The organism is Frigidibacter sp. RF13 (genome assembly GCF_026626305.1).
GTDB lineage: Bacteria > Pseudomonadota > Alphaproteobacteria > Rhodobacterales > Rhodobacteraceae > TMP-24.
On sequence record NZ_JAPNUE010000001.1, the window covers coordinates 507,527 to 957,423 of the forward strand.

General features: G+C 64.6%; 449 protein-coding genes, 7 tRNA genes, 1 other RNA gene and 2 pseudogenes (2 of these 459 running past the window's edge). 189 read left to right on the forward strand and 270 right to left on the reverse strand.

Annotated features, from left to right (window positions below; genetic code table 11):
* The 5 genes and pseudogenes from OU426_RS02415 to metA form a co-directional block, all read left to right on the forward strand.
* Positions 1-382, forward strand: the 3' portion of a protein-coding gene (locus OU426_RS02415) for a DMT family transporter (RefSeq protein ID WP_267632250.1). 500 nt of this gene lie to the left of the window's left edge; 382 of the gene's 882 nt are visible here — the last part of the coding sequence; the start codon falls outside the window, past its left edge; the stop codon is at positions 380-382.
* A gap of 119 nt (positions 383-501) precedes the next feature.
* Entirely contained in the window at positions 502-1,611 is a 1,110-nt protein-coding gene (locus OU426_RS02420; protein WP_267632251.1) for an OmpP1/FadL family transporter, read from the forward strand.
* 135 nt (positions 1,612-1,746) lie between these two features.
* Positions 1,747-2,616: an ATPase gene (locus OU426_RS02425; protein ID WP_267632252.1), complete on the forward strand. Its 870-nt coding sequence runs from the start codon at positions 1,747-1,749 to the stop codon at positions 2,614-2,616.
* Positions 2,591-2,677: pseudogene (locus tag OU426_RS18140) on the forward strand (hypothetical protein); the annotation flags it as partial. The gene OU426_RS02425 and the pseudogene OU426_RS18140, both read left to right, overlap by 26 nt.
* Positions 2,640-3,569, forward strand: a complete 930-nt coding sequence (gene metA, locus OU426_RS02430; protein WP_267632253.1) for a homoserine O-acetyltransferase MetA — start codon at positions 2,640-2,642, stop codon at positions 3,567-3,569. The pseudogene OU426_RS18140 and the gene metA, both read left to right, overlap by 38 nt.
* 149 nt (positions 3,570-3,718) lie before the next feature.
* Here the strand turns inward: metA and clpX are convergent, their stop codons facing one another.
* The gene (clpX, locus tag OU426_RS02435; RefSeq protein ID WP_267632254.1) at positions 3,719-4,987 is read right to left on the reverse strand and encodes an ATP-dependent Clp protease ATP-binding subunit ClpX; all 1,269 of its coding nucleotides are present in this window, start codon (positions 4,985-4,987) and stop codon (positions 3,719-3,721) included.
* Between the two features lie 134 nt (positions 4,988-5,121).
* The gene (locus tag OU426_RS02440) at positions 5,122-5,745 is read right to left on the reverse strand and encodes an ATP-dependent Clp protease proteolytic subunit (protein WP_267632255.1); all 624 of its coding nucleotides are present in this window, start codon (positions 5,743-5,745) and stop codon (positions 5,122-5,124) included.
* Between the two features lie 193 nt (positions 5,746-5,938).
* Between OU426_RS02440 and OU426_RS02445 the strand changes: the two genes are divergently transcribed.
* The 7 genes from OU426_RS02445 to OU426_RS02475 all read left to right on the forward strand — a co-directional run bounded on the left by OU426_RS02445 (position 5,939) and on the right by OU426_RS02475 (position 12,352).
* Positions 5,939-7,387, forward strand: coding sequence for an amidase (locus tag OU426_RS02445; RefSeq protein WP_267632256.1), 1,449 nt, complete (start codon positions 5,939-5,941; stop codon positions 7,385-7,387).
* An 82-nt stretch (positions 7,388-7,469) separates the two neighbouring features.
* Positions 7,470-8,525: an ABC transporter ATP-binding protein gene (locus OU426_RS02450; protein ID WP_267632257.1), complete on the forward strand. Its 1,056-nt coding sequence runs from the start codon at positions 7,470-7,472 to the stop codon at positions 8,523-8,525.
* 3 nt (positions 8,526-8,528) lie between these two features.
* Positions 8,529-9,437: an ABC transporter permease gene (locus OU426_RS02455; protein ID WP_267632258.1), complete on the forward strand. Its 909-nt coding sequence runs from the start codon at positions 8,529-8,531 to the stop codon at positions 9,435-9,437.
* Complete coding sequence (locus tag OU426_RS02460; RefSeq protein ID WP_267632259.1) at positions 9,430-10,236, forward strand: ABC transporter permease; 807 nt, start codon at positions 9,430-9,432, stop codon at positions 10,234-10,236. The genes OU426_RS02455 and OU426_RS02460 overlap by 8 nt, the downstream gene beginning before the upstream one ends.
* 22 nt (positions 10,237-10,258) lie before the next feature.
* On the forward strand, positions 10,259-11,284 hold the full coding sequence (locus tag OU426_RS02465; protein ID WP_267632260.1) for an extracellular solute-binding protein: 1,026 nt from the start codon (positions 10,259-10,261) through the stop codon (positions 11,282-11,284).
* An 80-nt stretch (positions 11,285-11,364) separates the two neighbouring features.
* Positions 11,365-12,078, forward strand: a complete 714-nt coding sequence (locus OU426_RS02470) for a CbiX/SirB N-terminal domain-containing protein (RefSeq protein WP_267632261.1) — start codon at positions 11,365-11,367, stop codon at positions 12,076-12,078.
* A gap of 55 nt (positions 12,079-12,133) precedes the next feature.
* Positions 12,134-12,352, forward strand: coding sequence for a hypothetical protein (locus OU426_RS02475; protein ID WP_267632262.1), 219 nt, complete (start codon positions 12,134-12,136; stop codon positions 12,350-12,352).
* A gap of 9 nt (positions 12,353-12,361) precedes the next feature.
* On the opposite strand, the gene olsA is transcribed toward OU426_RS02475, so the two are convergent.
* The 3 genes from olsA to OU426_RS02490 form a co-directional block, all read right to left on the reverse strand.
* On the reverse strand, positions 12,362-13,210 hold the full coding sequence (gene olsA, locus OU426_RS02480) for a lyso-ornithine lipid O-acyltransferase (protein WP_267632263.1): 849 nt from the start codon (positions 13,208-13,210) through the stop codon (positions 12,362-12,364).
* On the reverse strand, positions 13,207-13,986 hold the full coding sequence (olsB, locus tag OU426_RS02485; protein WP_267632264.1) for an L-ornithine N(alpha)-acyltransferase: 780 nt from the start codon (positions 13,984-13,986) through the stop codon (positions 13,207-13,209). The genes olsA and olsB overlap by 4 nt, the downstream gene beginning before the upstream one ends.
* Before the next feature lie 118 nt (positions 13,987-14,104).
* On the reverse strand, positions 14,105-14,293 hold the full coding sequence (locus OU426_RS02490; protein ID WP_267632265.1) for a DUF3553 domain-containing protein: 189 nt from the start codon (positions 14,291-14,293) through the stop codon (positions 14,105-14,107).
* Between the two features lie 65 nt (positions 14,294-14,358).
* On the opposite strand from OU426_RS02490, the gene OU426_RS02495 reads away from it, so the two are divergent.
* A complete protein-coding gene (locus tag OU426_RS02495; RefSeq protein WP_267632266.1) occupies positions 14,359-14,937 on the forward strand; it encodes a histidine phosphotransferase family protein in 579 nt (192 codons plus the stop codon).
* A gap of 2 nt (positions 14,938-14,939) precedes the next feature.
* On the opposite strand, the gene OU426_RS02500 is transcribed toward OU426_RS02495, so the two are convergent.
* The 9 genes from OU426_RS02500 to OU426_RS02540 all read right to left on the reverse strand — a co-directional run bounded on the left by OU426_RS02500 (position 14,940) and on the right by OU426_RS02540 (position 21,845).
* A complete protein-coding gene (locus OU426_RS02500) occupies positions 14,940-16,202 on the reverse strand; it encodes a glutamate-5-semialdehyde dehydrogenase (protein ID WP_267632898.1) in 1,263 nt (420 codons plus the stop codon).
* A 68-nt stretch (positions 16,203-16,270) separates the two neighbouring features.
* Complete coding sequence (gene proB / locus OU426_RS02505; RefSeq protein WP_267632267.1) at positions 16,271-17,392, reverse strand: glutamate 5-kinase; 1,122 nt, start codon at positions 17,390-17,392, stop codon at positions 16,271-16,273.
* Positions 17,380-18,411 (reverse strand): GTPase ObgE, encoded by a 1,032-nt coding sequence (gene obgE / locus OU426_RS02510; RefSeq protein ID WP_267632268.1) that lies wholly within the window; start codon positions 18,409-18,411, stop codon positions 17,380-17,382. The genes proB and obgE overlap by 13 nt, the downstream gene beginning before the upstream one ends.
* A 124-nt stretch (positions 18,412-18,535) precedes the next feature.
* Complete coding sequence (locus OU426_RS02515; protein ID WP_267632269.1) at positions 18,536-19,048, reverse strand: GNAT family N-acetyltransferase; 513 nt, start codon at positions 19,046-19,048, stop codon at positions 18,536-18,538.
* Positions 19,049-19,056: 8 nt separating this feature from the next.
* Positions 19,057-19,596, reverse strand: a complete 540-nt coding sequence (locus OU426_RS02520) for a GNAT family N-acetyltransferase (RefSeq protein ID WP_267632270.1) — start codon at positions 19,594-19,596, stop codon at positions 19,057-19,059.
* Between the two features lie 116 nt (positions 19,597-19,712).
* Positions 19,713-20,057, reverse strand: a complete 345-nt coding sequence (locus tag OU426_RS02525; protein ID WP_267632271.1) for a hypothetical protein — start codon at positions 20,055-20,057, stop codon at positions 19,713-19,715.
* Between the two features lie 114 nt (positions 20,058-20,171).
* Positions 20,172-20,441 (reverse strand): 50S ribosomal protein L27, encoded by a 270-nt coding sequence (gene rpmA, locus OU426_RS02530; protein ID WP_267632272.1) that lies wholly within the window; start codon positions 20,439-20,441, stop codon positions 20,172-20,174.
* Positions 20,442-20,455: 14 nt separating this feature from the next.
* On the reverse strand, positions 20,456-20,899 hold the full coding sequence (rplU, locus tag OU426_RS02535; protein WP_267632273.1) for a 50S ribosomal protein L21: 444 nt from the start codon (positions 20,897-20,899) through the stop codon (positions 20,456-20,458).
* A 193-nt stretch (positions 20,900-21,092) separates the two neighbouring features.
* Positions 21,093-21,845: a cytochrome c biogenesis CcdA family protein gene (locus tag OU426_RS02540; RefSeq protein ID WP_267632274.1), complete on the reverse strand. Its 753-nt coding sequence runs from the start codon at positions 21,843-21,845 to the stop codon at positions 21,093-21,095.
* 103 nt (positions 21,846-21,948) lie between these two features.
* Between OU426_RS02540 and OU426_RS02545 the strand changes: the two genes are divergently transcribed.
* Complete coding sequence (locus OU426_RS02545) at positions 21,949-22,194, forward strand: sulfurtransferase TusA family protein (protein WP_267632275.1); 246 nt, start codon at positions 21,949-21,951, stop codon at positions 22,192-22,194.
* Between the two features lie 60 nt (positions 22,195-22,254).
* Here OU426_RS02545 and OU426_RS02550 read toward each other — a convergent pair whose 3' ends face one another.
* From OU426_RS02550 to purC, 8 genes are all read right to left on the reverse strand, one after another.
* Entirely contained in the window at positions 22,255-24,978 is a 2,724-nt protein-coding gene (locus tag OU426_RS02550) for an Rne/Rng family ribonuclease (protein ID WP_267632276.1), read from the reverse strand.
* A gap of 524 nt (positions 24,979-25,502) precedes the next feature.
* The gene (locus OU426_RS02555) at positions 25,503-26,834 is read right to left on the reverse strand and encodes a sigma-54-dependent transcriptional regulator (protein WP_267632277.1); all 1,332 of its coding nucleotides are present in this window, start codon (positions 26,832-26,834) and stop codon (positions 25,503-25,505) included.
* Positions 26,835-26,837: 3 nt separating this feature from the next.
* Positions 26,838-28,640: a sensor histidine kinase gene (locus OU426_RS02560; protein WP_267632278.1), complete on the reverse strand. Its 1,803-nt coding sequence runs from the start codon at positions 28,638-28,640 to the stop codon at positions 26,838-26,840.
* A 45-nt stretch (positions 28,641-28,685) separates the two neighbouring features.
* The gene (gene purQ, locus OU426_RS02565; protein ID WP_267632279.1) at positions 28,686-29,354 is read right to left on the reverse strand and encodes a phosphoribosylformylglycinamidine synthase subunit PurQ; all 669 of its coding nucleotides are present in this window, start codon (positions 29,352-29,354) and stop codon (positions 28,686-28,688) included.
* Between the two features lie 129 nt (positions 29,355-29,483).
* Complete coding sequence (locus tag OU426_RS02570; RefSeq protein WP_267632280.1) at positions 29,484-30,527, reverse strand: alcohol dehydrogenase catalytic domain-containing protein; 1,044 nt, start codon at positions 30,525-30,527, stop codon at positions 29,484-29,486.
* A 76-nt stretch (positions 30,528-30,603) separates the two neighbouring features.
* The gene (purS, locus tag OU426_RS02575) at positions 30,604-30,843 is read right to left on the reverse strand and encodes a phosphoribosylformylglycinamidine synthase subunit PurS (protein ID WP_267632281.1); all 240 of its coding nucleotides are present in this window, start codon (positions 30,841-30,843) and stop codon (positions 30,604-30,606) included.
* Positions 30,844-30,922: 79 nt separating this feature from the next.
* A complete protein-coding gene (locus tag OU426_RS02580; RefSeq protein ID WP_267632282.1) occupies positions 30,923-31,267 on the reverse strand; it encodes a hypothetical protein in 345 nt (114 codons plus the stop codon).
* Between the two features lies 1 nt (position 31,268).
* The gene (gene purC, locus OU426_RS02585) at positions 31,269-32,030 is read right to left on the reverse strand and encodes a phosphoribosylaminoimidazolesuccinocarboxamide synthase (RefSeq protein ID WP_267632283.1); all 762 of its coding nucleotides are present in this window, start codon (positions 32,028-32,030) and stop codon (positions 31,269-31,271) included.
* 166 nt (positions 32,031-32,196) lie between these two features.
* Between purC and OU426_RS02590 the strand changes: the two genes are divergently transcribed.
* Together OU426_RS02590 and OU426_RS02595 are read left to right on the forward strand one after the other, a co-directional pair.
* The gene (locus OU426_RS02590) at positions 32,197-32,793 is read left to right on the forward strand and encodes a hypothetical protein (protein ID WP_267632284.1); all 597 of its coding nucleotides are present in this window, start codon (positions 32,197-32,199) and stop codon (positions 32,791-32,793) included.
* An 84-nt stretch (positions 32,794-32,877) separates the two neighbouring features.
* Complete coding sequence (locus tag OU426_RS02595; protein WP_267632285.1) at positions 32,878-33,243, forward strand: SUF system Fe-S cluster assembly protein; 366 nt, start codon at positions 32,878-32,880, stop codon at positions 33,241-33,243.
* A gap of 122 nt (positions 33,244-33,365) precedes the next feature.
* Here OU426_RS02595 and OU426_RS02600 read toward each other — a convergent pair.
* Both OU426_RS02600 and OU426_RS02605 read right to left on the reverse strand, forming a co-directional pair.
* Positions 33,366-33,441: transfer RNA gene (locus OU426_RS02600), tRNA-Ala, on the reverse strand.
* Between the two features lie 193 nt (positions 33,442-33,634).
* Positions 33,635-33,964 carry a TIGR02300 family protein gene (locus OU426_RS02605; protein ID WP_267632286.1) on the reverse strand — a complete coding sequence of 110 codons (330 nt, stop codon included), beginning with the start codon at positions 33,962-33,964 and terminating at the stop codon, positions 33,635-33,637.
* A gap of 158 nt (positions 33,965-34,122) precedes the next feature.
* Here OU426_RS02605 and OU426_RS02610 point away from each other — a divergent pair, with 158 nt between their 5' ends.
* A complete protein-coding gene (locus OU426_RS02610; protein WP_267632287.1) occupies positions 34,123-34,815 on the forward strand; it encodes a M48 family metallopeptidase in 693 nt (230 codons plus the stop codon).
* Positions 34,816-34,842: 27 nt separating this feature from the next.
* Here the strand turns inward: OU426_RS02610 and OU426_RS02615 are convergent, their stop codons facing one another.
* Positions 34,843-35,274, reverse strand: coding sequence for a tellurite resistance TerB family protein (locus OU426_RS02615; RefSeq protein WP_267632288.1), 432 nt, complete (start codon positions 35,272-35,274; stop codon positions 34,843-34,845).
* Positions 35,275-35,883: 609 nt separating this feature from the next.
* Between OU426_RS02615 and OU426_RS02620 the strand changes: the two genes are divergently transcribed.
* Together OU426_RS02620 and OU426_RS02625 are read left to right on the forward strand one after the other, a co-directional pair.
* Positions 35,884-36,531: a GntR family transcriptional regulator gene (locus OU426_RS02620; protein ID WP_267632289.1), complete on the forward strand. Its 648-nt coding sequence runs from the start codon at positions 35,884-35,886 to the stop codon at positions 36,529-36,531.
* Between the two features lie 74 nt (positions 36,532-36,605).
* Positions 36,606-36,679, forward strand: a tRNA-Thr gene (locus tag OU426_RS02625).
* Between the two features lie 38 nt (positions 36,680-36,717).
* Here OU426_RS02625 and OU426_RS02630 read toward each other — a convergent pair.
* The 3 genes from OU426_RS02630 to OU426_RS02640 all read right to left on the reverse strand — a co-directional run bounded on the left by OU426_RS02630 (position 36,718) and on the right by OU426_RS02640 (position 38,449).
* A complete protein-coding gene (locus OU426_RS02630; RefSeq protein ID WP_267632290.1) occupies positions 36,718-37,182 on the reverse strand; it encodes a GFA family protein in 465 nt (154 codons plus the stop codon).
* Positions 37,183-37,297: 115 nt separating this feature from the next.
* Positions 37,298-37,792, reverse strand: coding sequence for a peptide-methionine (S)-S-oxide reductase (locus tag OU426_RS02635; protein WP_267632291.1), 495 nt, complete (start codon positions 37,790-37,792; stop codon positions 37,298-37,300).
* A gap of 42 nt (positions 37,793-37,834) precedes the next feature.
* Positions 37,835-38,449 carry a GNAT family N-acetyltransferase gene (locus OU426_RS02640; RefSeq protein WP_267632292.1) on the reverse strand — a complete coding sequence of 205 codons (615 nt, stop codon included), beginning with the start codon at positions 38,447-38,449 and terminating at the stop codon, positions 37,835-37,837.
* A gap of 139 nt (positions 38,450-38,588) precedes the next feature.
* Here OU426_RS02640 and OU426_RS02645 point away from each other — a divergent pair, with 139 nt between their 5' ends.
* Entirely contained in the window at positions 38,589-39,431 is an 843-nt protein-coding gene (locus OU426_RS02645; protein WP_267632293.1) for a GFA family protein, read from the forward strand.
* Between the two features lie 58 nt (positions 39,432-39,489).
* Here the strand turns inward: OU426_RS02645 and OU426_RS02650 are convergent, their stop codons facing one another.
* The gene (locus OU426_RS02650) at positions 39,490-40,101 is read right to left on the reverse strand and encodes a TetR/AcrR family transcriptional regulator (RefSeq protein WP_267632294.1); all 612 of its coding nucleotides are present in this window, start codon (positions 40,099-40,101) and stop codon (positions 39,490-39,492) included.
* Positions 40,102-40,212: 111 nt separating this feature from the next.
* Here OU426_RS02650 and OU426_RS02655 point away from each other — a divergent pair, with 111 nt between their 5' ends.
* Entirely contained in the window at positions 40,213-40,983 is a 771-nt protein-coding gene (locus tag OU426_RS02655) for a CPBP family intramembrane glutamic endopeptidase (protein WP_267632295.1), read from the forward strand.
* Positions 40,980-42,488: a serine hydrolase domain-containing protein gene (locus OU426_RS02660; RefSeq protein WP_267632296.1), complete on the forward strand. Its 1,509-nt coding sequence runs from the start codon at positions 40,980-40,982 to the stop codon at positions 42,486-42,488. The genes OU426_RS02655 and OU426_RS02660 overlap by 4 nt, the downstream gene beginning before the upstream one ends.
* A gap of 22 nt (positions 42,489-42,510) precedes the next feature.
* Here the strand turns inward: OU426_RS02660 and OU426_RS02665 are convergent, their stop codons facing one another.
* Both OU426_RS02665 and OU426_RS02670 read right to left on the reverse strand, forming a co-directional pair.
* Positions 42,511-43,770 (reverse strand): aspartate kinase, encoded by a 1,260-nt coding sequence (locus OU426_RS02665; protein ID WP_267632297.1) that lies wholly within the window; start codon positions 43,768-43,770, stop codon positions 42,511-42,513.
* Between the two features lie 99 nt (positions 43,771-43,869).
* Complete coding sequence (locus OU426_RS02670; protein ID WP_267632298.1) at positions 43,870-44,328, reverse strand: hypothetical protein; 459 nt, start codon at positions 44,326-44,328, stop codon at positions 43,870-43,872.
* A gap of 329 nt (positions 44,329-44,657) precedes the next feature.
* Between OU426_RS02670 and OU426_RS02675 the strand changes: the two genes are divergently transcribed.
* Positions 44,658-45,254: a thymidine kinase gene (locus tag OU426_RS02675; protein ID WP_267632299.1), complete on the forward strand. Its 597-nt coding sequence runs from the start codon at positions 44,658-44,660 to the stop codon at positions 45,252-45,254.
* Between the two features lie 94 nt (positions 45,255-45,348).
* On the opposite strand, the gene OU426_RS02680 is transcribed toward OU426_RS02675, so the two are convergent.
* Both OU426_RS02680 and OU426_RS02685 read right to left on the reverse strand, forming a co-directional pair.
* The gene (locus OU426_RS02680; RefSeq protein ID WP_267632300.1) at positions 45,349-45,711 is read right to left on the reverse strand and encodes a cupredoxin domain-containing protein; all 363 of its coding nucleotides are present in this window, start codon (positions 45,709-45,711) and stop codon (positions 45,349-45,351) included.
* Positions 45,699-46,226, reverse strand: a complete 528-nt coding sequence (locus OU426_RS02685) for a DUF4142 domain-containing protein (RefSeq protein ID WP_267632301.1) — start codon at positions 46,224-46,226, stop codon at positions 45,699-45,701. Before OU426_RS02685 ends, OU426_RS02680 begins: the two co-directional genes overlap by 13 nt.
* A 122-nt stretch (positions 46,227-46,348) precedes the next feature.
* Here OU426_RS02685 and OU426_RS02690 point away from each other — a divergent pair, with 122 nt between their 5' ends.
* Together OU426_RS02690 and OU426_RS02695 are read left to right on the forward strand one after the other, a co-directional pair.
* Positions 46,349-47,317 carry an AraC family transcriptional regulator gene (locus OU426_RS02690; RefSeq protein ID WP_324289791.1) on the forward strand — a complete coding sequence of 323 codons (969 nt, stop codon included), beginning with the start codon at positions 46,349-46,351 and terminating at the stop codon, positions 47,315-47,317.
* 131 nt (positions 47,318-47,448) lie between these two features.
* A complete protein-coding gene (locus OU426_RS02695) occupies positions 47,449-47,811 on the forward strand; it encodes an SPW repeat domain-containing protein (protein ID WP_267632302.1) in 363 nt (120 codons plus the stop codon).
* Positions 47,812-47,831: 20 nt separating this feature from the next.
* On the opposite strand, the gene OU426_RS02700 is transcribed toward OU426_RS02695, so the two are convergent.
* The 22 genes from OU426_RS02700 to OU426_RS02805 form a co-directional block, all read right to left on the reverse strand.
* Positions 47,832-48,167, reverse strand: coding sequence for a tRNA-binding protein (locus OU426_RS02700; protein WP_267632303.1), 336 nt, complete (start codon positions 48,165-48,167; stop codon positions 47,832-47,834).
* Positions 48,164-48,976 (reverse strand): pyrroline-5-carboxylate reductase, encoded by an 813-nt coding sequence (gene proC, locus OU426_RS02705; RefSeq protein ID WP_267632304.1) that lies wholly within the window; start codon positions 48,974-48,976, stop codon positions 48,164-48,166. The genes OU426_RS02700 and proC overlap by 4 nt, the downstream gene beginning before the upstream one ends.
* Positions 48,977-49,030: 54 nt before the next feature.
* Positions 49,031-49,534 carry a type III secretion system chaperone family protein gene (locus OU426_RS02710; protein WP_267632305.1) on the reverse strand — a complete coding sequence of 168 codons (504 nt, stop codon included), beginning with the start codon at positions 49,532-49,534 and terminating at the stop codon, positions 49,031-49,033.
* Between the two features lie 225 nt (positions 49,535-49,759).
* Positions 49,760-49,966, reverse strand: coding sequence for a cold-shock protein (locus OU426_RS02715; protein WP_267632306.1), 207 nt, complete (start codon positions 49,964-49,966; stop codon positions 49,760-49,762).
* Positions 49,967-50,147: 181 nt separating this feature from the next.
* Positions 50,148-51,422 (reverse strand): amidohydrolase family protein, encoded by a 1,275-nt coding sequence (locus tag OU426_RS02720; RefSeq protein ID WP_267632307.1) that lies wholly within the window; start codon positions 51,420-51,422, stop codon positions 50,148-50,150.
* Complete coding sequence (locus tag OU426_RS02725; protein ID WP_267632308.1) at positions 51,422-52,366, reverse strand: ABC transporter permease; 945 nt, start codon at positions 52,364-52,366, stop codon at positions 51,422-51,424. The genes OU426_RS02720 and OU426_RS02725 overlap by 1 nt, the downstream gene beginning before the upstream one ends.
* Before the next feature lies 1 nt (position 52,367).
* Positions 52,368-53,417 (reverse strand): ABC transporter permease, encoded by a 1,050-nt coding sequence (locus OU426_RS02730; protein ID WP_267632309.1) that lies wholly within the window; start codon positions 53,415-53,417, stop codon positions 52,368-52,370.
* Positions 53,407-54,957, reverse strand: coding sequence for an ABC transporter ATP-binding protein (locus tag OU426_RS02735; RefSeq protein WP_267632310.1), 1,551 nt, complete (start codon positions 54,955-54,957; stop codon positions 53,407-53,409). The genes OU426_RS02730 and OU426_RS02735 overlap by 11 nt, the downstream gene beginning before the upstream one ends.
* A complete protein-coding gene (locus tag OU426_RS02740; RefSeq protein ID WP_267632311.1) occupies positions 54,954-55,973 on the reverse strand; it encodes a BMP family protein in 1,020 nt (339 codons plus the stop codon). Before OU426_RS02740 ends, OU426_RS02735 begins: the two co-directional genes overlap by 4 nt.
* A gap of 204 nt (positions 55,974-56,177) precedes the next feature.
* The gene (locus OU426_RS02745; RefSeq protein ID WP_267632312.1) at positions 56,178-57,854 is read right to left on the reverse strand and encodes a hydantoinase B/oxoprolinase family protein; all 1,677 of its coding nucleotides are present in this window, start codon (positions 57,852-57,854) and stop codon (positions 56,178-56,180) included.
* A complete protein-coding gene (locus tag OU426_RS02750) occupies positions 57,847-59,880 on the reverse strand; it encodes a hydantoinase/oxoprolinase family protein (protein ID WP_267632313.1) in 2,034 nt (677 codons plus the stop codon). Before OU426_RS02750 ends, OU426_RS02745 begins: the two co-directional genes overlap by 8 nt.
* On the reverse strand, positions 59,880-60,575 hold the full coding sequence (locus tag OU426_RS02755) for an ABC transporter ATP-binding protein (RefSeq protein WP_267632314.1): 696 nt from the start codon (positions 60,573-60,575) through the stop codon (positions 59,880-59,882). The genes OU426_RS02750 and OU426_RS02755 overlap by 1 nt, the downstream gene beginning before the upstream one ends.
* Positions 60,576-60,603: 28 nt before the next feature.
* A complete protein-coding gene (locus OU426_RS02760) occupies positions 60,604-61,314 on the reverse strand; it encodes an ABC transporter ATP-binding protein (RefSeq protein WP_267632900.1) in 711 nt (236 codons plus the stop codon).
* Positions 61,311-62,261, reverse strand: a complete 951-nt coding sequence (locus tag OU426_RS02765; protein WP_267632315.1) for a branched-chain amino acid ABC transporter permease — start codon at positions 62,259-62,261, stop codon at positions 61,311-61,313. Before OU426_RS02765 ends, OU426_RS02760 begins: the two co-directional genes overlap by 4 nt.
* Positions 62,258-63,145: a branched-chain amino acid ABC transporter permease gene (locus OU426_RS02770; protein ID WP_267632316.1), complete on the reverse strand. Its 888-nt coding sequence runs from the start codon at positions 63,143-63,145 to the stop codon at positions 62,258-62,260. The genes OU426_RS02765 and OU426_RS02770 overlap by 4 nt, the downstream gene beginning before the upstream one ends.
* A gap of 50 nt (positions 63,146-63,195) precedes the next feature.
* Complete coding sequence (locus tag OU426_RS02775) at positions 63,196-64,476, reverse strand: ABC transporter substrate-binding protein (RefSeq protein ID WP_267632317.1); 1,281 nt, start codon at positions 64,474-64,476, stop codon at positions 63,196-63,198.
* A gap of 86 nt (positions 64,477-64,562) precedes the next feature.
* On the reverse strand, positions 64,563-65,945 hold the full coding sequence (locus tag OU426_RS02780) for a hypothetical protein (RefSeq protein WP_267632318.1): 1,383 nt from the start codon (positions 65,943-65,945) through the stop codon (positions 64,563-64,565).
* Positions 65,942-66,523: an amino acid synthesis family protein gene (locus OU426_RS02785; protein WP_267632319.1), complete on the reverse strand. Its 582-nt coding sequence runs from the start codon at positions 66,521-66,523 to the stop codon at positions 65,942-65,944. The genes OU426_RS02780 and OU426_RS02785 overlap by 4 nt, the downstream gene beginning before the upstream one ends.
* A complete protein-coding gene (locus OU426_RS02790; RefSeq protein ID WP_267632320.1) occupies positions 66,516-67,448 on the reverse strand; it encodes a UPF0280 family protein in 933 nt (310 codons plus the stop codon). The genes OU426_RS02785 and OU426_RS02790 overlap by 8 nt, the downstream gene beginning before the upstream one ends.
* A complete protein-coding gene (locus OU426_RS02795; RefSeq protein ID WP_267632321.1) occupies positions 67,445-68,890 on the reverse strand; it encodes a 6-hydroxynicotinate reductase in 1,446 nt (481 codons plus the stop codon). Before OU426_RS02795 ends, OU426_RS02790 begins: the two co-directional genes overlap by 4 nt.
* Positions 68,887-71,577 (reverse strand): molybdopterin-dependent oxidoreductase, encoded by a 2,691-nt coding sequence (locus tag OU426_RS02800; protein WP_267632322.1) that lies wholly within the window; start codon positions 71,575-71,577, stop codon positions 68,887-68,889. The genes OU426_RS02795 and OU426_RS02800 overlap by 4 nt, the downstream gene beginning before the upstream one ends.
* A complete protein-coding gene (locus tag OU426_RS02805; protein ID WP_267632323.1) occupies positions 71,570-72,424 on the reverse strand; it encodes an FAD binding domain-containing protein in 855 nt (284 codons plus the stop codon). Before OU426_RS02805 ends, OU426_RS02800 begins: the two co-directional genes overlap by 8 nt.
* Before the next feature lie 154 nt (positions 72,425-72,578).
* Between OU426_RS02805 and OU426_RS02810 the strand changes: the two genes are divergently transcribed.
* The 6 genes from OU426_RS02810 (at position 72,579) to OU426_RS02835 (ending at position 79,257) form a co-directional block, all read left to right on the forward strand.
* Positions 72,579-72,998 (forward strand): MarR family winged helix-turn-helix transcriptional regulator, encoded by a 420-nt coding sequence (locus OU426_RS02810; protein ID WP_267632324.1) that lies wholly within the window; start codon positions 72,579-72,581, stop codon positions 72,996-72,998.
* A gap of 117 nt (positions 72,999-73,115) precedes the next feature.
* Entirely contained in the window at positions 73,116-74,186 is a 1,071-nt protein-coding gene (locus OU426_RS02815) for a coiled-coil domain-containing protein (protein ID WP_267632325.1), read from the forward strand.
* Positions 74,187-74,189: 3 nt separating this feature from the next.
* Entirely contained in the window at positions 74,190-75,311 is a 1,122-nt protein-coding gene (locus OU426_RS02820) for a hypothetical protein (RefSeq protein ID WP_267632326.1), read from the forward strand.
* Complete coding sequence (locus OU426_RS02825) at positions 75,304-76,872, forward strand: DUF8728 domain-containing protein (protein ID WP_267632327.1); 1,569 nt, start codon at positions 75,304-75,306, stop codon at positions 76,870-76,872. Before OU426_RS02820 ends, OU426_RS02825 begins: the two co-directional genes overlap by 8 nt.
* Positions 76,873-76,908: 36 nt before the next feature.
* Positions 76,909-78,849 carry an AAA family ATPase gene (locus OU426_RS02830; protein WP_267632328.1) on the forward strand — a complete coding sequence of 647 codons (1,941 nt, stop codon included), beginning with the start codon at positions 76,909-76,911 and terminating at the stop codon, positions 78,847-78,849.
* Between the two features lie 63 nt (positions 78,850-78,912).
* Positions 78,913-79,257: a hypothetical protein gene (locus OU426_RS02835; RefSeq protein ID WP_267632329.1), complete on the forward strand. Its 345-nt coding sequence runs from the start codon at positions 78,913-78,915 to the stop codon at positions 79,255-79,257.
* 74 nt (positions 79,258-79,331) lie between these two features.
* Here OU426_RS02835 and OU426_RS02840 read toward each other — a convergent pair whose 3' ends face one another.
* From OU426_RS02840 to OU426_RS02860, 5 genes are all read right to left on the reverse strand, one after another.
* Positions 79,332-79,841, reverse strand: coding sequence for a CarD family transcriptional regulator (locus tag OU426_RS02840; RefSeq protein WP_267632330.1), 510 nt, complete (start codon positions 79,839-79,841; stop codon positions 79,332-79,334).
* A gap of 302 nt (positions 79,842-80,143) precedes the next feature.
* Positions 80,144-80,482 (reverse strand): ferredoxin FdxA, encoded by a 339-nt coding sequence (gene fdxA / locus OU426_RS02845; protein WP_267632331.1) that lies wholly within the window; start codon positions 80,480-80,482, stop codon positions 80,144-80,146.
* A gap of 124 nt (positions 80,483-80,606) precedes the next feature.
* Positions 80,607-80,903: an RNA-binding S4 domain-containing protein gene (locus OU426_RS02850; RefSeq protein WP_267632332.1), complete on the reverse strand. Its 297-nt coding sequence runs from the start codon at positions 80,901-80,903 to the stop codon at positions 80,607-80,609.
* Positions 80,904-80,908: 5 nt separating this feature from the next.
* On the reverse strand, positions 80,909-83,746 hold the full coding sequence (locus OU426_RS02855; protein ID WP_267632333.1) for a helicase-related protein: 2,838 nt from the start codon (positions 83,744-83,746) through the stop codon (positions 80,909-80,911).
* Positions 83,747-83,757: 11 nt separating this feature from the next.
* Positions 83,758-84,282 (reverse strand): tetratricopeptide repeat protein, encoded by a 525-nt coding sequence (locus tag OU426_RS02860; protein WP_420712561.1) that lies wholly within the window; start codon positions 84,280-84,282, stop codon positions 83,758-83,760.
* 126 nt (positions 84,283-84,408) lie between these two features.
* Here OU426_RS02860 and OU426_RS02865 point away from each other — a divergent pair, with 126 nt between their 5' ends.
* Together OU426_RS02865 and OU426_RS02870 are read left to right on the forward strand one after the other, a co-directional pair.
* Complete coding sequence (locus OU426_RS02865; protein ID WP_267632334.1) at positions 84,409-84,696, forward strand: SCP2 sterol-binding domain-containing protein; 288 nt, start codon at positions 84,409-84,411, stop codon at positions 84,694-84,696.
* A gap of 23 nt (positions 84,697-84,719) precedes the next feature.
* Positions 84,720-85,655 carry an alpha/beta fold hydrolase gene (locus OU426_RS02870; RefSeq protein WP_267632335.1) on the forward strand — a complete coding sequence of 312 codons (936 nt, stop codon included), beginning with the start codon at positions 84,720-84,722 and terminating at the stop codon, positions 85,653-85,655.
* 81 nt (positions 85,656-85,736) lie between these two features.
* Here OU426_RS02870 and OU426_RS02875 read toward each other — a convergent pair whose 3' ends face one another.
* The 5 genes from OU426_RS02875 to OU426_RS02895 all read right to left on the reverse strand — a co-directional run bounded on the left by OU426_RS02875 (position 85,737) and on the right by OU426_RS02895 (position 90,676).
* Positions 85,737-86,462 carry a proteasome-type protease gene (locus tag OU426_RS02875; RefSeq protein ID WP_267632336.1) on the reverse strand — a complete coding sequence of 242 codons (726 nt, stop codon included), beginning with the start codon at positions 86,460-86,462 and terminating at the stop codon, positions 85,737-85,739.
* A gap of 33 nt (positions 86,463-86,495) precedes the next feature.
* Positions 86,496-87,308, reverse strand: coding sequence for a transglutaminase family protein (locus tag OU426_RS02880; RefSeq protein WP_267632337.1), 813 nt, complete (start codon positions 87,306-87,308; stop codon positions 86,496-86,498).
* Complete coding sequence (locus tag OU426_RS02885; protein ID WP_267632338.1) at positions 87,305-88,261, reverse strand: alpha-E domain-containing protein; 957 nt, start codon at positions 88,259-88,261, stop codon at positions 87,305-87,307. Before OU426_RS02885 ends, OU426_RS02880 begins: the two co-directional genes overlap by 4 nt.
* A gap of 4 nt (positions 88,262-88,265) precedes the next feature.
* A complete protein-coding gene (locus OU426_RS02890; RefSeq protein WP_267632339.1) occupies positions 88,266-89,681 on the reverse strand; it encodes a circularly permuted type 2 ATP-grasp protein in 1,416 nt (471 codons plus the stop codon).
* 137 nt (positions 89,682-89,818) lie between these two features.
* Positions 89,819-90,676, reverse strand: a complete 858-nt coding sequence (locus tag OU426_RS02895; protein WP_267632340.1) for a DUF2189 domain-containing protein — start codon at positions 90,674-90,676, stop codon at positions 89,819-89,821.
* Between the two features lie 210 nt (positions 90,677-90,886).
* On the opposite strand from OU426_RS02895, the gene OU426_RS02900 reads away from it, so the two are divergent.
* Both OU426_RS02900 and OU426_RS02905 read left to right on the forward strand, forming a co-directional pair.
* Positions 90,887-92,716 carry a M3 family oligoendopeptidase gene (locus OU426_RS02900; RefSeq protein WP_267632341.1) on the forward strand — a complete coding sequence of 610 codons (1,830 nt, stop codon included), beginning with the start codon at positions 90,887-90,889 and terminating at the stop codon, positions 92,714-92,716.
* A 79-nt stretch (positions 92,717-92,795) separates the two neighbouring features.
* The gene (locus OU426_RS02905) at positions 92,796-93,971 is read left to right on the forward strand and encodes a dipeptidase (RefSeq protein WP_267632342.1); all 1,176 of its coding nucleotides are present in this window, start codon (positions 92,796-92,798) and stop codon (positions 93,969-93,971) included.
* Between the two features lie 37 nt (positions 93,972-94,008).
* Here the strand turns inward: OU426_RS02905 and OU426_RS02910 are convergent, their stop codons facing one another.
* From OU426_RS02910 to rpoH, 6 genes are all read right to left on the reverse strand, one after another.
* Entirely contained in the window at positions 94,009-94,458 is a 450-nt protein-coding gene (locus OU426_RS02910; RefSeq protein ID WP_267632343.1) for a host attachment protein, read from the reverse strand.
* Between the two features lie 65 nt (positions 94,459-94,523).
* Complete coding sequence (locus OU426_RS02915; RefSeq protein WP_267632344.1) at positions 94,524-95,507, reverse strand: Gfo/Idh/MocA family protein; 984 nt, start codon at positions 95,505-95,507, stop codon at positions 94,524-94,526.
* Between the two features lie 54 nt (positions 95,508-95,561).
* Positions 95,562-96,179: a class I SAM-dependent methyltransferase gene (locus OU426_RS02920; protein WP_267632345.1), complete on the reverse strand. Its 618-nt coding sequence runs from the start codon at positions 96,177-96,179 to the stop codon at positions 95,562-95,564.
* A 10-nt stretch (positions 96,180-96,189) separates the two neighbouring features.
* Entirely contained in the window at positions 96,190-96,912 is a 723-nt protein-coding gene (gene pssA / locus OU426_RS02925; protein ID WP_267632346.1) for a CDP-diacylglycerol--serine O-phosphatidyltransferase, read from the reverse strand.
* A 1-nt stretch (position 96,913) separates the two neighbouring features.
* Positions 96,914-97,606, reverse strand: a complete 693-nt coding sequence (locus tag OU426_RS02930) for a phosphatidylserine decarboxylase (protein WP_267632347.1) — start codon at positions 97,604-97,606, stop codon at positions 96,914-96,916.
* A gap of 280 nt (positions 97,607-97,886) precedes the next feature.
* Positions 97,887-98,783 (reverse strand): RNA polymerase sigma factor RpoH, encoded by an 897-nt coding sequence (rpoH, locus tag OU426_RS02935; protein WP_267632348.1) that lies wholly within the window; start codon positions 98,781-98,783, stop codon positions 97,887-97,889.
* Positions 98,784-99,049: 266 nt separating this feature from the next.
* Between rpoH and OU426_RS02940 the strand changes: the two genes are divergently transcribed.
* A complete protein-coding gene (locus tag OU426_RS02940) occupies positions 99,050-99,625 on the forward strand; it encodes a DUF4189 domain-containing protein (protein ID WP_267632349.1) in 576 nt (191 codons plus the stop codon).
* 63 nt (positions 99,626-99,688) lie between these two features.
* On the opposite strand, the gene OU426_RS02945 is transcribed toward OU426_RS02940, so the two are convergent.
* The gene (locus OU426_RS02945) at positions 99,689-101,122 is read right to left on the reverse strand and encodes a PhoX family protein (RefSeq protein WP_267632350.1); all 1,434 of its coding nucleotides are present in this window, start codon (positions 101,120-101,122) and stop codon (positions 99,689-99,691) included.
* Between the two features lie 212 nt (positions 101,123-101,334).
* Here OU426_RS02945 and OU426_RS02950 point away from each other — a divergent pair, with 212 nt between their 5' ends.
* The gene (locus OU426_RS02950; protein ID WP_267632351.1) at positions 101,335-102,096 is read left to right on the forward strand and encodes a hypothetical protein; all 762 of its coding nucleotides are present in this window, start codon (positions 101,335-101,337) and stop codon (positions 102,094-102,096) included.
* Between the two features lie 18 nt (positions 102,097-102,114).
* Here OU426_RS02950 and OU426_RS02955 read toward each other — a convergent pair whose 3' ends face one another.
* Positions 102,115-103,164 carry an RluA family pseudouridine synthase gene (locus OU426_RS02955; RefSeq protein ID WP_267632352.1) on the reverse strand — a complete coding sequence of 350 codons (1,050 nt, stop codon included), beginning with the start codon at positions 103,162-103,164 and terminating at the stop codon, positions 102,115-102,117.
* Between OU426_RS02955 and OU426_RS02960 the strand changes: the two genes are divergently transcribed.
* The 4 genes from OU426_RS02960 (at position 103,154) to OU426_RS02975 (ending at position 104,775) form a co-directional block, all read left to right on the forward strand.
* Complete coding sequence (locus OU426_RS02960; RefSeq protein ID WP_324289794.1) at positions 103,154-103,522, forward strand: DUF6476 family protein; 369 nt, start codon at positions 103,154-103,156, stop codon at positions 103,520-103,522. The genes OU426_RS02955 and OU426_RS02960 overlap by 11 nt on opposite strands.
* An 87-nt stretch (positions 103,523-103,609) precedes the next feature.
* Positions 103,610-103,686, forward strand: a tRNA-Arg gene (locus OU426_RS02965).
* 212 nt (positions 103,687-103,898) lie between these two features.
* A complete protein-coding gene (locus tag OU426_RS02970) occupies positions 103,899-104,345 on the forward strand; it encodes a DMT family transporter (protein WP_267632353.1) in 447 nt (148 codons plus the stop codon).
* A gap of 7 nt (positions 104,346-104,352) precedes the next feature.
* Positions 104,353-104,775, forward strand: a complete 423-nt coding sequence (locus OU426_RS02975) for a DMT family transporter (RefSeq protein ID WP_267632354.1) — start codon at positions 104,353-104,355, stop codon at positions 104,773-104,775.
* A gap of 4 nt (positions 104,776-104,779) precedes the next feature.
* Here OU426_RS02975 and OU426_RS02980 read toward each other — a convergent pair whose 3' ends face one another.
* The 7 genes from OU426_RS02980 to OU426_RS03010 form a co-directional block, all read right to left on the reverse strand.
* Positions 104,780-106,789 (reverse strand): putative 2-aminoethylphosphonate ABC transporter permease subunit, encoded by a 2,010-nt coding sequence (locus tag OU426_RS02980; RefSeq protein ID WP_267632355.1) that lies wholly within the window; start codon positions 106,787-106,789, stop codon positions 104,780-104,782.
* 1 nt (position 106,790) lies between these two features.
* A complete protein-coding gene (locus OU426_RS02985; RefSeq protein ID WP_267632356.1) occupies positions 106,791-107,909 on the reverse strand; it encodes a putative 2-aminoethylphosphonate ABC transporter ATP-binding protein in 1,119 nt (372 codons plus the stop codon).
* Positions 107,910-107,964: 55 nt separating this feature from the next.
* On the reverse strand, positions 107,965-108,987 hold the full coding sequence (locus OU426_RS02990; protein WP_267632357.1) for a putative 2-aminoethylphosphonate ABC transporter substrate-binding protein: 1,023 nt from the start codon (positions 108,985-108,987) through the stop codon (positions 107,965-107,967).
* A gap of 285 nt (positions 108,988-109,272) precedes the next feature.
* Complete coding sequence (gene pbfA / locus OU426_RS02995; RefSeq protein ID WP_267632358.1) at positions 109,273-110,628, reverse strand: (R)-1-hydroxy-2-aminoethylphosphonate ammonia-lyase; 1,356 nt, start codon at positions 110,626-110,628, stop codon at positions 109,273-109,275.
* 84 nt (positions 110,629-110,712) lie between these two features.
* Positions 110,713-112,170 (reverse strand): phosphonoacetaldehyde dehydrogenase, encoded by a 1,458-nt coding sequence (gene phnY / locus OU426_RS03000; RefSeq protein WP_267632359.1) that lies wholly within the window; start codon positions 112,168-112,170, stop codon positions 110,713-110,715.
* A gap of 3 nt (positions 112,171-112,173) precedes the next feature.
* A complete protein-coding gene (phnA, locus tag OU426_RS03005) occupies positions 112,174-113,424 on the reverse strand; it encodes a phosphonoacetate hydrolase (RefSeq protein ID WP_267632360.1) in 1,251 nt (416 codons plus the stop codon).
* Between the two features lie 33 nt (positions 113,425-113,457).
* On the reverse strand, positions 113,458-114,648 hold the full coding sequence (locus OU426_RS03010; protein WP_267632361.1) for a 2-aminoethylphosphonate--pyruvate transaminase: 1,191 nt from the start codon (positions 114,646-114,648) through the stop codon (positions 113,458-113,460).
* A gap of 127 nt (positions 114,649-114,775) precedes the next feature.
* On the opposite strand from OU426_RS03010, the gene OU426_RS03015 reads away from it, so the two are divergent.
* Together OU426_RS03015 and OU426_RS03020 are read left to right on the forward strand one after the other, a co-directional pair.
* Complete coding sequence (locus tag OU426_RS03015) at positions 114,776-115,648, forward strand: LysR substrate-binding domain-containing protein (protein ID WP_267632362.1); 873 nt, start codon at positions 114,776-114,778, stop codon at positions 115,646-115,648.
* 83 nt (positions 115,649-115,731) lie between these two features.
* On the forward strand, positions 115,732-116,607 hold the full coding sequence (locus tag OU426_RS03020) for a hypothetical protein (RefSeq protein ID WP_267632363.1): 876 nt from the start codon (positions 115,732-115,734) through the stop codon (positions 116,605-116,607).
* A 19-nt stretch (positions 116,608-116,626) separates the two neighbouring features.
* Here OU426_RS03020 and OU426_RS03025 read toward each other — a convergent pair whose 3' ends face one another.
* On the reverse strand, positions 116,627-116,884 hold the full coding sequence (locus tag OU426_RS03025; RefSeq protein ID WP_267632364.1) for a DUF2312 domain-containing protein: 258 nt from the start codon (positions 116,882-116,884) through the stop codon (positions 116,627-116,629).
* 139 nt (positions 116,885-117,023) lie between these two features.
* Here OU426_RS03025 and OU426_RS03030 point away from each other — a divergent pair, with 139 nt between their 5' ends.
* Together OU426_RS03030 and OU426_RS03035 are read left to right on the forward strand one after the other, a co-directional pair.
* Positions 117,024-117,239 (forward strand): hypothetical protein, encoded by a 216-nt coding sequence (locus OU426_RS03030; RefSeq protein ID WP_267632365.1) that lies wholly within the window; start codon positions 117,024-117,026, stop codon positions 117,237-117,239.
* 62 nt (positions 117,240-117,301) lie between these two features.
* The gene (locus OU426_RS03035) at positions 117,302-117,664 is read left to right on the forward strand and encodes a VOC family protein (RefSeq protein WP_267632366.1); all 363 of its coding nucleotides are present in this window, start codon (positions 117,302-117,304) and stop codon (positions 117,662-117,664) included.
* 96 nt (positions 117,665-117,760) lie between these two features.
* Here OU426_RS03035 and OU426_RS03040 read toward each other — a convergent pair whose 3' ends face one another.
* Both OU426_RS03040 and OU426_RS03045 read right to left on the reverse strand, forming a co-directional pair.
* Positions 117,761-118,942, reverse strand: a complete 1,182-nt coding sequence (locus OU426_RS03040; protein WP_267632367.1) for a deoxyguanosinetriphosphate triphosphohydrolase — start codon at positions 118,940-118,942, stop codon at positions 117,761-117,763.
* Between the two features lie 62 nt (positions 118,943-119,004).
* Positions 119,005-119,580 (reverse strand): TetR/AcrR family transcriptional regulator, encoded by a 576-nt coding sequence (locus OU426_RS03045; protein WP_267632368.1) that lies wholly within the window; start codon positions 119,578-119,580, stop codon positions 119,005-119,007.
* A gap of 124 nt (positions 119,581-119,704) precedes the next feature.
* Here OU426_RS03045 and OU426_RS03050 point away from each other — a divergent pair, with 124 nt between their 5' ends.
* From OU426_RS03050 to OU426_RS03060, 3 genes are all read left to right on the forward strand, one after another.
* Positions 119,705-120,247 carry a carboxymuconolactone decarboxylase family protein gene (locus tag OU426_RS03050; protein WP_267632369.1) on the forward strand — a complete coding sequence of 181 codons (543 nt, stop codon included), beginning with the start codon at positions 119,705-119,707 and terminating at the stop codon, positions 120,245-120,247.
* Positions 120,248-120,380: 133 nt separating this feature from the next.
* Positions 120,381-120,707 carry a HesB/IscA family protein gene (locus tag OU426_RS03055; protein WP_267632903.1) on the forward strand — a complete coding sequence of 109 codons (327 nt, stop codon included), beginning with the start codon at positions 120,381-120,383 and terminating at the stop codon, positions 120,705-120,707.
* Between the two features lie 45 nt (positions 120,708-120,752).
* Positions 120,753-122,024 (forward strand): hemolysin family protein, encoded by a 1,272-nt coding sequence (locus OU426_RS03060; protein WP_267632370.1) that lies wholly within the window; start codon positions 120,753-120,755, stop codon positions 122,022-122,024.
* A gap of 6 nt (positions 122,025-122,030) precedes the next feature.
* On the opposite strand, the gene OU426_RS03065 is transcribed toward OU426_RS03060, so the two are convergent.
* Positions 122,031-122,456, reverse strand: a complete 426-nt coding sequence (locus OU426_RS03065; protein WP_267632371.1) for a hypothetical protein — start codon at positions 122,454-122,456, stop codon at positions 122,031-122,033.
* Between the two features lie 137 nt (positions 122,457-122,593).
* Between OU426_RS03065 and xth the strand changes: the two genes are divergently transcribed.
* Entirely contained in the window at positions 122,594-123,373 is a 780-nt protein-coding gene (gene xth / locus OU426_RS03070; RefSeq protein ID WP_267632372.1) for an exodeoxyribonuclease III, read from the forward strand.
* Position 123,374: 1 nt separating this feature from the next.
* Positions 123,375-124,652 carry an NAD(P)/FAD-dependent oxidoreductase gene (locus OU426_RS03075; RefSeq protein ID WP_267632373.1) on the forward strand — a complete coding sequence of 426 codons (1,278 nt, stop codon included), beginning with the start codon at positions 123,375-123,377 and terminating at the stop codon, positions 124,650-124,652.
* Here the strand turns inward: OU426_RS03075 and OU426_RS03080 are convergent.
* On the reverse strand, positions 124,649-125,821 hold the full coding sequence (locus OU426_RS03080; RefSeq protein ID WP_267632374.1) for an FAD-dependent oxidoreductase: 1,173 nt from the start codon (positions 125,819-125,821) through the stop codon (positions 124,649-124,651). The genes OU426_RS03075 and OU426_RS03080 overlap by 4 nt on opposite strands.
* A 78-nt stretch (positions 125,822-125,899) precedes the next feature.
* Complete coding sequence (gene dksA / locus OU426_RS03085) at positions 125,900-126,322, reverse strand: RNA polymerase-binding protein DksA (protein ID WP_267632375.1); 423 nt, start codon at positions 126,320-126,322, stop codon at positions 125,900-125,902.
* A gap of 177 nt (positions 126,323-126,499) precedes the next feature.
* Here dksA and OU426_RS03090 point away from each other — a divergent pair, with 177 nt between their 5' ends.
* From OU426_RS03090 to OU426_RS03105, 4 genes are all read left to right on the forward strand, one after another.
* Positions 126,500-127,339, forward strand: coding sequence for an AAA family ATPase (locus OU426_RS03090; protein WP_267632376.1), 840 nt, complete (start codon positions 126,500-126,502; stop codon positions 127,337-127,339).
* Positions 127,340-127,417: 78 nt separating this feature from the next.
* The gene (locus OU426_RS03095; RefSeq protein ID WP_267632377.1) at positions 127,418-128,803 is read left to right on the forward strand and encodes a DUF2927 domain-containing protein; all 1,386 of its coding nucleotides are present in this window, start codon (positions 127,418-127,420) and stop codon (positions 128,801-128,803) included.
* A gap of 4 nt (positions 128,804-128,807) precedes the next feature.
* Positions 128,808-128,972 carry a hypothetical protein gene (locus tag OU426_RS03100; RefSeq protein WP_267632378.1) on the forward strand — a complete coding sequence of 55 codons (165 nt, stop codon included), beginning with the start codon at positions 128,808-128,810 and terminating at the stop codon, positions 128,970-128,972.
* A gap of 4 nt (positions 128,973-128,976) precedes the next feature.
* The gene (locus tag OU426_RS03105; protein ID WP_267632379.1) at positions 128,977-130,158 is read left to right on the forward strand and encodes a vWA domain-containing protein; all 1,182 of its coding nucleotides are present in this window, start codon (positions 128,977-128,979) and stop codon (positions 130,156-130,158) included.
* A 99-nt stretch (positions 130,159-130,257) separates the two neighbouring features.
* On the opposite strand, the gene OU426_RS03110 is transcribed toward OU426_RS03105, so the two are convergent.
* Complete coding sequence (locus tag OU426_RS03110) at positions 130,258-131,421, reverse strand: M20 aminoacylase family protein (RefSeq protein ID WP_267632380.1); 1,164 nt, start codon at positions 131,419-131,421, stop codon at positions 130,258-130,260.
* A gap of 61 nt (positions 131,422-131,482) precedes the next feature.
* On the opposite strand from OU426_RS03110, the gene mazG reads away from it, so the two are divergent.
* The 4 genes from mazG to OU426_RS03130 all read left to right on the forward strand — a co-directional run bounded on the left by mazG (position 131,483) and on the right by OU426_RS03130 (position 136,848).
* The gene (mazG, locus tag OU426_RS03115) at positions 131,483-132,325 is read left to right on the forward strand and encodes a nucleoside triphosphate pyrophosphohydrolase (protein WP_267632381.1); all 843 of its coding nucleotides are present in this window, start codon (positions 131,483-131,485) and stop codon (positions 132,323-132,325) included.
* A 75-nt stretch (positions 132,326-132,400) separates the two neighbouring features.
* A complete protein-coding gene (locus OU426_RS03120) occupies positions 132,401-134,698 on the forward strand; it encodes a glycosyltransferase family 2 protein (RefSeq protein ID WP_267632382.1) in 2,298 nt (765 codons plus the stop codon).
* Positions 134,695-135,768, forward strand: coding sequence for a glycosyltransferase family 2 protein (locus tag OU426_RS03125; RefSeq protein WP_267632383.1), 1,074 nt, complete (start codon positions 134,695-134,697; stop codon positions 135,766-135,768). The genes OU426_RS03120 and OU426_RS03125 overlap by 4 nt, the downstream gene beginning before the upstream one ends.
* Before the next feature lie 159 nt (positions 135,769-135,927).
* Positions 135,928-136,848 carry a phosphoadenosine phosphosulfate reductase gene (locus OU426_RS03130; RefSeq protein WP_267632384.1) on the forward strand — a complete coding sequence of 307 codons (921 nt, stop codon included), beginning with the start codon at positions 135,928-135,930 and terminating at the stop codon, positions 136,846-136,848.
* 121 nt (positions 136,849-136,969) lie between these two features.
* Here OU426_RS03130 and OU426_RS03135 read toward each other — a convergent pair whose 3' ends face one another.
* From OU426_RS03135 to OU426_RS03145, 3 genes are all read right to left on the reverse strand, one after another.
* On the reverse strand, positions 136,970-137,584 hold the full coding sequence (locus tag OU426_RS03135) for a hypothetical protein (protein ID WP_267632385.1): 615 nt from the start codon (positions 137,582-137,584) through the stop codon (positions 136,970-136,972).
* A 78-nt stretch (positions 137,585-137,662) separates the two neighbouring features.
* Positions 137,663-138,007 carry a DUF4156 domain-containing protein gene (locus OU426_RS03140; protein WP_267632386.1) on the reverse strand — a complete coding sequence of 115 codons (345 nt, stop codon included), beginning with the start codon at positions 138,005-138,007 and terminating at the stop codon, positions 137,663-137,665.
* A gap of 136 nt (positions 138,008-138,143) precedes the next feature.
* A complete protein-coding gene (locus tag OU426_RS03145; RefSeq protein WP_267632387.1) occupies positions 138,144-138,560 on the reverse strand; it encodes a lysozyme inhibitor LprI family protein in 417 nt (138 codons plus the stop codon).
* Positions 138,561-138,689: 129 nt separating this feature from the next.
* Here OU426_RS03145 and pyrC point away from each other — a divergent pair, with 129 nt between their 5' ends.
* From pyrC to OU426_RS03205, 12 genes are all read left to right on the forward strand, one after another.
* A complete protein-coding gene (gene pyrC, locus OU426_RS03150) occupies positions 138,690-139,730 on the forward strand; it encodes a dihydroorotase (protein WP_267632388.1) in 1,041 nt (346 codons plus the stop codon).
* Between the two features lie 83 nt (positions 139,731-139,813).
* Positions 139,814-140,494: an orotate phosphoribosyltransferase gene (locus tag OU426_RS03155; protein WP_267632389.1), complete on the forward strand. Its 681-nt coding sequence runs from the start codon at positions 139,814-139,816 to the stop codon at positions 140,492-140,494.
* 211 nt (positions 140,495-140,705) lie between these two features.
* On the forward strand, positions 140,706-142,205 hold the full coding sequence (locus OU426_RS03160) for a replicative DNA helicase (protein WP_267632390.1): 1,500 nt from the start codon (positions 140,706-140,708) through the stop codon (positions 142,203-142,205).
* A 135-nt stretch (positions 142,206-142,340) separates the two neighbouring features.
* Positions 142,341-143,405, forward strand: a complete 1,065-nt coding sequence (gene alr / locus OU426_RS03165) for an alanine racemase (RefSeq protein WP_267632391.1) — start codon at positions 142,341-142,343, stop codon at positions 143,403-143,405.
* Positions 143,402-144,184: an MlaE family ABC transporter permease gene (locus tag OU426_RS03170; protein WP_267632392.1), complete on the forward strand. Its 783-nt coding sequence runs from the start codon at positions 143,402-143,404 to the stop codon at positions 144,182-144,184. The genes alr and OU426_RS03170 overlap by 4 nt, the downstream gene beginning before the upstream one ends.
* Positions 144,181-144,933, forward strand: coding sequence for an ABC transporter ATP-binding protein (locus tag OU426_RS03175; protein ID WP_267632393.1), 753 nt, complete (start codon positions 144,181-144,183; stop codon positions 144,931-144,933). Before OU426_RS03170 ends, OU426_RS03175 begins: the two co-directional genes overlap by 4 nt.
* Positions 144,934-145,015: 82 nt before the next feature.
* Positions 145,016-145,363, forward strand: a complete 348-nt coding sequence (locus tag OU426_RS03180) for a hypothetical protein (RefSeq protein WP_267632394.1) — start codon at positions 145,016-145,018, stop codon at positions 145,361-145,363.
* Positions 145,360-145,812, forward strand: a complete 453-nt coding sequence (locus OU426_RS03185; protein WP_267632395.1) for a paraquat-inducible protein A — start codon at positions 145,360-145,362, stop codon at positions 145,810-145,812. Before OU426_RS03180 ends, OU426_RS03185 begins: the two co-directional genes overlap by 4 nt.
* 93 nt (positions 145,813-145,905) lie before the next feature.
* Complete coding sequence (gene radA, locus OU426_RS03190) at positions 145,906-147,273, forward strand: DNA repair protein RadA (RefSeq protein ID WP_267632396.1); 1,368 nt, start codon at positions 145,906-145,908, stop codon at positions 147,271-147,273.
* Between the two features lie 25 nt (positions 147,274-147,298).
* Positions 147,299-147,937: a CvpA family protein gene (locus OU426_RS03195; RefSeq protein WP_267632397.1), complete on the forward strand. Its 639-nt coding sequence runs from the start codon at positions 147,299-147,301 to the stop codon at positions 147,935-147,937.
* Positions 147,938-148,035: 98 nt separating this feature from the next.
* Positions 148,036-149,499, forward strand: coding sequence for an amidophosphoribosyltransferase (purF, locus tag OU426_RS03200; RefSeq protein WP_267632398.1), 1,464 nt, complete (start codon positions 148,036-148,038; stop codon positions 149,497-149,499).
* Positions 149,496-149,924 carry a DUF1284 domain-containing protein gene (locus OU426_RS03205; RefSeq protein WP_267632399.1) on the forward strand — a complete coding sequence of 143 codons (429 nt, stop codon included), beginning with the start codon at positions 149,496-149,498 and terminating at the stop codon, positions 149,922-149,924. The genes purF and OU426_RS03205 overlap by 4 nt, the downstream gene beginning before the upstream one ends.
* 61 nt (positions 149,925-149,985) lie before the next feature.
* On the opposite strand, the gene OU426_RS03210 is transcribed toward OU426_RS03205, so the two are convergent.
* Positions 149,986-150,576, reverse strand: coding sequence for a biotin transporter BioY (locus OU426_RS03210; RefSeq protein WP_267632400.1), 591 nt, complete (start codon positions 150,574-150,576; stop codon positions 149,986-149,988).
* A 108-nt stretch (positions 150,577-150,684) separates the two neighbouring features.
* Here OU426_RS03210 and OU426_RS03215 point away from each other — a divergent pair, with 108 nt between their 5' ends.
* The 5 genes from OU426_RS03215 (at position 150,685) to OU426_RS03235 (ending at position 154,711) form a co-directional block, all read left to right on the forward strand.
* Positions 150,685-151,368: an SDR family NAD(P)-dependent oxidoreductase gene (locus OU426_RS03215; protein ID WP_267632401.1), complete on the forward strand. Its 684-nt coding sequence runs from the start codon at positions 150,685-150,687 to the stop codon at positions 151,366-151,368.
* Positions 151,368-151,817: a GNAT family N-acetyltransferase gene (locus OU426_RS03220; protein ID WP_267632402.1), complete on the forward strand. Its 450-nt coding sequence runs from the start codon at positions 151,368-151,370 to the stop codon at positions 151,815-151,817. Before OU426_RS03215 ends, OU426_RS03220 begins: the two co-directional genes overlap by 1 nt.
* Before the next feature lie 194 nt (positions 151,818-152,011).
* Positions 152,012-152,797, forward strand: coding sequence for a 5'/3'-nucleotidase SurE (gene surE, locus OU426_RS03225; protein ID WP_267632403.1), 786 nt, complete (start codon positions 152,012-152,014; stop codon positions 152,795-152,797).
* Complete coding sequence (locus OU426_RS03230; protein ID WP_420712562.1) at positions 152,797-153,447, forward strand: protein-L-isoaspartate(D-aspartate) O-methyltransferase; 651 nt, start codon at positions 152,797-152,799, stop codon at positions 153,445-153,447. Before surE ends, OU426_RS03230 begins: the two co-directional genes overlap by 1 nt.
* A 58-nt stretch (positions 153,448-153,505) precedes the next feature.
* Positions 153,506-154,711 (forward strand): peptidoglycan DD-metalloendopeptidase family protein, encoded by a 1,206-nt coding sequence (locus OU426_RS03235; protein WP_267632405.1) that lies wholly within the window; start codon positions 153,506-153,508, stop codon positions 154,709-154,711.
* Between the two features lie 149 nt (positions 154,712-154,860).
* On the opposite strand, the gene OU426_RS03240 is transcribed toward OU426_RS03235, so the two are convergent.
* The 4 genes from OU426_RS03240 to OU426_RS03255 all read right to left on the reverse strand — a co-directional run bounded on the left by OU426_RS03240 (position 154,861) and on the right by OU426_RS03255 (position 159,290).
* A complete protein-coding gene (locus tag OU426_RS03240; RefSeq protein WP_267632406.1) occupies positions 154,861-155,832 on the reverse strand; it encodes a 2-hydroxyacid dehydrogenase in 972 nt (323 codons plus the stop codon).
* A gap of 110 nt (positions 155,833-155,942) precedes the next feature.
* Positions 155,943-156,836: a succinate--CoA ligase subunit alpha gene (sucD, locus tag OU426_RS03245; protein WP_267632407.1), complete on the reverse strand. Its 894-nt coding sequence runs from the start codon at positions 156,834-156,836 to the stop codon at positions 155,943-155,945.
* On the reverse strand, positions 156,833-158,032 hold the full coding sequence (locus OU426_RS03250; protein WP_267632408.1) for a malate--CoA ligase subunit beta: 1,200 nt from the start codon (positions 158,030-158,032) through the stop codon (positions 156,833-156,835). Before OU426_RS03250 ends, sucD begins: the two co-directional genes overlap by 4 nt.
* A 10-nt stretch (positions 158,033-158,042) precedes the next feature.
* On the reverse strand, positions 158,043-159,290 hold the full coding sequence (locus OU426_RS03255; RefSeq protein WP_267632409.1) for an aminotransferase class V-fold PLP-dependent enzyme: 1,248 nt from the start codon (positions 159,288-159,290) through the stop codon (positions 158,043-158,045).
* Between the two features lie 177 nt (positions 159,291-159,467).
* Here OU426_RS03255 and OU426_RS03260 point away from each other — a divergent pair, with 177 nt between their 5' ends.
* From OU426_RS03260 to OU426_RS03270, 3 genes are all read left to right on the forward strand, one after another.
* A complete protein-coding gene (locus tag OU426_RS03260; RefSeq protein ID WP_267632410.1) occupies positions 159,468-160,127 on the forward strand; it encodes a response regulator transcription factor in 660 nt (219 codons plus the stop codon).
* Positions 160,128-160,259: 132 nt separating this feature from the next.
* Positions 160,260-161,237: an HpcH/HpaI aldolase/citrate lyase family protein gene (locus OU426_RS03265; RefSeq protein ID WP_267632411.1), complete on the forward strand. Its 978-nt coding sequence runs from the start codon at positions 160,260-160,262 to the stop codon at positions 161,235-161,237.
* A gap of 1 nt (position 161,238) precedes the next feature.
* Entirely contained in the window at positions 161,239-162,495 is a 1,257-nt protein-coding gene (locus OU426_RS03270; protein WP_267632412.1) for a glycerate kinase type-2 family protein, read from the forward strand.
* Here OU426_RS03270 and OU426_RS03275 read toward each other — a convergent pair.
* The 8 genes from OU426_RS03275 to OU426_RS03310 all read right to left on the reverse strand — a co-directional run bounded on the left by OU426_RS03275 (position 162,489) and on the right by OU426_RS03310 (position 170,167).
* Complete coding sequence (locus OU426_RS03275; protein WP_267632413.1) at positions 162,489-163,628, reverse strand: M56 family metallopeptidase; 1,140 nt, start codon at positions 163,626-163,628, stop codon at positions 162,489-162,491. The two genes, OU426_RS03270 and OU426_RS03275, sit on opposite strands and share 7 nt — an antisense overlap.
* The gene (locus tag OU426_RS03280; RefSeq protein WP_267632904.1) at positions 163,615-164,010 is read right to left on the reverse strand and encodes a BlaI/MecI/CopY family transcriptional regulator; all 396 of its coding nucleotides are present in this window, start codon (positions 164,008-164,010) and stop codon (positions 163,615-163,617) included. Before OU426_RS03280 ends, OU426_RS03275 begins: the two co-directional genes overlap by 14 nt.
* 89 nt (positions 164,011-164,099) lie before the next feature.
* Positions 164,100-164,366: a DUF2160 domain-containing protein gene (locus OU426_RS03285; RefSeq protein WP_324289799.1), complete on the reverse strand. Its 267-nt coding sequence runs from the start codon at positions 164,364-164,366 to the stop codon at positions 164,100-164,102.
* 131 nt (positions 164,367-164,497) lie between these two features.
* The gene (locus OU426_RS03290; protein WP_267632415.1) at positions 164,498-165,295 is read right to left on the reverse strand and encodes a carbohydrate ABC transporter permease; all 798 of its coding nucleotides are present in this window, start codon (positions 165,293-165,295) and stop codon (positions 164,498-164,500) included.
* 7 nt (positions 165,296-165,302) lie between these two features.
* Complete coding sequence (locus OU426_RS03295) at positions 165,303-166,166, reverse strand: carbohydrate ABC transporter permease (RefSeq protein ID WP_267632416.1); 864 nt, start codon at positions 166,164-166,166, stop codon at positions 165,303-165,305.
* Positions 166,166-167,245, reverse strand: a complete 1,080-nt coding sequence (locus OU426_RS03300; RefSeq protein ID WP_267632417.1) for an ABC transporter ATP-binding protein — start codon at positions 167,243-167,245, stop codon at positions 166,166-166,168. The genes OU426_RS03295 and OU426_RS03300 overlap by 1 nt, the downstream gene beginning before the upstream one ends.
* 7 nt (positions 167,246-167,252) lie before the next feature.
* The gene (locus tag OU426_RS03305) at positions 167,253-168,317 is read right to left on the reverse strand and encodes an ABC transporter ATP-binding protein (protein ID WP_267632418.1); all 1,065 of its coding nucleotides are present in this window, start codon (positions 168,315-168,317) and stop codon (positions 167,253-167,255) included.
* A gap of 110 nt (positions 168,318-168,427) precedes the next feature.
* A complete protein-coding gene (locus OU426_RS03310; RefSeq protein ID WP_267632419.1) occupies positions 168,428-170,167 on the reverse strand; it encodes an ABC transporter substrate-binding protein in 1,740 nt (579 codons plus the stop codon).
* A gap of 177 nt (positions 170,168-170,344) precedes the next feature.
* Here OU426_RS03310 and OU426_RS03315 point away from each other — a divergent pair, with 177 nt between their 5' ends.
* Positions 170,345-171,019: a GntR family transcriptional regulator gene (locus tag OU426_RS03315; protein WP_267632420.1), complete on the forward strand. Its 675-nt coding sequence runs from the start codon at positions 170,345-170,347 to the stop codon at positions 171,017-171,019.
* Positions 171,020-171,236: 217 nt separating this feature from the next.
* Positions 171,237-172,631 (forward strand): aspartate aminotransferase family protein, encoded by a 1,395-nt coding sequence (locus OU426_RS03320; RefSeq protein WP_267632421.1) that lies wholly within the window; start codon positions 171,237-171,239, stop codon positions 172,629-172,631.
* A gap of 84 nt (positions 172,632-172,715) precedes the next feature.
* On the opposite strand, the gene OU426_RS03325 is transcribed toward OU426_RS03320, so the two are convergent.
* From OU426_RS03325 to OU426_RS03350, 6 genes are all read right to left on the reverse strand, one after another.
* Positions 172,716-173,279 (reverse strand): sugar O-acetyltransferase, encoded by a 564-nt coding sequence (locus OU426_RS03325; RefSeq protein WP_267632422.1) that lies wholly within the window; start codon positions 173,277-173,279, stop codon positions 172,716-172,718.
* Between the two features lie 71 nt (positions 173,280-173,350).
* On the reverse strand, positions 173,351-174,472 hold the full coding sequence (locus tag OU426_RS03330; protein WP_267632423.1) for an NUDIX domain-containing protein: 1,122 nt from the start codon (positions 174,470-174,472) through the stop codon (positions 173,351-173,353).
* A gap of 16 nt (positions 174,473-174,488) precedes the next feature.
* Entirely contained in the window at positions 174,489-174,929 is a 441-nt protein-coding gene (locus OU426_RS03335) for a TrgA family protein (protein WP_267632424.1), read from the reverse strand.
* On the reverse strand, positions 174,930-176,144 hold the full coding sequence (locus tag OU426_RS03340; protein ID WP_267632425.1) for an SAM-dependent methyltransferase: 1,215 nt from the start codon (positions 176,142-176,144) through the stop codon (positions 174,930-174,932).
* 62 nt (positions 176,145-176,206) lie between these two features.
* Complete coding sequence (locus tag OU426_RS03345) at positions 176,207-177,634, reverse strand: cryptochrome/photolyase family protein (RefSeq protein ID WP_267632426.1); 1,428 nt, start codon at positions 177,632-177,634, stop codon at positions 176,207-176,209.
* A 7-nt stretch (positions 177,635-177,641) separates the two neighbouring features.
* The gene (locus OU426_RS03350; protein ID WP_267632427.1) at positions 177,642-178,874 is read right to left on the reverse strand and encodes an aminotransferase class V-fold PLP-dependent enzyme; all 1,233 of its coding nucleotides are present in this window, start codon (positions 178,872-178,874) and stop codon (positions 177,642-177,644) included.
* A 294-nt stretch (positions 178,875-179,168) separates the two neighbouring features.
* On the opposite strand from OU426_RS03350, the gene OU426_RS03355 reads away from it, so the two are divergent.
* From OU426_RS03355 to OU426_RS03365, 3 genes are all read left to right on the forward strand, one after another.
* A complete protein-coding gene (locus tag OU426_RS03355) occupies positions 179,169-180,215 on the forward strand; it encodes an extracellular solute-binding protein (protein WP_267632428.1) in 1,047 nt (348 codons plus the stop codon).
* Positions 180,216-180,382: 167 nt separating this feature from the next.
* The gene (locus OU426_RS03360) at positions 180,383-181,432 is read left to right on the forward strand and encodes an extracellular solute-binding protein (RefSeq protein ID WP_420712563.1); all 1,050 of its coding nucleotides are present in this window, start codon (positions 180,383-180,385) and stop codon (positions 181,430-181,432) included.
* Between the two features lie 148 nt (positions 181,433-181,580).
* On the forward strand, positions 181,581-182,489 hold the full coding sequence (locus OU426_RS03365; RefSeq protein WP_267632429.1) for a lysophospholipid acyltransferase family protein: 909 nt from the start codon (positions 181,581-181,583) through the stop codon (positions 182,487-182,489).
* 5 nt (positions 182,490-182,494) lie between these two features.
* On the opposite strand, the gene OU426_RS03370 is transcribed toward OU426_RS03365, so the two are convergent.
* Positions 182,495-183,193 (reverse strand): DUF1223 domain-containing protein, encoded by a 699-nt coding sequence (locus OU426_RS03370; protein WP_267632430.1) that lies wholly within the window; start codon positions 183,191-183,193, stop codon positions 182,495-182,497.
* A gap of 249 nt (positions 183,194-183,442) precedes the next feature.
* Between OU426_RS03370 and acnA the strand changes: the two genes are divergently transcribed.
* Positions 183,443-186,133, forward strand: a complete 2,691-nt coding sequence (acnA, locus tag OU426_RS03375) for an aconitate hydratase AcnA (protein ID WP_267632431.1) — start codon at positions 183,443-183,445, stop codon at positions 186,131-186,133.
* Between the two features lie 1,641 nt (positions 186,134-187,774).
* Here acnA and OU426_RS03380 read toward each other — a convergent pair.
* From OU426_RS03380 to OU426_RS03425, 10 genes are all read right to left on the reverse strand, one after another.
* Complete coding sequence (locus OU426_RS03380; protein WP_267632432.1) at positions 187,775-188,311, reverse strand: DsbE family thiol:disulfide interchange protein; 537 nt, start codon at positions 188,309-188,311, stop codon at positions 187,775-187,777.
* On the reverse strand, positions 188,304-188,462 hold the full coding sequence (gene ccmD, locus OU426_RS03385) for a heme exporter protein CcmD (RefSeq protein WP_267632433.1): 159 nt from the start codon (positions 188,460-188,462) through the stop codon (positions 188,304-188,306). The genes OU426_RS03380 and ccmD overlap by 8 nt, the downstream gene beginning before the upstream one ends.
* Positions 188,459-189,187, reverse strand: coding sequence for a heme ABC transporter permease (locus OU426_RS03390; RefSeq protein ID WP_267632906.1), 729 nt, complete (start codon positions 189,185-189,187; stop codon positions 188,459-188,461). The genes ccmD and OU426_RS03390 overlap by 4 nt, the downstream gene beginning before the upstream one ends.
* Before the next feature lie 44 nt (positions 189,188-189,231).
* A complete protein-coding gene (gene ccmB / locus OU426_RS03395) occupies positions 189,232-189,888 on the reverse strand; it encodes a heme exporter protein CcmB (protein WP_267632434.1) in 657 nt (218 codons plus the stop codon).
* A gap of 16 nt (positions 189,889-189,904) precedes the next feature.
* Positions 189,905-190,537, reverse strand: coding sequence for a heme ABC exporter ATP-binding protein CcmA (ccmA, locus tag OU426_RS03400; RefSeq protein WP_267632435.1), 633 nt, complete (start codon positions 190,535-190,537; stop codon positions 189,905-189,907).
* A gap of 77 nt (positions 190,538-190,614) precedes the next feature.
* Positions 190,615-190,968 (reverse strand): Mth938-like domain-containing protein, encoded by a 354-nt coding sequence (locus OU426_RS03405; RefSeq protein ID WP_324289795.1) that lies wholly within the window; start codon positions 190,966-190,968, stop codon positions 190,615-190,617.
* A complete protein-coding gene (secF, locus tag OU426_RS03410) occupies positions 190,965-191,945 on the reverse strand; it encodes a protein translocase subunit SecF (RefSeq protein WP_267632436.1) in 981 nt (326 codons plus the stop codon). Before secF ends, OU426_RS03405 begins: the two co-directional genes overlap by 4 nt.
* 10 nt (positions 191,946-191,955) lie before the next feature.
* On the reverse strand, positions 191,956-193,617 hold the full coding sequence (gene secD, locus OU426_RS03415; protein WP_267632437.1) for a protein translocase subunit SecD: 1,662 nt from the start codon (positions 193,615-193,617) through the stop codon (positions 191,956-191,958).
* Positions 193,618-193,627: 10 nt separating this feature from the next.
* The gene (gene yajC / locus OU426_RS03420) at positions 193,628-193,963 is read right to left on the reverse strand and encodes a preprotein translocase subunit YajC (protein ID WP_267632438.1); all 336 of its coding nucleotides are present in this window, start codon (positions 193,961-193,963) and stop codon (positions 193,628-193,630) included.
* A 114-nt stretch (positions 193,964-194,077) separates the two neighbouring features.
* Positions 194,078-196,447, reverse strand: a complete 2,370-nt coding sequence (locus OU426_RS03425) for a thiamine pyrophosphate-binding protein (protein WP_267632439.1) — start codon at positions 196,445-196,447, stop codon at positions 194,078-194,080.
* A 114-nt stretch (positions 196,448-196,561) separates the two neighbouring features.
* On the opposite strand from OU426_RS03425, the gene OU426_RS03430 reads away from it, so the two are divergent.
* On the forward strand, positions 196,562-197,032 hold the full coding sequence (locus OU426_RS03430) for an Lrp/AsnC family transcriptional regulator (RefSeq protein WP_267632440.1): 471 nt from the start codon (positions 196,562-196,564) through the stop codon (positions 197,030-197,032).
* Positions 197,033-197,102: 70 nt separating this feature from the next.
* Here the strand turns inward: OU426_RS03430 and OU426_RS03435 are convergent, their stop codons facing one another.
* Together OU426_RS03435 and OU426_RS03440 are read right to left on the reverse strand one after the other, a co-directional pair.
* Positions 197,103-198,215: an aminomethyltransferase family protein gene (locus tag OU426_RS03435; protein WP_267632441.1), complete on the reverse strand. Its 1,113-nt coding sequence runs from the start codon at positions 198,213-198,215 to the stop codon at positions 197,103-197,105.
* 17 nt (positions 198,216-198,232) lie between these two features.
* Complete coding sequence (locus OU426_RS03440; protein ID WP_267632442.1) at positions 198,233-199,438, reverse strand: methionine gamma-lyase; 1,206 nt, start codon at positions 199,436-199,438, stop codon at positions 198,233-198,235.
* Positions 199,439-199,574: 136 nt separating this feature from the next.
* Here OU426_RS03440 and OU426_RS03445 point away from each other — a divergent pair, with 136 nt between their 5' ends.
* Positions 199,575-200,030 carry an Lrp/AsnC family transcriptional regulator gene (locus OU426_RS03445; protein ID WP_267632908.1) on the forward strand — a complete coding sequence of 152 codons (456 nt, stop codon included), beginning with the start codon at positions 199,575-199,577 and terminating at the stop codon, positions 200,028-200,030.
* Here OU426_RS03445 and OU426_RS03450 read toward each other — a convergent pair whose 3' ends face one another.
* From OU426_RS03450 to OU426_RS03465, 4 genes are read right to left on the reverse strand one after another with little or no spacing between them, the layout of a single operon-like run.
* Positions 200,031-200,576 (reverse strand): SIS domain-containing protein, encoded by a 546-nt coding sequence (locus tag OU426_RS03450; RefSeq protein ID WP_267632443.1) that lies wholly within the window; start codon positions 200,574-200,576, stop codon positions 200,031-200,033.
* Positions 200,573-202,066 carry an FGGY-family carbohydrate kinase gene (locus tag OU426_RS03455; RefSeq protein ID WP_267632444.1) on the reverse strand — a complete coding sequence of 498 codons (1,494 nt, stop codon included), beginning with the start codon at positions 202,064-202,066 and terminating at the stop codon, positions 200,573-200,575. The genes OU426_RS03450 and OU426_RS03455 overlap by 4 nt, the downstream gene beginning before the upstream one ends.
* 3 nt (positions 202,067-202,069) lie before the next feature.
* The gene (locus OU426_RS03460) at positions 202,070-203,158 is read right to left on the reverse strand and encodes a M20/M25/M40 family metallo-hydrolase (protein WP_267632445.1); all 1,089 of its coding nucleotides are present in this window, start codon (positions 203,156-203,158) and stop codon (positions 202,070-202,072) included.
* 2 nt (positions 203,159-203,160) lie between these two features.
* A complete protein-coding gene (locus tag OU426_RS03465) occupies positions 203,161-203,973 on the reverse strand; it encodes a BtpA/SgcQ family protein (RefSeq protein WP_267632446.1) in 813 nt (270 codons plus the stop codon).
* Between the two features lie 76 nt (positions 203,974-204,049).
* Here OU426_RS03465 and OU426_RS03470 point away from each other — a divergent pair, with 76 nt between their 5' ends.
* Together OU426_RS03470 and OU426_RS03475 are read left to right on the forward strand one after the other, a co-directional pair.
* A complete protein-coding gene (locus OU426_RS03470) occupies positions 204,050-205,075 on the forward strand; it encodes an aldo/keto reductase (RefSeq protein WP_267632447.1) in 1,026 nt (341 codons plus the stop codon).
* A 10-nt stretch (positions 205,076-205,085) separates the two neighbouring features.
* Positions 205,086-205,919 carry an amidohydrolase family protein gene (locus OU426_RS03475; protein WP_267632448.1) on the forward strand — a complete coding sequence of 278 codons (834 nt, stop codon included), beginning with the start codon at positions 205,086-205,088 and terminating at the stop codon, positions 205,917-205,919.
* An 8-nt stretch (positions 205,920-205,927) separates the two neighbouring features.
* Here the strand turns inward: OU426_RS03475 and OU426_RS03480 are convergent, their stop codons facing one another.
* From OU426_RS03480 to OU426_RS03490, 3 genes are read right to left on the reverse strand one after another with little or no spacing between them, the layout of a single operon-like run.
* Positions 205,928-206,863: a PfkB family carbohydrate kinase gene (locus tag OU426_RS03480; protein WP_267632449.1), complete on the reverse strand. Its 936-nt coding sequence runs from the start codon at positions 206,861-206,863 to the stop codon at positions 205,928-205,930.
* Between the two features lies 1 nt (position 206,864).
* On the reverse strand, positions 206,865-207,839 hold the full coding sequence (locus OU426_RS03485; RefSeq protein WP_267632450.1) for a sugar phosphate isomerase/epimerase family protein: 975 nt from the start codon (positions 207,837-207,839) through the stop codon (positions 206,865-206,867).
* A gap of 22 nt (positions 207,840-207,861) precedes the next feature.
* Positions 207,862-208,551: a GntR family transcriptional regulator gene (locus OU426_RS03490; protein ID WP_267632451.1), complete on the reverse strand. Its 690-nt coding sequence runs from the start codon at positions 208,549-208,551 to the stop codon at positions 207,862-207,864.
* Between the two features lie 134 nt (positions 208,552-208,685).
* Here OU426_RS03490 and OU426_RS03495 point away from each other — a divergent pair, with 134 nt between their 5' ends.
* Complete coding sequence (locus tag OU426_RS03495) at positions 208,686-210,218, forward strand: UxaA family hydrolase (protein ID WP_267632452.1); 1,533 nt, start codon at positions 208,686-208,688, stop codon at positions 210,216-210,218.
* 12 nt (positions 210,219-210,230) lie between these two features.
* Positions 210,231-210,995 (forward strand): annotated as a pseudogene (locus OU426_RS18145) (universal stress protein); the annotation flags it as partial.
* 22 nt (positions 210,996-211,017) lie between these two features.
* On the opposite strand, the gene OU426_RS03510 reads toward OU426_RS18145, so the two are convergent.
* Positions 211,018-211,626: a cysteine hydrolase family protein gene (locus OU426_RS03510; protein WP_267632453.1), complete on the reverse strand. Its 609-nt coding sequence runs from the start codon at positions 211,624-211,626 to the stop codon at positions 211,018-211,020.
* A 148-nt stretch (positions 211,627-211,774) separates the two neighbouring features.
* Here OU426_RS03510 and OU426_RS03515 point away from each other — a divergent pair, with 148 nt between their 5' ends.
* The 3 genes from OU426_RS03515 to OU426_RS03525 all read left to right on the forward strand — a co-directional run bounded on the left by OU426_RS03515 (position 211,775) and on the right by OU426_RS03525 (position 216,024).
* Positions 211,775-213,373: a peptide chain release factor 3 gene (locus OU426_RS03515; RefSeq protein ID WP_267632454.1), complete on the forward strand. Its 1,599-nt coding sequence runs from the start codon at positions 211,775-211,777 to the stop codon at positions 213,371-213,373.
* 366 nt (positions 213,374-213,739) lie between these two features.
* Positions 213,740-214,249, forward strand: coding sequence for a VPLPA-CTERM sorting domain-containing protein (locus tag OU426_RS03520; protein WP_267632455.1), 510 nt, complete (start codon positions 213,740-213,742; stop codon positions 214,247-214,249).
* Between the two features lie 239 nt (positions 214,250-214,488).
* Positions 214,489-216,024, forward strand: a complete 1,536-nt coding sequence (locus OU426_RS03525) for a DEAD/DEAH box helicase (RefSeq protein WP_267632456.1) — start codon at positions 214,489-214,491, stop codon at positions 216,022-216,024.
* Positions 216,025-216,097: 73 nt separating this feature from the next.
* Here the strand turns inward: OU426_RS03525 and OU426_RS03530 are convergent, their stop codons facing one another.
* The 37 genes from OU426_RS03530 to OU426_RS03710 all read right to left on the reverse strand — a co-directional run bounded on the left by OU426_RS03530 (position 216,098) and on the right by OU426_RS03710 (position 249,806).
* Positions 216,098-217,777 carry a ribonuclease J gene (locus OU426_RS03530; RefSeq protein ID WP_267632457.1) on the reverse strand — a complete coding sequence of 560 codons (1,680 nt, stop codon included), beginning with the start codon at positions 217,775-217,777 and terminating at the stop codon, positions 216,098-216,100.
* Entirely contained in the window at positions 217,774-218,553 is a 780-nt protein-coding gene (locus OU426_RS03535) for a type III pantothenate kinase (RefSeq protein WP_267632458.1), read from the reverse strand. Before OU426_RS03535 ends, OU426_RS03530 begins: the two co-directional genes overlap by 4 nt.
* A gap of 12 nt (positions 218,554-218,565) precedes the next feature.
* Positions 218,566-219,327, reverse strand: coding sequence for a biotin--[acetyl-CoA-carboxylase] ligase (locus tag OU426_RS03540; RefSeq protein WP_267632459.1), 762 nt, complete (start codon positions 219,325-219,327; stop codon positions 218,566-218,568).
* Positions 219,317-220,756: an NADH-quinone oxidoreductase subunit NuoN gene (gene nuoN, locus OU426_RS03545; RefSeq protein ID WP_267632460.1), complete on the reverse strand. Its 1,440-nt coding sequence runs from the start codon at positions 220,754-220,756 to the stop codon at positions 219,317-219,319. The genes OU426_RS03540 and nuoN overlap by 11 nt, the downstream gene beginning before the upstream one ends.
* A gap of 12 nt (positions 220,757-220,768) precedes the next feature.
* A complete protein-coding gene (locus OU426_RS03550) occupies positions 220,769-222,310 on the reverse strand; it encodes an NADH-quinone oxidoreductase subunit M (protein WP_267632461.1) in 1,542 nt (513 codons plus the stop codon).
* Positions 222,310-224,502: an NADH-quinone oxidoreductase subunit L gene (gene nuoL, locus OU426_RS03555; protein ID WP_267632462.1), complete on the reverse strand. Its 2,193-nt coding sequence runs from the start codon at positions 224,500-224,502 to the stop codon at positions 222,310-222,312. The genes OU426_RS03550 and nuoL overlap by 1 nt, the downstream gene beginning before the upstream one ends.
* Before the next feature lie 9 nt (positions 224,503-224,511).
* Positions 224,512-224,817 carry an NADH-quinone oxidoreductase subunit NuoK gene (nuoK, locus tag OU426_RS03560; protein ID WP_267632463.1) on the reverse strand — a complete coding sequence of 102 codons (306 nt, stop codon included), beginning with the start codon at positions 224,815-224,817 and terminating at the stop codon, positions 224,512-224,514.
* A 65-nt stretch (positions 224,818-224,882) separates the two neighbouring features.
* The gene (locus OU426_RS03565; RefSeq protein ID WP_267632464.1) at positions 224,883-225,302 is read right to left on the reverse strand and encodes a hypothetical protein; all 420 of its coding nucleotides are present in this window, start codon (positions 225,300-225,302) and stop codon (positions 224,883-224,885) included.
* A gap of 26 nt (positions 225,303-225,328) precedes the next feature.
* Positions 225,329-225,937, reverse strand: a complete 609-nt coding sequence (locus OU426_RS03570; protein ID WP_267632465.1) for an NADH-quinone oxidoreductase subunit J — start codon at positions 225,935-225,937, stop codon at positions 225,329-225,331.
* Entirely contained in the window at positions 225,934-226,341 is a 408-nt protein-coding gene (locus OU426_RS03575) for a carboxymuconolactone decarboxylase family protein (RefSeq protein ID WP_267632466.1), read from the reverse strand. Before OU426_RS03575 ends, OU426_RS03570 begins: the two co-directional genes overlap by 4 nt.
* 7 nt (positions 226,342-226,348) lie before the next feature.
* Entirely contained in the window at positions 226,349-226,843 is a 495-nt protein-coding gene (gene nuoI, locus OU426_RS03580) for an NADH-quinone oxidoreductase subunit NuoI (protein WP_267632467.1), read from the reverse strand.
* 3 nt (positions 226,844-226,846) lie between these two features.
* Positions 226,847-227,884, reverse strand: a complete 1,038-nt coding sequence (gene nuoH, locus OU426_RS03585; RefSeq protein WP_267632468.1) for an NADH-quinone oxidoreductase subunit NuoH — start codon at positions 227,882-227,884, stop codon at positions 226,847-226,849.
* A 45-nt stretch (positions 227,885-227,929) separates the two neighbouring features.
* On the reverse strand, positions 227,930-228,355 hold the full coding sequence (locus OU426_RS03590; protein ID WP_267632469.1) for a YNQ4 family lipoprotein: 426 nt from the start codon (positions 228,353-228,355) through the stop codon (positions 227,930-227,932).
* Between the two features lie 7 nt (positions 228,356-228,362).
* Complete coding sequence (gene nuoG, locus OU426_RS03595; protein WP_267632470.1) at positions 228,363-230,381, reverse strand: NADH-quinone oxidoreductase subunit NuoG; 2,019 nt, start codon at positions 230,379-230,381, stop codon at positions 228,363-228,365.
* A 41-nt stretch (positions 230,382-230,422) separates the two neighbouring features.
* Positions 230,423-230,836 (reverse strand): DUF5333 domain-containing protein, encoded by a 414-nt coding sequence (locus tag OU426_RS03600; RefSeq protein ID WP_267632471.1) that lies wholly within the window; start codon positions 230,834-230,836, stop codon positions 230,423-230,425.
* Between the two features lie 77 nt (positions 230,837-230,913).
* On the reverse strand, positions 230,914-231,201 hold the full coding sequence (locus tag OU426_RS03605) for a hypothetical protein (protein WP_267632472.1): 288 nt from the start codon (positions 231,199-231,201) through the stop codon (positions 230,914-230,916).
* Positions 231,198-231,692: a DUF3291 domain-containing protein gene (locus OU426_RS03610; protein ID WP_267632473.1), complete on the reverse strand. Its 495-nt coding sequence runs from the start codon at positions 231,690-231,692 to the stop codon at positions 231,198-231,200. The genes OU426_RS03605 and OU426_RS03610 overlap by 4 nt, the downstream gene beginning before the upstream one ends.
* Positions 231,689-232,039, reverse strand: a complete 351-nt coding sequence (locus OU426_RS03615) for a hypothetical protein (RefSeq protein ID WP_267632474.1) — start codon at positions 232,037-232,039, stop codon at positions 231,689-231,691. The genes OU426_RS03610 and OU426_RS03615 overlap by 4 nt, the downstream gene beginning before the upstream one ends.
* 42 nt (positions 232,040-232,081) lie before the next feature.
* The gene (gene nuoF / locus OU426_RS03620; protein ID WP_267632475.1) at positions 232,082-233,377 is read right to left on the reverse strand and encodes an NADH-quinone oxidoreductase subunit NuoF; all 1,296 of its coding nucleotides are present in this window, start codon (positions 233,375-233,377) and stop codon (positions 232,082-232,084) included.
* A gap of 24 nt (positions 233,378-233,401) precedes the next feature.
* Entirely contained in the window at positions 233,402-233,626 is a 225-nt protein-coding gene (locus tag OU426_RS03625; protein WP_267632476.1) for a DUF5337 family protein, read from the reverse strand.
* A 2-nt stretch (positions 233,627-233,628) separates the two neighbouring features.
* On the reverse strand, positions 233,629-234,324 hold the full coding sequence (locus OU426_RS03630) for a helix-hairpin-helix domain-containing protein (protein WP_267632477.1): 696 nt from the start codon (positions 234,322-234,324) through the stop codon (positions 233,629-233,631).
* A 21-nt stretch (positions 234,325-234,345) separates the two neighbouring features.
* Positions 234,346-235,416 carry an NADH-quinone oxidoreductase subunit NuoE gene (gene nuoE / locus OU426_RS03635; RefSeq protein ID WP_267632478.1) on the reverse strand — a complete coding sequence of 357 codons (1,071 nt, stop codon included), beginning with the start codon at positions 235,414-235,416 and terminating at the stop codon, positions 234,346-234,348.
* 3 nt (positions 235,417-235,419) lie between these two features.
* A complete protein-coding gene (locus OU426_RS03640) occupies positions 235,420-235,578 on the reverse strand; it encodes a hypothetical protein (protein ID WP_267632479.1) in 159 nt (52 codons plus the stop codon).
* Positions 235,578-236,816 (reverse strand): NADH-quinone oxidoreductase subunit D, encoded by a 1,239-nt coding sequence (locus tag OU426_RS03645; protein WP_267632480.1) that lies wholly within the window; start codon positions 236,814-236,816, stop codon positions 235,578-235,580. Before OU426_RS03645 ends, OU426_RS03640 begins: the two co-directional genes overlap by 1 nt.
* 1 nt (position 236,817) lies before the next feature.
* Positions 236,818-237,702, reverse strand: coding sequence for a sulfotransferase (locus OU426_RS03650; protein ID WP_267632481.1), 885 nt, complete (start codon positions 237,700-237,702; stop codon positions 236,818-236,820).
* Between the two features lie 7 nt (positions 237,703-237,709).
* Complete coding sequence (locus OU426_RS03655; RefSeq protein WP_267632482.1) at positions 237,710-238,306, reverse strand: NADH-quinone oxidoreductase subunit C; 597 nt, start codon at positions 238,304-238,306, stop codon at positions 237,710-237,712.
* A 10-nt stretch (positions 238,307-238,316) separates the two neighbouring features.
* On the reverse strand, positions 238,317-238,850 hold the full coding sequence (locus OU426_RS03660) for a NuoB/complex I 20 kDa subunit family protein (RefSeq protein WP_267632483.1): 534 nt from the start codon (positions 238,848-238,850) through the stop codon (positions 238,317-238,319).
* A complete protein-coding gene (locus OU426_RS03665) occupies positions 238,841-239,206 on the reverse strand; it encodes an NADH-quinone oxidoreductase subunit A (protein WP_267632484.1) in 366 nt (121 codons plus the stop codon). Before OU426_RS03665 ends, OU426_RS03660 begins: the two co-directional genes overlap by 10 nt.
* Before the next feature lie 187 nt (positions 239,207-239,393).
* Positions 239,394-240,179: a crotonase/enoyl-CoA hydratase family protein gene (locus tag OU426_RS03670; protein WP_267632485.1), complete on the reverse strand. Its 786-nt coding sequence runs from the start codon at positions 240,177-240,179 to the stop codon at positions 239,394-239,396.
* Between the two features lie 63 nt (positions 240,180-240,242).
* Positions 240,243-241,097, reverse strand: a complete 855-nt coding sequence (locus OU426_RS03675) for a hydroxymethylglutaryl-CoA lyase (RefSeq protein ID WP_267632486.1) — start codon at positions 241,095-241,097, stop codon at positions 240,243-240,245.
* Positions 241,090-241,749: a glutathione S-transferase family protein gene (locus OU426_RS03680; protein ID WP_267632487.1), complete on the reverse strand. Its 660-nt coding sequence runs from the start codon at positions 241,747-241,749 to the stop codon at positions 241,090-241,092. The genes OU426_RS03675 and OU426_RS03680 overlap by 8 nt, the downstream gene beginning before the upstream one ends.
* Positions 241,746-243,671: an acetyl/propionyl/methylcrotonyl-CoA carboxylase subunit alpha gene (locus OU426_RS03685; RefSeq protein ID WP_267632488.1), complete on the reverse strand. Its 1,926-nt coding sequence runs from the start codon at positions 243,669-243,671 to the stop codon at positions 241,746-241,748. Before OU426_RS03685 ends, OU426_RS03680 begins: the two co-directional genes overlap by 4 nt.
* Positions 243,672-243,763: 92 nt before the next feature.
* On the reverse strand, positions 243,764-245,368 hold the full coding sequence (locus OU426_RS03690) for a carboxyl transferase domain-containing protein (protein ID WP_267632489.1): 1,605 nt from the start codon (positions 245,366-245,368) through the stop codon (positions 243,764-243,766).
* Positions 245,365-246,525, reverse strand: a complete 1,161-nt coding sequence (locus OU426_RS03695; RefSeq protein ID WP_267632490.1) for an isovaleryl-CoA dehydrogenase — start codon at positions 246,523-246,525, stop codon at positions 245,365-245,367. Before OU426_RS03695 ends, OU426_RS03690 begins: the two co-directional genes overlap by 4 nt.
* 125 nt (positions 246,526-246,650) lie before the next feature.
* Positions 246,651-247,880, reverse strand: a complete 1,230-nt coding sequence (locus OU426_RS03700; protein ID WP_267632910.1) for a DegT/DnrJ/EryC1/StrS family aminotransferase — start codon at positions 247,878-247,880, stop codon at positions 246,651-246,653.
* Complete coding sequence (locus OU426_RS03705; RefSeq protein WP_267632491.1) at positions 247,877-249,115, reverse strand: TCR/Tet family MFS transporter; 1,239 nt, start codon at positions 249,113-249,115, stop codon at positions 247,877-247,879. The genes OU426_RS03700 and OU426_RS03705 overlap by 4 nt, the downstream gene beginning before the upstream one ends.
* A gap of 28 nt (positions 249,116-249,143) precedes the next feature.
* Entirely contained in the window at positions 249,144-249,806 is a 663-nt protein-coding gene (locus tag OU426_RS03710; protein WP_267632492.1) for an HAD-IA family hydrolase, read from the reverse strand.
* Positions 249,807-249,928: 122 nt separating this feature from the next.
* On the opposite strand from OU426_RS03710, the gene glmU reads away from it, so the two are divergent.
* The 4 genes from glmU (at position 249,929) to moaA (ending at position 254,950) form a co-directional block, all read left to right on the forward strand.
* Positions 249,929-251,281, forward strand: a complete 1,353-nt coding sequence (glmU, locus tag OU426_RS03715) for a bifunctional UDP-N-acetylglucosamine diphosphorylase/glucosamine-1-phosphate N-acetyltransferase GlmU (protein WP_267632493.1) — start codon at positions 249,929-249,931, stop codon at positions 251,279-251,281.
* Positions 251,281-253,095: a glutamine--fructose-6-phosphate transaminase (isomerizing) gene (glmS, locus tag OU426_RS03720; RefSeq protein WP_267632494.1), complete on the forward strand. Its 1,815-nt coding sequence runs from the start codon at positions 251,281-251,283 to the stop codon at positions 253,093-253,095. Before glmU ends, glmS begins: the two co-directional genes overlap by 1 nt.
* A complete protein-coding gene (locus OU426_RS03725; RefSeq protein ID WP_267632495.1) occupies positions 253,092-253,766 on the forward strand; it encodes a DNA alkylation repair protein in 675 nt (224 codons plus the stop codon). The genes glmS and OU426_RS03725 overlap by 4 nt, the downstream gene beginning before the upstream one ends.
* A 182-nt stretch (positions 253,767-253,948) precedes the next feature.
* Complete coding sequence (moaA, locus tag OU426_RS03730) at positions 253,949-254,950, forward strand: GTP 3',8-cyclase MoaA (RefSeq protein WP_267632496.1); 1,002 nt, start codon at positions 253,949-253,951, stop codon at positions 254,948-254,950.
* 9 nt (positions 254,951-254,959) lie between these two features.
* Here the strand turns inward: moaA and OU426_RS03735 are convergent, their stop codons facing one another.
* From OU426_RS03735 to argE, 4 genes are all read right to left on the reverse strand, one after another.
* A complete protein-coding gene (locus OU426_RS03735; protein WP_267632497.1) occupies positions 254,960-255,376 on the reverse strand; it encodes a hypothetical protein in 417 nt (138 codons plus the stop codon).
* Positions 255,377-255,444: 68 nt separating this feature from the next.
* The gene (locus tag OU426_RS03740) at positions 255,445-256,611 is read right to left on the reverse strand and encodes a M20 aminoacylase family protein (protein WP_267632498.1); all 1,167 of its coding nucleotides are present in this window, start codon (positions 256,609-256,611) and stop codon (positions 255,445-255,447) included.
* A gap of 54 nt (positions 256,612-256,665) precedes the next feature.
* Positions 256,666-258,009, reverse strand: a complete 1,344-nt coding sequence (locus tag OU426_RS03745; protein WP_267632499.1) for an NAD(P)/FAD-dependent oxidoreductase — start codon at positions 258,007-258,009, stop codon at positions 256,666-256,668.
* Positions 258,006-259,169, reverse strand: coding sequence for an acetylornithine deacetylase (argE, locus tag OU426_RS03750; RefSeq protein WP_267632500.1), 1,164 nt, complete (start codon positions 259,167-259,169; stop codon positions 258,006-258,008). Before argE ends, OU426_RS03745 begins: the two co-directional genes overlap by 4 nt.
* Positions 259,170-259,378: 209 nt before the next feature.
* Here argE and OU426_RS03755 point away from each other — a divergent pair, with 209 nt between their 5' ends.
* From OU426_RS03755 to OU426_RS03775, 5 genes are all read left to right on the forward strand, one after another.
* On the forward strand, positions 259,379-260,383 hold the full coding sequence (locus tag OU426_RS03755) for an ABC transporter ATP-binding protein (protein WP_267632501.1): 1,005 nt from the start codon (positions 259,379-259,381) through the stop codon (positions 260,381-260,383).
* Positions 260,376-261,440 (forward strand): ABC transporter ATP-binding protein, encoded by a 1,065-nt coding sequence (locus tag OU426_RS03760; RefSeq protein WP_267632502.1) that lies wholly within the window; start codon positions 260,376-260,378, stop codon positions 261,438-261,440. Before OU426_RS03755 ends, OU426_RS03760 begins: the two co-directional genes overlap by 8 nt.
* A complete protein-coding gene (locus tag OU426_RS03765; RefSeq protein ID WP_267632503.1) occupies positions 261,430-263,133 on the forward strand; it encodes a peptide ABC transporter substrate-binding protein in 1,704 nt (567 codons plus the stop codon). The genes OU426_RS03760 and OU426_RS03765 overlap by 11 nt, the downstream gene beginning before the upstream one ends.
* Positions 263,134-263,207: 74 nt before the next feature.
* Positions 263,208-264,215 carry an ABC transporter permease gene (locus OU426_RS03770; protein ID WP_267632504.1) on the forward strand — a complete coding sequence of 336 codons (1,008 nt, stop codon included), beginning with the start codon at positions 263,208-263,210 and terminating at the stop codon, positions 264,213-264,215.
* A complete protein-coding gene (locus tag OU426_RS03775) occupies positions 264,208-265,137 on the forward strand; it encodes an ABC transporter permease (RefSeq protein ID WP_267632505.1) in 930 nt (309 codons plus the stop codon). The genes OU426_RS03770 and OU426_RS03775 overlap by 8 nt, the downstream gene beginning before the upstream one ends.
* Before the next feature lie 71 nt (positions 265,138-265,208).
* Here the strand turns inward: OU426_RS03775 and OU426_RS03780 are convergent, their stop codons facing one another.
* From OU426_RS03780 to OU426_RS03800, 5 genes are all read right to left on the reverse strand, one after another.
* Complete coding sequence (locus OU426_RS03780; RefSeq protein ID WP_267632506.1) at positions 265,209-266,486, reverse strand: DUF3422 family protein; 1,278 nt, start codon at positions 266,484-266,486, stop codon at positions 265,209-265,211.
* Positions 266,487-266,643: 157 nt separating this feature from the next.
* On the reverse strand, positions 266,644-267,552 hold the full coding sequence (yghX, locus tag OU426_RS03785) for a YghX family hydrolase (RefSeq protein WP_267632507.1): 909 nt from the start codon (positions 267,550-267,552) through the stop codon (positions 266,644-266,646).
* Positions 267,553-267,670: 118 nt separating this feature from the next.
* Positions 267,671-269,104, reverse strand: coding sequence for an NAD(P)(+) transhydrogenase (Re/Si-specific) subunit beta (locus OU426_RS03790; protein ID WP_267632508.1), 1,434 nt, complete (start codon positions 269,102-269,104; stop codon positions 267,671-267,673).
* Between the two features lie 13 nt (positions 269,105-269,117).
* A complete protein-coding gene (locus OU426_RS03795) occupies positions 269,118-270,692 on the reverse strand; it encodes a Re/Si-specific NAD(P)(+) transhydrogenase subunit alpha (RefSeq protein ID WP_267632509.1) in 1,575 nt (524 codons plus the stop codon).
* A 112-nt stretch (positions 270,693-270,804) separates the two neighbouring features.
* Positions 270,805-271,248: a methyltransferase family protein gene (locus OU426_RS03800; protein WP_267632510.1), complete on the reverse strand. Its 444-nt coding sequence runs from the start codon at positions 271,246-271,248 to the stop codon at positions 270,805-270,807.
* A 137-nt stretch (positions 271,249-271,385) separates the two neighbouring features.
* Between OU426_RS03800 and kynU the strand changes: the two genes are divergently transcribed.
* From kynU to OU426_RS03820, 4 genes are all read left to right on the forward strand, one after another.
* The gene (gene kynU, locus OU426_RS03805) at positions 271,386-272,582 is read left to right on the forward strand and encodes a kynureninase (protein WP_267632511.1); all 1,197 of its coding nucleotides are present in this window, start codon (positions 271,386-271,388) and stop codon (positions 272,580-272,582) included.
* Complete coding sequence (locus tag OU426_RS03810; protein ID WP_267632512.1) at positions 272,579-273,064, forward strand: GNAT family N-acetyltransferase; 486 nt, start codon at positions 272,579-272,581, stop codon at positions 273,062-273,064. The genes kynU and OU426_RS03810 overlap by 4 nt, the downstream gene beginning before the upstream one ends.
* A 154-nt stretch (positions 273,065-273,218) precedes the next feature.
* Positions 273,219-274,055, forward strand: a complete 837-nt coding sequence (gene kynA, locus OU426_RS03815) for a tryptophan 2,3-dioxygenase (RefSeq protein ID WP_267632513.1) — start codon at positions 273,219-273,221, stop codon at positions 274,053-274,055.
* A 299-nt stretch (positions 274,056-274,354) separates the two neighbouring features.
* On the forward strand, positions 274,355-277,462 hold the full coding sequence (locus OU426_RS03820) for a Hint domain-containing protein (RefSeq protein WP_267632514.1): 3,108 nt from the start codon (positions 274,355-274,357) through the stop codon (positions 277,460-277,462).
* 43 nt (positions 277,463-277,505) lie between these two features.
* Here OU426_RS03820 and OU426_RS03825 read toward each other — a convergent pair whose 3' ends face one another.
* From OU426_RS03825 to OU426_RS03845, 5 genes are read right to left on the reverse strand one after another with little or no spacing between them, the layout of a single operon-like run.
* The gene (locus tag OU426_RS03825) at positions 277,506-278,258 is read right to left on the reverse strand and encodes an ABC transporter ATP-binding protein (RefSeq protein ID WP_267632515.1); all 753 of its coding nucleotides are present in this window, start codon (positions 278,256-278,258) and stop codon (positions 277,506-277,508) included.
* Position 278,259: 1 nt separating this feature from the next.
* On the reverse strand, positions 278,260-279,090 hold the full coding sequence (locus OU426_RS03830; RefSeq protein WP_267632516.1) for an ABC transporter ATP-binding protein: 831 nt from the start codon (positions 279,088-279,090) through the stop codon (positions 278,260-278,262).
* Positions 279,087-279,992 (reverse strand): nickel transporter permease, encoded by a 906-nt coding sequence (gene nikC / locus OU426_RS03835; RefSeq protein ID WP_267632517.1) that lies wholly within the window; start codon positions 279,990-279,992, stop codon positions 279,087-279,089. Before nikC ends, OU426_RS03830 begins: the two co-directional genes overlap by 4 nt.
* Complete coding sequence (locus OU426_RS03840; RefSeq protein WP_267632518.1) at positions 279,989-281,050, reverse strand: ABC transporter permease; 1,062 nt, start codon at positions 281,048-281,050, stop codon at positions 279,989-279,991. Before OU426_RS03840 ends, nikC begins: the two co-directional genes overlap by 4 nt.
* A 45-nt stretch (positions 281,051-281,095) precedes the next feature.
* The gene (locus OU426_RS03845) at positions 281,096-282,694 is read right to left on the reverse strand and encodes an ABC transporter substrate-binding protein (protein WP_267632519.1); all 1,599 of its coding nucleotides are present in this window, start codon (positions 282,692-282,694) and stop codon (positions 281,096-281,098) included.
* Positions 282,695-282,840: 146 nt separating this feature from the next.
* Here OU426_RS03845 and OU426_RS03850 point away from each other — a divergent pair, with 146 nt between their 5' ends.
* The 4 genes from OU426_RS03850 to OU426_RS03865 all read left to right on the forward strand — a co-directional run bounded on the left by OU426_RS03850 (position 282,841) and on the right by OU426_RS03865 (position 286,224).
* Entirely contained in the window at positions 282,841-283,293 is a 453-nt protein-coding gene (locus tag OU426_RS03850; protein WP_267632521.1) for a GAF domain-containing protein, read from the forward strand.
* Between the two features lie 75 nt (positions 283,294-283,368).
* Positions 283,369-284,730 (forward strand): aminotransferase family protein, encoded by a 1,362-nt coding sequence (locus OU426_RS03855; protein WP_267632522.1) that lies wholly within the window; start codon positions 283,369-283,371, stop codon positions 284,728-284,730.
* An 88-nt stretch (positions 284,731-284,818) separates the two neighbouring features.
* Complete coding sequence (gene kce, locus OU426_RS03860) at positions 284,819-285,745, forward strand: 3,5-dioxohexanoate:acetyl-CoA acetone transferase (protein ID WP_267632523.1); 927 nt, start codon at positions 284,819-284,821, stop codon at positions 285,743-285,745.
* Positions 285,742-286,224 (forward strand): GNAT family N-acetyltransferase, encoded by a 483-nt coding sequence (locus OU426_RS03865; protein WP_267632524.1) that lies wholly within the window; start codon positions 285,742-285,744, stop codon positions 286,222-286,224. Before kce ends, OU426_RS03865 begins: the two co-directional genes overlap by 4 nt.
* Positions 286,225-286,233: 9 nt before the next feature.
* Here OU426_RS03865 and OU426_RS03870 read toward each other — a convergent pair whose 3' ends face one another.
* Entirely contained in the window at positions 286,234-287,436 is a 1,203-nt protein-coding gene (locus OU426_RS03870) for an ROK family transcriptional regulator (protein WP_267632525.1), read from the reverse strand.
* A 318-nt stretch (positions 287,437-287,754) separates the two neighbouring features.
* Here OU426_RS03870 and OU426_RS03875 point away from each other — a divergent pair, with 318 nt between their 5' ends.
* From OU426_RS03875 to OU426_RS03920, 10 genes are all read left to right on the forward strand, one after another.
* Positions 287,755-288,771 (forward strand): substrate-binding domain-containing protein, encoded by a 1,017-nt coding sequence (locus tag OU426_RS03875; protein ID WP_267632526.1) that lies wholly within the window; start codon positions 287,755-287,757, stop codon positions 288,769-288,771.
* Between the two features lie 104 nt (positions 288,772-288,875).
* Positions 288,876-289,952 (forward strand): ABC transporter permease, encoded by a 1,077-nt coding sequence (locus OU426_RS03880; protein ID WP_267632527.1) that lies wholly within the window; start codon positions 288,876-288,878, stop codon positions 289,950-289,952.
* Complete coding sequence (locus tag OU426_RS03885; protein WP_267632528.1) at positions 289,949-290,734, forward strand: ATP-binding cassette domain-containing protein; 786 nt, start codon at positions 289,949-289,951, stop codon at positions 290,732-290,734. Before OU426_RS03880 ends, OU426_RS03885 begins: the two co-directional genes overlap by 4 nt.
* Positions 290,731-291,339 (forward strand): AAA family ATPase, encoded by a 609-nt coding sequence (locus OU426_RS03890; protein WP_267632529.1) that lies wholly within the window; start codon positions 290,731-290,733, stop codon positions 291,337-291,339. Before OU426_RS03885 ends, OU426_RS03890 begins: the two co-directional genes overlap by 4 nt.
* A 97-nt stretch (positions 291,340-291,436) precedes the next feature.
* Complete coding sequence (locus OU426_RS03895; RefSeq protein ID WP_267632530.1) at positions 291,437-292,348, forward strand: AAA family ATPase; 912 nt, start codon at positions 291,437-291,439, stop codon at positions 292,346-292,348.
* Complete coding sequence (locus tag OU426_RS03900) at positions 292,345-292,878, forward strand: hypothetical protein (RefSeq protein WP_267632531.1); 534 nt, start codon at positions 292,345-292,347, stop codon at positions 292,876-292,878. The genes OU426_RS03895 and OU426_RS03900 overlap by 4 nt, the downstream gene beginning before the upstream one ends.
* Before the next feature lie 3 nt (positions 292,879-292,881).
* Positions 292,882-294,150: a vWA domain-containing protein gene (locus OU426_RS03905; RefSeq protein ID WP_267632532.1), complete on the forward strand. Its 1,269-nt coding sequence runs from the start codon at positions 292,882-292,884 to the stop codon at positions 294,148-294,150.
* A gap of 65 nt (positions 294,151-294,215) precedes the next feature.
* A complete protein-coding gene (locus OU426_RS03910) occupies positions 294,216-295,202 on the forward strand; it encodes an XdhC family protein (RefSeq protein ID WP_267632533.1) in 987 nt (328 codons plus the stop codon).
* A complete protein-coding gene (locus tag OU426_RS03915) occupies positions 295,199-296,215 on the forward strand; it encodes a molybdopterin-binding protein (RefSeq protein ID WP_267632534.1) in 1,017 nt (338 codons plus the stop codon). The genes OU426_RS03910 and OU426_RS03915 overlap by 4 nt, the downstream gene beginning before the upstream one ends.
* A 16-nt stretch (positions 296,216-296,231) precedes the next feature.
* Positions 296,232-296,693 (forward strand): GNAT family N-acetyltransferase, encoded by a 462-nt coding sequence (locus OU426_RS03920; protein ID WP_267632535.1) that lies wholly within the window; start codon positions 296,232-296,234, stop codon positions 296,691-296,693.
* Positions 296,694-296,744: 51 nt separating this feature from the next.
* On the opposite strand, the gene OU426_RS03925 is transcribed toward OU426_RS03920, so the two are convergent.
* The 3 genes from OU426_RS03925 to OU426_RS03935 are packed head-to-tail and all read right to left on the reverse strand — an operon-like array spanning position 296,745 to position 300,826.
* Positions 296,745-298,934 carry a hybrid sensor histidine kinase/response regulator gene (locus OU426_RS03925; protein WP_267632536.1) on the reverse strand — a complete coding sequence of 730 codons (2,190 nt, stop codon included), beginning with the start codon at positions 298,932-298,934 and terminating at the stop codon, positions 296,745-296,747.
* Positions 298,931-300,118, reverse strand: coding sequence for an FIST N-terminal domain-containing protein (locus OU426_RS03930; protein ID WP_267632537.1), 1,188 nt, complete (start codon positions 300,116-300,118; stop codon positions 298,931-298,933). The genes OU426_RS03925 and OU426_RS03930 overlap by 4 nt, the downstream gene beginning before the upstream one ends.
* Positions 300,119-300,139: 21 nt before the next feature.
* Positions 300,140-300,826, reverse strand: coding sequence for a response regulator transcription factor (locus tag OU426_RS03935; protein ID WP_267632538.1), 687 nt, complete (start codon positions 300,824-300,826; stop codon positions 300,140-300,142).
* Between the two features lie 224 nt (positions 300,827-301,050).
* Here OU426_RS03935 and OU426_RS03940 point away from each other — a divergent pair, with 224 nt between their 5' ends.
* From OU426_RS03940 to OU426_RS03960, 5 genes are all read left to right on the forward strand, one after another.
* Positions 301,051-301,569, forward strand: a complete 519-nt coding sequence (locus OU426_RS03940; protein WP_267632539.1) for an SRPBCC family protein — start codon at positions 301,051-301,053, stop codon at positions 301,567-301,569.
* Positions 301,570-301,609: 40 nt separating this feature from the next.
* A complete protein-coding gene (locus OU426_RS03945) occupies positions 301,610-302,095 on the forward strand; it encodes a (2Fe-2S)-binding protein (RefSeq protein WP_267632541.1) in 486 nt (161 codons plus the stop codon).
* Between the two features lie 11 nt (positions 302,096-302,106).
* On the forward strand, positions 302,107-304,485 hold the full coding sequence (locus OU426_RS03950) for a xanthine dehydrogenase family protein molybdopterin-binding subunit (protein ID WP_267632542.1): 2,379 nt from the start codon (positions 302,107-302,109) through the stop codon (positions 304,483-304,485).
* A gap of 12 nt (positions 304,486-304,497) precedes the next feature.
* Positions 304,498-305,286 (forward strand): FAD binding domain-containing protein, encoded by a 789-nt coding sequence (locus OU426_RS03955; protein WP_267632543.1) that lies wholly within the window; start codon positions 304,498-304,500, stop codon positions 305,284-305,286.
* Positions 305,287-305,440: 154 nt separating this feature from the next.
* Complete coding sequence (locus OU426_RS03960; protein WP_267632544.1) at positions 305,441-306,286, forward strand: sugar phosphate isomerase/epimerase family protein; 846 nt, start codon at positions 305,441-305,443, stop codon at positions 306,284-306,286.
* Here OU426_RS03960 and OU426_RS03965 read toward each other — a convergent pair whose 3' ends face one another.
* From OU426_RS03965 to OU426_RS04010, 10 genes are all read right to left on the reverse strand, one after another.
* Entirely contained in the window at positions 306,287-307,351 is a 1,065-nt protein-coding gene (locus tag OU426_RS03965) for a DUF1513 domain-containing protein (protein WP_267632545.1), read from the reverse strand. It abuts the gene before it with no gap.
* 1 nt (position 307,352) lies between these two features.
* A complete protein-coding gene (locus OU426_RS03970) occupies positions 307,353-308,321 on the reverse strand; it encodes an imelysin family protein (protein ID WP_267632546.1) in 969 nt (322 codons plus the stop codon).
* Positions 308,321-309,799, reverse strand: coding sequence for a di-heme oxidoreductase family protein (locus tag OU426_RS03975; RefSeq protein WP_267632547.1), 1,479 nt, complete (start codon positions 309,797-309,799; stop codon positions 308,321-308,323). Before OU426_RS03975 ends, OU426_RS03970 begins: the two co-directional genes overlap by 1 nt.
* A 63-nt stretch (positions 309,800-309,862) precedes the next feature.
* Complete coding sequence (locus OU426_RS03980) at positions 309,863-311,119, reverse strand: imelysin family protein (RefSeq protein ID WP_267632548.1); 1,257 nt, start codon at positions 311,117-311,119, stop codon at positions 309,863-309,865.
* Between the two features lie 17 nt (positions 311,120-311,136).
* Positions 311,137-311,298, reverse strand: coding sequence for a hemin uptake protein HemP (hemP, locus tag OU426_RS03985; RefSeq protein ID WP_267632549.1), 162 nt, complete (start codon positions 311,296-311,298; stop codon positions 311,137-311,139).
* A gap of 134 nt (positions 311,299-311,432) precedes the next feature.
* A complete protein-coding gene (locus OU426_RS03990) occupies positions 311,433-312,488 on the reverse strand; it encodes a lysine-2,3-aminomutase-like protein (RefSeq protein ID WP_267632550.1) in 1,056 nt (351 codons plus the stop codon).
* 158 nt (positions 312,489-312,646) lie between these two features.
* Entirely contained in the window at positions 312,647-313,801 is a 1,155-nt protein-coding gene (locus OU426_RS03995; RefSeq protein ID WP_267632551.1) for a sulfotransferase, read from the reverse strand.
* A 216-nt stretch (positions 313,802-314,017) separates the two neighbouring features.
* A complete protein-coding gene (locus OU426_RS04000; RefSeq protein WP_267632552.1) occupies positions 314,018-315,340 on the reverse strand; it encodes a TRAP transporter large permease in 1,323 nt (440 codons plus the stop codon).
* On the reverse strand, positions 315,337-315,966 hold the full coding sequence (locus OU426_RS04005; RefSeq protein ID WP_267632553.1) for a TRAP transporter small permease: 630 nt from the start codon (positions 315,964-315,966) through the stop codon (positions 315,337-315,339). Before OU426_RS04005 ends, OU426_RS04000 begins: the two co-directional genes overlap by 4 nt.
* 73 nt (positions 315,967-316,039) lie before the next feature.
* On the reverse strand, positions 316,040-317,041 hold the full coding sequence (locus OU426_RS04010) for a TRAP transporter substrate-binding protein (protein ID WP_267632554.1): 1,002 nt from the start codon (positions 317,039-317,041) through the stop codon (positions 316,040-316,042).
* A gap of 153 nt (positions 317,042-317,194) precedes the next feature.
* Between OU426_RS04010 and OU426_RS04015 the strand changes: the two genes are divergently transcribed.
* From OU426_RS04015 to OU426_RS04025, 3 genes are all read left to right on the forward strand, one after another.
* The gene (locus tag OU426_RS04015; RefSeq protein WP_420712570.1) at positions 317,195-319,189 is read left to right on the forward strand and encodes a sensor histidine kinase; all 1,995 of its coding nucleotides are present in this window, start codon (positions 317,195-317,197) and stop codon (positions 319,187-319,189) included.
* Complete coding sequence (locus tag OU426_RS04020) at positions 319,186-319,809, forward strand: response regulator transcription factor (protein WP_267632556.1); 624 nt, start codon at positions 319,186-319,188, stop codon at positions 319,807-319,809. The genes OU426_RS04015 and OU426_RS04020 overlap by 4 nt, the downstream gene beginning before the upstream one ends.
* A gap of 41 nt (positions 319,810-319,850) precedes the next feature.
* Positions 319,851-319,924 (forward strand) — tRNA-Cys (locus OU426_RS04025).
* 68 nt (positions 319,925-319,992) lie between these two features.
* Here the strand turns inward: OU426_RS04025 and OU426_RS04030 are convergent.
* From OU426_RS04030 to OU426_RS04050, 5 genes are read right to left on the reverse strand one after another with little or no spacing between them, the layout of a single operon-like run.
* Positions 319,993-321,021 carry a site-specific integrase gene (locus OU426_RS04030; RefSeq protein WP_267632557.1) on the reverse strand — a complete coding sequence of 343 codons (1,029 nt, stop codon included), beginning with the start codon at positions 321,019-321,021 and terminating at the stop codon, positions 319,993-319,995.
* On the reverse strand, positions 321,018-321,209 hold the full coding sequence (locus tag OU426_RS04035; RefSeq protein WP_267632558.1) for a hypothetical protein: 192 nt from the start codon (positions 321,207-321,209) through the stop codon (positions 321,018-321,020). Before OU426_RS04035 ends, OU426_RS04030 begins: the two co-directional genes overlap by 4 nt.
* Positions 321,209-321,757 carry a MerR family transcriptional regulator gene (locus OU426_RS04040; RefSeq protein WP_267632559.1) on the reverse strand — a complete coding sequence of 183 codons (549 nt, stop codon included), beginning with the start codon at positions 321,755-321,757 and terminating at the stop codon, positions 321,209-321,211. Before OU426_RS04040 ends, OU426_RS04035 begins: the two co-directional genes overlap by 1 nt.
* A gap of 59 nt (positions 321,758-321,816) precedes the next feature.
* Positions 321,817-322,128: a hypothetical protein gene (locus tag OU426_RS04045; protein ID WP_267632560.1), complete on the reverse strand. Its 312-nt coding sequence runs from the start codon at positions 322,126-322,128 to the stop codon at positions 321,817-321,819.
* Positions 322,125-322,328 carry a hypothetical protein gene (locus tag OU426_RS04050; RefSeq protein WP_267632561.1) on the reverse strand — a complete coding sequence of 68 codons (204 nt, stop codon included), beginning with the start codon at positions 322,326-322,328 and terminating at the stop codon, positions 322,125-322,127. Before OU426_RS04050 ends, OU426_RS04045 begins: the two co-directional genes overlap by 4 nt.
* Positions 322,329-322,426: 98 nt before the next feature.
* Here OU426_RS04050 and OU426_RS04055 point away from each other — a divergent pair, with 98 nt between their 5' ends.
* Entirely contained in the window at positions 322,427-322,663 is a 237-nt protein-coding gene (locus OU426_RS04055) for a helix-turn-helix transcriptional regulator (protein ID WP_267632562.1), read from the forward strand.
* Complete coding sequence (locus tag OU426_RS04060) at positions 322,656-322,856, forward strand: hypothetical protein (RefSeq protein WP_267632564.1); 201 nt, start codon at positions 322,656-322,658, stop codon at positions 322,854-322,856. The genes OU426_RS04055 and OU426_RS04060 overlap by 8 nt, the downstream gene beginning before the upstream one ends.
* A 205-nt stretch (positions 322,857-323,061) precedes the next feature.
* Here OU426_RS04060 and OU426_RS04065 read toward each other — a convergent pair whose 3' ends face one another.
* The 7 genes from OU426_RS04065 to OU426_RS04095 all read right to left on the reverse strand — a co-directional run bounded on the left by OU426_RS04065 (position 323,062) and on the right by OU426_RS04095 (position 330,340).
* The gene (locus OU426_RS04065; protein ID WP_267632565.1) at positions 323,062-324,147 is read right to left on the reverse strand and encodes a hypothetical protein; all 1,086 of its coding nucleotides are present in this window, start codon (positions 324,145-324,147) and stop codon (positions 323,062-323,064) included.
* Positions 324,147-324,698, reverse strand: coding sequence for a hypothetical protein (locus OU426_RS04070; RefSeq protein WP_267632566.1), 552 nt, complete (start codon positions 324,696-324,698; stop codon positions 324,147-324,149). The genes OU426_RS04065 and OU426_RS04070 overlap by 1 nt, the downstream gene beginning before the upstream one ends.
* 1 nt (position 324,699) lies before the next feature.
* Positions 324,700-325,320 carry an HK97 family phage prohead protease gene (locus tag OU426_RS04075; protein WP_267632567.1) on the reverse strand — a complete coding sequence of 207 codons (621 nt, stop codon included), beginning with the start codon at positions 325,318-325,320 and terminating at the stop codon, positions 324,700-324,702.
* Positions 325,320-326,585 carry a phage major capsid protein gene (locus OU426_RS04080; protein WP_267632568.1) on the reverse strand — a complete coding sequence of 422 codons (1,266 nt, stop codon included), beginning with the start codon at positions 326,583-326,585 and terminating at the stop codon, positions 325,320-325,322. The genes OU426_RS04075 and OU426_RS04080 overlap by 1 nt, the downstream gene beginning before the upstream one ends.
* An 11-nt stretch (positions 326,586-326,596) precedes the next feature.
* Entirely contained in the window at positions 326,597-326,914 is a 318-nt protein-coding gene (locus OU426_RS04085) for an HNH endonuclease (protein ID WP_267632569.1), read from the reverse strand.
* Positions 326,905-328,419 carry a terminase large subunit domain-containing protein gene (locus OU426_RS04090; protein WP_267632570.1) on the reverse strand — a complete coding sequence of 505 codons (1,515 nt, stop codon included), beginning with the start codon at positions 328,417-328,419 and terminating at the stop codon, positions 326,905-326,907. Before OU426_RS04090 ends, OU426_RS04085 begins: the two co-directional genes overlap by 10 nt.
* A 403-nt stretch (positions 328,420-328,822) precedes the next feature.
* A complete protein-coding gene (locus OU426_RS04095; protein WP_267632572.1) occupies positions 328,823-330,340 on the reverse strand; it encodes an AAA family ATPase in 1,518 nt (505 codons plus the stop codon).
* Between the two features lie 591 nt (positions 330,341-330,931).
* Here OU426_RS04095 and OU426_RS04100 point away from each other — a divergent pair.
* A tRNA-Gly gene (locus tag OU426_RS04100) sits at positions 330,932-331,006 on the forward strand.
* A gap of 159 nt (positions 331,007-331,165) precedes the next feature.
* On the opposite strand, the gene OU426_RS04105 is transcribed toward OU426_RS04100, so the two are convergent.
* Positions 331,166-332,188: an acyltransferase family protein gene (locus tag OU426_RS04105; protein WP_267632573.1), complete on the reverse strand. Its 1,023-nt coding sequence runs from the start codon at positions 332,186-332,188 to the stop codon at positions 331,166-331,168.
* A 36-nt stretch (positions 332,189-332,224) separates the two neighbouring features.
* Positions 332,225-333,295 carry a glycosyltransferase family 2 protein gene (locus OU426_RS04110; RefSeq protein ID WP_267632574.1) on the reverse strand — a complete coding sequence of 357 codons (1,071 nt, stop codon included), beginning with the start codon at positions 333,293-333,295 and terminating at the stop codon, positions 332,225-332,227.
* Between the two features lie 497 nt (positions 333,296-333,792).
* Between OU426_RS04110 and OU426_RS04115 the strand changes: the two genes are divergently transcribed.
* Positions 333,793-335,271 (forward strand): O-antigen ligase family protein, encoded by a 1,479-nt coding sequence (locus tag OU426_RS04115; protein ID WP_267632575.1) that lies wholly within the window; start codon positions 333,793-333,795, stop codon positions 335,269-335,271.
* 327 nt (positions 335,272-335,598) lie between these two features.
* Here OU426_RS04115 and OU426_RS04120 read toward each other — a convergent pair.
* From OU426_RS04120 to OU426_RS04130, 3 genes are all read right to left on the reverse strand, one after another.
* Positions 335,599-335,675: transfer RNA gene (locus OU426_RS04120), tRNA-His, on the reverse strand.
* Between the two features lie 76 nt (positions 335,676-335,751).
* A complete protein-coding gene (locus OU426_RS04125) occupies positions 335,752-335,997 on the reverse strand; it encodes a hypothetical protein (protein WP_267632576.1) in 246 nt (81 codons plus the stop codon).
* Between the two features lie 50 nt (positions 335,998-336,047).
* Complete coding sequence (locus tag OU426_RS04130; RefSeq protein WP_267632577.1) at positions 336,048-336,269, reverse strand: hypothetical protein; 222 nt, start codon at positions 336,267-336,269, stop codon at positions 336,048-336,050.
* Positions 336,270-336,578: 309 nt separating this feature from the next.
* On the opposite strand from OU426_RS04130, the gene OU426_RS04135 reads away from it, so the two are divergent.
* Positions 336,579-336,800, forward strand: a complete 222-nt coding sequence (locus OU426_RS04135) for a DUF6324 family protein (protein WP_267632578.1) — start codon at positions 336,579-336,581, stop codon at positions 336,798-336,800.
* Here OU426_RS04135 and OU426_RS04140 read toward each other — a convergent pair.
* The gene (locus OU426_RS04140; protein WP_267632579.1) at positions 336,787-337,227 is read right to left on the reverse strand and encodes an MmcB family DNA repair protein; all 441 of its coding nucleotides are present in this window, start codon (positions 337,225-337,227) and stop codon (positions 336,787-336,789) included. The two genes, OU426_RS04135 and OU426_RS04140, sit on opposite strands and share 14 nt — an antisense overlap.
* Before the next feature lie 104 nt (positions 337,228-337,331).
* On the opposite strand from OU426_RS04140, the gene ssrS reads away from it, so the two are divergent.
* Positions 337,332-337,488, forward strand: a non-coding RNA gene (ssrS, locus tag OU426_RS18175) — 6S RNA.
* Positions 337,489-337,867: 379 nt separating this feature from the next.
* On the opposite strand, the gene OU426_RS04150 is transcribed toward ssrS, so the two are convergent.
* The 6 genes from OU426_RS04150 to OU426_RS04175 all read right to left on the reverse strand — a co-directional run bounded on the left by OU426_RS04150 (position 337,868) and on the right by OU426_RS04175 (position 341,884).
* A complete protein-coding gene (locus OU426_RS04150; protein WP_267632581.1) occupies positions 337,868-338,227 on the reverse strand; it encodes a DUF1304 domain-containing protein in 360 nt (119 codons plus the stop codon).
* Positions 338,228-338,327: 100 nt separating this feature from the next.
* Positions 338,328-338,816, reverse strand: a complete 489-nt coding sequence (gene nusB, locus OU426_RS04155; RefSeq protein ID WP_267632582.1) for a transcription antitermination factor NusB — start codon at positions 338,814-338,816, stop codon at positions 338,328-338,330.
* Positions 338,817-338,836: 20 nt separating this feature from the next.
* On the reverse strand, positions 338,837-339,343 hold the full coding sequence (locus OU426_RS04160) for a 6,7-dimethyl-8-ribityllumazine synthase (protein WP_267632583.1): 507 nt from the start codon (positions 339,341-339,343) through the stop codon (positions 338,837-338,839).
* A 3-nt stretch (positions 339,344-339,346) separates the two neighbouring features.
* Positions 339,347-340,441, reverse strand: a complete 1,095-nt coding sequence (gene ribB / locus OU426_RS04165) for a 3,4-dihydroxy-2-butanone-4-phosphate synthase (protein ID WP_267632584.1) — start codon at positions 340,439-340,441, stop codon at positions 339,347-339,349.
* A gap of 106 nt (positions 340,442-340,547) precedes the next feature.
* Positions 340,548-341,117: a hypothetical protein gene (locus OU426_RS04170; RefSeq protein WP_267632585.1), complete on the reverse strand. Its 570-nt coding sequence runs from the start codon at positions 341,115-341,117 to the stop codon at positions 340,548-340,550.
* A 149-nt stretch (positions 341,118-341,266) separates the two neighbouring features.
* Positions 341,267-341,884 carry a riboflavin synthase gene (locus OU426_RS04175; RefSeq protein WP_267632586.1) on the reverse strand — a complete coding sequence of 206 codons (618 nt, stop codon included), beginning with the start codon at positions 341,882-341,884 and terminating at the stop codon, positions 341,267-341,269.
* 119 nt (positions 341,885-342,003) lie between these two features.
* On the opposite strand from OU426_RS04175, the gene OU426_RS04180 reads away from it, so the two are divergent.
* From OU426_RS04180 to OU426_RS04190, 3 genes are all read left to right on the forward strand, one after another.
* Positions 342,004-343,308 (forward strand): capsule polysaccharide biogenesis protein, encoded by a 1,305-nt coding sequence (locus OU426_RS04180; RefSeq protein WP_267632587.1) that lies wholly within the window; start codon positions 342,004-342,006, stop codon positions 343,306-343,308.
* Positions 343,309-343,430: 122 nt separating this feature from the next.
* The gene (locus OU426_RS04185; protein ID WP_267632911.1) at positions 343,431-344,519 is read left to right on the forward strand and encodes a polysaccharide biosynthesis/export family protein; all 1,089 of its coding nucleotides are present in this window, start codon (positions 343,431-343,433) and stop codon (positions 344,517-344,519) included.
* Positions 344,520-344,528: 9 nt separating this feature from the next.
* Positions 344,529-346,577: a capsule polysaccharide biogenesis protein gene (locus tag OU426_RS04190; RefSeq protein ID WP_267632588.1), complete on the forward strand. Its 2,049-nt coding sequence runs from the start codon at positions 344,529-344,531 to the stop codon at positions 346,575-346,577.
* 9 nt (positions 346,578-346,586) lie between these two features.
* On the opposite strand, the gene ribD is transcribed toward OU426_RS04190, so the two are convergent.
* The 5 genes from ribD to OU426_RS04215 all read right to left on the reverse strand — a co-directional run bounded on the left by ribD (position 346,587) and on the right by OU426_RS04215 (position 350,352).
* Entirely contained in the window at positions 346,587-347,684 is a 1,098-nt protein-coding gene (gene ribD, locus OU426_RS04195) for a bifunctional diaminohydroxyphosphoribosylaminopyrimidine deaminase/5-amino-6-(5-phosphoribosylamino)uracil reductase RibD (RefSeq protein ID WP_267632589.1), read from the reverse strand.
* Positions 347,681-348,148: a transcriptional regulator NrdR gene (gene nrdR / locus OU426_RS04200; protein ID WP_267632590.1), complete on the reverse strand. Its 468-nt coding sequence runs from the start codon at positions 348,146-348,148 to the stop codon at positions 347,681-347,683. The genes ribD and nrdR overlap by 4 nt, the downstream gene beginning before the upstream one ends.
* A gap of 216 nt (positions 348,149-348,364) precedes the next feature.
* The gene (locus OU426_RS04205) at positions 348,365-349,099 is read right to left on the reverse strand and encodes a glycosyltransferase domain-containing protein (RefSeq protein WP_267632591.1); all 735 of its coding nucleotides are present in this window, start codon (positions 349,097-349,099) and stop codon (positions 348,365-348,367) included.
* 79 nt (positions 349,100-349,178) lie between these two features.
* A complete protein-coding gene (locus OU426_RS04210) occupies positions 349,179-350,006 on the reverse strand; it encodes a glycosyltransferase family 25 protein (RefSeq protein WP_267632592.1) in 828 nt (275 codons plus the stop codon).
* A gap of 88 nt (positions 350,007-350,094) precedes the next feature.
* Positions 350,095-350,352: an accessory factor UbiK family protein gene (locus tag OU426_RS04215; protein WP_267632593.1), complete on the reverse strand. Its 258-nt coding sequence runs from the start codon at positions 350,350-350,352 to the stop codon at positions 350,095-350,097.
* Positions 350,353-350,478: 126 nt separating this feature from the next.
* Here OU426_RS04215 and lgt point away from each other — a divergent pair, with 126 nt between their 5' ends.
* From lgt to OU426_RS04235, 4 genes are all read left to right on the forward strand, one after another.
* A complete protein-coding gene (gene lgt, locus OU426_RS04220; protein WP_267632594.1) occupies positions 350,479-351,375 on the forward strand; it encodes a prolipoprotein diacylglyceryl transferase in 897 nt (298 codons plus the stop codon).
* Positions 351,372-352,445, forward strand: coding sequence for a class I SAM-dependent methyltransferase (locus tag OU426_RS04225; RefSeq protein ID WP_267632596.1), 1,074 nt, complete (start codon positions 351,372-351,374; stop codon positions 352,443-352,445). Before lgt ends, OU426_RS04225 begins: the two co-directional genes overlap by 4 nt.
* On the forward strand, positions 352,445-353,206 hold the full coding sequence (gene pgeF, locus OU426_RS04230; protein ID WP_267632597.1) for a peptidoglycan editing factor PgeF: 762 nt from the start codon (positions 352,445-352,447) through the stop codon (positions 353,204-353,206). The genes OU426_RS04225 and pgeF overlap by 1 nt, the downstream gene beginning before the upstream one ends.
* Positions 353,207-353,443: 237 nt before the next feature.
* A complete protein-coding gene (locus OU426_RS04235; protein ID WP_267632598.1) occupies positions 353,444-354,250 on the forward strand; it encodes a Hint domain-containing protein in 807 nt (268 codons plus the stop codon).
* A gap of 105 nt (positions 354,251-354,355) precedes the next feature.
* Here the strand turns inward: OU426_RS04235 and OU426_RS04240 are convergent, their stop codons facing one another.
* Positions 354,356-354,856, reverse strand: a complete 501-nt coding sequence (locus OU426_RS04240) for an Lrp/AsnC family transcriptional regulator (RefSeq protein WP_267632600.1) — start codon at positions 354,854-354,856, stop codon at positions 354,356-354,358.
* A 166-nt stretch (positions 354,857-355,022) separates the two neighbouring features.
* On the opposite strand from OU426_RS04240, the gene trxB reads away from it, so the two are divergent.
* Positions 355,023-355,964, forward strand: coding sequence for a thioredoxin-disulfide reductase (trxB, locus tag OU426_RS04245; protein WP_267632601.1), 942 nt, complete (start codon positions 355,023-355,025; stop codon positions 355,962-355,964).
* Positions 355,965-356,225: 261 nt separating this feature from the next.
* A complete protein-coding gene (locus OU426_RS04250; RefSeq protein WP_267632602.1) occupies positions 356,226-357,932 on the forward strand; it encodes a bifunctional sulfate adenylyltransferase/adenylylsulfate kinase in 1,707 nt (568 codons plus the stop codon).
* Positions 357,933-357,997: 65 nt separating this feature from the next.
* On the opposite strand, the gene OU426_RS04255 is transcribed toward OU426_RS04250, so the two are convergent.
* From OU426_RS04255 to OU426_RS04265, 3 genes are all read right to left on the reverse strand, one after another.
* On the reverse strand, positions 357,998-358,477 hold the full coding sequence (locus tag OU426_RS04255) for a cytochrome b (protein WP_267632604.1): 480 nt from the start codon (positions 358,475-358,477) through the stop codon (positions 357,998-358,000).
* 118 nt (positions 358,478-358,595) lie between these two features.
* Positions 358,596-358,823, reverse strand: coding sequence for a DUF1150 family protein (locus OU426_RS04260; protein WP_267632605.1), 228 nt, complete (start codon positions 358,821-358,823; stop codon positions 358,596-358,598).
* A gap of 9 nt (positions 358,824-358,832) precedes the next feature.
* Positions 358,833-359,246 carry an Hsp20 family protein gene (locus OU426_RS04265; RefSeq protein WP_267632606.1) on the reverse strand — a complete coding sequence of 138 codons (414 nt, stop codon included), beginning with the start codon at positions 359,244-359,246 and terminating at the stop codon, positions 358,833-358,835.
* A 178-nt stretch (positions 359,247-359,424) separates the two neighbouring features.
* On the opposite strand from OU426_RS04265, the gene OU426_RS04270 reads away from it, so the two are divergent.
* Complete coding sequence (locus OU426_RS04270) at positions 359,425-359,643, forward strand: YdcH family protein (protein ID WP_267632608.1); 219 nt, start codon at positions 359,425-359,427, stop codon at positions 359,641-359,643.
* 2 nt (positions 359,644-359,645) lie between these two features.
* Here OU426_RS04270 and OU426_RS04275 read toward each other — a convergent pair whose 3' ends face one another.
* Complete coding sequence (locus OU426_RS04275) at positions 359,646-360,047, reverse strand: DUF3995 domain-containing protein (RefSeq protein ID WP_267632610.1); 402 nt, start codon at positions 360,045-360,047, stop codon at positions 359,646-359,648.
* Between the two features lie 96 nt (positions 360,048-360,143).
* On the opposite strand from OU426_RS04275, the gene purE reads away from it, so the two are divergent.
* From purE to OU426_RS04290, 3 genes are all read left to right on the forward strand, one after another.
* The gene (gene purE, locus OU426_RS04280; RefSeq protein WP_267632611.1) at positions 360,144-360,629 is read left to right on the forward strand and encodes a 5-(carboxyamino)imidazole ribonucleotide mutase; all 486 of its coding nucleotides are present in this window, start codon (positions 360,144-360,146) and stop codon (positions 360,627-360,629) included.
* Positions 360,622-361,689, forward strand: coding sequence for a 5-(carboxyamino)imidazole ribonucleotide synthase (locus tag OU426_RS04285; RefSeq protein ID WP_267632612.1), 1,068 nt, complete (start codon positions 360,622-360,624; stop codon positions 361,687-361,689). The genes purE and OU426_RS04285 overlap by 8 nt, the downstream gene beginning before the upstream one ends.
* A 139-nt stretch (positions 361,690-361,828) precedes the next feature.
* Positions 361,829-363,235 (forward strand): amidase, encoded by a 1,407-nt coding sequence (locus OU426_RS04290; RefSeq protein ID WP_267632613.1) that lies wholly within the window; start codon positions 361,829-361,831, stop codon positions 363,233-363,235.
* On the opposite strand, the gene OU426_RS04295 is transcribed toward OU426_RS04290, so the two are convergent.
* The 9 genes from OU426_RS04295 to OU426_RS04335 all read right to left on the reverse strand — a co-directional run bounded on the left by OU426_RS04295 (position 363,236) and on the right by OU426_RS04335 (position 373,620).
* Positions 363,236-364,141 (reverse strand): MBL fold metallo-hydrolase, encoded by a 906-nt coding sequence (locus OU426_RS04295; protein WP_267632614.1) that lies wholly within the window; start codon positions 364,139-364,141, stop codon positions 363,236-363,238.
* 4 nt (positions 364,142-364,145) lie between these two features.
* Entirely contained in the window at positions 364,146-365,228 is a 1,083-nt protein-coding gene (gene mraY / locus OU426_RS04300) for a phospho-N-acetylmuramoyl-pentapeptide-transferase (protein ID WP_267632615.1), read from the reverse strand.
* 59 nt (positions 365,229-365,287) lie between these two features.
* The gene (locus tag OU426_RS04305; RefSeq protein ID WP_267632617.1) at positions 365,288-366,721 is read right to left on the reverse strand and encodes a UDP-N-acetylmuramoyl-tripeptide--D-alanyl-D-alanine ligase; all 1,434 of its coding nucleotides are present in this window, start codon (positions 366,719-366,721) and stop codon (positions 365,288-365,290) included.
* Positions 366,721-368,202 (reverse strand): UDP-N-acetylmuramoyl-L-alanyl-D-glutamate--2,6-diaminopimelate ligase, encoded by a 1,482-nt coding sequence (locus OU426_RS04310; RefSeq protein WP_267632618.1) that lies wholly within the window; start codon positions 368,200-368,202, stop codon positions 366,721-366,723. Before OU426_RS04310 ends, OU426_RS04305 begins: the two co-directional genes overlap by 1 nt.
* A 16-nt stretch (positions 368,203-368,218) precedes the next feature.
* Positions 368,219-370,003, reverse strand: coding sequence for a peptidoglycan D,D-transpeptidase FtsI family protein (locus OU426_RS04315; protein ID WP_267632619.1), 1,785 nt, complete (start codon positions 370,001-370,003; stop codon positions 368,219-368,221).
* Positions 370,000-370,356, reverse strand: a complete 357-nt coding sequence (gene ftsL, locus OU426_RS04320; protein ID WP_267632620.1) for a cell division protein FtsL — start codon at positions 370,354-370,356, stop codon at positions 370,000-370,002. The genes OU426_RS04315 and ftsL overlap by 4 nt, the downstream gene beginning before the upstream one ends.
* 3 nt (positions 370,357-370,359) lie before the next feature.
* Positions 370,360-371,358, reverse strand: a complete 999-nt coding sequence (gene rsmH, locus OU426_RS04325) for a 16S rRNA (cytosine(1402)-N(4))-methyltransferase RsmH (RefSeq protein WP_267632621.1) — start codon at positions 371,356-371,358, stop codon at positions 370,360-370,362.
* Between the two features lie 2 nt (positions 371,359-371,360).
* Positions 371,361-371,864 carry a division/cell wall cluster transcriptional repressor MraZ gene (gene mraZ, locus OU426_RS04330; RefSeq protein ID WP_267632623.1) on the reverse strand — a complete coding sequence of 168 codons (504 nt, stop codon included), beginning with the start codon at positions 371,862-371,864 and terminating at the stop codon, positions 371,361-371,363.
* A 691-nt stretch (positions 371,865-372,555) separates the two neighbouring features.
* Positions 372,556-373,620: an Mrp/NBP35 family ATP-binding protein gene (locus tag OU426_RS04335; RefSeq protein WP_267632624.1), complete on the reverse strand. Its 1,065-nt coding sequence runs from the start codon at positions 373,618-373,620 to the stop codon at positions 372,556-372,558.
* 272 nt (positions 373,621-373,892) lie between these two features.
* Here OU426_RS04335 and OU426_RS04340 point away from each other — a divergent pair, with 272 nt between their 5' ends.
* On the forward strand, positions 373,893-374,102 hold the full coding sequence (locus tag OU426_RS04340; RefSeq protein ID WP_267632625.1) for a DUF1127 domain-containing protein: 210 nt from the start codon (positions 373,893-373,895) through the stop codon (positions 374,100-374,102).
* A gap of 377 nt (positions 374,103-374,479) precedes the next feature.
* Here the strand turns inward: OU426_RS04340 and OU426_RS04345 are convergent, their stop codons facing one another.
* Positions 374,480-376,900, reverse strand: coding sequence for an ATP-dependent helicase (locus OU426_RS04345; RefSeq protein ID WP_267632626.1), 2,421 nt, complete (start codon positions 376,898-376,900; stop codon positions 374,480-374,482).
* A gap of 142 nt (positions 376,901-377,042) precedes the next feature.
* On the opposite strand from OU426_RS04345, the gene OU426_RS04350 reads away from it, so the two are divergent.
* Positions 377,043-377,594 (forward strand): hypothetical protein, encoded by a 552-nt coding sequence (locus tag OU426_RS04350; protein WP_267632627.1) that lies wholly within the window; start codon positions 377,043-377,045, stop codon positions 377,592-377,594.
* A 148-nt stretch (positions 377,595-377,742) separates the two neighbouring features.
* On the forward strand, positions 377,743-381,186 hold the full coding sequence (locus OU426_RS04355) for a pyruvate carboxylase (RefSeq protein WP_267632628.1): 3,444 nt from the start codon (positions 377,743-377,745) through the stop codon (positions 381,184-381,186).
* Between the two features lie 24 nt (positions 381,187-381,210).
* On the opposite strand, the gene pcaF is transcribed toward OU426_RS04355, so the two are convergent.
* The 7 genes from pcaF to efp form a co-directional block, all read right to left on the reverse strand.
* On the reverse strand, positions 381,211-382,413 hold the full coding sequence (gene pcaF, locus OU426_RS04360; protein WP_267632629.1) for a 3-oxoadipyl-CoA thiolase: 1,203 nt from the start codon (positions 382,411-382,413) through the stop codon (positions 381,211-381,213).
* 9 nt (positions 382,414-382,422) lie between these two features.
* Positions 382,423-383,109, reverse strand: coding sequence for an ABC transporter ATP-binding protein (locus tag OU426_RS04365; protein WP_267632630.1), 687 nt, complete (start codon positions 383,107-383,109; stop codon positions 382,423-382,425).
* Entirely contained in the window at positions 383,106-383,855 is a 750-nt protein-coding gene (locus OU426_RS04370) for an ABC transporter ATP-binding protein (RefSeq protein WP_267632631.1), read from the reverse strand. The genes OU426_RS04365 and OU426_RS04370 overlap by 4 nt, the downstream gene beginning before the upstream one ends.
* The gene (locus tag OU426_RS04375; RefSeq protein WP_267632632.1) at positions 383,848-384,828 is read right to left on the reverse strand and encodes a branched-chain amino acid ABC transporter permease; all 981 of its coding nucleotides are present in this window, start codon (positions 384,826-384,828) and stop codon (positions 383,848-383,850) included. Before OU426_RS04375 ends, OU426_RS04370 begins: the two co-directional genes overlap by 8 nt.
* Complete coding sequence (locus tag OU426_RS04380; protein WP_267632633.1) at positions 384,825-385,745, reverse strand: branched-chain amino acid ABC transporter permease; 921 nt, start codon at positions 385,743-385,745, stop codon at positions 384,825-384,827. The genes OU426_RS04375 and OU426_RS04380 overlap by 4 nt, the downstream gene beginning before the upstream one ends.
* 60 nt (positions 385,746-385,805) lie before the next feature.
* Positions 385,806-386,939 carry an ABC transporter substrate-binding protein gene (locus tag OU426_RS04385; RefSeq protein ID WP_267632634.1) on the reverse strand — a complete coding sequence of 378 codons (1,134 nt, stop codon included), beginning with the start codon at positions 386,937-386,939 and terminating at the stop codon, positions 385,806-385,808.
* 343 nt (positions 386,940-387,282) lie between these two features.
* Positions 387,283-387,852, reverse strand: coding sequence for an elongation factor P (gene efp / locus OU426_RS04390; protein ID WP_267632635.1), 570 nt, complete (start codon positions 387,850-387,852; stop codon positions 387,283-387,285).
* Between the two features lie 54 nt (positions 387,853-387,906).
* On the opposite strand from efp, the gene epmA reads away from it, so the two are divergent.
* Together epmA and OU426_RS04400 are read left to right on the forward strand one after the other, a co-directional pair.
* A complete protein-coding gene (gene epmA, locus OU426_RS04395; RefSeq protein ID WP_420712565.1) occupies positions 387,907-389,031 on the forward strand; it encodes an EF-P lysine aminoacylase EpmA in 1,125 nt (374 codons plus the stop codon).
* Between the two features lie 86 nt (positions 389,032-389,117).
* Positions 389,118-390,395: an MFS transporter gene (locus OU426_RS04400; protein ID WP_267632637.1), complete on the forward strand. Its 1,278-nt coding sequence runs from the start codon at positions 389,118-389,120 to the stop codon at positions 390,393-390,395.
* A 3-nt stretch (positions 390,396-390,398) separates the two neighbouring features.
* On the opposite strand, the gene OU426_RS04405 is transcribed toward OU426_RS04400, so the two are convergent.
* The 3 genes from OU426_RS04405 to OU426_RS04415 are packed head-to-tail and all read right to left on the reverse strand — an operon-like array spanning position 390,399 to position 393,896.
* Entirely contained in the window at positions 390,399-391,985 is a 1,587-nt protein-coding gene (locus OU426_RS04405; RefSeq protein ID WP_267632638.1) for a N,N-dimethylformamidase beta subunit family domain-containing protein, read from the reverse strand.
* A 58-nt stretch (positions 391,986-392,043) separates the two neighbouring features.
* Positions 392,044-393,510 (reverse strand): M81 family metallopeptidase, encoded by a 1,467-nt coding sequence (locus OU426_RS04410; RefSeq protein WP_267632639.1) that lies wholly within the window; start codon positions 393,508-393,510, stop codon positions 392,044-392,046.
* Between the two features lie 5 nt (positions 393,511-393,515).
* Positions 393,516-393,896 (reverse strand): RidA family protein, encoded by a 381-nt coding sequence (locus OU426_RS04415; RefSeq protein ID WP_267632640.1) that lies wholly within the window; start codon positions 393,894-393,896, stop codon positions 393,516-393,518.
* 245 nt (positions 393,897-394,141) lie between these two features.
* On the opposite strand from OU426_RS04415, the gene OU426_RS04420 reads away from it, so the two are divergent.
* The 16 genes from OU426_RS04420 to OU426_RS04495 all read left to right on the forward strand — a co-directional run bounded on the left by OU426_RS04420 (position 394,142) and on the right by OU426_RS04495 (position 410,472).
* Positions 394,142-394,909 (forward strand): SDR family oxidoreductase, encoded by a 768-nt coding sequence (locus OU426_RS04420; protein ID WP_267632641.1) that lies wholly within the window; start codon positions 394,142-394,144, stop codon positions 394,907-394,909.
* The gene (locus OU426_RS04425; RefSeq protein WP_267632642.1) at positions 394,906-395,796 is read left to right on the forward strand and encodes a MurR/RpiR family transcriptional regulator; all 891 of its coding nucleotides are present in this window, start codon (positions 394,906-394,908) and stop codon (positions 395,794-395,796) included. Before OU426_RS04420 ends, OU426_RS04425 begins: the two co-directional genes overlap by 4 nt.
* A gap of 1 nt (position 395,797) precedes the next feature.
* Positions 395,798-396,868: a D-TA family PLP-dependent enzyme gene (locus OU426_RS04430; protein ID WP_267632643.1), complete on the forward strand. Its 1,071-nt coding sequence runs from the start codon at positions 395,798-395,800 to the stop codon at positions 396,866-396,868.
* Between the two features lie 13 nt (positions 396,869-396,881).
* Complete coding sequence (locus tag OU426_RS04435; protein ID WP_267632644.1) at positions 396,882-397,349, forward strand: hypothetical protein; 468 nt, start codon at positions 396,882-396,884, stop codon at positions 397,347-397,349.
* A gap of 262 nt (positions 397,350-397,611) precedes the next feature.
* Positions 397,612-397,800, forward strand: a complete 189-nt coding sequence (locus tag OU426_RS04440; RefSeq protein ID WP_267632645.1) for a hypothetical protein — start codon at positions 397,612-397,614, stop codon at positions 397,798-397,800.
* 15 nt (positions 397,801-397,815) lie between these two features.
* Positions 397,816-398,778 (forward strand): Gfo/Idh/MocA family protein, encoded by a 963-nt coding sequence (locus tag OU426_RS04445; protein WP_267632646.1) that lies wholly within the window; start codon positions 397,816-397,818, stop codon positions 398,776-398,778.
* Entirely contained in the window at positions 398,778-399,662 is an 885-nt protein-coding gene (locus tag OU426_RS04450; RefSeq protein ID WP_267632647.1) for a carbohydrate ABC transporter permease, read from the forward strand. The genes OU426_RS04445 and OU426_RS04450 overlap by 1 nt, the downstream gene beginning before the upstream one ends.
* Entirely contained in the window at positions 399,662-400,534 is an 873-nt protein-coding gene (locus tag OU426_RS04455) for a carbohydrate ABC transporter permease (RefSeq protein ID WP_267632648.1), read from the forward strand. The genes OU426_RS04450 and OU426_RS04455 overlap by 1 nt, the downstream gene beginning before the upstream one ends.
* A gap of 47 nt (positions 400,535-400,581) precedes the next feature.
* On the forward strand, positions 400,582-401,799 hold the full coding sequence (locus OU426_RS04460; RefSeq protein WP_267632649.1) for an ABC transporter substrate-binding protein: 1,218 nt from the start codon (positions 400,582-400,584) through the stop codon (positions 401,797-401,799).
* A gap of 89 nt (positions 401,800-401,888) precedes the next feature.
* On the forward strand, positions 401,889-402,959 hold the full coding sequence (locus tag OU426_RS04465) for an ABC transporter ATP-binding protein (protein ID WP_267632650.1): 1,071 nt from the start codon (positions 401,889-401,891) through the stop codon (positions 402,957-402,959).
* A gap of 9 nt (positions 402,960-402,968) precedes the next feature.
* Positions 402,969-404,978: a beta-N-acetylhexosaminidase gene (locus OU426_RS04470; protein WP_267632651.1), complete on the forward strand. Its 2,010-nt coding sequence runs from the start codon at positions 402,969-402,971 to the stop codon at positions 404,976-404,978.
* Between the two features lie 215 nt (positions 404,979-405,193).
* Complete coding sequence (locus OU426_RS04475; RefSeq protein WP_267632652.1) at positions 405,194-406,564, forward strand: hypothetical protein; 1,371 nt, start codon at positions 405,194-405,196, stop codon at positions 406,562-406,564.
* A gap of 37 nt (positions 406,565-406,601) precedes the next feature.
* Positions 406,602-406,907, forward strand: a complete 306-nt coding sequence (locus tag OU426_RS04480) for a hypothetical protein (RefSeq protein WP_267632653.1) — start codon at positions 406,602-406,604, stop codon at positions 406,905-406,907.
* A gap of 18 nt (positions 406,908-406,925) precedes the next feature.
* Positions 406,926-407,987, forward strand: a complete 1,062-nt coding sequence (locus OU426_RS04485) for a hypothetical protein (protein ID WP_267632654.1) — start codon at positions 406,926-406,928, stop codon at positions 407,985-407,987.
* On the forward strand, positions 407,984-410,041 hold the full coding sequence (locus OU426_RS04490) for a glycosyltransferase (protein WP_267632655.1): 2,058 nt from the start codon (positions 407,984-407,986) through the stop codon (positions 410,039-410,041). The genes OU426_RS04485 and OU426_RS04490 overlap by 4 nt, the downstream gene beginning before the upstream one ends.
* On the forward strand, positions 410,038-410,472 hold the full coding sequence (locus OU426_RS04495; RefSeq protein ID WP_267632656.1) for a hypothetical protein: 435 nt from the start codon (positions 410,038-410,040) through the stop codon (positions 410,470-410,472). Before OU426_RS04490 ends, OU426_RS04495 begins: the two co-directional genes overlap by 4 nt.
* 47 nt (positions 410,473-410,519) lie before the next feature.
* On the opposite strand, the gene OU426_RS04500 is transcribed toward OU426_RS04495, so the two are convergent.
* Positions 410,520-411,209 (reverse strand): FadR/GntR family transcriptional regulator, encoded by a 690-nt coding sequence (locus OU426_RS04500; protein ID WP_267632657.1) that lies wholly within the window; start codon positions 411,207-411,209, stop codon positions 410,520-410,522.
* Positions 411,210-411,421: 212 nt separating this feature from the next.
* Between OU426_RS04500 and OU426_RS04505 the strand changes: the two genes are divergently transcribed.
* Positions 411,422-413,317: a DEAD/DEAH box helicase gene (locus OU426_RS04505; protein WP_267632658.1), complete on the forward strand. Its 1,896-nt coding sequence runs from the start codon at positions 411,422-411,424 to the stop codon at positions 413,315-413,317.
* Between the two features lie 3 nt (positions 413,318-413,320).
* On the opposite strand, the gene OU426_RS04510 is transcribed toward OU426_RS04505, so the two are convergent.
* The 7 genes from OU426_RS04510 to OU426_RS04540 all read right to left on the reverse strand — a co-directional run bounded on the left by OU426_RS04510 (position 413,321) and on the right by OU426_RS04540 (position 419,636).
* Positions 413,321-413,671, reverse strand: coding sequence for an H-type lectin domain-containing protein (locus OU426_RS04510; protein ID WP_267632659.1), 351 nt, complete (start codon positions 413,669-413,671; stop codon positions 413,321-413,323).
* A 99-nt stretch (positions 413,672-413,770) separates the two neighbouring features.
* Complete coding sequence (locus OU426_RS04515; RefSeq protein ID WP_267632660.1) at positions 413,771-414,169, reverse strand: F0F1 ATP synthase subunit epsilon; 399 nt, start codon at positions 414,167-414,169, stop codon at positions 413,771-413,773.
* Positions 414,170-414,178: 9 nt separating this feature from the next.
* Positions 414,179-415,627: a F0F1 ATP synthase subunit beta gene (atpD, locus tag OU426_RS04520; RefSeq protein ID WP_267632661.1), complete on the reverse strand. Its 1,449-nt coding sequence runs from the start codon at positions 415,625-415,627 to the stop codon at positions 414,179-414,181.
* A gap of 18 nt (positions 415,628-415,645) precedes the next feature.
* On the reverse strand, positions 415,646-416,515 hold the full coding sequence (locus OU426_RS04525; RefSeq protein WP_267632662.1) for a F0F1 ATP synthase subunit gamma: 870 nt from the start codon (positions 416,513-416,515) through the stop codon (positions 415,646-415,648).
* Between the two features lie 21 nt (positions 416,516-416,536).
* The gene (atpA, locus tag OU426_RS04530) at positions 416,537-418,075 is read right to left on the reverse strand and encodes a F0F1 ATP synthase subunit alpha (protein ID WP_267632663.1); all 1,539 of its coding nucleotides are present in this window, start codon (positions 418,073-418,075) and stop codon (positions 416,537-416,539) included.
* On the reverse strand, positions 418,075-418,635 hold the full coding sequence (locus OU426_RS04535; RefSeq protein ID WP_267632664.1) for a F0F1 ATP synthase subunit delta: 561 nt from the start codon (positions 418,633-418,635) through the stop codon (positions 418,075-418,077). The genes atpA and OU426_RS04535 overlap by 1 nt, the downstream gene beginning before the upstream one ends.
* Before the next feature lie 254 nt (positions 418,636-418,889).
* Positions 418,890-419,636: a class I SAM-dependent methyltransferase gene (locus tag OU426_RS04540; RefSeq protein ID WP_267632665.1), complete on the reverse strand. Its 747-nt coding sequence runs from the start codon at positions 419,634-419,636 to the stop codon at positions 418,890-418,892.
* A gap of 78 nt (positions 419,637-419,714) precedes the next feature.
* On the opposite strand from OU426_RS04540, the gene gloB reads away from it, so the two are divergent.
* Positions 419,715-420,482 carry a hydroxyacylglutathione hydrolase gene (gene gloB / locus OU426_RS04545; protein ID WP_267632666.1) on the forward strand — a complete coding sequence of 256 codons (768 nt, stop codon included), beginning with the start codon at positions 419,715-419,717 and terminating at the stop codon, positions 420,480-420,482.
* Between the two features lie 206 nt (positions 420,483-420,688).
* Here the strand turns inward: gloB and OU426_RS04550 are convergent, their stop codons facing one another.
* Complete coding sequence (locus tag OU426_RS04550) at positions 420,689-421,375, reverse strand: hypothetical protein (protein ID WP_267632667.1); 687 nt, start codon at positions 421,373-421,375, stop codon at positions 420,689-420,691.
* Positions 421,376-421,694: 319 nt separating this feature from the next.
* Between OU426_RS04550 and clpA the strand changes: the two genes are divergently transcribed.
* Entirely contained in the window at positions 421,695-424,022 is a 2,328-nt protein-coding gene (clpA, locus tag OU426_RS04555) for an ATP-dependent Clp protease ATP-binding subunit ClpA (RefSeq protein WP_267632668.1), read from the forward strand.
* Positions 424,023-424,148: 126 nt separating this feature from the next.
* On the opposite strand, the gene OU426_RS04560 is transcribed toward clpA, so the two are convergent.
* The 3 genes from OU426_RS04560 to OU426_RS04570 form a co-directional block, all read right to left on the reverse strand.
* Positions 424,149-425,624, reverse strand: coding sequence for a peptidoglycan -binding protein (locus tag OU426_RS04560; protein WP_267632669.1), 1,476 nt, complete (start codon positions 425,622-425,624; stop codon positions 424,149-424,151).
* A gap of 3 nt (positions 425,625-425,627) precedes the next feature.
* Complete coding sequence (locus tag OU426_RS04565; protein ID WP_267632670.1) at positions 425,628-426,845, reverse strand: biopolymer transporter ExbB; 1,218 nt, start codon at positions 426,843-426,845, stop codon at positions 425,628-425,630.
* Between the two features lie 125 nt (positions 426,846-426,970).
* Positions 426,971-427,519, reverse strand: coding sequence for a gamma-glutamylcyclotransferase (locus OU426_RS04570; RefSeq protein WP_267632671.1), 549 nt, complete (start codon positions 427,517-427,519; stop codon positions 426,971-426,973).
* Positions 427,520-427,582: 63 nt separating this feature from the next.
* On the opposite strand from OU426_RS04570, the gene OU426_RS04575 reads away from it, so the two are divergent.
* On the forward strand, positions 427,583-428,566 hold the full coding sequence (locus OU426_RS04575) for a DUF2125 domain-containing protein (RefSeq protein WP_267632672.1): 984 nt from the start codon (positions 427,583-427,585) through the stop codon (positions 428,564-428,566).
* 6 nt (positions 428,567-428,572) lie between these two features.
* Here OU426_RS04575 and OU426_RS04580 read toward each other — a convergent pair whose 3' ends face one another.
* Genes OU426_RS04580 through hisC form a run of 3 tightly spaced genes read right to left on the reverse strand, consistent with a single transcriptional unit; the run spans position 428,573 to position 431,519 of the window.
* Positions 428,573-429,511 carry an extensin-like domain-containing protein gene (locus OU426_RS04580; RefSeq protein WP_267632673.1) on the reverse strand — a complete coding sequence of 313 codons (939 nt, stop codon included), beginning with the start codon at positions 429,509-429,511 and terminating at the stop codon, positions 428,573-428,575.
* Entirely contained in the window at positions 429,508-430,428 is a 921-nt protein-coding gene (locus OU426_RS04585) for a prephenate/arogenate dehydrogenase family protein (protein WP_267632674.1), read from the reverse strand. Before OU426_RS04585 ends, OU426_RS04580 begins: the two co-directional genes overlap by 4 nt.
* Entirely contained in the window at positions 430,425-431,519 is a 1,095-nt protein-coding gene (gene hisC, locus OU426_RS04590) for a histidinol-phosphate transaminase (RefSeq protein ID WP_267632675.1), read from the reverse strand. Before hisC ends, OU426_RS04585 begins: the two co-directional genes overlap by 4 nt.
* A gap of 169 nt (positions 431,520-431,688) precedes the next feature.
* Between hisC and OU426_RS04595 the strand changes: the two genes are divergently transcribed.
* Both OU426_RS04595 and OU426_RS04600 read left to right on the forward strand, forming a co-directional pair.
* Positions 431,689-431,988: a putative quinol monooxygenase gene (locus OU426_RS04595; RefSeq protein WP_267632676.1), complete on the forward strand. Its 300-nt coding sequence runs from the start codon at positions 431,689-431,691 to the stop codon at positions 431,986-431,988.
* Between the two features lie 22 nt (positions 431,989-432,010).
* Entirely contained in the window at positions 432,011-432,778 is a 768-nt protein-coding gene (locus OU426_RS04600) for an AraC family transcriptional regulator (RefSeq protein ID WP_267632677.1), read from the forward strand.
* Between the two features lie 80 nt (positions 432,779-432,858).
* Here the strand turns inward: OU426_RS04600 and rpsD are convergent, their stop codons facing one another.
* Entirely contained in the window at positions 432,859-433,479 is a 621-nt protein-coding gene (rpsD, locus tag OU426_RS04605; RefSeq protein WP_267632678.1) for a 30S ribosomal protein S4, read from the reverse strand.
* A 287-nt stretch (positions 433,480-433,766) separates the two neighbouring features.
* Between rpsD and OU426_RS04610 the strand changes: the two genes are divergently transcribed.
* Positions 433,767-434,081 (forward strand): hypothetical protein, encoded by a 315-nt coding sequence (locus tag OU426_RS04610; protein ID WP_267632679.1) that lies wholly within the window; start codon positions 433,767-433,769, stop codon positions 434,079-434,081.
* An 11-nt stretch (positions 434,082-434,092) separates the two neighbouring features.
* Here OU426_RS04610 and OU426_RS04615 read toward each other — a convergent pair whose 3' ends face one another.
* A complete protein-coding gene (locus OU426_RS04615; RefSeq protein WP_267632680.1) occupies positions 434,093-434,716 on the reverse strand; it encodes a Hint domain-containing protein in 624 nt (207 codons plus the stop codon).
* 411 nt (positions 434,717-435,127) lie between these two features.
* On the opposite strand from OU426_RS04615, the gene OU426_RS04620 reads away from it, so the two are divergent.
* Positions 435,128-435,202, forward strand: a tRNA-Gly gene (locus tag OU426_RS04620).
* Positions 435,203-435,244: 42 nt separating this feature from the next.
* Here the strand turns inward: OU426_RS04620 and OU426_RS04625 are convergent.
* Positions 435,245-435,856 carry a DUF2306 domain-containing protein gene (locus tag OU426_RS04625; protein WP_267632681.1) on the reverse strand — a complete coding sequence of 204 codons (612 nt, stop codon included), beginning with the start codon at positions 435,854-435,856 and terminating at the stop codon, positions 435,245-435,247.
* Positions 435,857-435,937: 81 nt separating this feature from the next.
* On the opposite strand from OU426_RS04625, the gene OU426_RS04630 reads away from it, so the two are divergent.
* The 3 genes from OU426_RS04630 (at position 435,938) to OU426_RS04640 (ending at position 437,755) form a co-directional block, all read left to right on the forward strand.
* Positions 435,938-436,549, forward strand: coding sequence for a TetR/AcrR family transcriptional regulator (locus tag OU426_RS04630; protein ID WP_267632682.1), 612 nt, complete (start codon positions 435,938-435,940; stop codon positions 436,547-436,549).
* 136 nt (positions 436,550-436,685) lie between these two features.
* A complete protein-coding gene (gene hisF, locus OU426_RS04635) occupies positions 436,686-437,447 on the forward strand; it encodes an imidazole glycerol phosphate synthase subunit HisF (protein WP_267632683.1) in 762 nt (253 codons plus the stop codon).
* Positions 437,444-437,755, forward strand: coding sequence for a phosphoribosyl-ATP diphosphatase (locus tag OU426_RS04640; RefSeq protein ID WP_267632684.1), 312 nt, complete (start codon positions 437,444-437,446; stop codon positions 437,753-437,755). The genes hisF and OU426_RS04640 overlap by 4 nt, the downstream gene beginning before the upstream one ends.
* A gap of 39 nt (positions 437,756-437,794) precedes the next feature.
* Here the strand turns inward: OU426_RS04640 and OU426_RS04645 are convergent, their stop codons facing one another.
* Genes OU426_RS04645 through OU426_RS04655 form a run of 3 tightly spaced genes read right to left on the reverse strand, consistent with a single transcriptional unit; the run spans position 437,795 to position 440,053 of the window.
* A complete protein-coding gene (locus OU426_RS04645; RefSeq protein WP_267632685.1) occupies positions 437,795-439,102 on the reverse strand; it encodes an MATE family efflux transporter in 1,308 nt (435 codons plus the stop codon).
* 1 nt (position 439,103) lies between these two features.
* Entirely contained in the window at positions 439,104-439,619 is a 516-nt protein-coding gene (locus OU426_RS04650; protein WP_267632686.1) for a PaaI family thioesterase, read from the reverse strand.
* Positions 439,616-440,053 carry a PaaI family thioesterase gene (locus OU426_RS04655; RefSeq protein WP_267632687.1) on the reverse strand — a complete coding sequence of 146 codons (438 nt, stop codon included), beginning with the start codon at positions 440,051-440,053 and terminating at the stop codon, positions 439,616-439,618. The genes OU426_RS04650 and OU426_RS04655 overlap by 4 nt, the downstream gene beginning before the upstream one ends.
* Before the next feature lie 100 nt (positions 440,054-440,153).
* Here OU426_RS04655 and OU426_RS04660 point away from each other — a divergent pair, with 100 nt between their 5' ends.
* The 10 genes from OU426_RS04660 to OU426_RS04705 form a co-directional block, all read left to right on the forward strand.
* Positions 440,154-441,302, forward strand: coding sequence for a putative manganese transporter (locus OU426_RS04660; protein WP_267632688.1), 1,149 nt, complete (start codon positions 440,154-440,156; stop codon positions 441,300-441,302).
* 49 nt (positions 441,303-441,351) lie between these two features.
* On the forward strand, positions 441,352-441,723 hold the full coding sequence (locus OU426_RS04665; protein ID WP_267632689.1) for a MerR family transcriptional regulator: 372 nt from the start codon (positions 441,352-441,354) through the stop codon (positions 441,721-441,723).
* Between the two features lie 205 nt (positions 441,724-441,928).
* Complete coding sequence (locus tag OU426_RS04670) at positions 441,929-442,318, forward strand: MerR family transcriptional regulator (RefSeq protein WP_267632690.1); 390 nt, start codon at positions 441,929-441,931, stop codon at positions 442,316-442,318.
* Between the two features lie 34 nt (positions 442,319-442,352).
* Entirely contained in the window at positions 442,353-444,131 is a 1,779-nt protein-coding gene (locus OU426_RS04675; RefSeq protein WP_267632691.1) for an acyl-CoA dehydrogenase C-terminal domain-containing protein, read from the forward strand.
* A 175-nt stretch (positions 444,132-444,306) separates the two neighbouring features.
* Complete coding sequence (locus OU426_RS04680; RefSeq protein ID WP_267632692.1) at positions 444,307-444,984, forward strand: alpha/beta fold hydrolase; 678 nt, start codon at positions 444,307-444,309, stop codon at positions 444,982-444,984.
* A gap of 235 nt (positions 444,985-445,219) precedes the next feature.
* Positions 445,220-445,861, forward strand: coding sequence for a glutathione S-transferase family protein (locus tag OU426_RS04685; RefSeq protein ID WP_267632693.1), 642 nt, complete (start codon positions 445,220-445,222; stop codon positions 445,859-445,861).
* 113 nt (positions 445,862-445,974) lie between these two features.
* Positions 445,975-447,186: an acetyl-CoA C-acetyltransferase gene (locus tag OU426_RS04690; protein ID WP_267632694.1), complete on the forward strand. Its 1,212-nt coding sequence runs from the start codon at positions 445,975-445,977 to the stop codon at positions 447,184-447,186.
* Between the two features lie 42 nt (positions 447,187-447,228).
* Positions 447,229-447,699, forward strand: coding sequence for a cupin domain-containing protein (locus tag OU426_RS04695; protein WP_267632695.1), 471 nt, complete (start codon positions 447,229-447,231; stop codon positions 447,697-447,699).
* Entirely contained in the window at positions 447,696-448,181 is a 486-nt protein-coding gene (locus OU426_RS04700; RefSeq protein ID WP_267632696.1) for a cupin domain-containing protein, read from the forward strand. Before OU426_RS04695 ends, OU426_RS04700 begins: the two co-directional genes overlap by 4 nt.
* Positions 448,178-449,897 carry the 5' portion of a 3-hydroxyacyl-CoA dehydrogenase NAD-binding domain-containing protein gene (locus OU426_RS04705; RefSeq protein ID WP_267632697.1) on the forward strand. The gene runs 476 nt beyond the window's last position, so the window shows 1,720 of its 2,196 coding nt (coding positions 1-1,720); the start codon lies at positions 448,178-448,180; its stop codon lies beyond the right edge, outside the window. The genes OU426_RS04700 and OU426_RS04705 overlap by 4 nt, the downstream gene beginning before the upstream one ends.

Here is a 449,897-nt window from a genome sequence, read left to right on the forward strand (position 1 = left end):
CGTCATCACCAAGAAACTGACGCGCGTGACGAGCGTTCTGGCGATCCTTTTCTGGCTGACTGTCACCCAGACGCTCTTCGGCCTTGTGGGTGCGGCCTTCGGCGGCGGACCTGCCTGGCCCGCGCCGCCGCTTTGGCCCTGGATCCTTGCCATCGGCCTCGGCGGGCTTGGCGCGCATCTGAGCCTGACGAAGGCCCTCTCTCTCGCCCCGGCGTCCCTCGTGACCCCGCTCGACTTTCTGCGCCTGCCGCTCATCGGCGTCGTCGGCATGGTCTGGTACAGCGAACCCCTTGATATCTGGGTGTTTGTCGGCGGTGCGATCATCTTTGCCGCGAATTGGCTCAATATCTTGTCGGACACCCCCCACTCGCGCCCCGCATAGTGCGAGAATGTCGCATCGTCCCGATCACGTTTTCGCGACGCAACGTCATTCGTTGACCGCTGCGCAGAGCGGGGCCTACGTTCCTGTATGAGAGGAACAAACTCATGGGGATGAGTGAAATGGAACGTATTCTGTTGACGGCAAGCGTCATCGCCATGGGCGCGAGCGGCGCATTCGCCGGTGGCATCGACCGGTCGGGTCAGTCCGTTGCGGTGATCTTCGAGAACGGCAACTATGCCGAATTCAGCCTTGGCAACGTAAACCCCTCGGTCTCGGGCCAGGCGCTCGCGATCCCGGCTCCGGGCCTGAACGGTGCGCTTTCGGGCGATATGGCGGCGAGCTACACGCAGTTCAGCGGCGCGATCAAATACAAGTTTTCCGACAACCTCGACGGCGCGCTGATCTTCGACCAGCCCTATGGCGCCAACGTGGATTACCCGGCAGGTACCGCATATTACGCGACCGGCTCGACCGCGACGCTGAAGACGACGGCGATCACCGGCGTCCTGCAGTACACGATGCCCTCGAACGTCAGCGTCTATGGCGGTTTGCGCTATGAGACGATGTCGGCCGAAGCCTCGATCCCATTTGTTGCCGGCTACACTGCGACCGGTTCGAAGGATGGCGCGCTCGGCTATCTCGTCGGTATCGCCTATGAAAAGCCCGAGATCGCGCTGCGCGTAGCGCTGACCTACAATTCGAAGATCAAGCACGAGATCGATACGGCGGAGGCCTCGCTCTTCGGACCGCTGAACACGGTTACGGAAGTGAACTCGCCCAAGTCGGTCAATCTCGAATTCCAGTCGGGCGTCGCCAAGGACACGCTGGTCTTCGGCTCGATCCGCTGGGTCGACTGGTCGAACTTCGACATCTCGCCGACGCAGTACGGCGTCCTGACCAGCGGCGGGTCGCTCGTGTCCTATGACAATGACACAATCAGCTATTCGCTTGGCGTCGGCCGCAAGTTCAACGAACATTGGTCGGCCGCGCTGACGCTCGGCTATGAGAAGCAGGACGGTGGCATCGCCTCGAACCTGGGCCCGACCGACGGCTACAAGAGCATCGGCCTTGGCGCGACCTACACGCAGGACAATATGAAAATCTCGGCCGGCGTGCGCTATGTCGATATCGGCGATGCGCAGGTGCAGCTTGGCCCGGTCTCGCCCTCGGCGAACTTCACCGACAACCATGCGGTCGGCTTCGGCATGCGGGTCGGCTTCAGCTTCTGATCCGGCGTCAGTCCTTTCGGAAAGGCCCTGCTATTCGCAGGGCCTTTTTCGTTTCGGATCAATCTCGCAAGAATCCGGGTGAATCTTACCGCCCGACCGGCTAAGGGGATGGGGGGATATTCAGACGGAACGGCGATGATCTATCAGTCCGCGAAAGAATGGCAGGCGGCGAGCCGCAAGCGCGTGCTGCTCTTTGGCATGTCGGGGCTCGGCAAGACCCATATTTCCAACCTGCTGCGCGGTGCGGGCGACTGGTTTCACTATTCTGTCGATTACCGGATCGGCACGCGCTACATGGGCGAGCATATCGCCGACAATTTCAAGCGCGAGGCGATGAAGGTGCCGCTGTTGCGGGAACTTTTGATGTCGGATTCGGTCCATATCACCTCGAACATCACCTTCAACAATCTGGCGCCCCTCTCCACCTATCTCGGCAAGCCCGGCGATCCCGCGAAAGGCGGCGTGCCCTTTGCCGAATATCTGCGGCGGCAGGAACAGCACCGGGTGGCCGAGGTCGCGGCGCTTCTCGATACGCCCACCTTCATCGAGCGCGCCGAGGGGCTTTACGGCTATGCGAATTTCGTCTGCGATTCCGGCGGCTCGATCTGCGAGGTCGTCGACCCCGATGATCCATCTGATCCGGTGCTGAAGGCGCTTGAGGGCAACCTGCTTCTCGTCTGGATAGAGGGCAGCGAGGCACATCGGGACGAACTGATCCGCCGCTTCGACCGGGCGCCGAAACCGATCTACTATCAACCCGATTTCCTGAAAGGCCTCTGGGCGGACTACCTGAAGGCCGAAGGTAAGTCCGAGGCTCAGGTCGACCCCGACGCCTTCCTGCGCTTCGGCTACGCGCGCCTTCTCGACCATCGCCAGCCGCGCTACCGCGCCATGGCGCGGCGGGGCGTAACTGTCACGGCAGAGGAGGTGGCGCGTGTGACCAGCCCTGCTGCTTTCACCAATCTGATCGCAGCCGCCCTTGAGCGTCGCGGCCCTACGGCATAGATCAACCTGCAAAGGAGCGTCTCATGCCGATCACCCTGCCCGAAAACCTGCCTGCCTTCGATGTCCTGTCGCAGGAAGGCGTGATGGTCATGTCGCCTGACCGGGCGAGCCATCAGGACATCCGGCCACTTCGGATCGGGCTTCTGAACCTGATGCCGAAGAAGATCCAGACGGAAAATCAGTTCGCCCGGCTGATCGGTGCAACGCCCCTGCAGATCGACTTCCAGCTGATCCGCATGACCGAGCACGAGACGAAGAATACTGCGGCTGAACATATGGCGGCCTTCTACCGGCCCTTCGCCGAGGTCGCAGCCTCGGGCGAAAAGTTCGACGGGCTGATCATCACCGGTGCACCGATCGAACATCTGCCGTTCGAGGAGGTGACTTACTGGGACGAGCTTCGCCAGGTGATGGACTGGACACAGAGCCATGTCCATTCGACCTTCGGCGTCTGCTGGGGCGGCATGGCGATGATCTATCATTTCCACCGCGTCAGGAAGCACATGCTTGACCACAAGGCCTTCGGCTGCTTCCGCCACCAGAACCGCCTGCCCGCCTCGCCTTACCTGCGTGGCTTTTCGGACGATTTCGTCATCCCCGTCAGCCGCTGGACCGAGATGAAGCAGGCTGAAATCGACGCGGCGCCCGGTCTGAGGACGCTCCTTGGCTCGGATGAGGTCGGACCGTGTCTGGTCGAGGATCCGGGCCACCGCGCACTCTATATCTTCAACCATTTCGAGTATGACAGTGGTACCTTGAAAGAGGAATATGACCGCGACGTCTCGAACGGCACGCCGATCAATGTGCCGATGAACTACTACCCCGATGACGATCCGGCACGTCAGCCCATGAACCGCTGGCGCAGCCATGCGCATCTGCTCTATGGCAACTGGGTGAACGAGATTTACCAGACGACGCCCTTCGATCTTTCCGAGATCGGCAAGAAGGGCTGAAGCCCGGCAAGGCGGGCAACCTCCTCGGACATTGCATGTCTCGTCGGCCTGCCCGCGCGAGGCGCGCACGAAGTGCTTCGACGAGCTGCGGCGCAAAGAACAAGGCCCGGACGGTACCGTCCGGGCCTTTAAATTCGTCCCAGTCGGGTTCAGCGCCCGGTGGTAGCCTCTTTCTTCGCATCCGCATGGATCAGCAGCGGCCGAGCGCCTTCGGTCTCGACCGCTTCTTGATTGACCACGACTTCCTGCACCGAACCCATGCCCGGCAGTTCGAACATCGTGTCCAAGAGGATATCTTCCATGATCGAACGCAGGCCCCGCGCGCCGGTCTTGCGCTTGATCGCACGTTTGGCGATCGCGGTCAGCGCATCGGGCGTGAAGGTCAGTTTCACCCCCTCGATGTCGAACAGCCGCTGATATTGCTTGACCAGCGCATTCTTCGGCTCCGTCAGGATCGTGACCAGCGCATCCTCGTCAAGGTCTTCGAGCGTTGCCAGCACCGGCAGACGGCCGACGAACTCCGGGATCAGGCCGAACTTCAGCAGATCCTCAGGCTCAAGCTCCTTGAACAATTCGCCTACGCCACGGGAATCCGGGTCCTTCACGTCGGCGCCGAAGCCGATGCCCGAACCCTTGCCACGCTGGGCGATGATCTTTTCAAGCCCGGCAAAGGCGCCGCCGCAGATGAAGAGGATGTTGGTCGTGTCGACCTGCAGGAATTCCTGTTGCGGATGCTTCCGGCCGCCCTGCGGCGGCACCGAAGCGACCGTGCCTTCCATGATCTTCAGAAGCGCCTGCTGCACGCCCTCGCCCGAGACATCGCGGGTGATCGACGGGTTGTCGGACTTCCGGGTGATCTTGTCGACCTCGTCGATATAGACGATGCCGCGCTGCGCGCGTTCGACGTTGTATTCGGACGCCTGCAAGAGCTTCAGGATGATGTTTTCCACATCCTCGCCGACATAGCCCGCTTCGGTCAGGGTCGTCGCATCCGCCATGGTGAAGGGCACATCGAGGATGCGTGCCAGCGTCTGTGCGAGCAGCGTCTTGCCGCAGCCTGTCGGGCCGATCAGCAGGATGTTCGATTTCGCCAGCTCGATATCAGAGGACTTCGCCGCATGATTCAGGCGTTTGTAGTGGTTATGGACCGCAACCGACAGCACGCGCTTGGCGTGCTGCTGGCCAATCACATAATCGTCCAGCACCTTGCAAATCTCGCGCGGTGTCGGCACGCCGTCATGCGATTTCAGACCCGTGGTCTTCGTCTCTTCACGGATGATATCCATGCAGAGCTCGACGCATTCGTCGCAGATGAAGACCGTAGGACCGGCGATCAGCTTTCTGACCTCATGCTGGCTCTTGCCGCAGAACGAGCAGTAAAGGGTGTTCTTGCTGTCGCTGCCTGAATTGTTCGCCATCCGTCACCTCTGCGGCCTGCCCCCGGCCATTAGCGCTCATTTAGAGCCGCCCTTTTCGGCAAGATTAGGGCAGCAACCGGACCATCACAACGTCTAATTGCCCGGCCACACATTCTTGTGGCCGGGCGTTACATTCAGTCCTCGACCTTCGGTCGGCTTTCGAGAATCTCGTCGATCAGCCCCCAGTCCTTAGCGTCTTCGGCCGACATGAAATTATCGCGCTCCAGCGCCGCCTCGACCTTCTTGATCGGGTTGCCGGTATGCTTGACATAGATCTGGTTCAGCCGGTCCTTCAGCTTCTGCGTTTCCTGGGCGTGGATCATGATGTCCGTCGCCTGGCCCTGATAGCCGCCCGAGGGCTGGTGGACCATGATCCGGCTGTTTGGCAGCGAGAAGCGCATGCCTTTCTCGCCCGCGGTCAGCAGCAGCGAGCCCATCGAGGCTGCCTGCCCGATGACAAGCGTCGAGACCTTGGGCTTGATGTACTGCATCGTGTCGTAGATCGACAGGCCCGAAGTCACCACACCGCCCGGGCTGTTGATATACATGGCGATTTCCTTCGAGGGATTTTCCGCCTCAAGGAACAGAAGCTGGGCGCAGATCAGCGTCGACATGCCGTCATGGACGGGACCTGCGAGGAAGATGATCCGCTCCTTCAAGAGCCGCGAATAGATGTCATAGGCCCGTTCGCCGCGCGAGGTCTGCTCGACCACCATCGGCACAAGGGTGTTCATATAGAGATCGTACGGGTCTTTCATCGTCTGCCGCCTCGCGCTCAATCCGGTGTCTAGTCTTATGGGCCTTTGCTTACACAAGTCTTAGTGGCGCGCGACGGGGGCTGCAAGGGCCGGCCCTGCCTGACCTGACGGCCCCTCTCCGGTCGCGCCGAAGGCTCTTCTCAAACCGACCGGTCCAAGGCAGCATGGCCGGATCATCGGCGGGAGGGTGGACATGGAGTATGGTGTGATGGATGCGACCGCGCTCGCCGCGCTGGTCGCCCGCCGGGACGCGAGCGCAGAAGAGCTGCTCGATCTCGCGCTTGCCGAGGTCGAGAGGCTCAATCCGCAGCTGAACGCTGTCGTTCTGCTTCAAGAAGGCGTGGCCCGCGCGGCAATCCGCAAGGGCCTCCCCGACGGGCCGTTCCGGGGCGTGCCCTTCCTTCTGAAGGACCTCGGCTGCGAGGCAGTGGATTTTCCTTCGCACAATGGCTCCCGCCTTCTGATGAACACACGCTACCCGCGCGACAGCGCGATTTTCGAACGCATCTGCGCGACGGGGGTCGTAAGCTTCGGCCGCACGACCGCGCCCGAGGGTGGCGTCGGACCGGCAACCGAAGCCGCCGTCTATGGCGGCCCGACGCGCAACCCCTGGCACCTCGGTCATACCTCGGGCGGATCGTCCGGCGGCGCGGGCGCGGCCGTCGCGGCCGGGATCGTACCTGCAGCGCATGGGTCGGACGGCGGCGGATCGGTGCGCATCCCGGCCGCGTCTTGCGGCCTTTACGGCTTCAAACCCACCCGCGCCCGGCTGCCCGACGGGCCCTATGTCGGTGAAGGTTGGGCCGGCATGACGATCGACGGGTTCCTCACCCGCTCGGTCCGCGATACGGCCACCTTCCTCGATGCCTGCCACGGCGCTGACCCCGGCGCCCCCTATTGGGCGCCGCCCTTGCGGGACAGCCACAGTGCCGCCATCGCCCGTCCACCCCGGCGCTTGCGCATCGCCATGTGCGACACGACCTTCACCGGCGCGCCGATCCATCCCGACTGCCGCGACGCCGTCCACGAAGCCGCCCGGCTTCTGGAGAGCCTCGGCCACCATGTCGAACCGGCGAGACCGAAGGCCGATGTCGCAGGCATGATGCGCGCCTGGACGAAGATCGTCGCCTGCGGCACCGCACTTTATGTCGCCAAGACAGTCGCGGCGCGCGGTCGCCCGCTGGCCGATGGCGAGGTCGAGGCCGTGACACAAGGCGCCATCGCCTACGCCGCCACCCTGTCGGGCGCCGACTATCTGGAGGCGGTCGGCAAGATCCATGCATTCGGCCGCGAGATGGCCGCCTTCCTGCCGCCCTACGACGTGCTTTTGTCGGCAACACTCGCCGAACCGCCCGCCGTGGTCGGCCGCTTTGCCCACCGGACCGAGGATTTCGTCCATTATCGCATGGGCGCCGGCATGGTCTTCGACTATTCGCCCTTCTGCGCGGTCTTCAACGCCTCGGGCCAGCCCGCCGCCTCCTTGCCGCTCGCGTGGAACGCCGATGGCCTGCCCATTGGCATTCACCTCGCAGCCCCCTTCGGCGAGGACGAGATGCTGATTGCCCTTTCCGCCGAACTGGAAGCTGCCCGACCCTGGGCCAACCGCCGCCCGCCCCAACAGGACGCATACAAACAAAATTGACCCGGAGGCCCAGCTTTTCCTTGCACCGAATCTGCAAGCGGTAAAATCTGATCAAAAGGAAGCACCTTGGGGAGGGCTCACCTTGTCAGAAACCGCCGTCGAGGTCCGGAGCGTATCCAAGCACTTCGGACAGGGCGACCATACCATCCGCGCGCTGGACGATGTCTCCGTCACCATCGGCAAGGGCGAATTCTTCACCCTGCTCGGCCCTTCGGGCTGCGGCAAGACCACGCTTCTCAGGCTGATCGCGGGTTTCGAAAGCCCGACCTCCGGGGCGATCCATCTGGAAGGACAAGACATTACCGACCTGCCGCCAAACAAGCGGCCGGTGAATACGGTCTTTCAAAGTTATGCGCTTTTCCCGCACCTGACCGTGGCGCAGAATGTGGGCTTTGGCCTGGAAATGCTGGGCCGCCCCAAGGCCGAGGTCAAGGCGACGGCCGAACGGATGCTCGCACTCGTCAAGCTCGAGGCGCTTGCTGGCCGCAAGGTCAGCCAGCTTTCTGGCGGCCAACAACAGCGCGTGGCCCTCGCCCGCGCGCTCGCACCGCAGCCCAAGGTCCTCCTGCTGGACGAACCGCTCTCGGCGCTGGACCTGAAACTCCGCAAGGAAATGCAGATCGAACTGAAGCGCCTGCAGCATGAAACAGGCATTACCTTCATCTTCGTCACCCACGACCAGGAAGAAGCGCTGACCATGTCCGACCGGATCGCGGTGATGAGCACCGGCCACATCCGCCAGATCGGCGCCCCACGCGAGATCTACACCCGCCCGACCAGCCGCTTCGTCGCCGATTTCATCGGCGAGACGAACTTCCTCACCGTCGAGGCGCGCGGCGGGGCAGCCGATCTCGGTGCCGGAACCCGCATCGAAACGGCGAAGACCGGGCGCGTCACACTGGCCGTGCGTCCCGAACATGTGCGCCTCACGCCCGCAGGCGCGGCCGGGGCCCTGCCCGCGACGGTCACGAACGCGGTCTATTTCGGCACCGACATGCATGTCTATCTGACGCTTCAGGACGGCACCGAGGTCGTCGCGCGCCAGCAGACCCAGGCCGACCCCTCGGCCGAACCAGCACCGGGCCAAACGGTCGGCGTTACGTTCGCGCCCGGCGCCGTGCAGCTGCTGGAGGATTGAGCCATGCACAGCCTCGAGGAACGCGCCAACAACCGCTCCGCTCGCAACGGCTGGTTCCTCTCGACCCCGGCACTGGTGATCCTGACCTTCGCCGCCGTCGGTCCCTTGTTCATCATGCTGGTCTATTCGTTTCTGGAGGCTGGCCAATACGGCAATGTCGAATGGGCCTTCTCGACCGATGGCTGGGTCGCCACACTCTTCACGCGCGACATTTTCGACGACACGGTCAGCCTTGCCGACGCGCATCTGACGATCTTCTGGCGCTCGGTCAAACTGTCGCTCCTGACCACGGCGCTGACCTTCGCCGTGGGCTTTCCCACCGCCTGGTTCATCGCCACGCGCCCGCCCAAGGCGCGGGCACTGTGGCTGTTCCTCATCACCATTCCGTTCTGGACGAACCTCCTGATCCGCACCTTCGCAATCAACGAGATCATCCGCACCGAAGGCGTTCTGAACACGGTCCTGAAAAAGCTCGGCCTGATCGAAACGCCCTTGCAGATCATCTACACCGACACAGCCGTGCTGATTGGTATGACCTATGTCTACCTGCCGCTGATGGTCCTGCCGCTCTTTGCCGCGATCGACCGGTTCGACATGCGGCTCCTCGAAGCGTGCTACGACCTCTACGCCAGCCGCTGGCGGGCCCTGACCCGCGTGATCGTACCGATCGTGAAACCCGGCATCGTCGCCGGGTCGATCCTGGTCTTCATCCCCTCGCTCGGCGCCTATGTAACGCCGCGTATCCTGGGCGGCGGCAAGAACATGATGATCGGCAATTTCATCGAACTGCAATTCGGGCAGGGCCGGAACTGGCCGCTTGGCGCGGCACTTTCGGTGGTGCTTCTAGTCATCGTTGCGACCGCGCTTCTCTTTTACGTCCGCGCCGTCAATCGCGAGGTGCGCCATGACTAAGCGCCCCTTCTCGGTCGCCCGCCTGCCGGGCTTTACCGGAACCGCCATCGCGGTCTTCCTCGCCCTCTACCTGCCGATCGTCATCCTCGTCGTCTATTCCTTCAACAAAGGGAATTCGGTCGCGGTCTGGCAGGGCCTGTCGCTTGATTGGTACGCCAAGGCCTGGGCAAACACTGCGGTCAAGGAGGCGACGGTACGTTCGCTGATCATCGCTGTTTCGGCCGCGCTCATCTCGACCGCCGCTGCCACGATGGCGGCCCTCGGCACCACACGGCGCAAGGCCTTCAAGGGCCAGACCTTCATCTATGTGATGATCAACCAGCCGCTGATGGTGCCCGAGATCGTAACCGCCGTCGCGCTTCTGATCTTCTTCGCCTGGATCAAGGTCACGACCGGCATCCAGGGCCTCGGCTATCTGATCGCCGCGCACTCCGCCTTCTGCATCCCGTTCGCCTACTTGCCTATCAGGGCACGATTGGAAGGCATGGACCTGTCGCTGGAAACCGCGGCCGCCGACCTGTACGCCAGCCCGTGGGCGACCTTCCGGAGGGTAACGCTTCCACTGCTGGCGCCCGGCATCATCGCTGGAGCAATGTTGGCCTTCGTCATCTCGCTTGACGATGTCGTCATCACCGAATTCGTGAAATCGGGTGGACAGGACACGCTGCCGACCTTCATGCTGGGGCAGCTGCGTCGCCAGCTCACACCGGAAATCAATGCCATTTCCAGCGTACTTCTGCTGCTGACGGTCCTTCTCTTGACCGCCTTTTTCCTGCTGACGAAACGACAAGACCACTAAACAAAAAACAGGGAGAATGAAGATGAAACCCACTCTTACCGCAGTTGCCCTTCTGCTGGCCTCGACCTCGCTCGCCAGCGCCGAAGGTCAACTGCAGCTTTTCAACTGGGGAAACTACACCTCGCCCGAACTCCTTTCGAAGTTCGAGGCCGAGACCGGGATCAAGGTCACGGTGACCGACTACGACAGCAACGAAACCGCTCTCGCCAAGGTCGAGGCCGGCGGTCATGGCTTCGATCTCGTTGTGCCCTCGGCAACCCATGTGCCTATCTGGATCGAGAAGGGTCTCGTCCAGGAACTCGACCTGTCGAAGATCCCGAACCATGCCAACATCGCGCCGGAGTGGATGACCGTCGACTACGACCCCGGCCGCAAATACTCGATCCCGTGGCAGTGGGGTTCGACCGGCATGGCGGTGAACCAGACCGTCTATTCGGGCGACATCAACACCTCGGCCATCTTCCTCGACCCGCCGCCCGAGCTCGTTGGCAAGGTCAACGTCACGCCGGAGATGGGCGACGTCGTGGCGCTCGCCACCATGTACATGGGCGGCCAGCCCTGTTCGGAAGATGGCGAGTTGATGAAGAAGGTCCGCGACAAGCTTCTGGAGGCCAAGCCGAAATGGCTGTCGATGGACTATGGCATGACCGAGAAGATGGCGGCGAACGACGTCATGGCCTCGCTTTACTGGAACGGCGCGATCTTCCGTGCCCGTCTGGAAAATCCGGACGTGAAATACGGCTACCCCAAGGAAGGCTTCATCCTCTGGATGGACCAGGTGATGCTGCTGAAGGACGCGCAGAACGTCGAGGAAGCCTACCAGTTCCTCAACTTCATCGCCCAGCCCGAGAATGCCGGGCTGATCTCCTCCTTCGCCCGCTATGCGAACGGCATCTCCGGATCGGAGCCCTTCATGCCTGAAGACATGAAGGACGCGCCGGAAATCGTCGTGCCAGCGGAGCTTGCCGACAAGGGCGTGTTCCTCAAGACCTGCACCGGCAAAGCGCAGGAATATATCACCGCGATCTGGACCGAGCTTCAGAAGTAAGCGGACAGTTTCAGCCAGAGGTCAGCCGCCGGATCCGTCCGGCGGCTGGTTTTTTGCATGAACAGCCCTATGTTCGGCGCATGAAACCTTCCGCCCTTATCGTCGCCCACGGCCAGCCGTCAGACCCGGAGCCGCCAGAGGCGGAGATTTCCGCCCTCGCAGCGTCGGTTGGCGCGCTCATTCCCGGCTGGCGGATCGCGGGCGCGACGCTCGCGGCGCCGGGTGCGCTCGACCGGGCCCTGGATGGTCTCGGCGCCCCGCTCGTCTTTCCGTTCTTCATGGCCGACGGCTGGTTTACCCGCAGCGAGCTGCCGCGCCGGCTGGTGGCGTCAGGTCATCCGGGTCTCGCGATCCTGCCCGCTTTCGGGCTCCTGCCCGGTATCGCGCCGCTTGCCGTCGATATTGCACGCAAGGCTGCGCGCGCGCGCGGCTGGGCGACAGCGGAAACAGCGCTCCTCCTCGCGGCCCATGGCTCGGGCCGCAGCCGAGCCTCGGCCGAAGCAACCAGAGCCATTGCCGCAACGGTGACGGGCTTTGCGGCGGTTCGCTTGGGTTTCGTCGAGGAAGCGCCCCATGTCACCGATGCGGCAAGTGGTCTCGGCCCCCGCGCGCTCTGCCTGCCGCTCTTCGTCGCGCGCTGGGGCCATGTGCAGCAGGATATCCCCGCCGCGCTTCGCACGGCGGGCTTTGCGGGCGCCCTGCTCGACCCGCTCGGCACCCACCCCATCGTTCCCTCGCTGATCGCCCGTGCCCTGGCGGATCGGCTGATCGCGCAAGGCAATACAGCGGAGTAATCCTTCCTCAATCTATCGGTGCCTAGCCTGTTCCCAGGGTAACAGGGGTATCGCCATGGGACGTATGGCATCGACAAGACGGGCAGCGAGCGAAAGCGGCGGCGGCAATGATCCGCTTGACTATTGGCTGGAGCAGGAGCGCCAGCAGGGTCTGGACGACGCCGAATGGGTAGCGGGCGATAAGCGGCTTCCCTCGGGCTGGTGGCTCCTGCCGGTAATGGTCATGGCCCTGCCGCTCTGGGGTTTCCTGATCTGGATGGCTTTCCTGCGCTAAAGCGTCCGCTCAGCAGTCCGTCGGGTCGATGGCGGCGCCAAGGGCCGCCACCAGACCGGCGCGGACATCCTGTTCGCACTGTATGGCCAATGCCTTGCGCGACCCAAAGGCATCGACGCTGACCGGAAGGTGAAAGATCACCTCGACCCGCCCCTGCCGCCTGGCGGCCAGCGTGTGCAGAAGGTGCGGGGCGAGGTCCATCTCGCCCCACCAGCCATAGAACCTTTTGTCGGCGCCCTCAGGCGCGTGATAGGCGACCGTGACCGGCTGGATCTGCATCACATGTTCCAGCCCGTGGGTATAGAACGCCTGAAAGAGCGTCGATTTGAACGGCAATACCCGCATCCCGTCGGTCGAGGTGCCTTCGGGGAAGAACAGCAGACGATGGCCCGCACGAAGCCGCGCCTCGAACTCCGCCTGCTGGGCGCGGGCCCGCCGAGGGTCACGCTCGATGAAAACCGTACCGGTCGCGCGCGCCAGCCAGCCGATGAAGGGCCAACGCGAGACTTCGGCCTTCGAGACGAAATAGACCCGCTGGCAGGCGTTCAGCGCGAAGATATCGAGCCAGGAGGAATGATTGGCGACGATCGCGCCGCGATGCGCCATCGGTTGCCCGCGATAGACGTAGCCCATGCCGAGGATCAGGAAGGCCAGACGGCAGACAGCTTGTGTGATGAAAGGCGTCACCGGCCGCGCCGCACCGCACAGCGGCCGCTCGACGAGGCGCGCCAAGAGCATCGCGACCAGCCCGAGCGAGGTCAGAAGTCCAAGCGCGAGCCCACGCAGCAGCGCCCTGATCCAACCCGCCGCCGTCAGCGCAGCGAGGGTGGGCTCTTCCTCCGGGCGCCAGGTGGTCACACCTTGGCCTCGTACTTGCGGGTGTAGAAGTCACGATGCCGGGCGCTCATCGCCTGGGTGTCCATCAGGAGGCAGACGTCAGTCGTATTGAACGTGTGATCGACGAAGGCACCGTCGCCGACAAATCCGCCAAGCCGCAGATAGGCTTTCATCAGGGCGGGCATCTCTACCATCGCCTGCCGCCGGTCGATCTCCGCCCCGGGCATCAGGTCCATGCTTTCGAACCGGCGCGACCGCACCCGCAGCTCCGGCGGCGCCAGATGGTGATGATGCAGCCAGCTCAGCGGCCGCCTGAGGGCCGCAACATCGGTGCCGTGAAAGGAGGCGACACCGAACATGATTTCGATCCCGTTCTCGAGCACATAGTCGGCCAGCGCATTCCACAGAAGGAACATTCCCGCCCCGCCCCGGTGGCCTGCGTCGACGCAGGACCGGCCCAATTCAAGCAACCGACGGCCCGACCGCCTGAGCGGCGCCAGATCATATTCCGCGTCGCAATAGAACCGACCGAAAGCCTCCGCCCGGCTGCCGCGCAAAAGCCGGTAGGCGCCCACGACATGGTCGAGCGCGCCCGTGCCGCGCGTCACGTCGACGAGCACCAGATGATCGTTGATATCGTCAAACTCGTCGCGCTCGAACCTGCCCCGATGATCCACATGCGGCCCGTCACCGCCCAACTCCTCGATGAAGACCCGATAGCGCAGCCGCTGCGCAGCCATGAGATCAGCCTCGCCCTGCGCCAGCCGCACCTGATATTGCGATGTCTCGGCTGTCATCGGCGCCCTGCTCTTGACCTCGGGTCTGTCTCTCGCGGTCGCGGTTTTACGGACAGGCGCAGGATTCGGCAACAAGCTCGCCGTTGACTCGCGTTAAAGCTGCATTAACCATTCGGCATCATTCCTGCGGTACGGACCGCCCCGAAATCAGCCTGAGCACCACATGATTGCCGTCGATCACCAACTTGCCGCGATGTTCGAAATTCACGGTGATCTTCAGGCCGATCCGGCTTTGCACCTGCCCAAGACCCCAGTCCGGCGCGCCCGGATGGGCGACGATCATTCCGGGCTCCAGAAATTCGTTCACCTGTCACTCCGTTCCGAGGGGTCCCAATGCATTTAGTACCAGTCAAAGATGACGCCAAGCCGGACATGGCTTCACTCCTCGCCTCGCGGATTTGCCACGATCTGGTCAGCCCTCTGGGCGCGATCGCGAACGGGCTGGAGCTTCTGGCAATGTCGGGGATCGCGGCGGGACCGGAACTGGCGCTTATCTCCGAAAGCGTTGCGGCGGCGAACGACCGCATTCGTTTCTTCCGCATAGCGTTCGGCCAGGCGCACACCGACCAGCGGATCGCGCGCAGCGACCTGCAGGCGGCGATCGACGCGCAAGGTCGCACCAGCCGCCTGGCGATCGACTGGACCGTCGCGCCCGATGGCGCCGAGCGAGGACCGGCCAAACTCGCCCTTCTCGCAATCCTCTGCCTTGAAAGCGCGATGCCGCGCGGCGGGAAGGTGTCGGTCGAGGCGGGCGGACAGTGGCGTGTGTCCGGCCAGTCGGAGATGATCCGCAATGACAACCCGCTCTGGGCACAACTCGGCGCACCGGATCTGATCGACACCCCGCCCCCTGCCCTCATCCAATTCGTGCTTCTCGCCAGCGAAGCGCGACGCCTTGGCCGCGATGTGAAGGCAGAGATCGGCGCGAACCGGATCACCCTCAGCTTCTGATCTCAGAGGCGGATGGTCCCGTCGCCGGTCACCAGATATTTGAAGCTCGTCAGCTGTTCGGCCCCCACTGGCCCGCGTGCGTGCATCTTGCCGGTGGCGATGCCGATCTCGCCGCCCATGCCGAACTCGCCGCCGTCGGCGAACTGGGTCGAGGCGTTGCGCATCAGGATCGCGCTGTCGAGCCGTTCGAAGAAACGGTCGGCGGTCGTGTCATTCTCGGTCAGGATCGCCTCGGTGTGGGAAGAGCCGTAACGACGGATATGGGCGATGGCCGCATCGACGCCGTCGACAAGTTTCGCCGCGATGATCTTGTCGAGGAATTCGCGCCCGAAGTCGTCGGGTGCGGCGCGGACGGTGCCCGGCACTTTCAGAAGCTCGCCCTCGGTCCGGACCTCGACACCGGCCTTCAGAAGGTCCTCGATCAGGACGGCGCCGTGTTTGGTATAGAACTGCCAGTCGATCAGCAGGCACTCGGCCGCGCCGCAGATGCCGGTGCGGCGGGTCTTGGCGTTCAGGACCACGGCGCGGGCCTTCTCGAGGTCCGCGTCGCGGTCGGCATAGACATGGCAGATGCCTTCGAGATGGGCAAAGACCGGCACCCGCGCCTCGGCCTGCACAAGGCCGACGAGGCCCTTGCCACCACGCGGCACGATGACGTCGATATGGTTCACCATGCGCAGCATCTCGGTGACTGCCGCGCGGTCGCGGGTGGGCACCAGCTGGATTGCGTCTGGGGGCAGGCCAGCCGCCTTCAGCCCCTGAACCATGCAGTCATGGATCGCTTCCGAGGAATGGAAGCTTTCTGACCCGCCGCGCAGGATCACCGCATTCCCGGCCTGAAGACAAAGCGCGCCCGCGTCCGCCGTCACGTTCGGGCGGCTTTCGAAGATGACGCCGACGACGCCGAGGGGCGTCCTGACCCGTTTGATGTTCAGCCCGTTTGGCCGGTTCCATTCCGCGATCACCTGACCGACCGGATCCTTCTGGGCCGCGACCGCCTTCAGCGCGTCGACGATGCCGCGAATGCGGTGCTCGTCGAGCGTGAGACGATCTATCATCGCGGCCGACAGACCCTTTTCCGCGCCATAGGCGAGGTCCATGTAATTGGCGTCGAGAATCTCCTGCCGCCGGTCCCAGACCGCCTGGGCGGCCGATTCGAGAGCGGCGTATTTGCGTTCGGACGAGGCGAAAGCTAGGTCTGCAGCAGCGGCTTTCGCCCGCGCGCCAATACCGGCCATCAGCGTGGCAACATCCTTTGTATCCATAACCGGCCTGTCCACGTTCTGTCCTCAAATACTCCGGGGGTCCGGGGGCAGCGCCCCCGGCCTTGCCTTCAGAAATCCAGCACCAGATCGTCACGATGCACAAGGGCCGCACGGCCCTGATAACCAAGGATTGCGGCAATCTCGGACGATTTATGACCGGCGATCGCCTTGGCCTCGGCGGCGGTATAGCGGATGAGGCCCTTGCCCAAGGCCTCGCCCGCCGGGCCGAGGATCGCCACCGGCTCGCCGCGTCCGAAGGTTCCGCCGACCGCGCGGACGCCGGCGGGCAGCAGTGACTTGCCCTGTTCCAGCGCCGCGACGGCGCCCGCGTCGACCGTGATGTCGCCCTTGGGCTTCATCGCCGCGATCCAGCGCTTGCGCGCGGCTTGCGGGTCGCCGTCGGGCAGGAACCAGGTGCGGTTCGCACCGGCGGCCAGCGCCTTCAGGGGTCGCAGCACCGAGCCTTCCATGATCGCCATCGCGCAGCCGCCCTGCACAGCGGTCTTCGCCGCCATCAGCTTGGTCTTCATGCCGCCTTTCGAGAGGCCCGAGACCGGATCGCCCGCCATCGCTTCGATCTTCGGGGTGATCTTCTCGATCAGGTCGAAGCGCTCGGCGGCCGGGTCTTCCTTGGGGTTGGCCGAATAGAAGCCGTCAACGTCGGACAGAAGCACCAGTTGATCGGCGCCCACTGTCACCGCGATCTGTGCGGCGAGCCGGTCGTTGTCGCCGAAGCGGATCTCGTCCGTCGCGACCGTGTCGTTCTCATTCACGATCGGCACAACGCCCGCCGCAAGCAGCGTTTCCATCGTCGCGCGCGAATTCAGATAGCGGCGGCGGTCTGCCGTGTCTTCCAGCGTCACAAGGACCTGCGCGGTGGTGATGCCGTGGGGCGCCAGAACCTCTTCATAGGCACGGGCCAGACGGATTTGACCGACAGCGGCAGCAGCTTGAGCCTGTTCCAGCGCGAGCGCGCCGGTGGGCCAGCCGAGGACGCCGCGACCAAGGGCGATGGACCCCGAGGAAACGAGGATCACGTCGGCGCCCCTGAGCTTCGCTTCGACCACATCGAGCGCCAAAGCCGAAAGCCAGTCGCGCTTCAGCCCTTTCGCGCGATCGACAAGCAGCGCCGAGCCGATCTTGACGACCAGCCGCCGCGCTCTCGTGATGTCGGGCGTCAGGGCTGCCACGATGTGGTTTCCTCGGACGCATCCGTGCGCCGGTTCCGGGCGATTTCGCCCCAAAGCGCGCGCAAAACCTCGGTCACGCCCTTCTTCGCGGCGCCGGAGAGGAGCATCACTTCGCCGCCGCAAGCCTTTTCCAACGACCGCTTGCGCGAGGACAGCGTCTTTGCATCCAGCGCGTCGATCTTGTTCAGGCAGGTGATCCGGGGCTTCGCCGCGAGGTCGGGCGAATAGGCCTCAAGCTCGGCGATGATGGTCTTGTAGTCCTTGGCGATGGTCGAGGACGTGCCGTCGACAAGGTGCAGGAGCACCGAACAGCGCTCGACATGACCGAGGAACAGGTCGCCAAGGCCCCTGCCCTCGGATGCCCCTTCGATCAGGCCGGGGATGTCGGCCATCACGAATTCCTTGCCGTCAACGCCGACGACGCCAAGATTGGGGTGGAGCGTGGTAAACGGATAGTCCGCGATTTTCGGCCGGGCGTTTGAGACGGCGGCGAGGAAGGTGGACTTGCCGGCGTTCGGCAGGCCGAGAAGGCCCGCATCGGCGATGAGCTTGAGCCTCAGCCAGATCGTCCGTTCGATCCCCTCCTGTCCGGGATTGGCATTGGCGGGCGCGCGGTTGGTCGCGGACTTGAAGCGCAGGTTGCCCCAGCCGCCGTTGCCGCCCTTGGCGAGGCAGACGCGCTGACCAACCTCCGTCAGGTCGGCGATCAGGGTTTCCTCGTCCTCGTCGATGATCTCGGTGCCCACCGGCACTCTCAGCACGATATCGTCGCCATCCGCGCCGGTCATCTGGCGGCCCATTCCACCCCGACCGTTCTGGGCAAAGAAATGCTGCTGATAGCGAAAGTCGATCAGCGTGTTCAGCCCGTCGACTGCCTCGGCCCAGACCGAACCGCCCTTGCCGCCGTCGCCGCCATCCGGCCCGCCGAATTCGACGAACTTCTCGCGCCGGAAGCTGACGCAGCCGTTTCCGCCCGAGCCGGAGCGGATATAGACTTTGGCGAGATCGAGGAATTTCATGTGCGGGGCTTTCGGACGGGTCGGTCAGGCGATAGTGCGATGAACGGGTTTGTGCAAGGTCCGAGCCCCGGGGCGCTGCCCCGGACCCCGGGATATTTGGGCCAGAGTGAAGGATATGGATCTTTCACGCCGGGCTTGCGGCCTCCCAAGCGGCGCGTGTGAGGTGCATTCGGCAGGAAAGCTGATCCTGCCCCGGTCGCGCCCTGGAGCGTCGGATCATATAGCCGGAGATAGCGAAGCCCAGTTTGCGCAGCACCGCGGCGGACCGATCATTGCCCTCGAAGTAGCCTGAAGCGACCGCCCCGGCGGCCGGGTCGGTGAAATGGGCGGCGAGGATCGCGCGCGCCGCTTCGGTTGCATAGCCCCTGCCCCAGGCCCGTCGCGCCAGCCAATAGCCGAGAACGCCGTCATTCTCGATCAAGCCGGCAAGGCCGTCCTGCGCTTGGATGGTCCAGACGATCCCGGGTTCGGCATGCCGCAGGAAGTCATGAAAGTCAGCCGATCCGTACGGATGCGGCACTACGGCAAGCCAGCGCGCCACCTCCCAGTCGTTCAAGGCCAGAACCAATGCGGCCTCGTCCGAGGCCTGAAGGGGACGGAGGAGGAGCCGCCCCGTCTGAAGAAGGGGGCGGCGCATCTGTCACCTCATCCCATCTTCTTCATATAGGTCCAGGTCGGGACCTTGGCATTCCGCGCGACCGACCAGGCCTCGGCATCGCCGAGATAGTCGAAGCCTGCGTTCACCAAGACCCGTGCGGAGCCGGCGTTGTCCTGAAAGACTTCGGCGAAGAGGGCGCGCGACGCATGGGGATTGGCCGCAACGATGGCGCCGACCGCCTCGGACGCATAACCTGTGTTCCACAGGCCCGGCGCCACCCAGAAGCCGATCTCTGACTGGTCGCGGTCCATCCGCATCAGGCTGACAAGGCCCAGGACCTCGGCCTGGCCATGGGCCGCGCCATCCATCACCCAGATATCCTCGTCGCGCTTCTCGGACAGGGCGCGCGCGACAAAAGCCTCTGCCGCGCCGGGCGGCAGCGGATGGGGAATGGCCCTTGTGCCTTCGGCAAGCCGCCTATCCGACGTATAAAGGGCGATGAGGCCCGCGTCGGAGGCCCGGATCGGGCGAAGGTCGAAACGCTCTGCTTCGATAACGGGTTGCAGGGCAATCGTCTCAGGTCTCACGTCTTCACTCCTCCGAAAACCGTGATCCTCCCGGGCCAGAATGGACCCGGTGGAATAAAGGTGGGCGCCGCGGGGCGCGGGCGCAAGGGCGTCGTGCAGTCTGGTCGCGGATTTCGTCAGGAGCATGACAGATGTCCCCTGTCCGCTTCGGGTCCGGCCACTACCGTTCTGGAGGCTGGCGGATAGCCTGCGCCCGAAAGTTCAATAAAGTCTTGCGCTTGGGGGACAAGCTTCACAGGCGGCCGCCCGACCCCTTCGGCGACAGCGCGCCAAAGGCCCGTCAAAAGGCGGCGGGTGTTCGCCGCAGGGCGCATCGCCATGCGTTCCTGAACAATCTCATCCTCAAAGGCGGATTGGTGACGAAATTCAAGCGGGAAAGCGAAGACCCAGGTACAACCAAGGGCGGCGAGCATCGACTCGGTGCCGGTGATGCGGGTCTGCAGGGAAATGTGCTTGGTCATGATGGTCCCTTTCACTTGCGCTTCGCGCCGGGACCCCATCCGCCGAAACTGGAAGGGGGACCGGCTGTTTTGCCGATCCCCCTTTGAACCTTCGGTTCTTTTCGGTTTGTCGGCTTACTCGGCCGCCTCCGCCTTGGGGAGAACCGAGATAAAGGTGCGGCCTTTGAGGCCCTTCTTGAAGGTCACGTGGCCTTCGGTGACGGCAAAGATCGTGTGGTCACGGCCCATGCCGACGCCTTCGCCCGGGAACCAGGTGGTGCCGCGTTGGCGCACGATGATGTTGCCCGGAATGGCCTTTTCGCCGCCGTAGAGCTTCACGCCAAGGCGACGGCCCGCGGAGTCGCGGCCGTTACGAGAGGAACCGCCTGCTTTTTTATGTGCCATGGGTCAGTCTCCTCTTACGCGTCGGCTTTTTTCGTCGCGCGCTTGGCCTTGGGGGCCTCGGGCGCAGCGGCGGGGGCGTTATTGTGGGCCGCACGGCGGGCCGCAGCGGTGCCGGTAGCCACGGACACGTCCGACTTGTCGGCGCCCTTGGCGAGGATCTCGGTCACACGCACCAGCGTCAGCTTCTGACGGTGGCCACGGGTACGCTGCGAGGAATGCTTCCGGCGGCGCTTGTGGTAGGTGATGACCTTGTCGGCCTTGATGTTGTCGATGACTTCGGCCTGAACGGCGGCGCCCTTCACAAGGGGCGAGCCGAGAACGGGCGCGTCGCCACCGATCATCAGAATTTCGTTGAACTGGACTTTGTCGCCAGCGCTTGCGGCAATCAGTTCGACGCGCAGCACATCGCCCGCCTGAACCTTGTATTGCTTGCCGCCCGTCTTGAGGACCGCGAACATGGGTCTTTCCTTCATCGGTTTCCGCGCCCTGTGGCCCCGTTTCCGGCGTTTGTCGGCTTTCGCCGCCTCGGACAGCGCGCCCTCTCTCGAAGGCGTCATTGCAAAGAAATGGCCGGGCGAGTCGGATGACTTGCCCGGACCGGGGGCTTATCGGCGAGTGCGCCCACGAAGTCAAGGGCCCCAAGGCGCGGCGTCAGCCGAGTGTGGCGAGGCCGGGGAATGTCTCCAAGAGCCAATATGAGAATCGCGAGAGCGAGTCGGTCAGAAGCGCAAGGCCGACGATGATCAGGAGTATACCCATCGCCTTTTCAATAAGCCGCATATGGCGCTTGAGACGCGCCATCGCATCCATCGCCCGACCGATGAAAAGCGCGGCCAGTAGGAACGGCAGGCCAAGACCCATCGCATAGATAGCAAGGAGCGCGGCGCCGCGCCCGACCGAAGCCTCGGAGGCGGCGAGCGACAGGATGGCACTCAGTTGCGGGCCGATGCAGGGCGTCCAGCCGAACGCGAAGGCAAGGCCCAGCACATAGGCGCCGAAGGTCGACCCGCCCTTGTCACCGGCATCGAGCCGCGCCTCGCGGTCGAGGAAGGGAATGCGGATCACATGCAGGAAATGGAGGCCTAGGAGGATGACGACCACACCGGAGCCTTTTGTGAGGATCGGCTGGTATTGCAGGAAAGCCCGGCCGAAAGCCGATGCGGCGGCGCCCATGAGCAGAAAGACCGTGGACAAGCCGAGAACGAAGAAAAACGCGGGCAGTACGACCGAGCGTCTGCGTCCAGAGGCTCCGGTCAGATCGCCCATGCTGATCCCACCCATATAGGCGAGATAGGGCGGCACGACCGGCAAGACGCAGGGGCTGAGGAACGACAGGATCCCCGCGACCAGCGCGATCAGCGCCCCGAGGCCGAAGCCCGCATCCATGATCGAGGTTGCAAACATGTTCCTGCCATAGCCGAGCCTGCGCCCGCCGTCACGCCGCCTTTCGCTGACGGGCCTTCACAAGCCCGTGGACTTTTCGCCGCATCCCGCCTAACGGGCGGGCATGACCCCCGATGCCGAGATCGATGCGACCGGGCTTCTCTGCCCCCTGCCCGTCCTGAAGGCGCAAAAACGCCTGCGCGCGATGGCGCCGGGCGAAGTGTTGCAGCTTCAAGCGACCGACCCGGCGTCCTGGGTGGATGTGCCGCATTTCTGCGCGACGTCCGGTCACAGGCTGATCTGGGCAACCGACCATGAGGGCGTGAAGACCTATCTGATCGAGCGCGGCCCCGGTTCTTCCGAAGCCTGAGGCAAGAAAGCAAAACCCCGGCGCGAGGCACCGGGGTTTGTCGTTTCACATGACAGTTCCTCAGCGGCCGAGCGACCACCAGCCACGCTTCTTCTGTTTCGGCTCGCCGCTGTCAGCAGCAACCTCCTCCGCAACCGGATCGGGCTGAAGCCCAGCGGTCGCGAGCGCCACCTGTGGTTCGGGGGCCGGCGCAGGCGCGGGCGCCGCAGCCTCGGTCGCCACCTCGACCGAAGACGCCGTTTCCGCAACCGCCGCCTTTTTGGCGCGCGAGCGCGTCGCCTTGGCCTTCGGCGCCGGAGCGTCGGCCGCAGGCACCTCAGCCGGCGCCTCAGCCGCAGCCTCGGGGGCGGCCTCTACCGCAACCTCGGCCTTCTTCGCCCGCGTCCGGCGCGCTTTCGGCTTTTCGGACGCCGCTTCGGTCGGGACATCGTCCAAAGGTCCGGCCTCGGTCGCGGCAGGTTCCGCGGTAGCGGTCTCAGCGGCCGCTACCGCCTCCACTACCGCTTCGGCAGGCTGATCGGACTTGCGCGACCGGCCGCCGCGGCTGCGGCTGCGCTTCGGCTTGGCAGGCGCGGCTTCCGCCGCTTCGGCGGGCTGCTCGTCGTTGCCGTCGGCCTCCTCGCCAGCGCTGTCACCGGCCTCGTCGCCGCCATCTTCCTCGCTCGCGCCGGCCTCGACGCCTTGCGCCTCGCCCTCACCGTCGCGGCCACCGCGCCGACGGCGCCGACGGCGGCGCTTCTTCTTGCGACCGGGCTCGCCATCGCCATCGCCGCTTCGGGCCTCGGCCCGGGCTTCGCCCCGGCTCTCGCTCGACGCCTCGGCCTCGGCGGCCTCGTCTTCGTCCTCTTCAACCTCGGGCTCTTCCTCCGGTTCGTCCATCACGGTCGTGTTCACCGATACGACCTGCGAGAGGTTTTCCGGCACGACCCGCGTCGCGGTCTTGAACTTCTCAAGGCTGAAATCGGGGCTGATCAGCGAAGGATCGGCCTCGATCCGCACCGACAGGCCATAGCGGGCCTCGATCTGGGCGATATGTTCGCGCTTCTGGTTCATCAGATAGTTGGCGACCGCGACCGGCGCCTTTACCAGAACCTCACGCGAGCGCTTCCGAGTGCCTTCCTCTTCGATCTGGCGCAGGATTGACAGGGCAAGCGAGTCATCCGACCGGATGATCCCTGTTCCATGGCAATGCGCGCAAGGCTGCGTCGTCGATTCGAGCATGCCCGGCCGCAGACGCTGACGCGACATTTCGAGAAGGCCGAAGCCCGAGATACGGCCAACTTGGATGCGGGCGCGGTCAGTCTTCAGCTTTTCCTTCAGCCGCTTCTCGACGGAGGCGTTGTTCTTGCGCTCTTCCATGTCGATGAAGTCGATGACGATCAGACCGGCAAGGTCGCGTAGCCTGAGCTGGCGGGCGATCTCCTCTGCCGCTTCAAGGTTGGTCTTGAGCGCGGTTTCTTCGATCGAGCCTTCCTTGGTCGCCCGGCCAGAGTTCACGTCGATGGCCACCAGCGCCTCGGTCACGCCGATGACAATATAGCCGCCCGATTTAAGCTGGACGACGGGGTTGAACATGCCGCCCAGATAGCTTTCCACCTGATAGCGCGCGAAAAGCGGCATCTGTTCGGTGTAGAGCTTCACGTTCTTGGCGTGGGACGGCATGATCATCTTCATGAAGTCCTTGGCCGCGCGGTAGCCCTTGTCGCCCTCGACCAGAACCTCTTCGATGTCCTTGTTGTAGAGGTCGCGGATCGTGCGCTTGATCAGGTCGCCTTCCTCGTAGATCGGCGCGGGCGCGATCGACTTCAGCGTCAGGTCGCGGACCTGCTCCCAAAGCCGCATAAGATATTCATAGTCGCGCTTGATCTCGGCCTTGGTGCGCTGCGATCCGGCGGTGCGGATGATCAGACCGGCGCCATCCGGCACCTCAAGGTCGCCTGCGATGTCCTTCAGTTTCTTGCGATCAGCCGCATTGGTGATCTTGCGGGAAATGCCGCCGCCGCGCGCGGTGTTGGGCATCAGAACGCAGTAGCGGCCCGCGAGGCTGAGGTAGGTGGTCAGCGCCGCGCCCTTGTTGCCGCGTTCTTCCTTCACCACCTGCACCAGCATGATCTGGCGGACCTTGATCACTTCCTGGATCTTGTAGCGGCGGGGGCGAGGCTTACGCGGTTGCCGGATTTCCTCGGCCACATCCTCTTCGGCAACCGATTCAATCTCGGGGTCGCTGTCTGCGGCGTGGTCCGCCGCGACATAGGGCTCCTCGCCATTGCCGTTTGCGGGCTCTGCCACGTGCGAGGCCTGGGCTGCATCGTCGCGCGGCGCGTCGTCGGCATGGACCTGCGACTCGCCCTCATCCTCTCCGAGGTCGATCACGGTCATGCCGGGAATGTCGTCGCTCGTGCGCTTCTGGTCGCCCTGATCGGCGGCCTGCGCCTTGGCCCCGCCCCGCGGACGGCGGCGGGAGCGGTTGTGCTCCTCGGCCTCCATCGCCTCGGCATAGGCCTTTTCCTCGGCGAGAAGCGCCTGCCGGTCGGCGACCGGGATCTGATAGTAATCGGGATGGATTTCCGAGAAGGCGAGGAAACCATGCCGGTTTCCGCCGTAATCCACGAAGGCCGCCTGCAGCGAGGGTTCGACCCGCGTAACCTTCGCCAGATAGATGTTTCCGGCCAGTTGCCGCTTGTTTACGGTCTCAAAATCAAATTCTTCGACCTTGTTGCCGTCCACCACCACGACGCGGGTCTCTTCCGCGTGGGTGGCATCGATAAGCATTTTCGTTGCCATTGTAGGTTCCAGACGCCAACAGCCGCCCCACCCCTGGCGGGGCCGGACGGCGATCGGCGGTTTTTGCTAAGGCGATGGCGCACGCAGACAGGTCCGGGGCGGCCTTCCGCCGTCCCCCAAGATCCTGCCCGATCAGCGCGCGTTGCATCGCGGTTCTCATTTCCCGGAGGGTATGATCCCTCCTGTTCTTCCGCCCGGACCTGAGCCCGGACAATGCCTTGAGCCTTCCGGCCCTTCATCCGCACACACGCTTCCCGACCGGGTGGGGGCCTGGGCCTGCGTGGCGGCGAAACTCACGGACGGCACGCCTGATTGGCGCAACCCGTCACAAAACCGACATTAGCGGTCTTGGGGCAGCAATGACAATGGGCTTTTTGGCGGTATGCCGCCCGACCGATCCCAGAAGGTGGGTACAGGCCCGGCCTCCTCGAGCACTTCGTCCACTCATCGCCCGGGCGGCGCAAGGAGTGCACGAGGTGCTCGACGAGCTATCTGCCCCGAGCCGCGCGACAAGAGCGGACCAATCAGAGATAATCCTGCCGCTGCAGCCCGTACTTCGCCATCTTCTCGTTCAGCGTCCGGCGCGGCAGGCACAATTCGTCCATCACCGCCGAGATCGAGCCCTTGTGGCGGCGCATCGTATTGTCGATCAGCATCTTCTCGAAGCTTTCGACGTATTCCTTCAAGGGCTTGCCCTCGGTCGTCACCGTCGCCGCCGCCTCTTCATTGTCGCTCATCAGAAGCGAGGCGATGGAACCCGAGCCGCGACGGTTCTGCAGGACGGCCCGTTCGGCGACATTTATCAGCTGACGCACATTGCCCGGCCAGGGCGCCTGCAGAAGCTGGGCCGCTTCCTGCGCCGTCACCTGCGGCGCGTCGCAGCCGTATTCTTCGGCGAATTGCTCAGTCATCCGGGTGAAGAGCGTCAGGATATCCTCGCCGCGTGCCCGTAGGGGCGGCAGGACGATCTTCAGCGCGGACAGGCGGAAATAAAGGTCGGGGCGCAGCGCCTCCTCGGCAGCCCTGCCTTGCTCGTGGTCGTTGCAGATGGCGACGATGCGGGTTTCGGCAGGCGTGCCCTGTTCGTTGATGAAGGTCAGGAGCCGCGCCTGCAATGCCTGACTCAGCGCCTCGACATCCTCAAGCACCAGCGTTCCGCCGCGCGCCTCCTCGACGAGCGGTATGGCGCCGCCGTCATTCATCGGCCCGAAAAGGCGCTGCGCGAGCATATCTTCGGCATAGGCCGCGCAACTGACCACCACGAACTTGCGCCCTGCCCGCGGCCCGACCGCATGGAGCGCATGTGCGACAAGCGTCTTGCCGGTGCCGGTCTCGCCGTCGATCAGCACATGGCCATCGGCCTGACCAAGGTCGAGAATATCCTCGCGCAGCCGCTCCATCGCCGGGGAGGCCCCGATCAGTTTCTTGATGATCGTCGCGCCGTCCGACAGTTCGCGCCTGAGCGCCCGGTTATCAAGCGCCATGCGGCGGTTCTGGCTGGCCTTCTTGGCTAGCTCGGTCATCCGGTCGGGGTTGAAGGGCTTTTCGAGGAAATCGAAGGCCCCCACCCGCATCGCCTCGACCGCCATCGGCACGTCGCCATGGCCGGTGATCATGATCACCGGCAGGGCGCTATCAACGCTCATCAGCTTTTTCAGGAACGCCATCCCGTCCATGCCCGGCATCTTGATGTCGGATACGACGACACCGGGGTAGTCCGCGCCGATGGTCTTCAGCGCATCCTCGGCGCTCGGGAAGGTCTCGGTGTCGAACCCCGACAGCGCCAGCCACTGGCTGATCGACTGGCGCATGTCCTGCTCATCATCGACAATCGCCACTTTCATCGCACGGGCCATCATTCACTCCGCCGCTCTGGTCTTCTGATTCAGGATGGGAAGCTGCACTTCGAACACCGCGCCGCCCCCACCATTCGCATCCTTCGGCGCATTGCGCGCCGTCAGCCGTCCGCCAAGGTCGTTCACGATGCCGGACGAAATGGCAAGCCCCAGGCCGACACCGTCGCCGGGCTTCTTGGTCGTGTAGAAGGGCTCGAACAGGTTATCGAGATCGACGATCCCGGTGCCATTGTCGCGCACGGTCAGGACGGCAGTTTCACCCGCCGTCAGCAAGAGGTCGATCTGCGGCTGCGCCACATCCTTGGTCGCGTCCAAAGCGTTTCGCAACAGGTTAATGATCACCTGTTCCAGACGGATCCGGTCGGCCATCACCGTCACCGGCAGGCGCGGCATGGCGCGGGTGATCTTGACCGAGCGCGTCCTGAGCGTCGGTTCCATCATCGAGAGCGCGCCAGACACGCAAGAGCGAACATCTATTGGCTCAAACGCCTCTCCGCCCTTCCGCGCATAACTCTTCAACTGCCGTGTGATCGCACCCATGCGCTCGATCAGGTCGTCGATGCGCTGGAAGGAAGAAAGCGCCTCGTCCGGGCGCTTGCGCTGCAGCAGCAGACGGGCACCGGCGAGATAGGTCTTCATCGCCGCCAAGGGCTGGTTCAGCTCGTGGCTGACCGAGGCCGACATCTCGCCCAAGGCTGCGAGTTTTGACGATTGAGCGAGCGTCTGTTCGGCCACCGCGAGCTCTTTCTGAGCCTTTTCCCGCTCGGCGATCTCCTGCTGAAGGCGGCTGTTCAACTGGCGAAGTTCCGCCGATTCCCGCCGGAAGAGCGCGCTCTGTACCTGGGCGCGGCGTGACACGAGATAGAAGGCCAGCGCCAGAACCAGCGCGAATCCCATGATTTCCAGCGCCAGAACGGCATTCACCCGGTCGCGGATCGAATCGTAGGTGGTAAAGCTGACGAGTCGCCAGCCCTGGAAGGGAATGCGCAGTTCCGACCGCATCACACCCACACCACGCACATAGGCATCGGGGGGATCGTTCGCCCAGTCGGCCGTGACGCGCAGCGCGCGCTGAACCGCCGAAGGCGCCGACCGCACAGCGAGCGCATCCTCTATCGCCAGACCGCGCCAGCGCGGTTCGGTCGCCAGAATGATGCGGTTCGTGGTGTCTAGCACCACCACAGCTTCGACCTCGCCCGCCCAAGCCCGCTCGAAGCGCGACAGGTCCGCGCTGACGAGGATCACACCCACCCGCTTGGCATCAGCATAGACCGCACGCGAGAAGGAAAACTCGACCCGTCCAGAGTCAAGCTCATGAATGGTAAAGACCGTCCCGCTCTGACGCTGCGCCAGAATGAACGCCTGGTTCTTGCCAAGGTTCTGGCCAAGCCGGTTGCGGTCCGTCGCGCCCACGACCCGGCCGCCCTGATCGAGCAAGAGGATGGTCGAGGCATCAATCTCACGCTGGACCGACATCAGCCGCTGTGAGGTGAGCGAATAGGCCTTGTCCGCCAGCGCGCGGCTAAGTTCGGGGTCTCGCCCCAGAAGCCGTGGCACGATTGCGGTGCGCTGCAGTTCCGACATGAGCTGGCCGGAGTAGAGAGCCTGGCGCACTTCCGCACGCGTGCGCGTCGTCTCGGTCAGGCGGTCGGTCAGAAGGGCATTGGTCGCCCAGATCGAAGCAACGGCGGCAGCGATGAAGGCGACCAGAATGACCCGCAGGGCCCACAGAGACCCGCGGCCGCGGGTCTGCGGAGGATCGGTCGGTCCTGCAGAGACTTGGCCAGTATCGTCGTCACGCGCCATGGGATCAATCTAGGCCGCGCCCTCGGCCCCGGCAAGCCGCAGGGGTCAGGCGAGGGCGAGCGCGCCGGATAGCGAGCGGAAAAGCACCGATCCATCGGTGCCGCCGAGCGCTGCGTCGGCTGCGCGTTCGGGGTGGGGCATCATGCCCAGCACCCGGCGGTTTGCCGACAGGACACCCGCGATGCCCTCCATAGCGCCGTTCACATCTTCCGTGTAGGTGAAGGCAACGCGGTCCTCGTCCTTCAGGCGCTGAAGGCCCTCGGCGTCGATCGTGTAATTGCCATCGTGATGAGCGACCGGGATGCTGGCCTCGTCGCCCGCGTTCCAGCCGCGGGTGAAGTCGCTGTCCGACGTCGCGACCTTCAGGGTCACGGTCTTGCAGACGAACTTCAGCCCCGCGTTGCGCATCAGCGCGCCGGGCAGAAGGCCGGTCTCGGTGAGGATCTGAAAGCCGTTGCAGATGCCAAGCGCATAGCCGCCCTTTTCGACATGCTTGCGGACGGCCTGCATGATCGGCGACTGCGCCGCGATGGCGCCGCAGCGCAGGTAGTCGCCATAGGAAAAGCCGCCCGGAACGCCGACGATGTCGGTGCCTTCCGGCAGGTCCTGATCCTTGTGCCAGACCCGCGCGACCTCGGCCCCCGCCTGTTCGAAGGCAACCGCCAGGTCGCGGTCGCAGTTCGATCCGGGGAAGGTGATGATCGCGGCTTTCATCGGGGTCTCCTCGGGGTCACGGGCTGTTGGGCGCCCTTTACTGCAAGGGCAGGTCGAGTGCCAGAGCGAATGGGGGCTCTGCCCCCAAACCCCCGGGATATTTTCAAACGGAAGAAGCAGACGCGCCTGTCAGGCCCGGAAATCGGTGATCACCGCGACACCCGGCGGGGTCGGGCCGCTGAAGGCCGCGAGTTCGGCAGAGGCTGCCGACAGAGGCACGCGGCGGGCGATGAGGGGCGAAAGATCGACACGGCCGGCCTCAATCAGCGTCAGGAGGCTCGGGTAGCGCCAGGCGGGCATGCCGCGCGTGCCGAAGATCGCGAGTTGCCCCGAATAGACCGCGTCCCAGGGCAAGGTCATGTTCACATGGCGCCCGGCGGGCATGCCGATCTGGACCATGCGGCCAAGTTTGCCAAGCGAGCGCAGCGCGCCCACGGTCGTCTGCTCGATCCCCAGCGCCTCCAGCGCCACATGGGCGCCACCGCCGGTCAGGGCACGGATGGCGGCGGGCGCGTCGTCGGTCTGGGCATTGACGACGGCATCTGCGCCAAGCGCCTTTGCATGCGCGAGTTTTTCCGCCACCACGTCGACGACAATGGTTCGCGCGCCGATGGCGCGTGCCAGAAGCATCGCCGACAGGCCCACCCCGCCCCCGCCGAAGATCGCCACCCATTCACCCGGCCGGACAGCCGCCCGGCCGGTCAATGCGTGCCAGGCGGTCGTGACCCGACAGCCAAGGGCGGCGGCAAGGGCGGGGTCCATCCCTTCGGGCAGGCGGGTGAGGTTCGCATCGGCATGCGGCACGGCGAGATATTCGGCAAAGGCGCCCGGGCGGTTGAACCCGGGAATGGCCTGAGTCGGGCAGGTCGTCTGGTTACCCGCAGCACAGGCCGGACAGGCCCCGCAGGCAAGGATGAAGGGCGCGATCACCCGATCGCCCGTCCGCCAGCCCCGGACGAGAGGCCCCGCTTCCTCAACGAGGCCGCAATATTCATGGCCGGGGATATGAGGCGGATGGACGTCCGGATCGGTGCCCGTCCAGCTGTGCCAGTCCGACCGGCAGACACCGCAGGCCAGCACCTTCAGGATCACCCCATCGGCTGGACAGTCCGGCATCGGGACCTCGCAAAGATCAAGCTCCCGGTTGAACTCTCGCAAGACTGCCGCGCGCATTCGTGCCTCCTTGTCCGTCGGTCAGAGAGGGCGCGGTATCGGCGGAAAAGGCAAGAGGAGACGCGACAGCGGCGCCTCAGGCGATCTCGACCGAATATTTCTCGATCACGGTGTTGGCGAGGAGCTTCTCGCACATGGCCTTCACCTCGGTCTCGGCGGCGGCCTTGTCGGTCGCGGCGAGGTCAAGTTCGATCACCTTGCCCTGCCGCACGCCGTTCACACCCTGAAAGCCCAGCGTGCCGAGCGCATGGCGCACCGCCTCGCCCTGAGGGTCGAGAACACCGTCCTTCAGCATGACATGGACACGGGCTTTCATCGATGGCTCCTTCGCTGTCGGGCTCGCGCGTCCCATAGCGCCCTGCCGGAGGCACCGCAACCCCTGTGGGTCGCGCTGTTCACCGCTCCGGGCCTCGTGCGTCGCCAAGCGCTGCCACGCGGCCAGCGTAGCCCTCAGTCGCCGTCGCGAGCCCGTCGACGAGCTTGCGGAAGCGGGTGCCAATGTAAAGGCCGAGAGCTCCAAGACCAGCAAGCAATAGCGACGGCCAATGCGCCCAGAAGGCGACCAGCGGCGCATCGACACCGGCAGCGTAGATGCGCACTGCGGCAAGACCGAACGCCAGGCCGAGGGCGATCCAGCCGAAGCGCAGCATCCGCCGCGCGGCAGAGCCGAGTTGCCAGTGCAGCCCCTGCACGACGAGCCGAGCCGCCAGGCGCGTCAGAAGCCCTGACTTCGGCATCATCTCAGTTGATCAGCGTCGGTTTGGCGATCGGCGAGGGCTGCGTAGGCAGCACGCCCAGACGCCGGGCGACCTCGGAATAGGCGTCCGTCAGGCTGCCGAGATCGCGGCGGAAGACGTCCTTGTCGAGCTTCTGACCGGTCTTGATGTCCCACAGGCGGCAGCTGTCCGGGCTGATCTCGTCGGCGACGATCAGGCGCATGAAGTCGCCGTCCCAGATGCGGCCGATCTCGATCTTGAAATCGACAAGCTTGATGCCAGCGCCATAGAAGACGCCCGAAAGGAAATCGTTGACGCGGAGCGCAAGCGAAATGATGTCGTCGAGGTCCTGCTGGGTGGCCCAGCCGAAGGCGACGATATATTCCTCGCTGACCATCGGATCGCCGAGCGCATCATTCTTGTAGCTGTATTCGACGATCGGACGGGGCAGCGCGGTCCCCTCCTCCATCCCCAGACGCTTGGCGATGGAACCTGCGGCGAAGTTCCGCACGATGACTTCCAGCGGAATGATCTCGACCTGACGGATCAACTGCTCGCGCATGTTCAGGCGGCGGATGAAATGGTTCGGGATGCCGATGTTGGTCAGCCCCTGCATGAAGAATTCCGACAGCCGGTTGTTGAGCACACCCTTTCCCTCGATCGTCGCCTTCTTCTGGGCGTTGAAGGCGGTGGCGTCGTCCTTGAAATATTGCACGAAGGTGCCGGGTTCGGGGCCCTCGTACAGGATCTTGGCCTTGCCTTCGTAGACTTTCTTCCGGCGCGACATGGCTTCTCCCTTCGGGACCTCGGGGCGCGGGGCGCTCACGTGCATGACGGGCGCCCGGCTTGCCGCCCCTATAGGCCAGATACCCCTGCCCCGCAAGGCGCGGGATGGCGGTTCCCTGCAGGCACGAACAGGGTTAGGCTGCGCCGCGAGGCGGAAAGGAGAGAGAGTGGGACGCGAAGCGATCTGCAGCATCCGCTGGCAGGGTGAGGCCGCCGAGGGCAAGGCACTTCTGGAAAGCGAAGAGGTCATCCTGCGCGGCGATATCCGCGCCCGCATCCCGCGCGCGGAAATCACGCGGGCCGAGGTCGAGGGCGAGGTGCTGCGGCTTCTGGCGGCGGGCGGCTGGCTGGAACTCGACCTCGGGGCGAAGGCGGCGGAAAGCTGGCGTAAGGCGATCCTCAAGGGGCCGCCGTCATTGGCCGAAAAGCTCGGTGTCGGCCCCGGCGCCCGGGCCTTTGCACTGGCGCCCCTGACCGACGAGGCGGTTATCGCCGCCCTTTCGGGTGCCGAGGCGGCGCAAGCGGCGGACGCGGCCTTCCTGATCGCGGAACTTCTGTCGGACGCCGGGCTAGCGGCCGCGCTTGCCGCCGCCGAAGCTTCGGGCGCGCCACCGATCTGGTGCCTCTATCCCAAGGGCAAGACGGCCGAGCCGTCGGACGCCCGCGTGCGCGAGGTCTTTCGCGCGGCGGGCTTTGTCGACGTCAAAAGCTGCGCCGTCTCGGACCGGCTGACCGCCACCCGCTACCAGCGGCGACGGGATTGACGCCGCCGCTCCCCCGCGATTAGGGCGCTCTGGACCTCGGCGCCACAATTCCTATATATTCGCTCGGGAAATCCGGGGAATGAGATGACCGCAGAACCGACCGAACCGATCGAAGGCACGCCGCTGATCAAGCCGTCCTCGACCGACCATCCGCTTTACGAAAACGTGGTGGATGCCTGCCGCACGGTCTACGATCCGGAAATCCCGGTGAATATCTACGATCTGGGCCTTGTCTACACGATCGAGATCTCGCCCGAGAATGCCGTCGGCATCACCATGACCCTGACCGCTCCCGGCTGCCCGGTCGCGGGCGAAATGCCCGGCTGGGTACAGAACGCGGTCGAGGCGGTTGACGGCGTCCGCGACGTCGATGTGAGCATGACCTTCGAGCCGCAATGGGGCATGGACATGATGTCCGACGAGGCGCGGCTGGAACTGGGGTTCATGTAGGGAGTATGGACTCTTCGCCGACGACCTTCCTGTCAATTTCAGGCATTGGTTTCGGGGGCGCTCACTAGAGCCAAGGCACCCTGCGCGACTGAGTTAGAGAATTTCTTTTGATTTGATCAATTTGGTGGAGCCAAGGGGAGTCGAACCCCTGACCTCTTGAATGCCATTCAAGCGCTCTCCCAACTGAGCTATGGCCCCACCGGAGGTCCGGGCCGTCTGGCCCGCGTGGGCTGTGCTATAGGCAGTCGGGCGGACGGGCGCAAGAGGAAAACGATTGGCTTGGCGGAGTTTCTGCGGCGGCGCGGCGTGGCCTTCCGGGCGCCCTGAAAAGGCGAACGCCGCCCCGGAGGTCCGGCGCGGCGTTCGGTGAATAGCTTCCTTTGCGGAGGCGTCAGGCGTCGTCCTCGCCGCCGCCGACATCGGCAATATCGTCGAGCGAGACATTGTCGTCCTCGTCGTCGTCGAGGAGATCGTCGTCGAGATCGGTATCGCTGCCCGCTTCATCGAGATCGGTATCGTCGGCCAGATCGTCGAGGTCGAGATCGCGTTCCTTCACCACCGCCTTTTCGGCGATCATCGCCCGGCCACGGGTCATCACAAGGCTTTCAGCAGTAAAGCTGTGGCCGCATTCCGGGCAGGTCATCGGGTCGCGCTTCAGGTCGTAGAAGCGGCTGGCACAATGCGGGCAGAGGCGTTTGACGCCCCATTCGTCCTTTGGCATGGAACTCTCCTTCCGTGCGCGTCTATCTCAGAGTCGCAGCCAAATGTCACAAGTGCCGGGGGCTGTCAAACGCTTTGGTCGCACCATCGGCCCAGGCGGAAATCGGGCCTTTCCCCGGCGCGCCGGACAAGAGAGAATGGGGCGAGGAAAGAGCAAAGATGAACCAACGCGACCTTCCCGGCCATCCGGGCGTGACATTGGTCCTGCGCCGGTCGGCGCGGGCGCGGCGGTTTTCGCTGCGCGTGTCGGGTCTGGACGGACAGGTTACCCTGTCCCTGCCCGCCCGGGCGCGCGAGGGCGATGCTTTGGCCTTCGCCGCCGAACAGGCCGACTGGATCGTCAAGGCTCGCGCCCGGATCGGCAGCGCGATCGACGTCGGGTTTGGCACTATCCTGCCGGTCGAGGGCCAGCCGGTGACGCTTCAGCCGGCCGATGTCCGGTCGCCACGCATCGAGGGCGCCGGCCTCCTGCTGCCCCGCGATCCGGCAAAGGCGGCTGCAAGGACCGCCGCATGGCTGAAGTTCCGCGCCCGGGCGCGGCTGGTCGAGGCCTCGGCGCGCTATGCCGCGTTTCTCGGCCGCACCCACGGCCCGATCACGCTGCGTGACACCCGCTCGCGCTGGGGATCCTGTGCGGCGGATGGGGCGCTGATGTATTCCTGGCGGCTGATCCTTGCGCCCCCCAAGGTGCTCGACTATGTCGCCGCGCATGAGGTGGCGCATCTCGCCGAGATGAACCATTCCCCCGCCTTCTGGGCGGCCGTGGCGCGGCTGATGCCAGACTATCAGCAACACAGGCGCTGGCTGAAGCGTGAGGGCGCGGGGCTACACCGTTATCGGTTCTCAAGATAGCCGGCGCCGCAGGCGCCGCCTGCATTCTCAGGCGGCCTTAAGGGCGCCAACGAGGAAATCGAACCGATCTCTCGTGATCTCTAGCCCCTGTACAAGTCCGCTGATGAACGCCTGCTCTTTGGGCGAGACTTGCCCATCGGCGCTGACGACCATGAGCGCACTCTGGACGATGAGCTCTCGCTGCTCACTGCGGAGGCCCTTGCCGAAAGCCTTGAACCCAGATGGCGACAGGCGGGGGTCCGCAAGCCGCGCCATCTCTGCTACGATCTCACGGCTGACGGGCGTGCCGGTCAGCTGCGGGATGATATTGGCGATGACGGAAACCTCGCGATCGTCGATCTGGCCGTCGGCCTTGGCCGCGTGACAGAGAACCTCGATCATCACCCGCACCGCGGGTGTCACATCGCCCATCAGTCGCCCACGCTTGCCCTTGTTGCGGCGGCGGCGCACGAAACCCATCACCGCAAGCAGCAGCGCCGCTGCTATCCCGCCGCCGACGAGGTAATTTTCGATCCGCTCGCCTATGGGCAGGCACCGGGTCGGCAGGAACCTCGGCGGGAATCAGTCCGGCGGCCTTCGCCGCTGCGAACATGTCCGGCGGCAGCTGGCGGTATGATGTCGTATCGCATTTGTTGACCGCAAGGACATAGCCCTCGGAGGTCGTGAAGAGCGGAATGAAGAGAATTCCGAACTGCTCGACCAGATGGCACAGCGACAAGGGCTGCGCGCCATCCTCTAGCACGATACCTGTATCCGACACGAAATGCATGATTTCCTTGGACGTTCCGCCACCGCGGCGGGCTTCAGCGAAACCGGTGGTGGTGGCGAGGATAAGAGCGGACAACATGAGTGTACGATACAAGGTCTTTTCCTTTCTGGAACAGGCAGACAGCGTCAGGCTTCCCCGCTGCTGACCGGAGGAGTGGCACACTCATGACGCGTAGACCGATAGCCGCCCCCACCTTCTTGATGTGTCCCGCCAAGCACAGCGGTGAGGTGGAAAAGACCTGCCGAGCGGCGGCTCCGACGCCCGTTGACCCCGTCCCGTGCCCGTGATCACATGTCGCCATGATCGCCCCCCGCACGCTCGACCCCGGCCTCGCCTCGCATGACCGCGTCTACCGGACGTTGCGCCAGCAGATCATGCATGGTGAACTGCCGCCCGGTCAGGCCTTGACCATCCGGGGGCTGGCCGAGCAGTTCGGCCTGTCCATGACCCCGGTGCGCGAAGCGCTGAGGCGGCTCGCCGCCGAGGGCGCCGTAACGCTCTCGGCCTCGGGTCGGGTAGCGACGCCGGAACTGACCAACGACCGGATCGAGGAGCTGGCGGCCCTCCGTGCGCTTCTGGAACCGGAGCTTGCCAGCCGCGCCCTGCCCCGCGTCCATATGGCGCTGATCGAGCGGATGCAGGCGATCAACGCCGCCAATCAGGAGGCAGCCCTCCGCCGCGATGCAGTGGCCTACCTGCGCACAAATCTCGAATTCCACCGCCTTCTCTATCTGCGCGCCCAGTCGCCCGCGATCCTTGCGGTCGCCGAAACCGTCTGGCTGCAGCTCGGCCCGACCATGCGCGCGCTCTATTCCCGCCTCGTGCGGCGCGAGCCGCCGCAGCATCACCGGATGATCATCGCGGCGCTCAAGGCTGGCGATGAGCCGGGGCTAAGGCTCGCGGTCCGGACCGATGTGACGCAAGGCCTGAGGCATCTGGTGACCTGACGGGTCAACCGTCCGAGAAACCGCCCTTCCCTTCTTGCCCGGAACGCGGTCGTCGTCTAAACAGGCGCTGCGTTGCCCTCTTAGCTCAGCTGGCCAGAGCAACCGCCTTGTAAGCGGTAGGTCGTCCGTTCGAATCGGACAGGGGGCACGCGCCGTCCGAACACACCCGCACCCGTCGCCCTGGCATTACCCGTCTTCGGACGCCTGCCGCATCAGATCTGAAACGATCTCATCCGGCGATGCAGCCTCAAACTTGGGAAGGTCGTCCGCGAGCCGCTCCCAAACGGCCTTTGACCCGACATGGATATGTGACTCCCCGTCCGGCGGATGACCAGGATGGACGCCACCGTCGAGAGTAGCCGGCATGAAGTACATAAGGTTAGGCTCGCTGTCCTCATAGGCGAAGATGCGGCTGCCGCAGGTCGCGCAGAAACGATATTCAAAGCTCGCCGACGTCCGGTAGCAGGTCAGAAACTCCTCGCCCGTTATGCGAATGTGCTGACGACCGATCACCGCCCCCTGAGCCGACAGGGTCGCGAACCCCTTCCGGCATTGCGAACAATGGCAATGTTGCACGCTCAGGGGCGCCGAGAGGATTTCGTAGCGCACGCGACCGCAGTGACAGCCGCCAGTTTTGAAGAAATCTGCCATGTTTCCATGTCCCGCAAATCCGTGTCAGTAAGGTATTCGCCCGATGCCGTCCGCTAAGGATAGCGGGTTGCGGCTCGAGACGGTCAAGAGGGGCCAAATTCGGCGGCTCGACCGTTCAGCCGTGAACGGTTGTATCCTGTCTGTCCCGGAAATGAGCCAACTTGCTTTCTGTAAAGTGCGTCAGGAACTCATGATCTTCCGGACTCCCGGGCCAGAAGCGACCAGCCACGCTGATGCGGGTCGTCAGCCTGCCGGGCCAGTACCCCGAAGCATCGGCAGCGCGAACCGTTTCCTGGGCGACGGCCCGCTGTGCGGCGCTCGTGCAAAAGATCTCAGACCGATAGATTGATCCAACGATCTCTTGCCCAAGATCTGCCCGGTGAATCACCAAGAAATATTCGACGAGCTTCCGGAAGGTAAGCCGTGTTGGGTCAAAGGTGACCTCGACGACCTCCGTATGTCCGCCGCTGTTTGTCTCGGTCGGGTTGTCGCCGTCGCCTCCCATCCAGCCGACGCGGGTCGAGATGACCCCTTCAGGTTGGCGCAGCAGATGCTGCGTGATGAAGTAACACCCCCCGGCGAGGAATGTGTATTCGGTAGCGCTGGTCAATTCCTTCTCCTTTGCGTGAACCTGTTGCGCGCAGACCTGAGTTTATCGAGGCTCGCGCAGCATCGGGAACATCGGCGGCGAGTCACCAACCCGGATCTCGCCCAGCGTTCTGAAGCCATGCCGCTCGTAGAACAGCCGATTGACCGGGCTGGTCGCTTCCAGATACGCCAGCTGACCGTCACGGTCACAGACGGCCAGTCCCTGATTCATCAGTGCAGACCCGTAGCCCTGCCCCTGAAAGGCCGGGTCGACGCCGATCAGCGGGATGTACCAGTGCGGCTCCCGAGGGTGGAAACTCGCCATCTGCTCGAATAGGCCAAGCACCTTGCCCAGTCCCGGCTCGGTCATGTTCCGTTCGAACAATTCTCCGATCGGACCGTCATCGACTTGCACCCCCGGCGGCAAGAACTGCGCAACACCACGGAAGTCCTCTGCGACATAGGCAGTTCCGTGATCGAAGGACTTTCCGCCGAACAATGTGACAAGCGGCATGAAGGTGCGCAGGAACTGATCCGGATCGCTCCAGGCCCAGCGGGCGGCGGGGTCGGCGCTGAAGGCCAAGGTCATGGCGGATTCAAACCGGGCCGTGTTTGCCCTTGTGGCGGTGTGGATCGCGATTTGTTTCATCGGTCGGGATATGGCGGTCAGACTGTTCATGGCGAACTCCTCCTTTCCGCATATTGACCGATGCGCCGCTTCAGGTCCTTGGCGCGAACCTGAAGATTCCTGACGCTATCGCAAATTTCGCAACCGGAATAGTTTCGGCTATCATGCGGGCAACAGGGAGGCCGTCCGGATGGACCTGCTGTTCGGGGAATACCGCCTGAAAATGTCAGAGCGAAGGCTACATGGCCCCGACGGCATTGTTGAACTGTCGGCCCGGTCCTTCGACATTCTTTTCCTACTTCTGGAAAAACCGGACGCGGTGATCCGAAAGTCTGACCTGCTCGATGCCGTCTGGCCGGGCCTGACGGTCGAGGAAAACACTTTGCAGGTGCACATGTCCGCACTGCGGCGGGCGCTCGGCCCCGACATGATCCTGACGGTACATGGGCAGGGCTACAAGTTCATTGGGCCGCGCCCCGTTCTTGCCGTGAATGAGGGCGGCAATCCGGGATCGGCCGGGACGATGCCGCACCTCAAGAGCCACCACATGCTTGACCTGACCGGTCGCAGGACAGTCCCGGTCACGGGCGGTTGCCTGTGCGGAGAGGTCCGCTACCGGATCACCGAACCCGCCCTCGATACGCTGATTTGTCATTGCCGGATGTGCCAAAAATTCAGCGGCTCGGCGTTCTCGATCGGGTCGATCTACGCAACCGATGCCGTCATCTTCACCAAGGGGGCGCCAAGCTACTACAAATCCTCGCCTTTTGCCGAACGCGGATTTTGCGCTTGTTGTGGTTCCAGCCTGACATTCCGGCCCCAATTGCCTTCGGTCTCGGCGGATTGGGAAGGGTGGATCCTGATCGAGGTCGGAACGCTCGACAACCCCGCGCCAAACCTGCCAACCTGGCAACTGGGGATCGAAAGTCAATTGCCCTGGTTTGACGTCAAGCTCGGACACAAGCGCGTGCGCTGCCAGGATTCTCCGGACATCGTTGCGGCATGGGCGGCGTTTGACCTGCCTGTCCCGTGAGTAAGAGTCCAAGTGAGCCTTCGGGCGAGGTTTGATAGAAATTGTGGCAGCTCACCCATCAACCGCTGCCAGTCGGACCGCTATCGCGCCTACGAAGAACAATTGCCATAAGGTTGTCTTTCAGACCTTCGACCACCGGATCCTTCACAACCAGCGTGCGCTGGAAGACCGTGCCGACAATCAAATCGAGCAGGAAGACTATGTCGTTGTGCGCCAACTCGTCCCGCTCTTGAGCGCGTTCCAGTGCTTCAGCAGCAGACCGGCGCCACGGATAGATGATCCGGTCTCGTAAGGCTTGCGCCATGGCTCGGTCTTCCGCTGCAGTGGTGATGGCAGCGAAAATCACTATGGAGGCCAGCCGGTTCGAAAAGGTCCCGATCAACTGGTCTATCGCGGCTACGATATCGGCGCGCGCATCGCCGGTGTCGGGAACCAGACCGATCCGGATTGCGTCGCCGGAGGCCTCTAGGACCAACTCCCCCTTGCTGCGCCACCAGCGATAGATCGTGGCCTTGCTGACGCCGGCCCTCTTCGCCACTCCTTCGAAGGTCAGGCTCGCGTAGCCGCCCTTCAGGAGCAGGTCCCGCACGGCAGCAAGGATAGCCTCCCTCGACCCTTCGCTCCGCGGGCGACCGATCACCGGCCTGCCACTGCGCGCCTCACTTTGCATCTCGCCTCCGACTGCTCAAACGACCAGCTTACTTCGAAGCCTATTCCGCAATCTTGACAAGAATCGAAACGAAACGCATCGTTTAATTAATCACGTTTCCGGGGGCAAACCATGCAGTCGATCCGTCGACTTGCCGAACGCCATCCCTTCTGGTTCGTCGTCGCCCTGGCGGTCTTCCAGCCGGTTCTCGCGATCCCCTTCATCGCCATCGTCAAGCTGACCGGCAGCTCGATCACCCCCTTGCAACTGATCATTCCAACCGTGCAATCGGTGGTGATCCTCTGGTTCATCCGGGTGATGGGCTGGTGGCAGACGGCCGGACTGACAGGGCAGATCCGCAACGCGCATCTGCTGATCTATCCGGCGCTGGTCCATTTTGTTCCAGCGCTTCTCTACGGCACGGTGGCCATCAGCGCGGGCTGGACGCTGTTCTATTTCCTCGCGCTGCTCGCGACAGGCATCAGCGAAGAGGGCTTTGCCCGCGGTGTGGCTGTGCCTGTACTTCTGGCCTTTGGCAAATGGGCCGCCGTTCTCGTCGCGGCGGCGATCTTCAGCGCGGGCCATCTGACCAACGCTCTCTTCGAGGATTTCTCGGCCCTGCAATGGCTTGACAAGTTCGCCACCACCTTCGGCTTCGCGGTGCTGTACGGCGCGCTTTTCCTGCGCACCGGCAGTCTTCTGCCACTGATCTTTCTTCATACGGTCGAGGACTACATCTACGTCACCTCGGGCACGGCCGGACCCTTCGTGGCCGAGGCCCTGGACATCCGCATCCATCTGCTCATCGCGTGCAGCAATCTGGCGGTTGGCCTTTGTATGCTGGCCGCTGTCACAGATGACGAATTACTAGTGTTCGGCAGAACCGCAACGGTGAGCGCATGAAGCGCCTCGCCACCTCTCTGTTTCTTGCTGCGCTCTCTTCCATGTCACTGCCCGTGTGCGCAGAAGATGACGCCGATCTGGCCCCAGCCATCCAGGCAATCGAAACCGCCGCTCCGGCCGCGCTGGCCCGTCAGGGCGTGCCCGGCGTCGCTGTTGCGATGGTGCTGGGCGGCGAGGTGGTCTGGGCCCAAGGCTTCGGGGTGCGGCATCGCGGTTCGGGCGAGCCCGTTAGGGCGGATTCGGTCTTCGAAATCGCCTCGGTCACCAAGCCTGTCACGGCTTGGGCGCTCCTGAGGCTCGCCGAAGAGGGCCGCATCGACCTTGATGCGCCGATCGAAACCTATCTCGCGGGCTGGCAGTTCCCGCCCTCGGAATATGACCACGCACAGGTCACCGCGCGCGCCATTCTCGCCCATGGTGCAGGCCTGTCGACCGGCGGCGATTCCGGCGTTGATCCCGGCGCGCCGGTGCCGACGCTTGAGGAGGCCGCGAACGGAGCGACGATGGAATATGGCGCGATCCGCGTGACACATATTCCCGGCGCCTCCTATCACTACTCCTCCAAGGGTTTCGTTTTGCTAGAAATGGCCGTCGAAAACATCACCGGCGAGCCCTTTGCGCAATATGTGACGCGCGAGGTCCTGCAGCCCCTCGGCATGACCGAAACCGCCTTCGGCTGGACCCCGGCGTCAGAGGAGCGGGCCGCTTGGGGGCATGATTGGTACGATCGGCCCTTGCCGCATTATGTCCATGCGACCAAGGCCCAAGGCGGCCTGGTCGCGACGGCGGGTGACGTCGCCCGTTTCGTGGCCGCGTCCATGCCTGGCGCAGATGGCGAGGAGCCCGGTGGCGGTGTCATTTCCCCCGCTTCAGTCCAAGCTAGTTTCACGCCGTTTCCCTTTACAGAAGACACAAGCGCAGTCGGCCTTGGCTACAACCTGCATCTCGACGGCGATACGCTCATTGCACGGAAGGGCGGCGATCATCGCGGCTATAAAGCGATGATCTTCTCAATGCCTGAGATTGGCGCCGGGCTGGTGATTCTGGCCAACAGCGACCGGGCCGCACCGGGCATCTTTGCCGACATCGCCTGCCCCTGGAGCAACGCCCTGACTGGACACCCGCTGCGAAGGGTTTGTGGACAACTCGCCATGTTGCGTTATGCCCACTGGGCCGCCGGGGCATTGATGGCACTCGCTGGGCTGGTAATCGCCTGGTTCGTCACGACAGCGATAAGGCGCGGGACGCGGTTTCACCCGCCGAAAACTTCCGCCCTGCGCTGGACAGCGGTAGGCATCCTTTCCGCCAGTCTCGTGGCCTGGTGGGTCTATTGGTATTCCGACATCCCCTTGCGCCTACAAGGGTTCCCGCCGACATTCTACACCGTCCGCGCCACGCCCTGGCCCACGGCCTTCGTCGCCATCAGCCTAGGGTTCAGCCTGCTGATCGCAGCCCTGGCGTTTTGGCTTCTCTATCCGCGACTACCACGGCGGAATTCGACGTGAGGCGCCCGGCCGGACCTGTCACTCAGCCCTTCTCAAGCTCGAAGGCATCGTGCAGCGCCTGGACCGCAAGTTCCATGTACTTACGGTCGATGAGGACAGAGATCTTGATCTCTGATGTACCAATGACCTTAATATTCACATTTTCGGACGCGAGTGCCGAGAACATCTTGGCGGCGACGCCCGCATGGCTGCGCATGCCGATGCCAACGACCGAGACCTTGGCGACATCGCTATCGACCACGAGATCCTCATAGACGATCGATCCCGCCGCTCGGGCATCCTCGACAGCCTTCTTGGCCCGTTCGACCTGGTTGACCGGGCAGGAGAAGGTCATGTCGGTGACGGCGCCGGGATGGGCATCGTCATGGCCTTTTTCGGAAATGTTCTGGACGATCATGTCCACGTTCACGCCCGCGTCGGCCAAGGGCCCGAAGATCGCCGAGGCGACGCCCGGCCGGTCCTCGACCGTGACGAGGGTGATCTTGGCTTCGTCGCGGCTGTAGGCGACGCCCGAGACGACTTTCGATTCCATGATTTCCTCCTCGTCGCAGACCAGTGTGCCGGACGTTTCATCGGTATCTTCAAAGGACGACAGAACCCGCAGGCGCACCTTGTAGCGCATGGCAAGCTCGACGGAACGCGTCTGCAAAACCTTGGCGCCGAGCGAGGCCAGTTCCAGCATTTCCTCGAACGCAATCTTGTCCATCTTGCGCGCCTTGGCGCAGATGCGCGGATCGGTCGTATAGACCCCGTCCACGTCGGTGTAGATATCGCAGCGCTCGGCCCCGAAGGCGGCGGCGAAGGCCACGGCGGTCGTGTCCGACCCGCCACGGCCGAGCGTGGTGATCCGGCCCTCGGGGCTGACACCCTGGAAGCCCGCGACCACCGCGACCTTGAACCCTTCTGCGAATTTCGCGTCGAGATTGTCGCGCGGGATCGAGACGAAACGGGCGGAGCCATGCGCTGACGTAGTGTTGATCGGCACCTGCCAGCCCTGCCAGGACCGCGCCGGCACGCCCATTTCCTGCAGACGCAGCGCCATCAGGCCCGCCGTCACATTCTCGCCCGAGGCGACCACGGCATCATATTCGCGCGCATCATAAAGCTTCGACGTGGTTTCGACCCAGCCCACCAGCTCGTTCGTCTTGCCTGACATGGCCGAGACGATGACGATCACGTCATAGCCGCGATCAACCTCTTTCTGGACCTTTTTGGCAGCATTTTCGATCCGCTCCAGATCGGCCACTGAAGTGCCGCCGAATTTCATAACAAGAAGCGGCATCTGCCCCCCTTTTGTCCCGGAACGGGTTCCGCTGATCGAACCGCGCGCTTCTTATGCGCGCAGGGGGGAGAGGGCAAGAGGCGAAAGCGGCGCGGAGGCTCAGGTCGCCTCTTCTTCGAGATGCAGTTTCATGTCGATCAGCACCTTCTGGATCGCCAGTGTCTCGTTCAGCAAGCGCTTGGCTTCATTGATCGAGATCCGGCCGTCCTCGATCGACGCATTATATTCCGCCATCAGCATTGCGAACCGCTGGCTAAGGGCCACGACATCCGAATTCACCCCGCCCTTGCCGTCACCCTTGCGGTCCTGATCGTAAGAGAGCGTGATGCCGCGCAGGTCGGCGAGTGCTGCGGTGACATGGGGAAAACGCGCCGCGGATTCGAGCGCCGCAACAACATCAATCGGCATGAAACGGTCGCCATGTTCGGGGTCGTCGGAATAATAGCGACCAAGCGTCGCCTTCGACTTGCCGGAGAGGGCGGCAGCGGCCTCAATGCCCACGTCCTTCACCAGCGCCTCGGAATGCCGCTTGAGGTAGTTCACCGCTGTCTTCGCCACGCTCTACTCCTACCTGTCGTGCCCAGTGCGCCAAAATCAAGCGGGGAAAGGGCCGGTCTCTTTCCCATTAAGTCCCTGCCCCGGCTTTGTCATTGATAAAGCGTTCCGGACGTTACGGAACCTTAACGAGTGACCGCCTCTGGCGGGTTTTCAAGTGGGGTGTCTTAGCCAATTGGGGGCTGGCCGGGGTACGGCTCTGACGCTTGGTGGTGCATGTTGATTTAGGATATTGGTCCCTCCCGCGGCCCGCCGGCAGCGGGAGGGGCCGTCCTGAAAGGCCAGCCCCCGCCGATCTTGCGGCGGATGCCGCTGCCGCGCTATGGGAGCCTATGGCCAAGCTCTACTTCCATTATTCGACCATGAACGCGGGCAAGTCGACGCTGCTTCTTCAGGCGTCCTACAATTACCGCGAACGGGGCATGCAGACTTACCTTCTGACCGCGCGGCTTGACGACCGCGCCGGTGCGGGCCGCATCGCCAGCCGGATCGGCATCGGCGAGGATGCCGACATGTTCGATGCGGCGACCGATCTTTTCCAGATGATCAGCCGTCGCCTCGCAACCGGACCGCTTGATTGCATCTTCCTCGACGAGGCGCAGTTCCTGAGCCGCGAACAGGTCTGGCAGCTTGCACGTGCGGTCGATGATCTGGGCGTGCCGGTGATGTGCTACGGGCTGCGCGTCGATTTCCGAGGCGAGCTCTTCCCCGGCTCGGCGGCGCTTCTGGCGCTGGCCGACGAGATGCGCGAGGTGCGCACCATCTGCCATTGCGGCAAGAAGGCCACGATGGTGGTGCGGCGGGGACCGGACGGCAAGGCGCTGCGCGACGGGGCGCAGGTGCAGATCGGCGGGAACGAGACCTATGTGTCCCTGTGCCGGCGTCACTGGCGGGAAGAGATCGGCGAACCTGCTGCTGGCGCGCACTGACGAACCAGCCGTGATCCGATCGCGGCGCCTGCGGCGCCAAGACATGTCTCGGGCCCCGCGTCTTGGCGCGGGACCCTCGGGTTGGATTTCTCGCCTAGCCTTTCGGCATGACCTTGACCGTTGCCTTCATGTGGGTGTGAAAGGCGCAGACATAGGCAAATTCGCCCGGTCTATCGAAAGTCATCTCCGCGCTTTCGCCCTTCTCGATGGCGCCGGTATCCCAGCTGCCATCGGCCGCACTCGCGGTATGGGGGGCGATATCCTCGTTCCGCCAGACCACGCTGTCGCCCGCGAGGATCTCAAGCACGCGCGGCTGGTAGGCAAACCCCATGATCCGCACCTCTGCTACGTGCGGACCGTCGTGGGCCGAAACGACGCGCGGCAGTCCGGCCAGGGTGAGGGCAGCGCCCAGACCCTGGCCGAACCTGCGTCGCGAGAGGGGGGTCAGCCCGCGCACGCCAGCCCCGCGACCATCCGTTCGGCATGCGCCTCATGCGCACGGAAGGTTTCCAGCGCGCTTTCAAGAAGCTCCTTCAGCGGCGCGACCGTCACCGCGGGGATGAAGCTTTCGGCGACCGTCTTGTTGACGATCTGGTGATAGCCAAGCTCGTTCGTTGCATAGGCGCAGTCGAACGCATGGCCTGAGAGCGCCATCAGCTCGGTCCGCTTGGCGGCTGCCCCTTCGACCAAGGCCTGCGACAGCGCATTGTCCTGCGGCGTCACCTTCAGTTCGGTGATCAGTTGGCCCGCCGCGTCGTTCACTGCCGAATGGTCGCGGATCATCGTCGCGGCAAATTCCCGCACCGCCTCATCTTCGGAAATCGCCAGCGCCAGATGGGCATAGCGGATATCGAGCCCGCCCGCCGTATAGGCGGTGTGCGCGATCTCGAGGTCGTTCATCGCCTCGTCGGCCTGAACGGCAAGCCCGGTCGCCGCGACAGCGAGACCGAGAACCAGGGGAAGCATCTTCATCGTCTTTCTCCGTTAAGGGTGTCAGTGACGGTGGGATGCCACAGTCTTTCCGGCGTCTGAATGCCACACGGTCCGGCTTTTATGCCAGATCGTCCGGAAGTCTGGACGACCGCCCCTCGCCCGTGTATCTTCCGCCCATGCTGGACCTTCTGAGCGACATCCTTACTCGCCTCTCGCTGCGCGGCACGCTGTACTTCCGCACGAGCTTTTCCGAGCCCTGGGGAGTCAAGGTGCCGCCCTATCGCAATGTGGCGCGTTTCCACTACGCCCACCGCGGCGATTGTCTGGTGCATGTGCCCGAGACCGGGCAGACGTTGATGCTGGCGCAGGGCGATCTGGCGATCATTCCACACGGCGCGGCCCATGTGATCCATTGCCCCAAGACCATGCCGCCAGAAGCGATGGAACTGGATTCGGTTCTGGAACGGTCCGGCTATCGCGGCGAAGGGGTGCTTGTTTGGGGCGGCGATGGCGGCAAGCGCGACATCCAGCTCATCTGCGGGCACTTTTCGCTGGCCGAAGGCTCGCGGCACCTGTTGTTCGAAAGGTTGCCGCCGGTGATCCATCTGCGCGGCTACGGCGCCGAGACCGGCCCCTGGCTGGAGGCGACGCTGAAGGTGATCGGGGCCGAGGCCGGGCGGGCGCGTCTGGGCAGCGACCTGATCGCGTTGAAAATGTCCGAGGCGATCTTTGCCCAGGCGATCCGCGCCCATGTCGAGGAGGCGGCGGCGGACGAGAGCGGCATCGCGGGCTTTGCCGATCCGAACCTGTCGCGGGCCTTGTCGGCCTTTCACCGCGCCCCGGCGCGAAGCTGGACCGTCGCAGACCTCGCGCGCGAGGCGGGCCTGTCGCGCACCAGTTTCGCCGAGCGTTTCACCAGCCTCCTGGGCGTCACGCCGATGGCCTATGTCACCTCCTGGCGGATGCAGATCGCGCGCGACGCGCTGTCGGCACGCGGGCTGAGCGTGGCGGAGGCGGCGGAACTGTCGGGCTACGGATCGGAATCGGCTTTCAGCCGCGTCTTCAAGAAAGAGATCGGCATGCCGCCCGCCGCCTTCCGCCATGCGCAGGCCGACCTGGAAGCGGCCTGAGATCCGTCCGCACTTACGGACGATCAGACAAGATTTGCGAACCATCTGAACTTAATCGTCCGAACCGTTGCCGGTAGGAAGGCGTCAGTGCGGCACCGCCGCCAGACCCCAACCTCTCGAAAGGATACCAAATGCGGTTCGTTACCAAGACCATCCATGCCTGGATCGACTATCCCGTCGCCCTCGCGTTGATCTCCCTGCCCTTCCTGCTGGGCCTCGGCACCTCCCACCCGCTCGCGCTGACAATTTCGCCCATTGTCGGGCTTGCGGCGTTCGCGCTGACTGTCTTTACCGATCATCAGACCGGACTGATCCGGGTCCTGCCCTACAAGGTCCATCTGGCGGTGGATCTGTGCGTGGGTCTCCTGTTCCTTGCCCTGCCCTTCATCTTTGGCTTCAGCGGGCTTGATGCCGCCTATTACTGGCTGAACGGCGCGGCGGTGGTGACAGTTATCGGCCTCTCGAAGCCCGAAGGCACGGCCCTGTCCGCCTGACCGGACCCACTGGGCGGGCGCTAGTAGAGGCGCCCTCCCAAAGGCACGTCATGGCCCGGGCCGATCAGCACGACCTCGCCATCGGCATCGGGCACGCCAAGCGTCAGGACTTCCGACATCACCGGGCCGATCTGGCGCGGCGGAAAGTTCACCACTGCCAAGACCTGCCGCCCGATCAGTGCCTCGGGCATATAGTGCCGGGTGATCTGGGCCGACGATTTCTTCTCTCCAAGCTCCGGCCCGAAATCGATCCAGAGCTTCACAGCCGGCTTGCGCGCCTCGGGGAAAGGTTCGGCGCGGGTGATGCGACCGACGCGGATATCGACTTTCAGGAAATCGTCGAAGGTTATGGTCATCGCCCGAGCTCCCTGCCCCGTTCGGCTGCGGCATGGACCGCCTCTTTCAGAAGTGCCGGGAACCCCGTCGCCTCATCCATCAGCACCTTCAACGCGGCCGCCGTCGTGCCGCCCGGCGAGGTAACATTCACCCGCAGTTGATCCGGCGCTTCCGCCGCTTCCTCCGCCAGCGCGCCGGCGCCCGCGACCGTGGCCTTGGCAAGCTGCATGGCCAGCGCGGGCGGCAGGCCTTCGGCGGCACCCGCTGCCGCGAGCGTCTCGATCAGGTGGAACACATAGGCCGGGCCGGAGCCGGAGACGGCGGTGACCGCATCCATCTGATGTTCGCCTTCAAGCCGCACCACCTGACCGACCGCCGACAGAAGCTCTTCGGCGAGCCGCAGATGCGCCTCCGTTGCGGCGCCATTGCTGCAAATTGCCGTAATGCCCTTGCCGATCGCCGCCGGAGTATTCGGCATGGCACGCACCATCGGCGTCGCGGCACCGAGCACCTGTTCATAGGTCGCAATCGTCGTCCCTGCCGCAACGGTCAGGAACAAAGTCCCGCCACCGCCAAGCGCCACCAGACCGGGCAAGGCCGCGCCCATCATCTGAGGCTTCACCGCGATCAGCACGATGGCGGGGTCTGGTGGCAGACCCTGATTGATCCGCACGCCCTGTGCCTGCAACCAGTCGCTCGGGTTCGGATCGCTGACCCAGACCGCTGCAGGGGAAAGCCCGCGCTCCAGCCAGCCCGCCAACATCGCCGAGCCCATCTTGCCGCAGCCGATCAGCACGAGGCCTCGGCGGTCCAGTTCCTTCATCGACATGAACTTTCCTCCATCACCCGCGACATTACAGGCGCGGGCGGCAGAAGAAAGGGGTCAGGCGCGCCCGTAGGCCTCGTTCAGCGCTACATCAAGCGCGCGTTCGGGCGCATCATCGCCCCAGGCGACAAGCTGGAAGGCCGGGTAGAACCGTTCGGCGGCGAGAACCGCCTGGGTGATCAGTCTGTCGATCTGTTCAGGCGTCGCGATCTGGCTGCCCGCCAGCACAAGGCCGTATCGCCAGACCATCAGCCTCTGTTCGGCCCAGAAGGTGAAGGCACCCGACCAGACCATGTCATTGGCACGGTTCAGCACCTCATAAAGCGCAGGAAGCTTCTCGGCGGGCGGGTCCATCTCGAAGGTCGCGATCAGACGCAACGTCTCGTCATGGCCCGACCAGGCGAGCGTGATGGAATAGGTGCGCCACTGGCCTTCGACCGTCATCGCGATCTGATCGTCGGTGACCCGGTCAAAATCCCATTGGTGCGATTCGGCAAAAGTCTCGACGATATCAATCGGATGGATCTCGTCCGATCCGAGGAATTCTTCGGAAATCGACATGCCCGGCCCTTGCTTTATTGGCAGATGGGACGCTACCCCCAAATGCTCGGTGTTCCTACAAGGTTCGGCGTTGCCTGTCGCCTCCCCTTACCAGATATGGTGAACGCAGGGGTCGGGGCTGTAAAGCTTTATTTCTCCACAGGTTGCCGCACCGGGAACAATCAGGGCCCCGAAAAGCAAAAGACGGGGCACGAGGCCCCGTCTTTCAGTCCGTCAAGCCTGAAATCAGGCGAGCTGGAGGTTCGTCGCCGATTCGCGACCGTCGCGGCCCGCTTCGATGTCGAAGGTGACCTTCTGGCCGTCCTTCAGTTCGCGGATGCCCGCACGCTCAAGCGCGGTGATGTGGACGAACACGTCCTTCTTGCCGCCATCGGGGGCGATGAAGCCGAAGCCTTTGGTGGCGTTGAACCATTTCACGGAGCCGGTGGCCATCGTGTGTCTCCTTTGTAATCCGCCCGCAGGATGCGGCGGCTCGGCGCAGTCAGGCAGAATCGAAAGCTGAGGCCGAAGTCGGAGACAGGGTCGATAAAGATAACGTCGCCGTGCCGATATGGACCCTATTTGTCCACAAAGCAAGGAAAATCGGGGCTTAACAGCCGGGCGCCCCTGCGGATCATCGGTCTGGATGCCGCCTGCGAACCGTGCCCGGCCGACCCGCAATCGTCAGCCGCGTGTCATTGCGGTGCCGCCGCGCGATGACCTTGCCGTTCGACACGACAGCCAGACGCTCGGCCCTGAGCCGTAGGGCCTCAGTCGGATTGCCGGCGTCGAGGACGACGAGCGACGCCTTGTCGCCGACCTTCAGGCCGTAGGCTTCGAGGTTCATGATCCGCGCATTGTCTTCCGTCACCATGCGGAAGCAACGCGCCATCTCCTCGGGATGGGTCATCTGCGCGACATGCAGCCCCATGAAGGCCACATCGAGCATGTCGGCGGTGCCGAGCGAATACCAGGGGTCCATCACGCAATCCTGGCCCCAGCCCACTGTGATGCCCTGGGCCTGCATCTCCTTCACCCGCGTCAGGCCTCGCCGCTTGGGGTAGGTGTCGTGACGGCCCTGCAGAGTGATATTGATCAGGGGGTTCGGAATGGCGGTCATCCCACTTTCGGCGATCAGCGGCATAAGCTTCGAGACATAGTAATTATCCATCGAATGCATGCTGGTCAGATGGCTGCCCGCCGCCCTGCCCCCCAGACCGTGGCGTGTGACCTCTCTCGCCATCGTCTCGACATGGCGGCTCATCGGATCGTCGGTCTCGTCACAGTGCACATCCCACATTAGACCGCGCTCAGACGCGATGCGGCCAAGATCGCGCAGGCTTTCGGCCCCCTCCTCCATCGTCCGTTCGAAATGCGGGATGCCGCCCACGACATCGACACCCATGTCAAGCGCGCGGATGACGTTTTCACGCCCCGTCTTCGTCCGGTAGAGCCCGTCCTGGGGAAATGCCACCAGTTGCAGGTCGATGTAAGACGCCACCCGGCGTTTCACCTCCAGCATCGCCTCGACGCCCCGCAGATGGTCGGGCGTCGTATCGACATGGGTGCGGATCGCCAGCAGGCCCATCGAGGCCGCCCAGTCGCAATAGGTCACCGCGCGGTCGACCATCTCGTCCACGGTCGCTATGTCCCGCAACTCCCCCCACAGCGCGATCCCTTCAAGAAGCGTGCCCGAGGCATTCACCCGCGGGAGGCCATAGGACAAAGTCGCATCCATATGAAAATGCGGGTCGACGAACGGCGGCGAGACAAGATCGCCGGTCGCGTCGATCACCTCGCGTGCCTCTCCCTCGATCCGGCCAACGGCCACGATCCGGTCGCCCCTGATGCCAATGTCGCCGACCGTGCCGTCCGGCAGGGTTCCGCCCTTGATCAGAAGATCGAACATCAGCGTTCCCCCTTGTTGAACGGAACCATCAGCGCCGCGGGGACCTCAGCCCGCCGCGACATGAAGACGAGTGCCAGGATCGACAGAACATATGGCACCATCAGGAACAACTGATAGGGCACGATTGCCCCCATAGGGGTCTGTTGCAGCCGCACCTGCAGCGCGTCGAAGGCCGCGAACAGCAGCGCACCAAGCGCCGCCTTTCCTGGCCGCCAGGCGCCGAAGACCACCAGAGCGATGCAGATCCAGCCGCGGCCGTTCACCATCTCGAAGAAGAAAGAGGAAAAGGCCGACATGGTCAGGAAGGCCCCGCCCACCGCCATCAGGCCCGAACCAGCGATCACCGCGCCCATGCGGATCGCGGTGACCGAAAGCCCTTGCGCCTCGACCGCAGCCGGGTTTTCCCCCGCTGCGCGAAGCGCGAGGCCCAAAGGCGTGCGATAGAGCAGCAGCCAGACCGCGAGAACCAATGCGAAAGCCAGATAGGTCAGCGCCGTCTGGGCGAAGAAGGCAGGCCCGATCAGCGGAAGCTTCGCCAGAAGCGGGATTTCGAAGGGTTGGAAGGGTTCGATCTTTGGCGGTGAGGTCACTTCGGGCAGCGACAGGCGATAGGCGAAATAGGCCGTCGCGGTGGCCAGAAGCGTGACGCCAAGCCCAACCACATGCTGCGACAGGCCGAACGGCACGGTAAGTACCGCGTGCAGGAAACCAAAGGCCATGCCCACCAGCATGGCGATCAGAACCCCGGTCCAAAGGCCGAAGCCCAGATAGACCGTCATCCAGCCGGCAAAGGCGCCCGCGACCATTATCCCCTCGATGCCAAGGTTCAGGACGCCCGCGCGTTCGCAGATCAGTTCTCCAAGCGTGGCGAAGATCAGGGGCGAGGCGATGCGCACGGCAGCGGCCCAGAAGCTTGCGTTCAGGAGGATGTCGAAGAGATCCATCTTACCTCCAGCGGACGCGGGCGTGGGTGAGCCTGAGTGCCAGCACCATGGTCAGAAGTGCGGTCGCTGTCAGGATGTCGGCGATGTAGGTGGGAACGGCAGCGGCGCGGCTCATGCTGTCGGCGCCCACGAAGACGCCTGCAACGAAGAGGGCCGAGAGGACAACGCCCAACGGGTTGAGGAGCGCGAGCATCGCGACGATGATCCCCGCATAGCCAAAGCCCGGGCTGAGATCGAGCGTCAGGTTGCCCTTCAGCCCCGCAACCTCGGAAAAGCCCGCGAGCGCGGCAAGCCCGCCTGACAGAAGCGCGGTCTTCACCATCACCCGGTTGACCGGAATGCCCGCGAAACGCGCCGCCTCGGCATTGAGGCCTACGGCGCGGATTTCATAGCCCAAGGTCGTGCGCGTCTGGATGACCCAGACCGCAACCGCCGCCAGAAGGGCGAGCGCGAAGCCCCAGTGCAGGCGCAGGCCGGTCACGATGCGCGGCAGGCGCGCCTCGGGGATCAACGCGGCGGACTTGGGCCAGCCCATCCCCATCGGGTCTTTCATCGGACCTTCCAGAAGGTAGGAGACGAACAGGAGCATGATGAAATTGAAGAGAAGCGTCGTCACCACCTCGTCCACGCCGAGGCGTGTCTTCAACAGCACCGGGCCGAGCAGGATCGCGGCCCCTGCGAGCATCGCTGCCAGCGCAAGGATCGGCAGGAGGAGCGCTGCAGGCAACCCCAACGCCCCGGTTCCAAGAATCACAGTGACGGCCGCGCCCGCATACAGCTGCGCCTCCGCCCCGATGTTCCAAAGCCGCGCCCGGAAGGCGACCGCGGCGGCGAGGCCAGTGAAAATGAGCGGCGTCGCCCGGTTCAGTGTCTCAAGAAGCGCGAACTTCGAGCCGACAGCGCCGGAAAGGATCAGCCCGAGTGTTGCAAACGGATTGGCACCGGCGAGCAGCGCCAGAAACGAGGCTGCGATGACCGTCAGGGCCAGTGCAACCGCGGGCAAGACGATCCGTCGCGCCAGAGTGGGATTGGCGATCGGTTCAAGCCGCATGACCGGCCTCCCCGAACCCCTGCCCCGCCATCCAGAGGCCAAGCTCCGCCGGTGTCTTCGTCCCGCGCGGGAAGCCGGGCGACAGGCGGCCTTCGTAGATCACATGGATGACATCCGACAGCGCCGTGACCTCGTCGAGGTCTTCTGAAATCAGCAGGACGGCCGCCCCCGCGTCGCGGGCCGCGATCAGGCGGTTGTGGACGAAGGTCACCGCTCCGATATCGAGGCCCCGGACCGGCTGGTTCGCCAGAATGATCCGCGGGGCCGCTTCCAGAACCCGGCCGAGGATCAGCTTCTGCATATTGCCGCCAGAGAGAAGCCGGATGCGGGCCGAAGGCCCCGGGCAGCGCACGTCATAGGTTTCGATGATCCGGCGGGCGAAGCCTTCCGCCGCGCGCCAGTCCATCCAGCCCCGGCGGCTCATCGGCGCGCGGGCGTAGCTTTCTAGGATGGCATTTTCGGTCAGCGAGAAATCCGCGACCGTCCCGGTGCGGTGGCGATCCTCGGGAATGCGGGCGATGCCCGCAGCAAGGGCGGAGCGCGGCGACCAGTCGACTCCGTCATCCTCGGCCAGATCCATCCGGCCTTGGGTCGGGCTTTCCAGCCCGCCGATCAGCGCGGCGAGCGCCGATTGGCCATTGCCGGAAACGCCCGCAAGCCCGATGATCTGCCCTGCCCGAAGCTCAAGATCCACCCCCTTCAGCCTCGGCGCATTGCCCCGGCGCGCCGTCTCGACACCTTTGAGCGTCAGCAGTGCCGGCCCGGGCACCCGTTCCGCCACCTTGGGCGCGGCAATCTCTGCCCCCACCATCATCTCGGCCAACCTGTGACGGTCGGTCCGCGCCGTCTCGACCTCGCCCACCAGTTTTCCGTGGCGCAGGACGAGTACGCGGGAGGAGATTTCCATGACCTCGCCCAGCTTGTGCGAGATGAAGATGATCGAGAGGCCAAGCGCCACCGCCTTCTTCAAGGTCGCGAAGAGCGCGGTGGTTTCCTGCGGGGTCAGGACCGCCGTGGGTTCGTCCAAGATCAGGATACGGGCGTCGCGATAGAGCGCCTTCAGGATCTCGACCCGCTGGCGTTCACCGACCGACAGGCTGCCGACCCGGGCGTCCGGATGGACTGCGAGGCCGAAGTCCTGCGCGAGTCTGCTGACGCGCGCCCGTGCCGCCGCGTTGCCGAGGCTTGGTGAGAATAGCGATCGGGTGCCCAGGAGGATATTGTCCAGAACAGACAGGTTATCGGCCAGGGTGAAATGCTGGTGCACCATGCCGACGCCCGACGCGAGCGCCGCGCGGGGATGGCCGGGCGGCAGGGGCTGGCCAAAAACCTCGACCGTTCCCGCATCGGCCGTGTAATGGCCGAAGAGGATGTTCATCAGCGTGGTCTTGCCCGCGCCATTTTCGCCGAGAAGGGCAATGACCTCGCCCCGTCTCAGATCAAAGCCGATCGCATCATTGGCCAGAAGCGCACCGAAGCGCTTGGTGATGCCGGAGAGGCGGAGGACAACCTCCGCCCCGCCCGTGTCCCTGTCACTCACGAGGATTTCGGCTCGCCGTCGTCGATGGCGACGGTGAAGGACCCGTCCTTGATCGCCGCTTCGCGCTCGGCGGCGAGCTTCGCTGCTGCCTCCGGCACCTTGCCTTCGAACGTGCCGAGGGGGGCAAGCGAGCAACCACCTTCCTTCATGAAGGAATAGACGCCGTAATTGTCGGCCTTGAAGGTCCCGGCCATGACATTTTCCAAAGCCTTGTTGAAGGTCGGCTCAAAGTGCCAGAGCGCCGAGGCGACGACCGTGTCGGGATAGTCGCCCTGGGTGTCGATCACATTGCCGATCGAGAGAACCCCGCGCTCCTTGGCCGCGTCCGAGACGCCGAACCGTTCGGCGTAAAGCAGGTCGGCCCCGCCGTCGATCATCGCGAAGGCGGTTTCCTTGGCCTTGGGCGGATCGAACCAGGAGCCGATGAAGGAAACCTGGAACTTGGCGTCCGGCCGCGTCTCGCGCACGCCGGCCATGAAGGCGTTCATCAGCCGGTTGACTTCTGGGATCGGGAAGCCGCCGACCATGCCGATATTGCCCGACTGGGTCATGGAACCAGCAATGATACCTGAGAGATAGGAGGCGTCCTGAATGTAATTGTCAAAGACGGCGAGATTGGGATAGGCCTCGTCCGGCATGAAACTCGACCCCAGAAGGAAGGCCACTTCAGGATAATCGAGCACCACCTCGCGCGCCTCCTGCTCGGCGCCGAAGATCTCGCCCACGATGAGCTTGGCGCCGCCCTCGGCATATTCGCGCATCACGCGCGGATAGTCGGTGTTGGCGGTGTTCTCGGTGTAGCTGTAGTCGATCAGACCCGCGGCCTTGGCGGCTTCGGCCGCTTTGTGAATGCGGCTGACCCATTGCTGTTCTACGGGCACGGTATAGATGCCCGCCACCTTGACCGGGTCGGCTGCGACCGCCCGGTGCGGCATGAGCGAGAGGCCGGTGGCGGCGCCGGCGGATGCGAGAAGCGTGCGCCGGGTCAGACCGGCGAAGAGCGGTTTTGTGGTCATCTGGGTCCCCGTTGGTTGGCAGTCGTTATTTTTATCAATCGGTAAATTTCTTCGCAGATTCGCGCAACTTTATTTTACCCCGCGTCAGGACGGCCCGCGAAATATTTCGTCCCGCCTCTGGCGGGGACGATCCGCCGGGAGGGCTCTGCCCTCCCGGACCCTCCCGGAGTATTTCGGGACAGAACGTGAAGTGCGGTTGAGGCCCTACCGAGAAAAAAGCCGTTGCGCCTCGGCCGTGCTGTAACGGCCGAGGCGGACATCCTCGGCCAAGGCGGCCGGGTCACGCCGTGCTGGATCGCCATAACCGCCGCCGCCCGGTGTGCGGACCCGGACCCGGTCGCCGGGCTGAAGCGGGATGTCCTGCGCCTTCGAGAGATGCTCAGGTATCACCGTGCCGGCGGGCCTGATGATCTCGACCCGGTTCACCGCGCCATCGGCGCCGCCGAGCGCACCCTGCGGGCCGGTGCGGCCATGGTCCATCACGAAGCTCGCGCGGGCGCTGCCGCGCAGGAGCTCGATCTCATAGTCGAGGCCGAAGCCACCGCGATGTTCACCTGCGCCACCCGAGCCTTCATGCAGCGCGTAGCGGCGGTAGAGGACCGGATAGGTCTGTTCCATGATCTCGACAGGCGGCGCCTTCGAAATGCCGATGGTCGAGCAGCCGTTCGAGAGCCCGTCATGGTCGGCATTGCCGCCATAGCCTCCGCCGGAAATCTGGTACATCACATAATCGCGGCCGCGTTCGGGGTCGTGGCCACCAAGGCCGAAATTGCCCGAGGTTCCGGCGGGCGCGGCGGTGACACGGTCGGGCAGCGCGGCGACAAGGGCGGCGAAAACGGCTTCGGCAATCCTCTGGCTGACTTCGGCCGCGCAGCCCGAGACCGGGCGAGGGTATTGGGCGTCAAGGAAGGTGCCTTCGATATTCACGATCTCGAACGGCTCGAAAGCGCCCGCCGACATCGGCACATCAGGGAAGATATGCCGCATGGCGAGATAGACCGCCGAGAAGGTCGTTGCGCGGACCGAGTTCATCGGCCCCATGCAGGGCGGTGAGGAACCTCTGAAATCGAAGGTCAGGCTGCCACCCTTGCGCGTGACCGTCAGGGCGATCGTCAGCGGTTCGTTCACCACGCCGTCGCTGTCGATGATGGCCTTCCCCTTCCAGTCACCCTCCGGGATCAGGCGCACGTTTGCCTCCATCTGCCGCGCGGCGCGGCTGCGCATTTCTGCTATCGCCGCGCGCACCGCCCCGTCACCATAGCGGTCAAGGATCGTGGTCAGCCGTTCGGCGCCCACGAGAAGCGCCGCAGCCTGCGCCTTCACGTCGCCGATCCGCTGTTCGCTGACGCGGATATTCGAGCAGATGACCTGCCAGAGTTCGTCCTGCAGCACACCTTTCTTGAAAAGCTTCACCGGGGGCAATCGCAGCCCCTCCTGCTCGGCGCTGATCGCGCTTGCCGAAAAGCCGCCCGGCACCGCGCCGCCGGTGTCAGGCCAGTGACCGGTGTTTGAGAGCCAGCAGAAGATCTCGCCCTGCCGGTAGAAAGGCATGGCGAAGCGCACATCCATCAAATGGGTGCCACCGAGATAGGGGTCGTTGACGATATAGATATCGCCCTCATCCGGCGGCTTCGTCAGGCCGGAAGCGATGCGTTCGATGATATGGCGAGTCGAGAATTGCATGGTGCCGACGAAGACGGGCAGGCCGCGCGAGCCTTGTGCGATCAGGCTGCCGTCGATGGGATCATAGATTCCGTCCGAGCGGTCGTCGGCCTCGGCGATGACGGGCGAGAAGGCGGCGCGCGAGAAAGACAGGTCCATCTCGTCGCAGACCTGCTGCAGGCCCGCCTGGATGACGGCGAGGGTGATCGGGTCAAGCACGGGTGCCTCCTACCGTCACGATCAGATTGCCCTCTGCGTCGGTCTCGACCCGGTCGCCGGGCTCGATCACGATGGTCGTGTCCATCTGCTCGATGATCGCGGGGCCGGTAAGGCGGGCATCCGCTGGCAGATGGTCGCGCCAGTAGACCGGCGTCTCGACCCAGCCGCCGAACCAGACGGGGCGCGTGCCGGTCTGCGCCTCTGTCAGCGACGGGCGGCGCCCGGCGGGATCGATGAGGGTGGACAGGTCGATGGAGGGCCGCTCGCCGATCACCGAACAGTTGAGGTTCACGAGGTTGGCCCGGATCGTCGGCAGATCGACGCGGAACCGGTCGAAATAGGCACGCTCAAATGCCGCTTGCAGGGCGTCCCGCGCGGGCGCGCCGTCCGGCAGGCGGACGCGCAGGAGGTGGGTCTGGCCGATGAACTGCATGTCGGCGGTGAATTCCGTCCGCACCTCGCGGACCCTGATCCGCTCGGCGCCGATCAGGCGGCGGCCCTCGGCCTCCTGCGCAGCCCAGATGGCATGGACCGCCTCCATGTCCACCGTGTCGAGCGGGCGGTTCAGGGTGCGCACGAAATCGTGACGCAGATCGGCCACCACGCAGCCGAGCGCATTGGTGATGCCGGGGCGGGCCGGGATCAGGACCTTCGGGATCGCCAGTTCGCGCGCCAGTGCCGTCGCGTGCAAGGGCCCCGCGCCGCCGAAGGCGAAGAGGGCGAAATCGCGCGGGTCGGCGCCCACCGAGATCGAAACCATGCGGATCGCGCCCGCCATATGGATATTGCCGAGCGTCAAGACCGCCTCTGCCGCCTGTTCGGCCGAGAGACCCAAGGGTGCGCCGATCCGGTCGGCAAAGGCCGCGCGCACCCGGTCAAGCGCATGGCCGAAGCGCGTGGGCGACAGACGGCCGAGCAGCACATTGGCGTCGGAGATTGTCGGCTCCGTTCCGCCACGCCCGTAGCAGATGGGCCCGGGGTTCGACCCGGCGCTTTCGGGGCCGACGCGCAGCATGCCGCCCGCATCGACCCGGGCGATTGACCCGCCGCCCGCGCCCACGGTCCTGACATCGACCATCGGCACATGGATCGGCATCGCATATTCGACCTCGATCTCGTTCGACACGGGCGCCCTGCCCGCCCGGATCATCGCCACATCGGTCGAGGTACCGCCCATGTCGTAGGTGACGAGATTCTCTATCCCCGCCCGCCGCCCGGTGTAGACGGCAGCCATCACACCCGAGGCGGGGCCTGACATCACCGTCTTGACCGCCTCGCGGGCGACGGCGCGGGCCGACACCATCCCGCCATTGCCGTTCATCACCAGAAGCTCACGCCTGTAGCAGCGCGCCGCCAGTTCATCCGACAGCCGCGCCATGTAGCGTTCGAGAAGCGGCTGGACCGAGGCATTGACCGCAGCCGTCACCCCGCGCTCGAACTCCCGGCTTTCGGAGAGGAGCGCGTGGCCGAGGGTCACATAGCGGTTGGGCCAGAGGCGGGCGGCAATCTCGCCCGCGCGCAGCTCATGTGCCGGATTGGCATAGGAATGCAGGAAATGGATGACGAGGCTTTCGCAGCCCTGATCCAGAAGCTGCCGCACCGCCGTGGTGACAGCTTCCTCGTCCAGGGGCGTCAGCACGCGGCCGCGCGCATCCATCCGTTCGGGCACTTCCAGCCGCAGGTCGCGCGGAATGACCGGCACGAAGCGGCCCGTCATACCATAGGGCTGCGGGCGGGTGCGGCGACCCAGTTCCAGAACGTCGCGGAAACCTTCTGTGGTGATCAGACCCGTGCGCGACAGCTTGCGTTCAAGAACCGCGTTCGTTGTGGTCGTAGTGCCATGGACGATCAGGTCAAGCGCGGCGAGGTCCGCCCCCGCCTCATCGAAAGCCGCCAGCACGCCAAACGCCTGATTGTCGAGCGTTGTCGGCACCTTGGCCAGCCGGACCGCGCCGCTTGCTGCATCGAAAATCACCAGATCGGTGAAGGTGCCGCCAACATCGACCCCCGCGACCAGCCCTGCCATCACACCCCCACATAGGTCTGGAACTGCGGCGCGGCCACGGTCAGCGCCGTCGCCTCCGCCACCTCTGCCACTTTGCCCGCTGAAACGAAACCGATCCGGTCTGCTACCGATAGCGCCACATCCACCCTCTGCTCGATCAGGATCGTCGCCACGCCCGTCGCCTTCAGATCGCGCACCGTGTCACGGATCAGCGCGATCATCGAGGGTTGCAGCCCTTCGGTCGGCTCGTCCAGCAGCAGCACCTTGGGTTCAAGGCAGAGCGCGCGGGCGATGGCAAGCATTTGCTGTTCGCCCCCGGACAATGTGCGGGAGACCTGTCCCAAGCGTTCGCGCAGACGCGGGAAGAGCGTCAGCACATGCTCACGCACCCGCGCGCCCCGTCCCCGGGTCATCAGCCCGACCTCCAGATTCTCCGCCACCGTCAGATCGCCGAAAAGCCGCCGCCCCTGCGGGACGAGGCCGACGCCGCGTTTAGGAACCTCGTGCGCGGGCAGCCTGGAAATGGCCTCTCCATCCAGCATCACCTCGCCGTCCGTGACCGGGATGAGCCCCATGATCGCCCTGAGAAGCGTGGTCTTGCCCGCGCCATTGCGGCCCATGAGGCAGAGAACCTCGCCTTCGCTCACCTCAAGCGAAAGCCCGCTCAGCACCTGCACCGGCCCGTAGCCTGCGTGGATGGCGCTGACCTTCAGCATGCCCGCTTCCCTGCCCGCTCGACACGCCTCATGCCTGCCCCCCGAGATAGGCGGCCTGAACGGCGGCATTCGCCCGGATCTCCTCGGGCGTGCCGGTCGACAGCACCTGGCCGAAGTTCAGGACAGTGATCCTGTGGGCAAGGTCCATCACCACATCCATGTTATGCTCGATCAGCAGCACCGTCCGCTCCGGCACCAGCCCTTCGATCAGCCGCTTGAAGTTCTCGATTTCGCCGATCGCCAGCCCCTGCGTTGGCTCATCAAGGATCAGAAGCCGGGGATTGAGGGCGAGACCCATGGCAATTTCCAACAGTCGCTGATGACCGTACGAGAGCGTCCCGGCGACCTCGTCCGCGCAGTCGGCCAGACCGACGCGTTCGAGCGCAGCGCTTGTCTCGCGGACAAGCCGCTTCGAGACGCCTCTGCCCTGCACCGCCAGCGCCACATTGTCGAAGGTCGTAAGGTTCGCAAAGACCTGGGTGATCTGGAACGTATAGGCGATGCCCTGCCGGACGCGGGCATGGGCGGGCAGGCGCGTGATGTCACGTCCTTCGAAGCGGACCGTGCCGGATTGCGCGGGCGTCCGGCCCGACAGAAGGCTCACGAAGGTCGTCTTGCCCGCGCCGTTCGGCCCGATCAGCGCATGAATCTCGCCCCGGGCCAGATCGAGATCCACCCCGTCGACCGCCTTCAGCCCGCCGAAATGCCGGGTCAGGCCGCGCGCTTCGAGAAGGGTCACGGCAGCCATGCCCGCCCCTCCTTGCCCAGACGGTCGCGGAGCGCGCCGAGCGCGCCCTTCGGCGCGAAAAGAACAAGCGCCACCAAGGCCACGCCCACCACCAGAAGTGTGGCGGAGGTAATTACCGACGCATAGTCGATCAGGTAGAACATCAGAAGGCAGCCAAGGAACGGCCCGGCAACGGTGCCTGCGCCACCGAGAAGGACCCAGAGCATCGGCAGGATCGAATATTGCACGCCGGCAAGCGAGGCACCCGCATAGCCGAACATCAGCGCATAAGCCGCCCCTGCCGCCCCGGAATAAAGACCCGAGAGCGTCAGCGCAGCGAGTTTGACGGTAAACGGATTGTAGCCGAGCATCCGCGCCCGCTCCTCATTCTCGCGCATCGCCACCATCACCCGGCCGAAGGGCGAGCGGACAAGGTGCAGGCAGGCAAGCAGTCCCAGCACAAAGAGGAGGAGCGCGGCAAGGTAGCGCGTCGCGCCGTCGGAAAGATCGAGGCCCATGATCCGGCGCAAGGGTTGGGCGATGACGATCCCCTCGTCGCCACGCGTCCAGCGGCCGAGGTAGAGAATGGTCAGATAGCCCGCCTGCGCGAACATCAGGGTGACGATCATGAAGGAGACGCCGCGCGTCCGAAGTGCCAGCAGCCCGACAGCCGCCGCCAGCACAGTGGCGGCGACAAGGCCCGCCGCCAGTGCCGGTCCGCCCGTCCAGCCCCAGAGCGTCAGGGGCATCGCCGCGCCATAAAGCCCGGCCGCGAAGAAGAGCGCGTGGCCGAGTGACAGCATGCCGGTATAGCCGAAGGCGATGTTGTAGCCCATCGCATAGACCGACAGGACCAACACTTTCGCGACCGCATCGTGATGGTAGGCGGGTAGCATCCAGTGCGCGGCCATAAGCACGGCCACGAGCCCGAGATGGGAAAGAAGCGCGCGGTCCCTCATGCGGTGCGCCTGCCGAAAAGGCCCTCGGGCCGGAAGACGAGGACGAGTGCCACCAGAAGCGTGGCAACGATCTTGGCGAAGGTCGGCGGAAAGAAGAAGGCGGTGGAGAGAAGCCCGTCGAGAAGCCCGATCAGCAGGGCTGCGATCAAAGTGCCCCTGAGAGAGCCGAGACCGCCGAGGATGACCACGATGAACGAGAGAAGCAGCGGATCGCCGCCCATCAGGTAATGTGCCTGCTGGATCGGCACGACCAGAACCGCCGCAATCGCAGCCAGGCCCGCACCGATGCCGAACGTCATCGCGTAAACCCGGTCGACATTGATGCCGAAAGCCTTGGCGGTGGTTCGGTCGATCTGGGTCGCACGCATCACGAGGCCTATCTTCGTCCTTGTGATCAGGAGCCACACGAGAAGCAGCAGCACCCCCGCGGCGAGGATCACGAACAGCTTGTAACCGGAATATCCGAACCATGGCAGCTGGACGCGGAAGTTGAAAGGCGGCGCTACGGGACGCGCGTTCGGGCCGAAGAAACTCAGCGCCGCCTGCTGGAAGATGTAGAGAAGCCCGATGGTGGCGACGATGGTCGCCTCGGGCTCATAGTGCAACCGTTTCAGGATCAGCACATCGGCCAGCACCGCCACGCCCGCAACAACAAGCGGGCAGACCACCATCGCAAGAAGGAAAGCCAGAAGCGGCGCGTCGGGAAACCATTGGCTGACGAACCAGGCAAGGACCGCCCCCAGCATGAAGAACTCGCCATGCGCGACATTCACCACGCGCATGATGCCGAAGGTCAGCGAAAGGCCGACAGCAGTCAGCGCCAGAACGGCGGCCGTCACCGCGCCTTCCAGGATCGCCAGCAAAAGAAGCGGTCCGAACCCCATCTGTCCCTCTCGGTGTTCGGACGGGGGCTATGACGCCCCCGCCCCACTTGTCAGAAGCTTTGCGAGGTGTAGTCGACCTCGTCGGGATACATCCCATCCTCGACCGAGGTCTTGTGCGCGACCACCAGCTTGCCGCCCTCGACCTTGGTGATGTTCTGGATGCCGAAGGCCTGGTGGGTCTTGCCGTTGAAGGTCTTGGCCCCCTGCGGGTGATCCTCGCCCTCGTCGAACCCGGTCATCGCCTCGATGGCTTCCACGAGCTTCTGGCGGTCGGCGGCCCCGGTGTAGCCCGCAGCCTCCATCCCCGCCTTGATGACCGACAAGGTCTCCCAGACCGAGAACATGTGGCTGTAAGTCGCCACATCGGCAGCGTCCGAGGCCGAAGCGCCATTGTCATCGACGCCCACGGCCGCCCGATAGGCCGTTTCGGCATCCGAGGCATCGGCCTGCTTGTAGCGCGGATGGGCTTCCCAGAAGTGCGAACCGTCGAGGAATTCGAGGCCCGAGGAATTGATATCCACCGCTTCCAGCGAGTCGATGAAGCCGAAAAGCTGCGGCCGGGCGCCCGAGCCATAGAACTCGCCCAGTTCCTTCACGAAGGTCAGGACGGCCGGGCCCACCATCACATGATAGATCACCTCGGTCTCCGCCGGGATCTGCGGGAAATAGCGGGTGAAGGAAGTCTCGGTCGGCGGGATCGCGATCTGCGCGATGACCTCGCCGCCCTGCGCGGCGCAGGCTGCAGTGAAATAGTCGCGGTGATCATGGCCGAAGGCGAAGTCGGGGAAGATCATCGTGACCTTCTTGCCGAGGTTCGAGGTCACGAAGGGCGCCATCGCCTGCACCTGGCTCTTCACATCGGTGATGCCCGGCTGCAGCGTCCAGCGGTTCAACATGCCCGAGGCGACATGGTGGCCCTCGGAACAGACGAGATAGGGCACCTTCAGTTCCGCCGCACGCGGCGCGGTGCCGATCACGACGTGAGAGAAAAGCGCACCAAAGACGAGATCGCAGTTCGATTGCGTGGCGAGCTTGCCGAACACCTCGGCGCCGCGCGCCGGGTCGGTGCCGTCATCCTCGAAGAGGATCTCGACCGGCCGCCCGCCAATGCCGCCCGCCGCATTCATGCGGGCGAGCGCCGCGGTCGCGGTGCGCTCGTACCAGCGGCCATAGGCCGCGCCGATCCCGGTCCGGTGCAGCTGGAAACCAAGCCGGATCGGCTCGGACGACTGGGCATTCGTATAGCCCGGGAAGAAGCTTGCCGCCGTGGCGGCGCCCATACCCGCAAGCACGCTGCGGCGGGTGGGCGTGAGGGTCAGTCCTTTGGTCATGTCCGTCTCCTCTCTGTTGGGACGCGGGTCTTCTGCCCGCGCCAGTCTTCCGGTTTGCGTGTATGCATACAAAAAACCTTTATAAATCAACCAATTGCGGGCGCCGCCAATAGCCACAGGCCGAAGCAGGTGTAAAGCACCATCAGAAGCGTCAGCGGCAATTCCTGCCAGGGGGTCAGCCTCAACCCCGCTGCGGCGACGATCCGTTGACCCAAGAGAACCGCCACCAGATGCGCGCCAAGGATGATCGCGAACTGCGCCGCCCAGATCGCCCAGACCGCGCCCCGGTCCGTCAGGAAACCGAAACCGACCCAATGCGGCCCGAGGCCCAGCAGGTCGTCGCCGCGCGCCAGCGGATCGGAAAGGGCGGCAATCGCATACTGGCCCTGGGTCAGAAGCGCGGTCAGGTAATGCGCCACGTGATAACCCGCCGCGATCGGCAGGAAGGACAGCGCAAGCGGCCCGACGAGGTCCGCAGACCGCGCCCCTGGCCCGGCAGACCGCAAGACCAGCCGGATGACCCCGACGACCAGCCCCGCCATGAGCCCCCATGTGGCCAAAAGGCCCAGCGTGTTGACGCCCATCGCGGCGGACCGGCCTGGATAATCGAGCGGGTTGAACCCGATGGCGGCGACCCACAGGAAGGTTTCATGCAGCCCGTCGAAACTGACCGAGGCGATCATCAGCATCAGGAAAGCCATGGCCGAGACGGACAGCGGTGGCAACGCCATGACCTGTGCACCCGGCGGCCCGACCATCACCGCGACGCGGCGATCGCCGCCCTCCGCCCAAAACGGCGCGATCCGCGCGATATTGGTGAAGAAGACGGTCAGGAACTCGCCCTCAGCCAACCAGTCCTCGCCCTCGGCCACAGCTAGCAGGAAGATCGCCAGCCAATAGGCGGCGACGATCACCGCAAGTTCGGCAGGATCGTCGGGCGAAAGCGAGACGATCTCGAACCAGGCGAAGGCCAGCAGCCCGGCCACGGCGGGCCATTGGCCAAGGCGGCCAAGACCGATGCTACCCTTGCGGCCCAGAAGCGCGCGCAGACTGCGGACCGGGCCGGTCCAGGGGTCGAGATGGCGCCAGAGATTGCCGAAAAGCGCCTGCACGAGGGTGACGCCGACCCAGAGCACGGTCCAGACCCAGAGCGACAGCGGGTTTGCATAAGGATCGCGGGTTCCGAAAAGGCCCGCGACGATCAGCAGGAACAGCAAGGCAGCCGACAGCCAGCTTGTGACTCCATCGGGAAGAAGCCGGGGCCGGGTGAAAAGGCGCCGCGCCGCGAAGGCTGGGACCCGGCCGCTCAGTCCGGCAAGAAGCGCGGTCAGCGCGACGACTGCCCCCGCCCCCCAGACGAACTGTTTGGTGGGCAGGGTCATCAGCACCGCGCGCTGCGAGGCATGCGCAAGCGCCACCCCAGGGGCAAGCGCGAACAGTGTTGCCGATGCCGCAGCCCTTGCACTCACCGCAACCCGTCCTCGCCCTTGACCTGCGACAGTTCCAGCCCGCCCATCCGCGAATGGATGCGCGCGCCCTTCGCCATCGCAAGGACGAAAAGGATCTCGTCCGCGCGCGGCCCGTCCGGCATCGACACCGTGATCGCATCGAAATGGCCGCGCACATAGGCGGCATTGATATGGCCAAGGGGAACATCAAGCGTCGCACCCATCGCGCCCACTTTCATCGCTGAGGGCACGATCGCCCGGCTTTCGCCCAGCCGCTCGCGCATCGCATAGCCCCCGGGCGCATGCCAGAGCGCACCATGCTCGGCTTCGCCGCTGGCACCGACCAGCGCACCCTTGCCATAGGCGTCGATCCCTTTCCGCCCGCCCAGCGCGGCGATCAGCCGGTCGGTCATCATCAGGCCAAGCGGCTTGAGAATTTCCATCGCCGGCTGCAGATCGGGCTCGTAGCGCCCCGCGAACGGATTGGCACAGAGCGCGAGGATCGCGGCACGGCTGCGCGGCGGATCCGCGCGCGGGCCTCCGTCATGATGGATCTCGTCAATGACGATCGTGAGTTTGCGCAAGGTGAAATCAGACAAGGCTCGGCTCCTTTCGGGCTGGGGTTTCGCCGCCTTTGGCGGCGACCCGCCGGGGAGGGCGCTGCCCTCCCCGGACCCCTCCCGGGATATTTGTGAACGAAAGAGTGGGGGACATGGAAGAGTTGAGGGTTCTCACCTGCCCCTGAAGACAGAGCGCCGCGGCGACGATCAGCCCCCGGTCCATGGCGGCAGCGCCACAGCGAAGGCCATTCTCCAGAGCCGCAGCGCATTCGTGCGGTGAAAGCAGACCGACGCCGGTCGTGACAAGCCGGGTACCGAGATCGCTGTCGGACTTGATCTCCACAGCCGGGCGGCGGGTGATGGCAGGATGGCCGGGCAGCTCAACCGCATTGGCGATGATCGTTGCTGCGGCGTCGGCCATTGCGGCGGTTGGGGCGAGGATGGTTGCCGCATCGGCGATGCCGAGCGAGAAGGAGCGGCCGCGCCAGCCGGACGTCGCGATGCCACGCACCGGATCGTCGTGGCAGATCGTAACGCGGTCTGGCAGACCGGCGCGGCCGGCGATGGCGGCGGTGAGGCTTTGGCCCGGCGTGAGGTAAAGCGCGATGTCGCCGCCATTGTTCACATAGGCTTTGGTGATCCCCGGCCCGGCGAGTGCGGCAAGCACCCGGTCGGCGACCGCGCCCGCGACGGCGGCCATCGGCGTGATGAAGGTGGGGCGGAAAGGCCGGACGGCATCAGCCATCGCGCGGGCGGTTGGCCCCATCACCGGGCGGTCATCGGCGGCTCGCAGTGCCTCGCGTTCGGCGACCAGCTCGTCGAGCAACGGCTGGAAGCAGGCCCAGGCCCGAGCATAAGCGGCGCGAATCGTGTCTTCTGGTCCCCAGGCCTCGACGATCAGGTCCATTGGCCCGTGCTGCAGATGCAGGCGCCCGTCGGGCAAAAGGCGGGCCACGGCGGTCATGCCTCGCCCCCCGGCCAGGTTTCGAGCTTTCCGGCAACCGTATATTCGCCCCCCGTTGCGGCAATCTCATCCAGCGACCGGATCGCGCCTTCATGCCCGCCAAGCGCCACATAGGCGTCGCGCGGCAGGGTGAATTCCAGGGGCGCGACCAGCGCGGGCGTCGGCACATAGCCGAACGCGCCCCTGGGCAGGCGGGTCACATCGACCATGAACGTGATGCCGCCGCCCGGCCAGACATAGCAGGGCGCGCCGCCGGCGGTCAGCCGCGTCTCGCGGCCCTGTACCGAACGGGTCAGGCGCACGGGGTTCTTGGTGACACCCGCACGAAGCGAGCCACCTGCCCCGCCCATGAAAAGAACGGTGCAGAGCGAGGGTTCGCAATTCTCGTCGATCAGCCGGACGGTCGCCTGCAGGTTTTCCGGCAGCGGCTGGCGGACCGGTTGCAGCGCCTCGTCCAGCACGTAGTAGGCATATTCCTCGCCGGTGGTGGAGACCATGAGGAGTGTGAGCCCCGCCCGCGCGCCACGCTTGCCGTCCCAGGGCCCGAGGATTTCCAATGGGTCGGTGATGCGGGTTCCGCCCCAGCCGAGCCCGGGCTCAGAGACGCGGAAATAGCGCCCGGGGGTGGACTTGTGGCCCTTGACCTTGATGCCGGTCGGCTGCCAGCCCAGCACCTTGCCCGCCTGATGTTCCGAGACAACGCCGGTGATATGGTCGTCGACCACGACGACCTCATCGACCAACCCCTGCCATTGCGCCGCGAACATGCCGATGGTCGCCGAGCCACAGCCGACACGCATCCGATGTTCTTCCTTGCCGTCCACGACCGGCGCGCGCCCCGCCTGGACGATGACGGTCGAACCGCCATCAATGGTCAAGGTCACCGCCTCGCCATTGCAAAGCGCCAGCATCGACGCGCAGGTCACCCGGCCCTCAGGCTTCGTGCCGCCGGTCAGATGATGGACACCGCCAAGCGACAGCATCTGGCTGCCATATTCGGCGGTCGTCACATGACCCACGGGCTCGCCCTCGGCCCGCACGACGGCGCCCTCGGGGCCAAGGAACCGGTCAGTGTCGATCTTCACCTTGACGCCGCAATAGGAAAAGATCGCCTCGGTCACCACGGTGACCATGTCGGCCCCCTCGACCTGCGTGGAGACGATGAAGGGCGCCGGCTTGTAATCAGGGTAGGTCGTGCCCGCGCCGATCCCGGTGACGAATGCATCGGCGGGGCGGATGACCTCGCCGTCCCAAGCCGGGCCGGCGAAGGGCACGATCCGCCCGCCCTGTTCCAGTGTCTTCGACAGGATCGTCACCGGATCGCAGCGCACGATCCGGCCGCGGTCATTGGCATAGCGGTCGCAGGCGCCGGTCTGGCCGGGGGCGATGTAGCACATCACCGGGCAGGCATCGCAGCGGATCTTTTCCCGGTCCTGGGTCATGGTGCATCCCCGCGAATGGCGGCGAGAAGACGGTGAGGAAGAACCGGCAGCCGGGTGATCGTGGCGCCGGTCGCATGGCGGATCGCATTGAGGATCGCGGGCGCGGTCGGAATGAGCACATGCTCACCCAGCCCCTTCGCGCCGAACGGGCCTTCGGGATGGGGCACCTCGATGATCAGGCTTTCGATCGGGGGCACGTCGCCGATGGTGGGAATGAGGTAGTCGTGCAGGTTCTCGGTGCGGCCGGGGATGTAATCCTCCATCAGCGCCATGCCGATGCCCTGGGCGATGCCGCCCTCGATCTGGCCTTCGACCAGCGTCGGGTTGATGGCGCGACCGACGTCATGTGCGGCAGTGATCTTCAGAAGCTTCACCGTGCCAAGGGCCATGTCGACAGAAAGTTCGACGATCTGGGCGCCATAGCCGTAGACGGCATAGGGTTTGCCCTGGCCTTTCGCGTCCAGTGCCGTCGTCGGCGGGTCGTAACTTTCCTCGGCCGAGAGCACACAGCCCTGCGCATCGGCGGGAAGGCGGGCAAGATCGATCGCGCTGCCGTTCGCGCGGATCGTCGCGCCGTCGAGCGTCAGCGCGGCGCCGTCCCCCCAGTTGCCCAGCCTCAGGATCGCCGCGCGCAGCGCCCGCCCTGCCGCTTCGGCCGCGCGGCCCGTCACATAGGTCTGGCGCGAGGCCGATGTCTTGCCCGCATCCGGCGACAGTGCCGTGTCGGGGCCGACGAGGGTGAAGCAGCCGACCGGCAGGCCCAAGGCCTCGGCGGCGATCTGGGTGATGACAGTGTTTGCACCCTGGCCGATGTCGGTCGCGCCCTGGTGCAGCACCAGCCGGCCATCGGCCGTCAGGCCGATGCGGATGGTCGAAGGGTTCGGCAGCGAGGTATTGCCGCAGCCGTACCAGCAGCTGGCAATCCCGACGCCGCGCCGGACGCTTGGACTCTGCGCCGCGGCCGCGTCGGTCAGCGCGCGAGCCCAGTGCGGCCGCAAAGCGTCGAGGCATTGAAGAATGCCCACGCCCTCCAGCACCTGCCCCGTCGCACTCACGTCGCCGTCGCGGTAGGCGTTCTTCAGCCGGAACTCCAGCCGGTCGATGCCCGCCTTTTCGGCCAGCCGGTCATAGAGCGTCTCCTGCATCACCGCCGCCTGTGGCACGCCAAAGCCGCGGAAGGCACCGGCGACCGGCCCGTGCGTGTGGATCGCCCGCGCCCGCGCCCGGACATGCGGCGTCCGGTAGGGGCCGGTCGCATGGACCGGGACGCGGTTCGCCACCGTCGGACCCCAGCTGGAATAGGCGCCGGTGTTGAAGATCCCGTCGAAATCCATGGCCGTCACCCGACCCTCGGCGTCACAACCGATCCGCGCCTGCATGCGCGCCGGATGGCGCTTGGTGGTCGAGACCATGCTTTCCGCCCGGCTGTAGACCATCCGGCAGGGCCGCCCGGTCTTCAGCGTCACAAGGCCCAGCAGCGGCTGCAGCGAGACATCGAGCTTCGAGCCGAACCCGCCGCCGACGGCGGAGGCGATGATGCGCACCCGCTCGGGCGGCAGGCCAAGGATCGCCGCCGTATCGTCGCGGTCCATATAGGGCGCCTGGGTGCAGGCGCGGACGACGAGGGTCTCGTCCTCCATCCAGGCCGCGCCCGCCTCGGGTTCGATATAGGCATGTTCGACGAAGGCGGTCTCGAACGCACCCTCGACGATGTGGGCGGATGCGGCCAGCGCGACCTCGGCCCCGCCCTGTTCCACGAAGCCCTGGATCAGCAGGTTGCCCGGCCGGCCGGCATGCAGAAGTCCGCCCGCCATCGCCGCCTCGGGATCGGTCAGAGCCGGGCGTTCGGCCCATTCCACCGGAAAGCCCGACAGGTCCGGCTCGGTCCCGTCTTCCTCGAAGGCAACCAGCGCCACCGCCTCGCCGCGAAACCGCGCCAGGCCCTCTGCCAGCGCCGGCTGGTCGGCGAAGGCGGGAATGACGCCGAAGGCGTTGCGGCCAGGAATATCAGCGGCGGTGAAGACATCAGCCACACCCCGCCGCGCGGCCTGCCAGGCGGCGATGTCACCGAAGCGGAAGGCGGCATGGGCATGGGGCGACCGCACGGCCCTCACCACCAGCCCGCCCTTCTGCCAGAGGTCGGCGCCAAACAGATCGCGCCCCGCGACCTTTTCCACCCCGTCCAGTCGCTGGATGCGGGCGCCGACCCCGCCCTGAACCTGATCCGGGACCGCGCCGCCCTGCCCCGCCGCAACCACGGCCGCGATGATCTTGCGATAGCCCGTGCAGCGGCAAAGAACCCCGCCCAGCGCTTCCTCGACCTCGGCCGCATCCGGCGCGGACCGCGTCTCAAGCAGGGCCGCCGCCGCCATCAGCATGCCCGGCGTACAGATGCCGCACTGCGCCGCGCCATGGGCGAGGAAGGCCGCCCGCAGCCGAGTCAGGATCGGGCTGTCCGCCTCGATCGTCAGGACCTCGGCTCCCAAGACCTGCGCGGCCGGCGTCAGGCAGGCGCAGACCGGCGCCCCGTCGACAAGGACCGTGCAGGCCCCGCAGTCGCCTGCATCGCAGCCGACCTTGGTGCCGACAAGCCCACATTCCTCGCGCAAGACCTCCGACAGCCGCCGGGTCGGGGCCACATCGACCGACCGGCGCGTGCCATTAAGGATGAAGCGGACTTCAGCCATCCGCCCCTCCCGCGAGCGCCGTCACGGCCCGCCGCACCAGTTCCGCCGCCGCCACCGCCCGGTAGGCGGCACTCGCCCGCACATCGCCGATGGGTGCCAGCGCCGCGGCCACATCCGCGTCGCGGACAAGGCCCGTAGCGTCCTCCAGCGATGCGCCTTCCAGCGCCGCCTCAACCGCCGTCAACCGCCGCGCCACCGGCGAACAGGCCCCGACCGCGATCCGCGCCAACGCCACGCGCCCCTCGCGCTCCAGAAGCCGGACCGCGATCGCTGCGATGGAAATCACCAGATATTTCCGCGCCCCCAGCTTCAAGAACGTCGACCGCCCCATCAGCGCCGCGCGCGGGATATGCACGGCAACCAGTATCTCGCCCGGCGCCAGCGCCGTCTGGCGCGGACCGGCGATGAAATCCTCAAGCGCCAGGCGCCGAATCCCATCCTGTGACGCCAGCTCGACCTCAGCCTCCAGCGCCAGCAGCGGCGGCAGGCCATCGGCGGCAGGCGAGGCATTGCACAGGTTCCCGCCGATCGTGCCCGCATTCTGAATCTGCCGCCCGCCAACCTCGCGCGCCGCTGCCTGCAGGGCGGCGAGCGCCGGTGGCAGCGTCGCGGCGGCAAGTGCCGCCCATGTCGTGCCTGCACCGATGCGCAGGCCCTCCCGGTCAAGCCTCAGGCCGGACAGGTCCTCCATGCCGGTGATATCCAGTATGCGGCCGCTCAATGCGCGCCGGTTCGTGGCCGGATAGAGGTCTGTCCCTCCTGCCAGCAAAGTCCAGCCGCCGCCCGCCAGAAGCGCGAGCGCGCCGGCAAGGCTTTCGGGCCGTTCATATGCCGCCTCGGCCGCCATCCGCTCAGCCCCTCCCCCGGGCCCCGGATCGTTTGCATGCAAATTATCCTGCGCGCGACCCGTTCTTCTGTCAACGCCCGACTGGCGCAGGCTTCAATCCATCCTCGCCCGCGGAACGCTTGCGCGCAAGAGCGGGACGGATTATGCCCCTGCCATGGCGACGGGCAAAAGCTACATCCTCGACGACCAGATCGGGTTCGTGCTGCGCCGCGTGACCCAGCGCCATCTTGCGATCTTCACCGATGCGATTCCCGAAGTCACCACAACCCAGTTCGCGGCCCTTGCCAAACTGGCAGAGATGGGTCCCCTGTCGCAGAACCTTCTCGGCCGCCTGACCGCGATGGATGCCGCAACCATCAAGGGCGTCGTCGACCGGCTGCGCAAACAGGACCTCATTGAAACCACCGCCGATCCCGACGACCGCCGCCGCCTGACCGTCAGCCTGACCGAAGCGGGCCGCGCGCTTTTCGAGCGCGTTTTGCCCGCGGCCCACGCGATCACTGCCCGCACCCTCGCGCCGCTGAGCGACGAGGAACGCCAGGCCCTGCAGGCCATCCTTCTCAAACTCGCTTGAGACCCGCGAAAAGCGGGTGACGGGCCAGTTGCATCTGGCATAAGATTTCGCCCGACGGGTCTGGAAAAGCGCCGTGTCCCGACGATATTGTGAATATGTTTAACATGAGGGAGCCCGATGGCCGACTTCAACGCCCAGATCCTCGAAAGCCAGAAGCAGGTCGCCGAGGCCCAGTCGAAAATCTCCGACCTGACCGCGCGGATCGATGCGGCACGCAGCAGTGCCGCGAACGGTCAGGCAATCGACATCGCCAATGCGACGCTTGAGGATGTGCACAAGCATGTCGATGTGATGAACGCCAATATCGCCGAGCTGATCATGGGGCTTGACGATGTGACGGCAGGCTTTTCCAAGGATTTCGACGCGATGCGCTCGAAGACCGGGTGGGAAAGCTTCATCGGCATCTTCTCCTCGGCCAAATCGGAATCGCTCCGGCAGGAACGGCTGCGTACGGCGAGTGTCGATGAAAAGCTGCAGGACCTGATCGCCAAATCCGACACGATCGTGAAGCTACTGGAAAACCAGCTGGCGACGCTGAACGAACATAAGGCGCGGGTGGAAAAGAACCTGACCGAGACGCTGACCGACCGCGAAACGACGGTTGGGGAGCTGGAACAGGTGCGCGCGATGCTGCAGGGGATGGACCCCAAGATCATCGAGCTGGAAAACAAGATTTCGGTGGAAACCGACGCCGCCGCCCGCACGCGGCTGGAAAGCGATCTGGCGGAACTGAACAAGCAGCACAACGCGCTGGTGCAGGAAGAACAGGTCAAGGTCGCGAAATCCCAGACGCTGGAACGCTATATCGAAACCGGCAAGACCTGGGTGGACAGCCTGCAGAACCAGGCGGCGACCCAGATGGTGCTGATCAACAAGCTGCAGACGGACACCAAGCAGCGCGTCGTCCTTTATGACGCGCTGACCAAGTCCTTGAAGACCGCCCAGCAGCAGGACGTGGCCCACCGGATAAACGAGATCGGTGTGGAGACCGACAAGGAAGCGCAGGCGGCGATGGCCGCCATCGGCGCAGCCACCAACGACCGGATGGCCGACATGCTGGAACGCCACGAGGGCGACATTGTCTTTGCCCGCAAGGTGCTGGAGGAAAAGGCCAAGGCCGACGAACGCTTCGCCCGCCGCTTCCAGGCGATTGTCGAGAAGCACGACAAGAACCTGTATGGTGGGTGATCCGTGCCCGAAACGGACCTGACCGATGACCACAAGCTCCTGACCGACGATCTCGCCGCGCGGCGCTATTTCCGCAAGTTCGACCGCATCACCCAGATGATGACCGGGGCGGCGGGGGCGATGCGCGGCGATGGCGGGCTTTCGGCCCTCGATCAGGAGGTGCTGGAAGGCTACGCGCGCGCCATTGCCTCGACCTTCAAGGCGCTGTCGATGAAGTACCTCGTGTCGGGGCGGCTGAAATCCGGCGCGCGGCATCTGACCATCGATTTTCACGAAAGCGGCTTTCCGGTCTTTCAGGAGATCGTGACGCTGGCCAATGACGCGGCGCAGGCCGCCACACATCTGAAGTCGCTGCCCGATCCCGACCGACTGAAGGACGAGATGATAAAGATCATCATCTCCGAACGCCGCCCGCCGGTCGAACTGCAGTATGCCATGTCGCAACGTCTCTATTTCCAGCGTTTGGCAGAAGGCGGACTCTTCTTCGCCCAGATGCACCCCGAAGCACGCTGGACCGGTGATCAGCCGAACGGCAGGCGGCGCTTCCTTATCCATTGGGCGGTCTATGACAGCCAGCTGAACGTGCCGGTCGTCTATCTGATGGACTGCGACGACAGCGGGCGGCGGGCGCTGCCGAAAGATGAGGGCCGCTGGCCCGCCGCGCAGGCGCATCTTCTGGCGCAATCGGTGGGCGGGCTGAAGCTCCTGACCATCGCCAAGGGCTTCGACACCGACTTTCCCGACCTTCACCCCAAGCGGCTCCGCCGTTTCTTCCTCGGGCCGATGTATTCCTCGGCCTATACCTTGCAGACCGGCCCGATCCGCGACGTGCTGCTGGAAGCGAAAGCCAGCGAGGGCGACGACTGGGCGCTTGCCTGGACAGTCGAGGAACTGGAAAGCGAGCGGACCGAGGTCGAGAACGGCTGGTTTTCCAAGGCCGAGCGCGAAGTCTTCCGCCTCGATCCGCTGACCGGCGGGCCCGATCAGGGCGCAAGCCGGATCGTCCGCAACATGGTGTTGCCGGAACGGGTCTTCCAGTCGCTGGCCGAGAAGGACCCGACCGGTTTTCGCGCTGTCCGAAAGTATGTGGCCAACCGGCAGGGAAAGATACTCTCGCATGACTGAGATGCCGCAGGAGAAGCCGCGGCGACCCGTCGTTGGCCTGCCGGATATTTTGGGAATTGCGGCCGGATTAACGCTGCTGTTCTTCCTGGTGGCCCGCCATCATCGTTATTTTCCGGACGATACTTTCATCACCCTTCGCTATGCGCGGAACCTGGCGGAACACGGCCAGCTTGCCTGGAATCTGGGCGAGCTGACCGAAGGCTATTCGAGTGCTCTGCATGTCCTGATGCTTGCTGGGATGATCAGCACAGGCATGGCCCCGGAAAGCGCCGCTTTTGCGCTGGCGACCGGATCGACCCTTCTTTTGCTTTTCATTGGTTTTTGCACCGCCCGGCTTATCCTTCGAGAGCCAAAGGATGCTTCGCTTCGCAGCCTCTGCTGGGTTGCATTCGCCGCGACACCCGCACTCGCCGTCTGGACCGCGGGCGGTCTCGAGACCATGCTGAATGCCGCACTCATGAGTGGCGGGCTTTATTTCGTCCTGAGACTGAGCCTCGACAGATCAAGGATTCTCCATGCCTGCATCGCCGGGACCCTGTTTTCTCTCGCCATCCTGACACGGCAGGACAACGCGCCGGTGATTGCAGCAGTGGCGCTGGTGACGCTGCTTGTTCCTGGCTGGGGGCGCGGCAGACGTTTGCTGATTGCAACCATCCTCGCCGGACTTCCTGCGGGAGTTGCGCTGGTCCATATGGCGGTGCGCCTGTCCGTATATGGGCTGGCTTTTCCGCTGCCGTTTTACGCGAAGACCGGTCTGCCGCTGTCTCTGCGCCTGAGCAATAGCCTTGAGTTCATGGCGTCTGACCTCATCTGGCTTCCTATCCTCGTGACCGGTATCGCGGCGGCTTTGGTCCTGGTTCGTCGATCTGCAAGTTTTGCGACGCTCATAGGCGCCATCTCGCTGTTGTCTCAGCTGATTTTCGTCACTTGGGCTGGTGGAGACCATATGCTTGCGGGACGACTGATCATCACCACCGTCTATTCGTCCCTCATCCTCATTTTAGAGCTTTGCAGAATTCAACCGCGCAGAATTGGCCTGGCATTTTCCACCGTCGCGGTGGCGGCAACGCTGCTTTCCGCTGGCACGCTGCGAACAAACATGACTGACGGCGCGGGCGCCATTGGCAAGATGGTTGCCAATCACATCGAAAAGAACTGGCCAGCTGGCAGCGTGATCGCACTCCACACCGCCGGCTCGACGCCGTTCTTTGCAAGCGACATGGTCTATATCGATATGCTGGGGCTCAATGACCCGCATATCGCGACCCGATCGGACATTCCTCTGATAACGGCCTATCAGCATTTCCCGGGTCACGCGAAGGGTGACGGCGCCTACGTCCTGTCGCGCAGGCCTGATTTCATCATTTCGGGTCTGGCCGAAGGCTCGCCGGTCGAAGAAAAATGGTTCCTCTCGGACGTTGAATTGGCCCAATCTCCCGAATTCGCACGCTGCTACAGACGCGAAACCGCCGAGATTGCCTACGACCGCAGCAGGATCACGCTGCTTTCGGACAATCCCTACCCCCTGATCTTCACCTACTACCGGCGCATCTGCGGCTGATCTGCAGGGCCCGATCGCATCGAGAAGGACGAGACCATGAGCCAGTCAGCAAGCGAGATGGAGCTGCGCGAAGACGATATCCGCAGCCATTATGCGGCGGCGGCGGAGATGCTGATGGGCATCGACCATGCCCCCCGCCTTGCGCAGGCGCGGCTGACGCTTGCCGCGCCCGAGCGTTCGCCAGAAATCTCGGCAATGAATCGCCGTTTTCGCTCGACGACGCCGGGGATGATCACACGGCAGATGTCACGGCCCGATGGGGTCCGGCTGATCGACCGGATCGCGGAAAGCGACGGCGACGATCCGCTGACTTCGGCCAAGCAGGCCGCCGTGACCCACGCCCTGCGCAGGGCGCTTTCGATCGCGCTGGCGGCAGGCGAGGCCTTTGCCGACCGCACCGGGCTTGGTGAGTTGAAGAAGGCCAATCTCGAAGCCCGCCTGCCCGCCGCGCGGCAAGGCGAGTTCGGCGAGCTTCTGGGTGCCGAGGCGCTTGTGGTTCTCTTCACCTTCGGCAATGCGCTGGCCTTCCTTCTGGCGGCTCAGGCCAGTGAACAGACGGTCGAGGTCGGCAGCGTTGACGAGGTTCTCACCGACAATACCCCCCTTGCCCTTCACGGCGCTCTCTGGGAACTCGACCAGATCATCGGGCTTCACGCCAAGAGTGACGACCTTCTCGTTGCGTCTGTCCTCGCCTACGCCGAACAACTGATGGCCAAAGTGGCGCTGCGGGCCGAAACCCATCCCCGCGTCCAGCCCTTCGCCGAGGCGAAATACCGGGTCGAGGCCGACGACTTCACGCTCGCGGGCTTCACCCCTGCCCGCAAGGCGCGCGGCACCACGCTCACCATGGCCTTCAAGAAGCCAGAGGAGGTGATCGGCAACCATATCGCCAAATATCAGGCGATGCGGCTCGCGAAGATGCTGATGGCCTATGATTTCGGGCGCAAGCTCAACCCGTTCGCCGAACTTGGCGGCTTCATCTTCACCTTCATGGGAGACGGCAAGCCCGGCACCGGCAAGACCACGCTCATCCAGATGATGGCGGGGATGATCAACGACTATTGCAAGATCGCGGGCTACCCGTTCCGTTACCAGAACCTCTCGATCGACAATGTCGACAGCTATCAGGGCAAGTCGGGCCAGAACGCCAAGGCCTTCATCAATAACGTGATGGACCCGGCCGTCATCGGCTTCGGCACCATCGACGACATCGACCAGGTCGCGGGCAAGCGTGGCGAGCGCGGGTCATCTGCCGGCCAGCAGGAGATCACGGCGGTGTTGATGGAGGCCTTTGCCGGCGCCAATACCGTGGTGCGCGGCAATGCGACCTTCGGCATGTTCTCGAACTACCCCGAGATGGTTGACGATGCGCTGCGCCAGCGGGCGGGAGCACGGTTTCTGGTGGACGGCCCGCAAAGCCGCGAGGATTACATCGACATCCTCGCCCTGCTTCTGGGCAAGAACCATGCGATCCCGGTGGGCCAACATGACCTTTATGCCGGGCAGGAGATCCGCAAGGCGGTGGCCGCCTCGTTCGAAGGCCATTCCCAGCCGCACGAGGACGGGCTGAAGGCGGTCTGGGCGGCGGTGGCCGAGAAGATCGGCCCCCTGGACACGCTCGCCAAGCTCGGAACCTACCTGAAAGCGATCCAGGAGGCTGACGGCCGCTTCACCGGCCGGGCGATCAAGAACATCACCGATGCGGTCAAGGTCCGCGCGATGGATTTCGAACTCCCTGACGAATGGATGGAAAAGCCTGACCTCTTCCTCTTCAAGGATTACGACACCAAGAAATCCATGATCGCCGACCTCCGCACGCCGATCACGGTCGAGATGGTGGTGCAGGAGATCAACCGCTATGCCGACAGCGAATTCCGCTATGCCGACAAATCCGACGAGGCGGCGATCGAAGGGGCCGTGCGCGACATGCGGCGGATGGAAGAGGCCAAGCGGCGGTATCTGGAGGGGAAGGGGTGAGCGCTGTAAGCGCCTAGCTTGTGGTCATACTCGCGTAACAAGCAAGGATGCCAGGGAAACCAAATGCAGCTACTCTTTGGAATCTTCATCGCGCCCGTTGCCGTCGTCGGGTTGCTAGCAGCCTGGAAGGCGGCCTCACCCGAGCCGGCTGCGGGAGCCTCGGAACTGGCAACGTTCAGGCGTAGCGCCATCATTACCTTCTTGGCGGCAGCGGCGTACGTCGGCCTGTTCGCTTTTGCGGCCGTCATCAGCGAATTCGATGGACTAGGCAATATACGCGATTTGGAAAGGTCGATTCTTCTGATCGGCGCCGGTGGCGCGGCAACCTTTGCATTCTCGGTTCTCAGTGTCGGAGGCTACACCGTCGCATACTTAGTTTTCGAATGGTTTCGCCGCCGATCAATCTGATCGGCTTTGCTAACTGTCTAAAGCAAAAGCCCGCAGGTTTCCCCACGGGCTTCCATTCCTTACTCCCCCTCGCCTCAGGCGGCGCGGGTGAAGAGCATGTCGTCGACCCTTTTCTGCGCGCCCGCAGCATCGACGCCGGAGACGGCGGCGATTTCGCGGGTCAGGCGGTCGAGGGCGGCCTCATAGAGCTGACGCTCGGAATAGCTCTGCTCGCGCTGGTCGTCGGTGCGGAAGAGATCACGCACCACCTCGGCGATCGCCATCAGGTCGCCCGAGTTGATCTTCTGTTCATATTCCTGGGCGCGGCGCGACCACATCGCCCGCTTCACCTTGGCCTTGCCCTTCAACGTCTCGAGCGCCTTCGTCACCATATCGGGGCTCGAAAGCTGGCGCATGCCGATCTCGGTCGCCTTGTGGGTCGGCACGCGGAGCGTCATCTTGTCCTTCTCGAACGAGATCACGAACAATTCGAGCTTGATGCCCGCGATCTCCTGCTCTTCGATCGACATGATCTTGCCGACGCCATGCGCCGGATAGACCACGAAATCATCGGGGCGGAAGTCGGATTTCTTCACCTTCGTCATTCAGTCCTATCCTCGTACCTGTCCTGCACCGACAAAGAAACCGAACGCCGACGAACCGCCGCACGCAGGGTTTGAACCGTGTCGCTGAAAAGGCCGCCGTTGCCGCAGCAATCGGTGGCCCCCATGTGCCCTCATCCAGTTGTAACGAATATATAGCAGAAAAATGGCCGTTCCAAAAGGTCCACGTTACCCGAGCGCCAGCGGTTTCGCGCGAAACCCGGCGCTCGGGAAGCGATCGAGCCCCGAAAAGCGGCCATGACGCTGCGGAAGGCGGTGGCCGCAGCGAATCAGATCAGACCTCGTCAGTCGCCGCTGCCGGCCGCCTCCGAGAAGTACTTCTCGCGCTTGCCGGTCTCGCCGTCGCGTGCCTCGGCCTCGGGCAGCGGGTCCTTGCGCTGGGTGATCACCGGCCATTGTTCGGAATATTTCCGGTTGAACTCGACCCATTCCTCCATCGCCGGTTCCGTATCGGGGCGGATCGCGTCGGCCGGGCATTCGGGTTCGCAGACGCCGCAGTCGATACATTCATCCGGATGGATGACCAGCATGTTCTCGCCTTCGTAGAAACAATCGACCGGGCAGACCTCCACGCAGTCGGTGTATTTGCAGGCGATGCAATTGTCGGTGACGACATAGGTCATGGTGGGCGTCCAGAAAGCTCTTGTCGCTGCTACCTAGCCCCGGACGCCGGATCATTCAAGAAGGGAGCGGGCCGGAGCCTGCGGGAAAGAAAGATGTCGGTCGGGCGCCCGTCACGGCGGAAGATCATTCGCCCGGCGACGGCTCAGCCGGATCGGAGGTTCCGCCGGCCTCGGCGTAAAGCGTGCGCGCCTCGGTCGCGGGGCCGCGCCTTGTGCCGCAGGACAGCACGCGGACGACACGTATCTCGCGGTTAAGTGCAAAGGTCAGCACATCGCCCGGGCCTACGGCGTGGGCAGGTTTCATCACATGCGCGCCATTCAGCCGCACATGGCCCGCCTCAATGAGCGCCGCTGCCAGGCTGCGGCTTTTCAGGAACCGCGCCTGCCAGAGCCATTTGTCAAGGCGGATGCGGCCTTCCACAGGGATCAGAGCTTGTCGCGCAGCCCCATCAGCGCGGCGGCAAAGGGATTGTCTGGGTCGATGCGGGCTTCGCGGCGTGGCGCCTTGGCTTCGAACTGGCGGGGCTGGTCTTCGCGGCGGTCCCGGCCGGGCTTGCCCTTGGGGCCGCCCTTGTGGTCGCCCCGCCCCTCGCGGCGGTCCTTGCGCTCGCCCTGCGGGCGGTCGTCGCGCTTCTCGCGTGGCGCGCCTTCCGGGCGCGGGCGGCGGTCGCGACGCTCGCCACCTTCACCCTCGGTTCGGGGCTGGCTCGGCTCGCGGCCCTGATCGCGACGCGGCCCACGGTCGGGGCGCGGGCGGGGTTTCGGCGCCCAGGTGAAAGTGTAGAACACCTCGGTTTCGGTCACGGTCTGGATAGCGACCTCTTCCTCGGTGATCGGGTTCACGGGTTGATCGCCTTCGGCGCTTTCAGCGGCAACCGGCTCGGCCTTGACCTTCTCGCGCTCGCCGCGTTCGGCCTTGTAGCCAAGGCCGCCCATCAGGTCGGCGAACTGTTCAAGTGTCATGCCGGTGATCGACAGCATGTCCGGGATCGCCTCGAACCCCGCGCGGCTGTCCTTCTGGCGCAATATGTCGGCAAGCCGTTCCAGCATGTCGATACGGATCGCGCGCGCGCCCGCCGGATGATAGCCCGCAAGCACGTAATTGCCCTTGGGCACGTCCGGCAGATGCGGAATGGTCACAAGGCCCGGCGGCGGGCTGGTCAGGAACTCCGCCTGATCGTTCGCAAGCGACCAGAGGAGGAGCCTCAGCCGCGTCGGTGCGGGTTTCAGAAGCGCGGGCAGGAAGATCGTATACTGGCCGAAACGCACGCCGTGCTTGCGAAGCGCCCCGCGCGCTTCCTGATCGAGCGCTTTCACCTCGTCTGCCACGCCTTCGCGCGGCAGGACGCCCATCTGCTCGACCAGGCGGAAAGCGAAGCCGCGGGCAAGGCCCGTCAGCGTCTCGTCGCGCCCCATGGCCAGCAGCGGCTCGAACGCGGCGGCGATCTTGCGGTCGATGAAATGCTGCAAACGCCGACGGACCTTTTCGGCCACGTCATAGCCTGCTTCTTCGTCGACAAACGCCTCGACCTGCGGCTTCATCGCATCGGCGCCCTTCACGAGCTTGCCGACGGCATGCGCGCCCCACATCAGACCGCCCTGATCGGTGAAGTCGAGTTCGGTATCGGGCGCGTTGTAGAACCGGTCGGCCCTGAGATGGAATTCAGGGCGCAGCGCCTCGTATGCCGCCTGTTTCAGGGTGCGTCCCTCGTCCGGCGTGGCGCTCGCATCCCCTTGGAAGCGGAAGCCTTCCAGACGGCCGACGAACTCGCCCTCGACCGTCACCTCGCCCTTGTCGTTCACCTCAGCCACAAGGCTCTCCTTCTGCTTGAGCCGGCGGAGGAGAACGCTCGTCCGCCGGTCCACAAATCTCTGGGTCAGCCGCGCATGCAGCGCATCCGACAGGCGGTCTTCTACCGCGCGGGTTTCGTCCCGCCAATGGCTTTCATCATCGACCCATCCGGCACGTTGCGCAACGTAGGTCCATGTCCGGATATAAGCCAGACGTTTGGAAAGCGTATCGATGTCGCCCTCCGTCCGGTCAATGCGCTTGATCTGTTCGGCCAGCCAATCGGCGGGAACACGCCCCTTACCCTGCAGGTAGTCGAAGATACGGGCCAGAAGCGTCGCGTGTTCGTTAGAGGAAATCGCGCGGAAATCGGGGATACGGCAGACATCCCACAGAAGCCGCACATCACGCGGCGCCTGCGCGCGCTTGCGGATTTCGGGCCTGTCGGCAAGGCTTTTCAGCGCCAGAAGATCGTCTGCATCGCGGCCCCGGACCAGCCATTCGCCCTTTGGCGAAGTTTCCAGGGCGCCGATCAGCCGGTCGACCGAGCCGAAATCGAGATCGGAAGACCGCCAGCTCAGCCTTTGGATCGGCGAGAAACGGTGATTTTCGATGGCGTCCACGATTTCATCGGAAATGGGCGAGGCCTCGCCCGTCACCCCGAAGGTGCCCGGCGCCATGTGCCGCCCTGCCCGACCGGCAATCTGCGCCAGTTCGTGCGGGAATAAAGACCTTATGCGGCGGCCGTCGAATTTCGCGGTGGCTGAAAAGGCGACATGGCCGATATCGAGATTGAGCCCCATGCCGATCGCATCGGTCGCCACAAGAAAATCGACATCGCCGTTCTGGTAGAGCTCGACCTGCGCATTGCGCGTACGGGGGCTCAAGGCCCCCATTACCACCGCGCAGCCGCCCTTCTGGCGGCGGATCAGTTCGGCGATGGCATAGAGGTTGTCGACCGAGAAAGAGACGATGGCACTGCGCGACGGCATGCGGCTGATCTTCTTCGATCCGGCGTAGGAAAGCGTCGAAAACCGCTCCCGCCTGAGGAACTGCGCCTTCGGCACCAGCGCGGCTATGGCCGACCGCATCGTGTCTGAACCAAGAAACAGCGTCTCGTGCAGGCCGCGCGCGTTCAACAGCCGGTCGGTGAAGACATGGCCGCGCTCGGGGTCGGCGCAGAGCTGGATTTCGTCCACCGCCAGAAAATCGGCGCCGATATCGGTGGGCATCGCCTCGACCGTGCAGACCCAATATTGCGCGCGTTCGCCGACGATCCGCTCTTCGCCCGTCACCAGTGCGGCGACCGACGGCCCGCGTGCCGCGACGATCCGGTCATAGACCTCGCGGGCCAGAAGCCTGAGCGGTAGACCGATGACGCCCGTGCGGTGTGCCAGCATCCGCTCAATCGCGTAATGGGTCTTGCCGGTATTCGTCGGTCCGAGGACCGCGGTGATCCTCGCTTGCGCGTTCATTGGGCCCGCTCCTAAAGTTCGGTGCCCGAGAGTTCCTGCTCCAGCGCCTCAGCCGCCTGACTTATGCCGTCCTGATGCGGATGTATAGCGAGAGAGGCGCGGAAGGCCTTCAGCGCCTGCTCCTTGCGGCCAAGCTCCTGCAGGATGAGGCCAAGGCCGGAAATGGCGCCGAAATGGCGCGGCTCCAGCGCGAGGACATGCTCGATATCCGACACCGAAGGGCCGAACCTGCCTTCAAGGAAGAAGGCGGTCGCGCGGGCATTCCAGCCCTCGGCGAACTCCGGCGCCTGATCGGTCAGGGCGGTCAGATGTTCGATGGCTGCGTCGAAATCGCCAGCCTCCATCGCTTCCTGTCCGCGCTTCAGCAGAAGGTCAAAGGCAGGCGAGCCCGACTTTTCCCATTCGGCGAGGATCTGATTCTGCGCCCTCTCCCATCCCGGATTGGCCGGATCGGCCAGCTCGGTGAACAGGCGATTCATCAGCGCTTCGTGGCTTTCCTGCTGCGCAAAGGCCGAATCCAGCAGAAAAATCGCCATCACCGCGCCCCAAAGCGACGCAACGATATGTTTGCGATAGTGAGACAGGCTAAGCATAACGACATCAATCTAGCGCAATCGGGCCGGAATGCGAGAGCGCTGGTCATCACAAACGGAGGAAGAGGCATGAGCACGACGATCGACAAGGCGGTGGAGACCTTGAACACCAAGCTCGCGAACGGATTTGCAGGATCGGCCAAGATCGTGATCAAGGACGAAGGCGCGATCATGCTGGACGGCAGCGGTGCGCGCGCAGGCGACGAAGATGCCGACGTTACCCTGACGGCGAGCGCGGAGACCTTCCTTGGCATTCTCGACGGCAGCGTCAATCCGACGGCGGCCTTCATGATGGGCAAGCTGTCGGTCGACGGCAACATGGGGCTGGCGATCCAGCTCGGCTCCGCCCTGTCGTGACCGGGGCCGGCACGCCAGCCGACATGTCAGGCGAGGCGCCGTTTCATGCCGATGTGGCCGAGGCGCCGGGCGGCGTTCTCTGCCGCTGGCTGACGGCTGCCGATGGCGTGCGCATCCGTGCCGCCTTCTGGCGGGCGGGCGAGAAGGGGACGGTGCTCCTCTTCCCCGGCCGCACCGAGTATATCGAGAAGTACGGGCCCGCCGCCGGGGAATTCAGACGGCGCGGCTTTGCCATGGCGACGATCGACTGGCGCGGCCAGGGCCTGGCCGACCGGCCTCTGCCCGACCGGATGACCGGCCATGTCGGCCGGTTCCGCGACTACCAGCTCGACGTTGCCGCACTTCTGGCCGAGGCGCGCGCGGAACGGCTGCCGGAACCCTATTTCCTCGTCGCCCACTCTATGGGCGGCGCCATCGGCCTGCGCGCGCTGCATGAAAACCTCCCGGTGCGCGCCGCCGCCTTCTCGGCGCCGATGTGGGGGATACGCATCCATCCCGGCCTGAGGCCCGCCGCTTGGGCGCTGTCGACCCTCAGCCGCCCGGCGGGTTTCGGCCATTCCTATGCGCCCGGCACCTCGCCGGTGACCTATGTCGCCGAGGCGCCCTATGAGGACAATGTACTGACAACCGATCCCGAGATGTACGCCTTCATGCAGCGCCAGATCGGCGCGCACCCGGACCTGGCGCTCGGCGGCCCGTCGCTCCATTGGCTGAACGAGGCCTTGCACGAATGCCTGGCACTTCGCCGCCTCCCCGCGCCGACCTACCCCTGTCTGACCGCGCTTGGCACCCGCGAACGCGTGGTCGATACCGGTCCCGTCCATCGGGTGATGGCGAAATGGCTGGGTGGCAAGCTCGACATGATCGAAGGCGCCGAACACGAGGTGATGATGGAACGGCCTGCGATCCGCGCGCATTTCTATGATGCCGCTGCGGCGCTTTTCGAACGCAATCGCTGAGGCAGGACGGTCGCGGAGCGCCCCGATTTCTTTCAAAGAAATCGGACCGGAACCTTTGAAAGGTTCAGGCGCGCCAGACCTTCAGACCGGTATCTTCTGGAAGCTCGTCCTGAGCGCCTCGGACCAGGCCTCGCTCATCGCGCGGAAATCCTGATCGCCCGCCTCGATCCGCCGCTCGACCGTCACCTTCAGCGCGTCGCGCGGAATGACCGCCAGATCGAGCGGCATGCCGACCGACAGGTTCGAGCGCAAGGTCGAATCCATCGACAGAAGCACCGCCTTCTGCCCGTCGGCCAGCGAGGTCTCGGGACGGACCACCCGGTCGAGGATCGGCTTGCCGTACTTGTGCTCGCCGATCTGCAGGAAGGGCGTATCCTCGGTCGCCTCGATGAAATTTCCCTCGGGGTAGATGAGAAAGAGCCGCATCGCGCCGTCCTTCCGCTGGCCCGCGACGATCATCGAGGCCGACGCACTCTGGCGCATCGATGCCATCTTCTCGTCCACTGCGGCCCGCACCCGCGACAGCGTGTTGCCGATGATCTCGGCCACCTTCAGCATGGTCGGCGCAATCAGGATCGAGCTGTCGCCTGTCGCCTCGGGGTCTTCCATCGCCTCACGCAGTTCGGCGATCGTGGTCTGGGTGACCGACAGGCTGCCCGCCGTCATGATTACGATGACCCTCTCCCCCGGCACCTCGAAAGTGAACATCTTGCGGTAGGTCGCGATATTGTCGAGCCCGGCATTGGTGCGCGTGTCCGACAGAAGGACCATGCCGTCGTTCAAGAGAAGGCCAACGCAATAGGTCATCTTTTCTTTCCGCCTAGTCCGCACCCGGCCTGATTATTGCTGCTGAGCCCTTACCGCAACCTCAACATTCAGGCTTTCCGTCGCCGCCCCCACGGCAACGCCCCGGATCGGCGCGGCATCCCGCGCGTCGAGGCCCGAGCCAAGCCGGATATAGCGGTCATCCGGGCAGCAGCGGTTCGCCGGATCGAAGCCGATCCATCCCAGCCCGTCGACCCAGACCTCGGCCCAGGCGTGCGCCGCCTCATGCGGCGCGCCGGAGGCATCGGCGAAGAGATAGCCCGAGGCATAGCGCGCGGGCAGGCCTTGCGCGCGCGCCATGGCGATCAGCGCATGGGCATGGTCTTGGCAGACCCCCTCGCCCAGCGCCAGCGCTTCGGCGGCCGTCGTATGGGCCTCTGTCACGCCGGGCCGGTAGGCGATGCGCTCCGATACGGCGGTCGAGAGCCGATGGGCGAGGTCCAGCCCGCCGCTGGCGCCATCGGCCGCATCGCGCGCCAGCGTCAGAAGCGCCGTGTCCGCGACAGTGGCCTCGGTTTCGCGCAGATAGGCAGAGGGTGACACATGTTCGCGGTGGCCACGCAGGATGCCCGCCATGTCGGTCGTCTCGACCGTACCTTCGACGCGGACCCGAAGTTCGCTGATCGGGCCACGAACCGACCAGCTTTCGATCCAGTCGCCAGCCCCGTCGCGGAACGAGCCGCCCTTGGTGCCGCCCTCGACCTGGAGCATCCAGCTTGCCGTGCGCTGCCCGTCGGTGCGCGAGGGCGTCAGGCGCAGGCTTTGCACCGCGCCCCGCACAGGGGCGGCATAATGATAGGTGGTCACGTGGGAAACGGTCAGGATCATCTCGCCTCTCCGCTCAGATACTGATCCTGCACAAGGCTCGCGAGCCCCGCCATCTCGCCCACGAACCGCGTCAGGAATTCATGCAGCCCCTCGTCGAACACTTCCTCTACCGTCAGTTGCGAGAAATCCTGCATCAGCGTCGCGGCGCGGGTCTGGGCGGGGGTCCGACGGTCATATTCCTCGGCCAGCGCGCTCAAGTTTTCGTGCGCGCCGGTCAGCGAGGTATAGAGCGAGCGCGGCATCCGACGATTGAGGATCAGGAAATGCACGACCTTGGCCGCGGTGATCTCGCCGCCATAGGCCCAGTGGAAGGCCCGCTGCGCCGACAGCGCGCGCAGCAGCGTCATCCATTGATGGGTATCGAGGCCCGAGCCCACATAATCGGCCTTGGGCAGCAGCACGTAATATTTCACGTCGAGGAGGCGCGCGGTATTGTCGGCGCGTTCGATATGCGAGCCGAGCCCGAGGAAATGATAGCCGTCGTCGCGCAGCTTCGTCGCGGCGATCGCCCCTCTGAGCATCGAGGTATGGCGCGTCGTCCATTCGGTCAGACGGCTTAGTTCCAGCTTGCCGCGCTCGGTTTTTTCCAGCTGCCGCAGTTCCTGAAAGGCGGTGTTAAGCGCATCCCAGACCTGGCTCGTCAGAGCGGTGCGCACGATCCGGCCGTTCTCTCGCGCGCGCTCGATGCAGGAGGCGACCGAAGACGGGTTGTCGCGGTCGAAGAAGAGATAGCTTTCGATATTGCGCTGGACGGTTTCGCCATATTTGGCGCGGAACCCTTCGGCGGTGCCCGAGGCCTGCAGGAGTGAATCCCAGTCGTCGCGGAAGCCCTGGCCCGCAGACGAGGGTAGAAGCGTAATGCGCGAGCCCACGTCGAGAAGCCGCGCGGTCATTTCGGCCCGCTCCATATAGCGGCCCATCCAGAAGAGGTTTTCGGCGGTCCTACTCAGCATGATCTCACTCCGCCAGAACCCAGGTATCCTTGACCCCGCCGCCCTGCGACGAGTTCACGACAAGCGAGCCTTCGGTCAGCGCGACCCGCGTCAGCCCGCCCGGCACCAGTTCGATCTGTTCGCCCACGAGGCAATAGGGTCTGAGGTCGACATGGCGGGGGGCGACGCCTTCCTCGACGAAAGTGGGCGTCGTCGACAGCGCCAGCGTCGGCTGGGCGATATAGCCCGCTGGGTCCGAGGCGAGCTTGTCCCGGAAGGCCTCTATCTGCTCTTTCGATGCCTTCGGGCCGACGAGCATCCCGTAGCCGCCCGAACCATGGACCTCTTTCACCACCAGTTCCGGCAGATGGTCGAGGACGTATTTCAGATCCTCGCTCCGCCCGCATTGCCAGGTGGGCACATTCTGCAGGATCGGCTCTTCGCCCAGATAGAAGCGCACCATTTCGGGAACGAACGTATAGACCGCCTTGTCATCGGCCACGCCCGCGCCGGGCGCCGAGGCAATGGTGACCCCGCCCGAGCGATAGACATCCATCAGCCCCGGCACGCCCAGCATGGAATCGGGGCGGAAGCACAAAGGATCGAGGAAAGCATCGTCGATCCGCCGATAGATCACATCGACCTTGCGCGGGCCTTCCGTGGTGCGCATCCAGACGAAGCCCGCCTCGACGAACAGATCAATCGCCTCGACAAGTTCCACCCCCATCAGGTCGGCGAGGAAGGAATGCTCGTAATAGGCCGAGTTGAAATGGCCCGGCGTCAGGATCACCACCGTCGGCTCATGGTCGCATTTCTTTGGCGCGACCGAAGCAAGCGTGCGGCGCAGGACCTCGGAATAACTGTCGATCGGCTCGATGCGGTTTTCCCGGAACAGCGTGGGAAACATCCGCATCATGATCTCGCGGTTTTCCAGCATGTAGCTGACGCCCGACGGCGTGCGGCAATTGTCCTCGAGCACATAGAAATCGTCCGGGCCGGTGCGCACGATATCGATGCCGACGATATGGCTGTAGACGCCCTTCGGCGGCGTGAAACCCGCGACCGCCTTTTCATAGGCCTCGTTGCCATAGACCAGATGCTGGGGAATGCGGCCGGCCTTCACGATCTCGCCGCGCCCATAGACATCGACCAGAAAGGCGTTCAGCGCGCGGGCGCGTTGCTTGATGCCCTTTTCCAGCCGCCGCCATTCGCTTTGGGTGAAGACGCGCGGGAACATGTCGAACGGGATCAGCCGGTCGGGATCGCCACCTTCGCCATAGACGGCGAAGGTGATGCCGATCCGGCGGAAAAGCGCCTCGGCCTCCTCCTGCTTCATCGTGCGAAATTCGGGTGGCATGGCCGCGACCCAGTCTTCCAGCCGCGCATAGGGCGCCCGCACACGACCACCGTCGAACATTTCGTTGAAATAGCTTACTGCCATGACCCGCCCCCCGAACCGGCAAAGCCACCCGCCGGTCGGGGAAGTATGGGCGCCAAAACAGCGGGCGGTAAACGGGCAGACTGACTGGTTATCCGGACAATCTGCCTGAAAATCTGATCAGATAGGCGGTTTGAGGCTTAGCCGACAGCGCGACGATAGAGATGCCAGGTAGCATGGCCGAGGATCGGCAGGGTCACCGCAAGCCCCAGAAGCAGCGGGACCGAACCGATCACGAGGCCTGCAACCACCACCGCGCCCCAGGCCAGAACCGGGCCGGGGCTGAGCTGCATCAGCCGGATCGAGGCCGCAACGGCGCGCGCGAGGCCGACATCGCGGTGGACCAGGATCGGGAAGGACAGGATCGAAAAGGCCAAGGCGACCAGTGCAAAGAGAAAGCCAAGCGGGATGCCGATCACCATCATCATCCAGCCGCCCGAGGTGCCGAGCACGGCTGACAGAAAGCTCGTTGTATCAGGATAGGCCGCGCCGCCCATAGTGAATTCATGGACGAACCAGGCGCTGACGATCCAGAGGAAATACCAGCAGCCAAGGCCGAGCGCGAGCAGGAGGATGCCACCGAAGCCCGGCGCCCTTAGCACATTCAGCGTATCGGCCCAGACCGCGCTCTCGCCACGTTCGCGCCTACGGCTGAGCTCGTAAAGGCCAAGCGCCGCGACCGGCCCGACCAGCGCAAAGCCCGACAGGACCGGAAAGAGTAGCGGCAGCACGCCCTTGTTGAAGGCAAAGCCCATCAGGCACAGGCCAATGACCGGATAAAGCAGACAGGCCATGATCACATCGCTGCGGAAATGCAGGAAATCGTCCACCCCGGCCTTCAGCGCCGCGCGAATGTCACCGTAGGTTATCGCATGCACCTCGGGCAGTTCGCGCACCTCGCCCTCGACCGCGTGCTGTGCGGCATGCGCCACCTCGCGGCCCGCCTTGCCGATGTTCTTCGCCCCCCAGGAGAGCGGATTGCCGATCGTCGATACCATGGAACGCCTCCCTCGCGCTTTGTGCTGCCGTCCGTTCATCACGGGCGGCCCTCGGGCGACCGGAAGTGCGGCCTGCCTCAGGCCTCCGTACAACCAGTCTAGCACGAATGCGCTCACCTCGCCTTCACTTTCCCGCAACTCTATGCCGTAGACTTGTCTTTCCGGCGCCCGGCTGCCTATCTAACGTCCGACACAGGAAAGGACCCACCGATGCCCATCGCCCCGCCCCGCCCCGTCTTCGACGCGAATGCAACCGCGGGCGGCGCGCTCGGGCCCCTGCCCGACTGGGATCTGTCGGACCTTTACACGGCCGAGGACGCGCCGGAACTCACGCGTGACATGAAATGGCTTGAGGGCGAATGCGCGGCTTTTGCTCAGGACTATGAGGGCAAGCTCGCCACGCTCGACCCCGCCGCCATGCTCGCCTGCATCCGCCGCTACGAGCGGATCGAACAGGTCAGCGGGCGCGTGATGTCTTACGCAGGCCTGCGCTATTACCAGAACACGATGGATGCAGGCCGGGCGAAATCCATGTCCGACTGCCAGGACCGGATCACCACCCTCACCACGCCGCTTGTCTTCTTCAGCCTCGAATTCAACCGGATCGAGGATGAAGCCTATGTGGCAACCTTCACGGCCGGTCCGGAGATCGCTCGCTACAAACCTGCGTTCGACCGGATGCGCGCCATGCGGCCCCATCAGCTTTCGGATGAGCTGGAACGCTTCCTGCATGACCAGTCCGTCGTCGGCGCCTCGGCCTGGAACAAACTGTTCGACGAGACGATGGCGGGCCTGACCTTCGAGGTGGCGGGCGAGGCGGAACCCCTGAGCCTTGAAGCCACGCTCAACCTGCTGTCCGAGCAGGACAGGTCGAAGCGTGAGGCAGCGTCTCGTGCGCTCGCTGCGGTTTTCGGCAAGAACATCAAGCTCTTCGCCCGCGTTCATAACACACTGGCCAAGGAAAAGGCGGTCGAGGACCGCTGGCGCAAGATGCCCTCGCCACAGGCTGCGCGCCACCTCTCGAACCATGTCGAGCCCGAGGTGGTCGAGGCGCTGAGGAATGCGGTGGTCGCCGCCTATCCGCGCCTCTCGCACCGCTACTACGCGCTGAAGGCCAAATGGATGGGCCTTGAGAAGCTGCAGGTCTGGGACCGGAACGCGCCCCTGCCGACCGAGGAGGTCCGCACCATCGGCTGGGACGAGGCGCGCAAGACCGTGACCGAGGCCTACCGCGCCTTCTCGCCCGATCTGGCCGACCTGCTCACGCCCTTCTTCGACAAGGGCTGGATCGACGCGGGCGTGAAGCCCGGCAAGGCGCCGGGCGCCTTCGCCCATCCGACGGTGACCGATGCCCACCCCTATGTGATGCTGAACTATCTCGGCAAACCGCGCGACGTGATGACGCTCGCGCACGAACTGGGCCACGGCGTCCATCAGGTGCTCGCCGCACCGCAGGGCGAGATTCTCGCCAACACGCCGCTGACGCTCGCCGAAACCGCATCCGTCTTCGGCGAAATGCTGACCTTCCGTGCGCTTCTGGCGGGCGCGAAGGACAAGACCGAGCGCAAGACCCTGCTCGCTGGCAAGGTCGAGGACATGATCAATACCGTCGTCCGCCAGATCGCTTTCTACGATTTCGAATGCAAGCTGCACGCCGCACGGGCGGAAGGCGAACTGACGCCAGAGGATATCAACGCCCTATGGATGTCGGTGCAGGGCGAAAGCCTCGGGCCTGCCTTCGAGTTCATGGACGGGTATGAGACTTTCTGGTCCTACATTCCGCACTTCATCCATTCGCCCTTCTATGTCTATGCCTATGCGTTCGGCGACGGGCTGGTGAACGCGCTTTATGCCGCCTATGCCGAAGGCCTGCCGGACTTCGAAGCCAAATATTTCGACATGCTGAAAGCGGGCGGATCGAAGCACCACAAGGACCTGCTCGCCCCCTTCGGGCTCGACGCCTCGGACCCGAAATTCTGGGACAAGGGCCTTTCGATGATCGCAGGCATGATCGACGAACTGGAAGCGATGGAGGGCTGACGCGGCGTCAGTTTCTGCCCCCCTTGTTTTGTGATGGGTGACGCGTAGTCTCCCCTCGCGAACAACCGGGGGGAGCGCCGTGCGCCATATCATCGTCAAGCTGATCGCCTTCCTGATCGTCGTCGGTCTTCTCGGATTCTTCACGCTCGGCCCCGGCATCGTCGACAAGGGCCAGAACCCGGTCCTTGCCCACGATCCCTGGCCGGTCAGCCCGGCGGCTCAGGCACTGCATGACAAGCTGATCATCGGCGACTGGCATGCCGACCCGCTTCTGTGGGACCGCGACCTGACCGAGCGGTGGGACCGTGGCCAGATGGACCTGCCGCGGCTGATCGAGGGCAACGTGGCGCTACAGGTCTTCACCACGGTGACGAAAAGCCCTTCCGGCCTCAATTACGAGGAAAACTCCGCCGAGGCGCGAGATGACATCACGCTGCTCTTCATCGGCCAGCTCCGCCCGCTCAGCGCCTGGAAGAACCTGACCTACCGGGCGCTGGATCAGGCGCGGCAACTGGCGCTCGCGGCGGAAAAGGCGCCGGAGATGCTGACCATCCTCCGGACGCGTGGCGATCTGGACGCGATCCTTGCCGCGCGCGCCAAGGGCGCCAAGACCGTGGGCGGCATTCTCGGCGCCGAGGGCGGGCATGCGCTCTCGGGCGATATCGCCAATCTCGACAAGCTCTATGATGCGGGCTTTCGGCTGATGGGGCTCATGCATTTCTTCGACAATGAGCTTGGCGCCTCGTTGCATGGACAGGCAGGACAAGCCGAGGGTCTGACCGACTTCGGCCGTGAAGTAGTCAAGAAGATGGTCGAGAAGAAGATGATCATCGATCTCGCGCATGCCTCGCCCAAGATGGCGCGCGAGGTCTTGGACATGGTCGACGTACCGGTCGTGGTCAGCCATACCGGCATCTACAGCCATTGCCAGACGGTCCGGAACTTCCCCGACGATCTGATGAAGGCGATCGCCGACGAGGGCGGTCTGATCGGCATCGGCTACTGGCCGGACGTGATCTGCGACCCCTCGCCCAACGGCGTGGCCTCAGCCATCGTTGCCGCCGTCAATCTGGTGGGCGCCGACCATGTCTCGCTCGGCTCGGACTTCGACGGGTCGGTGACAACGGCCTTTGACACGTCGGAACTCGCTGCGGTGACGCAGGCGCTGATGGATGCGGGGCTGGACGAGACGACCATCGCCAAGGTGATGGGCGGCAATATGGTGGCCTTCCTGAAAGACGCCCTGCCCGAGTGATCGCTTAAGGCGAGCGCACGACAAGCCCCGACCTGGATCACAGCGCCAGCACATCCTCGAAATGGGCGGCCAGATCGCGCAGCGGCAGGCCGGTCAGGTCCTTGCTCAGTTCTGCATGAACCGAACGAGACTGCGGGCCAGAGAGCTTGCGCCTCAGCAGTCCCAGGACCTTGGCCGGTGCCACAAGCACCAGCCGCTCTGGCAGAAGGTCCTGCCATTGCCGGTCCAGCGCCTCGATCACATGGCTGACAAAGGCCTGCCGGTCCTGCTCCTCAATCGATCTGCGGGGCTCAACACCATGCCGGACCTGGCCAGCGGGGCCGTGGTGGGACTGATAGATCTCTCGCTCAGGCGCGCCCATCTCCTCGGGGAACTGCCGGGACGAGAGACCGGCAAGCTCGCTCAGGCCCTTGCCGACACCGTCATTGACAAAAAACCGCGCAACCCGGTCATCAGCGATCAGGATAAGCGTCCGGACAGGTTTCATTTCAGGATCCTTTCTCTGTCGCATCGACAGGTTAGAACCCTTCCCCTTAGGCGCCTTGACGTGCGTCAAAGGCTGATTTCACCCGCAAACACGCCGTCGATCATCGCCTGCGTGCCCTTCGCATCTTCAAGCGACCATATGTACGGCGCGCCCTCCCGGACGGTCCGGCCAAAGGCCTCGACCTGAGTGCGGTACTGGCGCGCGCCCGGGAAGCGCTCGATGTGATCCGCCTGTCCGGGACGAAACATGTGAAGCTGCGCCTCGCCGAAGAGGCCCGCGTTGAACGGGCCGGTCATGCGGATCAGGCCCTTTTCTCCCTGAAACACCACCTCCTGCCGGGGCGGCAGCCGCATCGAGGTGAGCGCGCCATAGGTGAAGCGCCCCGAGGGGCCTTCCATGTCGGCCCAGACCTGCGTCGTCACATCGACGCCATTCTCGCGGAGGATCCGCGATTTCAGCGCGACCGGCTCCGCCCCGGTCACCCAGCGCACCGAGCCATAGGCATAGACGCCGATATCGGGCACCGATCCGCCGCCCGTCTCCGGCCGGTTGCGGATATTGCCCGCGTCCGCCCGGTTGTCATAGCTGAAATGCGCATCCGCATGCAGCACCCGGCCGATGGCGCCGTCCTGCACCAGCATCCGCGCCCGCTGCCATTGCGGATGGTGGACGATCATATAGGCCTCGGTCACCAGAAGACCCGAGGCATCGCGCGCCGCGATCAGCGCGTCGATCTCGCCCGCCTGCATGGCGATCGGTTTTTCAGTCAGGACATGCTTGCCCGCGCGGACGGCCTTCAGTGACCATTCGACATGAAGATGGTTGGGCAAGGGGATATAGACCGCCTCGACCTCCGGATCGGCGAGCAGCGCCTCGTAGCTGTCATGAACCCTGAGGTCGGGGCAGAAGGCGCGAAAGCCATCGGCCTTTGCCGCGTCGGATGTGGCGAGTGCCAGGAGGCGCGCGCCTTCCGCCTCGTGGATCGCCCGTGCCATGTGATCGCGCGCGAATTTCGCCGCGCCCAGAACGCCCCAGTTGACCGGCTTCATACCCTGCCCTCCCGCAATCTCGGGCAGGCTAGCGTGCCGCAGTCGTTAGCGCAATCAGGCGTGCTTGCGCAGCACCATAAAGCTCATCAGCCCAAACGGCGGAACGCGCCTTTCAACGACGGGGACCAGGTCCGGCGCCGTCAGAACTTGCTCCTTGCGGAAATCAGGATGCCAGCCCAGCCGGTCGGCCAAGGGCGCCGCCAAACGTTCGACTATCGCGATCAGGCCGCTTTCGCGCGCGAAGTGATTGACGATCACGACCTCGCCGCCCGGCTTCAGCACCCGCGCGACCTCTGCCATCACCCGGTGCGGTTCGGGCACCACCGAAAGGACATGCAGCGCCGTCACCGTGTCGAAGCTCGCATCGGGAAAATCGAGCGCGCGGGCGTCCATATGCCTGAGAGCCGAAACCTGGCTCAGTTTCTGCTCCGCGACCTTTTCGCGCGCCTTGGCGAGCATTTCCTGGCTGTAGTCGATGCCCGTGACTTCAAGTTGATTGTTGTAAGCGGCAAGCGACAAGCCGGTCCCGACACCAATCTCAAGCACAGCGCCGCCGCGGGCATTCACATGCCCCACCGCCAGGCGGCGCCCCCGTGTCGTCAGCGAGCCGAAGGTCGCGTCATAGACCGGCGCCCACCGTGCGTAGGACCGCCGAACCTGTGCCAGTTCCATCTTGCCTTCCTCAGTGAGCGATGCGCCGACGGGCGAACGAAGCGAACGGGATCGAGAGCATATAAAGAATGTCAGCACCAAGCAGCGCCGCCCAGGGATAGGCGGCAAGCGCCGCCGCACCGCCCGCCACGACAAGCAGCAGCGGCCGGGCGTGGCGCGCGGGCACGCGCAGCTTCAGTGACAGTGTCGGCAGACGGCTGATCATCAGGCAGCCGACGATCGCGATCCATATTGCAACCGGCGTCGGGTGGATGGTGATCTGCGGGGCGGCTTGGGCAAGAAAGAGCGGCGCAAGCGCCAGCATGGCGCCCGCAGGCGCCGGAACTCCGGTGAAGAAGCGCTTGTCGAGCGTCCCTTCTTTCGCACCCACATTAAAGCGCGCAAGCCTCAAGGTGCAGCAGACGACATAGACCAGCGCCGCGATCCAGCCGAGCGTCTGATCGCCGTCCATCGCCCAGAAGTAAAGAACGACCGCAGGCGCCACACCGAAGTTCACCACATCTGCGAGCGAATCGAGCTCCGCCCCCATCAGGCTTTCGCTTTTCAGGATGCGGGCGATGCGGCCATCGAGCCCGTCGAGAAGGGCCGCGAGAATGAGAAGCGCCACCGACCTCTCGAAATCGCCGCTATAGGCCATGCGGATGGCGCTGACGCCCGCGCAGATCGCGCCTAGCGTCATCGCGTTTGGCAGAAGGTGGATCAGCGGGATTTCGCGGCGCGGCCCCGGCTGCATCTCAATCCCTCCGCGCCGTCATCGTGGCCTCTGGCGCCGCGAGATCGGCAATAACCGTCTCGCCCGCGACCATGGTCTGGCCAAGCGTCGCCATGGGCGCGACGTCCGGCGGCAGGTAGACATCGAGGCGCGAGCCGAAGCGGATGAGGCCGAAGCGCTCGCCCGCGCGCAGGAACGCGCCAGGCTGGACGAAACAGACGATACGGCGGGCGACAAGGCCCGCAATCTGCACCACGGCAATCTGCCGGCCGTCGGCCAGGTCGAGGCGGATGGCGTTGCGTTCGTTATCCTCGCTCGCCTTGTCAAGCGAGGCATTGAGAAACTTGCCCGCCCGGTAGGCAACCGCGCCGACCGTACCTTCGGCAACAGCACGGTTCACATGGCAGTTGAAGACCGACATGAAGACCGAAACGCGGGTCAGGGGCTCCGGACCCATGCCAAGTTCGACGGGCGGCACGGCGGGGCCGATGAGCGACACCACACCGTCGGCCGGGCTGACTATCAGCCCATCGCGCAGAGGGACCGAGCGGACGGGGTCGCGGAAAAAGTAGTAACACCAGATCGTCAGACCGAGGCCGAGAAGCCCGAGCGGATGCCAGATGAGCCATAGAATCAGGGTCGCCGCCGCAAAGGTCGCGACGAACTTCCGCCCCTCGGGATGCATCGGTGGAAGGAATGTATCGATCAGCCTCATCGGCCCTCCCTATCGGCCCTGTCTCAGGTCGTGGCGCTGACCTAGCGCCGCCGCCCGGGGGCTGCAAGAAAAATCTCCTTTAATTTTAACGATTTGATTGGTCAATCAAGAACCCGCCGCTCGTCGTCGCACCTCGTGCGCCCCTCGCGTGTCGACGAGAAGCGCCAGCGCACGAGGAGACCGACGGGAGGGAAGCACTGCAGAAATGGCCGCTCCTCGCGGCCTTCGGGCGCTCGTCCCTCCCCGAGGAGAAGCGAAGCGCACGACGGGCCGCGCGCTGTCAGGATACGGTCAACATGCCCTTCTCGCGCGCCAGATCGCGCATCCGCGCCTGCAGCTTCTCGAACGCGCGGACCTCGATCTGCCGGATCCGCTCGCGGCTCACGTCATATTGCGCCGACAGGTCCTCAAGCGTCACCGGCTCGTCCTGCAGGCGCCGTTGCATCAGGATGTCCTTCTCGCGCTCGTTCAGCGTATCCATGGCGCGAACCAGAAGCGCGCGGCGCGCATCCAGTTCCTCGCTCTCGGCATAGGCTGTCGCCTGATCGGCATCCTCGTCCTCAAGCCAGTCCTGCCATTGCGACCCGCCCTCGCCATCGGCCCCGACGGTCACGTTGAGCGAGGCGTCCGACCCCGACAGGCGGCGGTTCATGTCGACCACCTCGTCCTCGGTCACGTTCAGATCGCGCGCGATCCGGGCGACATTCTCGGGACGCAGATCGCCCTCTTCCAGCGCGCCGATCTTCGACTTGGCTTTGCGGAGGTTGAAGAACAGTTTCTTCTGCGCCGAGGTGGTGCCGAGTTTCACGAGGCTCCACGACCTGAGGATATATTCCTGGATCGAGGCGCGGATCCACCACATCGCATAGGTCGCAAGCCGGAAGCCGCGTTCAGGATCAAACCGCTTCACCGCCTGCATGAGCCCGACATTCGCCTCTGATATCACTTCGGCCTGCGGCAGACCGTAGCCGCGATAGCCCATGGCAATCTTGGCCGCGAGCCTCAGGTGCGAGGTCACAAGCTGATGCGCCGCCTTCGGGTCCTCATGGTCGGCCCAGCGCTTGGCCAGCATATATTCCTCTTCCGGCTCCAGCAGCGGGAACTTGCGGATCTCCTGCAGATAGCGGTTCAGCCCCTGTTCGGGGCTCGGGGCGGGAAGGTTGGTGTAGCTCGTCATCGCGGACCCTTTCGCGGGCTTGGGCTGGAGAACCTATGTCGCACAGCCTGACCGTACAAGACCCGAACCGGCGTCGCGGTTCCAGATCGGACAGAAAGACCTTACCCCCGGGTGATCGATCGGGCATCGACAAAAGGCGGATTATGTCCGCAGATCACAGCCATTTCAGCCGCCGCGAGCGGCGAGCGTCGGGAATTCCAGACTATACGGTCCGTTTTGCAGCTTTTAGGAACGCCCGCAGAGAACAACTGACAATGGCGACGTTGATGAAATACCCCCTCCCCCTCCTCAACCGGGCAACCCTTGCCCGGACGGCCCTGCCCGCTTTTGCCCTCTTTGGCCTTATGCCGGTGGTGGCCGCCGCTCAGGGCTATCCTTGCCCCAGCGGCCCGGGCCCGGGCGAGGTGATGATCGGCACCTCGGGCGGCGGCGCGTCGGGCATAGCCGAAGTACCGATCTGCGTGCCCGCGGGCAGCGGCGGCTACGCTCCGGGCCCGAGCGGCTATTGGTCGGAACGGTTCGCGGCGATCGCTTGGGGAAACGAAGCGGACGGCCGCGCGACCTATGCCTATGCCGTCGACTATCCGAGCGTCGATGAGGCGATCAATGCGGCGCTTGGCGAGTGCCGGAGGAGAGGCTTCCAGGACTGCCGCCAGGGCACGGATGTCGCCAACGGATCGCTTGCCATTGTAGTCGCCGCCGACGGCACGCTGTTCTCCGACTGGGGCAAGAATGGCAGGCAGGCGAGATCCAAGGCGCTGAAGGAATGCCGCAAGCAGACCGGCAAGAAGTGTATGCCGGAGAAGGTGATCGACAGCCCTGCGGTATGGATGAGCTACTGACCATAGGCCATACTGGAAAGAAGGGCGCCTCCAGGCGCCCTTCTTTGTGTCTGAGCGCGCGGCTCACTGGCCGGTCGGCTTGAACCCGGTGATGATCAAGAGGTCGTCCGTCGCATAATCGTCGACCATCGGCATCTGGCCGTCGTCGGAATGCTGGATGTTCACCCAGGCCATCGCTCCATCGTCGGAGAACATGAAGCCCGTGGGTTCCGCCGACGTGTCCGCGACCGAGAGCATGCGCGCGCAGCCGTCGGACTTGATGTCGCGGTCCGCACCGTCGGGCAGGCAGGCCCAGATATCACCGTTCGGATGATCCTCGACCACGTAAAGGAGGCCCGTCCCCGGCTGGAAAGCGAGATTGTCGAAGGAATTGGCCTCGCGGTCACCTTCAACGAAACGGTTCACCTCGGTGGTGAAGGCGATCTTGCCCTCGGCATCGACGACCGGAATGTCCATCGGCGTGAGGTCGGTGGCGCACAGGACCTCGGCGAAATTGCCGGCATCCTCGTTGCCGGTATTGGCCCAGCAGAAGCGGATCCCCTCGCCCGCATAGGCCGGATCGGCATGCAGATCCTCGGGGCGATAATACCCGGTCGCGCCCTTGGCATCGGCATCGGCGCGCGCGATCAGCGGATCGATAGCGATCCAGCCCGCGTTGCCGATCTCGCAGCCCTGACCGGCCTGCATCTTGTTGTCACGGCACGACACTTGCATCGCATAGGTCATCCCGGCCGCGAAGGGCGAGGCGGCAGGGTCGGTAACCGGTCCGCCGGTCGCGGCCGTATCGGGTACGAACTTGAAGATCGCACCGCCATCGGCATCGGCATTCGCCGTGCCGGGGCGCAGTTCGTCGCCGCCGATCACGACGCCTTCAGGTGTGATCGTCAGCCCTTCCCAGGCCATGGTCGGCAGCGCCATGCGCCGCACGACGCGCGGGTCGCTCGCCTCGCCGGTGGCGCGGTCGCTGATCACCACATTCTCTAGCGCCAGAGGATCAAAGATTTCATAGGCGCCGCCGTCGTCTTCCTCCTCGGTCGCAAGGATGGTGCCCCAGGGCGTGGCGCGGATACCGTCGCAGCCCTGCATGCCGCGCACCAAAGTCTTCACCGCGCCGCTATCGAGCGCCACCGACTGCAGCGACGGGTTCAGCTTGCCCGCCGCGATCTCTTCACGGTCGCCCTCGATGCAGACGATCAGGTGCGTGGGTTCTTCCGCCGGGAAAAGTGACATCATGTCGGCCTTGTTGGCGATCTCGCGCGTCAGGTAGGTGGCGGTCAGCCCCTCGGCCAGCAGCACCTGCGCCCCGGCGGTCTGGTCGGGTGTGCGGAAGTCTTCCGCCGTTTCAGGGGCCGAGGCTGCGAGCGGCGCGGCGAAGCCGAAGAGTGCCGCACTTTGTTCGGCGCGCATCCGGTCGACCATGACACCGAAATCCTCGGCCGCGACCGGCAGGGGCGCGAGCAGCGCGGCGAGGCTGACGAGAGGAAGTGTGCGACGCATCATCTATCTCCTTCTGAGGGTCGCTTCCGCCATCGCGCGCAAACGTAACAGCCAACTCTCGGCTCTACGATGGTTTTGCGAAGATCGACCTCGGCGCAGCGCCATTTCGCACAGTCACAAAAGAACCTGTGCAACTCGGTCGGGATTCCATGACTTTCCTTCCCGCCGCGCCTTGTGCCCATCTGCGCCAACCAATTGCCTCAGGAGCCTGCATGTCTATTCGCCCCCTCCGCCTTTTCCCGGCACTTGTCGCTGCCGTGCTTTGGCTGCCTGCCATCGCCCAAGCGCAGTACTTCACCTGTGGGGGCGACGCGCCCGGCCAGCGCGTGGTGGGCATGACCCAAGCCGGCAACGGCGTGGCGTCGGTGCCGCTGTGCGAGGCGGTACCGGAGGAGCCCGCCTATGACGGCGGCGGCTATGCGCCCTCGGCCCCGCCATACGATCCGCTGCAGGCCCAGGTCGACGCGCAGATCGGCTGGATATTCCTGGCACTGGATGCGGCCAAACAGGAAGCCGAGGCGCGCGCGAAGCTCGAAAGCGACCCGAACTATCAGGCCTACAAGAAGGGCAAATGGGAGTTCTCCAAATCCGGCGATGCGCAACACCGCCGCTGCACAGCCTTTTTCGCCACCCTCGACGGCGCGATCGCCATCGGCGGCCAGAAAGGCGACAAGGAAGGTACGTTCCTGACCTTCATGGGCCCCGGCGTTCCTGCACCGAACGGCATGAAGAAGGTCAAGGTGACGCTCGAACAGACCGACAGCGCGCCGCAAACGGTCAAGGCCTTCAACCACCGGATCGAGGGTGGCATGGGCGCGATCACTTTCACCGTGCCGCTCGATATCGCCGCGGCGAGCGATCTGTTCCTCGACCGGCAGGCGTTTCGCGTGATCCTGAAGGGCAAGCCGGTCTTCGACATGGGCTGGCACAGCGGCAAGTCCGCGCAGAAGAAGATGCGCCAATGCGCGGGCTGAGGGGGCGCGGGCTGAGGCTCAGCCGCTCAGTCTTTGGCCCCTGAGCGCGTCGAGCAGCCCGGCGAAATCGGCAGGCAGAGGGCTTTCGAACGACAGGTCCGCCTTGGTGACCGGATGCACAAAGCCGAGCGTCGCGGCGTGCAACGCCTGACGCGGGAAAGCGGCCGCCTGTTCGGCCGCGCCTTCGCCCACCGCCTTCGGCGAGAGTTTCCGCCGCCCGCCATATGTCTGGTCGCCCAGAAGTCCATGACCCGCATGGGCCATATGTACGCGGATCTGATGGGTGCGCCCTGTCTCAAGCCAGCATTCGACGAGCGAAGCGACAGGCGGCGTGCCGAAAGCCTCGACCACTCGCACCCGCGTCACCGCATGACGCCCGCCATGAAACAGCACCGCCTGCCGCTGCCGGTCGGTCTTGTGGCGGGCAAGCTGGGTGGTGATCTTCAAGATGCCGCCCGCTTCGAAGCTCGTGCCCTTCACCCCGTGCAGGCGCGGGTCGTTCTGGTCGGGCACACCGTTCACCAGCGCCAGATAGCGCCGCTCGACGGTGTGCTTCTCGAACTGGCGGGCCAGTCCGTGGTGGGCACGGTCGGACTTCGCCACCACCAGAAGCCCGGTCGTATCCTTGTCGATCCGGTGGACGATGCCGGGCCGCTTCTCGCCGCCCACGCCCGACAGTGTATCGCCGCAATGATGGAGCAGCGCATTCACCAGCGTCCCCGAATGCGAGCCGGGCGCAGGATGGACGACCATGCCCGCGGGCTTGTCGATGACGATAAGGTCCGCGTCCTCCCAGACGACGCTCAGCGCGATCTCTTCGGCGCGGGTCTCGACCTCTTCGGCGGCACCGACCGCGATCTCGAATGTGTCGCCCTCGTGAACCTTCGCCTTGGCGTCCGTCACCACCTCGCCCGCCTTGCGGACCGCGCCTTCAGCCAGAAGCTTCGCCAGCCGCGAACGCGAGAGGGACGCTTCCTCTGGCACATCGCGCGCCAAGGCCTTATCAAGCCTTTCCGGCGGGTTCGGCCCGATCACCACGCTGAGAACGGGGGTTCTGATGTCCGACATGAAGCCTGCTTCCCTGCCCGAGGACCGGCCCGCAACCGGGATAGACGCCCTGCCGCCGGACCTGAAGTTCCTCAAACGCCTGGTGACGGTCCTGACCGCCACGATGATCGCGGGTCTTCTAACCATCATCGTTATCTTTGTCACCCGCTTCCCCGGCGCCACTGCACCCGGCACCGCCGCGCCCGGCGCCCTCCCCACCCTGCCCGACCGCATCACCCTGCCCGCAGGCGCCTCCGCCGCGGCGGTTACCTATGGGCAAGGCTGGATCGGCGTGGTGACCGACGGCAACGCCTTCCTGATCTTCGATGCCGCGACCGGCGCGCTGCGCCAGACGGTTTCGATCCAGCCCGCCGAATGAGCCGCCGTGTGAGCGAAATTTCCTCTCCGATCCCGGACGTTTGGCCCTTGCATTGCCCCGGCGGGGGGGCTAAATGCCGCTCCCAACGGACCCGTAGCTCAGCTGGATAGAGCACCAGACTACGAATCTGGGGGTCGGGCGTTCGAATCGCTCCGGGTCCGCCATTTCTTACACTCGCTTCGTTGAACGGTTCCGGCCTGTTTCTGCAACGTGCCGGCCTATCATCGCTGCGCCGATGATGGGCGTGCCGCTGCTGCGTTTGCTTGGGGCCTTCGAACATTCGACGGTGAAGATGGATGCGCACGATCCGCCAGGGCGAGTCATTGTTCCCGGCTTTGCTGCGGGTTAGGAGTTGGCGCCAGTCTAGGATGTTTTCATGCCGAACCGCCTTGCCTATCCCCTTGCCTTCGCCTCGGGCGGACTTCTGACGCTGATGGTGCTCTTCAACGGCCAGTGGGCGCGCGAGGGGACCCCGCTTTTCGCCTCCTGGATGGCGCATGGCACCGGTACGGTCGCGGCGCTGATCTTTCTTCTTCTGCTCCGTGCCGGGCGGAAACCATCCGCAAGGCCAGGCAAGGCGCCGCTCTGGGCCTATCTCGGCGGCCTTTCCGGCGCGGTCACGGTCATGCTGACCTCAACGACCGTGAACAGTTTCCTCGCACTTTCCGGCACGCTGGCGCTCGGGCTTGCCGGGCAGGCGGGCTTCAGCCTTCTTTCCGACCGGTTCGGCTGGTTCGGCCTGCCCGCACGCCGGATCGGGGCGACCGACCTTGCCGCGCTTGCACTCATCCTCGCGGGCAGTCTTCTTGTGATCTTTACCTGAGGCGCCGATGCTGCAACCGATCCTCTTCGCACTTCTCGGCGGCACGCTCGTCTCGGTCAGCCGGGCGATCAACGGGCGCCTCTCGCTCGCCACCTCGGCGATGTCGGCGTCCTTCTGGAACCATCTTGTCGGGTTCCTGTTCCTTTCAGCCGTCGCGCTTCTCTGGGGCGGGCTGATGCCCGGCGGCTGGCCGGACGCGCCCGTCACCGCCTGGTTTGGCGGCACGATCGGTGTCCTCTTCGTGGCCTCGGGCAGTTGGCTCGTCGCACGCATCGGCGCCACGTTGACCGCGATGCTGGTGATCGCCGGGCAGATGGTGTCGGGCGTTGCGCTCGATCTGGCGCTTGGTCAGTCGGATGGCCTTCTGCCCAAGGCGGCGGGCGTTGCGCTGATCCTCGCGGGCATGGTGCTGGCGCGCCGAAGCCGCTAGGCCGTCAGCGCGCGCGCCAGGCCTGCGTCCGGCCGAGGATGCGCCGCGATGCGAAAGCGTGCAGGATGCGTGCCGCGGCGTTGGTATAGAAGATCATCATCCCCATCGCCGCCGCCGGTGCGATATCGCCCGCGTCATCCATGTTCAGGACCGCGACCGAAGCCAGTGCCGTATGGGTCGAATAGAGGAAGACCACCGCCGAAACCGTCGTCATCGCATTCACGAACATGTAGATCGAGATATCGAGGATCGCGGGCAGGCAGACGGGCACCGTGACCCGCGCGAACAGCCGCCAGAAGGGCTGCCGCAGCGAAGAGGCCACCGGCTCGAACTCCGCGTCGATCTGTTTCAGTGCGGTCAGCGCCGTCAAATGCCCGACCGTGTAGAAGTGGGTGACTGTCGAAATGACCAGTATCGCCATCGTGCCATAGAGGAAGTTCAAGGGATTGGCCGGGTCGTTGAAGAAGAAGATGTAGGCGAGCCCCAGCACCATCCCCGGAATGGCCATCGGCAGCATGGCGAAGAACTGGAAAAGCGCGCGGCCCGCACGGAACCCGTCGACCTTCTCGACCATGTAGGCGCCGGTGAAGATGATCGCCGTGCCCGCAACGGCGGTCATGGCCGCCAGTTGCAGCGAGTTCCAGTAGGCCGCCCAGCCACCGCCGTCCATGCGGTTGAAAGCGTAATTCTTCAGGCTGAGGCTCAGATCATAGGGCCAGAATTTCACCAGTGCCGCCATCTGGCAGACCGCGATGATCCCGGCGATAAAGAACGCTACGATCAGGCACCAGAGAAACATCAGCATGTCGAACCGCCGGTTGGGCTTCGGCTGATAGGGCACCGAGCGCGCCGACAGAAGCGAGACCTGTTTCTTCTGTACCTGCCGGTCGATGATGAAGGCGAAGACCGCGGGGATCAGCAGGACGACCGACACGACCGCCCCCATCTCGAAATTCTGCTGGCCGATCACCTGCTTGTAGATGTCGATGGCCAGCACGTTGTACTGGCCTCCGATCACCTTGGGCAGGCCGAAATCGGTGATGACGAGGGTGAAGGTCACGAAGGCCGCCGATATGAGGCCATAGCGCGCCCCGGGGATCGTGACCGTCCAGAAGGTCCGCCAACTGGAGGCGCGCAAGCTTTCCGCCGCCTCGTACTGGCGCTGGTCCGCGATCGACAGCGCGGTCGAGATGATGATCAGCGCGTGCGGAAAGGTGAAGAAGACCGAGCCGATGACGATACCCAAAGGCCCATAGATCGATTGCCCCATCAGAAGGCCCTTCAGGAACCCCTGATTGCCGAAGAGATATATAAGCGCGATGCCGGGCAGAAGCGACGGCACCAGGATCGGCATCATCGCGATCAGCCGGAAGGTGCCCTTGAAAGCGATGCAGCTGCGGTTCAGTGCATAGGCGAAGCCGAAGGCGAGACCGACAGTCAGGACCGTGGAAATCACCGAGATGAAGAGCGAATTCTCGATCGAGGAGAAAAGCGCGGGGTTCGAGAAATACTCCACATAATTCTGCAGCCCGACAGTCGTCACCGGCCTGAGGTTCACCCTGCGGAACGTGTTGCTGTCGAACTCCTGCCAGTCGGTCGTGCGCTGCAGATCGAGGCCGACAAGATAGGGCGCGTCAGCGGTTGTGCTGCGCAGGCGGTATTTCACCGGGCTCTTGAAGCTGAAATCCGGGAAAAGATCGGTGACCGCGAGCCGCCCGTCGGAGGAAGAGGCGAGGTCGGCATCAGAGAACTTGCCCAAGGCGTCGTTCAGGCTGGCCGCGCTGACGGGATCGCCCCAGACCGTGCCGCTCTCATCGCTGACCTGAAACTCATAGCGCGTGAGGTCGAAGCCGTAGGTCACGAAGCTTTTCGACAGCATCGCATAGAGCGGCAATGCCAGCGCGGCGAAGAGGTAAAGCCCGATCAGCGCCATGAAGCCGCGCTTCACGATCCCGTCTCGGTCGAGCTTCAGCTTGACGGCGCGACCGGCGGGAAGGGTCGAAGTCTCCGCCATCTCAGGCGCCCCGCGCGAAGGCCAGCACGCGTTCGGCCGGCAGTTCCACCGTGAGCGCCGCACCGGGTTCGATCCCCAGCCTGCGGACCGCATTCATCGAGAAATTGGCGACCAAAGGCGTCTCCCCCAACGAATCGCTCGTCAAATGCGTCCGCCAGTAGGAGCCGAGGAACTCCATCGACGTCACCGTCACGTTCAGATGGTTCGGCGCGGGCCGCGCCTCATGCCCGGCCGCAAGGGGCAGGATGTCCTCGGGTCGCACCGCCATTGTCACGGCCCCCCCGTCGGCAAGACCCTTCGCGCCGGTTGCGAGCACTGCCTGGCCGACCCGCACCGCACCCTTGTCAAAGACGCTCTCTATCTTGTTGGTTTCGCCGATAAAATCGGCAACGAACAGCGTCGCCGGATCGCGATAGATCTCGGTCGGCGTGCCGACCTGCTCGATCACGCCATGGTTCATCACCACGATCCGGTCGGCCATCGACAAAGCCTCTTCCTGATCGTGGGTCACCATGATCGTCGTTACACCAAGTTTACGCTGCAATTCCTTGATTTCATGTCGCAAATGCACCCTGACCTTCGCGTCAAGCGCCGAGAGCGGTTCGTCCAGCAGCAGAAGGCCGGGATTGATCGCGATGGCCCGGGCAAGCGCGATCCGTTGCTGCTGGCCACCGGAAAGCTGGGCGGGATATTTTCTGCCCTGCTCGGGCAAGCCGACCAGAGCCAGCAATTCCGCCACGCGGGCACCAATTTCGGCCTTCGGACGCCCGGTGTTTTCCAGCCCGAAGGCGATGTTCCGCTCGACCGTCAGGTTCGGAAAAAGCGCGTAGGACTGAAACACGATGCCGTAGTCGCGCTGTGACGCGGGCAGCGCCGAAATATCGCGGCCGCCTTGCCGTATCGTGCCCCGCGTCTGCGGATCAAGCCCGGCGATGGCGCGCAGAAGCGTGGTCTTGCCACAGCCCGAGGGGCCGAGGAAACAGACGAATTCGCCCTTGTGGATGTCGAGCGTAATATCCCTCAGCGCCACGAACTCGCCAAAGGCTTTCCAGCAGCTGTCGATCTTCAGGTAGGGGTCGGCAGCGTCCGCGCGCGGCGCGTCTGCGGTCAGTGCGTTCATCATGCTCATCCGGTCAGGGGGTGGGCGCGCCGGATCGGCGCGCCCGGGAGAGGGATCAGTTCTTCGGCTCGGACTTCGAGTCGTAGCGCTTGGTCCATTCTTCCAGAATGGCCGCGCGATTGTTCGCCGCCCATTCGAAATCGTTCTGGATCATCTTTTCCGACACGTTCGCCGGATAGTTCTCGACCGGTTGCGCCATGCCCGGGATCGCAAGCACTGCATAACCCACGTTATATTCCTTCATCGCGGCCGGAGAGATCGTCCAGTCGACCAGCGTCTTGGCCGCATCGAGCGCATCGGTCCCCGCGACGATCGCGGTCGCCTCCATGTCCCAGCCGATGCCTTCCTCGGGCACGATCACGTCGATCGGCGCGCCCTCGTTCTTCGACTTGGCGCCGCGGAAGGCGAAGGACACGCCCATCACCGTCTCGCCCGCCGCTGCCATCTTGCAGGGCTTCGAGCCGGAATGGGTATAGGCCGCGATATTCTGGTGAAGCCCGTCCATATAGGCCCAGCCACCCTCTTCGCCCATCATCTGCAGCCAGGACGAGACATCGAGGAAACCGGTGCCCGACGAGGCCGGGTTCGGCATCACGATATGGCCGGCATATTCGGGCTTCGTCAGGTCGGCCCAGCTTGTGGGCGGCGTCAGACCCAGTTTCTCACCTTCGACTGTATTGTAGCAGACCGAGGCGACCCAGGCGTCCATGCCGACCCAGGAGGGCGGATTGTCGCCATCCTTGAAGCGCGGGTCGAGCGCGTCGAGGCCCGCGGGCGAATAGGGTTCCAGCATGCCTTCGGTCTTCAGGACCAGAAGCGAGGTCGCGGCGAGGCCCCAGACCACGTCGGCCTGCGGATTGTTCTTTTCAGCCAGCAGCTTCGCGGTCACGACGCCGGTGGAATCGCGCACCCAGTTGATCTTGATATCGGGATGTTCGGCGTTGAAGGCCGCTGCATAGCGTTCGAGGTCTTCGGCCTCGATCGCGGTATAGACGGTCAGTTCGGTTTCGGCCCAAAGAGCGGTCGTGCTCAGAACCGTCGCGAGGGCGCCCAGCGCCAGAGATGTCTTCAGTCCCATTCTACTCCCCATGTCAGCCCAAGGCAGGCGTTGCTTGCGGGCGAACCCGGTGGCACCACGCCCCGGATTTCGTTCTTCAGGTAGCGGCCGTTCGTGACAGCGCGGTAAAACCTGCCTTCCCGGCACCTTCCAAATTGATTGTGCGAAGGGGGGATGAATAAGTAAAATCTATTTATTTTATATTATGGTTGGATTTTTCGATGATCGTTGCGAGCCCCGCACCAACAGAAAGACCGCCGCACCGACACCGGCGGGCGTTGAAAACAAACAAGATTTCGGTCGGCCTCAGGCCGCCTCGGCGCGAATCGCCTCCGCCACGATCTGAAGCGCCCTGTCGAGGTCCGGCCGGGCGATGACAAGGGGCGGCGAGAGCGTCAGGACCGAGCCTGCGCTGATCTTGAAACTCAGGCCCGCTTCCAGGCAGCGGTAATAGATGCGCTCGGCCCGGGCGCGGTCGGGCGTGCGCGCAGCGCGGTCAGAGACGATCTCGACCCCGAACATCAGCCCCCTGCCCCTTATGTCGCCGACGATGGCACAATCCCCGACCAGCTCGCCGAGCCGGTCGAGCGCATGGCGGCCAAACTCGGCGGCGCGCTCGGCAAGCCCTTCGTCGCGAATGACGGCAAGCGTCTCCAGCGCCGCGCGTGCAGTGACGGGGTTCTTTTCATGGGTGTAATGGCCGATGGCAAAATCGCCGCAGACATCCAGATCGCGCCGCGCCACAACCGCGGCGATGGGAAGGATCCCACCCCCCAGCGCCTTGCCCATCGTCACGATGTCGGGGACGATCCCGTCATGCTCGAAGGCGAACATCCGGCCGGTCTTGCCGAGGCCGGTGGGGATTTCATCCATGATCAGAAGCGTTCCATGGCGCCTGCAGGCCGCCTGCACCGCCTGCCAATAGCCCGGCGGCGGCACTGTCGGCACTGCACGCATCGGCTCGGCGATCACGGCGGCCACGTCGCCTTCGCGTTCCAGCACATAATCGACCATCTTCGCACAGGCGAGCGCGCAAGCCTGCGGCCCCGGATGGCCATAGGCGCAATGGTAGCAGTTGAAGGGCGCGACATGCTCGGCGCCGGGCAACAAGGGTCCGGCGATATGGCTGCGGAAGGTCGCCTCGCCGCCCACGCTCGCCGAACCGAAGCCCGCACCGTGAAAGGCATCCCAGAAGCTCAGTGTCTTGAAGCGGCCCGTGGCGGCGCGGGCGATCTTCAGCGCCACCTCGTTGGCGTCGGACCCGCCTGTCGTGAACAGCACCTTGCCCAGATCGCCGGGCGCCAGTTCGGCCAGCCGTTCGGCCAATTCCACCGAAACCTCGTTGGTGAAGCGGCGGGGCGAGAAGCTCAGCGCGTCAAGCTGCGCCTTGATCGCCGCCACAACGCGCGGATGGGCATAGCCGATGTGATGGACGGAATTGCCGTGGAAGTCCATGTAGCGCCGCCCGGCGGTATCCTCGATCCAGATGCCTTCGGCGCGCGCGATGGTCGAAACGCAGGGCGACGACAGCGACTGGTGCAGGAAGGCCTCACCGTCGCGCCGCAAGAGATCGCGCGTCGCCGCGTCGGGATGTTTCGCCGCCCAGGCGCGGCGCGCCTCGGAGGTGTTTGATTCGCCTTCGGTATGGGTGATCGCTGTCATCATCGGGCCTGATCAGGAAAGAGGCGGGGCCACGGGGCCGCACAGGCACCCCGAGGCCCCGCCAGTTCGTGGGAGGGATGGTCCCTAACCCCACGGGAGCGAAAATGTCTTGACGTTGGTGTAGGATTTCATCGCCTCGATGACCCCCTCCTTGTAACCGTTGCCGCTGTCCTTGATGCCGCCGAAGGGCGACATCTCGATCCGGTAGCCAGGCACTTCCCAGATGTTCACCGTGCCAACGACAAGCCCGTCGATATAGGCGCGCATGCGGCGGAAATCGTTGGTGCAGACGCCGGACGAAAGACCAAAGGCAGTGGAATTCGAAATCGCCATGGTCGCTTCATCGTCGTCAGGCACCCGGACGATGGGCACGATGGGTCCGAAGGTTTCCTCCATCACCAGCTCGCTCTCATGCGGCACATGATCGACGACGATCGGCGGCAAGAGCGCACCTTGGCGGCCCGGATGGTAGAGCACCTTTGCCCCCATCTTCTCGGCCGCGAACACCCGCTTCTCGAATGTCTCGGCCGCGCGCTCATGGACGACGCAACCTAGATCGGTCGCCGGGTCCATCGGATCCCCAAACCTGAGCCGCTTCGCCCGTTCCAGCACCAGCGGCACGAACCGGTCGGCAGCACTTTCCTGCACGAGGATGCGCTTCACCGCTGTGCAGCGCTGGCCCGAGTTCTTCGTGGCCCCCGCCACCGCCAGGTCGGCGGCCTTGGCAAGGTCGGCGTCGGAGAGGTCATTGCAGATGATCAGCGGGTCATTGCCGCCCAGTTCCAGCACCTGCCGCTTATAGACCGCTTTCGCCGCGATCATCTTGCCGACCGGCACGCCACCGGTGAAGGTGATGAGGTCGAAATCGGGGTTGGTGATCATCTCGTCGCCGATGTCGGCGGGCCAGCCGGTCACCACCGACAGCATTTCAGGCGGCAACCCGGCCTCATAGAGCGCGTCCGCCAGCCAGAGCGCGGTCAGCGGCGTCAGCTCGGTCGGCTTGCAGACGATGCAATTGTTGGTGGCAATCGCCGGGGCGATCTTGTGGCTGATCATGTTCAGCGGATGATTGAACGGCGTGATCGCCGAAATCGCCCGCAAGGGTTCGCGAATGGTGAAGATCTTGCGCGCCTTGCCGTGGGGCGTCAGGTCGCAGGAAAAGATCTCGCCATCGTCCTGGATGCACATCTGCCCTGCGAGTGTGTAGACGTCATAGGCCCGCCCGCATTCGTACATCGCATCGGAAAGCGATATGCCCAGTTCCGCCGTGATGATCGGCGCCAGTTCCGCCTTGCGGTCACTGATGATCTTCGCTGCGTTCAAAAGGATCTTTTGGCGCTCATAACGGGTTAGCGTGGGCTTGTAGGCAGCGGCAATCGCGAAGGCCTCGCGCGCATGTTCGGCCTGCCCGGCCGGGACCGAACCGATCACCTCGCCAGTGTAGGGATAGGTGACCGGCACCCGGTCTTTCGTGTCGACTTTGCGCCCGGCGATCCGCATTGCCTCGTGGCGCAGTTCAATGGGGGGCTTGCGTTTCAGCATGGCTCAGACCGCCGCCGCCGTGGTTGCATAATAGAAAGCGTCGAAATTGCGCAAGTTGGGCGCGTTCGGCAGGTCGATCTTGCGGTTGACGATGAAGGGCACTTCCTGCTCGGTCAGCCCGCCGTGGCTGCGCAGCGGTTCCTTCAGCGCGGCAAGGTTGTGGCGATGTTCCGAGGTGCCGATCGTCATGTTCTCGCCCGAGATCATCACGATATCGCCGATCCGGTCGGCGGGCAGCTCGAAGCGTTTCACCGCCTCCTCGCGCGTCACCACGAGCGTGATGCCCGGCTGATCCGCCAGCCGTTTCATCACTGCCGCCCGATCCGCGCCCTGCGGTAGATAGGCCGTCGCGAACGAGCCGAGCGCGCCATGATGGACGACATAGGGGTCGGTGATCGGCAGAATGACCCGGGCCTTGTCCTTGCCGAGCCAGTCGTCCATCAGATCCTGCACATAGATCACCGCGGGCGAGCCGTCGGCCTTGTGCTTGGGCTTCATGCCGTGATCGGCGGTGACGACAACCGCCGCGCCTAGCGCATCGAGCTCAGCCAGATAGCGGTCGAACATCTCATAGAAATCCTTCGCCCCCTTCTCTTCGGGTGCGAACTTGTGCTGGATGTAGTCGGTCGTCGACAGATACATCACGTCGGGCTTCCACTCGCGCAGAAGCTTGACCCCGGCGGCGAAGACAAATTCGGACAGGTCGGCCGAATAGACCTCTGGCACCGGGCGGCCGAGCCAGTCGCTCGCCTTGTCGATCCCGTGTTCGGCCTTGGTGGTGTCGCCCGAGCGTTCGGAGGAGAAGGCAATCGCCCGGTCCTCGTCGAACTTAAGCCCCGCACCGAGAAGCGCGCGCAACTTGTCCTTCGCCGTCACCACGGCAACCCGCGCGCCCGCGTCGTAGAAGGCCTTGAAGACCGTCGGCGCACGCAGGAAGCGCACGTCGTTCATCATGACTTCCTCGCCGGTTTCCGGCTCGTACAGGTAGTTGCCGCAGATACCATGGACGGCCGGCGGGCGACCGGTGGCGATCGACAGGTTGTTGGGATTGGTGAAGGACGGGATGACCGAATGCGCCAGCCGGTCGGTCCCGGTCTCGCGGATGCGCTTGAGGGTGGGCATCAGCCCTTCGGCGATCGCCACCTCTAGATAGGCAGGTTCGCAGCCGTCAAGGCAGATCGCCACCGCCGGGACCTTGGGCCAGGGATAGGCGCGATCGTTGGCCATCACCGGCGCGCGATTGATCATGTTCATTCTTGGTCCTTCCGTCACATATCCATTGCCGCCTCAGGCGGCGAGTTTCGCGCGCTCGGCAATCGCTGCCGCGGGCGGCGCGGCCGAGGCGACGCCCATCTCGGCAAGCGCCTCTTTCGCGGCGCCAACCACCTTCCGCATCACATGTTCGTCCATCCGCCCGATGCAGCCGACGCGGAAACTGTCCACCACCGTCAGCTTGCCCGGGTAGATGATGAAACCCTTGGCCTTCATCAGATCGTAGAAGGTTGAAAAGACGAAATTCGGATCAGCCGGGCAGAAGAAGGTCACAATGATCGGCGAAAGCCAGCGATCCTTCAGAAGCGTCTCGAAACCAAGCGCGCGCATCCCTTCGACCATCACGTCGCGGTTCCTGGTATAGCGCGCGCCGCGTCCCGCGACCCCGCCTTCGGCCGCGTGCAGCTCCAGCGCCTTCAGAAAGGCCGCAACCACATGAGTGGGCGGCGTATAGCGCCACTGGCCGGTCTTTTGCAGATAGGCCCATTGCGCATAGACATCGAGCGCCAGCGAATGGCTGTTGCCTTTCGCCGCCTCAAGCTCGCTCTTCCGCGCGATGACGAAGCCAAAACCCGGCACGCCCTCGATACACTTGTTGGCCGACGACACCATCGCCTCATAGCGGATCTCGGTCACGTCCAGGGGAAGCGCCCCAAAGGCCGACATCGAATCGATCAGCAGTTTGCGCCCCCGCGCATAGACCGCCTCGGAAATCTCGGCGACCGGGTTCAGGATGCCGCTTGAGGTTTCGCAATGGATGGCGATCACATGGGTGATCGCCGGATCGGCATCAAGCGCCGCCCCAACCTCGTCACCGCGCGGCGGCAGGTAATCACCCTTGTCGATCAACGTGTACGCCCGGCCCAGATATTTCATCGTCTCGGCGGCGCGCAGCCCGTAAGCACCATTCGCCAGGACCAGAACCTTGCCGTCGCGCGGCACGAAAGTGCCCAGCATCGCCTCGACGCAGAACGACCCGGACCCCTGCATCGGCACGCAGGCGAACTCTCCGTCGCGATCCCCCGCCAGCGCCAGAAGCTGATCGCAAAGCGATCTGGTCATTGCCCGGAAATCTGCATCCCACGACCCCCAGTCCCTGAGCATCGCCTCCTTCACCTCATAGGCCGTGGTCAATGGCCCGGGCGTCAACAGATAGGGCTCGCCAAGTCGCGGCGCGGGAAGGGCATTTTCGGGGGAATGGAGCATGATGCACCCTGCAGAACCTTGTTCGTCCCCGTATGTCTCACGCCCCAATATATCTGTAAAATCGTTATTTTGTATTGTCATATAAGCCTGACTTGTAGATGATCCGCGCGAAGCCAGGAGGAGAGACATGCGATACGTCCAGCTGCGCGCCTTTCACTATGTCGCGATCTGCGGCGGCTTCTCGCGCGCGGCAGAGGAACTCTACCTCACCCAGCCCGCGATCTCCGATCAGGTGAGGAAGCTTGAGGAGGAATATGATGTCCTCCTCTTCAATCGCCACAAGAAGCAGGTGATCCTGACCGAGCAAGGCGCACGGCTTCTCGACATCACAAGGCGGCTTTTCGAGCAAGAGCAGCAGGCACTGGAACTTCTGTCCGAGGCGCGCGCCCTGCGATCGGGCACGTTGCGCATCGTTGCCGACAGCGCCCACCATCTTCTCCATATCCTCGCGCGTTTTCGCGAGAAGTATCCCGGGGTTCGCATCACGATGCGTGCGGGCAACAGCGACAATGTGATCGAAAGCCTCTACAGCTACGAGGCCGATATCGGCGTTTTGGGCGAGATCCCGCAAAGCCGCGATTTCGACTATCTGGCGCTGAATTCGACACCGATCGTCGCCTTCACGGCCAAGACACATCCGCTTGCCAGCCGCGCCAGCTTCACCTTCGCCGATCTGGCCGACGCACCCCTCGTGATGCGCGAGCGCGGCTCTCGCACGCGGGCCAAGCTGGAGGAGGCGGCAGCGGCGGCCGGCATTCAGCTCCTAGCCGCCATCGAGGCGGAGGGCCGCGAGGCCGTGCGCGAGATCGTGGCCTCGGGCGCAGGCATCGGCTTTGTCTCCGCTGCCGAATTCGGCCCCGACCCGAGACTTGTCGCGATCCCGGTCGAGGGCACCAGCCATGTCCGCATGGACGAGGCGCTGATCTGCCTGCGTGAACGCAAGGGCGGCAAACTCGTGCGGGCCTTTTTCGATATCGCAGCCAGCATGGCGGCAATTTAGCCGCCCCGCGCGAACGCAGGGCGGTTTCCTCGCGCGATACACCCATATAAGGTGCGGGCCAAACGGGCAGAACCAGCAGGACGATGCGGATCAACTTTCACCTTGGTGTCCATGCGACGGACGACAGCCGCCTGATCCGCGCGGTGCTGAAGAACCGCGGCAGCCTGGCCGCGCAGGGCACCTATGTTCCGGCGCCGCGCCAGTACCGTGTGCTCATCCGCGATGCGCTCAACGCGCTCGGCGGCGGACGAGCCAGCACCGTTGCGCAGCAGGCGCTGATCGACACCATCACCGACAGCGACGCCATTCGGCGGCTGGTCCTGTCGCACGAAAGCATCATCGCCATGCCGACCCGTGCCGTCTCGGAGGCAGGGCTTTATGTCCAGGCGCCCAGCCGGATGAAGACCATTCAGAACCTGTTCCTCGACCATGAGGTCGAGTTCTCCATCGCGCTATGCAATCCGGCGACGCTGATCGCTGGACTTTCAGCACTGGCCGATGCGGCGTCGCTCTCCGACATAATCGCCGCCGCCGACGCTGTTCACCTGAGCTGGCTGCATACGATGCGCCGTATCTGCGACGCAGGTCTGGAGCTGCCGGTCACCGTCTGGTGCAATGAAGATACGCCGCTCATCTGGCCCGAGGTGCTGCGCGCGATCACCGGCTGGACCGAAGAGGCGCCGATGGAGGGCGAGTTCGATCTGGTCGCGACGCTTCTGACCGACGAAGGTCTCGCGGCGCTCCAGCAATCGCTGGCGGACGCTGCGCCCGCCGATCGGGCCCAGTACCGCGCAAGGGTCAGCGAGGCATTGATCGCGCACGGGCGGCCGGATCAGATGGAAATGGACATCACCCTGCCCGGCTGGACAGAGGAGATCGTCGCACGGATCACAGAACGCTACCTGCGCGAATGGGAGGAGATCTGCACCCTGCCCGGCCTGAGCGTGATCCGGCCCTGACCCCGGACCCCGGCCCCGCTCAGCTCATGCCGAGCGCGGCCTTGTAGACCTCCAGCACCGCCTCTTCCTCGGCCAGATCGTCCTTGTCGCGCTTCCGCAGCGCGATGATCTTCTTCATCACCTTGGTGTCATAGCCGCGCGCCTTGGCCTCGGCCATCACCTCTTTCTGCTGCTCGGTGATGTCCTTCTTCTCCGCCTCCAGATGCTCGAATTGCTCGATGAACTGCTTCAGTTCGTCGGCGGTCACGCTATAGGCATCGGGCGGGGCGGCGTTCATCTGCGTCTCCTTCGGATCAGGCCCCCTGACTAGACCGCGCGGGCGCCCGCTTCAAGGGCCCCGCACCAAGGCCCGGCAAGCCCTTGCCCGGCGCCCCGGTTCGGGCTAGGCGGAAAGCTAAAGATTGAGCGAGGGCAAGATGGACATCCTGATCTGGATCGGCGCAGGCGTCACGCTTCTGGGTGTGGCGGGGCTCGTCTGGTGCATCCTGACCGTCGCCCGCGCCCGCAAGGCGGGCCTCTCTGACGACGAGCTGCGCGCCCGCCTGCAGAAGGTCGTGGCCCTCAACATCGGCGCCGTCCTCCTCTCCGGCCTCGGGCTGATGCTGGTGATCTTGGGGATATTCCTCGCCTGAGCCGAAGATTGGCGTTCGCCTCGCCAGTTGATAGTCTTTGCAGAACAAATGCGGAGGTTCCCATGCCCGTGACCGGTATCGGCGGCATCTTCTTCCGCGCGAAGGACCCCGCCGCCCTTCAGGACTGGTATCGCAGCCATCTCGGCACGTACATCGACTATACCACACCCTGGCAGCAGGAGGCGGGACCGACCGTCTTCATGCCCTTCGCCGCCGATACCGACTATTTCCCGGCCGACCGGCAATGGATGATCAACCTACGCGTCCGCGATCTCGGCGGGCTTCTCGCCGCCCTCCGCGCCGCCGGGATCGAGGTCACGACCAACCCCGACTGGGACATGCCCGAGGTCGGCCGCTTCGCCCGCATCCACGACCCCGAAGGCAACCCGATAGAGCTCTGGGAGCCTGCCCAAAGCGCAGGATAGAACCATCCCCCTTCATCTTGGCTGAAATACCTCGGGGGGTCCGGGGGGCTGGCCCCCCGGCGGGTCGGCCCGCCAAAGGCGGGACGAAACTCCCTCTCACGCCGCCCCGACCAGCCTCTCATGCTCCTGCAGCGCGAACCGGTCGGTCATGCCTGCCACATAATCAAGGACCACGCGGGCGAGCGCGGTCTCGTCCGCCGCCGCCGCCACATCCGCCTGCCATTCCTCCGGCAAAAGCGCCGGTTCCTTCAGGAACAGCGGAAAGAGGTCGTTCACGACCGCCGTCACCCGCTTCCGCTCCACCACCACCGTCGGCGCCCGGTACATGCGGGTGAAGAGGAAACTCTTTATCGCCTTCAGGTTCTGATAGAGCGGCTTCGAAAACCGGATGATCGGCCCGTCCATCGCCCGGATCGCGTCGGCCGACTGCGGCTGGCTCGCCTGCAGCCGGTTCTGCGCCACCGCGATCACATCCTCGACCATCACCCCGAACACCCGCCGCAGCGCCTCATGCCGCCGCCGCATCGGATCGAGGCCCGGGTACATCTGATCGACCTCGTAAAAGGCCGGCCCCGTCACCGGCAGGTCCATCAGATCGTCCTCGGTGAACAGCCCCGCCCGCAGCCCGTCATGCAGGTCGTGGTGATTATAGGCCACATCATCGGCGACCGAAGCCACCTGCGCCTCGGCACTCGCAAAGGTCGCAAGTTCCAGATCGATCCGGCCATTCACCTCGGCCAAAGCGTAAGGCATGAGCGCAGGGTCCGCGACCGAATGCGATCCGCTCGCATTCGGCCCGATCACCGGGCCATTGTGCTTGGCCATGCCCTCAAGCGTTTCCCAGGTCAGGTTCAGCCCGTCGAAATCGGCGTAATGCCGTTCCAGCCGCGTGACGATCCGCAAGGCTTGGGCATTGTGGTCGAAGCCGCCATAGGGTTCCATCAAGACCGCCAGAGCATCCTCGCCCGTATGGCCGAAGGGTGGATGGCCGAGGTCATGGGCCAGGGCCACCGCCTCGGCCAGTTCGACGTTCAGCCCAAGCGTCGCGGCGATGGTGCGGGCGACCTGCGCCACCTCGATCGTATGGGTCAGGCGCGTGCGGTAATAATCGCCCTCATGTTCGACGAAGACCTGCGTCTTGTGCTTCAGCCGCCGGAAGGCCGAGGAATGGATGATCCGGTCGCGGTCGCGCTGGAAGGGCGAGCGGAAGGTCGAGAGCTGTTCGGGAAAGAGCCTGCCCCGGCTTTGATCGGGCTGGCAGGCATAGGGGGCAAGCATGGCATTCCGTCTTTCGTCTTTGCCCCGACTATAGGGGCGCGACACCCGGGCGAACAGGCCCTTCAGATCGACAGAAGCAGATCGTCCGCCGCCTCGCGCACCGCCGCTTCTTCGAAGGCGCCCTTCACGAGGATCCTCAGCCCGACATAGGCAGCCAGCAGATGCCGCATCCGCGCCCGGCGCAGGCCCGCATCATCGCGGTAGCGCGCGTCGGCCGACAATGCCCCGTCAAAGGCCGCGGCCATCCGGCCACTCATCTCGGCCAGAACCTCCGCCGTCTCGGGATCGGCGGCACTCGCCTCGGCGCTGGCATTGGCAAGGAAGCAGCCGCGCATATCACCCGCGTCCGAGGCCGAACGGATCACCCAATCCAGAAGCGCCGCGAAACGCGCCCGCGCAGGCCCCGGCGTCTGACCCAGAATACGCTCGGCCTCGGCCACCACGCAATCCTCGTAGGTGCGCAGCGCCGCCAGATACATCGAATGCTTGTCGCCGAAGAGCCGGTAGAGACTTTGCTTCTTCAGACCCGTCGCCACCTCGATATCCTGCATCGAGGTCGCGTCAAAGCCGCGCGCCCAGAAGATGTTCATCAGCGCCGTTTTCGCTTCCTCCGGATCGAACCCCAGTGGACGTGCCATGGTCTGCTCCCGAATTTGTTACCGTACGGTCCGATATTATACTTTACCATACGGTCCGTAATATTATAGGACCCTTGTACCGGTGCTGCAAAGCCCCTTCCCGATAAACTGAAAGAGAGAAGACATGCCCCGCATTTCCCCGCTGTCCGATGCCAATGCCGCGCCCGAGGCCGCCGCGATCTTCGCCGCCGTGAAGGGCAAGATCGGCATGGTGCCGAACCTCTACCGCACCACGGGCCATAGCCCCGCGACCCTTTCCGCCCTCCTCGGCCTCGGCGAGGCGCTCGGCAAGGGCAGCTTCACCGCGCAGGAGCGTGAAGCGGTCGCTCTGGTCGTCGGCCAGACCAATGGCTGCGACTACTGCCTCTCGGCTCATAGCGCCATTTCCTCCGGTCTGAAGGTCCCGGCGACAGAGATCGCCGCGAACCGCAAGGCCGCGTCGGCAACGCCGCGCACCGAGGCGATCCTCAAGCTCGCCCGCGCCATCACCGAAAAGCGCGGCTTGATTGCCGACGCAGACCTCGAGGCGGCGCGCGCGGCGGGCCTCACCAATGCCGATGTCGTCGAAACCGTGGGGGCGGTGGTGCAGAACATCTTCACCAATTACCTCAACCACATCTTCGCAACCGACATCGACTTCCCCGTGGTGCGCGCCGAAGCGGCGTAATCCCCTTTCCGCAACCGGGTCTCGCGGGCCTTGATCCCACCGCATTGGCCCCATGTCCCCCCACCCGGTTGCGGAAACCCCTCCCTCTCACTATCTTCGGACATGACAGCAACCAGACGCGGCGACCATGTCCCTGACCCTGCCCCCGAAAGTCACCGACCGCGCCTTCGCGCGGCTGGCCGAGATCAATGAGGCCTCGGGTGAGGCCAAGGCCCTGCGGGTCGCGGTCAACGGCGGCGGCTGCTCGGGCTTTCAGTATGAGATCACGCTCGACGAGCCCGGCACCGACGATCTGGTGCTGGAAGGCAAGGGCCAGAAGGTGCTGGTCGACACGGTCTCGCTCCCCTTCCTCGCCAATGCGACCATCGACTTTTCCGAGGAACTGATCGGCGCGCGCTTCGTGATCAACAATCCGAACGCCACTTCCTCCTGCGGCTGCGGGACCAGCTTTTCCATCTGATCCTTTCCTCTTATAGTCGCCCGACATTGCCGCGACCGGACCCTTATGCTCATTGAAATCCTGACCGTTCTCTGCCTGACCGTCCTGAACGGTCTTCTGGCCATGTCGGAACTTGCCATTGTCTCGGCCCGGCCCACCCGGCTGAAGGTCCTGGCCGATCAGGGCCGCACCGGCGCCCGCACCGCACTTGCCTTGCAGGAACATCCCGGGCGCTTCCTTTCGGCCGTTCAGATCGGCATCACACTCGTCGGCATCCTGTCGGGCGCAATCTCGGGCGCGACGCTTGGTATAAGGCTGACCCAGACGCTGGAGGCTGCGGGTTTCTCCGCCTCCTGGGCGCAGACGCTGGGCGTCGGTTCCGTCGTCGCGGCCATCACCTACCTCTCGCTGATCGTGGGCGAACTGGTACCCAAGCAGATCGCATTGAAGAACCCCGAAGGTGTGGCGATCCGCATGGCCCCGCCGATGCGGGTCATTGCCGCGGTCACAACGCCGCTTGTCTGGTTCCTGGACATATCCGGCAAAGCGCTTCTCTTCCTCCTGCGTCAGCATTCGGTCTCGGGCGAGGAAATGACCGACGAAGAGGTCAAGCTGACCATCGCCGAGGCGGAAACCGCTGGCGTCCTCTCCTCCGACGAACGCGAGATGATCGCGGGCGTCATGCGGCTGGCAGACCGTTCGGCCCGCACGCTGATGACGCCGCGCACCGATGTCGAAGTGCTGGACATAACCGCAGGCCCCGCCGCCGCGCTGAAACAGGCGCGCGAGACCGGCAAGGCGCTTCTGCCCGCGTCCGAAGGCGGCGCCGACGCCATCATCGGCGTCATCCCGGTGCGTGACCTCCTCTTGGCGACCAAGGCCGCAACCTCTGACCTGCGCAAATTCGTCCGCGAGGCGCCGATCGTCATTGACGTGGCCGACGCCGCACAGGTGATCGAGAAGCTGCGCGAAAGCACGGTGAACATGGTCCTTGTTTTCGACGAATATGGCCATTTCGAAGGCGTGATCACGCCGATGGACGTTCTCGAAGGCATCACCGGTTCCTTCGACACGCCCGGCGAAGAAGAACCCGACATGGTCGCCCGCGACGACGGGTCCTTCCTTGTGTCAGGTTCGATGGCCGCCGACGAATTCGGCGACCGGATGGGGCTGAAGCTGCCCGATGACCGCGAGTACGAAACCGTCGCTGGCCTCGTCCTCGACCGTCTCGGCCATATTCCGAAGCTTGGCGAGAAGCTCGAGGTCGGTCAGTTGGTCATCGAGGTCATCGACCTCGACGGCTTCCGCATCGACAAGCTTCTGGTGCGCAACGCCTGACGGCGATCAGCCGTCGGCCGCATTCAGGATCTTGCACATGCCCGGCCGCACATGACGGTCTGCTGCAACCTGCCCAGCCTTGATCTTGAACGATACGCGCGCCCGCGTGCCATCCTTGGTCTTCTTCGCGGTCACGGTCAGCTTCTGCGTCCGGCCGGAACCGGTCGATTCCTGATAGGCGGTGATGATCAGCCGCCCGCTATCGACCTTGATGCCCGAAAAGCCCTCTGACTTAACCGCGCGCGCCATGCGTTTCAGCGCCTTGTCGGGCGCCAGCCCTTTGAAATCCATCCAGGATTCGAAGACGATGGGCGTGACCAGCGGCACACCGACAGCCGAATAATGCTTCTCGCACTGCCCCGCCGAGGCAGCGGTCGCGAACCAGACGGCAGCGAGCGCGACAGGGAGGACGCGTATAACAGATGAGGTCATGAACAGTCTCCGTGATCCGCCCCCGGGCCAGGACGAAAGCATGTCACGAGTGGCAGATCGAGTAGGGAATTCCCGCCCCGGACGGCTTGCGCCCGGCGCGCCCAAGGCCGATGATGGGGTGAGACAGGGGAGCGCGGATGAAGATCGCCACATTCAACATCAACGGCATCAAGGCCCGCGCCGAAGCGCTGCCCGCCTGGCTCGACGAGGCCTCGCCCGACGTGGTGCTCCTGCAGGAGATCAAGTCGGTCGACGAGGCCTTTCCGCGCGACCTCTTCGAGGATCGCGGCTATTTCGTCGAAACCCATGGCCAGAAGGGTTTCAACGGCGTGGCGATCCTGTCGAAACTGCCCTTGGAGGATGTCGAGCGGGGCCTCCCCGGCGACCCTGAGGACGAGCAGGCGCGCTGGATCGAGGCGACCGTGGTAGGAAAGGACGCCGTGCGGCTCTGCGGCCTCTACCTGCCGAACGGCAATCCGGTGCCGGGGCCGAAATATGACTACAAGCTCGCGTGGATGGAGCGGATGCGCAGTCGCGCGGCAAAGCTTCTCGCCACCGAAATGCCGGTCGTGATGGCTGGCGATTACAATGTGATCCCGCAAGCGGAAGATGCCGCCAGGCCAGAGGTCTGGACCGAGGATGCGCTTTTCCTGCCCCAGACCCGCGCCGCCTTCCGCCGCCTTCTGAACCTCGGCTATAGCGAAGCCTTCCGCGCGCGGGAGCCCCGCCCGGGCCATTATTCCTTCTGGGATTATCAGGCCGGTGCGTGGGAGCGGAACAACGGCATCCGCATCGACCATCTGCTTCTTAGCCCGCAGGCCGCCGACCGGCTGAAAGATTGCCAGATCGACAAGGCAGTGCGCGGGCACGACAAGCCTTCCGACCACGTCCCGGTCTGGATCGAGCTCGACGTCTGACATGGCTTTCCCCGATACCTGGTACGCGCGCACCGCCGCCGATCGGACTGTCCGCCCGGCCCTCTCGGGCCATGAGGTGGCCGATGTCGTGATCATCGGCGGTGGACTTGCAGGCCTCACGACCGCGCTCGAACTCGCGCGCGCGGGCCTGGCCGTCGCCATTTTCGAGGCCGCGCAAGTGGGTTTCGGCGCCTCCGGTCGCAACGGCGGACTGGTCAGCCCCGCTTTCGCGGGCGGCGACGCCGCGATCCGCGCCCGGGTCGGCGAGGCGGAGGCGCGCGCCCTCCACCGCCTTTCCATCGAAGGGGTCGAGCGGCTCCGCACCACGATCCGCGATCTGAAGATCGAGAGCGCGAGGGTCGTGCCCGGCCTCCTCAGCCTGCGCCGTTTCGACCGGGCGGACGATCTGAAGGCGCATGTCGACGACTTCGCGAAACTCTACGGTTACGAGCTGCACTATCTCGATCGGACCGCCCTCGCGGAACATGTCACCAGCCCCCGCTACTTCCACGCGCTCCACGATCCGAACGCCTTCCATATCCATCCGCTGAATGTGGTTCGCGCCATCGCGGCCGAGATCGAGCGTCTGGGCGGGCGGATCTTCGAAGGCTCCCCCGCGACCGGCGTCCAGCTGTCAGGCCCTTCGAAACAGGTCCGAACCGCCGGGGGCCTGATCGAAGCACCGCGCCTCGTCCTCGCCACCGGCGGCTATACCGGCAGCCTCGTGCCGCGCCTGAAGCGTGCTGTCCTGCCGATCGCCACCTATATGATGGCGACCGAAGAGGCGCCCGAACTGATCGCGACCGCGATCCGCACCCGCGCCTGCATGTATGACGACCGCCGGGCGGGCGATTACTACCGGCTGGTCGATGGCGGGCGCCGGCTCCTTTGGGGCGGGCGCATCACCACCCGCGCCGCCGACCCTGCGGGCATCGCCCGCGAACTGAGGCGCGAGATGCTGACCGCCTATCCCCAACTCGCCGACCTGAAGACCGAACTCTCCTGGTCCGGTCTCATGGGCTACGCCCGCCATCTGATGCCGCAACTCGGCGAGATGCACCCCGGCGTCTGGCACATCACCGCCTTCGGCGGCCACGGGCTGAACACGACGGCGATTGCAGGCAAGGTACTGGCCGAGGCGATGCTCGGCGAAAGCGACCGGATTAGGCTTTTCAAGCCTTTCGGCCTCGATTGGGCGGGCGGCCCGGCGGGCCTCGCCGCCGCCCAGCTCACCTACTGGAAGCTGCAGCTGCAAGACCGCTGGCGCGAACGCCGCTAAGTGGTGCCAAGACGGGTCACGTCATGACCGTAGAGCCAGGCAAAACGGTCTGCCACCATCCCCGGCGCGAACCTTTGCAGGGTGCGCAGACCGAAATGCGCAAGGTCGCGCCTGACTCCCGACAGGTGATAGTTCCGCGCGTTCGCGCTCGCTGCCGCAACGATCCGCTTCGAACGATCCCGTCGCGCCGCCTGATATTGCCGCAGCGCCTCTGCCTCGGGATGGCGGGCGAGTGACGCCGCCAGAACCCAGGCGTCCTCTAGCGCCATGTTGGCGCCCTGCGCCAGGAACGGCAGGGTCGGATGCGCCGCATCGCCGACCAGCACCGCGCCATGGCCATGCCAGTGCTCGGCAACCGGGTGGCGGAAGAGGCCCCAGAGGTTCGGCCTCTCGATCCGGTCGAGCCAGCCGCGCACCTCGGGGATAAACTCTTCGAACGCGATCCGGAGTGCGAGCGGATCGTCAGTGAGGTTCCAGCTCTCTTCGGCCCATTTCTTCCGCTCTTCGACCGCAACGATATTGCGCAGCGAGCCGCCCCGCAGCGGATAGGTCACGATATGGCGCCCCGGCCCCATATAGACCCGCGCGACCGGCGGTATCTCTCCAGCCGCCGGAAGTGTCGCCCGCCAGGCGACCTGACCGGTGAAGAAGGGCTTGCCTCCCTGATCGAGTGCCGCCCGGACCCGCGAATGCAGCCCGTCGGCGCCGACGACCAGCCCCGCATGTTCGACCCCGCGTTCGGCCAGAAGATGCGGGCCCTGCGCCCCGAGCGTGAGGCTTTCGATCCGGTGGCCAAGCTCGATCGCCGCACCCGCCTGGCGCGAGGCACCCTCCAGCATGTCGATCAGGTCGGCGCGGTGGAAGAACCGGAAGCTGCCCTCCGGCGCGATGCTCGCCAGCTCGATCCGGGTGACGAGCGCGCCGGTTTCGCCGTCGATCAGCTCGACCGCTTCGGCCACCTGCCCCCGCGCGTCACACTCCTCTTCCAGCCCCAGCGCCTTCAAGACCGCCATGCCGTTCGGCGTGATCTGCAGGCCCGCGCCTACCTCGCGGATCACAGGCGCCTGTTCCAGCACCCGCACCTTCGCGCCGCGCTGGCACAGCGCCGTGGCCGTCGCCAGCCCGGCGATGCCAGCCCCAATCACTGCGATGTCGCGATCCCGGATCATGGCTCCTCATGCGAACAGGGCCGGGGCAATCCTGCCCCGGCCCCGTCATAGACTTCGCCGATCTTCTTTAAAATCGGATTATTCGTCGCGGTGCACCCGCTCGCGCCGTTCGTGCTTTTCCTGGGCTTCCAGCGTCATCGTGGCGATCGGGCGCGCGTCGAGACGCTTGAGCGAAATAGGCTCGCCCGTCATCTCGCAATAGCCATATTCGCCATTGTCGATGCGGCGGAGCGCGGAATCGATCTTCGAGACCAGCTTCCTCTGCCGGTCGCGGGTTCTCAGTTCCAGCGCGCGGTCGGTCTCCTCGCTCGCGCGGTCGGCGATATCGGGCACGGAACGGGCGCTGTCCTGCAACCCTTCCAGTGTCTCGGCCGACTGTTCGAGAAGTTCCTCTTTCCAGGAAATCAGCTTGCGGCGGAAATATTCCAGTTGCCGCTCGTTCATGAATGGCTCGTCTTCCGCGGGACGGTAATCGTCGGGAAGAAACACCTCGGGCTTCATACGCACGTCCTCCTCGGCCGGGTCCGTTGCACCCCCTGGGGGACGACCGGCCACTTGTGGGCGCCGCCATACAGGAAGCGCGCACGGATGTCACTAGCTGGCAAGGCTGGCATTGCAGCTTTGTGACCCGGCAGCTATGTCGGGCGGAACCTGGGACAAGAGACTGCGGGAAAGCGCATGAAATTCAACGGTACCGACGCCTACGTGGCGACCGAGGACCTGACTGTTGCGGTCAATGCATCAGTTACGCTGGAGCGCCCGCTACTGGTGAAGGGAGAGCCCGGAACTGGCAAGACCGAGCTCGCCCGTCAGGTCGCCCTGAGTCTCGGGCTGCCGCTCGTTGAATGGCATGTGAAGTCCACAACCAAGGCGGCACAGGGGCTCTATGAATATGATGCCGTCTCGCGGCTCAGGGACAGCCAGCTTGGCGATGCGCGCGTCCATGACGTGAAGAACTATATCCGCAAGGGCAAGCTCTGGCAGGCGTTCGAAGCCCCGGGCAAGGTCGTCCTTCTCATCGACGAGATCGACAAGGCCGACATCGAATTTCCGAACGACCTTTTGCAGGAACTCGACCGGATGGAGTTCCATGTTTATGAAACGGGCGAGACGATCCGGGCCAGACACCGCCCGGCCATCATCATCACTTCGAACAATGAAAAGGAACTGCCCGACGCCTTCCTGCGCCGCTGTTTCTTCCACTATATCCGCTTCCCCGAGGCCGACGTCCTGAAACGTATCGTCGATGTGCATTTCCCGGGGCTGAAACAGGCGCTGCTCGCCGAGGCGCTGACCCAGTTCTACGAGATCCGCGAAACGCCGGGACTGAAGAAAAAACCTTCGACCTCGGAAATGCTCGACTGGCTGAAACTGATCCTCGCCGAGGACCTGGGGCCGGACGACCTGAAGCGCGATCCCAAACACCTTCTGCCGAAACTCCATGGCGCGCTTTTGAAGAACGAGCAGGATGTCGCCCTCTTTGAGCGCCTGGCCTTCATGGCCCGCGCGCGGGGCTGACGGCGGCCGCAGGATTTGGCTTCGCTTTTGCCGAAGCTGCGGCTAGCCTGCCCGAAAAGGCGCAGACCGAGGATGGCAGTGACAGGCAGACCCCTTTCCCGCAGGCTCGCGGTGGCGCTTATCGGTCTTGGGCTCCTCTCCGGCTGCATAGCCCCCGAAAGCACGCCGCGACAGACCGACGGGGCAGTCCTGCGCGCGGGCTTTGACAGAATACCTCTGCCACCGATGAAGCGGTTCCCGCCGGCGCCGGGCACGCCCGCGCGCCGTTCGAACGCCGATATGGCGCGGGATTTCATGGACCTTTCCTTCCGGCTTGAAACCGGCCGCCCGCTTGATGCCTTCTCGCGCTTCACCGCCCCCCTGACCTACCGGCTGACCGGCCAAGTGCCGCCCACCGCCGCCACCGATCTGGGCGAGCTGATCGCGCGCCTCCGGACCGAGGCCGGGCTTTCCCTGTCGGCCGCCGCCCCAGAGGATCAGGCGGCAATCACCATCGAATTCCTGCCGCGCCGCCAGCTGCAGGCCCGCGCCCGCGATGCCGCCTGTTTCGTGGCGCCCCGCGTCTCGTCCTGGACGGAATACCGCCGCGCCCGGGGCTCGGACCTCGACTGGACCGACTTCACCTTCCGCGACCGGGTGGCGATCTTCATCCCCTCCGACACCGGCCCGCAGGAAATCCGCGATTGCCTGAACGAGGAAATGGCCCAGGCGCTCGGCCCCCTGAACGACCTCTACCGGCTGCCGGATTCGGTCTTCAACGATGACAATATCGAAGGCAGGCTCACCGGCTTCGACATGCTGATGCTGCGCGCCACCTATGCGCCGGAACTGACCCCCGGTATGTCACCGGGCGAGGTTGAGGTGCGCATTCCCGGCATCCTTGCCCGCCTCAACCCGGCCGGGGCGCGACCCGCAAGCTTCCCGCCCCAGACCCCGCGCGCCTATGGCGAGGCCATCGCCCGCGCGCTCGGTCCCGGCGCACGGGGCGGCGGCCGGGTCCGCGCCGCCGAGGAAGCGCTCGCAATCGCCCGGCCCTGGTCCGACTGGCGCACCGGCTTCGCCTGGCTCTCGCTCGGCCGCGTCCTGCCGCGCGACCGGCTGGCTGAGGTGCGCGCCGCCTTTGCCAATGCCGCCGCCCTCTATCGTTCGCAGCGACTGCCACTTCATGCGGCGCACGCCGACCTGCAGCGCGCGCTTCTGGCCCTGTCGGACGGCGCCTTCACCGATGCGCTCTCGCTTGCCGACGGGGCGATCCCGGCCGCGCGCACGGGCCGTGACGCGGCCCTGCTCGCTGGTCTCCTCGCCGTCCGCGCCGTCGCGCTTGACCGGACGGGCCAGCCGGACGCCGCCCGCGCCGCCCGCCTCGACAGTCTCGGCTGGGCGCGCTATGGCATGGCCTCCGACACAGAGGTCCGGGCGCGGCTTGCCTTCATCGAGGCGCTCGCGCCCGATGAGAAGGGGTGAGCCGATGGTCATTTTCCTTGCAGCACTATTCGGCGCGCTCTTCGGCATCTACCGGGCCCGCGCCCGCGGCGGGCGCGGCCTCGACATGGCGCAATATGCCGCCGCCCATGCGATCCTCTTCGCCCTCCTCGGCCTTCTCGTCGTGATCGTCGCGGGCCGGGCGGCCTGAACCGATGTTCCTGCCCTTCTTCGCCGAACTGAGGCAGGCGGGCGTTCCGGTCAGCCTGCGCGAGTATCTGGCTTTTCTGGACGGTATGGCGGCGGGGCTCGTCACCTATGAGATCGACGGCTTCTACTATCTTGCCCGCACGGCGATGGTGAAGGACGAACGCCACCTCGACCGGTTCGACCGCGCCTTCGCCGCCGCCTTCAAGGGGCTGGAAGTCATTTCGCCCGAACAGGTGATCGAGGCGGTCGACCTGCCCGCCGATTGGCTGCAGAAACTGATCGAACGCACACTCACCCCCGAGGAAAAGGCGCAAGTCGAAGCCTTAGGAGGCTTCGACAAGCTGATGGAAACGCTGAAGAAACGGCTTGAGGAACAGAAGGGCCGCCATCAGGGTGGCAACAAATGGATCGGCACCGCCGGCACCTCGCCCTTCGGCGCCTATGGCTACAATCCCGAAGGCGTGCGCATCGGCCAGTCCGAAAGCCGCCACCAGCGCGCCGTCAAGGTCTGGGACAAGCGCGAATTTCGCAATCTTGACGACACGGTCGAGCTTGGCACCCGCAACATCAAGGTCGCGCTGAAGCGCCTCCGCCGCTGGGCGCGCGAAGGCGCCGACGACGAACTGGACCTGCTCGGCACGATCCGCGCCACCGCAGAGCATGGCTATCTCGACGTGAAGACGCGGCCCGAGCGCCATAATGCGGTGAAGGTGCTACTCTTCCTCGATGTCGGCGGCTCGATGGACCCGCATGTGAAAGTGGTGGAGGAGCTCTTCTCCGCCGCCCGCGCCGAATTCAAACATCTGGAATATTACTATTTCCACAACTGCCTCTACGAAGGCGTCTGGCGCGACAACCGCCGCCGCTGGGATCAGCAGACCCCGACCTCAGAGGTGCTCAGGACCTACGGCAGCGACTACAAAGCGATCTTCGTGGGCGACGCCTCGATGTCGCCCTACGAGATCGCCCATCCGGGCGGCGCGAACGAACACTGGAACGCCGAGGCAGGCGAGGTCTGGCTGAACCGCGCGCGCGCCCAGTGGCCCGCGCATGTCTGGCTGAACCCGCTGCCCGAACGCTACTGGCCCTATACCCAGTCCGTCGGCATGATCGGCCGCATCTTCGAAAACCGCATGTTCCCGCTCACTCTCGACGGCATCGGCCGGGCGGTGAAGGTGCTCGGCTGACGCGACCCGACATCCCACCCCCCACGTTCTGTCCCGAAATACTCTCGGGGGGAGGACCCGGATGCAATCCGGGGCCCGGGGGGCAGACAGCCCCCCGCCCTAGCCCAAAGGCTGCGCGCGTTCGACAAGCCGGGCGAAAAAGCTCGCGCCGACAGGCGCAAGCTCGTCATTGAAATCATAGGCCGGGTGATGCAGCCCCGCCCCCGGCCCCTGACCGAGGAACAGATAGGCACCGGGCCGCGCCTCGAGCATATAGGAAAAGTCCTCCGACCCCATCTCGCGCGGCCCGTCCGCCTCGACAGCCGCGTCGCCCGAGATCTCTCGCGCCACATCGGCGGCGAAGGCCGCTTCGCCCGGGTGATTGATCGTCGCCGGATAGCCCCAGTCATAGTCGATCCGCGCGGACACGCCATAGGCCGCCGCATGGCCCTCGACGATCTCGTAGATGCGCTTCTTCAACATCTCGCGCACCTCGGGCTTGAAACAGCGGATGGTGGCGGCGAACATCGCCTCTTCGGGGATGATGTTCGACGCCGTCCCCGCCTGGATCATCGTGACCGAGATCACTGCCTCGTCCAATGCGTATACGTTGCGCGACAGGATCGTCTGGATCGCGCCGACCATGCCCACCAGCGCCACGACCGGATCGACGCACTCATGCGGCGTCGCCCCGTGGCCGCCCTTGCCGGTGATATGGACGACCGCCGTGTCGACCGAGGCCATCAGCGCCCCTTGCGTCGTCTGGAAATGACCGAAGGGAATGTTCGGCGCATTGTGGATACCGTAGACCTGGGCAATGCCGAACCGGTCCATCACGCCCTCGCGCACCATCACATCGCCACCGCCTCCATCCTCCTCCGCAGGCTGGAACAACAGTGCAACCTTGCCGCGGAACCTCCTGGTTTCACACAGATATTTTGCGGCACCCAAGAGCATCGTCGTATGCCCGTCATGACCGCAGGCATGCATCTTTCCGGCATGACCCGAGGTATAATCGGCCCCCGTCAGCTCCTCGATCGGCAAGGCATCCATATCGGCGCGAAGCCCGATCACCGGCCCCTCGCCCTGGCCTTCGATGATCGCCACGATCCCGCTCTTGGCGATCCCCTCATGGATCTCATCGACACCGAATTCCCTGAGCCGCTCGGCCACGAAGGCCGAAGTTTTCGGCAGGTCGAACGACAGTTCCGGGATCCGGTGCAGATGCTGGCGCCATTCCTTCATCTCGGGGGCAAAGGCTGCGATGCGATTGAGGACGGGCATGATGGACTCTCTTCAAGGCTCTTGTTAGCCGTCAGATGATCAAAAACCCGGGGGGAGAGCAATGACGAAAGACCGAAAGGCCTCCGACGCGCTGGTGCATGACCCGGCGGGCGGCCTGCCCCGGCTTCTGGAAATCATGGCGCGCTTGCGCGATCCGTCCGGTGGTTGCCCCTGGGACCTGGAGCAGACTTTCGCGACGATCGCCCCCTATACGATCGAAGAAGCCTACGAGGTCGCCGACGCGATCGAGCGGCAGGCCTGGGGCGAGCTGAGGGGCGAACTGGGCGATCTTCTCTTTCAGACGGTCTATCACGCCCAGATGGCGGCCGAGGCGGGCCTTTTTGGCTTCGAGGATGTGGCGACGTCGATTGCCGACAAGATGGTGGCGCGCCATCCTCATGTCTTCGGCTCTGAAAGCCGCGACAAGACGGCCGAGGATCAGACCCGCGACTGGGAAAGGATGAAGGCGGCCGAACGGGCCGGAAAGGCCGAGGGCGGCGTTCTGGATGGCGTCGCGGCGGGCCTGCCCGCGCTCACCCGTGCGGTGAAACTGCAAAACCGTGCGGCGCGGGTGGGTTTCGACTGGCCCTCGACCGATGAGGTGATCGACAAGATCACCGAAGAGGCGCGGGAGTTGAACGATGCCCGGCAAACGCTTGGCGAGACAGAGATTTTCGAGGAATTCGGCGATCTTCTCTTCGTCGTCGCCAATCTCGCCCGCCATCTGAAGATCGACCCTGAGGCCGCGCTGCGCGCGGCGAACACGAAATTCACCCGCCGCTTCCGCTCGATCGAGGCCGCACTGGCTGCGCGCGGCAAGCGGCCCGAGGACAGCGATCTGGCGGAAATGGACGCGCTGTGGAACGCCGCCAAAGCGGCGGAAAAGGCGCAGTCGCCCGCCTGACCCTCAAATGTTGTGCGGCGTCGGTCGCGCTGCTATCCAAGGTCAGGGGGAAGAACCCGGGCCCTGACAGGATCGATGCAGACAAAAGCCGCACCGCAATTTCACGTCCGCAGGCTTGCTTCCGGCGCGGCGGGTGGCGTGGCCTGGCTGGACGCCTGCGGCACGCCCGGTGCGGACGGGCGGCAGGTGCGGATTTTCCTGCGTGCGGGCCAAAGGCCCGCGCTGGTGCGTGACTTGCCCGAAAGCCTTGTCATCGACGGCACGCGCGAGGTTTCCGGCGCGCTGATGATCATTGGCCGCGACACAGGGGATGAGGCTGCACCGGCACGGCTTGGGCTTAAGAACGGCGTCATGGAGATTCCCCTCAGTTCGCCCGAACTCGACCTCCTCGCCGGGCGCAACGTGCTTTTCGGCCTGCGCTCGGTCGAAACCGCTGAGACAGTGCTGGACTGGCTCGCCTATCACGCGCGTCATCATGGCGCAACGGCGGCTCTGATCGTGAACCGTCAAAGCGACAAAGATGTTTTTCAACAAAGGCTTGCGCATCTTCTTGACAGTGCCGATCTTGACACATCCGCGCCCTTTTCCGTGCTTGTCGTCGAAAGCGACATTCCCTTGGGCAAGCCCGATCTCGGACCCGAGAACCACCCCTATCTCGCCCCAGACGCGCCCGGCAAATCGCGGATGGAGGCCCCCGCGCCCGACCCCTGGTCATCGCCCCTCGGCGAGAGCCTGATCTTCGAGGCGATGAAGGCGCGTTTCCTCGCCCGTGCCCGCGCCGTCCTGCTCCTCGACCCGTGCGACATCCTCGCCGATCCTGACCGGCTGCCCAATGCCTTCGACCTCTGTCAGGCCGCGCCCAATGGCGTGATCCTCTTGGCCGGGCGCCGCATCTACCCCTGGCGCATCCGCAAGGACCAGCCCGAGCGCTTCGGCGACCATATCTGCCGCCAGTTCGACGCGCGGCGCGGCATCGCGCGCTGGGGCGTGGCGCCGGAAAAGGCCGGGCTCGACAAGACCTGGCGCATGATCCGCGTCGCCTATGCCCAGCCTGCGCCCGGGCAGGTCGTGCCCTTCTGGCGGGCGATGGCCCTGAAAGTACCGGGGCAGAAGCCCTCGGTCCTCGCCCCCAAGACTTCGCTTGTCGAGGACCCCGAGCTTCTGCGCCTTGCGACCGCCTGTTTCGGCGCCAAGCCGGTGCGGCCGAAACCATCGGAGGTCGCCGCGGCCCCGATACCCGACCCGGCAACGGCGCGTACGGTGATCGTCACCACGATGAAGAACGAAGGCCCGTTCATCCTCGAATGGATCGCCTATCACCGCGCGATCGGGGTCAGCGATTTTCTCATCTACACCAACGACTGCACCGACGGCACCGACGCACTCCTCGACCTTCTGCAACGAAAGGGCATCGTCCAGCACCGCGACAATCCCTTCCGCTCGATGCCCGACCATATCAAGCCGCAGCATGCGGCCCTGCAGGCGGCCGAGGACGAGACCGTGGTGCAAAAGGCCGACTGGGTGATCTGCATGGATGTCGACGAGTTTGTCGATATCAAGCTCGGCGACGGGCGTCTGCCCACCCTTCTTGCGGCGATGGGCGAGGCGAATATGATCGCGCTGACCTGGCGGATGTTCGGCAATGCCGATGTAGAGGGCTTCGAGGACCGGTTCGTGATCGCCCAGTTTCCGCTCGCCGCCGAAGAGATGATGCGCAAGCCCCATCAGGCCTGGGGCTTCAAGACCTTGTTCCGCAATATCGACATCTACAGGAAGCTCGGCGTCCACCGGCCGAAGGGGTTGAAATCCGACCTCTGGAAGGTGGTGAAATGGCTCAATGGCTCCGGCCAACCGATGCCGCGCGAGATGTTGAGGAACGGCTGGCGCTCTTCGACCGATTCATTCGGCTATGACTGGGTGCAGCTCAATCACTATGCCTGCCGGTCGGTCGACAGCTACCTCGTGAAGCGCGACCGCGGCCGGGTGAACCATGTCGACCGCGACCAGGGCGTGAATTACTGGTTCCGCATGAACCATAATGCGGTCGAGGAACGCTCGATCCAGCGGATGATTCCGGCGCTGCAGGCCGAATGGGACCGGCTGATCGCCGACCCCGAGATCGCCGCCCAGCACGCGGCCTGCGTCGCCGCCCACCGGGCGAAGATCACGGAGTTGATGGCGCGGCCCGACCAGCAGGCGCTGCATGCTGAATTGGCGGGAGAACGGATGCGGGCCCTGTCGCGCCTGCTGCGGCATTTCGGCGCCAATGTCTTCAATGCTGGCCCCCATGTGATCCCCGAGGACCTGCACCGGCAGAAAATCAGCCAGGATTTCTTCTTCACCGTCGATCATTCCGGCGAGGCGCATCATTGAAGGCACTCCTCATCCTCACCGTCCGAAATGAAGGCGCCTTCCTGATCGACTGGCTGGCCTGGCACCGGCATGTGGGCTTTACCGATTTCCTTGTCTTTTCCAACGATTGCACCGACGGCACCGACCTCATGCTCGACCGTCTGGCGGCAATGGGCTGGCTCACCCATGTGCCGAACCCTGGGCCGCACGAAAAGGGCGCGCAATGGGCGGCCCTGAAGGCTGCGAATGCCCATCCGTTGAAACGACAGGCCGACTGGCTCCTGACCGCCGACATCGACGAATATGTGACGGTCCATGCGGGCGACGGACGGCTTGCCGACCTTTTCGCCGCCCTGCCAGAGGCGACCGCGATCCCCCTCACCTGGCGGCTTTTCGGCAATGGCGGGGTGATCCGCCGCGACGGGCGCCCGGTGCCGGAGGTCTTCACCCGCGCCGCGCCTGCGGTCATGGGCTGGCCCTGGCGGGCGGCGATGTTCAAGACGCTCTTCAGGAACGACGGGAGTTATGGCGCGCTTGGCGTCCACCGCCCGAAGGATCCTACACCCGAGGGCCTGTCCCGGCAGCGCTGGTTCGACGGGTCGGGGCGCGAACTGCCCGCCGATTTTCATTCCGCCCGGCTGTTCTCACCCTTCGGTCAGGACAATTATGGCCTCGTGCAACTGAACCACTATGCCCTCGGCGCGATGGAGGATTATGTCCTGAAATGCGACCGCGGGCGCGCCAACCGCTCCGCCTCGGCCTTCGACCTCTCCTACTGGGTCGAGCGCAATCTCTGCGCGGTCGAGGACCGGGCGCTTGTCGACAGATTCCCTGCCGCGGGCAGTCTTCGTGACGAGCTGCGCGCCGATCCGCTCCTTGCCGACCTGGAGAAGCGTGCGCAAACCTGGCGATCCAACCGCCTCCGCCAGCTGATGAGCGAAGAGGCCTACCGGTCCCTCCTGGGGCGACTGATGATGGCGCCGCACAGCCGCCTGTTGAGCGAACGCGAAAGCCGATTCCTTTTCGATCTGGCCCGGCAGAACCAATCGGGCACCCTGGTCGGAACTGGCGGCTCTCAGGAAACGGATTAACGACGGAAAACAAGCGCTTTTCCGCTTTCCACCCAGTCGCTCTTGTGTGCGGGCGCATGGCTTCCCACACATATCTTGCGTCACCGGCACAGGCCGGTGCTAGAATTGCCGGGTCCGGACCGCGCTTCCGGATATCGGGGGATCATGCGCAGAGGGTGAATGGTGAAAGACCGCGGGTCTTTGTCAAAGGACGAGTTTGTCGAACGTCTGAACCATGTCGGACGGCGCGAGGGTTTCTTTGCGCCGCTCGGTCAGGACCACGCCGCGCTTTTCGCCGACCGCGAGGCGGTGCTTCTCGTCACCTTCGACAGTTCCGCCCATATCCGCAGCCAGTCTTCGGACGGGCTTCCCTACGGTTTCGCGCTGGCCGAAGGGCGCGACTGGTCGCACCTGAGCCTCATCTGTTACCGTCAAACCTGGTTCCGCGACCCGGAGGTTTACGGATTCTTCGACCGGCTGACCGACGACGGCTTCTTCGACCAGTATGACCGGGTGATCTTCTTTGGCGCGGGTCCGGCGGGCTATGCCGCCGCCGCCTATTCGGTCGCCTGCCCGGGCGCCACGGTGATCCTGGTGCAGCCGCAGGCGACGCTTGACCCGACCTATGCCGGCTGGGACCCGCGGTTCGAAAACCACCGGCGGCTGAATTTCACCGATCGCTACGGCTTCGCCCCCGACATGACCGACGGCGCGCACGAGGTCTTTGTGATCTTCGATCCCGCGCAGACCTATGATGCGATGCATGCCGCGCTTTTCCGACGCAGCTTCACCACCTTCCTGCCCTGCCGGAACATGGGATCGGACCTTCTGGGCACATTGACCGCGATGCATGTCCTGCCGTCAACCCTCGCCGCGGCGGGCGACGGCGCCTTAGATGCGCGGCTCTTCTGGACCTTCTACCGCGCGCGCCGCAACCACCTGCCCTATCTGCGCCGCCTCTTGAATCGGCTGGAAACCGACGGCAGGCCGGGCCTTGCCGCCCTTCTGGCCAACAATGCGGGCGGTCGGCTAAATGATGAGAAGTTCCGCGCCCGCGCCCGCGATCTCGCCGCAAGTTTCCGCGGGATGACAGCGGGCTGAGACGGCACGGACCTTCAACGGCCCGCGCACGAGACCCGAGCGCGCCCGAGGTCTTTCAAAGACTTCGGACCGGAATTCTTGAAGAATTCCGGTGCCCGGCGACACGCCTCACAATATGGCCTTACTCGGCGGGAAGCGGTTCGATCGCGGTCAGTTCATAGCGCTCTTTCGGCATCTCGGGTCCCGCCCGACCGATGAGCGTCGCAAAGCCGAAGTCTGGGAAATAGAGGAAACTCTGCCCTTCCCAATCCCGCTCGCGGATGAAGGTCGCCTCGACCGTCACCGCATCAAAGCTGCAGTCCCCGACCGCGACCGCCACCGCGCCGCCAAAAACGAAGGCGGCGGTTTCCGGCACAGGCGCGTCGCCGGGAAAGGTCGCGATCACCTGCCCGACCCAGCCCGTCGCGCCCGGCGCCGGTTCGACGAGCGGTCCACCATCATAGTCATATGTCACGCGGCGATCCGGGCCGGCTCCGGCACCCGCCGCCGCTGCCTCAAGATCATAGAGCCCGTAGCGGCTGGCATAGACCAGATCGCCGCCATCCGCGCCGCTACCGATCTCGGTGAACTCGATCAGCCCGTCGGTGCGGCGCTTCACCTTGGTCGTTCCGTCCGCCCCATAGACGAGCCGCAGGCCCTGCTTCATGTCGCCGGGCGTCGCGCATTCGGAGGCGTGGGCGATATTCTGGCCAAGAAGGCAGAAAACCATCGCAGCTGACGAAGAAAGAAGGCGCATTTCACCCGATCCAAAGCGATTGTCGCCCGCCACTCATCCACAGGGCGCTTTGCCGGGCAAGCCCGGCGTTGCCGATCGTCAGCAGGCATAGACCTTCGCATGAAGCTCATAAAGCTCGACCCCCGGCGGTACCAGATCGAAAACCACGGTATTGGCCCCGACCTTGCGCGCCTCGTCCTTGACCTGATTGCGGGTATACTTAAGCCCCTCAGGCCCGAGGATCGGCCCGTAAACGCTTGGCGTTCCTGTGATATCGGACACGTAGCGGCAGCTCGTCACCTCCGCTGCCGTCGCTTCCCGCACATCCGGCACCCCGGTAAACCCCGGATCGTTCGTGCACCCAGTAAGCACCAGCCCGATCGCCATCGCACCCGAAATCCTGCGCATGATCTGCCCTTTCGCCTGACCGGCGGTCGTCTGCATCCGGCGCCGCCCTGGAAACAATGATGCCGCGCGCGCCCAGCCTGCGCAATGGCGGGCGCAATGGCGCGCGCGCCGCAACCCACCATCCAACTGTGATTCGGCGGAAGATCGCCTTCGGAGGCGACCGGTCGAGCCTTCAGTGTAGGCCCTCAACCCGCTCGGTTAGATCCAGGAGCTCAGCCTCGCGCTCGCCCGTTTTCAGGCCGAGGCAGCCGAGATATTCGAGGTCCGAGGCCTGCCCGCCGCCCAGTTCCGCCGCCGATGCCTGACAATCGGCCTCAACCTCGGCCTCCCAGGCTGCCTGATCGGCCAGAATCGCTTCGTCGGACGGAACGGAGACCGCGCGTTTCGCGGGATCACCTTCGGCGGCCTCGTCCCGCAGCGCCTGCAGCGCGGCCTTCATCCGCTCCTCCGCCCGAACAAGCAAGGCGCGATTGCACTCCATCATGTCGGGATGGGTCACCGGGCTCCGGCATTCCGCCGGCGGGGCGTCTTCGGCAAGCGCCGGGGCGGCAATCAATGTGAAACACAGCGCGATCAGGGGTCTGTACATCGGGGGCCTCTTTTTCCCCTGCATGGCCCGGTGCATTTCCGGGCTCAAGTCGGGTTTTCCAGCCTCCTACCGCATCTTGCCGCATCCCAAGACTGGAAATGCGCCCGCCGATCCTGTAGCGCTCGGCCCATGAGCCAGAGCCTGACGATCCGCCGCCCCGACGACATGCACCTGCACCTGCGCGATGGCGCGATGCTGGAGGCGGTCCTGCCGGAAACCGCCCGCCATTTCGGCCGCGCGATCGTGATGCCGAACCTCGTACCCCCCGTGGTCACCGGTGATCAGGCGGCCGCCTATCGCGACCGTATCCTGAAGGCCCTTCCCGAGGGCATGGCATTCGAGCCGATGATGGTGCTCTACCTGACCGAGACGACCGATCCGGCCGATGTAGCCGCCGCCCATGCAAGCGGGCTGGTCAAGGCGGTGAAGCTTTATCCGGCCGGGGCCACCACCAATTCGCAATCGGGCGTCACCAACTTCCAGAACGTCCGGCATGTACTTGAACGGATGGCGGAAATCGGCCTTCCGCTTTGCGTCCATGGCGAGGTTACAGACCCCGCCGTCGACATCTTCGACCGCGAGGCGGTGTTCATCGACCGGGTCCTGGATCCAATCCGGCGCGCGACGCCGGGCCTGCGCGTCGTGATGGAACATATCACCACCGAAGAAGGCGTGGCCTATGCCGGCGCGGGCGACGAGACGCTGGGCGCCACGATCACCACCCATCACCTGGTGATCAACCGCAACCATATCCTCGCGGGCGGGATCCGGCCGCATTACTATTGCCTGCCGGTCGCCAAGCGCGAGAAGCACCGCCTGGCCTTGCGCCGCGCCGCCACATCAGGCGATCCGCGCTTCTTCCTCGGCACCGATTCCGCGCCCCACGCCGATCACCTGAAGGAACATGCCTGCGGCTGCGCGGGCTGCTTCACCGCGACGAATACGCTTTCGATCCTCGCCCATGTGTTCGAGGAGGAAGGCGCGCTCGATCGGCTGGAGGCCTTCACCTCGCTGAATGGCGCGCGCTTCTACCGCCTCGCCCCGTCCGAAGACTGCGTCAACCTGACAAAGGGCGACACGGTCACCTACCCCACCAAGATCGAGACCGGCGCCGGTCCGGTCACCGTCTTCGACCCCGGTTTCGCCCTTCACTGGCGCGTCACCCCCTGACCCCCTCCTCGTCGCCTTCGGCGCTCGTCGGGCAGACGAGGAGAAGCCGAAGGCGCCCGACGAGGCCCCGCGAAAGGACAAAGATGATCCCCTCCAGCTTCCCGCCCAAAGAAGAGATCGCCCGCCTGACCGCGCGGATGCTTCTGGAAATCAAGGCCGTCCATTTCAACGCCGAGACCCCCTTCACGCTGGCTTCGGGCCTGCCCTCGCCCACCTACATCGACTGCCGCAAGCTCATCTCCTACCCTCGCATCCGCTCGGTGCTCATGGATTTCCTCGCCGTCACCGTGATGCGCGACGCGGGCTTCGAGGCGTTCGACAATATCGCGGGCGGCGAGACCGCGGGCATCCCCTTCGCGGCCATGGTCGCCGAACGGCTGGCGCTACCCATGACCTATGTGCGCAAGAAGCCGAAAGGCTACGGCCGCAATGCCCGCATCGAAGGCGCGATGAGCGAGGGCCAACGCGTTCTGCTGGTCGAAGACCTCACCACAGACGGCGGCTCGAAACTCTCGTTCGTCGACGCGATCCGCGACACGGGTGCGACCTGCGCCCATACCGCGGTGATCTTCTACTACGGCATCTTCCCCGAAACCGTCGATGTCTTGGGCAAGCATGGCGTCGCGCTGCATTACCTCTGCACCTGGTGGGACGTGCTCGCCGAGGCCCGCGCCCAGGGCGCATTCGATGCGAAGACGCTGAACGAGGTCGAAGCCTTCCTCACCAATCCCCGGCCCTGGCAGGAAGCCCGCGCAGGCAAATAGGGCCCGTCCAAATTTTCCTGTGGACGCTCTCTGGGGGTGACATGTGGACAAGTCCGGCCCGTCGCGCGATTCCCCAGAAAGGACAGATTTCCCACCCCCGATCTGGTAGGGTTGCTTCGGGCATACACCGCTGCTTGTGGCATTTAGGGACATTTGCCGAAACGCCCGGGCCGACTTATGACAGTCCGGGGACAAGAAGAAGAGCTGAGGCATGAGTGAAATAGCGACCTTGCGGCCCGCGCAGCCGCCGGTACCCGCCACCGAGGCCGGGGGCGAGGTGTTGCCGCACAATATCGAGGCCGAACAGCAGCTTCTCGGCGCGATCCTGACAAACAACGACATCTACGACCGGATCGCCTCGATCGTCCGGGCCGATCATTTCTTCGACCCGGTCCATCAGCGCATCTTCGAGATCGCCATCGCCCGCATCCAGAAGAATGCGCTGGCCTCGCCGGTCACGATGAAGGGCTATCTGGAGGATGACCCGGGCCTGAAGGAACTGGGCGGCCCGGCCTACCTTGCCCGGATCGCGGGCGCGGCGATCTCGGCCTATGCGGCGCGCGATTATGCGCAGATGATCCATGACCTTGCCGTGCGCCGCGAACTGATGGGCCTTGGCCGCGACATCACCGCGCGGGCTCAGGAAATCACCGTCGACAACGACCCTAAGGACCAGATCACCGAGGCCGAACAGCGGCTTTACCAGCTGGCCGAACAGGGGACGGTCGAGAAGGGGTTCGTGTCGTTCCTGAAAGCCACGACCGAGGCGGTGCAGTCAGCCCTTGCCGCCTATCAGCGCGACGGCGCGCTGTCGGGCATCTCGACGGGTCTCGCCGATCTGGACAAGAAACTCGGCGGTCTGCACCCGTCCGACCTTCTGATCCTCGCGGGGCGCCCCTCGATGGGCAAGACCTCGCTGGCCACGAACATCGCCTTCAACATCGCCAAGGCCTACAAGAAGGGCAAGAAACCCGACGGCACCGAAGGCGCAGTGAACGGCGGGGTCGTAGGCTTCTTCTCGCTCGAAATGTCGTCCGAACAGCTGGCGGCCCGGATCCTTTCCGAAGCCTCGGAAGTGCCCTCCGAACAGATCCGCCGCGGCGACATGACGGAACAGGAATTCCGCCGCTTCGTCGAGGCCGCGAAGGCCCTGGAAACCTGCCCTCTCTATATCGACGACACGCCCGCGCTGCCGATCAGCCAGGTGGCCGCCCGCTGCCGCCGCCTCAAGCGGACGCACGGTCTCGATGTCGTCTTCGTCGACTACCTGCAGCTGCTGCGGGGCACCGGAAAAGGTGACAACCGGGTGCAGGAGATCGCGGAAATCTCCATGGGTCTCAAGGCCTTGGCGAAGGAACTTAGCATCCCCGTGATCGCCCTTTCGCAGCTTTCCCGCCAGGTCGAAAACCGCGACGACAAGCGCCCGCAGCTCTCCGACCTGAGGGAATCCGGCTCGATCGAGCAGGACGCCGACGTGGTGATGTTCGTTTTCCGCGAGGAATATTACAAGGAACGCGAAAAACCAGGCGATCACGACCTTGAAGGCATGGCCAAGTGGCAAGAGGTCATGGAACAGGTCCATGGCAAGGCCGAAGTCATCATCGGCAAGCAGCGCCACGGGCCGATCGGCACGGTGGAACTGTCGTTCGAAGGCCGCTTCACCCGCTTCGGCAATCTGGTGAAGCCCTGGCAGCAGGGCGAAGGGTTCTGACCGCGAGCCGGCCCGACCGGATGAGTGGTTGCCTCCTTCATTGTGGTCCAAATATCCCGGGGGGTGCGGGGGGCTGGCCCCCCGCTGCGACTAAAGACACTTGACCTCCGCGACAGGACCGTCAAAACCCCCGCCATGGCATCCGGCATTCTCGATATCGACCTCGACGCGATCACCGCCAACTGGCGGGCGCTCGATGCCATGACGCCCGCCCATGTCCAGACCGCCGTGATGGTCAAGGCCGACGGCTATGGCCTCGGCGCTGCGCCCATCGCCCGTGCCCTGATGGCGGCGGGCGCGCGGCGGTTCTTCGTAGCTTTGACCGAAGAGGGCGTGGCCCTGCGCCTCGCCCTGGGCCCCGAGGCCGAGATCAATATCCTCTCGGGCCATATGGAGGGCGATACGGCGCGGATCGGCGCCTTCAATCTGGTGCCGATGTTGAACAGCCGCGCCCAGGTCGAGCGGCATTTTTCCGAACTCCCCACCCATCCGTTTGGCATCCAGCTGGAAACCGGCATGAACCGGCTCGGCATCGACGCGGCCGACTGGCAACTACTCGCACCCTCAGTCCTGCCGCACAAGCCGCGCCTTCTCATGTCGCACATGGCCTGCGCCGACGAGCCCGGCCATCCGCTGAACGACCGCCAGTTGGCAACCTTCCACAAGATGACCGACGGGACCGGCATCGCCCGGTCATTCTCGGCCACCGGCGGCATCCTCCTTGGCCGCCAATATGATTTCGACCTCACCCGCCCCGGCATCGGCCTTTACGGCGGCGCGCCTTTCACTGCCGCTCAACCGGTCGTAAGACTGTCGCTCCCGGTCGTGCAGGTCCGCACCCTCAATCCCGACGACACGGTCGGCTATAACGCGACATGGCAAGCCGTGGCGCCAACCCGCATCGCGACGCTGGCCGCAGGCTATGCCGACGGTCTTTTTCGCGCTTTGTCGAACCGCGCTGTGCTTTACCACGGCGAAACCCCCTGCCCGCTCGTCGGCCGCGTCTCGATGGACCTGGTGACCGTCGATGTCACCGCAGCCGAAGGCACACCCGAAACGCTCGACCTTCTCTGCCAAGCGCAGGGTATCGACGATCTTGCCCGCGCCGCCGGCACCATCGGCTACGAGATCCTGACCGCGCTTGGCCAGCGCTATGCCCGCCAGTACAAGAGCCGCGCCAAGGGAACGCTTGCCGCATGAACCTGCTTTCCCCCCTCGCGGCGCTCGGCCGCCTGACGCAAGGCGCGCTTGCCACTGTCGGGCGCATCGCGCTTTTCGCCGCCGACGCGGTCAGCCATCTGTTCCGCCCGCCATTCTATCCGCGCGAGTTCCTTGTCGCGCTGATGCAGATCGGCTGGTTCAGCCTGCCGGTCGTCGGCATGACCGCGCTTTTCACCGGCGGTGCGCTCGCGCTGCAAATCTACGCGGGCGGCGCGCGCTTTTCGGCGGAAGCCGTGGTGCCCTCGATCACCGCAATCGGCATGGTGCGGGAACTTGGGCCCGTCCTCGGCGGCCTGATGGTTGCGGCGCGTGTGGCCTCGTCCATTGCCGCCGAAGTGGGCACGATGAAGGTGACCGAGCAGATCGATGCTTTGGTGACGCTCTCCACCCATCCGATGAAATACCTGACCGTGCCGCGCATGCTGGCCGCGACGCTCGCCGTGCCCGTGCTGGTGGCAGTCGGCGACAGTATCGGCATCTTCGGCGGCTATCTCGTCGGGGTGAACCGACTGGGCTTCAATCCGGCCACCTACCTTGCGAACACCCGCGCCTATCTCGAGGCCTTCGACATCATCTCGGGCCTGATGAAGGGTGCGGCCTTCGGCTTCATCATCGCCATCTGCGGCTGTTTCTACGGTATGAATTCTGCACGCGGCGCCCAAGGGGTGGGTCGGGCGACGAAATCCGCCGTGGTCGCCGCTTCGGTCCTGATCCTCGCCGCCAACTATCTGATGACGGAGGTCTTTTTCTCCGCATGATCGAGCTTCAGGGCGTCAGGAAAAGCTTCGGCAAGAACCATGTCCTGCAGGGCGTGGACCTCTCGGTCGCGCGCGGCCAGTCGATGGTGATCATCGGCGGCTCGGGTACCGGCAAGTCGGTGCTTCTGAAATGCGTCCTCGGCCTTGTCACGCCGGACGCGGGTACGATCCTGGTCGACGGCCAGCCCGCCGCGACGAAGGGCGCGGGTCGCGAGCCCTTCCTCGACCGGTTCGGCATGCTCTTTCAAGGCGGCGCGCTTTTTGACAGCCTGCCGGTCTGGCAGAACGTGGCCTTCCGCCTGCTGCGCGGCGCCAAGAAGCGCCCGAAGGACGAAGCCCGCGCCATCGCCATAGAGAAGCTTCGGCGCGTGGGGCTGAAGGAACAGGTGGCCGACCTCTTTCCGGCCGAGCTTTCGGGCGGCATGCAGAAACGCGTGGGCCTTGCCCGCGCCATCGCTGCGGAGCCCGAGATCATCTTCTTCGACGAGCCGACGACCGGCCTCGACCCGATCATGGCGGGCGTGATCAACGAGCTGATCCGCGAGATCGTGACCGAGATGGGCGCGACCGCGATGACCATCACCCATGACATGACCTCGGTCCGCGCCATCGCCGACCGGGTGGCGATGCTGCATGGCGGTGTGATCCGCTGGACCGGTCCGATTGCGGAAATGGACACGACACCAGACCCTTACGTCGATCAGTTCATTCACGGCCGCGCCGAAGGACCGATAGAATCCGTGCGCTGAGCCCGGCGGAAGCCCAGGGTTTGACGCCCAGTGCCTTTGCCGCTACCCTTGGCCCGACGTCAGGACGGAACGCCCCCGCACCATGATCATCAAGGCTTCGACGGTCGCCGTCCTTCTCATCAGCCTCATCCTCTGCCTGCCGCCCTATCTGGTGCTGCGCCTCTTTGCGCGCTTTTACAAACGCGCCAAGCGCCGCAATATCAACCGCAAACGCTATCTGGTCGGCATGGCGGCCGCCCTTCTCGCGCTCGGCTTCAATGTCTTCGCCTTTATAGGCATCTCAGCGTCAGTCGCTCAGGGCGTTTCGGTCTATGGCACGCTCAGTTCCATCGCCGTCGCCATCGCCTGGGTCTCGTTCTGGCTCTGGCTCTTTCTCGCCTTCGCCTTCAACCGCGATATCGCGCAGCGCCCGCAGCCAGGTGACGAATGAGAGGCCTCACGCCGCTGGCGCTCGCCAATTTTGCGCTTCTGATCCTCTTCCCGCTCAGCTGGGTGGCGCCGCTCCTCCGCGCGGGCTGGCTGCCGTTCTTCGAGCTTGACGAGATCTCGGTCCTGACCGGCCTGCAGGCGATCTGGGAAAAGGACGCGCTGCTGGCGCTTCTCGTGACCTTCCTCGCGCTTTTCGCGCCGATGGCCAAGACGCTCGGCCTTGCGCTGATCCACTTCCGCCTTGCCTCGCCGCGCCTCTTGCCCATCCTTGAAACCCTCGGCCGCCTCGCCATGGCCGATGTCTTCCTCATCGCGCTCTATATCGTTCTGGCCAAAGGCGCCTTCGTCGGACGGCTGGAGACCGCGTGGGGCCTTTACCTTTTCACCGCCTGCATCCTCGCAAGCCTCTGGATATCGTCCATCACCTCTCGCCGCCTTCACCGCGCCTGATCCTGCCCTCTTTCGTTGACAAATATCCCGGGGTTTGGGGCAGAGCCCCAATCCGCGCTTGCCGGTCAGCGGCGGCATCGGCATGAAGGGCGCATGAGCAAATCGACCTCGAGCTTCACCTGCACCTCCTGCGGGGCCGTCCACAAGAAATGGGCCGGGCGCTGCGACGCCTGCGGCGCCTGGAATTCGATCGTCGAGGAGGCGCCGCTTTCCGCCGGCCCCGCCGCGAAGAGCCTCGGGGCGGCGCGCGGCCGCAAGGTCGAACTTACCACCCTTCAGGCCGACGAACCGCCGCCGCCCCGCACCGCGAGCGGCATGGAGGAATTCGACCGCGTCCTCGGCGGCGGGCTGGTGCCTGCGTCGGCGATCCTTGTGGGTGGCGATCCCGGCATCGGGAAATCGACGCTTCTTTTGCAGGCGACCGCCACCTTCGCCCGCAAGGGGCTGAAATGCCTCTATATCTCCGGCGAGGAAGCCTCGGCCCAGGTCCGGATGCGGGCACAGCGCCTTGGCCTTGCCGATGCGCCCGTAGGGCTCGGCGCTGAAACCAATCTGCGCGACATCCTGACCACGCTCGATGCCGAGCGCGCGGACCTTGTGGTCATCGATTCGATCCAGACCCTTTGGGCCGATATGGTCGAGGCCGCGCCCGGTTCGGTCGCCCAGGTCCGCGCCGCCGCGCATGAACTCGTCAGCTTCGCCAAAAAACGCGGCACCTCGGTCATTCTCGTCGGCCATGTCACCAAGGAAGGCCAGATCGCCGGTCCCCGCGTCGTCGAGCATATGGTCGATTGCGTCCTCTATTTCGAGGGCGAGCGTGGCCACCAGTTCCGCATCCTGCGCGCGGTCAAGAACCGTTTCGGTCCGGCCGACGAGATTGGCGTCTTCGAGATGACCGGCGCGGGGCTCGCCGAGGTCGCGAACCCGTCCGCCCTTTTCCTCTCCGAACGCGGACAGGCGAGCCCCGGCTCGGCGGTCTTTGCCGGGATCGAGGGCACACGGCCGGTCCTCACTGAAATCCAGGCGCTCGTCGCGCCCTCGACCCTCGGCACGCCGCGCCGCACGGTCGTCGGCCTCGACAGCGGCAGGCTGTCGACGATTCTCGCGGTCCTTGAGGCGCGCTGCGCCATACCCTTCGCAGGCCTTGATGTCTTTCTCAATGTCGCGGGCGGGCTCAAGGTCACGGAACCTGCTGCCGATCTTGCCGTCGCCGCCGCCCTTCTCTCGGCGCGCGAAGATGTTCCGCTGCCTCCCGACATGGTGGTTTTTGGGGAAATTTCCCTGTCCGGCGCCCTCCGACCGGTTTCGCAAACCGAAAACAGGTTGAAAGAAGCCCGAAAACTTGGTTTCTCACAGGCAGCGGCCCCCGAGAGGTCGAAAGCAGAAGGCGATGAGGGCATGAAGATGCGGAAATTCTCCGATCTCACTGCCTTCGTGGGCGAGATGTTTGCGGCGGGTTGAGACCCGCGAGAGAGTAGGGACAGGTATGGACAATTTCACCATCGTCGACGCCGCCGTCGCGGTCATCGTGCTTCTCTCGGCGATCCTCGCCTACAGCCGGGGCGTGGTGCGCGAGCTTTTCGCGATTGCGGGCTGGGTGGTCGCGGCCTACGTGGGCTTCCTCTTCGCCAAACAGGCCGCCCCCCTTGTGCGCCAGATCCCGGTGCTCGACAAGTTTCTCGACAATTGCGAACTGGCGACCATCGCCGGTTTCTTCGTGGTCTTCGCGGGCGCGCTGATCCTCGCCTCGATCTTCACGCCGCTCTTTTCCGCCATCATCCAGCGTTCGGCGCTTTCGGGCATCGACCAGGGTCTCGGCTTCCTCTTCGGCGTGGCGCGCGGCGTCCTTCTCGTGGCCGTCGCCTTCCTCGTCTATGACCGGATGATGCCTGAGGCGGGCATCCCCATGGTCGACAATTCGCGTTCCGCCGTGGTCTTCGCCTCGATCCAGGACAGGCTCGCCGCCGAAGTGCCGACCGACGCGCCCGGCTGGTTCAAGGAACGCTATAACGAGCTTGTCGGCGATTGCGGCACCGGCACGGCCACGGTCACCGAACCTGTCACTCCCGAAGGTAGCGCAACCGGCACGACCGACGGCGCGGGCGCCAAGACCGTCACGCCCTGAGGCCGCTTTTCCGCGGGCTGTGACCGGTTCTGGTGGTGACAGCGCGTCCATGACAGACTATGGAAGCGCCAACTGCCCCGGAATCGGAGAGACGGCCCATGCGCCCCTTCCTGTCGCACCCGTTCGATGACGACAAGCTGAAGGAGGAGTGCGGGATTTTCGGCGTCACCGGCGTCGCGGATGCCGCGAATTTCGTGGCGCTCGGGCTTCACGCGCTCCAGCATCGCGGGCAGGAGGCGGCGGGTATCGTCGCCTATGATCCGGTCGAGGGGTTCAACAACGTCCGCCGCTTCGGCTATGTGCGCGACAATTTCACCAAGCCCGACGTGATGCAGATGCTGCCCGGCACGCTCGGCATCGGCCATGTCCGCTATTCGACCGCCGGATCGAAAGGCCACACGGCGATCCGCGATGTGCAGCCCTTCTTCGGCGAATTTTCCATGGGCGGCGCGGCGATTGCCCATAACGGCAACCTGACCAACGCCGCCTCGCTGCGGCGCGAGCTGATCGAGCGCGGCTCGATCTTCCAGTCCTCGTCGGACAGCGAATGCATCATCCATCTGATGGCGCGCTCGATTCAACAAAACATCTCGGAGCGGATCAAGGACGCGCTGCGCCGGGTCGAAGGCGCCTTCTCGGTCGTCGCCATGACCCGCACCAAGCTGATCGGCGTCCGCGACCCGATGGGCGTGCGCCCGCTGGTGCTCGGCCGGATCGGCGACAGCGGCTGGGCCTTGTCGTCGGAAACCTGCGGGCTCGACATCATCGGCGCCGAGTTCGTGCGCGAGATCGAGCCGGGCGAGATGGTGGTGATCGAGGGCAACAAGGTCGCCTCGACCCGGCCCTTCACCCCCGCCACCTCGCGCTTCTGCATCTTCGAACATGTCTATTTCTCGCGCCCCGATTCCATCCTCGGCGGCCGCTCGGTCTATGAAACCCGCCGCCAGATCGGCGTCGAACTGGCCAAGGAAGCGCCCGTGGAGGCCGACCTCGTCTGCCCGGTGCCCGATTCTGGCACACCCGCCGCCATCGGCTATTCGCAGCAGTCTGGCATCCCCTACGCGATGGGCATCATCCGCAACCAGTATATGGGCCGGACATTCATCGAACCGACCGAGCAGATCCGCAACATGGGCGTCCGGCTGAAGCTGAACGTCAACCGCGCGCTGATCAAAGGGAAGCGCGTGATCCTTGTCGATGACAGCGTGGTGCGCGGCACGACGAGCCGCAAGATCAAGGACATGATCCTAGATGCAGGCGCGGCCGAAGTGCATTTCCGCATCGCCTCGCCGCCGACCGCCTGGCCCTGCTTCTATGGCGTCGATACGCCGGAACGCTCGAAGCTCCTCGCCGCGACCATGACCGAGGACGAGATGCGCGACTGGATCGGGGTGGACAGCCTCAAGTTCATCTCACTCGACGGCCTCTACCGCGCCGCGGGCGAAGCGGCGGGCCGCGATCCCAAGGCGCCGCGCTATTGCGACGCCTGCTTCTCGGGCGACTATCCCGTGGCCCCCGCCGACCAGATCGAGAAGGGCTTCCAGATGAAGGCGGCGGAATGAGCGGGTCGCGCCCCGTCCGCTACCGCCCCCACCACTTCCTCTGTTCGCTCGGCTTTCAGGGCAAGGGCTATTCCGACGGTTTCACCGCCAACATGACCGCCATCGTCATGGGGCGGCTGCGCGCGGCGGGCGGCGATCGAACCGTGATCGAGGTCACCGGCGCCACCGACGATATCTGCGCGCCCTGCCCCAAGCGGCGCGGCAGGCTCTGCACCAATCAGGACAAGATCAAGACGCTCGACCGGGCGCATGCCGCCGCCTTGACGCTTCAGCCTCACGAGCGGCTGACCTGGGGCGAAGCGAAGGCGCGTATCCGCTCCAGCGTCCTGCCCGGATCGCTGAAAACGCTCTGCGCGGGCTGCGAATGGGAGCCCTACGGCATGTGCGAAGAGGCGCTTGCCGCGCTCCACGCGGGCGAGACGTGATCCAAATGCGAACGCCGCCCAAAGGGGCGGCGTTCAAGCCTTTTGGTCAGGCAAGGCCTTGTCAGGCCTTGCGGCCCTTAAGTGCCGCCCAGCCGCCGGTCACGACCAGCGCCGCGATGATCGCCTTGACCGTGTCGCCGATCAGGAAGGGCGCCATGTAGTAGGCCCAGATCATCTGAAGATTGTCAGCGCCCCATTTGGACGCATCAAAGCCAAACACCGCATCCGCAGCCATCGCCCAGGCATTGCCGGGGATATAGAGCAGCGCCGAGGCGAGGATGCCGACGAGCGCAGTGCCGACCAGGCCCTTGACGCCACGGTCGGCGGCATAGCCTGCGATGGCGACGAGAAGGAGAAAGCCCACGAGAAAACCGGCCGTCGGACCGGCGAAGGCCGCGGCCGAACCGCCACCGGCGAAGACCGGCAGGCCAGCGGCGCCTTCGGCGAGATAGGCCGCGACCGTGGCCACGCCCATCCGCGCGCCATAGGCGAAACCGACGATGAGGATCGCGAGCGTCTGCAGCGTCATCGGCACCGGATACATCGGCACCTGCACTTGCGCGGCGAGGGCGATGAAGAGGCTGCCGCCCAGCACCATCAGGGCGCGGGTCAGAAGCGATTGCGAGGGCACGAGGGCCTTGGCGAGGGTCATGTCTGTTTCCTTTCCCCTGCGAGAGTCGCGCGCACATTTGCTGCGCTGCAGCTACATGTCAACATTTACCATTGCGCGCCACTTTAGGGAATGCGACATGGCATGGCCATGACCGACATAACTTCCGACACGAGCATCCTCGCAGAACGCCCCCTCGCCCTTGTGACCGGCGCCTCGCGCGGTCTTGGCTTCGCGCTTGCAGCCGCTCTTGGCGCCGCGGGCTGGCATGTCCTCGCCGTCGCCCGCACCGTGGGCGGGCTTGAAGAACTCGACGACCGGATTACCCAGGCGGGCGGCTCCGCGACGCTCGCGCCGCTCGACGTGACCGACGATGGCGCGATGGACCATCTGGCCAAGCAGATCGCCGCCCGCTGGGGCGGGCTCGGCCTCTGGGTCCATGCGGCGATCCATGCGCCGCCACTCTCGCCCGCTGGTCACCTCGACATGAAGGATATGGACAAGGCGCTGAAGGTGAATCTTCGCGCCACCGCCACGCTCATTCCGCTGATCGAACCGCTCTTGCGGGCCAAGGGCGGCACCGCGCTTTTCCTCGACGATCCGCGCGCGGGCGAGAAATTCTTCGGCGCCTATGGCGCGACCAAGGGCGCCCAGATGGCGCTTGCCCGAAGCTGGCAGACCGAGACCGAACGGACCGGCCCGCGCATCCTCATTGCCGCGCCCCGCCCCACCGCAACCGCGACCCGCGCCCGTTTCTTCCCCGGCGAGGACCGCGCGGCTTTGGCCGATATCCACGAGGAAGCTGCCCGCCTCCTCAGCCTTCTCGGACCCTGATGACCGCCCTTGTCGACATCCGCGACATGACGGCGGCTGACGAGGCCGACTGGCGGCGGCTCTGGGCGGGCTTCCTTGCCTACTACGACATAGAGCTCGCCCCCGGCATCACCGATTTCACCTGGACCCGCCTGCTCGACCCGGCGAACCCCCTCACCGCACGCATGGCGTATCTCGATGGTCGCGCCATGGGTTTCGCCATCCACCAGCTGCACCCCTCGACCTGGGTGATGGGCGAGGATTGCTACCTGGAAGACCTCTTCGTCGCCGAGGAAGCGCGCGGTCGCGGCATCGGCCGGGCGCTGATCGAGGATCTGAAGGCACTATCCCGCGCCAAGGGCGCCAAGCGGCTTCACTGGTTCACCGACAACGAGAACAGCCGCGCCCGCGCCCTCTATGACCAGTTGGCCGAGAGCGACGGCCACATCCGCTACCGCACGACCCTCTGACCCCTCCGCCTTTCATCTTGGACCAAATACCTCAGGGTCCGGGGCAGCGTCCCGGTCCGCGTGCAACGCGGAGGCCCCGTCGAGGGCCAGGGTGGGTGGGTGGGGCCCGAGACGGGGCCTTCTTCCCGCAGCTAACCGCTTTACCCCGGCCGCCATTCCCTCTAAATCTTGTAGTGGAACCGGGGCGGACTACCATGCGCATTCTCATCACCAATGACGACGGCATCAACGCCCCGGGGCTTGAGGTGCTGACCGCCATCGCCCAGGACATCGCGGGGCCGGAGGGCGAGGTCTGGACCGTCGCCCCCGCCTTCGAGCAATCGGGCGTCGGTCACTGCATCAGCTACACCCATCCGATGATGATCATGAAGCTTGGCCCCCGCCGCTATGCGGCCGAAGGGAGCCCCGCCGATTGCGTGCTCGCGGGCATCTACGATGTCCTGCACGGCGCCCGGCCCGACCTCGTCCTCTCCGGCGTCAACCGCGGCAACAATGCCGCCGAGAACGTGCTTTATTCGGGCACGATCGGCGGCGCGATGGAGGCGGCGCTTCAGGGGCTGCCCGCCATCGCGCTGTCGCAATTCATGGGCCCGAGGACCGACGAGATCGACGATCCTTTCGAGGCCGCCCGCACCCACGGCACCCATGTCGTCCGCACCCTTCTCGACAAGGGCCTCTGGGACGAGAAGGACTACCGGATTTTCTACAACGTCAACTTCCCGCCGCTGCCTGCGGCCGAGGTGAAGGGCATGAAGGTCGCGGCCCAGGGCTACCGCACCGACACGTTCTTCGGGGTCGAGCCTCATGTCTCCCCCTCGGGCCGCAAGTTCCTCTGGATCACCGGCGGGCCGCAGCATCAGGCGACCGCGCCCGGCACCGATGTCGCCGTCAATCTCGACGGCCATATCTCGGTCACGCCGATGCGCGCCGATCTTACCGCCCATGACACGCTTCAGGACCTCGCCCGCCGCCTCGCATGATGGCTGACATGACAGACCGCGCCGAACAGCAGATGCGCTTCCTCTTTACCCTCCGCTCGCGCGGGGTCACTGACCCGCGCGTTCTGGAAGCGATGGAGAGGGTCGACCGTGGCCTCTTCCTGAAAGGCATCTTCGCCGACCGCGCCTATGAGGATGTGCCGCTGCCCATCGCCTGCGGCCAGACGATCAGCCAGCCCTCGGTCGTGGCGCTGATGACCCAGGCGCTCGAGGTCACGCCCCGCGACAAGGTGCTGGAGGTCGGCACCGGCTCTGGCTATCAGGCGGCGATCCTCAGCCAGTTGGCGCGCCGTGTCTATACGGTCGACCGCCACCGCCGCCTGGTGCGCGAGGCGGAAAGCGTCTTCCGCGCGCTCGATCTTGCCAATATCACCGCTTTCGCCGCCGACGGATCTTTCGGCCTGCCCGATCAGGCGCCGTTCGATCGCATTCTCGTGACCGCCGCCGCCGAAGACCCGCCCGGCCCGCTCTTGGCCCAGCTGCGCGTTGGCGGTATCATGGTCCTGCCCGTCGGGCAGTCGGACGCGGTACAGAGCCTGATCAAGGTCACACGGTCCGAGACGGGGTTTGAGTATGAAGAACTGCGGCCGGTGCGCTTCGTGCCGCTGGTCGAGGGTCTGGTGCAGGACTGACGCCGGACGTGAATGGGTACCAGAGGCCGGAACACGGCCCGGATGGTGAGGATAAGAGATGACAGGCAAGCTGAACCGGACCTTCGCGCGCACCCTCCTGATCGGCGGCTCGCTTCTTGCGCTTGCGGCCTGCGAAAGCGATGGCCGCTTTGACGGCGACCTCCGGCACTTCGGACAGGGGATTTTCGACACGTCGGATGCCGCCCGCAATGCGGGTGCGGCCCGGCCGACGCCCGACCCGCGCGGCATCATCTCCTACCCCGGCTATCAGGTCGCGGTGGCGCGGCAGGGCGACACGGTCGCCTCCGTCGCCGCCCGGATCGGCATGGATCCGAACGAACTGGCGAATTACAACGCGTTGCAGCCCACCTCGACCCTGCGGGCCAACGAAGTGCTCGCTCTGCCACGCCGCGTGGCCGATGCGACGATGGTCAACGAACCGGGCGGCGTCGACGTAACGACGATCGCGGGCGGCGCCATCGACCGCGCCACAGGAGGCCAGAGCGGGACGGTTCCCGCCTCTGCCCCCACCGGCACTGTGACCACCACCCCGCTCACCCCCGCGAAACCCGTCCCCGCGCCGGTACAAACCGGGGCCGAACCGATCCGCCACAAGGTCGAACGCGGCGAAAGCGCCTATTCGATCGCGCGGCTTTATAATGTGAACGTCAAGGCGCTGGCCGACTGGAACGGGCTCGGCAAGGACCTCGCGGTGCGTGAAGGCCAGATCCTGCTGATCCCGGTCGGCGCCAAGGGCGGCGTGGTCGTGACAGATGACACAAGCAAGCCCGGCGAAGGGTCGAAGACCCCGACCCCGCCCTCGGCGGCAGAGCCGGTGCCAGAGGAAAAGACCGAACCGGCCTCGAAACCGGTCGAAAAGCCCGCCGCTCCCGATGTCGGCGCCACGACGGCGAGCGCGAAGCTTTCGATGCCGGTGCAGGGCTCGATCATCCGTGGCTACCAGAAGAAGAAGAACGACGGGATCGACATTTCCGCCTCTGCCGGGACCGCCGTCGGTGCCGCAGGCGACGGCACGGTTGCCGCGATCACCAAGGATACCGAAGGCGTGCCCATCCTCGTGATCCGCCATGCGGGCAACCTTCTGACGGTTTACGCCAACATCGACGGCATCGCGGTGAAGAAGGGCGACAAGGTCAAGCGCGGCCAGGCGATCGCCAAGGTGCGCGGCTCCAACCCAGCCTTCCTGCATTTCGAAGTCCGGCAGGGCTTTGAGTCGGTCGATCCGATGCCCTATCTGCAGTGAGGTTCGATTCCGGTCGGTTTGCGGCACTCACTGTCGCCGACGCGGAAACGGATTGTTGAAAAAGTGAAAGGCGCCGGGAGCTAACGGCGCCTTTCTCTTCCCAGGGTCTAATTTGGCCCTGACCCCGGCAAGTCGTCCGGTATTTCGTCTCAGGCCACCCGGTCGGGCGGTGCCTTGCCGTCAAAGAAGGCGCTGACATTCTCCATCACACGGAACCCCATCGCCTCTCGCGTCGCGCGCGTGGCCGAGCCGAGATGGGGCAGCATCACCAGGTTGGGGCAGTCCATTAGCGCGGCCGTGATCTGCGGTTCACGCTCAAACACATCAAGGCCCGCACCGCCGATCCTGTGCTCCGCCAGAGCCGCAGCCAGAGCGGCCTCATCCACCACCTCGCCACGCGCGGTGTTGATCAGGAACGCATCCCGCCGCATCAGCGCCAGCCGTTCGGCATTGATCAGATGCAGGTTCGCCGCCCCGCCGGGGCAATGAAGCGAGAGGAAATCGCAGTCAGGCAACAGCTCCTCGACCGATCCCACCTGCCGCGCGCCGTAGCGTGCCAGCACCTCGGCGGCGATGGGCGAGCGGTTCTGGACGAGGATCTTCATCCCGAACCCGTGATGTGCCCTCTGCGCCATCGCCTGTCCGATCCGGCCAAAACCGATGATGCCGAGTGTAGCACCCGACACTTTGGTGCCGATCATGTGCGTCGGGCGCCAGCCAGCCCATTCGCCCGCGCGCAATTCCCGCTCCCCCTCGCCCGCGCGGCGCGCGACCATCAGCATCAGGGTCATCGCGATGTCCGCCGTGCAGTCCGACAGGACGTCGGGCGTATTTGTCACCGCCATCCCGTGACGCTTGGCGCCCTCAAGGTCGATATGGCTGAAGCCCACGCCGAAATTGCCAAGCACCTTGGTCCGCGCCTGCGGCAAATCGAAAGCGTCAGGCCCGAGCTTGTCGGTCACCGTCGGGCAGACCGCGTCGAAGGCTGCGAAGGCCGCGCGGAAGTCGGCAACCGTCATCGGCCGGTCAGCCTCGTTCAGCGTCAGGTCGAAACGGTCGGCCATCGACCGTTCCACCGCTTCCGGCCAGCGCCGCGAGATCAGGACCTTCGGTTTTACCATGGTTTCAACTTCCTTCCGGCGGCGTTCGGGTAATACGTCCAGGCATACGTTCTGCCATACGTGCCGCCATACCTTGCCGGACGGTCCCACCGCCCGGCAAGACTGCGTCTTCAGGCCGCCTTGCGCCGCAGCACGCGCGCCACGGTTTCGCCGATGACCGACGGGTTTTCGGCGACCGTTACGCCCGCCTCGCTGAGGATCTCGACCTTCTCCGACGCACTCTCGCCAAAGGCTGAGATGATCGCGCCCGCGTGCCCCATCGTGCGGCCCTTCGGCGCAGTCAAACCGGCGATATAGGCGACGACCGGCTTCGTCATATGGTTCCGGATATACTCGGCAGCCTCCGCTTCCTGCGGGCCGCCGATCTCGCCGATCAGGCAGACGATTTCGGTATCGGGGTCGGCCTCGAACGCTTCCAGCACGTCGCGGAATGACGATCCGTTGATGGGATCGCCGCCGATGCCGACCGAGGTGGAGACCCCGATGCCGAGGTCCTTCAGCTGCTGCGCCGCCTCATAGCCAAGCGTGCCCGACCGGCCGACAATCCCAACGTTTCCAGGTAGATAGATATGGCCCGGCATGATGCCCAGAAGCGATTTGCCGGGCGAGATGGTGCCCGCGCAGTTCGGCCCGGTCAGAACCATGCGCTTCTCGCGCGGATAGCGCATCATGTAGCGCTTCACCCGGATCATGTCTTGCGCGGGGATACCGTCGGTCACGCAGACGCAATAACGGATGCCGCCATCGGCCGCTTCCATGATGCTGTCGGCGGCAAAGGGCGGCGGCACGAAGACGATCGAGGCATTGGCCCCGGTCGCCGCCACCGCTTCCTTCACCGTGTTGAAGACCGGCACGCCATGGACGGTTTCGCCGCCCTTGCCCGGCACCACGCCGCCGACGACGAGCGTGCCATATTCCACCATCTCTTGCGTATGGAACTGCGCGATCCGTCCGGTGATCCCCTGAACGATGACGCGGGTATTGCGGTCGATGAAGATGGTCATTTCACGGCCCTCACTTTGGTATTCTGCGCCATATCATTCTTCCAGGCCGTCACCGCGCGCTGCGCCGCTTCCATGAGCGTGGTCGCGCGGATGATCGGCAGGCCGGATTTCGCAAGGATCTTGAGGCCTTCCTCGACATTCGTGCCCGCAAGGCGAACGACCACGGGCACGTCCACCGGCTCGGCCCTGAGCGCCTGCACGACGCCTTCGGCCACCCAGTCGCAGCGGTTGATGCCCGCGAAGATGTTCACGAGAACCGCCTGCACATTCTTGTCCGAGGTCACGAGTTTGAAGGCCTTCGCCACCCGTTCCGGCGTCGCGCCGCCGCCGATGTCGAGGAAATTCGCAGGCTCCCCGCCCGCAAGCTTGATCGTGTCCATAGTCGCCATCGCAAGGCCAGCGCCGTTGACGATGCAGCCGATATTGCCAGTAAGCCCGATGTAGGAAAGCCCCCGGTCGGCGGCGCGGCTTTCGCGCGGGTCTTCCTGGCTCTTGTCGCGCAGTTCGGCGATCTGGGGATGGCGGAACATCGCATTGCCGTCGAAGGTCATCTTGGCATCGAGCGCCATGATCCGGCTGTCCGACGTTATGACGAGCGGGTTGATCTCGACCATCGTCGCGTCAAGCTCGGTGAAGGCGCGGTAGCAGCCTTGCAGAGTACGGACCATCTGCTGGGTCAGCGCCGCCGGGATGCCAAGCGCGAAGGCGATCTCGCGCGCCTGAAAGTCGCGCAGGCCAACCGCCGGTTCGACGGTAGAACGGACGATGGAATCGGGCCGCGTGGCCGAGATGTCCTCGATCTCCATGCCGCCTTCGCCGGACGCGACTATCATCACCCGCTGGGTCGTGCGGTCGAGGACGAAGCCAAGGTAGATTTCACGCTCGAAGGCCGTCGCCGCCTCGACATAGACGCGGTAGACGCCCTTGCCCGCCGGGCCGGTCTGATGGGTGACGAGCTTCATGCCGAACATGTCAGAGGTCACGTCGAGGATCTCGTGATCCGACGAGCAGAGCTTCACGCCGCCCGCCTTGCCGCGCCCGCCCGCATGGACCTGTGCCTTGACCACCCAGCGATCGCCGCCGAGCTCGCGCGCCCGGTAGGCCGCCTGTTCGGGGCTGTAGGCCAGCGCGCCGTCGGGAACAGCGACCCCGAAGCTCTTCAATATGTCCTTGGCCTGATATTCATGGATATCCATGACGTCCTCCCTATTCCGCGGCGAGCGCCGCCCGGTAATGGCGGGCGAGCCCGTCCATCACATGTTCCTTGTTCACGCCCGCGCCGAGCACGTTCAGCGCATCGGCAAAGCGACTCACGATCTCGGTGATCGGACCTTCGCCAAGCTGGTTCAGGATGCCAACCCGGACCTGTACCGGCTCCGACAGCGTCGGCCAGATACCGAAGCCAGCGGCACGGCATGTCTGCACCAGTTCCTTTTCGCGGCCTTTCAGCGCGGGCGGCAGGTCAAGAACCACGAGCGAGGTCATGTTCGAGGTGACGGTGCAGCCCATGGCTTCGACGGCGGCGCGCAGCGCCGCTTCGTGGAAGGCATAATCGCGGGCCTTCTGCGCCCGGCCATGTTCCAGCGTCAGACGCAGCGCTTCGTGGAAGGCGGCGACCGCATAGCAAGAATGGGTGCGGTGATAGGCTGGTTGGGCCACATCCTTGCCGTCGATCACGCCCCAATGGCGCGCCTCGAGGATCGGATGATGCACATAGGTCGCGGCACCGTTCGCCCGCACTTCGGCGATGTAGCGGTCGGTGAAGGACACCGGCGCGTAGGTCAGCGGCAGGCAGAGAACGCCCTTCTGCGGACATGAGGCCCAGCCATGCACGCCCGGATACTCATCGATCGAAAAATCGGCGATGCCGAGCGAGGAAACCGCATCGACAAGACCAAGCGCACCGTGGCGCTCGCAGGCGTCGGAGAAGCCCTGTAGATCGTTGATCCGGCCCGACCCGGTTTCCCAGTGCGCCATGAAGGCCCATTTCGGCTTGTGCCGGGCCAGGGCCTTTTCAACCGCCTCTCCGGTCACGGACTGGCCATGTGGCACGGTGATAACTGTGACCGAGGCTGCCTGCGGGTTCAGCGGATCGGCTTTCAGTTCCTCGCGGGTCGCGGCCTTCATGCGGATCGTCAGGCAGTCGATGCCGCTGAAGGTGCCGTTGGTGAAAGCGACCACTGTGTCGCCGGGCAGTATGGCGCTCAGCATGCAGTCGAGGCCCGAAAATCCGGTGCCACCCACGCCGAACGTGTGGATGTTCTGCGTACCCCAGAGGCTGCGCAGCATGTGCTTGCATTCGATCATACCGCGCAGCACGTCCGCCTGCATATGATCGGCAACACCTGCCCGGGCAAAGGCCGCGAGGACGCGGGCATCGGTATTGCCCGGCCCCGGGCCGGCGGCGAGCGTTTCGGGGATCGAGAGGGCTGGAAATGCGATCGTGTCGGGCATCGGCGGTCCTGCAGAGAATGTGACGCCAACAAAAACCGGTTGCCCTCGTGTCACAACCTGCCTTACTCCTGCTTTCGGGTGTCTTTTATGGTAGTATTTTTCCTGCCCGTTCGGGTTGGAATACCTCCGCATACAGTACATTCACCCACCTATATGGGTAGGTTTTGGGAAAATCAGATGGCAGATCAAAGACTTAACGCTACGGAAAGTCCGATCGACCTTTCGCTCGCCGACAGCAATCCCTTGGTGCTGCAGGCTTTGTCCGAACTTTTCGACCGCGATCCCCGATTCTCGCTGGTGGCGACCTCGGCAACAGCCGAGGGTTTTCTCGGCGCGGTGATGCGGGTGCCGGTCCGGGTGGCGGTGATCGACTGGATGCTGCCCGCGCTTGGCGGGCAGAAGCTGATCGAGGTTCTGCGCGACCAGCCGGGCGCGCCGCGGATCGTGGTCTATGGCGAGGAAAGCCGGGGCGAGGTGGCGCGGCTCGCGATGCTCGCCGGTGCTGCAGGCTTCGTCGCCCGCACCAATCCGGCCGAAAAACTGCTGGAGACCTGCCTTGCGGTTGCGGCGGGGCAGATGGTCTTTCCCTTCCTCGACGTCCGCGACCTGCAGGCAGATCCGATCGCGCAACTGACCCGTCGGGAAAAGGCGCTGCTGGAGTCTCTGGCCAAGGGTCATTCGAATAAGGAACTGGCGCGGGATTTCGAAATCTCGACCAATACGGTGAAATTCCACCTCTCGAATCTTTTTGAAAAACTCGGCGTCCGAAATCGCGCCCAGGCCATCGCCTTTTATTATTCCTCTCGGCTGGCCAAGGACGGCACCGGGCGGTCCTGACCGGCCCCTGCGAAGGCGTCACGATCTTTCCCTGCGACAGTCTGTCACGCAATTTTCTTGCTTGACAGAAGCGGATTCCTTCCTCCTTCTCTGCCGCCCGTCGATGACACCCAGCCGCGAAGGATTCGCCCCATGAGTTTCCATACCGTCGAACAGGCCCCTGCCCGTCTCAACCGCTCTGAACTCGCCGTTCCGGGAAGCGCCGTTCAAATGTTTGAAAAGGCTGCGCAATCCGACGCAGACGTGATCTTCCTGGATCTCGAGGACGCGGTCGCGCCCGATGACAAGGCGCAGGCGCGCAAGAACATCATCAAGGCGCTGAACGAGATCGACTGGGGCACCAAGACCATGTCGGTCCGCATCAACGGGCTCGACACGCACTACATGTACCGCGATGTCGTGGACGTGGTCGAACAGGCCGGCGCGCGGCTCGACCTGATCATGATTCCGAAGGTCGGGACGGCTGCGGATGTTTATGCGGTCGACATGATGGTGACGCAAATTGAAGATGCGATGGGTTTTAAGAAGCGCATCGGTTTTGAACATATTATCGAAACCGCGCTCGGCATGCAGAATGTGAATGAAATTGCCGCGGCCTCGAAACGGAATGAAAGCCTGCATTTCGGCGTGGCCGATTATGCGGCCTCGACGCGCGCGCGCACGACCATCATCGGCGGCGTGAACCCCGATTACGCGGTGCTGACCGACCCGCTGGAGGACGCGACCCGCGCCACCCACTGGGGCGACATGTGGCACTATGCGCTGGCGCGCATGGTCGTCGCGGCGCGGGCGAACGGGCTGCGTCCCGTGGACGGGCCGTTCGGTGATTTTTCGGACCCCGAGGGCTACAAGGCGGCGGCGAAGCGTGCGGCGGTTCTTGGCTGCGAGGGCAAATGGGCGATCCACCCGAGCCAGATCGCGCTGGCGAACGAGGTGATGAGCCCGTCGGAAAAGGAAGTGACGCGCGCCAAGCGCATCCTTGAAGCGATGATGGAGGCGGCCAAGCAGGGCAAGGGCGCGGTGTCGCTGGACGGGCGGCTGATTGACTATGCCTCGATCCGTCAGGCAGAGGTGCTGGTGGAAAAAGCCAAGCAGATTGCCGGAGTGTAAGATGGACATGCGCGCGGAAGCGACCCGGCTTTTTCAGGCGGCCGTTCAGGCCGCCGACCCGGCCGGGGCGTTGAAGCGCGCAATCCTTGCCTCCCCCCTTGAGGCACTTTCGCCGGGGGGCGGCTGGATCGTGATCGCGGTCGGCAAGGCCGCCGTCCCGATGGCCGAAGAGGTGCTCAGGCACCTGAAGGGCGCCCCGGCGCGGGCACTCGTCGTCACCAACTACGAGAATGCGAGACCCTTTGCGGGGGCCGAGGTCATCGCCTCGGGCCATCCTGTTCCGGATGAGAACGGCGCAAAGGCAGGGGTTGCAGTCGCTGAACTGCTGGAGAGTGCGACGGCGGCCGACCGGGTGGTTGCGCTCATTTCGGGTGGCGGATCGGCACTTCTGCCCGCACCCGCGGCGGGGCTGACGCTTTCAGACAAGGCGGCGGTCAACCGGCTCTTGCTGGCCTATGGCTATGAAATCACCGAAATCAACCTGATCCGCCAGCAGCTGTCGCGGCTGAAGGGCGGAGGAATGCTCAGGCTCGCCGACCCTGCCCCGGTCGAGGCCTTCATCCTGTCGGACGTGGTCGGCGACGATCTGCGTGCGATCGCCTCGGGCCCCACCGTCGCGCCGCTCGGCAGCCGCGCCGATGCGCGGCGACTATTGGAGGAGCGTGGCGTCTGGGCAGAGCTGCCAGCCGCCGTACGCGCCCATCTGGAGGCGCAGGCGGGTGGCGAGAGCCCACTGCCGCCTGCACGCAACCGGCTGATCGGCTCGAACCGCATGAGCCTTGAGGCGATCCGGGATACCTGCTCCAGTAGGGCTGAGATCATCTCGGACCGGCTGACAGGCGACGTGGGCGATGCGGCGGCCGAAGTCATCGCCGCCGCGCGCCGCGCGCCGCCCGGCGCCTCTTGCCTGATTTTCGGGGGCGAGACGACCGTTACCCTCAAGGGCAATGGCCTAGGCGGGCGCAATCAGGAACTGGCGCTGCGCGTGGCGCTGGCGCTGCCCGATCTCGGGCGCGACTGGCTGTTCCTGTCCGGCGGCACCGACGGGCGCGATGGGCCGACAGAAGCTGCGGGCGGGATCGTAGATGCGGGCACGCAGGGCCGGATCGTGGCGGCGGGCGGCGACCCGCAGGCTCTTCTGGCAGAGAACGACAGCTACCGCGCGCTCTCACTCGCAGGCGACCTGCTGGTCACCGGCGCCACCGGCACCAATGTCGCGGACGTGCAGATCCTGCTTCTGGGGCCGAAAGCTCAGTAGCTCGGCTGCGTCAGCGTCGAATTGGCGTTCATCACTGCCAGCCGCTCAAGGTTGATGATGGTCGACAGCATCAGCCGGTCCTGGCTCCAGTCGCCCGGCCGCTGGATGGCGACGGCAGCCAGAAACGTCAGCGCGACCAGCGGGCCAAGAAGCAGCGCCGCGACCATGCCCGGATGCCGTTCCGCCTTGCCGTCGATCAGCGAGACCATGCGGTGGCGCAGGACTTGCACCGAGCGGTGGCCGAAAAGACGGCTTTCGGTCTGGACAAGCGCCACCACCGGCGCCTGAAGAGCAAACAGCCGCCGCCGTTTCAAACTGTTGTGGCAGACCCGGAGCAGGCACTGGCAATAGGCCGCGACGTCATAGCCGCGCCGTTCGATAACCTGCCGGTCGCAGGAAAGCTCACGCAGCTCCTCGCCCATCCGCCGCCAGATATGGAAGGCCGGGTTCCAGAAGAAGAAGGGCTTCAGCACTTCCATTGCGATCTCCCAATCCACATCGCGTTGGCGCAGATGCTGGAGCTCGTGGCCAAGCGCTATGCGCATGTCCTCCGGTTCGGCCAGCATGGTCGAGGGCAGGACGATGATCCGGCGTCGCAGGCCGCGGGTCGAGAAGGGCACCGTTGTGGTATCTGACAGACGAAGTTCGACCCGGCCAATCCGGCGCCAGACGAAACTGTCGTCGAGCACCCTGCGCAGTTTGAGCATGCTCGCCGCGAGGCGGAAGAAGAAGAAGGCAAACCCCGCAGCGAAAAGCGCGAGAACGACGGTCACAAGCGCACCAAACTCCCCCGCTGCCAGTGTGCGCCGCGCGCCTAGGATGGTTTCCAGCCGCTCGGGCGACATCTGGAAGTTGCCCTGCAGATATTGAGAGACGACGAAGTCGGCCAGGTTGATCCGGTCAAAGAGCGCCACATCCGCCCCGTCGGTCGCCTGCGTCACTGCCCAAAGCGCGAAAGGCGAAAAGACGATCGCCAGAAAGACCGCCCGTATCGCCCGGAGCTGCGCCGTATAGGCATGGCCGAGACCCGCGAGCCGAAGCGCGAACCGCGCCATGATCCACAGCACACAGGCGTAGGCCAGAAGGATGTTGACGTCGAGATAGGCGTCGATCAGGTCCCTAAGACTTGCCATTCCTGAGCCTCCTATCCAGAAGCGCCCGAATCTCGTCCAATGCCTCCTCGGACAGATCGTTGTCGTCGACGAGGCGCGCCACGAGCGAGACGGGCGTGTTGTCAAAGAGCTTCTCGGATAGGTTTCTCAGGCTGCGCGACTGATAAAGATCCTTTGTCAGCGCTGGCCTGTATGTGAAGGTCTTGCCCTGTTTCGTGCTGGTCACGAATTGTTTTTGTTCGAGAATCCGGAGGATCGTCGCCGCTGACGTATAAGCGAGCTTGCGGCCTTCGCCGAGCGTATCAAGCACGTCGCGCACCGTTCCCTCGCCAAGCTCCCAAAGCCGGGACATGAATTCCAGCTCGACTTCGGTCAGCATCTCGGGCTTCTTCTTCGTGCGCATTTCGGGGGCGGATCCTCGTATCGTCACCTTGCACTCCATCGATCCTAGCAGCGGCGGGCGCATTCGCAAAGCCGGGGTTGTTCCGGGTCTCATACTTTCCAGAAACAGAAGGCACCCCAGGCGATCGCAAGCGCGAGCGGCCACCAGAGCGGCATGCCCATGAGCCAGAGCCAGGCCATGAAGATGTAGCTGGTGCCAAGGAGAGAAATGAACAGCCGGTCGCCGCGGGTGGTGGTCAGGCCGAGGATGCCGGTGCGTTCGTCGCCACCGGGCCTGCGGATTTCCAGGACGGTCAGCAGGGCCATGGCCGAAAAGATCCCGATGAAGACCGCAAGCGTCGCGGGCGTCCAGGCCATCCAGAACGAGGGCCAAAGAGGCGCCGTCCAGGAAAAGCCCTTGTCCTCGGCCTTGCCGAGATTGCCCCAGCCCGCCGTCTGGGCATTGGCCACGACGGGCATCAGGGTCAGCATGAACGCGGCGTATCTCATCACACCCTCCCCAGGGCGAAGCCCTTGGCGATATAGTTGCGGACGAACCAGATCACGATGGCGCCGGGGATGATGGTCAGCGTGCCGGCGGCTGCCAGAAGGCCGAGCTCGTAGCCCGCCGAAGAGGCGGTCTTGGTCATCGTGGCGGCGATGGGCTTGGCGTAGACGGCGGTCAGGGTCTTGGCGAGCAGAAGTTCGACCCAGGAGAACATGAAACAGAAGAAAGCCGCGACACCGACGCCCGCCTTGATCGTCGGCAGGAAGATCTTCAGGAAGAAGCGCGGGAAGGAATAGCCGTCGACGAAGGCAGTCTCGTCCAGTTCCTTCGGCACGCCGCCCATGAAACCCTCGAGGATCCAGACCGCGAGCGGGATGTTGAAGAGGCAATGTGCCATCGCCACCGCCCAATAGGTGTCGAACAGCCCGACCGCTGAATAGAGCTGGAAAAAGGGCAGCGCGAAGACGGCGGCGGGCGCCATGCGGTTGGTCAGGAGCCAGAAGAACAGCTGCTTGTCGCCGAGGAACCGGTAGCGCGAGAAAGCATAGGCCGCAGGCAGTGCAACGGTGACGGAAATCACTGTGTTTATCGTTACATAGGCGATGGAGTTGATGTAACCCCAATACCAGGTCGGATCGGTGAAGATTGTGCGGTAGCTAGCCAGCGTCCAAGTCTGGGGGAAAAGTGAGAAACCGCCCAGGATTTCCTGCGTCGTCTTGAAGCTCATCGCCACCAGCCAGTAGATCGGCAGCATGAGGAAGGCGATGTAAAGGATCGGAATGATGGATCTTTTGCGCATCTTTATCTCACTTCACATCGTGCCGGGTCATGAGCGTGTAGAAGAGCCAGGAGGCAAAGAGCGTGATCGCGAAATAGATCAGGCTCATCGCCGCCGCAGGCCCGAGGTCGAACTGGCCAAGGGCGATTTTCACGAGATCGATGGACAGAAGCGTCGTCGAATTGCCGGGGCCGCCGCCGGTCAGCACGAAAGGCTCGGTATAAACGTTGAAACTGTCCATGAACCGCAGAAGCACGGCGATGGTCAGCACCTGCTTCATCTTCGGCAGCTGGATGTAGCGGAAGACCGCCCAGTTGGACGCCCCGTCGATCTTGGCCGCCTGGTAATAGGCGTCGGGGATCGACACGAGGCCTGCGTAACAGAGAAGCACGACAAGCGACGTCCAGTGCCAGACATCCATGGTGATGATCGTGATCCAGGCGGCGGTCGGGTTCTGGGTCATGTCATAGGTGACACCCAGCACATGGTTGAGGAAATAGCCCAGAAGCCCGATGTCCGGCAGGGTGAAGATGTTCCACATCGCACCCACCACATTCCACGGGATCAGCATCGGCAGGGCCATGGTGACGAGGCAGACCGGCACCCAGAAGCCCTTCCTCGGCATCGAAAGCGCGATGATCACGCCGAGTGGCACCTCGATGATCAGGATGAGGAAGGTGAAGAAGGCCTGCCGTCCGAGAGCCGCCTGAAACCGGTCGGATTTCAGGATATCCTCGAACCAGCCAAGCCCGTGCCAGAAAAAGACATTGTCGCCGAACGTCTCCTGCACGGAATAATTCACCACCGTCATCATCGGGATGAGCGCGTTGAAGGCCACTAGGATGACTACCGGCAGGACGAACAGCCAGCCTTTCTGATTGACCTTGCGCATCAGGCGGCCCTCCCCTTTTCGCTCGCGATCCAGCCGTCGCAGTAAAGCCGCGTCTGATCGGGGCGGAAGGTCAGATGCACCGCCTCTCCTTGCCCCGGCACCGCGCCCTCGACGATCGCATTCACCCGCGTGTCGCCCAGCATCGCCTCAACCACCGAATGACGCCCGAGATCGGACACTTTGCGCACTGTCGCGGGCAGGCCGGTTGCGCTGAGCGAAACGAATTCCGGCCGGATGCCGACCTCGGTTCTGCCAGCGCCGACCGTCACGGCCCCTTCCAGCGAAACCTGATGGCCAGCGACGAAAGCGCCGCCATCGCGGACCTCGCAAGAGAGCACGTTCATGCCGGGCGAACCGATGAAATGGCCGACGAACGTGTGCTGGGGCCGGTCGAACAGGTCGACTGGCGTACCGATCTGCACCACCTCGCCGTCCTGCATCACCACCACCTGATCGGCGAAGGTCAGCGCCTCGGTCTGGTCATGGGTCACATAGATCATGGTTGCCCGGACCCGGTGGTGAAGTTCCTTCAGCTTCGAGCGCAGTTTCCACTTCAGGTGCGGGTCGATGACGGTCAGCGGCTCGTCGAACATGATGACGTTCACGTCCTCTCGCACGAGGCCGCGGCCCATCGAGATCTTCTGCTTGTTGTCGGGTGAGAGGTTCGCGGCGCGGACCTTCAGCATCTCGGTCACGTCAAGCATTGCGGCAATCTCCTCGACGCGGGCCTTGACCCGGCCCTCGTCGATGCCGCGATTGCGGAGCGGAAAGGCGAGATTGTCGAAGACCGACATCGTGTCGTAGATCACCGGGAACTGGAAAACCTGCGCGATATTGCGCTGATCGGGCGGCAGTGTGGTCACGTCGCGGTCGTTGAACAGGATGCGACCCTCTGAAGGCACCAAAAGCCCCGAGATGATATTGAGAAGCGTCGATTTCCCGCAACCGGAAGGCCCGAGAAGCGCATAGGCGCCGCCATCCTCCCAATCGAGATTGAGCTCCTTCAGCGCATAATCCTGCGGCCCCGATGGGTTGGCCATGTAGGAATGGCGGAGTTTGTCGAGCGTGATCTTGGCCATCGTCCCCTCAGGCGACAAGCGCGCCGTCGGGCGCGAAATAGAAGCAATTGGCGGGATCCATGTAGAATTCATGGGCGCGGCCCACCTCGAACGGATGGACGCCCGGGGCGAGCGAGACCCAGGTATCATCGCCAAGACGGAAATGGGCGGAGCTTTCGGAGCCCGACAGTTCTGTCACCATGATCGGCCCCGTCAGCTTCACCTCGGCCGCCGAACCGTGCATTGGCCGGACGTGATGGGGGCGGACCGCGACCGTATAAGGCCCGTCCGCGAGGTTCGCGGCGGCACCGGCGAGCGGCCACTCCGCGCCCGCCTTCAGCCGCATCCGGTCGCCCATCTTGATTGCCGGTGCCGCATTGATCGGGGGATCGGAAAAGACCCGCGCCGAGACAAGCGTATTGGGGTGCCGGTATATCTCGGCCGTCGGACCGAATTGCGTTACCCGCCCGTCCTGCATCAGCGCGGTCTGGCCGCCAAGCATCAGCGCCTCGGCCGGTTCAGAGGTGGCATAGACCACAACGGCGCCACGGCCTGCGAAAAGGTCGGGCAACTGGTCGCGCAACTCCTCGCGCAGCTTGTAGTCGAGGTTGGCGAGCGGCTCGTCCAGGAAAACGGCGGTCGATTCCTTGGCGATGGCGCGGGCAAGCGCGGTGCGCTGCTGCTGGCCGCCAGAAAGCTCATGCGGGCGACGCTTCAGCATCGGGCGGAGTTTCAGCACATCCGCTGCCGCCTCGACCCGTCCCTGGATTTCCGAGGCGGCGAGGCCCGCGACCCTGAGTGGCGAGGCAATGTTCTCGAATACGGTCATATGGGGATAGTTCACGAAGAACTGGTGGACGAGGCTGATATTGCGCTTTTGCGGGCTAAGGCCGGTCACGTCTTGACCGTTCATCAAGAGCTTGCCCGACGCCAGCCGGTCGAGACCCGCCATCAGCTTGATCAGAGAGGTCTTGCCAGACCCGGTCTCGCCCAGAAGCACATTGAACCGGCCGGGTTCGAAGACGAGCGAGGTTTCCTTGATATGGACCGCCTGTCCGACCCTTTTGGTGACAGCCTGAAGCTCAAGCGCCATCCGTCCCTTCCTTCTTCGATTGTCGCACCCATCATGGAAAAACCGGGGCCCCGGAAGATGACCGGAGGCCCCGGCAGGGGTGGCCATCGCTGGCCACCGCCGGGGAGAGCTTAGTTCTCAGCCCACTGCTTGATCAGGTCGTCATAGTTGACGGTCATGCCCGGCTCTTTCTCGTTTTCGAGCTTGGCATGGGGGCCGCCTTCCTTGCCGAGCCATTCGGACGGGTCCTTGGGCTCGTTCAGACGCGGGCCGCAACCGCCGTAGACATTGGCGCTTTCGTCGGCTGCCTGCATGCGGGCCATGGTGATGTCCATCTCTTCGGCCAGACGGTCCATCGCCTCTTGCGGCGTGAAGGCGCCCGAGTTCACGTCACCGATCTGCTGCCACCAGATTTGCGCGAGCTTGGGATAGTCGGGCACGTTGATCCCGGTCGGCGACCAGCGGACGCGGTCGGGCGAGCGGTAGAATTCAACGAGACCGCCAAGCTTCGGCGCGCGTTCGGTGAAGCTTTCATGCCGGACGGTGCTGTCGCGGATGAAGGTCAGACCCACGTGCGATTTCTTCACGTCGACCGTCTTCGACACGACGAACTGGGCATAGAGCCAAGCGGCCTGCGCCCGGTCTTCCGGGGTGGATTTGAGGAACGTCCAGGAGCCCACGTCCTGATAACCGACCTTCTGGCCTTCCTTCCAATAGGGACCATGCGGCGAGGGCGCCATCCGCCACAGCGGGTTGCCGTCGGCATCGACCGTATTGTTGCCTTCAGACTGCGGCTTCACCATGTCGGCGGTGAAGGCGGTGTACCAGAAGATCTGCTGGGCGACGTTGCCTTGCGAAAGCGCAGGCAGTGACTGGTAGAAGTCATAGGAGGCAGCGCCCGGAGGGGCGTATTTCCTGAGCCATTCGTCCCATTTGGCAATCGCAAAGACCGCCGCCGGGCCGTTCGCCTCGCCACCGCGGGACACGCTTGCGCCCGAGGGATTGCAGGAACCCGCTTCCATCCGGATACCCCATTCGTCGATCGGGATACCGTTCGGCTCGCCGGGCGAACCCGCACCCGCCATCGACAACCAGGCGTCGGTCATCCGCCAGCCGAGGTCAGGCGCGCGCTTGCCATAGTCCATGTGGCCATAGATCGCGGTGCCGTCGATTTCCTTCACGTCGTTGGTGAAGAACTCGGCGATGTCCTCGTAGGCCGACCAGTTCACCGGCACGCCGAGATCGTAGCCATATTTGGCCTTGAAGGCGTCCTTGAGGTCCTGGCGGTCGAACCAGTCCTTGCGGAACCAGTAGAGGTTGGCGAACTGCTGGTCCGGAAGCTGGTAGAGCTTGCCGTCAGGGCCGGTCGTGAATTTCGCGCCCATGAAGTCGGCGAGGTCGAGACCTGGGTTGGTCGTGGCCTTCCAGTTGCCTTCCATCATGTCCGACAGCGGATAGGCCAGCTGCAGGCGCGAATGGGTACCGATCAGGTCGCTGTCATTGACGTAACCGTCATAGAGGTTGCGGTTCGTCTGCATCTGGGTCTGGACGGCCTGCACCACTTCGCCCTCGCCGAGGATCTGGTGGTTGACCTTGATGCCGGTGATTTCCTCGAAGGCCTTGGTCAGGACCTGCGATTCATAGGAATGCGTCGGAATCCCTTCCGACAGCACGTTGATTTCCATGCCTGCATAGGGCTTGGCGGCTTCGATGAACCATTTCATCTCGGCCATCTGATCATCCTTCGACAAAGCCGAAGGCTGGAATTCCTCGTCGATCCATTTCTGTGCCGCGGCCTCGTCGGCAAATGCCGGCCACGACCCCGCCATGACGGCAGACACCGCCACGGCGGAGAGCAGATACTTCCGCATCCTGTCTCCTCCCGAATAATGCTGAGCCAGTCTCCAGCTGGCTGATGGAATTGAGTAACGGGATTCGTCTCATTGTCAAACTAAAAGTTTAGTAGACGAAGATTGATCGCTGCTGAGGCTTGATCCGGACGGCTCTGGTCGATAATTTGACCAAAAGGTCGCAAAGGGCTTGGCTCGATGGATATCGGTGGAACCGAGGGACAGGATCGGAAAGTCCCGACCCATGAAGTGACCTATGTTCAGCTGCGCAACATGGTCCTGACCGGCGGGCTCGCACCCGGACAAGCCGTTACCATTCAAGGGCTTATCAAGGAGCTCAACGCTGGCATGACACCGGTGCGCGAGGCGATCCGGCGTCTGACGGCGGAAGGGGCGCTGACACTCCACGGTAACCGCCGCGTTTCGGTCCCGCGCCTGACGGCGACGCTTCTGGACCAGATCGCCTTCGCGCGCCTGACGGTCGAGCCGAAGATCGCGGAGCTTGCCGCGCCGCGCCTCTCAGGCGAAACTATCGAGCGGCTGGTCGAGATCGATGCCGGGATCGACCCGGCGATCCGGCGCGGTGACATTCCCGCCTATCTGACCGGCAATCATCTTTTTCACTTCACGCTCTACGAGGCCTCCGGCGCCCAGGTTCTGGTCGAGATCGCCCAGTCGCTGTGGTTGCGGTTCGGCCCGTCGCTGCGTGTCGTCGCGGCGCGCTACAGTGAAGGGCGCCTGCCCGACCGTCATCTGGACGCGCTTGAGGCCGCGCGCGCAGGCGACGGCCGCGCGCTTGCCCGCGCCATCGAGGCCGACATAGCCCAAGGCGTCGATATGGTGCGCCAGGCGCTGCAGGCCGGAGAGGTCTGACCGGTCGCTTATCGTCGCGCTGCGTGCGCTCTTCGCTGAGCCGCCCAAGGAGCGCGTGGCGTGCGGCAACAAGGCCTGCCAGAAATTTGATCAAATTTCTTGACAACCGCCATGCCCCGACTATTCTGACGCTAATGGCACCTTGTCGGACCGGGGGATGATTCCCCGACCGGTTCCGGGCAAAAGGGCCTCGCACCCCTGGGATTGTGAGGGCAAGATGACGAAGATCACCAACCATATGCCGACGAAAGAGCTGCAGGCGCTCGACGCCAAGCACCATATGCATCCGTTCACTGAGAATGCCGCCCTGGCCCGCAAGGGCGCGCGCATCATGGTGCGCGGCGAAGGCGTGTGGCTGACCGACAGCGAAGGCCACAAGATTCTCGACGGGATGGCGGGCCTGTGGTGCACCAACATCGGCTATGGCCGCAAGGAGCTGGGCGAAGTGGCCAAGCGCCAGATGGACGAGCTGGCCTATTACAATACCTTCTTCCAGACCTCGCATGTGCCCGCGATCGCGCTGGCCGCGAAGCTCGCGGAACTCGCGCCGGGCGATCTGAACCATACGTTCTTTGCCGGGTCCGGTTCGGAAGCCAACGACACCAACATCCGCGCCGTCCGCCGTTACTGGGACATCAAGGGCCAGCCGGAGAAACGCGTGATCATTGCACGGCACAATGGCTATCACGGCTCGACCATGGGCGGTGGCTCGCTCGGCGGCATGGCGCCGATCCACGCCCATGGCGGCAAGATCGACGGCATCGTCCACATCGGCGAACCGAACTGGTGGGCGCAGGGCGGCGACATGACGCCCGAGGCCTTCGGCCTGATGCGGGCGCAGGAGCTTGAGGCGAAGATTCTCGAACTCGGCGTCGACAAGGTCGCGGCCTTCATCGGCGAGCCGATCCAAGGCGCGGGCGGGGTGATCGTGCCGCCCTCGACCTACTGGCCGGAGATTCAGCGCATCGTCGACAAGTACGGCATCCTTCTGATCGCCGACGAGGTCATCACCGGCTTTGGCCGCACCGGCAACTGGTTCGGGTCTGAGACCTTCGGGATCAAGCCGCATATCATGACGATCGCGAAGGGCCTCAGCTCGGGCTATGCGCCGATCGGCGGGTCGATCATGTGCGACGAGGTGGCCGAGGTGCTGGGTTCGCATGGCGACTTCAATCATGGCTACACCTATTCGGGCCATCCGGTCGCGGCGGCCGTCGCGCTGGAGAACCTGCGGATCATCGAAGAGGAAGGGATCATTGACCATGTCCGCAACGTCGCGCATCCCTATCTGAACGAACGCTGGCAGGCGCTGGTCGATCATCCGCTCGTGGGTGAAGCCAAGCTCGTGGGCCTGATGGGCTCGATCGCGCTAACGCCGAACAAGGCAACGCGCGCCAAGTTTGCCTCGGAAACCGGCACCGTCGGCTACCGCTGCCGCGAGCGTTGCTTTGCCAACAACCTGATCATGCGCCATGTAGGCGACCGGATGATCATCGCCCCGCCGCTTACCATCAAGCCCGAGGAAATCGACGTGCTGATCGCCCGCGCGCGCAAGTCGCTGGACGAATGCTATGCGGGCCTGAAGGACGACGGACTTCTGAAGGCTGCTTGAGGACTTCCGACAGAATTACGGGCCGGCGCCAATGCGCCGGCCCGTGTCATTTACGCCCCTTTTCTTGAACCGCTTTTGAAGTATTCAGATCGGCCGGGCCGGGCCGCCAACCACGCGCGCGCCTGGCGCTACGTCGCGCGTGACGATCGCGCCGGCGCCAATCATCGCGCCATTCCCGACCGTAACACCGGGCAGCAGGATGGTACCGCCCCCGATCCAGACATCCTCGCCAATCGTCACCGGCAAGGCGCGCTCCAGTCCAAGGCGCCGTTCGTCGGCCCCGTGGGCATGATCGGCACAGTAAATATGGACGGAAGGGCCGAGCAACGTCCGCCGGCCGATCCGCACCGGTGCCGTGTCGAGAACGACGCAGCCGGCATTCATGAATACGCCGTCACCCAGTGCGAGGTTCCCTCCATAGGCGACGTGAAAGGGCGCCTCGATCAAGACGTCTGCACCGATCTCTGCCAATAGTTCAGCAAGCTCCGGCGCCATCGGGCCGCGCTCAGCCGGGTCCATCGTTGCGTGCCGCCAGCAGGCATGCCGCGCGATCTTGCGGAGCGCCTCGAGCTCAGGTGTCAAACAGGAGTACCAGCGCCCGTCAGCCACCTCGGCCAGGGCGGGAGGCGGTGGATGGAAATCCTTCATGCGAGGAGCCTCAAGACGGGGGATCACGGGCCCAAGGCTACTCCCGGCCGCGAGGCGGGCCAACAGGAATATCAAGTGCCCCGCAGGCGCGGGCGCTCCCGTTCCAGCCACAAGGCGATCAGCATCAGGGGTGCATTGTCGATCTCGCCCGTGGCGAGCAGCTCCATGAGCCGGGCGAACGGGATGAGGTGGCTGCGGATGTCTTCGGCCTCGTCCGCGAGCCCACCCAGGCCTGCGATCCCGTCAGGCAGGTCGGCAAGGCCGATGAACGAATACAGATACTCGGCCTTTGCCCCTGGTGAGGGATAATAACTCGGCCCTGGCATCAGCCGGTCGATGGTCAGCCCCGCCTCTTCCTCGGCCTCCCGCAAAGCCGCTTCCTCCGGCGTCTCGCCACCGTCGACCCGGCCCGCGATCGCTTCCAGAAGCCAGGGATTGGCATCGCCACGCGCGTAAGGCCCAGCGCGGAACTGTTCGATCAGGAGCACCCGGTCTCGGACCGGATCATAGGGCAATACGATCGCCGCATCGCCCGAGATAAAGACCGCTCGCTTGAGAACCGGCCCCATCGAGCCATCGAACCGGCGGTAGGACAAATCATGTTCCTCGACGGCAAAAAAGGCCTCGTACGGATGGTCGAGCCGCAGGCGTGACACGTCATCGGGCGACACGCTGCGGCGCAAGGTTTCCGTTCCGCCCCGGGGCGTCTCGGCGCGCAAGCGCGCCCCGGCGCGGGTGAGCATCTGCCCGTAGCGCCGCCCGAGCCGCTCGGGCGAGCCTGCGCCGTGCCGCACCATTATGTCGGCAGCCGCTGCGGTCACCGTCGGGGCCCACCGGGCCTGCCATTCGGCCGCCCGCCCCGCCGTCGCCGCATCGGCCGGCTGCGACGCGCGGTGATAGATGCGCACGCTCTGTGCGCGCCCGTCACGCATCGTGACGGTGGCCTCCGCAGGCCGATCTCCGAACACCGCCGCGTAGAAATCCATCCGCGCGAGCGCCTCCGCATCGATGTCGGTCACGATCAGGCCATCCGCTCCGTCGCCGCCGGGCACAAGCGCCGAGCGCGCGCCACCGTCAAGCCAGACCTCGGAGAAATCGGGAAGATTCGCGGGTTCGGTCGTAACGGATAAGCCCAGAACGACCTCCGCAAGCGGAGCATGGCGCAAAGCACCATGCAGGAAAAGCGATGTCACAAACCGGTCTCCGCAGCTATCTCCAGCGTCGCCCGGCCCACTCGCTGAGAACGCCCGCCAGCATACCGCCCCCGAGAAGCACGAGCAAGAAGTCGGCCGCGAGCATGCGCTGCACGATCTCGGCGGCGATCCCGATCAGCCCCATGATCGCCTCGGTCGGGGTGTCGTAATATTTGCGGACCGCCTGGACAAGCATTTCCTCGGTCGAGAAGAGCACAAGCGCCAGCGCCAGCGCCCCGAGCGAGGCACGAAGCCCTGCATTTGCCGACGGCCACCAACCCTCACCGGTCGCCGGGCCCAGGATGCGCCAACCGCAGACGATGCCGATGATGGCACTGAGCGGCGAGAAGGCGCCGAACTGGGTGCCCGCAGGCATGTGCGGCTTGAATATCTCGGCGCTCAGGAAGGCCACCAGCGCCATGCCGAACGCTGCAAAAAGTTTGGAAGCGGTAGGCATTCAGGACACCGGCCTTTCAATTGTAATCTGGGTCACGTCGCAATTGCCGAACCTGAAGGCCCCGGCGCAAGAAGTCAGATAGAAGTTCCACATCCGGCGGAACCGTTCGTCGAAACCGAGCTTCGCCACCTCATCCCACCGGGTATTGAAGGTCTCGTGCCATCGCCTGAGCGTCTGGCTGTAGCTTTCACCGAATTCGAGCGATCCGACCAGCCCGAGCCCGGCGCGCGCCACTTCCGCCCGCAGCGCCGTGGGCGAAGGCAGCATACCGCCCGGGAAGATGTATTTCTGGATGAAATCCACGCCCTTGCGATAGACCTCGAAGCGCTTTTCCTGCAGCGTGATGATCTGCAGCGTGGCCTTCCGGCCGGGTTTCAGCCGCTCGCGCAGTGTGTCGAAATAGACCGGCCAGTATTTCTCGCCCACCGCCTCGAACATCTCGATCGAGGCGATGCCGTCGTAGCGGCCTTTCTCGTCACGATAATCCTGCAGCTTGATCTCGACCCGATCCGACAATCCCGCCCGCTTCATCCGCTCGACCGCGAAATCGTGCTGGGCCTGGCTGATCGTCAGGCCAGTGACTTTCAGTCCCCGCTCACCCGCCGCATATTCGGCGAACCCGCCCCAGCCGCAGCCGATCTCCAGCACGTGATCGCCAGGCTGCGCGCCGATCCGGTCGACCATCGACGCATATTTCGCCCGCTGCGCTGCCTCCAGGCTTTCCTGCCCGCTTTGGAACAGAGCCGAGGAATAGGTCATCGTATCGTCGAGCCAGAGCCGGTAGAATTCATTTCCGAGGTCGTAGTGGTAGGCGATGTTCTTCTTTGCCTGCCGCTTGGTGTTGGCGTTCATCCAGTGCCGCAGCCGCTCCAGCGCCCGCAGGAAACCCATGCCGGGAAAGCCGTCATAGACGCTGTCATTGCCGTCGTGGACGAGGTCCATGAAGGCCTGAAGATCAGGCGTCGACCAGCCGCCTTCGAGATAGGCTTCGGAAAATCCCAGATCGCCCTCGCGGATCAGCCGCGCGAAGATGTCCGGATCGTGGACAGTGATTTCGGCAACCGGCCCTGCCGACTTTCCCTCTGCACGGAAACGCCGTCCGTCCTCCAGAACGAAGTCCAGCCGTCCGCGGTTCAATGTCTGGGCAATCTGAAAGACCTGCGCAAAATAGCGCGGCAGGCGGGTCTGTCCCTCTGTTGTCGTCAGAATATCCATGTCGCATCCCCCGATGAGGGGAGCTTAGCGCAAGAAAATCCGCCCGGGCAACGATTTCGTGATCACTGGCCCCGGAAGTGCTCGTAGGCGGAAAGGGCCCGGGCGCGCCCGGCGGAATGTTCAATGATTGGTTTTGGATAGGGAGTGGCCCTGTCAAGGTTCCACCATCGGGGTACCGCATCGAAATAGGCGTCGGAGAAAGCGCCGCGCCCGTCGCGGCCCTCGCCGAGGAAGCGGTTGCAGTAAACCCGCTCTGGATCGAAACGGTCAGCTTGCGCATCGGGATTGAAGATACGGAAATAGGGCGCGGCATCCGGGCCGGAGCCCGCGACCCACTGCCAGCCGAGTGCGTTCGAGGCCGGGTCCCAGTCGGTCAGACAGTCGGCGAACCATGCAAGGCCCACCCGCCAGTCGGTCAAAAGGTGTTTGGTCAGGTACGAGGCCGCGACCATCCGCACCCGGTTGTGCATGCGCCCGGTGACATACATCTCGCGCATTCCGGCATCGACGAACGGCACGCCGGTCATGCCTCGTCGCCAGCGTGCAGCATCCTCATTGTCGCGACGCCAGGGGAAGGCCTCCCAACCCTTGCGCCAGTTCTCGGTCGCCAGCGTTGGATTGTGATACATGAGATGCCAGGCGAAGTCGCGCCAGCCGAGTTCGGAGAGGAATTTCTCGGCGGCGCTGTCGAGCGCGGCGTCATGATCCTTGCGCGCCATCGCCTCGGCCCAGATCCGGCGCGGCGAAATCTCACCCCAGGCGAGGTGGTCGGACAGGCCTGACGCGGCTTCCTCTGTCGGAAAATCTCGACGGTCGGCGTAGCGGTGAAGCTTCTCCTCTAGAAAAGTCGACAGGCGCTCCAGCGCCGCCGCCTCGCCCGGCCGTATGTGCGGACGCAGGATCGCCGCGCCGCGGTTCATCGGCGCGTCCATCTTCCAACTGGCGAGTTCGTCGCTCGCAGGCCAGGTCGCGGGTGGGCGAAGTAAGGGCGGCACAGCTTCGGGCGCCGGGACCGGCCCCTGCCGCAGGCGTCGCCAGAACGGGGTGAAGACCGAATAGGGATGGCCCGCCTGCGTCAGTATTTGCGTCGGCTCGTGCAGCAGCGCCCCTGGGAAACTGCGCGCCTCGATGGCCGAAGCGGCCGCCCAGCTTTTCACTTGGCGGTCCCGCGCGATATGGGCGGGCTCATAATACCGCGTCCAATGCACGGCGCGTGCGCCGGTTTCCGCCACAAGCGCCTTCAGAACCTCTAGCGCCCTGCCCCGCCTGAGGATCAGCCGCAGCCCGCGCCGTTCCAAAGCGGCGGCGAAAGCTGCGAGCCCGAGACCAAGGCGGTAGCGCGGTGCAGCGCCCAGCACCTCGACCGTCTCGTCATGGATGAAAAGCGGAACAATCGGCCGCCCCGTCTCTGCGGCGGCGGCAAGCGCCGGGTGATCGTCCAGCCGCAGGTCACGGCGGAACCAGACGATCACCGGCGCCTGATCTGCCATCCCGCCCTCAAAGCACCCGGTCGAGCGCGCCGATGAGACGGCGCACATCGTCGGGTGAGGTGTAGTGGGTCATCGACAGCCTGAGCACACCCTTTTCAAGATCAACGCCCATCGCCGTCAGCGGCCGCACGGCGTAGAAATCCCCGGCCCAGCAGTTGATCCCCTCGCGCCCCAGTGCCTCCGACACCGGTTCCGCCGCGCGGTCGAGTGCTGCGGCAACCGTCGGTGCCCTGCGCGCGGCGTCTCGCGGGCCGATCAGACGCAGGTCGTTGCGTGCGGCGAGATAGTCGAGCAGCGGCTGGCAGATGGCAACTTCATGTGCGCGCATCAGGTCGTGGACGGTAGCACCGCGCTTGGCCGCGTCCGGTTCCGGTGTGAAATGCTTGGCGTGGAGCGCGTCGAAATAATCGGCCATCCCGGCGGATGCCGCGATCTGCGCGTGGTCGGGACCGGCGGGGGTGAAGCGCTTATAGAGAGTGTCGCCGTTGAAATAGTGTCCCTGGTTCGGAAGGTCGAACCCGAAGGTCTCTCGGATCACCATGATACCCTGATGGGGACCGTAGACCTTGTAGGCCGAGAAAAGGTAGATATCAGCGCCCAGTTCTGCGACGTTCGGCAGGCCGTGGGGCGCATAGCTGACCCCGTCCACGCAGACCGCCGCCCCTGCCGCATGCGCCATGGCCGCGATCTCGGCCACCGGGTTGATTTCGGCCACCACGTTCGAGCAATGCGGGAAGCAGACGAGCCGCACCTTGCCGTCGGCGAGCAATGGCGAAAGGCGCGCGGGGTCCAGATGACCGGTCGCCGCGTCGATCTGCCATTCCCTGACCTCGATCCCGTCCTCGGCCAGCCGGCGCCAGGGGCCGGAATTGGCCTCGTGATCTTGATTGGTCACGACGATCGCGCCGCCCTTCTCGGTCAGCCAGCGGCGAACGGCCTGCGCCAGAACATAGGTGTTCGCCGTGGTCGAGGGGCCGAAGGACAGTTCTTGCCGCTTCACCCCCATCATCGCCGCAAGGCGGGTGCGCGCCTCGTCCATCTCGGCGCCGCCGGCCTGGGCGGCGGCATAGGGCGCATAGGGCTGCACCTTGCGTTCCTTGTAGAACCGTGTCAGCCGATCGATCACCGGCTGGCATGCATAGGAACCGCCTGCATTTTCGAAGAAGGCCTGATCGGCAAGGCCCGGCACCGAGAAGGCCGGGAACTGGCTGCGCACGAATCCGAGGTCTAACGTCGTCACATCTGTCTCCATCATCCGAAGGGCTGATCGCCGGGAAGGCCCGGCAGACAGCCGCCAAAGGGCTGACAGGTCTTCCTGCCGAGCCGCAATCGCCCGTCATGGAGGAGGTGCGGCAGATCCGTGAAGCCGGATCGGGGCAAAGCTTAGCCGCGGCTGGCCTTGTCGGGAAGGGCGCCACAGAAAATTTTCCTTCGCCACCCGCCCATTAGCCCGCAAGATTTCCCGGATCGAATCAAAAGACTTGCGATGTCACTCACGGTAGGTATGATTTGATCATATTCTGGGGAGGATAGAATGATCAAAAGAACACTTCTGGCCGCGACGGCCATTGTCTCGCTCGCCTTGCCTGCATCCGCAGCCGACCCCGATCTCGTCGTGCTGGAATGGGCGGGATACGATATCGAAGGGCTTTATGCCGACTACAAGGCCAAGTATAACGACAACCCGACCTACTCCTTCTTCGCCTCCGACGACGAGGCGTTCCAGCGGGCGGTGTCCGGATTCAAGGCCGACGTCTTCCATCCCTGCTCGACCTTCGTGGAGAAATATCGCGAGGCGGGACTGATCGAACCCTGGGACCCGGCAAAGATCGCGGCGATGGGCGATATCGACGCGAAATTCCTGGGTTCGGCAACGATCAAGGATGATCAGGGCGTCTGGTTCCTGCCATTCGACTGGGGTGCAACCGCCGTCGCCTACAATACCGAACAGGTCCCGGCTGAGGATGTGGCCTCGCTGAATGTCTTCACCGATCCGAAATATCAGGGCCGCACCTCGCTGCCCAACTCGTCCGAGGACGTCTGGGCGCTTGCCTATCTGGCCACCGGCACGACGAACTGGACCAAGGTCAGCGACGAACAGTTCGATGCCGCCGCCGCCTGGCTGCGCGAGGCGCACAAGAACGTGCGCGCCTACTGGAACGATTCGGCCGAACTCAGCCAGCTGATGGCATCGGGTGAAGTACTGGTCGGCTGGGCCTGGAACGATGCTGTGGCGCTTCTTAAGGAAGAGGATTTCCCGGTCGGATTCCAGCGCGAGGCAAAGGAAGGCTCCTCGACCTGGTTCTGCGGCTATGTGAATGCCAAGGACGGTCCCGGCAACGAAGACAAGGCCTATGACTTCATGAACTCGATGCTGCGCGCCGATGCGGCCGGGGTTCTGGTGGGCGAACTGGGCTATGGCCATTCGAACGCAACCGCAATGTCAGGTATCGCAACCGAGGACCTAGACGCGGCGGGCCTTGGCGCCGCCAATGCCCCGATCCTCGCACAGGTGCCGAAAGATCCGGCGCTTCACGAAAAGATGTTGCAGACCTTCGAGAACATCAAAGCCGGTTTCTGACGGTTTTCGAAGCAGCATCAAACAGTTAGGGAAAGACCGAGGGCCTGCGCCGGCCAAGTGCCGCGCAGGCCCTCACCTTGCCCTTGCAACTGCCCGGGCGGCAGGCATAGTTGCCCGCGGTATCCCCGCCCCGGACCCGGTCCGGGGCTTCCACTCTGGAGGCTATCTTGAAACTTCACGCCCTGCTTGCGGCCTCGGTCGCAGCCCTTACCCTCGCCCTGCCCGCCCGCGCGGCCGATCCCGATCTTCTGGTCCTTGACTGGGCCGGGTTCGAGGTCGAAGGCCTATATCAGGCCTACAAGGACAAGAACGGCGACGGCCCGACCTATACATTCTTCGGCTCTGACGACGAAGCCTTCCAGAAAGTCGCCTCGGGCTTCAAATCCGACGTGACCCACCCCTGCTCGCAGATGGTGTCCAAGTACCGCGAAGCAGGCCTGATCGAGCCCTGGGATATTTCGAAGATCCCGGAGTTCGCCAATATCGACCCGAAATTCCTGAATTCGCCGGTCTTTCAGGATGATGGCGGCGTCTGGTTCATTCCGACCGACTGGGGTGTGACGGCGGTGGCCTACAATACCGACGAAGTACCGGTCGAGGATGTCGCCTCGCTTCAGGTCTTCGCCGATCCGAAATACGAAGGCCGCGTGTCGCTGCCAAACTCGTCGGACGATGTCTGGGCGCTGGCCTATCTGGCAACCGGCGTGACTGACTGGACCAATATCTCGGACGAACAGTTCACTGCCGCCGCCGACTGGCTGCGCAAGGTGCATCCGAACGTCCGCGCCTACTGGAACGACCCGGCAGAGATGTCGCAGATCATGGCATCGGGCGAGGTTTTGATCGCCTGGTCCTGGAATGACGGCGTCGCCTATCTGAAGGCTGACAACTATCCGGTCGGCTTCCAGCGCGAGGCCAAGGAAGGGTCGTCGACCTGGTTCTGCGGCTATGTGAACATGAAGGACGGGCCGGGCAAGGAAGACAAGGCCTATGACTTCATCAATTCCTGGCTGCGCCCAGATGCGGCGCCCGCGCTGATCGAGAATATCGGATACGGCCTGTCGAACACGCCGGCGATGGCAGCGATGGATCCGGCAGTCGTCGCCGACGCAGGCCTTGGTGCGATCAACGCGCCGATCCTGCCGCAGGTGCCGAACGACAATGCCCTGCGCGAGCGTCAGCTGGCCGAGTTCGAGAAGATCAAGGCAGGCTTCTGAGCCGAAATCTGCCACAAGACCTGTTGCCCCGGCCTCGCGCCGGGGCAACGCTCTTCACGCGCTTGAGCTTTGGGCTTCAAGCCACTAGGTCTGACCGCACGGCGCCCGCAACCGGGCGCCACCCGTCAGTGAGCAACCCGCCAGACAGATGAGCCGCGACCGCAGCAGGGCACAGATTGCCGTCGACTATGCCACAAACCTCGCCTTGCGCGGACTGATCGGGCTGTCGCTCGCCCTGCCCTACCGCATGCGCGTCGTTGGGATGGGCTGGCTGATGCGCCGGGTGATCGGGCCAATGGCCGGATACCGGGCACGGGCCCTAGCGAACCTCGCGTTCATATGGCCAGAGATGCCGGAAGCTGAGCGTCGGCGCATTGCCGACGCGGCCTGCGACAATGCCGGGCGCGCGCTGATCGAGAATTATTCGACCCGCGATCTGATGCGCCGCATGGAAGGGGTCGAAATCCGCGGCCCGGGCCTCGCCGCGCTTGAGGCAGCACGCGACACTGGGCGGCCGGTGATCCTCGTGTCTGGTCATTTCGGCAATTACGAGGCTGCGCGGGCAGCGCTTGTCGGGCGCGGCTATCATATCGGCGGGCTCTACCGGCCGATGCGCAACGGCTTCTTCAACGAACATTACGTCCGCACGATGGAAGCCTTCGGCGGCCCGGTCTTCCCGCAAGGAACGCGGGGCACCGCCGGTTTTGTGCGTCACCTGAAGGCCGGGGGGCAACTCGTACTGCTCTTCGATCAGAATGTCGTCGCCGCGCCTTTCCTCGATTTTCTCGGCGAGCCCGCGGCGACCGCGACGTCCGCCGCGGAACTGGCGCTCAGATACGACGCGCTCCTCATACCGTTCTTCGCGACGCGAAAATCCGACGGCATCAGTTTCGACATTGAGCTTGAAGCACCGGTACCTTGCGGCAGTCCGAAGGAGATGACCCAGCACCTGAACGACGGCCTTGCCGCGCGTGTCCAGCGAGATCCTGGCCAATGGTTCTGGATTCACCGCCGGTGGAAGCACCCAAATCACCGCGCAGCAGGCAACTGGGGCTGAGTCTGTTATTCCGCTACTGCAGCGACAAAGATCGCGCCCGGCCCGGGCGACTGGATGATCACCACCGCCGGCTGGTCGCCGGGCGCGTCGAGCGTCAGGCTGAGCGGCTTCGAGCCATCCCACTCGCCCACACGCTTCCACGATGTCACGATATTGGTATAGGTCAGCCGCCGACCGGCATTCTCGCCGCGTTCGATGGTGACCGAAGCTGCGGGAATATAGCGGACGAGCTGCACAAAACTGCCCTTCGGCAGCGGCGCGGACGTAGTCGCGGAGACTTTGAGCCGATTTCCGGATCGCGAGAGCTTTAAGTCTGGCGCACTCGCGCCCCCGGCCGGAACAAGCGCTGAGGCGAGCGCGCTCGCGTCCGTGCCGACGATCGATGTTGCGCCATTAACGATGATCTGCGGCGTATAGACCATTCGCTCGCCCGCCGCGACCGCATAGGCCTTCTGGCGCTTGGTGAATGTTGGGTCGGCGAACGTATCGGCCCAGCCGATATAGTCCCAATAATCCACGTGCAGCGCGAGCCCGATCACACCATCGCGCGCCGCGACCTCGGAGAAGAGCGCGTCCGCAGGCGGGCAGGAAGAACAGCCTTGCGAGGTGTAAAGCTCCACGACAGTTACACGCTTTCCTTCGGCTTCTGCCACACCGGCGAACGCCGACAGCGCCGCGGCTGCGGCAATGATCGTCTGTCTCATCTTCATCCCCGTGCCATTCCTGGCAAACTGCCTGACCCAACTTTAGCCAAGCAAGGGAAAGAAAACCATTCACGCCTCACCCGCCCGCCCGCAAGTTTGCGTGAGCAGGATCGCACCTTATCTCACACTCTCTTGCGCCCTACTGCATACATATGTATACCGTATCGCGAACCCCTACTTGAACCACCGGCATTGATCAGGCATTAGCCTTTTGCCGTTATGAGCCTTCGCCCGAGAGGAGCCAGCCAGATGACCGTCATCACCGGAACCGATACCGCAAAGACCCGCCGCACGCTGAGCGCCGGTGGGGCCTCGGTCGACTATTATTCGATCCCGGCGGCAGAGGCCGCGGGCCTTGGTTCGTTCGCGCGGCTGCCTGCCTCGCTGAAGGTCGTTCTCGAGAATATGCTGAGGTTCGAGGATGGCGGGCGGACCGTGTCGGTTGACGACATCAAGGCCTTTGCCGAATGGGGCGCGCAGGGCGGCAAGAACCCGCGCGAGATCGCCTACCGCCCCGCGCGCGTCTTGATGCAGGATTTCACCGGCGTTCCGGCGGTCGTCGACCTCGCCGCGATGCGCGACGGGATCAAGGCGCTGGGTGGCGATGCCCAGAAGATCAATCCGCTCAATCCCGTCGATCTTGTGATCGACCATTCGGTAATGATCGACGAGTTCGGCAACCCGCGCGCCTTCCAGAAAAACGTCGATCTGGAATATGAGCGGAACATGGAACGCTATGTGTTCCTGAAATGGGGTCAGGAAGCCTTCCAGAACTTCCGCGTCGTACCGCCGGGCACCGGCATCTGCCATCAGGTGAATCTGGAATATCTGGCCCAGACCGTCTGGACCGACAAGGACCAGAACGGCAAGATGATCGCCTACCCCGATACGCTTGTCGGCACCGACAGCCATACGACGATGGTGAACGGCCTTGCTGTCCTCGGCTGGGGCGTTGGCGGGATCGAGGCGGAAGCGGCGATGCTGGGCCAGCCCGTGTCGATGCTGATCCCCGAGGTCGTGGGCTTCAAGCTGACCGGCCAGATGATGGAAGGCACCACGGCGACCGACCTTGTGCTGAAGGTCGTGCAGATGCTGCGCAAACATGGCGTCGTCAACAAGTTCGTCGAATTCTACGGCGAGGGTCTGGACAATCTGCCGCTCGCCGACCGCGCCACCATCGCCAACATGGCACCGGAATATGGCGCAACCTGCGGCTTCTTCCCGATCGACGGCGAAACCTTGCGCTATCTGCGCCAGACCGGCCGCGACGAGGCGCGTATCGCCCTTGTCGAGGCCTATGCCAAGGAAAACGGTTTCTGGCGCGGCGCGGACTATGCGCCGATCTACACCTCGACGCTGGAACTCGACATGTCGACGATCGTCCCGGCGATCTCGGGCCCCAAGCGCCCGCAGGACTATCTGGCCCTGACCGACGCCAAATCGTCCTTCGCGAAGGAGATGGAGGCGAGCTTCAAGCGCCCGATGGGCAAGGAAGTCGCGGTGAAGGGCGAGGATTACACAATGTCTTCGGGCAAGGTGGTGATCGCCTCGATCACGTCCTGCACCAACACCTCGAATCCCTATGTGCTGATCGGCGCTGGGCTTGTGGCTCGCAAGGCGCGTGCGCTTGGCCTGAACCGCAAGCCTTGGGTGAAAACCTCGCTCGCCCCCGGATCGCAGGTCGTCAGCGAATATCTGGAGGCCGCTGGCCTGCAGGAGGATCTGGACGCAGTGGGCTTCAACCTTGTGGGCTACGGCTGCACCACCTGCATCGGCAACTCCGGGCCGCTGCAACCCGAGATTTCGGCCGCGATCGCCGAGGGCGATCTGGTGGCAGCCGCCGTCCTGTCCGGCAACCGCAACTTCGAGGGCCGCATCTCGCCCGACGTACGGGCAAACTATCTGGCCTCCCCGCCGCTCGTCGTCGCCTATGCGCTTGCGGGCGACATGAATATCGACCTGACGTCTGAGCCGCTTGGCACCGGCAAGGACGGTCAGCCGGTCTATCTCAAGGACATATGGCCCACCAACAAGGAAATCGCCGATCTGGTCCATGCGACTGTGACCCGCGCGGCCTTTCTTAAGAAATATGCCGACGTCTTCAAGGGCGACGCCAAATGGCAGGGCGTAAAGGTCACGGAATCGGAAACCTACGACTGGCCTGCGACCTCGACCTATATCCAGAACCCGCCCTACTTCCGCGGCATGGGGAAGGAAAAGGGCGCGATCAGCGATATCCAGGGTGCGCGTATCCTTGCCCTTCTCGGCGACATGATCACCACCGACCATATCTCGCCCGCAGGCTCCTTCAAGGCCACGACCCCCGCCGGCCAGTATCTGACCGAACGGCAGGTCGCGCAGAAAGACTTCAACAGCTACGGCTCGCGCCGCGGCAACCATGAAGTGATGATGCGCGGCACCTTCGCCAATATCCGTATCAAGAACGAGATGCTGGACGGGGTGGAGGGCGGCTATACGCTTGGCCCTGACGGCGCCCAGACCTCGATCTACGACGCCTCGATGGCGTACCAGGAGGCGGGCGTGCCGTTGATCGTGATCGGCGGGATCGAATATGGCGCGGGCTCCTCGCGCGACTGGGCGGCGAAGGGCACGAACCTTCTGGGCGTCAAGGCGGTCATCGCGGAAAGCTTCGAGCGTATCCACCGGTCGAACCTCGTCGGCATGGGCGTGATCCCGTTCGAATTCACCAATGGCGAGAACCGCAAGTCGCTGGGCCTGAAAGGCGATGAGACGCTGTCGATCGGCGGCCTTGCGGGCGAGCTGAAGCCCCTGAGCCTCGTGCCACTGACCATCCGCTATGCCGACGGAAAGGAAAGGACCGTGCCGATCAAATGCCGGATCGATACCGAGGTCGAGATCGAATATGTCGAGCATGGCGGCGTCCTGCACTATGTTCTGCGAGACCTCGCGCGGGCCTGACGGGCAATCCGACGGCTAAGAAAGGGCGCGCCCGCTGACAGGGCGCGCCCTTCGCATTTGATCCGGACCGTCGACCTCCGGCGTTGGGGTTCATGGATTTGAAGTGCGCGACACTCGGAAAAGATGAGCATTTGCCCGCCGCCCAAACAATCTTTGGGAGAATTCAACGGCAAGCGCTCCGCCATACGACGACAATCCGCAACAGTGATCGGTTCCTGAAGAGTGACAATAGCGTGACGGAAATCCGCGCAGTCCTATGGTCGAGAAGTCGAATTGTCGCCCAATCGTCGCTGCTTTTCCTGTGCGTTTGCACGCACGATCTGAGCGGATTGTCACAAGGTCAGACCTCGGCGTTCCGCCCACCCAAGAAAACAAGGGAATTCCGCCATCGTGACACGAAGCTCATATTGCCTGGCCGCGCGCCTACCGCGTCGCCGCTGAGCGAACGGGCGGGTCGGCCGGCGCGCGTCGATGGCAGTTCTCCAGCAGAATCGAGGACGGATTGGGCGATTCTGGTTAACGGATGCACACGAACGATATAGCGTCAGCGCCGTCCGCGATGACGGAAATCCGGCCAAAACCTATCTAAAAGTTACTATCCGCTCTGAAGGGTGAAACAATGTATTTCGACCACCCCCGGAGTTTGGTCAAACTATCCAGATGCGCAAATGAAGAATTTGAGTTATCTTGTACATGTGAATAAGAAGTGGTTTTCAGAGTAAAGAGTGACGCCCCACCGATCGTAACGTCGGAATTAGCCAGCGGATCAGGGGTAGGTTCTGTAGATTTTGTAAGAGGTTTTGTTCGGTCGTTTTGTAACAGTATCGCGGTCATTCTTGCCGTAGGACACGCTCCAGAGAACGCCCCGCCCCGCCGGACGGGGCGTTTTCTGTTCGGGTGTCCGGGCTGACTGATTTGGTGGCACGGAAAAGGCCGAAGACGCGCAGGAACTCCGATCGTCAATTGCGCATGTTAGCGCCACCCCTACCCAAAAACGGCCGAAACCTATCCAAAAGTTAGCAACCCCAAATTGTCACGAAACAATGAGTTTCAGGGCGGGCGGGCCTTAACCCAAGGTAAAAGCTTTCTTTTTTTGATCAGTATCGGTATGTTTGACCCATGGTAAGCAAGAAGTTTTCACATCACCTTTTCCCTAGCGCACCCTGGTTCGAACTGGCGGGGTTTGCCCTGCTGATCCTGATCGCGCAGTTTCTTTAAGGCGTTCCGGGGCTGCTCCGGATCATTCTACGAACAGGCGATATTGCTCGCCGCAGACCACTAGCTGCACGGAACGCCCCGCCCCGCCGGACGGGGCGTTCTCGCTTTCCGGGCTGCTGCTGTTGCCGCGGAGGCCGGAAGACGCGGCCACCGAAGCCCAACCTGTCTAAAAGTTAGCAACCAATCGACAGGAAGAAACGGTGATTTTCAGTCGAACCGTTATTCTGCGTCAGATTATTCTATGGTGACACCCGAAGCTGGAATAAAAAGGTTGCCATGCAAAGTCCTTTTTATCGCTCTTTTTCTGCACCAAGCATGCCATGGTTCGAGCTTGCAGGCTTCCTGCTGCTGATCCTGGCCTGCCATTCCTGACATCTATCCGGGCGCGAGACCCGCTCTCTCGCGCCCGCCCCTCTTCCGCAATCACGGATTGTGCGCGGCTTCGAGCGCGGGCAGGAACCGCTGCTGATAGTCGCTTCCGACAAGCGGCCCGGTGAACCGATAGGCCACGGTCCCGTCCGCCCGCAGGATGAATGTCTCCGGCGGCGCGGTGACACCCCAGTCGAGCCGGGTGCGCCCCTTGGGGTCGAATGCAATTGCCCGGAACGGATTGCCGCCCTCGGCCAGGAAGGCCAGCGCCTGATCCTCGGCATCGAGCATGTTGACGCCGATCACCCGGTAACCTTCAGCCGACAGCGCCATCAGTGTCGGATGTTCCGCCCGGCAGGGCGGGCACCAGGAGGCCCAGAAGTTAACAATCGTGACCTCACCTTTCAGATCGGCCTCGGTCACGCCGGGATAGCCGGGCAGCGCGTCGCTGCCAATGGCGGGCGCCGGGCGGCCGACGAAGACCGAGGGAAGATCGTCGGGATTCTGGCGACCCATGCCCCACCAGGCAAGCCCCATGAAGCTTGCCGCGACGACCAGCGGCAGCACCATCAGCGGCGACATTCTAGCCATGGCGCTGCGACCTTTCCTCGACCTCAGCCAGCGCGCGCTTCACCCGCCCGGCCCGGATCAGTACATAGGCGACAAGCGCTAGAACCAGCACGAACGTGACCCCATAGGCCGACAGAACCGTCAGCGCATACTTCCCCAGATCGGGCATCATGAAAGCTTCTCCCGCGCCAAGAGCGCCTGCATGCGGCGCGCGCGGATCTCGGTCCGGGTGCCGATCAGGACGAGCGTCACGAACAGAAGCACGAAACCGGCGATTGAGGTCCAGAGCGGATAGGCAAAGACATCGGCCACATGCTCCTCGCGGTCCAGAGATAGTGAGGCACCCTGATGCAGCCCCTGGTTCCAGAACAACACCGCATAGCGACTGAGGAAGGCAAAGACCGAGCCCACGATGCAAAGGACCGAGGTGAGGTCGGCCGCCGCATCGGGGTTCTCAACCGCCGACCAAAGCGAGAGATAACCGAGGTAGAAGAGAAAGAGGATCAGGAACGAGGTGAGCCTCGGGTCCCATTCCCACCAGCTGCCCCACATTGGCTGTCCCCAGATCGCCCCGGTGATGAGCGCGATCAGCGTCATGACCATACCGATCGGCGCCGCGGCCTTGGCCGCCAGCACCGAGACATGATGCCGACGGATCAGCCAGATCAGCGATGTCACCAGCATCATGCCCCAGGCATTGATCGCCATCAGGGCAGAGGGCACATGGATATAGATGATCTTGACGGTCGATCCCTGCTTGTAATCGTCCGGCGTGAAGAAGAAGCCCCAGATCAGCCCGACCGTCAGCGTCACGACAGACAAGCCCACCGCCCAGGGCAGAAGCGCCCCGGAGGTCTGCATGAACTTCTTGGGATTGGCATATTCCCAGATCGACATCGTCCCACCCGGCCCGTTCGGGCCTTTCCATAGCATGTACGCGCCTAACGCAGATTGACGCGGATTGCCGCAGCCGTGGCGTACGGCAGAAGCGCCAGCGTGCCAAGCGTAATCGCCCCGAGAAAGGCCATCGGCGTGCCCAAGGCCGCGCCCTCGGCCCCGCGCCGCGCCACTTCGGCCCCGAAGATCAGCGTGGGCACGTAGAGCGGCAGGACCAGAAGCGACAGAAGCAAACCGCCGCGCTTCAGACCGACCGTAAGGCCTGCGCCGAAGGCGCCGATCATCGAAAGCGCAGGCGTGCCCACGGCAAGCGACAGGGCGAGCGCAGGCATGGCCGCGCCCGGCAGATGCAGAAGCACGCCCAAAAGCGGCGCGATCAGCGCCAGCGGCAAGCCCGTGGTCAGCCAGTGCGCGATGGCTTTCATCGCGACGACCGCCTCCAGCGGCAGGGGCGCGGTCGCGAGCTGTTCCAGCGTGCCGTCCTCGTGATCGAGCGCGAAGAGCCGGTCGAGCGAAAGAAGCGAGGCAAGAAGCGCGCCGACCCACAATATGCCGGGCGCAATGGTGGCGAGCCGCCCGCTTTCGGGGCCGACGCCGAAGGGCACCAGCGTGACGAGGATCAGGAAAAAGGTCAGGCTCAGGCCGAAACCGCCGCCTGCCCGCGTCGCGAGCCTGAGGTCGCGAAGAAGCAGGGCGATCATCTGTGCACACCCCGGATCACAGGAAGGCCTCATCGAACCCGGCGGGCGAGGCCTGCAGGCTCATTGCACCGCGCGCGCGGTAAGGGCTCAGGTCAAGCTCCGCCGCACCATCGAGACCGAGATCGACATGGCTGGTCAGAAGCGCGGCGCCGCCGTCCCTCAGGTGGCGGGAGAGAAGGGTCGCGAAATGCGCGACCGTCGCGGCATCAAGCGATACGGTCGGCTCGTCCAGCACCCAGACCGGCCGGTCGGAGAGAAGGAGACGCGCAAGACCCAGACGCCGTTTCTGCCCTGCTGACAGGGTCTGCGCCGGACGGTCAGCGAGATCGGTCAGCTGCAGGTCGGCAAGTGCCGTATCCACCGCCCATACCCCATAAATCGCGGCCCAGAAGGCGAGGTTTTCCCGGACCGTCAGCGTTGACTTGACCGCATCGGCATGACCCGCCCAGGCAATCTGCTCCGGCCCCGGCGCGACCCGGCCGGTCAGCGCCGGCTGAAGGCCCGCGATGGTTCTGAGGACGGTGGTCTTGCCAACGCCATTCGGCCCGCGCAGGACGAGCGCATTCCCCGCCGTCACGGCGAACCCGAGCCCCGCGAGGATCGCGATGCCGCCACGGGCAACAGACAGCTCTGTGACGATCAGGTCCATGACTTTCGCCTAGCGGATTTCGCCCGGCGCCGGAAGGCGGAAATCCGACGCAGGGCCGATGAGCGGTCCGCCCGCGGTCAGACCGGCAGCAGCGCCGCCGCGACCCGCCGCCCTTCGGCGAGAAGCATGTTGTAGGTCCGCGCCGCGGCAGGGCTCGTCATTGGCTCGAGCGCAAGGCCCACGCCCTCGACCGCCGCTTGCAGAGCCGGATCGGTATAGGCCATCGCCGCGCCGGTGCCGTAGAGCAAGACATCAACCTGCCCCGCCAGCGCCACGAGCGCCGCCGCATCGCCTGCCCAGATCGCTGAGCCCTCAGGCGTCAGAAGAACCGGCCCGCGCATGACCCTGCCCCCTACCCGGAAGAAGCCCGGCCCATAGCCCTCGACCGGCAGGGCCGGGCCGGAAAAACCGATCTCGTCGAGCGCGATCATTTCGCCGTGTAAAGCTGTTCGCCCTTCGGCCCGCCTTCATCGGTGGGCTTCGACCAATCGCGCTTCACGCCCAGCATCAGGACGATGTTCTTCGCGACATAGATCGAGGAATAGGTGCCGATCAGCACGCCGAAAGTGATGGCAAAGACAAAGCCGCGGATCACGTCGCCACCGAAAATCAGAAGCGAGATCAGCGCCAGAAGCGTGGTGCCAGAGGTCATGAGGGTCCGCGAGAGCGTCTCGTTGACCGTCAGGTTCATCACGTCCCGCAAGGGCATCGTCTTGTATTTCATCAGGTTTTCGCGCAGCCGGTCGAAGACCACGACCGTATCGTTGATCGAATAGCCAAGGATCGTCAGCAGTGCGGCGATGATCGTTAGGTCGAACTTGATCTGGAACAGCGCGAAGATACCCACTGTGATCATCACGTCATGGATGAGCGCCACCAGCGCGCCGACCGCGAACTGCCATTCGAACCTGAGCCAGACATAAACACAGATCGCCGCCGTCGCTGCCAGAACCGCGATGACCGCTGACTTGATCAGCTCTCCCGACACTTTCGGCCCGACCGATTCCACGCTCGGGAAGGTCATTTCCGGGTCGATCGCGGTCAGCGCACCCTCGATCTTCTCGATCACCTCGGGCGTGATCGCCTCTTCGTCGCCCTGCGCCTGGATGCGGATCTGCGCCACATGCTGGTTCTCGTCGAACGTCGGATCGAAGACCTGGGCGATTGAGACATCGCCCAGGTTCAGGGGCGCGAGCGCCTGCCGGTAGGCGCCTACATCGACCGGTGCAGTCGATTCGGTGCGGATCGTAGTACCGCCCCGGAAATCGATGCCGAAGTTGAGCCCGGTGAAGAAGGGCAGAAGGATCGAGATCGTCAGGACCAGCAGAGACCCGCCAAAGGTCAAGCGCGCGGCCTTGAAGAAGTCGATCTTCGTATTGTCGGGGACGAGTTTCAGACGGAATGCCATGACAGGCCCCTCAAACGATGATGGTTTTTGGCCGTTTCCAGCCATACCAGGTGACGACGAACAACCGCGTGACGAAGACCGCCGTGATCACCGAGGTGATGATGCCCACCGACAGCGCGACGGCGAAGCCCTTCACCGGGCCGGAGCCGAGGAAGAAGAGGATCACGCCGCCGATCAGTGTAGTGATATTCGAATCGACGATTGCCGACAGGGCTTTCTCGAAGCCAAGCTCGATGGCACGCGTCGGGCCCTTGCCGCCGCGCAATTCTTCGCGGATCCGCTCGAAGATCAGCACGTTCGCGTCGACCGCCATGCCCATGGTCAGCACCACGGCGGCGATGCCCGGCAGCGTCAGCGTCGAGCCGATCAGGGAGAAGATCGCGAAGATCATCGCCATATTAATGGCAAGCGCGACGCTGGCCAGCACGCCGAACAGGCCATAGCTCGCGATCATGTAGAGGATGACCGCCGTATAGCCGACGGCAGCGGCGATCTTGCCCGCATCGATCGAATCCTGGCCAAGTTCCGGCCCGACGGTGCGCTCTTCCAGGAACGTCATCTCGGCCGGCAGCGCACCTGCGCGCAAGAGAACGGCAAGGTTCGTCGCCTCCTCGACCGAGAAGGAGCCGGTGATGATCCCCGAGCCGCCCGCGATATGTGTGCGGATCTGCGGCGCCGAGATCACCTCATTGTCGAGGACGATGGCGAAGAGCTGGCCGACATTTTCTGCCGTATAGTCGCCGAACTTGCGGGCGCCCGACGGATCGAAACGGAAGGCGACGGCGGGGGCGCCGTTCTGGTCGAAATCGGGCCGCGCGTCGACGAGTTCCTCACCAGTAACGACCGGGGTTTCTTCCAGCACGTAAAAGACGCCCTGTTCATCGATCGACTGAACGAGCAGATTGCCGGGGCCGGCAAGTTCATTGCCATTGGTGGTGCGCTTGATCACCGGATGGAACGTCAGTTTCGCCGTGGTGCCGATCAGCGCTTTCAGTTCCGCCGCCGAACCGATGCCCGGCACCTGGATCAGGATGCGGTTTGCGCCCTGGCGCTGGATCGTCGGTTCGCGGGTTCCCACCTCGTCGACCCGGCGCCGCACGATCTCCAGCGATTGCTGGATCGTCCGGTCGTCGGTCGCGGCTTTTTCCACATCTGTCAGTTTCAGGATCAGCGTCGTGCCGTCGCTTGTGACGTCGAGGTCTCGTTGGCCTGCGCCGGTCAGCGAGATCACCGGGGTCGAAAGCCCTTCCGCCACCTCAACAGCCTTGGCCATGCCTTCGGGATTTTCGATCGTCACCCGCAGCTCGTCATCGGGCGACGGCGCCTTGCGCACGCCGCCGACGGTCGCGCGCTCGGCCTGAAGCGCCTTGCGCAGTTCCGGCCAGTATCCCTGCATCCGCGCCTTGTAGACATCCTGAACCCGAACTTCAGCCAGAAGATGCGCCCCGCCCCTGAGGTCGAGCCCGAGGTTCACGATGTCCGAAGGCAGCCAGTCCGGCCAGAGCGCCTTGTCGGCCAGAAGCTCCGGCGTTTCCGGCGCGCCCTTGGCAAGAGCGGCGACGGCATCGTTGTGCTTTTCGACACGCGGATAGAAGGCATTCGGCGCGGCAAAGACCAGGGCAGCCACGCACAACACCCAGGTCAGAATGCGCTTCCAGGCAGGGATCTGCATCTATGTGAACTCAGTTGGAGTTGGCGGCAGGTTCGGTCTTCGAGACAACCGCCGAAATGGTCGCGCGGACGATGCGCACCTTGACGCCATCAGCGATCTCGACCTCGACATCCTTGTCGTCGATCACCTTCGTCACCTTGGCGCGAATGCCACCCGCGGTCACAACCTGATCGCCCCGGCGCAGCGCCGAAACCATCGCCTGATGTTCCTTCATCTTCTTCTGCTGCGGACGGATCAGCAGGAAATACATGATCCCGAAGATCAGGATCAGCGGCACGAACTGCGCCAATGCAGCGCCACCACCGGCGCCACCGGCGGCCTGGGCGTAAGCGGGAGTAATGAACATGGAAGGCCCCTTCGAATGGAAAGAGGGGGCCGGGCCCCCGCGACTGGCGGGGAACCTATAGTCGCGCCCCCCGCTTTGCAAGGTTCGGCCCGGCCTTCATTGTGGGCAGGTGCATCAGGCCGACAGACGGATCGGCCTTCCCGGCGCGATCCGGTCGGCGGCCGCCGTGATCGCATCGGCGTCGATACCGAAATGACGGTAGAGATCGGCGATGGTGCCGGTCTGGCCGAAATGTTCGACACCAAGCGGCACGGTCCTGTGCCCCGCCACCGCGCCCAGCCAGGCGAGTGTCGCGGGATGGCCGTCGATCACGGTGATGAGCGTGCAATGGCCCGGCAGCCGCGCCATCAGCCGTTCGGCATGGCTGACGGCCTGCACCCCGCGCGCCCGCGCCCGCCGCGCCGCCGTCCAACCCGCGTTCAGCCGGTCGGCCGAGGTGACGGCGAGTACGCCCACGTCGCGCCGCTCGCCCGCGATCCGGCCAGCTGCCTCGATGGCCTCTGGCCCGACCGTCCCCTGATAGGCGATGACCACTTCGGCGTTCGGCCCCGGCTCCCTCAGCCAGTAGGCGCCGTCGATCACGCCTTGGGAAAAACCCGGATCGTCGCGGCGCAGCACCTGTTCGACCGGCCGGGTGGAGAGCCTGACATAGACCGACCCGCCGGTCTCGTCGCGCAGCCAGGTCCGCTCGTCGGGGTCGCCCTCGCCGTCCTTCTGCAGATAGTCGAAGGCCCAAGCCATGATCAGCGACAGTTCGTCCAGATAACAGGGCTCGAAACTCGCCAGCCCGTCCTGCGCCATGCCGATAAGGGGCGTGCCGATCGACTGGTGGGCGCCGCCCTCCGGCGCCAGCGTCACGCCCGACGGCGTGCCCGCGATGAGGAAGCGCGCATCCTGATAGCAGGCATAGTTCAATGCATCGAGGCCACGGACGATGAACGGGTCATAGACCGTGCCGACCGGAATGAGCCTTTCGCCCCAGAGCGAATGCGACAGGCCTGCCGCCCCGAGCAGAAGGAAGAGATTCATCTCGGCAATGCCCAGTTCCAGATGCTGGCCCTGAGGAGAAAAGGCCCATTTCTGCGCGCTCGGCACCCGCTCGTCGCGGAAGGTATCGGCGCGGTCCTGACGGGCGAAAAGGCCCCGCCGGTTGACCCAGCCGCCAAGATTGGTCGAAACCGTCACATCGGGCGACATGGTGACGATCCGGTCAGCCAATGGCCCGCCCGCGCGCGCCAGTTCGTCCATGATCTTGCCGAAACCCGCCTGCGTCGACAGCATCCGGTCGGAAAGCGCGACCGGCGCCGGTACCGGCACGGCGGGTGCTGCAAACCGTCGCCGCCCGTCAGTAAAGAAAGGCACGCGCGCCAGGAATTGCTTCAGCGCGCCTTCGTCCGGAACGGCGGCGAATTTATCCCATTCCGCCCCGACCGGCACGCCCATGCGGGCGCGCAGGGTCTCGATCTGCGTCTCGGTCATCAGGCCCGCGTGATTATCCTTGTGCCCGGCCAAAGGCGTGCCGAACCCCTTGATCGTGTAGGCGAGGAAGACCGTCGGCCTGTCATCCGTCGCCGAATCGAACGCCTCGCAGAGCGAGGGCAGGCAATGGCCGCCGAGGTTCTCCATCAGCCGCGCGAGGTCCGCGTCCGACCGCTGGTCAAGAAGCGCCGTCACCTCGCCCTGATCGCCGATATCATCCATCAGCCGTTTGCGCCAGGCAGCGCCGCCCTGATAGGTCAGTGCCGAATAAAGCGCGTTCGGACAGGTGTCGATCCAGCCCTTCAGCCGCTCGCCCCCCGGCTCGGCAAAGGCCGCGCGCTGCAGGGCACCGTATTTCAGCCGCACCACCCGCCAGTCGAAGGCGGCAAAGACCGCCTCGATCCGCGCCCAGAGCCCCTCGCGCACCACCCCGTCCAGCGACTGGCGGTTATAGTCGATCACCCACCAGACGTTCGTCAGGTCATGCTTCCAGCCTTCCTGCAGCGCCTCGTAGATATTGCCCTCATCGAGTTCCGCATCGCCCACCAGCGCCACCATCCGCCCCTCGCGCCGCCCTTCCAGCCAGCCGTGGCCCTTGAGGTAATCCTGAGTGATCGCGGCAAAGATGGGCATTGCGGCGCCAAGGCCGACCGAACCGGTCGAGAAATCCACATCATCCTTGTCCTTGGTGCGCGACGGATAGGATTGCGCGCCACCATAGGCCCGGAAGCCTTCAAGCTGGGCGCGCGTCTGGTTGCCCATCAGATACTGGATCGCATGGAAGATCGGGCTCGCATGCGGCTTGACCGCGACGCGGTCCTCGGGCCTCAGCGCGTGGAAATAAAGCGCGGTCATGATCGCCGCCATCGAGGCCGACGAGGCCTGATGGCCGCCGACCTTCACATCCCCCTCGCCCTTGTCGCGCAGGTGATTGGCATTGTGGATCATCCAGCTCGCGAGCCAGATCACGCGGTCATGCAGGGTATCGAGATGGGATTTGGTCATCATGGTCCTCGGGTAGGTCGGGCGCGACTGTAGCGCAGCCGACTTGGAGTTTTGTTGCAAAGGCGCTGCGAAACCGGCGATAATTAGGGACAAAAACTATCATGCGGAGAACTCATGGCTGAACTCGCTAACATTGACGACATAGATCGCCGAATCCTGCGCTCCCTTCAGGCAAACGGCCGCATCAGCCTTCAGGACCTGAGCACGAACGTTGGCCTCAGCCCGACACCGGTCGCCCGCCGCATCCGACAGCTTGAGGACATCGGCATCATCACAGGCTACCGCGCGCTGATCGACGAGGCCGCGCTTGGCTTTGCCATCTCGGTTTTCGTCTCGGTCCGGCTCGACCGGCAGATCGACGGCACGCTCGCCGGGTTCGAAGCGGCGATCCGCGCCTTTCCCGAGGTCGTCGATTGCTGGCTGATGACCGGCAACCGCGATTATCTCCTCAGGATCGCGACCTCGAGCCTTGCGGAGTTCGAGGCCTTCCTGACCGGCCGCCTGACCCGGGTGCCGGGCGTCGCCGCCATCGAAAGCTCGATCCCCCTGCGCCGCGTCAAGGGCGATCTCGCGCGGACAATCTAATCTGCAGTCCACAGTCAAATCACCTAGCGGAGCCTCGTTTCTGGGCGACATAGATGGCCCCCTCAGCGGCTTACCGGAACGGCAGCGGGGCGGGGTACACCGGCACTGGACCGTCCGGCAGCGCGGCAGTCAGACCGGATGTATCGTCGCGCAGGTCGGCCCGGATCAGGCCGATGCCGATGGTGCGGGCAAGTCGCTGCGAAAACACCATCTCGCTCATCACCCCTGCCTCGGCGCCATCAAGATCTATGCGGACGGGATTGCCGGGCGCGGCCGGGGCGCCGTCGACCCATAGCCCGACGCGACGGCGGGCGGGCCCCCGGACGGCCAGTCGTGTCAGCGCATCACGGCCGACGAAATCGTGTCCACCCGCGAAATCCACGAGCCCGCCGAGGCCCATTTCGAACGGATCTGCTGGAGTGACCTGCCGCCTCATGTCCGACCCGTAGGAAACGAGACCGCTTTCTACCCGCTCGACATCGTTCGGCGCACCGGGGCCAATATCGAAGGGCGCTCCCGCGGCTGCCACGCGGTTCCAAAGTTCCTCGCCTCGGCTCGAGTCGGTCAGGTAAAGCTCGAACCCCCCCTGCTTGGACCAGCCGGAGCGCGCCAGCACCAGCGGAATGCCGTCCAGCGCGGTTTCGCGGAACCAGAAATACCGCAGATCGCGAACCCAGTCGCCGAACAGCGCCGCGATAACCGCCTCGGCCCGCGGCCCTTGCACAGCAAGCGGCGAAACATCGGGTTCGAGCACCCGCACATCAAAGCCGCGCTCGCGCGCGATCGCCAGCGCCCACAGATGCAGATCGCTGTCCGCGACAGACAGCCAGAACCGGTTCTCGGCCAGCTTCAGCAGCACCGGGTCGTTGATTAGAAAACCGTCGTGGTCGCAGATCGGCACATATCGCCCCTGCCCCACCTTCGTTCCGGCCAGGTTGCGCGGCGTCAGGATCTGCGCGAGCCGCGCCGCGTCCGGCCCGACCAGCTCCACCTGCCGCTGGGCCGCCACGTCCCACATCGCAACGCCCCCCATCAGGCGCCGGTATTCGGCGTCCGGGTCCCCGAAATGCGCCGGGATATACATGTGGTTGTAGACCGAAAAGCTTCGCACCCCCGCGCGCAGGGTCGCGGCGAAGTAGGGCGATTTGCGGATATTCGAGCCGATGGCAATTTCGAAGGTCATGTTCCGTGATCCGTTGGTCAGGCCGCCAAGGCCGCGGGCACATCCAGTGCCTGCATGAGGTCGGCCAAGATATCCTCTACATCTTCGAGGCCGACCGAAAGTCTTATCAATCCATCGGAAATCCCGTGCGCGGCGCGTTCATCAGCAGTGTAGGTCGAATGAGTCATCGACGCGGGGTGCTGGATCAGGCTTTCGGCATCGCCGAGCGACACGGCGCGGCGGATCAGCGCGAGCCGGTTCATAAAGCACGCGCCATCGGTGATGCCGCCATTCAGCTCGAACGCGATCATCGAGCCAAAGCCCGGCATCTGGCGGCAGGCCAGCGCATACTGTTCGAAGCTTTCGAGGCCGGGATAATAGACCTTGCCGACGGCCGGATGCGCCTCGAGCATCCGCGCCACGACCGCCGCACTCTCAGCATGACGCTCGACCCTGAGTTTCAGCGTCTTCAGCCCGCGCAGCACAAGCATCGCGTTGAAGGGCGCCATGACCGCGCCGGTCATATCCTTCATGCCGACAAGCCGCACCTCCTGGATCGCCTCGGCCGAACCGACCGCGATCCCGCCCACCAGATCACCATGGCCGCCCATGTATTTCGTCGCCGAATGGACGACGAAATCGGCGCCAAGCTCGATCGGGCGGGTGATGACCGGGGTCGCGTAGGTATTGTCGACCACGGTCTTCACGCCCTTCACCCGGGCGATGGCGCAAGTCGCTTCAATATCCACCAGCCGCATGTTCGGGTTGGCGGGCGTTTCGAAATAGACCACCCTAGTCTTCGGGCCGATCGCCGCCTCAAGGTTCGCCGGATCGGTCAGGTCGACATGGGTGATCGTGATGCCGAATTTCGCGAGCCCATGGCGCATGAACGCGAAGGTACAGCCATAAAGCGTCTTGTCGGTGATGATCTCATCGCCCGGCGACAGGATCGTCCAGAGGACCGAGGTGATCGCCCCCATGCCCGAGGCGGTGGCAAGCCCGGCCTCGGCCCCTTCCAGATCGGCGACCCGGCGCTCCAGAAGGTCGCAGGTCGGATTGGTGATGCGCGAATAGAAATGCCGCGCCTCCGCGCCCGCGAAGACCGCGCCGCCCTGTTCGACCGTGTCGAAGGCGAAGGTCGACGTGAGATGCAGCGGCGGGGTCAGCGCGCCCTCATGCTCCATAGGCTCATAGCCGAAATGAATGGCGCGGGTGGAAAAACCGGTGGTGGGGGAGAGTGTCATCGGATCACCTTGTCTGAGGTCGCCCGTAAAGGCCTGCGCTCAAGCTAAGCCGGAGACGATGACAGGAGTTGCCAAACTGTGCTAACAATTTCCCGAAAATTGAAACTTCCTGCCATCAGGGAACATTATGAAAGCAATTGATGCCAAGGACCGGCAGATCATTCGCGCCTTGCAGCGCGACGGCCGCCTGACGAACCAGGATCTGGCGGAGCGGGTGAACCTCTCCCCCTCGCCCTGCCTGCGCCGCGTGCGCCTTCTGGAAGAGGCCCAGGTGATCACCGGCTATTCGGCAGATGTCGACCCGCGCGCCTGCGGTCTCACGATCACCGCCTTCATCCGCATCACGCTTGCCCGCCACGACCGTGACGCCGTGAAAGGGTTCGAGACCAAGGTGCGCGACATCCCCGACATTCTCGATTGCTACCTTCTGACCGGCGAGGCGGATTATCTGCTGCGGGTTCTGGTTGCCGACCTGAACGCTTATGAGGAGTTCGTGCGGAACCGCCTGCATGCGATCCCGGGCGTCGCGTCGATCACCACGAGCCTCGTCTATGGCACGGTCAAACAGTCGCGGCTTTATCCGCTCGACTGATCATTCCATGTTGGTATGGCGGGCACGCATGGTTTCTGGCTGGATGCCCAGCCGGTCGCGCAGGTCAAGCACCATCACTTCGAAGAGCAAAAACAGCGCCCCTTCGAAGAGCGACCCCATCGGCAGGGCCGAGGTCGCTTGCTCGTCATTGGCCATGGTCTGGGCAGGAACGGTCAGCACATGATCGGCGAGCGCAGCCGAAGCTGTCTGTGGCTGGGCCGTGATGAAAAGAACCTGCGCACCGGCGGCTATCGCCCGTGTCATCAGGGCTGTGACCGTCACCAACTCACCCGGCCCCGCCACTGCGATGAATAGATCGCCGGCCCCCAGCGCCGGAGCGGCCATGTCTCCCTGCATCGCGACCGGCAGACCCATGTGGTGAAGCCGCATGGCAAAGCCCGACAGCTGAAGCCGTTCGCGTCCGCAACCATGTGCCATGATGCGGCCGGCTCCGGCGATCATCCCGCAGGCTGTCGCGACCGAGCCGAGGTCAAGCCGGTCGGCAACCTCGCCCAATTCCTTCAGCGCCATGTGAAAGGGGTTCATCCATCCTCGCCAAGTTCAGCTGCAATCTCTCTTGTCCGCTCATAGAGCGCGCGGAACAAGGGGTACTGCTGCTGATAGGCTGGATGACGCACTGCCGCAACCCGGCGCGCCTCGGGGTTCCAGTCCGCTATGTCTTCTGGACGCGCCTGTCCGATGGCCAGCGCGGCGAGGAATGCATCGCCATAGGCCGCGCCGCTGGTAACGCGGGCGACCGACTGGTCGAGCCCGGTGAGGTCCGAAGTGGCCTGCAGCCAGACTGCGTTCTTCGTCCCCCCGCCGACCGCCAGCACGCGCGCGGGCGGCGCGCCCGCTTCGGCGAACGTGTCGGTCACATGGCGGGTGGCCATCGCTATCCCTTCCAGCACCGCGCGATACATTTCGCCGCGGCCATGGGTGAGGTTCAGCCCGAAGAAAGCTCCTTTTGCCAATGGGTTATGGATCGGTGTTCGCTCGCCCGAGAAATAGGGCAGGCAGAGAAGCCCGCGCGCGCCGGGCGGTACAGCTTCCGCCTCGGCGGCGAGCCGGGCGAAGGCCTGATCGCGCGGCAGGTCGGCGGCGAACTTGTCGCGGAACCAGTGGGTTAGCGTGCCAGAGGTCGCAAGCCCCGCCATCACGGCATGTTGGCCCGGAAAGAGCCAGGGCGCATGCCAGAGGCGCGGGTCGGTCAGGCGGCGATCGGAGAGAAGGATGATGAAGATGGTCGAGCCATACATCACCATCATGTCGCCCGGCGCCCGCGCGCCCACGCTCACCGCCTCGGCCGCGGCGTCGATCGTGCCGCAGGTCACGGGCGTTCCGGGCGCAAGCCCCGTTTCCCGCGCGGCACCCTCGCTGATGCGCCCGGCGATCTCGGTCGACCAAAGAAGGCGCGGCAGCATCGTCTCGTTACATATGTCCGCCAGACCGCAGGACCAGCGCTGGCGGGACATATCGTAGACCGGTGCGAAGCTCGATGCGGTGTAATGGTCGATCACAAACTGGCCCGTTAGCTTCCAGGTAACGAAGCTGGTCGAGGTGAGGATGCGTTTGGTCCGTGCCCAGATTTCCGGCCGGTTGCGGCGCAGCCACAGAATCTTCGGCCCGACCGCCTGAGATGTCAGCGCGTTGCCTGAATGGTCGAGGATACGCGCCTCGCCTATTTCGGCATTCAACAGCGCGATCTCGGCGCTGGCCCGTGTGTCGACGCCATAAAGGACGCCGTTCATCAATGGGGTTCCATCGGCATCGACCGGCAACATGCAGGGACCGATGGCAGAGCAGGCAACAGCGCCAATCTCTTCAGGTTTTACCTGAGAAGATCGTAGCATCTCCCTGACAATAAATACGAAGTCTCCCCACCAATCCTCTTCTGCCCGATGCTCCGCCCAGCCAGGTCGCGGCACAATCATCTCATGCGGCCGCGCGGCCTCGGCGACAATCCGGCCGCCTTCATCGACGATCACGCCCTTGGATTCGAAAGTCCCGATATCGACGCCGAGCGTATAGGCCATCCGTCAGCCCCGGTTCAGCGCAAAGTCCGGCCCGATAGCCCGGATCGCGGCGGCGAGAAGGCGGGTAAGCCCTTCGAGATCGGCAAGATCGCAGCATTCGAGCGCGGAATGCGAATAGCGCATGGGAAAGCCCATATCGATCGCGGCAACACCCTCGCCCACGAGCTGCACATAGGAGAGATCGGTCAGCACGCCGACCTGGGCGGAGCGCTGAAGCGCCAGCCCTTCGCTCGCCGCCGTCCGTTCCATCAGCGCGACCAGCGACGGATGGGGGATCACCCCGTTCAGCGTGCCGCGGCCGTGGAAGGAATAAAGGCTCATCCCTGGCCCTGCGCCCAGCTGCATCTCGCCCCGGTCGGCCATGTCGGGCGTATCGGTCGCCAGCATCAGGTCGATCTGGATCGCGATGTCTGGTTTCAACATCTGTGCCGCCACAAGGGCGCCGCGCAGATTGAATTCCTCCTGCACCGAAAAGACCGCATGCACCGTGGGGCGGTTCTTTACCGCCGACAGCGCCCGCACCAGCTCGATCAGCACCGCACAGCCCGCGCGGTCATCGACCGAGGTTCCGGCGATCCGCACGCCCGCGAGGTCCATGGCGCGGGGCAGATAGACAATTGGCGTGCCGATCCGCACGCCCGCCGCCTCGACCGCCGCTTTCGAGCCATGGCCGGTGTCGATGAATATCTCGGGCGCCTTCAGCACCTTATATTTCTCGTCCGGCCCCGTCGCATGATGCGCCTTGTTGGCGATGAGGCCCGGCACATCGCTCCCTTCGCCCACGCAACAGAGAACCGCCTGCGCCGCCAGTGCCCGTTCTGGCACTCCACCCATCCGCTCGACCCGGATCAGCCCGTCCGCCTCGATCTTGCGGACGATGAACCCGAGCTGGTCCATATGGGTGAAGACCATGACCGAAGCCCGGTCCGCCCGCCCTTCAAGCGTCAGGATCAGATTGCCGAGCCGGTCGGTCCGGGTCTTTAACCCGTCCGGCAGGCGCGCGCGGATCAATGCTGCCACCCGCTCCTCATGCCCAGAAAGGCCCGGGGTCAGCATCAGATCGACCAGATCGCGCTTGAGCCTGTCCTGCATGATCACGCCCCGCCGCGCGCGGCGCGGGCGCGCGCCATGAAATCGTCGGCGCGCGCCGGATCGACCGGGTTCCAGGTGTCGCCACCCACCTTCAGCGCCGATCCGACGATGCAGCCATCGGCCACCCGCAAGACATCGGCGACGGTCGCATGTTTCACCCCGGTATTGGCCAGGACCGGCATGTCGGGCAGCACTTTCTTCACTGCTTCCAAATCCGACAGGGCCGCCGCCTCGCCGGTGATCTGACCGGACACCAGAACCGCATCGGGGATCGAGGAAAAGGCCGCGCTCCGCGCCCGGTCGGGCAAGGAACGGCGGTCGAGACTGTCGGCAAATTCGGCCGAGACATTGTAGAGCATGGCAAGGTCACCGCGGCCGAGCCGGTTGCGATACCGCATCGCCGCGCCCGCGTCCGGCGTCCAGGGCCCCATGTCCGAGGCATAGGTGCCGGTGAATATCTCGCGCACGAAAGCCGCGCCGGTGGCGGCGGCAAGCGCGACCGTGGACATGGGATCCCACAGGACATTCACGCCGAAGGGCACCCTGATCTCGCCCCTGAGCCGACCGATCACATAGGCCATCGTCGCGGTCGAGGCTGTGTCGACGCGAAACTCGTATGGCCGGTCATTTTCATTGCCGAACATGATGGCATCGAATCCCGCCCCCTGCAGGGCCGCAAGGTCGGCGCGGGCGGCGGTGACCAAACCCTCGAGTCCCGCCTGCGGATCATGCAGGGGCGCCCCCGGCAAGGCGCCGAGATGGACCATGCCGATCACCGGCTTTCCCGCGCCGAACACCTTGCGGAAATTCCCCATCTCCCCTCCCATTCGGGTTGCGGCAGCCCGCCGGATGATGAATCATGCTAGCATGTTAGCTGCCGGGAGAGCGAGAATGCAACTCAGGACACGCGTCTGGGACCGAAACGGCAAGGGTGCCCTGTCCTTCACCGAGCTTGGCTTCGGCACCGCACCCTTAGGCAATCTCTACCGGGCGATCAGCGATACCGAGGCCGACGCGGTGCTGACGCGCGCCTGGGACATGGGCCTGCGCTATTTCGACACCGCGCCGCTTTACGGCTTCGGCCTGTCGGAGACGCGCCTCAACCGCTTCCTGCGCGGCAAACCGCGCGGCGACTATGTACTCTCGACCAAGATCGGGCGGCTTCTCAGCGCCTGCCCGCCGGACACGCGCGATGGTGTGGGCAAATGGTTCGATGTGCCCGCGCGCCGCGAGGTCTACGATTATTCCTTCGACGGCACCCTGCGCTCGGTCGAGTTTTCGCTCGAACGGCTGGGGGTGGACCGGATAGATGTGCTTTATGCCCATGACCTCGATGTCTTCAACCATGGCAGCGCCGCAGCGTTGCAGGCAAGGCTCGACGAGTTCATCGGCGGTGGCTACCGGGCGCTTCTGAAGCTGCGCGAGGAAGGCGTGATCCGGGCCTTCGGCGCCGGTGTGAACGAATGGCAGCCCTGCCAATGGCTGACCGAGCGGGGCGATTTCGACATCTTCCTGCTTGCAGGCCGCTATACGCTCTTGGAACAGGAGGCGCTCGCCTCCTTCCTTCCCCTGGCTCAAGAGCGCGGCATCGGCATCGTGATCGGCGGACCCTACAATTCCGGCATCCTGGCAAGCGGGCCGAAACCCGGCGCCTTCTACAATTACAATCCCGCGCCACCCGAGATCATCGCGCGGGTCGAGCGCATTCAGGCGGTCTGTGCGCATCATGACGTGCGGCTGGTCGATGCAGCCTTCCAGTTCCCGCTGCGCCATCCGGCGGTCCTGTCGGTGATCCCGGGCGGCCAGTCGGTGAGCGAGATGGAGGCCAATCTGGCCGCCGCAACGGCGGCGATACCGCCCGCGCTCTGGGCTGATCTGAAGGCCGAAGGGCTGATGCGCCCCGACGCGCCGGTCTGAGAGGGTAGCCATGCAGATCGACGCCCATCAGCATTTCTGGAACCCCGCGCGGGGGGATTATTTCTGGATGCCCAAGGACGACCCGGTGCTGGCGCGGCCTTACGCGCCTGCCGATCTGGCGCCGGTCCTAGCGGGGGAAGGGATCGACGGGACGGTTCTGGTTCAGGCGGCGGCGACGGTCGACGAGACGGAATATATGCTCGGCCTCGCCGATGCGACGGAGTTCGTGAAGGGTGTCGTCGGCTGGGTGGATTTCGAGAGGCCGTCGGACCGTGAAACATTAAGGCGTCTTGCCAACCATCCGAAATTCAAGGGTATTCGCCCGATGATCCAGGATATTCCGGATGACGATTGGATGCTGCGCGAGGATGTGCAGTGGGGCTTCCGGGCGGTGGCCGACTTGGGGCTGACGTTCGACGCATTGGGGTTTCCGCGCCATCTGGCGAACTTCCTGACCATCCTGAAACGGCACCCGGACATGCGGGTCGTCGTCGATCATTGCATGAAGCCGCAGATCAGGGCGCATTCTGCGGCATCCTTCGCCCATTGGGCCGAGGGTATGGCGCGGATCGCAGGCGAGACCGGGTCCTATTGCAAGTTCTCGGCCCTGATCACCGAGGCAGAGCCGGGTTGGACGGTCGAGGAGCTGAGGCCTTACGCCGATCATGTGATCGCGGTATTCGGGGCGGAGCGGGTGATGTGGGGGTCTGACTGGCCGGTCTGCCGCTTGCGCGCCGAATATGGGGCCTGGCGGCGGGCAGCGCAGGACCTGACGGCGCATTTGCCAGAGGCTGCACGGGCGCGAATTTTCGGCGGCACGGCTGCGGAGTTCTACGGACTCTGACGGGTCGCTCATCGTCGGGCTTCGCCCGCTCTTCGCTCGGGCGCGCTTAAGCCGACTTTGGCCCTTCCGGCGAGAAACCGTTCGGCCTGAGGTCGGCGGATGGCCGACCGCCCTTCAGGCGGGGTGGAGACGAAGAGCGCGGCGGCGGCTTGCGCGAAATGCGCGGCTTCTTCGAGGCTTTCGCCTCTCATCAGCCCGGCCGCAAGCGCGCCGATGAAGGCGTCACCCGCGCCGTGGGCAGATACGGCCTTGACGGGCACGGCGGCCGCGAGGCTCGCGGCCGTGCCATCCCAGATGGCAATCCCGTCCGCCCCGCGCGTCAGGATCGCGCGGGCTGGCCCGAGGGCGGCGAGCGCGGTGACGCTCTCGGCAGGCAGACGATCGCCGACCAGAGCGGCAGCTTCACCGCGATTGACGACGAGAAGCGACAGAAGGCTCAGAAGCTCCCCCGCGGCGGGTCGTGCGGGGGCGGCATTGAGGATCACTTCGATCCCGCGCGCATGGGCCGCCCGGGCAAGCAGCAGGTTCACCTGCTCTGGCAGTTCGTTCTGCAGCAGCAGAAAACGGCAGTCTTCCGGCAGATCGATCCTCGCCGCATCGACCGCGGCATTCACACCCGAGACCACGACCGCACCATATTCGCCGTCCGCCTGCAGGATCGCCACACTCATGCCCGAAGCGCCATCGATCCGCCATACGCGGGACGCCCCAACCCCGGCCGCCGCAAGTTCCGCCAGCAAGAGGTCCCCCGCCGCATCGGTACCGACCGCGCCCGCCATCTCGACCCGCGCGCCCATCCGCGCCGCCATCACCGCCTGATTGCCGCCCTTGCCGCCGAACGCATAGCTCACGGCGCTGCCCATCAGTGTCTCGTCAGCCACGGGCAGCCGAGGGGCCTGCACGATCACGTCGTGATGAAGCGCGCCGCAGACCAGAAGCGACATGTCACTGGTCCTTCAGGAGCGCGGCGCGAACCGCAGCCAGCGCCGCCGCCGCGTCCTGACGCGATTGTGCTTCGGTCAAAGACTGACCATCGCGCAGCCGCCGCGCTGCAGACCGAAGCGTTTCGGCCATCGCGACATTGGCCGCAGCCTCCGCCGCCGGATCAAGGCCGCCATGATCGGGGAACGTGTCGAAATAGATCGTGCCCTCATAGCCGATCCTGTCGAGCGCAAGAAACAGTCCGACCGTCTCCACCGGGTGGACGGAGCCCACCATCAGACCGTCGTCGCGCTTGGCGTAACCGTCGTTCAGATGAACGCCGAAGAGTGGCACCTTGCGCGCGATGAGGCGCGCGGTCTGTCCCGGGTCCTCGCCTGCATACAGCGCATGGGCGAAGTCGAGCGCGACACCGAGGTTTGGGCGGTTCACCTCAGCCAGCGCCAGCAGGACCGTCGCAGCATCGCGCAAGACGGCGCGGGCGCGGGGTTCGTCGGGCTTGTATTCGACCGCGACCGGGCAGCGGGGATCATGCCCAGCGACCTCGGCAAGCGCCGCAACCGTATCCTCCCAAAGCCGCTCGAAATCGGCCTGCAGCGGATAGTCCACGCCGTCCTGGCCGAGCCAGAGCGTCATCACCCCACCGCCCATGGCCCCCAGAAAATCGATGCCGCGCTTGGTGAGGTCGATGGCCCGTTGCCGGGTCGCCCGGTCGGGATGGGTGAAGGCGCCAAGCCGGAAGGCCGGGTCGGTGCCATAACGCATGGCCAGACCGTTGAGCCCGATGCCATGCCGGTCCAGAATATCTCGCGCCGACTCGGCGGTTTGCCCTGTCAGATGATCGGGGAAATTGAGATCGGCAGCGTCAATCCCGGGTACGCCCGCCGCACGGGCAACCATTCCCCCAAATCCCTCCCCCGATCCAGCCCGGAACGCGTTCAGCCGGACGGCATAGCGGGGGCGGGTATCGAGGAAGCTCATCGGCGGCTCCTGTGAGGTGCGGTCAGCCCGGGGCGAAAAGCTCCGGCCGTTCCAGAACGAGGGGTTCGAGGATCTTAATGAGCTGGCCAAGGTGCTGGCGCGTCGCCTCGCGCGCGCCGACCGGATCGCGCGCTTCAAGCGCCGCAACAATCGCCTGATGTTCGCTCAGCGTCGCCTGCACCCGCCCGGGCTGCGGCAGGATCAGCTGGCGCGCCCGGTTCACATGCACCCAGGAGGTTTCCGCAATCGCGGCAAGGCGGCGGAAACCGGTAAGACCGAGGATCAGCTCGTGCATTTCGGCGTCCATCTTGTAGAAACCCGTGATGTCGCCGTCGGCGATCAAAGCCTCCTGCACGCGCAGATTGCGACGCAGCAGCACCAGCTGTTCCTCGGTGATGGTCGCGGCCACCCGCTCGATCGCCGCCAGTTCCAGCGCCTCGCGCAGGAAGGCGCCCTCGCGGATTTCCTCCATCGAAAAGCGGGCAACGAAAGTCCCGGCCTGGGGGACGATATCGACAAGGGCCTCGGCGGCGAGCCGCGCCACCGCCTCGGACACAGGCGAGCGCGAGACGCCGAGCGCCTCGCAGATCTCCGGTTTGCGCAGAATTTCGCCCGGCCGGTAGGCCAGCGACAGGATCGCCTGTTTCAGGGCACCATAGACCTTTTGGGCGAGCGAACCAGAAAAGGCATCGAGCGGTTGCAGCACCGGCATCTGCCTTGCCTCTTGCGGGGCACTCTCGTTCATCGGTAACATACTAACATGTTAGACCTCGCTCCCTCTCTGTCAAGCCGCGCCGCGCACCGCGGGCGGCCCGGTCCGGGCGCATAAAGAAATGAGGCAAACCCATGTCCCCGCCCGGAACTCTCCCCCAGAGGCCGATAGTCCGCCTGCATCCGGATGACAACATATTCGTGGCGCTCACCGATTTCACGGCTGGTGAGCTTGTAGATGGCGTGAGACTGACGGGTGCCGTGCCACGCGGCCACAAGATTGCCGCCCGCGCCATTGGAACGGGTGAGCAGGTCGTCCGCTATGGCCAGACGATCGGTGTCGCCACCCGGGCGATCGCGGCGGGCGAGCATGTGCATAGCCACAATCTCGGCATGGGCGGCCACGATCAGGACTACCACTTTGCGACCGACCTGCGCCGCCTGCCCGCGCCCGGACCGGCTCGGACATTCATGGGATACCGCCGCCCCGACGGGCAGGTCGGCACGCGCAACTATCTTGGCATCCTGACCTCGGTGAACTGTTCGGGCTCGGTCGCGCGTTTCATCGCCGAAGCGGCAGAGCGCGACGGCTGGCTTCGGGATTTCCCTCGCATCGACGGCGTGGTGCCGATCGTCCACGGCACAGGCTGCGGCATGTCGGGCAAGGACGAGGGGTATCAGACCCTGTTCCGCACCCTGCAAGGCTATGCCCGCAACCCGAATTTCGCGGGCATCCTCTTGGTCGGTCTCGGCTGCGAGGTGATGCAGGTCGCCGACCTCGTCGGCCGCGACCGGCTGCGGCCGGACGGCAATTTCCGTTACATGACGATCCAGCAAACCGGCGGCACGCGCGCCACCATCGACAAGGGACTGGCGGAGCTGAAGGCGATGGCTCCCGCAGCCGATGCGGCGCGGCGGAGCGAGGAAAGCGTGAGCCATCTGGTGATCGGCATGCAGTGCGGCGGCTCGGACGGCTATTCCGGCATCACCGCCAACCCGGCCCTCGGCGCGGCGTCGGACCTTCTGGTTGCCCAGGGCGGCACGACCATCCTGTCGGAAACACCGGAAATCTATGGCGCCGAACATCTTCTGACCCGCCGCGCGGTCAGCCGGGAGGTCGGCGAGAAACTGGTCGCGCGCGTGCGCTGGTGGGAAGAATACACCGCCCGGCTTGGTGGCGAGATGGACAATAACCCCTCCCCCGGCAACAAGCGCGGCGGGTTGACGACGATCCTTGAAAAGTCGCTCGGTGCCGTCGCGAAGGGCGGCACGGCGCCGCTGACGCAGGTCTACCGCTTCGCCGAACCGATCATCGAACGCGGCTTCGTCTATATGGACAGTCCGGGCTATGACCCCTGTTCCGTCACCGGCCAGATCGCCTCGGGCGCCAATCTGATCGCCTTCACCACCGGGCGCGGCTCGGTCTCGGGATACAAGCCCGTGCCCTGCCTCAAGCTGGCCACCAACAGCGAGATGTACGCGCGGATGCGCGACGACATGGACCTGAACTGCGGCGATATCGTCACCCATGGCGTCGGCATCGAGGAAAAAGGCGGAGAAATCCTTGATCTGATGATCCGCGTTGCCTCGGGCGAGAAGACGAAAAGCGAGGAACTGGGATTCGGCGGCGCGGAGTTCGTGCCCTGGGCGATGGGCGCAGTGATGTGACGGGCCGCGCAGCGCGGCTTTCGTCTGGCGCGGGCGCGGGCGGCGCGGCCGATCGTCGTCACCGTGGTGGACGACAGCCTGCCCAATGCCTTGGCCGAGGAATTCGCGCGCGCAGACGAGTCGCGATTGACAAGGGTGGTCGCCGCCGTGTCGGACAGCGAAGGGGTTTCGCACGAATTGCGCACCCTGCGCGGCGATCGGGCACCGGCGGTGGCATTGCTCTGCGCCACCGAAAGGGCCGATCTGCTGATCTTAGGGCGGCACCGGCCACGCCCGTTCACCGACATCTTCCGCGAAACGACGATGGAACGGATCGTGGCGCAGGTCGCCTGCCCGGTACTGCTGGCCTGCGCGCCGACCGGCACCGACTATGGCGTCGTTGTCGCGGCCATCGACTTCTCGCCCGCGTCCGCCGCGGCGGTCCGCACCGCGGCGTTGCTGGTGGCCGAGGCGCGGCTGGGGGGGGTCCACGCACTGCATGTGCCCTATCGCGGTCTGATCGCCCCCTCGACCGCCGAGGCGCTCTCCGAGGAGGCGCGGTCGGCCGAAGCCACCTTGCGCAAGGCCCGTGATCTGCCCGCCCATTTCGGCCCGATCGCAATGATCGAAGGCGTGGTCGATCAGGTCGTCGCCGCCGCGCTCGCGCGCGACAACGCCGACCTCTTGGCGCTGGGTGCGCATGCGCGCGCCGGGGTGGGCGGCGCGCTGCTTGGCGGATTCGCGACCCGTATCCTGCGCGACCCGCCCGCCGACCCGCTGATCGCGCGCGCCGGCTGAGGCGGGGCGCGCCGCCGCGCCTCTATGCCGCCGCCTTGGCCGCTCTGAATTCCGCCACGACCTCGTCGGCAGTCCGGAACTGGGTCTCGGGATCGGTTGCGTACCAGGTGCGGAAATACTCCAGCCCGCCGTCGTGGCCTTCCTGCGTGAAGGCCTGAAGCGCGTCGGTGACCCAGACAAGATTGAAGCCCTTCTGGAAGGCGTCTCCCGACGTATGCCGACAGCAGCAATCGGTGTGCAGCCCGGTGATGTAGAGTGTGTCGATGCCGCGGGCGCGCAGCTGCGATTCCATGTCCGAGCTCTGGAAACCGCTGTAGGTCGTCTTGGGGATGCTCAGGTCTCCCGGGTGCGGTGCAAGATCGGGAAGGATTTCGGACCATTCGGAGCCCTTCATCGAATGCGGCGGCCACTTGCGCATCTCGAGATCGTCGGGCGTATGCTCGTCCGTTGAATAGACCACCTTGGCACCGGCCGCCCGCGCCGCCGCGGTCAGTCTTTGCAGCGGCTCGACAATGGCGCGGGCCCGCGCCTGGTATTCCTGTCCGCCAGCATTGGCGATGAAGCCGCCCGGCTCGACGAAATCGCGCGCCATATCTACCAGAACTATTGCGCAACGCTTGGGATCAACCATCGTTCATCTCCTTTGTTTGCATGCCAATGAACTATATCCGCACGCCGCGCCGATTCGGTCAACCTGTTGCACGGGCCGCTACGCACATTCCAATGCCGGCCCGCGCAGCCGATGGACACGGACACGGCTTGCCACTATGTAGCCGGCCATGTTCGACAACCGCCCTGCCCTGCCGCCGGAGATTGCCCGTCGGCGCACCTTCGCCATCATCTCGCATCCGGATGCGGGCAAAACGACGCTGACCGAAAAGTTCCTGCTGTTCGGCGGCGCGATCCAGATGGCCGGACAGGTGCGCGCCAAGGGTGAGGCGCGGCGCACGCGGTCGGACTTCATGAAGATGGAGCAGGAGCGCGGCATTTCGGTTTCCGCCTCGGCCATGTCGTTCGACTTTGGCAAATTTCGCTTCAACCTCGTCGACACGCCCGGCCACTCGGACTTTTCCGAAGACACCTATCGGACGCTGACGGCAGTGGACGCGGCGATCATGGTGATCGACGGGGCAAAGGGCGTCGAGAGCCAGACGCGCAAGCTCTTCGAGGTCTGCCGCCTGCGCGATCTGCCGATCCTGACCTTCTGTAACAAGATGGACCGCGAAAGCCGCGATACGTTCGAGATCATCGACGAGATTCAGGAAAACCTGGCAATCGACGTCTCGCCCGCGTCTTGGCCCATCGGCATGGGCCGCGATTTCATCGGCTGCTACGACATCTTGCACGACCGGCTGGAACTGATGGACCGCGCCGACCGCAACCGGGTGGCGGAGAGCATCAAGATCGACGGGCTGGACGACCCCAAGCTTGCCGACCATGTGCCCGCCGAACAGCTGGCGAAGCTGCGCGAGGAGCTGGAGATGGCGCGGGAACTGCTGCCCGCCTTCGACCGGCAATCGTTCCTGGAAGGCCATATGACGCCGATCTGGTTCGGTTCGGCCATCAACTCGTTCGGCGTCAAGGAACTGATGGCGGGGATCGGCGAATACGGGCCGGAGCCCCAGCCGCAGAAAGCCGCCGAGCGTGCGATCAGCGCCGAGGAGAGGCCCGTCACCGGCTTTGTCTTCAAGGTACAGGCCAACATGGACCCCAAGCACCGTGACCGCGTGGCTTTCGTCCGCCTCGCCTCGGGGCATTTCGAACGGGGTATGAAACTGCTTCATGTGCGTTCAAAGAAACCAATGGCGGTGTCGAACCCTGTCCTGTTCCTGGCTGCCGACCGCGAGTTGGCCGAAGAGGCCTGGGCGGGCGACATCATCGGCATTCCGAACCATGGCCAGCTCAGGATCGGCGACGCGCTGACCGAGGGCGAGGTGCTGCGCTTCACCGGTATCCCGTCCTTCGCGCCGGAACTGTTGCAGACGGTGCGGGCAGGCGATCCGATGAAGGCCAAGCATCTGGAAAAGGCCCTGATGCAGTTCGCCGAGGAAGGTGCGGCGAAAGTCTTCAAGCCCGCCATCGGCTCGGGCTTCATCGTCGGCGTCGTCGGCGCCCTGCAGTTCGAGGTTCTGGCGAGTAGAATCGAGCAGGAATATTCGCTGCCCGTCCGCTTTGAATCATCGCAGTTCACCTCGGCCCGCTGGGTCACGGGGCCGAAGGCGGATGTCGAGACCTTCGTGAACGCGAACAAGGGCCATATCGCCCACGACCACGACGGCGACATCGTCTACCTCACGCGTCTGCAATGGGACATCGACCGCATCCAGCGCGACTATCCGGCGCTGAAACTCAGCGCGACCAAGGAGATGATGGTCTAGGTCGCGCCCGAACTACCCAGCCGGTCGGCGCCGCGGTGCCCGCCAACCCGGCAATAGCCACACGCGGAACAATCGCAGCTTCAGCAGCGAGCGAGAAACCGCTGAGGGCTGCGTAAATTGCGGCGAAAAAAAGGCGGGCACGCCCAACTCGACTCACATTCCGACCCCGAGAGCCCTGATTCGGCCCGCTCGCAGCCGTAATTCGGCAGGCTGACAGACCGGCAACGCCAGTAGGTCCATGAAATACGCAGCAGTTCATCAAAATCGCCGAGACTGTCACCGAAACGCGGACAGTGCCATTGCGTCAAAATTCTGACCCAATTCGAGCGGATGAAATATCTGTGGCTGTTGGTGTGAGGACTGGATATGAAACAATTTTCGCTCAGGGCGCTCGCGGTGGCGGCACTGCTTGGCTCGGCAGGGTCGGCGTCGGCGGCGACGCTGAATATCGACAGCGGCTGGGATCGCTTCGCCTTCGGCGGCGTGGGCACCCTTGCCACGCGTGTTTTCACCTTCACGCTTTCCAGCTTTGCGAACCTCTCAATCGTTGACGGTTATTTCTCGGGCGATCAGTTCGAGGTCTTCCTCAACAATGTCTCGCAGGGCCTGACGTCACTGCCGGTCCAGGGAACAACCAACCTCGGCGCCAACTATGACGCCGCCTTCGCAGACCCGGACTACAGCAATTGGACGCAGCGGCTCGGGCCTGGCAGCTATACGCTGACCATGCTTGTGACTCAGCGCTCCGGCACCAATACGATCTTCCATCTCGGCGCCGTGCGCCTCGATACCGCTCCGATCCCGCTCCCGGCCGCAGGGCTTCTGCTTCTGACGGCTCTCGGCGCCGCGGCGGCGGCCCGGCGGCGCAGCATCTAGCGCCGCCGAAGCGAGAAGGGCTTCCCCTCTGCCGCACCAGGCGGGAGGCCCGAGACAAACGCCGTTCGCACAGCCCCGCGGACGGCGTTTGCTTGTGCGCCAACCGGCGGCGCGATTGACCTTTTTCACTGTTTGCAGTAGGTGCGGGCCACCCGCATCCGGCGGGCACTGCCACGGGGCGCCCGGCATTTCGCGTCCCTTCACCCTTGCGGCCCGATGCCGCGACCTGATGGACGCTTATGACCAAGTTCAACGACCTGAAACTGGACCCCCGGGTCCTGCAAGCCATTGCCGAAGCCGGCTACGAAAACCCCACTCCGATCCAGGCCGGCGCCATTCCGCCCGCCCTTGAAGGCAAGGATGTGCTGGGCATCGCTCAGACCGGTACCGGCAAGACCGCCTCGTTCACGCTGCCGATGATTACCCTCCTGTCGAAGGGCCGCGCGCGGGCACGCATGCCGCGCTCGCTGGTCCTGGCGCCGACCCGGGAACTGGCCGCCCAGGTGGCCGAAAACTTCGACGTCTACGCCAAACATACCAAGCTGACGAAGGCGCTTCTGATCGGGGGCGTGTCCTTCGGCGAGCAGGACAAGCTGATTGATCGCGGCGTCGATGTGCTGATCGCGACGCCCGGCCGGCTTCTGGACCATTTCGAGCGCGGCAAACTGCTCCTCACCGGCGTTCAGATAATGGTGGTGGACGAAGCCGACCGCATGCTCGACATGGGCTTCATCCCCGATATTGAACGCATCTTCCAGCTGACGCCCTTCACGCGCCAGACGCTCTTCTTCTCGGCCACCATGGCACCGGAGATCGAGCGGATCACCAACACCTTCCTGCATACGCCGGTCAAGATCGAGGTGGCGCGTCAGGCGACGACCTCCGAGACGATCGTACAAAGGCTGATCCAGATCACGCCCGCCCGCAAGGACCAGACCGCGAAAGCCAAGCGCGAGCTTCTCCGCGCCGTAATCAAGGCCGAAGGCGCCGCCTGCACCAACGCCATTCTTTTCTGCAACCGCAAGACCGAGGTGGATATCGTCGCCAAGTCGCTGAAAACCCACGGTTTCAACGCGGCGCCGATCCATGGCGATCTGGACCAGAGCCAGCGGATGCGCACACTTGACGACTTCCGCGAGGGGCGGCTGCAATACCTGGTGGCCTCGGACGTCGCGGCGCGTGGGCTCGACATTCCGGCGGTGAGCCATGTGTTCAACTTCGACCTGCCAAGCCATGCCGAGGATTATGTCCACCGGATCGGCCGCACCGGGCGCGCAGGCCGCAAGGGCACGGCGATTTCCATCGCGACACCCGCCGACCAGAAATATCTCGACCAGATCGAGGCTCTGGTGAAAAAGGAAATCCCGCGCGGCGAGGTTCCTGAAGGCTTCGCCCTGTCGGAGGCGGCACAGAAGCCGCCGCGCAAGGACGATGGCGCCAAGGGCCGTGGCGCCCGCCCCGCCCGCCCGGGGCGCGAGGAAAAGCGGTCGCGCCCGATCAAGGAGCACGGCCAGGAAGCGTCGATGGCGCCGGTCGTGGCCGAACCGATCCTGGTCGCGGAAGTGACCGAGGCGCTTGCGCCCCCCGCGCCGGTCCGTAACGACAGCCGTCCAGACGACCGCAAGCGCGAGCGGCGGTCCGACAACCGTTCAGAACGGCCCGAGCGCGGCGAGCGCCGGGACCGGCGCGAGGAGCCGGTTGTGGGTATGGGCGACCATGTGCCCGATTTCCTGATGCGCGGCCTGCCGCAGGCCAAGGCCGCCGGAGACGCCTGAACAGGGGCGCGTCAGGCCCGAAGAGTGCACGCCGTGCTCGATGAGGCGCCTGCGGGGCGCCTGTCCGGCGCCCCTATTCGGCCATCAGGCGGCTGATCACCACGCTGACCTCGGGCTTCTTGCCCACCTCTTCGGCCGCAACCTGGCGGACGATGCGCTTGATCGCCTCGTCGAGCTTGCCATCGTCGCCGATCACCTTGTCAGGGGCACCTTCGAGGAACTCGCCCAGCTCGTCCTCGATCGCGTCAGCCAGCGCCTTCCCGGTTGCGCCGGTCTCTGGCAGGCCCATCAGCTCGACCCACGCGTCGCCGAGGGGCGCGCCATCCTCGTCGATGATCACGGTCGCGAAGACGACGCCGTTCAGCGCCAGGCGGATCCGGTCGCGCACTACGCCATCCATCGCGCCGATCAGCACCGTCCCGTCGAGATAGAGCCGCCCGGCCTCGATCTGCTCGACGACCGCAGGCGCCGCGCCCGACAGGCTGACCATCGTGCCATTGGTGACGATAGCCGACGCCATGCCCTTGGCGCGCGCCAGCCCCGCATGCTCGCGCAGATGGCGGTGCTCACCGTGCATCGGCACCACCATCAGCGGGTTCACCAGTTCGTGCACCGCTTCAAGGTCCGGCCGGTTGGCATGGCCCGAGACGTGATAGGCCCCGCCCCGGTCATCGACGACATCCACCCCGCGCATGGAGAGCGCGTTCATGATGCGGATCACGCCCTTCTCGTTGCCCGGGATTGTCTTCGAGGAGAAAAGGAACATGTCCCCCTCCTTCAGCTCCATCCCCAGATATTTGCCGCGGCTGAGCGCGGCCGAGGCTGCACGCCGTTCGCCCTGGCTGCCAGTGACGATCAACATCAGCGACTGGCGCGGCACTTCCTCCGCCTCCTCGGGGGAAAGGACGCGTGGGAAATCAGTCAGAAGGCCGGTCTCGACCGCCGTCGTTACCATCTTGTTCATCGCCCGCCCCAGAAGGCAGATCGAGCGGCCCGCCGCCCGGCCCGCCTCGGCCAGCGTCTTCAGGCGTGCGACGTTCGAAGCGAAAGTTGTGGCAACGACCATCCCCTCCTGTTCGGAAATGAGTTTCGAAATCGGCTCGGCCAGCGTCGCCTCGGACCGGCCGGGCAGCGGCGAGAAGACATTGGTTGAATCGCAGACGAGCGCCCGGACCCGACCGTTCTCGGTGGCGATCCTCAGCCATTCCTCTGGGTTGAACGGCTCGCCCACGATCGGCGTGCCATCGAGCTTGAAATCGCCGGTATGCACGACGCGGCCTGCGGGCGTGTCGATGATCAGCCCGGCACTTTCCGGGATCGAATGGCTGACTGGCACGAACTGCACCAGGAAGGGCCCGGCCTCTGTCACCGCCGGACGGGGCCCGACAATATGGATCGCATCCGCGGGCTGGCCCGCCTCTTCCATCTTGCCGACCGCCAGCGCGCCGGTGAACTTGCGCGCATAGACCGGCGCGCGGAGTTTCGGCCAGAGATGGCCAAGCGCGCCCAGGTGATCCTCATGCGCGTGGGTGATGAAGATTGCCTCGATCCGGCTCTGGTTCTCGATGAGCCAGGTCACATCCGCCATGATCAGATCGACGCCGGGCGACGTATCCATGTCAGGGAATGCGACGCCCAGGTCGACGACGATCAGCCGCTCCTCACCCGGTCGGCCGTAGCCGTAGACATAGCAGTTCATGCCGATCTCTCCGGCGCCGCCGAGCGGCATGTAGATCAGGCGTTCGTCAGTCATTCTTTTTCCAGTCCGGCATTGTGTTTTTGGATGAGGACGAGGCCATGCATGGTCAGATCATCCTCAACGGTGTCGAATATCTCTGTGCCCTGTTCGAAGAGCGAGGCCAAGCCCCCGGTGGCGATCACCTTCATCGGCCGGGCGCGCTCGGTGCGGATCTGCCGCACGATGCCCTCGACAAGGCCGACATAGCCCCAGAAGACTCCGGACTGCATGCAGGCGATGGTGTTTGTGCCGATCACTTGCGCGGGCTTCGTCACATCCACGTGCGGCAAGGCGGCGGCGGCCATATGCAGCGCCTCGAGCGAGAGGTTGACGCCGGGGGAGATCACGCCGCCGATATAGGCGCCGTCCCGGTCGACCACATCGAATGTGGTAGCAGTGCCGAAATCGACCACGATCAGATCGCCGCCATGCCGGTCGAAACCGCCAACAGTATTGACCAGCCGGTCGGGACCGACGGTCGTGCCCTGATCGACACGGGGCGCGACGGGCAGCGCGCAGTCGGGCTTGCCCACCACAAGTGGACGGCAGCCGAAATAGCGGTCGCATAGAACCCGCAGGTTGAAGACGACGCGCGGCACGGTCGAAGAGATGATGGCACTGGAGATGCCGAAATCCAGCCTTTCCGCCTCTATCAAGGTCGAGAGCCAGACGTAATATTCGTCGGCCGTACGCTGATGCGAGGTCGATATCCGCCAGGTGCCGATGAAGCGGGTGCCGTCCCAGATCGAAAAGACCGTATTGGTATTGCCGCAGTCGATGCAAAGCAGCATGCCCGACCCCTCTCAGAAAAAGATGTCGGCGGCCGAAATCGTCCGGCGGCCCTGATCGGTTCCTAGCACGAGCGCCCCATCCTCGGCCAATCCTTCGAAGCGGCCTTCGAAGGTCTCGGCCATCGTGCGGGCGCGGATGGTCTGGCCAAGCCGTGCGGCGCGGCCAAGCCACGCCGTGCGGATGGGCGCAAAGCCATAGGCGGTGAACTGATCTTCCCAACGCGCGAAGGCCGGTCCGAGCTGGTCGAGCAGTTCGTCGGGCGTGAAACGCAGACCGGTCTCGCCCAGCACAGACACCGGCGTCAGGGCGCCGGGCTCGACCGCATCGGCGGGCGGGGCGGCGATCAGGTTCACGCCGATGCCAATCACCAGATGATTGACCTTGGGGCCCTGGCCTATGCTTTCCAGCAATATCCCCGCGACCTTGCCGCCGTTCAGAAGGACGTCATTGGGCCATTTCAGTGTGAAGCGCCCGGCAGGCCCGACAAGCGCCCCGAGTGCGTCATCGAGCGCCAATGCCGCTACGAAGCTTCGCAGTGCCGCCTGCGCCGGATCGCCCGTCGGGCGCATCACCAGCGAGGCGAAGAAATTGCCTTCGGGGCTGACCCAGGCCCTGCCCCGGCGACCCCGCCCACCGGTCTGATGGCGTGCCATGATCCAGGTGGGGCGGGTTAGGCCAGGTGCAAGCCGCGCGGCTTCGGAATTGGTACTGTCGACCTCGGCCAGCACATGGCGGGCGTAGGTGTCGGGCCAGTCTGCGGCGTCAGCGGACAAGCGCCTGCGCCGCCGCCGCCGCCGCGCCCTCGATCCCGAAGAGGTTGATCGCGCCAAGGACCATCACGAGAGCCGCCCCCATCAGCATCAGCCAGGGCATCGGCGCCATGCGCAGGCTGACGCCCTCGCGCTCGGTGCCGAAATACATGAAATAGACGATGCGCAGATAATAGAAGGCGCCGATGACCGAGGCGATCACTGCCAGAACCGCAAGCCAGCCCATGTTCACATCGACCGCCGCCTTCAGGACCGCGAACTTGGCGAAGAAGCCGAGCATCGGCGGCACACCCGCGAGCGAGAACATCAGGACGAGGAGGGCGAGTGCCTTCGTCGGTTCGCTCTTCGAGATCAGATTCAGATCGGCGATGTCGGTCGCATGCGCCTCGCCCCGGCGCATCGACAGGATGAAGGCGAAGGTGCCGAGGTTCATCGCCACATAGATCGCCATATAGGTCAGCATCGCCTGCACGCCACCCTCAGTCCCGGCGGCGAGGCCCACAAGCGCAAAGCCCATGTGGGCAATAGAGGAATAGGCCATCAGGCGCTTGATGTCGGTCTGGCCAATCGCGGCCACGGCACCGAGGAACATCGACAGGACGGCGAGCATAGCCACGACCTGGCTCCAGTCGGCGACGGCGCCGCCGAAAGCGTCAAACATCACCCGGGCAAAGAGCCCCATCGCGGCGACCTTGGGGGCGGTCGCAAAGAAAGCGGTGACGGGCGTCGGTGAGCCTTCATAGACATCGGGCGTCCACATGTGGAACGGCACGGCCGAGACTTTGAAGGCAAGACCGGTGATCAGGAAGACAAGGCCAAAGAGCGCGCCGGTGGTCAGATGACCGTCGGTCGCCGCAGCGATGATGCCACTGAACGCGGTGGTGCCGGTGAAGCCGTAGATCAGCGAGGCACCATAGAGCAGGAGGCCCGACGAAAGCGCGCCGAGGACGAAATACTTCAAGCCTGCTTCGTTCGATCGCACGCTGTCACGGCGGAAGGCTGCGACAACATAAAGCGACAGGGATTGCAGCTCGAGCCCCATATAAAGCGACATGAGGTCGCCCGCGGAAACCATGACCATCATGCCGATCACCGCGAAGGTGATTAGGATCGGATATTCGAACCGAGCGAGGCGCTCGCGCGCCATCCAGTCCTCGCTCATCGCGAGAACGCCTGCGGCGCCCAGAAGCAGCGTCACCTTGGCGAAACGGGCAAAGGCGTCGGACACGATGGCGCCACCGAAGGCACTGCCCTCCGGCACCGGGCAGAGCCCGACCCAGGCGGCGACGCCGAGGAAGACCGCGACGGTCGTCCATGTCAGCAGGCGCGCAAGCCCGTCCTTCGAAGTGTAGACCGCAAGCATCAGGGCTGCCATCGCGTAAAGCGCCAGCGCCACTTCGGGCAGAACGATGGAAAGATCAGTCTGTTCCACGGGGATGCGTCCTCAATGGCTGGCCGTTTCGGTCGCGGTATCCGCGGCCGGAATGGCGGCATGGTAGGTTTCGACAAGGGCCGCGACGGACGGGCCGATCCGGTCGGTGACGACCGACGGATAGATGCCGAGGAGAAGGGTCATCGCGACGAGCGGTGCCATCACCGCCTTTTCGCGCAAGCTCATGTCGGTGATGCCTTTGAGCGCATCCTTGACCAACTCGCCCATAACCACCCGGCGATAGAGCCAGAGCGCGTAGGCGGCACTGAGGATCACGCCCGAAGTCGCCACGGCGGCGACCCAGGTGTTGACCTGGAAGATGCCCATGAGCGTCAGGAATTCGCCCACGAAGCCGGAGGTGCCGGGCAGGCCCACGTTCGCCATGGTGAAGAACATGAAGATCAGCGCGTAAGCCGGCATGCGGTTAACGAGGCCGCCATAGGCGTCGATCTCGCGCGTGTGCATGCGGTCATAGATGACGCCGACGCCAAGGAAGAGCGCGCCCGAGATGAAGCCGTGGCTGAGCATCTGGAAAATCGCACCATCGACGCCCTGCTGGTTCGCCGCAAAGATGCCCATGGTGACGTAGCCCATGTGGGCGACCGAGGAATAGGCGATGAGCTTCTTCATGTCGGACTGCGCCAGCGCCACGAGCGAGGTGTAGACGATGGCGATGGCCGACATCCAGAAGACGAGCGGTGTCAAGAGGTCCGAGGCGATCGGGAACATCGGCAGCGAGAAGCGCAGGAAGCCATAACCGCCCATCTTCAGAAGCACTGCCGCCAGGATCACGGAACCCGCCGTCGGCGCCTGCACGTGGGCGTCCGGCAGCCAGGTATGGACCGGCCACATCGGCATCTTCACCGCGAATGACGCAAAGAAGGCGAGGAACAGCAAAGTCTGCACGCCGCCGACGATATGGAAGCCCAAAAGCCCGATCGTGTCGGACGCGAATTGATGCGTCATCAGCGTCGGAATGTCGGTGGTGCCCGCGTCTCGGTACATGGCGATCATCGCCACCAGCATCAGCACCGAGCCGAGGAAAGTATAGAGGAAGAACTTGAAGGACGCATAGATCCGGTCCTTGCCGCCCCAGATGCCGATGATCAGGAACATCGGAATGAGGCCTGCCTCGAAGAAGAGGTAGAAAAGGACTAGGTCAAGCGCGGTGAAGACGCCGATCATCAGCCCTTCGAGGACGAGAAAGGCGATCATGTATTCCTTCACCCGCTTGTCCACCTCCCAGGCCGACAGGATGGTGATCGGCATGAGGAAGGTGGTGAGCATCACGAAGAGGATCGAAATCCCGTCGACGCCCATCTTGTAACGCAGCCCCATGATCCAGTCGCCCTCGTCGACGAACTGGAAGCCCGTGTCTGACGGATCGAAATCCTTGAGGAGGAGGAGCGACAGGAGGAAGGTCGCGCTGGTCGCCAGAAGCGCCAGCCATTTGGCATTGCGGTCGGATGCCGCGTCAGAGCCGCGCAGGAAAAGCGCGAGGACCGCCGCCGCGACGAGGGGCAGGAAAGTGAGGATGGAAAGCAGGTTTTCCATTAGTGCGCGCCCCCCGAGAGCGTCATCCAGAGAAGGAGCCCGGCGATGCCAAGAACCATCGCGAAAGCATAGTGGAAGATGTAGCCCGACTGCGCCCGGCCCGCGAGGCGGGTGAAGAAGGGCACGATGCCCATGGCGACGCCGTTAATCGTGCCGTCGATGACCGCGCCGTCGCCCCGCTTCCACAGGAAGCTGCCGAGCCATTTGGCCGAGCGGACAAAGAGGACGTCATAGATCTCGTCGAAATACCATTTGTTCAGAAGGAACCGGTAGAGGATCGGCTGCTGGGCTGCCAGACGGCCGGGAATCGTGGCGTCCTTGATGTAGAACACCCAGGCCGTCACGAAACCGATCAGCATCGCAACGAAGGGCGAGACCTTCACCCAGACCGGCGCATGGTGGGCGTCGTCCATCACATGATTGTCGGGCGCCATGAAGATCGCGCCCTGGGGCGCGTGGCCGGGTTCGGCCGCAGCATGCGCCTCCTCGGTGGCCGCGCCTTCGGTCGCCGCTGCCTCGTCGGTCGCGTGATTGTCTGCCGCCGGAGCCTCGGTCGTGGCCGCATGGTCGGTCGCTTCGCCTTCGGACTGCGCCGCCTCGTCATGGGCGGCGATGCCGAAGAAGGCGTTGACCTTATGGTGGTCGCCGAAAAACGAACCGTACCAGACCATACCGGCGAGCACCGAGCCGACAGCAAGCACGCCAAGCGGGATGGTCATGACGGCGGGGCTTTCGTGCGGCTGGTGGTCATGGCCGTGGCTGTGATCGTCGTGCCCGTGGCCATGGTCGTCGTGGCCATGGCCGTGATCGTGCCCATGACCCCAGCGGGCTTCGCCGTAGAAGGTCATGAAGATCAGGCGCCAGGAATAGAAGCTGGTGAAGCAGGCGGCGATGACCAGTGCCCAGAAGGCGAAGCCGTTGCCGCTGGCGAAGGCAGATTCAATGATTGCGTCCTTCGACAGGAAGCCTGCGAAACCGATCGTCGTCAGCGGGATACCGACGCCCGTGATCGCGAACGTGCCGATCATCATCGCCCAGAAGGTCAGCGGGATATGCTTCCTCAGGCCGCCATAGTTCCGCATGTCCTGTTCATGGTGCATAGCATGGATGACGGACCCCGCGCCCAGGAACAGCATCGCCTTGAAGAAGGCGTGGGTGAACAGGTGGAACATCGCCGCGCCATAGACGCCCGCGCCCGCCGCCACGAACATGTAGCCAAGCTGCGAGCAGGTTGAATAGGCGATCACACGCTTGATGTCGTTCTGCACGAGGCCCACGGTCGCGGCAAAGAAGGCGGTCGCGGCGCCGACATACATGACGAAGCTCTTGGCCTCGGGGGCGTATTCGAACAAGGGCGACATGCGGCAGACGAGGAAAACGCCCGCCGTCACCATCGTCGCGGCATGGATGAGGGCCGAGACCGGCGTCGGGCCTTCCATCGCGTCCGGCAGCCAGGTGTGCAGGAAAAGCTGCGCCGACTTGCCCATCGCACCGACGAAGAGAAGGAAGGCCAAGAGGTTTGCTGCGTTCCAGTCGGTCCAGAGGAAGCTGAGCTGCGTCTCGGCAAGCGCGGGCGCGGCGGCGAAGACATCATCCATGTTGATGGAATCGACGAGATAGAAGAGGCCGAAGATGCCGAGCGCAAAGCCGAAGTCGCCCACGCGGTTCACGACAAAGGCCTTGATCGCGGCGGCGTTGGCGCTTGGCTTGCGGTAGTAGAAGCCGATCAAGAGGTAGGAAGCGACGCCCACACCCTCCCAGCCGAAGAACATCTGGACGAGGTTGTCGGCCGTCACCAGCGCCAGCATCGCGAAGGTGAAGAAGGAGAGATAGGCGAAGAAACGCGGCTTGTAGACCTCGCCCTCATGCCAGTTCACGTCGTGGTCCATATAGCCCCACGAATAAAGGTGAACGAGCGAGGAGACCGAGGTCACCACCACCAGCATGATCGCGGTCAGCCGGTCGAGGCGGATCGACCAGGAAGTGTCGAGCGAGCCCGACTGGATCCAGTTCAGGATATGGACGTGCTGGGTGGTGCCGTCGAAGGTCAGGAAGGTCATCCACGACAGCGCGCAGGCCACGAACAGAACACCGGTCGTCAGGACAAGCGCGCCCTTTTCCCCGATCAGGCGCCAGCCGAAACCGGCGATGATCGCAGCGGCGAGGGGGGCGAGGAGAATGAATTGCAGCATGGCGCGCCCTTAGCCTTTCATCACGTTGACGTCTTCGACGTCGATGGTCCCGCGGGTGCGGAAGAAGGTCACGAGGATCGCAAGGCCAATCGCGGCCTCGGCGGCGGCGACGGTCAGGACGAACATGGTAAAGACCTGGCCCGCGAGGTCATGGAGGAACGAGGAGAAGGCGACGAAGTTGATGTTCACGGCCAGAAGCATCAGTTCGATCGACATCAGGATGACGATCACGTTCTTCCGGTTCAGGAAGATCCCGAAGATGCCGATCACGAAGAGTGCCGCGGCAACGCCAAGGTAATGTGTCAATCCGATCATTCGTCCGTCCCTCCGGGGTTGCCCCGATCATCTCTTCCGCCCCGGCATAGACCGGGACTTGCGGCTCAACCCGCCGCCTCGTTCAATATCTCGTCCGAGCAGACGCAGTCGCCTGCCGCGATCTCGCTCTCCGCCACGGTGAAACCCTTCTGCGACAGCAGGTGCTTCACTACGCCCAGATCCGTCTCGCCGCCCCGGATCACCTCGAATGCGACATCCGTCGCGGTGTCGAGCTGATATTCTTCCGGATGGCTCGCCGCCAGTAACCGGCCCGCCTTGCAGTCCGCGACATTCAGGGTGCGGGCTCCAAGGCTGTCCCCCGCAACCGCCCAATGGTCGAACATCGCGAACTGTCCCTTCGCCCAGATGCCGGCCGCCTTGCCGACGCCGGGGTTGTCGCATTGGACATTCTTCGTCGTCAGCGCGCCCGCGGGGGCAGCGAGCGCGATGGTCGCGGCGAGGAAGCTGGCTAGGATCGGTTTCATTCTGTCATCTCCGGTTCTCCGCAGGGTCACAGCCCCTGCCCCGGTTTGACGTCCTTCAGCTCCATTGCCTTGGCCGGATCGCGCCACATCTGCTGAAGCACGTTCTGGCGCTTGATGTCCTTCCTATGCCGCATGGTCAGGACGATGGCGCCGACCATGGCGACCAGCAGGATCAGGCCTGCAAGCTGGAAGAGGTGGATGTATTTGTCGTAGAGGAGAAGGCCAAGCGCCGCCGTGTTCTCGACGCCCTCGGGCGTCACCGCCTGACGCGCGCCCTCCGCTCCTTCCGAGGCCGTCCATCCGCCGAAGGCGATGCCCAGTTGCATCAGGATCACCACCCCGATCAGCAGTCCGAGCGGCATGTACTTCGCCATCTCGCCCTTCAGCTCGGCAAAGTCGATGTCGAGCATCATCACAACGAAAAGGAAGAGAACCGCGACCGCGCCCACATAGACGATGACGAGAAGCATCGCCACGAACTCGGCCCCCAGAAGCACGAAAAGGCCCGAGGAGGAGAGGAAGGCGAGAATGAGCCACAGGACCGAATGGACCGGGTTCCGGGCCAGAACCACCATCAGGCCCGCCAGAACGACCGGCACCGCGAAGAGGTAGAAGGCGAAATCCGCGAATGTCATGCGTTGCTCTCCGTCTCGTCAAAGACCTTCTGCGCAATCTCCAGCGCGCGGGTCATGGCGGGGACCCCGCCGAACATGGACATCTGCCAGATCACTTCCGCGATCTCGCGTTTGGTGGCACCCGCTTCCAGCGCGTGGCGGATGGTCAGGCGCATCTGCGGCTCGCCCTGCGCGCCCAGAACCGTCAGCGCCGCGACCGTGACCAGAAGCCGGGTGCGGGCATCGAGGCCTTCCTTGTTGAAGGTCTTGCCGAACCACATTTCCAGCATGTCCTTCGACATGGTGGGGAACAGCTTCTCGACATCGAACCCCTTGAAATTCTCCAAGGCAGGGTTGAAGGCGCGGGCCATTTCCTGACCCGATGCCATCATCTGCGCGAAGAGTTTCTGGAATTCGTCGGTCATGGGCGGATTACCGGTAGGGCGCGTCGAGTTCGAGGTTGCGGGCGATCTCGGCTTCCCAGCGCTCGCCGTTCGCCAGAAGCTTGGCCTTGTCGTAGAAGAGTTCCTCGCGCGTCTCGGTCGCGAATTCGAAGTTCGGGCCTTCGACGATGGCATCGACCGGGCAGGCCTCCTGGCAGAAGCCGCAGTAGATGCATTTCGTCATGTCGATGTCATAGCGCGTGGTGCGGCGCGAGCCGTCTTCGCGGGGTTCGGCGTCGATGGTGATCGCCTGCGCCGGACAGATCGCCTCGCACAGTTTGCAGGCGATGCAGCGTTCTTCGCCGTTGGGATAACGGCGCAGCGCATGTTCGCCGCGGAAGCGGGGCGACAGCGGGCCCTTCTCATGCGGGTAGTTGAGCGTGGCCTTGGGCGCGAAGAAATACTTCAGCCCCAGCTTCATGCCCGCCCAGAAGTCGGCGAGCAGGAAGTATTTCGCGGCGCGGGTATAGTCGACGTTGGCCATCGCTCAGCCCCCCATCGTGTAGCGGGCCCAGAAGGCGCCGAGGATTTCGAACTTCGCGAGGAAGGACACGACCACAACCCAGCCGATCGACAGGGGCAGGAAGACCTTCCAGCCGATCCGCATCAGCTGGTCATAGCGGTAGCGCGGCACGATGGCCTTCACCATGGCGAACATGAAGAAGAAGAAGGCCATCTTCGCGACCATCCAGATGGGGCCGTCGGGCAGGCCGGGAACGGGCGAGAGCCAGCCGCCGAAGAAGAGCAGCGAGATCAGCGCGCACATCAGGAAGATGGCGATATATTCGCCGGCCATGAAGAGGAGGAAGGGGGTCGAGCTATATTCGACCTGATAGCCCGCGACGAGTTCCGATTCCGCCTCCGGCAGGTCGAAGGGCGGGCGGTTGGTTTCGGCGAGCGTCGAGATGAAGAACATCGCGACCATCGGCAAGTGCGGCAGCCAGTACCAGCCCAGAAGGCCGTATCCGGTATCCTGCGCGCGGACGATATCGCCGAAATTGAGCGACCCGGTCGAGATGATGATGCCGATGATGATCAGGCCCAGCGAAACCTCGTAGGAAATCATCTGTGCGGCCGACCGCAGCGAGCCGAGGAAGGGGTATTTCGAGTTCGACGCCCAGCCACCCATGATCACGCCGTAGACCTCAAGCGAGGAGATGGCGAAAACGTAAAGGATGGCGACGTTGATGTCGGCCAGCACCCAGGTGTCGTTGAAAGGAATGACCGCCCAGGCGAGCATGGCCAGAACGAACGACAGCATCGGCGCGAGGAAGAAGACGAACCGGTCCGCACCCGCGGGCACGACGATTTCCTTCACCACATATTTCAGCGCGTCGGCCACGGATTGCAAAAGGCCGAAGGCCCCGACCACGTTCGGGCCGCGCCGCATCTGGACGGCGGCCCAAATCTTGCGGTCGCCGTACACGAGGAAGAGAAGCGAGATCATCACGAAGCCGATGACCAGAAGGCCCTGCAACGCGATCAGCACCACAGTCCCAAGAGGTGTTGCGAGAAACTCTGCCATCGTCTTCTGTCCCCAGTCTTCCTCAGTCAGCCGTCGTACGGCCCCTCAGGCGGCCGTCTTGGCCTTGGTCGGTATGCTCCGTTCGGCGCAGTCTTCGACCGTCACTTCCGCGTCGATCGTCGAGAGGCCGGCGGGCAGCGCCGACGTGACGCTGTAAACAGCATCCGCGCGCCAAATGCCACCCTCTTTGTCGGTGATCGTGCGCACGTTGCGCACGAAATTCATGCCATGGTCGAGCGCGAAACCCGCCACCACGCAGCGCGCATAGCCGACCGCCTCCGCCTCGTCGGCGGCACCTTTCATCTCGGTCCGGACCCGCACCAGATCGTCCTGCCAGATACGCACCGAGGCCGAACCATAAGCCCGGCCGGACGTCGCCTCGTCCCCGGCCCCGCCATCCGCGCAAGCCGACAGACCGGCAAGAGAGCCGGTCAGAAAGGCGCAGATCGGAAGGCGGGTGGCGTTTGGCATAGGGGCCTTACTCCGCCGCCATCGGCTGCTCGGCGCGGGCCTTGGCCATCGCGGAGAGTTCCGCCATCACGGTCGAGGCGCGCGCGATCGGGTTGGTGAGGTAGAAGTCTTTGATCGCATTGCGGAAATCCGCCTTGCCCATCGCCTTGACCTTCAGCGCCTTCCAGTCGTTCGCGGCCACTTCGTCGATCCGGCCCAGATGCGGATGCGCCGCGATCAAGGCCTGCCGCAGGCCACCGAGCGTGTCCCAGGGCAGCGTGGCGCCAAGTTCGGCCGACAGGGCGCGCAGGATCGCCCAGTTCTCTTTCGCCTCGCCAGGGCCGAAACCGGCGCGCATGGCAAGCTGCGGGCGGCCTTCGGTATTGACGAAAAGACCGTTTTCTTCGGTGTATGCCGCACCCGGCAGGATCACGTCGGCGCGGTGCGCGCCCCGGTCGCCATGGCTGCCCTGATAGATCACAAAGGCACCATCCGCGATATCCACCTCGTCGGCGCCAAGGTTGTAGATTACCTCGGCCCCGTCGATGGCCGCCGCCAGCCCGCCCTCGGTCACCGCGCCCACATCCATCGCGCCGACGCGCGAGGCAGCGGTGTGCAAGACAAGAAGCTTGGACTTCGACCGTGCGCAGATCTCCATCGCCGCCGCCAGCACCGCCGCGCCATCGGCCTCGCGCAGCGCGCCCTGGCCCACGATCACCAGCGAAGGCGCATCGACAACGTCGCTGTGATCGCGCTCCAGGATCGCCTGAAGGGCGGCGCGGTCGGTGCCGGCATGGTGATAGTCATAGGTCAGATCGACGGCCTCGCCGACCAGACCGACGAGCGCGCCCTTCGTCCAGGCCTTGCGGATACGCGCATTCAGGACTGGCGCCTCGTCACGCGGGTTGGTTCCGACGAGCAGGATGTACTTCGCCGCTTCGATATCCTCGATCCGCGCGGTACCGACATAGGCCGACCGGTTGCCTTCGGGCAGACGCGCACCGTCGGTGCGGCATTCGACACGGCCACCGAGGCCCTCGATCAGCTGCTTGAGGCTGAAGATCGCTTCGACCGGGGCCAGATCGCCGACAAGGCCTGTGACCTTTTTCCCCTTCATCGCCTTGGCGGCAGCAGCCAGCGCCTCGCCCCACGAGGCTTTGCGCAGCTTGCCACCTTCGCGGATATAAGGCACGTCCAGCCGCTGGCGGCGGAGCCCGTCCCAGACAAAGCGCGACTTGTCGGAAATCCATTCCTCGTTCACGCCGTCATGGTTGCGCGGAATGATCCGCATCACTTCGCGGCCCTTGGTGTCGACCCTCACGTTCGACCCGAGCGCATCCATCACGTCGATCGATTCCGTCTTGGTCAGTTCCCACGGCCGCGCCGTAAACGCATAGGGCTTCGACGTCAGCGCGCCGACCGGGCAAAGGTCGATGATATTGCCCTGCAGGTTCGAATCGAGCGTCATGTTGAGGTAGGAGGTGATCTCGGCATCCTCGCCCCGGCCCGTCTGGCCCATCTGGGTGATGCCCGCGACCTCGGTCGTGAAACGGACGCAGCGGGTGCAGGAGATGCAGCGCGTCATGGCGGTGGACACCAGCGGGCCAAGATTCAGGTCTTCGCTCGACCGCTTGGGCTCCCGGTAGCGGCTGAAATCGACGCCGTAGGCCATCGCCTGATCCTGCAGGTCGCATTCCCCGCCCTGATCGCATATCGGGCAGTCGAGCGGGTGGTTGATCAGGAGGAACTCCATCACCCCTTCCCGCGCCTTCTTGACCATGGGCGAATTGGTCTTGATCACCGAAGGCTCGCCATTCGGGCCGGGGCGCAGGTCCTTCACCTGCATCGCGCAGGAGGCGGCGGGCTTCGGCGGGCCGCCCACGACCTCGACCAGACACATCCGGCAGTTCCCGGCTATCGACAGCCGCTCGTGATAGCAGAAGCGCGGCACCTCGATCCCGGCCTGTTCGCAGGCCTGGATGAGCGTGAGGTTCGGGTCCACCTCGACCTCGACACTATCGATGATGATCTTGCGCAGATCGGCCATGTTGTCGTCCTTCAGTCCCCGGCGGGCCTTCGCCCGCCCGCCTATTTTTCGTAGATGAGCGAGCCCGCGATGGTCCCGCCCGCGATTTCCTTCCGCCCGAGCGCGCAGAACCCCTCGACGTTTTCCGGGGTGGCGCCGTGCGCGGCAAGATAGTTCTCCGCGCGGGCATATATCTTCTTCTTCTCGGCCTTATCCTTGAGAAAGGTCTTCACTTCCTCGCGGCTGTAGCCCTTCTCAAGTGCCCAGTCCTGCAAGGCGCGCGCCTCGCTGTAGGCGCGAATGAAGCGCGCGCCGATGGTCGGGCAGGTCTTGCGGATCCGGTCGGCCACCCGCGCGGCGACCAGCCGGTCGGTTATGTAGCTCACTTCGCCCAGAGGCGCCTTGGCGGCCGCGGTTGCAGCGCCGAGGAGGCCTGAGGCGATCAACACCAGCGGTGCCAGAACAGACAATTTCATCTTCGATCCTCCGAGGGCGGACTGCCCCCGGGGCTCAAGCCAGCGGGCCGCACCGCGATAGGCAATAACCGCAGCGCTCATGACCGGCCCCCCGGCGGCGGACCGCCGACCGGCGGCCAGGATTTGAACGCCAGAACCAGAAGCGGCATGAGAGAAAGCGGCAAGGATATCAGGAAGATCGCGACGAAAGACATGGGCATGCCACCCCCAGCGTAGGTCATACGACCCATCGTGAAACTCACCAGCGCGCCTAGAAGCGGCCCGGCACAGACGGCCAGGATAGCTCCCCGAAAGCCCGCCTTCTGGAAGACGATCACATAAAGGATGCTGGCCAAGAGCGGCCCGAGGAAGGAAAGCCCCATCATGCCGCCTGCCCCCCGCAACCCCGGCTGCGCCAGAGCCGCGCTTCTTTAAGGTATTTCCACCCGAACGCATGATCGCTGTCGCCATGGGCGCGCAGATGGTCAAGCCGTTCCAGCGCCTCGTCCAGCTTCGGGCGGTGACCGGCGGGCACCCACCACATGACGAAATGCATCTGGCCCAGCACCTCGAACCATTCCTGCCGCCGTTCGTAGAACTGGCGGTGGACGGTGTTCCAGACGAAATTCTCAAGCGTCTCGACGCTTTCCCAGACCGTAAGGTTCGAGACAAACTGCGGATCGCCGCCGATCTTGGTTTCGGTATTGCCTTTCCCGGGCTCGCCCGAGCCCTCCATCATCCAGACGAACCCCGGCATCCGCTTGCCCAAGCCATTCACCCGGTCGAGCGCCGCCATGAACTCCGCCACGCGCGGATCGTCGGTGGGGGCGAGAAGGCGCCCGACGTTCAGTTCGACGAGGTGGAGGGCGCCGCTCATTGGCAGATCACCCCCACCGTCCAGGTGTTCGTGGTCTCGTCAAACATTGTCTTCTCGGCGGCAATTCCGCCGAAAGTCTGTGGAGCGTCGCAGCCGTAATCCGTGGCGTAATATTTTGCGATGGTCTCGGCGCTCGCCTGCTTCTTCGCGATGCTGCCGCCAGACGCCGTCGCTCCCGGGCCGCTACTTGCCACGATCTCGATGACAAGCCCGCTCTTCCGCGAAATCTCCTTCACCATGTAGGCGTTGCTGTCTCCGGGGGCCATATATCCGATGGTTCCCTTTGGCTTTTTGGCAAGAGCCTCTTCGGTGGTCGCCAAGACGCAAAGCGCCGCGACAAGCTGCACTCCCCAACCGAATCGACATGCACGCATCGATACCACTCAGATCTACTCCGCCGCCATCGCGCCCATCTTGCCCAGCTTCTTCGCCTTGATCCGGTCCTCGATCTCGTCGCGGAACTGGCGGATCAGGCCCTGGATCGGCCACGCGGCGGCGTCGCCCAAGGCGCAGATCGTGTGGCCTTCGACCTGTTTGGTAACGGAGAGCAGCATGTCGATCTCCTCGATCTCCGCCTCGCCCTTCACCAGACGCTCCATCACCCGCATCATCCAGCCGGTGCCTTCGCGGCAAGGCGTGCACTGGCCGCAGCTTTCATGCTTGTAGAACTTCGAGAGCCGCCAGATCGCCTTGATGACGTCGGTCGACTGATCCATCACGATCACCGCCGCCGTGCCGAGGCCGGAACGTGCCTCACGCAGCCAGTCGAAGTCCATGATCGCCTCGTCGCACTGCGCCGCGTTCAGCATCGGCACCGACGAGCCGCCGGGGATCACCGCTTTCAGGTTCTTCCAGCCGCCCCGGACACCGCCGCAGTGACGCTCCAAGAGTTCCTTCAGCGTGATCGACATTTCCTCTTCGACCACGCAGGGGTTATTCACATGGCCCGAGATGCCGAAAAGCTTCGTCCCGGTGTTGTTGGGGCGGCCAAAGCCCGCAAACCACGAGGCGCCACGGCGCAGGATCGTCGGCACGACGGCAATCGATTCCACATTGTTCACCGTCGTCGGGCAGCCATAAAGGCCCGACCCCGCCGGGAAGGGTGGCTTCATGCGCGGCATGCCCTTCTTGCCCTCAAGGCTTTCCAGCAGCGCCGTTTCCTCGCCGCAGATATAGGCCCCTGCCCCGTGATGCAGGTAGAGGTCGAAGTCATAGCCCGACTTGCAGGCATTCTTGCCGATGAGGCCCGCGTCATAGGCCTCGTCAATGGCCGCCTGCAGGCATTCGCGTTCGCGGATATATTCGCCGCGGATGTAGATGTAGCAGGCATTGGCCCCCATCGCGAACGAGGCGATCAGGCAGCCTTCGATCAGCGTATGCGGATCGTGGCGCATGATTTCCCGGTCCTTGCAGGTGCCGGGTTCGGATTCATCGGCGTTGACCACGAGATAGGAGGGCCGCCCGTCCGACTGTTTCGGCATGAACGACCATTTCAGGCCGGTCGGAAAACCCGCGCCGCCGCGTCCGCGCAGACCCGAGGCCTTCACCTGCTCGACGATCGCGTCACGGCCCATGGCGAGGATCTTCGCCGTGCCGTCCCAGTGGCCGCGCTTCATCGCCCCTTTGAGGGAGCGGTCGTGCATCCCGTAGAGGTTGGTGAAAATCCGGTCCTTGTCACTCAGCATTCCCGTGTCCTCGGTTGGCGGCGCCTAGCGGCCCGCCCGTTTTTGCCGCTGCCAGAGCCCGTAGAGCACGACAAGCGACCAGAAAAGCGCGGCGAGCGCCGCAAGATCGAAAAGGAAGGCGAAGGACGGGTGCAGCCCGATCCGCACGCCTATCCACTGCGCCGCCATCCACAGGATCATGGTCAGGGCGATGACCAGCGCCACAAGGCGCCCGGTCTTCGCGATCCCGTCCTGATGCGGCGCGTTCATCCTCACGCCTCCCCGCCCTTGCGGGCGAGCGCGCGTGCCTGCTTGACCCATTCGTCACGGGTGATGCGGCCCTTGAAGGTCTTCAGTTTCGCATCGACGAAGGCGATGTCCTTGGCTTTCCAACTGGCGATCTGGTCGAAATGCCAGACGCCCACCTCGTTCAAGAGCTTCTCCAGCGCCGGACCGACGCCGGAAATCAGCTTCAGATCGTCCGCCTTGCCATCGCGCGGCGCCAAAAGCAGCAAAGGCTCGGCCGCGGCCACCGCCTCTTCATGAGTGCGCCCCATCGCGGCTTCGATCCCTTTCGCGGCAGAGGCCTTCTTCGCGCGCGGTTTCGCCGCCACAGGCTCGGCCGTTCCGGCAAGGATCCCACGCTTGGCCTCAGCCTCCTCGGTGCCGAGGACCTGCCAGTCATATTTATGCGCCTCGGCCTTCGGCGCTTCGGGTGAGGGCGGCGGTTCAGCGACAGGCGGTTCAACGGCAGGCGGGGCCTCCACAGGCGCGCCCGCGCCGGTACAGAAGGCCCAGGACAGAAGCGCGCCGAGCGCAAGGGCGATCAGGCCACCGATCATCACGGAGGTAAAGATCGGAAAGAGCGCGACGAGGAGCAGAAGCGCAGCCGCGACCGCGCCCGCCGCAAGCGAGACCAGCCAGCAGACCCGCTGGCATCCGGCTTGGGCCGCTTTGTCGCTTTGCATCCGTCCCTACTCCCTTGCCTGTCAGCCCTTGGCGGCCAGCGCCTTCGCCTGTGCGACCCAGCCCTCGCGGCTGGCGCGGCCCTTGAACCCTTCGAGATTGTCGTCGACCCAGGCCAGTTCCGCGTCCGTCCAGGCGGCGACCTGATCGAAATGGAAAAAGCCCAGCGAATGCAGCAATGCTTCGAGCTTCGGCCCGACGCCCTTGATCAGCTTCAGATCATCGGCGCCACCCTTGCGCGGCGCCTTGAGCGCGCGGGGCTTCTTGGCCTTTGCCGCAGGGGCCGCCGCCGGGGCCGCCACAGGGGCGGCCTTCGCCACAGGCTTTGCCGCCTTCGGCGCGGGCGTCTCGGCCTTTGCCGCTTTCGCGGGCTTTTCCGCCTTTGCTTTGCCAAGCCAGGGCGTCAGCAACGGCACTTCTGTGCCGTCGATGCGCTTCACCCCGTCGCCGATATCGACCGCGCGCTGGACAGAGCCATTGTATTTGGTCTTGCCGCTTTCGAACTCGGTCAGGCTGGTGAGGCCTGACAAAGGCTCGGCCGCATAGCGGCCGTTATGCGGCCCGGGCACCGGGTTCCGGCCATTGTCGAGGTCGACAAGGATCTGCTCGAGGCTTTGCGCCGTCAGATCCTCGTAATAATCCTTGCCGATCTGGGCCATCGGCGCGTTCGTGCAGGCGCCGAGGCACTCGACCTCTTCCCAAGAGAACTTGCCATCCGCCGATAGCATATGCGGTTTCGGCGCGATCTTGTCCTTGCAGACCTTGATCAGCTCGTCCGCCCCGCAGATGAGGCAGGATGTCGTGCCGCAGATCTGGATATGGGCAACGGATCCAACGGGTTGCAGCTGGAACATGAAATAGAAGGTCGCCACTTCGAGCGCGCGGATATAGGCCATGCCCAGCATGTCGGCCACATGTTCGATCGCGGGGCGGGTCAGCCAGCCCTCCTGCTCCTGCGCGCGCCACAGAAGCGGGATGATGGCCGATGCCTGACGGCCCTCGGGGTATTTGGTGATCTGCCCCTTGGCCCAGGCGAGGTTCGCGGGCGTGAAGGCGAAGGAAGCGGGTTGGTCGTGGTGAAGGCGGCGGAGCATGGTTCAGAAGTATCCCCTGGCAATAGTCAGGATTGCAGCGGTAACGGCGCCGATGATGGCACCCATGAGGAGACGATTACCGGTCCGGGCACCCAGAACCGCAGCGAGGCCCGAGGCTGCGCCGAGGATCAGCGTCCAGAGGTTGATCGTCAGGTCGGGCATCAGCGGTCCACCTCACCGAACACGATATCCATCGTGCCGATGATCGCGGCGACGTCGGCCAGCTGGTGGCCCTTGGCCATCCAGTCGATCGACTGCAGATGCGGATAGCCCGGGGCGCGGATCTTGGCGCGGTAGGGTTTGTTGGTGCCGTCCGCCACCAGATAGACGCCGAATTCGCCCTTCGGCGCCTCGACGGCGGCATAGACCTCGCCTGCGGGCACGTGGAAGCCTTCGGTGTAAAGCTTGAAGTGATGGATCAGCGCTTCCATCGACTGTTTCATCTCACCGCGCTTGGGCGGGGTGATCTTGCCGCGCGCGAGGATGTCGCCACGTTCGGCGCGCAGCTTCACGATCGCCTGGCGGATGATCGACAGGCTCTCGCGCATCTCGGCCATGCGGCAGAGATAGCGGTCATAGCAGTCGCCGTTCTTGCCGACCGGGATCTTGAAGTCGAACTCGTCGTAGCATTCATAGGGCTGGGCGCGCCGTAAGTCCCAGGCCATGCCCGAGCCGCGCACCATGACGCCGGAATAGCCCCAGGCCAGCGCATCCTCCTCGGTCACGATGCCGATATCGGCATTGCGCTGCTTGAAGATGCGGTTTTCGGTCAGAAGCCCGTCGAGATCGTCGAGCACCTTCGGGAAGGTCTCGGTCCATGCCTCGATGTCATTGAGAAGCGCGTCGGGCAGGTCCTGATGGACGCCGCCGGGGCGGAAATAGGCAGCATGGAGCCGCGCCCCGCAAGCGCGCTCGTAGAAGACCATGAGCTTTTCGCGTTCCTCGAAGCCCCACAAGGGCGGGGTCAGCGCGCCCACGTCCATAGCCTGCGTGGTGACGTTCAGAAGATGGTTCAGGATGCGGCCGATTTCGGAATATAGGACGCGGATCAGCGAGGCGCGGCGCGGCACCTGCGTTCCGGTCAGCCGCTCGATCGCCAGGCACCAGGCATGTTCCTGGTTCATCGGCGCCACATAATCGAGCCGGTCGAAATAGGGCAGGTTCTGCAGATAGGTGCGGCTTTCCATCAGCTTTTCGGTGCCGCGATGCAACAAGCCGATATGGGGATCGCAGCGTTCGACAATCTCGCCGTCCAGTTCCAGGACAAGTCGCAAAACACCATGCGCCGCAGGGTGTTGCGGCCCGAAGTTGATGTTGAAATTGCGGATGCGCTGCTCGCCCGTCTCGAAGTCGGTCGAGCCGTCGTCATAGGCGTTGGTGCGGATATCGCCGTCCATCATCTTATTCACCCATATTCTCGCGCCAGCGCGGCGGCAGATCCCCGATTTGGCGTGCGACATAATCATATTGCGGCATCAGAAGCGCGCGCGCCCTCGCCTGCCGCACCGGATCGAGCGCCAATGGCGCGCCCGCATTGACCCGGCGCGCAAAATCCGCCGGATGGTTGGTGATGCCCAGAAAGGCACAAAGGTCGGCAATCGCCTCTGCAGTAAAAAGCCTCTCGTAGAAGATCACTTTCAGGTTTTCGGGTGCCAGCGCCCGGCGCATCCGGTCGATTGCGCCGACATAATCCGACCGCACGGCAACCGGCGCCTCGCCACCCTCGGCCCACAGGTCAAACACCGCGAACGTTTTCATGGAGGTGTCGGCGCCGGTCTTTGTCAGCCGCTGCCCCATCATCCTCACATGCGACCAGAGCCGGTCAAGCGGATCGCGGAGGAGATAGACAAAGCGAACCTGGTCCCTGAGGCGCTGCATCCGCCTCAGGAGACGCGGCGGCAGGAGCCCATAGGCAGGGGTGATATCACCGACCACGTGCGCACTACCCGCGCATTCGACAAGAAAATCCGCATAACCAGGATCATTCGTGCGCGCGCTGATCATCCGTGCAAGACGCTCGACCTGGTCGATCTGCCGCTCGGTCGCGATACGGCCAGCCACGTCGGCGCGCTCGGCGCGGGCAAGAAGGCGCTCCCGCTCCCTCTCCAGACGCGCGATCTGGCGCGCTTCATCACGAAAGAACTTGGCGTCGAAATAGTGCAGTTCCTTGACGGCGGGCATCGCGACTTCGGGGTGTCCCTCAAGATAGGCGTGCAACCACGACGTTCCGGCCTTGGTCGCGCCAAGGCCGAAAAGGATCGTCGGGCTATGGGCCACACCGGTCATGCGCCGCTCAGGCCCCCTTCTTCTCGTCGCCCGGCAGGATGTACTGGGCACCCTCCCACGGGCTCATGAAGTCGAACTGGCGGTAATCCTGCACCAGTTTCACCGGCTCATAGACCACGCGCTTCTCACCCTCGTCGTAACGCACCTCGGTATAGCCCGTGGTCGGGAAATCCTTGCGCAACGGATAGCCGCGGAAGCCGTAATCGGTGAGGATGCGGCGCATGTCGGGATGGCCCGAAAAGATGATGCCGAACATGTCAAAGACTTCACGCTCGAACCAGTTCGCCGTCGGGTGGATCACAGTCAGCGTCGGCACCATCTGGCCCTCCGCGACGGCCGACTTTACCCGGATGCGGGCGTTCGTGTACATCGAGAGGAAATGGTAGACGACGGCGAACCGCTCCACCCGTTCTGGATGGTCGACGGCGGTGATGTCGATCAGGGTCGAGAATTTGCAGGCCGGATCAAGCCGCAGCCAGTCGACAAAGTTGACCAGCGCATCGAGCTTCACCGTCACCGTCAGCTCGCCGAAGGCGATGGTGCTGTCCAGCAGGTCCGCCGCGCGGGCAGCGGAAATCTTTGCGGAAAGATCTTCCAGAGACATGGCGCCCTCCTCAGCGGACCAGAGTGCCGGTGCGGCGGATGCGGCGCTGCAATTGCAGGATGCCGTACATCAGCGCCTCGGCGGTGGGCGGGCAGCCGGGAACATAGATATCCACCGGCACGATCCGGTCGCAACCGCGCACGACCGAGTAGCTGTAATGGTAATAGCCCCCGCCATTGGCGCAGGAGCCCATCGAGATCACATAGCGCGGCTCGGGCATCTGGTCATAGACCTTGCGCAGCGCCGGCGCCATTTTGTTGGTCAGCGTCCCCGCCACGATCATCACGTCGGACTGGCGGGGCGAGGCGCGGGGGGCGAAGCCGTAGCGTTCGACGTCATAGCGCGGCATCGCCGTATGCATCATCTCGACCGCACAGCAGGCGAGGCCGAACGTCATCCAGTGCAGCGAGCCGGTCCGCGCCCAGTTGATGATGTCCTCGGTCGAGGTGAGCAGAAATCCCTTGTCCTGCAGCTCGCGGTTCAGGGCCTGGGTGGCGACCTCCGGGTCATGCCCGGCGGTGTTTGCTCCGGTCATCACTGCCATTCCAGCGCGCCTTTCTTCCATTCATAGCAGAAGCCGACGGTGAGGACGGCGAGGAAAATCATCATCGACCAGAAGCCGAGCATCGAGATGTCCTTGAACGCCACCGCCCAGGGGAAGAGGAACGCAACCTCAAGGTCGAAGATGATGAAGAGGATCGAGACGAGGTAGAAGCGCACGTCGAACTTCATGCGCGCGTCGTCAAAGGCGTTGAAGCCGCATTCATAGGCCGAGACCTTCTCGGGGTCGGGGCTGCGCACGGCAAGCACGGCGGCGGCCAGGATCAGGACAAGACCGAGGCCGATTGCCATGGCAAGAAAGATGAGAATCGGGAAATAGTCGCGCGCGAGGAATTCCACCCGTTGGCTCCTTCTGTGCATGGGGGGACGGACCCGGCCCCCGGCCATGCGGTTCGTGGCTTCAGGTTCGTTTACTCTGCGCCTATGGCGGGGTCAACTAAGGCCGGGCGAGCAAGGCGAATTCGTCGCGGCCCGGCCTTGAGAATCATGGATTTGCGAGCAGGTGAGCGTCCGCCGCTGCGATCCCTCAACCTTTGGCCCATGCAGGTGGGCGCTTTTCGAAGAAGGCGGCAATCCCTTCGCCGGATTCGGGGTCCTGCCAGCGGTCGACCAGGAGGCCGATGGTGCGGTCGATCAGGGCCTCGTCCGGCCCGGGCGCCACGGTACGGATCAGTGCCTTGGCATCGGCGATTGCGCCCGGCGCGCAGGCAAGGAAAGGCTCGACCTCCGCCATAACCGCCTGATCGAGCGTTTCCGGAGTTGCGAGGACGGAGAGCAGGCCGATCCGGTGCGCCTCCTCGGCGTCGAAAAGCCGCGAAGCGAGGAAATGGCGCCGCGCCGCGGTCACGCCCATGCGCGCCACCACATAGGGGCTGATGGTCGCAGGTATGAGGCCGAGCTTCGTCTCGGTCAGGCCGAACTTCGGGCCTTCGACCCCGATGGTCAGGTCGCAGACCGACATCATGCCGACCCCGCCACCGAAGGCCTGGCCGTGAACGCGCCCGATTAGCGGCTTCGGCATCAGGTCGAAGGCGCGCAGCATCATCGCAAGCGCCCTTGCCCCCGCCCGGCGGCTTTCGGCGTTGCCCGCGATCTGCGCCTTCATCCAGTCGAGATCGCCCCCCGCGCAGAAGCTCGCGCCCCGCCCGCCGAGCACGACCACCCGCACCGAAGGGTCGGCGCCCAGCCGCTCCGCGGCCTCAGTCAGTTCCTCGATCATCCGGCCCGAAAGCGTATTGTGCTTTTCCGGCCGGTTCAGCCACAGGCGCGCGATGCCGCGGCCATCCATCTCGATCTCGATCGTCTCGAACATCCCCAGTCCTTTCCGCCAAAATCCTTCAAAGGATTTTGGCAAGAGTTTTCGAAAACTCTTGCCTCACCCGGCCCTGAGACCGCGCGCGACCTCAGCCGCCGCGGCCAGAAGCGCGGGATCGAGCCCGGTTTCGTAGCCAAGCTCCCTGAGCCGCGCCGCGACCTGTTCCGTAGCCACATTACCCGCCGCCCCCGGCGCATAGGGGCAGCCGCCGAGCCCGCCTGCCGAGGCGTCAAAGACCCGCAGGCCGCGCGCCAGCGAAACCTCGATATTGTCGAGCGCCCTGCCCCCGGTATCGTGGTAGTGACCGGCAAGCCGCGCGGGCGGCAGTTCGTCAAGAACAGCAGCCAACATCCTGTCGATGCTATCCGGCACACCCTTGCCCACCGTATCGCCAAGGCTGACCTCATAGCAGCCGAGATCCCTCAGCGCCGCGACCACCCGCGCGACCGAGCTGGGCACGACGCGCCCGTCGAACGGACAGTCGGTGACCATCGAGACATAGCCCCTGACTGGAATGCCATCGGCCCGACCGGCTTCGGCGACCGGGCGGAACCGCTCTATACTTTCGGCAATGCTGCAATTGAGGTTTGCCTGGCTGAACCCTTCAGACGCCGAGGCGAAGATCGCGACCTCGTCCGCCTTCGCCGCCCGCGCGGCTTCATATCCCTTCAGGTTCGGGGTCAGGGCAGCATAGCGCACCCCGGGCGCCCGGTGGATGCCCGCGAGTACCTCGTCGCTCCCCTCCATCTGCGGCACCCATTTCGGCGAGACGAAGCTTGCGACCTCGATGCGGCGGAAGCCGACGCTGCTTAGCAGATCGACGAGACGAATTTTGTCCTCGACCGGGATCGGGCGCTTTTCGTTCTGCAGCCCGTCGCGCGGGCTCATCTCGACGATCTCGACGAATTCAGCCATCCGTCACCTCATAGAAATCTTGCGCGTAGAACTTCTGCGCACCATCGCGCGCCCGCGCCCTCTGCCAGCCGGGCCTCGCGGCGATCCTGTCCAAATAGGCGCGGATCGCCGGGAAGGGATCCATCCGCACGAAATGCGGCGCAGCAAGAAGGTTGTAGCCGAGCATCGTGTCGGCCGCCGAGAAACCGGACGTCAGAAGGTGGTCCTGCCCCGCAAGCGTCCGCTCGACCGCACCAAGCGTGATGGCCAGACGTTTCGCCTCCATCTTCAAAAGCGTGGGCGAGCGCATGGAAGGATCGCGCAGGAATACCCATTGCAGGTTCAGGTTGGCGATCAGATGGGCTTGCGTTTCCGCAAAATGCAGCCATTCGAGGTACCGCGCCCGCTCGGGGTGGCCGGGTGCGCGCCCGAGCCCGTGCTCTGGATGGGTCTCGCATAGATATTCGGTGATCGCCCCGCTTTCGAAAAGCGTCAACCCCTCCACCTCCAGCGCTGGCACCCGGCCCGCGGGCGATTTCGCCAGATAGTCCGGCGCGCGCAGCGAGCCGTCGGTGATCGAATAGGTGACGATCTCCGGCTCGATCCCCATTTCCGACAGAAGCCACAGCACGCGGAAGGACCGCGACAGCGCCACATGGTGAAGGCGGATCACGCCTCTTCCTCCAGCCGGATCAGCGCCTGTCCGGCCTCGACCTGCGCGCCCGCGGCGACCAGCACCTCGGCGACGCGACCGGCACGCGCGGCGCTGAGCGTATGTTCCATCTTCATCGCTTCCAGGATCGCCAGTCGGTCGCCCGGTGCAACCTCCTGCCCCGCGCTCACGAAGACCGCCTTCACCTGCCCGGGCATGGGCGAGAGTGTGAGGTCGCTTGCCGCATGGTCGGACGCGCGGTCGAGCGGATCATGGAGCCGCCAGCGGAAAGTGTCAGCGCCGAAGACCGCGACCTCGTCACGGGTGAGGATGACGCGTGCGGGCCATTTGGTCTCGCCCAGACGCCAGCCGTCGCCGTGCCAAATGATCACGCCGCTTTCTCCGTCGATGGTTACCCGGCGCTCGCGCGGCGACAGAACCTCGATCACCGCGGCGAATCCCTCCAGCTGCACCGTCCGTCTGAGCGGCTGCCAGAGGGTGAAGCCCTGCGCTTCCTCCCCGGGCGAGCCAAGCCCAGCTGCGCCAAGCGCCGCCAGTGCGCGGGCGATGAAGGGCACAGGCGGGGCGGCAGTCAGCGCCTCGATATCGCGGGCGATGAGACCGGTATCGACCTTGCCCTCCCGAAAGCCTTCATGCCGTGTGAGCGCGCCGAGGAAGGCAAGGTTCGTCACCGATCCCGCGACCTCGGTCGCTGCAAGCGCCCGTTCCAGCCGGTTGAGCGCGGCCGGACGGGTCGGGCCGTGGGTGACAATCTTGGCGATCATCGGATCGTACCAGGGGCTGATCGTGTCGCCCGCGCGAACGCCGGTTTCGGACCGGGCGCCATCGGGGAAATTGAGATGCGTCAGCGTGCCGGTCGCGGGCAGGAAACCGGCGGGCACGTCCTCGGCATAAAGCCGCGCCTCGAAGGCATGGCCGGTGATCGCGAGGTCTTCTTGCCGGGCGGGCAAGGGCTCGCCGGACGCCACCCGCAACTGCCATTCGACAAGATCGATGCCGGTGATAGCCTCTGTCACCGGATGTTCGACCTGCAGGCGGGTGTTCATCTCCATGAACCAGAACCTGTCGGGGCGGAGGCCGTCCGATCCGTCGACGATGAACTCGATCGTGCCCGCGCCCGCGTAACCAATGGCCTCGGCCGCGCGGACCGCAGCCTGCCCCATCGCCGCGCGCATCGCGTCCGTCATGCCGGGGGCAGGTGCCTCCTCGATCACCTTCTGATGGCGGCGCTGCAGCGAACAGTCGCGTTCGAAAAGATGAACCGCGCGTTTGCCATCGCCGAAGACCTGCACTTCGATATGGCGGGGCATCGAGACATATTTCTCGATCAGGACCGCAGGGTTGCCGAATGCAGTGCGGGCCTCTCCTCGGGCGCTTTGCAGCTTCTCGTCGAAGTCCTGAGGCGCCTCGACCAGCCGCATTCCCTTGCCGCCGCCGCCGGCGACCGCCTTGATGAGGACGGGATAGCCAATGGTGTCGGCCGACTGGGCCAGATGGCGGTCGTCCTGATTTTCGCCGTGATAGCCCGGCACGACAGGCACGCCGGCCTTCTCCATCAGCGCCTTGGCTGCATCCTTCAGCCCCATGGCCCGGATAGCCCTGGCGGAAGGGCCGATGAAGGTAAGGCCCGCACCTTGCACCGCATCGACGAAATCGGGGTTTTCGGAAAGGAAGCCGTAGCCCGGATGAATGGCCTCGGCGCCGGAGACCTTGGCCGCTGCGATGATCGCGTCGCCCTTGAGGTAACTCTCCTTGGGTGCGGACCCGCCGATATGCACCGCCTCGTCCGCCATCGCCACATGACGCGCATCGCGGTCGGCGTCGGAATAGACGGCGACGGTCGCGACGCCAAGGCGGCGGCAGCTGTCGATGACACGGCACGCAATCTCGCCCCGGTTGGCGATCAGGATCTTGCGGAACATCGGTGCTCCTTGCCCGGCGGCTGGGGGCGCTGCCCCCAGGCCCCCGGGATATTTGAGAACGAAAGAGAGAAGGCGCAGCCTCGCATTTGGCCTCACATACGGAAGAGGCCGAAGCGCGTCGGCTCGATCGGCGCGTTCAGGGCGGCGGAGAGGGAGAGGGCGAGAGTCTGGCGGGTCTTCCGCGGGTCGATGATCCCGTCGTCCCAGAGGCGGGCAGAGGCGTAGAGGGGGTGGGATTGTTCGGCAAACATCTCGATCGTCGGACGCTTGAATTCGGCTTCTTCCTCAGGCGACCAGGTGCCGCCCGTCCGCTCGATCCCGTCGCGCTTGACCGTGGCGAGCACGCCCGCCGCCTGTTCGCCTCCCATCACGCTGATCCGGCTGTTGGGCCAGGTCCAGAGGAAGCGCGGGCCGAAGGCGCGGCCGGCCATGCCGTAGTTGCCCGCGCCGAACGAGCCGCCGACGAGGCAGGTTATCTTCGGGACCGACGTGGTGGCGACGGCCGTCACCATCTTCGCGCCATGGCGGGCGATGCCTTCGTTCTCGTACTTCCGACCGACCATGAAGCCGGTGATATTCTGCAGAAATATCAGAGGGATGGAGCGCTGAGAGCAAAGTTCGATGAAATGCGCGCCCTTGATCGCCGCCTCGCTGAAGAGGACACCATTGTTGGCGACGATGCCGACCGGGCAGCCCTCGATATGGGCAAAACCTGTGACCAGCGTATCGCCATAGCGGGACTTGAACTCGTCGAGGCATGAGCCATCGACGATGCGGGCGATCACCTCGCGGATGTCATAAGGCGTGCGCAGATCGGCCGGAACGATGCCGAGGATCTCCTCGGGGTCATAGGCCGGGTCTTCGGGGCTTTGCCACTGCACGGTCGCGGGTCTCGCGCGGTTGAGGTTTCCAACGGCCCGGCGGGCGAGCGCCAGCGCATGAGCATCGTCCTCGGCCAGATAGTCGGCAACGCCCGAAAGCCGGGTGTGGACATCGCCGCCGCCAAGGTCTTCGGCGCTGACGACCTCGCCGGTCGCGGCCTTCACCAAGGGCGGGCCCGCAAGGAAGATCGTGCCCTGATCGCGGACGATGATCGTGACGTCCGACATGGCCGGTACATAGGCACCGCCTGCGGTGCAGGAGCCCATGACGACGGCGATCTGGGCGATACCCTTGGCGCTCATATTGGCTTGATTGAAGAAGATCCGGCCGAAATGGTCGCGGTCGGGGAAGACCTCGTCCTGGTTGGGCAGGTTGGCACCGCCTGAGTCCACGAGATAGACGCATGGCAGGTGGTTCTGTTCGGCAATCTCCTGCGCGCGCAGGTGCTTCTTCACCGTCATCGGGTAATAGGTTCCGCCCTTCACAGTTGCGTCATTGGCGATGACCATGACCTCCTGCCCCATGACTCGGCCGATCCCGGCGATGACGCCCGCGCCCGGTGCATCGCCGCCATACATGCCATGGGCAGCGGTGGCGCCCAGTTCAAGGAAGGGCGAGCCGGGATCGAGAAGGTTCGCCACCCGCTCACGCGGCGCCATCTTGCCGCGCGCGGTGTGGCGGGCGAGGGCCTTCTCGCCGCCGCCTTGCGCTGCAAGTTGGGCGGCCTCGCGGACGGTGTCGAGGAGCGCAAGATGGGCGGCGCGGTTCTGGCGGAAGGTTTCGGAGGTGGGGAGGGCGGAGGTGAGGAATTTCATAGCGCCCCCATCAGCTCCCGCCCGATCAGCATCCGCCGGATTTCGCTCGTCCCGGCGCCGATCTCCATCAGCTTCGCATCGCGGAAGAGCCGCGAGACCACGCTATCATTCAGGAAGCCCGCGCCGCCCAGCGCCTGCACGGCCTGATGGGCCTGCACCATCGCCTGTTCGGAACAGTAAAGCACGCAGGCCGCCGCGTCCTGGCGGGTAACGGCGCCCCGGTCGCAGGCGCCCGCGACGGCGTAGAGATAGGCGCGGGCCGTCCCCAGCGCCGTATACATGTCGGCCACCTTGCCCTGCATTAGCTGGAAATTCCCGATGGGCTGACCGAACTGCTTCCTTTCACGGACATAGGGCATGACCTCGTCGAGACAGGCCGCCATGATCCCCGTCCCGATCCCCGACAGGACCACCCGTTCGAAATCGAGGCCCGACATCAGGACGCGGACGCCCTTGCCTTCTTCGCCCAGCACATTCTCGAAAGGCACTTCGCAGTTCTCAAAGATCAGCTCGCCGGTGTTCGAGCCGCGCATGCCCATCTTGTCGAAATGGGGCCCCTGGGTGAAACCCTTGAAACCCTTCTCGATCAGGAAGGCGGTCATGCCTTTCGATCCGGCCTCGGGGTCGGTCTTCGCGTAGACGACGAGCGTATCGGCGTCTGGGCCGTTGGTGATCCAGTATTTGGAGCCATTGAGCAGATAATAGCCGTTGCGCTTCTCGGCCTTCAGTTTCATGCCGACCACGTCCGACCCCGCGCCGGTCTCAGACATGGCGAGCGCGCCGACATGGTCGCCCGAGATGAGGCGGGGCAGGTACTTGCGCTTCTGCTCCTCGGACCCGTTCAGCTTGATCTGGTTCACGCAGAGGTTCGAATGCGCGCCGTAGGAGAGCGAGATCGAGGCGGAGGCGCGGGCGATCTCTTCGATCGCCACGGCATGGGCGAGATAGCCAAGGCCCGCGCCGCCATATTCTTCCGCCACAGTGATGCCAAGAAGGCCAAGCTCCCCCAACTCGCGCCAGAGGGCTGCGGGGAAGACATTCGTCCGGTCGGCTTCGGCGGCGAGGGGCTTCACCCGCTCCTGCGCCCAGGCATGGACCATCTCGCGCAGCGCAGCGATATCCTCGCCAAGATCAAAGGTCATTGCGGCGGTGAACATCTTCGGTCCCCTTAAATGAACAGGTGTTCATTTCATGCGCCGAATCCCCCGATGACGTCAAGGAAAAGCTTAGGCGGTGCCCGCGGCAGGCACACCGATGAGCGGCCGAAGGCCGACGAGGAGGATCAGTCAGCGGAGCGCGTAAACTCTGGCACCTCGGCGCCACCCTGGGCGACGGTCAGCACCTCGGCGCGGACTATGCGCGCGACCAGCGCCACATCCTCGGTCGAGAAGGTCAGGGGTAGACGCATGTCGATGAGGCCCGCGAGGATTCGGTCGGTTTCAGGCAGGCTCTGGGCCGGGGCATAGCGCCAGCTGTCGTGGCGCGAGGTAAAGCCCTGCGGCTCGGCCGCGCCGAACCATTTCAGTTCCACCCCGCGCGCGGCGGCGCGGGCAAGAAGCGTCTGAACTGCCTCCGCCGACCAGCCGGGCAGCAGGAACTGGAAGGAGGAGCCGACGATCGCCTCCTCCTCCGACCGGACAGTCATTTGCAGGCCTGGCGTGCCCTGAAGCCCTGTCTCCATCGTCCGGTAGAGCGCGTTCCAACGCGCGATCTGGTCGGGTAGCGCGCGCAGCTGCGGCCTTAGGATCGCGGCGCGCAGATTGTCCATCCGGCCGGAGACATTAGGCGTCTCATAGCGCACCCGTTCGAATGCCTCGGGCGGCGGCGCGGCGCGGTGGCGGGCGTAGAGCATGTAGCTGCCGGACAGCATAATGGCGCGCGCCATCACCTGCGGGTCGTCCGAGACCAGAAGCCCGCCCTCGCCGGAGTTCATATGCTTGTAGGTCTGCGTCGAGTAGCAGCCCACCAGCCCATGCCGCCCCGAGGGCACGCCGCGCCAGGCGGCGCCCATGGTATGGGCGCAATCCTCAATCACGATGACGCCCGCCGCGTTACAGATCTCCATAAGCCGGTCCATGTCGCAGACATGGCCGCGCATATGGCTGAGGAGCAGCGCCTTCGCCCCCTGCCCCGCCTTAACCGAAAGATCTTCGAGATTGATCGTCAGGTTATCCGTCACCTCAACGAAGACCGGCTCGGCCCACACCGCGGCAATCGCCCCCGGCACCGGCGCCAGCGTGAAACCATTGGTCAGGACCCGGTCGCCCGGCCCGACGCCCACCGCCCGCAGCGCGCAACCGAGGGCGTAACCGCCCGAGGCCACCGCAAGACAATAGCGCGCGCCGGTGAAGGCCGCGAACTCCTCTTCCAGGAGCGCCGTCTCCGCCACCTCGTCACCAAGCGTATTGTAGCGATGCAGCCGCCCGTGGCGCAAAACCTCCATCGCCGCCGCGATCGCCTCGTCCGGGATCGGTTCCTGCTGGGTGAAGGGTTTGGTGAACCGCTCCATCAGGTCTTGCCCCCGTCATGACCGACGACCCAGAGAAAAAGGCCCAGTGTCAGCAACAGACCGACGGCTGCGATATGATAGGCCATGTTGGGGTCGGCAAGCGGGCCCTCCAGAAAATGGCCGAAGACCTGCGCGAAGAAGAGCGTTCCGAACAGCATCGCGATATTGGTAAGGGCCGAGATGCCGCCCTGCAACTCGCCCTGCGCATTCTCCGGCACCCTGCCGGACATGAGCGCGGTCAGCATCGGGTGGACGAACCCTTCCGGCCCGTGCACGAGCATCAGGGCGACGACGACCGCTAGCCCCGGCGCGAAGCCATAACCGGTGGCGGCAAGCGTCGCGGCGACAAGGCCGATCAGCACGGTCCGGAACTCGCCGAACATCTTCACCGCGGGTCCCGTCAGCGCGCCCTGAAAGACCGCCATCACCACTCCGAAGGCCGCGAGCGTCAGGCCGACCGTCGCCTCGGACCAGCCGAACTGGGCCTTGCCCCAGAAGGGCCAGACCGCCGGATAGACCGAGGAAAAGAAGAAGAAAGATGTCAGCACCATGCACATCGGCAGGACGCCCCGGTAGGTGCGGAACACCTTGAAGGCGCCGAACGGGTTCGACCGTCTCAGCTCGAAAGACCGCCGCTTTTCGGGCGGCAGGCTTTCGGGCAGGACGAAGTAGCCGAAGACGAAATTCAGCCCCGAGATCACCGCCGCCGCATAGAAGGGCACGCGCGGGCCATATTCGCCCAGAAGTCCGCCAATCGCGGGGCCGATCACGAACCCGAGCCCAAAGGCCGCCCCCATAAGGCCAAAGGCCTTGCCGCGTTCTTCGGCGGGGGTGATGTCGGCCAGAAAGGCGTTGGCGATAACCCAGGACGCACCGCAAAGGCCCGCAAAGACCCGGCCCACGAACAGCCAGCCGATGGTCGGCGCCAGCGCATGCAATAGAAAGTCAATGCCCAGCCCGAAGATAGCGATCAGTAGAAGCGGCCTGCGCCCGAACCGGTCCGAGAGGTTGCCCATCAGAGGTCCCGACAGGAACTGCGTCAGCGAATAGGCCGCCCCCATCCAGCCGCCGATGATCGCCGCCTCGCCTAGTGTCACATGGCCGACATCGCCGATCAGCGCTGGCAGGACCGGGAATATGATCCCGAACCCGACCATGTCGAGAAACACGGTCGCGAGAATGAAGAGAATCGCCCGCGAAGAGGCGGCAGGCGCGGCCGGGACGGCTGTATCTGACATGAGCTGGTTCCTTGAACGGCCTCTTCTTTCAGGGAAGCAGGCGCTTGGCAAGCGCGGGCAATTCGTCGAAATGGCCCATGAGCGCCTCTGGTTCGTAGCGCGCGACCCCGGCGCCCTCCGGCCCGAAGGTCACCAGAGCCACCGGCACGCCCGCCGCCCGCGCCGTCTGACGGTCGGTGTTGGTATCGCCCACCAGGAAGGACTGGCCAAGTGCGCCGCCCGCCCTTTCGACAGCAAGGCGATAAGGCGCCGGATCGGGTTTGCGCACCGGCAAAGTGTCGGCACCCACGAGCGAATTGAACAGATGACGTATGCCCAGTCGTCCAACCAGAATTTCCGCCAGACGTTCCGGCTTATTGGTGCAGACGCCGACCCGGTGCCCCGACGACCTCAGCGCCTCGACCGCCGCGACCGCGCCGGGATAGAGTCGCGTCTCGCGATCGATCCCGTCTTCATATGCCCTGAGCAGAATCGGGTATTGCGCATCCACTTCGGCCTCGTCCGCGCGCCCGAGCCGTGAGAAGCCAAGCCGCAGCATGGCCCGCCCGCCGTGAAAAGCGGTCAGCGCATCGCCGACCGGATCGAGCAGATCGCCCGCGCCCATTTCGCGGAAGCAATGGTTGGCCGCCGCGATCAGGTCGGCGGACGTGTCGGCCAGCGTGCCGTCGAGATCGAATATCACCGTGCGCATAGAACCTGCCGCCTGCCCCGAATGTTTCGCTGTAACCTGCCGAAAGGCTTCGTGAAGCGCCCCGGACTTGCGCGGCACCGGGGCTTGGGTAAAACGGGCGCGATCCGAAGGAAAGGCCATTCATGCCCATCGCCCTCATCATCCTCGCCGCCGGTCAGGGCACGCGGATGAATTCCGACCTGCCCAAGGTCCTGCACAAGGTTGCGGGTGCGCCGCTTCTTCACCATGCGATGCGGGCGGGCGCGGCGCTCAGCCCCGAACAGACCATCGTGGTCACCGGCCATGGCGCCGAGGAGGTCGCGCGCGCCGCGCGCGACTACGACGAAGCCACCTTCATCGCCCATCAGGCAGAGCAAAAGGGCACTGGCCATGCCGTCGCGCAGGCCCTGCCGCTGCTTGAAGGTTTTGACGGCAAGGTCATCGTCCTCTACGGCGACACGCCTTTCATCCGGCCCGAAACGCTTGAGGCCATGATCGACAGCTCCGCCGATGTGGTGATCCTCGGCTTCCCATCGCGCACCGATACCCGCTACGGTCGCCTTGTGGTCCGCGAGGGCGACCTTCTCGACCGGATCGTCGAGTGGAAAGATGCGTCTGATGCTGAACGCACGATCACGCTGATGAATTCCGGTGTCCTCGCTGCTGACGCGACGCTCCTCGCCGATCTCGTCGCGGGCTTGAAGAACGACAACAAGGCAGGCGAATACTACCTGACCGATGTCGTCGGCGCCGCCGTCACGCGCGGCCTGACCGCCCGCGTCGTCACCTGCCCGGAGACCGAGACGCTTGGCGTTAATTCCCGGGCTGACCTCGCCGCCGCCGAAGCCGCCTTCCAATCGGCCGCCCGCACCGAGGCGATGGAGAACGGCGTCACGCTGACCGCACCGCAAACCGTCTTCTTCGGCTTCGACACGGTCATCGGACGCGACAGCATCATCGGCCCGAACGTGATCTTCGGCCCCGGTGTCACCGTGGAATCTGAAGCCGAGATCAAGGGTTTCTGCCATTTCGAAGGCTGCCATATCTCGCGCGGCGCGCAGGTAGGCCCCTTCGCGCGGCTGCGCCCGGGCGCGGAACTGGCCGAGGATGTTCATGTCGGCAACTTCGTCGAGATCAAGAATGCGATCCTTGATGAAGGCGTGAAGGTCGGCCATCTGACCTATCTCGGTGACGCGCATGTCGGCGAACACACCAATATCGGCGCGGGCACCGTCACCTGCAATTACGACGGGGTGATGAAGCACCGGACAGAGATCGGCAAACGCGCCTTCATCGGATCGGACACGATGCTGGTGGCCCCGGTCCGGGTGGGCGACGGGGCGCTGACCGCCTCGGGCTCGGTCATCACGCAGGACGTGCCGGATGGCGCCCTGGCCATCGGCCGCGCCAGACAGGAAACAAAACCCGGTCTGGCGGCGCGATTGTTCGAAAAGTTAAAACAGATTAAGGCCGCGAAGGCCAAAGGGGCAGAGTAATGTGCGGAATTGTCGGGGTCCTCGGCAGCCATGAGGTTGCGCCGCTTCTGGTCGAAGCGTTGAAACGGCTGGAATATCGCGGCTATGACAGTGCGGGCATCGCGACCGTTCATGGCGGTCGGCTTGACCGGCGTCGTGCGGTCGGCAAGCTCGTGAACCTGTCGGACCTCCTCGTCCACAACCCGCTCGCGGGCAAGGCGGGCATCGGCCATACCCGCTGGGCCACACATGGCGCCGCGACCGAAAGAAATGCCCATCCCCACCGCTCGGGCGGCGTGTCGGTCGTCCATAACGGCATCATCGAGAATTTCCGCGAACTTCGCGAAAAGCTTGCCGCCGAAGGGCTGACGCCGGAAACCGAGACCGACACCGAAACCGTGGTCATGCTGACCCGCCACCACCTCGACCGTGGCCTGACCCCGCACGAGGCGGTCCGTGCCACGCTGGCCGACCTTGACGGTGCCTTCGCGCTTCTCTTCCTCTTCGACGGCGAAGAGGATCTGATGATCGCCGCCCGCAAGGGCTCGCCGCTCGCCGTAGGCTACGGCGACGGCGAAATGTTCGTGGGTTCAGACGCCATCGCCCTTGCGCCGATGACCGACCGCATCTGCTATCTGGAAGAGGGCGACCATGCCGTCGTCACCCGTGCGGGCGCCGAGATTTATGACGCCGAGGGCCGGCCCGCCAACCGCGAGGTCCAGAAGATCAACCTTGACCAGACGCGGATCGAAAAGGGCGGCTACAAGCATTTCATGGCGAAGGAAATCGCCCAGCAGCCCGCCGTCCTCGGCGATGCGCTCGCCCATTATGTGAAGGGGGCCGCCCTGAACCTGCCCCAGGGCCTCGACTTCGCCGGGCTCGACCGGCTGACGCTGGTGGCCTGCGGCACCGCCTCCTACGCCTGCCTCACCGCGAAATACTGGTTCGAACAGATTGCAGGCCTGCCCTGCGAGGTCGATATCGCGTCCGAATTCCGCTACCGCGAACCGCCCTTGCCGTCGAAAAGCTTCGCGCTTTTCGTCAGCCAATCGGGCGAAACGGCGGACACGCTCGCGGCGCTCCGCTATGCCCAGGGCAAAGTCGAGAAGATCGTCGCGGTCATCAATGTCCCCACCTCCTCCATCGCCCGCGAAAGCGATATTGTTCTGCCGATCCTTGCAGGCGTCGAGGTCGGCGTCGCCTCGACCAAGGCCTTCACCTGCCAGCTGCTGGTCCTGTTCCTGCTGGCCCTGAAGGCCGGCCGCGACCGGGGGAAGTTGACCGACGCAGATCTGAAGGCCCATCTCGCCGACCTCGCCACACTGCCGGGGCTGATGAACCAGGCACTGGCCCGCGAGGGCGAGATCGCGGCGCTGTCGGAGGCGATCGCCGAGGCGCAGGATGTACTCTTCCTCGGGCGCGGCGCCATGTTCCCGCTGGCGCTGGAAGGTGCGCTGAAACTGAAAGAAATCAGCTATATACACGCCGAAGGTTATGCATCAGGCGAATTGAAACATGGCCCCATCGCGCTGATCGACAAGGCGGTGCCGGTCATCGTCATGGCGCCGCGCGATGCGCTTTTCGAAAAGACCGTATCTAACATGCAGGAAGTGATGGCGCGGCACGGCAAGGTGCTGTTGATCACCGATGCGAAGGGCGAGAACGAGGCAGGCGACGGCGCCTGGAAGGTCCTGACGCTGCCCACCGTTCCGCCGGTGCTCGCACCGATCCTCTATGCCGTCCCGGCCCAGCTGCTTGCCTATCACACCGCCTGCGCCAAGGGCACAGATGTCGACCAGCCCCGCAACCTTGCCAAGTCCGTGACGGTCGAATGACACTTGAAGAGGCACTCGCCGCCCTGCAGGCCGGGGCGGAACCGGGCCGCGCGGAAGGGATGGCGGCCTATCACAAGCAGGCCCGTCCCGTCATCGGAGTGTCGAACCCGGTGCTGAACGATCTCGCCAAGGGCTGGCGGCAAGCGCTTTCGATCGAGGACAGAGTCAGGCTTGCCAATCAGCTGTGGCAGACCGACATATTCGAGGCGCGCATCGCCGCCGCGAAACTGCTGACCCAGGCCCGTATCCGGCCTGACGATGCGGTCTGGAGCCTGATCGCCTCCTGGGTGCCTCAGTTCGACAGCTGGGCCATCGCCGACCACGCCTGCGACGCGGGCGAAAGGCGGCTGATCGCAGACCCGTTGCGCATCGACGAGGTCGAAGGCTGGATCCGGCACGAAAGCTTCTGGGTCCGCCGCGCCGCCCTCGTCATCACCCTGCCCTGGACCAAGCAGAACCATCCGACCGACGGAGACCTCGCGTTACGCGACCGGGTGCTTGGCTGGGCGGCAGAGATGGCCGACGAGCGGGAATGGTTTATCCAGAAGGCCATCGCCTGGTGGCTGCGCGACCTGTCGAAACACGACGCCCCGCGTGCCCGCGCCTTTCTCGATGCCCACGGCAGCCGGTTGAAGCCCTTCGCGCGGAAGGAAGCCGGCAAGTATCTGTGAAGCCTCTGACCGGAACCCTGTTTCGCTTGGTTCCGGCTATCCCCGCCGAAGGCGCTCCGAGACGGGCGCCGGGGCGCCCGTCGAGACATAGGCGTGCCGCGGCCATCGGCCGCGGCTCCGCTGGAGCCGCCTCCGACCAGAGTACACTTGTGGCCCCCCGCGCCCGGGCCTAAACTCTGCCCATGGCACCGCTCATTGACCCGTTCCAGCGCCCGATCTCCTACCTGCGCGTCTCGGTCACCGACCGCTGCGATTTCCGCTGCACCTATTGCATGGCGGAACATATGCAGTTCCTGCCGAAGAAAGACCTGCTGACGCTTGAGGAGCTGGACCGGCTCTGCTCGACCTTCATCCGCCTCGGCGTCGAGAAACTCAGGATCACCGGCGGCGAGCCGCTTGTCCGGCGCGATATCCTGACCTTCTTCCAATCCATGTCGCGGCATCTGAAATCGGGGGCGCTGCGCGAACTCACGCTCACGACCAACGGCTCACAGCTTGCCCGGTTCGCGGGCGACCTTGCCGCGGCGGGCGTGCGGCGGGTCAACGTGTCGCTCGATACGCTCGACCCTAAGAAATTCGCTGACATCACCCGCTGGGGGCGGCTACCCCAGGTGCTGGAAGGGATCGAGGCCGCGACCGAGGCCGGGCTGAAGGTCAAGATCAACGCCGTGGCGCTCAAGGGCTTCAACGAGGACGAGCTTTTCCCGCTTCTCGACTGGTGCGCCGCGAAGGGCCATGACCTCACCTTCATCGAGGTCATGCCGATGGGCGAGATGGGCGAGGAGATGCGGCTTGACCAATATTGGCCGCTAAAGGATCTGCGCACCCGTCTCGCCGAACGCTTCACCCTCACCGACCTCACCGAGCGTACCGGCGGCCCGGCCCGCTATGTGCGGATCGGGGAAACCGGCCAGAAGGTCGGCTTCATAACCCCCCTCACCCATAATTTCTGTGAAAGCTGCAACCGGGTTCGCGTCACCTGCACGGGCGAGCTGTTCATGTGCCTCGGGCAGGAGGACAAGGCCGACCTGCGCGCGCCTTTGCGCGCCAGCGCCGACGACGCGGCGCTGGAGCAGGCGATCCGCGCGGCGATCGCCTTAAAGCCCAAGGGCCATGATTTCGACTACTCCCGCCAGCATGTGGCAGGCCAGATGTCCCGCCACATGAGCCATACCGGCGGCTGAACTAAGCCGTCAGAACCGCGCGCGACCGGAGATGTCGAGACCGACTTTGCTGTTCTTTCCAGCCTTCGCGCCGGTGTCACGGCAGGTAGCTTTGGCGGTGGCGAGATCGGCATTGCTTTTCAGTTGCGTGAAGAAGGTAAGGTCCTTCAGGATCGGCTTTCCGTCCAGCGTCACCTTTGCCTTGCGCATCAGATCGCGTGTCTGCGTCTTGTTCGAAACGTTGACATACTTACCCGCACCGCACACCGCGAGTTGGCCATCGTGCTCAATGACCAGCCAACGAAACTCGTACCCCTTGCCCTGCGTCGGCCAGGTGATGTCGTCCACCCAGAAGTCACCATCCACCGGTATGGCAAAATCCGCTGCCCACGCGGCTGATCCAATGAAGAGCGCAGCGGTCGTACTAAGAAACGAAAGACGCATCATCTTGACCCCAAAGTTGATTCTTTAAACGAAGAAAGCAACTTTGAGGTAAGCGCGCAATGGGCGCGATGTCACGCCGCAGGCATCCTTGTTTCCACCATGCCCGCATACCAGCTCGATCCGAACGGAATGACGTCATCGTCGAAATTATAGGCCGGGTGGTGGACCATCGCCGTGTCGCCGTTGCCGACGAAGATATAGGCGCCGGGGCGCTCGAGGAGCATGAAGCTGAAATCCTCGGCCCCCATCAGAGGCGCGGTGTCGGTATCGACATGGCCGGAGACGGCTTTGGCGACCTCGGCCGCATAATCCGTATTCTCTGGCGTGTTCATCGTCACCGGATAGCCGCGAACATAATTCACCTCAGCCTTGGCGCCCAATGCGAGCGCAGTGCCCTCGGCGATCTCGCCGACCCGCCGCTCCACGAAATCCTGCACGCCCGGGTCCATGGTGCGGACGGTGCCCTTCAGCTTCACCACCTGCGGAATCACGTTATGCGCGGTCGAATCCGTTTCAACGGTGCAGATGGAAACCACGACCTGCTTCATCGGATCGACATTGCGCGAGGCGATGGTCTGCATGGCCACGATGATATGGGCGGCGACCACGGTTGTGTCGACGCAATCGTGCGGTTTCGCCGCATGGCCGCCCTTGCCCGTCACCGTGATGTCGAACTGGTCGGCCGAGGCCATCATCGCGCCGGGGCGGATAGCGAAATGCCCCACCGGAATGCCCGGCATGTTGTGCATTCCGTAAACCTCCTGAATGCCCCAGCGGTCCATCATCCCGTCCTGGCACATCTCGCGCCCGCCGCCGCCGCCCTCTTCGGCGGGCTGGAAGATCACCACGGCGGTACCATCGAAGTTCCGCGTCTCCGCCAGGTATTTCGCGGCGCCCAGAAGCATCGACGTATGGCCATCATGGCCGCAGGCATGCATCTTGCCGGGCACTTTCGAGGCATAGGGCAAGCCGGTCTGCTCCTTGATCGGCAGCGCATCCATGTCGGCACGGAGCCCGATCACACGGCCAGAACTGTCGGTCTTACCCTTGATGACACCGACGACGCCGGTGCGGCCGACCCCCTCGACCACCTCGTCGCAGCCGAAGTCGCGCAGAAGACCCGCCACCTTCGCCGCCGTCCGATGGACGTCGAACAGCAGTTCGGGATTTTCATGGATATCGCGGCGCCATTCGGTGATCTCGGGCAAAAGCTCGGCGAAACGGTTCTTGACTGGCATGGGTGATCTCCTCTCACGTCAGACGTTCTGCCGTTTCGCCGCCGCGTTCAAGGCTCAGAGTGATGGGCCGAGAATGATTTTTGATCCGTCGGTAAAGCGCGAGAGGCGAAAGCGCGACAAGTCGTGGCCCGGATCGCGGCCCGTCACGAGGTCCGCCGTCACCCGGCCAAGCCCGGGTCCGATGCCGAACCCGTGGCCGGAGAGGCCGGTCAACAGCGTGAGGCCCGGCAGAGCGGCCACATGGTCGATGACGGGCACGACGTCGGGCATCGTGTCGATCATGCCGGCCCAGGCGGCGGCGATGGCGGGCTTGCCCAGCTGCGGGAAAGCGGCAGCGAACCTGGTGCGGATATCCTCGATGAAGCGCGGGTTTGGGGCGGGGTTCAGGATACGCATCCGCTCGAACGGGCTTTCGCGGCCCGCGTCCCAGCGGCGAGCCGTCATCCAGTGGTCGGGATAGTCGCGCGGCGCGGCAGCGTGAAGCCGGGTCGAGCGCCAGTCCTTCTTCAGCACCTGCAGATAGGCGCCGAGATGGCGGAAGGCGTCAGGGCCCAGCGCGAAATCGTGCGTGGCCCCCGGCGTCAGCGTCAGACCGCCATCTTGCCGCTTCCGGAAGGCGAAATGGCTGTCAGCACTTGCTGTCTCGTGCGCGAAGTCGAGCGGAACGGTCGCCGTCACCGTCGCCCTGACCGCAAGCTGCGGCAGCCGGACCCCATGCGCCCCGAGGAACAGCGAAGACCAGGCGCCGCCTGCCAGCACCACGCGATCGGCGCGCACCCTGCCCTTCTCTGTCACCACGCCTGCGACCCTCCCGCCCTGAAGATCGAGCGCTCGCACTGCGCAGCCCTCATGTAGCGACACACCCCGCGCCGCCAGCGCTGCCGCAAGCGCAGACACCGCGACCCATGGCTCGGCGCGCCCGTCCGACGGGGTGAGAAGACCACCGACCCATCCTGCGGCGTTCGGCAGTCGCGCATCGAGTTCCGCTTTGGTCAGAAGCCGGGTGTCGAGGTCATGGGCGCGGGCATGCGCCATCCAGTCCTCGAAATCCGCCATGTCCTTAGGCTCGTTGGCGATGTAAAGCACGCCTGCCTGATGGAAGCCCAGGTCGGCGCCGGCCTCGGCCTCAAGCCCGCGCCAGATCCGTTCGGCCTCGATCATGATCGGCAGTTCCGCCGGATCGCGACCCTGTTTGCGGATCCATCCCCAGTTGCGCGACGACTGCTCGCCCGCGATCCGGCCCTTCTCGCAGAGCACGACCCTTTGCCCGGCTTTCTCCAGGAACCAGGCGGTCATCACCCCCGCAATGCCGCCGCCGATGACCACCACGTCGGCAGCCTCCGGCAAGGGACCGGTGAAACGCGCAGGCTGGTCGAGCGAGATCGGAAAGGGTTTCATGCCGCGAGCCCGGCCACGAGCCGCTCCATGAACGCGAGCCCTGCCCGGAACTCGCTCACCTCGATATATTCGTCGGGCTGGTGGGCTTGGGCGATATCGCCGGGCCCGCAGACCACTGCCGAATAACCCGCATTCTGGAAATGGCCCGCCTCGGTCCCGTAGCTGACCACATGCAGGCCATTGTCGCCGGTCAGGCCCCGCGCAAGCCTTTCTGCGGCGCCGTCCGCTTCGGGCACCAGCGGCGGCACTTCAAAATAGCGATCAAGCGAGATGCCCGCCTCGGGCCGCACAAGCGCCATGGCCGCCGCAACCTGCGCCACCTCCGCCTCGAAGGCCGCAAGGTGATCGGCAATCGCTTCGCCCGGAACCACTCGGACATCGACGCCCAGACGGCAGTCGGCGGCGGTGATGTTATGGGCGGTGCCGCCCGCGATCTGGCCGACATGCCAGGTCGTCCAGGGTGGATCAAAGGTCGCGGCGATCGGTCCGGGCATTGCCGACCGCGCCGTCTCGTTCCGGTCATTCACCCAGCCGATCAGGCGCCCGGCCTCAAGGATCGCGCTTACCCCGAGATGCATGATCGAGGAATGCACCTCGAACCCTTTCACATGCACATGATAGCCCGCCCCGCCCTTGTGGCCGGTCACAACTTTCATGCGCGTCGGCTCGCCGACGATCACGGCCGCGGCGCGCGGCAGAACCGCCGCCATCTCCTCGACCATGCCGACGCAGCCGGTGCAGCCCCGCTCCTCGTCATAGGAAATTGCTATCTGCAGCGGCCGCTTCACGCCCGCCGCCAGCGCCATCGGCACTGCCGCAAGCATCAGCGCGACGAACCCCTTCATGTCGCAAGTGCCGCGCCCGAAAAGGCGCCCGTCGCGCTCGGTCAGCAGCCACGGATCCGTGGCCCAGGCCTGCCCGTCCACCGGCACGACGTCGGAATGGCCGGACAGGACAATGCCGCCCGGCACCGAAGGACCGACCTGCGCATAAAGGTTCGCCTTGGTCCGTTCCACGTTCCAGACCCGATGCGCGGTGATGCCATGGCCCGCGAGATAATCCTCCACCCAGTCGATCAGCGCCAGATTGCTGTCCCGGCTGACGGTCGGAAAGGCGACCAGCCGTGCCAGAATCGATCTCGCCTCTTCAAAGGGTGTCATGATGCCTCCTCGCCTCAACCTGCACAGTTTAGCGCGCGGTTCACGAGCCGATACCAGACATGTTGTATGTTTTCAGCGGCAATCTGTCTCAAAACACCCGGCGTAAGCCTTCAACTTTTGGGTGTTGCCCCGTGGGGGAAAATCGCTAACACTTCGCGGCAGATCGGAAAAATCCGGCGCACAGAAAAAGTCCGACTGGGGAGTCGTATATGCCCGATGGGGCCGAGCCCGTCCTTGACGTCAAGGGCCTGAGAACCGTTTTCCGGACCCGCGGCGGCGAAATCCATGCCGTGAATGACGTGAGCTTCGATCTGAAGCCCGGTGAACTATTGGGAGTGGTGGGCGAAAGCGGATCGGGCAAGTCGGTGACGATGATGTCGCTGCTTGGCCTTCTGCCGTCGCCGCCTGCGGACATCCGCGGCGGCGAAGTGCTTTTCGGCGGGGCGGACCTTTTGAAATGCGCGCCCGATCATCTGCAATCGGTGCGCGGCGCTGGGATCGGCTTCATCTTTCAGGATCCGATGACCTCGCTCAACCCGGTCTTCACCGTGGGTTATCAGATCATGGAACCCCTGCGCCGCCATATGGGCATGGACAAGGCGCAGGCGAGGAACCGCGCGCAGGAGCTTCTTGAGCTTGTGGGGATCCCGGACGCCGCGCGGCGGCTGAAGGACTATCCCCACCAGTTTTCCGGCGGGATGCGGCAAAGGGTGATGATCGCCATTGCACTGGCCTGCGACCCGAAGGTCTTGATCGCTGACGAGCCCACGACCGCGCTCGACGTGACAATCCAGGCGCAGATCCTCGAACTGGTGCGCGAACTGCGCCAGAAGCTCGGGATGGCGATTGTCTGGATCACGCATGACCTTGGCGTCATCGCCGGGATCGCCGACCGGGTTCTGGTGATGTACGGCGGCCAGATCGTGGAGCAGGGGCCGGTGGGCGCGGTGTTCCGCGATCCGCAGCATCCTTATACCAGGGCGCTTCTGACAACGGTTCCCGCCATTCGCGGCGAACGGACGGCGAAACTCAATGTCATCGAGGGCCAGCCGCCGATCATGAAGGCAGAACCCGCCGCCTGCGCCTTCCGCGACCGCTGTACCGTGGCCTTCGACCGCTGCGGCCAGGAAAATCCGCGCCGTATAACCGTCTCGCCTGGCCATGACGTGGCCTGCTTCTGGAACCCAAAGACCGGAGGCGCCCGCCATGTTTGATGCGAGCCCGCGCAAGCTCGTCGAGGTCAAGGGCCTCAAGATGTATTTCCCGATCACCGCCGGGATCTTCCGCCGCAAGGTAGGTGATGTGAAGGCGGTGGATGATGTGAGCTTCGAGATCATCGAAGGCGAGACCTTGGGTCTGGTGGGCGAAAGCGGCTGCGGGAAATCGACCTGCGGCCGCGCGATCCTCAGGCTTTACGATCCGACCGAGGGCGAGGTCTGGATCGGCGGCGAGAATATCGCGCGCGCCGAACCGGCCGACCTGCGCCGCCTGCGACCGGCGATGCAGATGGTCTTTCAGGATCCGCAGGCGAGCCTCAATCCGCGGATGACGGTCGCCGACATCATCGGCGAACCGCTTGACGAACATACGAAACTGACCCGCGACGAAAAACTGGCCCGGGTTTATGAGCTTATGGATGCCGTGGGCCTCAACCGCGCCTTCGCCAACCGCTACCCGCATGCTTTCTCGGGCGGCCAGCGCCAGCGGATCGGCATCGCACGGGCGCTGGCGCTGAACCCGAAGTTCATCGTCTGCGACGAGCCGATCGCCGCGCTCGATGTCTCGATCCAGGCGCAGGTGGTGAACCTTCTCGAGGAGTTGCAGGACAAGTTCGGACTGACTTACCTTTTCATCAGCCACGACCTGTCCATGGTCCGCCATATCGCAGACCGGGTGGCGGTGATGTATCTCGGCCGGATCGTCGAACTGGCGCCGCGCGATGCGCTTTTCGACAAGCCGCTGCATCCCTATACCGAGGCGCTACTCTCTGCAGTACCCGAGGCCGACCCGGAAACCGAGGCGACCCGCCAGCGGATCATCCTCAAGGGCGACGTGCCCTCGCCCTCGAACCCGCCCAAGGGCTGCAATTTCTGCACACGCTGCCCCAAGGTCTTTGACCTCTGCCACCGGGTGAAGCCCGCGCTGCGGGAAATCGAACCGGGCCGCCATGTGGCCTGCCACCTCTACGAGATACAACAACAGACCGCCCGGACCGGGGCGGCGCCCGAGGCCAAAAAGAGCACCCAACAAGGAGAGCAACATGAAACTTAGATCAGCCCTGATGGGCGCTGCCGCCTTTACCGCCCTGGCTTCGGCCGCTTGGGCGGAACGCGGTGCCGACGGCCATGTCAACGTCCTCTATTGGCAGGCACCGTCGATCCTGAACCCTTATCTGTCTTCCGGCACCAAGGACGTTGAAAGCGCCTCGCTGATCCTCGAAGGGATGGCGGGCTTCAACGAAAAAGGCGAGGTGTTCGCCCGTCTGGCCGAAAGCGTGCCGACGGTCGAAAATGGCGGTGTGTCTGCCGACCTGACCCAGATCACCTGGAAGCTGAAAGCGGGCCTTCTGTGGTCGGACGGCACGCCGGTGACCTCGGCGGACGCGGCTTTCACCTATGAGTATTGCAAACACCCCGAGGGCGGCTGCGCCCAGGCGGCGCGCTTCGAAGGCATCAAGTCGATCGAGACGCCCGACGATCTGACCGTCGTCATCACTTTCGAGGCCCCGAAGCCCAATCCTTACCAGGCCTTCGTGGGCGGCACCTCGCCCATCATCCAGAAGGCGCAGTTCGCCAACTGCCTTGGCGCTGCCGCCTCGACCTGCACCGATCAGAACTTCGGCCCGATCGGCACCGGCCCCTATCGCGTGACCGAGTTCAAGACCAACGACACCGTGTCGCTGGAAGCCAACCCGAACTATCGCGACGCGGCCAAGCCCTCGTTCGCGACGATGACCATCAAGGGCGGCGGTGACGCTGAAGCGGCGGCGCGTGCGGTGATGGAGACCGGCGAGTTTGACTATGCCTGGAACACCCAGATCAACCCCGATCTGCAGGCGCAGATGATTGCGGCCGGCAAGGGCACGCTTCTCAATGGCTTCGGCACGCTCGTCGAGCGGATCGAGATGAACATGACCGATCCCTCGCCCGACCTGGCCGAAGGCGAGCGCTCGACCATCAAGCACCCCCACCCGTTCCTCAGCGACATGAAGGTCCGCAAGGCCCTGTCGATGGCGATCGACCGTCAGGTTCTGGTTGAAGTGGGCTACGGCAACGCCGGTCGCGCGACCTGCAACCTTGTCCCGGCGCCGGAACTCTATGCCTCCGACAATACCGAATGCCTGACGCAGGACATGGAAGGTGCCAAGGCGCTTCTGGACGAAGCGGGCTGGACTGACAGCGATGGCGACGGCGTCCGTGACAAGGACGGCAAGAAGCTTTCGGTGCTTTACCAGACCTCTACCAACCCGGTCCGCCAGGACTTCCAGGCGCTGATCAAGGGCTGGTGGAACGAGATCGGCGTGGAAGTGGAACTGAAGAACATCGACGCTTCGGTTTATTTCGGCGGCGATGCGGGTTCGCCCGACACGTTCCAGAAGTTCTATGCCGACGTCGAAATGTACGCCAACAACTTCGACGGTACCGATCCCGAGCCCTATCTGGCGCAGTATCTCTGCGACAAGATCCCGGGCCCGGACAACCAGTGGCAGGGCGAGAACATCAACCGCTTCTGCGACCCGGCCTATGACGCTCTGGTGAAGGAGCTTTCGACCACGGCCGACATGGCCAAGCGTGGCGAGATCGCCAAGAAGCTGAACGACATGCTGACCAAGGACAGCTACACCGTCGTCGCGCTTGTCGACCGCGGCCGTCTGTCGGCAGCGTCGAACACGCTGGGCGGCGTGGTCCTCAACACCTGGGACACCGAACTGTGGAACGCCCAGGACTGGTTCCGCGTGAAGTGATCTGATCCCGCGCGGCCCCGGCGCCTGTCCGGGGCCGCGCCCCTTTCCAGACTGCTGATCAAAGGCGTCCCTAGATGCTCACCTATATCATCAGGCGACTTCTCCTCGCCATCCCGACGCTTCTGCTCATCAGTCTCGTCATCTTCTTCCTCGTCGATCTCGCGCCCGGCAGCCCGGCTTCGGAAATCCCGCTCACGGTCCCGGCCGAGGTGCGTGCGAAGATCCTCGAAAGCATGGGCGTGAACGACCCGGTCTATGTGCGCTATCTTCTGTGGCTGAAGCAGTTCGTCTGGGTCGAGCCGCTGAACCTTGTCGATCACTGGTTCGGGACAAGCTTCGCCGAAGGCCAGCAGCGGATCATCAGCTATCAGACCCGCGGCCCGGTCTTCGACATCATTTCTCAGCGTATTCCCCAGACCATGACGGTGATCGGTACCGCCTATCTGGTCGGCGTCCTGATCGCCATTCCGATCGGCATCTATTCCGCCTACCGGCAATATTCCTGGTTCGATCAGGCCGGGACCTTCGTCGCGATGGTCGGCTTTTCGGTGCCGACCTTCTTCACCGGCGTCCTTCTGATCGTGATCTTCGCGGTGAAGCTGCAATGGTTCCCCTCGATCTATGACACGACGCTGAAGGTCACCGACTGGGCAAGCTTCATGAAGCAGGTCAAGCAGATGGTAATGCCGGTCACGGTGCTGGCGCTCTTCAATGCCGCGACGCTCAGCCGCTACATGCGATCTTCGATGCTGGAAAACCTCGGGCAGGATTATGTGCGGACCGCACGCGCCAAGGGCATGTCGGAACGGACGGTGGTGCTGCGTCATGTCCTGCGCAACTCGCTTATCCCGGTCGTGACCGTCATCGCGCTTGGCATTCCGGGCATTTTTGGTGGCGCGATCATCACCGAGCAGGTCTTCAAGATCAACGGTCTGGGCGCGGCGCTGATCGGCGCGATCCATGCCAACGACCTGCCGACCGTACAGACACTCGCCTTCATCTTCGCGGTGCTTATCGTCACCTTCAACCTGATCGCCGATGTGCTCTACGGCCTTCTCGACCCGAGGATCCGCTATGCGTGACACGGCCGGAACCCAAGCAAAACCCGTCCGGATGGAGCGGCCCCGCAGCCAGTGGCGCGATGTCTGGGATCAGTTCAAGACCCACAAGGGCGCACTGATCGGGATGGCGGTACTGGCCTTTCTCGTGGCCTTTGTGGTGATCGGACCCTTCGTCTGGCATGAAGAGAAGCTGACGACCACACAGACCTACCTCAACAAGAACAAGCCGCCCTCGCTGACCTATCCGCTCGGCACCGATCACCTCGGGCGCGATTTCTTCCTGCGCATGATGGAAGGCGGCCGGGTCTCGATCGCGGTCGGGCTTGTCGCGATGACGATCTCGATCTTCATCGGCACCACGGTCGGTATGCTGTCTGGCTTTTTCAGGCGGCTGGACGGACCGCTGATGCGGCTGACCGACCTCTTCCTCTCGCTGCCGCTCTTGCCGCTGCTGCTCGTCATGGTGATGCTCTTCCGCGACGCGCTGGCGCGGGTCTTCGGGCCCGAGCTTGGGACCTTCGTCCTGATCGTGATCGCGATCGGCGTCACCAGCTGGATGCCCGCCGCACGGATCGTGCGGGGCGAGGTGCTAGCGCTGAAGGAGCGGGAGTTCGTTCTGGCCGCCCGGTCTTTGGGCACGCCGAACCGGCGGCTGATACTGCGCCATGTGCTGCCCAACGTCGTCTCGCCGGTGATGGTGGCCGCGACCCTCGACATTGCCAGCGCGATCATCACCGAAAGCGCGCTCTCCTTCCTCGGCCTCGGCTTTCCGCCCGACTTCCCGACCTGGGGGCGGCTGCTTTTCGACGGGCTGAGCTACATGCAGCAATATCCCGAGCGGGTGATCTGGCCGGGCCTCGCCATCTCGCTCACCGTGCTCGCCGTGAACTATATCGGCGACGGTCTCAGGGACGCGCTCGACCCCCGCATCCGCGGACGGTAGCGGCTCATCCGCGCTGACAGGCGTCTTCGCCGGAAACGAGGAGCGCCCGCCCGGGCGCGAGGAGCGGCCCCTCAGTGCATCGCCCGCCGAATGCGGCGGACCATCAGCCAGACCGCCCCAAACGTGACCGGCACGAGCACCGCTGTCAGCGCCGATTTTGGCCAGTGCAGAGCCTCGGCGACCGGCAGAAGCGCATAGGTCGCAAGGCTGACCGCATAATAGCTGATCGCCACCACCGAGAGGCCCTCGACCGTATGCTGGAGCCTGAGTGCCAGATCAGCGCGGCGGTCCATGCTTTCAAGAAGCTTCTGGTTTTGAGCGGAGCGTTCCACATCGACACGGGTCGACAGAAGCTCACCCGCCCGTTCGGCCCGTTCAGCCATCTGTTCCAGCCGATGCTCGGCCGATTTCACCGTCCGCATCGCCGGATCGTAACGGCGGCGCATGAATTCGCCGAAGGTCTGGCGCCCCATGAAGCGGGTCTCGCGCAGCACGTCGATCCTTTGATTGACGATCGCCTCATAGGCGCCGGTCGCGCCGAAGCGGAAGGAATGCCTTGTGGCTAGGCTTTCCAGTTCCGCAGACAGTTCCAGGAGCTCGTGCAAGGTTGCCTCCGCCGCCCGGTGATCGTCGGGCAGCGCCGCAACGACGGACGAAAGTTGCGGATCGAGCGCGTTCAGCCGCCCGGTCAGGTCGCGCGCCCGACCAAGGCCGAGCATCGACATGGCTCGGTAAGTCTCGATCTCGCAGAGCCGCTGCACAATCCGCCCGACCCGACGCGCGCCGGTGCCGGGGCGCGCGAAGACGGTAAAACGCATCAGCCCCGCCGGGTCGATCTGGAAATCCCCCGCGATGATCGCGGCCTCATCGAGCACCCAGGAGGCGGCGAGGCTTTCGGGCACGAACCAGTCCTCGAGCTTGGTTACTACCTCGCTCATGTCCGCGGGCAGCGGTTCGACCCGGATCAGGACGGCAGCGATGCGCTTTCCGGGCGCCACGCCGAGCCAGTCGGTTGGAAAGACCTCCGACCCCCTCGGGTCGAACGGCCGCTCGCAGAGGCCCGCGGAAAAGGCCGAATAGGTCACAAACTCTGTATGGCTTTCCCATTTCAGCACATGCCGCCCGATCTCGGCGGAGTGATGGGTGGCCCCGGGCGCCGGGTGGGCCGCGCCATGGCGGGCGAGAAGCGCGCGCAGGTGCGCCAAATCGCGTTCCCGGTCGCGGTTCGCCGCCTCGATCGGTTCCTTCACCGCAAGATAGACGGCCTGACAGGGCACCGTCAGCGACGGGAAGGGCCGCGCATGCAGCTCGTTCACAAGGGCGTAGCGCTGGGGGTGATCTTCGATCATCGCTTGGGGTCTCCGTCGCGCGACCATAGCGCTCGCGCTCGGGAAAACAGCCCGCAGCAAGGCGCGACGCGGGCACACGGCGGTATACTTGCAAATCTGCAACGGGTCAGCGCTACCGGAATGTCAAGCCGAGGCTTTCCTGTGCAATCTCTGCCGGTCAGCCCAGTTTTTCAGCGAAGAAGTCAAGGGTTCTCGCCCAAGCGAGTTCCGCCGCCGCCTGATCGTATCGCGGCGTCGTATCGTTGTGGAAGCCGTGGTTCACGCCCTCGTAGACATAGGCAGTGTAGCGCTTGCCGTGCGCCTTCAGCGCCGCTTCATAGTCCGGCCAGCCTGCGTTGATGCGTTCATCGAGGCCCGCGTAATGCAGAAGCAGCGGTGTCTCGATCTTCGGCACGTCATCTGTCGCGGGCTGGCGGCCGTAGAAGGGGACCGAGGCCGCGAGGTCGGGATAGGCGACCGCCAGCGCATTGCAGACCCCGCCACCGTAGCAGAAGCCCACCGCGCCGACCTTGCCGGTCGAACCGTCATGGCCGCGCAGGAACTCGAAGGCGGCGAAGAAATCGGCCATCAGTTTCGCCGGGTCGAGTGTCGATTGCATCTCGCGACCCTGATCGTCATTGCCGGGATAGCCGCCGAGCAGCGAGAGCCCATCGGGACCGAAGGCGAGGTAACCCGCCTTGGCAGTTCGGCGCACCACATCCTCGATATAGGGATTGAGGCCGCGGTTCTCGTGCACGACCAGAACGGCAGGCAGTTTGCCGGTTGCACCTGCGGGTTTCGCCATCAGCCCGCTGATCCGGCCGTTGCCCTCGGGGCTGTCATATTCGGCACGTGCGGTCTCGATTGCCGGATCGTCGGGGGCGACCTGCGCCGCCAGCGCGTAATTGGGCTGCAATTGGGCAAGGATCGCCGCCCCCGTCACCCCGGCGGCCGCATATTTGCCCGCCTGTTCGATGAAGGCGCGCTTGGTCATACGACCATGCACATAGCCTTCAAAAATCTCCAGGATACGCGGGTCGAAGTCCTTGGCGCTTTTGCGTGCGCCTGGGCGATCCGGTCTGTTCATCACATCCTCCCTCAGCAGCGAAGCCGGAAGGATAGCGCAGAACCGGGATACGGCGGCGCACAAAAAAGTGACCCCGCCGTATCGGGCGGGGTCTCGCTTGTTTCATTTGGAGAGTGGGTCAGTCGATCATCGGCAGCAGGCTGTCGAGGCTCTTCTTCGCGTCGCCGTAGAACATCCGCGTGTTGTCCTTGTAGAAGAGCGGGTTCTCGATCCCGGAATAGCCGGTCCCCTGCCCGCGCTTCGAGACGAACACCTGTTTGGCCTTCCAGCATTCCAGCACCGGCATCCCGGCGATGGGGCTGTTGGGGTCCTCCTGCGCCGCCGGGTTCACGATGTCGTTCGAGCCGATAACGATGGCCACGTCGGTTTCCGGGAAGTCCTCGTTGATCTCGTCCATTTCCAGAACGATGTCGTAAGGCACCTTGGCCTCGGCGAGCAACACGTTCATGTGGCCGGGCAGGCGCCCGGCGACCGGGTGGATGGCGAAACGGACGTTCTTGCCCTTGGCCCGTAGCTTGCGGGTCAGTTCGCTGACCGACTGTTGGGCCTGCGCCACCGCCATGCCGTAGCCCGGGATGATGATCACGCTATCGGCCTCATTCAACGCCGCCGCCACGCCCTCGGCGTCGATGGCGATCTGTTCGCCCGTCACTTCCATCTGCGGGCCGGTGGTATTGCCGAAACCGCCCAGAATCACGCTGATGAACGAGCGGTTCATCGCCTTGCACATGATGTAGCTGAGGATCGCACCCGAGGAACCAACCAGCGCGCCGACGACGATCAGAAGGTCATTGGACAGCGAGAAGCCGATCGCCGCCGCCGCCCAGCCGGAATAGCTGTTCAGCATCGAGACGACGACCGGCATGTCCGCGCCGCCGATCCCCATGATCAGGTGATAGCCGATGAAAAGCGCCGCAAGCGTCATCAGGACCAGGGGCAGAATGCCGCCGGTACTGAAGTACCAAAAGAGGCAAACGACAGAGAGAACCGCCGCGACGATGTTCAGAAGATGCCCGCCCGGCAGCTTTTTCGCCTTGCCGTCAACCTTGCCCGCAAGCTTGCCGTAGGCGATGACCGAGCCGGTGAACGTCACCGCCCCGATGAAGATGCCGAGGAACAGCTCGACCCTGAGGATCGACAGTTCAACCGGAGCCTTGTGCGCAAGAACCGCGCCGAAACCGGTGAGCGCGGCGCGGGCAGTCTCGTCCAGACCGCTAACATGGGCGGCCTCCAGATGGGCGTTGTAGCCGATGAAGACGGCAGCGAGGCCGACGAGCGAGTGCATCGCCGCCACAAGCTGCGGCATCTCGGTCATCTGGACGCGCTGCGCGACGATCCAGCCGAGGATGCCGCCGCCCGCCACCAAGAGAAGCGACAGCCACCAGAGGCCGGCACCGGGCCCGTAGAGTGTGGCGAGGACGGCGAGCGCCATCCCGGCGATCCCGTACCAGACCGCACGCTTGGCGCTTTCCTGCCCGGAGAGGCCGCCGAGCGAGAGGATGAAGAGAACCGCCGCGACAACATAGGCGGAGGTTGTGAAACCATAATCCATTCAGCGTGCCCCCTTACGACTTCTGGAACATGGCGAGCATGCGCCGGGTGACCATGAAGCCGCCGAAAATGTTGATCCCGGCCATGAAGACCGAGAGCGCGGCCAGAAGGATCACCAGGAACGACCCCGATCCGATCTGCATGAGCGCGCCCAGGATGATGATCGACGAGATCGCGTTCGTGACCGCCATCAAGGGCGTGTGCAGCGAATGCGAGACGTTCCAGATGACCTGGAAGCCCACGAAGACGGAAAGCACGAAGACGATGAAGTGCGACATGAAGCTTGCGGGCGCATAAAGCCCCGCCAGCAGCATCAGCGCGCCGCCTACCGCCAGTAGTGTCACCTGGCTGCGGGTCTGGGCCTTGAAGGCGGCCACTTCCTGCGCGCGGCGTTCTTCCGGCGTCAGCTCCTTGGCCTTCTCCTTGGGCTTCGCGGCAGCAATCGCCTGGATCTTCGGCGGCGGCGGCGGGAAGGTGATCTCGCCCTTGTGCGTCACCGTCGCGCCCCGGATCACGTCATCTTCCATATTGTGGTTCACGACCCCGTCCTTGGCGGGCGTGAGGTCTGTCATCATATGGCGGATGTTCGTCGAATAGAGGGTCGATGCCTGCGCCGCCATGCGGCTGGGGAAATCGGTATAACCGACGATGGTCACGCCGTTCGGCGTCACGATCTTTTCGTCCTTCACCGTCAGCTCGCAGTTGCCACCGCGTTCGGCGGCGAGGTCGACGATGACGGAACCGGGCTTCATCGCCTCGACCATGTCCTTGGTCCACAGAACCGGCGCGTCGCGGCCCGGGATGAGCGCTGTCGAGATGACGATATCCATCTCGGGCGCCAGTTCGCGGAACTTCTTCAGCTGCGCTTCGCGGAACTCAGGGCTTGAAGGCGCGGCATAACCGCCGGTGGCGGCGCCGTCCTGTGTCTGCTCGGCGAAGTCGAGATAGACGAACTCCGCGCCCATCGATTCGATCTGTTCGGCCACTTCGGGGCGGACGTCGAACGCATAGGTGATGGCGCCTAGGCTCGTGGACGTGCCGATAGCGGCAAGCCCGGCGACACCCGCGCCAATGATCAGCACCTTTGCGGGCGGCACCTTGCCCGCCGCCGTCACCTGACCGGTGAAGAAGCGACCGAAATTGTTCCCTGCCTCGATCACCGCGCGGTAGCCCGCGATATTGGCCATGGACGACAGCGCGTCCATCTTCTGCGCCCGGCTGATGCGCGGCACCATGTCCATGGCGATGACCGTGGCACCTTGCTTGTTCGCAAGTTCCAGCAGGTCCTTGCTCTGCGCCGGATAGAAGAAAGAAATCAGCGTTTGCCCCTCGGCCAGCCGCTTGGCCTCAGATTCGGTCGGCGGCCGCACCTTGGCCACCACATCGACTGCCTTGAACAGCGCGGCCGCGGTCTTGACGACCGTCACGCCCGCCGCCTCATAGGCCGCGTCCGAGAAACCGGCGGCCTGCCCGGCTCCGCTCTCGACATAGCATTCGTGACCAAGCTTCTTCAATTGCAAGGCAGACTCGGGCGTCATCGCCACCCGGTTCTCGCCCGCGAAAATCTCTTTCGGTGCGCCGATCTTCACCCCGTCCCTCCCGTATTATTTTACCATTTGGTAAAAATATGCGCGACTACGCACGGCAAAGCAAGAATCTTTCTCGCCTCGCTGCGTTGCGGCAATATACGGGAACCTGCGCCTAAATCCAGCGCCGGGTTGCCTCCTGATAGCGGAAATAATCCTCGCCGAACACGCGCGCCAGCCGCGCCTCTTCGGGTTCGATGAAACGCCGTGATATCAAGCGCATGAAGGACGGCACCAGCGGCAGCGCGATCCACGCGCCCCAACTGATGAAGAGCCCGGTCAGAAAGACCGCGTCGGCGAGATAGATCGGATTGCGGCTCAGGCTGAAGAGGCCACGCGTCACCAGACGGGTCGGGTTCCTGTGGGGAATCACCGTCGTTCCGGCCTGCATCATCTGCAGCGCGGCCAGGACGAACATCGCCAGCGCGGCGATCACCAACAGCGCGCCGAGTTGCGGCGCGAAGGGCAGATGCAGCGGCAGGACAGAGCCAAGCGCACCGCCCAGCATCGCGAAGCCGGCAAGCCAGACAGGCGGATAATCCACTTCACGCGAAATCATTCAGTCACTCCGGTTCGCGCGACATTTGTGCCGCGAGATTCCGGCAAGTCCTTGGCGCAGGCAAGGAAAAAGCTGGAAAACGAACCCGAACTATTTTAAACATGAAATAAATCCCGACAGGAGCGCACAGGATCGTCATGACCACCGATTTCGCCGCCACCCGCGCCGCCTTTGCCCTGCCGGAGGGCGTGATCTATCTGGACGGCAACTCGCTCGGCCCCCTGCCCCGCGCGGCAGCCGCGCGCCTGACCCATGCGGCCGAAAAGGAATGGGGCGAGATGCTGATCACCGGCTGGAACAGGGCCGGATGGATGGACCTTCCACAATCGCTCGGTGACCGGATCGGGCGGTTGATCGGGGCGCCGAAGGGGACGGTGGTGCTGGGTGATACCCTGTCGATCAAGGTCTATCAGGCGCTCGCCTCCGCGCTGGAGCTGAACCCCGGCCGTAGGGTGATCCTGTCCGACACCGGCAATTTCCCGTCCGACCTTTACATGGCAGACGGGCTCGCCCGCACGCTCGGGCAGGGCTATGCCTTGCGGACCGTGGCACCGGAAGAGGTCGAGGCGGCGATCTCCCCGGACATTGCGGTCCTGATGTTGACCGAGGTCGATTACCGCACGGGCCGCAAGCACGACATGGCCCGGCTGATCGCCAAGGCGCACGATGTGGGTGCGCTTATGGTCTGGGACCTCGCACATTCGGCGGGCGCAATCCCGGTCGACGTCAGCGGCGCGGATGCCGATTTCGCGGTGGGTTGCACGTACAAATATCTCAATTCCGGCCCCGGTGGCCCGGCCTTCATCTATGTCGCCCCCCGGCTCGCTGACCGGGTCCGCCCGGCGCTGTCGGGTTGGCTGGGCCATGAGGCGCCTTTTGCCTTTGACCTTGACTACCGGCCGGGATCGGGGATCGAGCGGATGCGGGTCGGCACGCCGCCGATCCTGCAGATGCGGGCGCTGGAAGCGTCGATGGATATCTGGGACCAGGCCGAGATGGCCGATGTCCGCGCCTGTTCGATCGACCTGACCGAGGCGTTCATCAGGGGGGTCGAGGCCAGCTGCCCCGACCTGACACTCGCCTCGCCCCGCAACCCTGACGAGCGCGGCAGCCAGGTCAGCTTCCGGCATCCCGAAGGCTACGCGATCATGCAGGCGCTGATCGCCCGGGGCGTCATCGGCGATTTCCGCGCGCCCGACATCCTGCGTTTCGGCTTCACGCCGCTATACACGACGATGGCGGATGTGGAGGGCGCGGTGGCGATCCTGTCCGAGATCATGACCGGCTCGCTTTGGGACCGGCCTGAGTACAAGACCCGGGCGAAGGTAACATGACACTGACGATCCGCCCTTACCGGCCCGAAGACCGCGCAGCCGCCGCCCATATCTTCTACCGCGCGGTACGCGAGGGGGCGGCGGATCACTATGACGCAGACCAGCGCGCCGCTTGGGCGCCTTCGCCTGAGCCAGACTACGCCTCTCCGAGCAAGTTGGAGCGTCAGTGGTGCTGGATTGCCGAGCGCGACGGCGCGCCCGTTGGCTTCATGTCTTTGGAGCGTGACGGCTATCTCGACATGGCCTTCGTCCTGCCCGAGGAAATGGGGCGCGGCACCGCACGCGCGCTCTATGCGGCGCTGATCGAACGGGCACGGGCCGAGGGCCTGCGGCGCCTGTGGGTAACGGGCAGCCACCTCGCGCGGCGGTTCTTCCTTGCCCGCGACTGGCGCGTGGTCTGGATGGAAAATCTCCATGCGGACGGTCAGGTCTATCAGGTCTTCCGGATGGTTGTTGATCTGGACGGGCCGAACGATGATTGACCGGCCCTTCACCCGCGAGCCGTACCTGGCCCGCCCCGGCGCCTGGGCCTGCCTCTGGCGCAGCATGGGCGTGAAGGCCGCCGTTGCCGCCCGTCTGCACTGAGCTGAGGCCCCGGGCGGTGACGCCCGTTTCACCTTTGCAACGGAGACACAGATGACCAACAGCTACGATCCCTCGTCCGAAGGCGCGCAAATGTCGTTCGACGGCCGCATGTCCTATGGCGACTACCTCGCGCTTGACCGCATCCTGACCGCGCAGAAACCGCTCAGCGCCGCGCATGACGAGATGCTCTTCATCATCCAGCACCAGACATCGGAACTCTGGATGAAGCTCGCGCTGCACGAGATCGGCGCCGCGCGCGCCTCGATCCTCTCTGGCGCGCTGGAACCCGCCTTCAAGATGCTTGCCCGTGTCGCGCGGATCATGGAACAGCTCAATTCCGCCTGGGATGTGCTCAGGACCATGACGCCGTCCGACTACACGACCTTCCGCGAAAGCCTCGGACAGTCCTCGGGCTTCCAGTCCTGGCAATATAGACTGATCGAATTCGCCGCCGGCAACCGCAATGCGGCGATGCTGCAACCCCATGCCCATCGCCCGGACGTGAGCGAGCGGCTGAAGGCGGAACTGGCACGCCCTTCGATCTATGACGCGGCACTACTGGCGTTGAACCGTGCGGGCATCGACGTTCCCGAAGACATCTTGAACCGCGACGTGAGCCTGCCCTGGGTCGCCGACGACAGGGTCGAGGCCGCCTGGGCAAAGGTCTATGCCGACCCTGCGCGCCACTGGACACTCTACGATCTGGCCGAAAAGCTCGTCGATTTCGAGGATTACTTTCGCCGCTGGCGCTTCAACCATGTCACCACGGTCGAGCGCGTCATCGGCTTAAAACGTGGCACCGGCGGCACGCAGGGCGTAAGCTATCTGAAGCGAATGCTTGAGGTCGAACTCTTCCCCGAGCTGTGGCGCGTCCGCACAGCGCTCTAGACCAGACGCGATCGGAAAAGCATGCGTCGGCGCCAGTATACTCTGTGTCGGCGCCGACACTCATTCGCAAAACGCGATGGAGTATTTTGATTACTTATCTGACCGTTTGATAAAATAAATACCGATACGAAACAACCCCTTACGCGGATCAATTGCGGGTTGATTGATGCCATGTTGCATCATGTAATTACCCAAGCCGCGCCACATTTGCGCCTTCAGTTCACTTTAACCGCACGGGTATATTATCCGTCGGGCACTAGACCAACGGTAAAGAGTAAATTTGGTAAAAGGTTTCGGGCATGCCTACGGGCTATCTAGTCTCCCTCGGCGGAAACAACGCACTGAACAGCGGCGACGGGATCGGCGGCACGCCGATCACCTTCACCACCCAATCGACGATCGGCACTGGCTCCTGGACCTGGTCCGGGGTCTGGACGGGCGACGGCCAGTTCTATTCGAACATCACCGACAACGGTACCTATTATCTGGGCACCGACGGCAACGTCTATTTCGTGCCCGCCACATGGACGATCAGCAGCGGCAGCGCGACGGCGACCACGTCGCCGACATTCGCGCCGATCATGGGCACGTCGGGCAATGACGCGGCAATAGCGGGCACCGCCGGGAACGATACGATCTACGGAGGCGCCTCCACCAGCGCGACGGGGACCAGCAATGATACGATAAGCGGCGCAGCCGGAAATGACGTCATCTTCGCCGGCGACGGCAACGACAGCATTACCGGCGGCACCGTCGCCGACACAATCTATGGCGGCGCGGGCACCGACACGATCAGCTATTCCACCGCCGGATCAGCCGTAAACGTCAATCTCGCCTACGGGACCGGCTCGGTAGGCGACGCTGCGGGCGATACGTTCACCGGCGTCGAGAATATCACAGGTTCAGGCTTCAACGACCGTCTGGTGGGCGATTCCGGTGCCAACAGCATCTCGGGCGGCGCGGGTAACGACACGATTGTTGCGGGGGCCGGGAGCGACACGATCGTCGGCGGCGACGGCGCGGATTCGCTATCGGGCGGGGCCGGAAACGACAGCATCTCGGGCGGGCTCGGGGCAGATGTCATCGCCGGGGGAACAGGCGCCGATACGATCGACGGCGGCGACGGCAACGACACGATCTACGGCGGCACCGCGACCGGACAGGAAGGCATCGGCGGGACATCGACGCTCGGGACGTCCTTCACCGCGATCAGTCTCGGCACCTTCGCCGATGTCGACCCGACCGAGGGCAACGGCACTTCGGAAAATGCGGCGAACCTGCTGACGACCTTCGGCAGCGCCGGGTCGCCACTTCACAATAACTTCGTCTCGATCACCACCTTCGACACGAACGGCGATGGCAACGTCGACGACAACGACGACAATGTTTTGAGCGATACGATCACCATCAATGGCGTCACCGTATCGCTCGACTCGACGCAGACCTATTTCGCCGCCGTCACCTTCACCGACGGCACCACCGGCAGCTTCACCGCGGTCGTCATCCAGACCACCACGGGTCAGGTCTATCTGCTGCCGGAACTGAGCACTAACGCCGATAATACCCTCCTGACCAGCAAGCCGATCCAGTCGGTCACCTTCACCGGGGTCGAGGTCAATGACACGTTCATGGCAGCGACCCGGCTTGACGCCGACTGGCAGGTCCCCGCCGTCGATACATCGAACGATTCCATCCTCGGCGGCGCCGGCAACGATTCGATCGATGCGAGCGGCGGCAACGACACGGTCGATGGCGGCACGGGCGCGGACATCATCCTTGGCGGCGCGGGCGACGATACGATCCGGCTGACGGGCGTATTCGGCAATGACACGATCACCGGCGGCGAGACGGGCGAAACCTCGGGCGATCTGATCGACGCGACCGCGATCACCGCGAACGAGACGCTGACCTTCACCGGTAACGAGACGGGAACGCTCTCGGACAGCACCTCGACCGCGAGCTTCAGCCAGATCGAGCGCTTCCAGCTCGGCTCCGGCAATGACACGGTCAATGCCTCGGCCACCACCTCGGGCGTGAATGTCGACGCGGGCGCGGGCAATGACAGCATGCTCGGCGGCTCGGGCGCGGACACGCTGACCGGCGGGCTAGGCAACGACAGCATTTCGGGCGGCGCCGGAAACGATAGCCTTTTCGGCGGCGACGGTGATGACACGGTCGCCGGTGGCGCGGGTGCCGATCTGCTGAACGGCGGCGCTGGCATGGACTTCGCCGACTACAGCGCTTCATCGGCAGGCGTAAACGTCAATCTGACCACGAATACCGGCACTGGCGGCGACGCGCAGGGTGACACGCTTGCCGGGATCGACGGCATCATTGGCTCGGCGCAAGGCGACACGCTCGTCGGCTATGATGGCCAGAGCACCGTACCGGGCGACACGTGGACGAACGCCTTCTATGGCGGCGGCGGCAACGATTCGCTCGACGGCATGGGGGGCGACGATTCGCTTTACGGCGGTACCGGCAGTGACACGGTGATCGGCGGGGCGGGCAACGACCTGCTCGACGGGGGCGATGGCGCGGACACGATTGATGGCGGGTCCGGCAGTGACACAATGTACGGCGGCCTTGGCAGCGATCTCTTCACCGGTCTCGGTATCGGCGATGTGGTTGATGGCGGCGAGGATACGCCCTCGACCGAGAACGACGTCCTTGACCTCTTCGGCTCGGGCTGGACCAAGGCCACCACCAACATCCTCTATGCCGGCGGCAATAACGAGGCGGGCACCGTCCAGTTCCTCGACGGCGGCGGCAATATCCTCGGCACGATGTCCTTCTCGAACATCGAGACGGTCATCCCCTGCTTCACCCCCGGCACGCTGATCGACACGATCGCGGGCCCCCGCCCGGTCGAGGACCTCAGACCCGGCGACATGATCCTGACCCGCGACAGCGGCTACCGCCCGCTGCGCTGGGTGGGCCGCCGCGACCTGAGCCTCGCCGACATCGTCGCGAACCCTGCCTTCCGCCCGGTGCGGATCCGCCAGGGCGCGCTCGGCCCGGCCGAGCCTGCCCGCGACATGCTTGTCTCGCCCCAGCACCGCTTCCTGATCACCGGCGTCGGGGCGGAACTGGTCTCGGGCGAAAGCGAGGTCCTGGTCGCCGCCCTGCATCTCATGGGCCAGCCCGGGATCGAACAGATCGCGCCGCATCAGGGCGTCTGCTATATCCATATCTTCTTTGAAGAGCATGAAATCGTCCGCTCCGACGGCAGCTGGAGCGAAAGCTTCCAGCCCGGCCTCGCCACCATCTCGGCCATCGAGGAAGCCCAGCGCGACGAACTCCTCGCCCTCTTCCCGGACCTCGCAAACCCGGAAGGCCCCGCCACCTACCCGGCCGCCCGTACCTCCCTCAAGCCACACGAAGCAAGAGCCGCGCTGGCGCACTGATAGCTGCATGGCCCCCAAGGGCGGGCTGTCGCCCGGAGTGCCGTCAGAGCATCCTGTCGGCGCTTGCCTCGAAGAGGCTGCGGGCATAGTCGGTCGTCATGCGGGCACCCGCAAGATCGTCGCGCGTCAGTTCCTCGACCGCGCTTCCGTGCTGCATGACGAGTACCCGGTCGCACATATGGTCGATGACGGCGAGGTCATGGCTGACCATCAGGAAGGTCAGGCCCCGTTCGGCGCGGAGGCGGTTGAGGAGGTTCAGTGTTTCGGCCTGCACGGAAGCATCGAGCGCCGAAGTCGGTTCGTCGAGCAGCAGGATTTCAGGTTTCAGCATGAGAGCCCGGGCAATCGCCACACGCTGACGCTGACCGCCTGAGAGCTGGTGGGGGTAGCGGAAGCGGAAGGCCGATGGCAGGCCGACATCGGCCAGAGCCTCCTGCACGCGGCGGTCAGTATCGCCGATGCCGTGGATGGCGAGCGGTTCCGACAGCGCCCGGTCTACCGTATGGCGGGGGTGGAGCGAGCCGTAAGGATCCTGAAACACCATCTGCACGCGGGCGGCAAAGCCACGATCGCGCGGCTCGGGGATCTTTTCGCCCGCAATGCGGATCGCGCCGCCCGTGACCGGGGCGAGGCCGCAGATCGCCCGCAGGATCGTTGACTTGCCTGACCCGCTTTCGCCCACAAGGCCGTAGCTTTCCCGCGCACCGACGGTGAGGCTGACACCCTCGACTGCGCGCACCAGATGGCCCTTGGCGCGGAAATGGACGGTCAGATTGTCGATCTCGATCAAGGACATGTCAAAGTGCCCAGTCGGCGGAGCGGTTCAGTGCCGGAAGCGGTTCGCGCGCGCCGCCGATGCGCGGTAGGCAGTTCAGAAGGCCCTGCGTATAGGGATGTTTCGCCTGCATCAGATCCTTCGCCGCCAGCTCCTCGACCACCTTGCCCTTGTACATCACCAGAACCCGGTCGCAGAACCGCGCGACCAGCCGCAGGTCATGGCTGATGAAGATCAGACCCATGCCCCGGTCGCGCACCAGCGCGTCGAGGATCGACAGGACCTCGGCCTGCACGGTGACGTCGAGCGCCGACGTAGGTTCGTCGGCGATCAGCAGGTCGGGGTTGGGGATCAGCATCATCGCAATCATCACCCGCTGACCCATGCCACCCGACAGTTCGTGCGGATAGGCCTCCATCACTCTTTCCGGGTCACGGATCTGGACAGCGGTTAAGGCCTCGACCGCCTTGGCGCGCGCTTCGGCCTTCGGCATCCGGTCGCGCTGGCGCAGGCCCTCGACCAGTTGCGCGCCGACCTTCATCACCGGGTTCAGCGAATACTTCGGGTCCTGCATGACCATGGCGATCCGGTGGCCGCGGAGCGCCCGCATCGCAGCATCGTCCGCCGCCATCAGGTCCTGACCGTCGAAGACCATCCGGTCAGCCTCGATCCGCCCTGGGTGGCGGATGAGCCTGAGGACGGCACGTCCGGTCATGGTCTTGCCCGAGCCGCTTTCGCCGACAATCCCCAGCCGCTCGCGCCCCAGAGCGAAGGAAACGCCGCGCACGGCCTCGACCAGACCCGCTTCGGTGTCGAAGGTCACGCGCAGGTTCTCGACCGAAAGCAGCGTCATTTGGAGGCGCTCTTCGGATCGAGGACATCGCGCAGACCATCGCCCAGGAGGTTGAACCCGAGCGAGACGATGAAAATCGCAAGCCCCGGCATCGTGGCGACCCACCATTGCTCGAAGAGATATTTGCGCCCGGCCGAGATCATCAGGCCCCATTCTGGCATCGGCGGCTGGACACCGAGGCCGAGGAAGCCGAGGCCAGCGGCGGTCAAGATCACGCCCGCCATGTCGAGCGTCACGCGGATCACGACCGACGGCAGGCACATTGGCATGACATGGCCCCAGATGATGCGCGCCCGCCCCGCCCCCTGCAGGCGCACAGCGGCGATATAGTCGGAATTCCTGACGGTCAGAGTCTCGGCCCGCGCGACGCGGGCATAGGGCGGCCAGGAGGTCAGCGCGATGGCAAGGACGGCGTTCACCATGCCGGGGCCGAGAACGGCGACGAGGGCGAGGGCAAGGATCAGTTTCGGGAAGGCCAGGAAGATGTCGGTGATCCGCATCAGCACCTGATCGACCCAGCCGCCGAAATAGCCTGCGACCGTGCCAATGATCAGGCCAGCGACCGGCGCGGTCAGGATGACGAGCGCCACAATGTAAAGGGTGATGCGGCTGCCGTAGAGAATGCGGCTCAGGATGTCGCGGCCAAACTCGTCAGTGCCAAGCCAGTGGCCCGCGCTGAAGGGCGGGATGAACCGCTCAGACAGGTTCTGCACGATCGGGTCGTGCGGCGCGAGAAGCGGCGCGAAGGCCGCCACCAGCAAAAGCGTCACTGAGATCGCAAGGCCGATCATTGTCAGCGGATTGCGGCGCAGGCGCAGCCAGCTAAGGTAACTCTGCCCCAGTCGTGCCTGCATCCGGGATGAGGGGTTGGGGTCGCGGAGCCATGCGGTGAATGTCGTCATGCGCGCGCCCTCGGGTCGGCCAGCCGGTAGAGAAGATCAGAGAGCATGTTCAGCCCGATATAGACGGCACCCACGACCACGGTGCCGCCCAGAACGGCTGGCATGTCCGCTACCAGCAGCGCGTCGGTGATATAGCGGCCAAGGCCCGGCCAAGCGAAGATCGTCTCTGTAAGCACCGCGCCTTCAAGGAGGAACGCGTAGGAAAGTGCGATCACGGTGATCAGCGGCACCAGCACGTTGCGCATAGCGTGAACCCAGACAACGCGGCGTTCCGGCATGCCCTTGACCCGCGCGGTCGTCACATATTCCTGCCCAAGCTCGTTGATCATGAAGCTGCGGGTCATGCGGCTGATATAAGCCATCGACAGATAGCCCAGAAGGCTCGCGGGCAGGACGATATGCGACAGCGCATTCGCCCACATGTCCCAGCGTCCGGCGATAGCGGTGTCCAGAAGGATCATGCCGGTGGGTTTGTCCACCTCGAAATCGAACATCATCTGATAGGCCGCGTCGAGCCGTCCCGGCCCCGCTACCCACTCAAGCCGACCGTAAAAGACCAGAAGTCCGACTAGCCCGAGCCAGAAGACCGGCATCGAATAGCCGATAAGCCCCACCACCCGCACGATCTGATCGGTCCATGACCCGGGCCGCGTGGCGGCGGCCACACCCGCTGGCACGCCCACCAGAACGCCGATGATCGTCGCAAGCGTCGCAAGCTCCAGCGTCGCGGGGAAATACTGCGCGATGTCGGCGATCACCGGTCGTCCCGTATTGAGCGAGGTGCCGAGATCGCCGTGCAGCGCATCACGGACATAGAGGTAGAACTGCCACCAATAGGGCTCATTCAGCCCGAGTTCTTCACGCAGGGCCTCGATCTGCGCGGCCGAGGCGCGGTCTCCGAGGATCGAGGTCGCCGGGTCGATCGGCACCACGCGGCTGATGATGAAGGTCACGGCCAGAAGGCCGACAAAAGTCACGAAAAGCGTCAGAAGCGTCGCCCCGATCTGGCGGAGCGCTTCCAGGACCCTGTGATGTTCGGGAAGGGATGTATCGGTCATGGGGCATGTAGGCCGCGCGAAGAGGGCTTCGCGCGGCCCGATGACTTATTTCGTGACCAGCCAGTAAGCGGCCGAGTCGGTCGCGCCGCCAGTATGGAAGTCGTTCACATTGGCGCGCAGACCCGTCTGGTAGGCAACCTGGTTGAGGATGATGAAGGGCGCCGTTTCGCGGTGCTTCTTCTGAATCTCCTCATACATCGCCTTGCGCTTGTCACCGTCGCGCTCTTCGACCGCGGCCTGCGTCATCGCATCCAGTTCGCCCGGCTCGTAGGCATTGCGCCAGGCAAGGTAGCCGGTGTTCTTGTCCTCGTCGGCATTGCCTGGGTTCTGCGCGAAGGTCGAGGCATTGGTGTGCGGGTCGGGATAGTCCGGCCCCCAGCTTTGCAGCGTCGCATCATGAAGCCGCCCACGATATTCCTCGAGCTGCTCGGCGCCCTCGCCCACCTTCAGTTCGACCGTGATCCCGGCCTGGCCGAAGGTGTTCTGGATCGACTGGGCCATATCCATCCGGTCATCAGCATTGCGGACCGAAAGGGTGATCTTGGCATCGGTCACACCCGATTCCGCCAGAAGCGCCTTTGCCTTTTCGATGTCGAGCGAATAGGGCACATCATCGAGCGCCCCGAGATAGCCCTTGGGCAGGAAGTTCTGATGCACCACGTTGGTGCCTTTCAGGAACGTGTCGACCATGCCCTGATAATCGATCGCCCAGCGCATGGCTTCGAGGTATTTGAGGTTCTTGTACTGTTCGTGCTTCTGGTTGAAGGCAAGGTAGAACACCTGCCCGCCGACGTCCGACTGGATCTTCACATCAGCATTGCCCGCCAGACCCTCGATATCAGTGGGCGTCAGCTCTCGCGAAATGTCGATATCGCCCTTTTCCAGCATCAGGCGTTGGGTGGCAGCCTCGGGCACGTGCTGCATGAAGACCTTTGCGATCTTCGCATCGCCCCGCCAATGGCCCGGACGGGCTTCCAGCACATAGCCTTCGTTCGGCTTGTAGCTCTTCAGGGTATAGGCCCCCGTCCCGGCCGAATTGGAGTTCAGGTACTCATGCCCCATATCGCCATCCTTCTCGTTCGCCATCACCGTCTCCTTGTCGACGATCGAGGCGACGCCCGCCGTGAGGCAGTTGTAGAGGAAGGTTGGCGCATAGGGCTTGTCGGTCTTCAGGGTCACCGTCTCGCCGTCCGAAGTGACCATCTGATCGACATTCTCGGCAGTCCAGCCGAACTGGCCGAGGATGAAGGAGGGCGTCTTGTTCAGCTTGATCGCCCGCTGCAGCGAGAAGGCCGCATCCTCCGCCCGGACTGGATTGCCGGAGGCAAAGGTCACGCCCGGCCGGATGTGGAACGTATAGGTCACGCCATCGTCGGCGACCGACCAGGTGTCGGACAGCCCGGGCACCATCTCTCCCGTGGTCGGATCAAGCTCGACCAGACCGTCATAGGTGTTGTTGTTCAGGTCGAGGCCGGAAAATTCGTAGGCCTCCGCCGGGTCGAGCGAGACGATATCGTCGATCGCATCGGCGATGACGAGCGTATCGGCAGGCGTTTCCGCCAGAAGCGCGGCAGGCGCCGCACCAAGCAGGAGACCGGCAAGCGCAGCGGCCCCGAACCGCCGAAGGGTCGGATCCAGTAGCATCAGTAACTCCCTGTTTTCGTTGCTTGTTTCAGAACTGACCTTCTAACATGCCAGATTCCTTGACTGATTGGGCAGCTTCTGGCCTATGTTGTCAAGCGCTGCGACGCGGTTTGCGGCGGATCAGTACAAAAATTTGTGGAGCCCCGATGCCCCCCTCCCCGTCCGAGACCTTCCGGCAACTGCATGAAGCTACCTCCGCCCATGGCGGCGCCCGGCTTTTTACCGTCAGCCGAATCGACTACGACGCCCAGCTGTCGCGCCGTGCCTATACCTCGCACCCCGCCGAATATCCGGTGAGCGGCACCAAGCCGATGGTGATCGACGGCTGGGGCCGCCAGGTGATCGAGGACCAGAAAACCTTCGTCGCCAATACGACCGACGGCTTCTCGCCCTATTTCCCCGACCATCCGCTGATCAATGCGCTGGGGTGCCAGTCGGCGATCAATATCCCGGTGGTCGAGGGTGGAAAGGTCGTCGGCACCGTCAATCTCCTTGATGTCGAGAACCATTTCACGCCCGACCGCGTGGCGGCCTTCGAAGCGCTCGTTGACCGCGAACGCCCCGCGCTCGTGGCGGCGCTCGAGGCCATGCCGCTCTGACCATCTGCCCGGCGCGCGCGGCCCCTTGCAGCCGCCCGCGGCACGGCGTCATATGTGCCCATCAGGGGGCAGATGATGACCGACCGCCAGAACAGCCGTTCCCATCTTTTCTATCAGACCGACCATCCCCGACCGGTGCTCGACCGCGCCGAGGGCATCTATATGTGGGATGTGGACGGCAACCGGTTCATCGACGGCTCGTCCGGTGCGATGGTCTGCAATATCGGCCATTCCAATCCGTATGTGCTCGACGCGATGCGCCGCCAGATGGACCGTTCGACCTTCGGCTATCGTCTCCATTTCGTCACCGAAGCGTCTGAGGCGCTGGCCGCAAAGACGGTCGAACTTGCCTGGCCCGGCATGGACCGGGTGTTCTTCGTGTCCGGCGGGTCGGAGGCGGTGGAATCGGCCCTGAAGCTCGCCCGCCAATATGCGGTCGCGAGCGGCGAGGACCGCCGCTGGAAGGTGATCTCGCGCTGGCCCTCCTATCATGGCTGCACGCTCGGGGCGCTTGCGATCTCGGGCTATGACGCTCTCGCCGATCCGTTCCGCCCGATGATGCAGGCGATGCCCAAGGTGCCTGCGCCCCGCGCCTGGCTCGACGGGCTCGACCCGACCGATCCGGCAACCGGGCGCCACTATGCCGAACAACTCGACGCGAAGATCCGCGAGCAAGGCCCCGACACGGTCCTGGCCTTCATCCTCGAGCCCGTCGGCGGTGCCTCGACCGGCGCGCTGGTGCCGCCCGCGGGCTATATGGAGGCGGTGCGCGAGGTCTGCGACCGCCACGGCGTGCTTCTCATCCATGACGAGGTCATGTCGGGTGGCGGCCGCACCGGGCGCTTCTTCGGTGGCCAGAACTGGGCGGCCGCGCCCGATATACTTGCCATCTCGAAGGGTTTCGGCGCGGGCTATGTTCCCTTGGGCGCGATTGTCGCGCGCGGCGACATCGTCGATCGGGTGGTCGAGAAGGGCGGCTTCCTCCACGGCTTCACCTATGCAGGCAACCCCTTGGCCTGCGCCACCGGCCTCGCCGTAATCGAGGAGATCGAGCGTCAGGGCATGATGGCCAACGCCGTCTCGACCGGCACGATTCTGAAGGCGGGGCTGGAACGTCTTATGGACCGTTTCCCCTTCATCGGCGATGTACGGGGCATGGGAATGCTTCTGGCCTTCGAACTGGTCGCCGACCGCGCGACGAAAGAACCGCTACCGCCCGCCTTCAAGGCCTTCGACCGGCTGACCGAGGCAGCCTATCAGCGCGGCCTCATCATCTACCCCCGCCGCTCGCGCGGCGGATATGCGGGCGATCATCTGATCGTCGCCCCACCGATGATCACCACGCCCGCACAGGTCGAAGAGCTTCTCGGCCTCCTGACCGAGGCGCTCGCTGCCTTCGGGAACGAGATGGAAAAGGCAGGCATCAAATGCATCTGACCCCTGCCTCCTCTTCCGTTTCCAAATATCCTCGGGGGAGCGCGAGGGGGCAGAAAGCCCCCTCGCTCCGCCGTCTGGAACTCGCGCCATGAGCAAGATCATCCTTTCCTGCGCCATCACCGGCTCGATCCACACACCCTCGATGTCACCGCACCTTCCGGTGACGGGCGAAGAGATCGCGCGCGCGGCCATTGACGCGGCCGAGGCAGGTGCCGCAATCCTGCATCTTCATGCCCGCGATCCGGCGAACGGCCGCCCCTCGGCCGACCCCGGCCATTGGGCGGGGTTCCTGCCAGCCATCCATGTGGGCACCGATGCGGTGATCAACATGACCACGGGCGGCTCGGCGGTGATGACGCTCGACCAGCGGCTCGCCGCGCCGCTGCGCTTCCGGCCCGAGATGTGCAGCCTGAACATGGGCACGATGAATTTCGCGCTCTATCCGATGGCCAGGCGGATCAGGGACTGGAAACATGACTGGGAAAAATCCTTTCTCGATAATTCAGACGATCTGGTTTTCAAGAACACCCCCAAGGATATAGCACATGTCCTTAAAGTAATGGGCGAAGACCGCGGCGCTCGGTTCGAGTTCGAATGCTACGACATCGGCCATCTGACGATGCTCCAGCATTTCGTCCAGCGCGGCGCGGTGAAACCGCCCTTCTACCTTCAGTTCGTCTTCGGCGTCCTCGGCGGAATGGCCGCGGAACCCGACACGCTGACCCACCTCAAACGCACCGCCGACCGGATGTTCGGCGCGGACTATCACTTCTCGGTCCTCGCCGCCGGTCGTTCTCAGATCCCGATGGCGACGATGGCCGCTGCGATGGGGGGCCATGTGCGCGTCGGACTTGAGGACAATCTCTACATCTCCAAAGGCGTGTTGGCCGAATCGAACGCCCAGCAGGTCCGGCTGATCCGGACCATCGTCGAGGGGCTCGGGCGCGAGGTCGCGACGCCCGCCGAGGCACGCGCGCTTCTCGGTCTGAAAGGCAAGGAGGCGGTTACGCTATGACCGGCAGCGGAGCCACCGCGATCACCACGCGCCGTGCACGGGCAGAAGACGTTCCTCTTGTTCGCGCCATGCTTCAGGCCGTGTCCGATCACGAGGGCGGCCCTCAGGTCGCCTCCGAAGAGGCGCTCCTCGCGGGCGGGTTTGGCGAGCGGCCGCTTTTTCAGGCGCTCATCGCCCACGAGGCGGGCGAAGACATCGGCATGATCCTCTATTTCCCGGAATATTCCACTCACCGCGGCGAGCCCGGCCTGTTCGTTCAGGACCTGTTCGTCGCGCCCGGCGCCCGCGGCCGCGGGCTTGGGCGGCTGCTTCTGAAGGCCGCGATGGAGGAGCAGGACTGGGGCGCCCGTTATGTGACCCTTGGTGTCGATCCGGAGAACCGCATGGCACTCGATTTCTACGAGATGCTCGGTTTCCGCCGCCGCAAGTACCGGCTCCTCCTCCTCGATGGCGCGCCGCTCGCCCGCCTCTGCCGCTGAGCGGCTGCGTCAGGCGTTCTGATCGATCAGATAGCGGTAGGACAAGGGAATGGCCGCGGCGCCGAGCGAGCGGGCGAGCGGCCCGATCGTGCCTTCGCGGATCGAAAGTGGCCCGACGCCCGCCAGATCGAGCCGGTGGTAATGCTCGTGCGTTCGGCGCGCCAATTCGGCGCGGACTGACGCCGGCATCCAGCCGTCGATCAAGACCGCCTCCAGCTCGATCAGCGTTGCCGCCGACAGCGAGGCCCAGGCAAGCCCCGCCGCCGCCCGATCCATCCAGTCCGAGAGAATCCCTTCCCGGAACGGCCAGTGGTCGGGCTTTTCCCACAGAATGTTTGCACTTTCGCCGCCCGCCTCGATCTGATCGGCAAGCGCCGACATCGAGGCGACCGACAGAAGGCGCTGCATCCGTCCGTCAGGCCCGGGCACCGGCATCGGGCCAACACCCGCGGCATTGCCGGTCCGGCCGAGGTGCAACTGGCCGTTCAGCACCAGCCCGCCGCCGATGAAAGTACCGAAATAGAAATAAAGGAAGTCCTTGGGCCGGTCGCCGGTGCCAAACACCAGTTCCGCCCGGCAGGCAGATGTCGCATCGTTCTGGACATGGACGGGAAGGCTGGTCGCCTCGGCAAGCTCAGCCTGTATGTCGCGTGATCGCCAGGCATCCATCTCAGCCTGCGGCGCACCGATGATTTCCACCCAGCTCCAGAGCTGGAAGGGCATCGCCACGCCCAGCCCACCGATCCGGGCCCGTCCGTCTGCAGAAAGCGCCCTCGTTACCTGTGGCAGCGCTTCACGCACGAAGGCCACGATCGTGTCGGGCGTCGGATAGCGATAGACCTTTCTGCTCATCGCGCGCTCGCGCCCCAGGAAATCCACCAGCGACAGATCAGCCGACCGCCGCCCGATCTTCAGCCCCAGAAAGAAGGCGCCGTCGGGATTGAGCGACATCGGCACCGACGGCTGGCCGATCCGGCCCCGGACAGGCTCGCCCCGGACCAGCAGCCCATCCTGTTCGAGCTGCCGCATAATGACCGACACGGTCTGTGCCGAGAGGCCCGTCATGCGCGCGATATCAGATTTGGCGAGCGCCCCCTCGCCCCGCACCAGCGACAGGACCAGCCGTTCGTTGTGCGCGCGCATGCCCGAGGCATTCGAGCCTCTGAGGGCGACGAACTCGGTTACGGACCGTTCAGTACTTGCGTCTGTCATCGTCTGGCCTGTTCAGGGGCAAAACCGCCGAAACCATACCCCGGCGCGTTCGGCGGTGTAGCGGGGCCCGGCCCGGCGCAGCAAGGGCGCGCAAATTTGCTGTTCGAGATCATTTCCCCGCCGCGTCCGATCCACGCATTGGCCTTTAACCTGCGCGGCGTCATGGCTTCTGTCAATAATAATTCATTCTGATTTATTTAAGTTGACGCGGCCGCGCGAATCGGTTTCCCTATAGGCATCGCCGGGGGCCTGCGACATCCGGACGATCAATACATGATCAATGCTCAGGGGCGCTCGCCCTTCTCTCGGGAGGATAATATGACGTTCAAGACCACCGCGCTCATGGGGGCCGCTGCCCTCGCGCTCACCGCGGGCGCTGCTTCGGCCGCCGATCTCGCCTGCCTCATCACCAAGAACAACACCAACCCCTTCTTCGTGAAGATGAAGGAAGGCGCCGAAGCGGCCGCGACCGCCGCCGGCCTCGACTTCCAGGCCTATGCCGGTGAAAAGGACGGCGACGCCGCCCCGCAGATCACCGCGATCGAAAACTGCATGGCCGCCGGCGCAAAGGGGATCCTGATCACTGCCTCGAACGACAGCGTCATCCCGGCGCTGAAGGACGCCCGCGCAGCCGGCATCCTCGTCATCGCGCTCGACACGCCGATTGCCGATCCCGAAGCCCAGGACATGACCTTCGCCACCGACAATTTCGAGGCGGGCCTGCGCATCGGCAAATGGGCCGCAGGCAAGCTCGGCGCTGACGGCGTCGCCAATGCGAAGATCGCCATGCTCGACATCAACAAGGACAATATCTCGGTCGACGTCGCCCGCGACACTGGCTTCCTCGTCGGCTTCGGCATCGAGGTTCCGGATCTCTCCGTGATGGGTTCGGAAAACGACCCGCGCGTCATCGGCCATGAATCCTCGGACGCGAACCCCGAAGGCGGCCTCCGCGCGATGGAAACGCTTCTGGCCAAGGATCCCGACATCAACGTCGTCTACACGATCAACGAACCCGCCGCCGAAGGTGCCTACCAGGCACTGAAGAATGCAGGCAAGGAAGGCCAGGCGATCATCGTTTCCGTCGACGGCGGCTGCCCCGGCGTCGCCTCGGTCAAGTCGGGCGTGATCGGCGCCACCTCGCAGCAATATCCGCTGCTGATGGCCTCGAAGGGCATCGAGGCGATCGCGGCCTACGCCGCCGACGGCACCAAGCCCGCCGCCTCCGAAGGCCTGTCCTTCTTCAACACCGGTGTGAACCTCGTCACCGACCAGCCGGTCGAGGGCGTCGAATCGATCGACTCCACAAAGGGCACCGAACTCTGCTGGGGCTGAGGTTCGTCACGAGTGGCTTGATATGTGGAAGGGCGGCTTTACAGTCGCCCTTCTTCACAAGGCGCGCGCCCTGACCGGCATGCGCCCGGCAGGGGAAGATTGACATGAGCACACCAGACGCGCCGACGAAGACCATTTCCGATTTCGAATCCACCCTCAACCGCGCCGACGCGGCGGTGGCCTCATTCGAACAGGACGACCGCACCTTCATCCACGTCTTGCGCAATTTCCTCAGGCGCAATCCGACGATGATCCCGGCGCTTGTGCTTCTGATCTCGATCGCCGCCTTCTCGATCGTCGCGCCGCGCTTCTTCGGCATCGGCGCCCTGTCGACGGTTCTGAAGCAGGTGACGGTCACCGGCTTCGTCGCCCTTGCCCAGACGTTGATCATTCTGACCGCCGGCATCGACCTTTCCGTTGGCGCGATCCTCGTCGTTTCCTCGCTCGTGATGGGCAACCTCGCCATCGGCGGCACGCCCGTCCTGATCGCGGTCGCCATCGGCATCGCGACCGGCGGCGTGATGGGGCTCGCAAACGGCCTCCTCGTCGCGCGCGTCAAGCTGCCGCCCTTCATCGTGACGCTCGGCACGCTGTCGGTCTTCACTTCGCTGAAGCTCTGGTATTCGCAGTCGGAGTCGATCCGCAATGCCGATATCGTCGACAAATCGCCCGGCCTCCTCTGGTTCGGCCAGGGCTACAACATCGCTGGCGCCTCGATCTCCTATGGCGGCATTACGCTGATCCTATTGGCGGGACTTCTCTGGTATGTCCTGAACCACACCGCCTGGGGCCGTCACGTTCATGCAGTGGGCGATGATCCCGACGCCGCGATGCTCTCGGGCATCCATGTCGACCGCACGCTCATATCCGTCTACGCCGTCGCAGGCCTGATCTGCGGCTTCGCCGCTTGGATCGCCATCGGCCGCGTAGGGTCCGTCTCGCCCATCGCGTTCGAGACGGTGAACCTCGGCTCGATCACCGCCGTGGTGATCGGCGGCACCTCACTCTTCGGCGGGCGCGGCTCGATTGTCGGCTCCGTCCTCGGCGCCTTCATCGTCGGCGTCTTCAACACCGGCCTCTCGCTCGCCGGGGTGGACGATTACTGGCAGATGTTCGCGGCAGGCTGCCTCGTCATCATCGCGGTAGCACTCGACCAATGGCTGCGGAGGGCCTCGCAATGACCGTGAAACCGATCCTCAGCGCCCGTGGCCTGATGAAGCGTTATGGCACCGTGGTGGCCATGAACGGCGCCGACTTCGAGCTGATGCCTAACGAGATCATCGCGGTCATCGGCGACAATGGCGCGGGCAAGTCGACGCTGATCAAGGCGCTGTCCGGCGCGGTGGCGCCCGACCACGGCACGATCGAGCTGGACGGCAAGCCCGTCCACTTCCGCTCCCCCGACGAGGCGCGCCAGGCCGGGATCGAGACGGTCTACCAGAACCTCGCCCTCTCGCCCGCGCTCTCGATCGCCGACAACATGTTCCTCGGCCGTGAATGGCGGGCGCCGGGCGTGATGGGCAGCCTCTTTCGCAAGATGGACCGGACGCGGATGGAACAATTCGCCCGCGACAAGCTCAGCGAACTGGGCCTGATGACCATCCAGGACATAACCCAGCCGGTCGAAACGCTCTCGGGCGGCCAGCGGCAGGGCGTGGCAGTGGCCCGCGCCGCGGCCTTCGGCTCGAAAGTGGTGATCCTCGACGAACCGACCGCCGCGCTTGGCGTGAAGGAAAGCCGCCGGGTGCTGGAACTCATCCGCGACGTCCGGGCGCGCGGCATCCCGATCATCCTCATCTCCCACAACATGCCGCATGTGTTCGAGGTCGCCGACCGCATCCACATCCACCGGCTGGGCCGCCGGCTCTGCGTCATCGACCCCAAGGAATATACGATGGCCGATGCAGTCGCTTTCATGACCGGCGCCAAACTGCCCGACGGCATGGACGCGGACGCCGCATGACGCCCGAGGCGCTGGCCGATCTGATCCGGACCCGCGCCGAAGCTGCCAGCGGCGCCCGCTTTCTCGCGGGCCTCGCCGGCCCCCCCGGTTCGGGCAAATCGACGCTTGCCGCCGATCTGGCGCGGCACCTCGGCGAGATGGCAAAGGTCGTACCGATGGACGGGTTCCATTATGACGACAGGCTTCTGGCTATGCTCGGGCTCTCCAGCCGGAAGGGCGCGCCGGAAACCTTCGACGCCGCAGGTTTTCTGCACCTCCTCGCCCGTCTCAGGACAGAGGTGCGCGTCGCCATCCCGATCTTCGACCGGGGCATGGAATTGTCCCGTGCCGCCGCCGATCTGGTGACCGAGGATCACCGGATCCTGATCGTCGAGGGCAATTACCTCCTCCTTGACGAAGCGCCATGGCGCGACATCAGGCGCCGCCTTGACCTGACAATCATGCTGGACCCGCCGGAGGAGGAGCTTCTCCGCCGCCTTCGCGCTCGCTGGGCGCACTACGGGCGGTCGGAAGCCGCTGCAGAAGACTGGATCGCCACCAATGACCTGCCGAACATCCGCCGCGTCCGCGACGGGTCGGGACCGGCGGATATCGTGCTGCCCTGATCCGCCTCTACGCCGAAGGTCGTAGACCCCTGCCCCGCCTCCACCCTTGACCTGCGCCGCGCGAGGCTGAAGCATGGCCACGATCAGAGGAGGCACCGTGACCACCGTTCCCGCCAGCATCGACGAGGTCGCGGCCCTCCTCGACCGGCAAGGCTATGTGGCCGACCGCGCGCTCGCCACTGTCACCTTCCTCGCCCTCCGCCTCGGCCGTCCGCTCTTCCTCGAAGGCGAGGCGGGCGTCGGCAAGACCGAGATCGCCAAGGCCATTGCCCAGGCGCTCGGCCGCCGCCTGATCCGGCTGCAATGCTACGAAGGGCTCGATCAGGCCTCCGCCGTCTGCGACTGGAACTTCGCCGCCCAGATGATCGCCATCCGCAGCGCCGAGGCCCAGGGCGGCGCCGACCGGCAGGCGCTCCGCGCCGAGCTATTCACCGAGGACTATCTGATCGAACGCCCGCTCCTCGCCGCGATGCGCCCCCAGCCGGGCGGGGCGCCGGTCCTGCTGATCGACGAGATCGACCGCACCGACGAGCCGTTCGAAGCCTTCCTTCTGGAAGCACTGTCGGACTTCCAAGTCACGATCCCGGAACTCGGTACCATCCGCGCGCCGGAACCGCCAATCGTCATCCTCACCTCGAACCGCACGCGCGAGATCCATGACGCACTGAAACGCCGCTGCCTCTATCACTGGGTCGATTACCCTGCCTTCGACCGCGAAATGGCGATAGTGCAGGCCCGCGCCCCCGAGGCAACCGAAAGCCTCAGCCGCGAGATCGTAGCCTTTGTCCAAAGGCTCCGCACCGAGGACCTCTTCAAACGCCCGGGCGTCGCCGAAACCATCGACTGGGCCAAATGCCTCCTCGCGCTCGACGTGATCGCCCTCTCGCCCGAGGTAATCGCCGACACCCTGGGCGCGATCCTGAAATATCAGGACGACATCCAGAAGATCGCCGGATCGGAGGCCGCGCGATTGCTGAACGAGGCGCGCGCGGAGTTGAATCAGTTATGAACTTTAGCAACGAGGCACTTGTCAGCCGCTCCACGATCGCTTCGGGTCGCGCGCTTCTTTCCCTCTGTGGAGCGAAGCTGTTAATTCACTATCTCGATGTCGATCTGGCTGGATTGAATCTGCTCGGTGTGGGAATCACAGAGGAACAAGCTAGCGCGGCGTCGCTTTGGATCATCCTGACGCTCTGGATAGGGCTTCTTGTCAATTGGCTTTGCGACCTCACCAGCTTGGGGCGCTGGAACGCAGCAATGACGGAGAAGGGCGTCGAGACCATGTTTCCCGGCGGCGGGCGTATCAAAGGACGACTCGTGTTTGTCGCTGAAGAGCTCGAAGAACTGCTTGAGGACAACAGGAAGGGCTCTCCAACTGATACAGGGCAGCTTGCGAGCATAGCAGCGGAACTTCGCCGTTTAGAGAAATCCAGATGGATATTTAGTAAAGTTGCGTGGCTTTATGTCGTCGGTTGGTCGTTCGCCGTTCCTACGCTCTGTGCGATTTGGGCTGCGTTTCTTGTGTCCTGTAGGACTTAGGCATTGCCGCCGTCAGGAATTTCACTCCCCGACATCCCCGAAGACGGCAAGCTTGCCGCCAATATCACCCATTTCGCCCGCGCCCTCAGAAAGGCCGGTCTGCGCCTCGGCCCCGGCCGGGTCCTCGGCGCGATCCGCGCGGTCGCGGCGGCAGGCTTCACCGACCGGCGGGATTTCTACTGGACGCTGCACGCCTCGTTCGTCTCGCGCCCCGAGGATCGCGCCGTCTTTGCCCAGACCTTCCGCCTCTTCTGGCGCGATCCGCGCTATCTGGAACAGATGATGAGCCTCCTGCTGCCCTCGATCCGCGGCACGCAGGAAGACCGCAAGGCAGCCGCTGCGGAAAAACGCGCGGCGGCGGCGCTGCTCGACGGGATGATCGCCGAAGGCATCGAGGCCCCGCCCGCACCCGAAGAAGAGCTGCAGATCGAAGGTGACGCGACCGGCACGTCCTCGGGCGAAGAGCGGCTTCGCACGCTCGATTTCGAACAGATGACACCCGCCGAGATGGCCGAGGCCCGTCGGATGATCGCGCGGCTTCGCCTGCCGGTCCCGCCGCTCGCCTCGCGCCGCACCTCACCCGACGCGCGCGGCCCGATCGCGGACTGGCGCCGGACGATCGCGCTGAGCCTCCGGCGCGGCGGCCAGATCGGCACGCTCGCCACCCGCAGGCGGCGGGAACGTCAGCCCAATCTCGTGGTCCTGTGCGACATATCGGGGTCGATGTCGCATTACAGCCGCATGGTCCTGCATTTCCTGCATGCGGTCGCGAACGAACGGGGCGCGGGCGGCTGGGCAAAAGTCCACGCCTTTACCTTCGGCACGCGGCTCACGAACATCACCCGCCATCTCGCGCGACGCGATGTCGATCAGGCGCTGGCGGCGGCAGGCGCCGAGGCGCAGGACTGGCAGGGCGGCACACGGATCGGCGGCTGCCTGCATGCCTTCAACCGCGACTGGTCGCGCCGCGTGGTGGGACAGGGCGCGGTGGTTCTTCTGATCACCGATGGGCTCGACCGCGATCCGGCGAGCGATCTCGCCCGGGAAATGGAACGGCTGCATCTCGCCAGCCGCCGCCTCGTCTGGATCAATCCGCTCCTGCGCTTTCAGGGCTTCGCCCCCCGCGCGCGTGGCATTGCCACCATGCTACCCCATGTCGACACGCTGATCGCCGGCCATTCGGTCGCCTCTCTCGCCGCGCTCGGTGCCGCGCTTTCCGCCTCAGCGGGCACTGGCGAGAAGGACCGGCTGATGACCCTCTTGCGCCCCTGACCGCCGCCGCCACTTTCGACCTTTTGGCAGTGGCGCGGCGCGCCGTCCCGGATCATAGTCTCCCCATGTCGACCGCCGATCATGACCAGATTCCCGAACGCGCGCTTGCCTGGTACCGGGCTGGCACGGGTGCCGTCCTTGCAACCGTTGTCGAGACCTGGGGCTCCGCCCCGCGCCCGGCCGGATCACAACTTGCAGTCTCCGGGACGGGCGAAATGGCAGGTTCGGTCTCTGGCGGTTGCGTCGAGGGCGCCGTGGTCGCCGAGGCGCTTGAGGCGCTGCAGGACGGCAAACCGCGCCTTCTGACCTTCGGGGTCGCCGACGAGGATGCGTTCGCGGTGGGTCTTGCCTGCGGCGGCACCATCCGCGTGCTGGTCGAGCCGGTGGGCAAGGCCATGCCTGAAGGCCTCTTGGCCGACATCGTCGCGGCCCGCGCCGCACGTCTGCCGCGCGCCTATGTGGTGAACCTCGAGAGCTGGTCGCGCAGGCTCGCAGGGCCGGACGGGCCGCTCGCCGCCCGCTTCCGCGCCGACCAGTCGGGGGTGGACGAGGCTGACTTCACGGTAATCCACAATCCACCACTGCGCATGGCTGTCGTCGGTGCGGTTCATATCGCCCAGGCGCTCTTGCCGCTTGCCCGCGCCTGCGGCTACGACCCGCTGCTCATAGACCCGCGCGAGGCCTTCGGCTCGCCTGCGCGCTTTCCCGGCGAACGGCTCAGTCAGGACTGGCCGGACGAGGCCTTGCGCTCCTTCGGCCTCGACGCGCGCACCGCTGTCGTGACGCTGACCCATGATCCGAAGCTTGACGATCCGGCGATCCGCGCGGCGCTCCGCTCCGACATCTTCTACCTCGGTTGCCTAGGCTCCACCCGCACCCATGCGAAGCGCGTGGCGCGCCTGACGGACGCGGGCTTCACCGAAGCTGAAATCGCCCGCATCCATGCCCCCGTCGGTCTTGATATCGGCGCGAAGAGCCCCGGCGAGATCGCGGTGGCGATCATGGCGGAAGTCACCGCGGCGCTGAGACGCCCCGCACGGCACGAGACATGAAGTTCGGCCCACGACCGGTCGAGGCGACTCTGGGCGCGATCCTCGCGCATTCGATGAAGCTCGGCGACCGGAAGCTGGCGAAGGGCACACTCATTGAAGCTGAGCAGATTTCGGAGCTTCGCGCGCATGGCATTCAGACAGTGACAGTCGCGCAACTTGAACCGGGGGACGTGGGTGAGGATGAGGCAGCAAGCAGGCTAGCGGCCGCGTTGGTCCCCGCGCCCGCAGAGGTAGGCCTGCGCCTCACGCAGCCCCATGCCGGCCGTGTCAATCTGGTGGCGGACCGGCCAGGGATCGTTGCGCTTGATGAAGCCGGGCTTCATACGCTGAACCGCACCGATCCGGCGATCACGCTCGCAACCCTGCCCAATCATGCCCGGGTCGCGCCCGGAACGCTGGTTGGAACCGTCAAGATCATCTCCTATGCCGTCGCGGGTCCGGTCCTTGAAGTCGCAGCCGAGAGCGCCCGCGCCGCGATCCGGGTGCGCCCGGTCGTGCTGCGCTCTGCCGCCCTCATCTTGACGCGCGCCCCGGGGGATGACCCGAAACTTGCCGCGAAGGGTCGCGAAGCGGTGCGCAAGCGGCTGACAGCCCTCGGGATCGACCTCAGCGGGGCCGTCGAGGTCCCGCATGAGGAGAGGGCGTTGTCTGAGGCTATCAGCGCCTGCGATGCGGCGCTGATCCTGATCCTCACCGGCGCCGCCACCTCTGATCTTCACGACACCGCGCCTCAGGCGCTGCGCCGCGCGGGGGGGCATGTGGCGCGGTTCGGCATGCCGGTCGATCCCGGCAACCTGCTCTTCCACGGCACTCTGCGCGGCCGTCCGGTGATCGGCCTGCCCGGCTGCGCCCGCTCACCCGCGCTCAATGGCGCGGACTGGGTTCTAGAGAGGCTCGCCTGTGGCCTTGCCGTTACCGACGAGGATATTGCGACTATGGGTGTGGGCGGCCTCCTGAAGGAGATCCCGACCCGCCCGCTCCCCCGCGACCGGGGTGCGGCGCGCGGCGGCTAATCATTCTGACACAGCCATGAACGACATCCTGTCCCGCGCCTATGAGCCCAGCGATTTCGACCGTTGCCTGTCGATCTTCGACGGCAACCTGCCCGATTTCTTCGATCCGACGGAACGGGCGGAATTCATCCAGTTCCTGCATGACACCGCAACGTGGGCGGCGCCCTATCTGGTGCTGGAGTTCGACGGGCTGGTGATCGCCTGCGGTGGGCTGGAAAGAGCCCCCGGCAGCCGCTGCGCAGGCCTTTCCTGGGGTATGGTGGATCGCCCGCTTCACGGAACGGGACTTGGCACGCAGCTGACCGAGGCGCGCCTCGCACTGGCCCGCGCCCTTCCCGGGATCGACGAGGTCATCCTCTCCACGAGCCAGCACACGCGCGGCTTCTATGAGAGGTTCGGTTTTGCTGTCACGCAGATCACGCGCGACGGGTTCGGCCAGGGCCTCGACCGCTGCGACATGCGCCTTAGTCTGGCATAGCGGCGCCGTCATCTCGGGCGCGGCGGGTTGCATCCGGACCTTTCCGGTCCGCTATCCCAGCAGAAATGCCGCCAGTTCCTCAGCCCGGAGCGGTTTTTGCAACAGCCCCCACTGCGCCGCGCGTCGTTCGACCTCGGTCGAGCGGTTGGCGCTGATCAGACGCGCCCGGACGGGACCATAGGCCGCGCTCAGAGCCTCCAGGCAGCTTGCGCCGTCCATTCCTGTGCCGAGATGAAAGTCAGCGAGGAAGTGATCCGGCACCACGCCCATGTCTGCGACAAGTGCGAGCGCCTCTTCCCCGGTTGCGACATCGATCACGCTGAAACCCCATTTTTCCAGAAGCAGCGACAGGGCACGCCGCACGCCTTCGTCATTCTCGATCAGACAGACGATCTGGCCGCCCGGCGCCTCTGCCGGCGCGGCCCAGCCTGCGCCGGTGTGCGCCCCGGCAGAAGCCAGCGCGGTCAAGGGCAGCGTGAGCGCAAAGCAGGTACCCTGCCCGACCTCCGAAGCAAGATCGAGCGGGTGGCCGAGGATCGCCGCCGCCCGCTCGACGATGGCGAGGCCGAGCCCCATGCCCTCCGACGCCGAAGCACGGCCGCCAATGCGGTGAAATTCGCGGAAGATGCTGGCGTGTTCCGCCTCGGGAATGCCGGGGCCGGTGTCGCGCACCTCGACCCGCACGGTGCCAGGGCCGCGCCGGACCCCCACCAGCACCCTGCCCTGCAAGGTATAGCGGATCGCGTTGCCGATCAGGTTCTGCAGAATGCGCCGCAGGTAAGTGGCGTCGCTTTCGACCATCGCAGAGGTCGGCACGATCCGGAAATCGAGGCCCTTGCGCGCGGCAAGCGGCGCGAATTCGTCCGAGAGCTGGCGCAGGAGGCGTCCAAGATCGACAGGGCCGGGGTCGATCGCCACGCGGCCCGCCTCGAGCCGCGAAATATCAAGAAGCGCCTCCAGAATCTGCTCGACGCTGCCAAGCGCATTCTGCGCCTTTTCAAGGGCGCCAGACGCGGCCCTGTCGCCCGTCGTCCCGTCGGCGGCAGCGGCCATGAAGAGTTTGGCAGCGGAGAGGGGTTGCAGCAGGTCATGGCTCGCCGCCGCGACGAAGCGCGCGCGCGCCGCATTGGCGCGCTCGGCCTCCTCAAGCGCGCGGGCCAGATCCTCCGTCCGGTCCTGCACCCTCTGTTCCAACGTCTCCTTCGCCTCGGAGATCGCGCGTAGCGCCGACCGTTCGGTGCTGATGTCGGTCACGCTCATCACAAAGCCCCGGTCAGGCATTTCCTCGGCAAAGACCGCAAGAACCGTCTCCGAGCCGCGTGCGAGCTCGAAGGTCAACGCAGGGCGCGGCTCTTCTGACGCGACCCAGGCGAGAAGCCGGTCGAGTTCGAAACCGCCGCCGAACCGGACCTCGGTGCCAAGCGCTGTGACGAGGCTGCCGAACCCGGCGCCAAGGCGCAACCGGCCGACCGGTATCGACAAAAGATCCGCCAGCTGGCGGTTCCAGCCCAAAAGCCGCCGCTCCCGGTCGAAGATGCCGACCCCCTGCCCCAGATGGTCAAGCGTCGCCCGGATGATACGCGCCTGTTCGTCGAGAAGCTTGCCGCGTTCCTGCCGTTCCAGCCGGATGATTTCCGTTACGTCGGTCTGGATGATGACGGTACCGCCGTCGGGCGTACGATGTTCGGAGACCTGAACCCAGCGGTCGCCCGTCAACGGCACGGTGAAGATCACATGCCGGTCGCCATGGCGTCGCAGACGCCGTTCGGCCCAGGCTGCCGCGCTGACGCCCGGCTCGCGCGCAAGGTCGGCTGACGCGCTGACCAGTGCCACATAGTCGGTGAAGGGAAGGCCCGGACGCAGCGCCTGCTGGATATCGCCAAGCTGCATCCCGAAGCGCGAGTTGCACAGGACAAGCCGCTCGTCTGCACCGAAAAGCGCGAAGCCTTCCTGTACCGTCTCGATCGCATTGGCGAGGTTCTGGCGCGCCGCCTCTGCCTCGCGCGTTGCGGCAGCCAGAAGGGCGTTCGAGCCGTTGAGAAGGTCAAGCGCCCGTTCCAGTTCGCGCGTGCGTTCACGCACCTGATCTTCCAGCATCACCGCACGCTGGAACTGCGCATAGGCGGCGCCGCCGTCGTCAGTTGCCTGCTCCACCCGCCGCATCAGCACCTCGGCGATTTGGATCAGCTTTTCACGCTGCCGTTCCGGCGGGTCCGCAGGATTGACGAGTGAGAGCGTCATGGCGCGCCCTCCTCAGGTGGATAGATCGCCACACCGGTCATCGTCTGGTTCACGTGCATGGCGCCCAGCTGTTCACCATAGGTCGAAAAGCCCACGACCCGGTGGCGACGGAGAAGGTCGGACAGGCGGCCGAAGGCCTGTTTCTCCTGCGCCTCGATCCGACGCAGCACGCAGTCGCAGGCCAGGATCGCAGCCGGAGGTTCCCGTTGCCCGAGCGCGTCAAGCTCGTGCGCCAGATGGTCGGCCATGTCCTGCGGTTCGGCCAGCGTCAGCACCAGACCCTCGCCGATGGCCGAGAAGAAATGCAGATCACCGTTCGCCTCCATCCGCTGGATGGAGCGCACGTGATGGCGCCCGCCGAAGCGGACGACGACCGGATGGGCGGCGAAAGTGAAGGTCGTGAGCTGTGTGGGGTCTTTGCCAAGAAGCCGCGCATATTCGAAGGCGGCGGGTTCGGCGTTGATCGTGTGAACGATGCGCCGCGCGGGGTCGGCGCCGGTCACCACCATGCGTTGGTCGGTCGGCACCAGATGGTCGAGGTTGAAGACCTTCACCCGGCAACGGCTGCGCACGAAGGTGATCACGGCGGCCTTCTGTAGCGCGTGCCCTTGGTGAAAGACGAATGTATTGCCGAACCTCAGCCCGTCGCCTGCCGAGCCACCAAACAGCGGCACCGGCCCGAGTGCTGCCGCGAGGGCTGCGGTCAGCTCGTCTTCCCGGCGCGACAGGCCGTCGACCATGACGAAGGCGAACTCGCCTTCCCAATCGGGCCTTGCGCGTGTCAGCGCCTGTCGCGCGCGGATCATGTCGCTGATCAGCCGCTCGCCCACCAGATCGTCAAGGTCGGGCACCAGTCGTGTCTCTACGGCGAAGAGGCCGGCAGGCAGGCCGATGGCGAGGATCTGGCCTTCGACATAGCCATCGGGCGAGATTTCGCCTGCGGTCGTACAGCCGATCACCGGCACCGGCGCGAACCGTGCGCTGGCGCGCCGGGCAATGGCTGCCGCGTCCGCCTCGGGCGAAACGAAGAGAAAGACTGCGGCAAGGTGCGAACCGGCGAGCGTCGCGGCGATCTGTTCGACAGGATCGCCGTCGGCTTCGGTCGGGCGCGCCGGCGCAACTGCGACGCGCAGCACATCTCCGGCCTCGGCCCAGGACGTCAGAACTGTCTGCGCGCCGCTCATTCATTCCTCCGCTGCGGGAGGTTACGCAGCACCGTCGCGCCCTGACAAGAGCGTGGCAAAATCGACGCCCTTGGCCATCAGCACCGCCTGTGTGCGGCTGAAGACACCAAGCTTACGCATGATCGCGGTGACATGGGCCTTCACTGTCGTTTCGGCAATCGACAGGTCATAGGCGATCTGCTTGTTCAGCCGCCCCTCGCAGATCAGTTGCAGGATACGCGCCTGCTGCGGGGTCAGAAGCCGCATCCTTTCTATCGGGTCTTCCTCGGCGGCACTGCTCGGCTGATAGCCGTCGGGCACGTAAGTTCTACCCGCGCCGATCGCCGCGAAGGCGGCACGAAAGACGTCGCGCGCACTGTGTTTCGGCACGAACCCCGCCGCACCGGCCTTAAGCGCCGCGCCGATGACGCGCGGCTCCGCCATCGAGGAAACGACAAGGACCGGCACGCCCCGCGCCACTCGGGCGATGCGGATCAGCCCGTCCATGCCGCTGACGTCGGGCAGGTTGAGGTCGAGGACGACGATATCGGGACGTGCGCCGGAGGCGAGATGGCTGATCGCCCCCTCGATCCGGTCGGCCGTTTCGATCCGCTCGACCCCAAGGAAGGCGCTCAGCGTCATCGACAAGGCTTCGGAAAACAGGGGATGGTCCTCGACGATAAGCGCCGAGGTCAGGGCCTTTGGTCCGGTTGCGGCCTCGGTGCGCACGGCTGCTCTCCCTCCAGGTCCGACCATAGCAAGCCATCGCTTCCGGGCAACTGGCCAAAGGTCGGACATGACGCGGGCTTATGCACAACCTATGGACGAATCGCGCCGATCGCAACCAGACTGGCCCGCAGCCGGGACTACGACCAAGGTCAAATAGCCGAGGCCACGCCGAGCCCCTAGAGTTGCCACCAGCCAGCGCCAAGCCACGGGGGAGAGCCGCGCCGATGCAACTGACTGACGAACGTCTTATCCGTGCCCATACCGATACAGTCTGGCGCGCGATCCTCGACCCCGCGGTGCTGAAAGCCTGCATTCCGGGCTGCGAAAGCCTGACCGGATCACCCGAGACGGGCTATGAGGCGGTGGTCTTGCAGAAGATCGGCCCGGTCTCGGCCCGGTTCACCGGCGTCGTCAGCCTGTCTGACCTGCGCCCCGGCGAAGGCCTGACGCTGTCGGGCGAGGGCAAGGGCGGGGCTGCGGGTTTCGCCAAGGGCAGCGCGCAGGTGGGTTTTGCGCCGGAGGGCGACGGGACGCGGCTGACCTACACGGTCGATGCCAATGTCGGCGGCAAGATTGCTCAGCTCGGCAGCCGCCTGATCGACAGTTTCGCCAAGAAGCTCGCTGACCAGTTCTTCGAACGGTTTCAAATGGCAGTCGAGGGACCCGAAGAGGAACCTGCAGAGGCGGAGGGCGAGGCGCCAACGGAAAAGAAAGGCTGGTTCAAACGGCTCGTGGGCGGCTGAGCCGCCGAAGGTACCAAGGAATGATCCAAGGGAGGACAGGATGACGAAAGTCTCGATGACCGTGAACGGCCGGGCCGTTTCCGGCGAGGTGGAGGGGCGGACGCTTCTGTCCGCCTTTTTGCGTGAAGGGTTAGGCCTGACTGGCACCCATGTCGGCTGTGACACGTCGCAATGCGGGGCCTGCGTGGTGCACGTGGACGGCAAGGCGATAAAAAGCTGCACCGTTTTTGCAATGGACGTCGCTGGCGCAGAGGTGCGCACGATCGAGGGAATGGCGAATGCCGACGGCTCGCTAGGGACGATACAGCAGGCGTTCCAGGATCATCACGGCCTGCAATGCGGCTTCTGCACGCCGGGCATGGTAATGTCGGCGGCGGCCCTTCTGGCCGAGAACCCCAAGCCCAGCGAGGCTGACGTCCGCCACTACCTCGACGGCAATATCTGCCGCTGCACCGGCTACCACAATATCGTCAAGGCGGTCCTTGCCGCGTCCGGACAGGACGTGTCGGCCGTCGCGGCGGAATGAGGGAGGGGAAAATGCCGAAAGATCATGGAATTGGCGCCAGCTCCAAGCGCCGCGAGGATATCCGCTTCCTGACTGGTCGCGGGGTCTACACCGACGACATGAACCTGCACGGACAGACCTATGCGGTCTTCGTCCGCTCTCAGGTAGCACATGGCCGGATCAAGTCGATCAACACGTCGAACGCCGCCTCGATGCCCGGCGTCCTTGCCGTCTTCACCGGCGAGGATTTCAAGGATGTGGGCGGCAACCCGGCCGGATGGCTGATCAATTCGCGCGATGGAACGCCGATGCGCGAACCGAAGCGCCCGGTTCTGGCACACGGCAAGGTCCGTCACGTGGGCGACGCTTATGCCGCAGTGGTGGCCGAGAGCTACGCCGAGGCCAAGGACGCGGCCGAACAGCTTGCCGCCGACAGTGATATCGAGGAACTTCCCGCGATCATCGACATGGCCGCCGCCGTTGCGAACGCCTCGAACCGCGTCCATGACGAGATCCCCGACAACCTCTGCTATGACTGGGGCTGGATCGAGGACAACCGCGCTGCCGTCGATGCCGCGATCAAGGCGGCGCCGCATGTCACTGTGCTTGAGCTGGTGAACAACCGCCTTGTGCCGAACGCGATGGAACCCCGCGCCTCGATCGGCGAATATTTCCCCGGCACCGGCGATTACAAGCTGACGACGACCAGCCAGAACCCGCACCTCACCCGACTTCTGGTGGCGGCCTTCGTGCTCGGCATCCCCGAAAACAAGCTGACGGTTGTCGCGCCCGACGTGGGCGGCGGCTTCGGCTCGAAAATCTACCATTACGGCGAAGAGGCCGTGGTGCTTGCGGCGGCGAAGAAACTCGCCCGCCCCGTGCGCTGGACGGCTGAACGGTCGGAAAGCTTCCTGTCCGACGCCCATGGCCGCGACCATGTGACGAAGATCGAGCTTGCTTGCGAGAAGGACGGCACCTTCATCGCCTTCCGTACCGAGACAATGGCCAATGTCGGCGCCTATCTCTCGAACTTCGCCACTGTGACGCCCACATTCCTGCATGGCACGCTGATGGCCGGCCCCTACAAGGTGCCGAACGTCTATGTGAACGTGAAGACGGTCTTCACAAACACCGCGCCAGTTGATGCCTATCGCGGCGCAGGGCGGCCCGAGGCGACCTATTCGCTGGAACGGGTGATCGACAAGATGTGCCGCGAGCTTGGCCTCGACCCGTTCGAAGTGCGCCGGAAGAACTTCATCACGACCGATATGTTCCCCTACACGACCCCGGTCGGGCTCGCCTACGACACCGGCAACTACCATGCGACGCTCGACAAGGCGATCGAGATCGGCAATGTCGCCGGTTTCGAGGCGCGCCGGGCAGCCTCGGCCAAACGCGGCAAGCTGCGCGGCATGGGGCTTTCGACCTGGATCGAGGCCTGCGGCATCGCACCGTCGCACCTCGTCGGCGTCCTCGGTGCCCGCGTCGGCCTTTATGACGCGGCGACGGTCAGGGTGAACGCGACCGGCAATATCAGCGTCATGACCGGGGCCCATAGCCATGGGCAGGGGCACGAGACGGTCTTCGCCCAGATCGTCGCCGAAAAGCTCGGCGTGCCCGAAGCCTCGGTCGAGATCGTCCATGGCGACACGTCGAAAATCCCCTTCGGCATGGGCTCCTACGGTTCGCGCTCGCTTGCGGTCTGCGGGGTCGCCGTCACCAAGGCCATCGACAAGATCGTCGCCAAGGGCAAGAAGATCGCGGCCCATATGCTGGAAGCCGCCGAGGAGGATATCACCTTCGAAAACGGCAGCTTCTCGGTCGCGGGCACCGACAAGGCCAAGACCTTCGGCGAGATCGCCTTTTCGGCCTATGTCCCGCACAACTACCCGCTGGAAACGCTGGAACCGGGGTTAGAGGAAACCGCCTTCTATGATCCGGCCAACTTCACCTACCCCGCAGGCGCCTACATCTGCGAAGTCGAGGTGGATGCCGAGACCGGCAAGGTGGACGTGGTCGCCTTCCACTGCGCGGACGATTTCGGCAACATCATGAACCCGATGGTGGTCGAGGGGCAGGTCCATGGCGGCGTCGGCCAGGGCATCGGCCAGGCGCTGTGCGAGAACACCACCTATGACGACACCGGCCAGCTTCTGACCGGCTCCTACATGGATTATGCGATGCCGCGCGCGGGCGATGTGCCCTTCTACAATGTCGATTATTCCTGCCAGACGCCCTGCACCCACAATCCCCTGGGCGTGAAGGGCTGCGGCGAGGCGGGCGCCATCGGCTCGCCGCCCGCCGTCGTCAATGCGGTGATCGACGCGCTGCACCGGGGCGGCCATACCCACGTCAAACATATCGACATGCCGGTCTCGCCCTCGCGGGTCTGGCAGGCGATCCACGGCTGAGAGGAGGGAGCCATGCATAATTTCGATTTCGTCAAACCCGCCTCGATTGCCGATGCGGTGAAAGCCCTGTCATCGGACGGCGCGCAGGCCCTGTCGGGCGGCCAGACCCTTCTGCCGACGATGAAGCAGCGCCTCGCCGCGCCCGCCGTCCTCGTCAGCCTCACCGGCATCGCCGAGATGAAAGGGGTCTGCAGGGGCGACGGCGGACTGCATGTGGGGGCAGCCACCACGCATGCCACGGTCGCGAAAGAGGCTGCCGCACATTATCCCGCGCTTGCCGCGCTCGCGGGTGGCATCGGCGACCCTGCGGTGCGCAATCGCGGCACGATCGGTGGCTCGATCGCCAACAACGACCCCGCCGCCTGCTACCCGGCCGGGGTTCTGGGATCCGGCGCGACCGTGGTGACCAGCAAGCGCAAGATCGCCGCCGACGACTTCTTCCAGGGCCTTTTCTCGACGGCCTTGGACGAAGGCGAGATCGTCACCGAGGTCCGTTTCCCGATCCCGGAGAAGGCCGCCTATGTGAAGTTCCAGCAACCCGCCTCGCGCTTTGCCCTCACCGGCGTCTTCGTCGCGAAATTCGGGACGGGCGTGCGCGTCGCAGTCACCGGCGCGGGCCAGGGCGGGGTATTCCGCTGGACCGAGGCCGAAGCGGCACTCTCGCGGTCCTTCGCGCCGGGTGCGGTCGACGGCCTGTCGCTGTCGGGCGACGACATGATCAGCGACCTTCACGGCAGCGCCGCCTACCGCGCCAATCTGGTGAAGGTCCTGACCGGCCGCGCCGTCGCGGCGGCGGGCTGAGGGGCAAAGGGCAGACATCTGCCCTTCATCTTGGCCCAAGTACCTCGGGGGTCCGGGGGCAGCGCCCCCGGCCTCTTCCGTTTGTCCATCGCCCCGGGCTTCCATTTCCACGGCGCCGGACTAGTCTGGCGCCGACAGAGTCTGGAGCCCCGCCATGAAAAACAGCCGCCCCACCCTCGGCGTCGCCCTCACCCTCGACGCACTTGAACGGGTCGAGGGCTTGCGGGACTTCGTCTTCGACCGCGACCGGGACCTTGAAATTCAGGATCTCGTGCCGGTCGGCGCGCTGGTGGAAGGCCGCTGGACATACACGGTCGAGCGCGCCGGTCCGCTCCTTGACGGCCACAAGGGCCGCGTGGGCATCCACGGACCATTTGAGGGCCTCTTCATCGACACGCCCGACCCCGAGGTCCGCGCCATCGTGCAGGCAAGGCTCGACGCGGCGCTTTCGGCCGCCATCGGCCTCGACCGGGGCCGGGGATTGGGCCATATCGTGATCCACAGCCCCTACACGACCTGGCACTGGTACAATCGCGGCACCCATTACGACGACACAGCCGCGATCCTCGAGCGCACCCACCGCTGCCTCGGCCCCGCCGTGAAGCGGGCCGAAGACCACGGGCTGACCTTCGTGATCGAGAATTGTGAGGACAAGGACCCGGCCGAGCGTGTGGCGCTCGCGGCCTCGTTCAACTCGCCCGCCGTCCGCGTCTCGCTCGACACCGGCCATGCGCATTATGCCCATGGCTCGACCGGCGCGCCGCCCGTCGATGTCTTCGTCCATGCGGCAGGGGCGGCGCTTGCCCATGTCCATCTGCAGGACGCAGACGGCGTCGCGGACCGGCACTGGCAGATCGGCAAGGGATCAATCCACTGGCACGCGGTCTTCACCCAGCTTGCCAAACTGCCGGAAATGCCGCGCCTCATCGTCGAACTGGCCCAAATCCGCGACATCTTCGCCTCTGCCGCCTACCTCAGCGCGGCGGGCCTTGCCGACTGATCAGACCCGGCAGGAGACGAGGTGATTGTCCCAGGCGGACCCGCCCTTCGCAAGCGGCCTGAGGCCTCTTTCATCGCAGGCCCAGATACCGCCCAGCCCATCCGTCGCGACAAAGCCCGAACCTTCGGCTGCCACGCCGCAGATATCGGCCCTGCGATGCGTGGAAAGCACAGCGCCGGCGCCATCGAAGAGCATCACCGCCCCGCCCCTGGGCGAGGTGATCGCAATCCGCGCGCCGTCCGCCGTCCAGGCGATGGACCCGGCATAGCCCTGCATGACAAATGCCTCGGCCTCAACCGGCGGACACAACATCACCGCCCCGCCCGGCTGCCAGACGCCGAGTTGCGGCACGGCGATCGCCGGATCGCCTTCCCATTGCATGGCAAAGGCCACCCGGTCGCCATGGGTAGCCAGATGGCGGATCGAATTCTGATGCAGGTCGAGGTCCAGCTCCAGCTGTTCGATGATCCGTCCCTCGGTGTCCAGAAGGCTCAGGTTCGGCTGCATCCGGTCAATGTTCAGCTTCGTCCGGTCGGTCGGGTCGGTCTCGATCCCGCCATTGGCAATGACGAGCCGTCCGCCGGGCAGAAGCTTCATGTCGTGCGGGCCGATTCCGCCGGTCTGCCATTCGCCAATCCGACGATAGGTCTCCGCCTCCCACAGGCCGACGCGACCTTCGGAGACGTCCGCCACCACCTCTGACGTCATCAGCACCGATCCGTCTGCCGAAAAGACACCATGGCCGTTAAACTGGCGCCCTTCGGGCGGGGTCAGGCGGTGGCATACCTTGCCCGTCACGCAATTCAGCACGATGGCAAAAGTGCCGGGGCGCCGGGCGAAGGCCACGGCCTCGGCCCGGACTGGATGGGCCGCCGCCGCATGGCCACGCGCGGGAAGCGCGATGCGGAAGATATCCTCGCCCTGCCCGGTCAGCCCATGCAGGCTGTAGCCCTCCCCTTCCCTGCCTGCCGCCACAAAGGCGGGGCTGCCCGCTTCCGCCCAGCTCATCCGGGCAGGCAGCGCCGCTGCTGCAAGTCCCGCCAGAAATCCGCGCCGCGTCGCCATCTCAGTCACCGTCCGCCGCATTGAAGCCGATGCTCACGCCCAGATCCTTGCCAAGCTCCGCAACAGCTGTGTCGCGCGCGGTCTTCACCGCGCCTTGCAGGATCTCGACCTTCAGCCGTCCCTGCGGATCGGCGACAGCGGCAAAGACCGGATCGTCGAGCTTGTCCGCCAATCCAATCGCCCGGTCGAAGGCGGCGAGCGTATCCGCCGCTTCGGGCGCCAGCCGCGCGGTCAGGTCGCGCAGCGCCGCCAGTTCCGCGCGCACGTTCGCAAGGCTCCGCCCCGAGGCCCGCGCCTCGGCCCGCTCCGGGCGCGGCCGGTCAAAGGTGCCCAAGGGTCGGCCAAGACGGGTATCGGCAAGGAATTCGAGCGCGGTCGCGAGTTGCGTAAACAGCGCCTGCCGCACCTCCTGCTCGGTCAGATAGCTGGCATTGCCTGCCGCGCCGGGTGACAGCATCAGATCAGCATAACCGTCGCGCCACTCCGCCTCGATCTCGCCCGCCATCCGAGCCAAATCGCCCGCCGTCGCCCGGATCAGCGCGCAGGGATCGGCGGCGGGCGGCTCGTCGGGATAGGGGAGCCGCTCCAGCCCCATCAGCCCGCGCGCCGCGACCGACTGGTCGGCGAACGCCTCGGGTGCCAGCGCCGCCGGATCGCCGGTCAGAAGCCCGCGCTGCGCCTTGGCGCCAAGGCCCTTGGGGTCAGGCCAGAAGGCGATGGCGAGCGCGCGGCCTTTCTCGTCCGCCGGGCCGAGATGCAGGTGCGAGACCGCCATCCAGGCATCGAACGCCGCCTGATAGGCCGGTTTCAGCGCCTCCGCATCGCAGCTTTCCCCTGCCTTTTCGGCCAGATCGTCCGTCGCAGCGGCAAAGGCCGCGTAGCCTGGCAGGATATGGCCCTCGACGACTTCGCGATAGTCAGCAAGCGCAGGGGTCGCGAGGAAAATCGCGGCGAGAAGCGGTCGGCACATCACAGGCTCTCCAGAAAGGCGATAAGCGCATCGCGGTCGGGTTTCGACAAGGCGATGACACGGTCGCGCGCGGCTCCCGCCTCGCCGCCATGCCACAGGATGGCTTCGAGGAGGTTCCGCGCCCGCCCGTCATGCAGATAGCCCACGGCCGGATCGACACTTTGGGCAAGGCCGATAGACCAAAGCGGTGGTGTGCGCCACTCCGCTGCGCCCGCCCCTGTTTCGGATGCCGTGTCGGCCAGTTCAGGCCCCATGTCGTGCAAGAGGAAATCACTGTAGGGCCAGATGAGTTGGAAACTTTGCTCCGGCCGGTCGGTGAGCTTGGCGGTGACGAAGGCCGGATGGTGGCAGGCGGCGCAGCCGAGATCGTGGAACAAAGCCTTGCCTATCACGACCGGAGGATCGCCGGTCCGGTCGCGCGCGGGCGGCGCGAGGTTGCGGGCGTAGAAGGTCACCAGATCGAGGCTTTTCCCGTCCACCTCCAGCCCGTCGCGCACTTCCGGTTCCTGCCCATGCGGCCCGGCGCGGCAGGCCGTTTCGGTGCCGGTGCAGTCGCCCCATGGGTCGGGGAAGAGCGGTGTCGAAAGGCCCATGTCAGCCGAAAAGGCCCGCGCCACCTGTTCGCGCACCGTGGCAACGCCCGCCTTGAGACCGAAGCGACCCAGCAACTCACCGCCATATTCGGCGCTTGCGACCATCCGCGCCCGGCCGGAAATCCCGTCGCGGTCGCTGTCGTCGGGATCGGCAAGGGCGAGAATGTTGGCCGAGGGGATCGCCTCGATCAGGCCGAGCCCGGTCATCGGCGGCGCCATGCGGGGGGAAAGGCCAAGCCCGGTTGCAAAGGCCCCGAAGCCAGGATCGGTCAGGGCGTAGCGCGGCGCACGAAGCGTGACGATCGTGCCATCGGCCAGCGTGAGCAATTGCGGCTCGTAGGACAGCGACACCCGGCCTTCCGCCACTTGTCCCGGCGCGGCGCGATCCTGCAACTGCATGCCGTAGACGGGATCAGGCCCGCCCTCCGATCCGAGCCGGAAGAGAAGCGAGCCCGTCCCGCCGTCCTCCTCTCCCGGTGCCCGTCCGCGCCCGTCGCGGATATGACAGGCTGCGCAGGCGCGGGAATTATAAAGCGGCCCAAGCCCGTCAGAGGCCTTGGTCGAGGCTGGCGCCGCAACCCAGAGCTTGTCGAAGATCGCCTTGCCGAGTTCGAAATCGAGCCGCCGGTCGGCCGTCATGTTCGCCGACGGCGCCCGCAGCGCCGCCTCTCCGGGCGCGCGCGGCACGGTCGCCGCGCCACCGGCAGAACGCTCGAAAGCTGAATCAGTGCCGGCCCTGGAGGCCGCAAGGGCCTCGTCGCGGCGTGCCGCCTCTGCCGCGCTCAGCGGCAAGACCTCCAGATGCGCATCGCCCATAGGCGCGGCAGGCGTAGCTCCGGGCAGGACAGCCAATGCAAGCGGCAGGGCAAGACGGATGCGGTTCATGTTCTGACCCTCGCCCCTTCTTACCCTGCCGTCCCGGTCACCGCCAGTTCGGTCCGCCGCCCGTCACTGGAACACCGCGCCGGGATTATCGAGGCTGTCCGACCCTTCGAAGGCCACCGCCGCGAGGCCGAGCGCGCCGACCGCACGTTCGATCGTAGCGGTCTGGGCGACCAGCGCCTCGATCCCGCCACCGATCAGCGCCTCGCCTTCCTTGTTGCCGGGGGCAAGCATCTGGTCATAGGACATGCCAGCTTCCGCAGCGGCCTTGATCGCGCCAAGCGCAGCGACCGTCCCGTTGACCTGGCCTTCCAGCTGGCCCGCGAGCGTTCCGTCGGCCTCCTTCAGAAGATCGAGGAGAGAGGGACCGGCGATCTCGGTCCCGTCCACGCGGGTGTAATGGCCGGTCACCACATTCTGCATGCCGATCCCGTCGTAATAATGGCTGTTGTAGGTATTGTCGGAGAAACAATCCTGCTCCTCCTCCGGGTCGTTGAGCAGAAGGCCAAGCTTCATCCGCTCGCCCGCCAGTTCGCCGTAGGAGAGCGAGCCGAGCCCGGTCAGCATCGCCAGAAGCCCGGCCTCGGGCGAGGCAGCTACCACACCGCGCGCCTCACCGCCCGGCGCCCAGGCGCCGGACATGTAGGACGGGTCCGAGACCAGAAGATCGGTCGCGGCCCGCAGATAGGCCGCGCGACGGTCGCAATTGCCCCCCGTACAGCCCTCGCCCTGCAGATAGTCGGTATAGGGTCGCGCGCCCGGACCGGGGCCAGTGCCGTTCAGATCCTGCCCCCAGAGCAGGAACTCAATGGAGTGATAGCCCGAGGCGACATTGGCATCGACGCCGTCGGCCTCGTGGAGGGTGCCCGCGATCAGGTCCGGCGTGATGGCGCTGGCGTCGATCTCCTGCCCCGCGACCTCAAGCTTGGGATTGGCGATGATATTCGCGGCAGCCAGCGGGTTTTCCTCGGATTCGCCATAGGACACATCGACATAGTCGATCAGACCTTCGTCGAGCGGCCAGGCATTCACCTTGCCCTCCCAGTCGTCGACGACCGGATTGCCGAACCGGAAGACCTCGCTTTGCTGATAATAGGCGCGCGCCTCAGTCCAGGCAGCGCGAGCGGACTGCAGCGTCTTGTCGGACGGTTCGGCGATCAGTGCCTCGACCGCCTTCTGCAAGGCCACGGCGGTGGTGAAACTGTCCTCATACGTCGCCTGCGCAATATCGGCATAGGTTTCGACCACAGCGGCCCGGTCGGCGGCGGCCGCCGCCCCGGCACAGGTTGTCGTCAGAAGAAGTGCGAAAGCCGTCTGTTTCATTCCCGTTCCATGTCCCGTCATTTCGTCAGGATCAGCTTGCCCGCGCGTGTGATGCGCAGCGAATAGACCTGACCGTTCAAGATGATCCGCGCGAGCGGACCGCCCGCTGTCAGCCGGGTTGCATCATGCACCGGCACTGTATCGAAATTAAAACCGTCGCCCGGCACCGCTATCGTCATGGCCGAAACCTCCTATGTGCCCCGCGAACTCGCAGGCATGGGTGATCGATACGGCTTGCCCGGAGGCGGGCTGGCTTGCGGAATATAGATGATTGAAAGAGTCAGATTTGTAAAGTCCGATTCTTTCAGTCGGGTTAGATTGCCCGTTCCGGGTCGCGGTAGAGATGTTCGCCCCCGCGCCAGTCGGTCAGAAGGTAGGCGCCGGGGTCAGACCCGGCCCTGACCCAAGGGTCCGCGACCGGCACCTTGCCGAACCCGCCCGGGATGTCGATCACATAGGTCGGCAGCGCCGTGCCCGAGACACGGCCCCTTAGCGCCGCCATCAGCGCCTGGCCCCCGGCGATCGTTGTACGGAAATGGCTGGTGCCGCGCGCAAGGTCGCAGTGGTGCAGGTAGTAGGGTTTCACCTTCAGCCTGAGGAAGCTGCGGAAAAGCTGCGCGAGCACCTCGGCATCGTCATTCACCCCGCGCAGAAGCACGGTCTGCGAAAGAAGCGGGATACCCGCCGCCGACAGGCGCCCGAGTGCCGCCCGCGCATTTTCCGTCAGTTCGGCAGCATGGTTCGAATGAAGGACGATCCAGACCGCAGGATGGGCGCCGAGCGCTGCGATCAGCGCCGAATCGATCCGCTCAGGCGCCACGACCGGCACCCGGCTGTGAAGCCGCACCAGCGCAACATGGTCCATCTCCGCCAGCGCCTCAAGAATACCTCGCAGTCGGCGCGGCGCGAGCGTCATCGGATCGCCACCGGTCAGGATCACCTCGTTGATCGCCGGTGTCGCGCGGATATAGTCGAGCGCGGCCGCAAGCGCCGCCTCGCCCAGTAGGCCGCCCTGCCCCACCACCTCGCGCCGGAAACAGAAGCGGCAATAGACATCGCAGGCCTGTGTAACTGCAAGGATCACCCGGTCGGGATAGCGGTGCGTCAGCCCGTCGACCGGCATGTGCGCCCGGTCGCCGATCGGGTCCGACAGTTCCTCGGGGCCCACGCGCAGTTCGGCCGCCGACGGCACGAACTGTCGCAGCAGCCCATGATCACCGGACCCTATGGCCTGACGCATCTCCGCTGAGATTCTCAGGCTGAAATTGGTGACCACGTCACGGATATCGACAACAGAGCCGCCCGCGATCCACTCTTCCGCCACAAGTTGGTCAACAGTTGTAAGTGCCCGCAATTTGGCACGAGGCATTCCGGAGTTCTCCCAGTCGTCGGCGGGCGCTTGGTCTTGACCAAGCGCTACGCGGTCAAGCGTCCCGATATTGGCTCGGCACGGGACAAGCAAGTGACACAACCACCAGAAATGGCCAGGCAGAGTTCGTCTGGCAGTTCCGGTTCGACTTCCCGCGATCAGGCCCGAAATTCTTCAATCAGCGCACGGTACTTTCTGTGCCACTTGAAGAATGCGCGGAAGGGCCAACGCTGCAATCTGCTGATAACGCGCCGGGCGATCTCGATCTTCCTGTCGAGGCCATTTACCCGTGCCTGCAGGTCCCCAACATCTTGCGCCAGTTCCGCCGCTTTGCTCTGCCATTCATTGGCCCGGCCCTCCAACTCGGCCTTCTCGCGCTCCGATTGCACGGCGCGCGATCTCAGCGCGGCCAACTCGCGCAACTCCGGCAGATGTCTTAACGTGCCGGCAAGCTCCAGACGCGTCAGCGCGAGCGCGAGCACCGTCCCGCCCTTGTCGGTTTCGAACAGGTCGCCCATAGCGCCGGGAAGGCATCCGCCGACATCGGCGGCGCAGAGAGCCGACCAGAGGTCGAATGCCCTCTCCGCGAGCACCTGATCCTGCACCGGCAACGGCGGCACTTCGCGCGTAAGGACGGAGGTATCCAGAACCCCGGTCGTCGCCGATGGAGAAAGGCCATAGTGAAATCTGGAATCCACCGCCGTCGCGAGATCGAAGCCTTCGACAAATGCGCGATTGCTGATGACGGTGCATCTTTCCGGCCATCGTTCAAGGGCCTGCAGCAGATGGCGGTTGTAGCTGACCCACAATTTCAGCGCATGATCTGGTTCCGAAAGTATGCGACGCGAAACCGGCTCGGCCGCATCCCGGATCTCATCATCCGCCTCGTGAACCTCACGCGCCTCGCGCCGGTATATCGACCAGCAGGCCTCGGCCGGCGAGCGGAAGACGATGACAGCCGTCAATGCGGGGTGCAGCGCCATCCAGTCGCCAAGTACCAGGCACATCCTTGGGTCCTTGACGAGCCACGGTCGCCCCGCAGCATCGCGCCCGGCGCAGTAACTGCGGATGAATTCCTCTTCGTCCGGTGTAAGCGCTATGTTGTCGTCAGAGGCGGAAGCCCAGTCGCGGTTTCCGGCGCGTCGCAGAACCGCATCATGGAAATGTGTGACCCGCCAATCCTCGAAATAGCCGTAGGGATTCCACTCATTCGCGCCGATCAGATCGGGGCCTGGATCAAGTCCGGCCGCCGTAAGATACTGAGCGACAGATGACGTTCCACTCCGGTGAAAACCGGCAATGACGCAGCCCATAGGACTCCCCCAAAATTATCCTTTGTGCTGATCAATAGCCCCTGACACGCGTTGAACGCCCTGTCAACAAGAACGGCCACGTCGCGAAAGTATAAGAAAGGTCAGGGCGGCGATGGCCCGCCGCCCCGTTACTCAGCTGTAGCTGCCCCGCCAAGGTGGGTCGCGCACCTGCCTGGCTCCGACTGCGCCGACGTTGGTCAAGCGGTGCTTCTCCCTTCACATACCCATCAGACTGGGCAGGAACAGCGTGATCGCCGGGACATAAGTCACGAGCATCAGGAACAGAAGCATCGTCAGAAGCCAGGGCCAGGTCGACCGCGTCACCTCGGTCAGCCCCAGCCGCGACAGCGACGAGGCGACATAGAGGTTGAGGCCGACAGGCGGCGTACAAAGCCCGATCTCCATGTTCACGACCAGCATGATCCCGAAATGCACCGGATCGACGCCCAGGGCCATGGCCACCGGATAAAGGATCGGCGCCATGATCAGGACGATCGCGGACGGCTCCATCACCATGCCGATCATCAGAAGCAGCACGTTGACCACCAGAAGGAAGCCGACCTTGCCGAGGCCCAGCGATACGATCCATTCCGACAAAGCCTGCGGAATCTGCTCGGACGTCAGGATGAAGGCGAACATCACGGCATTGGTGATGATGTAGAGAAGCATCGCCGACATCGCTGCCGAGTTCAGCAGAACCCTCGGAACCTCGCTCAGCTTGATGTCCTTATAGACCCACACCGCCACGACGAAGGCATAGACGGCGCTGACCGCAGCGGCCTCGGTCGGCGTGAAAATGCCGCCATAGATCCCGCCCATGATGATCACGATCAGCATCAGGCCCCAGACGCTTTCGCGGAACGCGGTCCAGCGGTCGATCAGGGGTGCCCGCTGCTGGCGCGGATAGCCATTCTGCCAGGCCCGCCAGACCGTGGTTCCCGCCAGCATCGACGCCAGAACCAGTCCGGGTACCACGCCCGCGATGAAGAGGTCGCCGATCGAAGCCGACAGCACATCTTCGCCATTCGGCCCCTTCACCACCATTCCGCTGGTCGCGACCGCATACATCACCATCACGATCGAGGGGGGGATAAGGATGCCAAGGCCGCCGGAGCTGGTGATCGTGCCGACGCCGAACTGCGACGGATAGCCCTGCTTGACCATTGCCGGCAGCAGGATCGATCCAACCGCCATGACAGTCGCCGGGCTGGACCCAGAGATCGCGGCAAAAAGCGCGCAGGAAAAGACCGAGGCGAGGCCGAGGCCTCCGTGCCAGTGCCCGACCATCGACGAGGCAAAGCGGATCATGCGCCGTGCCACCCCGCCATGGGTCAGGAAATTGCCGGCCAGGATGAAGAACGGGATCGCCATGATCTCGAACTTCTCGATCCCGGTGAAGAGCTTCAGCGCGATCGAATCCATCGGCACGTCGGAGAAGCCGAAGAGGAAGGTGAAGACCGTTAGGCCAAGCGCGATCGAGACCGGCATCCCGGTGATCAGCAAAAGCGCCAGGATCAGGAAGATGATAAGCGCGGTCATGCGTGACCTCCCTTGGCCAGATCGTCGGCTTCCTCATCCAGACCGTCGACCGCGCCATGATCGTGATGGGCAACCTCGCCGGTGGTAAGATAGCGGTGCAATGCCTGCAGGAACCGGAAACACATCAGGGCCGAGCCGAGCGGCACGGCGAGGTAGATGATCCACATCGGCATTTCGAGGTCGGGCGAGGTCTGCCCGCCCAGTCGGACATGCCAGACGAAGTCGGTCCCGATCCAGGTGATGATCGCGGTAAAGAGCACGCCCCCCGACATGGCGATCGTCGTGATCGTCCGCCGGGCCGCGCCTTCCAGCCGCTCGGCCAGAATGTCGACACCGACATGTATGCCGGTGCGCACGCCATAGGCGGCGCCGAATTTCGCCATCCAGACGAAAAGATAGATGCAGGCCTCCTGCGCCCAGGTCATCTTCAGCGCATTGATCGACTTGAAGATCGACCGCGCCGTGTCGTTCAGACCCTGCATGTCATGGGCACGGGCGTAGCCGACGAGATCGGCGGCAAAACCGATGGCGAAACGGTGGGACACCGACAGGAAGATCAGGACCGTCGCCACCGCGATCAGCGTGGCGATCAGCACCTCTTCCAGCCGGTCCAGAAGACGCAGCATGGCGCACCTCGATGGGATGAAGGGTAAAGGGCCGGGAAAGGGGCGGCCCGAGGGGCCGCCCCGATGCCACCGCTTACATACCGGTCGCGGCCTTCACGGCGGCGATCGTCTCGGCGCCGATCCGTTCGGCCATTTCCTCGTGGACGGGCAGCAGCGCCGCTTTCCAGGCCTCGAGCTCCTCGGGCGTCAGTTCGTGGAATTCGGTCGTCCCGGCCGCTTTCATCGCCTCGAGCGCCGCGTCATTCTCGCCCTTGGCGATCGAATTGGCATAGTCGGTCGCCTCGGCCATCGCCTGTTCCAGACCGGTGCGCACCTCGGCGGGCAGTTCGTCCCAGAACTTCTTGTTCACGATCACTGCATAGCCAAGATAGCCGTGGTTCGAGATGGTCGCGTGCTTTTGCACCTCGTTCATCTTCTGGGTATACATGTTCGAGGGCGGGTTCTCGGTGCCATCGACGACACCGGTCTGCAGCGCCTGATAAACCTCCGAGAAGGCCATCACCTGCGGCACCGCGCCCAGCGCGTTCATCTCGGCTTCCAGCACCTTCGAGGACTGGATGCGCATCTTCAGGCCGAGGAAATCGTCCGGCACGTTGAGCGGCGAGTTGGCCGACATGATCTTGAAACCATTGTCCCAGAAGGCGAGGCCAGTAATGCCCTTGTCCTCAAGCTTCGAGAACAGCATCTTGCCGACATCGCCGCCGGTCACGGCATGCAGCGCGTCATAGCTCGGGAAGATGAACGGCAGGTCGAACACTTCGAAATCCTGCACGCCGAGGGGCCCGAACTTCGCCAGCGACGGCGCGAGCATCTGGACGGCGCCGAGCTGCAGCGCCTCAAGCTCTTCCTTGTCCTTGTAAAGCTGGCTGTTGGGATAGACTTCGACGTCCACCGCGCCGTTGGTGTATTTCTCGGCCAGCTCCTCGAACTTCGCAGCGCCCTTGCCCTTGGGCGTATCGGGCGAGACGACATGGCTGAACTTGATGACGATCGGTTCGGCATGAGCCGGAAGCGCCACGGTCAGTGCAAGCGTTGCAGCCGTACCGAGGGCCGCGAAAAGGCGACGGTTCAACATAATGATATCCTCCTCATCTCCGCCCCTCCGGCGGATTGGCTTCTTATTGCCAGCCATGGCGGCCTCTCGCTATTGTGGGTTTCCGCAATAGATGTGGTCCGGTTCGGGGTCTAGCCTGACTGGGCGGGCCCGAACCGGGGAGGAAGACGGACCCTGCCGAAGCGCGAAGCGCATACGGATCAGGCGGAGCCCTGGTCGTCCGACCCTGCCCTTGCGGGCGGGCGGGTCGATCTTTTGTCGCTCATCCCCCTTGTTGCCATCGTCGCGCTTGTCAGCATCATCGGTCTTCTCTTCTGGCTCGTCAGCCGCAGCGACCTGGAACAGGCCCGCACCAAGCTTGCCACAGACGCGCTCTGGGTCGAGCAGACGTTGCGCTTCCAATTGTCGGTCGACGAGGACATGCTTGTGCGCCTCGCGCTTGACGAGGCGAGCGGCACGGCACAGGACGTGCTTGAGGCGCGCGCGCGGCTGCATATCGCCGCAAACCCCGAGGTCCTGTCGGTCGTCTGGCACGATGCCGACGGCAGCGCCCGGGCGGCGATCCCCGGCCCCGATGGCGCGGACGACCCCGACCTTGCCGCGATCCTGCAAAGATCGGCGACCCAGATCGCCCGGCCGCTCTATGGCGAGGTGCGCGAGAGGCGCGTCACGCTCGGCGTTCGCGGGCGGGGCGAGGGGCACTTCGTCACCGCGACCATCTCGCTGCCGCTACTCCTCGAACGCCACATTCCCTGGTGGATCGCCGAACAATATAGCGTGCAACTGACCGATGGCGGCGGAGCGCCCATTGCCCTGCGCGCGGGCCGCAACCCGGCAACCGGCAACCCGACCCATGTGATCAGCTTCGACCCGCCGATCCGGGGGGCCGCTCTCAGCATCACCCCCTATGACCCGCCGGTCGCCATCGCCAACATGCTGATCAGCGCGGCGATCGCGGGTCTCGCGCTTTTCGCGCTTCTCGCCATGCTTGCCTTGTTTCTCAGCGCCCGGCGGCGGCGGCGCGCCGAACAGAGGCTCCGCGCCGAAATGGCCTTCCGCCATTCGATGGAAGAAAGCCTGACGGTGGGCCTGCGCGCCAAGGACAAGGCGGGCCGTATCCTTTACGTCAATTCCGCCTTCTGCAATCTGGTCGGCTGGCCACAGGCCGATCTCGTGGGCCGCGCCGCCCCAATGCCCTACTGGGCGCCGGACCGGCTGGAGGAAACGATCGCCCGCCAGAAGGCGCTGGAAAGGGGTGGCCGCGCGCCGCAATCGTTCGAGACCCGCTTCCTGCGCCGCGACGGGACCGAGATCGACGTGCAGGTCTATGAGGCGCCGCTTATCGACGCGCGGGGCGAACATCGCGGCTGGATGGGATCGGTCATCGACATCAGCGCGGCCAAAACGGCCGCGCGCACCGCCCGGCTGCAGGAAGAAAGCCTGGCGCGCACCGGGCGCTTGGTGACGCTCGGTGAAATGGCCTCGACGCTCGCGCATGAGCTGAACCAACCGCTCGCCGCCATTGCAAGCTATGCGGCGGGCATGTCGAACCTGATCGCCTCGGGCAAAGCCGATCCGGCCGTGATCGGCCCGGCCATGGAGAAACTCTCCCATCAGGCGGGCCGCGCGGGCCAGATCATCCGCCGCATCCAGGATTTCGTGAAGAAGCGCGAGCCGCGCTTCTCGACCCTCGCACTTGAAGAGATCGTCACCGAAACGCTCGGCTTCCTCGCCGCCGACGCGCGCGAGAACCGCGTCCAGCTGGTGACCGAGCTCGGGGCGGCTCCGCCTGTCGAGGCCGACCGCATCCTGATCGAACAGCTTCTGATCAATCTCATCCGCAACGGGATGGAAGCGATGGCGGAGGTGACCGTGGAGGCCCGCACCCTGACCATCCGGCTTTCGGCCACCGCCGAGGGCGATGCATTGATCGAGGTCGCCGACCGCGGCCCGGGCATAGCGCCGGAAGTGGCCGACCGGCTCTTCGACGCCTTCACCTCGACCAAGACCCAAGGCATGGGCATGGGGCTGAATATCTGCCGCTCGATCGTCGAGCTGCACCGCGGCAAGCTCGCCCACCGGCCGGGCGCGGCGGGCGGAACGATCTTCTCGGTCACCCTGCCTGCGGCTGTCCCTCATATCCAGGAACCCGAGGAGGCAGCCGAATGACCGCCCCCCGTCCCGGCCGCATCCACATAATCGACGACGAGGACACCATCCGCGACTCGCTCGCCTTCCTCTTCGCCTCGCGCGGGCTCGCGGCACAAGGCTGGAGCTCGGGCGAGGCATTCCTTGCCGCCCTCCCCCTCCCCGATTGCGCCTGCATCATCCTCGATGTGCGGATGGAGGGTCTGAGCGGCCCCGAGACCTTCAACGCCGTGCGAGGCGCGGGCTGCGAGGCACCGGTGATCTTCCTCACCGGCCATGCCGACGTACCGGTCGCTGTGCAATCGCTGAAGGCGGGCGCCTATGATTTCCTCGAAAAACCCTTCAACGACAATCAGATCGTCGATCTGGCGCTGAAGGCGATGGCGCTCAATGCCGAGCGCGAAACCGGCGAAGAGGCCCGCCGCGATCTGGCCGCGCGCCGCGCCGCCCTGTCGGCGCGGGAAGAAGAGGTGATGGCGCTCATGCTCACCGGCAGCCTCAACAAGCAGATCGCCGACCGGCTCGGCATCGCCATGCGCACCGTCGAAGTCCACCGCTCTCGCATCCTGACCAAGATGGGCGCGCGCAATGCGACTGAACTCGCAACCCTTCTCGCGAGCCTCCCGCAATCAGACCGTTGACCCCGCGCTCCGCGCGGGCTAGAGAACCCTCGCCTCGATCCGGCGGGTTGGCGGAGAGGTTACGCAGCGGATTGCAAATCCGTGAAGACCGGTTCGATTCCGGTACCCGCCTCCAATATTTTCAATGACTTGTGGCATTCTGCTCGCCTTGTTGTGTGTGTTTTGAAACTTCGTTTGAAACATTCACGTTCTGGCCTTGTTCCGTTCCAAACGATTCCGGGCTTCCTGCGCCCGCGTCGCCAGCTCGATTTGTCGCACCGTACCGCCGTACTTCTTGAGCATCTCGACACCTGAGTGGCCGGTCACCGCTTTGACCATCTCGTCGGTGCATCCCGACTGGTAGAGCTCGATAGTCGCGTTCTTGCGCAACCCATGCGTTACATAGGATTCCGCCTCGGGGTGTTTCATCTTTGATTTCACATCGCGCATTTCGTCGGCGATGGTCCGATAATGTACCGGGCGCCCCTTGGCGTCGGTGACCACCGTGAGGCCCTTTTTCTCCATGCCGCCGAGAAACGTGGCCAGACGCGCTGTAAGCGGTATCCAGAGCCGCTTGTCGGTCTTGCCCTGGGTGAAGTCATAGGCGCCGTCCGCGAAGTGATCCCAGCGCATTTTCAGAACATCGCCGATCCGCTGGCCGGTGCCGATGCAAAGCTCATATACCAGGCGCGCGCGAGGCGTCGCAACGGTCTCGAATTCGGCCCGCACGTCTTCTGGCCACGGTACCCACCCGTCGCTCTCCTGCTTGAAAAGCGGTATGCCTTTGGCCGGGTTGCCGTGCTCCTTCTTAAGGAAGCCGATCAGGCGGGCATGGTTCATCAGGACGACCATGACTTGCACGAGGTAGTTCGCCTGCCGCCAGCGATCGGCGTTTGCCCGGTGGAGTTCGTAGACATGGTGCGGCTCGATCTTGGCAGGATCCTTGCTGCCCCAGATCGTCCGAATATGGCCGATGTATTTCTGGTAGTCAGCCTTCGTGCGCGGCTTAAGCTTCTTGAAGGCATCGCCCTCGTAATAAGACAGAATGAGGGTCTCAAAGCTCCTTTTTGAGGGGAGCGGGTCGCGGCCGCGCAGAAGCTGGTTGTAGTGGTCCCAGAATTCGGGCGTGCCGGGCTTTTCTTTCATCATCACCGAGAGGCCGCGCGACCGACGAATGAAGCGAACGTAACCGCGGTCGCGATACACGAATTTTGGCAGACCATCCTTTGTCATTTGCCCATCCTCAGATCGGCTGCGAGAAAGTCGTCGTTTGATTCCGGCAGCGTCATTCCGGCATCGATCGTCACGCTGCCGTCTGGCCTGATCTCGAATTTGGCACGCGCCCAGCCGGCCGCCCGCGCCTCACGCATAAGCGCCGCGACCGTCTGCTTTGCAACTGTTTGGGCGCGCGGGTTTGCCATCATTTGTCGCCTTCCTCTGCATCGGCTAGGGATGCGATCCTACCGGCTAGAGCGGGAAGCAATTCGTCGAAATAGTCAGGCAACGCTGCGCCCATAGATTTCAAATCAAGTAGGATTGATGCAGCCCCTCGGTCAGGGGCCCTGTCCAAATTGCTACCTTGGAATAGCGGCACCACCGTCCAGCCAAGAAATGCATCCTTGTTGCTGTAGGCCGCAGCATATCGATGGTTCTCGAGTGGTGCTCTGACTGCGAATGGTCCCAGTCGTTTCTGCTTGATCGCCCATACCGCCACTCGGCTCCCGATCAGAGTCGAGATGCTACGCGCAGTGAAGAGATCAACATTCGAGTCAGAAAGCTGCCGCAACAGGCAAACGATCAACACATCGAAGTTATCGTAGAGCCAACGTCCATTTTCTTGGAGCACCCCAATTCCTTCGAAAACGCCTCGGCGGCGCCAGTCACGTTGGGTATCTGGCGAAACACCCGTGATTTCAGCGAGGCGCGCCGGCGCTATTGTAGGTTGGGAGTGAAAAACAGTGTCGCGCATCTTGCTTTACCGTGGCATATTCTCACACATATACCGTGATATGATACCACGGTCAAGCTTCAACTCGAAACTTTGCGCGTAACGTGTCGAGCATATCCGAGCACCATTTCGGCCACCTCCGCATGTGTAACGATTTCGGAGCCGCCGTCGCCGCGAGTCAGGTTGACGCCGCCTGCTGCAGACATGAGCCGCACCACTTCCTGCGACTTCAGAAGATACCGGGCATCGCACACGAAGCGATCGCACGGCTCTATGATGAGCCAATCGCCCCTACGCAAGCCGAGGCCGGGCGCATCATCAAGCATTTCGCTCACCAATCCCCTTGCCCGTGCAAACGCCTGACAGTCCGCAATCCGAATTTCGCCACTCATAGCCGCTCCAATCTCGCATGTGCGATCTTGATCGCGATCCTTTGGTTCGCGACGCACATCATCAGGCGTACGCGGTCTACATCTTCCGGCCCGTCGCCGAGCGCATCCAGCGCCAGGGTCAGGGCGTCATGCATTTCCGTGAATTCCATATCGGTGAGTGTTCTTCTGCCTTTTGCGCAGGCGCGTTGCTTGGTGATCATTGCGTCTTTCCTCGATTTGAACTACACAATAAGTGCAATAGTGCACCAATAGCGCAATTGCACTTTTAATGCAAGGTGGCGAAATGGCCAGACCACACATGACGCCTGAACAGTTACGCGCCGCTCGAGCTCTGCTAGGGTGGTCACAAGACTATCTCGCAAGCTTGGCGCAGGTTTCGAAACGCACTATTGCTGGGTACGAACTCGGCCAAACCGCACCAAACCCATCAACCTACGTGTCGTTGATCTGGGCCTTGGAGGACGGCGGTGTCGAGTTCATAGCTGAGAACGGCGGAGGACCCGGCGTTCGACTGAGAAAGGGAACACATGGCTGAAACGGTGAAAATCCAAGATACCCAAAGCGAAGCGCGTGTGGCGTTCGACATGGCGCAATGGCTTTGGAACCGCGTCCATAAGGAACAACCGTCGACCACCGCAGAGGCCGAACAGTTTCTTGCGCTTGTAGGCCAATGCAAAGCTGCACTGATGGGCGCGGAGACATTCAATCTGAAACACGTTTTCGGCTAGAACACGGCCGCGTGCGAGCCAAAGCTGAAAGCAGCATCGGGCGGGACATAGCCCCGCCCGATCTGTCGAGGCCGGTTCTCAAGGCCTCCTCGACCGCACCGCGCCCGCAGGATCAACGGGCCGTGCCTATTCGCGGTTTTCCCACTCGCGACTTACGGGGATGCCTTCGGCGCAGAAGAACCAGGGCGACACCCTACCCTATTCGTCATGCCAGGTCGTCGCCCCCGGCAAAGTTCACCGCCTTCACTGCCGCAGCCACCACCGCATCATCGAGCCCAGCGGCTTTGGCATCGGCCATGGTTTGCACCAGCGTCTGCAACGCACGCGCCCGGCCGCTCGTGTCATGAGCCTGCAGGGGGCGGATCACGTCGATCGAGATTTCCCCGCCAAGCTTCTCCGCACATTCCTCGGCGATCAGTTCGGCAATCGGCTGCAGCGTCCATGCCGCAAGGTGCCGCTGGGCCTCGCGGACCAGCGGCCCTTGTGCGGCGGGCACAAAGAGCGAAGGCAGGACGCCGAAGGCAGTCAGGATCGAAGCGCGGGCGCTCTCAAGCACGGGATGCACCATCGACCTGGACAAATCCGGCGTCACGTCATTCGACCGCCAGTCCTGTTGCGGTGCGGGTCCACCGACCGCCTGGACGTTGACCGACTCGCGCAGCAAAACCCGCCCCCGCCGCCCGCGGAAGCCGAGGCCGATTGTCTCCAATTCGGTCGCTGCCGTTTCTGGAAACGGGATGATCTGCGAGCCGATCGGGGCGAATTCGTAAACCTCGCCGAGAGCCGATTCCAGCGTGTGAAGGAGCGATGCCGAGAGCTGCGCGCGCCGCAAGGGTGGCGTGCCGGTCCAGGGCGCCACACTATCCGAACCGATCCGCAGATGTACTACCTCTGCCGCCAGCGCCGTCGCGCTACGCCCGCCGCCCGCATCGGGCAGGCTGAGCCGATAAGCGCGAGGAATGCCGTCGCGGGTCGAAACGTCCCAGTCAGAGGCCGCGATAAGCCCCAGGTCGCCGATCATGAAGACCGCTTCGCCGCGCAGTGCCAGAGCGCGCGCCACAAGCGCCATGGTGCGGCGATCGAGGTAATCCGTGCCCTGCACGTCCGCGAGCGCGAATGCGCCCTCCCAGAGGCTTACACAGCTCTGCACCGTCGCGGTCAGATCCCCGAGCCCCGAACGGCCGGCAATGTAGCTGGCCCGCGCCGCCATGATTTCGGCTGTATATCCGGCACCCGACGATCGCAGCTCGATCGGGTCAGCCTTGCGGCGGAAGAAATCGAGAATGCCCATCAGCGCACCTTTCGATAAGGGCGCAGCAGATCGCCAGCGCCCGAGTTTGCCATCGCTCGCGCCATCCAGTTCGGATCGCGCGTGAACATGACCGTAAGTCCGTCAACCGTGTAGGAGGTGGATTTCGCCCCGGAGCGTCCTTTGTGCAGGCTAGGCGTCATGCCGTCGCTGACATACTCGGCCAGCCGTCTGAACGCTTCGGCGACGGGCTCGGGCACGACCGTATCGCCCACGGTCGCCGTGACACGCCATGGCCCCTCGCTGGGTAGGTCGTAGCCGCCATATGGCGAATCCGGGGGGCTATCGGCCAGCCACGCTGCGCCGTCCCATTTCTCGATCGCCGAGACTGCCGCAGGCGTCAAAGGTGGCTCCCAGGCTCCGGGCCCCTCTACGACCCAGACCACGGGCCGCGCCCCCCAGCGGTGCGAGCACCAGGCCTCGATCCTTGACCAGAGCGCGACTTGCGGGACGGCCAAAGCGGCTTCCGACAAGCGGCTGACAAAGGGCCAGCTGGCAGGCGGGGTCTCGGTTTGCTTCAATGTCACCGCCATGTCATGCCCTCCACCGATTCAATGCCCGCGCCCTGGCGTTCGGCACCATCAACCCGCCCTGCGTCAGTTCCCAGGATCGGGCTTCCTCGCCTTCGGCCTCCTTGTAGGCAGGGACCGTGACAAAACTCATCTCGTAGAGCAGCGCCGCGAAAATGGTGCGGATGATTGCCCGTCCAAGCGCGGGGTCTTCCTCCTCGACCTTCTCTGCATCCGGCACGGTGATAGGCGGCGGAATGCGGAAGCCGGGCGAGATGCCTCGGATCAACCCGGCAGTGAAGGCCGCAAGGAAGTCTTGGCCATAGGGACTGTCCTCGATCTCGGGCACGATCTCGGCGTCAAAGGTCACGGCCTCGTCGCTGTCGAGGATCAGGAGCGTGCCCGCCAGGCGGCTTGCAAGCGGCCGGTCGTAGGAGTGCCCGACCAGAAGGTGAATATCCTCGTCCGGTCGATCGATCCGGTAGCTGAACGCCCGCGAGGCGATAACCTCTTTTTGTGGGCGCCCGTTCTTTCCACCGTCGCTAAGGACGGCTCTCTTATTATAGGGGAACCGACCCCGCAGGCGGCGGGACTTCCCCCGCCGCCCCCGAAGTTCCAGCTCGCCATCCGCGAAGCCATACAGCATCAGGCCACCTGCACCCCGGTCAGAACCTGCAGCTGCACCGCCCGCGCCACGGTCACGTCCGCCGTGGCAAGCGCCGTCAGCCGCAAGCCGCCCGATTGCGCGTCCGAGAACGGGTCGCGGATCAAATCCACTGCGCCCCATAGGCCGACGAAGATCGGCGCAACACCACCAGACGCCGTGGTCAGGAGCGCGGTGCAGGCGCTGGGCGAGCCGGTCGGCGCGGCAAGAGCGTTCGCGGTCATGGCGATGTTCTTGGCAGGGATGTTGCCCAGCATCCGATCCCATTCACTCACCGCGGTCGAAGTGATCAGCGAGCCGTCCATCTTGGCCCACACCTCGGGCCGGATCAGCAGGTTCACCGCGTCGGGCGAGGCCGCAGCGTTGCCGGTCATGAACGATACGACCGCAGCGCGGAATGCCGCCCAGGTAGCGGCGGCGCCGACCGCAGTGGAAGTGATGCCGTAGGTCGCGGCACCGGCGATCACGCCGAGCGGCTGGCCTGAAGAACCTGAGCCGAGGAAAATCGCCGCGTCGAGCGCCTGCGAAATCGCCCCGTTCATGTCACGGCGGACCGCGTCTTCCAGTGCTGCCCCGGATTGCTTCATCGCTTTCCGCGTGATCTTCATTTGGATTCCGAGCGTATTATTCGGCGCCATGGCCTTGTCGGTCGTCGCATAGACGGTCGGGCCGCCCACGTTGCCGGTCTCCGTCGCCTGCCAGCCCGCAGTCACGGCAGAGGTGACGACCGGCCATTCGGTCAGCCCGGATTCGATCCCGATCATCTGGGCGCCCATGCGCGCGGCCACGCTGTCGGGGAAGAGGCGATCGATGATCGGCCGCGTGCTTAACGGGTTCGGGGTACCCGCCGCGACCGTCTCGCCCGCGCGGGTTTCCAGCGCGGCCCACGGAACCGGCACGCCACGATAGCCGCCTGCACCGCGCAGCTCCTCGACCACCTCGGCGGTACGCCCGGACAATGCCCGACCCTCGTCGAGGTTCAGAGCGACCTGGCGCATCTCGAACGCGGAAACCAATTCGGACCATTCGCGATCCGAGCGGGTTTCCAGTTCCTCGCCCGCCTCGCGCCGTTCGGTATCTTCCGCGATCAGTGCGGCGCGATAGCGGGTTTCGTTCTGGCGGTACTCGGTATCGAGTGCCTCCATCTGGCGAAGCTCGTTTTCGTCGGGCTTCTCCTTGCCAGCCAGACCGGCAATTTGCTGGCGGATTTCGCTTTGCCGCCGGGCGATCTTAACGGAGTCGAGCATTTGAATTCCTTTCACTGCTCAGTTTCTCGGCCCGTTTTTCGGACCAGGGTTTTCCACGCCATGCGGGCGGGGTCGGTTTCTCCCATGCCGATCTCGGCGCGGGTCTTTCGGGCGTGGCAGGCCACGCACAAACTCTGAAGATTTGTCAGGTCGAATGACCTCTCGGGCGCGGTGCGCACAGGCTCCCGGTGATCAACCTCAAGCCTGCCCCGCGCCCCACAAGAGACGCAGGCGAAGCCGTCACGGCGCAGTGCCTCATAGCGAAGCCGCTTCCAGCGCTTGGTGCGTATGATCGGCGCGGAATGTCGGGTCCAGCGGTTCACGCCCATACTGGCGCCCTCCCCGACTTGGCGGGCACCGCGATACGCCGCTGGCCTTCGGCAACGGCGAGCACCGCAGCCGCAGCCGCATCGATCCGGCCCAGGCTTCGGGCTTTGGCCAGCTTGTGATTTCCGGCCGGGTCCACCAGCGTGATCGCATCGGAGAAGGCCGAGCGCAGCAACAGCGACGGAGCGGCCTTCACCTGCCCGTCAAAGAGCGCGCGCCGGAACCGTTCTATATCCTCGCTGCCATCCTTCCAGCCAAAGCCCCGCCACACGAACGGCACGCGCAGCGCGGCCTTTGCCATGGCTTCCAGAAACTCGGCGTGTCGGAAGCGGTCGCCGACAACACAGGCCAGTTGCTCGCCTTCGAGCCGCCGCGCCAGTTCGGCAATCCACGGGCCAGGCGGCACCGTGTTTTCGCCCATGACCGAAAGTTCGCCCCGGTCATTCATCTCGACATACCGCCCACCGACGCCATCCGCCGCGCCACGATCGGCAAGACCGGGCACGGCGGGGAAGGTGCCGAGACATTCGAGGCGCCCCGTCTCGGGCCAGTAGAACGCGGCCGCTGACATGGACCGCGAGCCGCCGAGGTCCACGCCGAGAATGCACGGCCCGGCCCGCTGAGGCAGATCATCCGGCGCGACTTCGGCCGAAAGCCATTCGTCCACCGTGATCAGAACCGACCGGTCTTCCGTGCTCACGCGCTCATTGCGGTTGAGGTTGCGGAAGCTCGCCAGTGCCGCCCCGCCCCGCGCGATCGCTCGCCTCGCCTGGGCCACCAGCCACTCGGCACTCGCACCGATGCCCTCTGCCGCGCCGGGGTTCGCCACCAGAAGGCTTTCCAGATCGTCGGCAGGCAGACCGAAAGCGGGCCGGTGCTCCTGAACGTAGGTGCCTGGCGGCGGCTCATCGAGCCATCGGGAGAACGTGTTGGCGTCGTCGGGCGCGGACGTTGAAATGATCAGCGCCCTGCCGTCCCGCTTGCCGAGGCCCGACAGGATCGCGTTTTCGAGCGTATCGCCCTTCTCGCGCTCCCATGCGGCCCGCTCATCGAGGATCGCGAGCGTCGGCGCACCGCCGAGTATCGAGCGGCCATCCGCGGCGATTGCCCGTAGCAGACCGCCTCCGTTCGCCTCGTATTCTACCTCTAGTCGCGAGCCCCGGCGGATGGTGAACAACTCGCGTTCATCCTCACCGAGCCCGTCAATGAAGCCGAGGACGAAGTTGAACGCTATCTTCGCCTGATCACGGTTCCGGGCGGCAAGGATGATCTCCCGCCGGGGCTGGGCATCCCAGACCCCCATGACCGCCCCGAGCCCGATGCCAGACGCCAGAGCGGTCTTGGCGTTGCCGCGGCCGATCGAGAGGCAGGCCACCATGATGCGATCCGCCATCGCACCCCGGACGAACCGGCGCTGATAATCGGCCAGTACCAGCGGCTCACCAGCCTTCGGACCCTCGGGGATGCGCAAGGTTTCGAGGAAGGCAATGACGGTCTCAGCGGTCATTTTGCCCCCCGGAATTTTTCGGGAGAGAGACAGGAGAACCCCGCCCCCCCGAAAAGCCCCCCCACCCAGAGGGCCGGGCATTGGCACCAGATCGTCGCTCGTTCGATTACGCCAAACTCGATCAACGCAAATCGAATTTCATTTTCACGTTCGCGAGTGCGGGCGCTCCCCCTCTCCCCCTCCCCTTGGGTAGGGGTGGGGTATAGGTGTACCCCCATGCCTATGCCCACCTCGGCGCAACCTAGCGCGTCCACTCTCAAGGGTACGCCCCCCGCCCCACGGGGGGGCGTACCCCTATGGGGTATGGGGTATATACTCCCCCACCGTTGGAAGGGGGTTGGAAGGGGGGGTGGGATGGGGGTTGGAACAGGTTGGAAAATGGGGTTGGAAGGGGGTTGGAACGTCATTCCGCCACCTCCAAGTAGGTCCTACGCTTGGAGGCTGGACCGGCCTCGACTACCGTGATCTTGCCCGATGCCAGCAGGCTCTCCATGGCTGCGCGCAAGGCCCTCTTGGTCATGCCCTCGCTATCGGGATGCTCGGAAAAGACCTTCGGCGCATAGGTCGGGCCACCGGCATGGTTCATGCGCCGTCCTTGCTCGGCAAACATGCGCAGGAGCTTAAGGAAGACCCGCTCCGCCTTGGCTGCACCCGCCATGCGATCAAGCGTTGTTTCGCTAGCCTCGGGCACAAAGGCGCCGTCGCAATAGGTCAGGCCGATCTCACCGCCCACAGGGCCATAGTTGGCCTTCATCGTGCGCAGAACGCGCGCATCCGGGTCGGCCTCGTATCCGTCCACCACGACCCGCTTGAAGAACAGGCGCGAGCGCACCGCACCGTTCCAGGCGGTGCTCCCTGAATAGCCGTCGCCGCTCTCCATCGCGCTTTTGGAAGGGTGGGCTAGCACCATCGCGGCGCAGTCACAGCGAAGGGCGATGCCCTTCACGATGTCCACAAATTGCGTGACCTGTGCGCGATCGTTTTCGTCGCCGGGGAACAGGTTCGCCAGCGTGTCCAGAACGATCAGGCGCGTGTAACGGTCACTCGCGAATTCCTCAATCTGGCGTGCCAGCTCGGTCGGCTTGAAGCCTACACGGCCGCGTTCTGCCAGCAGGGCGCCCTCCCCCACGGTCGAGCGCAAGTGCAGGCTATCAACGTCATCGAAGGTCAGGCCAGCGCCGCGCAGGATGCCGTCCAGGCGCCTGTGCAGCTCGGCCATGTCATCTTCCGCAGAGAGATATATCACGGCGCCCTCATCGGCCTGCCTGCCGATCCAGCGCGTGCCCGAGGCAACGGCAACGGCAAGCTGCATTGCAAGAAGCGATTTGCCCGTGCCGCCGTCGCCGGTCAGCAGCGTGACGGTGCGATCCGGAACAAGAGCCTCCACGACCCATTCGCGTGCTGGCACAGGCCGCGCCTTGAAGCTCGATGCCGAAATGAAGGGCGACGGCTTCGGCAGTATCATGTCCAGCGGCTCATCCCATCCGGTGAAGTCAATCCGATGCCGAAGCCAGGACCATGCCCGCTCCTTGGCGTCTGATTTGTCGAAGCCCTTGGCGAGCGCGATCAGCTCAAGCGGCTGCAGGAAGTGCCGCTCCATGACGTTCGCCAGTATCTCCCCGCACTCCGCGACCACGTTGCCGCGATGGTGCGGCGGAATGGTATGAGTGGGGCCACGCCCTTCCTTGATCGCTGCGGCCTCGTCGGCCTCGTCCCAGTAGACCAGAAGATCGCCCGGCCAGTTGCTCATGGCCAGCCATGCGCCCTCGCAGCGCTGCCGCGTTTCCGGCAAGCCAAGATCGGCGAACCAATGGTCGATTGCGGCCGTCGCGGCGCGATTACGGCGGCGCCACATATCCGCCTCGGCCTGGGCGACCGCCTCGGCTTCGGTGAAGCCCCTATGATTGAAAGCCATGGTCATGGCCTCAGTCCCGCGCTATAATCGGCGCAGGACTTTTCAACGCTGGTCGCGATGGAAGGTTTGGCAATACCCCCGGCAGCGCCCGCCAGCGCGCCGGGGTTTTCGTTTTCAGGGCTCAAACCGCCGGTTGAAACTTTCGCGGAAGGTTCACGGTTTGTCGGGGCCTTCGTTGAAACGAAGGCGCATTGATTTCTCTGTTTTTCTTGCCGGATTGCAAATCCGTGAAGACCGGTTCGATTCCGGTACCCGCCTCCATATCCTTCTAAATCAGTGACTTAAGCCCCATGGCTGCCAAGTGCGACACAAAGTGGAGCACACAGCCCATGAAACTGTCGGCTTACCTAATCCGTTCTCGCCACGGAAATTTCTCCTTCCGTGGGTTACGGCCGAGCACCGGTAGAATTAGTTACCCAACCATCGGGATATTGCTTGTTTGAGCCTCGAAAACTCATGTCCGTTTCGGACCGCGCACAGCAGAGTGGCCGACGTAAACCGTGCCGGCGCCCGAACCTCGCGCCAACGGCCAAGCGCCACCCGCAGAATGACCCTTGTCATTCGCCGGCCGTTGCAGTAGCACGCCGCCCACGGAGTGCGGGCGTAGCTCAGGGGTAGAGCATAACCTTGCCAAGGTTAGGGTCGGGCGTTCGAATCGCCTCGCCCGCTCCAATCGACCATCCAATATTTTTTCAATCATTCCTTAAGTGGCTGATTTTCGGCCAATTTCGGCTTAGCGCCCCGAACGCCGCGTCTCACCGCGAACCGAAAGGCACAAGTCATTGCAGGATGAGTCATCTCAGTCGCGTAATATCGGCGAGATTTGTTAACTCAGGACCCAACGGTCTTGCGGACGATGAAAGGTCGTTCGATCAGGCGCCAGGAAATCACTGAGATCGCGAGTGTGATGGGTGCGGCCCAGATCATGCAGCCTACCGGATCAATACCCGCAGCCACAGCCACCACAGCGCCCTGAATCGGAAACGCATAAAGATAGAAGCCATACGAGTAATCGCCCAGGCGGTTATAGAGCCCGAGAAACCTTGACGGCAAGAATGCGAGCGCAATCGTTACGAAAGCGATAGCCGGGTACAGGAGCAATACATTTGACGTTCCAAGTAGTATCATCACCGCGATAAGTAAGAGTGCAAGAGCCCCCACATAACGCGCTCCGAGCACATCCCATACCGACCAGATGAAAATGCCCCACGCGAATGAGACAGAGAGCTCCATGAATTTGTCGATCTGGTAGATCGTATGGACATCCGACACCACATAGGCTGTCGCGAAAAGCATCCAGGCCAGCGAGACCGCCACGGCGCTCGACCGGCGCTTCAGAAAGCCCATCCAGCCGACAATAGCGACAAGGACATAACAAGCAATCTCATAGAAAATAGTCCAGATAGAGCCAACGATCGCATGGTATGGGCTTTGGTCGAAGACACCTGGCAACTCGTACATCGGTGACAGCAGAACCGTGTTCCTGGCTAAGAACATCCATGTGTCAGGTGCGGCGAAATACTCCGCCAAAGGCAGAGAGGTGAAGATCAGCCCCAAGATGAAAACAACGACAATATTGGAGATCACCAGGCCAGGATATATCCTGAATATGCGGGCCTTGCAGAAGCTTAGGATGGAGCTTCTGTTCACATAGCTGGCAGATATCAGAAATCCGGAGGCGGTAAAGAATACAAATACGGCGATCGTTCCCAACGAGAAACCCGTTTCATGTTCCAGCGGTTCGACCGCACCGGGCCCGAGTGCTATTGGGTAGGCATGAGAAATCAGCACGCAGATGGCCGCAACCATCCTTATCAGATTGAAGTTATTGTCGTGCGAAAATTGCGATTTCATACCGGCGCGACACCCCGTGATCTGATTTTTCAGCCGTCATTTCCGGCCTGAGCGTAAGGGAAATGTCGACCCGCGCAGCCGTTCCATGGTCACCCCGTCCGGGCCCAGACCGAAAGTTCCCCGCAGGGCCGCAGCCGAAGCACGCGTCTCACCCCTGAGCAGTCCCCTCACCGCCTTCAGAACAGCGTAGGCGATGGCGACGGGCACCGCCCAAGGTCGAAATCCCGCGACGAAAATCACCCTGCTCCGTGCCATGAAATACGCTGACAGGGGTGATTGACGCTGCTCGGAATTGCCGGACCCCGCAGAGTGACCGGCTGAATGGTAGACCGGCGCGTCAGGGCAGTAGTGGATCGTGAACTCGCCCCTCCGCAGACACCAGTCCACCTCCTCATAGTACAGAAAATACTGCTCAGGCATGTGCCCGACTGCATCTACGAATGCACGGGATACCAGCATATGGGCGCCCGAAATGTAATCGATCCGCATATCGCTCGGATCCTCGGCGTCCGACTCTGCCTTCTTGTGGTTATGGGGCTTGCATAAGCCCGTCCACATATTAACAACGCCGCCGTCTGATTGAATAACGCGATCCGCCCCGGCATAGTACACCCGTCCGCCTGCGATACCAAACTTTTCGCTCTTGCTGGCGCAAGTGAGCAGGTTAGTCACACAGCGGCTGTCGGCAACACAGTCCGGATTCAGAATCCAATAATATTCGATTGCTTTGTCGCGCTCCAGCCAAGTCAATCCGACATTAACGCCGCCGGCAAACCCACGGTTTGCATCGGTTCGCAGCAGCGCAATCTCATGCGCGTTACTTCTGGCCTTTGCGACCACGCGGCAGCCCATTCTTTCAGCGGCATCTTTCTCAGCCAACGATATCGGCAGCGCTTCGAAGGTTTTGTCTCCCACGAACCACTCTAAAAGGGTTTCAACCGAGCGGTCTGTCGAATTGTTGTCGACAACCAGTATCGATAGCGCATGTCCTGCTGTCGATAAAACACTTCTGATACAATCAACAATCTCGGAAGAGGAGTTGTAGGTTACCACCACCGTACCGACGCCAGGTGACGTGGGCCCCCCAGAAAGCTGCTCTCTGATCAATCTTGCGCTCCCGAAGCCCTGATAGAACCGTTAGCCTACACCGCCCTCCGTGCGCATCGCGCAGCGGAACCTCTTGGTCATTTGCCTTCCGGACAAGCGTCTCATCGAAGGATGCCAGCGACAGAGGTCACCCGACACCCAGACCAAGATCCGATGGTCTGTATAGCTGCATCCTTTCGTCGGGTGAAGCCTGTCGGGCAACCACAAAGTGGACGCCACGGCGCCTGCACCGCATCGCGCAGCTACCATAGCTGGGCCTTCGAAGTGAAAGGGCGGCCGCCATTGTTGACCGCCGCGAACCACTGCTACGATGATAGCGCGGATTGCCCCGAAATCCGGTCGCTCTGCATCACATTCGGCTGGAACTTGATGGCACCATGCGCCATCGTAGAGCAGCTTCGACGGCCGTTGACCGGCCCGGAGGAATTCTTGTCGGCGTCAGAGCGCGCGCTGCAAGGCAGCAAGCCGGAGTACCAATGCGATCTAGAAGTCTGAGCATGGCCGACACTGGCATCACCAGCGCTCCGGTTCCTGGCGGTCAAGCCATGGCCAAGCCTGCTGTCGGCTTGGTGCTCTGCTATATGCTCCTTCTGCTGCTTCCGATCAAGTTCTCGATCGGGACGGTGGCGCTTTCGCCGCTCCGGGTTTACCTCCTGTTTGTCGTTCCCGTCCTGCTTGTGAATCTTTTCAGCGGCAAATATGGCCGTGTGAACGCTGCTGACGTCCTCATGACGCTGCACATCCTATGGGCAATCGTCGCCATCGCCGTGAATAACCCGAACCGTGTTGTCGAAAATGTCGGTTCGACAGCGGTCGAATTTCTCGGCGGATATCTGGTTGCCAGAGCAAGCATCCGCGACCCTCAGTCGTTCAAGATCGCCTGCACCTACATCTTCTTGTCTGTCTTGATATTGATCCCGTTCGGCGTGTCGGAGCTCTTCTCCGGCAAACCGGTTATCGCGGAGGCGATATCCCGCATCCCCGGCCTAAGTTCAGTTCCGGACGTATCGAATGCGAAACGACTTGGGCTCGAGCGTGTGCAGAACATCTTCGAGCATCCAATTCACTATGGGCTGTATTCTTCTACGGCATTTGCCCTCACATTCTATGTCGTCGCCAGCAATCTTGGAATAATTACCAGATTGCTTTTTTGCGGGCTGGTGTTTGCAGCGGTCATGCTGTCGCTGTCCAGCGGCGCGGTCCTGGCCGTACTGGCTCAATGCGCATTGATCGGCTGGGCACTCGTGTTCCGAAATGTTCCCAAGAGATGGATATTGCTCATTTCTTCCTTTGTTTTGGCGTATGTGGCTGTTGACCTTCTATCGAATAGGACACCGATGAAGGTCTTCATGAGCTATGCTACTTTCGATGCGCAGACAGCCTACTACAGGTCGATCATCAATGAGTGGGGTATGTACAATGTCTGGAACAACCCTATTTTCGGCCTTGGCCTAAGAAGCTGGATCAGACCTGGCTACATGCTTCGTGGAAGTGTTGATAATTTTTGGCTCGTCAACGCGATGAAGTACGGCATTCCAGGGTTCTTGTTGCTTGCCGCCGGTTATGCATATGCATTGATTGCTATCTCGCTAAAGAATCTCGACGCAGACAAGGTAGCTTCTGTGTTTCGTTTTGCCTGGGTCGTGACGATGTGCGGCCTCACCTTTACGCTCATCACTGTCCACGTTTGGGCGACCATCTATTCCTATACCATCTTTCTTCTGGGCGCGGGTATTTGGGTAATAGACTATCGTCCGACAATAGCCTCGGTGCCCGAAAGCGCGCCGCAGGGACGGTCGGCCTTGACATATGCACGGCCGAGATCTGCAGAAACTTCCTATTCCAGGAGGCCCGCTCCCGGGGATGAACCTGATAGAGGCAACCGACAGTCGGCGCGGCGTTCGCGCGGCGCAGAGGGCACACAGCAGGTATTCACACGGTTCCCCGGCCCTCATCAAACACCAGGGAACGAGTAGTGCTACGCTTTCTCGTATTCCCACGGCGGTGTCGCCACAATCGTGTAATGGGCGAAGCGCCCCTTTCGCCGGATCTACCTGACTTGTGTCCTGCGACGAGAAGGTGAAGTCGTGCCCAGAGCCGGAATGGAACGGGCGACACGTGGACTTTCAATCATTTGTCTGTCTGCGTCAGCTTCCGCAGACCACCGCGTCAAACGCCGTCGTCTCGCGCTGAAGGCGCTTACCCAAACTCGAGCACGAAAGATATCGACACGCTCGAATGTGATGAATGGGAGACTATCGCGCAATCCGGCGCCCGAACCACCATCCAAGTCACTGATTTAATGGTACCGCCTCCCCGGCTCGAACGGGGGACCCCCAGATCCACAATCTGGTGCTCTAACCAACTGAGCTAAGGCGGCACTCGGGCGTGGAATTAGGAGGTTTGACGGCGAGGGTCAACTGGAAAATCGGCGCTTCGGAGGCGACCGGCGACCGTCAGTTGATGCGCCGACGCAGGGCGAGGCCGAGCGCGAAGACGATCGCGATGGCGACCAATGTCTGTTGGCCGACTGCGTCAATCAGAAGCGACAGGTTGACCATGACCGAGCCGACATAGGGGCCGGCATCCGCCCCCAGCAGGAGATAGAGAAGGATCAGAAGCGCGACGAGCGCATAGCCCGCTTCTGCAACCGCGAGGCACAGGCGTTTGACCAGGCCGAGTGCGTCGAGAAGCGCGTCCATCCTTCGTCCTCCTGCCGGGGGCGGCCCGTTTCTGTGTAGCCGTGACGGCCCTAGCGCTTGTCCATCAGCCAGAGAACGACGCCGAGCGAGATCAACCCGGCAAGACCGGCACCGCCGAGTTCCTTCACGAGGTTGGTGATATTGCCGACCACGTCACCAAGGAACGACATGTTCGCCGGACCAACGAGAAGCGAGGCCACGATGGCCAGCGCCAGAAGGCCGATTCCGAGTTCCGTCAGGGTTCTGATGACGGATCTTGCATTGTCCAACATCCTGATTTCCTTCCTGCTCTGTTATTCAGGTCATGATCTGACCTGCGACAGATTGTCATGCGCGGAAATCCGCTTAGTCAAGGAAAATTTTATTGCGCGCCCATTTTGCGCGATTCGGCAGACCTGAAACCTATATCTTGTGAAGCTCTGACGCGCACACGGGCGGACCCGCCGCGATATGTGTCAGCCGCGCTTGACTTATCCACAGGCGATGTCGACAGCTCGCGGCTCGGAAACGCGGCTTGAGGTTAAGGCTTGGATTTCTCGCATTCTTCCGCCAGAACCGGCACTGAACATCCGGAGGCCGAGATGGGCATCAATAAGGAAAGCGAAATCGCTGCGAACTTGCAGATCGGACCGACCGATCTGGGCATGGTCCGCATCTATGTCGAGGCGGACGGGTTCGAGTTACCGCTCGACTTCGACCCCGAAGAGGCAGAGGAAATCGCCGAGGAGTTGCGGGCGGCGGCCGAAGCCGCGCGGGAGATGCGCGCGGGCAGCACAGGCAAAGGCAAGCCTAAGCGGCGGTGATTCCTTCTGACGTCACCCCCGGATCGCGATAGGATTGCAGCCTCAGCGCGGCATGACGCGCGAATTTGGTCAGCACCACCTTGCGGCGCGCGCCCGGTAGCGGCGCCTCGGGGCCCAGCCGCAGGATCTCGGCATCATAGCCATCGGCAATGATCAGTCCCGCCCCCTCGGGGAAGAGGTCGACAGGGAAATCGGCGTCGACCGCCCAGAAGAACCGGTCGGCCCATTCGAGGTAATTGCGCCATTTTCGGTCCGAGGTGAAATCGGCGCGCGAGGATTTGCATTCAACGATCCAGACCTCGCCCTTCGGCCCAAGCGCCATCACATCAACCCTGAGGCCCGGAGCTGGCACCAGTTCCTCCACCGTCGCGAACCCGTGCGACAGGAGATGGCGGCACACACCGCGCGCGAGAATCTGGCCGGGCATTAGGTCCTGGAGCATGCGCAAACATGAACGAAAGACGAACATTCCGTCAAGACCCCTCGCCGTGTCTTGAAGGCGCCATCAGCGCCGCATAGATTGCGCGGTGGCGGGTTCTGCTCTTCTCGTATCCGGCCCTTTTCCAGTGGCCGATAATCTTTTCCGAGGGGGCTGGCTCTGCCTGGGTCCTGGCCCAGGTATCTGGCTCCCACCTGACTAGTCAGGCTCTCGGGAAATTCACGCCGGCACGGTCGCTGCGGTTCCCGCCACTTGTCTGCCGCACCGTGACCGGCGCCGGTTCAGGCGCGACGGCGGGCGCCCGGGTACCGCCGCCCCTGCCCGGTTTTTCTGCCATCTGCATCACGGCATAGGCGAACTGCACGCCCGAAAAGACGATGGTGTTGAAGACGACCAGCATCACGACAGCGAGCGGCCCCTCGCGCGTGGCCGTCACCAGATGCCACAGATTGGCAACGTTCAGCCACAGAAGAAGGGCCGTGAAGGCCGCGCCAAGCAGCAAGCCAATGAACACATGGCGGATGTACAGGCGGACAAGTTCGGGCATTTCTGGACCCTCCGACGCCAATCTAATGCTTGGGGACGCACGCGCCAGAGGCAGAGTGACGCAGGCGCCCTACCCCGTCCGTCAGCCCAGCCACAGTGCCGCGAGCGCCAGCGCGGCAGGCAGTGCCTGCACATAGAGGATGCGGCGCGAGGCGGTGAGCGCGCCGAAAAGACCGGCGACGAACACGCAACCGAGGAAGAAGCTTGCGAGCGGGCGGGCCATCGCCTCGGTCGCGATCAGCGACCAGATAAGACCGGCCGCGAGGAAGCCGTTATAGAGGCCCTGATTGGCCGCCATCACCTTTGTCGGTGCGAACAGGCCCTTCGGGAACGAGCGGAAGATCTTCGGTCCACGGCTTTCCCAGGCGAACATCTCGAGCCAAAGGATGTAGAGATGCAGCGCGGCGATGGCGGCGATCAGCATCTGGGCGACAAGCGGCATGGCGACTTCCCGTCGGTGACTGTGTTTGTCAGACTAGGCTCAAGAGGGCCATCGTGCCAAGCGAAGAGCGCCGCAGGCGACGATGAGCGATCCCGGGTTTTCAGAACGCGTCGGGGCGTGCCTCGCGCGCCATATGGTCCAGAACCGCATTGACGAATTTCGGCTCGCGTCCGTCGGGGAAGAAGGCGTGCGCCACGTCGACATACTCGGTGATCACCACGCGCGGCGGCGTCGCGGGTTGCTGAAGCTCTGCGCCCGCTGCCCGGAACAGCGCCCGCAAGACCGGGTCGATCCGGTCGATCGGCCATTTGGCCACCAAAGCCCGGTCGGTCATCTGGTCGATCTTCGCCTGCCAGTTCACCGCCTCTTCGATGATTTGGCGGAAAAGATGGGTATCGCCCTCGACAAATTCGTCACCCTCGATGGTCGCGCCGAACCGGTGGGTTTCGAACTCGCGGCGCACCTTGTCGACGGTCTGGCTCGCCGCCTCCATCTGGAACAGCGCCTGAACTGCATAAAGCCGGGCGGCGGATTTCATCTGCCGCTTTTCTTCCAGCGTCGGTTTGCGGGGCGCGTCGTCGTCGGTCATGGTTCTCTCGATAGGCGGACTCAATCGGCAGGCTTGAAGCCCATGCCCTTGGTCTGGCGCGCCCATTTGCGGGAAAGTGCGATGAGATGCAAGGCCGCCGCTGCGGCGCCTCCGCCCTTGTTCTGGCCATTGGGATCGGCCCTGACCTCGGCCTGTTCGCGGTTCTCGACCGTCAGGATGCCGTTGCCGACACAGGCGCCGGAAAGGCCGAGCATCGTGATGCCGCGCGACGAGTCATTGCAGACCGTATCGTAGTGCGTGGTTTCGCCCCGGATCACGCAGCCCAGAGCGACGAACCCGTCATAGTCAGCCATGCGGAAGGCCATGCCGATGGCGGTCGGCACTTCCAGCGCGCCGGGCACCTCGATCACTTCGACGCTCGCCCCTGCCTTGGCCGCCGTATCCTTCGCGCCTGCGATCAGGTTGTCGGCGATATCGCGGTAATAGGGCGCCACCACGATCAGAAGCTTCACGGGCTTGTCGAAGGCGGGCAGCGGTAGCGTATAATGGCTTTCGTTCGCGGCCATGCGTCACTCCATCGCGATCGGGCGGGTCCCGGTGATCTCGAGTCCATAAGCATCAAGACCGACGATCTTCGGCGTTCCGGAATTGGTCAGAAGCTCGATCCGGTTCAGCCCGAGAGCGGCAAGGATCTGCGCGCCGAGCCCGTATTGGCGGAGCTTGTGGGGCGTCGCCTCCTCGTCAAGCGCGAGCTTCATCTGCGTGTCGCGCAGCATCACCACGGCGCCCCTGCCCGCTTCGGCGATCGCGCGCATGGCGGCGGGCATCTGGCCCGCGTGCGAGGGATGCAGGCCGAGCACATCCTCCAGCGGATTCAGGGAATGCATGCGGACGAGGACCGGCGCGGGCGTGGCGATATCACCCTTGGTCAGCACGATATGTTCGGCGCCCTGAGTGGCGTCGGTGAAGACCCGCATATGCCAGTCGCCGCCGTGGATCGAGGTGACCTGCCGCTGGGCGATTTCGCGCACCAGGCTGTCGTGGCGCAGGCGATAGGCGATCAGGTCGGAAATCGTGCCGATCTTCAGCCGATGCCGCTGTGCGAAGGCCACCAGTTCCGGCAGCCTCGCCATGGTGCCGTCCTCGTTCATGATCTCACAGATCACGCCCGCCGGATTCAGACCCGCAAGGCGCGAGACGTCGGTCGCCGCCTCGGTATGGCCCGCGCGCACCAGAACGCCGCCGTCGCGGGCGCGAAGCGGGAAGATATGCCCGGGCGTCGCGATATCGGCGGCACCCTTCGAAGGGTCGATGGCGACAGCAACGGTGCGCGCCCGGTCATGGGCGGAAATGCCGGTGGTTACCCCTTCGCGCGCCTCGATCGAGATGGTGAAGGCCGTCTCGTGGCGCGAGGAATTCTTGGTGGACATCAGGGGCAGGCCCAGCGTCTCGATACGTTCGGCCGGAAGCGTCAGGCAGATGAGGCCACGCCCATGCATGGCCATGAAATTGATCGCCTCGGGCGTGGCCATCTGCGCGGGGATCACCAGATCGCCTTCGTTCTCGCGATCCTCGTGATCGACAAGCACGAACATCCGGCCGTTCCGGGCCTCTTCGATGATCTCTTCGGTGGGCGAAATCGCGGATTTCAGATCGTCGGTCATGGGCGGCCCGGGGCAGGGAAAGTCACCGGCGGGCATAGACGATGCGCGCCCGAAAGGCCAGAGGCGGCGGCGGCGCTTGGCGACTAGAGACCGACATGACGGAAGGTCAGCGCGCCGCGGCCGGGCCGAAGAACCGGTCGGCGGGCAAATAGGCTGCCAGCCGCGCCGCCGCGCACCAGTCGCGTTCCAGCCCGTGATCGCCGATGAGCAGCACCCCGTCGGCGGGAAGGGCCCCGAGTGCCGCGCGCAGCATGGCCCGCACCTCGCGGTGCCCGGCCAGAAGCGCAGGCGCTGCGTGGGCCGCATCGATCATCAGCAGCGCTTCCCGCACCGCCTCGGGCGTCAGCGGCGGGTTGGCCAGTGCAATCCGCCCGCAAGCGGTGATCTCGGCGAGCTTTGCCGCCCGCTCGGGTGCGAGGACCGGCCTGGCCACGGACAGGGAGAGCGCATTCGATGAAAAGAGAAAGGCCACAAGGTCGCGCCCGGTGGTCGCGCGCACCCCGGCATAGGTCTTGTAGTCGAGCCCAAGCTCCTTTGCCCGCATGACACGAAGCCGAACCACCTCGACCGGCAGCACCGGCAAAAGCCGCGCCCGCGCCGCGCGCCAGCAATGCGCCCGCCAGCTTGCCCCGCCCTCCATCGTCGGGCCGCCGTTATGTCCGATCAGGTTCGCCATCATGACGCGGAGATTTGCAGGCGCCGCGAAAGGGCTCAAGCAAGGACCGCACGATTGCGATATCCCGCGCGACCTGTTGCCCAAAAATAGGGCGCTGCGCCCACAAACGAAGCGCGACGGAAAGCTGACAGAGGCACCGTGACCTCCAGTCAGCCGTTAGCCCAATCACGCATCCGTGCTACGTAGCGGGCAAGCGTGTCGATCTCGATATTCACCGGATCGCCCATGCCTGCCGTCCCCCAGGTGGTGACCGTCTTGGTATGGGGGATGATGTTGACGCCGAAATCCCGGCCACTCACCTCGTTCACCGTCAGGGAAGTGCCGTTCAGCGCTACCGAGCCCTTGGGCGCAATGAAACCTGCAAGAGCCTCAGGCGCGCGGAAGGTGAAACGGGTGCTTTCCCCTTCGTCTTCCATCCCGACGATCTCGGCCACGCCATCGACGTGGCCCGACACGATGTGACCGCCGAGCTCGTCACCCACCTTCAGCGCGCGTTCAAGGTTCAGCCGCCGCCCGACCGCCCAGCCCTTACGGTTTGACCCGATGGTGGTCTTGGCGATGCTTTCGGCCGAGATCTGCACGTCGAACCAGTCGCGCCCACCCTCTGTCCCGCGGGCAATGACCGTCAGGCAGCAGCCGTCGCACGCGATAGAGGCGCCGATGTCGATGCCCGCCGCCGGATAATGCGTTCCGATCCGAGCCCAGAGATCGCCGCGACGCTCAAGCGCCATGACTTCGCCAATGTCGGTGACTATACCTGTGAACATGAGCGGCTCCTTTCCCGATTGCCTAGCGAGCGCAGCGCCTTGGCGCAAGGGCATGGCTAAGCGTTTCGGGCGGTGGCAGAAATGACGAAAGCGGAAAGACCCTACAGGCTGCCACCAGCATGACCCGACGCACGCCCTCTCCGCCATCCGCCGCCGACCGGCGCTTCCTGTTGCTGCAGGGGCCGCACGGGCCGTTTTTCGCGCGGCTCGGCGATCTCTTGCGCGCGGCGGGCGCGGAGGTCTGGCGCGTGGGTTTCAACCGGGGCGATGAGTTTTTCTGGCGCCGCCGGAACTATGTCGCCTTCCGGGCACCGTTCGATGAATGGGAGACTCACCTTACCGGCCTGCTGGCAAACCTGAGCATCACCGATCTGGTGCTTTATGGCGACAGCCGACCGATTCACGCCACGGCGATCCGATTGGCAAAGGAACGCGGGTTGCGGGTCCATGTATTCGAAGAGGGCTATCTCAGACCCTATTGGATCACTTACGAACGCGACGGATCGAACGGCAATTCGCGGCTGATGCAGCTTGACCTTTCGACGATGCGCGCCGCCCTTGCCCGGCCCGGCGCAGAGCATCCCGCTGCACCGGTCCGCTGGGGCGACATGCGTGAGCATATGTTCTACGGCGCGCTTTACCATTTCCTGATCCTGACGCTCAACCACGCCTATCCAGGCCACCTGCCGCACCGCGAAATCAACGTGACCCGCGAGGCGCGGTTGCATCTCAGGCGTTTTCTTGCGATGCCCTTCGTGCGGATCAGGCGGCGGCTGGCCGAGTGGCGCATAAGGCGAAGCGGCTTTCCCTATCATCTGGTCCTTCTTCAGCTTGAACATGATGCGAGTTTCCGGGCGCATTCCGACTTCGCCTCGATGGCTGATTTCGTGACGCTCTGCCTTGACGCTTTCGCGCGGGGGGCAGCGGCGCATCACCATCTGGTCTTCAAGGCCCATCCGCTGGAAGACGGGCGGGTGCCACTCGCGCGGCTGATCCGCGAGGGGGCCGCGGCGCGTGGGTTATCGACGCGCGTCCATTTCGTGACCGGTGGCAAGCTTGCCCAGCTTCTGCGCGAGGCGGCAAGCGCGGTGACAGTCAATTCGACCGCCGCACAGCAGGCCCTGTGGCGGGGTCTGCCGGTGAAGCTTCTCGGTCGCGCGGTCTATGACAAGCCGGAATTCGTGTCGCCCCAACCGCTCGCCGATTTTTTCGCAACGCCGTCCCGCCCCGACTCGCGCGCTTACTCCGACTACCGGCAGTTCCTCCTGGAAACCTCGCAAATCCCGGGCGGCTTTTATTCCTCCCGCGGCCGCCGTCGGGCTCTACGACGTGTGGTAGACATGATGCTTGCCCCCCACGATCCTTACGTCACGCTTCTGCAGGCCGACGCGGCAGAGCGGCAACACATCCGGGTGGTGAGCTGACGGGGCTGTTTTTTTGCCGCGACAGCCGCTAGCATCGCGCCCAAAGAGGCAGGATAAAATACGGAAACCGAAGAGTGATCCAATCTGGCAAACGCCGGACACGTAGTCTGGTTCTTGTTTCCATGGTGGCGCTGGTCGCTGCCTGTGGTCTGCCGCGTTCCGGGCCGAACAAGAAAGAGATTCTTGCAGGCAGTGTCGAACAGAATGGCAATTCCTTCATCATTCCCGTTGACGCCCGCGTCGCCCGCCTGACCGGCGAAGAGGCGCCCATCGGTTTTCCGGCGGCCTTCCGTCATGCAGGACTCGTCGGCTCAGACGAAGTGCGCCCCGGTGACAAGCTCGGCGTGACCATCTGGGAGAATGTGGAAAACGGGCTTCTGGCAAAGGCCGGGGCAAGTGCCACGCCCTTGCAGGAAATTCAGGTCGATGGCCAAGGCTTCATTTTCGTGCCCTATGCGGGCCGGGTGAAAGCCTCGGGCAATTCGGTCGAGGAGCTGCGGCGCATCATCACCGAGAAACTCGCCGAACAGACCCCCGACCCGCAGGTCGAGGTGACGCGGCTTGCCGGTGACGGCGCGACGGTTTCGGTCATCGGCGACATTGGCGGCCAGGGAGTCTACCCGATCGAACGGCCCACACGGTCCTTGTCGGCGATGATCGCACGGGCGGGCGGCGTGGCGGTCGATCCGCAGGCGGCGCAGGTAACGGTGACGCGCGGCAAATCCTCGGGCAAGGCGCGCCTTGTCGACATTTACGAAAACCCCGCGATGGATATCGCGCTGCGGCCCGGCGACGTCATTCTGGTAGAAGCTGACCCCCGGTCCTTCACGGCCATGGGCGCTACCGGTGCACAAAGCCGGGTGCAGTTCGAGACCCCGACCCTGACCGCCATCGAGGCGCTGGCACAGGTCGGCGGCCTCTCGACCAATTTCGCCGATCCCAAGGGCGTGTTCGTCCTGCGGGACGAGAGCGAGGCTATCGCCCGCGCCGTTCTGGGCCGGAACGACCTTAAGGGTCCGCAGCGGGTAGCCTATGTCTTGAACCTGACCGAGCCGGACGGGCTGTTCAACGCCCGCGACTTCCTGATCCGTGACGGCGACACGCTCTATGTGACCGAGGCGCCCTATGTTCAGTGGCAGAAGACGCTGGCTGTGCTGACCGGCACTGCAAGTTCCGCCAGCTCGGTCAACTCGCTCGCCCAAGGCAATTGAGTCCGGCAATTGAGCGGCGCTCCAACGCCCGACGCCGCCGATCGTGATAGCGCCCGGCGGCTTTTCGTCTATAGCGGCGGCTTCCTGACCCAGACGCGCATTCGCCGCATTCTGGCGCTGAAGGCCTGGGATGTGCGGCTCGGGGCGCCCTTGCGCGCCGACGATCATGTGGGCGTCTGGGGCAAGAGCCCGACCTCCCCGCGCGGCGAGGTGGTGGCGGGAGCGTTTGACCGGCCTGTCCTCAGGGTCGAAGACCCATTCCTGCGCTCGGTCAAGCTCGGTCGCGACGGTGCAGCTCCGATCGGGCTTCTTCTGGATGAACGCGGAGTCCATTTCGCCGCTGATGTTCCCTCCGATCTGGAAGTGCTGCTTGCGACCCACCCGCTCGACGACAGTCACCTTCTCGGCCGCGCCCGCGCCGGGATGGCACGGATCGCGGCGGGGCATCTGTCCAAATACAATCTCGCCGACCCCACCACGCCGCCACCCGCGCCCGGCTATGTGCTGGTGATCGACCAGACGAAGGGCGATGCCTCGATCACCCATGGCGGGGCGACGGCAGCCACTTTCCGCGAAATGCTGTTCGTCGCGATGGACGAACATCCCGGGCGCCCGATCCTGATCCGCAGCCATCCCGAAACCGGTGCGGGCCACCGGCCGGGCCACTTCGGGCCCGAGGACCGTTCGATGGGGCCGATTGAGTTTGCCGACCCGGCGCTGACGCCGCAGGCGCTCTTCGAAGGCGCGGTCGCGGTCTATACCGTTTCTTCCCAGATGGGGTTCGAGGCGATCCTCGCGGGCCACAAGCCCCATGTCTTGGGCCAGCCCTTCTATGCAGGCTGGGGCCTGACCGACGACCGCCAGCCGGTGTGGCGGCGGCAACGGAAACTGACCCGCGCCCAGCTTTTCGCTGCCGCAATGATCCTCTATCCCGTCTGGTACGACCCCTGCCGCGACCGCCTGTGCAGTTTCGAAGAGATGCTGGGTCAGCTGGAAGCCGAGGTCCGGGCCTTCCGCGAGGATCGCGTGGGCTATGTCGCGACCGGCATGCGGCTTTGGAAGCGGGCGCATCTGCAGAAATTCTACGGGCGGGAAAAGCCCGTTCTGTTCCGCGAAGGCGCGCAGGCGGTCGAGGCGGCGCGGTCCAGCGGCCGCAGGTTGCTGGCATGGGGAACCACCGGCCCGGATACGCATACCCTGGACGGAACGCCCGTCATCCGGCGGGTCGAGGACGGGCTTCTGCGCTCGCGCGGGCTCGGCGCGGATCTGGTGCCGCCCTTGTCGCTGATCGCCGACGGGCGGGGCATCTATTACGATCCATCGCAGGAAAGCGATCTCGACCGGCTGATCGCGGCACCCGCCCTTGCCGGCGAGGAAGACCGCGCCCGCAGGTTGATCGCCGCCATCACCCGGGCGGGGCTGAGCAAATACAATATCGGCGGCGCACTGCCGCCCTTGCCCGCGGGGCGGCGCATTCTGGTCGTGGGTCAGGTCGAGGATGATGCCTCGGTCCGGCTTGGCGCGGGCGAGGTGAAGACGAACCTTGGGCTTCTGGACCGCGCGCAGGCCGAAAACCCCGGAGCGGTGATCGTCTACAAACCCCACCCGGATGTCGAGGCGGGCCTCCGGCCCGGCCTGTTCCCCCCGGCGGACCTGACCGCACGCGGGGCTCTCCTCGTGCACGCCGCCGATCCGGCGGCGCTTCTCCTCGAGGTGGACGAGGTCTGGACGATCACCTCGACGCTCGGCTTCGAGGCGATGATGCGGGGCAAGCCCGTCACCTGCCTTGGCGCGCCCTTCTATGCGGGCTGGGGCCTCACGCGCGACCTTGGGCCAGCGGTCCCGCACCGCAAGGCACGACCGACGCTTGAAAAGCTTGTTCACGCGGCACTGATCGCCTATCCGCGCTACCGCGACCCGGTGACCGGCCTGCCCTGCCCCGCCGAGGTGATCGTGGACCGTCTGGCAAAGGGCGAGGTTCCCCGACCGGGCGCGGGCTACCGGTTCCTGTCGAAGCTGCAGGGGCTTCTGGCGAGCCGGTCCCGGCTCTGGCGCTGACGGGTAGGTTCAGACGCGCGACCAGCGGCTCAGCACATCGCCACCGACCGGGCACAGTTCCTCCAGCCGGTAACGCCCGGCGTCAGCCAGCGCGGTGAGGCCCAGCGCGCCGACCCCGGGGCGGGCGTCGCCGCCAAGGGCAAGACCGGCGGTGAACATCGCCAGCTCGTCAGCCAGTCCGGCGCCGATAAGCGCCGCCGCCAGCGCCCCGCCGCCTTCGCAGAAGACCCGGGTCAGCCCAAGCGCGCCAAGCGCCTGAAAGGCCGCAGTCATGTCGAGACCACCTTCGGACTGCGGCACCTCGATCAGCCGCGCGCCGAGAGCGGTCCATTGGTCTCGCGCTACGTGGGGTGCGTCCGGGCCATGCAGAAGCCAGAGCGGAACCTCTGCCGCCGATCTGGCCAACTGCCCATCGCGCGGCAGGTCGAGCCTGCGCGCCGCGACGATCCTCACAGGCTGACGGCTGGCGCCAATCCCGCGCACGGTCAGGACCGGATCATCCGCACGCGCGGTCCCCGCCCCGATCAGGATGGCGTCATGGCGCGCCCGCATCAGATGGGTCCGCCGCCGCGCCTCTGGCCCGGTGATCCAGCGGCTTTCGCCCGAGGAAGTGGCAATCCGGCCGTCAAGGCTTGTGGCAAGCTTCAGGGTCAGCATTGGTCGCCCGAGCCCGATCCGGCAGAGGAAGCCCTTCTGGACCGACCGCGCCTCGTCTTCCATGAGGCCGGTATCCACCGCGATCCCGGCATCGCTTAGCAGCGCATGCCCCCCGCCCGCAACCCGCGGATCCGGATCCTGAAGCGCGGTAACGACACGCGCCACGCCCGCCGCGATCAGGGCTTCCGCGCAGGGCGGGGTCTTACCATGGTGGGCGCAGGGTTCAAGGCTCACATAGGCGGTCGCTCCACGCGCCAGCGCGCCCGCCTGGGCAAGCGCCTGCGGCTCGGCATGGGGCCGCCCGCCATCCGCCGTCCAGCCGCGGCCGACGATCCGGCCTGCCTTCACGATCACGCAGCCGACCGCCGGATTGGGCCACACCCGGCCAAGTCCGCGCGCGCCCAGGGCGATTGCCTGGGCCATGAAGGCGCGGTCGTCCGCGCCGTTCACTCGTCGGCGCCGGCCGTCGGGCGCAGTTCGGAGACGAACTTGTCGAAATCGTCGGCGGCCTGGAAATTTTTGTAGACGCTGGCGAAGCGCACATAGGCGACCGTATCGATCCGCGCGAGCGTTTCCATCACGATCTCGCCGATGGTCTTCGAGGGAATGTCGGTCTCGCCCAGGCTTTCAAGGCGGCGCACGATGCCGGAAATCATCTGGTCGATCCGTTCGGGTTCGATCGGACGTTTCTGCATCGCGATGCGGATCGAACGTTCGAGCTTCGAGCGGTCGAAATCCTCGCGTCGCCCGGACGACTTGATCACCACGAGATCGCGGAGCTGCACTCGCTCGTATGTCGTAAACCGTCCGCCGCATGCCGCGCAGAAGCGCCGCCGCCGGATCGAGACATGGTCTTCAGCCGGACGACTGTCCTTCACCTGCGTATCGACATTGCCGCAAAACGGACAGCGCATGGATATCTCCCCGAAAGCCCTTTGCCCGCAAGGACTATAGGGTCGCACCAAAAGGATGGGTAGGGGCTTTTTCGGCGCACCATATTTGGGCGGTCGATCTGTGGCGGCAAAGACTCAGGCCCGGCCGGGCCGCTCGCCCCCCCCTGACAGGTGTCCTCGCTCTCCGCCTCGCGGACACAGCGAAGAGCGCGCGCCCGGTGCGCGATGAGCGGCGCGTCAGCGCCCCTTGAGCGCGTGATAAAACCGCCGCGCCGCCTGATAGGCGCGATGCTTGCGCGGGAAATCCGGCACGCGGTGCGCCCGGTCGAGGAAATCGTGCTCTACCGTCTCTCTCCAGTCGAGAGTTCGGATGAACTCAAAGCGCAGGTCAAGTTTCCAGACAAGATAGGGAAAAGAAATCTGGTCGCGCCGCGAATAGCGCAGCACATGTTCGAACCAGCGCTCGCCGAAATGGGCGACCGCCGGATCCTGATGGCGGCGCAGGATGAAATGGCCCTCGATCAGGCCGGAATGCGTGGGCATTCCCTCGGCTCGGTAGGTGCGCTGGCGCTCTTTGAGCGTGCGAAAATCGTCCAGTCCGTTCTCCCAGCAGGTCTGCAGTTCATGATAGACGCAATCGCGGCGGAAATGCGGGAATGCGAAGAAAGCCGCCGATTTGCCAGACGTAGCAATGTCGAGAATTTCGAACGGATCGCGCTTAAGCCTGGACTTGTTGTCGAGCCAGAGCGACCAGTCCCCGTCCAGATAACGATGCGGCATCAGCTTTGCCCGCCGCGAGGCGCGCGCGGGGTCAAGCCCGTCGAGCGGATCATGCACGATCTCGACCCCGGGGAAGTCGACCTCACTCTGGTCGGTGAAAAGAACACGCCGCACATGGGCAAAGGGTCCGAAGACCTCTCGGTTTAGCGGTTCTTTCGCGCCATAGTGAGCGGAATAGAGCGTGAGCGACATGGCGCCACTATAGGCAAGGCCAGCCTGGAGAAAAGTCGCTTCGTGACACGCGGCGTTCCTGGCACTGGCGACTGCCGCGCTAGTCGCGCGGCCAGCCGATGTCGGCCGCCGGATGCACCTGCCGCAGCACCGCGTCCGATGCGCGCAGGCGGCGAAGCAGAAGCCCGAGCGACATGCGCAGGCGGCGCAGCCGGAAGCGAAGCCAAGCTACACCCGACCCGCGACCGGGCATCGGCTCAGTAAAGATGATCGATGTGCCCATCCGGTCGAACGGGACGGCCGGCGCGGGCAAGAACTGGGCCTGCCGGGCCGCCGCGGGTTCAATCTGATGGCGGACAAGGCCGGGAGCGAGGTCGATCGCCGCGTCGGCAAGCGGCAGAACGGTCTTGGTCGCGGCCAGAAGCCGGCGCGCCCCGTCTGGCCAGAGCAGATAGGCAGCCGCGCCGCCCCGGTCGCGATAGAGGCGCGAGATGGCGAAACCTTCCGCACCAAGCGGTTCCTTCTTTCGCGACAGGAGTTTGGGGTGCACATAGGTCTCGAGCGTCACATATTCTGTCGCCGGGCGGTCGATCAGTTCCGCGAGCAGCGCAGGCAGCGACGGGGACAGCACCGCATCATCTTCGAGGATCAGACGCGGCCTTCCGCCCGCGACGACCTCTGCCCAGGCGCGGCGGTGAGAGAGGGTACAGGCGATCTCGGTTGCGCGTAGAGGCCGCGCCCATGCGTTTCGAAATCGAGAGAGTTCGGACGGGACGATGTCTGCGGCGGTGGTGGCGGGCAAGACCACGAAGGGGATCGACAGCCTGTTGAGCTGTTGTTCCTGGAAAGCGCGCCGATCGCTGGCAGAAGTGAGATTGATAAGGATAGCGAGGCCGTCAGGAAGCCCAAGACGCACATCGCCACCCACGTTCTCTTTCCCTCTGTCTTGCGCGCCGAACGGATTTTGCACCGATCATCGCCCGGGCCGGGGCCGAAGGCGGTCCCGGCGCGCGCCGTCAGCCTTTGGTCTTCTTCTTTGCGCCTTCGAGCGCCTCGATCCGCGCGGCAAGTGCCTCGTTTTCCTCGCGGGCCTTCTGGGCCATGGCGCGGACGGCGTCAAACTCCTCGCGCGTCACGAAATTGCGGTCGGCGAGCCAGCGGTCGATCCAGCCCTTCATCGCCGTCTCGGCCTCGGTCTTGGCGCCCTGGGCCACGCCCATCGCATTGGTCATCAGTTTCGACAGATCGTCGATGAACTTGTTCGGGCCTTCCATGGCGGAGCCTCCTTCTCGGGCAACTTGGTGACTATATGGGCTGAAGGCCCCGGAAGCTCAAGACTGGCCAAGCTCAAGGTTGACAATGTCGCGCCCGCGGGCTCTGACGGACAAAAAGAGGGCATGATGCAGGCGGTCATCGCATTTCCGGATCTGTCGAGCGAGATCTTCTCGATCGACATCGGCGGTTTCAGCTTTGCACTGCGCTGGTATGCGTTGGCCTATCTCGCAGGTCTCGTCGCGGGCTGGAAGCTGATCCAGGCACTCATGCGGCGACCGGCGCTCTGGCCCGGCGAGCGGGCGCCGATGGAACCAGGCAAGGTCGAGGACCTGCTGACGCTCATCGTCCTTGGCGTCGTCCTCGGCGGCAGGCTTGGCTATGTCTTCTTCTATCAGCGCGACTATTACCTCGCCAATCCGGGCGAGATTCTCCGGGTCTGGGAGGGCGGCATGTCCTTCCACGGCGGCTTTCTGGGCGTGATCGCGGCAGGGTTTTTCTTTTGCTGGAAGAACGGGGTCCGCCCGATGCTTCTGTCCGACGCGATGGCGCTCGTGGCGCCGATCGGGCTGTTCCTCGGGCGGCTCGCGAACTTCGTGAATGCCGAGCTTTGGGGGCGGCCAACGGATCTGCCCTGGGGCGTGATCTTTCCGGGAGAGGAGGCGCAGGACTGCCCCGGTATCGTCGCCGGCCTGTGCGCGCGGCATCCAAGCCAGCTTTACGAGGCCGGTCTTGAAGGGCTTCTTCTGGGCGCAGCCCTCTTCTGGCTGTTCCGGCGCGGCGCGCTGAAACGCCCCGGCCTGATCACCGGCACCTTCCTGCTGGGATACGGGCTTTCCCGCTTCGCGGTCGAATTCGTGAGGCAGGCCGACGGGCAGTTCATCAGCCCGGACAATCCGCTTGGCCATGTGATCGGCACCGCAAGTGTCGGTCTGTCGATGGGCCAGCTCCTCAGCCTGCCGATGGTGGCTGCCGGGCTCTGGTTCCTTGCCCGGGCACGGACACCAGGAAAAGCCGAGCGATGACGCCGCTCGGCCGCCTCATCGCGACCCGTATTGCGGCGGAGGGGCCCATCAGCCTCGCCGACTATATGGCCGACTGCCTCATGCATCCGGTCCACGGCTATTACGCCACCCGTGACCCGTTCGGGTCGCAGGGTGATTTCACTACGGCACCCGAGATCAGCCAGATGTTCGGCGAACTTCTCGGCCTCTGCCTTGCGCAGGCCTGGATGGATCAGGTCCGCCCCCTGCCCTTTCGCCTGGTCGAACTTGGCCCAGGGCGCGGCACGCTGATGGCCGATATGCTGCGCGCACTGGGGTCAGTGCCGGGGCTTCACGGGCAGATCGAGGTCGCCCTGGTCGAGGCGTCACCCAAATTGCGCGCCGTCCAGAAAGAGCGGCTGCAAGGCCACAAGGTGCAATGGCTGGACCGGCTGGACGATCTGGCTGATGGGCCGCTTTTCCTCGTCGCCAACGAGTTCTTCGACGCGCTGCCGATCCGGCAGTTCGTTCGCGCCGACGCGGGATGGTCCGAACGAATGGTAGGGCTGAAGGACGGGCTTCTGACGCTGGGCCTCGGACCTGCGACGCCCTACGGGTCGCTGGCCGCCCGCCTTGCGGACACGCGCCCCGGCGATCTGGTCGAACTGTGCCCTGCACTTGCCCCGATCTCGGAAGAGATCGCTCGGCGCATCGCCACGAATGGCGGCGCGGCGCTGGTTATAGACTATGGCGGCTGGCATTCGCTCGGCGATACGCTCCAGGCGCTGAAGGATCATCGCCCGACCGATCCTTTCGCCGCGCCGGGCGAGGCCGATCTGACCGCGCATGTGGATTTCGAGGCGCTGAGTCTTGCCTTCACCCGCCCGGGTGCCCGGCCAAGCCGGATGGTGTCGCAGGGCTTGTTTCTGGAACGGCTCGGCATCGGCGCCCGGGCAGAGCGGCTGGCTGCGCAGCTGCAGGGCGCCGCGCTAGACAGCCATCTTGCCGCCTATCGGCGCTTGACCGATACCTCGGAAATGGGTGAGTTGTTCAAGGTGATCGCCTGTCATCCTGCAGGTGCACCACCACCGCCGGGACTGGACCCCATCTGATGGCCACAACGCTCGACTGTCTGACCGATCCGGCGCTGGAGCCCCTGACACACGGTTTCTTCACCCGCAAGGGCGGCGCCTCGTCGGGCATCTTCCACGGTCTTAACTGCGGGCTCGGCTCTTCCGACCAGTCCGAGGCGGTGATGATGAACCGCGAACGGGTGGCAACCCACCTGTCGGTTCCGGTCGCGGCGCTCGTCGGCGTCCATCAGGTGCATTCCGCCGATGTGGTGACGGTATCGGCGCCGTTCGACAAGGCGCCGCGCGCCGATGCGATGGTGACCGATCGCCCGGGCCTCGCGCTGTCGGTCCTGACCGCCGACTGCCAGCCGGTGCTTCTTGCCGACCCGGACGCGGGCGTGATCGGGGCGGCGCATGCGGGCTGGCGAGGTGCGCTGAGCGGTGTCCTGGAAAACACGGTCCGCGAGATGGAACGGCTCGGCGCCCGGGCAAACCGGATCGCCGCCGTGATCGGCCCGACAATTAGCCAGCGCGCCTACGAAGTCGGCCCGGAATTCATGGAGAGCTTTCTGGTCGAAGACGCCTCCTACGACCGTTTTTTCGCGCAAGGCCAAGGCGACAGGCTGCAGTTCGACCTTCCGTCCTTCGGCCTGTTCCGCCTACGCAAGGCGGGTGTCGGGCAGGCACACTGGACCGGTCATTGCACCTATTCAGACCCAGAGCGCTTCTTTTCCTTCCGCCGTTCGGTCCATCGGCACGAGGCCGATTACGGCAGGCTGATCGCAGCCATCCGGCTCTGACGCCCCTTCGCAATCGAATCGAGTTTTCGCCGCATTATCACAGCCATTGTTCATTGACGCCGCGGCAATCTTGGTGCGTCACCTGCGATTGGCGGCTGCTTTCGGCAAAGTTCGCGTAAAATTTGACAAGCAGTCGAAGTGAGCGCAAAACAGGAGCGCACCCAATTTTCGGGCGCATGATTTGTGACGGCCTTTTCGCCGTTTGTTTTTGAAGTTTGAACCGGAAGGTTTTTTGAGATGATGCATTCCGCCCCGAGCGTGGCTTCGGCCATGCCTGCCCTGTCATCCCCATCCAGAACGACCGACCTCTTCCTGCCGCGTGGTGCAAAGCCCGCCCCGCGTCCGCCGCGCCCCACCTTCAAGATGCGCCGCTATGAGGTGCAATGGCTCGGCGCAGACGGTCAGGTCGATGGAGAAAGCCGCACCGCACCGGCGCTGCCCGAGTTCGAAGAGGCATTCTCTGCCCTCGCCCGTGGCACGGTGATCGATACCGCCGAAGGTCCGGTCGCGATTGAAGACCTTCTGCCCGGCATGCAGGTCGTGACCGGCGAAGGCCGGACCGAGACGGTGACCTGGATCGGTTCGATGATGCTTTTCCCGCCGAACATGATCCCCGGCATCGCCACTACCACCATGACCCGGATCACCGCCGACGCGTTCGGCGGCGGCAAGCCGATGCCCGATATCCTGCTTGGCCCAGATGCCCGCCTTCTGATGCGCAATGCCCGGACACGTGCGGCCGGTCATGCCGCCGCCTATTGCCCGGCGCGCGGCCTTATCGACGGCCTGTCGGTGATTGAGGTGACGCCGGTCGCGCCGGTGACGGTCCATCACGTCGTTCTGGAAAACCATGGATCGCTGCGCTGCGCGGGGATCGAGGTCGAAAGCTTCCATCCCGGCAAGAACCCGTCCGAGCGCTTCGACCCGCAGCTTGGTCAGCTGTTCCTCGCGCTCTTCCCGCAGCTCAGTGGCTGGGGCGGGTTCGGCCCGATGGCGCATGCGCGCCTGAGCGCGGACGAAGCGGCAGACCTTATCGCCGCCTGACAGACTGCCTGTCTCCGGGCCGGGCGGATTTTCCTGGGTGCGGAAGGAACTTCGCCAGACGGCTGTGGAGGCCGCTTGAGGCGTGGATCGTCGTGTGGGACCTGATCAGCCCGCGCGCGCGATCCGCGCCTCAAGCACATCAAAGGGCACGCCCGGCTGGTCCTTGGCACAGCGGATCACGAGCGAGGTCTTGACCGACGCGACATTGTCGGCCGCCGTCAGCTCTCCGGTCAGGAAGTGCTGGAAGGACGACAGATCCGGCGCCACGCATTTCAGGATGAAATCGATCTCGCCGTTCAGCATGTGGCATTCACGCACAAGCGGCCAGTCGCGGCAGCGCTGCTCGAAGGCAGACAGATCGCTCTCGGCCTGCGACTTCAGGCTCACCATGGCAAAGACATGAACCTCGAATCCAAGTTCGCGCGGGTTCACATCGGCATGATAGCCGCGGATATAGCCGGTCTCTTCCAGCGTACGCACCCGGCGCAGGCAGGGCGGCGCGGAAATCCCCACGCGGCTTGCCAGTTCGACATTCGTCATCCGGCCATCGGCCTGCAGTTCCGACAGGATCTTGCGGTCGATCTCGTCGAGCTTGTGGCCGGCCATTGAACGTCTCCTTCAAAAATTTTGCGGAACTTACCGCCGAGGGCGGTAATGCGCAATATTATTTCGCGTATCGGCGATTTTCAGCAGCGTGGGCGGTGGACATGCCCCCTTTCCCCGAGCCGGGTGGCTGATTATATCCGCGTGGAAGGAAAGTGAAGAGGCGGCGATGAGCGAGACACGGCATACGAAGGTTCTGATCATCGGCTCCGGCCCGGCAGGCTATACCGCCGGGGTCTATGCCTCGCGCGCGATGCTCAATCCGATCCTCGTTCAGGGCATCCAGCCGGGCGGCCAGCTGACGATCACCACCGAGGTCGAGAACTGGCCGGGCGATACCGAGGTGCAGGGTCCCGACCTGATGGTCCGGATGGAGGCGCATGCAAGCGCTATGGGAACGGAGATCATTTCCGACCATATCTCGGCGCTCGATCTGTCGAAGCGACCCTTCACGGCGACCGGCGACGGCGGCGCGACCTACACAGCGGATGCGGTGATCCTTGCCACCGGCGCGCAGGCAAAATGGCTCGGACTGCCGTCGGAGGAGAAGTACAAGGGGTTCGGCGTCTCGGCCTGCGCCACCTGCGACGGCTTTTTCTATCGCGGCAAGGAAGTCGTGGTGATCGGCGGCGGCAATACGGCCGTCGAGGAAGCCCTGTTCCTGACGAACTTCGCCTCGAAAGTCACGGTGATCCACCGCCGCGACTCGTTCCGCGCCGAAAAGATCCTGCAAGACCGCCTGTTCAAGAACCCCAAGATCGAAGTGATCTGGAACCATACGGTCGAGGAGATCCTTGGCGACGAGGCGCCGCTCGGTGTGACCGGCGTGCGCATCCGCGACACCGGCACCGGGGCCGAGCGGACCGTTCCTTGTGCGGGCTTCTTTGTGGCGATCGGCCATGCGCCGGCGTCGGAACTGGTGAAGGACCAGCTGGATCTTCACTCGGGCGGTTATGTGAAGGTCACGCCCGGTTCCACGGCCACGTCGATCCCGGGCGTCTTCGCCGCGGGCGACCTGACCGACCATGTCTATCGCCAGGCGGTGACCTCGGCCGGCATGGGCTGCATGGCCGCTCTGGACGCCGAACGCTGGCTCGCGACGGCCGGGTAGAAAATCTATGGGAAGATTTTTCTAGCCCCTTCCGCCCCCTCCGAAGAGTTTTCGCGAAAACTCTTCGGTGTCGGTCAACGGGCACCCGCCATTCGTTCAGCACCGGCGCCTTTGTCCGGGAATCTCTCCCATTCCTCCGCCGCAGCGCGGCATTTCCGCCCTTTTCGTGTGAAATCGGCCTATTTCCCTTGAACCACCCGGCTTTTCGGGTCTATGCCGCCGCCAAATTCACTGTCTTTCCGCTTGCAGAAGGCCCATTCCATGGCACCCGCGAACCATGCTCCGATCCCGGAGCTCTATGTCTCCCACGATTCCGCGCTGAAGCTGAAGCACGAGGCGGGCAGCCTGCCCTCGTGGGATCTGACGCCCCGCCAGATCTGCGATCTTGAGCTTCTGATGAATGGCGGCTTCCATCCGCTGAAGGGCTTCCTGACCGAAGCCGACTACGACAGCGTGGTCGAGACGATGCGCACCACCGACGGCGCGCTCTGGCCGATGCCGGTGACGCTCGACGTGAATGAAAAATTCGCCGAAGGGATCGAGCCCGGCCAGGATATCGCGCTGCGCGACCAGGAAGGCGTGATCCTTGCCATCCTGTCGGTCACCGACAAATGGGTGCCGAACAAGGCGCGCGAGGCCGAGAAGGTGTTTGGCGCCGACGATATCGCCCATCCGGCGGTGAACTATCTGCACCACAAGGCGGGCAACGTCTATCTGGGCGGGCCGATCACCGGCATCCAGCAGCCGGTTCACTATGATTTCAAGGCGCGCCGCGACACGCCGAACGAACTGCGCGCCTACTTCCGCAAGCTGGGCTGGACGCGCGTCGTCGCCTTCCAGACCCGCAATCCCCTGCACCGTGCGCACCAGGAACTGACCTTCCGTGCGGCGAAGGAAGCGCAGGCCAACCTTCTGATCCATCCGGTCGTCGGCATGACCAAGCCGGGTGACGTCGATCATTTCACCCGCGTGCGCTGCTATGAGGCGGTGCTGGGCCAGTACCCGGCCTCGACCACGCACATGAGCCTTCTGAACCTTGCGATGCGCATGGGCGGCCCGCGCGAGGCGCTGTGGCACGCGATCATCCGCAAGAACCATGGCCTCACGCATTTCATCGTCGGCCGCGACCATGCGGGCCCCGGCAAGAACAGCCAGGGCAAGGATTTCTACGATCCCTATGCCGCGCAGGAGCTGGTGCGCCAACATGAGGCGGAAATCGGCATCGAGATGGTTGACTTCAAGCAGATGGTCTATGTGCAGGAAAAGGCACAATACTACCCCGTGGACGAGGTGCCTGAAGGCTCGACCGTCCTCGACATCTCCGGCACCGAACTGCGGCGCCGCCTGCGCGAGGGGCTGGAAATCCCCGAATGGTTCTCTTTCCCCGAAGTGGTGAAGGAACTGCGCCGCACCTCGCCGCCGCGCGCGAAGCAAGGCTTCACCGTCTTCTTCACCGGCCTCTCCGGCTCGGGCAAGTCCACCATCGCCAACGCGCTTATGGTCAAGCTGATGGAAATGGGCGGCCGTCCCGTGACGCTTCTTGACGGCGATGTAGTGCGCAAACACCTGTCGTCAGAGCTTGGCTTCTCGAAGGAACACCGCGACATCAACATCAAGCGCATCGGCTATGTTGCGTCCGAGATCACCAAGAACGGCGGTATCGCCATCTGTGCGCCGATCGCGCCCTACGCGGCGACCCGCCGCGCGGTGCGCGAGATGATCGAGGCCTTCGGCGCCTTCATCGAGGTCCATGTCGCGACCTCGGTCGAGGAATGCGAACGTCGCGACCGCAAGGGGCTCTACAAGCTTGCGCGCGAGGGCAAGATCAAGGAGTTCACCGGCATTTCTGACCCTTACGAGGTGCCTGAAAACCCCGAACTGCGCGTCGAGACGGAAAATGTCGACGTCGACAATTGCGCCCATCAGGTAATCCTGAAGCTCGAGAGCATGGGCCTGATCAAGGCCTGAGACGAACCGACGGACAGACGAAGGCGCGACCCTTTCAGGGGCCGCGCCTTTTCTTTGCCGTGACTTCAGTTCGGGCGCAGCATCCGCATCAAGAGCCCGTCTTTCAGCACATATTGGTGATAGAGCGCGGCAAGCGCATGCAGGCCCGCGACCGCCATCAAGAGGTTCGCCGTCAGCTCGTGCAGGTCGGCGGTGCTTTCGGCCCCCGCGAACCAGCTGTAGGCACCGAGGCCGGGCACGAGCAGCATTAGTACATAGAGAAGCCGGTGCGCCCAGCGGGCGGCGACGTCCATCAACCCCGCACCCGCGCTTTCCGGTGCCCCGGTGCGGAGCCGCACGACAACCCTGATCGCGCTGAGGATCAGGACCGCCACCCCAGCCCAGACATGAAAAGCCGAGCCAAGGGTGCCACCGCCCTCGCCTTCGAGCATGCGGTCGAACGTGTCGCCCATTTCTTCCGACAGGAGATAGTTGGCAAGAATGAGCACGGCAATCAGCCAGTGCAGCGCGATCTGCGCCCCGGAATAAGAGGTCTTCACTTGCATAGGTTCCCTTTCAACTGCCTCACGCGGCCTCGGGAACATGCCCTCACTTACGCCCTTGGCCCATCCACCTCCGGGGGCAGTTGCCGCCACTAGAGCAAAAGTTTATTCGCGCGGGCTGTCAATGTACGCTGAGCGGTGCGCAATCATTCTCGCGCGCTAGAAGGAAGGCCATTCGCCGGTCCGCGACCAGCGCCAGCTGCTCGCCATCGGCATCATGGACCGCCCAGATCACTTCACGATTGCCCGCGTGCGCGCGCACCTCGTCGGGCAGATCGGCGACGGCGACGGGGCGGACATAGACGATGCGCTCGCCTTCGACCGTGCCAAAATCAAACTTCACATCCATGCCTGCCTCCTATTTTCTGTCGATCCGGATCGTCTGCACGATCGTATCCGGCACGGCCCGGCGCAGGTCGACATGCAGAAGACCGTTTTCCATCGAGGCACCCGCGACATCGACCCCGTCGGCCAGCACGAAAGCCTTTTGGAAGGCGCGCGCGGCGATGCCGCGGTGAAGGAAGACGCGGCCATCGCTGTCGTCGGCCTGACGGCCGCGGATCACCAGTTGGCGGTCCTCGACTGTGATCGACAGGTCATCCTCGCGAAAGCCCGCGACCGCCAGCGTGATGCGGAAGGCATTCTCGCCCGATTGTTCGATATTGAAAGGGGGATAGCCGTCGCTGCCGCTCTTGGAAGCGCGTTCGACCAGTCGGTCGAGCTGATCGAATCCCAGAAGGAAGGGATGGGCGGCAAAGGTCAGTTTGGTCATTCGGGCAGGCCCTCGGCTTAAGCGACTTGCGAAAGGCGCGTCCCGGATCGGCAACGCACCTGATGGGCAATATGGGGTGGCGCGGCGCGGGCGGCAAGGGCGAGAGGCGCCAAGACTTCACAGGCAGGCGGCGGGGCTGATAGGATAGCGAAAGAGGCCAGAGCGAGTCGGAAAGACCATGAATGCCCAGTTCGAGATGGACAGCGAAGAGGTTCTGCGCGTCAAACTCGGTGTCCTGAAGCAGGAACACCGCGATCTCGACGAGGCGATCCATACGATGGAACAGGCCGGTCGCGCCGATCAGCTCACGCTCCGGCGGCTGAAGAAGCAGAAGCTGCATCTCAAGGACCAGATCGCGCGGATCGAGGATATCCTTACCCCCGACATCATCGCCTGACTTCAGGTGGCAAGCGCCCAGATGCCGACCCCGAGCACGAGGCAGAGCGGCGCGTAATAGCTTTTGTCGAGGGTGGCGAACGGCTCCTCAGGCCCGAAGCGGCGGAAGGCCGGGATATAGGCGATCACACCACGCAGAAGAAAAACCGCACCGCTGACCCAGAGAGCGAGCGTGCGCACGATCGTGTCTGGCCACCAGATTGCAGACGCGACGCCCAGAAGCGCCACGACCACCAGTGAACACGCTATGGCTCCCGGCATCCTCTCAATCCCCCGTGCGCCAACCACGGCGCGCGCGAGCCGTCTTTCGTCGCCAAGCGGGAACCACCAGCCAATCGCCCACATCAGATGAAGGCAGGCGATAGTCAAAAGGACTGCGGTGAGGAGATAGGCAAGTATCGTCATGGAGAATGGTCTATCCTGCCTGCCCACCGCGTCAACGCGGCGTTGCGCCGCGTCCGGCCCCATGTTAGTCGGCCCCGAAAGCGGAAAGGGGTCGCGATGGGCGTGAGCGTGGGCATCATCATGGGATCTCAGTCGGACTGGCCGACGATGAGAGAGGCTGCGGCCATCCTCGACGAACTCGGCGTGGTCTATGAGACCAAGATCGTCTCGGCCCACCGCACGCCCGACCGGCTTTGGGATTATGGCAAACAGGCCGCCGGTCGCGGGCTTCAGGTGATCATCGCTGGCGCTGGCGGCGCGGCCCATCTGCCCGGCATGATGGCTTCGAAGACCCGCGTGCCGGTCATTGGAGTACCGGTGCAGACCAAGGCTTTGTCGGGTGTCGACAGCCTCTACTCCATCGTCCAGATGCCCAAGGGCTATCCGGTTGCCACGATGGCCATCGGCGCGGCGGGTGCGGCGAACGCGGGCCTTCTGGCGGCTGGCATCCTTGCCCTGCATGACCCTGCAGTGGCCGGGCGCCTCGATGCCTGGCGCGCAGCCCTCTCGGCCTCGATCCCTGACGAGCCAGCCGATGAGTGAACAGCTCGCCCCCGGTTCCGTCATCGGCATTCTCGGCGGTGGCCAGCTCGGCCGCATGCTGTCGGTCGCGGCAGCGCGGATCGGCTACCGGACCCATGTCTACGAGCCCTCCGCGAACCCGCCTGCCGCCGATGTCGCCCACAAGGTGACAACCGCGCCCTATGAGGACGAGGTGGCATTGCGCGCCTTTGCCGCCTCGGTCGATGTTATCACCTACGAGTTCGAGAATGTTCCGACCTCGGCGCTCGATCTTCTGGAAAGCCTGCGCCCGATCCGGCCGAACCGCCGGGCGCTCGCCACAAGTCAGGACCGGCTTCTAGAGAAGGATTTTCTGACCTCGATCGGCCTGACCACCGCGCCCTATGCGGCGGTGAGTGATGCCAAGAGCCTTGGTGCAGCAATGGCCCGGATCGGCACGCCCGCGATCCTGAAGACCACGCGTCTTGGCTATGACGGCAAGGGTCAGGCGCGGATCCTGTCCGCCGCCGATGCGCCCGCAGCGCTGGCCGCAATGAAGGGCACGCCCGCGGTTCTGGAAGGGTTTGTCACCTTCTCGCGTGAGGTGTCGGTGATCGCGGCGCGTTCGCTTTCGGGCGAGGTCGCGGCCTACGACCCGGGCGAGAATGTCCATCGCGACGGCATTCTGCATACGACGACAGTCCCCGCGCGGCTCAGCCCGGCGGAACGGACCGATGCCGTGCTTCTGGCCGCCCGCATCCTCAATGCGCTCGATTATGTCGGAGTGATGGGGGTGGAGCTTTTCGTGACCGACAGGGGCCTTGTGGTGAACGAGATCGCGCCCCGTGTCCACAATTCCGGCCACTGGACCCAGAATGGCTGTGCCGTCGACCAGTTCGAGCAGCATATCCGTGCCGTGGCGGGCTGGCCGCTGGGTGACGGGGCACGGCATGCGAATGTCGAGATGGAGAACCTGATCGGCGACGATGTGCTGCGGGTGTCGGAGCTTGCGCGGCAGAAAAACACGGCGATCCATCTCTACGGCAAGGCCGAGGCGCGGCCGGGCCGCAAGATGGGCCATGTGAACCGTATCCTGACCTGAGCAGCGGCTCGTCGAAGCCCTTCGGGCACTCCTCGCCCTCCCCCGACGAGAAACGAAGTGCCCGAAGAGGCGCGCCTGCAGATGCGGCTTGCATCGCCAGGCTGCGCGCCTAACCTGCCAGTCGGCAATGGGGGGTATCATGTCGCTGACCGATCATTCCGCATCCGATCTCATGCGCCTTCTGAGCGCTCGCAAGGTCTCGGCAGAGGAGATCATGTGGGACTATCTCGACCGGATCGGCCAGGTGAATCCGGCGATCAACGCGCTTGTCTCGCTCATCGACCCCGACGCGGCCATGGCCATGGCGCGCGAGGCCGATGCGTCGCAGCCCAAGGGCTGGATGCATGGCGTGCCCGCCGCGCCGAAGGATCTGGTGGCGACAAAGGGCTTGCGCACCACCTGGGGCTCGCCGCTCTTTGCCGACCATGTGCCGGTGGCCGACGATCTGGTGGCCGCGCGGCAGCGGGCGGCGGGGGCGATCTTCATCGGCAAGTCCAACACGCCGGAATGGGGCCATGGATCGCACAGCTTCAATCCGGTCCACGGCACGACGCTCAACCCCTATGACCGGACGCGCGGCGCGGGCGGCTCCTCGGGCGGCGCGGCAGCGGCACTTGCCGCGCGCCTCCTCGCCGTGGCCGACGGGTCGGACATGATGGGGTCCCTGCGCAACCCGGCGGCCTTCTGCAACGTCTACGGCTTCCGCCCGACCTGGGGCCTCGTGCCGCAGGATGCCGAGGGCGATACTTACCTGCACACGCTCTCGACCGAAGGCCCGATGGCGCGCACGATCGAAGACCTTGCGCGGCTTCTGGAAACGCTCTGCGGCCCGAACCCCGAGGCACCGTTCGGGCGCACGAGCGAAATTTTCGCCGACCGGCTGGACCGCAACGTGAAAGGGCTGCGCATCGGCTGGCTCGGGGACTGGGGCGGGGCCTATCCGATGGAGGCGGGCATCCTTGACCAGTGCCTTGAGGGCGCGCAAGTGTTCGAGGGGATGGGCGCCATCGTCGAACCCGTCGCGCCGCCCTACCCCGCCGAGCGGCTCTGGCAGGCCTGGATCACACTCCGCGCCATGCTGAACTCGGGTTCGATGAAGGCCCTGTATGCCGATCCTGCGAAGCGCGCGCAGATCAAGCCCGAGACGCTGTGGGAGATCGAGCAGGGCCAGTCACTTACCGCCGCTGCCATCTACGAGGCCTCAACCATCCGGTCGCGCTGGTATGCCCGCGCCGCGAAACTGTTCGGCGACTATGACGCGTTGATCATGCCTGCGGCACAGGTCTGGCCTTTCCCGGCCGATTGGCGGTGGCCAAAGGAGGTCTCTGGCCGCACCATGGACACCTATCACCGCTGGATGGAGGTGGTGGTGCCGGTGTCGCTGATCGGCCTGCCGTCGCTCTGCCTGCCCGTGGGCTTCGGCGCGAACGGCCTGCCGATGGGCATGCAACTCATCGGGCCGACCGGGGCCGACGCGAAGATCCTGTCGATCGGCCAGGCCTATCACCGCGCGACCGACTGGCCGGGGCGCCGCCCGCCGCCTTGATCAGCCCTTGCCCGCGAAATGAGCGAGCGACTGTTCGACATTCTGACGGTGGACGGCCTCATACTCCGGCCAATAGATCAGTGTTCCGGCGTTGAGATCCTGCTTCACCACCTCGGCAAGGTCGCGTGCGCCCTGATAGGGGTGCTGCGCGAGCGACTGAAGCCACGACACATAGCGCGCGGTCGCGGCAAGAAGGTCGCCGCCATACCCCTCCGTCGCGATCCGCTCCGGCGCGCCGTGATTGGGATAGATGTGGCGGGCGCCGAGGGCGCCGATCCGATCCAGATCGCGGAGGTGGATCGCGAAATCCTCAGGCGCGCCGACATAGGTCACCGTATCCTCGACCGTATCTCCGGCCAGAAGCGTGCCGCGATCAGGCAGCCACAGAAGCGCCGCATCGTCGGAATGGATGTTGGCAGCGATCAGTTCCACCCGCTCGCCGCCGAAATCGAAGGCCATACGGTTGTCGAATGTTTCGGTCGGCAGGATGAGCGGGTTGATGGCGGGCGCACCGTGATAGGTCGCGGCCTCGATCGCGTCGCGACGCGCCGTCAGATGACTGAGCGTCAAGTGATTGGCGATGACCGGCGCACCGTCAAAGGCGGCAGTCCCTGCGACATGATCGAGATGCCAGTGACTGTAGATGACCGTGAAGTGCCGGACGCCTAGCCCCTCCAAATGCGCGCGGATCGCCCCCGCATGGGCAAGCGAGACATGGGTGTCATAGACAAGCGCCTCGGCGCCCGCGACGAGCGCATAGGAGGCGGTGCCGAGCGAGATCGCGCCCTCATCCACCCAGTTCGGCGCCGCCATGAACCGGTAGCCCGGCACGCGGCCGTCGTAATAGGCGTAGAGGCCCGGTTCGGGGTTCAGGACTCTCAGGTGACCGACACCGCCGAGGCCCATCGCCCTATCTCAGTTTGAGTGTCGCAAGGCCGACAAGCGCGAGAATGAGCGAGATGATCCAGAAGCGGATCACGATCTGCGGCTCTGACCAGCCCTTCTTTTCGAAATGGTGGTGGATCGGCGCCATCAGGAACACCCGCTTTCCGGTGCGTTTGAAATAGGCGACCTGGATGATGACCGACAGCGTCTCGACCACGAAAAGCCCGCCGACGATGGCGAGCACAATCTCGTGCTTCGTCACCACCGCGATGGCGCCCAAGGCGCCGCCGAGCGCGAGCGAGCCGGTGTCACCCATGAAGACAGCGGCGGGGGGAGCGTTGTACCACAGGAACCCGAGGCCCCCGCCGATCAGGGCGGCGCAGAAGATTACCAGTTCACCGGTGCCCGGCACGAAATGCAGGCCGAGATAGTCAGCGAAATTCACGTTGCCGACGAAATAGGCAATGATCCCGAAGGTGCCCGCCGCGATCATCACCGGCATCACCGCGAGCCCGTCCAACCCGTCGGTGAAATTGACCGCATTCGCGGCACCCACGATGACCAGCATGGCGAAGGGAACGAAGATGAAGGAAAGGTTGATCAGCGTGTCCTTGAAGACCGGAAGGGCCAGCTTCATGGACAAGGCTTCGGGATGCAGCAGTGCCGCGGCATAGCCCGCCGCCGCCGCGATCAGGAAGCCGATCAGCAGACGGATGCGCGCAGACGATCCTTTGGTCGATTGTTTGGTGACCTTGGCATAATCGTCAGCAAAGCCAAGAAGGCCGAAGGCCGCCGTCACCATCAGCACGATCCAGACATAAGGGCTGTCAGGCCGCGCCCAAAGGAGGGTCGAGAAGATAAGCGCCGACAGGATCAGAAGGCCGCCCATTGTGGGCGTACCGGCTTTCGACAGGTGCGATTGCGGGCCGTCGTCACGGATCGGCTGGCCCTTCTTCTGCTTCCGCCGCAGGAAATTGATCAAGGGCTGGCCGAAGAGGAAGCCGAAGACCAGCGCGGTGAAGAAGGCGCCACCCGCGCGGAAGGTGATGTAGCGGAAGAGGTTGAACACATCCCCCCCGTCCGACAATGCGGTCAGCCAGTACAGCATCTACTCGTCCCTTCGGCTGGGCCTTTGGCCCGTTTCTTCTTTCGTTCCGCGCCCGGATTTCATTCGGGCGCGACCGGATGCCCCAGTTTCTTCAGCGCGTCAACCACGAGGCTGACCTTCGAGCCTTTCGAGCCCTTGACCAGAATGACGTCGCCCGCATCGGCCAGTTGGTGGGCGCGGGCGGCAAGCTCCTCGGCCTTTTCCACCCAGTCGCCACGTTTCTCGCGCGGCAACGCTTCCCACAGCCATCGCATGCGCGGGCCGACGCAATGGACGAAGGCGAGGCTTTCGACCGCAGGATGGCGCGCGACGGCCTCGTGCAGCGCGCGTTCGTCCGATCCAAGCTCCAGCATGTCGCCGAGGATGGCGATCCGGCGGCCTGCGGCATGGCGTCCGATTCCGTCCTGCGGGCGGGCGGCGGCGATCACGTCGAGCGCCGCCGACAGGCTGTCGGGGTTGGCGTTGTAGGCATCATCGATCAGGTCATAGGTGAAACCCGGCTCGACAGGGTCAAGCGAAATGCGCTGCCGCTCACCCCGGCCCGCGGGCGGCGCCCAGAGGCCGAGGTCACAGGCGGCAATCGCCGGGTCGAGGCCGAGCGCATGGGCGGTCGCGAGGACGCCGAGCGCGTTCTTGGCGAAATGCCGCCCCGCCGTGCGGACCTTGAAGAGAATGGGCTGGCCGTCATGCCGTGCCTGCACCACGGTCGTGTCCTGCGCCAGCGTCACGGTGCCAAGCTGCCAGTCGTCACCCGGGCCTGCCCCGAAAGTCACAGTCGCAGCGCCGACGGCGCGGGCCGCGTCGGCAAGGATGGGCGAGGTCGGCAGATCGCCCGGCATCACCAGAATGCGGCCCGGCTCCAGCCCCTCGACGATGGAGGCCTTTTCGCGGGCGATCCCCTCGACGGCGCCGAAGGCTTCGAGATGCGCGGTGCCGATGGTGGTGATCATCGCCACATGCGGCCGGGCAAGCCGCGCCAGCGGAGCGATCTCGCCGGGGTGGTTCATGCCGACCTCGATCACCGCGAAAGCGGCGTCGGGCGCCATGCGCGCGAGCGTCAGCGGCACGCCCCAATGGTTGTTGTAGGAGGCTTCCGCCGCATGGACGGCCCCGCGCGCGGCAAGGACCGTGCGCAGCATTTCCTTGGTCGAGGTCTTGCCGACCGACCCGGTCACCGCAACCACCTTTGCCGAAGCCCGCGCGCGCCCCGCCCGGCCAAGCGCCTCAAGGCCCTTAAGAACATCCGGCACGATCAGCAGCGGATCGGCTTCAGAACAGCCCTCGGGAATGCGCGACACGAGCGCCGCCGCCGCACCGCGGTCCAGCGCCACGCGCACGAAGTCATGTCCGTCGCGTACATCCTTCAGGGCAACGAAGAGATCGCCCGGCGCGATGGTCCGGCTGTCGATGGAGACGCCGTTTGCTTCGAAGGGGCGTGTTGCCCGACCTTTCGTCGCGCGCGCCGCATCGTCCGATGTCCAGAGCGGGGCCATCAGATCACCCCGTCAAGGGCCGCGACCGCGACGCTGGCCTGTTCGGCGTCGTCGAACGGATAGATGTCTGTGCCGATGATCTGGCCGGTTTCATGCCCCTTGCCCGCGATCAGCAGTGCGTCACCGGGCTGCAGAGCATCGACGCCACGCAGGATCGCCTCGGCCCGGTCGCCGACTTCGGTCGCCTCGGGACAGCCCTTCATCACCTCGGCGCGGATCGCGGCGGGGTCTTCGCTGCGGGGATTGTCGTCGGTGACGATCACCACATCGGCATATCTCGCCGCCGCCTCGCCCATCAGCGGCCGCTTCAGCCGGTCGCGGTCGCCGCCGGCGCCGAAGACGCAGATGATGCGGCCCATCACATGGGGACGCAAAGACTGCAGGGCGGAGGCAAGCGCGCCGGGCTTGTGCGAATAATCGACGAAGACGGTTGCGCCGTTCGTCCGCGTCGCCGCCAGTTCCATCCGGCCGCGCACCGTGGTCAGGCCCGGCAGGGTACGGGCGATTTCGTCCAGCGAATGGGGGCCCGAGGCCGCGACCAGCGCGGCGGCGGCCAGCACGTTCTCGGCCTGGAAGCCGCCGATCAGCGGCAGGCGCACGAGGAAGGGCTTGCCGTTCCAGACGAAGCGCAGGTCCTGCCCCGTCGCATCGAACCGCTGCGCTCCGATCTGAATGTCCGCGCTCGGCGCATGGCCGATGGTCACCAGTCGTTGCCCGCGTCCGCGCGCGATGGCCGCCATTTCGGCCCCGCGCGCATCGTCGATGTTGATGACCGCCGTGCCCTCTTCGGGAAGAACACGGGCGAAGAGCCCGGCTTTCGCGGCAAAATATTCATCGAAATCAGCGTGATAGTCGAGGTGATCCTGACTGAAATTGGTGAAGGCCGCCGCCTTCAGCCGCACCCCGTCCAGCCGGTACTGGTCTAGCCCGTGCGACGACGCCTCCATCGCCGCATGGTCAATTCCTGCCGCCGCCATCTCGGACAGCACCGAATGAAGCGTGATCGGCTCGGGCGTGGTATGGGCGAGCTTGCCGTGGAAATCACCGAGGATACCCATCGTGCCGAGGTTCGCGGCCTTAAGGCCCAGCGCCTGCCAGATCTGCCGCGTGAAGGTCGCGACCGAGGTCTTTCCAGACGTGCCGGTGACCGCGACGACTGTCTCAGGCTGACGTCCGAACCAGAGAGCCGCTGCATAGGCCAGCGCCTGACGCGGTTCTTCGGCCACCACCAGCGCAGACTGCGATCCGGCGAGGTCCGCCTTCCCGATCTCTGCCCCCTCACGGTCGGTCAGGATCGCGCCCGCCTCCATCCTCAGCGCATATTGGATGAACTCCCCGCCATGGACCTTGGACCCCGGCAGGGCGGAGAACAGAAAGCCCGGTTTCACCTGGCGGCTGTCGGCGGTCAGCCCGGTGATCCGCGCTTCACGACCGTCACGGGCCCTCAGCCCCAGATCCGCCAGTGATTTCGTCGCCGCCATGCTATCCCCGCGCCCGTCAGTTCGAACTGACGCGTGTTACACCTGCCTCCAGCCCGGGTTCAACCTCTGGCCTGAGACCCAGAAGCGGCGCGACGCGGCGTATCACCTCGGCCGCGACCGGGACCGAGGTCCAGCCCGCCGTGCGGCGCGGCTCGTCACCCGAACTTTCGACCGGTTCGTCGAGGGTGACGATCAGCACATATTTTGGATCATAGGCCGGGAAGGTCGAGGCAAAGGTGGTGATGACCTTGTCGTCATAATAGCCACCCGTGGGCTTCGGCTTGTCGGCGGTGCCGGTCTTGCCGCCGACCGCATAACCCGGCACCTCCCCGAAGGACGCGGTGCCGCGCACCACCACCTGCCTCAGAAGCGACCGCGCCGTTTCTGACGTCTTTTCGCTGATCACCCGCTCGCCTTCCTGCACTTTGTCGGTCTTCAGGATCGTCGGACGCACCCGGGTGCCACCATTGACGATCGAGGCATAGGCAGCGGCCAGGTGCAGCGGGCTCGCCGACAGGCCATGGCCATAGGAAATGGTCAGCATCGAAATCTCGGACCATTTCTTCGGGATCAGTGGCTTGCCGGTCGGTGCCTCGACCAGCTCCACTTCGGTCGGCTCGAAGAAACCCAGCGATTTCAAGAAGCTTTGCTGTTTCTCGGCCCCGACCATGCCGATGATATGAGCGGTGCCGACGTTTGACGATTTCACCACAACATCGGTCACCGTGTTCTGGGCACCGTAATTGTGAAAATCGCGAATCTTGTATTTGCCCCAGAACATCGGGCTTTTTGTATCGACCATCGTCATCGGATTGACGACGCCGAGGTCGAGCGCCTGTGCCACCGCGAAGATCTTGAAGGTAGAGCCCAACTCGTAGACGCCCTGTACCGCGCGGTTGAAGAGCGGGCTGTCGCCGGCCTGTCCCTTGGTCAGGGGCGCAGGCCGTGTATTGGGATCGAAGTCGGGAAGCGAGGCCATGGCAATAACCTCGCCGGTCTTCACATCCATAAGGACCGCCGCCGCGCCCTTGGCATTCATCAGCTTCATGCCGCCGTCGAGCACTTCCTCGACCGTCGCCTGCACGGAAAGGTCGATCGAGAGCTGCAGGGGCGCACCGCCGTTAGCGGGATCGCGCAGCCAGCCGTCGAAGGTCTTCTCGACCCCTGCCGTGCCGATGACCTCGGCCGATGCGACGCCCTCGCGCCCGAAGGAGGAGCCGCCGAGGATATGGGAAGCTAACGCACCATTTGGATAGAGCCGCATTTCGCGCGGCCCGAACAGAAGCCCCGGATCGCCGATCTCGTGCACAAGCTGCATCTGTTCGGGCGAGATGCGCTTCTTGATCCAGAGGAATTTCTTCGCGCCGGTGAAATCCTTCGTCAGCTTCTCGGCATCGAGGTCGGGGAAGATCAGCGCGAGCTTTTCGGCGGCGCCCGCAGGATCGACCATCAGCTTCGGCTGGGCATAAAGCGCGTGGGTGACAAGGTTCGTCGCTAGGATACGCCCCTCGCGGTCGGTGATATCGGCGCGCTGCGCGACGATCGCCGGTCCCGCCTGACCGCTTTTCGGCTCTTCGGGGGCGGAGGCGGCCAGAACACCCATCCTTAGGCCGACCAAGCCAAAGCCTGCGACGAACGCAAGACCGAGGAGCAGCAGCCGCCCTTCGGCCTTCAGCCGCGACCGGTCGCGCATCTCTTCATGGCGCAGGCGCAGGTTCTCGCGTTCGATCGCATCCGGGTTCTCGCCTTTGGCTCGGGCCGAGAGGATGCGGGCAAGGGGGCGAAGGGGGGTGCGGATCATTGGGTCTGTTCCAGCGCGGCGACGGTGGAGATCGGGTCGGTTATCGGTTCGAGCGACGGCATGTCTGTCGCCGGATAGCTGATCTGGGCAACATCGCCGAACTGCTCCGGCGCAAGCGGCAGAAGGCCGAGCCGTTCGAAATTCAGATCCGCCAGCGCGCGAAGCCGGTCGGGCCGGTTCAGATAGGCCCATTCGGCGTTCAGGACAGACAGGCTTTCCTTCAACTCGCCGATCTCGACCTGCAGGCTACGCACCTCGGCCAGTTCCGCCTGGGTCCGGTAGTTTTCGCGATAGGCCCAGAAGCCGAGCGCAATGAGCGAGATCGCGAAGAGCGTGAGGATGAAGCCGCGCATGGCTCAGCGTCCTTTCTTCTTTTGCGGCAGGCGCGGCAGCGCCAGGCTCGCTGCATCGGCCCGTCCGGCGGGCGCGTCAGTCCTTTGCCCTACGCGCAGCTTGGCCGAACGCGACCGGGGGTTCGCGGCCAGTTCGCTATCGTCAGGCCCAACAGCCTTGCGGGTGATCATCGTGAAGGCCGGGCGCGCCTCGGCGCGCGCGGGCGCATGGCGGCTGCCCTGCCCCTCGGCGCCCGAACGCATCTGGAAGAAGCGCTTCACCACGCGGTCTTCGAGCGAATGGAAGGTCACAACCGCGAGCCGCCCGCCGGGTTTCAGTGCCCGTTCGGCAGCGGCAAGGCCCTGTTCCAACTGGCCGAATTCATCGTTCACCGCAATACGAAGCGCCTGGAAGGTGCGGGTCGCCGGATGGCTTTGCCCGGGCTTTGGGCGCGGCAGGCAGCTTTCCACGACCTTCGCAAGCTGCAGGGTCGTGGTGAAGGGACGCGCCGCGACGATGGCGCGGGCGATGCGGCGCGAGGCACGCTCCTCGCCATAGTGGAAGAGAATATCGGCAAGTTCGGCCTCCGAGGCCTCGTTCACCAGGTCGCCGGCTGTCGGCCCGACATCGCCCATGCGCATATCCAGGGGGCCGTCCTTCTGGAAGGAAAAGCCACGCTCCGCCTCGTCGATCTGCATGGAAGAAACGCCAAGATCGAGGACGACGCCGTCAACGGGCTCGCCCGCCAACAGATCTAGATCGGAAAAGGTGCCTTCGGTCAGAGCCAGCCGGTCGCCGTAGCCCCCTGCCCAGTCTCGCGCCATGCGGAAAGTCAGGGGATCGCGGTCGATGGCTATGACCTTGCCCGCCCCCGCAGCCAGAAGGCCGCGGGTATAGCCGCCGGCCCCGAACGTGCCATCGACCCAGACCCCGGAAACGGGTGAAACCGCTTCGAGAAGCGGCTTCAGAAGGACCGGAACATGGGGGGCATCTGGCGGGGTCTCAGGCCGTGGCAGCGGCATCTTCATCCCCTCGTCCTCGGCGGCAGAAGGCTGCGCGGGTCGAAATCGTCAGGATATTGGTCGGCCAGCCGCCGCGAGCGGGCGCCCGCGCGCTCTTCATAGGTCTCGGGCTTCCAGATCTTGAAATAGTCGCCGGCCGAGATGAAGAAGGCCTCGGACGAAAGCCCGATCTTTTCGCGCAGCTTCTGCGGCAGGACGAGGCGGCCGTCGTCGTCGATATTGGTTTCGATCGACTGGCCATACATGCGTTCTTCCAGCATCAGCCGTTCGGCCGAGCCGCGCTGCATGTCTTCGATCTGCTCGTCGATCTCATGGGTGGCGCGCATCGTATAGACTTCCAGCCAATCCTGCCGGGCGTCGCCGTAAACGATCACGATATTGGGGCGCAAGCCCTCGCGCCAATCAGGGTCAGAGGCTTCGATCACGCGGCGGAAGGGGGCGGGGATGGATACGCGACCCTTCGCGTCCACCTTGAACGTCTCCGACCCTCTGAACCTGCGTGCCAACGGCCCGCGCTCCTTTACCTGTCCCTCTTGCCGGAGCGGGGCCCCGGAAAGACAACGGCGGATCGGGCTGCTGCCACTGCCCGATCCGCCGCCCTCGTCCCATCTCTGGGTGTCCGGCTGGTGACCACCTGGGGGGATGTCTGCTCGTCACAGCGCCGGATCTCTTGGTTCGGTAAGGCGGGCGCCTGTATGAAACCTGACTTTTGCCGTTTGGGGTCTTGCCGCCCCGAAGTCTTGATCCCGTCCTACCGGTAAGAAAGGGATGACACGGGAATTTATGGGAATCAACAGGAATTTTTGGGCCTCTCGCAGGAAAATCGACAATGGCGGGAGCTGGCCATGAGGAAATCGGAGGAAAAACTTGCCCGGAAGGACGACATGTCGGCCGCAGCCAGCAAGTGGGCACCATATATAGATAGATCCAGCCGAAGCGGGTCATTCCCATACGGGACCGCGGGCCTCGAGAATTTCAGCCCCACGCAGGCGTTGCCATGGCCTCAAACAACGAGAGTCCCGCAGAAATCCCTGATTCAGCGGGCGATCTCGTCACGAATGATTCGAAGCAGCTACACGGAACGCACACTGATCCCATGAATTCCCGTGGGAACCTCCTCGCGCGCTTCGCGTCTCGTCGGGCGCGCCCGAGGAGCGCACGGAGTGCGACGACGAGGCCCTGCCCAACCTGACCCGATCAGGCCATGCCGCCCGCAATCAGCCGGTGGGCGATCCGCGCATAAGCCTCGGCGACCACACCCTCGCCCGCCGCAATCGGCGTACCCGCATCGCCGGCGAGGCGGACGTCCAGCGACAGGGGAATCTCGCCCAGAAACGGCACATCGAGCGTCTCGGCCTCTGCCGCCACGCCGCCGTGGCCAAAGATATGTGCCTCGTGCCCGCAATTCGGGCAGACATAGGACGACATGTTCTCGATCAGGCCCAGAATAGGCGTCTTCAGCTTGCCGAACATGTCGATCGCGCGCCGCGCATCCAGAAGCGCCACATCCTGCGGTGTCGAGACGATGATCGCGCCCGTCACATGGGTCTTCTGGCAGAGCGTCAGTTGCACATCACCGGTGCCGGGCGGCAGATCGACGATCAGCACGTCGAGATCGCCCCAGGCCACTTGGTTCAACAGCTGCTGCATCGCCCCCATCAGCATCGGCCCGCGCCAGACCACCGCCTCGTTTTCCTTCAGCATCAGCCCGATCGACATCATCGTCACGCCATGGGCCTGCAAGGGCTCAATCGTCTTTCCGTCCGGCGAGGCCGGGCGCTTCGACACCCCCATCATCCGAGGCTGCGACGGGCCGTAGATATCGGCGTCGAGAAGCCCCACGCGCCTGCCCTGCCGCGCGAGTGCGACCGCGAGGTTCGAGGAGACAGTCGATTTACCGACCCCACCCTTGCCGGAGCCGATGGCAAGAATGCGCGCCACGCCTGGCACATGCTGGGGACCGGCCTGCGGCGTCGGGTGGCCGCCGATCTTCAGCGATGGAGGCGGCGCCTTGGCCGCCGGACCATGGGCGGTCAGAAGCGCGGAGGCCCGCGCGAAGCCCAGCGCGACGACTGCCGCCTCGGCCGCCTGACGGACCGGTTCCATCTGCCGCGCGAGATCCGGCGTCGGCGCCTCGATCACGAAGCTCGCCCTGTCACCCTCCACGGTCAGCGCCCGGATCATGTCGCGCGACACGAGATCGCCGCCGTCGGGCAGCGTGATACGCGAGAGGGCGGTGAGGATCTGAGCGCGGTCGGGCATGAGAGGAACCATCCTGTGTTATGCGCCGCACACTTGGCTTCAACCCGCGCGCCTCGGCAAGGGGGAAATGGTCGCACCCCGGCGAGGATACGGATTTGCCTCACTAAACCGTTACATTTCTGTTTCCGCGGCGTCAAAATAGGTCAGCAGGCGGTATGCATTTTCTGCATGGCAGCATTGATCTTTTCCCGGATTGTGCAGGTGCAGCATGAGGCGCATGTTTACGCCAACAGCACGGCACTGAACGTGCAACGAATTAGATGAGGCACCAAATGAACACGACCATTCTTCGCGGCAACGCCACGCTCCTCGACCGGATTTCGGCCTTGATCGCTGGCCTGAACGAAAGCCGCCGTCGCTATGGCATCTACCGCCAGACGCTGCGCGAGCTTGACGGCCTGAACGATCGCGAGCTGAACGACCTCGGCCTGCACCGTTCGGAAATCGAGCGCGTCGCGATCGAAGCCGCCTACGGCAAGTAATCTGATTTCCGGCCCAATCTCCTCCCCCTCGGGCCGGATCTGGCGGTGACCTCCCTCCCTGTCACCGCCTCCCTCTTCGGGGCGCAAGCCTCAAACGAACCGCCGCCGACCCTCCTCCTCCCTCGGGTCCGCGGCGCATAAGGACGGCGCCCCCTCCTCCTCCCTGGGGCGCCGCCCTTACTCCAAAGGAACCCGTCCGGGTTCCCTGAGATCGCCGGCTCCCTCCTCCCTGCCGGCTGATCCCCGCGGCGATGGCTGTTCCTCCTCCCCTAGCCATCGCCGCGCATTTCCTTCTCAGAGCAGGCAAAGAAAATCGCGCGGCTGACGCCGAGTGCTGATTTGAATTGCTGAAATGGGCCGGGCCGACCCCGCAGCGGTCAGAACGGAATGTCGTCGACCTGGTCGGCGGCGATCACAAAGCTCGCCACCACATGTTTCACGCCCGCCTTGTCGAAGGCGATCTCGAGCTTGTCGCCCTCGGTCCCTTCCACTGTGCCATAGCCGAACTTCTTGTGGAACACCCGGTCGCCCTCGGCGAAGGCGGAAACCGCGTCCAGATCGATGATCTGGTTGCGCGCCTCGCGCGGCTGCGAAAGCGAGCGCACTTGCGAACGTTCCTGCAGGCGCCGCCAGCCCGGCGAATTGTAGACATCGGCCTTGGTCGCGCGCTCTTCCATCCCGCCCATGCGGGGCGCGGCGGCGCCGAAACCGCCACCGTAGAGACCGGGCGGCGTCAGCACATCGACATGCTTGGCAGGCAATTCATCAATGAAGCGCGAGGGCAATTGCGATTGCCACTGGCCATAGACCCTACGGTTGCCCGCGAAGGAGATGGTGCAAAGCTCCTCGGCCCGCGTGATGCCGACATAGGCGAGGCGCCGCTCCTCCTCGAGTCCCTTCAATCCGCTTTCATCCATCGAGCGCTGTGAGGGGAAGAGCCCGTCCTCCCAGCCCGGCAGGAACACCACCGGGAACTCCAGCCCCTTGGCCGCGTGCAGGGTCATGATCGTGACCTTCTCCTCGGCATCCTGGCTGTCATTGTCCATGATCAGCGCCACGTGTTCGAGGAAGCCCTGCAAACTGTCGAACTGCTCGAGCGCCTTCACCAGTTCCTTGAGGTTGTCGAGCCGCCCCGGCGCCTCGGGCGTCTTGTCACTCTGCCACATCTCGGTGTAGCCGGATTCTTCAAGGATCACCTCGGCGAGCGCGATATGGTCATAGCCGGGCCGCGTGGTCACCCGGTGCCAGCGGTCTACCGCCTCGACGAACATCCTCAGCTGCCCGCCACCCTTGCCGGGCATCCGCCCCGCCGCTACCAGATACCGCGCGCCTTCCAGAAGCCCCGCCCCATCCTCACGTGCCTGCATCTGGATGGTCTGCACCGCCTTGTCACCAAGGCCGCGCTTGGGGACATTCACCACCCGTTCGAAGGCAAGATCGTCAGAAGGCGAGCATGCCAGCCGGAAATAGGCCATCGCGTCGCGTATTTCCTGCCGCTCATAAAACCGCGGGCCACCGATGACGCGATAGGGCAGACCAATGGTCAGGAACCGGTCCTCGAAGGCGCGCATCTGATGGGAAGCGCGAACGAGGATGGCCTGATCGTTCAGGCTGACCGGGTCAAGATGGCGGGTGCCACGCTGCAGCGCCTCGACCTCCTCGCCGATCCAGCGCGCTTCCTCCTCGCCGTCCCAATGGCCGATCAGCCGGACCTTCTCGCCACCCTCGGCATCGGTCCACAGCGTCTTGCCCAAGCGGCCGGCATTGGCGGCGATAAGGCCTGAGGCGGCGGCGAGAATATGTTCGGTCGAGCGGTAGTTCTGTTCCAGCCGGATGACCGTCGCGCCGGGAAAATCCTTCTCGAAGCGCAGGATGTTGCCGACCTCGGCCCCGCGCCAGCCGTAGATCGACTGGTCGTCGTCGCCGACACAGCAGATGTTCTTGTGCTTGGCCGCCAGAAGCCGCAGCCAGAGATACTGGGCGACGTTGGTGTCCTGATATTCGTCGACGAGGATGTAGCGGAACCAGCGCTGATATTGTTCCAGAACGTCCGGGTGCGCCTGAAAGATCGTCACGCAATGGAGCAGCAGATCGCCGAAATCGCAGGCGTTGAGGGTCTTCAACCGCTCCTGATATTGTGCGTAAACTCCGCATACGGTCCGCTTTTGGCCCAAACGACCATCACTTGTCGATGAGTTGCTGCCCGGATTTCGCCAAACCTCTTTGTCCTCGCTGGCGGGAACATTTTCGGGCCGCCACGCTCTATTTTTATAGTAGTCTATGTGGGCTGCGAACCAGCGCGCCGTCCAGCGTTTTTCATCTATCCCCTCGGCCGCGATGACCTGCTTCAGCAGCCTGATCTGATCGTCGGTGTCGAGGATGGTGAAGCTCGACTTCAAGCCGACCAGTTCGGCATGCCGCCGCAGAAGCTTGACCGAGACCGAATGGAAAGTGCCCATCCAGGGCAGGCCTTCGACGGGCTGGGACAAGAGGCGACCGACCCGCTCCTTCATCTCGCGCGCAGCCTTGTTGGTGAAGGTCACCGCAAGGATCTCATTCGGCCGCGCCTTTCCCGTCGCCAGAAGATGCGCGATCCGCGCGGTCAGCGCCCGTGTCTTGCCAGTGCCCGCACCGGCAAGCATCAGGACCGGCCCTTCCAAAGCCTCGACCGCCTGCCGCTGCGGCGCATTCAGCCCGTCGAGGTAAGGCGCCCCCTGACCCACGGCACGCGCGGCCAGCGCCCGCTGCGACAGCGGAACGGCGGCCTCAAAGGTCTCGTTCTCATCCCAAGTGCTCATGCCCGACAGGATAGAGCGTGTCGCCGCCACAGGAAAGGGTTTGTTCGATGAATGTTCCAGCCAATCACGTCAGAATGTGGCCGCGCGCGGGGCGACAGGCGTCACGGATGCCTATAGACTGCAGGGCAAGAGGAGTTCAGAAATGCCACGCCGATCATTGTCGTTCGTATTCACGCTGATCCTTCAGACAGTCTGGGCTGCGCATGCAAGCGCGCATGAATTCAACCTTCTGTTGCTGGCCCCCGAAGCGGCAACGCAAGCCGAGCTGGACAGTATGCGAGCGGCTTTCCTGATCGCCTCGCACGAGCGAGACGACCATCCCGACGAGACATCGGAGGGGCATCTGGGCGGGCTGGACGTGCAGCTGACCTTGGCACGGGTGGACGAGGCGGCTTCCGCCGACGCGACAGACTTCGTGGTGGCGCCCTTTGCCGCTCCGGGCGATCCGAGGGTCCTTGTACGGGCGGCGGTGAGCGATGCCGTCATTGTGGATGCGACTGCGATTGCCCAAGTCGAGCCGGAAGAACGGCGCGATCTGGCGCCCTTCGCGGACCGGTTTCAGACCGAGACGGGGCGCACGCCCGATGACGTGGCGCTTGGGGCTTATCGGGCGGCGCGCGTTGTCGATCTCATTGTGCGGCGCTTTGGTTCGGTCGATGATCGCGACGCCTTGCGCCGGGCCCTCGGACCCTGACTTACCGAACCGCTGTCGGCCACGCCGCTTTCGCACCCAAAGTGCCGGTTTCGTGCCTGCGTTTTGCCGGGGCCCGCCTAGTCTCGCATCGCCACTTGCGCTGCGCTGCAGCATGCCTAAAGTGCGCGCCGCGACCAGGGAGGGACCGATGGCCGATTTCCGCAAGATCCTTGTAGCCAACCGCGGCGAGATCGCCATCCGCGTGATGCGGGCCGCGACCGAACTTGGGAAGCGCACCGTGGCGGTTTACGCGGAGGAGGACAAGCTGTCGCTCCACCGGTTCAAGGCCGACGAAGCCTACCGGATCGGCGAAGGCCTCGGCCCAGTGCAGGCCTACCTGTCGATCGACGAGATCATCCGGGTCGCCAAGGAGTGCGGGGCGGACGCGATCCATCCGGGTTACGGGCTGCTGAGCGAAAACCCCGATTTCGTCGAGGCTTGCGCGGCAAACGGCATCACCTTCATCGGCCCCAAGGCCGAAACGATGCGCGCCCTTGGCGACAAGGCGAGCGCCCGGCGCGTCGCCGTGGCCGCCGGCGTGCCGGTTATCCCGGCGACCGAGGTGCTGGGCGACGATATGGCCGAGATCAAGCGCCAGGCGGCCGAGATCGGCTATCCCCTGATGCTCAAAGCCTCGTGGGGCGGCGGCGGGCGCGGCATGCGGCCGATCCAGTCCGAGGCGGAACTGGCCGACAAGGTCCGCGAGGGGCGGCGCGAGGCGGAGGCTGCCTTCGGCAACGGCGAGGGCTATCTGGAAAAGATGATCCTGCGCGCCCGCCATGTCGAGGTTCAGATCCTCGGCGATCAGATGGGCAATATCTATCACCTTTATGAGCGTGACTGCACCGTCCAGCGCCGCAACCAGAAGGTCGTCGAACGGGCGCCTGCGCCCTACCTGTCCGACGATCAGCGCGCCGAGATCTGTGAACTCGGCCGCCGCATCTGCGCGCATGTGAACTACGAATGCGCGGGCACGGTCGAATTCCTGATGGATATGGACACGGGGAAATTCTACTTCATCGAAGTGAACCCCCGCGTCCAGGTCGAGCATACCGTCACCGAACAGGTGACCGGGATCGACATTGTCCAGGCCCAGATCAAGATCGCCGAGGGCAAGAGCCTCGCCGAGGCGACCGGGGTCGCGAGCCAGACCGATGTGCGGCTGAACGGCCATGCGATCCAGTGCCGGGTCACGACCGAAGACCCCTTGAACAATTTCATCCCCGACTATGGCCGCATCACTGCCTACCGTTCGGCCACCGGCGCCGGCATCCGGCTCGACGGCGGCACCGCCTATTCGGGCGCGGTCATCACCCGCTATTACGATTCGCTTCTGGTGAAGGTCACCGCCTGGGCGCAGACCCCCGAACAGTCGGTCTCGCGGATGAAGCGCGCGCTGGCTGAGTTCCGCATCCGGGGCGTCGCCACCAATATCGCCTTCGTCGAGAACCTGCTGCGCCACCCGACGTTCCTCACGAACGCAGCAACCACCAAGTTCATCGACACGACGCCTGACCTTTTCGCCTTCAAGAAACGGCGCGACCGGGCGACGAAGATCCTCATCTACATCGCCGACATCACAGTGAACGGTCATCCCGAAACCGCCGGCCGGGCAAAACCCCCGGCCGAGGCGCGCGCGCCGCGTGCCCCGAGGCCTGTGGTGGCGCCTGCGCCCGGCAGCCGCACCCTGCTGGAGGAAAAAGGCCCGCAGGCGGTCGCTGACTGGATGGCGTCCGAGAAGAAGCTGTTGATCACCGACACGACGATGCGCGATGGCCATCAGTCGCTCTTGGCGACCCGCATGCGCTCGATCGACATGATCCGCGTTGCGCCCGCCTATGCCGCGAACCTGCCCGGTCTTTTCAGCGTCGAATGCTGGGGCGGTGCGACCTTCGACGTGGCCTACCGCTTCTTGCAGGAATGCCCCTGGCAGCGGCTGCGCGACTTGCGCAAGGCGATGCCGAACCTGATGACGCAGATGCTGCTGCGCGCGTCGAACGGCGTGGGGTACACGAACTACCCGGACAATGTAGTTCGATTTTTCGTAAAACAGGCGGCTGAAACCGGCATCGACGTCTTTCGCGTGTTCGATTCTCTCAACTGGGTTGAGAACATGCGCGTCGCCATGGACGCGGTCGTGGAGCAGGAAAAGGTCTGCGAAGGTACGATCTGCTATACCGGCGACATCCTGAACCCCGACCGGGCAAAATACGACCTGAATTACTATGTCACCATGGGCAAGGCGCTGAAGGCGGCCGGTGCCCATGTCCTTGGCCTGAAGGATATGGCGGGTCTCCTGAAGCCCGCCGCGGCCCGTGTGCTGGTCAAGGCGCTGAAGGAAGAGGTCGGCCTGCCGATCCATTTCCACACGCATGACACGTCCGGCATTGCAGGCGCGACGATCCTTGCCGCCGCCGACGCTGGCGTCGATGCCGTGGATGCGGCGATGGACGCTTTCTCGGGCGGGACCTCGCAGCCCTGCCTTGGCTCGATCGTCGAGGCGCTCGCCCATACCGACCGCGATACCGGCCTCGATATCGCCGAGATCCGGCGGATCTCCAATTACTGGGAAGCGGTCCGTCATCAGTATCGGGCGTTCGAATCCGGTCTCGAAGCGCCCGCGTCCGAGGTCTATCTGCACGAAATGCCGGGTGGCCAGTTCACCAACCTCAAGGCGCAGGCGCGTTCTCTCGGGCTGGAAGAACGCTGGCACGAGGTGGCGCAGGCCTATGCCGACGCCAACCAGATGTTCGGCGATATTGTGAAGGTGACGCCCTCGTCGAAGGTTGTGGGCGACATGGCGCTGATGATGGTGGCGCAGGGCTTGACGCGGGCGCAGGTCGAGGATCCGGCGGTCGATGTGGCCTTCCCGGACTCAGTTGCCGACATGCTGAAGGGCAATCTCGGCCAGCCCCCGGGTGGTTGGCCCGAAGGGATCGTCCGCAAGGTGTTGAAGGATGAGAAACCTTCGACCGAGCGGCCGGGCAAGAACATGCAGCCGGTGGAACTCGAAACGGTGCGCAACAAGCTGTCCGCCGATCTCGAAGGGTTCAATGTCGATGACGAGGACCTGAACGGCTATCTCATGTATCCCAAGGTCTTCCTCGATTACATGGGCCGCCACCGCCAGTACGGCCCGGTGCGCACCTTGCCGACCCCAACCTTCTTCTACGGCATGCAGCCGGGCGAGGAGATCTCGGTCGAGATCGACCCCGGCAAGACGCTGGAAATCCGCCTTCAGGCGGTGGGCGAGACCGACGATACCGGCGAGGCCAAGGTCTTCTTTGAACTGAACGGCCAGCCGCGCGTCATCCGCGTGCCGAACCGCGCGGTGAAGGCCAAGACCGCGAGCCGCCCCAAGGCGCAGGACGGCAACCCGCTTCATATCGGCGCGCCAATGCCGGGCGTGGTGGCGAGCCTGTCGGTCGCCGCGGGGCAGAAAGTGGCGGCGGGCGACCTCCTCTTGACCATCGAGGCTATGAAGATGGAAACCGGTATCCATGCCGAGCGCGCGGGCCTTGTCCGCGCGGTCCATGTTGTGGCCGGCGCCCAGATCGACGCGAAGGACCTGCTGATCGAGTTCGCCGACTGAGCCTCGCGTTAGGCCGCCCTGAATTCACGGGCGGCCGATCACCATCGCCACGCCTTGACCGACGCCGACGCAAAGCGTGACCAATGCATAACGCCCACTCCGGCGCTCAAGCTCCCGCGCCGCGGTTCCTGCCAGGCGCGCGCCGCTCATGCCCAGAGGATGACCCATCGCGATAGCCCCGCCGTTCGGGTTCACGCGCGGGTCGTCGTCGGCAAGGCCCAGGCCGCGCAGGCAAGCCAGGACCTGAACCGCGAAAGCCTCGTTAATCTCGATAAGGTCGAGGTCGGAAAGCCCGATCCCCGCGAGCGCCAGCGCCCGCCGGCTGGCTTCGACCGGGCCGATGCCCATGATGCGGGGCGGCACGCCGACCGAGGCTGCCGTCATCACCCGGGCGCGCGGCGAAAGCCCGAGCCTCGCCACCTGTTCTGCCGAGGCCAGGATCATCGCCGCCGCCCCGTCATTCACGCCCGAGGCATTGCCGGCCGTCACGCTCTTATCTGGCCCGTTGATCCCCTTGAGGCGGGAGAGACCTTCCAATGTCGTTTCCGACCGGGGATGTTCGTCCTGGTCGACAAGCGTGACCGCCCCTTTCCGGCCCGGCAATTCGACAACAAGCCGTTCTTCCGCATAGAATCCAGCGGCATTGGCGGCGGCGAACCGTTCCTGTGAACGCAGGGCGAAAGCATCCTGATCGGCGCGCGCTATGCCGAAATCGGCTGCCAGATTGTCGGCGGTCTCAGGCATCGATTCCACGCCGTACTCCGCCGCCATCCGGGGATTGACGAAGCGCCAGCCGATGGTCGTGTCATGCACTTCCGTCTGGCGGCTGAAGGCGCCGCTGGCCTTGGGCATCACGAAGGGCGCGCGGCTCATGCCCTCGACGCCGCCCGCGATCACCAGGCCCTTCTCGCCCAGCCGGATCGAGCGTGCCCCGGCAATCACTGCATCCAGCCCCGAGGCGCAGAGACGATTCACCGTATAGGCGGGCACCTCCGGCCCGAGCCCGGCCAGAAGCGACGCCATGCGCGCCACGTTGCGGTTGTCCTCGCCCGCCTGATTGGCGCAGCCGAGGACGACTTCTTCCACCTGATCCGGCCCGAGCGAAGGATTGCGCTCAAGCAGCGCGCGCAGGGTCAGCGCCGCCAGATCGTCTGTCCGGACTGAAGAGAGGGCGCCACCATAGCGCCCGATCGGGGTCCTTACGAAATCGCAGATGAAACAGTCCATTCCCGCTCCTCATACCCCGACGTAGTGCGTGCTGAGCTCGGGTGTCAGCTCGGCCATGGAACCGGCCCAGACCGTGCGCCCCCGTTCAAGCACCACGGCGCAGTCGGCGACGGTCTTCAATTCCTTCAATGTCTTGTCGATCACAAGGATAGCAAGACCCGAGGCGGATTTCAGCCGCGCAACGGCGGCCCAGATCTCCTGCCTGATCACTGGCGCCAGCCCTTCCGTCGCCTCGTCGAGGATCAAAAGCCGGGGATTGGTCATCAGCGCCCGGCCGATGGCCAGCATCTGCTGTTCGCCACCCGAGAGCGTTCCGGCGCGTTGGTCGCGCCGTTCGGCGAGGCGGGGGAACAGCGCCTCAACCTGCGCCTGGCTCCACTCGCCCGGCCGCGCCGCGCAAATCAGGTTCTCGGCAACCGTCAGGTCACGGAAGCAGCGCCGCCCTTCCGGCACGAGCCCGATCCCCAACCGTGCGGCCCGGTGGCTTTGCAATCGCGTCAGATCCTGCCCGGCAAACTGCATTGAGCCCGAGGCCGGGATCATCCGGCAGATCGCCTTCACGGTCGTGGTCTTGCCCATGCCGTTGCGGCCAAGGAGCGCCACCACCTCTCCCTCGCTGATGTCGAGATCGACGCCGAAGAGCGCCTGGCTCGCACCATAAGACGCTGTAACCGAGGCGAGCGACAGAAGCGTCATGCCCCTTCCCCCAGATAGGCTTCGCGCACCACATCGCTCTGGCGAATATCCGCAACCGTTCCGGTGGCGATGACCTTGCCATAGACGAGAACGCTGATCCGGTCAGCAAGTGCAAAGACCGCGTCCATGTCATGCTCCACCAGAAGGATCGGCGCCTCCGTCCGCAGACCGTCGAGAAACCCTGTCAGCCGCTTCGATCCGCCGGCGCCGAGGCCCGCCATCGGCTCGTCCATGACAAAGGCGCGTGGGCGAAGGGTCAGCGCCACCGCCACCTCCAGCTGGCGGCGCTGGCCGTGGCTGAGTTCGGCAGTGCGGGTTGCAGCATGGTCGGAGAGCCCCACCCGCTCCAGAGCCGCTTCGGCCGTTTCGCGAAGGCCTCGGTCCGATAGGACCGGCACGAAGAACCGCCAGGGTCGACCCCGGGCGCCGAGCGCGCCGAGCATCACGTTCTGCAGCACCGTATGATCCATCGCCAGAGCGGAGATCTGGAAGGTCCGCGCAAGCCCCCGCCGGGCACGGGCACGAACGGACAGCGCGGTCACATCGGCCCCCGCGAAGCGCACGTCACCGCTATCGGGGCGCAGCGCGCCACAGATCTGGGCGATCAGCGTCGATTTGCCCGCGCCGTTCGGGCCGATGATCGCATGGATCTCGCCGGGGCGAAGGTCGATCGACACATCCTCGCTCGCCCTCAGCGCGCCGAAGCTCTTGGTCAGGCCTTTGGTTTCAAGGACGGGTTCAGCCATGCGCCTTCTCCCGCCCCGCGATCAGGCCGATCAGACCGCCCCGGGCGAAGAGGACGATCAAGAGGAGGAGCACGCCAAATGCGATCTGCCAGTATTCGCTGATGCCCCCCAAGAGATGTTCCAGGAGCACGAAGACCACGGCGCCCACGACCGGCCCCATCAGCCGCCCGACGCCGCCGATAATGACAAAGACCATGATCTCGCCGCTGGTGTGCCAGCTGAACATCGTCGGGCTGACGAAGCGGTTGAGGTCAGCGAACAGCGCCCCGGCGAGGCCGGTAAGCGCGGCCGACAGAACGAAGGCCACCAGTTTAAGCCGCTGTGGATCGAGACCCACCGCGGCGACCCGCGCGGGCACCTGGCGCGCTGCCGCCAGCGCCAGCCCAAAGGGCGAGCGTGCCAGCCGGTCGCTGAGGAGAAGCGCCAGCAGAAGGACCGCCGCCACAACCCCGTAGAACTGGATCGGCACCAGCGTATTCACCCCGGGAAAGCGGTTTCGCACATAGATCGACAGCCCGTCCTCGCCGCCATAGGTCGGCCAGGAGAGCGCGAAGAAATAGAACATCTGGCCGAAGGCAAGCGTGATCATGATGAAATAGACGCCCGAAGTCCTGAGCGACAGGGCACCGATCATCAGGGCGGCGAGCGCGGCGAACATGGCCGCAACCAGCCAGATCAGCGGCATTAGGTTCGTGCCCGGAAGGCCGAGGCTTTCGATCACGGGCGTGTATGTCTGGGCATGATAGGCGAGGATACCCATCGCATAACCGCCGATCCCGAAGAAGACCGCATGCCCAAGGCTGACGAGCCCGCCCTGCCCCAGTGCGATATTCAAACCAACACCTGCAAGCGCCAGCACCGCCGCACGTGTGGCGAGCGTCACCCAATAGGTCTCTCCCATCAAATGCGCCGCGAGCGGCAGGAGAACGAGGGCGAGAACGACTGCCAGGTTGACCAGATGCTCGCGGCTCATGCCCGGCCTCCGAAGAGGCCAGTCGGCCGCCAGATCAGGATCGCGCCCATCAGGATATAGATCGCCATCGAGGCAAGCGAGGCGCCCACTGCCTTGGCGCTGGCCGGATCGGTCACCAGCTTCAGCGCCTCGGGCAGGAAGACGCCGCCGAGCGTGTCGGTCAGCCCGACGAGAAGCGCGCCCAGAAAGGCGCCACGGATCGAGCCAATGCCACCGATCACGATCACCACGAAGGCGAGGATCAGGACCGGCTCGCCCATGCCGACCTGCACGGACTGGATGGCGCCAACGAGCGCGCCCGCGAGACCTGCAAGCGCCGCGCCGAGCGCGAAGATCAGCGTATAAAGCCTTGAAATGTCAATACCAAGGGCCGCGGTCATTTCCCGGTCGTTCTCGCCCGCGCGGATGCGGATCCCGATGCGTGTGCGAGTGATCATCAGGTCGAGCCCGAGTGCGATCAGCAGCCCCGCCCCGATCAGGACCAGCCGATAGAGCGGATAATCGATCCCGCCCGGCAACCGGACCGGTCCTGACAGGGTGGACGGAATGTCGAGATAGAGCGGGAAGGACCCGAACGCCCAGCGCGTGCCTTCGGAAAAGATGAGGATCAGCGCGAAGGTCGCCAGCACCTGATCGAGATGGTCGCGGTCATAAAGGCGGCGGATGATCGCCACCTCGACGACCACTCCCGCCACCGCCGCCGCCGCGAGTGCCGCGAGAAGCGCCAGCAGGAACGATCCGGTCGCCGCCGCCACCGCCGCCGCCGCGAAGGCGCCAAGCATGTAGAGCGAACCATGGGCGAGGTTGATCAGCCCCATGACCCCGAAGATCAGCGTCAGGCCTGCGGCCATGAGAAACAGCATCACGCCGAACTGCAGCCCGTTCAGCACCTGCTCTGCGAGAAGGACAAAGCTCATCATCTGCATCCGACAGCGCCGGCCCCTGCGCAAGAACCTGCGAAGGGGCCGGCCGCCAGCTTACATCTTGCATTCGGCGGCATAAGAATCGCCGTGATCGGTCAGGACGGTGCCGATCGTCTCGTTGGTGTAGATGTCGCCCTCCTTCACCACCTTGCGGGCATAGACATCCTGCACCGGATGGTGGTTCGGCCCGAAGGCGAATTTGCCGCGAGTGCTCGCGAAATCGGCGGCCTCGAGCGCTGCCTGGAAGGCGGCCTTGTCCGACGGCTCGGCCTTGGCGAGCGCCGAGAGCATCAGGTTCGCCGTATCGAACCCCTGGCTTGCATAGAGCGATGGCAACCGCCCGTAGGCTTCCTGGAAGCTCGCAACAAAGGCCTTGTTCGCCTCGTTGTCGAGGTCCTTCGACCATTGGCTGGTGTTGACAACGCCAACTGCCGCATCGCCCACCGCCTGAAGGATGTTCTGATCGAACGAGAAGGCAGGCCCCACGAGCGGGAGGCCGACGCCGCTGTCCGCATATTGCTTGAGGAACGAAATCCCCATGCCGCCGGGCAGGAAGAAATAGACCGAATCCGCGCCCGAGGCCCGGATCTGTGCGATCTCGGCGGCATAGTCAGTCTGGCCAAGCTCGGTATAGATCTCGCCCGCGAGCTTGCCGGTGAAGGTCCGCTTGAACCCGGTCAGCGCGTCCTTTCCGGCCGGATAGTTGGGTGCAAGGATGAAAGCATTGGCATAGCCCGCGCCATTGGCGTAGGCGCCTGCCGCCTCGTGCAGGGCATCGTTCTGCCAGGCGACGTTGAAATAGAACTTGCTGCAGCCCGCACCCGCCAGCGCCGATGGCCCAGCGTTCGGCGAGAGATAGAACATCTCTTGCGCCGTCACCGACGGCACCACCGCCATCGCGAGGTTCGACCAGATGATGCCGGTCATCAGATCGACCTTGTCGGACTGGACCATCTTGTCGGCGAGTTGAACCGCAATCTCGGGCTTTTGCTGGTCATCCTCGACCACCAGCTCGATATCCGACCGACCCGATTGCTGGATCGCCAGCATGAAGCCGTCGCGCACATCGATCCCAAGGCCCGCACCACCGCCCGAAAGCGTGGTGATCATGCCCACCTTCACCTCGGCAGAGGCTGCGCCAGCCAGTGCGGCAAATGCCGCTGTCATGAGAAATCGTCCAAGTTTCATCTTGTTCTCCCTTGTCAACTGTCGGGCGGTCTGCACCCGGTCTGCAAGGGGCGCCGCACTCTTTGGAAAGCCTGCGCGAGCCGGGCCCTCTTCCGCAACCCTCTTCGATGCATCGGGGCCTTCGATTCGCCCGACCATGATCCGTGCGGCGAGATTTTATTTCAAGCTTGAAATTTCTTCCCGGACCCATCGTGCCAAAGAGCCGGCCTGTCGATCAGGGGAAACAGTCACCAAAAACCCTAAGGAAATGAATGAAACAAGAGACTTGAATGAGTTTCTTGCAGAACCAAGAAAGAAGGGCGGAGCCGCAGCCCCGCCCTTACGAACCCATTCAAGGCAGCGATTATTCCTTGTCGCGGCCCTGATAGCTGTTGTCGTCAGTGTTGATGATGACGCGGGTGCCGACGTCGATATGGGGCGGAACCATGATCCTGAGCCCATTCGACGTCATCGCGGGCTTGTAGGAAGACGATGCGGTCTGACCCTTCACCACCGGCTCGGTCTCGGTGATCTCGACCGTGATCTTCTGCGGCACTTCCAGCGCGATGGCGACGCCGTCGAAGGTCTTCAGCCAGCAGCGCATGCCTTCCTGCAGATAGACCTTGTTGTCGCCCATCACATCCTCGGTGACGGTCAGCTGGTCGTAGTTCTCGGGGTTCATGAAATGGAACCCTTCGCCATCCTCATAGAGGAAGTCATATTCGCGCTCATCCACCGTGGCCTTTTCGACCTGATCGGTGGTCTTCCAGCGTTCCGACACTTTCACCCCGTCCGAAATGCGGCGCATGTCGACGGACGTCGTCGGCGTGCCCTTGCCGGGATGGAAGTTGGTGGCGGAGAGAACCGCATAGAGCCTGCCGTCGAGTTCGACGACATTGCCCTTGCGCAGCGAAGAGGCGATGACTTTGACCATGGTGTTCCTTGCAGTCGTTCGGGCCCTTGCGCTATGGCCCGGGCAGCATCTTGAATGGATCGCGCTGCCCTTAGCCGATCTTTCCCGATTTCGCCAGATGAAAGCGCACCAGCCGTGACAGAGCCCGTGAAAGAGCCCTTGGATAGTGCATCCGCCTGGTGGCAGCCGCACCGCCATGCCGACCGGCGTGGGCTGCTTCTGGCCCGCAACCGCATCCAGGCGGCGCTGCGCGGCTGGTTTGCGGGCGAAGGGTTTCTGGAGGTCGATCCCGTGGCGCTGCAGCTCAGCCCGGGCAACGAGGCGCATCTGCACGGATTCGCCACCGAGGCCATCGGCAATGACGGACTGCCGCGCGCAATGTATCTGCATACATCGCCCGAATTCGCGATGAAGAAGCTGCTTGCGGCGGGCGAGACAAGGATCGCCGCCTTCGCCCACGTCTGGCGCAACCGCGAACGCGGGGCGCTGCACAGCCCGGAATTCACCATGCTGGAATGGTATCGCGCGGGCGAGGACTACACCGTCTTGATGGAAGATTGCGCGACCTTCCTGCGGCTCGCGGCAGAAGGCGCCAGGGCGAGGGAACTGCGCTTCCGCAATCGCACCTGCGACCCGCTTGCCGCGCCCGAGCGGCTGTCGGTGCCCGACGCCTTCGCCCGTCATGCCGGGATCGATCTGCTGGCCACGATCCACCCTGACGGGTCAACCGACAAGGCCGCGCTCAGGGCTGCCGCCACGCAGGCAGGGATCAGGTCAGCTGCTGACGACAGCTGGTCCGACATCTTCTCTCGCATTCTCTCTGACCGGATCGAGCCCAACCTCGGGCTTGGGCGGGCAACGATCCTCGACCGCTATCCGGCGGCAGAGGCCGCGCTTGCCCGGCGCACGGCGGACGATCCGCGCCTGTCGGAGCGGTTCGAGCTTTACGCCTGCGGGGTGGAACTGGCGAACGGCTTCGGCGAGCTGACCGACCCGGACGAGCAGCGCCGCCGCTTCGTGGAAGAAATGGAGATCAAGCTGCGCATCTATGGCGAGCGCTATCCGCTCGACGAGGACTTCCTCGCGGCACTTGCACTGATGCCTGCCGCGTCCGGCATCGCGATGGGCTTTGACCGGCTGGTGATGCTCGCAACCGGCGCGCCGCGCATCGACGATGTGATCTGGACCCCGGTCGCCTAGCCGGAATTTCCTGTTACTATACTGATAACCATAAGTTTTATCGAAGGATTTCTTGCATGGCGTCCGGGGTAGCGTACGCTTGAGCCATGCTGAGAGTTCGCCCCAACCCAGCCGACCGAAACCTGCGCCGCCTGCTCAAGGCGCAGTTCCTGACCGATTGCAGCGACTGGCTGGACTATGTGGCGATCCTCGCGCTGCTGGCCTTTCACTGGCAGGCTGGGCTGATGGTCTATGCCGCGCTCGCGCTTGCCGCCGCGCTGCCGCATGTCTTTGGCGCGGCGGAGGCCAAGGCCTTTTGCGCGCGACATGACGCCCGGTCGGTGATGGCGTCCGCGGTCAAGCTGCGCGGGCTCATCGCGATCGGCTTGATCCTTGCGCCCGGCTGGCCCACGCTTCTGGCACTTGTCTTCGTCCGCGCAACGGTTGACCGCCTGCTGCATCCCGCACTGGACGCAGCCTTCGCCCGGCTTGCACCCGCCGAGGACCTGCCGGTGATCCTTGGCTCCAGCCGCGCCCATGAACGCGCCGCCCGTATCATTGCGCCTGTACTCGCGGGGGGTCTGCTTCTGTCCTTCGCGCCTGACCATCTCTTCTTCCTGACGGCGGGCCTAGCGCTCGTGGCGAGCCTTCTTCTTTGGACGCTGCCGGTCCTGCCCGCCGTCTACAGCCGGTCGCGCGAGGACGAACCGGCGCAGATCCGCGCGGCCCTTGCCGAGACGCGGGCCGTGCCGGAAGTTCGCGCCGCCCTGTTCATAAGCGCGCTGACCGCCGCTGTCCTGTTCGTGCAGGAAGGGCTCATGGCGCCGCTTCTTTTCGATCTTGGGCACGAACCGGCAATGATCGGCCTTGCCTTTGCCGCGCTCGCCTCGGGCGGCGCGCTTGCCGATTTCTGTCCCGCGCGCGCCGCGGCTGACAGGAGGTTCTGGCGGATCGCGGATGGCGCGACTGGTGCCGCCATTTCTCTGGGCGGGCTTGGGCTTCTTGCCCTCGCCAACCTGTCGCCGGGTGCGGCGGTCATTTTCGCCTATTGCGCTTGCCTCGGGCTTGCAATGGCCCAGTGCACCGACCAGATCGGCGCGCGACCAGAGGCATGGGCGACGCCCGAGCGCGCCGCTTCCGTCGCGCGCCTTGGCCAATGGCTTCAGGGCGCGATCCTTCTCGCGGCGCCACCGCTCGGTGCGGCGCTGGCGGCGACGGCGGGTATCGGCAGCGCCTTCATTGTGGGGGCACTCGCCCTGACGCTCACGGCGCGCATCGCCTTCGTCGCCCACCGCAGGCCGCGCAAGGCCACCCCCGCGCCTGCAAACACGGCGGTTGAAGACGCGACACCGGCCGGACCCGCCTTCGCCGTCGCGGCGGAATGAGCGCTAGCCCCAGTCTCCCGACAGAACAGTTCGCGTCACCTGTTCCACCGTCCGGTCGCGGGCAATGAGGCCCGCCACCCATTCGCAGGACCCGGCATTGAAGACCGCGCCCTTGCCGCGCCGGTAGTCAACCATGCAGCCATTGCCACGGCTCGCGCGGCCGAAGGTTTCAGGCGTCACCGCGCCATAGACGAACTGGGCAACCTCCTCGGCATCGAGATGGCCGATGAACCCGTCACGGTCATGCGGTCCGGTCGAATGCGAGAGCGTCGTCGCGGGCGACAGGCCGACGATAGTCAGATCGCCCTCAAGGCCGGTCCCCTCGGCAGCGAAGGGCAGGCCATGGATCATCGTATGGTCGATCCCGTCGACCTCATAACCGAAGATCTTCGCCATTGCGCCCAGCACATCACCATAGCCAAGGCCAGTGTCCTTGAGCGACCAGTGATCCGGCCGGTAGATCGTGAAGCCCCCTGCTCCATGCGCCGCGCAGCGGCTCCAGCCCGCATAGACGCCCATCGATCCCGTCAGACCCATCGTGGCCGTCGCGGGCCGGGCGACGGCGGGATCGTCCCAGTAGCCGGTCAGGCGTCGGGGGTCGGTCAGGCGCAAGGGATCGGCCTGATGCGCAGTCGTTTTGTAGCAGATCTGGGTTACAAGATCGGAGGAGAGCCGGGTCTGCCAGAAGAAATTCCCCGCAAAGCGCGCAAGATGGCCTCCCCGGTCGAGCCATCCCTCCAGATGGTCGCGCATCTCCCATGTCCAATATTCGTCATGGCCGACGATCAGCGCGCGGTCGTAGCCGTCCAAGAGCGAAGGGTCGCGGTGCAGGTCGTGCTGGGTCGCATAGTCAAGCGCAATCCCCTGCCCCTCCCACCAATGCGCGAAGGGCCGTTCGAACGCCGCCCAACCAGAAGAAGCATATTTCTTGGAAATCCCCTTTGCACGGGCATAGTCCATATGCGGATAGCGCGGCTTCGACAGCAGCGGCGAGGCATGCGGTATGCGCGGCGCATCCTCGGGCCAGCGCACGAACCCCTTGGCCCAAGGCCTGCGCAGCGAAACCTCGGACGCGAAATCACCGCCTGACGGGCCGGTCAGGCCCTGATAATGGTTCGAGCCGCCCCAATCGTTGTAGGCGCACCAGGTGCCTGTGGTCAGCACCATGCAGATCCGCGCCCGAGGTCGCGCGGCGCGCAGGACGAACATATGCTGCGACTGATGGCCGGGCACCGTGAGCGTAACGGTGTAAAGCCCGCTGCGCCAACCGTCCGGGATCGTCACCGCGTAGCGCTCCGGCCAGCCGCAGCCTTTGACTGAACAGTCGGCAGGCGTGTCTTCGAATGAGAGCGCGATTTCGGTCTCGACCACCACTTCGGGTCGCAGCCCGTCGCGCGCGATCTCGAGCCGGGCGTGCGGCGCGCTCGACATGGCGTGCAGGGAAAGCCGCTCACCCGGGGCGTAGGACAGCCGGTCGGTATAGGCCCAGACCTGAGCGCGGGCCGGGTCGTTCGACGCCGTCTCGTAATAATGGCCGGTGACCGGATCGCCATCGTCATAGGGACCGGCGACGAAGAAACCCTTGAGCATCGCATCTCCTCCCGCCGCCAGACGCTAGCGGTCGGCGGCCTCGGGCGCAACGCGGGCTTCAGGCGAACGGGTCAGAGACGCGGGGCCAGATCGGCCGGGTGAGCTTCCGATAGACGGTGCGCGCCGGGTCCGAGGGATAAGCGCTCGGCGCCGAGACATAGATGATCCCGGCGGCGATGGGGGCAAAGCCCGCGTGGAAATGGTTGGTCGATTTCACCAGAAGCACGTCTTTCGCCAGCGGATCGATGCCGAGGCCGGTGAAGATGTCAGGCTCGAAGGTCTGGGTGCGGTTGGTGTTGAGGATCACATCGATCTCGGAGCCCTCGATCCTTACGACCGCCGCGCGGCCAAGCGGCACGCGGCTCGGGCCGAAGCTTTGCCAGGCCTCCTCCGCGACCTTCTCCACCCGGACGAGCGCGTCGATCGGCTCGCCCGCCTCGGGTCCGGACTTTCCCCCGAACCGCAGATTGATCAGCGCGCCCTCGCCCGCCGCATGGGCAATGGTGACCGCCATCGGATCCCAGATCGTGGCGACGCCGACCTTGAGCCCGCCGCGCGCGATCAGCGCCCTGAGGATCACTGTCCCGTCCCCCGGCACGCCGCCACCCGGATTATCCCATGTATCGGCGATCACCGCAGGGTGCCCCGCACTCGCGAGACGGGCCGCCTTGGCGATCCCGTCCTCGACGCCCACGATTTCCATGATTGTCTCATGGCGCAGGGCGAAAAGCTCGCGCCCCAGTCGTTCGGCCAGCGCGGTGGCGGCAGCGGCGTCTCCGTCGGCAACGACCAGCATCCGTGTGCCCATCTCGGGCACATCGGCGGCCATGAAGCCGTGGATGACCGAGATGGAGAGGATACCGTCCCGCCCCTGCAGCGCCTTGATCCGGTCGACGAAGGACCGCATCGGCTCGCGGCTTGTCGGCAGAACCGCAATCATCCGGCAGTCAAAGGCCGCCATCACCGGGCGGACGTCGCCCCGGATCGCGCGCAAAGCCAGATCGACCAGATGCTCGCCGCGGTCGTAGAAATCTGTATGGGGAAATTCGAGGAAAGCCGCGAAGATGTCGGCAGCGGCAAGACGGGCGGGCGTGAGGTGGCTGTGGGGGTCAAGCTCGGCCGCGATGACCACACCGGGACCGACCAGCGCGCGGACGCGGGCGAGAAGATCGCCCTCGCAATCGTCATAGCCCTGCGCCACCATCGCCCCGTGCAGGCCGAGGATCACGCCATCGACCGGCAGTGCCGATTCAAGCTCGCTCAGAATTTCGTCGCGCAGCGCCTCATAGGCCTGCCGCTGCAAGAGCCCGCCCGGTTCCGCCCAGACGGCAGTGCCCTCGACAAGCTCGAACCCTTCGGCGGCAGCCCGGCGGCGCAGCACCACCATCGGAGAGGAACAAAGCGTCGGCGTTTCGGGATGCTGGCGGGGCGGGGCATAGAAGGCCGCCTCGAACGAGGCGCGGTCAGTCGGCAAGGGCGAGAAGGTGTTCGTCTCGGTCGCAAGCGACGCGGTGAAGATCCGCATTCAGCTTAGCCTTTCGCGACTGGCGAGAAGGCGATGGCCTCGATCTCGACCTTGATATCGACCATCAGGCGCGATTCGACTGTGGTGCGGGCGGGCGGCTCGGACGGGAAGTAGGTGGCATAGACCTTGTTCATGCCGGAAAAGTCGCGCGCATCCTCGATCCAGACCGTGGTCTTGACCACCTGATCCATAGTCGCCCCGGCGAGCGCCAGCGCCGCCTTCACATTCTCCAGCACCTGCCGGGTCTGCGCCTCGATCCCACCCTCGACATAGGTTCCGTCCGGTCGAACCGGCACCTGACCCGAGACATAGACCATGTCGCCAGCGCGGACGGCGGGCGACAAGGGCACGTGCGAGTTGCCAAAAGTCTGCTTGCGTTCGGGCACACCCTGTCCTTTCCTTGTCAGATCGCTGCCGCCGGCGCAGGAAGCGGCGCCGGCGGCAGCGATACCGGCCCATGATGGGGGAGCGGGCCGATGGCGCGCCTCGCCGGTGGGAGACCCAGTAGGCGCGTTAGTAATTTACATTATTTGCTTTTGAACGCCAATCAAGTGGCAATTTATGTTGCAAACTTACATTTTCAACCTAACCTGCATCCGTTGAAACGACGCAAGCACGTCGAAAGAGGGCCATGACAGAGCTGGAATTCTCAGGCAGGCGAATTCTGGTGACCGGCGCCGGTGGCGGCCTCGGCCGGGCGCTTGCGGGTCTCTTCGCGGCCCGGGGCGGGCAAGTCATCGGCGCGGACCGCGATCCGGCGCTGCTTGAGGGCCTGCCGCTCGAAGAGCAGATCATCTTCGACCTCGCTGACCGTCGCGCGACGCTCGCCGCTGCTCAGGCGCTGGCGGACCGGCCGCTGGATGTGCTGATCAACAATGCGGGCTGGACGCGGTCAGAGACCCTTGCCGATCTGACGCCGGAAAAGGCGATGTCAGAGATCGACCTGAACCTGACCTCGGCCACGGCCTTCACGACGCTAATCGCGGCGGCAATGGCGGCGCGCGGCAAGGGCAACATCGTCCTCATTTCGTCGGTCAACGCCTTCCTGCATTACGGCAACCCCGCCTATGCCGCCGCCAAGGCCGGGCTCAATGCCTTTGCCCGCGCGCTGGCCGTCGAATATGGCGGGCGCGGTGTCCGGGCGAACGCGGTCTGCCCCGGATCGATCCGCACCCCGGCCTGGGATCACCGGATCGCGCGCGACCCGAGTATCGCCGCGAAACTCGAACAGCTGTACCCAATGGGCCGGATCGTGACTGCCGAAGAGGTGGCCGAGACGGTCGCCTTCCTTGCCTCGGACCGCGCCTCGGGCATCACCGGCGTGTCGCTTGCGGTGGACGCGGGCCTTTCGGCGGGCAATAAACCCTTCCTGGACATGATCCTCGGGGGGACGGAATGAACGACAGGCGATCGGTCATCGACATCATCACGAGGCTTCAGGGCCGCGCGCAGGAAGGCTCGAAATCCGACAGGCAGCTGGCACGAATGGTGCTCGACGATCTCGATTTTGCCTCGAAGGCTTCGATCTCGGAAATGGCCGCGCGCATCGGGGTCAGCGAACCGACCGTTACCCGGTTCTGCCGCAGCCTCGGGCTCGACGGGACGCGGGACTTCAAATTCTGGATCGCGCAGGCGCTGGCGGTTGGCGGCCAGTATCTGGCCGCGAACCCTGCCCCTGCCGAAGCGGAGATGAGCCGCATTCCCCAACTGGTGGCCGAAGGCGCAGCCGAAGCGGTGCAGCGCGCGGCGGGGGCGGTCGACATGGCGCTCGTTCAGACGGTGGCAGAACGGCTGACGGCGGCGACACAAGTGCTCGCGCTCGGCTCCGGCGGCACCTCCTCGATGATGGCGACCGAGATGCAGAACCGCCTTTACCGGCTTGGGATCGCCGCCATCGCCCAGGTGGACGGGCAATTGCAACGCATGTTCGCCGCGACCGCCACCAAGGGCACGGTGGTGATGGCCTTTTCCACCTCGGGCTATGCCCAGTCGGTGGTGGATGCGGTCGCGGTGGCGGGCCAATATGGCGCGACCACCATCGCCGTCACCGCGCCCGGCTCGGCGCTGGCCGAGGCCGCGACCCATGTCATCGAATATCAGCCTGCCGAGGACGGCAATCTCTACAAGCCCACGTCTTCGCGCTTCGCGCTCTTGGCGCTTGTCGACATCATCGCCATGGCAGTCGCCGAACATCGCGGCACCAGGGTGCTGGAAACGCTGCGCCGGGTGAAGCAGAGCATCAACACCTTCAAGGTCGACGACCCGAAACTGCCGCTCGGAGACTGAGATGAAACCGCTGCCGAAAACCATAGCCCAGATCGACACGCCCGCCGTCCTGATCGACGTTGACCGGGCGCGCGCCAATATCGCTCGGGCGCAGGCGTATGCCGACCGCGCCGGGCTGAAGCTCCGCCCCCACATCAAGACCCACAAGCTGCCCTTCTGGGCGGGCGAGCAGATTGCGGCGGGTGCCGTCGGCCTGACGGTGCAGAAGCTCGGCGAGGCCGAGGTGATGGCGGATGCAGGGTTTCACGACCTGTTCCTGCCCTACAATATCCTCGGTCCCGACAAGCGGGCGCGGCTGGCCGCCTTGCACCGGCGCGCACGCATGTCGGTGACGGCCGACAGCGCGACCGTGATCGATGGGCTGGCCGAGAGCTTCAACGATGCCGCACATCCCCTGCCCGTTCTGATCGAATGCGACACCGGCATGGGCCGCTGCGGCGTGCAGTCACCGGAGGCCGCGCTGGTGCTGGCGCGGCAGATCGCAGCGCAACCAGGTCTTACCTTCGGCGGCCTGATGACCTACCCGCCCGCCGGGCGCCCCGGCGAGGCCATCGACTGGCTGCGCGCGGCGCGCGGCCTACTTGACGGCGCGGGCCTCGACTGCCCGGTGATCTCGTCGGGCGGCACGCCCGATATCTGGCGGGCGGAAACCGGCGGCGTCGTCACCGAATACCGGCCGGGCACCTATATCTACATGGACCGCTATTGCATCGCGAAGGGCGTGGGCAGCGCGGACGATTGCGCGCTGACCGTGCTGACCACGATCGTCAGCCGCCCGGTGCCCGGCCGCGCCATTCTCGACGCGGGCTCCAAGGCGCTGACCTCGGACCTCCTTGGCCAGCCCGATCATGGCGAGATCGTCGGCCACCCCGGCGCGCGCGTCACCGGCCTGTCGGAAGAGCACGGCACCGTCACCCTGCCGGAGGGAAGTCCGCTCGCCGTGGGCGACCGCGTGCGGGTGCTGCCCAACCATGCCTGCCCGGTCTCGAACCTCTTCGACGAGGTCTATCTGATCTCGGGCGAGCGCGTGGTTGACTGCCTTCCCGTCGCGGCCCGGGGCCGCGTCGGCTGATCGAGGAGAGACGATGAGCCTCAATCTGTTCCCCGCCGACCCCGACCGCGGCCAGATCTGGGAAATGCTGGTGCCGCGCGATATCGCGGCCTTCATTGCCGCCGACTGGTCGATGGTTGCGGACGATTTCATCACCGACGGGTTCTGCGGCCTCCATGCCCATGGCTCCCGCGACCCCGACGACTGGACTCTCTCTTTCCCGACGCTTGCCGCCTACCGCGACGAATGGCTGCGACAGGCGGCCGAGACGGCGGCGACCGCTTTTGCCGAGGATCCGGCGGCGGCGATCCACCGCGCCACCGATCTTTCGCGGATCGATATCGAAGCCGACATGGCGATCGCGCACAAGAAGTTCGACGGCACGATTCGGCTCGCTTCCGGCCGCGAGGATCGGCTGAATTGGCAGACGCTGTATCAATGTCGTCGCGTCGGCGGACGGTGGAGGATTGCGGGATTCACCGGCTACATGGCGCATCGCTGAGACTATCCAGCGCGGGTAGGCGTGCTGGATATGTAAATTTCCAACTAAATTGACGCGCTGCGCAAGCTGCCTGCGCGACGGCGCCATTTAGCGACACAGCCTCACGAAACATTTGTGTATAAACTAATAAAAGTGCACAGATACTCACGGGCGAACCCTTCCCGGAAGAACAATTTTAGCTTGACAGCGCGAACAGCGCCTCCCTATTTTGTAAATAGTTTACATAATCCGGCAAGCGAGCAAAGAGGGGGACCAGCGGAAGATGAAGGCGGGCATCATCGGGCTTGGCTTCCGGCTTGGCTATCTGGCCCGGGTCTTCTCGGAACGGGTGCCGGGCTTCACCGTTGCCGCCCATGTCGACCCCGCGCCCGCGGGCCTGCCCTATATGCAAAGCCACGGCATCGGCGCCGGCCGCGCCTATGCGACGCTCGACGAGATGCTGGCGGGCTAGGAGCTCGACCTTCTGATGGTCGGCTCACCCAATCACCTGCATCTTGACCACCTGCGCACCGGATTGGCGCGCGGCATGAAGATTTTCACCGAAAAGCCCGTGGTCTCGACCATCGAGGAGACGATGGCGCTGGCGCGGCTCTTGGCGGCGCATCCCGCGGATCAGGTCATGGTCGGCCTCGTCCTGCGTTATGCGCCACTTTACCGCGACTTGCGCCGGGCGCAGGCCGACGGGCATCTCGGCGAGGTCGTTTCGATCGAGGCATCGGAACATATCCCGCCCTATCACGGCGCCTTCTTCATGCGCGACTGGCGGCGGCACGAACATTGGTCGGGCTCGTTCTTGCTGGAAAAATGCTGCCATGACCTCGATCTCTACAATGGCGTGATGGGTTGCCGCCCGGCGCGCGTCGCCTCGTTCGGCGGACGGCGGACCTTCATTCCGAAGAACGACCCGCAGGGCCTCGGCGCCAATGACCTTGAGGTCTATCACCGCAAGCCTTCCGGCTGGATGGGCAGCGACCGGGTGTTCGACGGCGACGGCGACATCATCGATTTCCAGACCGCGATCGTGGAATATGCCTCTGGCGCGGCGATGACCTTCCACACCAACCTGAACGTCCCCGACGATTTCCGCCGCTTCTGCGTGATCGGTGTCGACGGTATGGCCGAGGGCGATTTCGTCCGCAACTTCTTCCGCCTGCACCGGGCGCGGACGGGTGAACGGCTGGCCGACAAACAGTACAAGGCCTCGGACCTTTCGGTCCATTACGGCGCGGACGAGCAGATGGCCGAGGATATCGGCGCCCATATGGCGACCGGCGCCGCCCTGCCCGTCTCGGTCATCGACGCGCTGGAGGCGGGGCTTCTGGCTATGGCCATCGACGAGGCGCGGCGCACCCGGCGCGTCGTCGATATGGCGCCCATCTGGGCCGAGTTCGATGCCGCGCTCGGGCGTCGGTCGCGCGAGGTGGCGTGATGAACCATTCGCCGTCGGCCCGAGCCTTCGCCTATCTTCTGCTCGCGCCGGCGGTCCTTTACGTGCTGTTCATCGTCGCCTATCCGCTGGTCGATACGGTGATCCTGTCCTTCACCGATGCGGCGCTGAAGCCTGAAACCAACTGGGTCGGCTGGAAGAATTACCAGAAGATCTTCAAGGCCAATTTCGACGACGTGATACTCAGGACCTTCATCTGGACCTTCTGCTCGGTCGCCCTGAAGATGACCATCGGTGTTCTGGGCGCGGTCCTGTTGAACGCCGCCGTGCCGGGCCAGACTTTGTTCCGCATCCTGATCATGCCGCCCTGGATCATCCCCATGGCCATCGGCATCTTCATGTGGGGCTGGATGTACAATGGCCAGTTCGGCATGATCTCCGGCCTCTTGCAGAATTTCGGCCTGTCGGACGGGCCGATTGCCTTCCTCGGCTATGGCAAGACCGCCTTCTGGGCGACCATCGTCACCGATGTCTGGATCGGCGTGCCCTTCGTCACGCTCTACATGCTCGCCACGATCCAGACGATCCCCCGGGACCTTTATGAGGCCGCCTGGACCGATGGCGCGGGCCGTTTCTATCGCTTCCGCCGCATCACGCTGCCGATGATCGTGCCCTCGCTTCTGACCATGTCGATGCTGTCGCTGATCTTCACCTTCAACTCTTTCGACATCATCTGGATCCTCACGCGCGGCGGGCCGTCGGGTCAGACGACGACGATGATCATCGACACCTACAAATCCGGGATCGGGTCCTACAAATACGGAGAGGGCTCGGCACGGGCGGTGATGATCTGCCTATTCCTGTCGGTCTTCTGCCTGCTCTATTACCGGCTCATCAGCCGCTTCAACCCGACCGAGGCCCGCTGATGCGCAAAAGCCGCCGGACAGACCGCCCGATGATCGACCGCTACCGCTGGTATGAGCTTCTGGGCATCTATGCGGGCATCTTTTGCCTTCTGTTCTTCTGCCTTGCACCCTTCATCGAAGGGTTCAACGTCTCGCTGAAGCCCCTGTCGCTGCTCTTCTCCTCGCCCTACCGTTTCTGGCCGGAAAGCCCCTCGTTCGAGGCTTACCGGACCATGTGGGTCTCGGTTCCGGCCTTCGGGCGTTATGTGGTGAACAGCCTCTTCGTCGCGGGTGTGGTGACCGGGCTGGTGATCCTGCTCGTGGTGCCCGCCGCCTATGCGCTGTCGCGTTTCCGTTTCCCGGGGCAAAGCGCGGTGCTCGGCGCCTTCCTGACCGTCAACATGGTCTCGGGCGCTGTGCTCTTGATCCCGCTTTTCAGGCTGATGCGAAGCCTCGGGCTCCTCAACACCTATTTCGCCATGATCGTCCCGGGTGCGGCTTTCCTGATCCCGACCGCGATCTGGCTTCTGCGGGCCTACATGCTGCGCATCCCGCGTGAACTCGAAGAGGCCGCCTGGGCTGACGGCGCCTCGCGCTTCTACATCTTTCGCCGGGTGATCCTGCCCTTGGCCACCCCCGGCATCATCGTCACCGCCATCGCGACATTCCTCGGCGCCTATGCCCAGCAGTTCGTCTATGCGGTCACCTTCAACTCCAAGACCGAATACATGCCGCTGCCTGTCGGGCTTTTCGCCTTCTTCGGGCGGCAGGAGGTGTCCTGGAACGAGCTGATGGCGGCAAGCTTCGTGGGCATCGCGCCCGCGTTTGTCGTGATCCTCATCCTGCAACGCTATCTCGTCGCCGGCCTCACCGCCGGCGCCGTGAAGGAATGACTTCAAAGAACAACACCCCAGAAAACGGGTCCCAACAGGAGGAAAGAATGAAGCTGACGACCGTACTGAAGACAGGCACGGCGCTGGCTGTGCTGGCCGTGCCCGGCCTCGCCTTGGCCGAGGATCAGGTGATCACCTTCATTTCCTGCGGCGACGCCGTGTCGGCCGTGCACGAGGCGCTGTTCCCGAAATGGGAAGAGGCTAACCCCGGCTACAAGATTCAGGTCGAGGCGGTGGGCTGGGACCAGTGCCAGGAAAAGGCCACTACCCTTGCCGCCGCCGGGACGCCCGTGGGCCTCGCCTACATGGGATCGCGGGTCCTGAAGCAGCTTGCCCAGAACGACCTCATCGTGCCGATCCCGATGAGCGCCGACGAACAGGCGACCTATTTCCCCTTCGTGGTCTCGACCGTCACCACCGACGGCCAGCAATGGGGCGTGCCGGTCGCCTTCTCGACGAAGTCGCTCTATTGGAACAAGGATCTCTTCGCCGCCGCAGGCCTTGATCCCGAAAAGGCCTCGGCAACCTGGGAAGAGGAGATCGCAGCCGCCAGGACAATCAAGGAAAAGACCGGCACGGCGGGCTTCGGCGTTGTCGCCAAGACCTTCGACAATACGATGCACCAGTTCCTGCATTGGGTTTATACCAACGATGGCACGGTGATCGACGCCGACGGCAACATCACCTTCAACAGCCCCGAAAATCTCGAAGCGCTGACCGCGCTGCGCGACATCACCGCCTATGCCGAGGAAGGCCCGACCGCCTATGAGCAGAACGACGTCCGTGCCATCTTCCTCGATGGTAAACTTGGCATGATCCATGCCTCGGTCGGCGCCAAGAACCTTCTGAAGGACGCCCCGTTCAAATGGGGCGTGGCGCCCCTGCCGCTCGGTCCGCACGCCCAAGGTCCGGGCACGCTCCTGATCACCGACAGCCTTGCAGTCTTCAAGGGGACGGGTGTCGAAGACAAGGCGATCGACTTCGCCAAATTCCTCGCCAGCACCGAAAACCAGCCGGTCTATGAGGCGGCCGAAGGCCTCACGCCGCTGCGTCCGGGCCCGGCGGTCGACAAGCTGGTGGCCGATGATCCGAACTGGAAACCCTTCATCGACGGGATTTCCTTTGGCGGGCCTGAGCCTCTGTTCCTCGATTACAAGGGGCTGCAGGACACGATGATCACCATGGTCCAGTCGGTCGTCACCGGCGCGGCGGAACCCGCTGCGGCGCTTGAGCAGGCGGCAGCTGCGCTCGAGGAATTCAAGTAGCCACCACCACTGGCGGCAATGGCGGCGCCCCGGGACCTATCCCGGGGCGCCAGACTCCAGACGACCCTGTGCGAAGGACCAAGAGAGGCATGAGCCAGCTTGCATTGTCGAACCTGACCAAATCCTTCGGCGCAGCCGAAGTGATCAAGGGCGTCACGCTCGATGTCGAGGAAGGCGAATTCGTGGTCTTCGTCGGCCCCTCGGGCTGCGGGAATTCGACGCTGCTGCGGATGATCGCCGGGCTCGAAGACGTGTCCACAGGCGAGATCGTCATCGGCGGCCGACCTGTGAAAGACCTGCCGCCGGTGAAGCGCGGCATTGCGATGGTCTTCCAGTCCTACGCTCTCTATCCACACATGACGGTTTTCGAGAATATCGCCTTTCCGCTCCGCGTCGAAGGCCTCACTGAGGCCGACATCCGCCGCCGGGTCGAAGAGGCGGCTTCGGTCCTGCAGCTGACCCAGCGGCTCGGCCAGAAGCCCGGCACCCTCTCTGGTGGCCAGCGTCAGCGCGTGGCCATTGGCCGGGCCATCGTTCGCCAGCCGAAGATTTTCCTGTTCGACGAGCCCTTGTCGAACCTCGATGCTGCGCTCCGGTCCGAGATGCGGATCGAGCTGATGCGGCTCCATAAATCGCTCGGCACCACGATGATCTATGTCACCCACGATCAGGTCGAGGCGATGACCATGGCCGACAAGATCGTCGTCCTGAACGGTGGCCGGGTCGAACAGGTCGGCGCGCCGCTCGAACTTTACGAACGCCCCCGCAACCAGTTCGTCGCGGGCTTCATCGGCAGCCCGAAGATGAATTTCCTGCCCGGCCGCTGCCTGTCCGCGACCGAGGTCGATCTTGGCCCTCTCGGCCGGATCACGATCCCCGCCCGCCCTAGCCTTGCGCCGGGACAGGAGGTCACCATAGGCATCCGGCCCGAACATCTGTCACTGGGTCCCGGCGCCGTATCGCTGACCGTCCGGCCGACGCTGATCGAGCGTCTGGGCATCCATACGATCGCCTACAGCCCGCTTGCGGACGGTCAGAATTTCATCGCGCTCTTCGACGGCAAGCCCGGGATCGCCGATGGCGTCGAGATGCAGGTCTCTGTGCCCGCCGACCAGCTCTATCTCTTTGATACACAGGGCAACTCCCTGCCCGCTGTATGAAAGCCCATCATGCGCAGACCCTTCCTGCTAGAGACCCACTGGACACCGGCGAAGGGCGGAGGCCCACCGGAATATCGCCTGCGCCTCACCAATCGCGGGCGCGATCCCATCACGGATTTCACTCTGGTGATCACCGGCCCCGGACGCCTGACGGCGAAGGACCGGGTCGAGGGCGCCCGGCTGATCCGGCGGCTCTCGAACAATACCGAGCTTGCGCCAGAGGAAGGTTCCGCTCTGGCCTCCGGCGCCTCCTGGACTATGGTCGCCCACCATCTGTCCTATCCGCTCCGCCATTGGAGCGACGGGGCGACGACCGCCTATCTGAAACGCGCAGGCGGAGGGACCGAACCGGTCGAGGTGCGCGCCACCCACAAGGTCGGCGACAACCGCCCGCTGAAGCGCGGCGCGGCGCCCTACCCGGTTCCGGCCAGCGCGCCCGAAGCGCTCTCGGTCATCCCCTGGCCCGAGCATGTCGAGATCGCGGCGACCCGCGCCGCGCCCGTGGGGTTTGCCATCACCGCAGAAGCGGCCGAGGCAGGGGCCGCCGCCACCGCCTTCGCCCGGCTTTGCCAGGCGCTTTTCCCGACCGAGGCCCTCAGCCGCAGCACAGCCGAGGGCGGTTTTCCGGTTGATTCCGCGACGGACGGAACGCTCGCGCCCGAAGCCTACCGGATCCGCTTTGCATCCGACCGGATAACCGTGACGGCCTCTGGGCATGCAGGCTTTCTCTATGGCTTCATCACCCTCGCGCAGGCCCTGCGCGGGGCGCGCGACTATCCGCAGACCTTTACTTTTCCCGAAAGTGGCAGCATCGCCGACGCGCCCGCTATGGGCTGGCGGGGCTGCCATCTCGATTGCGCCCGGCAATTCTACACCTCTGCAGAGGTCGAGCGGTTCCTGGGCATCTTGGCCTGGAACAGGCTCAACCGCTTCCACTGGCACCTGACCGATGACGAGGCCTGGCGTATCGAGATCGCGGCGCTGCCGGAACTGACCGAGATCGGCGCCTGGCGCGGCGAAGAGCTGCCGATCCCCGCGCTTCTCGGCACCGGGGCAGAACGGTCGGGCGGCTATTACACGCAAGAGACAGTGCGCCGCATCGTCGGGGTCGCGGAAAGCTACGGCATCACAACCTTGCCCGAGATCGACATCCCCGGCCATTCCTTCGCCCTTCTTGCCGCCCGCCCCGATCTGCGCGACCCGGGCGAGAGCGGCACCTATGCCTCGGTCCAGGGTTTCCCCAACAATTGCCTGAACCCCGCCGTCCCCCGCACCTACGAGATCCTCGGCATGATCTTCGACGAACTGGCAGAGCTTTTCCCCGCCCGGATCGTGCATGTCGGCGCCGACGAAGTGCCACTGGCCGCCTGGTCGGGTTCGCCGCTGGCTTTCCAGCGCATTGCCGAGCTTGGGGGCGCGAAATTGGCCGAGGCCCATGCGCGGCTGAAGGACAGCGAGGGCAATCACGGCGGTGCCGACGCGATCGAAGGTTCGGCGACGGCGCTTTTGCAGGCTGATTTCCTCTCCCGCGTCCAGCAGTTGCTGGCCGAACGTGGCTGCGTCACCGGCGGCTGGGAAGAAGCCGCGCATGGCGATGTGATCGACAAGAGTGCCTCCTACCTCGTCGGCTGGCGCGACACGGTGGTGTCGGGCGCCTTGGCAGCGAAGGGCTATTCCATCGTCGTCAGCCCCGGCCAGTCTTACTATCTCGACATGTCGCAATCCTCTGACTGGGTCGAACCGGGCGCGGGCTGGGCCGGCTGGTCCTCACCGCGCGAGACCTATGCCTTCGATCCGACCGCGGGCTGGACCGACGCGCAGCGGACGAAGTTCATGGGCGTTCAGGCCTGCATCTGGTCGGAATCCATGACCGACCGGGCGCTCTTCGACCGGCTGACCTTCCCCCGCCTTTCGGCCATCGCCGAAACCGGCTGGACCCGGGCAGAGCGCAAGGATTGGGAGAGATTCGTGGCCACGGTCGGGCTGATGCCCCTGCTCTACGGCCATCGCGAAGCCTGATAGCGCCAAGAAGTCGCAATATTATCCACAGAAAATGACCAATGCGCCGCACAGAAGCGCATTGTCCGGCGTTGACCATCGGTAAGCTACATTGTTTAAAAAGCCGCCGGTCAATGGTAGATTCCGGCTGTCATTGTGCAAGGCGCGGAAACTGCCAGCCATGCCACGCGACGGGCTAGCGAGTCCGGGGCGGTCACAGGACAAGGGGGGCTGATATGGACAAGGGCGCGGCGGCCGCCGCTTCCCGTGAACCTGATGATTCCGCCGCGACGGCGGAGGTCCTTCTGCGCAGCGAGACCTTCCAGCAGCGGATGGAACGCGCCCGGCGGGAGCGGGAACGTGTCCTGAGGCAAGCACCACCCGAAGCCGATCGCCCGGACAATAGCGCAGAGCCGTCCAAGCCATGGGACCGGCAGGACCGCATGCTCGGCACGCCACCGCCCGAGAAACCGATCGGCGCGACACGACGTCTGGGGCTCGACGCTCAACCCGCCGCTTCGGCGCCGCTCTTTGTCAGGTCGGAAGCGGCGGCCCAGGATCTTCCCGGCCACGTGCAGCTCGCAGCGCACGCGCCACAACAAGCCCGGCCCCGTCGGATCGGTTTCAGGATCGCCCTGGGTTTCGCGCTCGGCGTGACGGCGGGCGTCGTGATCTCGCGACTGCCGTTGCCGTCGCTCGTGCCCGTCGCCGATCTGGCGGCGCCCGCCGATCAACCGCCGCCCAGCGCGCCGTCAAAGATCGCTCGACCCGCACCGAAACCGGAACCAGGGACATTAGAAGCGCCTGAACCCAACCCGCAGACTGCGACCGGGTCGAACCTCGGCAGCGTCCGTCTCGTCGGGGCGGACCGTGCGCCGCTGCTGCCGGCGCAGGATGCCGGACACCGCATTGCCTCGGTCGCGCTGCTTGCAGCACCAAGTAGCCGGGGAGAGCGTGTGCCTACGGCGGATGCCGCCGGTCCATCCGCCCCCGCATCGTTGGTATCGCTACCCATGCTCCGTGTGGTCGGCGGACCGGAGCGAACTCTCGCCATTCCTGCCCTCCCGGCGGCGGCCGCAAGCCCGGCGCCGCGAACCCTCGCCCCCCCCGACACTGATCAAGCCCCCGCCGCGGACATCACGGCAGCGCCCCCGCAACTGGCGCCACAGCCGAAGCCCAAGCCGCAGGCGGCGCAGTTCGCCGGCCTCGCGATCCATCTTCACAGTGCCGACGCCGATCCGACGCTGGCTGAAGCTGCCCTCGCAACGCTTTTGGAAGCAAGCGCCCCGGTCGCCGACAGTGATACGGTCGGCTTCAAGGTCAGTGCGTCCCATCTGCGCTACTACCACGCAGAAGACGCCGAGGCCGTCGCCGCACTGGCCAAGCTTCTGCAGATGGAGGCGCGCGATTTCACCTCCCGCGCCGATCCGCCGCCGCAAGGGTTTGTCGAAATCTGGCTTGCGGGGACCGGTGTCGGAAACAGTACAGCGACGCCCGCACCAACCAAGAAGAAGCGAGCACGCACGAGCGGCCCCACCCCTGCTCAGCAGGCCGAGGCGGAGGCCCTGAAACAACGCCTGATCCTGATGCTTCAGTCCGGTGGCTAGCCCTTAGCGGGCCTTCGCCCTGTGGAGAAATACGAGTATGCCAGATCCCAGACTTCTTGCCATTGTCACCGCTCTGGTCCTGATGGGCAGCGGCGCACCCGGTCGGGCCGCCTTCTCGCTCGATCAACTGAAGATGATCGAACAATTGATCTTGTCGCGCGACACGCTGGCACTTGGCCGCTATCTGGCCGCCAACCCGCGCCTGACACAGGGCGACGATCCTTTGTCACGCGAGCTACTCAGCTTCCAGCACTGTATGTCCAGCGGTCGTCTTGATTGCTTCGCCTCGCAGCGCACGGTGGCCGCGGCCAGCCAACCTGCCACCACGCGTTCGGTTTACTAGGCGGATACAGGATTGTTCATGGCCCAGCCGCCACGCATCGCCTATCTGATCGAGCCGCGCTTTCCGGGCGGCACATCGTCGGCCGTGGCGGCAGAACTCAGAGCGATTGAGCCGATGGTCCGCCCTGTTATCCATGACGCGGCTTCGGCGATGTTTCCCAAGCGTGCGCTCGCGCAGGTACTGACCGATACGCTCGCCGACCTCAGGCTGCCGCTTCTCGATGGCGATCGTCCGGTGTCAGCGGAAATGGTCGTCGTCCACAATCCCGCCTTCCTCAAGTTCCAGTCTGACCTTGGCCGACCGATCTATTGCCGAGACCTCGTGGTCGTCACCCACGAGAATTTCCTGAGGCCCGGCAATGTCGAAGCGTTCGACATCGGTAAATGTCTTGGGGCTCTGGATCGGGCGAGCCTGTCGCTCAACAAATGGCTGGCGCCCGTGTCGCCATCGAACCGAGAGACCGTTGCAGAATGGTTGGCCATCGCGGAACCGAAGATACGCCAGCGCTGGCGGCTCGCGCCGTCCGACTGGTTCAATATCATTGATCACCCTCGCGCCCGGCCACGTCCGCAGCCGCGCGACCGCCGTGGCCGCCTGTCACGGCCGGGTTGGGAAAAGTTTCCGGCGCCGGCCGACCTCGATCTGTGCTTTCCGGCCACGGCAGAGACAAACCTGATCCTCGGTGCCGATCACCTGTTGAAAGCCGACATTGTCCGACCGCACTGGCGGCTCTTGCCCTTCGGTATGCTGCCGGTCGCATCCTTCTTCGAAGAGATAGATTTCCTCGTGCATTTCACCGCGCCCGGCTGGCGCGAAAGTTTCGGCCGGGTTCTGGCCGAAGGCATCGCTTCTGGAAAGGTCGTGCTGTCCGACCCCGAAACAGCAGCCAATTTCGGCGGCGCGGTCATTGGCTGCCAGCCCGCGCAGGTCGACGCGCTGATCGGCCACTACATCGCCGAGCCCGCCGCCTACCGCGATCACGTGCTGCGGGCGCAGGCGCATCTAGATCGCTACGCGCCGACCGCCTTCCGCCAGATGCTTGAAACTTTCGGGTCTCCTGCACGCCGGATGGCCGCATGATCCTGATCGACGCAGGAGATCGCTCCGCAGCGGCGTTCGAGGCACGGCTCGCGCTCGCCGGCCTGTTGAGGGCGGAAGGCTATGACGCCGTCATCGACGAGGCAACACTGCCCGACGAGTTGGGGCGGCACCAGAAGTATGAGGCCGCCGCGTTGGTTGTCGCGACCGAAGACCTCGTGCTGTCCCATGTGCTTGTCCTGACCGACGGCACCCTCAGCGATATCACTCTTGCCACATTGCACGACTACCGGCTCGATCCATCTGTCCGGGTCGTCCCTGTCGGTTGCTTCGCCGACCGGCAGACGGAACTTGGAGCGCGCGCCCGGGTGGCATATGCGACCGGTCGGGAGCCAGATCTCGTCGATCTTGGGCAGTGTTCGATGACCGCGCTCGTTCCGGGCGCGATTTGCCCCGGCCTGATCGGCACGGCGGTCCAGGGGCGACGGGCGGTAACCAGGCCCCGCCTTGCGATCTTCCTGCCGGGCGCGGCCATGAGCATGCCCGGCACCGCCGCCGCGCTGCAAGCCCTCGACTATCACCCGAAACTCGATCTTCAGGTCATCCTCACCGATGGATGGAGCGGCGAGGCGCGCACCCTGCAACCGGTCTTGCGAAACATCTCCGACCTGTCGGAGCTTCCGCCGATCGCAGCGGCCAGCACGATCGACCTCGCGGTCAGTTTCGGCGATGCGCCGCCCGATGAGCGTCAGCAGGTGATCCTGACCCAGCTTCTCGGTGCCGGGCGGCCGGTCATCGACGCCACGGCGTCAGAACTGCTGGCATCGCAAGACGCGCCGGTTCTCAGGGGCCCAACCGACCTCGGCGCGCTCGGTCCCTATCTCGACGGAACGCTTCTGCCGAACCTTGCCCAGATCGAAACCACGTTGCGCGCCTCCCCCTGGAGGGCGTCACGCACGGCCGAGCGCTTTGCGGAACTCGCGGGCCTGACGCCTCCCAAGCGCCGGGCCGAGGTGACGACACGCCGCCCCCGCACGCACTTCCTGCCAACGAACGGTGTCGGGCTCGGCCATGCGCAGCGTTGCGCATTGATCGCGAGCGAAATGAAGGGCAAGGTCGCCTTCGCCGCCTTTCCAAGCTGTCTGCCGCTCATCCATGCGCGCGGGTTCGAAGCGACGGCGCTTGTCCAGAAGAGCCCCGACCACCTCGAACCCTTCGCCAATGACATCGTCAATCACCGGCGCTTGCAGCGCCTTCTGGCAGACGGCGACACGTTCGTCTTCGACGGCGGGTTCATCTTCGATTCCATCGCGCGCGCGATCCGCGAAAAGGACTTGCGATCGGTCTGGATCAGGCGCGGGCTCTGGCAGGCAGGCGCCTCCTCCTCGGCAACTTTCGACCGCGAACATCTCTTCGACCGGATCATCATCCCGAGCGAGGCCTTCACCGAACTGAACCGCCCGCCCGGCTGGGATCAGAGGACCCGGACGGTCGGACCGGTGGTCCACCTTCCGCAGAACGACGACGCCCAGCCTGACATGCGCGATCGACTGCTTGAACGGATCGGCCTTCCTTTCGAACGTCTGGTCGTGTCGATGCTCGGCGCCGGGGCCGCCGCCGACCGGTCGGCGCAGCTTCAATTCCTGTGCAGCCTCTTCGAACGTCGCAGCGACATCCTTCATCTGGTGATCGTCTGGCCCGGCGCGGTCGTGCCACCGGGGCTGTACGGCTGGACGCGCAGCCGGGTCGCAAGGACGACCGATGCCCTCTCCGTCGCCCGCGCGGCCGATCTGGTGATCAGCGCCGCAGGCTACAATTCATTCCACGAGGTGCTCTACCACCGACTGCCCTCCATCTTCATTCCCCAGATGGCGGAATTCATGGACAACCAGACCGCGCGCGCCCGGGCCGCAGCCGAGCGCGGCCTCGCCCGCGCGGTCGAGGCCAAGGATCTCTTGCGTCTGGAACAGGAGATCAACGAGCTTCTCGACTTGGACGGGGTCGCAACATTGAGGACCGCGCTCGGGGGCGCCGAGTTGCCGCTGCCGGGCACAAACGAGGCGGCCGCGCTGATCGACGAGGTGGCCGAAAGATGAGCGACCGCGACCTGCATTTCCTGCTTGCCCGCCTGACGCCAAACGCGCCGATTGACCTCGACGGGACGTCAGACAAGGCGCAAGCCGTGCGAGGCCTGGATCACCGTTCGACCGAAGCCAGTCGCGCCCCATCTGCAAGGATCTGGACGCGCACATCGCCCGCGCGCCCGGTCCTTGGCATCAGGGTGACAGCGCCCCTCCCCGATCCTGCCTCGACCGCCGCCCGCATTACAGCCGCCGCGATCGAGCGCGATCTGACTCCGGTTATTCTCTGCGCGTTGCCCTACTCCGGGCTGGAACCATTCGGCTTCAGGGTCGAGCGTCTGTCACCGGGCGCGGCGGCGGATCAGGCGCTTGAGGAGGCGGAGCTGGTCCGGTTCTGGGATATGGTCATGGTGATCGACGCGGCAGACATGGCCGACCTCGGCTAGCGTCTCCCTAAAGCCTTTTCCCGGCGTCCCAAAGCGAAGCCGGGCGTTTAGTGCTTTCCAAACGAGCGGACATCGTCCTCGACATGGTCAAGCAGTTCCAGCGTCTTCAGCCGCGCCGCTTCCGGATCACGGGCGGCGATTGCATCGTAAAGCTCACGGTGCTGATCGAAAGAACTGGTCCCACGCCCGTCACTTGAGGCTACGACCCCGGAAAAGAAAAGCAAGAATTGGCCACGAATGGCTTCGATGAAGGTCTCGAAAAGCGGATTGTTGGCAGCCTCGTAGATCGCCAAGTGAAACTGCATGTCCTCTTTCAGCGCGGTACCTTCGCGCCGATAGGTCTCCTCCATCGCCTCGAGCGTCACCCTGATCCGCTCAAGCTGCGCGTCGCTCGCACGCGTCGCGGCAAGAGCCGAAGCATGGCTTTCAAGCGCGCGACGGATGTCGAGGGCCCGCAACAGGCTCTCGCGCTCTCCGCCGATGGCCAAGGGCACGAGGATCTCCGACTTCTCCGGCGCACGCATCAGGAATGTGCCGGTGCCATGGCGGACCTGGACGACGCCCATCGCCTCAAGCGTGCGGATCGCCTCGCGAAGCGAGGAGCGCCCGACGCTCAGCGCCTGCATCAGCATCTTTTCCGTCGGTAGTTGATCGCCGGGTGCGTATTTTCCGCCCGACAAGAATTCCGTCAGGCGCGCGACAATAGCCTGCGGCTTTGTAAGCTGCTCCGCTTCCATATGTTCCCCCATTTGATCAGACTCATAGCGTCGAGCCGAAGGGATTTCATCAGGAGAAGTGCGCCGACCTGCATTTCCAGATCATTGTTGCACAAACGATAACGGGCCCGGGTACAGGGATGCGTCGGCCTCGCCGAAGGTCAAGCCGAAAACGGCATCTGTACAAACCGCGCGATCCGGCGTAGGGCTGCGCCTTTCCTGAAATGAGTGCCATGACCCTGCCCCGCCTTGCCCCCGCCCTCGCCGATGCGCTTCAGGCGCGTGGCTACAGTCAGCTAACGCCGGTCCAGGAGGCCGTTGTGGCGGCCGACACCGGCCGCGACCTTTTGGTCTCGGCGCAAACCGGATCGGGCAAGACCGTGGGCTTCGGGCTGGCGATCGCACCGACGATCCTTGCCGACGAGGGCAGGTTCGGTCCGGCCGAAAGCCCCGCCGCGCTTGTGATCGCACCGACGCGCGAACTGGCCCTGCAGGTGAAGCGTGAACTTGGCTGGCTTTATGAGACGACCGGCGCACGTTTCGCCTCCTGTGTCGGCGGCATGGACATTCGCGACGAATGCCGGGCGCTGGAGCGCGGAGCGCATATCGTCGTCGGCACGCCGGGGCGCCTGAAGGACCATCTTTTGCGCGGCACGCTCGATCTCTCGGCAGTGCGCGCGGTCGTTCTCGACGAGGCTGACGAGATGCTCGATCTCGGTTTCCGCGAGGATCTGGAATTCATCCTCGGCGCCGCTCCAGAAGGTCGCCGGACGCTTATGTTCTCGGCCACCGTGCCGAAGGCCATCGAGAAGCTCGCGCAGGAGTTCCAGAAGGACGCGCTTCGTCTGCAGGTCGCCGCTTCGGGCAGCCAGCATGCCGACATTTCCTATCAAGCGATGCAGGTAGCGATGGCTGATGCCGATCATGCGATCGTCAACCTTCTGCGCTATCACGAGGCGCAGAATGCCATCATCTTCTGTAACACACGCGCCGCCGTTGCCCGGCTGACCACACGGCTTTCGAACCGTGCCTTCCAGGTGGTTGCCCTGTCGGGCGAGCTTTCGCAACAGGAGCGGAGCCATGCGCTACAGGCAATGCGCGATGGCCGCGCCCGGGTTTGCGTGGCGACCGACGTCGCCGCGCGCGGCATCGATCTGCCGAACCTTGAACTGGTGATCCACGCCGATCTGCCCACGAATGGCGAAACGCTTCTGCACCGGTCGGGCCGCACGGGCCGCGCCGGTCGCAAGGGGATCAGCGCGCTGATCGTGGGCAAGAATGCGCGCCGCAAGGCCGAAAGCCTGCTGCGCTTCGCCAAGGTCAATGCCGACTGGGTTGATCCGCCCTCGGCCGATGCCGTCCGCGCCCGCGATGAGGAACGGCTGATCGCCGACCCGGTCTGGCTGGAAGAAGTGAGCGAGCGCGAAGCGGCGCTGGCCGCGCGGCTTCTGAACGGCCAGAACGCGCGGCGCATCGCCGCCGCCTTCGTCCGGCTCTACATGAGCCAGCGCAGCGCACCTGAGGAATTGCAGGGCACGCAACCGCGCGAGCCCGGAAGTTTCGGGCCGAGCCGCTGGTTTGCGCTGTCGGTCGGCCGCAATGCCAATGCCGAACCGCGCTGGGTGCTGCCGATGCTCTGCCGGACCGCTGGCCTTGGCCGCACAGATGTCGGCGCGATCCGGGTGCAGGAACAGGAAACTTTCGTCGAGATCGCCGAAGAGGCGGTCAAGCCGATGCTGAAACGCCTTGGGGCCGCGCGTGAACTGGAAGGCGGCGTGACAATCCAGCCGCTGGCCAATCCGCCCTTCGCGCCCGAGCGGCCTGCAGCGGCGGCGGACAAGCCAGCGGAGGCACCCGCCCGGAAAGCGAAATATCAGAAGGGCGACAGGCCGCGCCCGACCACCCGCCCCGGCGACGAAGCTGCGCTCGCGGAACTCTTGAAGGACGAGCCTGCCGCCGCGCCGGAGCGAAAACCGAAACGGCCCTTCGACGGTAAGCGCGGCCCTGCCGCCGCCGAAGCGGACGGAAAGGCGAAAAGCTGGAAGAAACCGCGCCGGTCAGGCATGAAGCCGAAATCGACCAAACCGTCCGGCAAACCGTCTGGCAAACATCCTGACAAGCGACGCTAGGGCTCAGTCGATCTCCCAATCGTCCTCGGCCCGCACCTCGCCCATGGCGAGCCAGTCGGCGCGCACTCGCGCCACCCTTGTGTCCCCCCAGGTGCGGAAGACGATCACGAATCCTTCGGCATTGACCATCTCGGCGGATATATCGGCGCGCTGGTTGGTCTTCTGATCCATATCCCACATCGACAGCGATACCTGCACGATCGGATCGCCGATAAAGGGCTCGCTGAACTCGACAAGACGGCGCAACTCGCGCGGTCCATCGCCCGTCCACATGGCGCCGCCATCCTTGAAGTCCGAGAACAGGACAATCGACCCCTGTTCCACCCCCAGCAAATGGGACGCCAATCGCTTCATCGATCCTACCCCGTAAAACGTCGGGGGACTTTAGCGGCGGCTCATCAAAAAAAAAGCCCCGACGTGACGCCGGGGCATTTTCGCGTTTGACGTGTGACCTCAGAGGCCGAGCGCAACTTTCAGGGCCTGCATGTCGGCGACGAGCTTGTCGGCAACATCCTTCGCGTCGCCCGCCGCGCCCGAAGCCGCGGACGAAGCTTCCGCGATCATCTCGTCAAGCGCCACAGCGGAAACTTCCGCTGCGGGCATTGCACGCTCAGCCAGAACCGAGGCGCCGGCCGAAGAGACTTCGGCGAAGCCGCCGGTGACAGCGTAGGACTGGGTGCCTTCGGCCGAAACGACCGAAAGAACACCGGGGCGGAGCGTGGTGATCATCGGCGCATGGTCAGGCATGGCCGTCAGATCCCCGTCCGCGCCGGGAATGCGGACCTCGCGCACCTGAAGAGACGCAAGCTTGCGCTCCGGTGTCACGAGGTCGAACTGCATCATATCGGCCATTTCGCCCCCTTACGCCGCTTCAGCGGCCAGACGCTGCGCCTTGGCTTTCACTTCCTCGATGTCGCCAACCATGTAGAAGGCGGCTTCCGGCAGGTGGTCGTACTCGCCGTCGACAACCGCCTTGAACGAGGCGATGGTCTTTTCGAGCGGCACCTGAACGCCGTCCGAGCCGGTGAAGACCTTGGCCACGTCGAAGGGCTGGCTGAGGAAGCGCTGGATCTTCCGGGCGCGAGCCACGGTCAGCTTGTCGTCTTCCGAAAGTTCGTCCATCCCGAGGATCGCGATGATGTCCTGCAGCGACTTGTAGCGCTGAAGGATACCCTGGACCGAACGCGCGACGTTGTAGTGCTCTTCGCCCACAACGGCCGGGTCGAGGATCCGCGAGGTAGAGTCCAGCGGGTCAACGGCCGGGTAGATGCCAAGCTCGGAGATCGCACGCGACAGAACGGTCGTGGCGTCGAGGTGGGCGAACGAGGTCGCAGGCGCCGGGTCGGTAAGGTCGTCGGCCGGAACGTAGATGGCCTGCACCGAGGTGATCGAGCCCGCCTTGGTCGAGGTGATGCGTTCCTGCATCGCGCCCATGTCGGTCGCGAGCGTCGGCTGGTAGCCCACCGCCGAAGGGATACGGCCGAGAAGCGCCGACACTTCCGAACCCGCCTGCGTGAAGCGGAAGATGTTGTCGACGAAGAAGAGAACGTCCGTCCCCGACTGGTCGCGGAACTGCTCCGCGAGCGTCAGACCCGAGAGCGCAACGCGCATACGCGCGCCCGGCGGTTCGTTCATCTGGCCGTAGACGAGGGCCACTTTGGATTTCTCCAGATCGTCCAGCACGATAACGCCGGATTCGATCATCTCGTGGTAAAGGTCGTTGCCTTCACGGGTCCGCTCGCCAACGCCTGCGAACACCGAGAAGCCCGAGTGCACTTTGGCGATGTTGTTGATCAGTTCCATGATCAGAACCGTCTTGCCCACGCCCGCGCCGCCGAAGAGGCCGATCTTGCCGCCCTTCGAGTAGGGGGCGAGAAGGTCGATGACCTTGATGCCGGTCACGAGGATTTCCGACGAGGTCGACTGGGCCGCGAATTCCGGCGCCGGCTGGTGGATGGCGCGATGTTCCTTGGCCCTCACCGGACCCTTTTCGTCGACCGGCTCGCCGATGACGTTCAGGATGCGGCCCAGGGTCGCGTTACCCACCGGCACCTGGATCGGCGCGCCGAGGTCGGTCACGGCGGCGCCGCGCACGAGGCCTTCGGTCGCGTCCATCGCGACGGTACGGACGGTGTTCTCGCCCAGGTGCTGGGCCACTTCCAGGACCAGCCGCTTGCCGTTGTTGGTGGTTTCCAGCGCGTTCAGAATCGCCGGAAGCGCATTGTCGAACTGCACGTCAACGACAGCGCCGATGACCTGCGTCACGCGGCCCGTCGCACCCGTTGCTGCTGCTGCTTTCGCTTTAGCCATTTGGTTTCTCCGGTTCCGTTAGAGCGCCTCGGCGCCCGAAATGATTTCGATAAGCTCTTTGGTGATCGCGGCCTGGCGCGAGCGGTTGAACTGGATGGTGAGCTTGTTGATCATGTCGCCCGCGTTGCGGGTCGCATTGTCCATCGCGCTCATCCGGGCGCCCTGTTCGGAGGCGCCGTTTTCCAGAAGGGCGGTGAAGACCTGGGTCGCCACGCCACGCGGCAACAGGTCCGCGAGGATGCCCTCTTCGCTCGGTTCATAGTCATACTGGGCCGATGCGCCCGCTGCTTCCTCGAACGAGGCGGGGACCACTTGCTTGGCGGTCGGGATCTGGCTGATGACCGACTGGAAGCGGTTGTAGAAGATCGTGGCGACGTCGAACTCGCCCGCCTCGAACCGCGTCAGGATATCCTTGGCGATCCGCTGGGCCACATCATAGCCCATCCTCTTGACTTCGCTCAGGTCGTGGTGACCCACGAACTTGTCGGCGAAGTCGCGCTTCAGCTGCTCGCGGCCCTTCTTGCCGACGGTCAGGATCTTGACCGTCTTGCCCTGGGCAATCAGCTCGTTCGCCTTCGCACGGGCAAGCCGCACGATGGTCGAGTTGAAGCCGCCGCAGAGGCCGCGTTCGGCGGTCATCACGACCAGAAGCTGCACCTTGTCCGCACCCGTCCCGGCCAGAAGCCGAGGCGCGTTCTCGGCGCCTGCCATGCCGGACGCGAGGCCCGACATGACCGCATTCATCCGCTCGGCGTAAGGACGAGCGGCTTCGGCCGCATCCTGGGCCCGGCGGAGCTTGGCCGCCGAGACCATCTGCATGGCCTTCGTGATCTTCCGCGTCGACTTGACGCTGGCGATCCGGTTCTTGAGGTCCTTTAGGCTGGGCATGTCCCTGTCCCTACCCCGGCCTTACGCGAAGGTCTTGGCGAAAGCGTCCAGCGCCGCGCGGATCTTGTCTTCGGCCTCGCCCTTGATCTTGGGGTCGGTCTTGGTGATCCAGTCCAGCAGGTCCTTGGCATTGGTGCGCAGGTGCTTCAGGAGGCCCGCCTCATAGCGGCCGACATCCTTGACCGGGATATTGTCGAGATAGCCCTTGGTGCCCGCGAAGATCACGCAGACGATCTCGGCGTTGGTCAACGGCGAGTACTGCGGCTGCTTCATCAGTTCGGTCAGACGCGCACCGCGGTTCAGAAGCTTCTGGGTCGCGGCGTCAAGGTCGGAACCGAACTGGGCGAAGGCGGCCATTTCGCGGTACTGGGCAAGTTCGAGCTTCACCGGACCCGCGACCGATTTCATCGCGTTCGTCTGAGCGGACGAACCAACGCGCGACACCGAGAGACCGGTGTTCACGGCCGGGCGGATGCCCTGGTAGAAGAGTTCGGTTTCCAGGAAGATCTGGCCGTCGGTGATCGAGATCACGTTGGTCGGAATGAAGGCCGACACGTCGCCGCCCTGGGTTTCGATGATCGGCAGCGCCGTCAGCGAACCATTGCCCGAAGCGTCGCCAAGCTTGGCCGAACGTTCCAGAAGGCGCGAGTGCAGGTAGAAAACGTCGCCCGGATAGGCTTCACGGCCCGGCGGACGGCGCAGCAAGAGCGACATCTGGCGGTAGGCGACAGCCTGCTTGGAGAGGTCATCATAGATGATCAGCGCGTGGCGGCCGTTGTCGCGGAAATATTCCGCGATGGCGGTTGCCGAATAGGGCGCGAGGAACTGCATCGGCGCCGGGTCCGAAGCGGTCGCGGCCACGACGATCGAATAGGCGATCGCGCCGGTTTCTTCGAGCTTCTTCACCAGCTGCGCGACGGTCGAGCGCTTTTGCCCGATGGCGACATAGACGCAGTAAAGCTTCTTGCCCTCGTCGTCGCCAGCAGCCGTATTGTAGGATTGCTGGTTCAGGATCGTGTCGAGCGCGATCGCGGTCTTGCCGGTCTGGCGGTCGCCGATGATCAGTTCGCGCTGGCCACGGCCAATCGGGATCATCGCGTCGACCGACTTGAGGCCCGTCGCCATCGGCTCGTGCACCGACTTGCGCGGAATGATGCCCGGGGCCTTCACGTCGGCGACCGAGCGTTTCTTGGTCTTCAGCGGGCCCTTGCCGTCGATCGGGTTACCCAGCGCGTCGACGACGCGGCCAAGCAGTTCGTCACCCACCGGCACGTCCACGATGGCCTTCGTGCGCTTGACCGTGTCGCCTTCCTTGATCGAACGGTCATCGCCGAAGATAACGATACCGACGTTGTCGACTTCAAGGTTCAGCGCCATGCCACGGATGCCGCCGGGGAATTCCACCATCTCGCCGGCCTGAACATTGTCGAGGCCGTGGACGCGGGCGATACCGTCACCAACGGACAGCACACGACCCACTTCGGCGACTTCGGCTTCCTGACCGAAGTTCTTGATCTGCTCCTTAAGGATTGCAGAGATCTCTGCGGCTTGGATTCCCATTATCCGACCTCTTTCATGGCATTCTGGAGTGAAGCGAGCTTCGAGCGGATCGAGGTATCGATCATCTTCGAGCCCACCTTGACGATAAGACCGCCGATGAGGCTTTCATCGACGGAGACATTCAGGTTCACGTCCTTGCCGACCGAAGCCTTGAGGCTGGCGGCGAGTTTCTTCGACTGCGCGGTGGTCAGCGCGGCGGCGGCAGTGACATCGGCGGTCACCTCACCCTTTTCGTCCGCGATCATCGCCGTCAGCGACGACAGGAGCTGCGGCAGAACGAACAGGCGGCGGTTCGCGGCCAGAAGGCCCAGCGTCTTCGCCAGAACGTCCGAAAGTTTCATCTTCGCGGCAATGGCCGCAATCGCGGCGCCCTGCTCTTCGCGCGAATAGACCGGCGAGGAAATCAGCGCCCGGAAATCGGCGCTGTCGTTCAGCGCGGCACCGAGAGCCGCCACATCCGCCTCAAGCGCCTTGACGCCTTTGGCCTCTTTGACGAGATCGAAGACAGCCAGCGCATAGCGCCCTGCGATCCCGGAAGCTGTCGAAGCTGTTTCGGACACGTCCACCCTTCCGATTGTTGCGCCCGGCGGCCTGCGGTCCGGCCAAGGCATCCCCAGTGCGCGCACCGGTGGCGCGCGCCTCAATTGCGTGCCCCTCTATCAGAGAGCCCCCTGCCCCGCAACCGCCCCGGAGCGAGTTTTTGATTGCCTGTCATGGCCTTTTTCCGGCCTTTAGCGGTCACAGCGCGGCAAGCGGGACAAGACGGGGGCTCTAGCCCCCTCCGACCGGGCGGCTGGGCAGAATCACACCGTCATCACACCGGCGCGGGCGTCGGTTTCGGCAGCCCCTCGATCGCCTTCAGCGGCCGCTTAACGACCGCCCGCAGGCCAGGCCGGATCGGTGCATGGATCTGCTTGGAGACTTCGATCATCAGAACGCCTCCCGCCAGAAGCCGCTGCACCCGGCGACCGGCCCGTTCCCACATCTGCGCGGTCCTGAGCCAGAAGCGCCGTTCCGACGGCGGGGCGAAAAGCGCGGTCTCGAACCTTTCGGTGGTGAAACCGTTCTGGCGCAACTGCGCGTCGAGCTGGCGCATCGTATAGGGTCGCCCGTGTCCGAAGGGCGTCGCATCCGACCGCGCCCAGAGGCCGGAGCGGTTGGTGACAATGAAAAGCGCCCGGCCCCCGGGGCCGAGGACGCGCCAACATTCCTCCAGAAGCGCCGTCGGCCGGTCCGAGGTTTCCAGCCCGTGCATCACCACCAGCCGGTCGACCATGCCCGTCTCGATAGGCCACTGGACCTCCTCGCACAGGACCGAGACATTGGCCATGCCGGCAGGCCAGGGCATCACCCCCTGCGGCCCGGGCATCAGCCCGATCACCCGGCGCGCATTTTCCAGATAGGGCCGCAGCAGCGGCACGGCGAAACCGAACCCCACCACGGTCTGCGCCTTGGCGTCGGGCCAGAGCTCGACCACCCGGTCGCGGACCGCTTTCTGGGCCACCCGGCCAAGCTGGGTCCTGTAGTAGAAATTCCGCAGATCATGCACATCAAGATGCATTGCGCCGGTCCCGGGCCTCGGTCAGAGTGGTTTCAGTCAAACGCCGCCCGTACCATACCGTCAAAAGTCGCGAACGCCATGCCTCTCGAAATAGTCACCATTCCCTGCCTTACGGACAATTACGCCTACCTCGCCCATGATGCGGCGACGGGGACGACGGCAGTGATCGACGTGCCAGAGGCGACACCCATTCTTAACGCGCTGGCTGCGCGTGGCTGGAAGGCGAGCCATATCCTGATCACCCATCACCATGACGATCACATCGCTGGGGTCGAGGCGCTGGCGGCGGCAACCGGCGCACGGGTAATCGGCGCGGCGGCGGACGCCCACCGTTTGCCGCCCCTCGACGAGGCCGTGAGCGAGGGTGACACCGTGCTTCTGGGCATGGGCATGGGCCATGTGATCGAAGTACCGGGCCATACAGTGGGTCATATCGCTTTCCACTTCCCCGACAGCGCCGTCGTCTTTACCGCCGACAGCCTGATGTCCTGCGGTTGCGGTCGGCTGTTCGAGGGCACGCCGGACCAGATGTGGGACAGCCTTTCGAAACTCGCGGCCCTGCCCGAGGGAACACTCGTCTGTTCGGGTCACGAATATACCCAGTCGAACATCCGCTTCGCCCTCTCGGTCGATCCCGACAATGCCGCCCTGCTGGACCGCGCCGCGCGGGTTGCGGCGCTGAGGGCACGGGGCGAGGCAACGGTGCCGGTGACGCTGGCCGAGGAAAGGGCGACGAACCCTTTCCTCCGCGCGACGGACCAGGCGATGAAGGCTCGCGTCGGCCTTGAGGGCGCGTCGGATACCAGAGTCTTCGCACACCTCCGGGCCCTGAAGGACCGGTTCTGAGGCCTTCCTCGTCACTGCAGGGTTTTGGTGCAGTGCATCTCGTGCAACAGCGCATTGGGAGGAGGCCTGCCAGCCCGCCGACGCGAGCTCACGATCGAAAGCGCGAAGTAACGGCAGCACACGGCACCGATTCCTGCGATTGGGACGCTGCATACAATCGCTGCTGGCAAGGCAGAAATATCCGCATGCGCCCTACTTTGTAGCTGTCATGAGAGGCTATCCCGAAACGGCGTCCAGTTCCCCCTAAGCATGGACAGCGACGGATCATCGCGGCTTCGCAACGGTGGACGAAAGGGTTCGACGAGCTCGAGATCGTTAATGGCGTCGGTAAAACCGCCGAGAGATGCAAAGCCCCATGGTCGCACGCCAACGAAGCCTAAAGGCGATTTCAAGATTGAGGACAGCGACGCGCCGGCGCGTCGCCCATCTTGGCGGGTCTGCTCTCCAAGGTCTGTAGCGACCGCAAAGATGCACACGGCCGGGAATCTTATTGCACCACTGTCGGGCGCACGAGCCCATGCGAGGCGATTGGAAACGCAAAGGTACGCGTCGGCAGCCAGCAGGTCGCGTACGCACGCATTCCAGTTCGGAGCCCATACCTCAGCCGATTGAAAACGCGCTTGGCTGCCAGAAACTAGTCTGCCGTCAGTCTCATGCGTCCACTTTGCGGCGCCTCTTGCATTGTGTCCGATGCGTCCGAATGAGATGGCTGGCGAATTTGGAGAGGCTAAATCGTACTGCGTGCAGCGCACCGCACCGTGATCACGGGCTGCGTTGAAGACAGCGGAGGTTGCTTCGACAATAGAAAGCCAAGTCGAGTGCAGCCATGGTTTTGGGGCATCCAATCCAGCAAAGAAGGCATACACGCAATACTCGCGCTCATGGAAATTCAACTCTGAACCTCCTTGCACAGGACCCATCAATAAACTCATAGCGCCTAGCTCAGCCACAGCGCAACCACCCCAAGGTGATCGCGACGAAATCACTCAACCGATCGAGCAGCGATAGAACGCATTCAGGAGGGGCGCCAAAGTCCGGCGCCTTTGCCAATTGGTCACGAAACGATCACATTTTGGATGTCCGGACCCGGCTCTAACCAAAATCTGCCACTTTCCCCTTGAAGCCGCCGGAATTCCACCGAACTTTAAAGGTATGAGGCCAAGGTGAGGAGGAGGCAAAGCCCCGACTCGCCCGGAAGAAAGGAGCACGCAGGTGCCGTCATTCTCGAACACTCTCGAACAGGCAATCCATTCGGCGCTGGCGCTTGCCAATGCCCGACGGCACGAGCTCGCGACGCTCGAACATCTGCTTCTGGCATTGATCGATGAACCGGACGCGGCCAAGGTGATGCGGGCCTGCTCCGTCGATCTTGATGAGCTGCGAAAGACGCTGCAGGAATTCATCGACGACGATCTCTCGACCCTCGTCACCGATGTCGAGGGGTCCGAGGCGGTGCCGACCGCCGCCTTCCAGCGCGTGATCCAGCGCGCCGCGATCCATGTGCAGTCCTCGGGCCGCAGCGAAGTGACCGGCGCCAACGTACTCGTCGCGATCTTTGCTGAGCGGGAATCGAACGCCGCCTATTTCCTGCAGGAACAGGACATGACGCGCTATGATGCGGTGAATTTCATCGCCCATGGCGTGGCCAAGGACCCGTCCTTCGGCGAGACGCGCCCCGTGACCGGCGCGACCGAGCGCGAGGAAGATCACAAGCCGCGCGAGGCCGAAGGCGGCGAGGCCAAGGAAAGCGCGCTTGGCAAATATTGCGTGGACCTCAACCAGAAATCCCGCAAGGGCGATGTCGACCCGCTGATCGGCCGCGATGCCGAGGTCGAGCGCTGCATTCAGGTCCTCTGCCGCCGGCGCAAGAACAACCCGCTTCTTGTGGGCGATCCGGGCGTGGGCAAGACCGCCATCGCCGAGGGTCTCGCGCTGAAGATCACCCGGGGCGAGACGCCGGAGATCCTGTCAAAATCGACGATCTTCTCGCTCGACATGGGCGCGCTTCTGGCCGGCACCCGCTATCGCGGCGATTTCGAGGAACGGCTGAAGGCGGTGGTGAAAGAGCTTGAGGATCACCCCGACGCGATCCTCTTCATCGACGAGATCCATACTGTGATCGGCGCAGGCGCCACCTCGGGCGGGGCGATGGATGCCTCGAACCTGCTGAAACCCGCGCTGCAGGGCGGCAAGCTGCGCTGCATGGGGTCCACGACCTACAAGGAATTCCGCCAGCATTTCGAGAAGGACCGCGCGCTTTCCCGCCGGTTCCAGAAGATCGACGTGAATGAACCGACGGTCGAGGATTCGGTTAAGATCCTCATGGGTCTGAAGCCCTATTTCGAGAAACATCACGAGCTGCACTACACCAAGGATGCGATCAAGTCGGCGGTGGAACTCAGCGCGCGCTACATCCATGACCGCAAGCTCCCCGACAAGGCGATCGATGTGATCGACGAGGCGGGCGCGGCCCAGCACCTGGTCGCGGAATCCAAACGCCGCAAGACGATCACCCCGAAAGAAATCGAGGCGGTCGTCGCCAAGATCGCCCGCATCCCCCCGCGCAACGTCTCGAAGGACGACGCCGAGGTGCTGCGCGATCTGGAAAAGACGCTGAAGCGCGTGGTTTTCGGTCAGGACAAGGCGATCGAGGCCCTGTCGTCGGCGATCAAGCTCGCCCGCGCTGGCCTGCGCGAACCCGAAAAGCCCATCGGCAACTACCTGTTCGCCGGGCCGACGGGGGTTGGCAAGACCGAAGTCGCGAAGCAGCTGGCGTCAACGCTCGGGGTCGAGCTTCTGCGCTTTGACATGTCGGAATATATGGAGAAACACGCGGTTTCCCGCCTGATCGGCGCGCCGCCCGGCTATGTGGGCTTCGACCAGGGCGGCATGTTGACCGACGGCGTCGACCAGCATCCGCATTGCGTGCTGCTTCTCGATGAGATTGAGAAAGCGCACCCGGATGTCTACAACATCCTCTTGCAGGTGATGGATCACGGCAAGCTGACCGACCACAACGGGCGGCAGGTCGATTTCCGCAATGTGATCCTTATCATGACCTCGAATGCGGGTGCCGCCGAACAGGCCAAGGCTGCGATCGGCTTCGGCCGCGACCGCCGCGAGGGCGAGGATCAGGCGGCGATCGAGCGGACGTTTACGCCGGAATTCCGCAACCGTCTGGATGCCGTCATCTCCTTCTCGGCGCTGCCGCGTGACGTGATCCTGCAGGTGGTCGAGAAATTCGTCCTGCAGCTTGAGGCGCAGCTCATGGACCGCAATGTCCACATCGAGCTTTCGCCCGAAGCCGCCGCCTGGCTCGGCGAGAAGGGCTATGACGACCGGATGGGCGCCCGCCCGCTCGGCCGGGTGATTCAGGAGCATATCAAGAAGCCCCTGGCGGAGGAGCTTCTGTTCGGACGCCTCACCAAGGGCGGCGTGGTAAGGGTGATGGTGCGCGACGGCGCCATCGCGCTCGATATCGAGGAGCCTTCGCGCCCGCGTATCACCGGATCGAAGCCGCCGCTTCTGACGGCGGACTGACGAGCCCGGCCCTTGGGGGCCATCGAGGCCCCCAGGGGCCGTGTCGGGGAGCGCACTGCGCTCCCCTTTGCCTGTCCTGAGATTTGGTCTTTGCAGCGCCGACCATTCAGCGGTCTGGGCCACGCCCTACCGTTCGGTAAGCTTAAGCTCGATGCGCCGGTTCTGTGCCCGCGCCTCGGGCGCATCCCCATCGGCGACCGGTTGATATTCACCGAACCCCGTCGCCGCCAGCCTCTCCGGCGGGAAGCCGAGATCGTCCTGCATATAGCGCACGACAGACAGCGCCCGCGCCTGGCTGAGTTCCCAATTGTCGCGAAACTCGCCGAAACCGGAGAGCGGCAGGTTGTCGGTATGGCCGTCTACCCGGATGATCCAGCCGACTTCCGGCGGGATCACCGCCGCGACCTCCTGCAGGGTCGCCACAACCCCGGCGATCTGGCTCTTTCCTTCGGGCGAAAGGTCGGCCGCACCAGGTTCAAACAGGACCTCGGAAGAAAAGACAAACCGGTCGCCCACCACACGTACGCCTTCGCGCCCGGAAAGCACCTCGGACAGTTTGCCAAAAAACTCCGACCGGTATTTCGCCAGCTCCTTCGCCTCGTCCTTGGCGGCCTGCGCCTCTTCAGCCAGCCGCTTCTTCTCCGCCTCCTCAAGCTCGGCCCTACGCTTTTCCTCGGCGGCAACGCGGGCCAACGCGGAATTGAGCTGGCTGCCCAACGCCTCGATCTGCACTTTCGCATCGGCATCCTTGGCGGCGGAGGCATCGAGCAGGTCCTGCAGCGCGCCAAGCTGGCCACGCAGCGCCGCGACCTGTTCGTTCAGAAGCGTGACCTTGCGCGCTGCCTCGGCAGTCGAGGCTTTCTCCTTGCCCAGCTCGGCCTCTGCCAACGCAAGAAGCGCTTTCTGGCGGTCGGCCTCGCTGAGGCTAGCAAGTTTGGCGGCATCAAGCTCCTTCTTCGCAGCCTCGGCTGCGGCGAGCAGTGTCAGCGTCTCCTCGGCCTTCTTGCGCTGCGCCTCAAGCGCCAGCGTCATCGCCGTGAGTTCATCCTCGGAGGATTTCAGCTTCTCTCGAAGCGCGGCAGCGGCTGCGGCTTCCGTCAGACGCGCGGCCTCTGTCTCGCTCAGCTTCGCCGCGGTCTTCTCTCCCTCGGCCTTCAGATCGGCGGCCAGAGCCTCGAGCGCCGCGCGTTTCGCTTCCGCGAGCCGTGCCGCTTCCTCCTGCGCGGAAATCGTTGCCCGGTTGGCGGCCTGAGCGCTCAGCAGGGCCGCGACCTGCGCCTCGAAAGCGTCGATCTGGCCATCGGCCGCCGACAGGTCCGCCACACGCGCGGCCAGCGTCGCGGTCAGCGTGCCAACCTCGGTCTGCAGCTCGGCGGTCCGCGCCCGCTCCACTCCCAGACTGTCGGCAAGGCCCGCGAGCTGCTGATTGAGGTCAGCAAGCTCGTCGCCCTGATTTGATATCGTCTCGCGCAGCGCGAACTGCAGGATCATGAAGATGGTCAGAACGAACATCAGGACCATCACGAGCGATGTCATGAGGTCGAGGAACCCCGGCCAGATCGCCGCCGCCTGCCCTGATCGCCCGCGCCCCGGACCTGCCATGGCTCAGCCCCGCTCGCCCGGGCCCGCCTCGCCCCGCCCCGCCTCGCCCCGCATCGCGAGCGAGCGGACGGCACGGGTCAGTTGGGCGAGATCGGCGCGCAGATCGCCAAGCGCCTCTTGCCGGCCCGCCGCCACTTCCTCCAGCAGTCGCAGCATCTGCGTGTCGATGGACCGAAGCCGCATCCGGCTTTCGGCATCAGGTCCCGCCTCTCCCCCGCCCTTCTCCGCCAATAGCGCCGCCACCTGTTCCTGGCCCTCTGCCAGCCGCTCGAACGTGTTGCCGGTCGAGGACATCGCCCGTTCCAGCCGTTCCGTCAGAACGCCGATCGAGCCAGTGAGCGTTGCCAGCGCCTGTTCGCCACGCAGGCGGTCCGCTTCGGCTTGTTCGCGCGCGGCGGCGAAAAACTCCGCCTGATCCTCCAGATGCTGGGCAAGGGCGGCAATGACCGCGCTCGCGCCATCGCCCTCGGTATCGGTGCCGCCGAAAGTCAGGCGGGTGAAGCTCGACAGCCATTCCTCCAGTTCGCCGTAAAACCGGTTCTGGCCATGGCTCGCGAACAGTTCCAGAAGCCCCACGACCAGAGAGCCCGCAAGCCCGATGAGCGAGGAGGAAAAGGCCATGCCCATGCCGCCCAATTGCGATTCGAGGCCGGTCATCAGCTTGGTGAAGACCTCGGCGCTTGATTCGCCTTCCTTCGGCGCCAGCGCGCGGATCGTGTCGACGACGGCCGGGACGGTGACCGAGAGGCCGTAAAGCGTGCCGAGAAGGCCGAGGAAGATCAGAAGGTTGGTCAGATAGCGCGTGAGGTCGCGCGCTTCCTCGATCCGGGCCGAGACGGAATCGAGGATCGACCGGGCGGCGGAGGAAGAGATATGGCCACCCTTGGTGCCGCGCGACCTGAGAAGATGGGCGAGCGGCGCCAGAAGGCGTGGCGGCACGGTGATTTCATGTCCGGGGCGACCCGAGGCCAGCCCCTCGATCCAGCGCACCGAGCGGACGAGCGCGATCACCTGCCAGAAGCAGGTCAGGATCCCCAAGAAAAAAACCCCGAAGATCAGCCCGTTCAACCAAGGATTTTCCAGGATCACCGGCCAGACCTTGGCCGCGACCAGATAGCCACCGGCGCCGACGAGACCGGTTATCACCAGCATCATGAAGATCTGCTGGAACGGCTGCGAGAAATAGGGCGCCGCACGGCGCGCCGGTCTGTCCATCGTCATCGGTCCCTGCCTGTCTGGTCGCGACAATAGGCGCGGGAGCTTCCCCTGCCAAGCGCAGAGACGAGGCCGAAGCCCGGGCGCGCGGACGAGGAGGCACGCAGTGCAACGACGAGCCGCGCCCCGGCTCAGCCCTCGGCCCTGATGCGCCGAACCCGTTCGGCGAGCCAGTCGAGGTCAGGGTCGGCAAGGCCGAGCGCGCCAAGATGATCGACCGTATTCCACAGATAATCGGCGTTGGTGCCATTGCGCCCCGAAGATCGCGCGATGATCGCTGCCTGTTCCTCAAGCGTCAGGCCCGCTCGGTACTGCACATGGTCATGATCGATCACATAGGTCACCGCCTCGACCTCCGCACCGTCCGCCAGCCGCACCGGCAGACGCCGTTCGAGATAGGCATCCGACACCAGCTCGCGGTCATGCAGATAGGCCAGAACCTCGGCCCGCGCCTCTGCCGTGACACCAAAGGCCACACCATCGCAGGCCGCGCCCTCAGCCGCATCCAGCGCCAGCACCAGACCCGGCGCTTCCGGCGTGCCGCGATAGTGGATCGAGGTCATGCAGAAGGATCGGTGCCAGCCGGGCAGCCGCGCCGTTTCGCGCCGGACATGGGCAAAGCCCGGGTCCCACATGAGCGAACCGTAGCCGAACACCCAAAGATCCACATCCGCCGCCATCTGGCCTCTCCCGTCCGCGCGCCCTATAAACCCCGAAACATCGGGCGAGGGAAGAGAGGCCGAATGCGCTTGCTCCTGTGGCTGACCATGACGCTCGCCGCCCTCTACGGCGGCTATTGGTATGTGGGCTCGCGCGCCGCGCTGTCAGGGATGGAGGCGGCGCTCGACGGGCTGAAGGCGGAGGGGGTCGGCGACTATGCGGATGTCTCCCTCAAAGGATTCCCCTCACGCTTCGACATAACGATCGACAAGCCGCGCCTTCTCAGCAGCGACGGGGCGAACGGCTGGTCGGCGGATTTCCTGCAGCTTCTGGCACTCTCCTACCATCCCAATCAGGTGATCGCGGTCTGGCCCAAGGAGCAATCCGTCCGCATCGCCGGCGAGCCGCTGACCATCCGCAGCGAGGACCTCCGCGCCTCGGTCGCGACCGAGCCGACGCTCTCGCTGCCGCTCGATCATGCCGAAGTCGAGGGCCACCAGGTCGAGATCGCCCGTGCCCCCGGCCTGTCGCTCACTGTCGAGAAGCTGATCCTCGCCGCGCGTCCGAGCGGCCGCGGGCAATCAAGTTATGATCTGGCCGCCTTGCTGACCGGCCTCGCTCCGGGCGCGGTTCTCAAGGGATTGATCGATCCCGGTGTCACCCTTCCCGCGGCGGCCGAAGAACTCAGGTTGCAGGCTGCCGCCGATTTCGACCGCCGGATCGACAAGGCGACGCTTGCCAGCCCCCCGCGCCTTCTCGCGCTCCGCGAGATTGAGGGTCATCTCGGCTGGGGCGACACCTCGCTCGACATCACGGGCGAGTTGGCCGCCGATACGGGCGGTTTCGCCGAGGGCCGGATCGAGGTGAAGGCACGAAACTGGGAGGCGCTCTTCGCCATCGCCGCCGCGACCGGCCTCGTGCCATCGGATCAGGCGGACCAGATCCGGAATATCCTCGCGGTGATGGCGCAAGGCTCCAAGGACGGCAGTCTGACAGTTCCGATCAGCTTCGAGGACGGGATGGCGATGGTCGGCGGCGCCTATCTGGGCCCCGCCCCGCGTTTCTAGGGCGGTTCAGCGGCAATAGGCGCCGCGCCCGCGCGCAGTATCGAGATGCAGGTGATCGCGATGGAACCGGTCTGATCCGGGCCCAAGCACCGTGGTGAAGCCACCGCAGGCCGCCTTGCGGATCGCCTTCAGGATCTTGCCCTCGCGCCCCCTGCCCCAATCGGTCAGGACGCTGATCACCTTGCCGTTTTCCAGGATCAGGCCAGAGATATCGACCGCATGACCCTTGCCATGTTCGCTGATCTTGCCGCCCTTCTGATTGTTGCGCGGCCTGCAAGCATAGGTCGCCGCAACCTGCAGCTTCGCCACCCCGCCGCCGGTCGAGCCGACCGCCGGGATGACCGCCCGCTCGACCCAGTCGTTCAGCGCCTCGGCGGTGCGGCAATCCATGTTGCCGGGGGCCGACAGCGCCACGCCCGAGACCGAAGTGACCTTGACCCCGCCATCAAGCCCGCAGCCCCGCGCCGCCGCCTTGATCGGCGCAATCTCCTCGCCCTTGATCGCGGGGTTGCCGCAGACCGATCCCTTGCGGCTTGCCTTGTCGCGCTTCTTCGGCGCGGGCGCGGCGGCAAGTACGATCTCGTCGGCGCCGCCATCCGTATCTAGCCCGCGGGGCCGCGCCAACGGCAAGAGCGAAACAAGCGGCGCATGGCGCCCCGGCGCGGTCAGGGCGGAAACCTCGGTCGGCGTGACGAAGCGCGACACGTCCGCCACCACCAAGGCGCCGCGCGGCAATGGCAGCGGCGACGACAGCGGGGCGAGCGGGCTCACGGGGCCCTGGACCGGCAAGGTCGCCTCGGCAACCGCGATCGCAGCAGGGGCAAGGCCCGTTGGCCGGACCGGCGGACGCAGCGACTTCACCGGCGCTTCGGCCAGAGTGGGCAGTGCGACAGCGATCAGCGCCACCGCCAGACCTGCCCTCGTGCCCTGCCGGAAGCCCCTCATCCGCCTGCCTTTCCCCGCCCGAAATCCGGTGCGGCCGTATCCTGCCCCGCCTCGATGATCCCGCGCCGGATGGCGCGGGTGCGGGTGAAATAGTCGAAGAGCGCATCGCCATCGCCCATGCGGATCGCCCGCTGCAAGACGAAAAGCTCTTCGGTGAACCGTCCCAGAATGTCGAGCGTCGCCTCCTTGTTTGTCAAGAACACGTCGCGCCACATGGTGGGGTCGGAAGCGGCAATCCGCGTAAAGTCGCGGAAACCCGCCGCCGAATATTTGATGACCTCGCTCTCGGTGACGCGCCTGAGGTGATCAGCGACGCCTACCATCGTATAGGCGATGAGGTGCGGCGTATGCGAGGTGACGGCCAGAACGAGATCATGATGGGCGGCGTCCATCTGGTCGACATGGGCGCCCAGACCTTGCCAGTAGCTCACGAGACGGTCGCTCGCCGCCGCGTCGCCGCCTTCTGCCGGGGTCAGGATCGTCCAGCGGTTGTCGAAGAGCGTGGCAAACCCCGAACGCGGCCCGGAATGCTCGGTCCCTGCGAGAGGGTGGCCCGGCACGAAATGCACGCCTTCGGGCAGATGCGGCGCCACCGCCTCGACCACGGCGGCCTTGACTGAGCCCACATCGGTGATAGTAGCGCCGGGCTTCAGATGCGGCGCGATCTCGGCCGAGACGGTGCCCATGGCGCCCACCGGCACGGCGAGCACGATCAGGTCGGCATCGCGGACCGCATCGGCGGCGGTTTCATGGACGCTGTCACAAAAGCCGATCTCCAGCGCCGTCGCGCGCGTGGCAGCCGTCTTGGCATGACCCGCGATATGGCGGGCGAGACCCGCCCGTTTGGTCGCATGCGCCATCGACGAGGCGATGAGGCCAAGCCCGATCAGCGCGACCCTTTCGTAGATCACGCTCATGCCGCGCCCTTTCCGGCCTTGAATTGGCCGACCGCATGGGCGACCCGGCGGCAGGAGGCCTCGTCCCCGATGGTGATCCGCAGGCAATGCGGCAGGCCGTAGCCCGCGACGCGGCGCACGATCAGCCCCTGCGACTGGAGATACTGGTCGCAAGCCGTGGCTTCCGCCTCGTCGGCGAAGCGGGCAAGGATGAAATTGGCGCAGGACGTGTCGGACGGCACGCCCTTTTCGGCCAGGGCTTCGGCCAGCCAGGCGCGCATCCTTGTGTTCTCCTCGCGGCAGCGTTCCACATGTTCGCGGTCGCGCACGGCGGCTTCCGCCGCCTCCTGCTGGGCGGCCGACAGGTTGAAGGGGCCGCGGATCCGATTGAGGACATCGATGATCGGTTTCGGCCCGTAGCCCCAGCCGATGCGCAGACCGCCCAGCCCGTAGATCTTCGAAAAGGTCCGGGTCATTACCACGTTCGACCGCCGCCCGATCAGTTCCGCTCCGCCATCGAACCCTTCGACATATTCGGCGTAAGCGCCGTCAAGGACGAGGATCGCCTGTTTCGGCAGGCCCGCCGCCAGCCGCTCGACCTCGGCCGGGCCGATCATCGTGCCGGTCGGGTTGTTCGGATTGGCGATGAAGACGAGCTTGGTCTTCCGCCCGCAGGCGGCAAGGATCGCGTCGACATCTGTCGTCCGCTCCCGCTCCTTCACCGCCACAGGCGTCGCCCCGGCGGCAAGGGCCGAGATGCGGTACATGAGGAACCCGTGTTCGGTGAAGACCACCTCGTCGCGCGGTCCCGCATAGGCCTGGCAGAGGAAATGGATGATCTCGTCCGACCCGGTGCCGCAGATGATGCGTTCGGGATCGAGCCCATGCGCCTCGCCGATCGCCTCGCGGAGCGATCTGTGATCGGTGCCGGGATAGCGGTGCAGCTTGTGGACGGCGCGCTGAAAGGCTTCCTTGGCGCGGTCCGATGGGCCGAACGGATTTTCGTTCGAGGAAAGCTTGATCGCGTCCGACAGGCCCGCGACCTGCGCCGCACCGCCCTCGTAAAGCGCGATTTCCATGATCCCCGGCTGAGGACGGATCGGTTCGGACATCTGGCAGCGACTCCCGGCAATGCCCGGGCGTTGTAGCGACCGGTCGGGCGATAGGCTAGTGGCGTCTCGGTCAGAATTGGCAGCTCGGGGACTGTTTTTGACCGTTGGCCGGGCGAACCGTCGCCGCTTTTCACGGAAAGTGTAGCCACTTTGTCAAACGGAGAGACCAATGTTCATCGCCATCGTCGACTTCCAGACCCGTCCCGAAGATCAGCTAACCGCCCTTGCGGCCCTTGCCCACGAGGCAGAGACCGTGCGCAGCATGAAAGGATGCCGCCGCTTCCGCGCCCTCACCGTGTCCGGCCAGCCGGGCAGCATCTGCATCCAGCACGAATGGGACAGCGCGGAGGATTTCGCGAATTATGTCGCCTCGCCCTCCTTTACCGAAAGCGGCATTGCCCTGCGTCCGCTGATGGTCGGCGCGACCGAAAGTCGCCGGTTCACCGCGGACCTGCTTGAGACGGTCTGACATCCGCGCCATGCTGAACCGCATGTCAAAGCCCCGTGCCGATGCCATCGCCCAGGAGTTTCCCGCCGCGCCGCGCGAGCGGTTCGTGATGGACCGGCACTATCTGCTCTGCACCGTCAAAGGTGTGCTCAAGATGGAGGCAGAGGGCCGCGAATGGTCGCTCCCCCCCGCCCGCGCAGCCCTGATCCGCGCGGGCGTTCCGGTCGACTGCACGCTTCCCCAACCCGTCGCGGCTGCCTCGGTGCTCTTCGACGAGGGATTCATTCCCGCACCCGAACGCGGCCTTGCAGTCTTCGATCTGTCGCCGCTGGCGCGCAGCCTTGTGCGCGAAGCGCGGCGCCTCGGGGGCGCCGAGGGCCCGGGCGAAGGCTATGCGGGCGCGATCTTTTCTGCGCTTGGGGCGGTGGCGCTCGACCTCGCCCTGACCCCTTCCCCGGCCTGGATCAGCAGCCCACGGACACCGGCGCTCAGACGGGCGCTCGATCTGACTTCAGCGGCGCTCGAAGGACGGCCCAGCGCGACCGAGATCGCGGCAGCCGCCGGTCTGTCGCCGCGCAGCCTCGCCCGTCATTGTGCCGATGAACTTGGCCTGACGTGGCGCGCGGCACTGCGCAGGATCCGTATGATCCGCGCGATGGAACTTCTGGCATCCGAGCCGATGGGCGTGGCCGAGACCGCTTTCGCGACCGGATATGATTCCGTGTCGTCCTTTACCGAAGCCTTCCGCGATTTCGCGGGATGCTCGCCCCGCGTCTACCGCGCGCGCTTCGACGAGCTTGGGGACGCCTGACCGTAGGTCCAGTCGCTGACCGAAATGGAAAAGGCCGCCCAGTGGGCGGCCTTTCCGGAGTGCGTCGGTCCAGCGAAGGATCAGTTCTTCGCGTAGAATTCGACCACGAGGTTCGGTTCCATCTGCACCGGATAGGGCACGTCGCCCAGGCCCGGGGTGCGCACGAAGGTCGCGGTCATCTTGTGGTGGTCGGCTTCCAGATAATCCGGCACGTCACGCTCGACGAGCGCCACGGCTTCCAGAACGATCGCCAGCTGGCGCGACTTGTCGCGGACAGCGATCACGTCGCCTTCCTTCACCCGGTAGGAGGCGATGTTGACGCGGGTGCCGTTCACGGTCACATGGCCGTGGTTCACGAACTGGCGGGCGGCGAAAATGGTCGGCACGAACTTGGCGCGATAGACGACCGCGTCGAGACGGCGCTCCAGCAGGCCGATGAGGTTCGCACCGGTGTCGCCCTTGACCCGTTCGGCTTCGGCGTAGATGCGGCGGAACTGCTTTTCGGTCAGGTCGCCGTAATAGCCCTTCAGCTTCTGCTTGGCGCGGAGCTGGGTACCGAAATCGGAAAGCTTGCCCTTGCGGCGCTGGCCGTGCTGGCCGGGGCCATATTCGCGGCGGTTCACGGGGCTCTTCGGACGGCCCCAGATGTTTTCGCCCATGCGGCGGTCGATCTTGTACTTGGCAGAGGTGCGTTTGGTCACCGCTGATCTCCTTCTATGTGCCGCCCCCTGACGGAGGCTATGAAGGGCGTTGTCCTTTTCCCTCGCGGTTTCCCGGACGGGACGACAGGCTTCCCCTTGCGGGGTCCACCAACACCAATGAAAACCCCGGGCCTCTCGACCCGGGACGGCGGGCTTATAGAGGAGCGGCGGGCAGAGTCAATGCCCCTCCCCCGTGGATGGGCCGCGCTTCGCCCCCGGGCACCCGTTAGCCGCTTCTTAGCGTTTCTCGGGCAGATTTCTTACCGGGTACGAAAAGGGGTGCGATGATGGGTGAGGCGACGTTGGCCGCGCTTGAACGGTTTCTGGTCGAGGATGTGATCCTCACCCTCGGCAACCTTCGGGGCTGGATCGCCTGGCTGGCGGACCCCGCAACGCACCTCGACCGGGACATGCTGTCAACCTTCCTCGAGCGGCTCGATCACCAGCTGGAGCTTCTGCAGGACCGGGCGCGCGCCGTGTGCATCGGCCCGCAGGCGCCGGGTTCCGGCGTGACGCTCGACGGCCTTCTGCGCGACGCGCTCAACAGCGATTTGCCCGAAACGGCGCCTGCCTTCCGGTCGCGGCGCGCGGGGCTTGGCTGATCCGCCCCGGTTCAGGCAGCAATATCGCGCGGAGCGTACCGGTCGCTCTCTGCCTCAAGAAGTCCAAGCAGGTCCGCTGCCCGCCAGGGCTCCAGCTCTGGATAGAGAGCCGAGCGATCCGCGCCGCCGACCGATCCGCAGCGGATCATCGTGCCGGAATTGACGAAAATCGTCTCTTCGCGGTCAAAGCACAGGCTGACCATCTCGGTCGGCGCTTGCAACTGCACCCTTTGGATGCCGCGATAACCTACCAGCATATCCGCGCGCAGGACGACGGCCGCCGCGTCGAACAGCGCCTCGATCAGGGGTGCGGTGACCAGAAGGCGCTGGCCCGGCTTCAGCCAGACATCGCAGCAATTGTCGAGCGCACCGCCCGGAAAATGGATCAGCGACCGCCCGCCACCCGGCAACGCGGCCGCGTGTGTGACCGAGCGCAGCGGCACGAGGCCGCCTTCGTAGGTCGGAACGTTTGTACCCGACAAAAGCTCTCCCGCCGGGCGCCAGCCGTCGGCGGTCTCGACCAGCGTATCGGCGCGCAGGCCGGTACGGGCCGACCCGGGCGCTGCGACAAGCAGATCGGGGGTCAGCAGAAGCTTCGCGTCGGGACGGAAGCTCGAAGGCGACGGCATGAACATCGACGGTTCCTCTCGCAAGCCCCGGGCCGGTCTTGGCCGCATTAACCTGTGGGGCGGTATCCTGATGGCGCTCCGGGAATCCGCCATCATTTCGGCCCAGAACAGACAATTTTCCGGCACTTTTTCGCCGCCATCCTTAATCGGCCTCGGAAGACGCCTTTTGGCAACCAAACGCTCCCGGCTTAACCGAACCGTAACCAGAACTCTCTGCAAGCGTTTGAAAGAACTCTGTTTATCTGAGCTACGGACCGCTGAAAAACAGCCGTCAGCGCGACAGGTACGGATCGATTCGCGCTCCGACCGATTACGGAAACGCCCGCTTGGCGCGCCCAACGCCGATTTCTGCGCCGGTTGCGTTTTTCCTCTTGCAGGCGGCGGACGAAGACACTAAATCCCGCCGCACCCAAGGATGCGGGCGTAGCTCAGGGGTAGAGCATAACCTTGCCAAGGTTAGGGTCGGGCGTTCGAATCGCCTCGCCCGCTCCATTCAAAAGGGCACCGGAAACGGTGCCCTTTTGTGTTTTCCGGTCATACGGCCGACGCGGCTCGGACCTTGCGCCGCCGCAGCACGAAGAGTTCAAGGAGCGTGAGATTGACAAGCCAGCAGGCCCAGGCCGTGACATCGTAGGTCTCGGTCGAGGTCCAGCCGGCCGCCATCAACGGCGCCATGATTAGCCTGAGCGTGACTGAAGAGAAGGTCAGGGCAGCCGACCGCAGCATCCAGCACCGATGGCCGGCAAGATCGCCGCGCCGTGCGAGCCAGATCGCCCGGGCCGTCGCCCCGATCCAGCCCAGCGCCAACAGCGCGAAACCCGCCGCCGCCCAGAGGCTCCCACGGAACCAGGGCAACATGACCAGCGAGGCGACCCCACCAACCAGAACCGACAGCGCATAGAGATAGCCCAACCGCCGGTGCCAGCGGGGCCAGAGGCGCCGCAGACCGGCCGATGTCTGCAGGGGCGCAAGCGCAAGCGCCAGCGGGCCGAAGATCAGATGCGACAGGGCCGATGGTGCGTTCTCAGGGAAATAATAGGCCAGGTCCGGCATGCTCAGCGCCATCGGTTCGAGAAGCGCGCGGAAGGTCAGAAGGACCAGAAGAAGCGAAAGCGCCTGGTAGAGCCAGACGAGTATCATACGCATTTGCCGCCCCTTGACAGTGTAAAGTTACGCCACCATAAGAGCAATGTTGACGGCGTCAAGATGACCTGCGATGCCGTAAATATGAGTAGTAGGCCCAAATCCCCCCACCACCACGGCAACTTGCGCGTGGCCCTTGTCGATGCGGGCCTCGCCATCTTGTTGGAAGAGGGCCTGGGCGGGCTGACGCTCCGGCGCGCGGCGGCGCGGGCGGGCGTCAGCCACGCCGCCCCCGCCCATCATTTCGACGGACTCTCGGGCCTGATGACCGCGATTGCGACCCGGGCCTACGGGATGTTTGCCGACCGGCTCGCGGCCGGGCGCGACCTTCCGGCGAAGGGTGATGAAGAGCGCCTGCTGAACATCTGCCTCGCCTATCTCGATTTCTCGCGCGATCACGCCGGGCTGTTCGACCTGATGTTCGTCTCCCCCGGCCCCGACCGCGACGATCCGACGCTGAAGGCCGCCGGGGCCGAGGCCTATCAGATCCTGCGCGAGGGCTGCCGCCCGTTCGCCGCCGACGGCACTGCCGACCCGGTAGTCGAGATTGCCGTCTGGACCATGGTTCACGGCTATGCGCTCCTCGGCCTTTCGAGCCCGGAAAGCCCCAAGCGCCAGATCGTCGAAATCCCCCCCTTCGCTGCGCTTCTGCGCCGCCTTCTCAGTAGGCGCGACCACTCGAAGACCGACGGATAAACCTGCAACCCCGAAGAAATCCGATAGATCGACCGGGCGGCGCCTGCTAGATGGACACCTTCAAGCGACGCACCGCGATCGAGAATGCTTTTCATCGACAGGATGGAGCGTTAGGAGAGGTCCGAAAGGACCACCCATGCTCAAGATCCGCATCATTCCCTGCCTCGACGTGGCCGATGGTCGCGTGGTCAAGGGCGTGAATTTCGTTGACCTCGTGGATGCGGGCGACCCGGTCGAGGCGGCCAAGGCCTATGATGCGGCAGGCGCCGACGAGTTGTGCTTTCTCGACATCCACGCGACCCACGAGAACCGCGGCACGATGTTCGACCTCGTCACCCGTACGGCCGAACAATGCTACATCCCCCTGACCGTGGGCGGTGGCGTCCGTACGCATGAGGATGTCCGCGCCCTTCTCCTGGCCGGCGCCGACAAGGTCTCGTTCAACTCCGCCGCCGTGGCGAACCCCGACGTGGTGGCGGAGGCAGCGGACCGGTTCGGCTCGCAGTGCATCGTCGTCGCCATCGACGCGAAGACCGTGGAACCGGGCCGCTGGGAAATCTTCACCCATGGCGGGCGGAAAGCCACCGGCATCGACGCCGTCGAATTCGCCCGCACCGTCGCCGCGAAGGGCGCGGGCGAAATCCTCCTGACGTCAATGGACCGCGACGGCACGCGGGCAGGCTTCAACCTGCCCTTGACCCGCGCCATCGCCGATGCCGTCGACCTGCCGGTGATCGCCTCGGGCGGCGTCGGCACGCTCGACCACCTCGTCGAGGGCGTGACCGAGGGCCACGCGAGCGCCGTCCTCGCCGCGTCGATCTTCCATTTCGGCACCTACACGATCCGCGAAGCCAAGGACCACATGGCCCGCGCGGGCATTCCAATGAGGCTTTCATGACCGCGCTTGACCGTCTTGCCGCCACCATCGCGGCCCGCAAGGGCGCCGATCCCGAAAGTTCCTGGACGGCGAAGCTCCTCGCCAAAGGGCCGGAGAAATGCGCCGAGAAGTTCGGTGAAGAAGCCGTCGAGGCGGTGATCGAGGCGGTGAAGGGCGACCGCGACCGGCTGACCGCCGAGGCGGCGGATGTGCTTTACCACCTGCTCGTCATGCTTGCCGCGCGTGAGGTGACGCTTGCCGATGTTCTGGCGGAACTGGAGCGGCGCGAGGGCACGTCGGGGCTTGCCGAAAAGGCCTCCCGTGGCTGAGCCGCGCGAGGAGGCACGCAGTGCAACGACGAGCCCATCTCAGGCCAAGGCCTGCTCGATCCTTGGATAGCGCCGCCCAAGGCTGATCGCACGGAAAACGAACATCAGAAGCAGCGCCGCCCACAGGCCGTCATTGCCGAAAGCCATGGGCAGCAGCCAGAGTGCCGGGATGTAGAACACCGCCATCTCGATCATCGCCATCCGCATGTCGCGGCCGCGCGTCGCGCCGATGAAAATGCCGTCGAGCATCCAACAGGCAATGCCGACCACCGGCGACAAGGCCACCCAGAAAAGCCAGCCGCGCGCCGCGGCACGGACGTCCGGTTCGGTCGTCATCAGATCGATAATGGAAGGCCCCGCCAGCCAGAAGCCCAGCCCCAAGAGGATCGCGCCCCCTGCCCCCCATTGCGACGGCAGCCAGGCCGAGCGACGCAAGAGCGGCACCGACCGCGCGCCCACCGCCTGCCCGACCAAAGCCTCGGCGGCAAAGGCGAAGCCGTCGAGCGCATAAGCGGTAATTTCCAGGAACTGCAGAAGCACCTGATTGGCGGCGAGCGTCACGTCGCCAAACCGGGCGCCAAGGAAAACGAACGAGGTAAAAGCGCCCTGCAGGATGATCGAACGCAGCATGATATCGCCATTGACCGAGGCCATGCGGCGCAGTTTCGCTCTATCAAAGATCCGCGCCCGGTCTTTCAGCGCCGCTGCCGATAGCCCGTTCCGGCACAGGAACAGGCCAAGCGCCAGCCCCGTCCATTCGGCGATCAGCGTCGCGACCGCCACACCTTCCACCCCCCAGCCAAAGCCAAGGACGAACCAGAGATCCAGAAGAATGTTCAGCCCATTCATCCAGAACTGCAGCACCAGCACCGACCGCGTGCGTTCGGCCGCAATCAGCCAGCCGGTCACCGCATAGATCGCGATGGTCGCGGGGGCACCCCAGATGCGGATGGCAAGATAGTCCCGCGCCAGTGTTTCGACCTCGGCCGAAGCGGGTGCCACGTGAAAGGCCAGCGCGAAGACCGGCACCTGCAGCAGGACGAAGGCCGCGCCTGCTGCAAAGGCGATCATCAGCGCCCGGATCAGGATCGCGCCCTGTTCCTTGCGGTCGCCCGCGCCCAGCGCCTGCGCGGCCAGTCCGGTTGTGCCCATCCGCAGAAAGCCGAAGGCCCAATAGAAGGTGGCCAGCGCCACCGCGCCGATCCCCACCGCGCCGATCGGCGCGGCGAGGCCCATCTGGCCCACGACCCCTGTGTCGACGGCGCCCAGCAGCGGAACGGTCGCGTTCGACAGGACGATCGGCGCCGCGATCCTGAAGACGCGGGCGTGGGTGACGGGCTCGCTCACCTCAGGGCTCCGGGCGTTCAGGCATCAGGAAATGGCCCGTTGCCTGAGCGAAGAGCCGCGAGCGGTTGTCCTGCCACGCTTCGACATGAACTGAGGCATAGCGCCGCCCCGACCGGTTGACCCGCGCCCGCGCATAGGCGTCGCGTGGCAGGCCACTGCGCAGGTAATCAACCGTGAAATCGATGGTCTTCGGCAGCCGCGGCAGACCGCCGCCCGCCAGCCGCGCGGCATCGAGCGCGCCGCTTTCCAGATCTTCCCAGATCATCGTCCAGCTCAGTTCGACGATGGAGGCGACCTCGAGGAAAGCCGCCGTCACCCCGCCGTGCAGGGCGGGCAAAAGCGGATTACCGATATGGCTTTCATGGAACGGCAGGACGGCGGTCAGCTCGTCTCCGCGCCGGTCGAACTCGATACCGAGGAAGCGGATATAGGGCACGCCCTCGACCAGCGCTTTCAGCGCGGCGTCGCGGCGGCCCTTTACCAGATGGACGGGCTCGGGCGGCGGGCGGCGGCTCATTTGCCCGCCTCCCCTCGTTCGACCGTGAAAGCGCCGGTCGCCATGGCGACGATTCGCGCCTCGTCCTCGTCATGCGCGGTTGCGCGCACGAAGGCGACCGAGCGGGTGACATTGTAGCATTCCGCCCGCGCCGTAATCCTTTGGCCGGGCGTCGCGGACCGCATGTAGTCGATCCGCAGATCCAGCGTCGCCGTCCCGCGCGGCGCGGACGGATGGCTCATCACCGCCGTGCCGCAGCAGGTATCCATCAGCGCCGAAACCGCGCCGCCGTGAATGACCCGCGTCTCCGGATCGCCGATCAGCCGCTCGTCATAGGGCATCGAGATTGAGGCCGTCCCCGCCCCGATCGCATCGAGCTTCATGCCGAGCGCGCGGGCATGCGGCAGCGCCGCCACGAACTGGGCGCCGATCTTCAGCTTTTCGGTCTCGGTCATCACATCTCCGGCGTCAGAGGCCCCCGGCAGTTATTCGCGCTTGCAAAACCGCCCGCAAGCGCTATCTTTTGCAATTGAGAATTAGTCGCAAGAAAGCAAGATGTCCGATCTTAGCACCAGAGCCCCCGTCCCGACCGTCGCCGAGAAAACCCTGCGGGCCGCGAACCTGCGACCCGGCCGCCTGGCGACCGTCGCGCTTCTGGCGGCCCTCGCGCTTGCGCCGGGGCTTCTGGGCGAGGTCACGCGCGGCTTGATGGTCGATGCGTTCGTCCAGGTCTCGGTCTTCGTCGCAGCGACGCTCCTTCTCTTCTACGGCGCCGAAAAGCTTTTCGGCTTCGACCTGGGCGAGTCCATGGGTCGCGCGAAAGCGCTGCAGGTGCCGATGGCGGCCTTCCTCGGGGCGACGCCCGGCTGCGGCGGCGCGGTGGTGGTCGTGGCCGCCTATGCGTCAGGCAAGGTCTCGTTCGGCGCGGTCGTGGCGACATTGACCGCGACGATGGGCGACGCCGCCTTCCTGCTGATCGCCACGCGGCCCGATGCCGCGCTTGTCCTACTGCCCCTGCAGTTCGCGGTCGGGATCCTGACCGGCTGGCTCATCGACAGGTTCGTCACCGTCGACTACCGCCCGACCGGCGGCGCCTGCGAGATCGCACCGCGCATCGGCCAACCGCGCGCCCGCGACTGGGCCTATCTGGCCTTTGTCCTGCCCGGCCTTGTCGTCGGCGCCGCGCAGATCGGACAAGTCGAGATCGCCAGTTTCGGCCCGCTGCCAGTCGAATGGATCGCGCTTGCAGGCGTGGCGACCGGCCTTCTGATCTGGGCCTTCTCGCCGGTCAACGCCATGACCAACCCGGCCGACCGGCCGGTAACGCGCATGGCCGAGGAAACCGCCTTCATCTCGGTCTGGGTGATCGCCGCCTATCTGGCCTACGACTATCTCGCTCAGTTCGCGGGACTCGACCTCAAAGCCCTCTTCGCCGCCATAGCGCCGGTGCTGCCACTCGTGGGCGCGGCGATCGGCTTCATCCCCGGCTGCGGACCGCAGGTTCTGGTGGCAACGCTTTATGTCAACGGCGCGATCCCGTTCGCAGCCCTCGTCGCCAACGCCATCTCGAACGACGGCGACGCGCTTTTCCCCGCCATCGCGCTTGCCCCCCGCGCGGCGATCATGGCCACGGTCTTTTCCACCATCCCCGCGCTGATCGTCGCCTATGGATTGTATTTCTTCGCGCCGGGCTTTCTGAACTGAGTTGTCACCTCCCGTCTCTCGCCTTACCTTCACGGCAAGGAGGACGGCGATGACGGACCAGCCGATCAGCTTCAAGGACATGTGCCTGCGCTTCGACGTGACCGCGCGCACCTTGCGCTATTACGAATATATCGAACTTCTGGCCCCGATAAAGGAAGGCCGCTCTCGCTTCTACGGCCCGCGAGAAATCGCGCGGATGAAGCTCATCCTGCGCGGCCGCCGCTTCGGCTTCAGTCTTGAAGAGATTCGCCAGTGGCTTCTCCTCTACAACCAAAAGGGCACCCGAGAGCAGAATCTCGTCTGGGTCGAGCTTGCCGATCGGCAGCTGAAGGAACTGGAGAAGCAACGGGCCGAATTGGACGGGACCATCGCCGACCTGCGCGCCTTGAGAGATTCGAGCGCCGCGAATCTGGATGACTGACATCTTCCGCCGGGTCACCTGAGGCCCGGAAAATGCTTGACGCTAGGTCAAAAAATTTCCTCTGAAACGATCCTTTCGCAATGACGTTTCGTCAGAAAAATTCTTACGCGACGTCACGGTTACCTTAACGTCATCTTGGCTTGTACCATCCATATCCAATCGTCATCTGCTGTCTCTCTCTGAAACAGTCGAAAGGATATGAGACGTGAGTGAAGAGTTGATGGGCATCCGTGCCATGTGCGAGGCATTCGACGTCACGCCGCGCACGCTGCGCTTCTATGAGCAGAAAGAACTGTTGTTCCCGCTGCGCGAGGGCCAGAAACGGCTTTATAACCGGCGCGACCGCGCCCGGCTGAAACTGATCCTGCGTGGCAAGAAATATGGCGTGAGCCTCGAAGAAATTCGCCAGATCGTCGACCTCTACGACCATGATGGCGAGGGGCTGCAGATCACCAAAGCGATCGAGACCGCCCGCCGCCGCCTGGCGGAAATGATGGAGCAGCGCGCCGCGCTCGACGCCGTCATCAATGAACTGGCCGGCCATATCGCCGATGCCGAAAAGACCCTGGACCGGGTGGAAACCCAAGCCGCCTGATCCCGCGACCAGACCGAAGATCCCGGAGGACCGAATGACCCAATACAACGCCCCCACCCGCGACATGCAATTCCTGCTGCACGATGTGCTGGAGGTGACCAAGTCGGGCGTTCCGGGTCACGAGGAACTGGAGCCGGACTTCACCGGCGCCGTTCTGGAAGAGGCGGGCAAGATCGCCCGCGACGTCCTCCACCCGCTGAACGCCTCGGGCGATCAGGAAGGCTGCCGTCTGGAAAACGGCGTGGTCTACACGCCGAAGGGCTACAAGCAAGCTTTCCAGGCGATGAAAGAGGGCGGCTGGACCGCCCTTGATTGCGACCCCGCCTACGGCGGTCAGGGCATGGCTTACGTGCTCGCGACCGCCGTTGGCGAGATTTTCGTTTCCGCCAATATGGCCTTCAACATGTATCAGGGCCTGACGCATGGCGCCTATTCGGCGATCCATGCCCACGGGACCGAGGATCAAAAGGCCACCTACCTGCCGAAGATGGTCACCTGCGACTGGACCGGCACGATGAACCTGACCGAGCCGCACTGCGGCACAGACCTTGGTCAGCTTCGCACCAAGGCCGAACCGCAGGCGGACGGCAGCTACAAGATCACCGGCCAGAAGATCTTCATCTCGGCGGGCGATCACGACATGTCCGACAACGTCATCCACCTCGTGCTGGCGAAAGCCCCGGGAGGCGGCGAGGGGACGAAGGGCATCTCGCTCTTCATCGTGCCGAAATTCATGGTGAATGCGGATGGCTCGCTCGGGCCCCGCAACGCCGTCTCGGTCGGCAAGATCGAGGAAAAGATGGGCATCCACGGCAATGCGACCTGTGTGATGAACTATGACGGCGCGACCGGCTTTCTGCTGGGCGAGCTCCACAAGGGCATGCGCGCGATGTTCACCATGATGAACGAGGCGCGTCTGGGTGTGGGCCTGCAAGGCTATGCGGTCGCCGAGGCCGCCTATCAGAACGCGCTCGCCTATGCGAAGGACCGCCTGCAGGGCCGCGACGTGACCGGCGTCAAGAACCCGACCGGCCCGGCCGACCCGCTGATCGTCCATCCCGACATCCGCCGCGCGCTGATGGACCAGAAAAGCTTCGTCGAGGGCGCCCGTGCCTTCACCCTCTGGGGTGCCACGCTGATCGATCGCGCCCACCGCGAAAAGGACGCAGCCGCCGAAGGGCTGATCTCGCTTCTCACCCCGGTCATCAAGGGTTTCCAGACCGACAAGGGCTTCGACAGCGCCGTGCAGGCCCAGCAGATCTGGGGCGGCCATGGCTATATCGAGGAACAGGGCATGTCGCAGTTCGTCCGCGACGCCCGTATCGCGATGATCTACGAAGGCGCCAACGGCGTGCAGGCGCTTGATCTCGTCGGCCGCAAGCTGGCCGACGGCGGCGGCAAGCATGTGATGGCCTTCTTCGAACTGGTGAAGGGCTTCATCAAGGAAAACGAGGGGGATGCCGAACTGAAAGCGCAGTTCCTCGACCCGCTGAAAGCCGCCTCGAAAGACCTGCAGACCGCCGCGATGTTCTTCATGTCAGAGGCGACGAAGAACCCCAATGCCGCGCTCGCCGGTTCCTACGATTTCATGCATCTCTTCGGCCATGTCTGTTTCGGCTATATGTGGGCCCGCCAGGCCAAGGCCGCCCGCGCAGCGCTTGCCGCCGGAACCGGCGACACGGCCTTCTACGAGACCAAGCTTGCCACCGGCCGCTACTATATGGCCCGCCAGCTGCCCGCGACGATGATGCATCTCGCCCGCATCCAGTCGGGCGCCGACCCAGTCATGACGCTCGCCGCCGAGGCGTTCTGAACAGGCTTTTCTGGGGCGGCGATCTACGCGATCGGAGGCGCTGCCCCAACCCCCGCACCAACGCCTTCATACCGCCCGCATCTGAAGGGAAATACGATCTTAAACCGCACTGCATTCCAGACAGACCTGTCATATAAGTCTTCTTGCTTATTTGTGGGATAGGACGAGGCGGGTCATGAAGATCGTTGTGCTTCCTGGCCTCGATGGCACCGGTCGTCTTGTCCAGAGCTTCGCCGATTACCTGCGGGCCGATCATGCCGTCGAGATTTTCTCCTACCCGGTCGACCTGGCGTCCTACGCCGAAATCGACGAATGGTTGGCGCCCCGCCTGCCGGAAGGTCCCTATCTGATCGTGGCGGAGTCCTTTTCCGGGCCGCTCGCGATCAAAATCGCCGCTCGTCGCCCCGCTGGACTCAGGGCGGTCGCCTTTGTCGCTACTTTCGCGCGCGCACCTGTCAGATTTCCGCCCCGCCTGATCAGAACTTTGAACCTGATCCCCGGATCTCTCCGAGTTCTGTCAAAGGTCGGTCAGACATTCACATTCGGTCTCAAGCGCTCTTGCGATGACGTCGCCAGCTATCAGGCCGCCCTGCGGCAAGTGCCGCCTGGAACTCTCGTGGAACGCCTCTGCGCCACTGCGAGCGTCGACGTCCGCAGGGAGCTTTCCAGAATCGCCGCGCCGTGCGCCTACCTGCGTGCGGCTCAGGATCGGCTGGTGCATCGCTCGGTTTCCGAAGACTTCTTGCCATATTGCGAGCGCGTCATCGCGGTAGATGCCCCACATTTCCTGTTGCTGACTAGGCCGAAGGAAGCGGCAGGACATGTTTCAGATTTTTTGAATGCGGTTGCTTGAACCGCCATGTCTGGCCAAATCTGTTGCAGCCTATTCGTCGGCATTGCTCCGCGCACAATGAATTGCACACAGGACACACCACCGGATATTGCGACGAGACATCAGTAATTATTGCGGCGCGTTCCAGACCAGTTGCTCCAGCATCGATCCGCGTGAACATTCCCATACCAAGATTTGATGTGCGCCCGCCCTGCCGCCGCGCCATATATCGGGGGGCAACAACAGGATCCGACCCATGACAGCGAAACTCCACTGCTTCGGCGAAAGCGGCAATGCCTACAAGGCGGCGCTGACACTTGAACTCTCGGGCTACGACTGGCAGCCCGTCTTCGTCGATTTCTTCAATGGCGCCACCCGCACCGAGGAATTCCGCAAGATCAACGTGATGGGCGAGGTCCCGGTCTTTCAAGAGGAAGGCACCACTCTCTCCCAGTCCGGTGCGATCATGTACCATGTCGTCAAGCGCACCGGCAGGTTCGGCGGCGCCCCGGGCGAAGAGGAAGAGGTCCTGCGCTGGATCCTGTGGGACAATCACAAGATGTCGAGCCAGGCGGGCATGACCCGGTTCCTGATGAACTTCCTGCCCGCCGACAAGTGCCCCGCAGAGGTCATCGCCTTCATGCAGGGCCGCCTCAAGGCCGCCTATAGCGCGCTCGACAGCCACCTCAAGGGCCGCGACTGGCTGGTGGGCAAAGGCCCGACAATTGCCGACTTCTCCTGCTGCGCCTATCTCTACTACCCCGAGCCCTTCGGCTTCGACCGCAAGGACTGGCCCCATATCGACGGTTGGCTCGACCGGATCGCCGCCCTGCCCGGCTGGAAACACCCTTATGACCTGATGCCCGGCAATCCGACCGAGCGAGCGCAGAAAAGCTGATATTGCGCCGCAGCGTCACGCGGGACAAAAGCTGACGCGCAGGTAAACTGCCCCGAAAGTTGTCCCCCGCATCATCGCGAATCGCGGTCGGACGCCCAAGGAGAGGACCGACGATGACCGAAGCCTATATTTACGACGCCGCCCGTACCCCCCGCGGCAAGGGCCGCCCCGACGGCGCGTTGCACGAGGTGACGGCGGTCGCCCTTTCGGCCCGGCTTCTGAACGCGGTGAAGGACCGGAACGGGCTGGAAGGCCACGTCATCGAGGATGTCATCTGGGGCAACGTCACCCAGGTCGCCGAACAGGGCGGCTGCCTTGCCCGCTCTGCCGTCCTCCTCTCTGACCTCGACGAACGCATCCCCGGCCTTGCCATCAACCGCTTCTGCGCGTCGGGCATGGAAGCCGTAAACATCGCCGCCAACCAGGTGCGCGGCGGGGCGGGCAATGCCTATATCGCGGGCGGGGTCGAGATGATGGGCCGCGTCGCCATGGGTTCCGATGGCGCCGCGATCGCCGTCGACCCCTCGCTCGCGATGAAGACCTATTTCGTACCGCAAGGCATTTCCGCCGACATCATCGCCACCGAGTACGGTTTTTCCCGCGATGACGCCGACGGGCTGGCCGTCGAAAGCCAGCGCCGCGCGGCGGCAGCCTGGGCCGAAAATCGCTTCGCGAAATCCATCGTCCCGGTCAAAGACCAGAACGGCCTGACCATCCTCGACCGCGACGAATATATGCGACCGGGCACCGACATGCAGACGCTCGGCCGCCTCGACGCCTCGTTCAAAGGCATGGGCGAGGTCATGCCGGGTTTCGACAAGCTCGCGCTGATGAAATACCCCCATCTCGAGCGTATCAACCACATCCACCATGCCGGTAACTCCAGCGGAATCGTCGACGGCGCGGCGGCGGTGCTGATCGGCAACGCCGAGTTCGGCAAGGCCCACGGCCTGAAGCCCCGCGCGAAGATTCGCGCCACCGCGAAGATCGGCACCGATCCCACCATCATGCTGACCGGCCCCGTCCCCGTGACTGAAAAGATCCTGAAGGACTCGGGCATGTCGATCAGCGACATTGACCTCTTCGAGGTCAACGAAGCCTTCGCCTCGGTCGTCCTGCGCTTCATGCAGGCCTTCGATGTGGATGCCTCGAAGGTCAACGTCAACGGCGGCTCGATCGCCATGGGCCACCCCCTTGGCGCCACCGGCGCGATGATCATCGGCACGCTTCTCGACGAGCTGGAGCGCACCGGCAAGGGCACCGGCCTCGCCACCCTCTGCGTGGCGTCCGGCATGGGCGCGGCCACGATCATCGAGCGGGTCTGACACTCGGCCCGGCTGCTGAAAAGATGCCTTGAGGAGGCGCGGATGCCCATCATCGACCAGACCATATGCCCGGTCAAAACCGGCTCGATCTATCCCGAACCCTATGCATCGATGATGCAGGGCCGCTCCTCGCTCCGCCTGGGCGAGGCGGGCGGGCTCAGCCAATATGGCGTCAACCTCGTGATGCTCGAACCCGGGGCACTTTCGTCCCTCCGCCACTGGCACCAGAACGAGGATGAATTCGTCATGGTGACCGAAGGCGAATGCACCCTCATCGACGATCAGGGCGAGCACATCATGCGCCCCGGCGACTGCGCGGCCTTCCCGGCCAATGACGGCAACGGCCACCATTTCGTCAACCGCACCGACAAGCCCGCCAAATTCCTCGTCGTCGGCACCAAGGCCCCGCGCGAAGTCGCGACCTATTCCGACGTCGACCTCCGCGTCGAGATCGAAGGTGGCAAGGCGCGCTTCACCTACCGCGATGGCAGCGACTGGACGGGGCCGCGATGATCCTGCGCAAGGGCACCGTCGCCACCGACACCGCGCCATCGAACTATCCCGCGCCCTATGCGCTGCCGGAAGGGCTGATGCGATGGCTGCCACTCTCCGACGCGGGCGGCCTGTCGCAGTTCGGCGCCGCCGTCGAAACCCTCGACCCCGGCGGCCAGTCGAGCCAGCGCCACTGGCACGAGGCCGAGGATGAATTCCTCTATGTCCTCGACGGCGAGCTGACGGTGGTCGAAAACGACGGCGACCATATCCTTACCCCCGGCGATGCGGCCTGCTGGCCTGCGGGCGTCGCCAACGGCCATTGCCTGATCAACCGATCGCAAAGGCCGGCCACTTATCTCATCGTAGGCACAAGGGCGAAGGATGACGCCGCCCACTACCCCGACATCAACCTACATTATTCCCGGAAGGATGGGCAGCGCAGCATGTCCCACAAGGACGGCACCCCCTACCCCGGCTGGCCCAAGGAGACCAACAGATGAGCGATTTCACCTATGCAATCGACGCCGACGGCGTCGCCACCATCACCTGGGACGTGAAGTCCAAGTCGATGAACGTCCTCAACCTCGAGGCGGCGGCGGACCTGAGCGCGCTCATCGACAAGGCCATCGCCGACGACGCGGTCAAGGGCGTGATCCTGACTTCTGGCAAGAAGGATTTCGCTGGCGGCATGGACCTCAACATCATCGCGAAGATGAAGGAAAGCGCCGGCGACAACCCGGCGCGCGGCCTCTTTGAAGGCATCATGAATTTCCACGCGCTCGAGCGGAAGATGGAACTGATGGGCCGCGACCTGAAGTCGGGCAAGGGCGGCAAGCCGATCGTCGCGGCCCTGCCCGGCACTGCGCTCGGCATCGGCCTCGAACTCCCCCTCTCCTGCCACCGCATCATCGCCGCCGATAACCCCAAGGCCAAGATCGGCCTGCCGGAGATTCTCGTCGGCATCTTCCCCGGCGCAGGCGGCACCACGCGCCTTGTCCGCAAGTTGGGCGCCATGGCCGCCTCGCCCTTCCTTCTGGAAGGCAAGCTCTCCGACCCCAAAGCTGCGAAGGCAGCAGGCATCATCGACGAGGTCGTGGCGCCCCAAGACCTCATGACCCGCGCCAAGGAATGGGTCCTGAATGCCAAGCCAGAGGATATGGTGAAGCCCTGGGACGCAAAGGGCTACAAGATGCCCGGCGGCGCGCCCTATCACCCGGCGGGCTTCATGACCTATGTCGGCGCCTCGGCCATGGTTCATGGCAAGACGCAAGGCGTCTATCCGGCGGCGAAGGCGCTCCTTTCGGCCGCCTACGAAGGCGCACTCGTCCCCTTCGACACCGCGCTGAAAATCGAGGCGCGCTGGTTCACCAACGTGCTGATGAACCCCTCCTCGTCCGCCATGATCCGTTCGCTCTTCATCAACAAGGAAGCGCTGGAGAAAGGCGCGAACCGCCCGAAGGTCGATGACCAGACCGTCCGCAAAGTAGGCGTCCTCGGCGCCGGCATGATGGGCGCGGGCATCGCCTATGTCTCGGCGCTGGCCGGAATCGAGGTCGTGCTGATCGACGCGGCCCAGGAGGCCGCCGATCGCGGCAAGGCCCATTCGGAAGGCATCCTCGACAAGGGCATGAAACGCGGCAAGGTCACGGCCGAGAAGAAGGCCGAAGTGCTGGGCCGGATCACCGCCACGACCGACTATGCGGCGCTCAAAGGCTGCGACCTGATCGTCGAAGCCGTCTTCGAAGCCATGAAGGTCAAGGCCGAGGTCACCGCCAAGGCCGAAGCCGCGATCCCGGAAACGGCGATCTTTGCCACCAACACCTCGACCCTGCCGATCTCTGATCTCGCCAAGGCGTCCAAACGCCCCGGCCAGTTCATCGGCATCCATTTCTTCTCGCCCGTCGACAAGATGATGCTCGTGGAGATCATCAAGGGGAAGGAAACCGGAGGCATCGCCGTCGCCAAGGCGCTCGACTTCGTGCGGCAGATCAGGAAAACCCCGATCGTCGTCAATGACGCGCGCTTCTTCTACGCCAACCGCTGCATCATCCCCTACATCAACGAAGGCATCCGCATGGTCGCCGAAGGGGTCGAACCGGCGCTGATCGAAAATGCGGCAAAACTCCTTGGCCTGCCGCTCGGGCCGCTGCAACTGGTCGACGAAACCTCGATCGACCTCGGCGTGAAGATCGCCAAGGCCACGAAGGCCGCGATGG

Bases quoted from the DNA above. Each gene is read 5' to 3' on its own strand.
- OU426_RS02420 (WP_267632251.1), top strand. From the start codon at position 502: ATGGAACGTATTCTGTTGACGGCAAGCGTCATCGCCATGGGCGCGAGC.
- OU426_RS02425 (WP_267632252.1), top strand. From the start codon at position 1,747: ATGATCTATCAGTCCGCGAAAGAATGGCAGGCGGCGAGCCGCAAGCGC.
- metA (WP_267632253.1), top strand. From the start codon at position 2,640: ATGCCGATCACCCTGCCCGAAAACCTGCCTGCCTTCGATGTCCTGTCG.
- clpX (WP_267632254.1), bottom strand. From the start codon at position 4,987: ATGGCGAACAATTCAGGCAGCGACAGCAAGAACACCCTTTACTGCTCG.
- OU426_RS02440 (WP_267632255.1), bottom strand. From the start codon at position 5,745: ATGAAAGACCCGTACGATCTCTATATGAACACCCTTGTGCCGATGGTG.
- OU426_RS02445 (WP_267632256.1), top strand. From the start codon at position 5,939: ATGGAGTATGGTGTGATGGATGCGACCGCGCTCGCCGCGCTGGTCGCC.
- OU426_RS02455 (WP_267632258.1), top strand. From the start codon at position 8,529: ATGCACAGCCTCGAGGAACGCGCCAACAACCGCTCCGCTCGCAACGGC.
- OU426_RS02460 (WP_267632259.1), top strand. From the start codon at position 9,430: ATGACTAAGCGCCCCTTCTCGGTCGCCCGCCTGCCGGGCTTTACCGGA.
- OU426_RS02465 (WP_267632260.1), top strand. From the start codon at position 10,259: ATGAAACCCACTCTTACCGCAGTTGCCCTTCTGCTGGCCTCGACCTCG.
- OU426_RS02470 (WP_267632261.1), top strand. From the start codon at position 11,365: ATGAAACCTTCCGCCCTTATCGTCGCCCACGGCCAGCCGTCAGACCCG.
- OU426_RS02475 (WP_267632262.1), top strand. From the start codon at position 12,134: ATGGGACGTATGGCATCGACAAGACGGGCAGCGAGCGAAAGCGGCGGC.
- olsB (WP_267632264.1), bottom strand. From the start codon at position 13,986: ATGACAGCCGAGACATCGCAATATCAGGTGCGGCTGGCGCAGGGCGAG.
- OU426_RS02495 (WP_267632266.1), top strand. From the start codon at position 14,359: ATGGCTTCACTCCTCGCCTCGCGGATTTGCCACGATCTGGTCAGCCCT.
- OU426_RS02500 (WP_267632898.1), bottom strand. From the start codon at position 16,202: ATGGATACAAAGGATGTTGCCACGCTGATGGCCGGTATTGGCGCGCGG.
- obgE (WP_267632268.1), bottom strand. From the start codon at position 18,411: ATGAAATTCCTCGATCTCGCCAAAGTCTATATCCGCTCCGGCTCGGGC.
- OU426_RS02515 (WP_267632269.1), bottom strand. From the start codon at position 19,048: ATGCGCCGCCCCCTTCTTCAGACGGGGCGGCTCCTCCTCCGTCCCCTT.
- OU426_RS02525 (WP_267632271.1), bottom strand. From the start codon at position 20,057: ATGACCAAGCACATTTCCCTGCAGACCCGCATCACCGGCACCGAGTCG.
- rpmA (WP_267632272.1), bottom strand. From the start codon at position 20,441: ATGGCACATAAAAAAGCAGGCGGTTCCTCTCGTAACGGCCGCGACTCC.
- rplU (WP_267632273.1), bottom strand. From the start codon at position 20,899: ATGTTCGCGGTCCTCAAGACGGGCGGCAAGCAATACAAGGTTCAGGCG.
- OU426_RS02540 (WP_267632274.1), bottom strand. From the start codon at position 21,845: ATGTTTGCAACCTCGATCATGGATGCGGGCTTCGGCCTCGGGGCGCTG.
- OU426_RS02545 (WP_267632275.1), top strand. From the start codon at position 21,949: ATGACCCCCGATGCCGAGATCGATGCGACCGGGCTTCTCTGCCCCCTG.
- OU426_RS02550 (WP_267632276.1), bottom strand. From the start codon at position 24,978: ATGGCAACGAAAATGCTTATCGATGCCACCCACGCGGAAGAGACCCGC.
- OU426_RS02555 (WP_267632277.1), bottom strand. From the start codon at position 26,834: ATGGCCCGTGCGATGAAAGTGGCGATTGTCGATGATGAGCAGGACATG.
- OU426_RS02560 (WP_267632278.1), bottom strand. From the start codon at position 28,640: ATGGCGCGTGACGACGATACTGGCCAAGTCTCTGCAGGACCGACCGAT.
- purQ (WP_267632279.1), bottom strand. From the start codon at position 29,354: ATGAAAGCCGCGATCATCACCTTCCCCGGATCGAACTGCGACCGCGAC.
- OU426_RS02570 (WP_267632280.1), bottom strand. From the start codon at position 30,527: ATGCGCGCGGCAGTCTTGCGAGAGTTCAACCGGGAGCTTGATCTTTGC.
- purS (WP_267632281.1), bottom strand. From the start codon at position 30,843: ATGAAAGCCCGTGTCCATGTCATGCTGAAGGACGGTGTTCTCGACCCT.
- OU426_RS02580 (WP_267632282.1), bottom strand. From the start codon at position 31,267: ATGATGCCGAAGTCAGGGCTTCTGACGCGCCTGGCGGCTCGGCTCGTC.
- purC (WP_267632283.1), bottom strand. From the start codon at position 32,030: ATGTCGCGCCGGAAGAAAGTCTACGAAGGCAAGGCCAAGATCCTGTAC.
- OU426_RS02595 (WP_267632285.1), top strand. From the start codon at position 32,878: ATGACCGCAGAACCGACCGAACCGATCGAAGGCACGCCGCTGATCAAG.
- OU426_RS02605 (WP_267632286.1), bottom strand. From the start codon at position 33,964: ATGCCAAAGGACGAATGGGGCGTCAAACGCCTCTGCCCGCATTGTGCC.
- OU426_RS02610 (WP_267632287.1), top strand. From the start codon at position 34,123: ATGAACCAACGCGACCTTCCCGGCCATCCGGGCGTGACATTGGTCCTG.
- OU426_RS02615 (WP_267632288.1), bottom strand. From the start codon at position 35,274: ATGGGTTTCGTGCGCCGCCGCCGCAACAAGGGCAAGCGTGGGCGACTG.
- OU426_RS02620 (WP_267632289.1), top strand. From the start codon at position 35,884: ATGATCGCCCCCCGCACGCTCGACCCCGGCCTCGCCTCGCATGACCGC.
- OU426_RS02630 (WP_267632290.1), bottom strand. From the start codon at position 37,182: ATGGCAGATTTCTTCAAAACTGGCGGCTGTCACTGCGGTCGCGTGCGC.
- OU426_RS02640 (WP_267632292.1), bottom strand. From the start codon at position 38,449: ATGAACAGTCTGACCGCCATATCCCGACCGATGAAACAAATCGCGATC.
- OU426_RS02645 (WP_267632293.1), top strand. From the start codon at position 38,589: ATGGACCTGCTGTTCGGGGAATACCGCCTGAAAATGTCAGAGCGAAGG.
- OU426_RS02650 (WP_267632294.1), bottom strand. From the start codon at position 40,101: ATGCAAAGTGAGGCGCGCAGTGGCAGGCCGGTGATCGGTCGCCCGCGG.
- OU426_RS02655 (WP_267632295.1), top strand. From the start codon at position 40,213: ATGCAGTCGATCCGTCGACTTGCCGAACGCCATCCCTTCTGGTTCGTC.
- OU426_RS02660 (WP_267632296.1), top strand. From the start codon at position 40,980: ATGAAGCGCCTCGCCACCTCTCTGTTTCTTGCTGCGCTCTCTTCCATG.
- OU426_RS02665 (WP_267632297.1), bottom strand. From the start codon at position 43,770: ATGCCGCTTCTTGTTATGAAATTCGGCGGCACTTCAGTGGCCGATCTG.
- OU426_RS02675 (WP_267632299.1), top strand. From the start codon at position 44,658: ATGGCCAAGCTCTACTTCCATTATTCGACCATGAACGCGGGCAAGTCG.
- OU426_RS02685 (WP_267632301.1), bottom strand. From the start codon at position 46,226: ATGAAGATGCTTCCCCTGGTTCTCGGTCTCGCTGTCGCGGCGACCGGG.
- OU426_RS02695 (WP_267632302.1), top strand. From the start codon at position 47,449: ATGCGGTTCGTTACCAAGACCATCCATGCCTGGATCGACTATCCCGTC.
- OU426_RS02700 (WP_267632303.1), bottom strand. From the start codon at position 48,167: ATGACCATAACCTTCGACGATTTCCTGAAAGTCGATATCCGCGTCGGT.
- proC (WP_267632304.1), bottom strand. From the start codon at position 48,976: ATGTCGATGAAGGAACTGGACCGCCGAGGCCTCGTGCTGATCGGCTGC.
- OU426_RS02710 (WP_267632305.1), bottom strand. From the start codon at position 49,534: ATGTCGATTTCCGAAGAATTCCTCGGATCGGACGAGATCCATCCGATT.
- OU426_RS02715 (WP_267632306.1), bottom strand. From the start codon at position 49,966: ATGGCCACCGGCTCCGTGAAATGGTTCAACGCCACCAAAGGCTTCGGC.
- OU426_RS02720 (WP_267632307.1), bottom strand. From the start codon at position 51,422: ATGTTCGATCTTCTGATCAAGGGCGGAACCCTGCCGGACGGCACGGTC.
- OU426_RS02725 (WP_267632308.1), bottom strand. From the start codon at position 52,366: ATGGATCTCTTCGACATCCTCCTGAACGCAAGCTTCTGGGCCGCTGCC.
- OU426_RS02730 (WP_267632309.1), bottom strand. From the start codon at position 53,417: ATGCGGCTTGAACCGATCGCCAATCCCACTCTGGCGCGACGGATCGTC.
- OU426_RS02740 (WP_267632311.1), bottom strand. From the start codon at position 55,973: ATGACCACAAAACCGCTCTTCGCCGGTCTGACCCGGCGCACGCTTCTC.
- OU426_RS02750 (WP_267632313.1), bottom strand. From the start codon at position 59,880: ATGGCAGGGCTGGTCGCGGGGGTCGATGTTGGCGGCACCTTCACCGAT.
- OU426_RS02755 (WP_267632314.1), bottom strand. From the start codon at position 60,575: ATGCTGAAGGTCAGCGCCATCCACGCAGGCTACGGGCCGGTGCAGGTG.
- OU426_RS02765 (WP_267632315.1), bottom strand. From the start codon at position 62,261: ATGAGGGACCGCGCGCTTCTTTCCCATCTCGGGCTCGTGGCCGTGCTT.
- OU426_RS02770 (WP_267632316.1), bottom strand. From the start codon at position 63,145: ATGGGGTTCGGACCGCTTCTTTTGCTGGCGATCCTGGAAGGCGCGGTG.
- OU426_RS02775 (WP_267632317.1), bottom strand. From the start codon at position 64,476: ATGACCAAAGGACTGACCCTCACGCCCACCCGCCGCAGCGTGCTTGCG.
- OU426_RS02790 (WP_267632320.1), bottom strand. From the start codon at position 67,448: ATGACCGCCGTGGCCCGCCTTTTGCCCGACGGGCGCCTGCATCTGCAG.
- OU426_RS02795 (WP_267632321.1), bottom strand. From the start codon at position 68,890: ATGACCCAGGACCGGGAAAAGATCCGCTGCGATGCCTGCCCGGTGATG.
- OU426_RS02800 (WP_267632322.1), bottom strand. From the start codon at position 71,577: ATGGCTGAAGTCCGCTTCATCCTTAATGGCACGCGCCGGTCGGTCGAT.
- OU426_RS02805 (WP_267632323.1), bottom strand. From the start codon at position 72,424: ATGGCGGCCGAGGCGGCATATGAACGGCCCGAAAGCCTTGCCGGCGCG.
- OU426_RS02810 (WP_267632324.1), top strand. From the start codon at position 72,579: ATGGCGACGGGCAAAAGCTACATCCTCGACGACCAGATCGGGTTCGTG.
- OU426_RS02815 (WP_267632325.1), top strand. From the start codon at position 73,116: ATGGCCGACTTCAACGCCCAGATCCTCGAAAGCCAGAAGCAGGTCGCC.
- OU426_RS02825 (WP_267632327.1), top strand. From the start codon at position 75,304: ATGACTGAGATGCCGCAGGAGAAGCCGCGGCGACCCGTCGTTGGCCTG.
- OU426_RS02830 (WP_267632328.1), top strand. From the start codon at position 76,909: ATGAGCCAGTCAGCAAGCGAGATGGAGCTGCGCGAAGACGATATCCGC.
- OU426_RS02835 (WP_267632329.1), top strand. From the start codon at position 78,913: ATGCAGCTACTCTTTGGAATCTTCATCGCGCCCGTTGCCGTCGTCGGG.
- OU426_RS02840 (WP_267632330.1), bottom strand. From the start codon at position 79,841: ATGACGAAGGTGAAGAAATCCGACTTCCGCCCCGATGATTTCGTGGTC.
- fdxA (WP_267632331.1), bottom strand. From the start codon at position 80,482: ATGACCTATGTCGTCACCGACAATTGCATCGCCTGCAAATACACCGAC.
- OU426_RS02855 (WP_267632333.1), bottom strand. From the start codon at position 83,746: ATGAACGCGCAAGCGAGGATCACCGCGGTCCTCGGACCGACGAATACC.
- OU426_RS02860 (WP_420712561.1), bottom strand. From the start codon at position 84,282: ATGGCGATTTTTCTGCTGGATTCGGCCTTTGCGCAGCAGGAAAGCCAC.
- OU426_RS02865 (WP_267632334.1), top strand. From the start codon at position 84,409: ATGAGCACGACGATCGACAAGGCGGTGGAGACCTTGAACACCAAGCTC.
- OU426_RS02870 (WP_267632335.1), top strand. From the start codon at position 84,720: ATGTCAGGCGAGGCGCCGTTTCATGCCGATGTGGCCGAGGCGCCGGGC.
- OU426_RS02875 (WP_267632336.1), bottom strand. From the start codon at position 86,462: ATGACCTATTGCGTTGGCCTTCTCTTGAACGACGGCATGGTCCTTCTG.
- OU426_RS02880 (WP_267632337.1), bottom strand. From the start codon at position 87,308: ATGATCCTGACCGTTTCCCACGTGACCACCTATCATTATGCCGCCCCT.
- OU426_RS02885 (WP_267632338.1), bottom strand. From the start codon at position 88,261: ATGCTGAGTAGGACCGCCGAAAACCTCTTCTGGATGGGCCGCTATATG.
- OU426_RS02890 (WP_267632339.1), bottom strand. From the start codon at position 89,681: ATGGCAGTAAGCTATTTCAACGAAATGTTCGACGGTGGTCGTGTGCGG.
- OU426_RS02895 (WP_267632340.1), bottom strand. From the start codon at position 90,676: ATGGTATCGACGATCGGCAATCCGCTCTCCTGGGGGGCGAAGAACATC.
- OU426_RS02900 (WP_267632341.1), top strand. From the start codon at position 90,887: ATGCCCATCGCCCCGCCCCGCCCCGTCTTCGACGCGAATGCAACCGCG.
- OU426_RS02910 (WP_267632343.1), bottom strand. From the start codon at position 94,458: ATGAAACCTGTCCGGACGCTTATCCTGATCGCTGATGACCGGGTTGCG.
- OU426_RS02915 (WP_267632344.1), bottom strand. From the start codon at position 95,507: ATGAAGCCGGTCAACTGGGGCGTTCTGGGCGCGGCGAAATTCGCGCGC.
- OU426_RS02920 (WP_267632345.1), bottom strand. From the start codon at position 96,179: ATGGAACTGGCACAGGTTCGGCGGTCCTACGCACGGTGGGCGCCGGTC.
- pssA (WP_267632346.1), bottom strand. From the start codon at position 96,912: ATGCAGCCGGGGCCGCGCCGCGAAATCCCGCTGATCCACCTTCTGCCA.
- OU426_RS02930 (WP_267632347.1), bottom strand. From the start codon at position 97,606: ATGAGGCTGATCGATACATTCCTTCCACCGATGCATCCCGAGGGGCGG.
- rpoH (WP_267632348.1), bottom strand. From the start codon at position 98,783: ATGACGAGCTACACCAACCTTCCCGCCCCGAGCCCCGAACAGGGGCTG.
- OU426_RS02940 (WP_267632349.1), top strand. From the start codon at position 99,050: ATGAAATACCCCCTCCCCCTCCTCAACCGGGCAACCCTTGCCCGGACG.
- OU426_RS02945 (WP_267632350.1), bottom strand. From the start codon at position 101,122: ATGCGTCGCACACTTCCTCTCGTCAGCCTCGCCGCGCTGCTCGCGCCC.
- OU426_RS02950 (WP_267632351.1), top strand. From the start codon at position 101,335: ATGTCTATTCGCCCCCTCCGCCTTTTCCCGGCACTTGTCGCTGCCGTG.
- OU426_RS02960 (WP_324289794.1), top strand. From the start codon at position 103,154: ATGTCCGACATGAAGCCTGCTTCCCTGCCCGAGGACCGGCCCGCAACC.
- OU426_RS02955 (WP_267632352.1), bottom strand. From the start codon at position 103,164: ATGTCGGACATCAGAACCCCCGTTCTCAGCGTGGTGATCGGGCCGAAC.
- OU426_RS02970 (WP_267632353.1), top strand. From the start codon at position 103,899: ATGCCGAACCGCCTTGCCTATCCCCTTGCCTTCGCCTCGGGCGGACTT.
- OU426_RS02975 (WP_267632354.1), top strand. From the start codon at position 104,353: ATGCTGCAACCGATCCTCTTCGCACTTCTCGGCGGCACGCTCGTCTCG.
- OU426_RS02980 (WP_267632355.1), bottom strand. From the start codon at position 106,789: ATGGCGGAGACTTCGACCCTTCCCGCCGGTCGCGCCGTCAAGCTGAAG.
- OU426_RS02985 (WP_267632356.1), bottom strand. From the start codon at position 107,909: ATGAACGCACTGACCGCAGACGCGCCGCGCGCGGACGCTGCCGACCCC.
- OU426_RS02990 (WP_267632357.1), bottom strand. From the start codon at position 108,987: ATGGGACTGAAGACATCTCTGGCGCTGGGCGCCCTCGCGACGGTTCTG.
- pbfA (WP_267632358.1), bottom strand. From the start codon at position 110,628: ATGACAGCGATCACCCATACCGAAGGCGAATCAAACACCTCCGAGGCG.
- phnY (WP_267632359.1), bottom strand. From the start codon at position 112,170: ATGCTGAAACGCAAGCCCCCCATTGAACTGCGCCACGAGGCAATGCGG.
- phnA (WP_267632360.1), bottom strand. From the start codon at position 113,424: ATGAACATGATCAATCGCGCGCCGGTGATGGCCAACGATCGCGCCTAT.
- OU426_RS03010 (WP_267632361.1), bottom strand. From the start codon at position 114,648: ATGCTCCATTCCCCCGAAAATGCCCTTCCCGCGCCGCGACTTGGCGAG.
- OU426_RS03015 (WP_267632362.1), top strand. From the start codon at position 114,776: ATGCGATACGTCCAGCTGCGCGCCTTTCACTATGTCGCGATCTGCGGC.
- OU426_RS03020 (WP_267632363.1), top strand. From the start codon at position 115,732: ATGCGGATCAACTTTCACCTTGGTGTCCATGCGACGGACGACAGCCGC.
- OU426_RS03025 (WP_267632364.1), bottom strand. From the start codon at position 116,884: ATGAACGCCGCCCCGCCCGATGCCTATAGCGTGACCGCCGACGAACTG.
- OU426_RS03030 (WP_267632365.1), top strand. From the start codon at position 117,024: ATGGACATCCTGATCTGGATCGGCGCAGGCGTCACGCTTCTGGGTGTG.
- OU426_RS03035 (WP_267632366.1), top strand. From the start codon at position 117,302: ATGCCCGTGACCGGTATCGGCGGCATCTTCTTCCGCGCGAAGGACCCC.
- OU426_RS03040 (WP_267632367.1), bottom strand. From the start codon at position 118,942: ATGCTTGCCCCCTATGCCTGCCAGCCCGATCAAAGCCGGGGCAGGCTC.
- OU426_RS03045 (WP_267632368.1), bottom strand. From the start codon at position 119,580: ATGGCACGTCCACTGGGGTTCGATCCGGAGGAAGCGAAAACGGCGCTG.
- OU426_RS03050 (WP_267632369.1), top strand. From the start codon at position 119,705: ATGCCCCGCATTTCCCCGCTGTCCGATGCCAATGCCGCGCCCGAGGCC.
- OU426_RS03060 (WP_267632370.1), top strand. From the start codon at position 120,753: ATGCTCATTGAAATCCTGACCGTTCTCTGCCTGACCGTCCTGAACGGT.
- OU426_RS03065 (WP_267632371.1), bottom strand. From the start codon at position 122,456: ATGACCTCATCTGTTATACGCGTCCTCCCTGTCGCGCTCGCTGCCGTC.
- xth (WP_267632372.1), top strand. From the start codon at position 122,594: ATGAAGATCGCCACATTCAACATCAACGGCATCAAGGCCCGCGCCGAA.
- OU426_RS03075 (WP_267632373.1), top strand. From the start codon at position 123,375: ATGGCTTTCCCCGATACCTGGTACGCGCGCACCGCCGCCGATCGGACT.
- OU426_RS03080 (WP_267632374.1), bottom strand. From the start codon at position 125,821: ATGATCCGGGATCGCGACATCGCAGTGATTGGGGCTGGCATCGCCGGG.
- dksA (WP_267632375.1), bottom strand. From the start codon at position 126,322: ATGAAGCCCGAGGTGTTTCTTCCCGACGATTACCGTCCCGCGGAAGAC.
- OU426_RS03090 (WP_267632376.1), top strand. From the start codon at position 126,500: ATGAAATTCAACGGTACCGACGCCTACGTGGCGACCGAGGACCTGACT.
- OU426_RS03100 (WP_267632378.1), top strand. From the start codon at position 128,808: ATGGTCATTTTCCTTGCAGCACTATTCGGCGCGCTCTTCGGCATCTAC.
- OU426_RS03105 (WP_267632379.1), top strand. From the start codon at position 128,977: ATGTTCCTGCCCTTCTTCGCCGAACTGAGGCAGGCGGGCGTTCCGGTC.
- OU426_RS03110 (WP_267632380.1), bottom strand. From the start codon at position 131,421: ATGCCCGTCCTCAATCGCATCGCAGCCTTTGCCCCCGAGATGAAGGAA.
- mazG (WP_267632381.1), top strand. From the start codon at position 131,483: ATGACGAAAGACCGAAAGGCCTCCGACGCGCTGGTGCATGACCCGGCG.
- OU426_RS03120 (WP_267632382.1), top strand. From the start codon at position 132,401: ATGCAGACAAAAGCCGCACCGCAATTTCACGTCCGCAGGCTTGCTTCC.
- OU426_RS03130 (WP_267632384.1), top strand. From the start codon at position 135,928: ATGGTGAAAGACCGCGGGTCTTTGTCAAAGGACGAGTTTGTCGAACGT.
- OU426_RS03135 (WP_267632385.1), bottom strand. From the start codon at position 137,584: ATGCGCCTTCTTTCTTCGTCAGCTGCGATGGTTTTCTGCCTTCTTGGC.
- OU426_RS03140 (WP_267632386.1), bottom strand. From the start codon at position 138,007: ATGCAGACGACCGCCGGTCAGGCGAAAGGGCAGATCATGCGCAGGATT.
- OU426_RS03145 (WP_267632387.1), bottom strand. From the start codon at position 138,560: ATGTACAGACCCCTGATCGCGCTGTGTTTCACATTGATTGCCGCCCCG.
- pyrC (WP_267632388.1), top strand. From the start codon at position 138,690: ATGAGCCAGAGCCTGACGATCCGCCGCCCCGACGACATGCACCTGCAC.
- OU426_RS03155 (WP_267632389.1), top strand. From the start codon at position 139,814: ATGATCCCCTCCAGCTTCCCGCCCAAAGAAGAGATCGCCCGCCTGACC.
- OU426_RS03160 (WP_267632390.1), top strand. From the start codon at position 140,706: ATGAGTGAAATAGCGACCTTGCGGCCCGCGCAGCCGCCGGTACCCGCC.
- alr (WP_267632391.1), top strand. From the start codon at position 142,341: ATGGCATCCGGCATTCTCGATATCGACCTCGACGCGATCACCGCCAAC.
- OU426_RS03170 (WP_267632392.1), top strand. From the start codon at position 143,402: ATGAACCTGCTTTCCCCCCTCGCGGCGCTCGGCCGCCTGACGCAAGGC.
- OU426_RS03175 (WP_267632393.1), top strand. From the start codon at position 144,181: ATGATCGAGCTTCAGGGCGTCAGGAAAAGCTTCGGCAAGAACCATGTC.
- OU426_RS03180 (WP_267632394.1), top strand. From the start codon at position 145,016: ATGATCATCAAGGCTTCGACGGTCGCCGTCCTTCTCATCAGCCTCATC.
- OU426_RS03185 (WP_267632395.1), top strand. From the start codon at position 145,360: ATGAGAGGCCTCACGCCGCTGGCGCTCGCCAATTTTGCGCTTCTGATC.
- radA (WP_267632396.1), top strand. From the start codon at position 145,906: ATGAGCAAATCGACCTCGAGCTTCACCTGCACCTCCTGCGGGGCCGTC.
- OU426_RS03195 (WP_267632397.1), top strand. From the start codon at position 147,299: ATGGACAATTTCACCATCGTCGACGCCGCCGTCGCGGTCATCGTGCTT.
- purF (WP_267632398.1), top strand. From the start codon at position 148,036: ATGCGCCCCTTCCTGTCGCACCCGTTCGATGACGACAAGCTGAAGGAG.
- OU426_RS03205 (WP_267632399.1), top strand. From the start codon at position 149,496: ATGAGCGGGTCGCGCCCCGTCCGCTACCGCCCCCACCACTTCCTCTGT.
- OU426_RS03210 (WP_267632400.1), bottom strand. From the start codon at position 150,576: ATGACCCTCGCCAAGGCCCTCGTGCCCTCGCAATCGCTTCTGACCCGC.
- OU426_RS03215 (WP_267632401.1), top strand. From the start codon at position 150,685: ATGACCGACATAACTTCCGACACGAGCATCCTCGCAGAACGCCCCCTC.
- OU426_RS03220 (WP_267632402.1), top strand. From the start codon at position 151,368: ATGACCGCCCTTGTCGACATCCGCGACATGACGGCGGCTGACGAGGCC.
- surE (WP_267632403.1), top strand. From the start codon at position 152,012: ATGCGCATTCTCATCACCAATGACGACGGCATCAACGCCCCGGGGCTT.
- OU426_RS03230 (WP_420712562.1), top strand. From the start codon at position 152,797: ATGGCTGACATGACAGACCGCGCCGAACAGCAGATGCGCTTCCTCTTT.
- OU426_RS03235 (WP_267632405.1), top strand. From the start codon at position 153,506: ATGACAGGCAAGCTGAACCGGACCTTCGCGCGCACCCTCCTGATCGGC.
- OU426_RS03240 (WP_267632406.1), bottom strand. From the start codon at position 155,832: ATGGTAAAACCGAAGGTCCTGATCTCGCGGCGCTGGCCGGAAGCGGTG.
- sucD (WP_267632407.1), bottom strand. From the start codon at position 156,836: ATGACCATCTTCATCGACCGCAATACCCGCGTCATCGTTCAGGGGATC.
- OU426_RS03250 (WP_267632408.1), bottom strand. From the start codon at position 158,032: ATGGATATCCATGAATATCAGGCCAAGGACATATTGAAGAGCTTCGGG.
- OU426_RS03255 (WP_267632409.1), bottom strand. From the start codon at position 159,290: ATGCCCGACACGATCGCATTTCCAGCCCTCTCGATCCCCGAAACGCTC.
- OU426_RS03260 (WP_267632410.1), top strand. From the start codon at position 159,468: ATGGCAGATCAAAGACTTAACGCTACGGAAAGTCCGATCGACCTTTCG.
- OU426_RS03265 (WP_267632411.1), top strand. From the start codon at position 160,260: ATGAGTTTCCATACCGTCGAACAGGCCCCTGCCCGTCTCAACCGCTCT.
- OU426_RS03270 (WP_267632412.1), top strand. From the start codon at position 161,239: ATGGACATGCGCGCGGAAGCGACCCGGCTTTTTCAGGCGGCCGTTCAG.
- OU426_RS03275 (WP_267632413.1), bottom strand. From the start codon at position 163,628: ATGGCAAGTCTTAGGGACCTGATCGACGCCTATCTCGACGTCAACATC.
- OU426_RS03280 (WP_267632904.1), bottom strand. From the start codon at position 164,010: ATGCGCACGAAGAAGAAGCCCGAGATGCTGACCGAAGTCGAGCTGGAA.
- OU426_RS03285 (WP_324289799.1), bottom strand. From the start codon at position 164,366: ATGGCCTGGACGCCCGCGACGCTTGCGGTCTTCATCGGGATCTTTTCG.
- OU426_RS03290 (WP_267632415.1), bottom strand. From the start codon at position 165,295: ATGCGCAAAAGATCCATCATTCCGATCCTTTACATCGCCTTCCTCATG.
- OU426_RS03295 (WP_267632416.1), bottom strand. From the start codon at position 166,166: ATGCGCAAGGTCAATCAGAAAGGCTGGCTGTTCGTCCTGCCGGTAGTC.
- OU426_RS03300 (WP_267632417.1), bottom strand. From the start codon at position 167,245: ATGGCCAAGATCACGCTCGACAAACTCCGCCATTCCTACATGGCCAAC.
- OU426_RS03305 (WP_267632418.1), bottom strand. From the start codon at position 168,317: ATGGCGCTTGAGCTTCAGGCTGTCACCAAAAGGGTCGGACAGGCGGTC.
- OU426_RS03310 (WP_267632419.1), bottom strand. From the start codon at position 170,167: ATGCGGAAGTATCTGCTCTCCGCCGTGGCGGTGTCTGCCGTCATGGCG.
- OU426_RS03315 (WP_267632420.1), top strand. From the start codon at position 170,345: ATGGATATCGGTGGAACCGAGGGACAGGATCGGAAAGTCCCGACCCAT.
- OU426_RS03320 (WP_267632421.1), top strand. From the start codon at position 171,237: ATGACGAAGATCACCAACCATATGCCGACGAAAGAGCTGCAGGCGCTC.
- OU426_RS03325 (WP_267632422.1), bottom strand. From the start codon at position 173,279: ATGAAGGATTTCCATCCACCGCCTCCCGCCCTGGCCGAGGTGGCTGAC.
- OU426_RS03335 (WP_267632424.1), bottom strand. From the start codon at position 174,929: ATGCCTACCGCTTCCAAACTTTTTGCAGCGTTCGGCATGGCGCTGGTG.
- OU426_RS03340 (WP_267632425.1), bottom strand. From the start codon at position 176,144: ATGGATATTCTGACGACAACAGAGGGACAGACCCGCCTGCCGCGCTAT.
- OU426_RS03345 (WP_267632426.1), bottom strand. From the start codon at position 177,634: ATGGCAGATCAGGCGCCGGTGATCGTCTGGTTCCGCCGTGACCTGCGG.
- OU426_RS03355 (WP_267632428.1), top strand. From the start codon at position 179,169: ATGATCAAAAGAACACTTCTGGCCGCGACGGCCATTGTCTCGCTCGCC.
- OU426_RS03365 (WP_267632429.1), top strand. From the start codon at position 181,581: ATGAGCCGCGACCGCAGCAGGGCACAGATTGCCGTCGACTATGCCACA.
- OU426_RS03370 (WP_267632430.1), bottom strand. From the start codon at position 183,193: ATGAGACAGACGATCATTGCCGCAGCCGCGGCGCTGTCGGCGTTCGCC.
- acnA (WP_267632431.1), top strand. From the start codon at position 183,443: ATGACCGTCATCACCGGAACCGATACCGCAAAGACCCGCCGCACGCTG.
- OU426_RS03380 (WP_267632432.1), bottom strand. From the start codon at position 188,311: ATGGCTAGAATGTCGCCGCTGATGGTGCTGCCGCTGGTCGTCGCGGCA.
- ccmD (WP_267632433.1), bottom strand. From the start codon at position 188,462: ATGATGCCCGATCTGGGGAAGTATGCGCTGACGGTTCTGTCGGCCTAT.
- OU426_RS03390 (WP_267632906.1), bottom strand. From the start codon at position 189,187: ATGTCGATCTGGGAATATGCCAATCCCAAGAAGTTCATGCAGACCTCC.
- ccmB (WP_267632434.1), bottom strand. From the start codon at position 189,888: ATGATCGCCCTGCTTCTTCGCGACCTCAGGCTCGCGACGCGGGCAGGC.
- ccmA (WP_267632435.1), bottom strand. From the start codon at position 190,537: ATGGACCTGATCGTCACAGAGCTGTCTGTTGCCCGTGGCGGCATCGCG.
- OU426_RS03405 (WP_324289795.1), bottom strand. From the start codon at position 190,968: ATGATCGCGCTCGACGAGATCGGTTTTTCCGGCCCGGCCCTGCCGGTC.
- secF (WP_267632436.1), bottom strand. From the start codon at position 191,945: ATGGCATTCCGTCTGAAACTCGTCCCCGACAATACGAAGATCGACTTC.
- secD (WP_267632437.1), bottom strand. From the start codon at position 193,617: ATGCAGATCCCTGCCTGGAAGCGCATTCTGACCTGGGTGTTGTGCGTG.
- yajC (WP_267632438.1), bottom strand. From the start codon at position 193,963: ATGTTCATTACTCCCGCTTACGCCCAGGCCGCCGGTGGCGCCGGTGGT.
- OU426_RS03425 (WP_267632439.1), bottom strand. From the start codon at position 196,447: ATGACCAAATCCCATCTCGATACCCTGCATGACCGCGTGATCTGGCTC.
- OU426_RS03430 (WP_267632440.1), top strand. From the start codon at position 196,562: ATGGCTGAACTCGCTAACATTGACGACATAGATCGCCGAATCCTGCGC.
- OU426_RS03435 (WP_267632441.1), bottom strand. From the start codon at position 198,215: ATGACCTTCGAAATTGCCATCGGCTCGAATATCCGCAAATCGCCCTAC.
- OU426_RS03440 (WP_267632442.1), bottom strand. From the start codon at position 199,438: ATGACACTCTCCCCCACCACCGGTTTTTCCACCCGCGCCATTCATTTC.
- OU426_RS03450 (WP_267632443.1), bottom strand. From the start codon at position 200,576: ATGAACCCCTTTCACATGGCGCTGAAGGAATTGGGCGAGGTTGCCGAC.
- OU426_RS03455 (WP_267632444.1), bottom strand. From the start codon at position 202,066: ATGGCCTATACGCTCGGCGTCGATATCGGGACTTTCGAATCCAAGGGC.
- OU426_RS03460 (WP_267632445.1), bottom strand. From the start codon at position 203,158: ATGCAGGACAGGCTCAAGCGCGATCTGGTCGATCTGATGCTGACCCCG.
- OU426_RS03465 (WP_267632446.1), bottom strand. From the start codon at position 203,973: ATGGGGAATTTCCGCAAGGTGTTCGGCGCGGGAAAGCCGGTGATCGGC.
- OU426_RS03470 (WP_267632447.1), top strand. From the start codon at position 204,050: ATGCAACTCAGGACACGCGTCTGGGACCGAAACGGCAAGGGTGCCCTG.
- OU426_RS03475 (WP_267632448.1), top strand. From the start codon at position 205,086: ATGCAGATCGACGCCCATCAGCATTTCTGGAACCCCGCGCGGGGGGAT.
- OU426_RS03480 (WP_267632449.1), bottom strand. From the start codon at position 206,863: ATGTCGCTTCTGGTCTGCGGCGCGCTTCATCACGACGTGATCGTGCAG.
- OU426_RS03485 (WP_267632450.1), bottom strand. From the start codon at position 207,839: ATGAGCTTCCTCGATACCCGCCCCCGCTATGCCGTCCGGCTGAACGCG.
- OU426_RS03490 (WP_267632451.1), bottom strand. From the start codon at position 208,551: ATGCCGGTGCTGCAACCGCTCGATGCCTTTTCTGGTTCGCTCGCCCAA.
- OU426_RS03495 (WP_267632452.1), top strand. From the start codon at position 208,686: ATGTCCCCGCCCGGAACTCTCCCCCAGAGGCCGATAGTCCGCCTGCAT.
- OU426_RS03510 (WP_267632453.1), bottom strand. From the start codon at position 211,626: ATGGTTGATCCCAAGCGTTGCGCAATAGTTCTGGTAGATATGGCGCGC.
- OU426_RS03515 (WP_267632454.1), top strand. From the start codon at position 211,775: ATGTTCGACAACCGCCCTGCCCTGCCGCCGGAGATTGCCCGTCGGCGC.
- OU426_RS03520 (WP_267632455.1), top strand. From the start codon at position 213,740: ATGAAACAATTTTCGCTCAGGGCGCTCGCGGTGGCGGCACTGCTTGGC.
- OU426_RS03525 (WP_267632456.1), top strand. From the start codon at position 214,489: ATGACCAAGTTCAACGACCTGAAACTGGACCCCCGGGTCCTGCAAGCC.
- OU426_RS03530 (WP_267632457.1), bottom strand. From the start codon at position 217,777: ATGACTGACGAACGCCTGATCTACATGCCGCTCGGCGGCGCCGGAGAG.
- OU426_RS03535 (WP_267632458.1), bottom strand. From the start codon at position 218,553: ATGCTGCTTTGCATCGACTGCGGCAATACCAATACGGTCTTTTCGATC.
- OU426_RS03550 (WP_267632461.1), bottom strand. From the start codon at position 222,310: ATGGAAAACCTGCTTTCCATCCTCACTTTCCTGCCCCTCGTCGCGGCG.
- nuoL (WP_267632462.1), bottom strand. From the start codon at position 224,502: ATGCTGCAATTCATTCTCCTCGCCCCCCTCGCCGCTGCGATCATCGCC.
- nuoK (WP_267632463.1), bottom strand. From the start codon at position 224,817: ATGATCGGATTGACACATTACCTTGGCGTTGCCGCGGCACTCTTCGTG.
- OU426_RS03565 (WP_267632464.1), bottom strand. From the start codon at position 225,302: ATGAAACCGATCCTAGCCAGCTTCCTCGCCGCGACCATCGCGCTCGCT.
- OU426_RS03570 (WP_267632465.1), bottom strand. From the start codon at position 225,937: ATGACATTCGCGGATTTCGCCTTCTACCTCTTCGCGGTGCCGGTCGTT.
- OU426_RS03575 (WP_267632466.1), bottom strand. From the start codon at position 226,341: ATGACCGACGAATTCCAGAAACTCTTCGCGCAGATGATGGCATCGGGT.
- nuoI (WP_267632467.1), bottom strand. From the start codon at position 226,843: ATGGCCAACGTCGACTATACCCGCGCCGCGAAATACTTCCTGCTCGCC.
- nuoH (WP_267632468.1), bottom strand. From the start codon at position 227,884: ATGGCAGAGTTTCTCGCAACACCTCTTGGGACTGTGGTGCTGATCGCG.
- OU426_RS03590 (WP_267632469.1), bottom strand. From the start codon at position 228,355: ATGCCAAACGCCACCCGCCTTCCGATCTGCGCCTTTCTGACCGGCTCT.
- nuoG (WP_267632470.1), bottom strand. From the start codon at position 230,381: ATGGCCGATCTGCGCAAGATCATCATCGATAGTGTCGAGGTCGAGGTG.
- OU426_RS03600 (WP_267632471.1), bottom strand. From the start codon at position 230,836: ATGAAATTGTCTGTTCTGGCACCGCTGGTGTTGATCGCCTCAGGCCTC.
- OU426_RS03605 (WP_267632472.1), bottom strand. From the start codon at position 231,201: ATGATGGGGCTTTCCTTCCTCGGGCCGCTCTTGGCCAGCATCCTTTAT.
- OU426_RS03610 (WP_267632473.1), bottom strand. From the start codon at position 231,692: ATGAGCGGCGCCCTCCACCTCGTCGAACTGAACGTCGGGCGCCTTCTC.
- nuoF (WP_267632475.1), bottom strand. From the start codon at position 233,377: ATGCTGAGTGACAAGGACCGGATTTTCACCAACCTCTACGGGATGCAC.
- OU426_RS03625 (WP_267632476.1), bottom strand. From the start codon at position 233,626: ATGAACGCGCCGCATCAGGACGGGATCGCGAAGACCGGGCGCCTTGTG.
- OU426_RS03630 (WP_267632477.1), bottom strand. From the start codon at position 234,324: ATGCAAAGCGACAAAGCGGCCCAAGCCGGATGCCAGCGGGTCTGCTGG.
- nuoE (WP_267632478.1), bottom strand. From the start codon at position 235,416: ATGCTCCGCCGCCTTCACCACGACCAACCCGCTTCCTTCGCCTTCACG.
- OU426_RS03640 (WP_267632479.1), bottom strand. From the start codon at position 235,578: ATGCCCGACCTGACGATCAACCTCTGGACGCTGATCCTCGGCGCAGCC.
- OU426_RS03645 (WP_267632480.1), bottom strand. From the start codon at position 236,816: ATGATGGACGGCGATATCCGCACCAACGCCTATGACGACGGCTCGACC.
- OU426_RS03650 (WP_267632481.1), bottom strand. From the start codon at position 237,702: ATGACCGGTGTGGCCCATAGCCCGACGATCCTTTTCGGCCTTGGCGCG.
- OU426_RS03655 (WP_267632482.1), bottom strand. From the start codon at position 238,306: ATGTCTCTGGAAGATCTTTCCGCAAAGATTTCCGCTGCCCGCGCGGCG.
- OU426_RS03660 (WP_267632483.1), bottom strand. From the start codon at position 238,850: ATGGCAGTGATGACCGGAGCAAACACCGCCGGGCATGACCCGGAGGTC.
- OU426_RS03670 (WP_267632485.1), bottom strand. From the start codon at position 240,179: ATGTTCGAGACGATCGAGATCGAGATGGATGGCCGCGGCATCGCGCGC.
- OU426_RS03675 (WP_267632486.1), bottom strand. From the start codon at position 241,097: ATGGCTGAATTCGTCGAGATCGTCGAGATGAGCCCGCGCGACGGGCTG.
- OU426_RS03685 (WP_267632488.1), bottom strand. From the start codon at position 243,671: ATGTTCCGCAAGATCCTGATCGCCAACCGGGGCGAGATTGCGTGCCGT.
- OU426_RS03690 (WP_267632489.1), bottom strand. From the start codon at position 245,368: ATGAAATTCCTCACCTCCGCCCTCCCCACCTCCGAAACCTTCCGCCAG.
- OU426_RS03695 (WP_267632490.1), bottom strand. From the start codon at position 246,525: ATGTTCACCGCCGCAATGACCTTTGATCTTGGCGAGGATATCGCTGCG.
- OU426_RS03705 (WP_267632491.1), bottom strand. From the start codon at position 249,115: ATGTCAGATACAGCCGTCCCGGCCGCGCCTGCCGCCTCTTCGCGGGCG.
- OU426_RS03710 (WP_267632492.1), bottom strand. From the start codon at position 249,806: ATGCGCACGGTGATATTCGATCTCGACGGCACGCTGGCCGACACGTCC.
- glmU (WP_267632493.1), top strand. From the start codon at position 249,929: ATGCCCATCGCCCTCATCATCCTCGCCGCCGGTCAGGGCACGCGGATG.
- glmS (WP_267632494.1), top strand. From the start codon at position 251,281: ATGTGCGGAATTGTCGGGGTCCTCGGCAGCCATGAGGTTGCGCCGCTT.
- OU426_RS03725 (WP_267632495.1), top strand. From the start codon at position 253,092: ATGACACTTGAAGAGGCACTCGCCGCCCTGCAGGCCGGGGCGGAACCG.
- moaA (WP_267632496.1), top strand. From the start codon at position 253,949: ATGGCACCGCTCATTGACCCGTTCCAGCGCCCGATCTCCTACCTGCGC.
- OU426_RS03735 (WP_267632497.1), bottom strand. From the start codon at position 255,376: ATGATGCGTCTTTCGTTTCTTAGTACGACCGCTGCGCTCTTCATTGGA.
- OU426_RS03740 (WP_267632498.1), bottom strand. From the start codon at position 256,611: ATGCCAGTCAAGAACCGTTTCGCCGAGCTTTTGCCCGAGATCACCGAA.
- OU426_RS03745 (WP_267632499.1), bottom strand. From the start codon at position 258,009: ATGAAACCCTTTCCGATCTCGCTCGACCAGCCTGCGCGTTTCACCGGT.
- argE (WP_267632500.1), bottom strand. From the start codon at position 259,169: ATGACACCCTTTGAAGAGGCGAGATCGATTCTGGCACGGCTGGTCGCC.
- OU426_RS03755 (WP_267632501.1), top strand. From the start codon at position 259,379: ATGCCCGATGGGGCCGAGCCCGTCCTTGACGTCAAGGGCCTGAGAACC.
- OU426_RS03760 (WP_267632502.1), top strand. From the start codon at position 260,376: ATGTTTGATGCGAGCCCGCGCAAGCTCGTCGAGGTCAAGGGCCTCAAG.
- OU426_RS03765 (WP_267632503.1), top strand. From the start codon at position 261,430: ATGAAACTTAGATCAGCCCTGATGGGCGCTGCCGCCTTTACCGCCCTG.
- OU426_RS03770 (WP_267632504.1), top strand. From the start codon at position 263,208: ATGCTCACCTATATCATCAGGCGACTTCTCCTCGCCATCCCGACGCTT.
- OU426_RS03775 (WP_267632505.1), top strand. From the start codon at position 264,208: ATGCGTGACACGGCCGGAACCCAAGCAAAACCCGTCCGGATGGAGCGG.
- OU426_RS03780 (WP_267632506.1), bottom strand. From the start codon at position 266,486: ATGATCGAAGATCACCCCCAGCGCTACGCCCTTGTGAACGAGCTGCAT.
- yghX (WP_267632507.1), bottom strand. From the start codon at position 267,552: ATGAACAGACCGGATCGCCCAGGCGCACGCAAAAGCGCCAAGGACTTC.
- OU426_RS03790 (WP_267632508.1), bottom strand. From the start codon at position 269,104: ATGGATTATGGTTTCACAACCTCCGCCTATGTTGTCGCGGCGGTTCTC.
- OU426_RS03800 (WP_267632510.1), bottom strand. From the start codon at position 271,248: ATGATTTCGCGTGAAGTGGATTATCCGCCTGTCTGGCTTGCCGGCTTC.
- kynU (WP_267632511.1), top strand. From the start codon at position 271,386: ATGACCACCGATTTCGCCGCCACCCGCGCCGCCTTTGCCCTGCCGGAG.
- OU426_RS03810 (WP_267632512.1), top strand. From the start codon at position 272,579: ATGACACTGACGATCCGCCCTTACCGGCCCGAAGACCGCGCAGCCGCC.
- kynA (WP_267632513.1), top strand. From the start codon at position 273,219: ATGACCAACAGCTACGATCCCTCGTCCGAAGGCGCGCAAATGTCGTTC.
- OU426_RS03820 (WP_267632514.1), top strand. From the start codon at position 274,355: ATGCCTACGGGCTATCTAGTCTCCCTCGGCGGAAACAACGCACTGAAC.
- OU426_RS03825 (WP_267632515.1), bottom strand. From the start codon at position 278,258: ATGTCCTTGATCGAGATCGACAATCTGACCGTCCATTTCCGCGCCAAG.
- OU426_RS03830 (WP_267632516.1), bottom strand. From the start codon at position 279,090: ATGACGCTGCTTTCGGTCGAGAACCTGCGCGTGACCTTCGACACCGAA.
- nikC (WP_267632517.1), bottom strand. From the start codon at position 279,992: ATGACGACATTCACCGCATGGCTCCGCGACCCCAACCCCTCATCCCGG.
- OU426_RS03840 (WP_267632518.1), bottom strand. From the start codon at position 281,050: ATGACCGATACATCCCTTCCCGAACATCACAGGGTCCTGGAAGCGCTC.
- OU426_RS03845 (WP_267632519.1), bottom strand. From the start codon at position 282,694: ATGCTACTGGATCCGACCCTTCGGCGGTTCGGGGCCGCTGCGCTTGCC.
- OU426_RS03850 (WP_267632521.1), top strand. From the start codon at position 282,841: ATGCCCCCCTCCCCGTCCGAGACCTTCCGGCAACTGCATGAAGCTACC.
- OU426_RS03855 (WP_267632522.1), top strand. From the start codon at position 283,369: ATGACCGACCGCCAGAACAGCCGTTCCCATCTTTTCTATCAGACCGAC.
- kce (WP_267632523.1), top strand. From the start codon at position 284,819: ATGAGCAAGATCATCCTTTCCTGCGCCATCACCGGCTCGATCCACACA.
- OU426_RS03865 (WP_267632524.1), top strand. From the start codon at position 285,742: ATGACCGGCAGCGGAGCCACCGCGATCACCACGCGCCGTGCACGGGCA.
- OU426_RS03870 (WP_267632525.1), bottom strand. From the start codon at position 287,436: ATGACAGACGCAAGTACTGAACGGTCCGTAACCGAGTTCGTCGCCCTC.
- OU426_RS03875 (WP_267632526.1), top strand. From the start codon at position 287,755: ATGACGTTCAAGACCACCGCGCTCATGGGGGCCGCTGCCCTCGCGCTC.
- OU426_RS03880 (WP_267632527.1), top strand. From the start codon at position 288,876: ATGAGCACACCAGACGCGCCGACGAAGACCATTTCCGATTTCGAATCC.
- OU426_RS03885 (WP_267632528.1), top strand. From the start codon at position 289,949: ATGACCGTGAAACCGATCCTCAGCGCCCGTGGCCTGATGAAGCGTTAT.
- OU426_RS03890 (WP_267632529.1), top strand. From the start codon at position 290,731: ATGACGCCCGAGGCGCTGGCCGATCTGATCCGGACCCGCGCCGAAGCT.
- OU426_RS03900 (WP_267632531.1), top strand. From the start codon at position 292,345: ATGAACTTTAGCAACGAGGCACTTGTCAGCCGCTCCACGATCGCTTCG.
- OU426_RS03910 (WP_267632533.1), top strand. From the start codon at position 294,216: ATGTCGACCGCCGATCATGACCAGATTCCCGAACGCGCGCTTGCCTGG.
- OU426_RS03915 (WP_267632534.1), top strand. From the start codon at position 295,199: ATGAAGTTCGGCCCACGACCGGTCGAGGCGACTCTGGGCGCGATCCTC.
- OU426_RS03920 (WP_267632535.1), top strand. From the start codon at position 296,232: ATGAACGACATCCTGTCCCGCGCCTATGAGCCCAGCGATTTCGACCGT.
- OU426_RS03925 (WP_267632536.1), bottom strand. From the start codon at position 298,934: ATGACGCTCTCACTCGTCAATCCTGCGGACCCGCCGGAACGGCAGCGT.
- OU426_RS03930 (WP_267632537.1), bottom strand. From the start codon at position 300,118: ATGAGCGGCGCGCAGACAGTTCTGACGTCCTGGGCCGAGGCCGGAGAT.
- OU426_RS03940 (WP_267632539.1), top strand. From the start codon at position 301,051: ATGCAACTGACTGACGAACGTCTTATCCGTGCCCATACCGATACAGTC.
- OU426_RS03945 (WP_267632541.1), top strand. From the start codon at position 301,610: ATGACGAAAGTCTCGATGACCGTGAACGGCCGGGCCGTTTCCGGCGAG.
- OU426_RS03950 (WP_267632542.1), top strand. From the start codon at position 302,107: ATGCCGAAAGATCATGGAATTGGCGCCAGCTCCAAGCGCCGCGAGGAT.
- OU426_RS03955 (WP_267632543.1), top strand. From the start codon at position 304,498: ATGCATAATTTCGATTTCGTCAAACCCGCCTCGATTGCCGATGCGGTG.
- OU426_RS03960 (WP_267632544.1), top strand. From the start codon at position 305,441: ATGAAAAACAGCCGCCCCACCCTCGGCGTCGCCCTCACCCTCGACGCA.
- OU426_RS03965 (WP_267632545.1), bottom strand. From the start codon at position 307,351: ATGGCGACGCGGCGCGGATTTCTGGCGGGACTTGCAGCAGCGGCGCTG.
- OU426_RS03970 (WP_267632546.1), bottom strand. From the start codon at position 308,321: ATGTGCCGACCGCTTCTCGCCGCGATTTTCCTCGCGACCCCTGCGCTT.
- OU426_RS03975 (WP_267632547.1), bottom strand. From the start codon at position 309,799: ATGAACCGCATCCGTCTTGCCCTGCCGCTTGCATTGGCTGTCCTGCCC.
- OU426_RS03980 (WP_267632548.1), bottom strand. From the start codon at position 311,119: ATGAAACAGACGGCTTTCGCACTTCTTCTGACGACAACCTGTGCCGGG.
- hemP (WP_267632549.1), bottom strand. From the start codon at position 311,298: ATGACGATAGCGGTGCCGGGCGACGGTTTTAATTTCGATACAGTGCCG.
- OU426_RS03990 (WP_267632550.1), bottom strand. From the start codon at position 312,488: ATGCCTCGTGCCAAATTGCGGGCACTTACAACTGTTGACCAACTTGTG.
- OU426_RS03995 (WP_267632551.1), bottom strand. From the start codon at position 313,801: ATGGGCTGCGTCATTGCCGGTTTTCACCGGAGTGGAACGTCATCTGTC.
- OU426_RS04000 (WP_267632552.1), bottom strand. From the start codon at position 315,340: ATGACCGCGCTTATCATCTTCCTGATCCTGGCGCTTTTGCTGATCACC.
- OU426_RS04005 (WP_267632553.1), bottom strand. From the start codon at position 315,966: ATGCTGCGTCTTCTGGACCGGCTGGAAGAGGTGCTGATCGCCACGCTG.
- OU426_RS04010 (WP_267632554.1), bottom strand. From the start codon at position 317,041: ATGTTGAACCGTCGCCTTTTCGCGGCCCTCGGTACGGCTGCAACGCTT.
- OU426_RS04020 (WP_267632556.1), top strand. From the start codon at position 319,186: ATGACCGCCCCCCGTCCCGGCCGCATCCACATAATCGACGACGAGGAC.
- OU426_RS04030 (WP_267632557.1), bottom strand. From the start codon at position 321,021: ATGACAAAGGATGGTCTGCCAAAATTCGTGTATCGCGACCGCGGTTAC.
- OU426_RS04035 (WP_267632558.1), bottom strand. From the start codon at position 321,209: ATGGCAAACCCGCGCGCCCAAACAGTTGCAAAGCAGACGGTCGCGGCG.
- OU426_RS04040 (WP_267632559.1), bottom strand. From the start codon at position 321,757: ATGCGCGACACTGTTTTTCACTCCCAACCTACAATAGCGCCGGCGCGC.
- OU426_RS04045 (WP_267632560.1), bottom strand. From the start codon at position 322,128: ATGAGTGGCGAAATTCGGATTGCGGACTGTCAGGCGTTTGCACGGGCA.
- OU426_RS04050 (WP_267632561.1), bottom strand. From the start codon at position 322,328: ATGATCACCAAGCAACGCGCCTGCGCAAAAGGCAGAAGAACACTCACC.
- OU426_RS04055 (WP_267632562.1), top strand. From the start codon at position 322,427: ATGACGCCTGAACAGTTACGCGCCGCTCGAGCTCTGCTAGGGTGGTCA.
- OU426_RS04060 (WP_267632564.1), top strand. From the start codon at position 322,656: ATGGCTGAAACGGTGAAAATCCAAGATACCCAAAGCGAAGCGCGTGTG.
- OU426_RS04065 (WP_267632565.1), bottom strand. From the start codon at position 324,147: ATGGGCATTCTCGATTTCTTCCGCCGCAAGGCTGACCCGATCGAGCTG.
- OU426_RS04070 (WP_267632566.1), bottom strand. From the start codon at position 324,698: ATGGCGGTGACATTGAAGCAAACCGAGACCCCGCCTGCCAGCTGGCCC.
- OU426_RS04075 (WP_267632567.1), bottom strand. From the start codon at position 325,320: ATGCTGTATGGCTTCGCGGATGGCGAGCTGGAACTTCGGGGGCGGCGG.
- OU426_RS04080 (WP_267632568.1), bottom strand. From the start codon at position 326,585: ATGCTCGACTCCGTTAAGATCGCCCGGCGGCAAAGCGAAATCCGCCAG.
- OU426_RS04085 (WP_267632569.1), bottom strand. From the start codon at position 326,914: ATGGGCGTGAACCGCTGGACCCGACATTCCGCGCCGATCATACGCACC.
- OU426_RS04090 (WP_267632570.1), bottom strand. From the start codon at position 328,419: ATGACCGCTGAGACCGTCATTGCCTTCCTCGAAACCTTGCGCATCCCC.
- OU426_RS04095 (WP_267632572.1), bottom strand. From the start codon at position 330,340: ATGACCATGGCTTTCAATCATAGGGGCTTCACCGAAGCCGAGGCGGTC.
- OU426_RS04105 (WP_267632573.1), bottom strand. From the start codon at position 332,188: ATGAAATCGCAATTTTCGCACGACAATAACTTCAATCTGATAAGGATG.
- OU426_RS04115 (WP_267632575.1), top strand. From the start codon at position 333,793: ATGGCCGACACTGGCATCACCAGCGCTCCGGTTCCTGGCGGTCAAGCC.
- OU426_RS04125 (WP_267632576.1), bottom strand. From the start codon at position 335,997: ATGGACGCGCTTCTCGACGCACTCGGCCTGGTCAAACGCCTGTGCCTC.
- OU426_RS04130 (WP_267632577.1), bottom strand. From the start codon at position 336,269: ATGTTGGACAATGCAAGATCCGTCATCAGAACCCTGACGGAACTCGGA.
- OU426_RS04135 (WP_267632578.1), top strand. From the start codon at position 336,579: ATGGGCATCAATAAGGAAAGCGAAATCGCTGCGAACTTGCAGATCGGA.
- OU426_RS04140 (WP_267632579.1), bottom strand. From the start codon at position 337,227: ATGCCCGGCCAGATTCTCGCGCGCGGTGTGTGCCGCCATCTCCTGTCG.
- OU426_RS04150 (WP_267632581.1), bottom strand. From the start codon at position 338,227: ATGCCGCTTGTCGCCCAGATGCTGATCGCCGCCATCGCCGCGCTGCAT.
- nusB (WP_267632582.1), bottom strand. From the start codon at position 338,816: ATGACCGACGACGACGCGCCCCGCAAACCGACGCTGGAAGAAAAGCGG.
- OU426_RS04160 (WP_267632583.1), bottom strand. From the start codon at position 339,343: ATGGCCGCGAACGAAAGCCATTATACGCTACCGCTGCCCGCCTTCGAC.
- ribB (WP_267632584.1), bottom strand. From the start codon at position 340,441: ATGACCGACGATCTGAAATCCGCGATTTCGCCCACCGAAGAGATCATC.
- OU426_RS04170 (WP_267632585.1), bottom strand. From the start codon at position 341,117: ATGGCGAACCTGATCGGACATAACGGCGGCCCGACGATGGAGGGCGGG.
- OU426_RS04175 (WP_267632586.1), bottom strand. From the start codon at position 341,884: ATGTTCACAGGTATAGTCACCGACATTGGCGAAGTCATGGCGCTTGAG.
- OU426_RS04180 (WP_267632587.1), top strand. From the start codon at position 342,004: ATGACCCGACGCACGCCCTCTCCGCCATCCGCCGCCGACCGGCGCTTC.
- OU426_RS04185 (WP_267632911.1), top strand. From the start codon at position 343,431: ATGGTGGCGCTGGTCGCTGCCTGTGGTCTGCCGCGTTCCGGGCCGAAC.
- nrdR (WP_267632590.1), bottom strand. From the start codon at position 348,148: ATGCGCTGTCCGTTTTGCGGCAATGTCGATACGCAGGTGAAGGACAGT.
- OU426_RS04205 (WP_267632591.1), bottom strand. From the start codon at position 349,099: ATGTCGCTCACGCTCTATTCCGCTCACTATGGCGCGAAAGAACCGCTA.
- OU426_RS04215 (WP_267632593.1), bottom strand. From the start codon at position 350,352: ATGGAAGGCCCGAACAAGTTCATCGACGATCTGTCGAAACTGATGACC.
- lgt (WP_267632594.1), top strand. From the start codon at position 350,479: ATGCAGGCGGTCATCGCATTTCCGGATCTGTCGAGCGAGATCTTCTCG.
- OU426_RS04225 (WP_267632596.1), top strand. From the start codon at position 351,372: ATGACGCCGCTCGGCCGCCTCATCGCGACCCGTATTGCGGCGGAGGGG.
- pgeF (WP_267632597.1), top strand. From the start codon at position 352,445: ATGGCCACAACGCTCGACTGTCTGACCGATCCGGCGCTGGAGCCCCTG.
- OU426_RS04235 (WP_267632598.1), top strand. From the start codon at position 353,444: ATGATGCATTCCGCCCCGAGCGTGGCTTCGGCCATGCCTGCCCTGTCA.
- OU426_RS04240 (WP_267632600.1), bottom strand. From the start codon at position 354,856: ATGGCCGGCCACAAGCTCGACGAGATCGACCGCAAGATCCTGTCGGAA.
- trxB (WP_267632601.1), top strand. From the start codon at position 355,023: ATGAGCGAGACACGGCATACGAAGGTTCTGATCATCGGCTCCGGCCCG.
- OU426_RS04250 (WP_267632602.1), top strand. From the start codon at position 356,226: ATGGCACCCGCGAACCATGCTCCGATCCCGGAGCTCTATGTCTCCCAC.
- OU426_RS04255 (WP_267632604.1), bottom strand. From the start codon at position 358,477: ATGCAAGTGAAGACCTCTTATTCCGGGGCGCAGATCGCGCTGCACTGG.
- OU426_RS04260 (WP_267632605.1), bottom strand. From the start codon at position 358,823: ATGGATGTGAAGTTTGATTTTGGCACGGTCGAAGGCGAGCGCATCGTC.
- OU426_RS04265 (WP_267632606.1), bottom strand. From the start codon at position 359,246: ATGACCAAACTGACCTTTGCCGCCCATCCCTTCCTTCTGGGATTCGAT.
- OU426_RS04270 (WP_267632608.1), top strand. From the start codon at position 359,425: ATGAATGCCCAGTTCGAGATGGACAGCGAAGAGGTTCTGCGCGTCAAA.
- OU426_RS04275 (WP_267632610.1), bottom strand. From the start codon at position 360,047: ATGACGATACTTGCCTATCTCCTCACCGCAGTCCTTTTGACTATCGCC.
- purE (WP_267632611.1), top strand. From the start codon at position 360,144: ATGGGCGTGAGCGTGGGCATCATCATGGGATCTCAGTCGGACTGGCCG.
- OU426_RS04285 (WP_267632612.1), top strand. From the start codon at position 360,622: ATGAGTGAACAGCTCGCCCCCGGTTCCGTCATCGGCATTCTCGGCGGT.
- OU426_RS04290 (WP_267632613.1), top strand. From the start codon at position 361,829: ATGTCGCTGACCGATCATTCCGCATCCGATCTCATGCGCCTTCTGAGC.
- OU426_RS04295 (WP_267632614.1), bottom strand. From the start codon at position 364,141: ATGGGCCTCGGCGGTGTCGGTCACCTGAGAGTCCTGAACCCCGAACCG.
- mraY (WP_267632615.1), bottom strand. From the start codon at position 365,228: ATGCTGTACTGGCTGACCGCATTGTCGGACGGGGGGGATGTGTTCAAC.
- OU426_RS04305 (WP_267632617.1), bottom strand. From the start codon at position 366,721: ATGGCCCCGCTCTGGACATCGGACGATGCGGCGCGCGCGACGAAAGGT.
- OU426_RS04310 (WP_267632618.1), bottom strand. From the start codon at position 368,202: ATGGCGGCGACGAAATCACTGGCGGATCTGGGGCTGAGGGCCCGTGAC.
- OU426_RS04315 (WP_267632619.1), bottom strand. From the start codon at position 370,003: ATGATCCGCACCCCCCTTCGCCCCCTTGCCCGCATCCTCTCGGCCCGA.
- ftsL (WP_267632620.1), bottom strand. From the start codon at position 370,356: ATGCGCGGCTTCATCCTCACGCTCTTCGCGATCTCGCTCATTGCGCTC.
- rsmH (WP_267632621.1), bottom strand. From the start codon at position 371,358: ATGCCGCTGCCACGGCCTGAGACCCCGCCAGATGCCCCCCATGTTCCG.
- OU426_RS04335 (WP_267632624.1), bottom strand. From the start codon at position 373,620: ATGCCCGACCGCGCTCAGATCCTCACCGCCCTCTCGCGTATCACGCTG.
- OU426_RS04340 (WP_267632625.1), top strand. From the start codon at position 373,893: ATGAACACGACCATTCTTCGCGGCAACGCCACGCTCCTCGACCGGATT.
- OU426_RS04345 (WP_267632626.1), bottom strand. From the start codon at position 376,900: ATGAGCACTTGGGATGAGAACGAGACCTTTGAGGCCGCCGTTCCGCTG.
- OU426_RS04350 (WP_267632627.1), top strand. From the start codon at position 377,043: ATGCCACGCCGATCATTGTCGTTCGTATTCACGCTGATCCTTCAGACA.
- OU426_RS04355 (WP_267632628.1), top strand. From the start codon at position 377,743: ATGGCCGATTTCCGCAAGATCCTTGTAGCCAACCGCGGCGAGATCGCC.
- pcaF (WP_267632629.1), bottom strand. From the start codon at position 382,413: ATGGACTGTTTCATCTGCGATTTCGTAAGGACCCCGATCGGGCGCTAT.
- OU426_RS04365 (WP_267632630.1), bottom strand. From the start codon at position 383,109: ATGACGCTTCTGTCGCTCGCCTCGGTTACAGCGTCTTATGGTGCGAGC.
- OU426_RS04370 (WP_267632631.1), bottom strand. From the start codon at position 383,855: ATGGCTGAACCCGTCCTTGAAACCAAAGGCCTGACCAAGAGCTTCGGC.
- OU426_RS04375 (WP_267632632.1), bottom strand. From the start codon at position 384,828: ATGAGCCGCGAGCATCTGGTCAACCTGGCAGTCGTTCTCGCCCTCGTT.
- OU426_RS04380 (WP_267632633.1), bottom strand. From the start codon at position 385,745: ATGAGCTTTGTCCTTCTCGCAGAGCAGGTGCTGAACGGGCTGCAGTTC.
- OU426_RS04385 (WP_267632634.1), bottom strand. From the start codon at position 386,939: ATGAAACTTGGACGATTTCTCATGACAGCGGCATTTGCCGCACTGGCT.
- efp (WP_267632635.1), bottom strand. From the start codon at position 387,852: ATGGTCAAAGTCATCGCCTCTTCGCTGCGCAAGGGCAATGTCGTCGAA.
- epmA (WP_420712565.1), top strand. From the start codon at position 387,907: ATGGATCGCGCTGCCCTTAGCCGATCTTTCCCGATTTCGCCAGATGAA.
- OU426_RS04400 (WP_267632637.1), top strand. From the start codon at position 389,118: ATGCTGAGAGTTCGCCCCAACCCAGCCGACCGAAACCTGCGCCGCCTG.
- OU426_RS04405 (WP_267632638.1), bottom strand. From the start codon at position 391,985: ATGCTCAAGGGTTTCTTCGTCGCCGGTCCCTATGACGATGGCGATCCG.
- OU426_RS04410 (WP_267632639.1), bottom strand. From the start codon at position 393,510: ATGCGGATCTTCACCGCGTCGCTTGCGACCGAGACGAACACCTTCTCG.
- OU426_RS04420 (WP_267632641.1), top strand. From the start codon at position 394,142: ATGACAGAGCTGGAATTCTCAGGCAGGCGAATTCTGGTGACCGGCGCC.
- OU426_RS04425 (WP_267632642.1), top strand. From the start codon at position 394,906: ATGAACGACAGGCGATCGGTCATCGACATCATCACGAGGCTTCAGGGC.
- OU426_RS04430 (WP_267632643.1), top strand. From the start codon at position 395,798: ATGAAACCGCTGCCGAAAACCATAGCCCAGATCGACACGCCCGCCGTC.
- OU426_RS04435 (WP_267632644.1), top strand. From the start codon at position 396,882: ATGAGCCTCAATCTGTTCCCCGCCGACCCCGACCGCGGCCAGATCTGG.
- OU426_RS04440 (WP_267632645.1), top strand. From the start codon at position 397,612: ATGAAGGCGGGCATCATCGGGCTTGGCTTCCGGCTTGGCTATCTGGCC.
- OU426_RS04445 (WP_267632646.1), top strand. From the start codon at position 397,816: ATGGTCGGCTCACCCAATCACCTGCATCTTGACCACCTGCGCACCGGA.
- OU426_RS04450 (WP_267632647.1), top strand. From the start codon at position 398,778: ATGAACCATTCGCCGTCGGCCCGAGCCTTCGCCTATCTTCTGCTCGCG.
- OU426_RS04455 (WP_267632648.1), top strand. From the start codon at position 399,662: ATGCGCAAAAGCCGCCGGACAGACCGCCCGATGATCGACCGCTACCGC.
- OU426_RS04460 (WP_267632649.1), top strand. From the start codon at position 400,582: ATGAAGCTGACGACCGTACTGAAGACAGGCACGGCGCTGGCTGTGCTG.
- OU426_RS04465 (WP_267632650.1), top strand. From the start codon at position 401,889: ATGAGCCAGCTTGCATTGTCGAACCTGACCAAATCCTTCGGCGCAGCC.
- OU426_RS04470 (WP_267632651.1), top strand. From the start codon at position 402,969: ATGCGCAGACCCTTCCTGCTAGAGACCCACTGGACACCGGCGAAGGGC.
- OU426_RS04475 (WP_267632652.1), top strand. From the start codon at position 405,194: ATGGACAAGGGCGCGGCGGCCGCCGCTTCCCGTGAACCTGATGATTCC.
- OU426_RS04480 (WP_267632653.1), top strand. From the start codon at position 406,602: ATGCCAGATCCCAGACTTCTTGCCATTGTCACCGCTCTGGTCCTGATG.
- OU426_RS04485 (WP_267632654.1), top strand. From the start codon at position 406,926: ATGGCCCAGCCGCCACGCATCGCCTATCTGATCGAGCCGCGCTTTCCG.
- OU426_RS04490 (WP_267632655.1), top strand. From the start codon at position 407,984: ATGATCCTGATCGACGCAGGAGATCGCTCCGCAGCGGCGTTCGAGGCA.
- OU426_RS04495 (WP_267632656.1), top strand. From the start codon at position 410,038: ATGAGCGACCGCGACCTGCATTTCCTGCTTGCCCGCCTGACGCCAAAC.
- OU426_RS04500 (WP_267632657.1), bottom strand. From the start codon at position 411,209: ATGGAAGCGGAGCAGCTTACAAAGCCGCAGGCTATTGTCGCGCGCCTG.
- OU426_RS04505 (WP_267632658.1), top strand. From the start codon at position 411,422: ATGACCCTGCCCCGCCTTGCCCCCGCCCTCGCCGATGCGCTTCAGGCG.
- OU426_RS04510 (WP_267632659.1), bottom strand. From the start codon at position 413,671: ATGAAGCGATTGGCGTCCCATTTGCTGGGGGTGGAACAGGGGTCGATT.
- OU426_RS04515 (WP_267632660.1), bottom strand. From the start codon at position 414,169: ATGGCCGATATGATGCAGTTCGACCTCGTGACACCGGAGCGCAAGCTT.
- atpD (WP_267632661.1), bottom strand. From the start codon at position 415,627: ATGGCTAAAGCGAAAGCAGCAGCAGCAACGGGTGCGACGGGCCGCGTG.
- OU426_RS04525 (WP_267632662.1), bottom strand. From the start codon at position 416,515: ATGCCCAGCCTAAAGGACCTCAAGAACCGGATCGCCAGCGTCAAGTCG.
- atpA (WP_267632663.1), bottom strand. From the start codon at position 418,075: ATGGGAATCCAAGCCGCAGAGATCTCTGCAATCCTTAAGGAGCAGATC.
- OU426_RS04540 (WP_267632665.1), bottom strand. From the start codon at position 419,636: ATGCATCTTGATGTGCATGATCTGCGGAATTTCTACTACAGGACCCAG.
- gloB (WP_267632666.1), top strand. From the start codon at position 419,715: ATGCCTCTCGAAATAGTCACCATTCCCTGCCTTACGGACAATTACGCC.
- OU426_RS04560 (WP_267632669.1), bottom strand. From the start codon at position 425,624: ATGGCAGGTCCGGGGCGCGGGCGATCAGGGCAGGCGGCGGCGATCTGG.
- OU426_RS04565 (WP_267632670.1), bottom strand. From the start codon at position 426,845: ATGACGATGGACAGACCGGCGCGCCGTGCGGCGCCCTATTTCTCGCAG.
- OU426_RS04570 (WP_267632671.1), bottom strand. From the start codon at position 427,519: ATGGCGGCGGATGTGGATCTTTGGGTGTTCGGCTACGGTTCGCTCATG.
- OU426_RS04575 (WP_267632672.1), top strand. From the start codon at position 427,583: ATGCGCTTGCTCCTGTGGCTGACCATGACGCTCGCCGCCCTCTACGGC.
- OU426_RS04580 (WP_267632673.1), bottom strand. From the start codon at position 429,511: ATGAGGGGCTTCCGGCAGGGCACGAGGGCAGGTCTGGCGGTGGCGCTG.
- OU426_RS04585 (WP_267632674.1), bottom strand. From the start codon at position 430,428: ATGAGCGTGATCTACGAAAGGGTCGCGCTGATCGGGCTTGGCCTCATC.
- hisC (WP_267632675.1), bottom strand. From the start codon at position 431,519: ATGTCCGAACCGATCCGTCCTCAGCCGGGGATCATGGAAATCGCGCTT.
- OU426_RS04595 (WP_267632676.1), top strand. From the start codon at position 431,689: ATGTTCATCGCCATCGTCGACTTCCAGACCCGTCCCGAAGATCAGCTA.
- OU426_RS04600 (WP_267632677.1), top strand. From the start codon at position 432,011: ATGTCAAAGCCCCGTGCCGATGCCATCGCCCAGGAGTTTCCCGCCGCG.
- OU426_RS04610 (WP_267632679.1), top strand. From the start codon at position 433,767: ATGGGTGAGGCGACGTTGGCCGCGCTTGAACGGTTTCTGGTCGAGGAT.
- OU426_RS04615 (WP_267632680.1), bottom strand. From the start codon at position 434,716: ATGTTCATGCCGTCGCCTTCGAGCTTCCGTCCCGACGCGAAGCTTCTG.
- OU426_RS04625 (WP_267632681.1), bottom strand. From the start codon at position 435,856: ATGCGTATGATACTCGTCTGGCTCTACCAGGCGCTTTCGCTTCTTCTG.
- OU426_RS04630 (WP_267632682.1), top strand. From the start codon at position 435,938: ATGAGTAGTAGGCCCAAATCCCCCCACCACCACGGCAACTTGCGCGTG.
- hisF (WP_267632683.1), top strand. From the start codon at position 436,686: ATGCTCAAGATCCGCATCATTCCCTGCCTCGACGTGGCCGATGGTCGC.
- OU426_RS04640 (WP_267632684.1), top strand. From the start codon at position 437,444: ATGACCGCGCTTGACCGTCTTGCCGCCACCATCGCGGCCCGCAAGGGC.
- OU426_RS04650 (WP_267632686.1), bottom strand. From the start codon at position 439,619: ATGAGCCGCCGCCCGCCGCCCGAGCCCGTCCATCTGGTAAAGGGCCGC.
- OU426_RS04655 (WP_267632687.1), bottom strand. From the start codon at position 440,053: ATGACCGAGACCGAAAAGCTGAAGATCGGCGCCCAGTTCGTGGCGGCG.
- OU426_RS04660 (WP_267632688.1), top strand. From the start codon at position 440,154: ATGTCCGATCTTAGCACCAGAGCCCCCGTCCCGACCGTCGCCGAGAAA.
- OU426_RS04665 (WP_267632689.1), top strand. From the start codon at position 441,352: ATGACGGACCAGCCGATCAGCTTCAAGGACATGTGCCTGCGCTTCGAC.
- OU426_RS04675 (WP_267632691.1), top strand. From the start codon at position 442,353: ATGACCCAATACAACGCCCCCACCCGCGACATGCAATTCCTGCTGCAC.
- OU426_RS04680 (WP_267632692.1), top strand. From the start codon at position 444,307: ATGAAGATCGTTGTGCTTCCTGGCCTCGATGGCACCGGTCGTCTTGTC.
- OU426_RS04685 (WP_267632693.1), top strand. From the start codon at position 445,220: ATGACAGCGAAACTCCACTGCTTCGGCGAAAGCGGCAATGCCTACAAG.
- OU426_RS04690 (WP_267632694.1), top strand. From the start codon at position 445,975: ATGACCGAAGCCTATATTTACGACGCCGCCCGTACCCCCCGCGGCAAG.
- OU426_RS04695 (WP_267632695.1), top strand. From the start codon at position 447,229: ATGCCCATCATCGACCAGACCATATGCCCGGTCAAAACCGGCTCGATC.
- OU426_RS04700 (WP_267632696.1), top strand. From the start codon at position 447,696: ATGATCCTGCGCAAGGGCACCGTCGCCACCGACACCGCGCCATCGAAC.